The following is a 461373-nucleotide window of genomic DNA, read 5'->3' on the forward strand; positions in this document are numbered from 1 at the left end:
CATCTCCAGGAACACCGCCAGCGGCAGCTCGACCGCCGGGAAGCGCTCCAGCAGGCCGAGCACCGAGACCCGCTTGCCGAGGATTTCCTTCTGGTAGTGCTCCTCGGCCTCCTCGGTGTCGGCCGTGTAGGCCTGGAGCTGCGGCCGGGTCCACGGGCACCGGGTGTACTCGGCCAGGGTCTGGATCTGGGAGCGGGTGGCCACGTCCTGCAGCTCCAGGAACTCGGTGAGCAGGATGCCGGCGGTGACGGCGACGCCGACCGGCAGGTGCGTGCGGCCGCCGCCGGGCTGGTCGAGCCGGAGCACCTGGCCGTACTCGACACCGAGCCGCGCCAGCGCGCGGTTGACCAGGGCCGGTTCGTTCTTGGCGAAGACGGCCAGGTGGTTGCCGGTGTCGTAGGTGACACCCTCGGGCAGCTCGACGGTGATGGACTTCGCGGACGGGCGCGGCGGCTCGATGCTGAAATCCCACAGGCCGGTCGCGTCGGCCACGAGTTCCTCGTTGGCCACCACCGTGAGCGGATATGCCTGCTCGGAGACGATGGCGGGACGCACGTCGGATTCGGTGAGCAGCTGGACCTGGTAACGCGGGCCGCCGGCCGCGGAGGTGTCGGCGGCGTACTCCTCGGCCAGAGTGGTCCAGAGGGTGTCCATCCAGCGGGTGGCCATGCCGTCGAAGTCACCGGCGGCGTCCGCGATGCCGCGCTCGACGATCGGGGTGGCGCCGGCGGCCAGCAGGCCTTCCTCGATCCGCTTGGGGAATGCCTGGAAGGTGGCCACCCACTGGGTGTTGCCGGCGCCCAGCAGCGCGAACCGCACGTTGGAGAGTGAGCCCTCGGGCAGGCCTGCGGCAAGCAGGTCGTCGAAGCGCTGGGCGTTGTCGGGGGCCTTGCCGTTGTAGCTGGCGGCGACGACGGTGAGCAGGCCCTCGGTGGGCAGGTTGTCGCCCAGTTCGTCCAGGCTCACCAGCGTGGTACCGAAGCCGGAGCGCTCACCGCGGTCGGCGATGGTGCGCGCCAGGTCCTCGCAGGAGCCGAGGCTGGAGCCGTAGGCCACGGTCAGGTTCACCCCGACACCGCTGACCGCCGCCTGCGCCTGCGTGTCGTCGGTCTGCAGCTCCGCGGTGTCGAAGACGGTCCGCTGGTGCTCCTGGCGGCGGCGGACGACCAGCTCGAAGTCGCCGGGCTTGCGGGTCAGCGCCTCACGGACGTCCATCTTGTAGTCGGTGGTGTCGGAGAACCTGAACTTCTGCAGCACGAGTGCCAGCGCCAGGCGGGCCTCGGTGAGCGCGAACTGCCGGCCGATGCAGGCACGTACGCCGTTGCCGAACGGCTTGTACGCGTGCGGGTGCTGCTGGACACGGTTCTCCGGCAGCCACCGGTCGATGTCGAACTCCTCCGGGCGGTCCCACGCCTCGGGGTGGGAGTGGAGTGCGCCCATGAGGATGTTGGCCCTGGTGCCCTTCTTCAGCTCGTACCGGTCACCGATGACGGTGTCGTCGATGGGCGCCTTGGCGATCAGCGGGATGGGAGCCCACAGGCGCAGGGTCTCCTCCAGGATCCGCGGGATGACGTCCAGCTGCATGATCGTGTCGTAGTCCGGGACCGTGTCACCGGGCAGCAGCCGGTCGACCTCCGCGTAGGCCTGGGCCAGGACGTGCGGGTTGCGCATCAGCGAGTACGTCGCGAACGACAGCAGGCCACTGGTGGTCTCGTGACCGGCGATCAGGAAGGTCACCACCTGGTCGCGGACGTTGTCGTCCGCCAGCAGCTTGCCGGTCTCCGGGTCGGTGGCCTCCAGCATCAGTCCGAGCAGGTCCTCCTCACCGGAGCCCTTCCCCTCGCGGCGCTCCTTGATCACGCTCTCGACCAGGTCGCGCATCAACTGGACGTTCGCACGGTACTTCCTGTCGTCCGCCTTGCGGAGCCTGGTCATCATCGGCAGCTCCTGGGAGCGCCGCATCGACTCGGTCAGCGCCTCCAGCAGAGCGTTGAGGAACGGGTGCAGCTCCTCCTTGCCGAACGACTGGAAGCGGTAGCCGAACCCCGACAGAGCGATGGTGTCGAGGGTGAGCCGGGTGTAGTCATCAGTGATCTTGACCGGCCGGCCCTCTCGGCGCTCCCACTTGCCGACCAGGTTCTGGGCGATCTCCAGCATCTGCCCGAAGTAGGTCTTCATGGCCCGCTGGCTGAAGGCCGGCAGGAGGATGCGGTGCGCCATGGCCCATTCCTCCTCGTGCTGGTGGGCCGTGAACAGGCCCGCGCCGGTGTAGTCCCGGACGTGGTTCAGCGGCGTCTTCTCGATCTGCTTGAAGAACCGCGTCTCGTCGCACACCTCTGCCACCAGGTCCGGGTCATAGACGAAGACCTGCTCGACGCCGGCGATGTCCATGCCGTAGATGCCCTCGGGGAACTGCTTGGACAGCTCGTTGAAGTACTCGACGGGGTTGGTGTCGGGGATCTGCGGCGTGTGGCCGAGGAGCGGGATCCCGCGCGGGGACCGGATGGGGCGAAGGTCGTTCGCGGAGTTCGTGGTCATGGCTTGCTCCTTTGCGTGGAGGGGGAACGGGCAAGGGTCCGCCGGTCGATGCCGCGGTGCACCACGGAAACATACGCCGTATGGAATTGGTACCGTACGTCGTATGGAAAGTCGACGCAACCCCCGGCCGGACCATTTCCATACGTCGTACGAAACTGGTACCGTACGGGGTATGGAAAAGGTGAGGCGCCCCCCGCGGGGAACAAGGAAGAGAGACGTGCCTCTGACGGAGGCCGGGATCTACGCCGCCGCCCTGCGGCTCATCGACGAGGACGGGGTCGAGGCGCTCACCATGCGCAAACTCGCCACCGAGCTCGACGCCAACCCGATGTCCCTGTACCACCACGTGCCGAACAGGGAAGCGGTGCTGCGCGGTGTGGCAAAGACGGTCGGCTCCCAGTTCCGCACCGTGACGCTTCAGGACGCTCCCTGGCAGGAGCGCATCCGCCTGCTCGCCACGGACTTCCGGACGCTGGCGCACCGCCATCCCAAGCTGATGGCCTACTCGTTCAGCCACCAGCCCGACTTCATCCAGTCCGACGACCCGTTCTGGAGCGCACTCACCGCGATCGTGGCGGCCACGGGAGTGCCTCGGTCAGACGTCTCGGAGGCCGCCGCCCTGATCGTCGCCGTCGTCGTCGGTGTCCTCACCGCCGAGCTCAACGGCTCGCTCCACCAGTGGGCGAACCTCAAGCCCCCCGGCCTGGCCGCCGATGGGGACGAGCCCGTGGATGTCCGCCCCGCAGACCCCGATCAGGACCGCATGTTCCGCCTGGTGATGGACACGCTCATCGCGGGCCTGGAAAGCCGACTCGCCGCCGATCGTGACGGCCAGGGAGCCGGCCGCTGAGTCCGTGATCCTGAGGAGTTGGGGCCCGGGCGCTCGCCCGCAGTCGGGCGAGTCCGGGCTGCGACGCGCGAAAGTTCACCCATCACACGCGGAAAGGCCGCCCCGATGGGGCCGCTCCTGGTGCGCGGGGCTCTGCGGCCGGGCGAAGGCGCCGGCGTCGCGGCTGGGGAAAGGTGGCCGTGCCGTTGACGGAATGGCCCCGACCTTTCCGATCTCGTGCCTGCCCGTCGCCGTATGGCGAGCGCCTTGGCCGAGCGCCGAGCCGTCGAGGCGGCCTCCGGCGCATTACGGCGACTGTCAGCGCAGAGGTGAGTCCACGGTGGGCGTCAGCAGGGACTCGTCGACGCCGACGATCCGACTTATGTCGAAACCCTCCATGTCAGCGCGGAATTCGGGGCTCGACAGGTATGCCTCCAGCCGCTCCTGCACGTCGTCGGCGTCCTGGTAGGAAACGAGGGCGTACAGCTGCGGGGCCGCGCTCGCGGGCACCGTCCAGACGCCGTGTGTGGTGATCCGGTGCTTGGCCATACCGGGAATGTGCTTGGCCCAGATGTTCTCGTAGGCGGCGAGCGCGTCGGGGCCGCGCAGGGTGTAGACGCGAAGCTGGTACTGGGACATGAAGACTCTTTCCTTTGGTTCTGAGCAGGGATGGCCGGCGTTCAGTCGGCCGAAAGCAGGTACGCCAGTTCGACGTCCCAGTCGATTAGTGCGGATTCGGCGCCCCGTGGCACCAGAGCCTCCGTGTTCTCCAGGAAGGTCCTGACGTCCCGCACGGGAACCTCGAGCAGGGCGGTGCCCGCGCAAGAGCCGAGAGCCATGTACGTCACCTGATCCCCACGGCCGGCAGCCGGCCGGATCCGGACGTCCGCGTGGCCCGCGGAACCCTTCAGCCCTTCAGCCAGGAGATCCCGTCCCAGGATCCATTCGACCGGCTCGTCGGTGTGGACGAAGAAGGCGGCACGGACGACGTAGGGATCGGCGGGCTCGTATCGCAGGCGCATGCACACCGGCAGCGAGTGGTCGCGCGACACGACAAGGCGCACAGCCACCCCCCGCTCCACGGTTCTCAAAGACTCCATCGACTTTCACTCCTAGGCGCGCCTCGGCCGCGCTCCGCCGCCCGGCAGGCAGCGAAGAGGCAACGGATGGTGAGGCGTTACGGCAGGGCCCTGGCGCCGGACAGCGTCGGCGGACCGCACATTCGTCGCGTCGCGACAGCTGGGGCGACGCGAGCCTGCGGCGCATGGCGGGTGTCCGCAGGAAGTGTGAGGGAGGCGGGCTCTCATTCGGTCTGCCGCCGGGCGGCGGTCAGGGATCGCCGACCCGGGATCAGCAGCCGCCTCCCGGCCGCCGGCAGGTATCAGGGGGAAGGGGAACGCCTGGGCACACGGCCGCAGACGGTATCCGTCTCACCAGTCAGCGTGGTTCAGATCGTGGTGGTCGCGGTACCGGCCGTCGCGCTCCCAACGGCGGAGGTGGTCATCGCGGTCGCGCCGGGCCGAGTCGGCGACGCGGCCGTCGTGGTACCAGCCACGGCTGTCGTCCCAGGCGTAGCCCTGCTCGAGCAGGTAGCCGACACCGTGGTCCCAGCGGTAGTAGTCGGCGTCACCACCGACTGCCGGGCGGTGGGCGTGGGTGGACGCCGGCGTCGCGGCCGAAGCGGTGCCCCCGGCACCGAGCACGGCGACACCCGCGAGCGCCACGGAGGAAACAGTGACGGCGAAACGCTTCGCGAACTTCTTCATGATCTTTCCTTCCCGCCTGGCGCGATCTACGCCGACGACTCTTCGGGCAGGCGATGTACGGCGCCGACCCGGTCCGAGCGAAAATTTCCATACAACGTATGGAAACGTGCCTCCATTAGTAACATACGCCGTATGGAAATGTCGAGGAGACAAAGCCGGACGGGGCGCCCGGTGCAGCACCTGAACGTCAACTGGGCTTTCGACTTGCGGAGTTGAACACTCTGACCGCTTCGGACCGCCCGGCCCTTTCGTCCTGGCAGCCATGGCATGCGCGCCCGCGCTTCGCGGCTCATGCTGGGAACGAGGGGGGTGGGGCAACGGAGGAAGTGGTGACGATGCGGACCGTTGTCGACCTCACGCGCTGCCAGGGATACGCGCAGTGCGTGTTCCTCGCCCCGGAGGTGTTCGAGCTGCACGGCGAGGAAGGGTTGCTGTACGCCACGGCCGTCCCCGACGACCAGGTGGAACGTGTGCGCCAGGCCGCGGCCGCGTGCCCGGTCCAGGCGATCCTCCTGGGGGAAGAGGTGAGCGGCGGTGTCCGATGACCTCAAGAAGGGCCGCATCGTCATCGTCGGCGCGTCGCTGGCCGGGCTCCGGGCCGCGGAGGCGCTGCGTGAGGAGGGTTTCACCGGCTCGCTGACCGTGGTCGGGGACGAACCCCACGCACCGTACGACCGGCCGCCGCTGTCCAAGCAGGTGCTGCTGGGCCAGGCGACGGCTGACACCACCGGCCTGCCGGTACGCCGGGACCCGGACGCCGAGTGGCGGCTGGGCGTACGCGCCACGGGTGTGGACCTGCTGGCGAAGCGGGTGCTGCTGGAGGACGGCGAGTCACTGCCGTACGACCGGCTGCTGATCGCCACCGGAACCCGCGCACGGCCCTGGCCCGATGCGGAGGAAGCCGCCCTGGACGGGGTGTTCACCCTGCGCACCCGCGAGGACGCCGGGGGACTGGCCGAACGGCTGGCCGCCGGGCCGGAGCGGGTGCTGGTGATCGGCGGCGGCTTCACCGGCTCGGAGATCGCCTCGGCCTGCCGGGAACTGGGGCTTGCGGTCTCGGTCACCGAACGTGGCCCCGCCCCCTTGGTGGGCGCCCTCGGCGGCACCCTGTCGAAGCTCGCGGCCGTCATGCAGCGCAATCACGGCGTCGACCTGCGCACCGGGGTGACGGTCACCGCCCTGAACGGCAACGGCGCCTTCACCGGCGCGCAACTGTCCGACGGCAGCCGCGTGGACGCCGATGTCTGCGTCGTCGCGCTGGGTGCGATCCGCAACGTGGAGTGGCTGGCCGAGTCCGGACTGGCGGCGGGCCCGCGCGGGATCGCCTGCGACGCCGGGTGCCGGGCCTTCAACATGTACGGGATCGTCACGGACGACGTCTTCGTGGCCGGCGACGTCTCCCGCTTCCCCCACCCCCTCTTCGGCTACCAGATGCTCTCCCTGGAGCACTGGGGGAACGCCGTCGAACAGGCCGGGGTGGCGGCGCACAACATGGTCAGTCCGGGGCCGCTGCGCCGCCCGCACCTGTCCATACCGTCGTTCTGGTCGACCCAGTTCGGGCTCAACATCAAGTCGGTGGGAGTGCCCACCTACTCCGACCACGTGGTCATCGCCCAGGGCTCCCTGGAAGCGCGCCGGCTGGCCATGGTCTACGGCTACCAGGGACGGGTCACCGCCGCGGTCACCGTCGACATGGCCAAGTCCCTCGACTACTACCGGCACTTGATAGAGACGGCCGCCGCGTTCCCGCCCCCGCCCGGTGCGGCCGACCGGGCGATCGCGGCCGACATCCCGGTCCCCTCTCTCGTACCGGATCCTTCCGGGCTGTCCCACGGCCCGACCGTCGCGCTCACCGGCCATCTCCCCGACCGCAGACTGACCGTGGTGTAGCCCGCTCCCCGCCGACCACGAGGATCCGCCATGGAATCCGAGACCCTGCTGGCACGGATCACCGACTACGCCAGCCGCCCCGACCCCTACCCGCTGTACGCAGAACTCCGCGACGCCGGTCCCGTCGTGCGGCAGGCGGACGGCAGCCATCTGATCGGCGGCTACCACGAGATCGCCGCCCTGCTCCACGACCCGCGGATGAGTACCGACCCCCGCACCCGCGGCGAAGTGACCCACAAGCCGCCGTTCCTGCGGCTCGACGACCCCGAGCACCACCGGCTGCGCACCCTGGCCATGCGGCCCTTCGGGCCTCCGCACAGCCCCGGCCGCGTCGATTCCCTGCGCGGCGAGATCGACCGGATCAGCGGGGAACTGCTGGAGTCCTTCGAGGCGGGCCGGCAGATCGACATCGTCGACGACTTCGCCTACCCGCTGCCCGTCACGGTGATCTGCCGCCTGCTCGGCGTACCGCGCGAGGACGAGCCGCTCTTCAGGGCCTGGTCGGACGCCTTGGTCACGGCCGCCGACGTCAGGCCCGAAGACGACTCCACCGAGATGGACAAGGCCGGCGACCAGGCGCGGATCGAGATGGGCGGGTATCTTCTGCACCTCGCCGAGCAGCGCCGTGGACATCCGGGCGACGACATGCTCTCCGCCTTCGCCAACGAACCGGACCCGGCCCTGCGGCTCACCCAGGAGGAACTCGCGGAGACCGCCGTGCTGTTGCTCATCGCGGGACACGAGACGACGGTCAACCTGATCACCAACGGATCACTCACCCTGCTGCGCCAGCCCGATCAGCTGGACCGACTGCGCCGCGAACCGGAGTTGCTGCCGCGAGCGGTGGAGGAACTGCTGCGTTACGAGCCCCCGGTGCACATGCGGGAGCGCGTCCCGCACGCGGACATGGACATCGCCGGCACCAGGGTCCCGCAGGGCGCATCCGTCATTCTGGTGCTGGCCTCCGGCAACCGTGACCCCAGGCGGTTCCACGACCCCGACCGGTTCGACCCCACCCGCCCGGACAACCAGCACCTCGGCTTCGGCAGCGGCATCCACCTGTGCTTCGGCGGACCCCTGGCCCGCGTCGAAGCCTACGCCGCGCTCGGCGCGCTGCTTCCGCACCTCGACACGGCGCGCCTGGTCGAGGACCCGCCGCCCTACCGGCAGAACGCCATGCTCCGCGGCCCCCGCCACCTGCCCGTCCGACTGTGAGGCCACCTGACCCCGGCGCTGTCGCGAACCTCGGCGGCGCCGAGGCCGGGCATGTGCAGGCCTGTCGTTGACCGCAGCAGCCGCGCCCCTCCGATCGCCCGCTCACTCCTGAGGGGGGTTGACGCGTAACCGATTACATCTGATTATTTCATCAGAAGTGCTCATAATGCCGCATTCCTGACACATGCCACACCGTGTGCCGCTCCCCCGGACATCGCCGTTCACCTCTGCTGCACACAGGGCCGCCGCGCCACGTGCCGACGCCTCTCACTTCGCACCGATGGGACGCACCGCGATGACGACGACCAACACCGACCCCTCACGCCGCGCCGAGCCGGCGAGCCTCCGCGAGATGCCCGACGCCGCGATAGCGATGATCGACGCCGAGGGCATCGTGGTGGGGTGGACGCAGGCCGCCCAGCAGCTTGTCGGTTACTCGGCCGGGGAGGTGGTGGGCCGTTCCGCCGCGCACGTGCTCCCACCCTCCGAGGACGAGCAGCGAGCGTCGGCGTTCGCCGAACAGTGCCGTGCGCGGGGCGGCTGGTCCGGCACCGCGGCGATCCGCCACCGCGATGGCCACACGCTCAGGATGACGCTGCGGGTCTCGTTGCTGTGGGGGCAGGACGCCGGCAGCCGGTGGCTGGTGTCCGTGACCGACATCGGTTCCCTGTCCTCGGAGGCGACCAGGGGACCGGTGCGGGAGTCGCTCCTCGCGCGTGCGCCGATCGGCATCGTCGTCTATGACCAGCAACTGCGCTGTGTGTGGGTGAACGACGCCATGGAGCGTCAGGACGGCGTGCCTCGTCACCGACGGTTCGGCCGCGGCGTGAAGGACTCACTGCCGGCCGTCGAGGCCGAAGCGCTGGAGGTCGTGATGCGGCAGGTGCTGGGGAGCGGCACCACGAAGGTGCACGAGTACCGCGCGTGGCCGCCGGCGGACCGGCGCCGTGAGCATGCGTTCTCCGCCTCGTTCTTCTGCCTCCAGGGCGCGGACGGTGCCCCACTGGGCGTTTGTTCCATGACCGTGGACGTCACCGGGAACCGCCGGACGCGCGAGCGCCTCGCCATCCTCAGCGAGGCGAGCACGCACATCGGGAGCACCCTCGACGTGATGCGGACCGGGCAGGAACTGGCCGAGCTCGCCGTGCCCCTGCTGGCCGACCACGCCCTTGTCGACCTGGTGGAGTCGGTTCCGTTCGGCGTCGAGCCATCGCCACGGACCGGCACCACGAGTGGCCGTCCGCAGGTGATGCGCCGTGCCGGTCTGGCCTCCGTCGACCTGGGTGTCCTCGAGTTGCCGTGGGCGCGCGAGGAGGTGATCCACGCCCACCCCGACTCGCCGTTCACCGCCGCCCTGCGCACGGGCCGGTCTCACCTGGAACCCGTGCTGAACACCCTTGCCGGCCCATGGGTGGACGACGACCCGGTGCGGGCGCAGAAGGTACGCGACAGCGGCGTCCACTCCTTGATGGTGGTACCCATCCGGGCACGGCGCTGCATGCTCGGCCTGGCACTGTTCGGCCGCTCCGAGGAACAGGCACCGTTCCAGGAGGACGACCTGCTCCTCGCCGAGGAACTCGTCACCCGGGCCGCGCTCTGCCTGGACAACGCCCTCCAGTACGCTCGTGAACGCAGCGCCGCTCTCACGCTGCAGCGCGACCTGCTCCCCCACCGGGTGCAGGGGGGCACGGCCGTAGAGGTCGCCTCACGCTACGTGCCGGCCGACATGGACCACGGCGTGGGGGGTGACTGGTTCGACGTGATCGAGCTGTCCGGCGCCCGGGTCGCTCTCGTCGTCGGCGACGTGGTCGGACACGGCATCAACGCCGCGGCGACCATGGGCAGGCTGCGCACCGCGGTGCGCACGCTCGCGGACCTCGAGCTGCCCCCGGACGAACTGCTGGGGCATCTGGACGACACGGTCCAGCGGCTGAACGACGAGGATGCCGACATGTCCGCGGCGGTGGGCGCCACCTGTCTGTACGCCGTGTACGACCCGGTCACCCGACGGTGCACAGTGGCGCGGGCCGGGCATCCACCGCCCCTGATCGTCGGCGCGCAGGGCGAAGTCACCATCCCCGACCTGCCCGCCGGAGCCCCGCTCGGCCTGGGTCTCGGCCTGGTGCCCTTCGAGTCCGTGGAACTGGAACTGGCCGAGGGGAGTGTGCTCGCCTTCTACTCCGACGGGCTGGTCGAGTCCCGGGACGAGGACATCGACGTCGGGCTGCGCCGCCTGGCCGCCGCCTTGGCGGGACAGCCGAGTACGTCCCTGGAGGACATGTGCTCGCGAGTGATGGAGACGCTGCCGGCTCAGGCACCGGCCGACGATGTCACGTTGCTCCTCGCGCGGACCCGCGCGCTCCACCCCGCTCAGGTCGCCTTCTGGGACCTGCCGAACGGACCGGCCACCGTGCCGGCAGCCCGACACCTGGCCGCCCGTCAGCTCAGGGAGTGGGGCCTGGAGCAGCTCGTGACGTCCGTGGAGTCGGTCGTCAGTGAACTGGTCACCAACGCCATCCACCATGGCGACGGCCCGAACCGTCTACGGCTCATCCAGCACCGCGTTCTGACGTGCGAAGTCTCCGACACCAGCACCGGCCGGCCACGCGCCCGCCATCCCCACACGCTCGACGAGCGCGGCCGCGGCCTCTATCTGGTCGCCCGGCTCTCGCGCAGGTGGGGCTCGCGCTCCGCAACGGACGGCAAGGTCGTCTGGGCCGAACAGGACCTGCCCTCCACGGCCGGCGCCCTGTGAACCGCCGGCGGGCCGGGCGGCCGACGGCCGCCGCACATGCCCTTTCCCGTAGTCGCACGCTCGTGAAGGAAGTCAGAGACATGGACAGAACGAATACGGAAAACGCCGACTCGTCAGACGCCTCCGCGGGAACGACCGGGGTTTCCGGTGCCGGGCCAGGTGGCCGGGTGGCCGCCTTCGACGGCCTGGCAGCCGCCGTCCTGGACGATCGGGGCGCGGTGACGGGATGGACCGAGACGGCAGAGGAGCTGACGGGGTTCCGCGCCGAGGAGGTGTCCGGCCGCCCTGTGCGGGACCTGGTGGCCGATCTCCCCGACGACCAGCGCGGCACCACGCACATACCGACATCCGGCCGGGTACGGCTTCGGCACCGGTGCGGCAACACCATCGACGTCACTTTCCGAACCACACGGGTGACCGGCTCGGAGGAGTTCCTCGTACTGGCGGCACCCGCCCACCACGTCGCCGACCACCAGAACGGCGCGGCGCTCCTGCGCGCGCTGTCCACACAGCACCGGATCACGATCGCTCTGCACGACACGGATCTCACCACCATGCAGACGAACTCCACACCGGGCGGTTTCGACGGTCGTCCCGTACAGCCCGGCACCCGCCGGTACGACGTGCTGGGCCCAGAGGACGCCGAGAACATCGAGGCGGTACTGCGCCAGGTACTCAAGACGGGTGTCCCCGTGCTCCACAGGACCCAGCCGGTGCCCCGGCGCCGGAATCCGTCACGGCGGCACGCACTGTCGCTGACCGCCTTCCGCCTGGAGGACGCGCGAGGACGCCCCACAGGGGTCGCAGCCCTGTACATCGACGACACCGACCGGCTGCGCGCCCGCCGCCATCTTGATCTCACCCGCGAGGTTGCCGAGCGGGTGGGAGGCTCACTGGATGTCGTGCGCACCGCGCAGGACCTTGCCGACGTACTCGTACCCGTCTTCGGAGATCTCGCCGCAGTCGACCTCGCACGGTCCGTCTTCGACGGGGAGGAACCCGCCGAGCGACTGGGCGGCGGAGACCTGCAGCTGCGCAACGCGGCCTTGGCTCCGGCCGCCGCGGTGTGGCCGGCCGGCATCAGGCTCGGCAACCCCGTCCCGCCGCTGTCTGACCATCCCCTTTTGCGCAGCTTCCAGCACGGCGAGACGGTCATCTACGGCCGAGACGACTTCGTCGCCCTGATCGGGGGCCCGCACCTGGCCGAACAGCTCCTCCCACAGGATGCCCGGGCGGTGATGGTGGCACCGCTGTACGCCCGCGGCCTCACCCTCGGCGCGATCGTGGCCTGGCGCACCGGCCGCTCCGAGCTGTTCACCGAGGACGAAAAGGACCTCATGAGGCAGATCGCCTCACGGGGCGCACTCGCCATCGACAACGCCCGCCGTTACACGCGCGAGCACCGGACGGCCGTGGCCCTGCAGCAGAGCCTCCTTCCCCCGGCCACGACCGACACTCCGGCAGCCGAGACCTCCGGCGTCTACCTGCCCACCGGCCGCGGAGCGGGCACCAGGGGCGACTGGTATGACGCCATCCCCCTGCCCTGTCTCCGACTGGCCCTCGTCGCCGGAGACGTGATCGGCCACGGCATACCCGCAAGCGCCACCATGGGCCGCCTGCGCGCCGCCATCCAGCCCCTCGCAGACCTCGAACTGGAACCGGACGAACTGCTCAGCCGGATCGCGGACCTGGTCCAGCGCCTCGCGGCCGAAGCACCGCCCGGCAACCACGACGTCGTCGGCGCCACCTGCCTGTACGCGATCTACGATCCGGTCACCGGAAGCTGCGCCATGGCCAGTGCCGGGCACCCGCCCCCCGTCCTGGTCCGGCCCGACGGGACCGCCGAAGCCGTCGGCATTGTTCCAGGGCCACCACTCTCCGTCTGCGGCATGCCGTACGAGACCACCACGATCGACCTGGAGCCGGGCAGTGTCCTCGCGCTCTACACCGACGGCCTGGTCGATCGGCACACGGACGACGTCGACGACGGGCTCCGGCGACTGACCGATGCACTCGCCGTGTCCTGCCGCCCGGACCGTGATCTGGACGAAACCGGCCGTGCACTCCTAGCCGATCTGGTGGACGAAGCACCGCGTGACGACGCGACCCTGCTGCTGGCACGCACCCGCACCGTAGCGGCGGGGGACACCGCTGCCTGGCAGATCCCAGCCGATCCTGCTGCCGTCTCCGAGGCTCGGCAGTGGGCGACCCGCCAACTCACCGCATGGGGGTTGGACGACCTCCTCTTCCCCACCGAACTCATCGTCAGCGAACTGGTCACCAACGCGATCCGATACGGCCGTCCGCCGGCGGAACTGCGGCTGATCCGCCACAACGTTCTGGTCTGCGAGGTCACTGACTCCAGCAGCACCCAACCCCGCCTGCGCCGCGCCCGCACCACCGACGAGGGCGGCCGCGGCCTGTTCCTCGTCGCCCAGCTCGCCGAGCGCTGGGGCTGCCGCCATGGCCGGAACCGCAAGACGATCTGGTCCGAGCAGCCCGTCGACTGCTCCCGCTGATCCCGCCCAACGGGAAGACGCTGTGAACGATGTGTGCTCTCGCCGATGGAACCGGGAAAGTCACGTTCCGATCCACCGCGTCGCGGCCCCGGTGACCTCCTCGGGGCTGTAGGTGCGCAGCAGTTCGTTCAGCGAAACAGTCCAGACGTGCTCGGCGCATGGACCGGTCACGCACCAATGAGCCGTGTGCATCGTGAATTCGCAGGTCATGGGCCTGGTGTGCGGGGCGATTCGGGTAGTGGCGCCGGTCGGCGGCCGATAGCTGTGCCGTAGATCACCGGGCAGGTCTGGTTCTGGCGGGATGCCGGGGTTCGGCTGCGCCTGCGCCTGCCCCCGCCTACGATCCGTCAGCAGGTCGGCACGCCATGAGAGCGCGGGAGGCTGCGGGGATGCAGGAGCGACAGTGGACCACCGCTCGCCGGAGCGAAGTGGACGCCCTTGCTGAGCAGTTGGCCAAGCAGCTGCGGGAAGTTCAGGTCGAGCGGGACGAACTGGCGATTGCAGAGCGGGTGTTGAACCGCCTGTCCGAGCAGGCTGAACAGGCCCAGGCGGAGGCTGCCGCTCCGGTATCAGCAAGGATGGCCGGGCGGGCGGTATTGCTCACCCCGCACCGTAGCGACGCGGCCGACGAGTCCGCGCTGCCAGACGCCTACCGCAGGATCCTGGCGATCGTGCGGGAGGCCGATGGCCCGGTGCAGGTCAGGGCGGTCGGCGAGCGGCTGGGTCTGGACGCCTCGGTGCGCGGCAGGCTGGAGCCGCTGCGGGCGAAGACGGCCAAGCTCGCCGACCCGCGGCTGGCTGCGCATAGGGCGAGGAAGTTGGCGACGCCCATGGACAACGTCCGTGCCGCCGACACCGAGACGATGCAGCAGGTCGACGGCATCGGTGTGGAGAAAGCCCCCTCGATCGTCGCGGAACTGGCCGAACTCGCCCCGCTCATCGACAAGCTCGTCGCCGCCGCAGTGAACATGACCGAACCCGACGCCACCCCGCCCACTCCTGCGGCCGACGGCACCCTGGTCGACGGCGGCAGCCCGGCGGGCGCGGACACGGCAGGTGATCCCCTGGCCGGGATGACGGTCGTGGTCACCGACACGATGACCGGTCCACTGGAGAAGCTCCGCCGCAACGAGATGAACGAGCTCATCGAACGCGCCGGCGGACGCTCCTCCTCCAGCGTTTCCAAGAAGACCACCCTCGTCGTCGCAGGCGAAAATGCGGGATCCAAGCGTGCCAAGGCCGAGCAACTCGGCACCCGCCTCGCGACCCCCGACGAGCTCGCCGCACTCGTCGCCGACTACCTCAACTGAGGCCCCCGGCACACGCCGGGCTGCCGCTGAAGACCGTCCTGGAACAGATCGACATGCTCGGCGAGGAGGTCGTACCCGTACTGCGCTATGAGTTCGCCGTCGGACGCCCCGGAAGCGCCGACCCACCGGTCCCTGTTCGCAGGCCGCATGAAGCTCGTCACCGTATCCGCGGGTCTGAGCACCCCCTCCTCTACCCGCCTGCTGGCGGACCGTCTCACCGACACGGTCCTCGACGAGCTCGCCGATCAAGGCCACAAGGCGGACGTGGATGTCATCGAGGTGCGTCTCCTGGCTGTCGCCATCGCCAACAACCTCGTCACCGGATTCCCCCCACCGCAGCTGGCCGACGCGATCGAAGCGGTGACGAGCGCCGACGGCCTGGTCACCGTGACACCGGTGTTCAGTGCCTCGTACAGCGGACTGTTCAAGTCCTTCTTCGATCTGATCGATCCGGGCGCGCTCACGGGCAGGCCGGTCCTGATCGGAGCGACGGGTGGCACTCCCCGCCGCTCTCTCGTCCTGGAACACGCGCTGCGCCCGCTCTTCACCTACCTGCGGACCGTGGTCCTCCCGACCGGCGTGTACGCGGCGTCGGAGGACTGGGGTTCAGGCAGCGACGCGCACACCAAAGGCCTGCCCGCACGCATACGCCGAGCGGGCCGGGAAATGGCCTCGATCCTGGCCACCGGAGCAGCCCATCCCCTGCCCGAGGACGACCTCACCGGGTCCAAGAAGCAGCTCAGCGATCTGCGCTTCGACTGAGCGCACCCCAGGGCATCCCTGTCGGTCAACGGCGCATGAGGGCCAACGTCCTCCACGGCTTCGAGGGCTTCGGCATCCGGCCCACCAGAACCGGTGGCCCCGGCTGCGCACCTGCGGCCTGCGCTCAGCCGCTCGTCTGGGTCCTTGGTCCCGCCGAATCCAGTGGCGGCTGTGATCGTCAACTGCGAGGCGGCCTGTCATGGTGCCGATGAGAAGGTGCTCACGGCCCAGTCGGCGAACGACGTCCAGGGCAGATCGGGATGGGCGGCGTGCAGCGCCGGCACGTCGACGCGGTAGCCGTGGCCACGCAGGAACGCCCACATCGCCCGCATGTCGTCGTTGCCGATCTCTTCGAGCTGCACTTCGTTGTGGCGAACGGTCCGACCGAGCGCCGTGCTCAACGTGGCGGCCATTTCACCGGGCGTGGGGGCGTCGCCGGCGAGTTCGATACGCTGTCCTATGAACGTGTCAGGTGCGACGAAGACGGCGGCGGTGAACTCACCCAGGTCGGGACGTGCCAGTTGTTGCAGCGGGCGGTCCGGGGGAAGCGGCAGATCGAGCACCCCCTGGAGAATCCGATCCACGTCGCCGAGGGCATTGTCGAAGAAATAGGTGGGACCCAAGATCGTGTAGGGCACCTCGCCTGCGGCCAGTTCCCGTTCGATCACTGCCTTGGTCTCGAAGTGCGGCACGCCAGTGTCCTGGTCGGCACCTGCGACGGAACTGAAGACCAAATGCGGCACACGGGCCTCATGGGCAGCGGTGAGAATAGCCCGGCCCTGTGCGATCTCGGCGGCCGGCCCTGACTCGAAGGGCGTGGTCATCGCAAACACGCCAGCTACTCCCCGCATGGCTGAGGCCAGGGACTCGCGGTCCCCGAGATCTCCGCCGACAACCTCGACGTCGCGGGCGGCCAGGCGCCGGGCCGAAGCGGATTGAAGGTTGCGGACCATGCCACGGACGGCCACACCGCGCGACAGCATCGCGCTGACGACGGCACTGCCCTGCCCTCCGGTGGATCCGAGTACCAACACCGGCTGGTCGACATTCATGACGAAGACTCCTTCCGAAACGGCCCTACCGGGCCTCGCCGCCTCTGGTGAGGCTGGGCCGTTGGATCACCGTCCTGGCGAGGCGGGCACAGTGGCTGCTCGTGGGGCATACCGCGCGTTCCGGTGAGCGCACGGGTTGCCTGATTCTTCGGCTGAGGGCAGCGTGGTCGGTATCGGTCAGTTGTCCTGGGAGGTGTGTGCTGTGGCCATTGTCTCCCCTGGGGCGTCGCGGACGATGTGGCCGCGGCTGCGGGTCGCCGACTGGACCGAGACTCGGGAAACACTGCACATGTGGACCCAGATCGTCGGCAAGATCCGGCTGGCCCACGCGCCCCTGGTCAATCACTGGTGGCAGGTCACCATGTACGTCAGCCCGCGCGGCCTGACCACGTCGGCGGTCCCCTACCGCTCAGGGATCTTCGACATCGAGTTCGACTTCCTCGACCATCAGCTGCGTGTCCGCAGCAGCGACGGCGCCAGCCGCAGCGTGGGCCTGGAGCCGAGACCGGTGGCTGATTTCTACCGCGACACGATGCACGCCCTGGGTGAGCTGGGAATTGAGACAAAGATACTGGCGTCTCCGAACGAGGTGGACCCGGCGATCCCCTTCGCCGAGGACTACCAGCACGCTTCCTACGACCCGAGCGCCGCACAGCTCTTCTGGCAGCAGCTGCTGCAGGCCAACCGGGTGCTGGGGGAGTTCCGCTCGTGCTTCGTCGGCAAGGTCAGCCCAGTGCACTTCTTCTGGGGTGCGATGGACCTGGCCTGCACGAGGTTCTCAGGACGGGCGGCCCCGCCGCATCCTGGCGGCGCCCCGAACTGCGGTGACTGGGTAATGGTGGAAGGCTACTCCCGCGAGCTGAGCAGCTGTGGTTTCTGGCCCGGCGGCGGTGAAGAGGGGGCCTTTTACTCGTACGCCTATCCCGAGCCGGATGGCTTCGCCGCGCAGCCGGTCACCCCGGCCGACGCGTTCTACAGCCCTGACCACGGTCAGTTCGTTCTCCCGTACGAGGCGGTGCGCACTGCAGCCGACCCAGACCGGGTACTGACTGGTTTCCTGCACACGACCTACGCGGCTGCTGCGGAACGCGGCGGCTGGGACCGGGCAGCCTTGGAAGAGGACCCGAACCGGTGGCGACAGCACCGTAGATCATCACCCACGGTGAGCATGCATCGTGATCGGCAATGACCTGGCGGCAGCGGTGGACCGGCCGGTGGTGGGGCCGTCCCCTGGCCGGCACTTCGCCGGGCCCGGCAGCCACGGCGTTGGCCTCACCGCCTGCCGCCCGGCCCGAAGCCCTTCACCCGAACCGTGGCACCCCTGAGTCCCGGGGCGTAGGCGCTGCCCGGGCAATCAGACTCCGAAAGCGAAGCCGCGGCACAACCGGCGAAAGACCAAGGTCAGGACCGAATGGGTTGAGAGGGCAGTCCACGCCTCCGCGAAATCTCCACATGAACCCGACACGAACCCCTACGGCTTCTCACTGTGAAGACGCAGGTCAGCGCGTTGCCTGCGCCGAGGTCGCCATCCCCCTGGGCGGCCACATGCGGCGTCCGTAAGCAAAATGCCTGGTCAACGTACTGATCCTGCATTTCTACTGTGTGTCCGAGGGGGGACTTGACGACTAACGATACGGTCGTGGTGGCGCAAGGACGACTCTGGTCACAGAGTCCGCCCCACCGACCAGGCAGCGCGAGTCAAAGTCGATGCCATTGACGGGATCACTCGCCGTGGTGGCCGGGGTTTGTCGATCTGGCGCTGCAAGACAGCCAGCTGCTGGCGCGGCGTCAAGATCTCGATGTCCTTGTGCACAGCGTTCATCGGCAGCAGCCGGATGAAATGAAGGCGAACACGCTCGACACGGCGAGACAGGGCAGTCGCAACAGCACGATCCACCAGCCTGACACGCCCATCCGGCGATCACTGACCGTTCCCGAGAATCTGCAGGTCACAGACCATGGATGGGGTTTTCGGCACCCGCAAGCCTGTTTCGTACCCTGGTGGCATGCGCATGCGCCCCACTCTGAGCTGGACCCCTGCCGAGGACCTGCCGCCAGGCACCACAGATCTCAAGCCGGTCGCCGATGTGCTGAGCACCGGCGGTGTGCTGGTACTCAGCGGGGCGGGCATCTCCACGGAGTCGGGCATCCCCGACTACCGGGGCGAGGGCGGGAGCTTGAGCCGGCACACCCCGATGACCTACCAGGACTTCACCGCCAGCGCCCAGGCCCGGCGCCGGTACTGGGCGCGCAGCCACCTCGGCTGGCGCACCTTCCGCCGCGCCCACCACAACGCCGGGCACCGGGCCGTGGCCGCGTTCGGGCGGCACGGTCTGCTCTCGGGTGTGATCACCCAGAACGTCGACGGCCTGCACCAGGCCGCCGGCAGCAAGGGCGTCGTGGAACTCCACGGAAGCCTGGACCGGGTCCTCTGCCTTTCCTGCGGCGCCTTCAGCCCGCGCCACGAACTCGCCCGGCGGCTGGCGGCGGTCAATGTGGGCTTCGAGCCGGTGGCCGCCGGAATCAACCCGGACGGTGACGCCGACCTCACCGACGAACAGGTCGGGGACTTCCGCGTGCTGCCCTGCACGATCTGCGGCGGCATCCTCAAACCGGACGTGGTGTTCTTCGGCGAAGCCGTTCCGCCGCAGCGTGTCGAGCACTGCCGCAACCTGGTCCGTGAAGCAACCTCGCTGCTGGTCCTGGGCTCCTCACTGACGGTGATGTCCGGGCTCCGGTTCGTCCGTCAGGCAGCCCAGGCCGGAAAGCCGGTACTCATCGTCAACCGGGACCCGACCCGGGGCGACCAGCACGCCCTCACCCGGGTTGCGCTCCCGCTGGGAACGGCCCTCACCACCGTGGCCGACCGGCTTGGCATCCCCATCGACGGCCCAGCGACCGCCTGGGTGAAGTCGTGACGGTGGCGCGCGTCACCACAGTTCACCACGCCAGCCCTTCGGAGCCATGCAGAGCCGCAACTGCGGGTGCCGACGCCTGTAGGGTCGTACCGCTTCAGAATGGCTGCACAGCCTGTGACCTGGGAGAACGCTCCGCGGGCCGATCGGGCGCCATCGGACGTTGTGCTCGTACGAATGCTCTACCTGATCGCCAAAAGTTCACGCGATCGACGGCTGCGTCCACGAGCGGCTGGGGATCTTCGCCAGCCGGAAACACGGCCGGCGGGGCCGGAACTGGACCACCCGCTACACCTATGGGTGGATCAGGCGGTTCGCGGTCTACCGCCTGATGGGAAACGTGCACTGGGCGACGGCGCATGCCCGCCGGTGAACGATGTCGGAAAGCGGGATGCGGGAGAACCACATGCCCGGTTTGAAGCGGCGGGGACTGGAGATGGAGCAACAGCCACCGCGCCAGTCCCCGACCCTACTACGGCCGTGTCAGCCCGTCGGCCGGTAGTGCAGTGCCCCAGCACCGCCGCCAGTTGGGCGAACTGCTCCTTCAGGCGCTTTCGGCGCGCTTGGCCGCCACCACGCACTCGTTCACCCTGCCGTCTTCGTGCACCACGGCCACCATCAGCCGGGGACGGGCCGCCCTCCGGAGACGCCCGCCGTGTCCACCACCCGTTCACTGGAGCCAGCCGCGGCGGGCCGCCTGGGCCGCTGCCTGGAAGCGCGTGTCGGCGCCCAGTTCCGCCATCAGCCGGTGGATACGGCGCTGGGTGGTGCGCTGACTCCAGCCCTGGGTACGGGCAATGGCAGCGTCAGAGCAACCGGAGGCGAGAAGTCTGAGCAGGGCGAGGGCGTCGGCATCGGGACTGCCAGGTCGTGCGACCGGGGACCTGGTGTCCTGAAGCGGTGTCGCGCGTTCCCACTCGGCCTCGAACAGGGCTTCCAGGGCGACGAGCATCGGTGAGCGGTGGATGAGATACGCGGCGGAATGGCCGCCGGGCGCGAGACTGAAGGGGATTATCGCCGACCTGTCGTCCGAGATCACCAGTTTCAGCGGCAACTCGGCGAGCACCCGCGCCTGTTCGCCGGTGCGTATGCTCGGCAGGATGTCGTCCTGGAGCCGGCCCGGCCAGTCCATCGCGGCCCGATCGTAGATCACGCGGTGGGCGACGCCTGTGCGCTGCCGCTGACGCTGGTTCTCCAGGTTGCTTCCGGGGCGGTCGACATAGGGAGGCCGGTCGAAGGCGCGGAGCTGGCGCCGGGCACCCTCTGTCAGCCGGTGGACGGCCGCGCTGACGTCCTCGTGGCTGGTGAGCAGCTCCACCGCCATGTTCGGGTCGCTGATCCGGTGCGCCTCACGGTGCTTGTCGGCGAGCTGTTGCACCAGGGAACGGGCAGCGTCGAGTCGGCGCTCGCGTTCCTGGATCAGCTCGGTGACCGCCACATCGGGAGCGGCGGCCGTGAAGCGGGGCGGGCGGCCCGCGGACCTGGTGGCAAGTCCGTCCTTGACCAGAGTGGACAGCAACCTGCCGACCGCGCCCACGCTCATCCCGCAAGCTCCGGCGACCTGCGAGGCCGTGCTGCGGGGCAGCCCGACCAGAGCGGTGTAGACGAGTTGTGTTTCGGCGCCGAGTCCGACGACGTCAAATTCCATTTCCACTCCGGTGGTTCCTGGCAATCAGCCGCCACCTGGCGGAAGTCGGCCACAGCCGCATTCTTGCGCCCGGTCCGCTTCCGTTGGCATCTTCCCCTGAAGAAAAGGGGCGTTGTTCTGCGGTGACGCGCAGGCACACGTCCCTGTCGTGTGTCAGCACACCGAACAGCAGAAGGTGCCCCTATGCTCCATGCCCGACCACCGGCCCTCAGGCTCCTTTGTGCCTGCGCCGTCCTCGCCCTCACCGTCGCCGGCACCGCCGGGGCCCTTCCCGCATCCGCCGCATCGCCCACCTCCTCCACTTCCCTGGGCGACACTCCCGCCACGCAGGCGTCGCCCACACCCGACAAACAGCGGCATGGCGTCGTTCCCGGCCAGATCCTGGTCACCCTGGACCAGCAGACCTCGGTCACCGGTCCTCTCCTGCACGGCACCCGAATCGCCGCCCGGACCCCGCAGACCAACCGCGCGGCGCTCAACGCCGAGTTCCGGGCCATCGGCGCCACATCACTGCACCCGCTGGTCCAAGGCGACGACGCCGGGCTGTCCCGTACCTACGTCCTCACCACCGGCCGGCGCGACTCCACCGCCGTCGCCCGGTCCCTGCGCGGCACCCAAGGAATCGCCGACGCCGAGCCCGATCGCTACGTCAACACCATGAACACCGGAGCGCGGCCGCTGCCTTCCACGGCGATCGGCTCCTTCCCTGCCGCGGCCCGTACCGACTCCGCCAGGACGAGCAAGGCGACGGCGTCCGCGGACGCCGTGCCGGCCAACGCCGCACTCACCACCTCCGCCCAGGCGTTCCTCAACTCCGGCGGCGTGGACGCGATCGGTGCCTTCTCCCTGCTCCAGAGCCGTTACGGCCAGCAGCCCGGCACCGGCGAGACCATCACGAACGTCTCGATAGGCGACCTCACCGACCAGTCGATGGCCGACGCCGGCGACTCGTATGTTCAGGCCAATGGCCCGACCACTGTCCTCAAGGACGGTCAGCGCTACCTCGACCTGCCGTCGATGCCGCTCATCCCCACCTATGTGGCCGAGGACTCCGGCGGTCTGGACGGCGCCGCGTCCACCGAACAACAGGACCCGTCTCTCGACGAGGTCCTGCTCGACTTCAGCGTCATGGCACCGCTCGCCCACGACCGGCAGCGCCCCGAGGCGACCGGCAGCGGCTACACCGATCTTCTGGGCATCGCCCCCGGGGCCGACTACCGACTGGTCGTTCCGCAGCAGCCGACCACCGACCGGATCGCGGGCGCCCTCCTGGCCGCCGCCCACCAGTCGCCCAAGCCCGACGTGATCACCGCCAGCCTCGGCTTCGGCACCGACGCCGACGGTTACGCCGGGCGCTACCTCGAGGACGACCCGGTCATCCGCTCCGTCGTCACCTCCATCGTCCACGACGACGGAATCGTGGTGTCCATCTCCTCCAACGACGGCACCCGCCTGTACACCCCCGCCTCCATCGGACCCGACGGCGGAAGCACCCCCACCGACCTCGCTCCCGACAGCCGCTCCGCCACCACCATCGCCGACGACGCGGAGTCCACGACCCCCTCACGGGTACCCGACAGCGGGGCGATAGCCGCAGGCGGCAGCACGCTCGACGACACCCTGGCAGCAGGAGCGCGGGGCGACGCCACCACCGCCGAGACACGGCTCAGCGGCTTCGGTACCTTCTCGTCGGGATTCGGCAGCCGTGTCGACCTCTCAGCCCCCAGCGACAACATCCTGGCCTTCACCCACCCGTCCCGGGGCACCGCGCAGGACGTCGACGTGTCCCTGAACGGCGGCACGTCCGCCTCCGCCCCCGAGATCGCCGCCGCGGCAGCCGTCGTGCTGCAGGCCGGGCGGCTCGGCGGCCACCGTCTGACTCCCGCACAGGTACGGGACATCCTGGAGAAGACCGGCCGCACGGTCTCCACCCCGCCGCAGATCGACCGCACGCTGCACATCGGCCCGCAGGTCGACGTGACGGCCGCGGCCGAGAAAGCGCTGGGCCGGCACTCCGGGTCCCCGTCGCTGGTGCGCCTGTCCGTCGCGCACCGCGTCACCATCGGCGACCTCGGCGGCGCTTTCACGGAGACCACCGACCCAGGCCGCATCGACCTCGGCGACCGCTCCGCCGGCGGCAACGGCGAGGGTCTCGTCGGCCCGGTCACCTTCGCCGGTGACACCACCGGAGTGCCCGACCATGCCCGGTACACCCTCACCGTCGGCTCGACGGTCTTCCGCTCCGCCGATCCCGCGATACGCGTGACACCGGCCCAGCTCCTGACCGCCGCCGGTCTGCCCCTCACCTCCGCCACGGACCGGCAGATCACGGTGACCTACCGGGTCCTGGTCCAGGGACGCACTCGCGCAAGCACCACCCGTACCCTTGCCATCGGCCCGAGCGACGGCACCTACGCGGAGGCCACCGCCCCCAAGGCTCCCGCGACGGTCGCCGCCGGACACCCGGTCACCGTCTCGTACGACCTCACGGGTGTCGCGTCGGTCTCCGCCCCGCAGCTCGTGGTGTCCACGGTCGGCCACTGGAACCCGAGCCTCGCACCCATTTTCACCGCCGGCTGGCACCAGGCACTGACCGCGGCCAAGGGAACGGTGACGATTCCCGCGCAGGCCTTCGCGAACGGCGGCGGCCTCTACGGCATCGGCATCGCCCAGAAGGGCTTCGGCGGCAAACCGACGTCCGTCGCCTACGGGGAATTCGCCCCGATCCGAGTGGACGGCGGCACGGCGGCCGACCGCCCGGCCGCACCGGTCCTCACCGGGGCGGGCGGCGTCGCCGGCCACGTCGCTGAAGTATCCCGTGCCGCCTCCGGATTCACGCTCCGCTACGACGTGCGGAACGTCAGAGGGGCGCAGGCTGCCGAGGTGGAGTTCTCCGCACCGGCCCCCACCCTGCACGGCACCTACAACACCTTCACCAACGCCAACGGCACCCAGCTCGATCACGACGGCGTGAACACCCCCTCGGTGTTCCACCGGAGGCTCTCCGTCACCTCGGGGTCGGTGCGACTGGATGCCGCGGCACTGGGACTCGGCAGCTCGGACAGCTACAACGTCCGGGTGCTGGCCCTCGGCCGTGACGGTCAGGTCGTGGGTCAGGCGTCCCCGCTGTCGACACTGGCCTTCGACGACGGGATCGCGCCCGACTACGCGTGGGTGCAGAGCTTCGCCGCGGCCGGTTCCCGCTCCGTCGCGGCGCTCGTCACCGCCTCGGGCGGCACCGAGGTCCGCCACTACTCGACGGCGACCGGAAACTACGGCGACGTCATCACCTCCGACCCCGGCTCCGGATCGTCCTACGAGGTCGTGGGAGCCACCGCGAACCGCGTGCTGCTGGTCCACCGAGCCTCGGCCGACGGCGATGCGCGGGTGGAGACCTGGAACACCACGACGGACTCGCTCACCGGCGTCACCGTGCTGCCGGCCGCCAAGTACAGCTACCTCACCGGCCGGGTGGACACCGTCCACGGCAGGGGCGCCCTGCTCCTGCACGGAGCCGACAAGACCGACCTGGTCCTGCCCGTCGACCTCGGCGCGGGCAGCACCGGCGATCCGATCGCGGCCGACCCGAGCGGGGTCGCCGCCGGAACGTACACCCTGCTGACCGTCGACTCCTCCACCGGGAACGTCTTCCTGGCCAAGTCCGCCGGGCCCTACAACTGCCTCGGCGGAATCACCCCGGCCAGGATCGACCTGACCGCCCGGACCGTGACCGGCTTCGGCAGCACCTCCGCGTGCAGCCACGGCATCGCCTCCAACGAGGCCGGGTCACTGATCAATCTCTCGGCAGCCGTCCCCAGCATCAACATCGTCCCCACGGGCGCGCTCGGTCCGCTCGACGAGAAGACCGGTGAGGCCGGCGATTTCATCACTCTGCGCCTGGGCAAGCCCTCGGCCCTCGCGGTCGACGGCACCCACCGGATCGCCGTGGTCTCGTACACGACGCCGGCGGGCACGGCGTACTTCGGCTCGGGAATGTGGGTGCCTGACAACAACGCCACCGGCCAGCTCGCCGTAGTGGATCTCACGACCGGAACGGTGGTCCGTACACTGACCGGCTTCGCCATCGGCTCCCACGGCGGGGCCGAAAACGCCCTTCAGCTGGATCCCAGGACCAGGACCGGCTGGACGTACGGCCCGGGCGACCAGCAGATCCAGCAGTTCAGCTACTGACCCGTCGACCTTGTGGGGCTCGCAAAGTCATCGCTGCAGGTGGGAGCCTGCGTGCTGAGCAATCGGCAGTGGCTGGGATGCTTGCACGCGTGATCACCTCGCTGCTGCACCGGGCCACCCGTGCGCTGCTGTCCGTGCCAGCGGTACTGCGGCGCCGGTAGTTCGCCAAGGATGCCGAACTACTGGTGCTGCGGCACGAGAAACGCGGTGCTGCGACGGCAACTCACCAGTCCGATCCGCTACGAGCCCGCCGACCGGTTCTGGCTGGCCGCGCTGTCGTCGCTGATACCGCAGACCGGTGGCTTCGCTCGTCTGTCGGCTCAACACCCGTGTAATGCGGCAAGTTGGGAAAGAAATCACGGAACTCAACCACGATCACCCCGTAGGGTCGATGGTCATGGTTGATCTCTACCCTCCGACTCATCCCTACGACAGTGGCTTTCTCGACGCCGGAGACGGCAACCGCATCTACTACGAACAGTACGGCAACCCTCAAGGCAAGCCTGCCCTCAACGTCCACGGCGGCCCAGGGTCCGGCGCGCCCCAGCGGCCGACAAGGGCCTGGGATCCCGAGCGCTACCGCGTCATCCGCTTCGACCAGCGCAACTGCGGTCGCAGCACCCCGCACGCCAGCGACCCGGCGGCGGACATGAGTCTGAACACCACACAGCACCTGATCGACGACATGGAGCGGCTCCGCGAGCACCTCGGCATCGAAAGGTGGTTGCTGAACGGCGGCTCCTGGGGCGCGACACTCATCCTGGCCTATGCGCAGCAGCACCCCGCGCGTGTCACCGAAATGGTCATCCCAGCCGTCACGACGACCCGCCGCACCGAGATCGACTGGCTCTACCGGGGTGCCGGACGGTTTTACCCCGAGGCGTGGGACCGGTTCCGCGACGCCGTCCCCGAGGAGGAGCGAGACGGCGACCTGCTGGCGGCTTACGCGCGGCTGATGGAGAACCCTGACCGGGCGATCCGGGAGAAGGCCGCTGCCGACTGGCTCGCCTGGGAGGACGCGGTCATCTCGAACGAGCCCAACGGCATGCCCGGCATGTACAGCGATCGCGAAGTCGACGCGCAGATCGCATTCGTACGGATCTGCGCCCACTTCTTCAGCAACGGCGCGTGGCTGGACGAGGACCAGCTGCTGCGCAACGCCCACAAGCTGGCCGGGATCCCGGCAGTGCTGGTCCACGGCCGACACGACATGGGCAGCCCGGTACAGACGGCGTGGGAGCTGGCGAAGGCGTGGCCGGACGCGCGGCTCCACATCATCGAGGACTCCGGACACGCCGGAAGCGACGCGATGCAGGAGACGGTCCGGACGGCCATCGAGGAGTTCAAGAACCGGTGATCCTCAGGGCACGTAGAGGACGTCGAGCTGACCTTCGGATTCCGCGCCGCGCAGTCGGCGCGTCTGGCCGCCGGCACCCGGTCCGAGACGTCGACCCGGACCGGGGCACGGTCGGCCCGCGGCTTCCACTTCTGCGCCTGCCGGTTCGCCCCAGGCCGAACCGATCGCATTGCACTGGGCAGGTCGCCGACCTCTACTGGGCGCACGGAAAGGGCTCAATCCTTGCGGATGCGGCTTGTCAGGAGGATCAACAACGCTGACACCGCGCCGGTTCCCCCTTTATAGTGACGCCTGTGAACTCCACCAGCACGGCCGTTGTCACGGTACGCATCGACGCCCATCGCCGTCGCGTCGTGCGCCGCTGTTGTAGCTGCTGTCGTTGAGGATGCCTGGGGCCTGACCCGGACATCGGTTCACTTTCCTCGAGTCCCCGCATGACCGCCGTGCAAGCACTGGCACGCGCGGGAGCATCGTTTCCGGCCGAGCATGGACCACGTACGCCACGGGTAGGCCCATGGAGCCGTGATTGGCATGAGCATGCCGTTACGGGTGGGGTTGATTCGGACGTGGCGTCGTCAGAGCAGAGAGGCGAGGACCCGCATGCGCACTATCCATCGACTGAGAGCCGCCGTGGGCGCGTTAACCCTGGCGATGGTTGCCGTCGCATGCACCGGAGGCGGCAACGGAGCGATCACCAACGGCGCGAGCGCCCATCCCGCCGAAAAACCCGTCAATCGAGGCGGAACGGTCACCATCGCGGAGCTGGGCGCGGTGCCCGACTTCATCTTTCCGCTGCCACCCGCGACGAACCAGAACGGCTACAACGCCAACCTCACCCAGGCCATGTGGCCCTACCTGGTGTACGCAGGAGACGGCGCCAAGTCGGTGGTGAACAAGGAGAAGAGCCTGTTCACCTCCCTCGACTACACGAACGGCAACAAACGGCTCACCATCCACCTCAAGAGCTGGAACTGGTCGGACGGCCGGCCGATCACGAGCCGTGACTTCACCTTCGTCTACAACCTGCTGAAGGCGAACGCCTCGAACTGGAACGCCCATCTCGTCGGGCTCTTCCCCGAGGACGTCTCGAAGGTGACCACACCGGACGCCCACACCGTGGTGCTGGACCTCACCAAGGCGTACAACCCGGACTTCTACACCGACGACGTACTCAGCACCATCCCGCTGCTCCCGCAGCACGCCTGGGACAAGACCTCCGCGACGGGCACGGTCGGCGACCACGACACGACCACCGCGGGCGCGAAGGCCGTGTACGCCTACCTGCAGAAGGAAGGCGCCAAGACGACCGCCTTCGCGACCAACCCCCTGTGGCAGGTCGTGGACGGGCCGTGGAAGCTGGCCGAATTCCGCACCAACGGCTACTACAGCTACGTACCCAACACCGCGTACTCCGGCTCCGCCAAGCCGGTACTCGACAAGGTCGTCCAAACGCCCTTCACCACCGACACCCCCGAGATCAACGCCCTGCGTTCGGGCAGCTCCCTCGACGTCGCCTCGCTGCCGCTGAACGACATCAAGCAGGCGGAGGCCCTCAAGTCGAGCGGGTACTCGATCGCGAGCGTGCCCATCCCGGGCGTGTCCGGGATCCTGCCCAACCTGTACAACTCCTCGGCCGGCCCGGTGCTGCGCCAGTTGTACGTGCGCCAGGCCTTCGAGTACCTGATCAACCGCACGCAGATCGTCTCCAAGGTCTACAGCGGCTATGCGGATCCGGGTAACGGACCCGTACCGGTCAAGGCCGGCGGGCCGTGGGTGTCGGCCCTGGAGAAGGCCGGCGGGCCCTATCCGTACTCCCCCGACAAGGCGAAGGCCCTTCTGCAGGCGCACGGTTGGAAGGTGGTGCCGGGCGGGACGACGACGTGTGAGAGCCCCGGGACCGGCTCCTCGCAGTGCGGAGCCGGCATCAAGGCCGGCCAGGCGCTGACCTTCGACCTGGTCTACTCCTCGGGCCGGGCCACCACGGACGAGCAGAACGCCGCCATCAAGTCCTCCGAGGCCCAGGCCGGGATCACCGTCAACCTCAGGTCCGAGCCGTTCAACACGCTGATCAGCAGGATCGGCACGTGCACCGCCAAGTCCCACCCCTCGTCGACCTGCGGCTGGCAGCTGGCGGAGTTCGGCTACGACCCGTATCCGCTCTACCCCAACGGCACCGGGTTCTTCGACACCGGCGGCTACAACAACTCCGGCGGCTACTCCGACCCCAAGATGGACCAACTGGTCAAGGCCACCGAATACGGTTCCTCGGCCCAGGCGTTCACCGCCTACGAGGACTACACGGCCCGTCAACTGCCCTGGCTGTGGCTGCCGTTGCGCGAGGGCCTGCTGGTGTACCGGACGAAGCTGCAGGGCGTCGTCCCGCTGAACCCGTTCTCCAGCGCGAACACCTTCGAAGACTGGGGCTACTCCAAGTGACGAGCGCTCTGTGACCGCTTACCTCATCCGCCGGACCGGACAGGCGATCGTGGTGGTGTTCGGCGTCGTGCTCCTGACGTTCATCATGATCCACCTGGTGCCGGGCAGCGCCGCCCGGGCCACCCTCGGGACCCGGGCCACCGCCGAGCGGATCTCCGTCTTCAACGCTGCCAACGGCCTGGACCGGCCGTTGGCGGCGCAGTTCGTGACCTTCGTGAAGCAGGCTGCCGTGGGCGACTTCGGGACGTCGTACTCCCTGAACCAGCCCGTGTCCACGCTGATCGCGCAGCGGCTGCCGCGTGACGCCGTGCTGCTGGGGCTGTCCACGCTGCTCACCCTCGCGGTCGCCCTGCCGATGGGGATCTTCCAGGCGGTGCGGCGGGACCGCGTCACGGACCACGTCCTCACCGTCGTCTCCTTCGTGCTGTACTCGATGCCGGACTTCTTCTTCGCGCTGCTGCTGGTCGCGGTCTTCTCGGTGCAGTGGCACCTGCTGCCGCCCCAGGCCCCACAGGCCGAGTCCGTCGGCGGCATCCTGGCCGACCCGCAGGCCCTGGTCCTGCCGGTGGTCACCCTGAGCCTGGTCAGCGTGGCCGGGTTCAGCCGGTACATGCGGTCGTCGGCCATCACCACCCTGGCGCAGGACTACGTACGCGTCTCCCGCGCCAAGGGACTGCCGGAGCGGCTGGTCCTGCTCCGGCACGTCCTGCGCAACTCCCTGCTGCCGGTCATCACCGTCCTGGGGCTGGCCGCCCCGAACATCGTCGCCGGCGCGGTGATCGCCGAGTCGGTGTTCAACTACCCGGGCATGGGGCTGCTGTTCTACCAGGCCGCCACGAGCAAGGACTACCCGATCCTGCTCGGCTCGACCCTGGTGGTCGGTGTGGCCACCGTCGTCGGCAGCCTCCTCGCCGACATCGCCTACGGCCTCCTCGACCCCCGGATCCGCTATGTCGACGCTTGAACCCGTGGACCTGCCCGAACCCGAGCCTGCGCCTGAATCGCCGGGCGCGCCCGAACCCGCGGCCCCGGCGACCGCTGCGCGCGGCTCCCGCCCGCTGCTGACAGCGTTCGTGCGCAACCGGCGTGCCCTGGTCGGACTGGGCATGGTCGCGGTGATCGCCGCCTTCTGCTTCATCGGGCCGCTGCTGTACCGGACCGACCAGGCCACCGTCCGGCTGGACCTGAACGATCTCGCGCCCGGCGCCGGGCATCCGCTGGGCACGGACGCCTCCGGATACGACGTGCTGGGGCGGCTGATGACGGGCGGGCAGTCGTCGCTCGAACTCGGTTTTGCGGTGGCCCTCGCCACGACCGTCATCGGCACGCTGTACGGTGCCGCAGCCGGCTATGCCGGCGGAGTCGTCGACGCGGTCATGATGCGGGTCATCGACACGTTCCTGGCCGTCCCCGGCATCGTCCTGCTGCTGATCATGGTCAGCCTGTTCACGCCGAGCCTGTGGCTGATCGTCGTGCTGCTGTCGCTGCTGTCCTGGCTCGGGGCCGCACGCCTGGTCAGGGGCGAGGTACTCAGCCTGCGGTCACGGGAGTTCGTCCAGGCTGCACGGATGATGGGCGGCACCTCAGGGCGCATCGTCGTACGCCACCTGGTGCCGAACGCCGCCGGCGTCATCATCGTCAGCGGCACCTTCACCATCGCCGACTCGATCCTCACCCTGTCGGCCCTGAGCTTCCTCGGACTCGGGCTGCCCCCGCCGCACGCCGACTGGGGTTCGATGCTCTCCGCCGGGCTCAACTCCCTTTACGACGGCTACTGGTGGCTGGTCTACCCGCCTGCGGCGGTCCTGATCGCCACCGTGGTGGCGTTCAACCTGATCGGCGACGCCGTCCATGACGCCCTGGACGTCCGACTGCAACGCCCGTGACCGCTGTGACGATGCGAGGACAACACGCATGCCACCCCTCCTCGAGGTCAGGAACCTCACCACGCACATCAGCACCCGCCGTGGCGTCGTGCGCGCCGTGGACGACGTGTCCTTCACCCTGGAAGCCGGCGAAACCCTTGGCCTTGTCGGCGAATCCGGCTGCGGCAAGTCCATGACCGGTCTGTCCCTCATGGGCCTGCTGCCGCCCGGTGGCGCGCTGGTCGGCGACTCCTCGGTGGCGCTGGACGGGCGCGAGCTGGTCGGACTGCCCGAACGCGAACTGCGCCGGGTGCGCGGCAACGACATCGCGATGGTCTTCCAGGACCCGATGACCTCCCTGAACCCCACCAGGACCATCGGTCACCAGGTCGCCGAAGCCGTCCTGGTGCACCGTGGCTGCACCCCGGGCCAGGCAGCCGACCGAGCAGCCGAGGTCCTCGGCCTGGTCGGCCTCCCGCACCCCCGCGAGCGCCTGAAGGACTACCCCCACCAGCTGTCCGGCGGCCTGCGCCAGCGGGTGCTGATCGCCATGGCGCTGGCCAACGAGCCCCGGGTGCTGATCGCCGACGAGCCCACCACCGCCCTGGACGTCACCATCCAGGCGCAGATCCTCACCCTGCTGGCCGACCTGCGCGAACGGCTCGGCATGGCGATGATCCTCATCACCCACGACATGGGTGTCACCGCCGGCCACGCCGACCGGATCAACGTCATGTACGCCGGCCGTATCGCCGAGAGCGCCGGCACCGACCGGCTGTTCCGCGGCATGCGGCACCCCTACACCCAGCGTCTGCTGGCCTCGGTGCCACGCCTGGACCAGGACCCGGCCAGGCAGCTACCCAGCATCCCCGGCCTGCCCCCGGATCTCACCGCCCCGCCGGGCGGCTGCCGGTTCGCCGACCGCTGCTCGTACGCCACCGAGCGCTGCCGTGCCGAGGAGCCGGAGCTCACCGGCACGGACGGTTCCGACGGTCACCGGTACGCCTGCTGGCATCCGACCAGCGGCCCCCTGCCGCAGCATGCCGTCGCCGTCGCGCCGCACCCGGACGTCGTACCGGCTGCGGCCGCTGGCCGGCCGCTGCTCGAAGCGCGCGGCCTGGTCCGGGAGTTCCCGGTCCGCGGGAACCGGCTGCTCGTCCGTGGCCGGCGCGTCGTGCACGCCGTCTCCGGCGTCTCCCTCGCCCTCGGCCCCGGCGAGACCTTCGGCCTGGTCGGCGAGTCCGGCTGCGGCAAGACCACGCTCGGGCGCCTGCTGGTCGGCCTCGACCGGCCCGACGCCGGCACCGTCACCCTGGACGGCACCGACCTCGGGCACCTGCGCGGCCGTGAGCTGCGGCGACGCCGCCGCGACCTGCAGATGATGTTCCAGGACCCGTTCTCCTCCCTCGACCCTCGCATGCGGGTCGGCAGCATCCTGCGCGAACCCCTCCGGATCCAGGGCATCGGCACCGCCCGCCAGCAGAAGGCACGCATCGCCGAACTGCTCGCCGAGGTCGGCCTGCCCGAGCGGGGACTGGAGCTGTACCCGCACGAGTTCTCCGGCGGCCAGCGTCAGCGCATCGGCCTTGCCCGAGCGCTGGCGCTCACCCCGAAGCTGATCGTCGCCGACGAGCCGGTCTCGGCGCTGGACGTGTCCGTACGGGCCCAGGTGCTCAACCTGATGAAGCGGCTCCAGGCGTCCCACGGACTGTCCTACATCGTCATCTCGCACGACCTTGCGGTCATCCGCTACCTCGCCGACCGGATCGGCGTGATGTACCTGGGCCGTCTGGTCGAAGTCGGCAGTGCCGACGACATCCATCTGCGCGCCGCCCACCCCTACACCGCCGGGCTCCTCAAGGCGGTTCCGATACCGGACCCGGCAGTGGAACGGGCCAAACACGGCACCGGCATCAGCGGCGAACTGCCCAGCCCCGTCGACCCACCCTCGGGGTGTCGCTTCCGGACGCGGTGCCCGCTGGCCCGTGAGCGCTGCACGCACGAAGAACCCGCCCTGCGCCTGTTCGGCCCCGGCCACACCGCGGCCTGCCACTTCCCACTCCTGCCGGCGCTCTCGAACCACGCGGCAAACGCCGCCACGGACACCTCCGGACACTGATGGCTGGAAGCATCCCGCGGCTGTGTGCGCCTCGCCCCGGGCCCACCAGGTCGCACACGTCCCGACGACCGAGGAGGCGTCATGAGGACAGAGGTCCTGCAGCCGCTGCTGCCCTCGCCCGGGCCGTGGCCGGCGGGCCGGCACTGGTTCGACGCGTGCTACGCCGGGGCCCCTTGACCGCCGAGACGGCCTCGGTGATCGATGACGAAACCCGCTGCTGCGACCTGCCGACGCAGGACCGCGTCGGGCAAGAAAATCGTGGGCCGCAAACGGAGCATCGTCATCGACACCGTCGGACTCCGGACGCCGGCCAGCGGCCCGGAGTCACGTCGGAAGAAGCCGCGGAGATCAAGCGGCTGCGAGCCGGGAACGCCGAACTGCGACGGGCGAACGAGATCCTCAAGGCGGCCTCGGCTTTCTTCGCGGCCGAGCTCGACCGGCCGTCGAAGCGCTCGTAGCGTTCATCGACGCACACCGCCAGGTGTTCGGAGTCGAGCCGATCTGCCGTGTCCTGACCAGCCACGGACTGAAGATCGCGACGAGCACCTACTACGCCGCCAAGAACCGCACCCCCAGCGACCGGCCGGTCCGCGACGAGGAGCTGAAGACGCAGATCAGCCGCATCCACGCGGACAATTTCAGCGTCTACGGAGTCCGGAAAGCCTGGCGGCAGCTGCACCGCGAAGGCATACCAGCGGCCCGCTGCACCGTCGCCCGGCTGATGCGCGACCCCGGCCCCGAAGGCGTCCGACGCGGGAAGAAGATCCGCACCTCCGTCCGGGACGACAGCCAGGACAGGGCTGGTGACCTGCTCAGGCGCGACTTCACCGCGTCACGTCCGAACGAGCGGCGGGTTGCTGACTTCACCTACGTCGCCACTTAATCCGGGACCGTCTACGTCGCGTTCGTCGTGGACGTGTTCTCCCGGGCGATCGTGGGCTGGCCCGCCGCCGCCGGCAAGCGGGCCAAGCTCGTCCTCGACGCCCTCGACATGGCCTTGTGGCGACGCGACCGCGCGGGAACTCCCGCTGGACCGGGGCTGGTTCATCATTCGGACCCGGGCAGTACACGTCTTTCGCATTCACCGCACACCTGACCGAGGCCGGCATCGACGCCTCGATCGGCACCGTCGGCGACGCCCTGGACAACGCGCTCATGGAATCCCAGATCGGCCTCTACAAGACGGAGTTGATCAAGCCCCGCAAGCCCTGGCACGGCCTCGCCGACGTCGAACTCGCCACCACGGAATGGGCCGACTGGTTCAACAACCAGCGCCTCCACACAGCGATCGGAGACATCCCGCCCCACGAGCACGAGACCAATCACTACGCTCAACACCAGCCCCAACCGGCGGCTGGAGTCAACGCATAGAGCCTCCACCGACCCCGGAGCGGTTCACACCCGCCCGCCCCGACACCCGTACGGGTGTCGGGGCGGGCGGGTTCATAGGGAGTGTGAGGGTGGCGAGGTCGGGGTGGGTGCGACCGGGCTCTTCGGCCGTGCAGGGCCGCACCCATGGTTACAGAGTGCGGGTCAGGCGGTCGGTGAGCAGCCGGGTGAAGCGGGCCGGGTCGGGCAGGTCGCCCCCTTCGGCGAGCAGCGCGCTGCCGTATATCAGCTCGGCGATCTCCGCCAGTGCGGGGTCGTCGGCGTTGGCGTCGTGTGCTGTGCGCAGGGCGGTGATCAGCGGGTGTGCGGGGTTGAGTTCCAGGATCCTCTTGACGTTGGGCAGTTGCTGTCCCATCGCCCGGTACATCTTCTCCAGGGTCGGCGTCAGGTCGTGGGCGTCGCCTACGATGCAAGCCGCCGAGGTCGTCAGGCGTGACGACAGGCGGACCTGCTTGACCTGCTCGGACAGGGTAGTGGTCAGCCACGGCAGCAGGGCGGCGAAGTTCTGCTCGCGCTGGGCCTTCTCGGCGTCGGTTTCCTGGTCACCGTCGACGGACTCGTCGAGGTCGACCTGGCCCTTGGCAATGGACTGCAGACGGTGGCCGTCGAAGGCCGGGACCCGGTCCACCCACACCTCGTCGATGGGGTCGGTGAGGATCAGGACCTCGTACCCCTTGGCGGCGAAGGCTTCCATGTGCGGGGAGTTCTCCACCATCGCGCGGGTCTCGCCGGTCAGGTAGTAGATGGTGTCCTGCCCGTCCTTCATGCGCTCGACGTATTCGCGCAGCGTGGTGGTCTTCTCCGGGGCGTGCGTGGAGGCGGCCGACACCAGCTCAAGCAGGGCCTCGGTGTTGTCCGTGTCCTCGACCAGGCCTTCCTTCAGCGCCCGGCCGAACTGCGCCCACACCATCGCGTAGCGCTCGGCGTCCTTGGACTGCATGTCCTTGATGGCGCCGAGGACCTTCTTGACCAGGCGCCGACGCACGCCACGGATCTGGCGGTCGTGCTGGAGGATCTCGCGGGAGACGTTCAACGACAGGTCGTGGGCGTCCACGACACCCTTGACGAAGCGCAGGTAGTTGGGCATGAGCGCTTCGCAGTCGTCCATGATGAACACCCGCTTGACGTACAACTGCACTCCGCGCTTGGTCTCGCGGGAGAACAGATCGAAGGGTGCCTGCGAGGGGATGAACAGCAGCGCCTCGTACTCGAAGGTGCCCTCGGCGCGCATATGGATCGTCTCGGCCGGGGCCAGCCAGTCGTGGCTGATCTGCTGGTAGAACTCGTTGTACTCGTCCTCAGTCACCTCGCTGCGCGGCCGGGCCCACAGCGCCTTCATCGAGTTGAGCGTGTCGACGTCGTGGGTGGTCTCGCCCTCGGTGTCGGTGCGCTCAGTGGCCATCCGGATAGGCCAGCGGATGAAGTCCGAGTACTGCTTGACGATCTGACGGATCTTCGACTGAGACAGGTAGTCGGCGAGCCCGTCCTCGCTGTCGGCGGGCTTGAGGTGCAGGGTGACCGACGTGCCCACGGGCAGGCCGTCGACGGCCTGGAGGTCGTAGGTGCCCTCGCCGTCGGACTCCCACTGGGTGCCGGAGTCGGTGCCGGCCCGCCGGGTGCGCAGGGTGACCTTGTCGGCAACCATGAACGCCGAGTAGAAGCCGACGCCGAACTGCCCGATCAGGCTCTCGGCGGTGGCGGCGTCCTTGGACTCCTTGATCTTCTCCAGCAGGCCGGCGGTGCCGGACTTGGCGATCGTGCCGATCAGCTCCACGAGATCGTCCCGGGTCATGCCGATCCCGTTGTCACGGACGGTCAATGTGCGGGCGTCCTTGTCGACCTCCAACGAGATGTGCAGGTCGGTGGTGTCGATCTCGACGAGGCTGGAGTTGGTCAGCGATTCCAGCCTCAGCTTGTCCAGTGCGTCGGAGGCGTTCGAGATCAGCTCGCGCAGGAAGATGTCCTTGTTCGAGTAGATCGAGTGAATCACCAGTCGGAGCAACTGGCGGGTCTCGGCCTGGAATTCCAGCGTCTCGACACTGCTACCCATGTAGGTCTCTTTCTGTGGGAACGTCATGAACGGATTGGACTCGGGCCGAGACAGATCGTTGCCCGCCGTCGGCATGGTTCGGGGCGGGCCGGACTGCACCCGCATGTTGTGACTCTCTGTGGCGGGAGTCAGTCATCGTCAGCTGCTGTCGTCGCGAGCCGGTCGTCTAGGGCGTCCAGGCAGTTGACGAGGTCGGTGTGGTGGGCATCGAGGTAGGGGCGCATGCCGGTCAGGGGGGCAATGAGCTCGGCGGCGTCGGTGGCGCCGAGGGCGGCATGCAGGACGGCCTGGGCTGAGCGCGCTTCGGGCGCGAGGTGGGCGAGGGCGGTGATCTGTCCGGCGAGGCGGCGCAGGTCGGCGGCGTTGGCGCGGGCCCAGGTAGCAGTAGCGCGTTCGGCGGCCCTGGCCTGGCGGGTGGCCGTCACGCGCTGCTCGCCGGTGGTGCCGACGGCGCCGGGGCGGCCGCGCAGATATCGGCGTTCGGCGGCCTGGCGGCTGGCGACGCCGAGGGGGCGGGCGAGGTCGGCCCAGCTGGCGCCCGCCTCGCGGGCGGTCTCGATCAGGCCGGTCTCCCAGCCGGCGAGCTGCTCGCGCACCTGCCGCAGCAGCATCAGGGAGGCCAGTGCCTGCTCGGGACCGGGGCCGACGGCGTCCGGGGTCTCGTGCTGGGCATCGCGCAGGGCGTCGTCTATGGCGGCAAGGGCCGCAGCGGCGGCGAGAAAGGACGCCGGGCTGTTCGCATCGGTGCTGGGTGAAGCGGGCTGGTTGGCCGGGGTCATGGACACCTCCCTCAAGTAGTCATCCTTCAGACGACACAGTGTTTGTCATCCATTGGATGACATGTTACAACGGATTCAGTGAGGCGCATTGGCCGCCACTGCCTGAACCTTCTGGAGGTGTTTTCCGATGTTGATGCGCACCGACCCCTTCCGTGAGCTCGACCGGCTGGCCCAGCAGCTCATGGGCCCCGGCACCTGGTCGCGTCCGTCCCCGATGCCCATGGACGCCTACCGCGAGGGTGACCAGTACGTGGTGGCCTTCGACGTTCCCGGCGTCAGCGCGGACGCGATCGACATCGACGTCGAACGGAACATGCTGACCGTCAAGGCCGAGCGCCGGCCGGTGGCGAAGGCCGACGACGTACAGATGGAACTGTCGGAGCGGCCGCTGGGCGTCTTCTCCCGCCAGCTCGTGCTCGCCGACACGCTGGACACCGAGCACATCCAGGCCGACTACGACGCGGGCGTGCTCACCCTGCGCATCCCGATCGCCGAGCGCGCCAAGCCCCGCAAGATCACCATCAGCGCCGGGTCCGGCCGCAAGGAAATCTCCGGCTGAACCGGACGCACAAGGACTCGACAGCGGCGGAGGACGGGTATCTGTTCGCCCCTCTTGCCCGTCCTCCGCGCCCCTCGGACCGAGGAAGGGTGGCGGCGAACGTGACTGTGCGACGGGAAGCATTCCTCGACCGCGTGAAGGAACGCGGCGAGTACGGCACCGAACAGGAAGCCGAACGCGCGGCCCGTGTGGTGCTCGCCCTGCTGGGCGCACACCTGGTCGGCGAGGTACGCGCCCGGCTGGCAGCGCGTCTGCCGGAAGGCTTCGCCCTGATCCTCCTCAACCCGCTGCAGAGCGCCGAGCCGCTGCCCCCGGAGCGGTTCGTCCGCGCGACCGCGGCCTGGATCGAGGGCGCCACCGAGCAGACCGCGGTCTGGGACGTCAGCGCCGTCCTCTCCACGGCCGCCGACGCCGCCGGCGACGACCTGCTGGGCCAGATCCTGCTCCAGCTCCCCGCAGGCTACGACCTGCTCTTCGGCCGCCCTCGGCCCACGTGACCACCCACCCACCGGTGACCGCACACCGGCACCACGACCCTGGTGACAGAAAGGCAACCACCGCAGTGATGTCCGACCGACCCGCACCGTTCCAGCAGCCCTACAACAGGGCTTACGAGCAGATGCTGGAGAAGGTCCGCTACGACGGCGCCTACCCCACCCGCGAGAAGGCCGAGGAAGCCGTCCGCCTCGTCCTTTCGGGACTGGGACGCCAGCTGACCGGCGACGAACGCGTCGAACTGGCCGCCCGCCTGCCCTTCGAAGCAGCACGCATCCTCACCGCCCAGATCCCCGACACCCAACCCCTGACCGGCTGGGCCTTCGTCAAGGACCTCGCCGCCCGCACCGGCGCCTCCCAGGCCACCACCCGCTGGGACACCGGATCCGTCTTCTCCGCCGTCGCCGCCTGCGCCGGTCCCGACCTGATCACCCGCATCCTGCGCCGGCTCCCCTCCGGCTACGCCCTGCTGTTCGGCCGCGCCGAACTCACCCCCGCCGCCTAGCCGGCAACGTCCGTCTCGGGGCGGACACGACGACCGCCGCGTCGCTGTCCGCTTGTCCTGAGATTCGGGGTGTTGTTCCCTCATCTCAATGAGCGGCAGCAGCGGCTGGCGCTGGCCGCCGAGGCCCGGCTGCTGGGGTACGGCGGGGTGAGGGCCGTCGCGCGTGCCGCAGGGGTGAGCGAGACGACAGTGCGGAAGGGCGTCTTCGAGTTGGAGGGCGGCGAGAACCCACTGCCTGAGGGCCGGGTCCGCCGGGACGGCGGCGGTCGAAAAAGCGCCGAGGAGCTTGACCCGCTGCTCGTTCCGGCGTTGCTGGCACTGGTTGAGCCGGATGAACGGGGCGATCCGATGTCGCCGCTTCGGTGGACGACCAAGTCGCTGCGGTCTCTGGCCGGGGAACTGACGCGTCAGGGCCACGCCGCTTCGGCGCCGACCGTGGGCAGACTGCTGCGGGAGAACGGTTTCAGTCTGCAGGCCAATGCCAAGACCCTTGAGGGCGCTCAGCACCCCGACCGCGACGCGCAGTTCCGGTATATCAACGACCAGGTCAAGGCCCATCAGGCGGATGGCGAGCCGGTGGTCAGCGTGGACACGAAAAGAAGGAAGTCGTCGGGGAGTTCAAGAATGCGGGACGTAACTGGCGGCCGGCCGGTGAACCCGTCCGGGTCGACGTCCATGACTTCCCCGGTGACGCGCTGGGCAAGGCCCTGCCCTACGGCATCTACGACCTGGCGGCGGACACCGGCTGGGTGAACGTCGGTACGGACCACGACACCGCGGCCTTCGCGGTCGAATCGATCCGCCGCTGGTGGAACGGGCAAGGACGCCTCGACTACCCGCAGGCCCGACGCCTGCTGATCACCGCCGACGCCGGCGGCTCCAACGGATACCGCACCCGGGCGTGGAAGACCGAGCTCGCAGCGTTCGCCGCCCAAACCGGCCTGACCGTCACGGTCTGCCACATGCTGCCCGGCACATCGAAGTGGAACAAGGTGGAACATCGGCTGTTCTCCGCGATCACCATGAACTGGCGCGGCAGACCGCTGAACAGCCACGAGGTCGTCGTGCAGTCCATCCTCGCGACCACCACCCGCACCGGCCTCACCGTCCGCGCCGCACTCGACACCGGCACCTATCCCACCGGTGTGAAGATCAGCGACGCCGAGCTGAACGCGGCACCGGTCACCGGCCATACGCGCGCCAGAGCGCCGTCTCCAGCGACCACCGCCAAGATCCCTTACCCCGCGCACGCTTCCCACCAGGGCGGATGAGGTTTTCGGCAAGGGCAGCGTCGACAGCTGGAGGATCTCACCGACGAACTGACGGTCCCACCACGGCAGTTGCTCGGCGCGATTTCTCAATGCAGTTCGCGCAGCGCCTTGACTCCCCTTGTGAACTGTGCGACTTGGCCGCGTGGACGAAATCGCGGGACCGAACTCCCAGCCTGCTTCGCGTGTACGGGAGCGATACCGAGATCCCGAAGAGGGCGGCGGAAGCTGACGCCGCCTGGTCGGCAGGGTGGTGGCCCGCCTGTCGCGTCGGGCGGGCTCCGGGTTCCACGACTCAGGGCGAAGGCCTGCTCCTCGCCCTGGCGAGGAGTGTCCTCAATCGTCGGCCACCGCGACCGCGTCCCTGATGAGGCGGCGAGCGGCCGCGTCGGTACGGGCGACGTCATGAGTCACCAAGCGGTCCTGACACAAACCGCGCAGGCCGGAGACCAGGAGCGTGGCCCCTGCCCGCGCCGACTGCGGCGAGTGCCCCAGCCGGACGTAAGCAGCGGCAATGGGGCTGACCATGACCTCGATGGTCTCGGCCGCAATCTCGCCATACTGCTCGGGATCGGTGGCTGCCAGGCTGAGCAGCTGCAGCAGCATGCGGATCGGCCCTGACTGCTCCCCGACGGTCATCGCTTCCCACAGGGCACGGGCCGCCGTTCGCAGTCCGGCGCCGTCGCTGACATCGTCGAACATCGCGTGGGCGTCGGGACGGCTGGCGGCCAGTGCCTGGGCCAGCAGGTTCTCACGGCTGCCGAAGTAGTACAGAAGCATGCGCTTGGTGGTGCCGATCGACTCGGCGAGCGGACTCAACGACATCTGCGCGACGCCGTGGTGCTGGAGGTGGCGCACCACCTGCTTCAGCAGTTCGGCACGCTTTTCGGCATTGACGGGACGAGGCACAGCTTTGACTGTACCGACCGGTACGCGTATGGTGCAACGGACGTAGATGTGCCGATCGGTACATTAATTGAGTGGCGCCGTCCCGATGGGCGGGTGCGCGCAGCCGAGAGGAGTGTCGTGAAACCGGCCGGACCACGAATAGTGCAGGACCACCGGCACCGGCGAGGAGGTCTCGGGCATCCGGTCGGCCGGGTGCCCCGAGGGCACTGGGGTGCGGCCCGCCGCGGCCTCCGAGGGGTGGCCCCGTGAAGCACCGGATCGAGCATCCTCGGGGCATGTCCTTGGCCAGAGTCCTGGCTGAGGCCGTCTCCATCCCGGCGATACTCTTCCTCGGCCTGCTGTTCTGCTTCCCCATGGCCTTTCACCAGCCTCAGCCCGACCACGCGAAGCTCGTGGTCGCCGATCTCGCGACGGAACGCAAGGTCGACACCGCTCTGCAGCGGCAGCATCCCGGTGGCTTCGACGTCACCGCCGTGGCAGACGCCCAAAAGGCCCGCCAGGCGGTACTGGACCGGGACGCGGTGGCAGGCTTCGCCGCGAAGGGCAGACATGCTGACCTGTACGTGGCCAAGGCCAACGGGGTGACCCTCGAGCAGGCACTGACCAAGGGCTTCACCCAGCTCGCGGCACACAACCACCAGAGGCTCACGGTCACGGACGTGGCACCCACGGTGAGCAAGGACGGGTCGGGCACGACCCTGGTGTACTTCGGAATCGCCTGGAACGTCCCCGGCTACATACTCGCCACAACCCTGCTGCGGGCGGTGACCTTCAACCGGCGCAGGAAACTGATGACGGTCGTGGGCGTTGCTGCCCTCTTCAGCGTCGTGGGTTTCTACGTCGGCGTGGGGCTGGGCTTCTTCCCCGACGACCCCGCGGCCCTGGCGATCGCCTTTCTGCTCACCACGGCGGTGGCCACGTTCTCCCTCGGTATGGCGCCTTTCGTCAAGCACTTCTTCCCGCTGGTGGGGCTGGGTCTGTACGTCGTGCTGAGCGTGCCCTCCAGCGGCCTCGTCCCCGTCCAGCTGCTGCCGAGGTTCTTCCAGGGCCTGCACGCCGTCATGCCGCTGGGCAACGCGGTCGACGGCCTGAGGGGAGTCCTGTACTTCGACGATGCGGGAGTGCTCAAGCCGGTCCTCGTGCTGTGCGCGTGGATCACCGCGGGTACGGCCCTGCTGAGCCTCGACGCGTGGCGGCACCATCGCATGGCCGTGCGGCGGGGAGCGGAGGTCGAGCAGGAGGACATTCCGGAACCGCCGGTGGAGGACCCTGTCGTGGAGGCGCCCGCACCTACCGCGCTTCCGGTCCATGCGCATCACTTCGGTGAGCTGTTGCCGATGCTGGAGGGTGTCGTCCGCGACGGCGAACAGCAGCCCGTCCGCCATGCCGCGGTGACCGTCATGGACACCGGCGGCAGGCAGCTGGTGCGGACCACGACGAACGCGCGGGGCGAGTATGCCGTGACCGGTCTGCCCGAGGGATACATCAGCGTGGTGGTCTCGTGCCCCGGCCGAGATCCGCTGGTCCACCAGAAGCTGCTGCAGTCCGGTGTGGCTGTCCGGGCCGACTTCTCCATGCGCGACCGGCGCAACGGGACGTCGGCCCGCGCTGCCACCCAACGCCTCGATCTCAGCCAGGCGAGACACGGATCCTGAGCAGGCGCCGACGAGGTTGATGCGCCCTGCTCGACGCAGACCGCGACGATCTCGGGGCGCCGGAGAATCGCCGCGCCCGGCGTGGCGGTGGACCACGCTGCCATCGCACAGCCGAGGATGCCGCCGAATGCGTCGCTCTCTTTGCCGGACACAAGCGAAAACAGGAGTGCTGTGACCGGCGGCGGTACCGGATGGAGGAAACATATGTCTGAGACGAACCACGCCATGGTGGCGGTCACCGGGGTGACCGGAGCGCTCGGCAGCCGGATCGCGGCCCGACTCGCCGGCCATGGCGTCCCTCAACTCCTCGTCGGACGCAGTCCCGACCTCATGCCCAAACTGCCAGGCGCCCAGCGACGCGGTCCGGCCGCCTACGCCGACGCCTCGGCCATGCGCCAGGCGCTCGAGGGCGCGTCGACCCTCATCCTGGTCTCCGGACACCGCACAGGACGCCGGTTGGAGGAACACTCCACCGCGGTCGAGGCCGCGATCGCGGCCGGTGTGGACCGGGTCCTGTATGTGTCCCTCGTCAGCGCGGCGCCCACTGCCACCTACCTCAACGCCCGCGACCAGTGGCTGACCGAACAGTTCCTGGCAGGGGCCGGGATCCGCCACACAGTGCTCCGGGCGGGCTTCTACACGTCGACGCCTGCCGCCCTCGCCGATGAGGCATTCGTCGTGAGCGGCCCCGTGACGACCGGCCGGGCGGCCTTCGTCACCCACGAGGACATCGCCGACGTGATCACAGCGGTCGCCCTCGACGAGGGTCCCCGCTCCGAACACGACGGCGCGACCCTGGAGATCACCGGGCCCGAGGCCCTGACCCTCGACGAAGCGGTCAGCCGGATCGCCGCGGCCACCGGCCGGCCCTACCGCTTCGAGACCGAAACCCTTGAGGAAGCCTTCGCACGGCGATTCCGACTGGGCATGAGCGGGCAACAGATCGAGACCTGGATCTCGTGGTACCAGGCGATCGAAAGAGGCGAGCTCTCCGTGGTCACCGACGTTGTCCCCCGGCTCACCGGCTCACCGGCGACCCCGATCTCGGACGCGGCCTGGTGGCCCGAGCCGAACACCGCGCGTGGTACCGCTGAGCTCAGGCGGGAGCGAAGCTGAGTACCTGAGAGTACGTCCCTGGAAAACCACCCTGGTGGTCGAGAGCGGCTGGTCCTGGCACCGCGCCGAGGATGTCCTCTACCGCAGCGTACTCGCCGCGCTCCGGTGACACATGGATCACGACAGGGCGGCCTCTGCGGGCTCAAGGTCCCATCTGCCGATGGAGTCACGGTGCAGGCAACGCGGTTCGGCCCACCCCTGGTCAAGAACGACGTAATTCCGCTTTCCCCGTTCGGCGGGTGTCTCGGCCCGGTCAGCGGCGATCCGCCGGGCTTGTTGTCGGTCTTGGGCGTTGTCGACCAGGTAGTAGCAGCGGGCTGTGCGACCGGGGGCAACGTGGTAGCGGAATCCGATCAGCCACAGGGCGGTGTCACTCATTGCCGGTTCCTCGGCTCCAACGATGGACAGACGGTCCTCACTTCATGTCGCGATGGTTCTCATGACCGGTTGCCAGCCACGCCGAAAGCCAGGGTTCCAATCCGTGCTCGGATGCCTCATGGGTCGATTCATTTTTCGGAGAGTCGAAATCTGAGGCGGCGCACTCCCGGGTGCGCGGGCGGTACGAAGAGGGTGTCTCGGATTCACCCGGCGTGAGGCCCCGAACCGTGGGCGTAGCGTTCATCGTGCCGACACTCCTGACTCCTGTGGAGTAGCAACTGCCAACACCACCCGGTTCGCCGATGCACGCCTCGGGCCGGACGGCCTGGGGGAATTGACACGCCGCTGTCGACGCCGGTCTGAGTATGCCCACAGGACAAGGCCCTTGCGGACACCACGGACGAGGCGAGGCTCCTCGTACAGCGGCGGGGCTTGTCACGCGTCGAAGCGGTCGGGATCGGCGGTCTTCCAGTCAGCCGCCCAGGACTCTGGCGGCTCGATCAGCAACTGCCCTGGGACCAGCCAGTCGTAGAGCTCCGCGTAGGACCGAACAGTGACGGGGTCCACGCGCCGGCGCAGCATGTGCGGGCGCAGATCGGTGGGTTCGCTCACACCCAGCGACGCGATGATCTGCTGTGCGCTCTTGACGGTGGCGGAATGAAAGCGGTGGACCCGGGCCGACTTGTCGTCGACGTTCAACGCGCGAGCGCGGCGCGGATCCTGTGTGGCGACACCGACGGGGCAGGCGTTGGTGTGGCAGCTCTGCGCCTGAATACAGCCGATGGCGAACATCATGGCGCGTGCAGCATTGGTGAAGTCCGCCCCCTGCACCAGGCGCTTGACTATGTCGGCTCCCGTGGCCACCTTGCCACTGGCGCCGATCTTGATGCGATGCCGCAGGCCGGCGCCGAGCAGGGCGTTGTGGACGGTGATGAGCCCCTCGGTGAGTGGAGTGCCGAGGTGGTCGGCGAACTCCAGCGGCGCCGCTCCGGTGCCGCCCTCCGCTCCGTCCACGATGATGAAGTCCGGCGTGACGCCCTCTTCGATCATGGCCTTGCACACCGCCAGGAACTCACGCCGAGAGCCCACGCACAGTTTGAAGCCGACGGGCTTGCCCCCGGCCAGCTCACGCAGCTCGGCGATGAACCGGATCAGTTCCCGGGGTGTCCCGAAGGTCTGGTGATAGGGGGGCGAGATGACGGTCCGCCCTTCGGGGACCTCGCGCACGCGGGCGATCTCGGCGGTGACCTTTTCTCCGGGCAGCACCCCTCCGATGCCGGGCTTGGCTCCCTGAGACAGCTTGAGTGACACGCATTTCACGTGATCGTGTGCGGCTTTTTCGGCGAACCTCGCCCGGTCGAAATGCCCGTCCGCGGTGCGGCAGCCGAAGTATCCGGTGCCGATCTCCCACACCAGGTCACCACCGTGGCGCAGGTGGTACTCCGACAGGCCGCCCTCGCCGGTGTCGTGGGCGAAGCCTCCCAGGGCGGCACCCCGGTTCAGGGCGAGGACGGCGTTGGCGGACAGCGAACCGAAACTCATCGCAGAGACGTTGAGCAAGGACATGTCGTAGGGCTGCGTGCAGTCCGGGCCGCCGATGCGGACCCGGGGCTCCTCCACTCCCACCGGGAACGGACTGATCGAGGTCTCGAAATACTCGTAACCCTCGGCGTAGACGTTCCGCTCGGTTCCGAACGGCAACTCCGCTGCGCCTCCCTTGGCGCGCTGGTACACGAGACTGCGCACATCCCGGTCGAATGGGCGGCCGTCGTAGTTGCGTTCAATGAAATACTGCTGCAACTCCGGCCGGATCGACTCCAGCATGAAGCGGATATGCCCCAGTATCGGATAGTTGCGCAGGATCGAATGACGCCTTTGGAGCAGGTCATGAATGCCGACTCCGCCTGTCACCGCGCACAACACGGCGGCCGGCCACCACCAGGGAGAGACGGTAAACGCCATGGCAACAAAGGCGATTGCGAGGGCTCCGATGAATCGGATCACGGCAGTTCTGATCATGGGTGGGACGCACATCTTTCCTGGTATACGCGGCATAGCGGACGAGGGTCTGGGTCCGTGCCCCGCCATCTGAGCCGAGGCATGGCGGCAGACGACGCAGGGCTCCCGCGTCAGCTGACGTACCCGAACCCGACCAACTGGTCGATGATCCATGGGTCGTAACGGTCGTATACGTGTCGGCTGATGCCGTGCCTGTCCGGGGAGCTCGCGTGATGACGACAGACGTCGCTCCTGTGTCCGTCGGATCGCACTTGGCTCCAGCCGGCGGTCTCCGTCTCCGCAGAGACCCCTGCTCTTGCGGGGACGGCCGCACCGACAGGAAGGGCTGCCGCCGTCGCGAAACCCCCTGCGGTGAGGAGTGCACCTCCGGCCAGTGCGAGTGAAACAGCCGCCGTCGCGATGCGCCGTACGAGCTTTTCCATTGCTTTTCTCCTTGCATCAGCGATGCGGTAACACGACAAGTGTTGGACGGGGATGCATCAAGGGCATCGCGCAACCTGGTGATTCGGTGTCCATCGGACAGACGTGGCCCTCGGACGTGGGCACCGCATCGGCCGGACAGGCGATTCGCTCCGCAACGCAGATGTCCGACCGAGTGGAGAGACCGCCTCCATCAGCTTCCGGGCGGCGCCGTCGTGAGGTAGCGCGTGAGCATCGCGACCAGTTCGTTCTCGAGACGCGTGATGTCGACCGGGTTGGGTTCGGCGATGAGTTGGTGGACCAGAAACTCGGCAGTGGACACGAAAGGCCGGGCGGCGACATAGGTGTCCTCGACGCGGACTTCGGGGTGGATCCCGGGCAACCCCCGGATGCAGGCGACCCGTTCCCGCTTGTTCCGGGCGACCGCTTCCAGCAGCTCCGGGGATCGCGGAGCCTGTTCGGCCAGGACACGCAGCAGCTGAGGGTCGCAGAGGTGGTTGCCGATCGAGGTGCGTACGACCCCGCGGATGACCTCTTCGAGTGACTCGGGCAGCGTTTCGTCCGTACGGCGCTGAGCGGCGGCCATCCCCGTCTCCGGATGCCGGGTCACCAGCTCGACAAGGATCGCATCTTTGTTCGGTTGGTACTGGTGGAGCGAGCCGATCGGGATCCTCGCCCGTGCCGTGCCGGTCCCGGCGGTCCCGTCCGGCGGCATCAGGGCACCGCCGTAGGCGACAGCGGCCAACGGGACGAAGGCGAAGGTCGCACCGGCGAGGAGCGCCAGCACTTCGCCCGTCCCCGGGGTCCCGCGCCCGGAGGACATGACCGCGGTGGCGGCCCACAGCGCCAGCGTGTACCCGTGAGGGGCCGCGCTCGCGGACACGGCCGCGGGAGCCGGCTGCGGTATCCGCTCTCCCGGCCCGTGGGGGAAGGAGACCCGGCCACTCCGTGCCGCGGTCGGCCGTGCCCCTGCGACATGGAGGACCACCTGGTCACGCCGATGCTCCTTCGCGAGTGCTTTCCTGGCCGGCGAGTCCCCAGGAGGGAGAACGGTCGATCGGTCCCCCCGGCTCGTGCGGGCCACGCCCTTGCGTTCAGCATCACGGGTGATGCCCGAGCCGGGCATCACCCATCCAGGGGATCCCTGCTGCCCTGCCCTGCGCTCGGTGCGCGGCTCAGTCGTTGGCGGCGCCGATGCCCCGCTCGATCGCCAGCCGGGTCAGCTCGACCCGCGAGTTGATGCCAAGCTTGGCGAAGATGTGCTTCATATGGGTGTTGACGGTGTGCACGGACACATAGAGCCGGTCCGCGATGGCCCGGTTGGTGAGCCCCTCGACGACGAGCGGAATCAGTTTCTGCTCGGATTCGGTCAGGTCCCCCCACCCCTGGGGGCTGTCCGAGGAACTCCGCACGGGGGCGGTGCGCACGCCGAGCCGGCGAAGACGCCGCCTGATCCGTTCCTGATCGCGGCCGGCTCCCGAGGCCGACGCCAGGCGGCCCGCCTCTTCGAAGTACGGGATCGCCTGCGTCGTATCGGCCGATGCCGCCATGAGCTCGCCGAGGTCCTCGCAGGCCGCCGCCAGGGCCAGCGGCCTGCCAGTGCTCCGGTAGCCGGTCACGGCGGTCTCCAGCGCACGGGGGTCGCGGTCGAGCAGGCCGTCCACATGGGCGCGGACCGCCCCGATGATCTGCCGGGTCTCGTTCTGTGCGATCAGGTTGCGCAGTGCGCCGGACACGACCTGGCCGAGCGAACGGTCCTCGCCCCTGAGGGCGATGCGCACGATCGTCGCCCAGTGAGACGGAGCGAGCGCAAGCAGCCGGGTCGGCTCATGCCGTGCGAAGCTCGCTTCGAGTGCCGCCGCCGCCTCGCCGTCCTCGCCCTCGGCGTCCGCCAGACAGGCGCGCGAGAGGGACACCCAGGGACCGTACCGCTGGGCATTGGTGCCGGAACCGGTCTCGGCCGCGCGGAGATGGTCTCTGGCCTTGGCGAGGTCACCGCGTCTGATCTCCACCAGTGCCAGTACGGAACGGGCCTGCGGATTCACCGGCGTGACCTCGAGTTCGTCCGCCACCATCAGACTTGCCTCGGCCTCCACGGCCGCGTCGTCCAGGGCTCCCTGTTCGAGGAGTGCGCAGGCACGGGCGGCGTGCCACTGGGGCAGTGACCAGCCAAGGCCCAGCGCCTCCGCTTCGCGCTGTCCCTCCCGCAGGGTCCGCTCGGTGTCGGCGAGCCGGTCGGTGACCGTCAGCACGGTGGCCAGCCACAGGGCCGGAATCCGCGGAGGGTGCAGGTAGAGCGCGGCGGGCTGGGTGCCGGCGCACCGGGTGGCCTCCTCGGCGAGTTCGAGGGCGCTGTCCAGGTGCCCGCGGTAGAAGTCCGCCTGTGACTGGAACACCATGGCGCTGACGACGACGGCCGGATCGTCGCTGTGGTACGAGGCCTCGACCAGCCCGGTCCCGGTCTGCTCGGCAGCGGTCACGTCCCCCAGGTAGACGTGGCCCGTGGCCTTGGTCTTCAGCAGCCGGACCCGCAGTTCGGACGGCAGCCCGGGCAGGTCGAGGGCCTTCTGGAGGTGCGTCATCGCGGCGGCGTCGTCACCCGATGCCTGGTGGATCTCGGCGGCCACCAGACGCAGCCGGGCCTCCTGCAGGGGCTCAAGACCCTCCGGCAACGTGGCGTCGACCAGGTCGAGCGCCTCGTGCACCCGCCGGGTGTGGCCGAGGTACTCGGCGGCGTCGGTCAGCAGGGCGATGCGGCGTCCGTCGTGCGGGGGCAGCAGGCCGGCGACCCGCTGGGCCAGATCCGCCGCCGCGTCGGGAGCCGACGACGACATGTCCCGTACGGCGGTGGTCATGGTGGTCACGGCGTCGTCGTCGACCGGACCGCCCGACATGACGACGTGCCAGGCCACCTCCGCCGGCCGTGCTCCCGTGCCGCGCAGGCTCTCGGCCGCCTCCCGGTGCAGGGCAGTCCGCACGGCCAGGGGCAGGTCGTCGTGGACCGCCTGCCGTGCGAGGTCGTGGCGGAAGGCCAGCCGCGGGCCGTCGGCCGAGAGCAGACCGGCGTTCAGAGCGGCTTCGACGCCCGACAGCAGGCTGCCGACCTGCCTGCCCAGCATCCGGGCGGCCGTGCCGAGGTCGAATTCGCGGCCGAGGACGGATCCGATCTGGAGCAGGCGCACGGCGTCTTCGGGGAGTCGCTCCACGCGCGCGGCGACACTGCGTCGGAAGCTGACGGGGATGCCGTCGTGCAGCAGGCTCGCCTCGCCCGCCTCCATCCTGCCGGCGTCCGTGTCGCCGAAGGCGCGTACCAGTTCGATGGCCAGGAAGGGATTGCCCGCGACGCCCCGCAGCAGCCTGGCCAGTCCGGGTGGCGGCGTCGCCCCGAGGACATCGGCCGCGATGTGCTGCAGATCCTGCTGCGGCAGGGGGCCGAGGGTCAGCCATCGGGCTCCAAGGCGTTCCAGGTCCTCCCGGACCCTGGACACGATCGGCCGCTCGGTGTCCGACCGTACCGCCAGCACCCACAGGATCCGCGAGGCGGCCAGTCGTCCCGGCAGGGTGCGCAGCACGAAGAGCGTGGCGGGATCCGCCCACTGCGCGTCGTCCACGAACACGGCCACCGGGGCGCGCTGAGCCCGGTCCTCCAGAGCGTCCGTGATGCTGTCCAGCAGCCAGAGCCGCTGGTCGCCGGCGGCCGCGACGGCTGGGTGGGAACCGCCGGAGGACTGCAGGGCGGACTGCAGGGCGGCTCCTGCCGCGTACTGGTCGAGCTCGTCGGCCCGTACCGAGACCACATCGAATCCGGACCGCCGTGCCATTCGGTCCAGCTCCGCGAGGAACCGGGTCTTGCCGACACCGGCCGTGCCCTCCACGACGACACAGGCGCCGCGTCCGCCACGCACCACGTCCAGCGCCTCACGGGCAGCCGTGACCTCGCGGTCCCGTCCCCGCAGGCGCAGCCCCGTCATGACCTGGTTCCCGTGCCCCTCGGCCCCGTCGCCGGTGGGGTCTGTGCTGTGCATGGGGCCCAGCATGGCGCAGGGCTCATCCGCCCTCAACGTCAGTTCCGCCGTGACCGCCGCTTTCACCCGGGTGAAAGCGACTCCGCCACCGTCGGCTCACCCTGTCGCGACGCATGCTCCGTGCCATCCAGATCGCTGTCCCCCGGAGAGGAGCACGACATGCGTACAGGCAAGGAGTACCTGGCGGCGTTGAACGACGGCCGCAAGGTGTGGGTGGGAGACGACCTCGTCGACAACGTGGCCACGCACCCGAAGACGCGGGCATACGCCCGGAGCATCGCGGCCTTCTACGACCTTCACCACCGCCCGGAACTCCAGGACGTCATGACGTTCGTGGACGAGGACGGTGTGCGGCGGTCCATGACCTGGTTCCAGCACCGTTCCAAGGACGACCTGCGGCGCAAGAGGAACTACCTGGAGACGGTGCAGCGCGAACTGGGCGGCGGGGCGATCCCGCGTACACCGGATGTCAACAACTACGTCCTGCTGACCTACGTCGACGACCCAGAGCCCTGGAGCAGCCAGTCCGTCGGGACCCACGGGAGGGACCTCACCGCGGGGATGCTCGACTTCTACCGGGTGATGCGCGACGGCGACCTCAACGCGCCGCCGGCCTTCGTCGACCCGCAGGCGGACCGCTCGCGCGACTCCGCGCAGGCCGAGTCCCCCGCCCTGCGGGTGGTCGGCACCTCGGACGAGGGCATCACCGTGCGGGGCGTGAAGGCGATCAGCACCGGCGCGGCCTTCGGGGACTGGATCCACATAGGGGTCTTCTATCGTCCCGGCATCGTCGCCGAACAGATCATCTACGGGGCGGTGAAGCCGAACACCCCCGGAGTCACCATCGTCTGCCGCGAGAGCAACGTCCGCGACGGCGAGGAGGTGGAGCACCCGCTCGCCGCTCAGGGCGACGAGCTGGACAGCATCATCGTGTTCGAGGACGTGCTCATCCCCTGGAACCGCGTCTTCCACATCGGCAACCCGCAGCACGCGTCACTGTATCCGCAGCGCGTCTTCGACTGGCTGCACTACCACTCGCTGGTGCGTGCGATGGTCAAGGCCGAGCTGATGCTCGGCCTGGCCCTGCTGATCACGGAGCACATCGGCACCTACCAGTTGCCGCCGGTCCAGGCCCGGATCGCACGCTTCGCGGGCTTCCACCAGTCGCTGAAGGCGCATGTGGTCGGTTCGGAGGACCAGGGGTTCTTCACGCCCGGCGGCATCTTCAAGCCGAACGTCCTGATGTTCGACTTCGGGCGGGCGTACTACATCGAGCACATCGGTGAGATGGTGCACGAGCTCATCGACCTGGCCGGCCGGGCCGCGCTCATCTACCCCACCGAGGGGCAGTGGCAGCAACCCGAACTGCGGCCGTGGCTCGAGGCGCTGCAGACCGGACCGGTCGGCAGGCCGCACGACCGGCTGAAGATCAGCCGGGTGATCCGCGACATGTTCCTGTCCGACTGGGGCGACCGCATCAGCGTCTTCGAGAACTTCAACGGCACCCCCCTGCTGGCGATCCGCACCCTCACGATGAAGCGCGCCGAGATGTCCCCGAACGGCGCCATGGCCGACCTCGCGCGCAAGGTCTGCGGTATCGAGAGCGTGAGCGAGGAGGAGTCCGCTTACCAGGCCCAGGCGAACTACGCCCGACGCCAGGACGCCTCACGCCAGGACGCCTAGGAGCAGGGCGTCCAGGAGCAGGACACCAGGGCCCGTGTCACAGCACACCGCACTGCCGGGCCCTGGCGACCGCCTCCCCTCTGTCGTGTGCGTCGAGCTTGCGGAAGATGGCGCGTACCTGTGTCTTGACGGTGTTGTGGGACACATAGAGTTCGGAGGCGATCTCACGCAGCGTCAGTGTGCCGCAGAGCGCACGCAGCACTCGGCGCTCGCCGAGCGACAGGTCCTGGGGGCGGGGGGCGGCCGGGAGCACCACAGTCTCCTCGCCGGACCGGCCGAGCAGGTCCGTCAGTATTCCGGGCGACTCGCACCTGGCCGCCGCTCGTTGGGCGGCCTCCCGGGACTTTCGGGCCGCGTCGGTGTCGCCCCGTGCGCTCTCCAGCTGTGACCGCGTGAAGTGCCACAACGCACGCATGTGGGGTTCGCTCTCCGTCCGGGGCGAGCCCGCCAGCACCGCTTCCGCGTCGGCCAGTACGCGTTCCGCCTCGTTTACGAGTCCTTCTTCGAGGAGGAGCCCGGCCCGGCCGATGTTCGCGGGAACAGAGACGAAGTGCCGGTCCAGGCCGAGCGTCGCGACCTCGTCGAGTGCCTCGTCGCTCATGATGCGTGCTGACTCGTGCCGTCCGGCCAGGAGCGCGCACACGGTTCGCAGACCCAGCGCACGGACGAGTGCCAGACCGTGCCCGGCGGCATACGCGTCGCGGGTCGCCTCGCCCAGCAGCGCCTCCGCCTCCTCGTACCTGCGGGTCCACAGGAGAGCGGCGCCACGGGCCGTACCGGCCAGCGCCCGCCAGGCAGTCAGCGGAAGGGTGCCGCCGACGGCGGACTCGCCGAGACGGTCGGCCGTCAGGACCTCCCCCAGCAGACAGCACGCCACCGCCTGAGCGACGGCTGCCGCATCGGACACCGTGCTGCCCTCGCCGACGGTCTGCCGCCCCGTCTGCCTCAGCCGGGCCACATCCAGCCAGCGCCGGGCCGTTTCCGGGGCGCCCGCCGAGAGCGCCGCCATCGCCGCCACGACGCACAATCTGGCGTCGCCGGCCACCGTGCGGGACGGCAGCAGGTCCAGCCACTGCGAGACCTGCTCGCCGCGGCCCGCCGAGAGTGCCTTCTCCCAGCCTTCCAGGACGGTCGCGACGGCCGCGGACTCGTCGCCGCCCAGCATCCAGTGTCGTACGGCCGCGGTCGTGTGCCCCTGGCGGGCGTACCACTGGGCCGCGGACCGGTGCAGGGAGTCGACGATGTGCGAGGCTTCGGCCTCGAGGACGTCGGACAGCAGCGACAACAGTGCCCGGTGATGCCGGTATGTCGACGGCTCGGCGGCGAGGGGCACGAGGAGTTGTACGGTCCGTGCGAGCTCGCGCAGCAGAACGCCCGCCCGGTCTCCGGCGAGGGCCTGACACGGCCCGACGCTCAATTCGTCGAGCACGCTGGTGCACAGCAGGAACCTGCGCTGTTCGGTGGTGAGCTGATGGAGGACCTCGGTGGCCAGGTACTCGGTGACCGCTTGCCTGCCGCGGGCCAGGTACCGCTCGGTGTCGGCCTCGTTCGCCGAACGCGCCAGGGTGCGCCCCATGAGGCACAGCCCCGCTGCCCATCCCTCGGTGGCCTCGTACAGAGCGGCCGAGGTCTCTTGGGTCGGAGCGGATCCGAGCAGTCCGGTGAGCACTGCCCTGGCCTCCTCGGGGGTGAAGGCCAGGTCGCGCTGGTCGAGTTCGGTGATCAGGCCCCGGGCGCGCAGCGTCGGAAGGGGGCTTCCGGGGATGTGCCGTGTCGTCAGCACGATGCGGAAGCCGTGGGGAAGTCTGGTCAGGAAGTCCGCCAGGGTACGCATCGCGTCGGCGTCCGTGATGGATTCCAGTCCGTCGAGGATCAGTGTGAGCGGTCCCGCCGCGCCCAGCCCGGTCACCAGATTCGGCAGGATCTCCTCAAGCCATCCGTCGCCCCTCCACTCGCCGTCGTCGAGGTGAGCGGGCAGATCGGGTCGTGCGTGGCGCAAGGCCCCCAGGATGCCCGCCCAGAGCCGGTCGGGGGCGTTGTCATGGGCGTCCAGGCTGAGCCAGGCGCACCGGCCGCGAGCCGCAGGGCTCTGCGACCACTCGGTCAGCAGTACGGTCTTTCCGGCACCGGCCGGCGCGGAGACGACCACCACGGGCTCGGTCGCCACGTCCAGCCGGCGCAGCAGACGCGGGCGGGGCAGGAGATGCGGGGGCTGGGCCGGAGGGCGGAGCTTGAAGGCTGGCACGGAGCTGGTCATGGCACTTTCCGTGGGGTGGTCGGGACGAGCGGAGCCCCCGACGGCCGTGGCTCGCCTCGCGCGAGCCGGCCGTCGGGGGTTGGTGGCGGGCCGGTCACAGGGCCCGCAGCGCTCCCTTCGGAGGGTTGCCGGGGCTAGAGCGCAGCCCTGAGCGTGCCGAAGCCGCCGGCGAAGTGGAGCAGCGGCCGGCTGTCCGCCTGGTGTGAGCAATAGCGGACGTCACCCACGAAGATGGTGTGATCACCGCCGGGAAGCGCCTCGGCCACATCGCACACGACGGCCGCGATGGCGTCCTTGAGGACCGGCACGCCGTGGTCGTCGACGGTCTCGACGCCCGAGAACTTGTCGGGTTGGGAGACGGCGAAGTTCCGCGCCAGTGGCTCGCTGTCCTCGCCGAGCACATTGACCGCGAAGCGGCCGTGCTCGGCGATCGCGGTCCGCGTGTACAGGTGGTTGCCGATGCATACGAGCAGCTGAACCGGGTCCAGGGAGAGGGCGGACACGGCGCTCGCGGTCATGCCGATGCGCGTGCTTCCGGAGCGTGTGGTGATCACGCTCACCCCCGTGGCAAGCCGGCTCATCGTGGCTCGGAAATCGACCGCCCTGTCGAGGATTTCAGTCATCGGGACCTCCGTGAGAGTCGGGAAGGGTGTCGGTCTGCCGGGTGCGGTCTGCGACTGCGGCTGCGGCTGCGGCTGCGGCGAGGAGTTCAGGCCGTGGCAAGCGGTTCGAGGACGAAGGTGTGGCGCAGCAGGGTGTACGGCACATCGGTCAGGCCCCGGCAGGGACCGTCTTCGGGCGCGTACGTGTCGTAGGCCTCCAGCAGCGACTCCTTGACCCCGAAAACCGGATCCGTGTCCAGGTACGCGTCGTCGGAGGGGAAGAGCATGGTGGTCACCCGCTGGTATCCCGGGGCCTCGATCAGCAGGTGCACATGGGCGGGGCGCATGAGCGACCTGCCGGTCGCGCTCATGAGTTCGCCGACCGGGCCGTCACCGGGGATCGGGTAACTGGACGGGCGGATGGAGCGGAAGCCGAAGTGTCCCGTCTCGTCGGTTCGGAACAGCGCGCGCATGGCCGGGTCGACCTGCCCGGGCACCTCCATGTCGTAGTGGCCGTCCGCATCGCTGTGCCAGACGTCCACCGCGGCGCCGGCCACCGCCACTCCCTCTCCGTTCACGACCCGTCCCTCGAAGAACAGCGGTGTGCCGGGCAGGCCTTCGGAGATGTCGGCGCCGTCGGTGTGCTGCGGCCTGTCCTCCCTGAAGTAGGGGCCCAGGACACTGTTCTGGGTGGCTTCGGCGGGGCGCTGATTGCCCAGGGCGTCGACCAGCATGGTGACGCCCAGCACGTCGGACAGCAGGATGAATTCCTGGCGCGTCGGCGTGCACATCTGCCCGGTGCGCGTCAGGAAGTCCACTCCCTGGGCCCACTCCTCCTCCGTCGGTTCGACCTCGCGGACGAAGGCGTGGAGGTGTCGCACCAGAGATTCCAGGATCTCCGCGAGCCGGGGGTTCTTGGTGTCCCGCATGGTCGAGATCACGGCTCCGGTGATGGTGTCGCTGGTCAGATCACGCATGGCGGGCTCCTGTGGTGAATGAGTGTTCGGTGACGGAGTCGGTCCGGGAGTGCGGGCGGTCCGGTGACGTCCACGGCGTCTCGCCGGCCCAGGCCCGGGTCAGGAAGGCGCGGACGGCGCTCCGGTCCACGGGACGCGGATTCCAGTAGCCGTCCCGCACGACGAGTTCGGCCGCCTGGTCGATCCCCGATTCGGGCATGCCGAGGTCCCGCAGCGCCCTGGGCGCGCCGAGGCGCCCGGTGAGGTCGTACAGGGCGTTCGCGGGGTCGTCCCCCGGCAGTGCCTGTGCAATGCGTGCCATGGCCTCACCGGCTGCCGGGGCGTTGTAGGCGATGACGTGCGGCAGGACGGCTGCGTGGGTTTCGGCGTGCGGGAGCCCGAATGTGCCGCCCAGCACATGGCACACCTTGTGATGCAGGGCCATGCCCACCGTGCCCAGACACGTGCCCGCCAGCCACGCGCCGTACAACGCGTCGGCCCGTGCCTCCGTGTCGTCCGGATGCCGCGCGACGAGGGGAAGGGACCGGGCGAGGGCGTCGATCGCTTCACCCGCCATCAGAAAGGCGACCGGGTCCCGGTCCTGTGCGTAGAGCGCCTCCACGGCGTGTGCCATGGCGTTGATGCCGCTGACCACCGATGTCGCTGCCGGCAGGGTGAGCGTCAGGTCGACGTCGTACACCACCGTCCTGAGTAGCACTTCCGGTAGCCGCCGGGTCGTCTTCCTGCGGCCTTCGGTCTCTCCGAGGATCGGCGTCATCTCCGAGCCGGCGTACGTGGTGGGCAGTGCCAGCTGAGGAAGGCCGGTCCGGACGGTGATCGCCTTGCCCAGGCCGATGGTCGAGCCGCCGCCGATCGCGAGCACCGCGTCGGCTCCCACGGACCGGGCGTACGCGACCGCCTTCTCAGTGACCTCGACGGGGGTGTGCGGGGCCGCCTCGGCGAAGGTTCCCGCAGCTGCCGCACCCAGCAGTTCGCCGGTCTGTGCGGCCTGGTCCGCCTGGTCGGGTGTGCACAGGATGAGTACCCGGCGGCATCCGAGAGCATCGGCCTCTTCGGGAATCCGGCTGCGTGTACCGCTGCCGAAGACCACCTTGGTGACCTGTCCCCGGTGCACGAATTTCTTCATGATGATTTCCTCGGTCCTGCGGCTCCTTTGATGAGGGAAGGAAGCCTCACAGGGACGAGGTGCGTCAACGGAATCCGTGGGTGATGACGTGGACCGGCGCCGGAATACCCAGTTCACGCGACACGCACCCCCGCAGCTGCCGGAGGGCCGTCTCCGATATCACCCATCTGCGGGATGCCCGTGCAGGACGGGGCGTTGGACCGTGGACGCATCCGGGCGAATTCTTGTTCATTGCCTTACGGAAACGGCATTCGATGGGGCCGCATTCAGGTCCACATTCGGGTCCATATTTGGGTCCGCATTTACGAAACGCGGGGCAATAAAGATGGACAAAGTGGTCACCACGGCCTTGGGGGGGGTGTCGGACGTGCCCGACGGCGCGTCACTGGCGGTGGGCGGATTCGGGTTGAGCGGTGTGCCGAACGTATTGATCCAGGCGCTGTTCGACCGGGGGGTGTCGGGGCTTTCGGTCGTCTCCAACAACTGCGGTGCGATGGAGTCGGGTCTGGCGATGTTGCTGGCAGCGGGCCGGATCGGGCGGGTGACGGGCTCGTACGTCGGGGCGAACAAGGAGTTCGCGCGGCAGTATCTGGCCGGGGAACTGGAGGTGGAGCTGATCCCGCAGGGCACGCTGGCCGAGCGGATGCGGGCCGGCGGTGCGGGGATTCCCGCCTTCTACACCCCGGCCGGGGTGGGCACGCAGGTGGCCGACGGCGGGCTGCCGTGGCGGTACGACGGCTCGGGCGGGGTGGCGTTGGCCTCGCCGCCCAAGGAGGTACGGACCTTCGGCGGCGTCGCGTATGTGCTGGAGCACGGGATCCGTACCGGCTTCGTGCTGGTCAGGGCCGCCAAGGGCGACCGGCACGGGAACCTGGTGTTCTCCAGGTCGGCCCGCAACTTCAACCCGTTGGCCGCGATGGCGGGACGGGTGACGGTCGCCGAGGTGGAGGAGCTGGTGGAGCCGGGCGCGCTCGATCCGGACGCGGTGCACGTGCCCGGGATCTTCGTGCAGCGGGTGGTGGCGCTCACCCCGGAGCAGGTTGCGGACAAGAAGGTCGAGCGGCGCACGGTGTCCGTGCCTGCCAAACGAGGGTCGGTGAGGGCCTGATGGCCTGGAGTCGTGAGGAGATGGCCGGCCGGGCCGCACGGGAGTTGAGGGACGGCACTTATGTCAATCTCGGCATCGGGCTGCCCACGCTGATCCCGAACCACCTTCCGGAGGGGGTGGAGGTGGTGCTGGAGTCGGAGAACGGGATCCTGGGCACCGGCCCGTATCCCGCCGAGGACCAGGTCGACCCCGACCTGATCAACGCGGGCAAGGAGACCGTGACGGTGCTGCCCGGCGCCTCCTTCTTCGACTCGGCGCTTTCCTTCTCGATGATCCGCGGCGGCCACATCGACGTCGCCGTGCTGGGTGCGATGCAGGTGTCCCAGCAGGGCGACCTGGCGAACTGGGCGATCCCCGGGAAGATGGTCACGGGGATCGGCGGGGCGATGGACCTGGTGCACGGCGCCCGCACGGTCATCGTCGTCATGACGCACACCGCCAGGGACGGCTCGGCCAAGATCCTCGCCGAGTGCACGCTGCCGCTGACCGGAAGGCGCTGCGTGCACCGGATCATCACCGACCTCGGCGTCCTCGACATCACCGACGAGGGCCTGGTGCTGGCCGAGTGCACACCCGGCGTCGGCGTCGAGGAGATCATCGCCAGGACCGGCGCCGAACTGAGTGTCGCGGAGGGCCTGAAGTGAGGAACGTGTACATCGTCGACGCCGTGCGCACCCCGATCGGACGTCACAACGGCGGCCTGGCCTCGGTACGCCCCGACGACCTGGCCGCCCGCACCATCCGCGAACTCCTCATCCGCAGCCCCCGGTTGGATCCGGTGCGCATCGCGGACGTGTACTTCGGAAACGCCAACGGCGCCGGAGAGGAGAACCGCAACGTCGGCCGCATGGCAGCGCTGCTGGCCGGTCTGCCCACCAGCGTCCCGGGCGTGACGGTCAACCGGCTGTGCGGCTCCGGGATGCAGGCCGCGGTCCAGGCCGCCCGGGCCATCGCCGCCGGCGACGCCTCCGTCGCCGTCGCCGGCGGTGTCGAGTCGATGACCTGTGCTCCGTACGTGCTGCCCAAGAGCGACCGGCCCTTCCCGGCTGGTCACGCCGAGCTGTACTCCACGACCCTGGGCTGGCGCCTGGTCAACCCGCGGATGGAACCACGGTGGACGATCCCCCTGGGCGAGTCGGCAGAACGAATCGCCCACAAACACAGGATCGGCCGGGAGCGGCAGGACGAGTTCGCCCTCTCCTCCCATCAAAAGGCCGCGCGGGCGCAGTCGCAGGGCCTGTTCGACGCCGAACTGGCTCCCGTGCCGGTCCCCCGGCGTACGGGCGAGCCCCAGCTGTTCGCCACCGACGAGTCCGTCCGCCCGGACGCCTCCCTGGACGCGATGGCCGGGCTCAGGCCCGCCTTCCGCACGGAGAACGGCACTGTGACCGCGGGCAACGCCTCCCCGCTCAGCGACGGCGCCGCCGCCCTGCTCCTGGCCGACGAGGACGGTCTGAAGGCCATCGGCCGCGAACCGCTGGCGCACGTCCGCGCCACCGCGGTGTCCGCCATCGATCCGGACTACTTCGGCCTCGCCCCCGTCGAGGCCGTCGACCGGGCCCTGGCCAAGGCCGGCCGGACCTTCGCCGATCTCGGCGTGCTGGAACTGAACGAGGCCTTCGCCGCGCAGGTTCTGGGGTGTGTGGCCGAATGGCCCGAGCTCGATCCGGCGATCCTCAATCCGCAGGGCGGCGCCATCGCCCTCGGACACCCCCTCGGCGCCTCCGGTGCCCGCCTCGCAGGTACCGTCGCCCACCAACTCGCCCGCCGCGGCTCCGGCACCGGCATCGCAACCCTCTGCATCGGCGTCGGCCAAGGCCTCGCCCTTGTCCTCGAACGCTGACACCGGCACACCCGCAGCGCCACCGATCCCGGCTGCGACTGCCCTGCCCGGACGACACGCCTTGACAGTACGCAGGGATGCGCCCAGGATGAAAACTATGGAAACTAAATCAGTTTCAAAAGTTTCCGACCCCGACAGGCAGCGCGCCGAGGCGATCGCGGAGGCAGCCGGCCGGCTGTTCTTCGCGCCGGGCTCCGCGCGGGTGAGCATGGACGATCTCGCGCGTGAGCTCGGCATGAGCAAGAAGACGATCTACCGGCACTTCCCGGACAAGGGCAGCCTGCTGACCGCAGTGCTGGACCGGCAGTTCGCGGCGGTGGAGCGCACGCTGGTGGCGGCGGCCGAGGACGTGGAAGGGCAGCCGTTCGATCGGCGGGTCCAGCGTTTCCTGATCGCGGCGGGCACCGAACTCGGGCGGATCGGCGCGGCACAGCTCGCCACGGGGCGCGGCGGCGACGCGATGCTGCGCCAGTACGTGGAACAACGTGTGGACGCGGTGATCTACCGGCGTATCGACGAACTGTTCCGGGACGGCCACCAGCGGGGACTGCTGTCGGCACCGCCCGAGCTGCTCGGTGAGATCACCCGAGGCGCCCTGGAGCGGCTGTTCACCTCCCGGCTGCCGTACGAACTGGACTGGACCGCGGCGGATCTGCTGCGGGCGACCGTGGACACCGTGTTGTACGGGGCGATCCGCCCCAACGGCCCCGCGATCGAAGACGAACGACTCGGGGCGGTCATTCCGACGGCCCGCGACGATGAAAAGGAGGTGAACCCATGACCGGGACGACCGGCAGGGTGGCACTGGTGACAGGGGCCAGCAGCGGAATCGGTGCGGCCACCGCGCGCCTTCTGGCCGCGCGTGGCATGCGCGTCGTGGTCAACTACCTCAGCAGCGCCAAGGCGGCCGGGGAGGTGGTGGCCGACATCGAGACCGCCGGTGGCCAGGCCATGGCCGTGCAGGCCGACGTGCGCGAGGTGGCGGCGGTCGAGAGCCTGGTGGAGCGGGTCGGGGCCGCATGGGGCGGCATCGACGTGCTCGTGCACAACGCACTGATCCCGTACGCGGTCAAGTCGTTCCAGGACATGACGTGGGACGAGCTGGGCGGCAAGATCGACGCCGAGATGCACGCGGCCTTCGCGGTCACCAAGGCCGTCCTGCCCGCCATGACCGAACAGGGCTGGGGACGCATCGTCTATCTCGGTACCGGCCTCAGCCGCCGGCCCCGGAAGGGCATGATCGCACTGGGCACGTCCAAGGCCGCACTGGAGCAGTTCGCCCGATACCTCGCCCAGGAACTGGCACCACAGGGCATCACGGTCAATGTCGTCGCCCCCGGCCCGGTGGAGACCCGCACCGCCGATGACGTGCTCGACGACGCGACGAGGCGGCAGCAGGTGGCGGCCACGCCCCTGGGCCGCCTGGCCCACCCGGCCGACGTCGCCCAAGCGGTCGCCTTCTACGCCGGGGAGGACAACGCGTTCATGACGGGCACCACGGCCGCGGTCAACGGCGGACTGGCCATGTACTGACGCCTCGCCGACGCCCCGGCGCACGGGGCCGTTCGGTCCCGGTCCGGCCGACGGCCGGACCGTATCCGGTACACCGTCACCCGAGCCCGGAAGCCCGGATACCCGCGGCGCCCGTAACGGGTCCGGCCGCACGACGGTGACACGATCAAGGACAAGCACTCATGCACACGATCGATCTTGCCTACGTCGGACGGGGCCTGCACGAAGAACTGGCCGCCTACATCGCCGACCAGGAGGACTTCTACGCCGACGAGGGCGTCCACGTCGCGCTGCGCGACGGTTGCACCTGGGACGAGGAACGGCTGCGCCGCTGCGCCACCATCGGGCTCGGCCGGGCACTGCTGTCCCGGCTGACCGACGGCACTCCCTGGGTCGGGCTCAACGTCAACACCCACCGGCCGCTGTTCTGGTTCCTCGCCCGCTCCGGCCTGACCTCCCTGTCCGACCTGGCCGGCCGGCGGCTGGCGGTGCACGCCCCGCACACCGCGCCGGGGTGCTTCACCAGGATCGTGCTGCGCAGGGCAGGCCTCGACCCGGACCGTGACATCAAGACCGTCGTCCGCCCGCCCGGCGACTACGGCATGGACCTGCGCCGGCTGCGCGAGGGCGAGATCGACGCCGCGCTGGTCGGCAGCACCATGGCACCGGAGGCGGTGGCCGCCGAGCACGGCTGGCACCTACTGGCCTGGATGGGAGACCACTTCCAGATCCCCACCGTGGGCCTGGCCGTCGACCCCACCTACACCGATCCGGACGGCCCCGCGGTCCAGGCCGTCCTCCGGGCGCACCGGCGCGCCCTGCAGGTGATCCACAACGACCCCGACACCACGGTGCGGCACATCCAGACATTCCTTGGCGGGCACACCGCGGACGAGGCCCGAGCTCACTACAAGACGTTCATCGCACCGCATTTCACTATCGACGGCCAAGCGGATCTGGCCGTCGGCGACAGGGCGATCACCGCAGTCGCCGCCGAACTCGGCGTCCCCGCCACCGTCACCGCGGCCGAGTTCTACCGCACGGCAACCACCACGTCCTAGTAGGGCTTGGTCGGATTCGTAGTGGTGTGGGTATGTCGCGGTGGCAGGTGGGGCAGGCGCCGGTCCAGGTGGCGAGGAGGGTCTGCAGTTTGCGGACCACTTGGTAGAGGCTCAGTCCTGCGCCGCGCCTTTTGGGTCTTGTGCCAGTCGTCGCAGGGTGCAGAAGGCGTGGGCGGCGGAGACGAGGGTGACGTGGTGGTGCCAGCCGCTCCAGGTGCGGCCCTCGAAGTGGGCCAGTCCCAGGGCCTGTTTCATCTCGCGGTAGTCGTGCTCGATGCGCCAGCGCAGCTTGGCGAGCCGCACCAGAGTGGCCAGCGGCATGCCGGAGGGCAGGTTCGCCAGCCAGAACTGCACCGGTTCGGGTTCGGTGGCGGGCCACTCGGCCAGGAGCCATCGCTCGGGCAGTTCCGGCCCGTCGGTGGCCTGGCGGATACCGCGTCCGGCTGGGCGCACGCGCAGGGCGACGAACCGCGAGTGCATGCGTTTGAAGCCGCTTCGGCTCTTGCCCGGCCGGGAGCCTTCCCGCCAGGACACCGGCCTCGCAGCCGCTCGCCCGGCCGCGATGACAAGGTCTTTCATGGTCTGAGCAGGCTCGGGATACTGCATTTTCGGTGGCCGGCCGGTGCCCGCGTAGGCGGGCTGGACGGGCCGGGAGTCGGCCGGATGAGCGGTGTGACGAGACGAAATTCCCACCGCGTAGGGCAGCTTGCGTTCTTCCAGGCCGTGGCGGAAGGCGCCGGCATCCCCGTATCCGGCGTCCGCGACGACCAAGGGGATGTCGATGTCCCACGACCGGGTCTCGTCGATCATGTCCAGGGCCAGCTGCCACTTCTCCACATGCCCCACCTGGGCGGGAATGCCGCAGCGGCCCCGGCGGGCGACCTTGTCCGAGTCTGCCTCCGGGGAGGCAGGATCCCAGGATGCGGGCACGAACAGCCGCCAGTTCACCGCGGCCGAGGCATGATCCCGGGCCAGATGCAGCGACACCCCGACCTGGCATTTGGTGACCTTGCCCGCGGTCCCGGTGTACTGCCGCGACACACACGCCGAGGCGTCCCCGTCCTTCAAAAAGCCGGTGTCATCAATGATCAGCGCTTCGGCCCCGATCACGTCCTGCATCCTCCAGGCCAGGCGGGCCCGCACATGCGAGGGATCCCACGGGCTGGAGGTGATGAAGTGCGCCAACGCCTGACGGTTGCCGTCCTCACCGAGGCGGGCCGCCATCGGCTCCACCGACTTGCGCCGCCCCTCCAGCAACAGCCCGCGCACATACGCCTGCCCCCACCGCCGCTGATCCGCACGGAAGAACCCGTCGAACAACTCAGCCGCGAACGCCTCCAAGTCCTCCCGGACCAAGGCCATCTCCTCAGGTGTCACACCACCCCAACGACCCCAAACCACCAACAGACACCCCACTCACCAACACACCTGACCAAGCACTACTAGTGAGGTCCCGGTTCGCCGAGCAGGGTGAGGGCCTTGTCCAGAACGGCCATGGCCGTATCGTTGTCTCATTCTTCGGCCCTACAAACGCTCTGCTTTTCAGCTACATTGACGAATGAGTCACGGGGGAATCGAAGGTGACGGGGGCTTGACGTGGACGTGCGGCGCGTCGAAAACCGGGAGCGCGCCGTGGTGCTGGTGGACCCGGCGCTCGCGGAGCCCGTGCTCGAAACGCTGGAGAAGACCACCGGCCGGACGGTCGAACGCTATACCGAGACGGCCTCGCGCGATCTTGACGCCCACGTCGCCTCTGACGTTCCCATCATCTACGTGGGCCCCGATCTTCCCGAATCCCTCCGCTCAGAACGGCTGCTGTGGTTCCACAGCACCAACGCCGGGATCGACGCACTGCTGCGTTCCGGCGCCTGGCCGGCCGGGGCGCTGCTCACCCGCACGGTGGGGGGTATGGGTGAAAGGATCGCGGAGTACGTCCTCGCCTGGATCCTCGCGGAGTGCCAGAACGTCCCGGCCTTTCTCGCCCAGCAGCAGCGCGCCGAGTGGCGACGTTTGCCCTCCGAACTCGCTGCAGGGCAAACGGCCTTGGTTTACGGTGCCGGACGCATCGGCACGCGCGTCAGCACTTTGTTGCGCGGCTGCGGCATCCCCACTGTAGGCGTGGCCCGCACAGCCCGCGCCGGTGAAGCCGGGGTCGACGAGACGGTGGCCGTCGATACGGCCGACGCGATGCTTGGCCAGGCTCGCTGGGTCGTGTCCACTCTGCCGCTGACACCGGAGACAGAGGCCTTCTTCGGCCCTGACAGGTTCGCCGCCATGCGCGGAGCCACCTTCATCAACACCGGTCGCGGCGCCACAGTAGACCTCCATGCCCTCGCTGCCTCGCTCGACAGCGGCGCGTTGCGCGCGGCTGTACTCGACGTACTGCCCGAGGAGCCGCCCCGACCCGACGACGCGGTCTGGCGTTTGCCGCGCACCGTGATCACCTCGCACTCCGCGGGCATCACCGCGGCAGACGATGTGTGCACCGACTTCGCAGCCTGCTGGGCGGCGCTGAGTGAGGGGCGTACTCCCGAACTCGCTGTGGCACCCGCTCGCGGCTACTGAAAACTTGCCCGCCCTCCTTGACCTAGGGGACCACCCATGCAACCGCATAACGGCGCCCGGCGCTTGGAAGACAGCTGGACGCTGACTGCCGGAGGCGAGGTGATCACACGCGTTGCCTGGTCGCCGCAGGGGGATCTTCTCGCCATGCCCACGCAGTCCGGCGCGGTCCACCTGAGCACCCTGGAGGGTGTGGTGCGGGCGAGCCACACCGTCTCACACAAAGCGCTGTGGACCGCGGCATGGCACGGTGATGGCCGCCAATTGGCACTCGCCGGGCGGGACAACACCGTACACGTCATCGATCCGGTCACCGGTGTGGAGGAACTCACGTTGGCCGGCCACATCGACGACGTACACAGCGTCGGCTGGGCTGCGGAGCACACGCTGATTTACTCCGTCAGCTATGACGGCACCCTGCGGGTGTGGTCCGCCGAGGACGGCAGCGAGATACGTACCATCCCTGCCCACCGGGGGCGCATCGAGGACGCTCTGTGGAACCGGGACGACAGGCTGGCCTACACTGCGGGACGCGACGGCCTGCTGCGTGCCTGGGACCTCGAAACCGGGGACATGGCCCGTGAGGTCACCGCCCACCAAGGCTTCGTGCTGCGGGTGATCGACAACCCGACCACAGCCGTGCTGCTCACCGCTTCGAGCGACGGCACCGTGCGGGTCTGGGACCGCCGCGAACTGCGGCTGCTGCACACAGTGCAAGGCATCACGGGAACCCCGCACGATCTTTCGCTGTCCCCAGACGGTCGGTTGCTCGCTGTGCAGGACGACCGAACCCACCTGTGGATCTACCGCGCCGACAGTATGGAGCTCCTCGACGTCGTCGAGGATGTCGCCGACCATCACCACTGGTACGGCAGCGCTAGGTTCCACCCCACGCTGCCGCATCTGGCCAGCACAGGCGGCGAAGACCGGGTGCTCACCCTCCGCACCTATGACACCACCCTCGTCGATCGCCTGGCAGCCGAGTCCGGCGCCGCCCGCTATGCGAACTGCCGGGTGGCCCTGCTGGGCAACACCGGCGTCGGCAAGACGGCCCTGAGCCGTGCTCTGTGCGGCAAGGACTTCCGCGCCACCGAGTCGACCCACGGCACCCGGATTTCGCTCATGGACCGCAGTGTCGTCGACGACCACCTCGGCTCTGTCGTGCGTGAGGTCTTCCTGTGGGACTTCGCGGGCCAGTCGGTCTACCGGCTCGTGCAGCCTGTGGAAGCCGTCGGCATCGAGGTCGCCCTGCTGGTCTTGGACAATCGCAATGTCAGCGACCCCCTTGGCGAGATCCGTGAGTGGGAGACTCTCCTGCGCCTGGGTTCCCCTTCCGGAGGTGGCCCAAAGCGCATTGTCGTCATCGCCCGTGCCGACCGCGGCGGTCTCAGCCTGGACCTGCTGTCCGACGAGGGCGAGGAGGAGATCCTGCGGTACCTCAGCACCGTGCAGACCAGCGCCAGAGACGGTACAAACATCCCGGCGCTGCGTGACCTGATCCTCGGTGCCATCGACTGGGACACCGTGCCGACGCTGACTTCCAACACGCGCTTCCAGCAGTTGCGTTCCTACGTGCTCCAGCAGGCGACCGCGGGCCGCGTGATGGGACAGACCCGCGCCTTGTACCGGGAGTTCTGCCAGTCCTGCGCCCGTTCGGACCTGCCCGAACCGACTCTCGACGAGTTCCGCACCCTGCTGGCCGGCCTCGACACCGAGGGCCTGCTGCGTCGGCTGCGCTTCGGTGACCTCGTCCTCCTGCAGCCCACCATCGTCGGTGCCTACGCCTCCATGCTGGTGATAGCCGCTCAGCAAGTAGCCGACGGCAGCGGCACTTTGACAGAGGACGACGTGCTGGCACTGCGCATCCCGCTCCTGGAGCACGACAGGGTCGCCGACCGGGAGCACGAGGAGGACATCATGCACGCCGCGATAGAGGAGTTGCTCTCCAGCGGTGCGCTGTTACGCGACGAAACGCGGGGACTGCTGCGCTTCCCGAGCGCCGTCCGGCGCCGCGCGGAGGACTCCGTGTGGCGGGGGCTGAAGGGGCGAACAGTGTTGCGCACTCGGGCACTGACCGACCACGCGTACGCCTCCGTCGTAGGCGCGCTTCTGTTCTCCGGACTGTTCACCGACTGCGAGTTGTGGGCCTCGCGGGCTCGCTTCGCCCGGCCGCTCGGCGGTTCCTCATGGATCTCTGTGCACCCGGACAGCAGGGCCCGAATACGGTTCGAGCTGCGTCACGACACCGGCGTCAGTGACGCCGAGTGCGCACTGTTCGAGGAGCTGTGCAGATCCCAAGCCGGCCGCCACGCGGTGGGTGAGGCGGTGGACGTCGTGGAACAACCCATCTGCGACGAGTGCGGCACGGCTGTCAGCGCGCAGCAACGACAGCGGCGCACGGAGCGCGGTTTCGACTGGATCACCTGCGGGGTCTGCGACAGACGCGTGGAACTGGGCGGTACGGGGAAGCCATTGAACCGGCCCGCCGAAGTCCGGGCCATCGAGAGCGCGGCCTCGCACACCCGCACGGCTGCCCTGCACTCCGCCGAGTTCACCCTGAAGGAGAAGCGACAGCTGTATGACGTATTCATCTCCTACAGCCGCGAGGACGAGGGAGTGGCGGTCCTGCTTGCGCAACGACTCCGGGAAGAGGGCATCCGGCCCTGGATCGATCTGTGGGAGACCTCGCCCGGAACCCCCTGGGTCGCCGCGATCCAGGAGCAACTGGAGACCATGCCGTGCGCGGCAGTGTTGGTCGGGCCGAGCGGGGTGGGACCCTGGCAGAAGGATGAGGTGTGGTTCGTGCTGCAGGAGTTCCTGGGGCGTCGCTGCCCCATCATTCCTGTGTTGCTCCAGGGGGCCAAGCTTCCCGTGATGCCGCCGCTGCTGCGCAACCTCCAAGCTGTCGACTTCAACAGGGAACTGCCCGATCCCATGCATCTGTTGCTATGGGGTATCACAGGGATCCGACCGGAGGAGAGGACCGCATGAGCATGAGTGTCCGACCGGTTGCCGTGGTCACAGCCTCCCGCCTACCCCGGGGGATGGAAGACACCGAAGGGCTGCTGGCCGCCCTCGCGGCACGAGGCGCGCGGGCGGACCTGGTGGTCTGGTCAGATCCAGAGGTGGCATGGGAGGACTACGATCGGGTGCTGTTACACGCGCCGTGGGACTACTCGGAGCATCTCGCCGCCTTCGAGAATTGGCTGGCGCTGGAGGTCGGCGGCCGCCTGGTGAATCCGCTCCCCCTGATGCGGTGGAACACCGACAAACGCTACCTGTGCGAGCTCGGTGCCAGAGGGATCCCCGTACCCGCGACCGTCGTCATCACGGAGCCCGCACGCGTGAGGGCGGACGAACTGGCGGCCGAACTCGGCATCGGCCCACTCGTCGTCAAGTCCACGGTCGGCGCGGGCGGCCGTCGGACCTGGCTGCTGGAGAGCGCAGGTGCAGTGCAGGAGTTCCTCCGGCAGGGCGGTGTGCCGGTGCCCGGTCCCGTCCTGGTCCAGGAGTATGTCCCGTCCGTACGCGACCAAGGCGAGTACTCGGCGATCCAGCTTGGCGGACGGCTCAGCCACGTCGTCCGCAAGGTGCCCGCCGCGGGGGAGTTCCGAGTGCAGCACCACTTCGGAGGGACGGTGCTGACAGAGCGTGTCCAGCCCTGGATGGAAGACTTCGTGACCAAGGTCGCCGACTCCCTGCCCCAGCAGCCCAGCTATGCGCGCATCGACTTCGTGACGAGCGAACGGAATGTTCCGCTGCTCATGGAGGTCGAGGTGATCGAACCCGATCTCTTCTTGCGGCACGGCGACGGCGCGTACGACACCTTCGCGGCGCTGCTGACCACATCGTGAGCGCCGACCCGGCGCACCAGCAGGAGGGGCGCGGTGGAGGCGTGCGGCCGCGTGCGGTCCCGGCCGGAGGTGCGGTCGCGGGGGTGCTGGCCCTGGTCGCTGTGGTGTTCGGCCTGGTCGGTGTCCATCAGCAGCTCGGCCAGCACCCCGGCGCCCGACAGGGCGTCTGGGAGGTCCTCTTCCGGGTCCTGCAGCTGTTCACCCTGGGGTGGGACGAGCCGGACCGGGCCCCGCCACTGCCCTGGCCGTTGCAGGTGGCGCGGTTCCTCGCGCCCGCAGTGACGGTGTACGCCGTTGTGGAGGCTGGACGGCGGCTGTTCGCCGACGAGCTGCGGCACCGGCGGGTGCGCCGTCAGCGCGGCCACGCCATCGTGTGCGGATCCGGGTCGGGGGCGCGCGCTCTGGCGCGGGACTTGATGGCGTCGGGGCAGCGGGTGGTGATCGTCGGCGACGAGGCAGAGCGCGCAGCCGGGGTGGCGGGCGCCCTCGTGGTGGCCGGCGACCCCCGGTTTCCGGCGGCCCTGGCTGCTGCGGGACTGGCCGGGGCAACCGCCTTGTACGCCTGCGACGATGACAGCACCCGCAATCTGGCGGTGGCTTTGACCGCTACCGGTGCCGTGACCGCCGAAGGACTGAGGGTCCATGCGGAGATCCGGGACCCCGTGCTGTGCCGTGCCCTTCAGGCGCGCTGGTGGAGCGGGAGCGAAGTGCGCCGTGTGCGGCTGGACTTCTTCAACCGCTATCAGGCCGCCGCCAACCGGCTCGTCCAGGAAGAGGCCGCGCACCTCTCGGACGGCAAGCCGAGGGAGGTGCTCATCGTGGGCCAGGGCTCGTTCGCGCAGGCCTTCGCCACCTGCCTGGGCCGCTTCAGCGCGGATCCTGCCCGCTTGACGATCACGTTGGTCGGCGCGAGTTCCGAGCAAACCGTCGACGATCTCATCCGCACCTCCCCATGCCTGGTCGACGCCTGCACCCTGCAGCATGCGAATGCGACCTCTGCGGAAGCGGTCTGGCAAGCGGTGGGCCGCGGCGCAGTGGCCCGGGTCTATCTCTGCGCGTCCGATCAGGAACAGGTGATCCGGCAGGCGCTGCTGGACACCGACCTGTGGCGGGCGGGCCCCGAGATGGTGACGGTCTGCATGGACGACGCCATCGGCTACGGCGAGGCGTTCCAGCAGTCCGGTGTGACGACGGCACCGGTCGACGGCATGGGCGGGCGTCTGAAACTGTGGGGTATCAAGGCCGCCGCGTACCGCCTGGATGCCGTCGACGAGGACTTCACGGAGATGATGTCTCGGGCGGTGCACGAGGCGTATCTGCGGCGCCGGCTCAGAGAACGCGCGGCCGGTGCCGAGCCCGGCGGTACGTTCGTAGCGTGGGGTGAGCTGTCGGAGGACCTCCGCAACGCCAATCGCGACCAGGTGCTGTCCTACGGACAGAAGCTTGCGGAGCTCGGCTGCGTCCTCATACCGAGGGACGGCCGGGCTGCCCCGTTCTCCGTCGACGGCGATGTCGTGGAGCGGCTCGCGGAGGCCGAGCACCTGCGGTGGATGAACGACCGGCTCAGGGCCGGATGGTCGTATGCGGAAGTCCGTGACGACAGCGCCCTGCACCACCCCGACCTCGTGCCGTGGTCCCAGCTTCTCGAAGCGGACCGCGAGAAGGACCGCGAGGTGATACGCGGCTTGGGCGCGGTCCTGGCCGACTCCGGCTTCGACGTCGTACACATCAGGGATGTGGAGAGCCCAGTCGTGATCCCAGACCCAGGGGGCGGTACGGGGAACAGGGGGGGTTGACTTCTCGGGTCTGGCCCGCGTCGTCTTTCTCGTCGACCGGGCGCGCGAGCCGAAACTCATGAACTTGAACTGATCGAGCCTGACCTGATTCTGCGACCGGGGGCTCCGGGCGGCCCACGATGAGCGACGAGGAGCATGTTCATGGACCATGAGAACTCTGAGTCCGCATTGCGCAGCTTTCCACCCGCGCCACTGGCTGCGGTCCGGTCGGTCCCGACCGGCACCGAGGCAGTCGACGTCGACCTGAACGACGTGCTGGCCGGTCAGCTCGTCAGCCTGACCGGGGCTCTGCAACGGCTCGGCATCTACGACGAGCTGCTCGGCTGCGTACTGGATCTGGTCGAGCTGGTGGCCTCACCACGGGCTCGGGCCGGAGTCACCGCAGACCGGGTGGAGCGCCTCCACGAGCATCTCACCGTACCGCAGGCATTGGATCTGCGTCGGCGGCTGGCTACCACACTGGCCGGCCGCTCAACGGTGTGGACCAGCCGGCTGCTACGCAGTCTGCGCGAGCAGTCACGACCGCTCTATGTGTGCGGCCGCTTCTACGCCAGGATCATGATGCCGGAGGACGTTATCGCGCCCTACCGGGCGACACTGGTAAGAGAAGCCGGTTTCATGACCCCGCACGGGCCGCATCTCGACTCCTGGTTCAGCCAAGGCACCAACACCATCAACCTGTGGATGGCCCTGGGTCCAGTGGTGCCTGGAAACGGCATGCTGTTCCATCCCCCGCAGTACCGTGACGGGCTACGCCGCAGATACGAGGCCTGCGAGCCATGGCAGTTCGTAGGTCAGCCGCGGAGCATCGCGTTGGATCCCGGCGATGTGCTGCTGTTCCATGGCGACCACGTGCACGCCACCGAGGTGAACATCACCGACCGCACCCGGTTCGTGGTCAGCACCCGGATCACGGTCGGTCCGCCCGCCTATCGGCGCGAGGGCACCGGCTGGGTGCCGTACCACGATCTGCGACTGCTGCATACGCCCCTGCATCGGATCAGCTCGCTCAGGTCGCGGCTGACCCGCAGCGCCATTCGGCAGGCCATCCGGACGGTTGGGCTACGTCCCACCGCTCGGCCCGCGGTCGCTTCTGCGTCGCAGGAAACGGATCGGTCGTGATTTCGCGGCGGTTGGACCTCAGCGAGCTGCCGGTGGACGGCATCCGCCCGGTCGACGGGCGAACGTGCGTCTCGCGTACCGCCGCGGGTGTCTTCGCCTTCGCACGGCGGTGCCCACACGCCGACGCCGACCTCGCCAACGGCTACGTGACGGACGGCTGGTTGCGCTGTGCCTGGCACAATCTGCCGTTTGAGCTGAGCAGTGGCCTCGGACCGTGCACCTCCGTGCCGCGGCTGTGGACCCGCAGGCTAACCATGGTCGCGCCGGAGATCTACGAACTGACGACCGAAGGGGACGCCCAACCATGACCGGCCCCCGCGTGCCGGCGCTGCACGTGACCCGGGCGTGGCGAATGGAACCGGTCGAGCTACCCTGGCCAGTGCCCGCTGACGGTGAGGTATCGGTGCGGTTGCTCTTCGCCACGGTGTGCGGCTCGGACGTGCCGAAGTTCACCGGCACCTGGGCCCGGTTCACTCCCCCGCTCGTCCCCGGCGCGCCGATCCACGAATGCGTCGGCGTGGTCGAGCAGAGCCGCGTCCCAGGCATTGCCGAGGGGGAGCCGGTGCTTGCCATCCCGAAGCACGACGCCGGGCTGGCGGAGGTGTATCTCGCCTCTGCGGCGCAGACCACGAGGCTGCCCGGCTGGAGCGAGGACGACCTACCGTACGCCACGCTCGGCCAGCCCACAGCAGCCGTGCTGCACGGGTTGGACCGCCTCGGCGACGTCAGGGGTGCACGGGTGGCGATCATCGGGCTCGGCGGGATCGGCCTGATCGCCGCGATCCTGCTGCGCGGGCGCGGGGTGGCGCAACTCGCCGTGATCGAACCGAATGAATACCGCCGGACACTGGGCGCATTCCTGGTGAACGCGCAGGGGTACCCGGCCTGGTCCACCGAACTCGCCGGACAGGCCGACGTCGTGGTGGAGGCCGTCGGCCATGACACCTACGGCGATACCCTGCCGGTATGCCTCCGCACGGTGCGCCCGGGGGGGCGGGTGCTGCTGTTGGGGAATCCGGCGGACACCTCCCACGCGGTCGGCGTGGAGACGATTGTCCGGCGAAACCTGTGCCTGGTGGGCAGCATCTCGCCACAGTGGGAGACGTACCTTTCGGCCGGGGCTCGCGCTGTCCACGACGACCTGGCGACATTCCGGCGGCTGATCACCGGCCACGCGCGGTGGCGCGATGCCGAACGGGTCTTCCGTGAACACGCAGATCCGGCGTCAAGCCGATTGAAGGTCGTCCTGACGGGATAGCCGGGCGCCACGACCGGTCGACCGGGAGAGGCCCGTATGAGACCTTGTGGGGTTCGTAAAGTCATCGCCGCAGGTTGGGACGGTAGAGCGGTGCCGGCTGACCTGCAGCGACGACTTTCCGAGCCCCACAGGCTCAAGCTCCAAGATCCGGGCGTCCTCACTGCCTCCCCATGAGAACCAGCATCTAGCGGACGCATGCTTCCTGGCCTCCGCCATCCAACGAGATCACCAACGCAGTCAAAACCAGTGAGCGGAGGCCGCTGCACGCACGACTGCATCACCCGGCCTACGGGTCGCTCCTCGGGGGTCGCACAGCGGCGGCGCCTGCCCGCACCATCGCGGCCACCGGTGGCCTCGCCCATTGCACGAGGTCACGCGGCAGGCCGGTGTCGAGCTCGACGCTCACCCGGACGTATCGGGTGTGCAGCCGAGTGACTTCGACGAGACGCGGTACGACCGCCTCCGGGCCGCGCTGCAATGCGGCCCGGTAGGTGTCCTTGCGCTGATTCATGCCGTGTCCTGTCGCTTGATGACTTCATCTGCGAGGTCCATGTACGCCGATCCTTTGGCCACCACCGGACTTCCGAATGACTGGGCGTACAGGTCGAGCCGCGGAATGTGGGTGGACAGCACGTCGAAGCCCCGCTCGGTGAGAGCTTCGCGGGCGTCGGCGTCGGGACCGGTCCGCGTGGCGTCGGCCCGGTTCGTTCGGTTCAGCAGGACGGCGGCGTGGGCCGGGTGGGCGCGCAGGGACTGTACGTCGCCCATCTCGCCACCGATGGGCGCCATGCGATCGAGCTCGATGGGAGCCGGAGTCACCGGCACGATCCATTCGCTTGCGTATCTCATGATGCTGCGGGTGATGTGCGCGTGGTCCTCCATCTGCGGAGCGTCGAACACGACGGCCTGCCGGTCGCCCAGGAAGTCGTTCACGCGCCGGTGCACGTCGCCCACCGGCAGAGCGACCACAGGAAACGGGAAGCCACCTGCCAATTCGCTCCAGCGCAGCGCGGAGGAAGCGGGGTCGCTGTCGACCAGCAGCGGTGGGACACCCGACTCGTGAAGTGCGTGGGCCAACCAGACTGCGCTGGTCGTCTTTCCCACCCCGGGCTTCAGGTTCACAAAGGCGTAACTCAGCGTCACACGGGTCAACGTAGGGTCGCGAGCCGCGGCCGACCGTCGACCTGGGGCACACCGTGCCGTCGTTCACCCTGCGGAGCTGGTGAATCATTCGTATGGGCCAGTACGGATGTCGTCCTCTTCGGGTGCCAAGGGGAGTGGGCCCACCTCAAGTCCCGACGCAGCGCCAGGATTTCCACGTCCTTGTCGTGGTCGCTCACCGGTAGCAAGCGCAGCACGGCAAACGCGTTCGTCACAGCCAGGTAGGCCAGTCGCAACAGCACGATCGATCATGTTCCCGCAGTTCTCAGCACTCGCGCCAGAGCGCCGCCCCCAGGGACAGCCGCCAAGACCCCTTGAACCGCGCACCCGCCTCCGACCAGGGCGGATGAAGTTTTCGGCAAGGGCAACGCCCAGGACGCGTTGCACGCGGCGAAGCAGAAGCTGGCCGGTCTGCCGCCCAAACCCCTGATCGACCTGCCTGCGAAGGACGACGCTGAGGCGAACAAGCGGGAGAAGACCGAGAAGGACAGGTCCTCGGCGGAGCTGTCGGCCGCTACCGCACAGTCCGATCTCGACCTGTACCGCGCTCAGGCCCGCAAGCTGGCCAGCGACTACGACCTGGAAGGCCAATCGGTCGCCCGGCGCCGGGACAAGGCGTTGGACATCGCGCCGAACGAGCCGGGTCTGATGCACAAGCTGGGCGACGCCTTCAAGGGCCTCGGGAAGGTACTCGACGCGCTCGACGACGTCGTCGCCAAAGAGGTCAGTGTGGCTGTGGCGGACGCGGTCAAGTGGCTCACGGAGCATGCGAACGCCATCGCCGCCCTTGGTGACGTGCTCGGGACCATCAGCGCCGCGCTGGGCGCAGCCTCGCTCATTGTCGCCCTCGTCTCTCCGGTGTCCGGGCCGTTTGCACCTATTTTTCTCGCGGTTGCAGAGGGCATCGGCGTCGCTTCGGGTGGCTTCTCCCTCGGCGCACTGGCACTGCACGGCGCCGCCCGAGCCGTCGGCGGAGAGTCAGTGGTCTCCAACCGTACGTTGGCCGAAGACGCTCTCGGTGTACCGCCCTTCGGCGGCGGCCTCAAAGGCATATCCAAGGTGGCCGCCGACAGCCGCTTGGCAGTCCATGCTTCCAATTTCGGCCTGGTCGATACGGTCGCGGCCTTCCTGGGCGATCCGACCGCACTCGGATACTGGGCACCGAACAATGAGCGACAGGTCGCTGAGGTCGCGGCAACCCCAGTTATCCCCGGAGCCCCCTTGCTCGTGGCGTTCGAGAACGCCTGGGAAGCTGGAACCGAGAAGGACAAGGCAGCCCGGCAGGGAAAGTGAGCCACACGATGAAAGATGCAGAGATCCTGGCCCACTTCGATGGGCGCGGCACTGCCGAGTTCAGTCTGAGCGGCCTGGAGGCCGGCCAGTCCGACATGATCACGGCGATCGGCTTCGAGTTCGGCTACGACCTCAAGCAAGCCGAGGCGGTGAGCAGGAGCACGATGCGCATGATCTTCGTGCGCACTGACTCCCCAACGGCTCGTCAACGCGCCTGGCAGACGCACGACCGGTTGCGCGCGGGAGGTCCGCTCCTGGCGACATGGACCGTCCCTGGTACAGCGCCAGGAGCGGTCGGCTCCGTCACGGCCGTCGACATGGCGTCGAAGCGGCGAGGTCTCGCCGCCTACGAGGCCAACGGCATCAGGGGATTCGTAGTCTTCATCGCCGTGCTCAGCCTCGGCTGCTTCATCCTCGCGTGGGTACTGCGCGACAGCCCGAACACACCCCTCGCCGTGATGGCGGCAGTGCTCGGCATCGCCGTTGCCGTGGCCGCGGCCCTGACCCCTCGGTGGATGAAGCAGTGGTACGAGAAGAACCGCCGGCTGGTGGATCTCTACGACCGACAACGGTCTGGCCAGGTGGGCCCCCCGCCGCCTCCCGGGCCCGCCGGTCCGCATCCCGGTAGCGGGAGCGGCCAGTGATACGGGTCGACTTCTCGGTTCCCGCCGAGTTCGAAGAGATGCCTTTGGACATGGACTTCGACACGGCCTGGGCCACCGTGAACGCCCGAAGCACCTCCGCCTCACTGGCGCCAGAAACCGAGCAACAGCCACGGGCGGAGATGGCCCGCACACTCCAGCGGATCTCGCGGTTGCTCGCAGAGGTCGGCGTCGTGTACACAGCCAACTGCCTGCGGTCCTTCGAGGGCGAGACTTCCATCGGCTCGCTCGCCGTCGCTGTCGTGGACTTCCCCTACGGCGACGATCCCGCCACCGCAGTCAGAGGGACCCTGCGAGGTGACGGGAAGCGGTAGCGCGACGGCAGTGGTGGTCTGTTCGCAGAGGGTTTCGCCGTCCCAGGTGAAGTCGGTCTGCTCTACGACCGACGCGTGGTCCGCGGCGAGCCGCTGTTTGGAGATGCGCCGGTCGAGCGGGTCGTACTGGTACTGCCATACCGTGCCGTCGGGAGTGGTCACGGAGGCGAGGCGGTCCTCGGCGTCCCAGGTGTAGCGCCAGGTATCCGGTTTGCGGGACAGACGGATCTTCTGGCGCAGCGTGATGCGACCGGCCGCGTCGTGCTCGTAGCGGACTCGTCCCGCACCGGTGATGCAGGTGTTGGCGTAGGTGCGCCGGCCGGTGGCTTCGTGGCCTGGGTGACTTGCAGGCCACTCGGCCTGTGTCAGGTTGCCTGCCTGGTCGTAGGCGTAGCGTTCGGACCAGTCCGTGGCGTCGACGGTGGTGACCCGGCCTGTCGTGTCGAGGCCGAAGCGGCTCGCTCCGTTGAGCTGGTCGTCGAGGGCGACGAGGTGGCCGTCCGGTCGGTACGTGTACGCCCGCTGCTGAACCGGGCGTCCGTCGGCTGTCACCGATTGGAGCGCAAGACGCCCTTGACTGTCGAAAGTGTTGGCCAGCGTGACGGTTCCACCGATGTGACGGGCCAGTTCTCGGCCTGCCGCGTCGTACTCAAAGGCGAAGGTGCGCCCGGCGGTGGTGAGGGCCGTACGACGGCCGGCGGCATCGTAGGCGAACGAACTGGTAGCACCGGTGGGGGTGGTACGGCTGGTACGGCGTCCCACAGCATCGTATTCATACGTGGTGGTGCGGTCGTTGAGCGTCTCCGACAGCGCACGGCCGGTGGCATCGCGCTCGATGGTCAGACTCACGCCTGGAGCGGTGGCTCGAAGGAGCTTCCCAGTCGTCGTGTACGTGAAGGTGGTCACCGCCCCGCCGACGTCCTTGCGGATGACCTGGCCCATCACGTCATGTTCGAAGTTGACTGTCTGGCCGAGGGCGTTGGTGCGAGCTGTCAGCCGACCAGCGGGGTCGCGGTTGTAGGTAACTGTGCGGCCGCCGAAGTCCGTTTCGGATATCAGGTTCCCGGCCGCGTCGTAGTGGTGGTTCGCGTGAAGTCGTCGTAACTGAGCGTGCCGGAGAGGAACCCGCCACTGCCGCCTGTACGGACGACTCTGCCGCTCTCGTCGTACGTATAGGTGTACGTCGTGTCGTTGCGGTCGGTCCATGAGGTGATCCGACCGGCCTCGTCGTAGGCGAATCGAAGGGGCCGGCCGGAGGAGTTGATGACCTCGGTGAGATTCCCCGCGTCGTCGTAGCGGTAGGAGACCAGCAATGTTCCGGCGGTCTTGGGCTGTCGCGATTCCAGCAGGTGCAGGGCGCCAATTCGCGGCAGGTTCCTGTCACGGTCGATGGCGATGCGGTAGCCGCCACTGTGCACGACCTCCGCCGGCGTGCCGTCATCTGCGTAACGGACCGTGATGCGCTGACCGTTGCGGTCCACCGTGGCCTGCAATGGCAGGTCGACCGCTTCACCGTCGTCTGTGGGGCGTGGGGTGTGGAAAACATGGCTGAGCCCGCTGTCGGGGTCGGTCACGCGCAACGCGCCGTCCACCTCGTCGTCCCAGGTCAGCGGCCATGGCTGGCCGATCTCGGGATAGACGGGCGCCTCGGAGTCGGGGAACGGCAGCGGGTAGACGAGCCGGGCGCCGTCCGGTGCGACGGAGACGACTCCATCGTCATCGACCTGCAGACGCTGATCGAGGGTGGAGGCCCAGGACTGGCCGAACCAGCCGCCCCACCGATATGAGGAGGCGTGGGTACGCTCCAGGATCAAGGGCAGAGCACCAGGCAGTTCGACGTCGAGCTGTGGCAGCAGCATGTCGCCGGTAGCCACGTCGATCGGGTCGAGATCGCACTTCTTGAACACCGCCCGAATGGAGGCGGGCAGGCTCTCCCACTCCGAAGGGCGCAGCTTGAGCCGGGACAGCCCGGAACTGTCGAGCTTCAACGCCTTGCTGAGCTTGGCCAGATCGGCCGCCCTGAGACCCTTCAGCCCCTTGCCCAGGGCCTTGCCGAGCATGCCGAAGCCGACGCCCATCACCGCGCCCTCGGCGAGGATGCCGGCCAGCTTGTCCGGGTCCTTGAACGCCCCCGGATCCTCCAAAAGCGTGGTGAAGACGGAGAACGTCGCGCCATCCTTGGCCATCTTGGCCACCGAGGCGACGCCCCGGACCTCCTTCAGCGCCTTCAGCGCCTTCAGCGCCCACTCTACGCCCCGGATGACCTCCATCACCCCGCGGATCGCGGAGGCCAGCGCGGTGCCCTCTTCCTCGATCCGGCCGATCAGCGCCACCACCTTCAGCGCCCGCTCGCCGGCCATGAGCGTGGAGGCCACCGACGACGCGCCGGCCGTCAGCACGTCCAGCGCCAGACCGGCGATCTCGAACTCGGCGATCTCCGCCAGCATCACGCCGATCTCGGACAGCAACTCGTGCGCCTTGTCCGCGAAGTCGTCCAACGCCTTTGCACCCTCGCGCAGGGAGTGGGCCATCTCGGTGGCGTTCTGGCGGGCGGCCTTCGCCCGCTTGTTGTACGCCTTGGCGGCCTTGCCCTCCCACTCGACGTCTGCGAGAGCCTTGCGGGCAGCCTCCGCAGCGTCGTCCAGACCGGTGGCCAGGTGCCGCCACTTCTTGGCGATCTCCCGCACCCCGTCCGGGTCCACCGCCGGATTGGTGATGCCGAGGAACTCCAGGCCGCTGGCGACGGAGTCGCCGAACATGTGGTTGATCGGGCGGTGCTGCCGGGGGACTGCGCGGCGATCGTGGCGTTGGTCGAGGATGAAGCGGCCGGCGATGGGGGCGGTGTGCGGGCCCGGCAGATGCGCGATCATCTCGGGTGGCGAGCCAGTGATGCGCGGGGGCAGGCCGCTCGGTTCCGCGCCACGCGGCTGGTGGAGCGCGGGTGGTTGAGCGAGGAGCAACCTGGGCTGTTCAGGCCGCGGTCGGGGCGGGCCGGCTGAGGCGGCGGGGATGCTCGCCGCCCGCCATGTCGCTTCTCAAGCCTCGCGGGCGCGCTCGTAGGTCAGGTGGACGAGGCCGTTCCCCACGGTCTTCGTGTGGATCAGGCGCAGGGGTCGCTTGTCGCTGGTCTCGCCGAACAGGCGCTCGCCCGCGCCGACCGCAACCGGGAAGACCGTCAGGCGCAGCTCGTCGACCAGGTCGTGCTCCATCAGTGTGCGCACGAGCGGACGGCTGGCGTACACGACGATCTCCCCCTGTATCTGCTGCTTGAGCTTCGAGACCTCACTGACTACGTCGCCTGCCAGGACGGTGGCGTTCGTCCATTTGGGCTCCTTGAGCGTCGTGGACACGACGTACTTGGGCAGACGGTTCAGACTGTCCAACCACTCGCCGCCCATCATTGACGACCGTGCGCCGAAGTACTCGTCGCTCCGCCGACCCATCAGCAGCGCCTCGGCGGCTTGTGCCTCGGCCAGTTCGAGCTCCGCCCACGCCTCCCAGTCCTGGTGCATGAACTGAAGAAACCAGCCGCCGTGCCTGAACCCTCCCTCGCCGCTCGGGTCCTCGACGACGCCGTCGAGCGTGACGTTCTGGCTGACCACGATCTTTCCCATCTTGATCCTCCTTGTCTCCGGGGCGCGCCCCGGACTGGGGCCGCCTCCAACCAGGTAGACACCGGCCCAGCCAAGAACTGGGCGCGCAGACACGGCAAAGTGGCGGGCCACCGTACAGATCGTGCGCCGCCACGAACGGTCACCACCGGCAAGGTCACCCTGGAACGCGACTACGCACTCACCGACCTGACGGTGCAGCAGGCCAACGACGTCACCCTGCCTGGTAGGTGAGGTAGGCAAGGCTGTCGCCAACGGTGCGGGTGCCTGCAAGGCGCAGGCGTTTCGGGGTGCCGGACTGGTCGAAGAGGCGGTTGCCCGCGCCCATCACGAGCGGGAAGACCGTCAGCCGCAGCTCGTCGACGAGGTCGTGCTCGATCAGCGTGTGCACGAGCTGGGAGCTGGCGTAGACGCGGATCTCGCCGTTGACCGTGTCTTTCAGCCTCGCAACCTCATCCGCGATGTCACCGTCGAGCACCGTCGAGTCGTTCCAGCCGGGATCTGTGAGTGTGGTGGAGGCGACGTATTTGGGCAAGTTGTTAATCCTGTCCGCCAGTCGGCCGGTCCGGGATGGGTATCGTGCGGCGAAGAACTCGTAGCTGCGTCGCCCCAGCAGCAGGACCTGCGCGCCCAGCGCGTCGTCGAGGATGAGCTTGTCCCATGCTTCGCGGTCGGTCGGGGCGAGCCCGGCGCGCCAGTCGTAACGGCTGAAGCCCTCCTCGCCGGTCGGGTCCTGGGTGACTCCGTCGAGTGAGACGTTCTCGAAGACGACGATCGTTCCCATGTCGATGCTCCCATGTTCGGGTGGTCGGACTACCACTGAGGTAGACACCGCGGCATCGGCAGAACTGGGCGCGCGTCAGCCGCCCAGTTGGCCGGTCAGCCGGTGTCCATACCCGTGGGAAGTGCGATGTGGTGACGGAGAGGGTGACCCGAGGATGGCGACCGGCGATCTGATGTCGAAGGCGCGGGCCGGCGACGGTGACGCGTTCCGCGCATTGGTCCAGCCGTACCACGCGGAGTTGCAGGTGCACTGCTACCGCATGCTCGGATCGTTGCAGGACGCCGAGGATGCCCTGCAGGACACGCTACTGGCCGCCTGGCAAGGCATCGTGGGGTTCGAGCGGCGCGCCTCGATGCGCACCTGGCTGTACCGGATCGCCACCAACCGGTGCCTCAACGCGCGTCGCTCGGTGAGTCGGCGCCAGGCGAAGGAGTGGAACGTGCCCGATGTCGAACCGCCCGAGCCGACCCGGCTCGGTGAGGTCGTCTGGCTGCAGCCTTATCCCGACACCCTGCTCAAGGCCGTGATCGACGCGCCGCTCGGGCCAGAAGCCCGCTACGAGCAGGCCGAATCGATCTCCCTGGCGTTCGTCACCGCTTTGCAGGTACTGCCGCCTCGTCAACTCGCCGTTCTCGTCCTGCGTGACGTCCTCGGATTCCACGCCCGCGAGGTGGCCGACATGCTCGACTCAACCGTCGACTCGGTCAACAGCGCCCTCAAACGAGCCCGCGCCGCCCTGCAACGCCACCAGCCGCCGGCCGCCCACCACCAACCTCCCGCCCCCGGCTCAGCCTCTGAGGACGCGATCGTGGCGAAGTTCGTCCGCGCGTGGGAGTGCGCCGATCTCGACGCGCTGGTGGATCTTCTCACCGACGACGTCTTCTTCTCGATGCCGCCAGTGCCCTTCGAGTACGAGGGCAAAGACCTCGTTGCCCGCTTCTGCGCCAGCGTCTTCCGGTCTGGCCGGAGGTTCGACCTGGTGCCGACGCGAGCCAACGGTCAGCCCGCGTTCGGAGCGTACCTGCGCGCCCCCAACGGCATCAGCCACGGGACTGGCCTCTACGTCCTCACCCTCGCCGACCACCGCATCAGCGCAATGACCCGATTCGAGAACAGCGTGCTGCCCTGTTTCGGGCTTCCACGCTCACTCTCGAGCCGATAGCTGCCCACTCAGCCAGCCGCGTCAGTCGCCTGAACTGGCGTCAGAAGTGACCCCAATCCGGATATAGGGTCACGTTTCCGTATGTCAGGAGTGGAGTGGCCGCTGGGTAGGCAGGCTCGTTCCGTTGGTTCGGATGCGAGGTGTGCGGAGGTGGCCGATGCCGTCGGTGCTGGAGAAGCGCGAGCGGGTGGCGATCACCCGAACGGGAGTGATACGCACGGAAGTTCGAGCGGCCGCCGTATCCCTCGGTTTGGGAATCGCTTCTGAACCCACACGGCCAGGAGGTGCTACGCGACCCACGCCGCCACGCGGCCGCTAGCCAGGGGCAGGCCCTGGCATAAGCGCGGGTCCGGGGGCGTATCCGGGGACTGTCAGGCGGTGACCTTGCCGAAGATGTGGTTGGCGGGAGCGTCGGGGTCGTTGCCGTAGAAGAACTCTTCGAGTGCCTGGTGGAACTCGTCACGGTCCAGTCCGCCGGAACCATCGAGGTCCAGAGCGGCAAAAACGGCGGCGCTGTCCTCGCCGGGGACTGCGGCGACCGAGTCGAACATCTGCTGGAACTCGGCCTGGTCGATCTTGCCGTCTCCGTTGAGGTCGACGAGGTCGAAGAAGCAGTTGGTGACCGGCGCAATCTGCTGCGGGTAGAGCGCGCGGTCGGTCAGGACACTCTTGAAGCCTTCGGTCATCTCCCGCACATCGACCTTCCCGTCACCGTCCTGATCCATCGGGGCGATGACGTTCGACCAGAACTGGTCCATCCCCTCGGTGAGCCGGCGGACGGTCTCGGCATCAGGGGTGGTCTCGCGGGCGCTGATGTAGCGCTCGCTCATCTTGCGGACGTCGTGCTGGGTAATGAACCCGTCGCCGTCGACATCGGCGCCCCTGAACCACTGGCCGTACTTGAGATCTTGAAGTGCAGTCATGACTGCGCACCGTATTCATGCAGTTACGGCGACGCAAACGTCCGAGTGGAGGCTGGGCGCCGGTACGGACCTACCGACCGGGCGCCCGACGAGGGGGAACACGGCAAACTCGCCCGTCGTTGGGTTGGCTTCGTTTCAGTGTTCGAGGTGTGGTGGTGTGAAGGCGAGTACCTCCTCGACCGGCCCGTCGTGGACCTCGACGTCGACGAGAGCACTGTGCGCACTGGGTCCCTGGGACAGACGCGAGCACCCGCGGTCCCCGGTGAGGGTGTTCGGGTTGCCGTGGCGGTCCAAGGTTCCGCTCCGGCCCGGCTGGGCCGGGTCCCACCACGCTCCGGTGGACAGCTGGATGACGCCGGGCATAACGGCGTCCGACAGGATCGCGCCCGCCAGGCAGCTGCCTCGGTCGTTGAAGACGCGCACGATCATGCCGTTCTCGATACCGCGTGATGCCGCATCGTGCGGGTTGATCGTTACGGGCTCGCGGCCGTGGATCTTTGACTTGAGGCTGTGGCCACCGTTGTCGTACTGGCTGTGCAGGCGTGAGGCAGGCTGATTCGAGATCAGGTGCAGCGGGAAGCGGTCCGCCAGGTCGGCGCGAAGCCACTCCACGGGTTCGAACCACGTCGGATGTCCGGTGCAGTCGTCGTAGCCGAACGAGTCGATCTCCTCGGAGAAGATCTCGATCCGGCCCGACGGCGTCGTCAGGGGGAAGCGCTGCGGATCGGAGCGCAGTGCTTCGAAGCTGCCAGGAAACGGCCCGCTGAGTGCCGGCAGTTCGACACCGGAGGCGCGTTGCCAGAAGTCGTCGAAGTCTGGCAGGGCCGCGTCGTCGCCGAGGTTCGCCCGTGTCTGGACGTAGAGGTGCCGGACCCATTCGATCTCGGAACGCGCCTGGGTGAACTCGCGCTCATAGCCGAGCCGGGCAGCCAAAGCGGCGAAGATCTGGTGGTCTGTGCGTGCCTCGCCGGCCGGCTCGCGGACCTTCGGCATCGCGATGAGGTGAGGGTCGGAGAATCCCGCGGCGAAGTCGTCACGCTCCAGGCTGGTCGCGACGGGAAGCACGATGTCGGCGAACTTCGCCGTGGTATTCCACCAGGCTTCATGGACCACCACCGTGTCCGGGCGCTGCCAGGCTCGGGTGAGGCGGTGGAGGTCCTGGTGGTGGTGGAAGGGGTTTCCTCCGCACCAGTAGATCAGGCGCAGGTCCGGCAAGGTCAGGCGCTGACCGTCGTAGTCGATCGTCGCGCCCGGTTCCAGCAGGGTGTCGGCGATCCGGGCGACCGGAATGAAGTCCGCAACAGGGTTCGCCACCCGCGGCATCGACGCCACAGACGGGCGGCCCGGGGCGACACCGGTCGCGTCCATCGTTGCGTAGCCCGCGCCCCAGCCGCAGCCGGGCCGGCCCAGCGAACCCGCCATGGCCGCCAGCACGACCGACATCCAGATCGGCTGCTCACCGTGGTCCGCCCGCTGTATGGCGTAGTTGACCATGATGAGGGAACGCTGTGTGGACAGGCGGCGGGCGAGATCGGGGATCGTGTCGCGGCTGATGCCCGTGATCCTCGCGGCCCAGTCGGCGTCCTTGACGACGCCGTCCACGTCGCCGGTCAGGTAGGAGGCGAAGCGGTCGAACCCCTCGCAGCAGCGAGTGAGGAAGTCCTCGTCGTACCAGTCGTTGACCAGCATCGTGTGCGCGATGCCGAGCATCAAGGCGGTGTCAGTGTTGGGGATGACCGGCAGCCACTCGGCGTCGAGGAAGTCGGCGGTGTCACTGCGGATCGGGCTGACGTTCACGAACCGCACCCCGGCCTCACGGCACTTCCGCTGCAGGTCCCGCGTCTGGTGCCGGGCCAGCCCGCCAGGGTTGATCTGGCTGTTCTTCAGAGCCAGCCCCCCGAACGCCACCACGAGCTCACAGCTCTCGGCGATCTCGTCCCACATCGGCATCCGGGACTGGTAGCTCCACGGTGCCCCGCCGATCACATGCGGAAGGATGACCTCAAGAGCGGCGGTGCTGTACGTGTTGCGCGAGTCGGTGTAGCCCCCGCCCAACGACAGGAACCGCTGGAGCTGACCCTGCGCATTGTGGAACCCGCCCGCACTGGCCCAGCCGTACGAGCCGCCGAACACCGCGCTGTCCCCGTGCTGTGCGCGCACTCGGCGCAATTCCTCGCTCACCAGCGTGAGCGCGTCGTCCCAGCTGACCTCTACGAAGGCGTCCGCACCTCTGGCCGTTTCATCGGCGCGCGGCAAGCCATTGAGCCACCCTTTGCGCACCGCGGGACGCAGCACACGCGCACTGTCCTCAGCAGCCGTCACCATGCCCGGGCCGATCGGCGACGGCGCGGGGTCATCACCCCGGGGCTCAATGCGCACCAGCTGACCCGAATCGACCACGGCTACGAAACTGCCCCAGTGCGTCGCCACCGGCATGCGTTGTTCCACCGTGCCTCAACTCCATCCCTGAAGTTTCTCCGGCTCTCGAACAACGGCCGCTACACCACAGGGGTTCCGCGTCAGTCAGCGGTCCGCAGGACACAGGCTCCCCCTGGCGGATGCTGCCCAACCCTGACGGTGCGCACGACTCCCACCGCCGCCACTCGACCGGAGCCCGGAGCGCCTCTGTCGACCGCGACCTGACCGTCGTCCGACACCAGCGTCAAGGTCCTGGACCACCTCGCTCCAAGGCGGTCGAGGGACGGTTGGAGTGCCGGAGCCGGCGCGGAACTGTCACGGTCACCGTCGAGGCCCGCAGGCACTGGGCAATCTGGCATCGGACCAAGAACAGCCCGGAATCCACGACGAGGCTCCCGGGGCACCCTGGGAGGCCGGCAATCGGTCTGAGAGTCCTCAACACGCACGACTTGACAGGGAACAGTCCCGCTCGGTGTACAGCTTCGTGGTCAGCTGCAGCCCGCAGCCTCCGAGCAGCAGCCCGCACCAGAACGTGTCGTGCTCGTGACGACGGCGGAAGGCGTCCAACTCCATCGCCTCCAGCGGCAGCATCAGCGGCTCCTCCGAGTCCGCGCCGCCCAGGACCGCCGTCTGGATCTGCCGCCAGTCACCCCGCACGAAACCCCACCTTTCGTCCCAACTCATCCTGCTAGTAGCCGCGTTGACCTCACAGACGATCGACGTACTCACACCGTCGTACGCAGCGGGTCAGACTCGCCAGCAACAAGCGACGTGGCGGCCTGCCGTACGGCACGCTCCGCCAAGGCCCGCCGCACCACAAGAGTCCGGGCGGCCTCGGATGCGCGGCGACGCTGCACCGTCATCGGCCCGTCGCAGTGCGGGAGGCAGCATCCCGATCGGGGTCAACACCGACCGTGTCGGTCCGACCAGTCACTCCCGCTGCGCCGGGGTCAGCGCGGGTTACCAGGTGACCGTGAGGCGTAGGGGTGCAGGACCAGAACGGTCTTTCGCGATGAGGACGTCGACTTCGGAGGGGCGGGTGCGATCGACGAGTGGGAGGGTGTCGGCGTGGTATTCGAGCTCTGCGGCAAGGCCGAGGTCCTCGATATCGAGGAGCTGGCTGTCGCGACGCGGCCTCTCAAGGCGGGCCATGAGCAAGATGGGCACCGAGCTCGTCAACAGCGGACTCCCCATCCACGTCGGCGCCGCTCTGCTCGGCCACCTCAACATCCAGACCACCCGCGGCTACGTCGCCGTGTTCGACGAAGACGTCATCCGCCACTACCTCACCCATCTCAACGAACGCCGCCAACTCCGTCCCGACCACGAATACCGCGACGTCACCAGCGACGAGTGGGACGAGTTCGAAGAGCACTTCGACAAGCGCAAGGTCGAACTCGGCGCATGCGGACGCCCCTACGGCACCCCCTGCCAGCACGAACACGCCTGCTTATCCGAACTACCCAGTTCACGGACCGACGGGGCCGCTCGCAGGCGAGTTGCTAAAAGTAGTGGGCGACAATCTCGGCGCCCCGGAGTGTCCGGGCGTGTCGCGCCGCCGACTCCTGCCGGGGCGCCGTGACTGGGTGTCGTGGGACAGGGGTGGACAACGCTGACTGGGGTGCGGCGGTGGGCAGGGATCAGTCGAAGTTGAGGCGGCGTCCCCATTCGCTGCTCCACCCACCGCGCCAGACGGCTAGTCCCGCGTAGGTGAAAATGCAGCCGACGCCGATGCCCCATTCGTCGCCTTCGTAGCGGATGGTGGCATCCGTGAGGGAAGTGCGGAGTCCGTCGAGGGGGATTACGGTGAAGGCATCGCTGCGCTCGTCGGGGCAGTGCTGGACCTCGATCCAGCCTTTGCGGACGAAGGGCAGCAGCGGGGCGAGTTGCCGGTCCACCCAGGCAAGGCGCTCGGCGCTGTCCAGGTCGTCCGGCGGATCCTCCCAGATGCCGAACGCCCCGGTGAGCATGCCGCTCGACTCGGCCGCGCAGACCAGGACTTCGCGTTCCTCAACGCTCAGCTCGTCCCAGGTGGGAAGCGCGCTGGTGTCGGCAGTCGGATGTGCGCCGTCGAACCAGTGCTCGCGCACGTGCTGCGGGGCGGCGAGGCTGAAGCGGCGGTGAGGGCGGGCGGTCCACAGCCAGTTGGTCGGATCGGTGAGAACCTCGTGGAGTTCGGACCCTGCCACCAGGACAGGGGCGACGGCGCGGTGGCTTTCCCCCTCGTGGACGGTCAGTAGCCCGCGTTCGGCGAGATCGAGGGCCACGTCGGCGAGCTGTGGGACCAGGGCGCGTTGCTCGTCCTCTGTGAAGCTGCGCAGGGGCGGAGCCTGTGCAGCACGGGCCCAGCGAAGTGCCACGCCGTAGTTCTGGACTACCCCGGCCAGGGAATACCCCGAGATGGCACGACGCATGAGTGTCTGTTCGGCGATCGTCAGCGAATCCCAGGCGTGCATGACGTGCATGCTCTCACTGCGAGCGGCCTGAGCCATAGCTGATTATCCGGGCAGGCCGGCCATCAGCCCAGGTGAGGGGCCTGGCTCCCGCTAGTCGTCACCCAGCGCGAGCAGTATCGCGAACTGCTCGCTGTTGGTTCCGGCAACCACGACATCGATGCCGTGTCGGGTGACGGGCGTCCACGCGCGGCCGTTGTCCACCTCAGGTCGTGCAGGGTCCAGTTCGCGCCGAGCAACTGGTTGGCACGGGTGAAGACCATCCGGGCCGCGTCGTACTCCAGCGAGCGCATCGGCCGTCGCAGCGTCCACCACAGCGGCTCCGACGGGTGCTTGGGGACCATGCCGCGAAGTTCTTGCTGGTAGAGCCGCAGCCACACGAACGCGTCGGCGGAGGCGGGAAGGTGCTGCAGGACTTGGTTGCCCTTGCGGACCACGCCGATCGTCTGGTCCCCGGGCGAGACCAAACCCTGCGGGACACCCAGCAGTTCGGAGGCACGGGCGCCGGTGGAGATGTAGAACGCGATCAGAGCCCTGTCCCGGTTGTACTTCAACCCGGCGAACAGGTCGTTGAATGCCTGCTCAGGAATGATCCTCGGGGTCGGCTTGGGCTCCTTGGGCTGATAGGTGCCCCGGCGCGAGGGCTGCCGGAACGGCTGCATCGGGTTGTGATGCGCGTTCGGACTCCCCTCGTCGGCAGCTCCGCCCTGCGGGAACGGGTTGATCAGCGGTCGGCCGTGGGTCTCGCCGTGGTACTCGTAAAACGAGCGGATCACCGCGCGAGCGTGCCGCCTGGTCCGAGCGGCATAGTTCTCGCCGGGCGCGGCCTTCCCCGTGACCGGGTTCACCGAGCCCGGGGCGGGTGCATCGGGACGACGCCGCCGAGGCGGCTTCTTCGTGGTCTTCAGCCACAGTGCGAAGTCACGGGCCTCGGCGCGGCTCGCCAGATGCCAGGGAACGTCCACGGCGTGTAGGAACCTGATCCACGCCAACAGCTCATAGGCGTAGGACCGCAGCGATGTCGGACTCGCGTCGTCGGCGAGCAGTCACCACGACCCTCCAGTAGCAGCCACAACCCCCTTGTCGTCACTATGCGTTGACCTAGAAGGAAGCCCAAACCAGTTCGGTCAACGGGGCATCCGCTGCCCCATGCTCCAGGTCAGCCCGAAGATGATCAGCCGACTCGACGACCTCGAAACGGTCCTCATCAACCACCGGGCCCGTGCCGAAACCGAAGGCTGGCGCGGCGAGATCGAAGGCATCGACCTGACCCTCACCCTCCTGCGAACCAAGAGAGACGAAACCGGGCGGCGCCTCCGTCGGCCCGTCGTCAACCTCGGCATCCCCCCTCCCACGCACCACCACAACAGCGCAGGAGACCACACCATGATCCCCTGCATATTCCTACTTGCCGAGGCAAGCGGTTCCGCCGCCGGCAGGCCCCTGAGCAGCAGGACGACCGTGCTTACGGAGGATTCGCAGCTATCACTCCGCCTGGCCGCTCAACTCTGCCCAGGTGTAGCTGTCCATACTGTCGTGAGGGCCGATCCTGGAGAGTTCCGAGCCGTCGTGCCCCACAGCCACGATGAGCGGTCGTATCCCCCCGTGGCCTGTGGACTGGGACTTCCAGACCACGATGAGCCTGCCGTGCCCAGGCACCTTGATCCGTCGGTCGCCGAGGAGGAGATGATCCACTTCGGCCGCCACCTGGAGTTCGTTGGACCCGACCCACGAGCCCGTCCCGGTGAAGTCCGGATGACGATGCTGCAGGCGGTAGGCATAACTCAGGCAACCTGCACCTCCGCCGAGCTCGATCATGCCGACCTGGCCCGGCTGGCCCGCCGCCAGTCTCTCGGCAAGCAAATCACCGTCCGACGCACTGCCACCGCCTGTGTACTGCCATTTCTCGCCGCAGCGCTCAATCAGTGCGGTGTGCGTCTCCGCTTTCGCGGACCCGGGACGCCAGATGAGCCAGACCCCGCCGACACCCGCGTCCCGGTCGACGTCACCCGACACCAGGGTCAACCATCGGCGAGGCAGCCAACCGGGCTGCAGCACCTCGCCGTTGACCACGCGTCGGACCACCCTCGGCAGAATGATCCGCATACCACGATCGATGCGGCGCATCCGACGCAACTCCGCGCGAGTGGACATTTACAGATGGTACCCAGCGGCGGGAGCACTCACGCGCAGGAGGTGACGGGAACGGTCAGTACCGAAAGCTGGCTCGCCCCTCAGTCAGATAGATCATCCAGGGGCGAATCGGCTCACCGCCTGCCACAGGCCGCAGTTCCACGTCGAGATCTCGCACCGCGGCTATCGCCCCGATCAGTTGCTCAGGGAAATGCTGGCGCCGCGCCTCCTCCTGCGCGGCAAAGAGCGGACTGAGCTCACTCCAGCCGACTCCCGGCACGAACCGGCAGAGAAACCACGGTTGATCGACGCTCAGGTCCCAGAGTTCGCCGACCAAGAAGTCGCCATGCCAGACCTCGTATGCGGCCGACTCCCCCACGCGTCCCTCCACCAGTCCCTTGTCCAGTGTCCAGACAGTAACCGCGGCGCAGACGAGTCGCGAGACGCCAATCCGCCATGACCAGTGGCCCATCCAGAACGGAGAGCTCCTTGCCAGACCGAATACCCCACATCAACCGTTCGGGTGAAGTGCAGATAAGCACCGACTACTGGCCCGCGGCTGGACGATCAGCGATATCGCGCGGGAGCTGGGCCTTGCCCGGCACACAGCGGAACGCTATGCGCACTGCAAGAACCTCGACGGCCTCATCGACGGCGCCCTTCGCACCACACGCCTGGACGACTACAAGCCTTACCTGATCCGGCGCTGGAACGAAGGATGCACCGATGCTGCCCGTCTCTTCCGGGAGATCCAGACTCAGGGCTACTCGGGACGAACACCGCAAGCGGTGCGGCGCTGCCTCCGCCCGCTTCGCACCGGCCTCGGCTCCATCCGGTCACCGGCCCCGGTGCTCAAGCCGCAGCAGATCACCAACTGGATCATGTGGAACCCCCAGCACCTGTGCGAAGACGAAGAGCGCCAGCTGGGTGAAGTACTCACCCAGTGCCCGGAGTTGACTGCCGTCCGTGGCCACGTGCATGCCTTCGCACGGATGGTCTGCGACCTCGGCGGAGACCGCCTGCCAGCATGGACAGACGCCGTCCACGCCGATGACCTACCCGCCCTGCACGCCTTCGCCGACGGGCTTCGGCGTGATCACCAGGCTGTCATCGCGGGTGTCGGCGTACACCTGAACGTGGCTCTGGCAAGATTTTCGTAGGCGGAGATCATCTTGACGCCGTGAGAGGTGTGTCGCCATAGCGGCGGCGTATGTGGGCGATCAGGATGACTCGGTGGCGCAGGAGCGGGACGCCGGCGCGTCCTGCCATGATGCGTTTCTGGAGCTTTAGGTCGGTGATGCGGCCTTCGTTGACCCCCGAGTTGTAGGGGGTGGTGATCCCCTGGGCGACCGCGTGCTGGTCCTCGCGCAGAGCAGTGGCGACACCAGCGAGCGGAGCCAGTCCGCTGGCCTGGAGCGCATCGAGCCAGCGGGGCAGTGGAGCGGCATCACGGTCATGGAGCATGTCGGCGAACTGGCGTACCAGTTCGTGGGTTTCGCGGAGTTCCGGGCAGTGCTCGAGCAGCCGTCGTAGACGATCGGTGGTGTGCGGGCCGTGCCGGTCGGGGGCGGTGATGATCCAGCGGGCTGCTTCGCGTGGGGAGGGCGGCCGCTCTCGTGGCTCATCCAGGGGCAGGCCGCGCCGCAGGGGCGCGACGGCCATCTTCACGCGCTGGTAGTGGCCCAAGTAGCCCTTGGCGAGGAGCTCTTGGTGCAGGATCTTGGCACTGTGTTCGCCCTCGTCCCAGCATTGCTGCAGGTAGTCGAGGTACGGGTCGAGGGTGGAGGGGCGGCGTGGCGGGCGACGAACCACCTCGTGCCAGGTGCGGGCCCTTGCGTACTTGCGCACCGTGCGACGGTCGAGACCGAGCTCACGGGCTGCGGAGCTGTACGAACGGCCGACATCGGTCAGCGCGTGCACAGACTCGAAGAGCCGCCGGGCATGACGGCTGGCCGGAGTGTCTGCCGATTCGGATTCCGTCGCCGCAGTGTCCGCGAGCTCGGCCCCGGTCACGTGCGGGGCAGGGAGAGCCTCGGGCAGGCAACCGCGGCGGGCGGCGGCGACTTCCTGCACCCGCCGGGACAGTCCCTGCCACAGGTGGAAGCGGTCGCTGACCTGGACGGCGTCGGGGGCGCCGTCGGCGATGCCCTGACGGTAGGTGAGCGAGCCGTCGCGGCAGGCGATCTCCACCCCGGGATGTTCGCGCAGCCAGCGGCTGAGCTGCTCGGCGTCTCTGCCTTCCCACAGCGTCAGCGGGAGTCGGGTGTCGGCATCGACCAGGAGGGTGCCGTAGGTGTCGCCGTAGAGTGCGAAGTCGTCCACGCCGAGCACCCGGGGTGTCACCAGCGGCGGCAGCGGCACCCGCATTAACTGCGCGAGCACGGTGCACCGCGAGAGCCCGACGTTGAGGATGCGCAGCATCCTTGCCCCGCCCCGGCCGGCCAGCACGACGCCGACCGATTCGACCAGGTTCTGCAGCAGTGGAGTGCGCCTCTGGTAGCGCACGGTCAGCCCCGGCACCTGCTCGGCGAACGTCACCTTCGGGCAGGCGGAGTTCTCGCAGTACAGACGGCGCACGTTCAAGTCGATACGGACTGGCCGACCGCCGAGCGCTACATCGCCGAGGTGCCGTATGTAGGGACTGTGCACCCACTCGCTCAGCGTGCCGCACCCCGTGCACCTCGCCGGAGAACGCGATCTCGTATGGGCAGAGACCACCACAACAAGACCAGAGACATCGATCGAGACCACGAGCACATCGGCCAACTGCGGTAGCAACTCGGCCAGTTCAACAGAACACAGTCAAATGCTGCCCGCTGCGCGGGCGGACCGCCCATCGCAGCAAGATGATCTCCGCCTACGAAAATCTTGCCAGAGCCAGAGAAGTCCGTACGCCGACAGCGGGCCTCACACTGCCCTGGAGTTCCGGCCCCGTCGAAGGCCATGTCAATCGGATCAATGTTGAAGCGACAGATGTATGGGAGAGCCGGGTTCGCACTCCTCCGCAAACGAGTCCTCCTGGCCTGACGCAAGTCACACTCCGTCACCCCGTCACGGAAACCTTGACTGAGCCCATCGACTGCCCGGCCTCGTCCTCGATAGCGATCCAGGCACCGCGCTCCGCCGCGGTCCCCTTACCCGCGGCCAGGTCTCCTTCTTCCACACCTCGACCGCATCGTCGTCCCGTTCGATGGCGCACCGGGCTGGCTGCTGCCAGCTCCAGCCATGCCGCTTCAGCAACCGCCACGTGCCCTCGACGGTGTAGGAGACGTGGAACAGTCGGCCGATCAACGTCTTGACCCGCGCAAGCGTCCATCGTTGGTCCGCCCAGCCGTAGACCAACGGGCCACGCTCCAACTCCCGCTCCAGCCTGGCCACCTGCGTTTCGCTGAGCCGGGACCGTCCCGGAGACCCCTGCGACAGGACCCCGACCTGGCCGCGCTCGCGCCAGGCCCGTCGCCACCGCTCCACCGACCGCTCGCTCACCCGCAGCGAGGCGGCGACCTCTCGGTTCTTCTCCCCGGCCTTGAAGCGGACGACAGCCTGCAACCGGATCCGTTCCCGCGCGGCCCTCTCGGTGTCGGTCAGCCCACCACCCTGCGCATATCTCACTCCCCAGGACCTACCGGCGTCAGCAGCCGCTGTCAGGCGAACCCTCCCGACATCACTCGATCAAGTTCAGTAGCTGCCCGCCCCCGGCCGACGGCTCCCCCCGTTCCCATGTTCTGTGTCCCCCACCGGGGGCACTCGCCTGCGCGGTATAACTGCAGGTCAGTGTGCTTCTTGGGGCAGCTCGGTAGCTGAGGGACGGTTAGGTTTTCCTGGCTGGTCCCTCAGCTTTCCCGTATTTGCGCAGGCCGGGGCAGGTCTGGGTTTCTGCGCAGGTGGGTACCCCCGGAGGCACCCAGGACATGGGAACGCCGAAGGTATGTCCCTCAACACGGCCTTCGTCAGCGTTGTTGCCGAGGTCGAAGTCGTCCAGCTTGGTGCCGCTTTCGCCGTAGACCCGCAGCTGGAACCCCTGAGCTCACCGAGGCGGGCCGACTGGTGACCGGCACCGATCTGCCGGTCGCTGAGTCGATCGCCGGGTCGGCCTACCCGACCCCCATTGCCTCGCCCGCATATTCCGCCCCGCCCCCGGCGTCACCCCGCACGAGTGGCTCGCACGCCTCGCCTCCACCGGGGCGTAGGGCTCCGGGCGTCCGAGTCACCAGCCTTGCTGGGGTTCGCCCAGCGGAAGTCCGGAGTCGCGGCGCCAGGCTTCGCTCTCGGGCGTCCAGGCGACGCGGGGACCGAGGGAGACCCAGACGCCGAACTCGCCGGGGGACGGCTCGGCGATCTGCTCCAGCCAGACGCTGTTCAGGCAGAGTTGCACGCCGCAGTCCTTGAATTCCGACAGACCCCGCCAGCCGCAGTCCCAGCTCACGTCCAGAGACAGCGGACCGAGAACGGAAACCATCTCATCCAGTTCCTCATCGGTGCAGTCGGGGTCCGGCTCGCTGTAGGGATCACCGAAGGGCGAGGTCGAGTCCAGCGTGAGGGTCAGCCTCTCGGGCAGCGGCCAGAGGTCGGCCAGGTCGGGGCGGAGTGTCACATAGCCGGCGAACGAGGAGTTCGGCTCTTCGTTGTCGAACGTGACGACGGTACGGCGCCGCAGCTCGTCCAGACAGAGGCCGACGCCGGCTTCTGTCCGGTTCCCGTAGATGCGGGCGGTGTCGAAAGCGGAGAGGGCGTACGCGTACTGCTCGGCTGTGGTGACCGGCTCCATTCGGGGCGTGGGGATGGAGGTCCAGTCGGCCAGGTCGTGCGCGATCGCGCGCGCCCGCGCCAGCGCGCTCGGCGCGTCGGGAAAGGACTCGCGTACTCGGTAGAGCGTCGAGGACAAGAAACATGCCTTTCGGGCAGCGAAAGGGGCGAACGCGCCTTCACCGGACGCGTCCGCCCCTGTCTCGGACTGCCGCCTGATGTCGAGCGGAGGCGGGCGGTTCCGTAGGAGTAGCGCTGCTTGATCGCCGGAGGATCCGGACGTCCGAGTCACCTACCCGACTGAGGTTCGCCCAGCGAAAGTCCGCACTCGCGGCGCCAGTTCTCGCCTTCGGTCGTCCAGGCGATGCGGTTGCCGAGGGAGACCCAGACGCCGAACTCGCCGGGGGTCGGCTCGAAGATCTCCCGCCTCCAGACGCCGTTCAGGCAGAGTTGCACACCGCAGTCCTTGAATTCCGACAGACCCCGCCAGCCGCAGTCCCAGCTCACGTCCAGAGACAGCGGACCAAGAAGGGAAACCATCTCATCCAGTTCCTCATCGGTACAGGGGGGTCTGGCTCGCTGTAGGGATCACCGAAGGGCAAGGTCGAATCCAGAGTGAGGGCCAGCCCCTCGGGCAGCGGCCAGAGATCGATCAGGTCGGCGCGGAGTGTCACGTAGCCGGCGAACGAGGAGTTCGGCTCTTCGTTGTCGAACGTGACGACGGTACGGCGCCGCAGCTCGTCCAAGCAGGAGCCGACGCCGGGCTCTGCCTGGTTCCCGTAGACGCGGGCGGTGTCGAAAGCGGAGAGGGCGTACGCGTACTGCTCCGCCGTGGTGACCGGCTCCATTCGGGGCGTGGCCATGGAGACCCAGTCGGCCAGCTCGCGCGAGATCTCCCGCGCCCGCGCCAGCGCACTCGGCGCGTCGGGAAAGGACTCGCGTACTCGGTAAAGCATCGAGGACAAGAAACGTGCCTCTCGGACAGGGCCAGGGGCGGACGCGCCTTCACCGTGCGCGTCCGCCCCTGTCTCGGACTGCCGCCTGATGTCGAGCGGAGGCGGGCGGTTCCACAGAAGTAGCACTGCTTGATCGCCGGAGGATCCGGGCGTCCGGGTCACCAGCCCGTCTGGGGTTCGCCCAGTGGGAGTCCGGAGTCGCCCACCCAGGTTTGGCCCTCAGGCGTCCAGGCGACACGGGGGCCGAGGGAGATCCAGACGCCGAACTCGCCGGGGGCCGGCTCGTCGTGCTGCGACACCCAGACACTGTTCAGGCAGAGCAGCACACCGCAGTCCTTGAACTCGGGCAGACCACGCCAGGCGCAGTCCCATCTGACGTCCAGGGTCAGCGGGCCGAGCACGGAGACCATCCGGTCCAGTTCGTCTTCGGTAGCGTCGTCCTCGGGCTCACTGCCGGGGGCGCCGAAAGGCGGAGTCGCAGCCAGGGCGAGGTCCACGCTCTCAGGAAAGGGCCAGAGATCCGCCAGATCCGGACCCAGCCGCACGTCGCCGCTGAACCAGGACTTCATCTGCCGGGCGTCGAACGTGACGACTCCTCGGCGTCGCAACTCGTCCATGAAAGGGAAGACGTGAGGTACCCCGGTCCGCGGTGAACCGGGCGGTGTCGAAAGTGCGAAGTGCGTAGGTGAATTGCTCGACCGTGGTGACCTTGTCCAGCTGCGGCCAGGGCTCGGCCGTCCAGTCGGTCAGGTCGCGCATGATCGCGCGCGCCCGCGACAGCGCGCTTGACGCATCGGAAAAAGGCTCGCAAACCCGATAGAGAATCGACATGGACAAGAGAATTTCCTCTCGCACAAGGGCAGGGGCGTGCCGTCAAGAACGCCCCGCCCCCATTACTTCGCCCACGTGTTCCGCCGCCCACGGCGTTACCCCGCGCGAGTGGCACGCAAGTCTCGCCTCCACCGGGGCGTAGGAGGTTCGGGGCGTTCGGATCACCCTGCCTGGGGTTCGCCCAGCGCGAGCCCCGAGTCGCGCAGCCAGGCCTTGCCAGCCGGGGTCCCGGAGACGCGGGCACCGGGGGAGACCCAGACCCCGAACTCACCTGGGGCCGGCTCAGCGTGCTGCTCGGTCCAGACGCTGTTCAGACAGAGCCGGACGCCGCCGCCCTTAAAATCGGACAGGCCCCGCCAGCCGCAGTTCCACCTGACGTTCATGTTCAGTGGCCCGATTACGGAAACCATCCGGTCCAGTTCCTCCTCGGTGCAGTCGTCCTCAGGTTCGCTGTCCGGGCCGCCGAAGGGCGGAGTCGCGGCCAGGGTGAAAGCCAGGCCGTCGGGCAGCGGCCACAGATCGGCCAGGTCCGGGCGGAGCCGCATGTCCTCAAAGAACCAGCCGCTTACCTCCTCCCGATCGCCCGCGACACCGCGGCGCTGCAGTTCGTCCAGGAAGGGTCCGACGCCTGGCAGGTCCTGTTGTTCCCAGACGATTCGCGCGGCGCCAAAAGTGCGAACTGCGTGCACGTACTGCTCGGCTGTGGTGACCAACTCCAGTTGCGGCCAGGGGATGGTCTTCCAGTCGGCCAGATCACGCATGATCGCACGCGCCCGCGTCAACGCGCTCGGCGCGTCGGGAAAGGATTCACACACTCGGTAAAGCGGCAAGGAACGTGCCCTTCAGTCAGGGGCAGGGGCGGACGCGCCTTCACGGTACGCATCCGCCCCTGCCCCGGGTTACGGCCTGAGGTCAGACAGCGGCAACGGGCGGTTCAGTAGGAGTACCCGTTCGGCGAATAGTAGGTATGTCCCTCGACATGGCCTTCGTCGGCGTTGTTGCCCAGGTCGAAGTTGCCCAGACTGCGGCCGCTTTCACTGCAGACCCGCAGACGGAACCCGCGGACACTGTCGAGGCCGCCGTTGTTCTTCATTCGCAGATTCCGATAATTGCGGACCCACCCCTTGACCTCCGAGGCATCAACCAGGTCCGGGACCTGTATGAAGACCTCGTTGACCTCCATACCTCCCGCCCAGTCCTGGCGCCAGCGCAGCTGCTTGACAGCCTCTCTGAGCGCTCCGTTGAAGCTCTTGAAGCTGTTCTTAAGGCGCTGTCACGTTGACTGACCGGGTGGGATGATCTTCTGGTTGATCACGCTGGGAGGGGTCGTCTGTGGGGAGTGCGTCGCCGTCGTACAGGGGGCACCGGTACCCGGTCGAGGTGATCTCCCACTGTGTGTGGCTGTACTTCCGTTTTCCGCTCAGCTTCCGCGAGGTCGAAGAGCTGATGCTCCAGCGAGGCGTCATCGTCTCCTACGAGACAGTGCGCCGCTGGTGCACCAAGTTTGGCCAGGCATACGCGAACGGACTGCGCCGCCGCCGTCCCCGGCCCGGCGACAAGTGGCACCTGGACGAGGTATTCGTCAGGACCAACGGGGAGCTGAAGTATCTGTGGCGGGCCGTCGACCAGGACGGAACGGTGCTGGACATCCTCGTGCAGAACCACCGCAACAAGACCGCGGCCCGGCGCTTCTTCCGCCGCCTGATGAAGAAGACCCGGTCGGTGCCGAGGGTGATCATCACGGACAAGCTGCGTTCCTACAGCGCGGCCCACCGCGAGGTCATGCACTCTGTCGAGCACCGCTCCCACAAGGGACTGAACAACCGGGCCGAGAACTCCCACCAGCCGACGAGGCAACGCGAACGCGCGATGAAAGGCTTCCGCTCCGTCGGCGCGGCCCAACGGTTCCTGTCCGCCTTCAGCGGCATCTCACCCCACTTCCGACCCCACCGCCACCTGATGACCGCCCCCGACCACCACGCCGAAATGACCATCCGCTTCGCCATCTGGGACCAGATCACCGGCACTGCCAGCCGGCCCACCACGGCCTGACACAGACCCGGACCGCGGGCCCACCACGCCCCGACACGCCATCAGGCACCCACACACCCAACAACGTGACAGCACCCTCGCTGGAGCATCAGCTCTTCGACCTCGCGGAAGCTGAGCGGAAAACGGAAGTACAGCCACACACAGTGGGAGATCACCTCGACCGGGTACCGGTGCCCCCTGTACGACGGCGACGCACTCCCCACAGACGACCCCTCCCAGCGTGATCAACCAGAAGATCACCCCACCCCGTCAGTCAACGTGACAGCGCCTTGCTCGAGGACGTCATCGCGGGTGATGTCGTCCGCATAGCGCAGGCTGCGATGTGACTCAGTGCTCGCCAAGCGAACTCTCTCCGATGTCGGTGGCCAGTTTCAATTCCCCGCTCGCGGCCATGTAACGGGGAGTCAAGTGGCCGTGACCGATCGCACAGAGCAACTGTCTTGGGAGGGCGCCGAGTGGCGGCCGTTGATCGCTTCGACGTGTTCGCACCGATGCCTGATCCCAGGGAGTCCCACACAGCGTGCGGCATGATGATCCGGTGGATCTCGAACCGTACCGGGGTGAGTTGACGGCGTACTGCTACCGGATGCTGGGCTCGTTCCACGATGCCGAGGATCTGGTGCAGGAGACGCTGCTGCGTGCCTGGAAGGCCCGGGACCGCTACGACCCGGGGCGGGCGTCGGTGCGGACCTGGCTGTACCGGATCGCGACCAACGCGTGCCTGACCGCCTTGGAGGGGCGCGGGCGGCGCCCGCTGCCCTCCGGGCTGGGGGCGCCGAGCGACGATCCCGGGGCAGTGCTGGCGCCGGCGCTCGACGTGCCCTGGCTGGAGCCCTTCCCCGACGCGCGGTTCTACCCGGAGGTGCGGACCGACCTGCGGCTGGCGTGGGTCGCGGCGGTGCAGTACCTGCCGGCGCGGCAGCGGGCGGTGCTGGTGCTGCGCGAGGTTCTGGCGTTCTCCGCCGCCGAGGTCGCCGAACAGCTGGGGACCACGGTCGCGGCGGTCAACAGCGCACTGCAGCGGGCACGTGCCGCGCTCGCCGGCGCTGGCGGTGACCGAGCCGGACGATCCGCAGGTGCGTGCGGTGGTCCAGCGGTACCTGCGGGCGTTCGAGGCGGCGGACGTGCCCGAGCTGGTGCGGCTGCTGGCCGAGGACGCGGTGCTGGAGATGCCGCCGGTTCCGCTGTGGTACCGGGGCAGCGGCGACTACGGCCGGTTCATGGAGCGCGTGTTCGACCTGCGCGGTACCGGCTGGGCGATGCGGGCGCTGACCGCCAACGGGCAGCCCGCGCTCGCCGCCTACGCGCCACAGTCCGGCGGCGGGCATCGTGCGCACACCCTGCAGGTCCTCACCGTCACCGCGGGGCTGGTCGCGCGCAACGTCGTGTTCGCCGACCCGCGCGTCTTCGACGTCTTCGGGCTGCCACGCGAGATTCCTCCGGGCGAATTCCGCCCGGGGCGATGAGTCGGGGCGGTGCCGCCGGTACGTACCGGTGAGCACCCAACCGAAGGGAAACCCCAGCATGAGCGTCATCGTCGTCGAATTGATCACCCTGGACGGGATCGTGTCCGACCCGGACGGGTCGCAAGGCACGCCGCTGGGCGGCTGGATGTTCCGGTACGGCGGGAAGGCGGTCGGCACGGAGGACAGATTCCGCCTCGGCCCCGCGCTGGACGAGGGCGTGCTGCTGCTCGGGCGCGTCACCTGGCAGCTGTTCGCGCGGATATGGTCCGGCCGCCAGGATCCCTACGCCGCGCGCATGAACGCCGCGGCGAAGCTGGTCGCCTCCCGCACTCTGACCCACGCCGACACCTCGGCCTGGGCCAACTCGAAGGTCCTGGACGGCGACCTGGTCGACGCTGTCGGGCGCGAGCGGCGGGACGTGCTCGTCCTCGGGAGCCTCGGGATCGCGGACCGGCTGAGGACCGCGGACCTGGTCGACGAGTACCGGCTGCTGACCTTTCCCACGGTCCTGGGAACCGGCCGCCGGCTCTTCCCCGCCAGCGGCCGGCCGGCGGACCTGGAGCTGCTGGATGTCGCGCACGTCGGTCCCGCCGTCCTCACCCGGTACCGGAGGGCTGCCCGATGACGGCACGCTTCGTCGCCCTGTACGAGACGCCCACGAACCCCGAGAGGTTCGAGCAGCACTACCGCGAGGTCCACATCCCGCTCGCGCGACGCCTGCCGGGGCTGCGCCGATATACGGTCGGCCGGGACCTGGCCGCCACTGGCGGCGACTGCCCGTACTACATGGTCGCCGAGCTGGACTGGGACACGACGGACGAGTTGCGCGCCGCGTTCGCCTCACCCGAGGGGCGCGCGTGCGGCGCCGACGCCGCGCACCTGCGAGAACTCGCTCCCCTGCACACCATGATCTTCACCGTGCACGACAGCGTGCTGTAGGCGATCCAGGCAGGAGAACCCACCGGACGAGCGAGGCCGGCGCACCGAATACGGCTACTCACAGTGAACAGACAACTGGCCGTACGTGGGGAATTCCAACTGGCCGCTGTCACTCCGAATCGATGATGGCTTGACAACGAGACCCGCATATTAGTGGACGTTAAGTCCGTTTCTGGTAGCGGCCTCGCCCGGGTTGGGTGAGGAAGCCTTGGCGGGTGAGGCGTCCGAGGCGAGCACGGGTGACGTTGACCGATGCCTCATCGGTGGGCATGCCGAGGAGTTCGTGCAGCTCACGGGCTCGGAACTCCTGGTCGGGGTGTTGGTTGAAGGCGTTCACGATGGCCTGGTAGGCGGAGTTCGTTTCGGGCTGCTCGGGTTCATCTCTGGCCGGGGTGAGTTCGGCGATGACCTTCCGGGTAGTGACCAGGTCCGCGAGTCGTGCTTCGGTCTCGGCCAGGGTGGCGGTCAAGTGCTCGATCTGGTCGCGTAGTTCACCGGCTCGTGCTGCGGTCCGGTCGTGCTGGGCCTGGAGGCCTGCCAGGAGCTCGATGATGTTCACGCTGCCAGTCCGAGGGTGTCGCGCCAGGCCGGACTCGGCGTGGTGAGGCGGCGGGTCATGTTCGCGATGGACGCCCAGTAGACGCGCGAAGCCGAGGCGTCGGGGCGGTGGTCGTACTCGCGGGCCAGGCGGCGGTGCAGCATCAACGTGCCGTTGACCTGCTCCACGATCCACCTTTTCGGCTGTGGGACGAAGCCTTTGCCCTGGTCAGCAGGGTTGCGGCGGACGACCTCGACGTCGATGTCCAACAGGGCGCCATAGATGACGACGTGATCCTTGAAGCCCTGGTCGACCAGGGCCTTCTCCAGGCGCATCCCGCATTTCTCGGCGGCCTGGTCGAGCAGGGCGGTGCCGGCGGCGTTGTCATGCGCGGAGGCGGCCAGCACGACAACCCCGATGATCAGCCCCAGAACATCCACGGCCAGCCCCCGCTTGCGGCCCGAGACCTTCTTGTTCGCGTCCAGTCCCGTCGTGATCTTCGGGACACCCGCCGCCGCACGGACGGACTGGGTGTCGATGATCACGAGGGACAGGTCCTCTCATCGCCGGGCCCTCTCCCGTACTTGGCAGCGCAAGAGCTCCTGGACCCGCTGGTCAAGGCCGTCCTCGCGCCACAGGCCGAAGTAGTAGAACACCGCCGACCAGGCAGGCAGGTCATGGGGCAGATACCGCCACTGGCAGCCCGTCCGGTTCTGACAGAAGATCGCGTTCACCACCTCCCGCAGGTCGCAGGACCCCGGGTCCCCGGTCGCCGACCGCGCCACCCTCTCCCGCTTCCAGGCCGTGACCATCGGCTCGATCAACAGCCACTGCTCGTCCGATAAGTCGCTGGAGTACGGCTCTCGCTCCATGCCCCGCACCTCAACATGGACATGCCCAACATGCGGCCCGCGAGACAACCAGTCCCACGATCGAGCGATCACGAACCCAGGAAGATCGGACTTAACGCCCACTCAAAGACCAGGAACAAGCCCTCCACCCCGGCCTCACCCACCCGCGCACCGTCAACCTGCGCGAAGACGTTGTGTGCCGGGCCCTGGACCAGTGGATCGCCCGGGCCTTCGCCCCCGACCGGCTCACCGCCAGCCTCACCGCCCTCACCCACGCCAGCGCCGCAGCGAGCGCCGCAGAGACCCACACACCCGAGCAGGCCCAAGCACGCCAGGCAATCAAGGACTGCGAGCGACGACTCTCCCGCTACCAGGCAGCACTCGAAGCCGGAGCGGACCCAGCCGTCGTCACCCAGTGGATCAACGCAGCAGAGCAAGACAAAGAGGCGGCACAGAAGAAACTCGACGCGCTCCCCGCCCTCACCCGGAAGAAGGAATCCCCACTCGACGCCCAGCAGATCCGAGAGATCACTGACAGTCTTGGAGACATTGCACAGCGCATCCACACGGCCGACGCCGACAAGAAGGCCCGCTCTACGAAGCCCTGGGCATCACCATCGGCTACGAACACACAATGAGGACCGCGACCGTAAGGTCGAGGCCCTCATCGCCGTATCGTCAGTGGTTGTTGGTTGTGTCCGAGGGGCGAGTTGACCACTGACGATACGGTCGCGGTCGCGCAAGGACACCTCGTGGTGCAAGGTCCGCGGTGTGCTCCCAGCGTCTCCTCGTGAGAACCGCTACCCACGAGAACTACTCGCCAACTGCCCGGAGAAGCCCCTGGCCGCTTGGCCGGCACGGTGATCAAGATGTCGGGCAAGGCCTCACCGACGATGGACGCTGACGGCATAGCCGCCGCCGTCGTAAGGGACAGCGTCCCAGGTGGCGAAGCGGTCCACGCGGCTGAGGCCGGCCGCGGCGCAACAGTCGTCATACTCCGCCAGGGTGATTCCTGGGGGCACCGGCAGATGGGCTTCGTCCAGGCCGAAGCCGGCGATCATCAGACCACCCGGGCGCAGGACCGCGGCCAGGCGCTCGACCACCGTGGCCTCGGTGCCGGCCGCGAGCAACGGGAAAACATTGCCTGCAGCGACCACGAGATCGAAGTCCGCCGCGATGCCGAGCAGGTCCGACTCGAACTCAGCCAGATCGACCTGGAACCAGGGCAGTTCCGGCGCCCGCTTCTGCGCCACTGCCAGCATCGACGCATCAAGATCCACCCCGACACAGTCGTACCCGAGCTCTGCAAGCCGGATCATGACCCGTCCGGTACCGCACCCGGCGTCCAGCACCCGCGCTCCGGCAGGCATGAGCGCTGCGCAGAACCGCGCCTCACCGTGCACATCCTGTCCGCCACGGGCCAGAGCCGCGAACCGCGCAGCGTAGTCCTGTCCGGATGTCCCCCCGGTCAACTCCTGCCAACGGCTCATGACGCCAACTCTAGGTCGTCCGTGTGCCACTCGAAGACGGGGCTGGGTCCGCGGCACTGCAGGCCGTCACAGAAAGGGCGGGAAGGCCGGCTGCCGTCGGCGCGACGACGTCATCGGCACAACCGACACCCGGACAGGCGGCGGATGATGGCGGACATCTTCCCGGAAACCCTGCTGCTCCGGCGGTCGGGCTGTCCGGATGTCCGAGTAAGCGGCGGTGCACGAGACCTGGAGGCCGACGTCGTGGCCTCGGCCTTCATTGCGCGCAACGGACTCGGCGACCCGCATTAATCCGCAACTAATAGTTGCACGTAAGCGCCTCACGGCGTACGCTGACATGCAACCAAAGGTTGCGAAAGGGTTCGGGCATGGAGTACGGCGGTATCGAGCGCGACATCCACGTCGATGCATCACCCGAGACGGTCTTCGAGGTCATCAGCCGACCGGAGCACATGCGAGAGTGGTGGCCGGACGACGCCCGGTTCAAGCCCGTCGAAGGGGCGCCCGGTGAGCTCTTCTGGCGTGACGAGGCGACCGGGGAGACGATGACCGTCGCGCTCACCGTCGTCGAGGTCGACCCGCCGTCGCGGTTCTCGTTCCGGTGGTGCTATTCCGAAACCGATCGCGGCGGCGACTCGCTGCTGGTCACCTTCGACCTGGAGCCGACAGAGCGAGGGACCCGGGTGCGGATGACAGAGACCGGGTTCCGCGAGATGGGCTGGGAGATCGCCGTCCTCGAGGAGCAGTACCGCGAGCACGCGAGCGGCTGGGACCACTACATCCCCCAACTGGGCACGTACATCGCGCGACTGGTGTCGACCGCATGAGCACGCCGGTCGACGACGAGCTGTGGTCGGCGATCGGCGACCCGACCCGGCGCACCCTGATCGACCTGCTCCTCGCGTCCGGGCCCAGCACGGCCACCTCACTCAGCGCGGGCCTCCCGCTCACGCGGCAGGCCGTGTCGAAACACCTCGCCGTCCTCGACCGGGTCGGGCTGGTCCACGCCGAGCCGGCCGGTCGCGAGCGGCGCTACCACGTCGACGAGGCGCAGCTCGCCCGCGCGGCCGCGCAACTGGCCTCGGTCGGCGCCACCTGGGACGCCCGACTCCGCCGGATCAAACGCATCGCGGAGGCGATCGAACGCAGCCGCAACAACACCGAAGGAGAATGAACATGGTCGACATCCTGCATCGAATAGGCGCCGTCGCGTCGCTGGACGACGTCTATCGGGCCATCGCAACCCCCGAGGGCATCGCCGGCTGGTGGACGACCGACACCACCGGCAAGAGCGAGGTCGGCGGCCAGCTGGCGTTCCGATTCGGCGACGTCGGCGGCTTCGACATGGAGATCCTGGAGCTCGACCCCGCCGGCCGGGTGCGATGGCGCGTCACGGACGGACCCGCGGAGTGGATCGGGACTGAGATCGACTGGAGCCTCAGCCGGCGCGACGAGTACACGATCGTCCTGTTCAAACACGAGGGCTGGCGCGAGCCGGTCGACTTCATGCACCACTGCAGCACGAAGTGGGCGACCTTCCTGATGAGCCTCAAGGAGTTCGTGGAGACCGGACACGGCAGGCCGGCGCCCGACGACGTCCGTATCAGCGACTGGCACTAACCTCGATCTTGCGTGAGGGTCCGTCGACGGAGTTGGCGGGCCTTTCCGTTTTCCGAGGCGGGTGGTGAGCAGGCCGGTGACCTGACTGGCGCGTCGGGTGGGCGCCGGGTTCCACTGCCCGGGGGTCGGGTGGCGCTGTCGTCGGGACGGGAAGTTTGCTGGTCAGCCTGGGCTGGGCAGGAGCGCGAGTCGTTCGAGGGCGGTGGTGATCTCACCTGTCCAAGGCCAGTGTTGGGTGAGGCGGAGGAACCAGCGGCGGCCGGTGGTGACGAGCTGGGCGCCGGCGGAGAACAGGCGGAACCGCAGCCGGCGGGGTTCCCAGAGCCGGGCCTTGCCGGTCAGGGCGAGCATGGACATCCAGGCCAGCAGGTCGAGTGCGATCTGGACGATCTCCAGCCAGACCTTGTTCTGCGCGGTGTGGTGCAGGGGCAGGTTGCGCAGGTCGGTGGACCAGGCGGCGCGGATACGGTCCTCCGCTCTGGCCCCCAGCCGGTGACGGAGCTCCAGCTCGGCGATCGGCCGCCCGGTGGTATTGGTGGCGAAGCATGTGATGCGCATGCCGTCCGCGTCAATGATTCTCAACTGGGCGCCGGGATGGGGTCGTTCCTTGCGGACGATCAGCCGCATGCCGCTGGGCCAGCCGTCCAGCAGCTTGCCCGTGAGCTCGGCAACCCAGGCCCCGTCGCGGACCTGGCCGTCGGCCTCGACGGCCGGTGTCCAGGCCGGGCCCGGGATCTTCAGCACATGCTGGTGGATCGCCTCCGCCAGGGCCGTGGTCGACGAAGGCCGTCAGGGGGTGATGGCCGTAGGTCCTCTTCCAGGTCGCGGCCGCGTCCTGCTTGTCAGAGTGTGCGATCACGAGGACGCCGTCCAGGTCGACCGTGACCTGTCCATCGGTGTGCGGGGCGTTCTTGCCCGCCGGCAACCAGACCCGGCTGCGGGCTTCGGCCCGTGCAGACCGGATGGCCTGCAGGGCTTTCTCGCCGGAGGCGGCGAGGGTGTCGATCAGACGGGAGACCGTCGGGTCGGAAGCGACCGGGCCGAAGACGGCCGGCTCACACCGCACCATCGCGACGTCCGCGAGGCAGTCCCCGCCCAGCGCGACCGCCAGAGCAAGGTCCAGAAGGACCTTCCCGGGATCGTGGACGGCCCGCGGCTTTCGCCGCGGCGCCAGAGCTGCGGATATGGCCTGGTCAAGGCCGGTCTTGCGAACTGTTTCGACGAGCAGGACCGCACCGGCCTGCGAGACCACCCGTCGGCCGTCTCCCTGGACACGGACACGCGGGTACGACGAGATAGGCTCTCTCGCCTGGAAAGTGCTCTTTCCGTCTCGGCGCGACGGCCCACCCCACCGCGGACTGGGTCACCCAAGCCGCGAGGAACCTCGTCATGGACCTCCAGGACGCCGACATCACCATCCGACACCTGATCAGGGACCGCGACAGCAAGTTCACCCGCGCGTTCGACACCGTCTTCGAGGCCGAAGGCATCGAGATCGTCACCACCGGCATCCGCGTTCCCCGCATGAACTCGATCATGGAACGCTGGGTGCAGACCTGCCGACACGAACTCCTCGACCGTACCCTCATCTGGAACCAGGCCCACCTACTCCACGCGCTAGGCGAGTTCGAGTCCTTCCACAATCAGCATCGGCCTCACCGCACCTTGACCAGTGCTGCACCCCTGCGGCCGCTCCCCGAACCGATCACCGAACCCGAGCGACTGGACCGCCTCGACATCCATCGACGTGACCGACTCGGCGGCCTCCTCCACGAGTACGCATATGCAGCCTGAACAGCTCGGACGTAATAATCGGCACCCACACGCAAAAAACCTTGTGGTGGGCGCAGACCTGCCGCCGAGAACTGCTGGACCGGACACTGATCTGGGACCAGCGCCATCTCCTTCACGCCCTGCGCGAATTCGAGATTTTCTACAACGAACACAGGCCGCACCAGGGCCTCGCGAACGCCCGCCCTCTGCGTTCGTTGCCCGAACCAATCGACGATCCCCAGCGGATCGCGCGCCTCGACATACGACGACGCGCGCGGCTCGGCGGCACCCTGCATGAGCACGCGCATGCGGCCTGACCAGCATGGATGAGGTATTCGGCAAGAGCGGCGCTGGGCGGCGCCAGACCGGAGAGCAGAAAGGACGAGGTAGACCGTGTCCAGGAACGGCTTGTCCTGCGGCCCCTTCGGGTAGTCCAGGAGCAGGACGCCGTCGTGCCCGTGGACTGCTGGATGCCGGGCCCTGTGCGGATGTCGACGTGCGCGCTGCGGATGTCATAGCCGGGGCTTGTGCGCAAACACCCACCGGTTTCCCTCGAGCGCGTCGTTGGGCTCGGGGAGGGGGCCGCGTCCGTGCTGGTGGGTGAAGTCGAAGGGGGTGTGTACCGAGGTGGACCAGCCCTTGGCCGCCAGGTTGCCCGCGGAGTCGGGGCGTGGTCCCTTGTCGAAGAGGTGGAGCAGGTCGATGCCGATTTGTTCTCGCGTCGCCGTGTAGATCGCGCTGTCGCGGTACTCCAGCAGGTCCTTCTCCAGCTTGGCCTCGAAGGCCAGTGCGCTGCCTTCGGTGGTCAGCCGGTCCACCGTGTCGATGAGGTACGTTTCGGTGGGGCTCGGCAGGTAGAAGAGCAGTCCCTCGGCCAGCCAGACGCTCGGTGCGGCCGGGTCGAAGCCGGCGGTGGTCAGCGCGGTGACCCAGTCGGCGCGCAGGTCGACCGGTACGGGGACGCGCTTCACCTTCGGGGTGGCCGACAGGTCCGTGAGCGCCTGGTGCTTGAACGCCAGCACGCCCGCCCTGTCGATCTCGAAGACCACGCGGTCGGGCGGCCAGTCCAGCCGGAAGGCGCGGGTATCCAGCCCCGCGCCCAGCAGGACCACTTGACGGGCACTCGTACGGACCGACCGGAGCAGGAAGTCGTCGAGGACCCTGGTCCGCAGGCCGAAGTAGCGGGCGAACCGCCCCCACAGCGGGTTGCCGTCCCCGTCCGGGACCTGCTGGATGCGCACCGGCCAGTCAGCGCACGCCGGGGCGGCGCGCACGAAGTGTTCCGCGTAGACGTCGTGGGCCAGGCTGTCGTGGCGGTGGGTCTCGATCGCCCGCGCGGCGGCGACCAGGAGGGCAGTCACACCCACGCCTCCCTCCACGCCCTCCACGTCCGTGTGCTGCGGCGCCGTGCCGGCCATGTTTCCTCCGTTGGCGGGAGTGGGGACTGTGAGGTGCCTGCTTGCCGGATGCGGTGAGTCCGCGATGCTGCATGCCTGACTCATCGGCTTCTTCCCTCCGGGAGCAGGACGGGTTTGACCACGCGGCCCGCGTCGCAGTCGCGTTCGGCCTCATTGATGTCGGCCAGCGGGTAGGTGCGGATCAGCTGGTCGAAGGGGAAGCGCCCGGCCTGCCACAGTCCGGTAAGCCGGGGTATCAGCAGCCCGGGTACGGCGTCCCCTTCGCAGATGTGGTGGATGCTGCGGCCTCGGTCCAGCGTGCCCGCCTCGAGCGGCAGCGCGGTGTGGAGCCGTGCCACCAGGCCGAGACTGCCGGTGGGGCGCAGTGCCCGGAGCGCGTCGTTGATGAGCGGGGACGAGGCCGTGGTGTCCAGCGCGTACTGCGCGCCGCCGTCGGTCAGCCGCCGGATCTGCTCGGGCAGTCCGGCCGTTTTGGCGGGCAGTGGGACCGCGCCGAACTGTTCGGCCAGGGCCAGCCGTCGGGGATGCCGGTCGACGGCCACGGTCAGCGCGCCGGCAGCGGTGGCCGCCATCACCGCGGCAAGGCCCACCGCTCCCGCGCCGAAGACCGCCAGGGTGTCGCCGGGGCCGGCGCCGAAGGCGTTCAGCACGGCTCCGGCGCCGGTGAGGAAGCCGCAGCCGAGCGGCCCGAGCAGTTCGACGGGCAGTGCGGGGTCGACCCGGACGGCGTTGCGGGCCGGGACGAGCGCGTACTCGGCGAACGAGGACTGGCCGAACCATCGGGGGGCCAGCGCTCCCCCGGTCGCGTCGGTGAGCCGCGGCGCGTCCTCCTTGCGTCCTCCGAAGAGGTTGAGGGAGGCGAAGGAGTCGCAGTAGGCAGGGGCCGCGCCGCGGCAGTTCCGGCAGTGTCCGCAGGAGTCGAAGCTCAGCACGACGTGGTCACCGACGGCGATCCCGGTGTCCGGGCCGTCGCCCGTTTGCACCACGACCCCGGCCCCCTCGTGGCCGAGCACCGCCGGCAGCGGGCTGCAGCCGGCCGATCGCCGGACCGCGAGATCGGTCCGGCACATCCCGCAGCCCAGGACCTCGACCAGGATCTCGCCGACGGCGGGTTCCGTGCGCAGGGTCACCTCCTCGACCGCGAACGGGTCCTCGTACGAGCGCAGTACGGCCGCCTGGAACCTCATCGTCCTTCCTCCTGCGGGCGGTGGACGACGAACGGCCGGAGGTTGCCGTAAAGCCCCCAAGGTCCGCCCGCGACGCCGACACCGCTGTTCTTGACGCCTGCGAAGGGCTGGGCGAGGGACAGTTCGGCATGGTGGTTGATCCAGGCCGTGCCGCATTCGAGCCGGTCGGCCACTGCCTCGGCCCGGTCGAGATCGGTGCCCCAGACGGAGCCGCCCAGTCCGAAGCCCGTGCCGTTGGCCGCGTCGACGGCTTCGCCGAGGCTCCGGTACGGCAGCACCGGCAGGACCGGCCCGAACTGTTCCTCGGTCACCACCGGGCTGCTGGGCGGGACATCGGTGAGGATCGTGGGAGCGAAGAAGTAGCCCGGCCCGTCCAGCCGGTGGCCGCCGGCCGCCGCCCGGGCGCCGTCCGCCAGGGCCCGCCGCGTGACCTGCTCGACCCGGGCCAACTGGGGGGCGTTGTTGACCGGGCCCAGCCGGGTCTCCGGGTCGAGGCCGGCCCCGACGACGACGGTCTTCGCGCGCTGGGCGAGGGCTTCGACGACCTCGCCGTGGAGCCGGGCCGGGGCGTAGACGCGTTTGACCGCCATGCAGACCTGCCCGCAGTTGCGGAACGCGGCCCAGAACAGCCGGTCCGCGATCCTGTCCACCTCGACGTCGTCCAGCAGGACGGCGGCGTCGTTGCCGCCCAGTTCCAGAGTGACCCGGGCGAGCGAGGCCGCCGCCGCTTCGGCGACGGCCCGCCCGGTGGGCACTGAGCCGGTGAAGGTGACGTGGCGGATGCCCGGGTGGGAGGCGAGGCGGGCGCCGAGCGGTTCGCGGCCGGTGACGACGGTCAGTACGTCCTCGGGCAGGGCGGCGGCCAGGACGGAGCCGAGCAGCCGGGTGGCGAGGGGGGTGAACGGGGACGGTTTGAGGACCACGGTGTTGCCCGCCGCGAGCGCGGGCGCGAACTTCGCCGCCGCGAGCTGGAGGGGAAAGTTCCACGGCACGATCGCGGCGACGGGTCCGAGGGGTCGCCAGCGGATCTCGCTGTGCACGGGCCGACCGTCGGTGATCCGCCGGGTTGTGGGTGCCAGGTCTGCGAAGTAGCGCAGGCGGGCCGTCGTACGGGCGATCTCCGCGTATGACTCGGCCAGGGGCTTGCCCTGTTCCCGGGTGAGCAACCGGGCGAGGTCTTCGCCGGCCGTCTCCACGGCGTCGGCCGCCACGCGCAACGCGGTGGTGCGGGCGGCGGGGTCGGCGCGCCAGCCGTGCCAGGCCCGGTGGGACCGGTCGACGACGGCGTCCAACTCGTCCGGCTGCTGGTCGGGGGCCTCGTCGAAGGTCTCCCCGGTGGCAGGGTCGACGACGGCGAAATGCGCGGCCCGGCGTCCGGGGACGCGGTCGGGCTCATCGGTCGGCATGCCTGTGGTCAGTTCACGGCGGGGACGCCGGCAGCGTGCTGCTCGGCCTGCCGGTCCATCTCCGCCCGGAAGGCGGCCACCAGATGCGGCTGAATCCTTCCGGCATTGCGGTCGCCGCCCTCGCAGACCGCTCCGCGCACGCCCACGATGTCCGTGCCGATGCGCGTCAGCGGACCGAGGTCGGTCTGTTTGACACTGCCGGCGAGGGCGGCGAGCAGACCGGACGCGTGGGTCAGCCGGACGAACTGGGCACAGACGTCCGGCGGCACGTGGTCGAACAGCCGCGTCCCGTCCTTGATGGCGGTGTCGAGCATGGCCGCGTCGGCGCCGGAGCGGGCGGCGATGTCGGGCACGGCGAGCGGGTTGACGCAGCCGATCCGGTGGGCGTCGGCATAGCCCGAGGCGACGACGAGCGCTTCGGGGCGGTGGTCCTTCACCGCCCGGACGACCGCGCGCATGACCTCGATGCCCTGTTCGGGCGTCGTGCATCCATAGAGGCCGACCTTGATGTACGTGGCGCCGGAGACGACCGCGCCGAGCGCGGCCTGAGCCACCGTGCCGGGCTTGTACGGGACATCACCCACGGTCGCGGACACCGGCTTGTCCGCCGGTACCGCGTCGCGGATCTCCCGGATGACCCAGGGAAAGTTCGCGCCGAGAGAGCCCTCGTCGGGCTTCTTGACGTCGACGATGTCCAGGTGCTCCGCCGCCTTCGCACAGTCGAGGGCCTCCTCCACGCTGTCCGGGGAGATGAGAAGCAACACGATGAGCTCCTTCCGCCGCATGTCCGCCTGGCCGAGGGACAGGGGTGCGGATCACCTGGTTCGTGTGCGGTGTGGCTCATCATTTCCGCCGCCCGTGGGCACCGGTAGAGCGTGCGGGTTTTCCCATGGGGCGCTCGTGCCCACGCGAAGTGCGCCGCACGCACCGGCGCGAACCGGCTCTTTTGCTGCACGCTGTCCGCCCAGACCGGCCGGTGGCATGGGTGGTCTGTGGGCAGCGGGCCGAGTCTGGAGCGCGTCCGCGCAAGCTGAGCCCGTTTCCTCTTCGCCTGCCTATTCAGCGTTGATGCTCCAACGCGGCGGAGGCGGGACGATTCGTCTGCGCCGGCGACGCCCTGGTACCACCAGTCGCCGCCGCCGCGCTCCTGGACCAGGCCGGCGACCGCATCCGCAGAGCCAATCCCACCGTCGTCGACGCCGGCCTCATGCTCCGTCGCTCCTACAGCACCGAAGAACCCACCCCCGGCCTCGTAAGGGCAAGCGGTGGCGGCCGGTGGGTTCGCCGGCTCGGCTTCGCGCCACGTACAACCGCTACCACGGCGTGACACACATGATCGCCACCTTGGATCTGGCCACCGGCCAGCTGTACTACCGGATCCGCAAACGCAAGCGGGGCGCGAGTACCTGTCCTTCCTCAAGACGCTGGGCACCCGCTGGCCCGGCCAGAGGTTGTACGTGATCACCGATAACTACTCGCCGCACAAACACCCCGAAGTCCGCTCCTGGGCCGCTGACAACGACGTTGAGCTGATGTTCCTGCCGACCTACGGCTCCTGGTTGAACTGGATCGAGTCCGAGTTCGCCGCGCTGCGTTACTACCGTACCGCTTCAGAATGGCTGCAGAGCCTGTGACCTGGGACAACGATCCGCGGGCCGATCGACCGCCATCGGACTTTATGCTCGTACGAATGCTCTACCTGATCGCCACGCGGATCTTCGCGTGGCTGGTCCTGCTCTCCCGATCCTCCGCGGCGAAGGAGGCCAAGATACTGATCTTGCGACATGAGATCGCGGTACTGCGCCGGCAGGTCGCGGCCCCCAAGCCCACCTGGCCCGACCGGGCACCGCTCACCGCCTTCGCCCGACTCCTCCGCGGGCACTACGCCGGCATCGCATCGTCTCCCCGCGCACCCTCCTGGCCTGGCACCAACGCCTGATCAAGAACAAGTGGACACAACCCGCCCCACCGGGACGCCCACCGATACCCGACAAGCTGCACGACCTGACCATCCGGCTCGGCGCCGAGAACCCACGATGGGGCTTCCAACGCGTTCACGGCGAACTCCGCCGCCCCGGGCACAAGGTCAGCCCGGCCACCGTCCGCCGCATCCTGCGCACCGCCGGCCTCGGGCCGACCCCGCGCCGACATCCGGTGCGCAGTGAGTGGACCACCTTCCTCAAAGCCCAGGCCCACGGCACGCTCGCCACCGACTACTTCCACGTCGACACGGTCGGTCTGCAGCGGCTGTACGCGCTGTTCGTCATGGAGGTCCGCACCCGAACCATCCACATCCTGGGCGTCACCGCGCACCCGACCGCCGCCTGGGCCACCCAGCAAGCCCGCCAACTGCTCTGGCAACTCCGCCACCGTGCATCAGGCTTCACTCACCTGATCCGCGACCGGGACACGAAGTTCACGGCCGCCTTCGCTGCCGTCTTCGCCAGCGAAGGCATCAACGTCACCAAAATCCCTCCGCGCTCTCCCAACTGCAATCCCCACGCCGAGCGGTTCGTACGATCAGCACGCGAGGAGTGCACCGACCGGCTCCTGATCTTCGACCGCGGCCACGCCGAGAAGGTCCTCAAGGACTACGCGCGCCACTTCAACCGGCATCGGCCGCATCAAGGCCGCGGCCAGCTCGCACCGCCGGACGATACCAACGTCATCCCCCTGTCAGCAGCCCGGATCGAACGCCGGCAAGCCGTCGCCGGACTGATCAATGAGTACCACCGAGCCGACTGACCGTCCGGCAAAGCCGCAGCTCACAGGCTGTGAAGGCATTCTGAAGCGGTACGGGCGTCGGCGGACTCGGAGAAGTCCATGCCCTCCACCTTGTCACCGGCCGCCTTCACATCGGTCTTGTAGACGACCGATGCGTCGGCCTCCTTCAGGAGCACCTTGTTGAGGGCCGCCTTGACATCTTCCTCGTAGGAGACGGGCGTGATCTTGAGGTCGCTGGCCTCCAGCCTTCTGCGGGGCGGCGCCGCAGGGAACCTTCAGGTCCGGGTTCGTCAGGTCCTTCAGTGACGAGACCTTGTCCGGGTTGCCGGGCAGGGTGGCGATCTCCAGCTGGTTGCACTCGAAGGTGACCAGCTTGGTGGCGTTTTCCTTCGCATCGGTCACGATGGCCATGGTCTTGGGGCTGGCGGAGGCGAACACGTCGGCCGGGGCAGCAGCCGTGATGCTCGCGGCGAGCGTTCACAGCTCGGTCCCCGCCTGTGGCAGTGGCTCCAGGACGGCGCCCACTTCTACGTCTGCGGCGACGCATCCCGCATGGCCAAAGACGTCGACCAGGCCCTCAAGGACATCGCCACCACCCACGGCGGCATGAGCCCCGACGAATCCACCGCCTACGCCCGCCGCCTGGCCTCGGACAAACGCTACGTCCGCGACGTCTACTGACGGCCAGCACCCGCTCCCGAGCACCGCGGGTCGGCCCCCGGTCGCCATTGCGTACCCAGTGCTGGATGGCTGTACCGGCTGGGGTGGATCACGCGGGGCCGTGCATCGAGTTGTCGTACGTGGACGCGGTGCACGGGCGTCGTCGGCGTCCGCTGCGGGACTGTGTGACGGGCCGGTTCGAGGATGTCGAACCCGTGCGTACGTTTCGCTGGTCGCGCGGTGAGCGTCACTTCCCGGGCTGGTACTGGGCGGCGACCGACTGGGCGGCACGTCGGCTTTGAGTCGTGGCTGGAGCGGCTGCTGCTGATGGACTTCGATCCGAGCGTGGTGGGGATTGGCTCACAGCCGTTCTGGCTGCACTGGCATGACGGCGAAGGGAGCGTCGGCACGCCCCGTACTACGCTGCCTGCACAACAACCCCGAACCCCGCGCCCGCACCTGGCTCGACATCCCCGACCAGGCACCCCGCACGCCCCACCGGCGCATCGCCTCCAGCACCTGGCCAACCGTCTGGTCCTGACCACCGTCCGCATGGCCCAGCAGCGCGGTCACCTGCGCGGCTGGAACGGCGATGTCAGCATCGACGCCACCGGCCCGCTGCCGCCCCGCATCCCACACCGCGGACCACGTGACGTACCCGCCGGGCGCTCACCGCCGGCCGACGCCGGCTAAGCCGATCCGCAGGAACAACTCCACCTCACCCCAGCACGCTGATAACGCCCATCAGCATGCTTCCCCATCTCCCCACAGGCAGAAGCGCGAGCCTTGCTCACCGCAGCGCTTTCCCGCCCGCACCCTGACCTTTCGAACAGCCCAGAAACGCAGAGATCCTGTCCGATCGAAATGATCGGACGGGTACAACTGCCGGACTCTGGAAGCCCGCTGCTCGCGGCCCCGCCGGACCGGCCGCCGACGATGGCAGCCGCCCCCCACGCCCCGCCGGCCACACGTTTGTCGGCGTGGAACCGTCCCACCACTCCGTCGACATCGCCACCCGCGTGCCCTGACAGTACATCGGCGTCGCGGGCGAGGTCACCAACTGCCGGGTCGGGGTGTCACTGCACCTGGCGTCCGCTAACGCGTCGGCCGCGGTGAACCGGCGTCCGTTCCTGCCCAAAAGCGGGGATCCCACCTCGTCGAAGGCCGACGCCCGCCCGCGCTCACAGCAGTCCGGGCCGCTGCCACTCGTCACCAAGGACGTGGTGGTCGAGGAAGTTCAGGAACGCCTCGTACCAGACCTGGATGTGGCCCGGGGAGAGGATCCAGTGGTTCTCGTCCGGGAAGTACAGGTACTTCGCAGGCACCTCGAACCGCTGCAGATCCTGGAAGAGCGCGGCGCCCTGGCCGACCGGCACACGGTAGTCCTTCGCGCCGTGGATGACCAGCATCGGCGTACGGATCTTCGCGGCGTCCAGGTACGGGGAGTGCGCCTCGTACCGCTCGGGCCGGGTCACCGGGTCCCCGAAGATGCACTGGAAGTACCAGGGCGCGTCGGTGTCGCCCTGGAAGGACCGCAGGTCCCACAAGCCCGCGTGGCTCACGATCGCCTTGAACCGATCGGTACTCGTGGCGACCCGGTTGGCCATGTAGCCGCCGTAGGAGCCGCCCCCGAGCGCGGTGCGCGCGGCATCGATGTCGTCACGGGCCTCGGTTGCGTCGGTCAGCGCCATCACGTCCGTGTACGGGACCCCGCCCCACTGCCCCCAGCCGCGCCGGTGGCCCTGCTGACCGTAGCCGGTCGACAGAGCCGGGTCGGGCAGCAGCACCGCGTAGCCGCGGGCGGCGAAGGGCCACGGATTCCACCGCCAGGTCCAGCCGTTCCAGCTGCCCTGCGGCCCGCCGTGCACGGCGACGAGCAGCGGCGCGGGGTTCTCGGCCGACGCGCCCTCAGGCAGCACGAGCCAGCCGCGCAGCCGGTACCCGTCCGCCGCGTTGGCGTGCACCTCGGTGAGGGTGCCCGGCAGCGCGTCGAACGCACCGGGGGCGGGCAGCTCGACCGGCGTCTGGTCGGCGACGCCGGCCTCGAACCTGACCGGCCGCGGCGGCGAGTCGATCGCGTTGCGCAGCGCGTACAGCGTCCGCCCGTCGGGGGCCACGCAGAGCGAGCCGTACGCGCCCGAGGCGGTGAGCCGGGTCACGGTGCCGTCCGCGTCCCGCCGGAAGACGGGCGCGTGACCCTCCACATCGGCCACGAAGAAGAGGGCGTCGTCGACCGTCGAACAGACGGCGCCGACAGGCCAGTTGTCGAACCCGGGCAGCAGATCGACGGCCTCGCCGCCGTCCACGCCGACCCGGACGAGCGTCACGTCCATCGACTCGTCGTAAGTCGGCCACGTCATCCGCGAGCACACGACCGCCGAGCCGTCGTACGTGAACACCGGCGCCTCGTAAAGGTGCTCCACATCGCCCAGTACGAAGACCTCCTCGCCGGTGGCCGCGTCTGCCACCACCACGGCGGTGCGGTTCTCGGCGGGCACCCGGCCGGGTACGAACCGGGTGTAGGCCACTCGCGTCCCGTCGGGCGACAGCGCCACGTCCCCGGGGTGCTCGAGGCCGACGCCCTGCCCGCCGGCGTCGACCACGGCGCCCTCGGCCCCCGCGCGCACGAAGGTGTGCTGTGCCTCGGGGCCGAGATCGCGGTCCCAGGCGCGGGTCGGCCCGACCTCGTACAGGATCGCGGTGACCTTCGCGTCCTTGCGCGCCGTGCGCAGCTTGCCGTGCGCGTCGGCGTCGGCGGCCCCGGGCAGCAGCCCGGCGGTGTGGGCCAGCGCGCCGGAGTCCCGGGCGACGGTGAACGCGGTGATCCCGCCCGGGTGCCGGGCCACGACGGCGGCCTCACCACGCCCGGGCAGCGCCCACAGCGCGGCACCCTCGTGCTTGTCCTCCTCACTGTCGTCCTCGCGTTCCGACAGGAAGTACAGCACCCCGTCCGGGCCGAACGCGGGCCCGAACTCGCCCTTCCCCGACCGGGTCAGGCGCAGCGCTTCGCGCTCCCCGGCCGGATCGATCTCCCACAGCCCGGACACGAACCTGGTCCGGTCCTCCGACAGCGTCTGAACGGTGGCGACGAGACGGCCACCGTCGGCGGACAGCGCAAGGGAGTTGACGCGAGGCTGGGCGAGGAACGCGGGCAGGTCGTGGAAGGCGGTCGTGCCACCGGGGATCGCAGACATGCGGACGATTCTTGCTCGCGAAGGAGGCGGTGAACAGCGGATTACGGGCGCCGCCCGCCAGGAGTGCCTGCCGCCCGTCCGGCGAACGCAGAGAACCCGCCCGATCGAAGTGATCGGACGGGATCCCGTCAACCGCCTACGAGCTGACTCGTGAACGGCGCCTCCGATCACAGCAACACGTTCAGACCGCACCGGACGCTCACGAACGCCCCTTCCAGGGTCGCGTCCCGACTCCCAATTCCCAGCATTCCCTAGCCCGTTCGGTGATGAGCGTGTGTTGAGCGGCGATGTCTGGCTCGGTCCACAGCCGTAACCACAGCCGAGCTGTTTCAAGTTGGTGCGGCATCGGCGAACACGGCGCGACGACACTCCCTGCAGTCTGTCTCAACCAACCGAGCCCACGCGTCTCACTCAATCCAGTCCATGCAGGTCAGCAGCATGCGGCCGACTAACTTCATTGAGACAGGACAGTACAGCCGGGTAACCCCGGAGACGCGGGTGTGTCAATTTAACGGCTGATCTTGGTTGTTGAGGTTCAGTTGCTGGCCGGGGTGAGCCGGCCCTCGAAGGCGATCTGGAACGCGTTGAGGGGTGCTTTCCAGCGCATGGTCCATCTGCGTCGGCCCTTCCCCGTCGGGTCCAGGCTCATCAGCGCCATGTAGATGCACTTCAGGGCGGCAGCCTCGTTGGGGAAGTGGCCGCGGGCGCGGACGGCCCTGCGGATGCGGGCGTTGACGCTCTCGATCGCGTTCGTGCTGCAGATGACTTTGCGTATCTCGACGTCGAAGGAGAGGAAGGGGCACGAACTCGGCCCAGGCGTCCGACCACAGCTTTACGATCGCCGGATACTTCCGGCCCCACGCCTCCTGGAACTCCAGGAACCGCTCCGTCGCCGCGTCCTCGCTGGGGGCGGTGTAGACGGGCTTGAGTGCCTTGGCGACTTTGTCCCAGTCCTGACGGGCGGCGTAACGGAACGAGTTCCGCAGCAGGTGAACCACGCACGTCTGGACAATCGTGCGAGGCCAGACGGTCTCCACCGCTTCGGGAAGGCCCTTGAGCCCGTCGCAGACCAGCATGAGCACGTCGTCCAGGCCGCGGTTCTTCAGCTCGGTGAACACGTGCAGCCAGTACTTGGCACCCTCGCCTCCGTCGCCGGCCCAGATGCCGAGGATGTCGCGGGTGCCGTCCACGGTCACGGCCATCACGAGGTAGACCGGACGGTTCGCGACCTTCCCGTCCCTGATCTTGACGTTGATGGCGTCGACGAACAGGACTGGATAGACACGATCAAGGGGGCGGTTCTGCCACTCGGCCATGCCCTCCATCACCTTGTCGGTGATGGTGGAGACGGTCTGCTTGGACACCTCGGCGCCGTAAACCTCGGCAAGATGGGCCGATATCTCCCCATGGGTGAGGCCCTTCGCAGACAGGGACAGCACCATCTCGTCGACGCCGGTCAGCCGCCGCTGCCGCTTCTTGACGATCTGCGGCTCGAATGTGCCCGAGGTGTCACGCGGGACCTTGACGTCGACCGGCCCGACGTCGGTCAGCACGGTCTTGGCCCGGCTCCCGTTACGGGAGTTGCCGCTGCCCCGGCCCACCACGTCGTGCTTCTCATAGCCGAGGTGATCGGTGATCTCACCTTCCAGGGCCGATTCCAAGACCCGTTTGGTCAACTGCTGCAGCAGCCCACCCTGCCCGGTCAGCTGCAGCCCCTCCGACCGGGCACGCTCCACCAGCATCGCGACCAGTTGCTCGTCGGACACCGGTGCAGGCTGCTCGGACTCGGCACTCTCGACAGGCTCCACGGTTTCCAACTCCACGGCGGCGTCAGTCACTTGACGTCTCTCCCATGATCGTCGGATCCGCCGTTAGATTTACACTCCCCCCTTGTAGACGTACCGGGCCACCGGGTCGTTGGAAGCAGAGACCGTGTCACCACGGTCCGGTATGCGCACCACGACCTTCTTCCCAATGGGGTCTTGATCGTGATGCAGGAGCCCGCTTGGTTGCAGCTCGGATGGATCGTCCTGCCGCGCCTGCGGGCGGACTCGTGGCCTTCGAGGAACGAGCCCGTGGTAGGGCGTCCCCACGCTGCAAGGGGATAGACACCCCTGAGTTGGTTCGACACTGATCGGCAAACCAGCGCTTGACTCATACCCGCACCCGAGCGTCCATGGTCGCAGCCGACCCGCCGATGGGGATCGCGGTCCGGCGAAGAACACCCACCCCCTGGTGGCGGTCGCCATCGGCACCGCGACCGCGAGGGTCACGGTCAGCACACCGAGGATCAGAGCCGCCGGAAACCAGTCCGGGCTGATGCCGAGCATGCCGATGCCCACCATCAGCAGGGGGCGAGCGCGGCTGTACGGGCGAGCCTCCGCACCAGGTGCGGAGGCCAGGCCACGGTCTTCCGGGATCCGGACGCCGTCAGCAGTCCTCGAACCGGCGCCGCCCGACCCGCCGGGACAGCCAGACCAGCAGCTCGAAGAGCACCAGTACCACCAGCAGGGCCCACGCGGCGATGTCGATCCCGCTGTAGTCCGTCTCGGCCAGCTCCGGCGCCGTCCAGCCGTGCGGGTCGACGAGCACGTCCTCGGTCTGCCCGACTTCCATCGGCCCGTCGCAGGAGTCGTTGCCCAGCTCGGCGTGCTTGAGCGGCTTGCCGTCCACCCGTCCCAGAAGGCAGGTGTACTCCGGCCCATGCTTGCCCTGGTACGTCTTCACCGAGGTGACCCGCACCTCCACCCGCTGCCCTTGGTGCGCCATCACCTCCGCCTGCAGCACCGGCCCCGGCCCGGACAGCGCGGCGATCCCCACGATCACCCCGCCGACGATCAACCACCCGTTCGGCGCTGCGATGATCATCAACGAGAGAGTCGCGATCAGCGCGACGGTTCCGAGCACCAGTCCGAGCCCGCTCCAGTCCGGATTGGCGGCCAGCAACGACAGCCCGACGATCACCGGCGGACCGAAAAACGCCATCGTGGTGAGGCGGCGGACCTGCCGGGACGAGGTGGCGGTGGCTATTCGAGGCACGGCGTCAGTGTGACGAACGGGGTCGTCAGGCCGAAGAGCGGGGTCCATTACTACAGTCATCGCTCTCGATGAGCATCTGACGCCTCGCGCCGGTCCTCCCGGGTGCGCTTGGTGAGTTCGGCGTCGGCGAGTGACGACAACGCCGCAGATGAGCGTGCCAGCCCCCGCGTCTGCGCCAAGGTCCGCCGGACAGCACTCCTAGTAGGACTCCGTTAGGTCTCTCTGGCTCTTGGGTTTGGGCTGGTGGTGGATGTTCTGGGCAGGGGGCGGTGGCAAGTGGTGCAGGTGCCGGTCCAGCAGTTCAGCAGGTCCTGGATGGCGTCGAGGATCTGGTAGAGGGTGAGTCCGGTGTACCGGCTTTCGGGGCCAGGCGCTGTTCGGTGAGGAACGCGTGGGCGGCGGTGACCAGGGTGACGTAGTGATGCCAGCCGGCCCAGGAACGTCCCTCGAAGTGGTCCAGGCCTAGGCCGTGCTTGAGTTCCCGGTAGTCGTGCTCAATCTGCCAAGCACACTGCACCTATGAGTGGGTATCAGGTAGGTGATGTGCCGGTAATCGGGCGTGAGGGGCTGTTGCGGCTGGTCGCGGTGGTCGAGCGGCTGCGGGCTCGGCAGTGTGATGGGGAGAGCGGGTCGTCGTGGACGACGCAGGGGGCGGCCGCCCCAGAGCCTGGCCCGTCAGGGCCTGGGCGAGGAAGTGTGGGCGGGGCTGCCGGAGGTGAACCGGCTGCTGGCAGTGCGGTGGCTGGCGATGTTAGAAGCCGTTGTCTTTCCGAGAGTGGCGGGTGTGTTTCTGCTGTTCAGGCGTAGGGGTGGTGGTCTGGCGGCAGAGACGAGGTGTCGTGTTGTCTCTTCGGTGGAGGTCCGAGATGCCGTCGGTGATGGGGTTGTTGGAGGAGCGTGAACGTGCCGCCCGGCAGCGGATGGACGCCCTTCAGGCCGAGCTGCGGGAGGCGGAGGCAGCATGTGAGCGGTTCGTGATCGCCCGCGAGACGGTGGCCGAGGTCCTGGCGGAACCTCGCGAAGGAGAGAAAGCTCCGTCAACTGAGGTAGCCGACGAGCGGCCGGCACGGGTCGCGGCCGCGGCACCCGGTTCGGTTGTGCCGACGTGGCGGGAAGGGCTCGCCCCGACGGTGCTGGCGCCGGATTACCTACAGCTCATGAACGCCCTGGCCGTCGGCAGCGGGTCAGGCGGCGAGCCGATGGATTGCCGGCAACTCGCCGTGGCGGTCGGTTTGGATTCGGTTCCGGCGAAGGTGGAGGGGGTTCGGTCGAAGGCGAAGCGTCTGGTCGCGCGAGGTTGGCTCGCCGAGGAGCGCCCGGGAATGTTCAGCCTGCTCATCGGGCGAGACGGCGGCTCATGACCATGCTCATCGACCAGCGGACCATCGCCTCCGAGGTGTCGGTGCGGGCCTCGTAGTCGCGGGCGAGGCGGCGTGAGCGCATCAGCCACGCGAACGTGTGCTCGACCAGCCACCTCTTGGGCAGCACGGTGAAGCCCATGGTGTCGTCGCTGCGTTTGATCACGGTCAGCGCGATGCTCAGGACATCGCGGGCGAGGTCGACCAGGCGTCCGGTGTAGCCGCCGTCCGCCCAGACCAGGGTGATGTGCCAGTGCCGCTCGCGGATCCGGGCCAGTAGCGTCCGGGCCGCGTCGCGGTCGGTGACAGAAGCCGCGGTGACCATCACGGTCAGCAGCAGGCCGAGGGTGTCGACCACGATGTGCCGCTTGCGGCCGTTCACCTTCTTTCCGCCGTCGAAGCCCCGGCTCGTGGCCGGCACCGACGCGGCTGCCTTCACCGACTGCGCGTCGATGATCCCCGCCGTCGGCTCCCGGTCCCGGCCTGCCGCCTCGCGGACCCGGTCGCGCAGCCGGTCGTGGAACTCGCCGACCAGGCCCTTGTTCCGCCAGCGCCGGAAGAAGGCGTAGACGCGGTCCCATGCGGGGAAGTCCGCGGGCATCGACCGCCAGGTGATGCCGCCCGCGACCACGTAGCGCACCGCGTCCACCATCCAATGCCACGTAGTTAAGGGCGAGTTGGCGCTGTCAAGGGCGAGGTGAGAAGGAGGAGACCTCTGCTATTCAGGGGATCGACCAAGATCTACCTGAGGAAGCAGAGGCCCTGTGGCTCAGTCTGTCACGGGCGGAACCGACGTGTTCGCGCCCGGTCATATCGGTGAGTTGACGCAGGTCATCCCACTCGAGCTGGTGGATGCGGTGCTGGACGAGACCGGGGCTCGCGAGCGACGACTGCGAAGTCTCCCCTCACGCGTCGGGGTGTACTTCGTACTCGCGCTCGGGTTGTTCGGGGACCTGGGAACCGGCCTGGTGTGGGGCAAACTCGTGGCCGGACTGACCGTCATGGTGCCGCGACCATCGGAGAAGGCACTTCGCGATCTCCGTCGGCGGGTCGGCGTGGCCCCGCTCAAGCGGCTGTTCGACGTGCTGGCCGGCCCGCTGGCCCAGCCGTCCACGCCCGGAGTGCGTTACCGCCGCTGGCGCACGGTCGCCTTCGACGGCTGCGGGAGCCTGAACGTCCCCGACCACGAACGCAACTGGTCCTGGCTCGGCCGAACCCAGCGCCGTCACGGTCCAACGGGCTACCCCCGGCTGATGCTCATGACTCTGTGCGAAACCGGCACCCGCGGCCTGATCGGCGCCGTCTTCGGCCCCGCCAGCAAGGGGGAAACCGACTACGCTCACGACCTGGTCGGCCACCTGACCTCGGACATGCTTGTTCTGGCAGACCGCGCCTTCGACAGCAACAGACTGCTGGCAGACATCGCGGCTCAAGGGGCCCAGTTCCAGATTCGCGCCACCAGCGTCCGACGCCCGCCGGTGCTGGCACTGCTGCCCGACGGCTCCTACCTGACCCGGATCGGTGACCTCTCGTTGCGAGTGATCGAGGCCGAGGTCCGCTCCTGTACCGCCGACGGCGGCGTGTTCGGCGGGACCTACCGCCTGCTGACCACACTCACCGACCACTCCAGCGACCCCGCCGACCACCTGGTGCATCTTTACCACGAGCGTTGGGAGATCGAGATCGCATACCTGGCGCTCCGTCACACCCTGCTCCAGGGGCGAGTCCTGTCAATCCCCTCGGACTGTGGAGATCTTCTAAGCGGCCAGCTCCAAGGCGGAGTTGGCTCGGTGGTCGTGTTCGTAGTCGATCGGACTCCGGTAACCGCACACGCTGTGTAGTCGGTGTGTGTTGTAGAAGGCGGTGATCCAGGTCGCGATCCTCAGGCGGGCCTCGGTGCGGGTGGCGAAGGTGTGCCGATGGACGTACTCGACCTTGAGTACGCTGTTGAACGCCTCGCTGACGGCGTTGTCGAAACACGACCCGACCCGGTGTCAATCCCCTCGGACTGTGGAGATCTTCTAAGCGGCCAGCTCCAAGGCGGAGTTGGCTCGGTGGTCGTGTTCGTAGTCGATCGGACTCCGGTAACCGCACACGCTGTGTAGTCGGTGTGTGTTGTAGAAGGCGGTGATCCAGGTCGCGATCCTCAGGCGGGCCTCGGTGCGGGTGGCGAAGGTGTGCCGATGGACGTACTCGACCTTGAGTACGCTGTTGAACGCCTCGCTGACGGCGTTGTCGAAACACGACCCGACCCGGCCCATGGACTGCGTCACGCCCAGACGCCGGCAGGCCCAGCGGAAGCGCCGGGACACATATTCGCTGCCCCTGTCGCTGTGGAAGATGACGCCCTTGACGTCGCCGCCACGGGTGGCCGCGGCCATGTTCAAGGACGCAACGACGAGTTCTGCGTCGTGACGTGCACCCATCGCGTAGCCGAGCAGGCGGCGCGAGAACAGGTCGATGACGGTGGCCAGATACAGCTTGCCCTCACCGGTGGCGATCTCCGTCATGTCGCCACACCACACCTGATCTGGAGCGTCGGCGGTGAAGTCGCGGCGGACAAAGTCCGCGAACGCGGGCCGTTTGCCGGGGCGGGTCAGCCCGCCCCGTCGGCGGATCTTCCGTCCGGCCAGGCCGAGTTCGGCCATGAGACGCGCGACGGTGTTCACCGAGACGCGCCAGCCGGCGCGGATCAGGAGGAGCCAGACCTTCGGAGAACCGTAGGTGCCGCCGGACTTCTCGAAGATCTGTCGGATCGCGTCGGCCAACTGTCCTCGCCGCACTTCACGAGCGGTGGTGGGCTTGTCGCGCCACTTGTAGAACCAGGACTCCGACACTCCCAGAACCCGGCAGGCCAGGCGGTGCGGGACGTGGTGCTCGGCCCTCTGGTTACCGATGAACGCGGCCAGGGCGGCCGGGTCCGTTCCGGTCACTTCACCCAGAGGACCATGCATCGCTTGAGGACATCACGCTCCATCTCCAGCTCGCGGATCCGCTTGTTCTTCTCCGCCGCATCCCGCCGCAGCCGCTCCAACTCGGCCCGCTCGGCTTCGCGCAGCCGCCCGCCCGGTGCGGGCTCGGCAGGCTGGTCGGACGACGCCGACCCGTTGCGCCGCCACCGTGACACCCAGCTGTGCAGCGTGCCGGAATGCACACCGAGCTCCTCGGCGACCTCCGGGATCGGCCTGCCCGTCTCGATCACAATGCGTACAGCACCCTCACGAAACTCAGGCGTGTACGTGCGTTGCTTGGACCCCATGAACCCCAACTTCCCCTGCAATCACGGACTCCACGCTAAGAGGGGAGGGACATGTCCGACGGGTACTTCGGCTGCCTGTGCGGGTGGTTTGCCGCGTTCCCGAACCGGTGAGCGAGGCAATCACACTCACGAGCAGCCGAGTTGGAGCCTGCGGGCGCGAGGGCGTACAACTGCGGTAACAGGGCCTCCTGGCATGTTTGCGGTCTCGACAACCTTGAGCTGCACCGGGGGTCCTGTATTCATGCGCGACAGGCCGCAAGATCACCCAGCCGAGTACCTGCAATCGCACTCGTGCTCACCAAGATCGATACGACAACGGTCACCGAACCGGGCCGGAGGGGGGCACCGCGCGGCCCCTCCGGTGCGGCTGTTCACTGCGAAGACTGGCTTGGCGTCCGGTCGGCTTCCTTCACGATGAGGTCGATCAGGCCGGGGAATCGCTGGTCGAGCTCGTCCTTGCGCAGCACGTTCTCTCGGCGGATGCCGCTGTCGCTCTGGCGGATGATCCCGGCCTCGCGCAGGGCCCGGAAGTGGCGGGTCAGCACGGACGCGGTGAGGTGGGGGAAGAAGCCGCCACAGCTCAGGCCGGGGCTGTTGATCAGCCGGACGACCATTTCCAGGCGGAGCGGGTCGGAAAGCGCGCTGAGCACCGTGCGCAGGTCGACGTCGTCCAGGTCGGGGTGTGCGAGGGGGGCTGGGGTGCGGCTGGCCATGGTTCGAGAGTACCGCCGATCCCCCCATGTACGCGTTTGCGCGTACACGCGTTATGGTTGTGGAGCGGGCGCGAGATCCCCGCCCGCACTCTTTCGACTTTGCCAAAGGAACCACCATGTCGGACACCCTTCCAGTGGACATTTCGACCTCTCGCCTGTTCGAGCCGACCACCTTCGGCAAGATCGAACTGGCGAACCGGGTCGTGATGGCTCCGCTGACCCGGATGCGCGCCGGCGAGCGCGGCACCCCCGGCGACCTGCTCGTCGAGTACTACCGGCAGCGCGCGAGCGTCGGCATGATCACCACTGAGGGCACCTACCCCAGCTTCGACTCGCAGTCCTACGTCGGGCAGCCCGGCATCGCCAGCGACGAGCAGGCCGCCGGCTGGGCCCGGGTCGCCGAGGCGGTGCACGCCGAGGGCGGCAAGATCGTCATGCAGCTCATGCACGGCGGCCGCACCAGCCACCCGCAGCTCAACGGCGGACGCCGAGTCCTCGCGCCGAGCGCGATCGCGGTCAACGGTGAGTTGCACGTCGGTGCGGAGAAGCTGCCGTACGCGGTGCCGGAGGCGATGACCGCCGAGGAGATCAAGGCTTCTGTGGCTGATCACGTCGCCGCGGCCCGCCGTGCGATCGACGCCGGCCTCGACGGTGTGGAGATCCATTCCGCGAACGGCTACCTGCTGCACCAGTTCCTCGCGCCCGGCTCGAACGAGCGCACCGACGAGTACGGCGGCACCCCCGAGGACCGCGCCCGGTACGTGATCGAGGTCGTCACCGCGGTCGCCGAGGCCGTCGGCGCCGACCGGGTCGGCCTGCGGATCTCTCCGGCGCACAACATTCAGGACGCCCACGAGCCCGACCACGACGACGTCCTGGCCACCTACGGCCACCTGCTCGGACAGTTGCGCCCGCTCGGCCTGGCCTACCTGTCGGTGCTCTATGCCGAGCCCGCCGGCGACCTCATGAAGGAACTCCAGCAGCACTTCGGCGGCAAGCTGGTCGTCAACGGCGGTTTCATGGCCCCCGCCATCACCGCCGAGAGCGCGGCCAAGCTGCTGGAAGCGCCGTTCGTCGACGCTGTGGCCGTCGGCCGCGCGGTCATCGCCAACCCGGACCTGGTCGCCCGGTGGAGGGGCGGGCACCCGGAGAACGAGGCACGGCCCGAGCTGTTCTACGCCTTCACCGCCGAGGGCTACACCGACTACCCGTTCCTGACTCAGTCCTGATCTACCGGCGCGGCTCCTGCCCAGCGCGAGGGCGTACAACTGCGGTAACAGGGCCTCCTGGCATGCTTGCGGTCTCGACAACCTCGAGCTGCACCAGGGGCCCTGTATTCATGCGCGACAGGCCGCAAGATCACCCAGCCGAGTACCTGCAATCGCACTCATGCTCACCAAGATCGATACGACAACGGTCACTTAGCTTGACTCTGTCGGGGATCTTGGAGTTGCCGAGGTCAGGTGCCTAGGGTTCGCCAGGACTTCGGCCGGGGTAGTTCGTGCTGGTCGAGGTAGTTCTGGAAGGCGGTCGGCTGGCGGGGTGTGGGTGCTTCCTCGGTCGGTGTCAGTCCGCTGAGGCGCTCGATGTTCACGGCGATGGCCGTCAAGACGTGCTGGATGTGGGCCTTTCCCTGTCCTCGGTAGCGGCAACGGCGCATGCCGTGGCCGTGGGCGAACTCGTTGACGGTTCCCTCCACCCCGGAGCGCACCGCGTAGCGGGTCTTCCACTCGGGTGTCTGCTGCTCGGCGCGGACGCGGAGTTGCAGGTCGCGAAGTTCTCGCGGGGGAAAGCCCACGGTCCGGGCGCTGTCGGCGGTGGTGGTGCAGCGGGTGCGGGCAGGGCAGGGGCGGCACTGGCTCTTGGTGAACCGGGCCACGATCAGCGGGGCGGCGGTGGGCGAGGAGGTCGGGTAGGGGCCGTGCCAGCCTGCGCTGATCTGGCCCTGGGGGCAGGTGACCTGGCGGCGGTCGAAGTCGATGTGGAAGTCGTCCCGGCCGAAGCCTTCGTTCTTGCGGTGTTGGCGGGTGGGGTTGCTGCGCAGTGGCCCGGAGACGGTGACCTGGTGCTCACGTGCGGCTTGTTCCAGGTGGGGCAGGGAGGTGTAGCCGGCGTCGACCAGGTGCTCGGCGGGCAGTAAGCCGCGGCGCCGCAGTCGGATGTGGATGCCGGGCAGGACCTGGCTGTCGTGGGTGGTGGCCGCGGTGGTGGCCACGTCCGTGATCACGTTGGGGCCGTCAGGAGCACAGGTCTCGGTCAAATGGGCTGAGAACCCCTTCCAGTTGATGATGTGTCCGTGCCGTGCGTAGCGGGCCGAGGTGTCGTAGGGAGAGACGATCGCCCGGGACGAGGGCGGCAGTCCGGGCCCGCCTTCCGTCTCGGCAGTGCGCCAGCGCAGGTGTCCTGCGGCGTCACGGTGGTAGTTCTGCACCATGATCTGGCGCAGGGCCTGGACACGCGGGCCCGACGCGCGGTCCGCTCCGTGACGGTAGAGGTGCTCCAGGAGCCGGACGGCGTCGTTTCCGGTGGCGAGGATCCTGGTCTTGGGTTTGGTGGGGTTCTTGCCCAGACGGACCGGTCGGCCGTAGCGGCGTCCCCAGTCCTCATCGACCAGATCGTCCAGCAGGTGAGGAGAGATACCGGCGACTTCTTCCAGTGCAGCGCGGACCGCCTCGGTGACCAGCTCCATTCGGGTGAGATCCCGTACCGCGGCCAGGACATGGGTGGAGTCGGTGCGCTGCGTGGTGCGTTCGCGCACCAGGCCGGCCTCCTTGAGGCGGGCCAGCGCCAGGTCGAGCAGGTGGTCGGCACGGCCCTCTTCGGCGAGACGGTCGCGGAAGTCGACCAGCACACTGTGATGGAAGCCTGGGTCGTCCAGTTCCATGGCCAGCGCGTACTTGAAGTCGATGCGGCAGCGAACCGCCTCGGCGGCCTGCCGGTCCGACAGGCCGAGCACGAACTGCAGCACACAGACGGTGGCCAGCTGGGCGGGCGAGAGACCCGGACGCCCGTCGCGCGGGTACCAGTCGGCGAAGTCCTCGTCGCACCACAGCCCGTCGAGCCGGTCGCGCACCCATATCGCCGTCGTGCCGTCCGGATTGCTCGCCCGCGCGATCTGCGCGGTCAGAGACGGGACTTGTTCACCGGAACGGGGACGGAGGGACAACGAGCACCTCGACAATCGCAAGGACCTTTGGAACAGCCCCGAGCATGCCCGTTGATCACGCTGCCGTACCGGGAAACTCCAAGATCCCCGACAGAGTCAAGCTCAGAACGAGCCCACACGCTACCTTCGCGGCCTGCTCGTCGCGGCCGGCGTTCTGCCTTGCCGGGACGAGAACCTCGCGCGCCTGGAACTCTGGCTGGCCAACACCCTCCGCCAGCTCCCGCCGCACCAAGCCCGGGTGATCCGGGCGTTCGGTGAGTGGCACGTTGCCGCGACGCCCGCCGACGCGCGGCCCGGGGCCGCTATACCGCCCTCGCCGCCAAGGGCGACACCAGAGACATCAAGGTTGCCATCGACTTCATGTCCTGGCTGGACACGCACGACATTTATCTGCAGGACACCACGCACAACGACCTCGAACGTTGGCTCGTCGCCCACTCCTCCCTGCACCGGACGGTCGTCACGTTCATCCAGTGGGCGGTTGCCCGACGGCTCACCGGCAAGCTCGCCATCACCCGACCGTCCAAAAAGAACGATTCCAGGTTCCTGGACGAACAAGACCTCCACGACCAGCTCCGGCGCTGCCTCAACGACGACACCCTCCCCCGGGAGGCACGCATCATCGGCGCCCTGATCAGGCTCTATGCACTTCCTGTCTCCCGCATCGTCGAACTGACCACCGACCGCTTCCGCCGCGACGAGAAGGGGGCCTACCTCACCCTCGACCGCCACCCCGTGCTGCTGCCGCCGAAGCTCGCTGTCCTCATCGAGGACCAGATCGCCCAGCCCGTGACCGACTCGCGGATGCGTCAGCAGTTCGGCAACGAAAACGGCTACCTCTTCCCCGGCAAGGCTCCCGGCAGGCCACGCAACGTGATCGGCACACACAACCTGCTGAACCAGCTCGGGCTGCCCGTCCTCTCCGCCCGCAACACGGCCATGATCGAAGCGGTCACCAGCCTCCCGCCCATCGTGGTCGCCGATCTCTTCGGCATGCACCCCAGCACAGCCCAGAGGTGGGCGAACTACGCCAAGGATGACTGGAGCGCCTACCTCGCAGCCCGCATGGTCGCGGAGTAAGTACGGCACCTGCACTTATCTAGGGTGAATCGCCGTTGTGGCAGGTCAGAGCTTGATCGCCGTGTCAGGCAAGTCAGGCAAGTTGCTCGACACTCGGGTAGCGCGGCGATCCGCCCGACAGGGATCAGGCCGTCGAGGACGTCGACGACGAACTGGGACGCGGGGCATCGCTTCTACGTCGTCTCGTGAGTCGTCGTTCGGCACCGTGTGCGTTTCAGGTGACGGATGCTCGGCGATGGCTGGGCCCGCCGGTCAGTCGATGCTGTCGATGATGCGGAAGTCGCGCTCGTAGCCGTCGGGGAGGGCCGCCAGGGCCTTCTGGTATGCCTCGCTCTCGTATGCCGCGACGGCCTGTTCGAAGCTGTCGAACTCGATCAGAACGACGCGCTGCGTGATTCCGGCCTCGTGGGCGACGACTCGACCGCCACGGGACGGGAGGAGGGACAGGAGACGCCCGCCCCCAGCCTGGACAGCCGGACGGGCCAGCTTGTCGTAGGCAGTCAGCCTCTCAGGGTCGGAAATGGCGGGGTAGACACTGACCCAGTAGCCCTTAGCCATGGAAACCTCCTGTGTTGGGCCGGACACGTCCGACTTCGAATGACACTCAGATCGATCGATCCCGGCGACGGGTACTGCGATCAGTGGAATCGTCATATGCGCAGGTTAGGGCTTGATGTGCGGCCGAGGGAAAGACCGGTACGGGATAGACTCAGAACGGATCGTTATCAATCGGCAGGGAGGGCACGTGGCGCCGGATACGGTGAGCCTGCGGTACTTCCTGGTGCTGGCGCAGGAGTTGAACTTCACCCGCGCGGCCGCACGGATCGGTATCGCACAGCCCGCACTCAGCGCCCGGATGCGCCGATTGGAGGCGGAACTCGGTACGGCTCTGCTGGTCCGCAACACGCGTAGCGTCGTATTGACCACGGCCGGTGCGGCTTTGGCGGAGTCCGCGCCGCCCGCGCTGGCGGCGCTGGACCGGGCGTGGGACACCGCCCGGAGCGCGGCGGCCGGTGAACTGGGCACGCTGCGCATCGGATACAGCCTCAGCGCCGGGGCCGAGACGGCACCGGCCCTGGTGGACAGGCTGATTCGCGGCAACAGCGGACTCGAGGTCGGCGCGGTCCCGATGGCGACACCGGAGATCTCCCCCGCGGTCGCCGACGGCCGCATCGATGCCGGGATCACCCGCGGTGAACAACCGGGCCGTGGCGTGCGCCGGTTCCTGCTGCGGCGTGCGCGCATCGGGGTCCAACTGGCGCAGCACCATCCGCTGGCCGAACACCCGGAGATCGAGATCGCCGACGCGGCCGCGTATCCGCTGCGGCTCCCGGACCGTGCGGCCAACCCCGTGATCCACGATCAGCTGTCCGCACTGTTCCGAGACACCCGACCACACCCCCAATTCCACACGCCCGCAGTCTCTTTCGACATGTCTCAGCGCGACCTGCGCGACGGGGTCACCCTCGCCCCGGCCGGAGAAGCCGCGGCCACGACACAACCGGCCGGTCTCACCTGGCGACCGCTGCGGGGCGCGCCCAGCCTGACGTTCCACCTGGTCCTCCCACGCGAGCAGTCGCCGCTACACCGCCGCATCCGTACCGTCGCCAAAACCCTGGCGCACGAGCTGCACTGGCTGCCGGACTGACGCGCAAGAGGTCAAGCGAGACGGACGCCTGCGGTGGCGAGGCCGAAGACCTTGCGCCCGGCGGACTTCGCGGTGATGACGACGGCGGTCTTGCTGAATGTCCGAAACGACCTCGCTACGCCGGCGGATCCGCATCCGAAAGCCCGAGCAGGAACGCGCCTTCGGGGTACCTGCCGAGCGGCTATACCAAGCACTCCAACGGACCCGAGCCGACTGGGCTCCCGACTGCGCGCGTTGGCACCGAGACCACGAACTTGCCTAATACTCCAGCAGCACTTTGACGTTTTCCCTGTTCAGGGGCGGTCTGGGTGAGTGTAGAGGGCTGATGACCGGCCTGTGATCTCTTTCCCGGGCCGCCCCTCGATCGTGTGCAGCCGCCGCTGATAGTGGCAGCGGCGAGCGACCGCTTGGCGTCGTCTGCGCCAGTGTGACCATCTCAGTGCGCGTGCACTGATGAGGGGCTGGTGAGCGGCGAGGGGTGAGTGGCCAGTTGCCAGGAGCCGCCGAACTTCTGCCACGGTGAGGGGCGCAAGGCAGGAACCGTTTCTGCTGCCCCTTTTGCCGCGGCGTCGGCGGCCATGGCGGCCAGGAACGCATGCGCCAGTATGGCCAGCGTGATGTGCCGCATCCAGCCGGTATAGCGGCGGACTTCGTACTGGTCGAGGCCGCACTCGTTCTTCGCGGCCTGGAAGGCTTCCTCGATGGCCCAGCGCGTCCCGGCGACGCGGACCAGACGCTCGACCGTGGTGCCGAGCGGTGCGTAACAGAGGTAGCAGGCGATCTCCTCGGGCTTGCTGATGCTGCGGCGGGCCAGTGCCCACCGCTGGTGGGTGGGCATCTCGCCGTCGAAGTCCTCGATGGAGGTGATCTGCAGGGCGGCCCAGTGGTAGAAGCGCGGGCCCTTGGCGCCGTCACCGCACGAACGTTGCTCCCACGCTTCCTCGGGTGCCTGGGAGAAGAGGTGGTCGATGCGTCCGAAGTGGGGCACCTGCTGAGACTTGGGGACCGCGAGCACATAGCCCAGGATGGCGTCCCGTGAAGTGGTGTAGCCGGGCAGGGTCCCGGAACGCGCGGGTGTCTGCTCGGGGCGTGCATCCGCCGGCGGTGCATGCTCCCTGAACAAGGGCAGGCCATCGCGCAAGTCTCTCTGGTGAACGGGCAGTTCGACCGGAGGAGCACGCGATGGCCTTGTCCCAGTCTGAGCTGATGCGGCTGCTTGAGTCACTACGTCGGGCCGATGGAGTTGAAGCAATCAGGGTGGTGTGCGAGCGCATCCTGCAGGAGCTGATCGAGGCCGAGGCCACCGAGGTGATCGGTGCCGCGCCGCGCGAGCACTCCCAGACGCGCACGACCTGGCGCAACGGGCACCGGGACAGGGTGCTGACCACGCAGGCCGGCGATCTGGACCTGAAGATCCCGAAGGTGCGGAGCGGGTCATTCTTCCCGTCGCTGCTGGAACGCCGGCGGCGGATCGACCGGGCGTTGTTCGCCGTGGTGATGGAGGCATACGTGCATGGTGTCTCGACCCGCTCGGTCGACGACCTGGTCAAAGCACTCGGTGCGGACAGCGGGATCTCCAAGTCCGAGGTCTCCCGCATCTGCGGTGAGCTGGACGAAGAACTGACCGCGTTCAAGGAGCGGCCGCTGGAGCACACCGTCTTCCCCTACGTCTTCCTGGACGCCACCTACTGCAAGGCCCGGGTCAACCACCGGATCGTCTCCCAGGCCGTGGTCATCGCCACCGGGATCTCCGCCACCGGACACCGCGAGATCCTCGGGCTGATGGTCGGCGACAGTGAGTCGAAGCCGTTCTGGACGAAGTTCCTGCGCTCGCTGCGGGCCCGCGGCCTGGAGAACGTCCAGCTGGTCATCTCCGACAGCCACAGCGGTCTGGTGGCCGCGATCCGCACCGTTTTCCTCGGTGCGGCCTGGCAAAGGTGCCGGGTTCACTTCGTCCGGGACGTGTTCTCGGTGATCGAAAGGGGCTCCGGGGAGATGGTCGCCGCGACCATCCGCACCATCTTCGCGCAGACCACCGGTGAGCAGGTGCGCACCCAACTGAACGTGGTCGCCGACATGCTCGGACGGCAGTTCCCGCAGGTCAAGACGATGCTGCTGGATGCGGCAACGGACATCACCGCGTTCGCCGACTTCCCGCCGGCGCACTGGAAGAAGATCTGGTCGACCAACCCGCTGGAGCGGCTGAACCGGGAGATCAAACGGCGGGCCGACGTCGTCCAGGTCTTTCCCAACCCCGCCGCCCTTGACCGGCTCGCCGCCGCGGTCCTGGCCGAACTCCACGACGAATGGCAGGTCTTCGACCGCCGCTACTTCTCCGAAGCCTCCATGGCCGAGCTCTTCACCACCAAGCCGGCCGAACCCGAAATCACCCCACAACCGGAACCGAAACAGCTGCCGTGACTACACCACCTCGCGGGACATGACCTAGCCCAGGCCGGTCTCCTCCAGCATGCGGCGCAGCCGCCACTCCTGGCCGTAGGCGGCGTCCGCGGTCACCCAGGCGATCGGCAGCGGCGAGGCGATCGCCCGCAGCACCATGGCCCTGGCCAGGTCGGGTTTGGTGGCGAAGGTCCGCTCGTTGGGGATGTGCGCGGCGCGGCATCGGTCGCGGTCGTCGGTCCAGGACTTGGGCAGGTACAACTCGCGGTCGACCAGGGCGCGTCCGCGGGTGGTGGCGTAGGCGGCGAACACGCCGATCTGGCAGTTCTCGGTGCGGCCGGCGGTGCCGGAGTATTGGCGCTGCACACCGGCCGAGGTGGTGCCCTTCTTAAGGAAGCCGGTGTCGTCCAGGATGAGGATTCCGTCGGGCTCGCCGAGCCGTTCGGCTACGTAGTGCTGGAGGTCGTCGCGGAGTTCGTCGGCGTCCCAGCGTGCGCCGTTAAGGAGCCGCTGGAGACGGTCGGGTGTGCGGTGTCCGGCGTACTCGGCCAGCTGCCAGCCGTTCTTTCGGCCGACCGGGCCCAGGAGTCCACGGACGTAGTCACGCATCCTGCGACGCGGCTCGACACGCCTGAAGCGGTGGCCGGTACGCAGGAACAGTTCCTCGAGTTCGTCGTTCCAGATCTCAACTGCACGCTCGTCGATCACGTCGGGAGGCTGCCCGGACCGCTGCCACTATCAGCGGCGGCTGCACACGATCGAGGGGCGGCCCGGGAAAGAGATCACAGGCCGGTCATCAGCCCTCTACACTCACCCAAACCGCCCCTGAACAGGGAAAACGTCAAAGTGCTGCTGGAGTACTAGAACGGGGGATCATCGTCGCTCCGGGGCCGCCCAGGTTTGACATACACAGGCGGTTGGTGCACCAGCGCCACGGCGTCTTCAACGCGCCCAGCCGTCATGAGGTGTCCAGCGAGAACGCTTCGGTTTGCCGGGATGGCCGGGTCCAAGAGGGCGACAGCCTCCTGCGGGCGCCCGGCATCAGAAAGCAGCCCCGCGAGGATCTGCGCCTCGTACCAAGTGTCCCGTTCCGGGCGCACCTGGGCCTCTTCGATTGCTTGCTCCCGGCGACCGCAGGCGACCAGCAGCTTGCTCCGCAGCCGGAAGAACTCGACTTCCTCACACCCGAGTCGGGTCCTGCGGTCGTCCAGGTGGGCCAAGCCTTCCTCGACACGCCCCTGGTCGACGTACAGCGTGCAGAGCGCGTCAACAACCCAGTCGTCATCGCCGCCGGCAGCGCTCGGCAGAGTACGTAGCAGCTCGATCGCCTCGTTGCCCCGATCATGTCGGGCCAGGAGTTGTGCGAGCGCCACCGCCGTATTCGGCGACCGGTCCGGGGACAGCGACCTGTACGCCTCGACCGCGCCTGCCACGTCCCCCCGTTGCTCCAGGTACTCCGCAAGACATTGAGCGGCATCCCCGAGAGACTCGGTCGCTGCGTACTCGCGCAATTCCTCGATGCGATCGTGCCGGGCCAGCAGGTCGGCCAGCTGATCCCGGCCGTTGACCGACGTGATTTCCCGCTTCCGCAACAAGTCGATCGCCTCATCGACTCGTCCCTGCTGCTCGCGGACTGTCGCCAGCAACTCGAGAGCATTGCTGGGTTCGGTATGCCGGCCGCCAAAGTCCGGCCAACCGGTCTCACGCCCCGCGTCAATGCGAGCGATCAACAGATTGGCGACCTCTTCGAACCGCCCCAGGCCAGCGCCCACCTTGACCAGCGCCTCAGCCACGAGCCAGTCACCCACGTACGGCAGGAGCAGGTCGAACGCCTCATCGCCCCGGCCGTGCCGGGCAAGCAGCAACGCAAAGTCCTTCACGGCCGAAAGCCCGCCGGAACCCACGTTCGAGCGCACAACCTCGATCGCCTCGTCCACCCGCTCCCACCCCTCGAACAGCTCCGCAACGCTGCGGGCTGCCCTCCACCAACCTGTCGCAAGGTACGGGGTGAGCACTTCCAGCGCTTCCTCCCGCCGTTCTTGGCCGACAAGGATGCACACCCACGCCTGGGCACAGAACCAGTCGCCGCCATGTGCCTCGCGTTCGACTACACCGAGATGACCATGGTCGATGAGCCAAGAGACCAGGTGAGGAGGGATCCAGCCGTCGTATGTCCGGGCTCGGCGGTCGAGTTCAGCAGCGTCCACGAGGACGGAGCCTAGACCCACGCTCTCTCATCGCCTGGAGCTGGGCGCGCCTACCGCGGCCCCGACTTAGGCGCCGCGAATAGCGCACGGGGCAAATACCGCCTCTCCGCCAGTCGAACGACGTCGGTGACACCCACCACGTCAAGGTCCTCGCTGAGCCCGCCGCCCGCGAGCACCGCCAGGAGCACCTCGCCGCCCGGCACGCCCGCTGACTCCCGGCCCGGCCGGGATCCCCCCGTCTCGCCATGGCTGCGGCCGGACGTCGATACCTGCCCTGACCGGACCTTCTGCCACGTTCGGCCGGGGTGAAGGGACCCGGGGCCACCCCGGCCGGCGAACCACGCAGCCAGGGGTCCGGGTGTGCTGCCGCCCGGCGGTGGCAGCACACCCGGACCTGACGGTCAGCGGGCGCGGGCCGGGGCGGCTGTCACCCGAGGGAGATCGGGTCGGTGCCGAAGGTCCAGGAGCTTCCCGACCTCGCGTAGACCTGGATCGGGGTGCTGCCGTAGTCCTCGCCGTCGATGTAGTCGCACTTGCCGGGCGCGAGGAGGGGGGTGATGTGCCCCGGGGTGGTGACGTTGTCGCCCGCCGTGTCCTTGATCCAGAAGTAGAAGCTGTTCGCCGAGCTCTGGTAGTTGCACAGCCGGGCGGACACCCACGGGTTGTCGTCCAACGTGTGCCAGCCAGTGATCTCCACGCCGTGCGCAGAGTTGGAGTCGGATCCGGTTGCGGCGGATGCGCTTCCCGACGCGAGCCCCAGCCCCGTGACGGTCAGTGCGGTCACTGCGGCGAGGGAGGCGACTCGGCGCCCCAGCTTGAACTGCATGTCTTCCCCTTCGAATCGGACGGGACGAATGATCCGTGTTCACAACCCTCTGACAAGTCATGGCACGGACAACTGTCCGACAAGCCATGCCTCGCAGATGGAGTGGGTGCAGCTACTTCTCTTGCGTGCTCGCCGCTATATAGAGATCGGCGGCGTCTCTCCCCCGTACCAGTAGGTAGGACTGGTGAAGAAGGAATCTCCGTAGTAGGTGCCGGAGCCAGGGAACACCGTGTTGGAGAAGACATCGCTGTCTTGCCAACTCACCCACAGGCCGCGGGCTGCTCTCCAGTCATCTCGCTGAACGCAATCAGCACGGGCCCGCGTTGCTATTGCCCCAGTTCGCGCCACTGGCATAGGCGTGCCACGAGCCGTAGCCCTCGCCGCAGGCGAGGGAGATATTGACCGTCGCCTGCCAGGTGTCGGGGTTGGAGTTGTGTATCGGAACCCAGCCGGTGGTGACGTCCTGCGGGCCGAGGATCGTCTCGGTGTTGTTGCACGGAGGGTTGGCGAACCCTTGCGGCATGAGGCAGGGGTTCGCTGACCAGTTGCTCGGGAGCGGGTCGTTGCGGTGGTTGACCCAGTAGCTGTAGGAGTACTGGAAGTGGGCGCGGGCGCTGCCGCAGCTGTTGTACTGCTGCTCCACCTGGCCGGCGTACTCGCCGCCGACGTAGATGTTGCCAGGGGCGCCGATGTCGATGATGGTGCAGCTGGCGGGGGCGGCGTGTGCGGCTCCGCCGACGTCGATGATGGTGCCGCCTGCGACGGCCAGGGTCGCGGCGGCCATGGCGATGGTGCGCCGGGCCGTTCCGAGTTTCAGCATGGGTGTGTTTCCCCCGCGTAGTTGATACCCCTTGCCGGAGCATCTGGTTGTTCCTCTGGTTTCGTGCTGCCGCTTGGGTCGACCTTGCGCGAAGTGGCAGGTCCAGGCTGCCCGGGGCGCTGGAGTGGAGTCACGTTTCCCGTACGAATCCGTACAGCCCGCTTATAGACTCTCCTTGTCAGGAGCACGGCTTCACGGGGGAGTGAGCGTCGTGGGTGGGCAGCGGGGTGCTATGCCGGATCCGAGCAAGGCGGCGGATCTGGCGGAGTTCGTCTGTTTGCTGGGTGAGTTGCGGGCCTGGGCGGGGATGCCGTCGTACCGGGTGCTTGCCAAAAAGGTCGGGCCGCTGATGCGGCCGGCACGGGTTGTCTCACTGTCCACGGTCGTGGACGTGTTCAAGACCGGACGCAGTCGCCTGGACCTGGACCTGGTCGTGGGAATCGTCCGGGCGCTGGGGGCAGACGGGCCTGTGGTCGGTCTCTGGCGCACGGCATGCATCAAGGTCCACGGGCTGGCCAGGACCGGCGGCCCAGTCGGGGTCTTCGGTCAGCTGCCCGCGGATCTGGTGACGTTCACCGGGCGCCGTGAGGAACTCGCGCGCCTGATCGCGGCCGCGACGCAGCATCATGACCGCAGTGGTGCGAACGCGGTCGTGATCTCCGCGGTCGAGGGCATGGCCGGGGTCGGTAAGACCCAGCTCGCGATCCATGCCGCCCACAAACTGGTACGTGCCGGGCACTTCACCGACGTGCAGCTGTATGTGAACCTGCGCGGCTTCGACCCCGAACTCCCGCCCGCGGACCCGTCCGCGGTGTTGGAGGCGTTCCTGCGGCAGCTGGGAGTATCCGCGCCGCATATCCCCGAGAGTCGGGACGAGCGGGCGGCGATGTACCGCGACCGGATGCGGGATCGTCGTGCCTTGGTGCTGCTGGACAACGCCGCCACCGAGGACCAGGTCCGCGACCTCATCCCGGCCGGGCCCACATGCCTGGTCCTGATCACCAGCCGCCGCAGTCTCGCCGGACTCGACGGTGCCACCCCGCACCTGATCGACACGTTCACCGAAACCGAAGCACTCGACCTGCTCGCCCGGATCGCCGGACACGACCGTGTGGCCGCCGAACCCGAAGCTGCCGCACGAGTCATCGAGTACTGTGACCGCCTCCCACTCGCCTTGGCGTTGACCGCCGCCCGGCTCCGCTCCCGGCCCGCCTGGAGCCCGGCCGAACTCGCCGACCGGATGCAGGCCGGGCGTCTGGAGGCGATCAGCGCCGGCGGCCGCGCCATACGCCCTGTGTTCGACGCGTCCTACCAGGCGCTCCCGGACAGGGCACAGCAGGTGTTCCGCCTCATCGGCCTTCACCCCGGCCCGGACTTCAGCGCAGCGGCGGCCGCCGCGTTGGCGGGCATCACCGTCAGCGAGGCCGCCGAGGTACTGGAACTGCTCCTGGACGAACACCTGCTTCAGCAAAAGCGCAGCGGGCGCTTCGAACTCCACGACCTGCTCCGCGCCTACGCCAATGAGCAGGCCATCACCATTGACCCTGGCCAGGAGCGCCGTGCTGCGGTGTACCGGATGCTGGATCACTATGTGCATACCGCGCACGACGCCGCCCTGCTGGTGGAACGGGGCCGGGACCCGCTGAACCTGCCATCGCCGCAACCGGGGGTCTGCCTGGAACACTTCGCCGATCACGAGCGGGCGCTGGCCTGGTTCACCACCGAACATGCCGTGCTTCTAAGCGCCGTAGGCCACGCCGCCGCCACCGGTTTCCACGCCCACACCTGGCAGCTGGCCCACGCCCTCGCCACCTACCTCGATCGGCGCGGGAACTGGCACGACCTTGCCGCCGTCGGCAACACCGCAATAGAGGCCGCCGACCGGCTGGCCGACCCCCTCGGGAAGGCCATCGCCCGCAATATTGTCGCCCGCGCACACCGCCGCCACGGCAACTATGAGGACGCCCAGCATCACCTACGCCACGCCCTCGACCTGTTCCGCCGGATCGGTAACCTGGATGGGCAGGCCGATACGTACATCGAACTCGCCAGAGTGAAGGCTCGGCAGAGCCCTCCTGCCATTGCCGAAGCACTTACGCTTTCCCGTCAAGCCCAGGCCTTGTACCAGTCCCGTGGCCACCGGCTGGGGCAGGCCCAGACCCTGACCGCCATCGGCTGGTCGCACGCGCGTCTTGGCGACTATGCACAGGCCCTGGCCTGCTGCCGACAGGCTCTGCCTGTCCTTGAAGAATTCGACGACCGTGAACGGCAGGCCCATGCCTGGGACAGCATCGCCTACGCCCACAGCGACCTGGGTCAGCACTCCCAAGCCGTCGCGTGCTACAGACGCGCCCTTGATCTGTGCCGCGACCTCGGCGACCGCCCGCTAGAAGCAGACATCCTCAATCGCTTCGGCGACGCCCACCATGCCGCGCACTGCCCCGATGCAGCCCACGATGCCTGGCAACAGGCCCTGGACATCCTCACCGAACTCGATCAGCCCTACGCCGACCAGATCCGCAGCAAGCTCGGTCTGTACGGTGACCGGTGGGAAGTCCCGGACAGGGGGCGTGTCAGAGGGCAGCACCAGAGGACGTTCTGAACCGGTATGACCTTCTTGTAGTCGCCTGATCGTGTGTGTTACGGCGGTTCGGGCCGGTCACACGGCTTGGTCCTGCTGGGCTGTTCGGGTGAGTGACCGCAAGCCCTACAAGAGCGACTTGCCCGATGAGCGGTGGGCGTTGATTGACCTGCGACTACAGCCAGGTGCGACGGTATGCGCTGAACAGCGGCTGGGCATCAGGGACCAGCACCACCGATGCCGCGGTGGAGCAATAGTCATTCCTGAAGGGGTGGGTTTGGTCAAGGGCGGTATATCTGCTGGTTGTTGATGGTTCTGGGCAGCGTTGACCGGCTCGCGGGCAACGGGTGAGGTCGGCGAGGGTGCGTGTGTTCTGTGGGGTTGTGGGTGTCGCTCGTCTCCGCTGTGTGATGCAGGAGGGCAGGGCCATGGCTCGGCTGCCGGTCATTCCTTCGCGGCGTGAGGCCGCATGGAGCGGTGCGACGTGCGGCAGGCGGGGTCAATCAAAACCGCGACCGCGCCGGGTGGGGGTCAGACAATTGCCCGACCGCGCGCCTGCCGCCACCGAGCTGCTCACGCGGCCTGGCGGGCCAGGGCGCGGATGTGCCCGTCGCGCAGCCCGTAGTAGACCAGGGTGAGCAGTTTGCGGGCCGCGGCGATCTTCGCGATGTTCTTGCCGCGGCGGGCCTCGATCCGGGCCCGATCCTCCTTGATCTTGGGGGTGGTCTTGCGCTGGATAGCCTCCACGACCGCCCAGCGGACCAGCTTGCTGCCCTGTTTGGTGACGTGTCCGCGGCGTGCGACGGTGTCGGACTCGTAGTGGCGCGGGGTCAGTCCGGACCAGGAACACAATCGGTCGGCGGAGGGGAAGCGGTGCACGTCGCCGATCTCGGCGACCAGCACGGCCGCCAGTACAGGCCCGATGCCGGGCAGCCACTGGATGGCCCCGCAGCCGGCGTGACCGCGAAGTCGTTCGGCGATGCGGCGGTTGAAGAGGTCTTCCTCCGCGTCGAGGATGTCGATCAGCTTCAGCAGGGACGCCACGCGCTGGGCATAGGCGCCGGACAGAGCGGTCTGCTCGAGCTGGGCACGGCCATCGACCCCGAACAGGTCGGACACCGCGATGAGCACGCCGACCTTCGCAAGCACGGCATGTACCTGAGCCTTCAGCCCGGAGCGGAGCGCGACCAGCTTGGCCCGGTAACGCACGAGTTCGCGCAGTTCCCGGGTCTCGGCCGGGGCGATCCATGACTCCGGCAGCCGCCCCATGCGCAGTAGGTCGGCCAGGTCCGCGGCATCGCGGACATCGTTCTTGACGCGCCGATAGGCGAAGCCCTTCACGCCCAGTGGGTGCGCCAGGTGAACCTGTGCTCCGGCCGCCTGGAGCACGTCGGCCGCCCAATACCAGCCGTAAGTGGCCTCCAGGACCACGTCCGGGCGGGTCCCGGCCTGCTCGATCTGCAGGCCCAGCGCCACCGGGTCGTTGACGATTCGTACCGCGCTCAGCTGCTCGCCGTGATCGGTCTGCCGCACGATGACGGATCGCCTGCGGTGCAGGTCGATGCCGACGTATTGGTGTCCGTCATACTCGCTCACCAAGGGCCTCCTTCGCCGTGACGAACGTGAGTACCCGGGACCTACCCCGGCAGCCCACGGGGGCGGAGGCCCCGCCCCTTCATCGCATCAAGACTTGTGGATGAGTTGATCTGCGATTCAGGACAAGTCGTCCTGCTGGATGTTGGTCCTGGCGGTGTTGCGGATCCGCTTGGTGCGACCGCCGTCGGCGAGGATCTCGAGGGCGGCGGTGTCCGACCCGGCGGCCGTTTTGAGTTGGAGCCAGTTGGATGCGTCGAGCAAGGCGTCCGGCTGCCACGGCTGCCCCAGTGTGACGGCTCGGAAGAGTGACCACTCGCGCAGTCGCTGGGCCAGGAACGGATGGTGCGTCGTGGCCCGGGTCATCGTCTCGGCCCAAGGCTCGTAGGCAGGTCCGGGGTAGAGTTCGGTGGCTCGGCGGTCCAAGTGCCGCAGGACGGCGGACTGGGCCATCGTCTGGTCCGGGTCGGTGAGGACTTCGCTGACCATGTCGGCCTCGTCGGCGTTGGTGACCTGCTCCAGCGCGCTCAGGTAGGCCGCGAAGCGGAGGTGCTCGGCCGGCTCCTCCTGCGCTGTGTCGTGGTGGTCGTGGTGGTTCATGCGGCCTGCTCCTGCCACTCGACCAGGACGCCGTTCTCGAACTTGGCGCCCGCGCGGACCAGGGCGGCGAGGTGGGCGCCGGTGATCGCGCGCCAGCGGGTCTGAGCCGACTCGACGAGCTTGAACACCATCGCAAGCGCCGCGGCCGGGCTGCCTGCCCCGCGGGTGACCTTCGTGCGGAGCCTGACCGTGGAGAACGTCGACTCGATGGGGTTGGTGGTCCGCAGGTGAATCCAGTGTTCCGCCGGGAAGTCGTAGAACGCCAGCAGTTCCTCGGTGTCGTCGGTGATCTTCGCGACGACCTTGGGCCACTTCGCACCGTAGGTGCGGGCGAACGCCTCGATCGCCTTCTCCGCGTGAGCGCGGTTCTCGGCGTTGTAGATCTCCTGCATCGCCTTGATCGCGCCTGGCTGGGTGGACTTCGGCAGGGCGTTGGTGACATTTCGGGCTTTGTGGACCCAGCAGCGCTGATGGCGGGCTGCGGGGAAGACTTCGGCCAGGGCCTTCCACAGGCCCATCGCGCCATCGCCGATGACCAGTTCGGGGTCGCGCATGCCGCGTCGGCGGCAGTCGCGCAGCAGGTCGGCCCACGATTCGGTGGACCCGCGCAGCCCCTCCGCGATCGCGATGAGTTCCTTGGTGCCGTCGACGCGGACGCCCAGCAGAACCAGGACGCAGGAGTGCGCCTGCCCGAGGCGGACCTTGGGGTGCACGCCGTCGGCCCGCACGTAGACGAAGTCCCGGTCGGACAGGTCGCGGTCCTGGAAAGCGGCGTGGTCGTCGCTCCACTGCTTCGTCAGCCGGGTCACGGTGGCCGGCGACAGCCCCGCGGTTGAGCCGAGGAACTGCTCCAGTGCGGGCACGAAGTCCCGGAGGAGAGGCCATGCAGGTAGAGCAGCGGCAGCACCTCGCTGACCTTGGGGCGACTTGCGACACCAGGGCGGCAGGATCTTGGAGGAGAACCGCTTGCGCTCACCGGTGGTCTCGTCGACGCGGCGATCGTTCACCCGCGGGGCCTTGACCTCGATGGGCCCGGCTGCCGTGGCCACGGTCCGGGGCCGATGACGGCCGTTGCGGACCACCAGGCGGCGGCCTGCTTCATCCGTCTCGGAGGCCAACTCGGCTATGTACTGGTTGACTTCGGCTTCCAGGGCGGCGGCGAGCATCCGGCGGGCACCCTCGCGGGCGATCTCGTCGATCAGGGAGCCGGACTGGGTGGAGCCGTCGTCGGTTACTACGCTGAGCACGGGCGTCCCTTCCCGACCCGCGCTGCGAACGCGGGCCTCTACTCGGTGACCATCAAAGGATCATTCGGGAAGGTACGCCCTCCGCGTTCCTCCCGGAACCGATCCACAAGTCCTGAGCATTGCTCGCCGCGGTGCACGGCATCAACGAGGTCATCGAACGCGTTGCCATGTCCCTGCTCATCATTGAGCAGTTCCTCACTCCTGACCGCCCCCGCCCCCTCCGGGTGACGGACCCCGCAACCCTCCCAGCGCCGCTGGCCGCCCTCCATGCCACCGCCGAACACCGCATCGGCCGCCCCGTCTCTCTGCTAGAGATGACCACCGACCTCGGGATACCCGCCTACTGGGCCTTTGTCTCCCCCGCGGTACCGGGCACCGCGGCGCGCGTGCGCGGCGCCGGCGCCTCACTGAATCCCCGCTACGCCGCCGAATGTGCCCTGAGCGAACTCATCCAGGCGCACACCATGGCAACCCGCAGCGGCCATTCTCGCGTCGACCACACACGCCACCACCCCGCCCTGAACTGTTGCTCCCCGCACCTCGGCGCCACCACGGTGCCGTTCCCCGATGCACCCGCTCCCGCAACACCGGAGGAGCATCTGAGAGTCTTGCTCTCCTGCCTCACCGCCAACGGGTTCACGGCCTGGGCGTGGCGCAGATACAGCAGCGCCGACCTGGCAGTCGTCAATGTCCACATTCCCGGCCTGGAACGCTTCGTCCTCGTCACCAACGGCCAGTTCGTCCTGCCTGGCTCACACGGACTCGCCTCCCGGCATCCGGCATGACACAGCCCCTCACAGGGGAACTCCAAACGGGAAGCGAGGGTCGTGCGCCGTGCGACTCAGTCCGGCAAGACCAGGTTCAGAACAGACCACTCTGCGGCGTCGGGGCGGCACCCGGAGTCAGGCGGCTCCCCTCCCTCATCGGCAGCGAGACGGGACACCCGTTGCGGCGAGAGCCGTACGCCTTGTCACCGCTGACGTGACCGGGCCGGGTGCGGGGCCGCTCGTCCTGCGGGCGAATACTGCAACTCTCGAATACCGACACTCCACCAGTGCACCCACCGAGCCGGGCGCCGTCCCGATCACCGCCATGCGGCACCCCGCCGCCCCGGCAACCGCCACGGGCCTCCCCAACCCCGACCAAGGAGCGCCTGCCACCTGGGCACCCTGACGCACACGACTGAGCATGACGAAGGCTCGTGCTCCCGGCGAACGTGCAGGGGGTACGAGCCATTTTGTGTTTCGGGGCGTGCGGCGGGAATCCCCCGAGTTCGCCCCCTGCATGTTGGGGTGCTTACGCCGTAAGCACCCCAACATGCAGGAGCTAACGTCAAGACGAGCGAAAGGAGCGATCTGCCTGACATACTTCGATCACTGGCGGCAGTATGCTGCCGCGCGGGGCGTGCCGGTTCATCGTCGTCCTCCGCAGCCCGCGTGCCCGCAGCCTCCGCAGAAAGCGCCGCTGTTGCACGGGCACGGGCAGGTCCCCTTCATATGGCCCCGCGGGGCCATATGTCGTCCCGGGGCCGAGGCGCGCTTGGCGGGCGGCAGGATGCTGTGGGGGTCGGGTGCCGTGTACCGAATAGCCACGGTGAGCAAGCCGGCGCGGGCCGCACGCGGGAGGCGGTCGAGGGCTTGCAGGTAGTACGCCGCGTTCGGGTCGCCTGCCGTGATGGGGATCTTGCAATGGGCGAGAAGTTGTGCGGCGGCCTCTGCCACGGCCCGGGCAGGGGCGTGCGAGTCCAAGTGTTCGCGGTCGTCGGCCGACACGTGGTCTGCCGCGCGGGCCAGCAGTTCGGCCAGGGGCAGGTCCCCCTCGTTCTCCGAGGCGATAAGGAGCGAGTGTGCGTGCTGGAGGATCTGGTGCACGACCGTGAGGTGCTGTGGCATGTCGGTTCCGGGCATGGGTCAAGTCCTTCCGGAGCGGCGGGGCCGAGGTGTTTCCCGGTCCGCGGGCGGGGCGGGGCCCCGGGTGCGGGCCCCGCATGGTCAACGGCGCCGGGTCACCCTCCTTCGGTGCGTTGTACGGCGGCCTGGTGGCTGTCCGGGGCCAGGGTGAGTTGGTTCATCTGTTGGGCGATGCGTGCGGCGTGCATGGCTGTGTGTCCCTTCTGTGCGGCGGCGGGTAGGCGGTCAGAAGATTTCGCCGTAGCTGCAGGTGCTGGCGTGGCCTTCGTCGCTGGCGAAGGTGTCCGGCAGGGTGTGTGGGTGCTCGGGGTCTTCCGGGGTGAGCGGTGGGCGGGTGAGGTGGGTGCCGAGGTCGGCGAGGTGTCGGATGGTGGCGAGGGGGACCTGGCCGGAGCATTCGGGGCAGGGGCCGAGGAGTTCGAAGGGTTCGTCTTCGTAGATCGGGAAGCGGGTGAGGAAGACGTACTTTTCGCTGGTGTCGGGGCAGGTGGCGGTGGCCAGGACCGGCTCGCCCGGGGTGGTGCGGCGCCGCAGCGGGTCCGGGGCGGTGGTGATCTGGTCCAGGTCGAGGCCGAGGGCGGCGGCCAGCCGTACGGCGGTGCGGGCGTGTTCCTCGCCTCGGTAGGGGCCGCGCGGGCTGACGGCGGTGTTGTGGCGGATGTAGTTGGCGGCGGTGTGGGCGCGTTCGGCGAGTGAGGCCATGGGGCTGGGCTCCTTCGTGATCGTGGTCGGTGCGAGGTTGGTGAGCGCCGCCCGTGCCCCTTAGGGCCAGGTGGGATCAAGCTTCGGTAGTGGCTCGGTGCCGCCCCTGCGGGGCCGGGGCGGCACCGGGTGTGTCAGGGGGTGGTGGCGGCGAGGGCGGCGGTGGCGGCCCTGCCGATCGCGGTGGCGGCCTGGGCGGGGTCGGCGAGTTCCAGGAGGGTGGTGCCGGGCAGGGGGCGGGGGTCGGGGTCGAAGGCGAGCCACAGCACCGCGCATCCGGTTGCGCGCATTGCGGTGATGCGTGCGGCCGCCCGGGCGGCTTCGCTGGAGCCGTAGTAGCCGTCGGAGGCGATCACCAGGAGGCGGCCTGCCCCGGGTTGGGTGAGGCCTGCTCCGGCTTCCAGGGCGTCGAGGGCCTCGGCGAGGCTGTGTCCCATCCCGCTGGCGTCGAACTCGGTGACCCGGTTGGGGGCGCGGCCCGGTGCGGTGATCGCGGTGACCGACCGGTCGTAGGCGACGGTCGCGCTGCGCGAGTCGGGGTCGGTGAGGGCGGTGGCCTTGGCCACGATCCAGGCGGCCGAGGCGATCGGTGCGGCGGCGAGGCTCATGGAGCCGGAGATGTCCACCGCGATGCCCACTCGCAGTGGCGGCATCGGGCCTGCCCGGTGCACCGTGTGCACCCAGGGGGTCGCCGTCGGGATCGCGCCTGCGGCCTTCTGCGCGTCGCGGGCGAGTGCCTGGCGCATGTTGAGGCGGCCGGGCGGGGCTGCCGAGGCGGTGACCGTGGTGGTGCGTTCGCGGTAGGCGGCGGCCCGTAGTGCGCGGGCGAGCTGCCCGGCGGCCGCCTTCTCGGCCCGGGTCGGCGGGCGGCTTCCGGTGACCGGGGAGCGGCCCCTGCTCTTGGTGGGGCCTTGCCGGGGGTGTGGGGGGTGTAGGGGCGTGCGCCGGGGGCGAAGACCTTCTCGGCCGTCTGTGCGGCTTGCCGTGCGTGGGCGGCCTGGGCTGCGAACGAGCCCGGCATGTGGGACAAGCTCGGGCACGCCATCGAAGATCTCGGTGAGGCCCTGGCCGATCTGCCGGGCCAGGTGGGCGACCTTCTGGCTGACGTCGGCGACTGGGTCAAGGCCCACGCGGACTGGATCACCGTCGCCGCCTCCGTCGTCGGCGTCATCGCCATCTTCTGCCCGGCGCTGGCCCCGCTGGCCATCGGGCTGAGTGCCATCGCGTTCCTGGCGCACGCGTCCGCCTACAGCGTGAGCGGCCTGTTCCCGCCCACCGGTGAACGCATCGGCAACTGGCTCACGCTGGGCGGTGACGCGCTCGGCATGGTGCCGGGTGTCGGTGCCGCGAAGTCGGGAATCATGGCGGGATTCAAGGCGGGACGGGCGACTGAGGGTGTCGTGGCAGGCACCAGGGTCGGCATCAAGACGGCCGGTACCGTGACGAAGAACATCATGAAGAATGTCGACCCGGTCGCCGCGGTGATCGACAAGCCGGTGATGGCCGTCGCGACGAAGCTGGGCGTCTCGCGCGATGCCGCCCTGACCGCCACTGAGGGAGTCCAGGCCGCCGCCATACTCACCTGGACCGCACCGACCGCGCTCAACGCCTACGCGACAAGCACCGGCCGGTACGACGCCGCCACCTGGGGCACCGGCGTGGCCAACGTCGCCACGGGCACCGGCGGCGGCAAGTTCGGCGGGCTCGTCGCCATCGGCAGCGCCATCGGCCTGGGTGCCTGGGAGCTGACGGACTGATGGCCTCCGCCGACGCACAGATAGCGCCTAAGCTTCCCGCGACCGCTGTCGCACTCGCCGACGAACCCGACCTCTGGTTCGAACTCCCTCCCGGCTTTATGGAGTTCGACCTCGCCGAGGACGCCGAGGCGCGCATGCTGAGGATGGCGGACGCGACCGACGCGCTCTTCGTCGCTGCCACGCCGGAGCAGAAGTTTAGCCTCGTCGTGTCGGGCGAGTACGTCCTCCAGACGATGATCGCGGCGGGTGCCGAGCACGTGTCCAGCTGCTTCCTTCGAATGAGCGACGGGGAGCTGTCTCAGGGCACGCTGTGTGTGCTCGTCGAGAGACCGGACACCGGGCTGCAGAGCCAGGACCGGCAGGGATCGGCCAGGCGCACGGCCGTGCAGTGGCGCGAGCTGTATCCGGACGCCGAGATCGGGCTGGTCATGCTGCCGTACGGCATCGCCGCCCTCTGCATACACGATCAGGACCTGCAGATACCCGGCGTGCTGTTCGGCCTGGACGACCCCATACCCGCCACGGTCCGGCAGCTGCAGCTGTGCCTGCCGCTGCAGACCGGCCCCGGCTCGGCCCTCTTCGTCTTCACGACCCAGGACATCGCACACTGGTCCGAGTACCTCGAGGTGCTCAGCGCCATCATGAAGTCGGTCTCGACGTACGAACCGCAGGGGGATGACAGGCCGGGACCGGACGGTCCGGCTGCTGGAGGAACGGAGACATGATCATGAGCGGCGTTGCCGAGGACGAGGCGAGCAAGAGGCGTACGCGATACCCCGTCCCGCTCGCGGTCGGCATCGGCTGCTACGTCCTCGCCGCGATCTCGGGCCTGTTCCTCCTGGCGGACGACTTCGGTCCTGCCCTGCTGGTGCCCCTGTGGATCGTGCACGGCGTACTGCTCATCCTGCTGGTCCGGAAGCTGGGGGCCAGGGAATCCAGCACGTACGCGGCACTGTTCATCGTGGCCGCCTCGCTGATGTCCGTGTACGTCGCCGCCATGGCCCGCGACGACCTCACACTTCAGCAGCGGGGCAAGAAGGTCACGGCCACCGTCCTGAAGAAGTGGCGCGACCCGGCCGAGGGGCGCAAGAACCGCGACTACAACTACGCACTGGAGCACCAGAACGGCACCAAGGTGCCGGGCCCCGCCATGAAGACGGCAAAGGATCAGTACGGCGTCGGCCAGAAAGTCACCGTGATCGAGGACCCCCAGGGCGAACTCCGCCCCCAGACGCCAGGCCAGGCGGACGCCACGGGCGAGGAACTCGGATCGGGTGCGTTCGCGCTTGCCGCACTCAGTGCCGTCGGCTGGATGACGTGGCGGGGATCGGACGCCGCCAGGCGGCGGGACGACGGCAAGCCGTCGGCCGGCATACGCAAGGCGTACAAGGCCGTCACCGGCAACCACACCACGCCGGAAGAACAGGAGGAACAACTCCGCGAGGCCCTGCGCACGTACCCCGCCGACCGCCGCGGCTACATCAAGGTCCAGCCCGAGGAGTACCCCGACCTGACGCAGCGCCGAGCCGCCCGGATCGCCTGGGAGACGGGCCTGCGCGCAGAGGCGGCGGGCAACCGGGGCTCGTGGCGCTTCAAGGAAACCGTGATCGAGGAAGTCCCGCACGACTGAGCGGCACGTGAGAGGCCACGAGCCACGCACTGTCAGTCCCAACAAGATGCCGGCCATTACCCCGCGCGTTTCTCTAATGCCGTGGAGGGAGCGGCGCTGGCAGCCTTGAAGCCGCCCGGAACGCTATGCCCTGAGGTAGAGCTGCTCGGCTTCGAGGATGAGGCTTCCCAGTGGATTGTCGTAGGGCCAGGAGTCGGTGATGACACGGCCGATGCCGCGCAGCCGCTGTGGCTTGGGCGGGAGCGGGGAGGTGGAGAGCTGTACGGCGACCCGCTCCAATTGCTCGCGGAGGGAGGTCAATTGCTGGGGGCTGCTCACTCGTCCGTGGCCCTCGGTGTGCCGTTGTAGTTCCTCATCGATTTCCGACAGGGCCTGTCGGGTCGCTGCGAGGGCTTTTTGTGCGGTTGATTCGGACACTATGGCTCCAGCAAGTCCCTGTCGGGGTCCAATACGTACGTCTGTTTTCCGCCGCCAGGGTAGCCGATGCCCTGCTCCGCGACGCGGCCCTCGATGATGGGCGCACCCGGGCGGATCTTCCATTGTTTGAGGAAAGTGAACTGGTTCCAGGACGCCTTGACGGCGACCTCTTCACGGGTGGCGGGCCATTGTGTCGTTAGATAACGCCCGCGCGCCCACGCGTTCTTGCCGTCGCAGAAGCGCATTCCGTAATCACTGTCGCCGGCCCGGCGAACCGTGATCGTGCCCTCCTCGAACGACTCCATGACCTGGATGCGGAAATTGCGCGGGATGCCGGCGTCGCGGAGGAGTTGTGCTGCTTCCCTGGTTCCTGCGTAGGGATCCAGGGCGCCGGTCTCGCAGGGGGCGAGTCCGAGCGGGTCGGCCCAGGACCGGGGGTCGGTCACGTAGGCGACGGGGTTGGGGGCTGGGGCGAGCCCGAGGGGATCGAGTGTGAGGTAGCGGCCCGTTTCCGGGTCGTAGTGGCGGAAGTAGTTGTAGTGGAGCTCGGTTTCGGAGTCGTAGTACTGGCCGGGGAAACGCAGAGGCGTGTAGGCCGCGCCGTCGGCGCCCCAGGAGGTCCTGCCCCACAGGGTGGAACGTGTGCGCCAGACGATGCCGCCGGATTCGTCGACAAGTTCTGTCGGTGCTCCGACGAGATCGGTGACGATCGCGAAGAAGCGGGAATCGATCTCCTCCTGCGGCGCGTCGAGGGTCGTGCGGCGTTCGGTCTGGGCGATGGGGCGCAGGCCGTCGTGATCCCAGGTGAGGACGACGGGATTGGGTGCCTCTGGCGTGAGGGTGGTCTGCTCGCAGAGGGTGGCGCCGTCCCAGGTGAACGTGGTCTGTTCGACGATGGTTTCGTTGTCGGCCGCCAGACGCTGCTTGGCTATGCGGCGGCCGAGGGCGTCGTAGAGGTAGCGCCAGCGGGTGCCATCTGGTGTAACGACCGATGTGAGGCGGTCTTCGGCGTCCCACGAGTAGTGCCAGGCGTCGGGCTTGTGCGACAGGCGGGTCTTGCGCCGGACGGTGACGCGGCCGGCCGCGTCGTGTTCGAAGCGCGTGTTGCCCGCCCGGACGAGACTCGTGCCCGTGTAGGCGCGCGGTCCGGTGGCTTCGTGACCCGGGTGTGCGGCGGGCCAGGAGGCTTCGGTCTGGTTGCCTGTCTCGTCGTAGGCGTACCGCTCGGTCCAGTCGGCCGCCTGGACAGTGGTCACGCGGCCGAGGGCGTCAAGGTCGAAACTGCGCCGGCCGTTGAGCTGGTCGTCGATGCCGGTGAGCAGGCCGTCGGCGCGGTAGGTGTAGTCGCGCCTCTGGAGGCTGGCACCTGTGGCGCGGTTCGTCGCCGACTGGGTGAGGAGCCGGCCGAGGTCGTCGAACGTGTTCGCCAGGGTGAGGGCGTTACCGATGTGCCGGTTCAGTTCCCGGCCGGCCAGATCGCGGTCGTAGCTGATCATGCGGCCGGCGCTGGTCCGTTCGATGCAGTTGCCGGCAGTGTTATAGCGCCAGGTGCTGGTCACGCCGGTGGGGGTGATGCGGCTGGTGCGGCGGCCCATGGCGTCGTAGCCGTACGAGATTGTGCGCCCATTGACGGTCTCGGCCAGCAGGCGTCCGGCGGCGTCGTGTTCCCGGACCACGGTCGCATCCGGTGTGACGGCCGTGGCGAGTTCGCCGTCGGCCGTGTAGGTGAAGGTGGTTGCCGTGTTGCCGTCCGTCTGCCGGATGATCCGGCCCAGCGCGTCCCGCTGGAAGCGGAGGGTCTGCCCGAGGGGGTTCGTGCGGGCGACGAGAGCGCCCGCCGGGTCGTGGACGTACTGGACGACACGGCGGTCGAAATCGGCCTCGGCCACGAGGCGACCGGCAGGGTCGTACTCATACCGCCAGGACAGTCCCAGCGGGTTGGTGACCTCTGTGAGGCGCAGTTCGGTGTCGTACGTGAAGGTGTGACGTGCGCCGTCCGGACCGGTGCGTGCACTCAGCAGGTCGAAGTGGGTGTACTCGTAGCGGTCCACGGCGCCCATGGCGTCGGTGTGGCTGACGCAGTTGCCCTCACCGTCGTAGGTCCACGACTCGCTGCTGCCATCCGGGGCGGTGCGGCGGGCGGGTTTGCCTTCCACCGTCCACTCGAAGCGGGTCACGTTTCCCAGGGGATCGGTGAGGGTGACGGGCCGTCCGAAGGGATCGCGTTCGTAACGGGTTTCCACATTGGCCGGGTCTATCGTCACCAGGGGCAGGCCCGCGCGGTCGCAGGTGATGCGCGTGCGGTGGCCGAGCGGGTCAGTGATGGACGTCAGATGCCCGGAGTTGTTGTAGGAGAAGTGCGTCGTCGCGCCGACGGCGTCTGCGACGGAGGTGCGGTTCCCGCGCTCGTCGTACTCGTAGCTCCAGATGCGACCCGCCGGGCCGGTCACCGTCGTCGGTAGGCCGAGGTCGTTGTACTCGACGCGGGTCATGCTGCCGTCCGGGCGGACGACTGACGTCAGCCGCCCGTGCTCGTCGTAGCGGTAGTCAGTGGCGTGTCCGAGCGCGTCCGCGGAAGTGGTCAGCCGGCGCTCGGTATCCCACTCCTGACGGGTGACGTTGCCGAGCGGGTCCGTCTCGCGGACCAGGCGCAGGGCCTCGTTGTGTTCGTACACGCGGGTATGGCCGACGGAGTCGGTCACCCGGGTGGTCCTGGTGACCGCGTCGTAGGTGAGGGCGGAAGCAAGTGCGTTGCCGGTGCCGCCGGTGGCGATCACGCGGCCCTGGTCGTCGTAGGTGTACCAGTAGGTGGTGGTGTTGCGGTCGGTCCAGGAGGTGATGCGGCCGTCGGCATCATAGGCGTAGCGCATCGGCAGGCCCGAGGAGTTGGTCTCCTCGGTCAGGCGTCCCTCAGCGTCGTAGCCGAAGGTCATCAGGGTGGTGCCGGGGGCGTGCGGGGCGGCGGGATCGATAAGGCGCAGGCCCGTGATGCGGGAGCGGGACCGGTCGTGGTCGATGGCGATGCGGTAGCCGCCCGAGTGCACTACGGCGGCGGGGATGTCGGCCCCGGTGTAGAGGACGGTGATGCGGTTGCCGTTGCGGTCCTGGATGTGCTGCAGGGGCAGGTCGACCGCCTCGTCGGCGGCTGCCGGGACCGGAGAGTGGAAGACGTGGGTCAGGCCGCTGTCGGGGTCGGTGATGCGGACTGCGCCGTCGGTCTCGTCGTCCCAGGAAAGCAGCAGTCGCGAGCCGGGCGTGCCGGGGCGGACGGGGGCGTTGGTTTCCGGGTCCGGCATCGGGAAGCAGAGGCGGGCCCCGTCCGCAGTCGCATAGACGAAGCCCTCGTCGTCGGCCTGCACACGCTGGTCCAGCGTCGAGGCCCAGGAGGAGCCGAACCAGCCGCCCCAGCGGTACGACGAGATGTGCGTGCGCTCCAGCACGAGCGGTAGGACACCCGGCAGCTGGACGTCGGTGCGGATCAGGGCCATGTCGCCAGTGGCGACGTCGATCGGGTCCCGCACGAACGTCTTGACCATGTTGCGGATCGAGGCGGGCAGCTTGTTGAAGCCCGGGTTCAGCTTCAGCCGCTCGAAGGCGGCGCAGTCCAGGCGCATACCCTTGCCCAGCTTGGCCAGGGCTGCCGGCCCCAGCGCCTTCAGGCCCTTGCCGAGCGCCTTGCCCAGCACGCCGAATCCGACGCCCATCAGCGCGCCCTCAGTGAGGATCCCGGCCAGTTTCTCCGGGTCCTTGAACGCGCCTGGGTCCTCCAACATGGTCTGGAACGCGGTGAACTCGATGCCGCCCTTGGCCATCTTGGCCACCTCGGCGACCCCACGGATCTCCTTGAGCGCCTTCAGCGCCCGCTCCACACCCCGGATGACCTCCATGACCTCACGGACCACGGAGCCCAGCGCGGTGCCCTCCTCCTCGATCCGGCCGACCAGCGCGACGACCTTCAGCGCCCGCTCCCCCGCCATCAGCGTGGAGGCCACCTCGGAGGCGCCCGCGGTGAGGATCGACAGCGCCAGGCCCGCGATCTCGAACTCGGCGATCTCCGCCAGCATCACACCGATCTCGGACAGCAGCTCATGCGCCTTATCGGCGAAGCCGTCCAGCGCCTTGGCGCCCTCGCGCAGCGAATGGGCCATTTCGGTAGCCTGCTTGCGGGCGCTCTTGGAGCGCTTGTGGAACGCCTTGGCCGCCTTGCCTTCCCACTCCACGTCCTTCACGGCACGTTCGGCGGCGGTTGCCGCGTCGTCCAGGCCCGAGGCCAAGTGCCGCCACTTCTTCGCGATCTCCCGCACCCCGTCCGGGTCCACCGCCGGATCCGAGATACCCAGGAACTCCAGGCCGCTGGCGATGGAGTCCCCGAACATGTGGTTGAACTTGTTGACGTAGTGAAACGGGTTGAGGTCGACCATGATGCTGCCGCTCAGCTCTTCTTCGCCGCAGCCGCGATCAGCACGTCCAACAGGTCGAAGGCGTCGGAGACCTCGCCGACCAACTTGGCCTCCGCCTCCCACTCCTCTTCCAGCTGCTTCGTCAGCCTGGTGAGGGTGTGCATGCCCTCGCGTATCTCGCCCGTCGCGCTCAGCAGCGAACCCAGCGCCCCCAGCGCGCCCAGGTCATCGGACTGCGCCTTGAACTCCTGCAACGGCTTGGCCGTGCAGTGCCCCACCGTCCGCAGCCCCGACGCCGCCTTGTGCATGGACGTGGCCTGCTTCTTCAGGTCCGACACGCCACCCACCCCCCGTACTTCACTCTGTGCACATGCCAACCCCAAGACACTATTGAGGAGGCCTATACAGAAGGCAAGGCGGCCTTCAAGCAGGAGTAAAATCGCCGCCCCTCGGCGTGCATCGTCCTGGACGGTCTGACGCGGGGGCAGTCCTGCCCGATGAGTTCCTCTGACATCCCATTGAAAGCGGTGCAGAAGACGGTGGCCTGCCCGCTACGTGGTTCTTCGGCTTCACATTGGGTCTGTTAGATAGGAGGGTTGGCGCCCCATGCGCAGCGTCCTGGAGGAAGTGCCAGACGAGTTGGCGCGCGAACTGTTCGCGCTGCTCGGCCAAGCCGACAAGCTCCCGATTGCCTTCACACCGGAGTGGACCGTGTCCCGGGCCGCCGCCCTGCTGCGCGATCTGCCGACCGCCGCCGTCGAGATCATCCGCGCCGCCGCGTCGGACGACGGCTGGGCTCCGGCCGAAGCGCTCCGCGGTCCCGACGGCAAGGCCTCCCTGCGCGGGCGGACCGGAGCGATCACCAAGGCGATCCAACGCGGAGCCACCCGCAAGGACTGGCCAGCAGACATACCCGCCCCCGTCCAGGCCCAGTATGACCCGAACATCCCTGCCTACCAACGGACTTCTGGTTTCCGCATGCACGCGGACTGCGTGCCCGTCTTCCGGGCAGCAATCGAACGGATCGACGCCGATGTCTGAGTTGTCCCGGGGGACGCCTCCCGCCCCGAGCGAGCTGCCTTCCGCCCTCGACCGTGAGCAGGTTCGCCTGCTACAGATCATCTCCATGCCGCTGCTCAGCGAGGGCAAGCCAGCAATGTGGGGCCGCGTGCTCGACCTCGCCGAGCACGGGGCGGGCATGAACGCGGAGACGACAGAAGCCGTCCTGCACTCGCTGCCGCGCGTCGGCGGCTCGAACCAGGTCGGGCTGAGTTACGGGTTCACGTCCGTACCCGAGCGCTACATGAACGAGACGAGCGAGATCCGCCCGACCGTGGCGGCCGGCCTCGTGCTCCCTGATCTCAAGATAATGGTCAGCAACCCGTTGCTCTCTGTCCTGCACCACATGGTCGAGCTGCACCTGAACCGCCCGATCGACCTGGTCGGCAGCGAGCCGATCCGCGCTGTGCTGCGTCCGGCGAGCTGGCCCAGACGATGCCCCGCATGCGGCCCGAGTTCATAGCCGTGCTGCCGGAGCTCTTCCAGTTCGAGCCATACATCCGGGCCGACGGCAGCTCGACCTCGCCTGACGGCGAGTGGGAGTGGCGGATCCAGCGCAACATCGTCGACTACAAGGGCGCGGACTCACTGGAGGCGTACGTGGCGAAGACCTCCGAGATGGTCAGCAAGTCCACCCGGTCGACGGTCTATCCGCCGCGCTCATCGCTGGGTCCGTTCACCTCGCCCGACTTCCTCAACGGGTCGTTCGACGGCCAAGTCGCGGTGGAAGTCAGCACGGCTGCCCCTCAGCCCGCGCAGAACCCCTCCGGGGAGACACGCGGGATGTACGTGAAGGAAGCGATCATCACCGAGTTGGAGGACCTCGACGGCGCCGGCGGCCCGCGGACCGACAAGCTGGTCGGGCTCCTGCGCGAGCTGAACTTCAACTATGCCAACAGCCAGCCGCTGGCCAGCAACAGCCTGCTCCGCGCAGTGATGGACCACGTCCCGCCCGGCTTCAGCTTCCCCATCGGCACGACGTTCGCCACGGTCGTCGCTCAGGCCAAGCGGGGTCAGTCGGACAAGAAGTACCTCAAGAAGCTCACCGACTTTCGCGACCAGGGTGACGACGTGATGCACCGACAGATAGACCAGCGACGGAGCCGGATCGACATGGACGACATGCCGCAGGCGGCGGCCGTCAACGCGATGCTCGACGGCATGGTCGTCGCGCTCCAGAAGAGCAAGGCGACCTCGGCCGCGCAGTAGCGCACAGGGCTGCGGACGTGGGTGACGTCCGCAGCCCTGGCAACGGGGAGCAGATCATCTCGTGCTGATGTGGGGTCATCCGTTGCCAGCCGTGCTGTCCGTCGCGTCCGACGTCGGAGTCGGGCCGACGGGCGCCATCGTCCCTCAGGGGGCATAACCGCCGGTCCACTCTTGTGTGTCCTGCTCTGTTCTGGCGTCATCGCGATGTGCCGTCGCTGGATCAGCACCTTGGCGGAAATGCTCATTGTCCCGGAGCGCCTTCTCCAGTGCCCGGCGCAGACCGAGGCGTTGGCCTTCCTGGTACGCACGGGTGTACTCGGCGTCGCCGAGTGATCTACGGGCATTGTCGAGACCGCGTTCCCGGTGGGCGGTCAGGAGGGCGAAGCCGAAGAGACGAGGAGTGCCGGACGGGTGCCACACGCGGTCCACGGCTCCCAGCAGAACCGCTGCCGAGCGTGCGTCGCCGTAGGAGGAGAGCACCCAGGCCAGGGTCTCGCTGAGGGTTGCTTCTCCCAGGTGTTCGTCGATCTTCCTGGTGAGCTGGAGCGCACGGTGGATGAGTTGCAGGGCAATCTCCGGCTGCCCAGCTTCACCGTAGTCGACGGCAAGAGCCCATAGCAGGTAGCACTGGTGCCACGTGTTTCCTTGGGTCTCGGACATCGCCAGGGCCTGTTCAAGCAGAGTGGTGGAGCGAGTGCGCTCGCCTTGGAGAACGGCGGCGAAGCCAAGTTGGGCGATGCACTGCTGCTGCGTCAACAGCGGGGCGGACCAGTGCCCGGTTGCCATGGCGGAGTTCGCGTGCCGTGTCGTGGTCTCCGTGTCCCCGGTGACCAGTGCTGCCAAGCTCCGCAGCTGTAGAAAGGCAGCGCCGAGTTCGGCCCTGGTCGCCCGGTGTGCCGAGGGGTTTGCACTGCCGGAAGCCGTGGGCATGTCGACCAGGGCTTGTTCGCTGCGGCTGATCACCTCGTGGGTGCTGTCGTGGTCTCCGTGGAGGAGCAGCAAGAAACCGGCCACCCATGCAGCTTGACACCATGTGACGGTGGTCTCGGGGGAGGGAGGCTGCGGGTGCCGTTCGAGGATCATTCGCATCCAGTGTGCGCCTTCACCCACATTAGCCGACGTCAGGCAGTGCAGCCAGAAACCGAGGGACGCCCGTAATACGGCCTCCGCGGGCTCACCGGTCGGTGGCGGCGCGGTGACGATCTGCCGCAGGTTGGGGTGCTCGGCACGCAGGCGACGCAGCCACTCGGCCTGTTCAGAGGAGCCGTACGCGATTCCGGCCTGTGCGGCAAGGTTGAGATACCACGCACGATGGCGACGCAGGGCGAGCTGCGCCCGACCGCTTTCTGCCAGGCGTTCCTGCCCGTATGCACGGACGGTTTCGAGCATGTGCAGGCGGGTGCGACCGCCTGTTTCGACGCGGGTGAGCAGCGACTTATCGACGAGCCCGGCCAAGGCTTCGAAAGCATCATCGGTTGCGGCGGAATCGGGGACTTCGCTTTCTTCGGCGCTTCCGCAGAGTTGCTCGGCATCGGCGAGCAGCACGCCGCCGGAACACAGCGACAGCTGCTGCCAGGCCGTTCGCTCGGCCTCGGTGCACAACTCGTAGCTCCAGTCGAAGACTGCGCGCAGCGCCTGGTGGCGAGGATGTGCCGTGCGGTCGCCTCCGCCGGGACCGAGCAGGCGGAACCGCTGGTCGAGCCGTTCCAGAAGTTCGTCGAGGGTCAGAGTACGCAGCCGTCGTGCCGCGATCTCCAGGGCGAGGGGCAGGCCGTCCAGCCTCTGGCACACACGAGCAACGGTGTGCCGGTTCACCTCGGTGCCCCGGAAACCCGGGGTGGCAGCCTCGGCACGGTCCACGAAGAGGGTCACGGCCGGAGAGGTCACGGGACCCTCGTCCACGACATCTGTCTCGTGCAGGCGCCCATCCACCAAAGCAGGCAGGCCCAACGGTCTCACCTGCAGCACATGCTCGGCACCGATATCAAGGGGCTGTCGGCTGGTTGCAAGAATGCGCAGTTCCGGCAATAGCGCAAGCAAGTCACGAACGGTGCGCACGCACCCCTCCAGCACATGCTCACAGTTGTCGAGCAGGAGGAGGACACTACGTCCCCGCAGCGCCCCGGCAAGCGCGGACAAGGGGTCCTGCCTCGCCCCGGCAACCACGCCAACGGCGGAGGCGACCGCTTCAACGACGGCGTGGTCGCTGCCGAGATCGGCCAGCTCCGCACAGTACGTACCGTCTGTGAATCGCTCGGCGACCTCGCGGACGAGTTGCTTGGCTAACCGAGTCTTACCCACACCGCCGATCCCGACCAGAGTGACAAGCCGGCACCGCTCCAGCAGCTCACCGCCAGCGGCCAGCTCAGGTTCGCGGCCCACGAAACTGGTGGCTTCCGCATGGCCGAAGTCATACGGAACGACGCGGTCAGCGTCGCCTTGCGTCTCGGACCCGTGCAGGTCACGCCGTACCCGTTCCCAGCGCCCGTCCCACGAGTGCGGATCCTTGCCGCAGGCGCGGACGTAGGCACGGAGAACCTCTCGGGTGGGCAGCCGCTGCCCGGCGGCGGCCTGGGAGAGCGTACTGGGAGAGAAATGAGCCGAATCGGCCATCTCCGAGTAAGTGAGGCCAGCCCTTTCCCGGAGTGCTCGCAGCTCTAGCGCGAAGCGTTCCAGCGGACCCGCCTGTGGATCGAGCGGCTGTTCCCGACGCCCCGGCCTGCCTGCCAAATCTGTCCACCTCCCCCGACGTTCAGATTGTTCGGTTGATTATGACTGCTCACGCAGAGTGGCGAACAACCCTCGCCGTCTCCGATGCTCAAGGCCAACCGCTCCGCAGAGCAGCCGAGGTCGAGGCAGGTGCGTCGGACTTGTCGTGCACTGCCGTGATGCGGCTGCTCAGCCGGCCCAGGAGGGCAGGCAGAGGCGTGTGCGGATGACGGCCGTCGGGCCGTCCGCAGCGAAACCTCACGATCAGAAGACGGAGACCACAGAGTCATGGATGCAAGGACGACGGAGTCCACGAATCCGTCGGATGTCGAGCACGGCGATTTGGTCATGGCGGCGATCTCGGGGGAGCAACGGTTCATCAGTGAGCCAAGGACCACTTCGGACTCCGGCAGGCCAGGGTCGTCGATATCTGAGATGGGGACGACGGGCGGCGTCGCGCCGCATCGGGCGGGTCCGGTCGGCGCTGACTGCCGGGCGACCATCCACCCCCACGCCGTCAGCAAGATCCGGTAGATCCGCACGGAGGGCTTCACGATACCCGCGCCGGCGAGGTGCTACTTAACCGCCGCGATACATGACGAGGGCAGGGCTTGACTAAGGACACCGCCCGAGCGCGTGTCAGCCGGAGCACGCCCACCCCCACTCACGGACTCGGTCACCGTTTCGATCGTCACGTCCGTACCGCCCTTCCAGTGCCGCCGCAGTAAATGCGGACACCTCACCTCGGTGGCCGGATCGCGCCGCCGCAGGTCACTGCGATCGCGGTAAGGTCCCTGCCGCAGAAAATCCGGCGTTTACCGCGGCAGAGCCCTGATAGTCGATTTGCAGCGGACGACCTCAGCCTAACCGGTGAGGTTCCATGTGCCAATCCGAAGCCGAGGCGTAGGCACTTGACAAAAGCGGTCACATCCCATGCAAGTCTTCACTATTTGCAACTACCCATCATCACTAGCAAGGAGGACGTCGAATGGAACTGCCACTGCAGCGTCGCGGAGAGGTGCACGAGGACATGGTGTTCTTTGCCATGCCCTACCAGAACAAGACCCTGCCGAACGGGAAGGAGGTCAAATTCGACGTCCTGTATCGGTACTTCAAGCGCTGGGTGGATGCATGGGGTCTGAAGGGTGAGCGCGCGGACGAGATGCCGGACACGACATGGAGTCCCCTGGATGCCGCATGGTCGGGGGTCGATCAGGCCGGCGTAGTAGTTGTTGATCTATCCGCCCCCTCGACTTCCGTGGCGATGGAGCTCGGCTGGGCGATGTGCCTGAACAAGCGACTGGTCGTTATCGCGCACCACGGAGCCGATCTTCCGACCAATGTCGTAGGACAACTTCGAGTCCAAACCTACTCTGATGATCTCGCAGGGCTCGATGAATTTGAGCCAAAATTTAAGCGTGAAATCGAGGTGGCTCGCGAGCGGCTAACCCCAGAGATGGGCCTCCAGAAGCTGACTCTGGGGCGAGCACTCGCTAGAGTAACAGTTGAGGAGGTTTCCTCTGATTACATCCGGGTCTGTGACGAGCGAGATCACCGCCGCATTGCCAAAATGTTCAAGTCCGACATGAGCTATGACGACTCGATCCCGGACCATATGTCCAAGAAGTTTCGCACTGGGGAATCCATCACGGGCTATTTTATCACCCGAGATGGCGTGCAGGTCTTCACGCAACGCGAGAGCGAAGAGAACCCTTGGGCCACCTGGGAAAGGGCCTATCGGCGTGGGCAGACCTATACCGCTCGCGTCACCGATGCGAATTACAATGGGGTATTCATTGAGCTACTACCCGAAGGAGGAAAGTCACGCCTGAAGTCGCATGAGATCCTGGGCCGAGAATTCAAGAAGTTCGACGAGGTCGAAGTTGCAATCGGGTGGGTTGACCGCGAGCGGCAACGTATCGACGTATCTATCGTCGATCACTCAACACCACTCCCAACGGAGCCGCCCAGGGGAGAATACCCACGGCAGGGAGACAAGGGGATCGGGACTGTGGTCGACATGCATGACAACCGCATTTACGTGCGTGTCAAGTTCGAAGAATATCCCAGGTATGCAATCTTGCACCGATCCATGATGCGTGAAGCATTGCAGCAAGAACTAGCCAGCGGTGCTATTCTCGTCGGCAGGAAAATCCCCGTAAGGGTCGCCGCGATCCTTCGATCTGCCCGAAACCCCCGCCAGTGGGATGTACGACTCGAAGAACTGGCAGAATCCGAGGTTCCTCTTAGGCTGGAAGCAAACGGCGAGTCTCAGGATGGTGCGCCAGCACTCGACGAGGCGGCAGAAGCATGACCGGCCGACACCCAAACCTCTCCCAGCGCTTATGGAACGATACTGTAAGCCCCCACGACTACTCAACTGTCGGAGGTGAAAAGTATCAGGCAGCCGTATTGGAACAGTACAAGCTCTACGTCGAAATGGCCGATCGGATCAGCTCACGTCGAAGTCTGACAAACACCTTCTTCGTGACCATCAACACAGGATTTCTCGCCGCGATGGGCGCCGTCAGCCGGTCGGCTCTAAGGGATGCGCCAGCCTGGGGCCTGACGCTGATCACCATAGTCGCTCTGTGCCAGTGCGCCGTGTGGTTCATGCTGATCCGCTCCTACAAGCAGCTCAACGGGGCGAAGTACAAAGTCATCGGTGAGCTGGAGAAGCGAATGCCGGCGCTGCTGTACTCGGACGCTGAATGGGCCGAGCTCGGCGAAGGGAAGTCGTTCCGGGACTACGCGCCGCTCACACACGTTGAGCTATGGGTGCCCGCGTCGTTCGCTGCGCTCTACGTGGTGACCGTCGGCGTTGTGCTCATCGCAAGGTGACCGGGCTGGTGGGCCGGCGCCGAAAGCGGGCCCACCGCTCCATGCCGGACAGGAACATCCTGTGGTCAAGCAACAAGCACCCCGGCCTGATCACCGACCAGGAGCCCGTATTCGAGCCGCTTATGCTGGAATTACTGGCTCGGTTGGGGATGGCGGCGGAGTACCGGACCCCAGCCGCGCCGGCGTAGCACCCTGCTCATCAGCTGGTCCAGAGATGCGCGTGGGTACGTGGCGGCTGCGGCTGCACGCCGGAAGCCGGGGACAGCCGCAGCCGTACTCTGCCTCTAGAGATCTTTAACGGTGCGGGTTACGACGGGTCGTGACGGCGGTTGTGGTCTGCGCTATGCCTGGAGGATGAGGTATCCCGATGGCGGTGGATTGACGGCCAAGGAGCGGGCTCGGCGTGAGCAGGTCCGGCTCGAAGCCGCTGACCTCATCGAGGCCGGGGCCAGCGACCGGGAGGTGGCCCGGCCATTCAGGGTGACCCGGATGTCGGTGAACCGCTGGCGGCGGGCGTTGGCTTCGGGCGGTCGGCAGGCCCTGGTCTCCAAGGGGCCCGGCGGGGCCCGCTGCAAGCTCGATGCGGGACAACTCCGTTTCCTGGAAGCCGTATTGGATGCCGGACCGGCCGCTTCCGGCTGGTCCGACCAGTGCTGGACGTTATCGAGGATCGCCGAGATCGTGCGTCGCTGGTTCGGTGTGGAATACACCCTGGCCGGACTGGACCTGCTGCTGCACCGCATCGGCTGGAGCGTGCAGATGCCCTCCCGCAAGGCCACCGAGCGGGACGAGGCGAAGATCGCCGCATGGAAGGACGAGCAGTGGCCCCTCATAAAAAGAGGGCGGCGGACTTGGGCGCCTGGCTCTGCTTCGAGGACGAAGCCGGCCAGGGCCTGAGGCCGCCCCAGGGCCGCACCTGGGGCCACCGGGGCCGCACCCCGCTGGTGCGCGTCACCGCCCAGGGCACCAAACGTGTCTAGTGCTTTGACCGGGATGGTTCGCCGGGTTGAGGCTCGTGGCGGTTGGATGGGCGGTGGCTTCCGTTGATCTGACCGTTGGGGGTGTGGTGGCTGAGCCTGTCCGTGTGCGCAGGTTGACCGACCAGGAGGGGCAGAAGCTGCAGCAGATCGTGCGCCGGGGCAGCACCAGCTCGGTGCGCTACCGACGCGCGATGATGCTGCTGGCCTCGGCCGGCGGGAACCGGGCCCCGGTGATCGCCCAGTTGGTGCAGGCCGACGAGGACACCGTCCGGGATGTGATCCACCGGTTCAACGAGATCGGTCTGGCCTGCTTGGACCCTCGGTGGGCGGGAGGCCGTCCCCGCCTTCTCAGTCCTGACGACGAGGGCTTCGTCGTCCAGACGGCCACCACCCGCCCGACCAAGCTCGGCCAGCCTTTCACCCGCTGGTCAATTCGTAAACTCGCTGCCTACCTGCGGAAAGTGCACGGCCGCGTGATCAGGATCGGCCGTGAGGCGTTACGGTGCCTGCTCGCCCGCCGCGGCGTCACCTTCCAGCGCACCAAGACCTGGAAGGAGTCACCGGACCCCGACCGCGACACCAAACTCGACCGCATCGAGCACGTCCTGGAACGCTTCCTGGACCGGGTGTTCGCGTTCGACGAGTTCGGGCCGCTCGGCATCCGCCCCACTGCCGGCTCCGGCTGGGCGCCCGCCGGTCACCCCGAGCGGCACCCCGCGACCTACCACCGCACCCATGGCGTCCGCTACTTCCACGGCTGCTACTCGGTCGGCGACGACACGCTCTGGGGCGTCAACCGCCGCAAGAAGGGCGCCAACAACACCCTGGCCGCCCTCCGGACGATCCGCGCGGCCCGCCCGGACGGCGCCCCGATCTACGTCATCCTGGACAACCTTTCCGCACACAAGGGCCAGCAGATCCGGCGCTGGGCCAAGAAGAACCGCGTCGAGCTGTGCTTCACCCCGACCTACGCGTCCTGGGCCAACCCGATCGAGGCCCATTTCGGGCCGCTGCGGCAGTTCACGATCGCGAACTCCCACCACCGCAATCACACCGTTCAGACCCGGGCCCTGCACGCCTACCTGCGCTGGCGCAACACGAACGCCCGCCACCCCGACGTCCTCGCCGCCCAACGCCGCGAGCGTGCCCGCGTCCGCAGCGAGAAGGGCATCCGTTGGGGCGGACGCCCACTCGACACGGCAGCCTGACGACCCGGTGAACCGTCGCGTCAAAACGCTAAAAGGGAAATAGCGCCATCTCAACCCAGCAGCTCCATCAGGCGGTCGGCCTGCCGCTCTGCGGTGCCGGGTGGATTCCTGGGGCTGTCTGGATCGTCGAACGACAACAGGAACAGCCAGACAAGGGCGAGGAGCCGCCGACAGTCGCGAAGCCGGGATGCCTCGGCTGCGGTCAAGTCGACGTGTGCCAAGAACGAGGAGACATCGAGAGGCGGTCCGATCCAACTGGACACGTGCTCGGTGATCTCGGCCAACTCGAAGGCTCGATCACTACGGCCGGAGTCCTCGAAGTCGACGACGTGGACCTTGTGTCCGTCCCAGAGGTAGTTGGCGAGGTTGCCGTCTCCAGGCCCGAACGCTGCTGGGACGTCACGCTCGCCGTTCTCCAGACCCGACTGGGCCAGCCACGCCAATCCAGCGACCTTGCCGCGGGCTACTACGCTGCTGTCGTCACGACGCTTGACAGCTGACCAGGTACGCAGGTGCGTGATCAGCTCGCCTTGATGTCCTGGCCTGAGCGGAACTCCCGCGAGCACTGACGGCGGGACCGCATTGTGCATTGCGGTGACGGCATCCGCGAGGGCCTTCAGCTGCCGGTGGTCGAGAGAGCGCCCCCGCAGAGGCGAGCCATTCAGCCGGGACATCACGAGGGTCGGCTGCGGCGCAGCCAACTTCGATAGAAGCGGCTTGGCGGCCAAGCCGGGAGCGTACGCGGCAAGCAGTGTCAGGGCACGCAACTCGCGCTCGCACCGCTCGCGGTCTCCCACGCTGAACCGCTTGATGACACTGGTTGGTCCCATCTCGATCGCGTGAGTGCTCCATCGATCTGAACTCATGGGAGGTGATCTTGCCAGGCGTCAGCCTGTCGCAGGAGACGCTGACAACCGATCGAACCCCACGGTCTCGCCGACTCGCTTCGGCAACCTGACCAACCCGGTGAACCTACGCGGTCAAAGCACTAGCAGGTGAGAGCTGGGCTGGCTATCTCGCAGCCCGCCAGGCCGAATAGATCAACGGACAAAATCCGCTGACCTGCTGAAACGTGGCTCCCGGGGCGTGGGCTTCCAGTGAACAGTTATGGCGTCTCCGGTGAACTGCCTCTTGTTCGGCTTGCGGGTGTCTGGCTGTCTCACGGGTTGCCACCTAGTCCCGGGTTTTGACGGGCCACCGGCGCTCTGTTCACCCTGACCGGCCTGGCCTCACTTCCGGACCACCCCGCCGCCGAGGACTTGATCCGAAGTTCAGCGCGATGAGCGGCAAGGTCGTGGGCAGCGAGCACGCCGTCCTATGCCGCGTCCACGACCTGCAGGTACCACCGGAGATTTTCACCGAAGTCGTGCAGGACAGACTGTGCCAGTCAAGATCCTCGAGTCAGGGTCAGTCCTGCGGAGTGAGCTGGACGATTGGGATTGCGCGGTCCGTCTGCTGTGCGTACTCGTCGTACAGCGGAAGGATGCGCATCCGCCATCAACGACTAGACCTGCTCGTCATCGCTGGGGGACGTCGATCAGGACGCGGCCACGGCTACCAGCGTCCATGCGGTCGTGGGCCTGGGCGATGTCGTGAGCGGGAAGCGGGCGCCGACATCGACGGTCAGGGCGCCGACGGCGGCCGCGGCGGTGAGGTCGCGGGCGGCTTGGCGTTTGGCCTCGGCGGGGAAGTCGTCGCTGCCGAGCAGGCGCAGGGTGACGTTGTTGAACAGCAGGGTCAAGAACGGGATCTCGGTGCGGTCGGAGCGGGTGGCGTACGCGGTGATGATGGGGGTGCCCTGCCGCGCAGCGCCGGCTGCGCCGTGACCGGCGAGATGTGGATCGCGGCCCTGAGCCGGCCTGCTCGAGGCGATCCCTCACAAGCGAGTGATCCACGGGATCGACGCGGATGGGTCGGTTCCGTCCGGCTCGCTGCTTCCTGGCGGGGGTCGCAGGAGTCGGCTTTTCCACGGCACCCGGAGCGGGAGGGCTTCACGGTCCGGGTGCCGGGCGGCGGTTTCCGGCATCAGACCAGGCCTGACTCGTAAGCAGCGATTACGAGTTGGACTCGATCCCGGGCGGCGAGCTTGGTCAGCAGCCGCGCCACGTGGCTCTTGGTGGTGGCCATGCTGATGTACAGGTGGGCGGCGATTTCGGCGTTGGACATGCCGCGTCCGATGAGGGTCAGTACCTCGCGTTCGCGGTCGGTGACCCCCTTGATCTCACGTCGGCGTCGCGCGGGGATGGCGCCCCCGCCGGTGAACTCCTTGATGAGGCGGCGGGTGACGCCTGGTGCGATCAGGGCGTCGCCGGCTGCGACGACGCGGAGGGCCGTCACAATGTCGTCCAACACCATGTCCTTGATCAGGAAGCCGCTGGCGCCGGCGTGCAGTGAGGCGTACACGTTCTCGTCGTCGTCGAAGGTGGTGAGGATGACCACGCTCGCCCGGGTTCCTGCCTTGATGAGCCGGGTGGCCTCGATGCCGTCCATGACGGGCATCCGGATGTCCATCACGACGACGTCGGGGTGGAGCTCGGTGGTCAACTGGACAGCTTCGGTGCCGGTTCCGGCTTCCCCGATGATCTCGATGTCCGGGATGTCGTGGATCAGCATGCGCAGACCGGCGCGGACTACCGGCTGATCGTCGGCAAGGAGCACACGGATCGTCATATCGGCAGCCTAGCCGCGACCCGGAAGCCGCCTTCAGCCCTCGGTCCTGAGGTGAAGTGGCCGCGGAGCAGGGCGACTCGCTCGCGCATTCCGGTAGTTCCGTAGCCGCTGCGCGGGTCTGTGGTCGCACTTGCGTGTCCGTCGTCGGTGACCTCGATGGACAGTTCCTCCTCCTGGTAGTCGACGCGGACGAGGCAGTGGGCGGCGCCCGCGTGACGTACGACGTTGGTCACCGACTCCTGGATGACGCGGTAGGCGGCGAGCTCGATCTCGGTGGTGAGCGGCCGTCGTTGGCCATGCCACTGCACCTCGAGCTGCACTCCGGCGTCCGCCGCCGTCGCGGCCAGTCGGTCGATGTCCTCCAGGCTCGGTGGCGGGGTGGACGGCTCCGGTTCCGATTCGGCCTCGCGCAGGACGCCGAGCATCCGTCGCAGCCCGGTCAGCGTCTCCCGGCTGGTCTGCTCGATGATGCCCAGTGCCTCGCGAACACCGTCCGGCTGGCTCTCGACGGCCCGCTTGGCCGCTCCGGCCTGGATCGCGATGGCGCCGATGCTGTGGGCCACTATGTCGTGCATCTCCCGGGCGATCCGCAGCCGCTCGGCCTGGACCGCCTGCGTCGCGGCCTGTGCTCGCAGGGCCTCGGCGTGGTCCTGCCGCAGTCGAATCCAGCTGCCCAGGATCCAGGCAACGGCGGTGGTCACGACGAGGACCGACCATGGACCGGTGAGGACCTCAAAGGCCGCAGCCCCGGGAATGAAGGCCGTCGCGGCCAGGGCCCAGACGGCCAGCACGCCGGCCACCGCTGCGGCGGCGGCCCGGCGCGAACGGGTGACAGCTATGTAGAAGACCAGCACGTCCGCCGTGAGGAACAGGGGCCACGTGGTGTCCCCGCACACCCGGGCCACGGCCGCCTCGGTCAGCAGCACCGCGAGGACCGGCAACGGTCGGCGGCTCGCCCAGCCGACCGGCCATGCCATCAGCAGAGCCAGCCCTACCAGGATCCAGCGCGCGATGTGCACAAAGTGACCAGGCGGCAGGAAGACCGGGTGCGCGGGTTGCGGCATCGCGTTGTACAGAACCAGCGCGAACACGGGGACGGCGCACCAGCCGAGTGCCGTCAGCGGGTCCGGCGACAACCGGCGCAGCAGGGCGGCGGGCGTCAGGAGGAGGGGTCGCACCCGGCGATGCTATCCACCGAGGTCGAGGGTGGTATCGGACCGTGGTCTGCATCCCGCAGGCTGACAAGGCGGGCCTGTGGACTGATGTGACGCCGGCCCGGTCACCGACAGCCTGGATTGCGTGATCGAAATCAACCAGCTGACCAAACGCTACGGCAGCGTGCTGGCCGTGGACGGCGTGAGCTTCTGCGTCCAACCCGGACAGGTGACCGGGTTCCTCGGCCCCAACGGTGCCGGCAAGACCACCACTATGCGCATGCTTCTCGGTCTGAACGCTCCCACCAGTGGCACCGCCACCATTAACGGTCGTCCCTTCCGCGAGTTCGGAACGGGCCTGCGCCACGTGGGCGCCCTGCTGGACGCAGGCGACGTCCACCGGGGGCGCACCGCGAACGCACACTTGGCCGCCCTGGCCCGCAGCAACGGCCTGCCCCGCCGCCGGGTGGAGGAAGTCCTTGAGATGGTGGGTCTGGGCGAGGCGGGTCGTCGGCGGGTCGGCAGTTTCTCGCTGGGCATGCGCCAGCGCCTGGGGATCGCCACCGCCCTGCTCGGCGATCCGCCGGTCCTGCTCTTCGACGAACCGATCAACGGCCTGGACCCCGAGGGCATCCGGTGGGCCCGCGAGCTGTTCCGCCGCCTGGCCGCCGAGGGACGTACTGTCTTTGTCTCCAGCCACCTGATGAGCGAGATGGAGCACACCGCCGACCACCTCATCGTCGTCGGCGACGGCAGGCTGCTCGCCGATGAGCCCCTCGCCGACTTCGCAGCCCGCGCCACCACCGCCGGCGCCACTGTCCAAACCCCCGACCCGGCCGCGCTGGCCGAGGTGCTGCGCAACGCGGGAGCCTCAGTGCTGTCGCAGGGCCATGACACCCTCACCGTCACCGGCCTCACCACGGCCCGGATCAACGAACTCGCCTTCACCCACCGTGTCCTGGTCCACGAGGTCAGCGCGCACGTCGGAACACTGGAGGACGCCTTCATGGAACTGACCGCCGCCAGCGTCCAGTACCGCGCGTCGGCCACGCCCGGAAGGAGCAAGGACCGATGACCACCCTTTCGACGCCCCCCGCAAAGGCAACCCGCCACGGTGCCGGGAAACCTGCCCTCTGGCGCGACCTGCTCGGCGCCGAATGGATCAAACTCTGGTCGCTGCGCTCGACCCCCATCGTGCTGGGCGTCCTCCTTTCGCTCTACCTGTACCTGGCCTACCACGCCGCCCAGCTCGACCACGACTCCTACCCGACCTGGCCCGCCTTCGCCAAGCTCGACCCGGACCCCGCGCACGACGCCTTCGACTTTCCGAAGTTCCTCCTGCTCATGGCCACCGCCGGCACGATCGGCGCAATGAGCGTCGTGGGCGAACACGCGAGCGGGCTGATCCGCGCCACCCTCATCGCCGTGCCGGCCCGAGGCCGCGTGATACTCGCCAAGGCCACGGTGGTGACCGCTGTACTGGCTGTCCTCGGCCTGCTCATCGGGGTCGGGGGCTGGGGCATCACCCTGGCCGTCATCTCGGACCGGATCAGCGGCTTCTCCTTCACCACCCCCGGCATCTGGCGCCTCATCGCAGGCACCACGGTCATGGTCCCGGTCTGCGGCCTGATCGGCATGGCCACCGCCACGCTCATCCGCAACACGGCCGGAAGCGTGTTCGCCGTTCTCGCCTTCTTCCTGGTCGGTCCACTGGCTGTCAAGGCGCGCCTCCCCCTGCTGTCCGACGATCAGCGAGCAGACCTGGGCAATACCCTTCCCGCGTATGCCTGGGGCCGCCTGAAGACCATGAGCCATGGGCACCTCGTGGAACGCGTCTCCTCGATCCCGGCGGCCTGGATCTCACTCACCGTCTGGGCCGTCGTCTCGGTAGTCATCACTGTGACGGTCCTGCGGCGCCGCGACGTGTGACCACGGTGCCGACACCGACACCCGAGCAAGCACGCCCCCTCCGGGCTGAGATGCCGCCACAAAGGAATCCCATGGCCACAACGACCAAACCAGCAACCGGCGCAGCCGGTGACGAACTCCGCGGCCGGTTCCGCGACCTGCTCGCCTCAGAACGAATCAAGCTGTTCTCGCAGCGCTCGACCTACATCCTGCTGGCACTCGCTCCAGTGATCACCGTCTGCGGTGAGTGGTTCACATGCTCGGGAGTCCACCTTGTCGGCGCGTCGGCGCATGCTGCCTACGATCCGCTGAGGGGTTCCTTCAACTCCGGCACGTGGAGCTTCCTCATGGTCGGCGCCAGCATCCTCGGTACCCTGGCCATGAGCAGCGAGTACTCCAGCGGACTGATCCGCACCACCTTCCTGGCCGTTCCCAACCGTCGACGCGTCGTACTCGCCAAGGCGGTCGTCCTCGCCATGGTCACGTCCCTCGTCGGCATGGTCACCGCGATCGCTTCGTTCGTCACCGCCCAAGCGATCCTGTCCGGTGAACAGCTCGGCATTTCGATCAGCCAGCCGGCGGTCCTGCAGGCTTTGGTGGCGTCTACCGCGATCCTGCCCGTGTGCGCGGTCATCGGAATGGCCGTCGGCACACTCATCCGAACGTCCGTGGCTGCCCTGTTCACGGCCGTCCTGTTCCCGACCCTGCTAGGCAACGTCCCGTCCGGCAGTCACCAGTTGGCGGCTGCTCTGAGTAATTCGGCACCTCAGAACGCGTGGAGCTCCCTGAGCAGCCTCGGCACCGAGTGGGACAACATCGGTCCCTTCCCTCCCACCGCACTCCAGTCCTGGACAGCGCTCGTGTTCTGGCCGCTCCTCACGCTTCTCGCCGCCCAGATCGCCATGCGCCACCGTGACGTCTGACCGGTCACCAGTTCCGACATGTCCGCCGTAATCTGTCGGCCCGGTCCAATGCCAGCCTTCGTTCGGCGGTGCTGCAATGCGCTGAGACTCCCCCTGTGACGACCTCGGCTCGGTCTGCGACGGATCGCGACCCGCCGCCCCGGACTGCGCGGGCAGCGCCACGCCGGGCTCCAGGGCATGGTCACACTGCTCCGCGGCTGGATCCAAGGCAGGAGGGGCCCCTTCGCCCCACAGCGCCATGGCGGAATAGTGCACGATCCGAATACCGGCTCTCCGCCAGTTAAACGCGCTTAATCGGATTAATCGGTCTCTGATCACGTGGGTCAATTCTTCTTTTGGCTTACCTCTCTGCTGCTTCTTCGCTGCTCTGGTGGACGGTGGCGGGCAGTTTGGTTGTCTGGTCAGTGGAAGCTGACCGGACCTGTTCCAGGGTCAGCCTCTCGGCTCCCGACAGGTCGGCGTTCTCCAGGTGGGCCTCCGCGAGTATCGTCCTGGTCAGGTCCACTCCTGTGAACGTCGCTCCGCGCAGGTCGGCCTTCGTGAGGGTCGCCCCGCGCAGGCTGGCCTTCGTGAACGTCGCCTTGGACAGGTCGGCTTCCGTGAATATCGCCTCGCGCAGGTCGCCCCCTGTGAACGTCGCTCCGCGTAGATAGGCCTTCGTGAGGGTGGCCCCGCGCAGGCCGACCTGCCCGAGCGTCGCCTTCCGCAGGTTGGCCTCCGTAAGCGTCGCCCCGGACAGGGTGGCCCTCGTGAGCGTGGCTCCGGACAGATTGGCGTTCGTGAGGGTCGCTCGGGACAGGCTGGCCCTGGTGAGCGTCGCCCCGGACAGGTCAGCCCTCGTGAGCGTGGCCCTGCGCAAGGTGGCTTTCGTGAGTGTCGCCCCGGACAGGTTGGCGTGGGTGAGGTCGGCTTCAACGAGTTGCGCGCCGGCGAGGTGGAGGCCGTGGAGGTCGAGTTGTTCGCGGGGGTCGACGTGGGTGCGTGATTCGGCGCGGGTGAGGGCGGTGAGGGCTGCCTGTACGTCGGCGGCGGGCTCATCGGGCAGCGCGCTGTGGACCAAGCCGGGGCTGCCGGGTTCGCTGTTGCCGGGCTCTGGGGCGGGCTGCGCTTTGGGCGTGCGGTGGCGGATGAAGTGTCCGAGGACGCGTGCGGCGTCGGTGGCGGCCTGTTCGGGGGCGTCTTGGACGATCTGTTCCAGGGCGAGGATGCCGCCGATGCGGACGTAGATCTCGTTCGAACCGAGCCGTTCCAGGGCCTTGGTGAAGCGGTCGGTGATCTGGCCACGGCGGGTGAGCCGGTAGGTGCGGGCGGTGTAGAGCAGGGCAACGCTGGCGCCGAGGGCGGCGGCGAGCGCCACCACAGCGGTACGCAGGCCGGTGACGAGAGCGGCAGACCCCTTGGCGAGTTCGCTCCGGTCGATGTACTTGGCGTCGATCTCATAGGGCCCCTTCCACAGGAGCCAGGGCAGCCCGACCAGTAACAGGACCGCCCCTGCCGCAATGGCAGCCCACATGCCCCAGTACCGGGCGCGTTCCACCCGCCGAAGGCGTTCCCGGCGCCGCTCCAACTGAGTCATGCCCGCCCGACGCACGCGCTGTCGCTCATGACGCTGACGGAGGCCCTGTACGAGGCGTGGTGTTCTCATGCCCGGTACATGCCGATACAGCGATGCTCGGTTGCAGTCGTCCCGAGATCGGGGCTCAGCACGCGCTGAGAGACGCGCACGGCCAAGCGGAGGGGCATTGTGCACACCAGCAATACCGCCCCTTCACCAGAAGAACGTACTTACGACGTGGTGCGCGATTGAGGTTGGGGCGTGCTGGCCTGGCGGTTTGGCTGGTGGGTGATCACCTCATGGCGGTGCGGTCGGAGACCAGGCCGGCGATGGCCAGGTGGGTCTCGGCGTAATACTCGCGCCGCCCGATCCAGCGCTGCAGCGGCCGCCACTGCATGTGCTCGGCGTTGATCAAGACTTGGCGGTTCGGCCGCCAGCATGGACGGCGTGGCCGTAGAAGCCTTCGGGTTGCTGAGCCAGCAGTGGAGGAACCTGGCGAGTCACCGCTGTGACCGGCTCAGAACGCGTGGTCGCGTCGTGTGCTTCCTTGTCGATCCATAGTTGTGTCAGCCAAATCGTGTCCGGGTCGTCGAAAGCCGCGTTGATGCTGTACGCGAGCAGGCCGCTGTCGTCGCCGCCGGCGCGGAATCCGTCAAGGAGCAAGGCGATCAGCTCGTCACGCCGACCGGGCAGTGCGGTCATTCGCCCGTAGACGCTGAACATCTTCTCACTGGACACGCGCGTTCACCCTTTCGCTTGATCAATCCGCGTTCGAGCCTGTCCCGCTGTCCCGAGAATTCTGTCACCGACTTCCTCCGCCGGGGGCAAGTCGACCGTCGTCCATAGTGGGCGATGGCCGTCAGCTGCCTCTTGTCGGCCGCCTCGACCAGTTCGTTGACCAGCTTCGTCGCCACGACGTACTTCACTCGTAAGCTGGCCATCGCGGCCTCGGTCCTGAGTGCGATCGGCAGGTGGGACGTGCCGGTGCCCAACGACCTGATGCGCCAAGGCTGATAGCCCGGCCTGGATACGCGATGGCCGTGCGGGACGATCACGATTGTGACGTCAGGATGGGCCCGCACGGCCTTGAGCCATCGCATCTGCACCGGCCTCCCACGCCGCCTCCTGGGCAAGCTGATCGCCGAGCTCGCCGCCCCGTGGATCGCCCGAGAGGAGTCCCGCCTGCGCGAACGCCGAGGCCATGAACGGCAGCGCGCCCCCGGCGCGGGCCCGGGCCACGAGCTGGTTTTCGCCGACCGGGTGATCGCCACCGTGGTCATCCTGCGCTTCCAGCTCCCGCACGCCGCCCTCGCCCTGTTCTACGGAGTGGACCGCTGTCGGACCGCGGGGCGCACGCCACCTGCACGAGCAGCTCCTAGCCCACCACCCAGATCCGCCGCTCCCGGACTGCTGAACCATCCTGGCCCGCTGCCCGATCCGCTCCAGGTGCCGATCGGATCCGACGTACGGGATCTCTTGGCGCCCGCTCACCGATCGATGACGCGCCCTCGTCCCGCATGCGCCCGACGGACCGTGACACCGCTCTGAGCTGGTCCGATCCGGAAGCGATCGGGCCGCTTGACTTCCTGACGGAGCGGAGCGTCCATGGTCGTGGCCGACGAACCGAGCGGGTTCACGGGGATCCGTGAACCCCCTCGTGCCACGGTCATGTTCGCCCGGGAGACATCGCGATGCGCACGCGCCCGGCGAACGTCCGCGGCCCGCATAAGCGGGCCGCCCCCGGCCGGGGACCTCCACCATTCGACATGCTCATGCAAAGCGAGGTTCCCTCATGTCCGACACCATCACCGACGGCACGCGCACGCTGCACGCCGTTCCCACCCCCGAGCCGCTGGCTGGACTGACCGGCGCGCCTGCCGCGATCTACGCCGAACTCGTCCAACGCACCGGTGACGACGAGGCCACAGCCGCCGAACTGGCGCTCGCCGCCGGCCTGGGCCGCTCCACCACCGGCAAGGCCCTGGTCACCCTGGAGGAACACGGCCTGGCCGTACGCACCCCGGGCGGCCACGACGGTCGCCGCCGCACCCCCGACCGCTGGCGCGCCGCACGCACTCCCGAGACCAGCGGCGAGGCTCCCGCCCATACGGAACCCGCAAGCAGCCTGCCGGAGACCGGCATCACGGACGCCCCGGACACGCACAGCGCCGAGCCGGACGGCGACAGCACAGACCATGAGGGTGCAGCTGTCGCTCAGACCACACCGGACACCCTCACCTCGCCGGACGACGGCAACGCGGATGCCGCAGTCCCGGCAACCGAGGCGCCGCAGGACGCCAAACACGGCAACACCGACAACGGCAACGAGGACGGCCCGGACGACAGGGACAACAGCGAGGGCTCGGGGGACACGAACGCCCCAGCCCTGCCCGCGGACACCGGGCGGCAGACCGCCCCGACGGAAGCGATCATCCTGCACGGTGAGAAGAAGCGGCTCGCGCCCGGAGGGCTGCGGGACATGGTCATCGACCACCTCCAGGCGCATCCCGGCGAGGCGTTCACCGCCACCAAGATCAGCCGGGTGATTGGGAAGTCCTCGGGGGCCATCGCCAACGCGCTGGTCAGCCTCGCCCGGCAGGGCATCGCCGAGCAGGTGAGCGAGCGCCCTCGCGCCTACCGTCTGGCGACGCCGGAGAACAACGCATAGCCGACCGGTGACAGCGACCGGGCTGGTTCCCACGGGGGTTGGGAACCAGCCCGGCCGCTGTGCGAGTCTCCCACACCGAGCGAGCAGCGACGGTGAGGGTGAAGGTTACGGTTGTGGTGCTTCGAACGCATCCTGATTGGGCAAAGCCTCATCGGCTGCGGCGCATCCGGGTAGCTCACGCGAACCGGCCATGTGCCAAGAAAGGGGACTAGCGAGTCCCCGCCCCGCCGCCCAACACATGCCGCACCAGCTCCCCGTCCTTCCTGGGCACCACCAGGTCATACGTCCCCGCGCCCGTAACGAGTTCGTATCGCTCGAACTTCCGGGCCAGGCGCACCTTCCCGGCCGCCGGCTTCAGCCGGAACGGCGCCTGAAGGGTCGCACTCCGGCCTCCTCGCGCGTCGTTCCAGACCGGCGCCTCACCGGCGGCGAGCCGAAGGTAGCCCTGCCTCAGCCTCGCGATCTGCTTGCCCTTGCCGACCGAGACCTTGACCGTCCCACCGATGCTCTGCGTGAACCCGACGACCCGCAGCGGCTGACCGCCGTCGAAGTCCGCGATGTCCCGCGCGGGCGTGCGGCGCCGGATCCACGCCCAGCGCAGAAGCACGTCCACCATGGTCTCGGTACCCGCGGAACGGCGTTCCGCGCGTGAGCCTGTCACTTCCCACTCCTCAACCTCAGTACCGTGCCGCCGAAATTCCCGCGGCGGCTGATATTCGTGATCTCATCCGTCATGCCGCTGAACACATCAGGCGACCTGCCAGGCGGTCTGCAATGCCAGGCGCGCCAGCGACGCGTCGACGGCCTCTACAGGCGACTTCCAGTCGAACCCCCGCATCCGCTCGACGAACTCCGCCGGTAGCACCACGCCGTGGTGTCCCACGTAATGCGCGAGATCGCGGCGCCAGACCCAGGCCCCATCGGTGAACAATGACGAGCAGCCTACGAGATTCTCGCCACAGCCCAGTAGGCACTTGTCGGTCTCGGTGAATTCGGCAACCACCGGGGAACCGGCAAGGTACGCGACGGCGACGGCCGCGATCCCCTGCCACTCCCCGGAGTCCGAGCGCGTGAGTTCATCGATCCCGGGAAGATCGACCGGCCCCTTGAAGAACTCGCGGACAAACCCGACTCTCAGCATGACTAACGCGCACCTCCCGCCATGGGAAGGAACATCCGCCAGGTCCCCCCAGGCTCCAGGAACGGTTCCTGCGATCCGAGACTCGGCATGACGCCAACCTTGGTGGTGGGAGCCCAGACCGGCACGCCCAGACCATTGGCGACATCCTGCCCCACACCGGATCGGGGACTGTCCTGAAGTTTGTGTTTGGCCTGGTGTGACCCGAGTTGGCATGAGATGGGTTCTCTGCCGGGAAGGATCACGATGGGCAGTACGAACGAGAGTGGCCCCGAGGGTAACGAGCATCAGGTGCGGACGGGGGCGGAGTTGGCGCAAGCAGCGACTGAGCAGGACCGGGGGCTGGCCGAGAGCCTGATCGAGCGGGCCCGCCGGGACGGGCTGCAACTGGTCGGCGAGAACGGGCTGCTGACGGGGCTGGTGAAACTGGTCCTGGAGGGTGCGCTGGAGGCCGAGATGGCCGAGCACCTGGGCTACGAGAAGGGCGATGCGGCCGGCGCGGGCTCGGGCAACCACCGCAACGGCACCAGCCGCAAGACCGTGCTCTCGCAGGTCGGACCGGTGACCATTGACATCCCCCGCGACCGGACTGGCAGTTTCACCCCGCAGATCGTGCCCAAGCACGCCCGGCGCGTCGACGGCTTCTCGGAGACCATCGTCTCCCTCTACGCCAAGGGGCTCACGACCGGGGAGATCCAGGCCCACCTCGCGGAGATCTACGACGTGGAGGTCTCCCGCGACCTGGTCTCCCGTGCCACCGCCCAGGTCGCAGCCGACCTCGCCGTCTGGCGCACCCGCCCGCTCGACCGCATCTACGCGGTCCTGCTGATCGACTGCATCTACATCAAGATCCGCGACGGCGCCGTCGCGAACAAGCCCGTCTACATCGCCGTCGGCATCAACCTCGACGGCGACCGCGACGTGCTCGGGATGTGGGTCGGCACGGGCGGTGAGGGCGCCAAGCAGTGGATGACCTGGCTGACCGAACTACGCAACCGCGGCGTCCAGGACGTCCTGATCGCCTGCTGCGACGGGCTGAAAGGCCTGCCGGAGTCGGTCAACGATGTCTGGCCCCAGGCCGATGTCCAGCTCTGCGTGGTCCACCTCGTCCGCACGAGCCTGCGCTACGCAGCCAAGCAGCACTGGGGCGCCATCGCGAAGCAACTGCGCGAGGTCTACACCGCCAAAACCGCAGATGAGGCCGAGCAGCGGTTCGCCCGCTTCGAGGAGGAGTGGGGCCAGCGCTACCCGGCCGTGGTCGATACATGGCGCCGCAGCTGGGAGCACGTGATCGTGTTCATGCGCTTCCCGGCCCCGATCCGACGTGTCGTCTACACCACGAACATGATCGAATCCCTCAACTCCCGCTTCCGCCAGGCCACCCGACGACGCGGGCACTTCCCCGACGACGACGCGGCCTTGAAGGTGCTCTACCTGGTCATCCGCAACCCGATCAAGAACCGCCCCAACGTCACCGGACGGACACCCGCCTGGAAACAGGCCATCAACAGCCTCGCCAGCTACTACGGCGACCGCGTCACCGACCGCTAATCACGAACAACCACACCAGGCCACCCACAAACGATCAGACACTCCCCACTGTCCAGCATCTGCACACGTACTATGTGCTGGCGGGCGAGACCCCGGTACTCGTTCACAATTCCGAGTCGTGCAAAACTTGGCCGAACCTTGAGAAGGACGATGTTCCCATAGCTTTGGACAAGGTTCCGACAGTCAGTACATCGGAACTGCACGAAGCTACAGGGCGTTTTGCCTATGTGGTTATGCCGGATGGAGAGTTGCGAGTGACTAGACTTGGCAGCATTTATGGGCACGTCGATCTAGCGCAAGGTGCTGACGTAATTGCGGCTGGTGAGGTCAAAATGTGGCAGGGGACTATCAAATCTATCGACAATAGATCTGGGCACTACCAACCGACTGGTGCTGAACCACGAGCAGCTGCCGAGGACGCATTCCGCGGAGCCGGGTTTGACGTGGGCGAGAAGACATATAAAGAGCGATGGTAGTGGCTCTCCCTCGGGGAGGCGGAGGCGAGATTGGTAAAGGGGTCTAAATGCCTGAAATCGAGATGCATGAATTGCTCCTGCAGGGATTTCGGAGTGTTTCCGCGATTCTGAATGAACGGCATTCTACTCTCATTGTAGATCCGATTTTGGCTGAACTTGCCGAGCTCGCTTCTCGCAATGAGGAGTCGGACGGAGTGAGGCGAGCCATCCTTGAATTGCTTGACTCTCCAGACTTCTCTGCAGATGCGGAAGTGGCTCAATACTTCGCTTATCGATTCAAGTGGGATTGGCTGAAGGAAGAGATTCGCCAACGCTATCTAAAAAGCGTTTCAGGCGTAGATCATAAGCGAGCAAGGCACTATCAGAGAATGTTGGAGGCTTTCGCTGATGACTGGGAGGATAGGGACCTATTTCCCAGTCTCGGCATTTACTGAGATTCTGTCGCCGGTGCGCTTTAAGCGAGGAAGCCGCAGTCGGCGCTGTCGGCGAGGAAGCGGAAGGTCTCGTCGGGGTTCCGAAAGCAGCCTTTTCCCGGGTGATGGCTCGGCTGGATGGGCTACGGGTGGAAGACAGGCCCGTGGTGGATGGCGTTGAGGTATTCGGATCCCGCCCGGGTAGCACGTATCGAGGTCGTGGCCCTACGGCGGATTCCGATCTCGATATGCTCGTTTCGATCGCCCCTGCAGTGCTTCAAGGTCGTAATGGGCGCTCGGTTCGAGACACGCTGGGCAAGATTCGCGCGGATTTCCAGGAAGAAACCAATATCGAACTCTCACTGTATGCCCCGGACAGTGTCTCTATGTTCAAGTCGTCGATCCCTGGAACCAATTTCGTGAGGCTGCGGTGAACGAAGATTCTGTCAGGCTAGTAGTAGGCGGCGCTGAACTGCCCATCTCCGCTACGCAACGACTGCTGCAGCGGACTCCGTACCCCGGCGGGCATCGATATGAGCTGCTTCTGTGCGATCAGAAGGTGATCAAACGCTGGTTTCGCGATGTCGAATCACAACAATCGCCGGGGTCGGATGTGCAGTGGACCGTTTTCTATGGCCTGGACAGGGTCGCCGGGGAATTGTGTGCGCACCCTCCAGGCAGGGTCGAGTATCTGCTGAACTCCGTCGACTCCATCCAGGTGGGGCAGGAGGAAATGATCATTTCGGGGAGGGGTGCTCAAAGATCGTGGAATCCGTTCGGGGCGATCATGAGCCGCGTCCATGACGCCTGGAGTGCAGGGGAGCGGTAGTCGTGGGTGTGTTCGTCCGGGTCAGGGGTTGGCTGGAGTGCGATGATCGGCAGCTCGCCCAGGTCAGGGAGATCGTTGAAGCGGACGATTCTGATCGGACGTACAGCGGCGGCTGGGCCTTTCCCCCGAGGCAGTACAACTTCGTCAACTGGGTTTTCTTCGGTGCCGAGATGCGTGCTCAGTCGGTCGACTGGTTTCTGGACCGACTGCGAAGCGTGGCGCGGATTCCGGCCTCCGATGAGGACAATGACCTGATCACCGGCCTGTTCTTCGTCAGCCACGAAGTCGATGGCATGAGCGAGTGGCAGGTCCGCGACGGCACGGTGGAAATCCGGGCCGCGAGCCAGGAATATCAGTTCCTCGACGAGTAGGGCGTTCGACCGGAGTGAGCCGGAATCCGAAGCTCGGCGGCGCGGCTGGCCGGTCGGCGAGACCTTCCGGGCACCCGCGCCAAGAGGCTCCCGCGCCGCCGTCACGGCGGCGCGGGAGACCACTCTTACGGCGTGGCCAAGGTCTCCGGGCGGCGGATCACCGCCGAAATGCCTCGGATGCCTGCTGCGAATCCGGTCTCGTGCAGGCATGTGCCGCCGGTCCGCAAGGCGCCGTCCTCAGAGCCCTGCGGACCCTGGGTGTGCTCGTCATCCACGATCAGCTCCGGTGACCCACGGCTGGGAACCACCCGATCCGCGGACCGCGACGACCCTGGTGGCAGGGTTCCACAAACTGGACGCGAAACTTCGCCGACTAAGCCCGTGCGTGTGTCATCCAGAGACGAGAGGGCGAGTCCGCCGGACGCCGAAGACTGCTACGCGGCCCGCGAGAACTTGGCTCATCCTCTGTTCACCGAGATCGCCACGGATCGGCAAGTGCAGGACTGTAGCGCGATGGTGCGCGCCTGCACCCTCGGCGTAGGGATCCTCTCGGACGAACCGCGACGAGAACTGACAGCGGCTCTGCCCGGCCAAGCCGCCGCCCCCGGCCCCGCCTTCGTTGTCAACCAGGCCGCGACCGGGTCCCGCTTACAACACCGCCGCCAAGAGCTGAACGAACCATCAGAGACCGGATCAAGCACGTTGTACTGGTGAAGAGGCAGTATTCGATCCATGCGCTATTCGAGCAGCGGTTTGCGGCAGATGGTGCGCCCAGCCCACCGTGTCGCCAGTGCGCGGGCTTCCGGCGAGCCTTCCCTAGGTCGTTGTCCAAAGGCGCCCCTCACCCGGCCTCTGGTGCGCCGTGGGAGAACTTGTACCCGGCGAAGTCGGCGACATGGACGTACCCAATGCGCTGGTAGAGGGCATTGCTGGTGGGGTTATCCGGGTTTGTGAACAGGACAACGTCCGTGGCCCCTGCGGTCAGCGCGGCCCTGCTCGCCTCGACCGTCACAGCTCCCGCGTAGCCGCGGCCGCGGAGGTGTGCCGGGGTGTAGACGGGGTCCACCCGGACCATGCCGCCGACGACCGGGGTCGAGGCCGCCATCGAGACCGGGGTGCCGTCTGGGGTCTCCCAGAACGTGAAGTGCCTGTCGCCGAAGCGCGAGTCCTTCCAGGAGCCGGCGTCGATCAAGTCGATGGAGGATTGCTCCCCGACGTCGACGCAGAACTCGCGGCACCAGCGCACGATTTGCTCACGGTCCTTACCGCCCGTGAGGCGGCCCCGGCCTTCCGGGCGTGGTTGCGGTGGGGTGAGTGTGCCGAGACGGTACAGGTGTGTCCGCCAGAAAGGTTCCGACGACGCGTCCGTGTGCTGCTGCCACGACTCGGCGAAAGCGCCAGCGGTGGCGTGGTCCGCGATGACGTGGGCGGGTGAGTGGCGAAGGCTGGCCAGGTGTGCAGCGAGGGTGTCGGTCTGCTCTACAGAGAGGGGTGTGAGGCCCAGGCGTCCGCGGGGAGTGAGATAGAAGATCGCGCGGACCTCGCCATGTGACTCCAGTCGGCCGAAAACGGCGGCTTCGGCGTCGTGATCGGCCGCCTTACGTATCCGCAGTTTCTCGATGTCCGTCAACGGCGTGTTGTGCAGGGCGGCGCGCGAGCGCAGGAAGTCCCCAGCTCGGGCGAGGAAGTCGTCGACGTCTTGGGTGAGGTGCCAGTCATCCGGGAGCATGCTTCATGATCTCGGACGACATCGACTCGGGGACCGCTTTCTCAACGCCTTTGAGTCAGTGTCGTCCCCCTCGTCCAGTGCGGGCGCGTACAGGTCGCGCAGGGGCGCCGGCCGGGGTGCAACTAGAGCGTATCTCTTTGATGGGTTGGTCAGTTGATCGGATATGCCCGTCCGGTTATTGATCACTGATGCGATGCGGGACCGGATCGAGTCGCTGCTGTCGGCCGATCCGGTCCGGGTCGGGGGAGTGTAAATCTAACGGCCCTGTCTCGCATCCGGTGGTGACGGAGCGTGCTGTTATCCGAGGAGGATGCGGTGCCGGAGCAGGGTGAAGCCTGCTCGTCCGTGCATCTGGCGCGCGATCCGTTTGGTCTTGGTGTTGACGCCCTCGGTAGGGCCGTTGCTGTACGGAAGCGTGAGCCCGGCGATCACTGCGTCGATATCCCGGTCCAGGCCCCGGGTGAAGGCGTGTAGGTGGGGCAGGTCGGCTGTTCGGACTTGGGCGATCCAGTGCGTGAGCGCATCGGCGTTGTCGGTGTGTGGGGTAAGGAGCGGGGCGAAGTCTCTGATGTCTGAGGCCAGTTGGGTCATCTCGGGGCAGGCGGCGGTGAGCTTGGCCAGGAGTTCGTGCTGCTCGGGCTTGAGGTTGTCGGGTCTGGTCAGCAGCATCCGGGCGAGCCGGCGTGGCGAGATATGGCTGCGGTCGGCGTCCGCGCGGCCTTGGTTGATGTACTTGTGCAGAAGGTTCAGGCAGCCCGTGAAGCCGAGGGTCTTGATCTCTTCGAAGAGGTGCTGGACGGGGACGCCGGGGTCTTCACTTCGGCGTTTGCGCAGGTGCTCGCGGTAGGGATCGACCAGGCCGGCACGGTACTTGGGGACGCGGAGCATGCGCTCGGGCCGGTCGGCGCGGGCGTAGCGTTTGACGGTGTTCAGGGCCAGTTGCAGGCGGCGGGCGCATTCGAGCAGGCCCACGCCCTTCTCGAGCAGGCCATGAACCTGATGCCAGCGTTCGAGGGTGGTCTGAGCGCGGGGCCCGTCGTAGATCGGCGCGTCCAGCACGGTGGCCCAGCAGGTGCTGTGTGCCTTCACCTCACTCAGGGCGGCTTCGCACAGGTTCTTCCATGAGTGCCAGCGATCACCGACTTGAACCGCGTCAGGCAGAGCGCGGCGGATGGCCTCGGCGTATGTGGTTGAGCCGTCGCGGCACACGACCTCGATGCCCGGATGCTCGCGCAGCCAGGCTTCCAGCGTGTCGGCGGTGCGGTCGGGCAGTACGTCGATCCGCTCATGGGTTTCGGCGTCGATCACCACGGTGGCGTAGCGGTGGCGCCGGCGCAGGGCGAAGTCGTCGACGCCGATCACGCGGGGCACCCGCCCGGTGGGCAACGGGATGCGCAGCAGGGTGCGCAGGGCCGTGTGACGGGACAGGACCACCGCGAGTATCGCCAGCAAACGTGATCCCGCCCGGCCCGCTAACTCTTTGACCACGGCCTTGACCTGCCTGGTCAGACGAGCGGTGCGTCGCTGGTATCGCTCCAGCACCCGGGCACCTGTTCGCGGAAGGTGTGGCGGCAGCCCCGCGTGGGGCACACCAGACGCCGCACCCGCACACGGACCACCACACGTCGTCCGTCGACCGGAACGTCGGCCACCGTCCGCCAGTGATAGCCGTGTACCCGTCCCGAGGAGGCCCTGCACACCGGGCAGACCGCGGTGTCCAGCGGAGTCCGTGCCCGCACCACGATCCGCTCACCCTCGTCGGCAACGTCCTCGACGACCAGCGGGGACAGACCCGAAAACACCGTCTGCACAAGCTCGTTGACACTCATCACATGAAGGTCAACGACCCTGACAACTCTCCGTCACCACCGAATGTGAGACAGGGCCGTTAAATTGACACACCCCCCACCTCACTGTCACCGACGGCAAGATCAGCTCGCTGCGGGTCGTGTACGACCAGACGCCGTTCGCCGCCCTGCAAGGCGGCACCGGCCAGTAACCCCGCAGGCGGGTGACACCACCGCCGACGTCACCACCCACGGCCCGGGCCCCGGGGCACCGCCGGTCCGACAGGCACCCACCACCCCCAGTGCCCCTGCACCGCGCCACCCCGTCCCTCAGGACGGGTCTTCTTGTGAAGGAACACGTCTTACGCGCAGGATCCAGTACCACTGCTACGGCGGCCCCCACACGATGCGACTGGAGGACTTCGTCCTGTCCTCCCCGAAGGAAGGCGAGGTCGCGGTCACGGTCGCCGCAGCCGCCATCAACCCGATCGACTGGAAGATCCGCCAAGGCGCGCTGAAGATGATGACCGGCCGGTCCTTCCCCCGTGCGATGGGCTCGGACTTCGCCGGCACCGTCACCGCGACCGGCCCCGGCGTCACCGCCGTCAAGCCCGGTGACCACGTGTACGGAATCGCCCCGCTGGGGTCCAGCGGGGCCTTCGCCCAGGCGGTGATCGTCCCCGCCTCCCACCTGGCCCTCAAGCCCGCCGGTCTGTCCTTCGAACAGGCCGCGGCCCTCGCCACCCCGGCGGTCATGGCCCAGGCCGGACTCATCGACCGCGCCCGCCTGCGTGCCGGGCAACGGGTCTCCCACCCGCGCACCGTCAACCTACGCGAAAACGTTGTATGCCGGGCCCTGGACCAGTGGATCGCCCGGGCCTTCGCCCCCGACCGGCTCACCGCCACCCTCACCGCCCTCACCCACGCCAGCGCCGCAGCGAGCACCGCAGAGACCCACACACCCGAGCAGGCCCAAGCACGCCAGGCAATCAAGGACTGCGAGCGACGACTCTCCCGCTACCAGGCAGCACTCGAAGCCGGAGCGGACCCAGCCGTCGTCACCCAGTGGATCAACGCAGCACAGCAAGACAAAGAGGCAGCGCAGAAGAAACTCGACGCGCTCCCCACCCTCACCCGGAAGAAGCAATCCCCACTCGACGCCCAGCAGATCCGAGAAATCACTGACAGTCTTGGAGGCATTGCACAGCGCATCCACACGGCCGACACCGACAAGGAAGGCCCGCTCTACGAGGCCCTGGGCATCACCATCAGCTACGAACACGCAAAGAGGACCGCGACCGTAAGGTCGAGGCCCTCATCACCGTATCGTCAGTGGTCGTGTCCGAGGGGGGACTTGAACCCCCACGCCCGTTAAAGGGCACTAGCACCTCAAGCTAGCGCGTCTGCCATTCCGCCACCCGGACTAGGTGTCTGCCGCCTGACCGGGGGTGTTCCCCGCGGCGACATGGACAACAATACCAAGCTTTCGGAGTGCCTTTCACCTGCGTTTCCGTCGGCGTCTACGCAGGTCGGGCGCTCGTCACCACCCGTGGCCGGGTCGTCACCGGGCAGCCAGCAGCGCCTGTAGTGCGCGGACGAGCGTCGCGGCCGTCTCGTCGTCCAGAGGCGCGAGGAAGCGGCGTTCGGCGGCCCGCCGCGCGTCCTCGGCACGCCCCATCCGCTCACGCCCGGTGTCCGTCAGTTCGACGATGTTGCGCCGCCGGTCCTGCGGGCTGCGCCGGCGCTCGACCAGCCCCCGCCGCTCCAGGCCGTCGAGCAGGGCGACCATCGTCGTGCGGTCCACCCCGAGCCGCCCCGCAACCTCGATCTGGGACAGCGGTTCGGCTCCGGCGAGCACCACCAGGACCGCCAGCTCGTGCCCGTCCATGCCGTACGGCGCGAGCGTCTCGGCCGAGGTCCGCGCCAGCTCCGCCTGGACGTGCTTGAGGAGGTATCCGAGCCGGGATTCGAGGGGGTCGCTGGCCATGCCGTAGACGATATCGAAAACTGATCGTCAGTAGCGCTGATGATTTAATAGGCTGACGGTCATGACGATCGTGACGACCGGGACGCCTGTGCGCTTCGGCATCAAGACCACGCCCATGCACGTTCCCTACGACGACATCCGCCGTGTCTGGCAGGAGGCGGACGCGGTGCCGGAGATAGCGGACGCCTGGCTCTGGGACCATCTGCTGCCGGTGGCCGGGCCCAGGGACGGCGCCGTCCACGAGGGCTGGACGCTGCTCTCCGCCCTGGCCGCGCAGACCGAGCGGCTGCGGCTGGGGCTGCTGGTCACCAGCAACCGGATCCGGCCGCCCGCCCTCCTCGGCAAGATGGCCTCCACCGTGGACGTGATCTCGGGCGGCCGGCTGGTCCTCGGGCTGGGCGTCGGCGGGACGCACCAGCCGCCCGGGGCGGGCGGGATCGCCGGGGAGAATCCGGCGGTCGCCGAGTACGAGGCGTACGGCCTCACGCTCGTGCCGCCCGCCGAGGGCATCGCCAGGCTGGACGAAACGGTGCGGATCCTGCGGCTGATGTGGACCCGGGACGTCTTCGACTTCGAGGGCGCGCACTACCGGCTCAACGGGACCCGGAACGAGCCCAAGCCGGTGCAGCGCCCCGGGCCCCCGCTGCTGATCGGCGGCTGGGGCACCCGGCTGCTGCGGCTGGTCGCCGAACACGCGGACGTCTGGAACGTGCCCGGGCCGCCGCACAACACCGTGGAGTTCGTCGCCGAGCGGGCCGGGGTGCTGGACGCGCACTGCGCCGAACTGGGCCGGGATCCGGCGGAGATCCTCCGCTCGGTCCAGGTCCTGGTGTCGTACGACGACCCGGCGGCGACCCGGGCCACGGTCATCGCCCTCGTCCGCGCCGGGATGAACCACATCGTGCTGAGCCTGCCGCGCCCCTATCCGCAGGGCGTGGCCCGCAGACTCGCCGAGGAGGTCATCGCACCCGTACGTGCCGTCATGGGATGAGCTGATACTCCGGGAAGTTCCCCGGCAGCCGCTCCCCCACCGGCCCCTGCGTCACCGCGCGCACCAGCAGCTCCCCGCCGACGAAGGCCCCCCGCCAGGACGCGCCGAAGCCGCCGAACAACTCGTCGCGGTCCCCGCGTGAACGCGGCTTTCCGTGCCCGACCTTGAAGGCGCGGATCTGCGGGGCCAGCCGCGCGAAGGTGGCCTCGTCGTCGGTGGAGAGCGTGGCGACCAGCGCGCCGTTGGAGGCGTTCATGGCGGCCAGCAGTTCGGCCTCCGTGTCGACCAGGACGATCGTGTCGACCGGGCCGAAGGGTTCCGCGTGGTGCAGCGGGGAGGACCGGGGCGGGTCGAGGAGCGTGACCGGGTGGACGTACGACGAGGTGTCCTGGCCGGGCAGGAAGCGCGCGTCGGCCGCGCGGCCGCGGTGCAGCGGGACGGCGCCGCGGTCGACGGCCTCGGCCACCTGGTCGGTGAGTTCCTTGGCCTTGGCCGCGTTGATCACCGGCCCGAAGTCCAGCTCGGGCAGCGGGTCCCCGGGGTCGGAGACCGCGAGGGGGTGGCCGATCCGCAGCCCGCGCACCGCCGGGAGGTACGCCGTGAGGAACTCGTCGAACAGCTCGCGCTGGACGACGAAGCGCGGGTAGGCGGTGCAGCGCTGTTTGCCGTAGTCGAAGAGCCCCGGGACGACGGCGGTGAACCCGGCCCAGTCGGTGAAGTTCCAGATGCCCCAGGTGTTGAGTCCCTCCTGTTCGAGTACATGTCGCTTGCCGAGGTCGGCGACGGCGGTGGCCACCGCGGCCCCCGTGTCCCGGCCGCCGACGAAGGAGACGCAGCCGATCTCCGGCGCCCGCACCAGCGCCTCGGACAGCTCGCCCCCGCTGCCGCTGAGGAGCGTGACCGGCAGGCCCTCGCGGGCGGCCAGCGCGCAGGCCAGAGTGAGACAGGCGACCCCGCCGTCGGTCGGGGTCTTCGCCACCACCGCGTTGCCGGCCAGAGCCTGGACCAGTACCGCGTGAACGAGCACGCTCATCGGGTAGTTCCAGCTGGCGATGTTGGACACCGGCCCGTCCAGCGGCGCCCGCCCTGCGAGCATCGGCTCGATGCCGTCGGCGTACCAGCGCACCCCGTCGATCGCCCGGTCCACGTCCGCCCGGGCGAGCCGCCAGGGCTTGCCGATCTCCCAGACGAGGAGCAGGGCGAGGAGTTCGCGGTGTTCGGCCAGAGCGTCCAGGGTGGCGGCCACCCTGGCCCTGCGCTCCTCCAGAGGGATGTGCCGCCAGGCGCGGTGCTGGTCGAGACAGGCGCGGACGGCCCGGCGGGCGGTGTCGCCGTCGAGGCGTGGGGCGCCGGCGACGGGGCTGCCGTCGACGGGGCTGGTCGCGGGCAGCGGGCGGCCGTCGGGCTGCCAGGCCGCGGCCCAGAGGTTGAGGACACGGTCGTCACGGAAGGCCTCGGGGGCGACGGCGAGACAGCGCGCCCAGGCGTCGCTCCAGCCGGTGCCGGGCTTGCGGACCAGCGGGACCGGAGAGGCGAGGGCCATGGCTCAGCTCCCTTCCGGCTGCCGGGCGTCGAGCAGCTCCAGGACCAGCCGGGCCGTCTCGGTCGGTGTGCTCCCCACCCGCACCCCGGCCGCCTCCAGCGCCTCCCGCTTGGCCCGGGCGGTCCCGGCCGAACCGGACACGATGGCGCCCGCGTGCCCCATGGTGCGGCCCTCGGGCGCGGTGAACCCGGCGATGTAGCCGACGACCGGCTTGGTCACGTGGTCCCGGACGTAGGCGGCGGCCCGTTCCTCCGCGTCACCGCCGATCTCCCCGATGAGGACGACGAGTTCGGTGTCAGGATCCTCCTGGAAGGCTGCCAGGCAGTCGATATGGCTCGTACCGACGACCGGGTCACCGCCGATCCCGACGCAGCTGGAGAAGCCGATATCCCGCAGTTCGTACATGAGTTGGTAGGTCAGCGTGCCCGACTTGGAGACGAGACCGAGCCGCCCGGGCTTGGTGATGTCGGCCGGGATGATGCCCGCGTCGGACTGGCCCGGTGTGATCAGTCCGGGGCAGTTGGGGCCGATGACCCGGGTGCCCTTGGCACGGGCGTACGAGGTGAAGGCCACCGAGTCGTGGACCGGGATGCCCTCGGTGATCACCACCGCGAGGCCGATTCCGGCGTCGGCGGCCTCCAGCACCGCCGCCTTGGCGAACGCGGGCGGCACGAAGACGACGGTGACGTCGGCGCCGGTCGCCGCCATGCCCTCGGCGACGGTGCCGTAGACCGGGACGGCACGGTCGTCGAAGTCCACGGTCCGGCCGGCCTTGCGCGGGTTGACCCCACAGACGACGTCCGTCCCGGCGGCCAGCATCCGCCGGGTGTGCTTCATGCCCTCGCCGCCGGTCATGCCCTGGACGAGAACCTTGCTCTCCTTGGTGAGATAGATCGCCATGTCCCGGCTCCTCAGGCGCTGTGGGCGAGTTCGGCGGCGCGGCGGGCAGCGCCGTCCATGGTGGTGGCCTGTTCGACCAGGGGGTGCGCGCGTGCGTCGAGGATCGCCCGGCCGCGCGCCGCGTTGTTGCCGTCGAGGCGGACCACCAGCGGCTTGGTCAGCCGGACCGTCTCCAGTGCCCGCACGATCCCGTCGGCGACCGCGTCGCAGGCCGTGATTCCGCCGAAGACGTTGACGAACACGGACTTCACGGCCGGGTCGGAGAGGATCACCGAGAGCCCGTCGGCCATGATCTGGGCGGACGCCCCGCCGCCGATGTCAAGAAAGTCGGCTGGTCGCGCGCCGCAGCCGGCCACCACGTCGAGGGTGGACATCACCAGGCCCGCGCCGTTGCCGATGATGCCGACCTCGCCGTCCAGCTTGACGTAGTTGAGGCCCTTCGCGGCGGCCGTCGCCTCCAGCGGGTCGTGGTGCTCGCCCTCCTCGGCACCCCAACGGGACTGCCGGAAGCGGGCGTTGTCATCGAGGGTGACCTTGCCGTCGAGGGCCAGGATCCGGCCCTGCCGGGTGCGTACGAGCGGGTTCACCTCGACGAGCAAGGCGTCCTCACGGACGAGCACGTCCCACAGCCGTACGAGGACGTCGACGGTCTGCGGTGGCAGCCCGGCCGCCTCGGCGATCTCGCCCGCCTTCGCCGATGTGACACCCCTGGCGGGGTCGACGGGGACACGGGCCACCGCCTTGGGCCGGGTCGCGGCCACCTCCTCGATCTCCATGCCGCCCTCGGCCGACGCGATCGCCAGGAAGCCGCCGGCCGCCCGGTCGAGGACGTAGGAGACGTAGAACTCGCTCTCGATGTCGACGGGTTGGGCCAGCATCACCTTGCCGACCGTGTGCCCCTTGATGGCCATGCCGAGGATCTGACGCGCGGTCAACTCGGCTGCGGCCGGGTCCGCGGCGAGCTTCACCCCGCCCGCCTTGCCCCGACCGCCCGTTTTCACCTGGGCCTTCACCACCACTCGCCCGCCGAGCCTGCGGGCGATCTCCCGGGCCTCCTTGGGCGAGTCGGTGACCTCGGCCCTCGGCACCAAGATGCCGTGTTCCTCGAAGAGTTCCCTTGCCTGGTGTTCGTACAGGTCCATTTCGGCTCCTGTCTTGAAAGTGCCGCACGCCCCCTGGACACCACCCACCGGATGCGGGATAACAAGGTTCATACAGTATTCGTCGACTGTATGCAATATACGAACGGCATCCCGGACGCCATCCCAGACGGCATTCCACCCCCTACGAAGGGACAAGGACTTCGCCATGCCCGACGACACCCAGGACGTGATTTCCGGTGGTCATCTCGTTGCGAAGGCACTGAAGGCCGAGGGGGTCGACCGCATCTACACGCTGTGCGGCGGCCACGTCATCGACATCTACGACGGCTGCGTCGACGAGGGCATAGAAGTCGTCGACGTCCGCCATGAGCAGGTGGCCGCCCACGCCGCCGACGGCTACGCGCGCATCACCGGCAAGCCCGGGTGCGCGGTCGTCACCGCCGGCCCCGGTACGACCGACGCCGTCACCGGGGTCGCCAACGCCTTCCGCGCGGAGTCCCCGATGCTGCTGATCGGCGGCCAGGGGGCGCACTCCCAGCACAAGATGGGGTCGCTGCAGGACCTGCCGCACGTCGACATGATGACGCCGATCACCAAGTTCGCGGCGACCGTCCCGGACACCGCGCGCGCCGCCGACATGGTCTCCATGGCGTTCCGCGAGTGTTACCACGGCGCGCCCGGCCCCTCCTTCCTGGAGATCCCGCGCGACGTCCTGGACGCCAAGGTCCCGGCGGAGAAGGCGCGCATCCCGAAGCCGGGCGCCTACCGCGCCTCCACCCGCTCCGCCGGTGACCCCGAGGCTGTCGAGAAACTCGCCGACCTCCTCGTCCACGCCGAGAAACCCGCCATCCTGCTGGGCAGCCAGGTCTGGACGACCCGGGGCACCGCCGCCGCCATCGACCTCGTCCGCACCCTCAACATCCCCGCCTACATGAACGGCGCCGGACGCGGCACCCTGCCCCCCGGCGACCCGCACCACTTCCAACTCTCCCGCCGGTACGCCTTCTCCAACGCCGATGTCATCGTGATCGTCGGCACGCCCTTCGACTTCCGCATGGGCTACGGCAAGCGCCTCTCCCCCACCGCGACGGTCGTCCAGATCGACCTCGACTACCGCACGGTCGGCAAGAACCGGGACATCGACCTCGGGATCGTCGGCGACGCGGGCCTGGTGCTGAAGTCGGTGACCGAGGCGGCCTCCGGACGCGTCAACGGGGGTGCGTCCAGGCGCAAGGAGTGGCTCGACGAGCTGCGCGCCGCCGAGCAGACCGCGCTGGAGAAGCGGCTCCCCAGCCTCAGGTCGGACGCCTCCCCCATCCACCCGTACCGCCTGGTCAGCGAGATCAACGACTTCCTCACCGAGGACTCGATCTACATCGGCGACGGCGGCGACATCGTCACCTTCTCGGGGCAGGTGGTCCAGCCCAAGTCCCCTGGCCACTGGATGGATCCGGGCCCCCTCGGCACCCTCGGCGTCGGCGTCCCCTTCGTGCTCGCCGCCAAACAGGCCCGCCCCGACAAGGAGGTGGTCGCCCTCTTCGGCGACGGCGCCTTCTCGCTCACCGGCTGGGACTTCGAGACCCTGGTCCGCTACGACCTCCCCTTCGTCGGGATCGTCGGCAACAACTCCTCGATGAACCAGATCCGTTACGGCCAGGCCGCGAAGTACGGCAAGGAGCGCGAACGGGTCGGCAACACCCTCGGGGACGTCCACTACGACAAGTTCGCCCAGCTGCTGGGCGGTTACGGCGAGGAGGTCCGCGACCCCGCCGACATCGGCCCCGCCCTGCGCCGGGCCCGCGAGTCGGGCAAGCCGTCCCTGATCAACGTCTGGGTCGACCCGGACGCGTACGCCCCCGGAACCATGAACCAGACCATGTACAAGTGAGGTGGAACGCCCATGACCACCAAGGCACTTGAGGGCATTCGCGTCCTCGACATGACCCACGTCCAGTCCGGCCCCTCCGCCACCCAGCTGCTCGCCTGGCTCGGCGCGGACGTGGTCAAGCTGGAGGCGCCGACCGGTGACATCACGCGCAGGCAGCTGCGCGACCTCCCGGACGTCGACTCCCTCTACTTCACGATGCTCAACTGCAACAAGCGGAGCATCACCCTCAACACCAAGACCGAGCGCGGCAAGGAGCTCCTGACCGAGCTGATCCGCCGCTCGGACGTGATGGTGGAGAACTTCGGCCCGGGCGCGGTCGACCGGATGGGGTTCGCCTGGGACCGCATCAAGGAGATCAACCCACGGATCGTCTACGCCTCCATCAAGGGGTTCGGGGACGGCCCGTACACCGACTTCAAGGCGTACGAGGTCGTTGCCCAGGCGATGGGCGGGTCGATGTCGACCACCGGCTTCGAGGACGGCCCGCCGCTGGCCACGGGCGCGCAGATCGGCGACTCGGGCACGGGCGTGCATACAGTGGCCGGGATACTGGCGGCACTCTTCCAGCGGGAGCGCACCGGCCGCGGCCAGCGCGTCAACGTCGCCATGCAGCACGCCGTGCTCAACCTCTGCCGGGTCAAGCTCCGCGACCAGCAGCGACTCACCCACGGCCGGCTTGCCGAGTACCCGAACGAGGACTTCGGCGACGAGGTGCCCCGCTCCGGAAACGCCTCCGGCGGCGGCCAGCCCGGCTGGGCCGTCAAGTGCGCGCCGGGCGGCCCCAACGACTATGTGTACGTCATCGTGCAGCCCGTCGGCTGGCAGCCCATCACCCATCTCATCGGCCGGCCCGAGCTGGCGGAGGACCCCGAGTGGGCGACCCCGGAGGCCCGCCTCCCCAAGCTCAACAAGATGTTCCAGCTGATCGAGGAGTGGTCCTCGACACTCCCGAAGTGGGAGGTGCTGGAGCGGCTCAACGCCCACAACATCCCGTGCGGGCCGATCCTGTCCACCAAGGAGATCATCGAGGACGAGTCGCTGGTCGCCAACGAGATGGTGGTCACCGTCCCGCACCCCGAGCGCGGCGAGTTCATCACCGTCGGGAGCCCGCTCAAGCTCTCCGACTCCCCGGTCGAGGTCACCGGTTCGCCGCTGCTCGGCGAGCACAACGAAGCTGTCTACATCGGCGAACTGGGCCTCGGTGGCGAGGAGTTGCGCCTGCTCAAGTCGAACGGAGTGATCTGACGTGATGGCAGAGGACCGGGAACTGCGGGTCCGTGCGCTCCTCGACTCCGTGCGGGCCGAGGGTCGTACCGCACTCACCGCGCCCGAGGGCAAGATGGTCGCCGACGCGTACGGGATCGCCGTACCGGGCGAGGAGTTGGCGACGGACGTGGACGAGGCGGTGGCGTACGCGGCACGCTTCGGCGGACCGGTCGTCATGAAGATCGTCTCGCCGGACATCCTGCACAAGACCGACGCGGGCGGGGTGGTCGTCGGCGTCGAGGGCGCCGCGGACGTGCGGGCCGCCTTCCACCGGATCATCGAGAACGCGAAGGCCTACGACGCGCGGGCCCGGATCGAAGGCGTCCAGGTCCAGGAGTTGCTCCCCAAGGGCCAGGAGGTCATCGTCGGTGCGGTCACCGACCCGACCTTCGGGAAGGTCGTCGCCTTCGGGCTCGGCGGGGTGCTGGTCGAGGTACTGAAGGACGTGACCTTCCGGCTCGCGCCCGTCATCGCCGACGAGGCGCTGTCGATGCTGGACTCCATCAGGGCGGCCGAGGTGCTGCGCGGGGTGCGCGGTCAGGCCGGCGTGGACCGCTGGGCGATCGCCGAGCAGATCCGCCGGGTCTCCCAACTCGTCGCGGACTTCGCGGAGATCGCCGAGGTGGACCTCAACCCGGTGATCGCCACACCGGAGGGCGCGGTCGCCGCCGACATCCGGATCATCCTCGCCGACCAGGTACCGGCGGCCCGTCGGCGGTATGGACGCGACGAAATCCTGGCGACCATGCGCCGGTTGATGCAGCCCCGCTCGGTCGCCGTGATCGGCGCCTCCAACGAGCGGGGCAAGATCGGCAATTCGGTGATGCGCAACCTCGTCGACGGCGGTTTCGCCGGGGAGATCCATCCGGTGAACCCCAAGGCCGATGACGTTCTGGGCCGCAAGGCGTACAAGAGTGTCACGGACGTTCCCGGTGAGGTGGATGTGGCCGTCTTCGCCATTCCCGCCAGGTTCGTGGCAGCGGCGCTGGAGGAGGTGGGCCGGAAGAGGATCCCCAACGCCGTCCTCATCCCCTCGGGCTTCGCCGAGACCGGCGAAGGCGAACTCCAGGCCGAGATCGTCGCGATCGGCGAACGGTACGGCATCCGTCTCCTCGGCCCGAACATCTACGGCTACTACTCCACCTGGCAGGACCTGTGCGCCACGTTCTGCACGCCGTACGACGTGAAGGGCGGGGTGGCACTGACGTCCCAGTCGGGCGGGATCGGCATGGCGATCCTGGGCTTCGCACGCACCACCAAGACGGGTGTGTCGGCGATCGTAGGCCTCGGCAACAAGTCGGACCTGGACGAGGACGACCTGCTCACCTGGTTCGGTGAGGACCCGCACACCAAGTGCATCGCGATGCACCTGGAGGACCTCAAGGACGGCCGCGCGTTCGTGGAAGCGGCGCGGAACACCGTACCGAGGAAGCCGGTTGTGGTCCTGAAGGCGGGCCGTACGGCCGCCGGTGCCAGGGCGGCCGGTTCGCACACGGGCGCGCTCGCGGGCGACGACGCGGTGTACGACGACATCCTGCGGCAGGCGGGCGTCATCCGGGCGCCGGGCCTGAACGACATGCTGGAGTACGCGCGCGGCCTGCCGGTGCTGCCCGCCCCACAGGGCGACAACATCGTGATCATCACGGGAGCGGGCGGCAGCGGCGTGCTGCTGTCGGACGCGGTGACCGACAACGGGCTGGCCCTGATGGAGATCCCGCCGGACCTCGACGAGGCGTTCCGGCGCTTCATCCCGCCGTTCGGCGCCGCCGGCAACCCGGTCGACATCACAGGCGGCGAGCCGCCGTCGACGTACGAGGCGACGATCCGGCTCGGTCTTGAGGACCCGCGGATCCACGCACTCGTCCTCGGCTACTGGCACACCATCGTCACCCCGCCGATGGTCTTCGCCGAACTGACGGCCCGGGTGGTCGCGGAGTTCCGGGAGCGGGGGATCGAGAAGCCGGTCGTCGCCTCGCTCGCGGGGGACGTCGAGGTCGAGGAGGCCTGCCAGTACCTGTACGAGCGGGGAGTCGTGGCGTACCCGTACACGACCGAACGGCCGGTGGCCGTGCTCGGCGCCAAGTACCGCTGGGCGCGGGCGGCCGGACTGCTGGGGGGCGCGTCATGACGTAGCCGAGGAAGGGGCCGGCCGGCGGAGCGCGTCCTCGGCCGGCCCCGGGACCCGTGCGCGCGCGAAAGGCATTGGACAGGGGGCGCTGGCCAGAGCTTTCGACGCAAGGGGTGCTGAGCGAACATGTCATCCATCGATCTATCGGCGTCCGTCCCTTTCAGGGAGGTGACGGACCGCAACGGCCGCAGGTACCGGATCGGCGAGACAGATGTCGATCTCATGGGCCGGACAAGGAAATGGATGGTCATCCTGCCCTGGGTGGGCATGATGGGCATCAGCTCCGCCGAGTACGCGTTCACGTCGGCGGAGGAGACGCTCCACGAGGCGCATCTGTGGAGCAGCGGGCACATCTTCTGGCTGATGGGCGTCTGGGTGTTCTTCCAGGCGGCCGTGGCCTTCCCGGCCGGGCAGTTGCGGGAGAGCGGACGGCTTCCCGCCCGTACGGCCATGCTGATCGGCGCGGCCGGCACGCTGCTGGGCTATGTGTCGCTGGCGTTCGCGCCGAACGTGGTCGTCGCCTATCTCGGCTTCGGCATGTGCAGCGGCATCGGCGCCGGTCTGGTCTACGCGACCTGCGTCAACATGGTCGGCAAGTGGTACCCGGAACGCAAGGGCGGCAAGACGGGCTTCGTGAACGGCGGTTTCGCCTATGGGTCCGCGCCCTTCGTCTTCCTCTTCACCTCGGTGCTCGACCTGAGCAACTACAAGGTGGTCCTGTCCGCGGTCGGCATCGGTCTGTGCCTGGTGGTGGCGTCGGCCGGCTGGTTCTTCAGGGACCCGCCGAAGAACTGGTGGCCGCCGCACATCGATCCGCTGAGAGCCAGTCAGGATCCGCGCATAAGGCGGGCGTTGGAGAAGAACCCGCCGGCGATCAAGCAGTACACACCCAAGGAGGCCGCCCGTACCCCCGTCCTGTGGATGATGTGGTTCTGTCTGCTCTGCACGGCCGGGATCAATATCTTCGGCATCGCCTTCCAGGTGCCGTTCGGCAAGGACATGGGCTTCGCGGGCGGGATCGTGGCCACGGCCATGTCCCTGAAGGCGATCGTCAACGGCACCGGACGCGGGGTCATCGGCTGGATCTCCGACCGCTACGGCCGCCGCAACACCCTGATCATCGTCTGCATCGTGCTCGGCACGGCACAGTTCGGAGTCCTGGCGTCCGGCCAGATGCACAGCATGCCGTTCTTCCTGTTCTGCTCCATGGTCTCCGGCTTCGGCGGCGGGGCGATCTTCCCGCTCTTCGCGGCCATGACGGCGGACTACTTCGGTGAGAACAACAACGCCACCAACTACGGGATGGTCTACAGCTCCAAGCTGATATCCGGCCTGGTGGGCTCCGGTCTGGGCGCGGTCGTCGTCGGTGAGTGGGACTACCACGGCGCGTTCGTGCTCGCGGGCTCCGTCGGCCTGGCCTCCGCAGTGCTGGCGCTCTTCCTCAAGGCACCGGGCAGGCCCAGCGCCCGGCGCATCGTCCCCAACCCGCAACCGCTCGGCGAGGAGATGGCGTGACATGTCGGCAGAACCTGTAGCCACGAACAGCACCGACGCCGGACGACGCCCGTACCGCGAGGTCACGGACGCCCGCGGCCGCGTCTACCGGATCGGCGAGACCGACCGGGACATCCTCGGCCACTCCCGCAACCTCATGGTGTATCTCCCGTGGGTCGCCATGATGGCCATCAGCGTCTTCGAGTACGCGTACGGCTCCGCGGAGGACACCCTGTCCCACGCGCACGGCTGGACGCAGTCCAACACGTTCTGGATCCTGAGCATCTGGGTGTTCTTCCAGGCCGGCATCGCGTTCCCGGCGGGCTGGCTGCGGGAGAAGGGCATCCTCACGGCCCGCCGGGCGATGTACACCGGCTCCGTGATGTGCCTGATCGGCTTCCTGGCCCTCTCCCACATCAGCGAGATCTGGCTGGCGATCATAGGTTTCGGTGTGATCGGCGGCCTCGGCTCGGGCCTTGTCTACGCGACCTGCATCAACATGGTCGGCAAGTGGTTCCCCGAACGCAGGGGCGCCCGCACGGGTTTCGTGAACGGCGGCTTCGCCTACGGCTCACTCCCGTTCATCTTCATCTTCAACTACGCCTTCGACACGGCGAACTACCACCGGGTCCTGGACCTGATCGGCGTGTACGTGATGGTCGTCGTCCTGGTCTCGGCGTTCTTCTTCAAGGACCCGCCGAAGAACTGGTGGCCGGCCGACATTGACCCGCTCACGCACGCCGGCGGCTCCAGGACCGGGACGGCCCTCGTCAAGAACCCGCCCGCGGTACGCCAGTTCACCCCGAAGGAAGCGATCCGCACCGGCATGCTCCCGCTGATGTGGATCTCGATCGTCATGACGGCAGGCGTCTCGATCTTCGGCATCTCGTTCCAGGTGGACTTCGCGAAGGACGTGGGCTTCGGCCCCCTCGTCGCCGCCTCCTCCATGGGCGTGATGGCGGTCATCAACGGCGTGGGCCGAGGTGTGGTCGGCTGGCTCTCGGACCGCTTCGGCCGCAAGCCGACCCTGGTCTTCGTCATAGTGGTCCTGGGCCTCGCCCAGTTCGGCGTGATCTGGGCCGGCGACGTCAAGAGCGAATGGCTGTTCCTGTTCTTCGCCTTCCTCTCCGGCTTCGGCGGCGGCGCCTTCTACCCGCTCTTCGCCGCCCTCACCCCGGACTACTTCGGCGAGAACTACAACGCCACCAACTACGGCCTCGTCTACAGCGGCAAACTCATCAGCGGCCTCTTCGGCGGCGGCCTCGGCTCCATGGTGGTCGGCGCCTGGGGCTACAACGGCGCGTACGCCCTGGCGGGCGGCGTCTCGATGGTGGCGGCGGGGGTGGCGCTGCTGTTGCGGCAGCCGGGCTCGGCCGCAGGAGGCGCCGCGCGGCTGAGGCGGTCGCGTACGGCGGAGGCGACCACATAGGTCTCCGGGACCGGCGGGGCCTGCGCAGATGCGGGGCCCCGCTTGTCTCGTTCAGCCGTCGCCTTGCCTGAGCGAGGCGGTGTCCGCCGCTATCTTCGCGAACAGCTCGGCCGCGTGGGCCAGCCACATCCGTTGGTCGCCGGGTTCGACCAGCGGGTCCCTGCCGAGTTCGTTGACCCGCAGCGCGAACTCCGAACGCGCGGCCAGCCCTTCGGGAGTGAGCGCGGTGCCGTAAGCCGGGTTGCGTACCAGTGCCAGCCGTCCGTGGTGGTCCGAGGTGCGCTGGTGCGGGCGTGGCAGCTTGCCGTTCGCGTCCTGCGGGGTGGCATTCCGTGTGGTGGGCAGCACCACCGAGAGATGCTGGAACACCGTGTGCAGGTCCAGGTATTCGGGTCCGTCAGGGATCCCGTTCTCGAACAGCCTGAGCAGACTGCCGGTGAACCCGGTGTGCCTGTCTGTCAGTTGGTACCGCGCGGGCTTGACCCGGTCCGTGGCACACAGCAGGTGCATGTTGCCGGCGCCGGGGCTGTCGAGCGCCCGGCTGGCGAAGCAGCAGTCGAGGACGACGACCGTCTGTTTGGCCCGCAGACAGTGGAGACGGCTGAGTACGGAGCTGACCGGCAGGCCGGTGCGGACTGCCTCTGTACCGTTGTCGACGGAACCGGTGAGGGCCAGGAACAGCTCCCGGCGTCCGCTTTCCTCGCCGGAGCAGTCCATGCCATGACCGACGTAGTAGAAGAGGACCACATCCGGTGCCGACCCCGCCATGTGGTCCAGTGTCGAGAGAACCTCGTCCGTGGAGCTCGGATCGACGATCTTGAGGACACGTTCCTTCTCGAAGAGTCCCCAGGCTCCACTCAGTGCCGTCGCGAGATCGTCGATACTGGAGTCCGCCTGGGGAATCGCCGACAGACCGCTGGCCGGCGTATGCCGGGAGGTGCCCATCAGGACGGCCCAGGAACGCTCGCTGTCAATCAGCCGCGTAAGCCACGGCATGGTCATCGTGTTCCCTTCACGTCGCGCAGTCCCTGCGGAACCGGGCTTCGACCTCGCTGGCCTCCGCGGCCGTCCGCACGGTCGCCGAGAAGGTGGAGCCGTTGGCACAGGGCACATGGACCGTGAACGCGCAATTCCCCTGCCCTCGGTCCAGCCAGGTCCGCGCAGCCGCCAGGACCGCCGTGATGAGCGGGGTCGAGTCCACCAGCACCCGCACCACGTCCACGATGACACCCTGGTCCCCCGCAGGCGTCGGGGGCCCGCTGACGGAGATCGTGGCTCGGGTCAGGTTGTCGTCCTCGGACAACCACTGCCCCAGGCGCCTCGCCCCGTCCCCCTCGAACTTGAAGATCATCTCGGACAAGCCAGCCCCCTGGAGTCAGCACCGGACGACGACAAGCTGTGTGGCACCGTTCCCTGACTGCGACGGATTTCAGAGAGTAGCCAGCCGAACGCCCTTTGACTACACGGCAGTTCAACTCGCCCACGAAGCCCCCGTGCTCAGCCGGTACGCAGTCTCAGTCCTGCGCCCGCTCGTGGTACGACCGCCGCGTGTGCTCGGTGTGTTCGCGCATCAGGCTGGTCGCGAGCTGCTCGTCCCGGGTCGTGATCGCCGCTATCAGTTCACGGTGTTCGATCCAGGACTGGCGGCCCCGCTGGCGGGCCACCGGGGTGTAGTACCAGCGGACCCGGCGGTCGACCTGGGCGGCGAGTTCGGCGAGGACCGTGTTGCCGGCAAGGGTCATGATCTTGGCGTGGAAGGCCGCGTTCAGGGCGACGGCCGTGTCCACGTCGTCCGCGGTGACCGCCTTCTCGCCCTCGACGCAGAGCGATTCCAGCGCGGCCACTCCCGCCTTGTCCGCGTTGGCCGCCGCCAGGCGCGCCGCCTCCGCCTCCAACAGGGTGCGGACGGTGAGGAGTTGGTCGGCCTCCTCCTCCGTCGGCTCATGGACGAACGCGCCCTGGGCGGGCCGCAGATCGACCCAGCCCTCGGTGTTCAGCCGCTGCAGCGCCTCGCGGACCGGCTGCCGGGAGACGCCGAGGTGACCGGCGAGTTCGCTCTCGACTAGGTGCTGGCCCGGCTGGAGGGCACGGGTGGTGATGAGCTCCAGCAGGGCCTCGTACACGCGGTCGCGGAGCGGGCCGGGGCGTTCCAGCTTCGGCACCGCGCCCTGCGGCAGCCCGGCAGACAACATCGGCTTCCCCCTCCTCGGCGGACGCGCAGAGAGTCAGTGCAGAGAGTCAATCCAGTATCGATTGTCTTTCGTCTACAGTCTACGGTGCACAAGGCCGGAGGAAGCAGGAGTTGGGCGCCTCACCGCGGGACACACGCCCCTCGTCGGCGCCTCAGGGGCAGCGCACGACCTGCCCGGCGTACGACAGGTTGCCGCCGAAGCCGAACAGCAGGACCGGGTCGCCGCCGGAGACACGGCCCTGTTCGACGAGCTTGGAGAGCGCGAGCGGGATGCTCGCGGCCGACGTGTTCCCCGATTCGGTGACATCACGGGCGACGACCGCGTTGACCGCACCGATCTTCGCCGCGAGCGGCTCGATGATCCGCAGGTTGGCCTGGTGCAGGACGACGGCCGCCAGGTCGGCGGGGGCGATCCCGGCCTTCTCGCAGGCACGCCGGGCGATGGGCGGCAGCTGGGTGGTGGCCCAGCGGTAGACGCTCTGCCCCTCCTGCGCGAACCGGGGCGGGGTGCCCTCGATCCGTACGGCGTGGCTCATCTCGGGGACGGAACCCCACAGGACCGGTCCGATCCCGGGCTCCTCGCCCGGTCCGCACGCCTCGACCACGGCCGCGCCGGCCCCGTCGCCGACCAGGACACACGTCGTACGGTCGGTCCAGTCCGTGACCTCGGACATCTTGTCGGCGCCGATGACCAGGGCCCGGGTGGCGGCGCCCGCCCGGACGGTGTGGTCGGCGGTGGCGAGCGCGTGGGTGAAGCCGGCGCACACGACGTTGATGTCCATCGCGGCGGGCTGCGGGATGCCGAGGCGGGCCGCGACGCGCGCGGCCATGTTCGGGGAGCGGTCGATCGCGGTGGAGGTGGCGACCAGGACCAGGTCGATGTCCGCGGGGGTGAGGCCGGCCGCGGCGAGGGCCTTGGCGGCGGCGTGCGCGGCCAGCTCGTCGACGGGTTCGTCGGGGCCCGCGATGTGCCGGGTGTTGATGCCCACCCGGCTGCGGATCCACTCGTCACTGGTGTCGACCATGCTCGCCAGGTCCTCGTTGGTGAGTACCCTGGCGGGCTGGTAGTGGCCGACGGCGGCGATGCGCGAGCCGTTCATGGGTGGTGGATCCCCCTCGTTGCCTCGGTGTGCGGGCCCACCAGTCTGTTCAGTGACTCACGGGTACGACGGCACGTAAGGCCACAGGAAACGGGCGCCCGAGTTGTCGGCTTCTTGCAGACCATCGGACGCCCGGACATGCTTCCGGTTCAGCCGTTGAACAGCTGTGTCGCCTTCTGTATGAGTTCGTACACACCGTAGGCGAAGGGCGCGCCCACCCAGATCCAGGCGAGCGCGATCAGCCAGCGGCGGTCGGGCTCAGGCCGGCTGCTGTCGTTCGACATCGACTGCCTCCCTCGGGGCGGGGATGTGGTGGCGGGCGTCGACCGGCCGGACCAGTTCGTTGGCGACGAAGCCGACCACGAGCAGGCCGATCATGATGCCGAAGGACAGGGTGTACAGGTCCGAGCCGTGCTTGCCGGCGGCCTTCTGGTGGTCGGCGATCCAGTTGACGATCAGCGGTCCGAGCACACCGGCGAGGGACCAGGCGGTGAGCAGCCGGCCGTGGATGGCGCCGACCTGGTAGGTGCCGAAGAGGTCCTTGAGGTAGGCGGGGACGGTGGCGAAGCCGCCGCCGTAGAAAGAGAGGATCACCAGCGCGCAGAGGATGAACAGCGGTTTGGAGGAGTCGCCGAAGAGGGTGATCAGCAGGTACATCAGGGCGCCGACGCCGAGGTAGACACGGTAGATGTTCTTGCGGCCGATCAGGTCGGACGTGGACGACCAGCCGATACGGCCGGCCATGTTGGCGGCGGACAGCAGGGCGACAAAGCCGGCCGCCGCGGACACCGTCACCGGGGTGGAGCTGCCGGCGAAGAAGTCCGTGATCATCGGGGCGGCCTTCTCCAGTATGCCGATGCCCGCGGTCACGTTCATGCAGAGCACGACCCACAGGCACCAGAACTGCGGGGTGCGGATCGCGCTGTTCGCGGAGACCTGCACGCCCTCGTAGGCGCTCGGCGCGTCCGCGACCGGCTTCTCGGTGCGGGGGACACGGACCAGCAGCACGCCGAGGGTCATGAAGACGGCGTACGACAGCCCGTGCACCAGGAAGGCGAGGGCGATGCCATCGTTGTCACTGCCGAAGGACGAGAGCATCTGCGCGGACCAGGGCGAGGCGATCAGCGCGCCGCCGCCGAAGCCCATGATGGCGATGCCGGTGGCCATACCGGGGCGGTCCGGGAACCACTTGATCAGTGTGGAGACGGGCGAGATGTAGCCGATGCCGAGGCCGATGCCGCCGACGAAGCCGTAGCCGAGGACGATCAGCCAGAACTGCTTGGTCTCGGCGCCGAGGGCGGAGATCAGGAAGCCGGAGGAGAAGCAGATCAGGGCCACCGTCATGGCCCAGCGCGGTCCGTTGCGCTCGACCAGGGTGCCGCCGAACGCGGCCGACAGGCCGAGCATCACGATCGCGAGCTGGAAGGGCAGCGCGCTCTCGGTGCCGTTCAGGTTCAGCGCGGATTCGAGCGGCGGCTTGAACACGCTCCAGGCGTATGCCTGGCCGATGGAGAGATGGACGGAGAGGGCGGCGGGCGGGACGAGCCAGCGGCTCCAGCCCGGCGGCGCTACAGGGGGGCTGCTCATGAGTCCCGAACGGTACGGCCACGTCCGGTAGTTGAGAACCCGACGACTCGATCGTATGCGGTGAGCGGTATCCAGAATGCGCCGAACGGTCACTGTCCGAACCCTTGTCGCCGTCAACTCCATACTGTAGACAATATTTCGTCGACATGATGCGGCCGATGCCTGACACGATCCGGCCTTCCCCGAGGCCACCTCCGCGGTATCCCTCAAACCGAACGGAGCGTTCCGTGAAAGTCGCAGTCCTCGGCGCCGGTGCGATCGGCGCCTACGTCGGTGCCGCGCTCCACCGCGCGGGCGCCGATGTCCATCTCATCGCCCGTGGACCCCATCTGGCGGCCATGAGGCAGTACGGAGTACGGGTGCTGAGCCCGCGCGGCGACTTCACCGCGCACACCCACGCCACCGACGACCCGGCCGAGGTGGGCCCGGTCGATTATGTCTTCCTGGGTCTGAAGGCCAACTCGTACGCGGCGTGTGGGCCGCTGATCGAGCCGCTGCTCGACGAGCGCACGGCGGTGGTCGCGGCCCAGAACGGCATCCCCTGGTGGTACTTCCACCGCCACGGCGGCCCCTACGACGGCCACCGCGTCGAGAGCGTCGACCCGGGCGGTGCCGTCAGCGCCGTGCTCGCCCCCGAACGCGCCGTCGGCTGTGTGGTCTACGCGGCCACCGAGCTCGAAGCCCCGGGCGTGGTACGGCACTTGGAGGGCACCCGGTTCTCGGTCGGCGAGCCCGACCGCAGTATGTCCACGCGCTGTCTGCGGTTCAGCGAGGCCATGCAGGCCGGCGGACTGAAGTGCCCGGTGGAACCGGGCCTGCGCAACGACATCTGGCTCAAGCTGCTCGGCAACATCTCCTTCAACCCGATCAGCGCACTGGCCCGCGCCACCATGCGGCAGATGTGCCTGCACGGCGGCACCCGCCGGGTCATCGAGATCATGATGCGCGAGACGCTCGACGTGGCCGAGGCGCTCGGCTGCGAGGTCGGTGTCTCCATAGAACGCCGGCTCGCGGGCGCCGAGAAGGTCGGCGACCACCGCACCTCCACGCTCCAGGACCTGGAGCGCGGCAAGCCGCTGGAACTCGACGTGCTGCTCGCGGCCGTCGTCGAGCTGGCGGAGATCACCGGCGTGGAGGTACCCACCCTGCGCACCGTGCACGCCATCTCGGACCTGCTCGCGCTGAGGAGCGCCGCATGAGGAAACGGCAGCCGAAGACCTACACCCGGCTCACCCACCCGCTGGTACGGGACTCCCGTGACGAGCGGTTCCGGCAGGCGAGTTGGCAGGAGGCCCTGGACCGGGCGGCCCGTGGCCTGGAGCGCAACCGCGATGCGTTCGGGATGTTCTCCTGCGCCCGCGCCACCAACGAGATGAACTACGTGGCCCAGAAGTTCGCCCGGGTGGTGATGGGCACCAACAACGTCGACTCCTGCAACCGGACCTGTCACGCCCCGAGCGTGGCCGGTCTGAGCGCCGCCTTCGGCTCCGGCGGCGGCACCTCCTCGTACGAGGAGATCGAGCACACCGACGTCATCGTGATGTGGGGCTCCAACGCCCGCTTCGCGCACCCGATCTTCTTCCAGCACGTGCTGAAGGGGATCCGGAACGGCGCCCGGATGTACGCGGTGGACCCGCGCCGTACCTCGACCGCCGAGTGGGCGGAGAGCTGGCTCGGGCTGAACGTCGGCACGGACATCCCGATGGCGCACGCGATCGGCCGGGAGATCATCCACGCGGGGCTGGCCAACGAGGCGTTCGTCGAGCGGGCGACGACCGGCTTCGAGGAGTACCGGGCGCTGGTCGAGCCGTGGACACTGTCGCTCGCGGAGAAGGTGACCGGCGTACCGGCCGCCGCCATAAGGGAGTTGGCGCACGCCTACGCCCGCGCCGAGCGCGCCCAGCTGTGCTGGACCCTCGGCATCACCGAGCACCACAACGGCACCGACAACGTCCGCGCCCTGATCAACCTCTCGCTGCTCACCGGCCAGGTGGGCCGGTGGGGCGCCGGGCTGCAGCCGCTGCGCGGTCAGAACAACGTGCAGGGCGGCGGCGACATGGGCGCGATCCCCAACCGCCTGCCCGGCTTCCAGGACATCCTCGACCCCGGTATCCGGCTGAAGTTCGAGTCCGCCTGGGACACGGTGATCCAGCCGCACTACGGGCTGAACCTCACCGAGATGTTCGAGGCGATGGAGGAGGGCTCGCTGAAAGCGGTCTACTGCATCGGCGAGAACCCGGCCCAGTCGGAGGCGGACAGCGAACAGGCCTTACGACGGCTCCGGGTCCTCGACTTCCTCGTCGTCCAGGACATCTTCCTCACGAGGACGGCCGAGTTGGCGGACGTGGTGCTGCCCGCGACCGCCGGCTGGGCGGAGACCGAGGGCACGACGACCAACAGTGAGCGCCGGGTTCAGCGGGTACGCCGTGCGGTCACCCCGCCCGGCGAGGCCCGCGAGGACATCGACATCCTCTGTGACCTGGCGGCCCGGCTCGGCCACGACTGGAAGTACGCGGACGCGGAGGCCGTCTGGAACGAACTCCGCTCGGTCTCCCCGGACCACTACGGTATGACGTACGACCGGCTCACCGAGCACCAGGGCATCCAGTGGCCGTGCCCGAGCACCGAGCGTCTCGAACCGACGTACCTGCACGGCCGGTTGTGGGAGAAGGACCCGGCGAGGCGCGGTCTGCCGGCCCCGTTCGGGCTGGTCCGGCACGATCCGCCGGTCGATCTCACCGACGAGGAGTACCCGATCCGGCTCACCACCGGGCGACGGCTCGACTCCTACAACACCGGTGTGCAGAGCGGGGGTTACGCCTCCCCGCTGCGGCGCGGCGAGTACGTCGAGCTGTGCCCGGAGGACGCCGAGCGGTATGGGGTGACCGTCGGCGAGGAGGTCCGGGTGTCCTCGCGGCGGGGCGCGGTCGTGGCGCCGGTCTGGGTCGACACGGCCCTGCGCCCCGGGCTCGCCTTCATGACCATGCACTTTCCCGACGAGGTCGACACCAACCAGCTGACGATCGAGGCCAACTGCCCGATCGCGGGGACGGCCGAGTTCAAGGCGTCGGCTATCCGTATCGAGAAGCTCCCGGTCGCGACCATCGTGAGGTGACACAAGTGGACCTGCACTTCGGCGACAGCAGACCGACGGACGACGAACGGGCCGCCGTGGACGCCTTGCTGGGCCCTCCGGAGTCCTCCTGGGAGGGCGCCGACCGCACCGACGCGGATCTGCGCTGGGCGCGCGGCGGCCGCGAGGCCCGGGACCGCCGGGACCTGCTGCTGCCGGGGCTGCATGCCCTCAACGACCGGATCGGCTGGATCAGCGAGGGCGCCCTCGACTACCTGTGCCGCCGTCTGACGGTCCCCCCGGCCGAGGCCTACGGCGTCGCCACCTTCTACGCCATGTTCTCCGTCAGGCCCCGCCCGGCCACCGTCCTGCACATCTGCACGGACCTGGCGTGCACGGCGGCCGGGGCGGCCGGGCTGTGCGACGGGGCGGAGGCGGCTCTCGGCCCTGGGGTGCACGTCGAGCGCAGCCCGTGCCTGGGCCTGTGCGAGCGCGCCCCGGCGGCCCTCGCCGTCCGGGCGGGCGACCCGGTGCGTACGGCGGTGTCGGCCCCGGCTACCGTCGAGGCGGCCGTCCTCGCGGCCACCGCACCGGACTCGGCGCCGCAGGAACCGCCGGCGGCGACGGCCGTGCCCCAGGCGGGTCAGGAGGGTCAGGAGGGTCTGATCCTGTTGAAACGGGTCGGCGTGGTCGATCCGTCGTCCCTCGACGACTACCGGGCGAACGGCGGCTGCACCGCCCTGCGCCGCGCCTTCGAGCTCGGGCCGGCCGGGGTCATCCGCGAGGTCACCGACTCCGGTCTGGTCGGGCGCGGCGGGGCCGCCTTCCCCACCGGCCGCAAATGGCAGGCCACGGCGTCCCAGCCGGACCGTCCGCACTACCTGGTCTGCAACGCCGACGAATCCGAGCCGGGCACCTTCAAGGACCGCGTGATCATGGAGGGCGATCCGTACGCGCTGGTCGAGGCGATGACGATCGCGGCGTATGCGATCGGCGCGCACCGGGGTCTCGTCTACATCCGCGGTGAGTATCCGCGAGCGATACATCGCATACAGCATGCGGTCGACCAGGCGCGCGCCCGTGGCTTACTCGGCGACGACGTCCTCGGGCAGGGGTTCGCCTTCGACATCGAGATCCGGCGGGGTGCGGGGGCGTACATCTGCGGTGAGGAGACGGCCCTGTTCAACTCGATCGAGGGGTACCGGGGCGAGCCGCGTTCCAAGCCGCCGTTCCCCGTGGAGAAGGGGCTGTTCGGGAAGCCGACGGTCGAGAACAACGTGGAGACGCTGGTCAACGTCCTGCCGATCCTGACCATGGGCGCGCCGGCGTACGCGGCGATCGGGACGGAGCGGTCGACCGGTCCGAAGCTGTTCTGTGTGTCCGGGTGCGTGGCCCGGCCGGGCGTCTACGAACTCCCCTTCGGTGCGACGCTCGGCGAGCTCCTCCGGCTGGCCGGGGTGCGGGACGGGTTGCGGGCGGTGCTGCTCGGCGGCGCCGCGGGCGGCTTCGTACGGCCGGACGAACTCGGCATCCCGCTCACCTTCGAAGGCACCCGGGAGGCCGGCACCACACTCGGCTCGGGCGTGGTGATGGCCTTCGACGACACCGTGCCGCTCCCTGGGCTCCTGCTCCGGATAGCCCGGTTCTTCCGGGAGGAGTCCTGTGGGCAGTGCGTGCCGTGCCGGGTCGGGACGGTCCGGCAGGAGGAGGCGCTGCACCGGATCGTGACACGCACGGGCGCCGACGCGGCCGGGGACATCGCCCTGCTGCGCGAGGTCGGCCGGGCGATGCGGGACGCCTCGATCTGCGGTCTCGGGCAGACCGCCTGGAACGCCGTGGAATCCGCCATCGACCGTCTGGGGGCGTACGAATGACCGTCACACCGCTGGGGATCCCGCGCCGGCTGCTGGAGTTCACGATCGACGGCCAGGAGGTGCGGGTCCCGGAGTGCTCGACGATCCTGGACGCGTGCCGGACGGCAGGCAAGGACGTCCCGACGCTGTGCGAGGGGGACACCCTGCGCCCGAAGAACGCCTGCCGGGTGTGTGTGGTGGAGGTGGAGGGGTCCCGGACGCTGGTGCCCGCCTGCTCCCGGAAGGCCGAGCCTGGGATGGTCGTGAAGACCGGCACCGAACGCGTCCGGCACAGCCGGAAGCTCGTGCTGGAGCTACTGGCCTCCTCGGTGGACCTGTCGACGACCCCGCGCGCCGCCGAATGGATCAAGGAGTACGAGGCGAAGCCGGACCGCTTCGGCCCCGACGCGGCCCGGCTCGATGAGGAACCCAGGGTCGACAACGATCTGTACGTCCGCGACTACGGCAAGTGCATCCTCTGCTACAAGTGCGTGGACGCCTGTGGCGACCAGTGGCAGAACAGTTTCGCGATATCCGTCTCCGGGCGCGGTTTCGACGCCCGGATCGCCGTCGAGCACGACGCCCCGCTGACCGACTCGGCGTGCGTCTACTGCGGGAACTGCGTGGAGGTCTGTCCCACCGGGGCGCTGTCGTTCAAGTCGGAGTTCGACATGCGGGCGGCCGGCACCTGGGACGAGTCTCGGCATACGGAGACGACGACCGTGTGCGCGTACTGCGGTGTGGGCTGCAACCTCACGCTCCACGTGCAGGACAATGAGATAGTCAAGGTCACCTCGCCGCACGACAACCCGGTGACCCACGGCAATCTCTGCATCAAGGGCCGTTTCGGCTACCAGCACGTACAGAACCGGGGCTGATCAGGACATGGGACGAGTCACGGAACGACGCAAGGTCATCCGCATCCGCGACGGAGCGGTCTCCGCCCGGCCGGACACGCTCGTCGCCGAGGAACCGCTGGAGATCAGACTCAACGGGAAACCTCTCGCGATCACCATGCGCACACCCGGCGACGACTTCGCGCTGGCCGCCGGGTTCCTGGTGAGCGAGGGGGTGCTGGCGGCCGCCGACGACCTGCAGAACATCGTCTACTGCGCGGGCGCCACGGTCGACGGCTCCAACACCTACAACGTCGTCGACGTGCGCACCACGCCGGGCGTCCAGCTGCCCGACTTCACCCTGGAGCGGAACGTCTACACCTCCTCGTCGTGCGGGCTGTGCGGCAAGGCGAGCCTGGACGCGGTGCGTACGACGGCTCGCTGGCCGATAGCCGACACTCCCCCGGTCCGGGTCACACCCGAGCTGCTCGCGAGCCTCCCCGACCGGCTCCGCGCGTCGCAGCGGGTGTTCGACCGGACCGGGGGGCTGCACGCGGCGGCGCTGTTCTCGGAGGACGGCGAACTGCTGGACATCCGTGAGGACGTGGGTCGGCACAACGCGGTGGACAAGCTGGTGGGCCGGGCGCTGCAGAACGGTCAGCTGCCGTTGTCCCGCACCATCCTCCTGGTCTCCGGGCGGGCCTCCTTCGAGCTGGCGCAGAAGGCCGTGATGGCGGGCATCCCGGTGCTTGCGGCGGTCTCGGCGCCGTCGTCGCTGGCGGTGGACCTGGCGGCGGAAACCGGTCTGACCCTGGTCGGTTTCCTGCGGGGCAGCAACATGAACGTGTACGCGGGCGAGGACCGTATCGCCCTGCGGGCCGCGGCCGCCCAGGGCTGACCGGTTCCCCGCGACACGGCGGCGGGGCCCCGACCGGCGGGGAGCGCCCCCTGCGCCGCAGGGGCCCCGCCTCAGTCGGGCATCGCGACCCCCGCCGCGGCCTCGGCGAACGCGGCGACCAGCGGGGAGTGCCGGCCGGCGGCCCAGGCCAGCAGCACCTGGTCGGGTTCGGCGTCGACGACCGGGACGTAGACGATGTCCGGACGGGAGTACTGCTCGGCGGCCGAGCGGGGCACCATCGTGATGGCGGTGCCGGCGGCCACACACTCGAACTTCTCCTCGATGGTGCGCAGTGGCAGGTCGCCTGGCCGGGGATCGTTGTAGCGCAGCCACTGTTCGCCGTCGAGGTCGGCGAGGGAGATCTCCTGCTTCCCGGCGAGCCGGTGGCGGTCCGGGAGCATGGCCACGCGAGGCTCGCTGTACAGGGGGCGCAGTTCGAGTCCGTCCTGCCGGACGGGCCGGCGTACGTAGGCGATGTCGACGGTGCCGTCCAGGATCAGCTGCTCCTGGTCGTCCCACTCGACCCGGCGGGCGCCCGCCTCGATGTCCGGGTGTGCCGCGGTGAAGGCGCGCAGTGCGCCGGTGACGACGACGCCGGCGCGAAAGCCGACGACCAGTCGCCGCCGGCCGCGTGCGGCCTGTAGGACTCGGCGCCGGATGGCGCCGGTGCCGGCCAGCAACGGGCGTGCGTCGTCGAGGAGTTGGTGTCCGGCGTCGGTCAAGGTCACGCCATGGCTGTCGCGTACGAACAGGTCGGCGCCCAAGTCCTTCTCCAGTGCGCGGATCTGACGGCTCAGCACGGGTTGCGCGATGTGCAGCCGCTCGGCCGCCCGGCCGAAGTGGAGGAGTTCGGCGACCGCCACGAAGTAGCGGACCTTGCGCAGATCCAGGTCCATGGCCGGCCCCTTCCCGCACGGTGGCAATGCCTCCAGGGTATCGCCACCGCTCAAAGAGGTCTTGGACGGCGGACACCGCCGGACCGCAGGCTGGAAGCGTCCGAACGGGACGGAAAACCGGCTGGGAAAGGGATCGGTCATGGGTCTGCAGGGACAGCGTGTCGTCGTCATCGGGGGCACGTCGGGCATCGGGCTGGCGGTCGCCGAGGGCGCCGCACGGGAGGGCGCGCGGGTGGTCGTCGCCTCGCGCCGGCAGGAGAACGTGGACGCGGCGCTGAAGGTGCTTCCCGAGGGCGCCGAGGGGCTGGTGCTGGACGCATCGGACGGGGACGCGGTGCGCGGCTTCTTCGCGGCGGTCGGCGAGTACGACCATCTGGTGTACACGGCGGGTGACTCGCTGCTGCTGGAGAGTGTGGCCGAGACGGACGTCGAGCGGGCCCGGCGTTTCCTGGACACCCGGTTGTGGGGTGCGTACACGGCGGTGAAGTGGGGCGCGGGGTCGATCCGTCCGGGCGGGTCGGTGGTGCTCACCACGGGGACGGCGGGGCAGCGGCCGCTGCCCGGTTCGAGTGTCGCGTCGGCGCTGTGCGGGGCGATGGAGTCGCTGACCCGGGCGCTGGCCGTGGAGCTGGCGCCGCTGCGGGTGAACGTGGTGTCGCCGGGGGTGGTGCGGACCGAGCTGTGGCGGGAGCTGCCGGAGGCGGACCGGGACGGGTTGTTCCGGTCGTCCGCCGAGTCGCTGCCGGTGGGGCGGGTCGGCGAGCCGGCGGATGTGGCCGAGGCGTATCTGTATCTGATGCGTGGGGGGTACAGCAGCGGGTCGGTCGTGGTCGTGGACGGGGGCGGGTCGCTGGTCTGAACGGTCAGGCGGGGGTGAGGCGCAGGCCGGCGGCGGTCACGACGGTGCCGAGGCGCGGGAAGTCGAGCCGCACGGACGCCTCGTGCTCCGCGGCGGTGAGGGCGGCCATGGCGTCCTCGACGAACACGAGGTCGTAGCCGAGGTCGGCGGCGGCGCGGGCGGTGGACTCGACGCCGAGGTTGGTGGCGATGCCGCCGAACACCAGCCGGGTGACGCCGAGCCGGCGGAGCCGGGCGTCGAGTTCGGTGCCCTGGAAAGCGCCGATCGTGCGCTTGGTGATCTCCACGTCCCCTTCCTTGCACAGTCCGGCCACCAGCGCGCTGCCCGGCGGCTGCTCCGCGAGGGCGGGCCGCTCGACGCGGACGAGGACCACGGGGGCGCCGGCCGCGCGGAAGGCGGCGGCCAGTTCCTCGGCGGTGTGCAGGACTTCGGTGCCTTTGCGGGGCTCCAGGGGCAGCGCGACGATGCGGTCCATCAGGTCGACGAGGACGAGGGCGGTGCGCGCCGGGTCGAGTGCCAGGGGTGCGGTCATGACGGAACGTTAGCCTTCATGAGCCGTCCGTACCGGAAATCCGGATCAACAGGCCCATGAACTGGTCGCGTTCGGCCGCCGACAACGGGGCGAGCAGCGTGTCGTTGGCCGCGCGGGCCGCCTCCTCGCAGCGGGCGAGCAGGCGGCCGCCTTCGTCCGTGAGGGACACGGCGTTCTTGCGGCGGTCCGCGGGGTCGGGTGTGCGCAGGACGAGACCGGCGGCTTGGAGGTCATTGAGGACGCCGACCAGGTCCTTGGGGTCGAGGGAGACCGATCGGCCCAGGCCGGCCTGGGCGACGGGGGCGAGGTCGCGTACGGCGGAGAGGACGACGTGGTGCCACATCCGCATGCCGTGCTCCGCGAGCGCCTCGGCGACCAGGGCCCGGCCGCGGGCGGCGGTCCGGCCGAGCAGCCAGCTGGGCAGGGAGCGGATGGCGGGGAGGGGGGCTTCGGCCATGGGAGCAGCCTAGCCAAGAACCCGTTGGCTCCTCCAACGAAAATTCATTGGACTCCCCAACGAATCCCTCCTATCGTTGGGGAGTCCAATGAATTTCCTGCCCTGCGGAGGTGCGATGCGTCGCGTCCGGTACGAGTCCACCGGCGGCCCCCTGTTCCTGGAGGAGGCCCCCGTCCCCGAGGCCGGGCCGGGTGAGCTGCTGGTGCGCTGCGAGGCGGTCGGGGTCACACTGCCCGTGGTCCGCAAGGTCACCGAGGCGGCGGAGCCGGCGCCGCTGGGCGGCGAGATCGCCGGCGAGGTGGTGGCCGTCGGTGCGGGCGTCGCCCGCTTCCGTGCCGGCGACCGGGTCACCGGCTTGTGCTTCGGCCACGGCTATGCCGAGTTCGCCGTCCTGCGGGAGGCGATGGCCTCGCCCGTCCCCGGCACGGCGTCCGCCGTCGACGCGGTGGCCCTGGTGCGCAGCGGCGTGGTCGCCCTCGGTGCCCTGACGGCGGCCCGCCCCGAACCGGGCGAGACGGCCCTGGTCACGGCGGCGGCGAGCGGAGTCGGCCACCTCGCCGTCCAGCTCGCCCGCGTCCGGGGAGCAGGCCGTGTCGTGGGCGCCGTCTCCGACCCCGCCAAGGCGCCCTTCGTCCGCTCCCTGGGCGCCGAGGCGGTGGTGACGTACGGCGATGGCGACTGGGACACCCCGGCCGACTACGCCCTGGACGCGGTCGGCGGTGACCTGCTCGCCCCGGCGCTCGCCGCGCTGGCCCCCGGTGGCCGGCTGGTGGCGTACAGCTCGGGCGGCGGGACCGTCCGGGCGTACGACCTGCTGGTGGAGGCGAAGACGGTGACCGGCTTCCAGATCGCCCGGATCGCGCGCGAGCGGCCGGCGCTCTACGAGCAGTGGCGTCGGGAACTGTGGCGGCTGTTCGCGGACGGGTCCGTACGGCCCGCCGTGCACGGGGAGTTCGCGCTCGCGGAGGCCGCGCGGGCGCACGAGGTGATCGAGACACGGGCCAACCTGGGCAAGGTGGTGCTGCGCCCCTGACTTCAGGTGTTCAGCGGCCGGGCGTCCCCGTGCCGACGGCCGGCCGTGACCGCGCTGTTGGGGCGGCCGGGGGCAGGACGTCCTCCTGTGCTTCCGGGTCGTGGGCGCGGCGCTTGGCGATCACCGCGCAGACCATGAGCTGCATCTGATGGAAGAGCATCAGCGGCAGTACGGCCAGTGAGGCGTGGGCGCCGAACAGGACGCTGGCCATGGGCAGCCCGGAGGCGAGGGACTTCTTCGACCCGGCGAACTGGATGGCGATCCGGTCCCCGCGGCCGAAGCCGAGCGCCTTGGCGCCGTACCAGGTCAGGAAGAGCATCACGGCGAGCAGGGCGGCCTCGGCCACGAGGAGTCCGCCCAGCCGGACGGGGCTGACCTGGTGCCAGATGCCCCGGACCATGCCCTCGCTGAAGGCGGTGTAGACGACCAGCAGGATGGAGCCGCGGTCGACCAGGCCGAGGACCTTCTTGTGCCGGGTGACGAAGGCGCCGATCCACGGCCGCAGCAGTTGCCCGGCGACGAACGGCACCAGCAGCTGGAGCACGATCTTGACCATCGAGTCGACGGAGAATCCTCCCCCGCTGTTGCCGAGCAGCGCGGCGGCGAGCAGCGGGGTGATGACGATGCCGACGAGGGAGGAGAAGGAGCCGGCGCAGATCGCGGCGGGCACGTTGCCGCGGGCGATCGAGGTGAAGGCGATCGACGACTGGATGGTCGAGGGGACCAGGGTCAGGAAGAGGAAGCCCTGGTAGAGCGGATGGGTGAGCAGTACGGGGACCAGGCCCCGGGCGGCCAGGCCGAGCACCGGGAAGATCACGAAGGTGCAGACCAGGACCGTGACGTGGAGCCGCCAGTGGCGCAGCCCCTCGACGGCCTCGCGGGTGGAGAGGCGGGCGCCGTAGAGGAAGAAGAGGAAGGCGATCGCGGCCGTGGAGGCGCCGGAGGCCACGTCGGCGGCCGCGCCCCGGGCCGGGAGCAGCGCGGCGAGACACACCGTCCCGAGCAGCAGCAGGACGTACGGGTCGATCGGCATCCGACTGGGCCAGGTCAGACGTTTCACGGCGCTCCACTTGCGGGTCGGGCAGGAGGTGGGACCGGCGTGTACGGCCGGGCTGTCACCAGGGCCGGAAGGCCCCTCTCCATCGTCCTCCTCCACCAGGTGATCGGGAATCCCGTATACCACTCTGACTGCCATCACGTTCCGCGATAACATGTTCGAGTGTACGACCCTTCGCAGCTGCGCACCTTCCTGGCGGTGGCCCAGACGCTCAGCTTCACCCAGGCCGCCCGCCGCCTGGGGCTGCGCCAGTCGACGGTCAGCCAGCACGTGCGCCGGCTGGAGGACACGGCCGGCCGGCAGCTGTTCTCCCGCGACACGCACTCCGTGGAGCTGACCGAGGACGGCGAGGCGATGCTCGGGTTCGCCCGCCGGATCCTGGAGGTGCACGAGCAGGCGGCGGCGTTCTTCACGGGCACCCGGGTGCGCGGCCGGCTGCGCTTCGGCGCGTCGGAGGACTTCGTCCTCACCCGGCTGCCGGAGATCCTGGAGGGCTTCCGCTACGACCATCCCGAGGTCGACCTCGAACTGACCGTGGAGCTCTCCGGCACGCTGCACGAGCAGCTGGCCGCCGGAAAGCTGGACCTGGTTCTCGCCAAGCGCCGCGCGGAGGACCCGCTGGGCGAGCTGGTCTGGCATGACGATCTGGTGTGGATCGGCGCGGAACGGCTCCGCCTGGACCCCGACCGCCCGGTCCCGCTGATCGTCTACCCCCCGCCCGGCATCACCCGCGCTCTCGCCCTGGAGGCACTGGAACGCCAGGGCCGCGACTGGCGCATCGTCTGCACGAGCGGCAGCCTCAACGGCCTGATGGCGGCGGCGAGGGCGGGTCTGGGGGTGATGGCCCATTCGAGGGGCCTGATCCCACCGGGCCTGTTCCGCGTCCCGGACCGGGCCGGCCTGCCGGAGCTGGGCAAGGTCGACTTCGTCCTCGTACACAGCCAGAGACGCACAGCGGCACAGACGGCGGCCGACGCCCTGGCGGCAGCGATCCTGGCCAGCGGAGCCCGCTTGAGACGCCCCTAGCTGCAGCGCCCCGCAAGGGGCGCGGGGAACTGCGCGACCAGCCCCCACCGGCCCGCAGACTCACCACAACCCCTCATACGTCCACTGCTTCACCCTCCGCAAAAAACGGCATGGCCTCAGTCGCGGGGCCGCCTTCACCTCGGGTGCGGGCACCCCGGACGGCGATCGGAGTGACGGAATCCGTCACGGTGGCGCTGTCTTCAGAGAGCACCTCGGCACCTCGCATCTGACCAGTCGGTAACCAGCAGGAGGCCGTAATCGGGTCGTACAGATTCAGTGGAGATTACGGAGCCGAAACTTACTGAACCGTAAGAATTGTGTCCGACCCTTCCGTATGTGAGCGCATTTTCCCGACGAGGGCGCGACGATACGAGAGCAATGCTTGTTTTCGCACCCCCCTCCCGAACGGTCTTCCAGTGGGGTAGCTTTCACGGCGCTGTGCGGAGCGTCACCAGTGAGACTGTGGAGCGAGAACCGGGGAGCGGGGTTTGCGCGAGTTCACCAACCCGCCATTGGCGTCGGCACCGCCGGTCGGCGGTCTGGCCGACTGTGTGTTCGAGCGTGCCGAGACGGAGCCGCTGCACATCGCCCTGGGCCGCAAGGACGACCTCGGCCAGTGGCGGGACGTGACCTCCGCCGAGTTCCGCGACGAGGTCCTGGCCCTCGCCAAGGGGCTCCTCGCGCGGGGCATCCGGTTCGGCGACCGGGTCGCGATCATGTCCCGCACCCGCTACGAGTGGACCCTCTTCGACTTCGCGCTGTGGACGATCGGCGCCCAGGTGGTGCCGGTCTACCCGACGTCGTCGGCCGAGCAGTGCTTCTGGATGCTGTACGACGCGGAATGCACGGCCGCGATCGTCGAGCACGAGGACCACGCGATGACGATCGCCACCGTCATCGACCGGCTGCCGCGACTGCACCAGTTGTGGCAGCTGGACTCGGGCGCGGTGCAGGAGCTGTACGACGCAGGTGCGCACCTGGACGACGAGGTCGTGCACCGGCACCGGCAGGCGGTGACCCCGGAGTCGGTCGCCACGGTCATCTACACCTCGGGCACCACGGGCCGGCCCAAGGGCTGTGTGATCTCGCATGGAAACTTCATGTACGAGGCGGATACGGTCGTCGGCCGCTGGGAGCCGGTGTTCCACTCGAAGAAGAACGAAGAGGTCTCGACGCTGCTGTTCCTGCCGCTGTCGCACGTCCTCGGCCGGCTGGTGGAGGTGGCCGCGGTCCGGCACGGCGTCCGCTTCGGCCACCAGCCCCAGCTGAGCGCGGCCGCACTGCTGCCCGATCTGGCCGCGTTCAAGCCGACGTTCGTGGTGGCCGTGCCGTACATCTTCGAGAAGGTGTACAACGCGGCGCGACGGAAGGCGGAGAAGGAGGGCAAGGGCGGGCCGTTCGAGAAGGCGGTCGAGCTCGCGGTGAAGTACGCGGACGCGGTCGAGGCGAAGGCGTGGGGCACCGGGCCTGGCCCGTCGGCAGGGCTGCGCATGCAGCACCAGCTCTTCGAGAAGCTCGTCTACTCCAAGGTGCGCGCCGCGTTGGGCGGCCGAATCCGCAACGCCGTGTCCGGCGGCTCGGCCATGGACCGCAGACTCGGCCTGTTTTTCGCCGGGGCGGGCGTGCAGATCTACGAGGGCTACGGCCTGACCGAGTCGACGGCGGCCGCGACCATCAATCCCCCCGAGCGCACCCGGTACGGCACGGTCGGCCAGGCCATTCCCGGTGCCACCGTGCACATCGCGGACGACGGGGAGATCTGGCTGAACGGCACCAACGTCTTCCAGGGCTACCTGAACAACCAGAAGGCCACCGACGCCACCCTGCACGACGGCTGGCTGGCCACCGGCGACCTGGGCTCCCTGGACGAGGACGGCTACCTCACCATCACCGGCCGCAAGAAGGAGATCCTGGTGACCTCCGGCGGCAAGAGCGTCTCCCCCGGTGTCCTGGAGGAACGGGTCCGCGACCATCCGCTGGTCAACCAGTGCATCGTCGTCGGCAACGACCGCCCCTACATCGCCGCCCTGGTCACCCTCGACACCGAGGCGGTCGAGCACTGGCTGACCATGCGCGGCAAACCCCAGATGTCCGCGGCCCAGCTGGTGCGGGACGCCGACCTGGAGACCGAGGTGCGGCGGGCCGTGGTGGCCGCCAACACCCTGGTCTCACAGGCCGAGTCGATCCGTACGTTCCGTATCCTCGCCCAGCCGTTCACCGAGGAACACGGTCTGCTGACCCCGTCGTTGAAGCTGAAGCGCAAGGCGATCGAGAACGCCTACGCCAACGAGGTCGAGGCCCTCTACCGGGCCTGACGGCACGTCAACTGATGGTGATCCGGAAGAGCTTGTCGGATCCGTCCGGCTGGTTGCCGTTGTTGTCGCAGTTGGTGGTGGACAGCCACAGCTGGTCGGCGCCGGGCACCTTGGTCACGGTCCGCAGCCGCCCATAGGTGCCGACGTAGTACGCCGTCGGGGTGCCGACCGTCTCCGCGTTGCCGTTGATCGGGATCCGCCAGAGCCGCTCGCCGCGCAGGGACGCCATGTAGACGACGTTGCGGACGATGGCGATACCGCTCGGGGACGCCTCGGAGACGTTCCAGGTGGCCTTGGGGTTGGTCATCCCGGCGACCGAGCAGGTGCCCTCACAGGTCGGCCAGCCGTAGTTGGCACCCGGCTTGATGAGGTTCAGCTCGTCCTTGGAGCTGTTGCCGAACTCGGCCTCCCACAGCCGTCCGTTGCGGTCGAAGGCGAGGCCCTGCGGGTTGCGGTGGCCGAGGCTGTAGACGTAGTTCCCGAACGGGTTGCCGGGGGCCGGCTTGCCGTCGGTCGTCATCCGCAGGATCTTGCCGTTGAGGGAGTTCTTGTCCTGTGCCAGGTCCGGTGTCTGGGCCTCCCCTGTCGAGACGTAGAGATAGCCGTCCGGGCCGAAGAGCAGCCGTCCGCCGTTGTGGTACCGGTTCTTCTTGATGCCCTGGAGCAGGATCTTGTAGTCGCCGAGTGTGCTGCCGTCGTAGGTCATGCGGACGACCCGGTTGCCCTCGTCGGCGGTGTGCATGAAGTAGACGTAGTGGTTGGTCTCCCATTTCGGGTCGACGGCGACGCCGAGCAGCCCGCCCTCGCCGTTGGTGGTGACGGCGTTCGGGACGGTCCCGACCTGGGTCTTCGTGCCGTCCTTGGTCACCTTCCAGACCCGGAAGTCGTCCCGCTCGGTGACCAGCGCGGTCTTGCCGTCGGGCATCCAGTAGGTGCCCCAGGGGATCGTCCAGCCGCTGGAGAGCGTGGCGATGGAGGAGGGGGTGCCGCCGTCGGTGGCGCAGGCCTTGGTGGTGAAGGTGACGGCGTTGCTCGGCTGGGAGACGTTGCCGGCGGCGTCGCGGGCGACGACGTCCAGGGTGTAGGGGCTGTCGCAGGCCAGACCGGTGAGGGTGGTGGTCGTGGCGCCGGTGACCGTCTTGTAGACGGTGTCCCCGCTGCGGATGTCGTACGCGGTCACCGCGCGGTCGTCCGTGGACGCACCCCAGGTGAGGTCGACGGTGTTCGCGGTGATGTCGGCCGTGGTGAGGGTGCCGGGCGCGGTCGGCGGTGTGGTGTCGCTGCTCGGTTTCGTCGTGCAGTCGACGACGGGACTGGCAGGCGAGGTGTTGCCGGCCGCGTCCCGGGCGATGACGGTGAGGTCGTAGGTGGTGTTCGGGGTCAGCCCGGTGAGGGTCTTCGACGTCGAACTCCCGGGCGCCTCACCGATCTTGTTGCCGTGCTCGTAGAGGTCGTACGCCGTCACGCCCACGTCGTCCGTGGCCGCGCCCCAGTTCAGGGTGAGCCCGTCCTCGCCGATGTCGGAGCAGGACGGCTGGCCGGGGCGGGTGGGGGCCTGGGTGTCGGCCGCCGCGCCGACGCTGATCCGGTCCAGGTTGGGGCCGCCGTCGGCGGTGGTCGCGGTCGCCCGGATCTTGTTGGTGCCCGCGGTCAGCGGCACGTTGACCGACTTGGTCACCCAGGTGTTCCAGTCGGCGGTGGCCGGGAAGGAGACCGCGGAGGCGACGACCGTGCCGTTGACGGAGATGTCCATCGGCCGGTCGGTGGCGGTGCCGTTGGCGAAGCGCAGGGTGAGGGACGAGGTGCCCGCGGCGGCCGCGCTCACCGTGAACTCCACGTACGAGCCCTTGATGTTGGTGTAGTCGACGAAGCCGGTGCCGGTGTAACCGGTGTGGTTGGTGGCGACCGTGCCCTGCGAGATGGTGGCGTCCTCGGCCTGGTAGTCGGTGGCCGCGAGGGCGGTGCCCTGGCTCAGGCCGGCCAGCGGCAGCGCGAGCGCCGCGGCGAGGCCGTAGGGCAGAACTCTCCTGAGATTCATGGGGGTTGCTCCCTCTCAGCCCGTGTACTGGGCGAAGACCTTGAGGTAGTCGTACGGCTGCTGCGACACACCGCTGCAGGCGTCGCCGCCGGTGCCGGAGCCGCAGGCCCGGTCGCGGTTGACGGACCAGTAGGTGAGGCGGCCGATGTGGTGCTGCTGGGCGTAGCCGAGCATGGTCTTGAAGTCGGCGACGCGGACCCGTTCACCGGAGTCGTCCGTCTTCCCGTTCATCGAGGACAGGCCGATGTGGGCGTAGGCGGTGGTGTCGCTGTAGCCGTAGGCCGACTTGACCTTGGCCTTGAGCCCTTCCATGGCCTGGGTGGTGAGGGTGCCCATGTTCGTGGTGCCGCCGCCGAAGTCGAACGGCATGATGCACCAGACGTCGTTCGCCAGGCCCGAGTTGGCGGCCCGCTTGATCATGTCGGCGCCGGTGGAGTCGGGTCCGCCGGTCGTGGTCCCGAAGGTGATGACCGTCTTCAGGCCCGGGTTGTTCGCCTTGACCGTCTTCAGCGCGTCGACGACCCGTTGCCGTACGGTCGCGTTGGACCACTCGGTGTTCTCGATGTCGATGTCGAGGGCCTTCAACTGGTAGGCGCTGATCACCTTCTGGTACGCGCCGGCGAGCGCGGCGGCGCTGGAGCACTTCTCCCCCAGCTTGTCGCCGCTCCAGCCGCCGACCGACACGACCACGTCTCCGCCGGCCGCACGGATCGCGTTGATCTTCGCCTGGTCGTCGCCGCCCGTGAGCGGGCGCGAGCCGTCCCACTTGGGATTGCAGGTGCCGTCGGAGAGGACGAAGGCGAGGGTGAACCACTTGACGCCGGTCGCCGACATCACCGAGGTCGGGTTCTGCGGGCTGCCCCAGCCGAGGTACTCGTAGGGGGCGACGGCGAAGCCCGGCGAAGCAGCCGCGGACGTCAGGGAGTTGAGGGGCTTGACCCGGATCAGGCGGGTCTCGCCCGGACGCAGGGTGGCGCTGTAGGAGTTCGCGATCACGCCCTTGTGGGAGCCGGACCACAGGTCGGTGACGTCGCCGGAACCGGTGAAGCCGACCTGGGACCAGTCGACGGCGGCCGTGGAGCTGCCGGAGGTTCCGGTGTTGAAGAGGGCCACGACGTACTGGCCGTCGCTCTCCTTCTTGCTCCACACCTGGTCGACCCCGCTGTTCACGATCCGTTTGGCGGCCACCCCGTCCTGGTCGACGCCGATCAGCCGGTCGTTGGTGAGCATGGCCTTGTCGACGGTGTCGAGGTGGGTGAGGTCGGTGCCGAGCAGCAGCGGGGCCGCCGCCATCGACCAGAGCGTGAAGTGGGAGCGGCGCTGGTCGGCGGTGAGACCCGCCTGGTCGCCGTTGCCGATCTCCAGCGAGTCCAGGTCGTTCCAGCCGCCGGGTCCGGCGTACGGCTGCCAGGAGGCGGCCGAGTCGAACCGCTTGGAGACATGGGACCAGTCGGTCAGCGGGTAGCCGCTGCCGTTGTCGCCGGGCCCGCAGTAGCACTCCACGTCACCCTGCGTGCGCCAGCTGTTGGCGAGCCCGCGCCAGGTGGGGGCGTCGGCGATCGGCAGGTTGTTGGAGAGGGCGAAGGTGATGGGCCGTCCGCTCGCCCGCAGTGCCTTGTCCCAGGCCTGTACGTCGGGGACGTCCTGGCTGCCCACGCCGTCGATCTTCAGGTAGTCGACGCCCCAGGAAGCGAACTGCTTCGCCCAGGAGTTGACGAACTCCTGGGCGCCGGGCTTCCCGTAGTCGATGTAGTACATGTTCTTGCAGTTGTAGTTCTTCTCCGTCTTCGAGGTGTCCGCGATGTCCTTCGCGTGGTACGACGTGCCCTCGATCGGCGTGTTCTTCAGGACGGCGTTCTTCGCGATGCCGGGCGTCACGTAGAAGCCGAACTTCAGGCCCTTGGAGTGGACGTAGTCGGCGACCGCCTTGATGCCGGACGGGAACTTGGCGGTGTCGGCGGTCCAGCGGCCGTAGGAGTCGACGACGAAGCCGTTGCTGTCGCACTTCTGCCAGAAGTCGTCGAGGTTGACGTGGACGAAGCCGTGGTCCTTGAGGCCGCTCGACGCCAGTGCGTCGGCCTGGGCCTCGATCTTCGCCTCGGTGGGCTGGCGGCGTACGAAACTCCAGCTGCTCCAGCCCATGGCGGGGTGAGTCGCCTGGCCGTTGTCGGAGGCGGCGGCCGGCTGGGCGGCCGTGCCCAGAAGCGGCACGGCGGCCGCCACGAGCAGACCGGCCACCGCGGCCGTGAGCGTTCTGACGCGTTTCATGACTGTCCCCCGTTCGCAGGTGTGGCGTACGACGTCCCGATCCACGCCTCGTCGATCCGCAGCCGCTTGTACCGGGTGGAGTCGGTGGCGGCGGCCCAGGTGCTGTCGACTTCGAGGCGGACGTAGCGGGCGTCGGTGGCGGTCAGGTCGATGCCCTGGATGCCGCGGCGGCTGGGAAGCTGCCCGGACTTGACCGCGCTCCCCCAGTTCGTGCCGTCGTCGCTGACGTACACCTTGTAGTCCTTGATCCGCGCCGACTGCTCGGTGTCCGAGCGGGCGTAGGCGACGGAGTCCTCGCGCTGGTTGAGCCCGAGGTACTGCACCTTCTTCGCCGAGCCGAGGTCGAAGGTGAGGCTCACGGGCAAGGTCTTGTTGTTGTCCCAGTAGGTGAGGTAGTCGCCGTCACCGGCGGCCGATCCGGCATGTCCGCTCGCCGCGGCGCTCGCGGTCACCTTGACGCCGGTGAGGATGCCCTGGCGGCCGGCGGTGGTGACCTTGAAGACGGTGTCGTACGGGTCCCAGTCGCCGAGGCCGGTCAGGGTCAGGACGCCGCCCGACTGCGACCACGAAACCGCCTTGCCGGTGCGGAGGTTGGTGACGGAGGCGATGCAGTAGCCGTTGTCGCGGATGCGCAGGGTGGTGGTGCTGGGCGGGGTCAGGACGTGGATGTACTGGCGGTTCGGATCGTTCTTGGCGACGGTCGTCACGCCGTGGGCGCCGTCGTTCCAGAAGCCGGGTTTGAGGCCGCCGTACATATAGCCGCCGCCCTCGGTGCCGTACAGGGACTCCCAGATGGGGTCGAGGTAGCTGTTCGCGAAGGTGTTGAAGGCGGCCTGGTTGCTCGGGAACTTGCCGTTGACCTGAGCGGTCTCCGCCATCAACGCCTTCACCGAGGAGCCCACGTTGGTGATCAGCCTGCCCAGGGTGAGCATGCGGTCGACGGTCGGGTCCGAGCCGTCGTACCACCAGGCACCGGTGGAGGGCAGTTTGAAGTCGGCCTCGGTTAGGCGGGGTTGGGCGGTGTAAACGGCCTGTGGGTAGTCGTAGGCCGGGGTCATGCCGGTCTTCTGCTCGTTGCTGATCATGTCCATGATCGGCGTGTCTTCGTTGTTGTTGCTGAGGGTGTAGTTGGGGCGCTTCTGGTAGATCTGCTGGTAGAGGTCGTGGCTCTCCCAGTACGCGTTGTCGTTGTCGATCCAGAAGCCGCCGAGGTCGGGATAGCGGTCCATGACCTCGAAGAAGTTGTCGTAACTGAACTGCCCGAAGCCGTCGTTGGTGGTCAGGTCGACGTTCTTGCCCTTGTAGGCGGAGTAGGCGGCCGAGTCGAGCCACTCATGGCCGCCCTCGTCGTGCCACTGGGGGTCGTTGGTCATGTAGAGGATGACCTTCATGCCCTTGGCCTTGGCGGCGGTGATCAGCTCGCCGAGGAAGTCCCGCTTGGTCGAGCAGGAGCCGGGGATCTTGGAGGGCCAGGGCCGGGCGTAGCCGAGGCGGCTGTGGAAGGTGGCGAGGACCAGGTACTGGGTGTGCAGCTTCTGGGCCTCGTTCACCCAGTAGTCGGGGGTCCAGCCGCCGTTGGTGACGTCGTTCTCCCAGGCGGTGCAGCTGGTATGGGCGGGGGCGGTGCGCAGGCCCCAGTGCAGGAAGAGGCCGCCGACGGAGTTGCGGAGGAAGTCCTGGCGGGGGTTCTCCAGGTCGAGTGGCTTCGCGGCCGCCGTGCAGTCCTGGGTGCCGGAGACGCGCAGTGCGCCGCCGGAGGTGTTGTGACTGTCCGTCAGGCAGGCTCCGGTGGCGTCCTGGAGGCCGATGTCGTACGGCGAGTCGCCGCCCTTCTGCGCGGTGAACCGGGTGAGGCGGATGTCGCTCGCCGCGTTGGCGATGAGCGCCGGGCGGCCGTCGTCCGCGGCGAACTTCACACTGCTGTCCGTGAATTGGACGTGGTCGGCGTTGTGCAGGTACCAGCCGTAGGCGGGCCGGGTGCCGATGGCCTTGGGGTTGTAGTCGTTCGGGTCGTTGCTGGGCACGCCCGTGGCCATGGTGCCGTTGCCGCCGGGGACGGTGACGTTGACGTGGTTGAAGGTGATCCCGCTGATGCGGTGGCCGCTCTCGCCCCACAGGGTCGGGCTGAAGGAGGGGCTGTTGCCGGTGGCGGTGATGTTGTCGTACGTGACGTCGCTGATCGATCCGACACCCGGACTGTTCCCGCAGCGTTTCCTCGTCCCGATCTTCTCCATGATCGGCGAGTGGACGTTCGTCATCGTGATGTCGCGGTAGTGGACGTCCGAGATCTTCGCGCCGTCCATCGACACCATGCCGAGGCCCGACTTGTCGGCGCCGTCGATGCGGATGTTCTCGAACTGGTAGTCCGAGAAGTCGCCGCAGGTCTCGGAGCCGAACATCAGGGCGTTGCAGCACTTGGCGCCGAGCGTCGAATCGCTCACCCGGACATGCCCGTTGGGCAGCTTGGCGCCGAGCGCGTAGTCGCTCTTGAAGACCAGGGCGTCGTCGTTGGCGTGGATGGTGGCGTTGGTGATCGTGGCGTTCGTCGTGGAGATGACGTTCCAGCCGTCGCGGTCGCTCGCGGTGTCGATGGTCAGGTGGTCGGAGGTCACGTTCTTGCAGCCGTTGATCAGCGCCGCGAAGTGGCCGCCCCGGCGGAGCGTGAGGCCGTCGCCGATGCGGAGGCCGTCGCACCTGGTCAGCGAGATGATCTTGTCGGCCTCGCCGGCCTTCGGATTGCCGGTGATCAGGTTGCCCGCGCCGTCGATGACGCCCTGGCCGACGAAGCCGATGTCGGTGAGCTTGTCGCCGTAGATCATCGCGTCGTGGAAGTGGCTGTGGCCGTAGTCCTGGTAGGCGTCGTACGGGTTGGACTCCGCCTTGTCGTAGGTGTCGGCGCTGGAGCCCTGGAGGGTGGCGCCCTTGTCGAGCTGGAGCGTCACATGGCTCTTCATGTGGAGGGTGTTCTTGGACTTGTAGGTGCCGGCGGTGAAGCGGACCGTGCCGCCGCCCGCCGCGTTCGCCGCCGTGACGGCCTTGTCGATGGCCGAGGAGTCGTTGGCGGAGCCGTCGCCCTTGGCGCCGTAGTCCCGCACGTCGAAGACGGCGGCGGGGTGCAAAGCGGCGGGCGGGGCGGCGAGGGCCGCCGGGTGGGAGAGTCCCAGCACGACGGCGAGGACGAAGAGGACGATCGCGGCAGCACGATGCCGTGGAACGGTGGGGGGTTTCATATGACGGTTCCTCACACCAGCTGGTAGCCGCGGAGATTGGTCAGCAGGAGGTAGGTGTCCTGCAGCGAGCCCGAGGTGTCGCCGAGGGAGCGGTAGATGCCCCATTTCGGGCGGACCCGGTCGGCCAGGAAGGTGTCGACACCGGTCTTGGAGGCGTCGATCACGGTCGAACCGCCGGACTTGAGGATCCAGCGGACCGAACCCACCGAGCCGTTGCCGACCTTGATCTGGAAGTCGACGTCGGTCCAGCTGTCGTGCAGCGGGTCCAGGTCGGTGCGGCCGACGAGAATGTCGTCGATGGCGAGTTTCAGCTCGATGGTCTGCTTTCCGTTCACCCGCCGCAGGGACTGCACGACGATCGGCGAGGTGCCACTGCCGGGCTGCTTCATCTGCATGATGTGCGTGAAGGTGGTGGTCGCCTTCAGCGAGCTCGGGATGTACATCGAGTAGGTGACCCGCCAGGTCTGGCCCTCGTTCCACTTGAGGTAGCTGCTGGAACCCGTGCGCAGGCCGGTGACCTCCTGGCGCTGGCGGTCGGTCGAGGTGTCGCGGTCGACCGTGTGCATGTTGAAGCGCCAGTTGTTGCCGGTGGCGTAGATGTGCGGGTGCCCGGCGGGGTGGGAGTCGGCGCGGTCGTCCTCGACGGTCTCGAAGGCGCCGAGTCCGTCACTACTCGCCGACGGCTGCCACTTGAGCTGCCAGGACGCCGCGTGCGCGGTGGTCGCGGGCAGGCCGACGGCCGCCGACGTGGCACCGGCGAGCGCGGCTCCGAGAACCACCCTTCTGGATGTCGTGCTCATGACACTGAATCACCTCGCAGTTGCTCATTCATGATCAGGAAGGCCCCGAGGCCGTGGAGGTCGTTGGTGGCCCGGGTGCGGGCGACGTAGTACGCGTAGTCGCCGACGTTCGTGCCGACGGAGATGTCGGCGAGATCGGTGCGGCCGTCCGGGCCGACCGACAGCTTCGCGAGCACGCCCTGGTAGCCGCGGCGGGCGACGTCCGCGTAGTGCTGGTCGAGGTAGTGCTGCTGTGCGCCGCGGGAGAGGGCGTAGGTGAACATGCTGGAGCAGGAGGTCTCGGTCCAGTCGTCGCTCCGGCCGCCCTTGTCGATCACCTGGAACCAGCGCCCGATCGCGGGGTCCTGGTACTTCTCCAGGGCCGCCGCCAACTTCTGGAAAATGGAGAGGAGTTGAGGGCGCCGTGACTGGTTCGCCGGGACCGCGTCCAGCACGTTCACGATCGCCATCGCGTACCAGCCGACGGCACGGCACCAGTGCTCGGGCGCGAGACCGGTCGCCGGATCCGCCCAACTCGCCGTCTTCGACTCGTCATAGGCGTGCTTGAGCAGGCCGTTCGCGACCTGGAGATGGCTGCCGTAGACGTAGAGCTGCTTGGCCGCCTCGTCGTCGGTGTACGCGCTGTCCCCGAACTCCTTGCCGTACTCGACGAGGAACGGGTTCACCATGTAGACGCCGTCCGCCCAGAGCTGGTGCGCGCGGCTGGAGCTGTCCGCGTGCCAGAAGCCGCCGTCGGCTGTGCGCGGGTAGGTGTTCAGGCGGTCGCGGATCTTCTGCGCCGCCTTGCGGTAGCGGTCCTGGCCGGTCTCGTGGTGCAGGATCACCAGGAGGCGGCCGGCCTGCATGCTGTCCAGGCTGTTGAAGGACTGGTCGATCGATCCGTCGCCCTTCACGAACCGGTCGACGTAGCTCTTGATGTAGGTGAGGTAGCGGGGGTCGTGGGTGCGCTTGTAGGTGAGGTACTGGCCGTAGAGGTAGAGGCCGACGGGGTAGGACCAGCCGCCGATGCCGGCCGGGGTGTAGCGGGCCATGGTGGAGTCGACGACCGCGGTGGACCAGTCGGGGGCGGCGGCCGGTCTGGTCACTCCGGCGGCCGGGGTGTCGGCGACTGCGGGCGGGGGTACGGCCGCGGGGAGCGCGGCCAAGGTGGCGGTGGTGAGGGCGACGGCCGCGACGGCGGCTCGCAGGCGTTTCATGGTCCTCCTTCTCCTGACCGACCGACCAGTCGCATGGGGTTCGAGCAAGGTCCGCGGCACAGCGGACATGGTGCCGCCGGGGGCGGTTCGTCCCGGTGTGCGCGCTGACTGAAGGGGTGCCGGTCGTAGGGGTGTTCGGCGATGACGGTCACGGGGTGGGTCAGCGGCCACCCAGTGTGTATCCGGTCACTTCCGGGGCGGTCTCCACAACCTGGCGACCTGGGCCTTGCTAGACCTTTTCATCCGATGTCTGCAGAACGGTGGTTTCCGGCAGACGGTCCTCGGGGGTCGTCTCGTTCATGGGCGCGTACCTGCTTTCCTGAGGTTGGGGGGGTCTCAGAGCGCAGACAGGGGGTCACGTTCACAGGAATCCGCTGGAAAACCCACAGAATGGTTCACATCCCTGTACCGGGTTCAGCGATACGTCCGACGGTGCGAACCAGAGTCCCGGCAGAAGCAGGCCGCGGTCAATGGTCCGGACCCATGCCGTGGGATGCGTTTCCGGCCAATCTCCGCCGCCGATGCCTGACCCGTCGGTCAGTTCCGGCGGATTCCCCGGTCAGGAATGCATCTCGCCTCGTGATCGTTGACGATGGGAGTACCACCAGTCGACAACCGAAGGATCGAGAGCTCGTGAGCAGCAAGGTCCCCCCGAAAATCCTCAACAACGGCGTCGAGATGCCCCAGCTGGGCTTCGGCGTGTGGCAGGTGCCGGACGACGAGGCCGAGCAGGCCGTCGCCACGGCGCTCGAGGCCGGGTACCGCAGCATCGACACAGCGGCGATCTACGGCAACGAAGAGGGCACCGGCAAGGCCATCGCCGCCTCCGGTGTGGCCCGCGAGGACATCTTCGTCACCACCAAGCTCTGGAACGCCGATCAGGGATACGACGCGACGCTGCGCGCCTTCGACGCGTCGCTGGCGAAGCTCGGTCTGGACTACCTGGACCTGTACCTCATCCACTGGCCGCTGCCGGCCCGGGGCAAGTACATCGACTCGTACAAGGCGTTCGAGAAGCTCTACGCCGACGGCCGGGTCAAGGCGATCGGTGTCTCCAACTTCCTTCCGGAGCACCTGGAGCGGCTGATCGCGGAGACGTCGGTCATCCCGGCCGTCAACCAGATCGAGCTGCACCCGCATCTGCAGCAGCGCGCGGCGCGGGAGTTGCACAACGAGCAGGGCATCGCCACCGAGGCCTGGTCGCCGCTGGGCCAGGGCAAGGGTCTGCTGGAGGTGCCGGCGATCGTGGCGATCGCGCAGAAGCACAACCGCACGCCGGCCCAGGTCGTGCTGCGCTGGCACATCCAGCTCGGCAACGTCGTGATCCCGAAGTCCGTGACGCCGTCCCGGATCAAGGAGAACATCGAGGTGTTCGACTTCAGCCTGGACACCGAGGACCTCGCGGCGATCAGCGCGCTCAACGAGGACCGGCGCATCGGCCCGGACCCGGCCACCTTCGACATGGGCTGAACCGGCACCCGCCGGGCGGCAGCCCGGTTCGCGAACGGCCGTCCCGTCGTGCGTACGACAGGACGGCCGTCGGCGTTCCCGGACCCCGCACTCCGCATCCCCGCCTTCCCCGTGCGGGGCCCTGCCTCCCATGTGCATCCCCGTCTCCCCGTGCGGGGCACGTCAACCGGGGTGCACATCGGCATGGAGGACCTCGAACTCCTCCAGACCGACCACGGTCACCTGTGCCTTGGCCGCGTCCTGGCGGCGGGCCGCGGCCTGGCCGGCCCTGGAGGCGGCCATCGAGGCGCGGTCGACGAAGAGCGAACCGGCCATGCCCCGGCCGCGCTCCCGGTCGACGAACACGGCGCACCGCGCGAACCCGGGCAGCGTCTCCAGCCGGGGTATCGCCGAGGAGCGGAACGTCTCGGCGAACAGGTCCGCGTCGACCGGATCGAACTCCACCCTGGTGATCCGCAGGCCACCGCCCACCCTCGGCAACTGCACCGAGTGAAAGACGGCCACCTCGTAGTTCTCGACCGCGACGGTGCCCGCGAACGGCTCCAGCATGGGCCCGCGCCGCTCGCGCATCACCTGGTCGCTGTTGCGCCGGGCCTCCTCGGAGCCCCACCAGCTCACCGCGAGCAGTTTGCCCAGCTCCCGGTCGACGAAGACGCACGCGCCCCGGTACTCGGGACGCTCCTCCAGCAGGCTGCGTCCCTCGCTGTTCAGCGCCCTGACGGCGGCCTCGATCCGCGCCGGATCACCGGTGACGTAGACCGTGCGTACGTACATGACCCCTCGCCTCCCAGGAGCCATCGGAGCCACCGCTCAACCCCCGCACGGCTCCTGCATAAATGTTCGGAATGTCCTGCCCCATCAGTCTCCCCCTGTGCTCATATCGTCGCAATGCGCAATAAATAACCTACTTCTCATCCAAGGGTTGACGCGGACATGCAGTCGGGTCCACCTTGTACGGCACCCGGTCAGGAAACTTTCCTAACAGAAGGGCACCCCCACAGTGCGCATCCGAACACTGACCCTTGCCGCGGCCTGCGGGGCCGCACTGCTGGCCGCCGGAGTACTCCCCGCGAACGCGTCCGGCGCCACCGTTCCCAAGTCCGCCCAGGAGGGCTCGGTCAGCGCGGCGAGCCTGCTCGCCAAGGTGACGTCCTGCTCCCAGATCTCGAACGGCAAGTACAAGACCGACGACGAGACCTCGGCCACGATCCCCGTGTGCGGCAAGAACGGCGCGGTGTTCTGGAAGGCCGACATGGACATCGACTGTGACGGCCAGCGGACCACCAACTGCAACGAGGACCGCGACCCCTGGTACCAGGACGACACCGCGTTCCACCAGTCCGACGGCAAGCCGCTGAAGGCCGAGTCGCTGCCCTACATCGTGGTGCCCAGCTCCAGCAGCATCTGGAACTACTCGAGCGCCGGCATCAAGGGCGGCGGAGTGGTGGCCGTGATCTACAACAACAAGGTCGAGTACGCGGTGGTCGGTGACACCGGCCCCACGAAGATCATCGGCGAGGCCTCGTACGCCACCGCCAAGGCGCTCGGCATCGACCCCGACCCGGCGACCGGCGGCGCCGACTCGGGCGTGACGTACATCCTGTTCAAGAACTCCAAGGTGTCCCCCATAGAGAGCCACAGCGCGGCGGTGTCCCTCGGCGACCAGTTGGCGAAGCAGTTCCTCGCCGCCAACTGACCGAGGCCGTTCCCCGCCGGCGTCCGGTCCCGGGGAGGGCGGGCGGCCCGGTACCGCATCTCGGTACCGGGCCGTCGCGGCAGGTCAGTTGGGCTGCCCCAGCGGCCGTACGACGACGGTGTTGACGTCGACGCCGGCCGGTTGCCGGATCGCCCAGACCACCGAGTCCGCGATCTGGTCGGCGGTCAGCAGACGGCCGGGCGGCAGACTGCCGTTGCCGTCCCAGAACGGGGTCTCCACCCGGCCCGGCGCGACCAGGGTGACGCCGATGCCGAACTCGGTGACCTGGCGGCGGGTGTTCTCCGCGAGCCCGGTGACCGCCCACTTGGTGGCCCCGTACAGGTTGCCGGGCGTGTTCACGAACCCGGCGACACTGCCGACCAGGACGATCCGGCCCCGGCTCTCCTTCAGGGCGTCGGCCGAGGCGCGGATCAGCAGCGCGGGGCCGAGCACATTGGTGAGGACCATCTCGGCCCACCCCGTCGGGTCGCCCTCGGCGACGGTGTCGTGGGTGGCGAACCCGGCGTTGGCGACGACGGTGTCCAGACGGCCGTACGCCTTGAGTGTGCTGTCGACCGCGGACCTGACGTCCTCGTACTCGGCGGCGTCGCCGACGATCGTCAACAGGTTGTCCGGCTCGCCGAGTTCCTCGGCGAAGGCGCGCAGCCGCGCCGCACCGCGCCCGGTGACGGCCACCCGGTGCCCGGCGTCCAGCAGTTGGCGTGCGACGGCGGCGCCGATACCGCTGCCGCCGCCGGTGATGAGCGCGACCGGAGAGTCGCTCATGATGTCCCCCTGGTGTCCGGTGATCGATGAACCGTCGGAGTCCATCACTTCGAGCGCTCTCGATGTCAAGGCCCGGACCGGTCCTATACGGGCCGTACCGCCGTGTGGACCGTCCGGGCGCCGAGGACGAACACGTCGGACCTGTGGTGCAGGCTCGCCGGGTCGGCCGGGTCGAGGAGCCGGTCCAGGGTGGCCCGGTCGTCGGTGTCGAGTCCCTCGCCGACCGTGTCGCGCAGCCGGGAGAAGATCTCGACGGCGTAGCTGCGGGCCCGGTCGGAGGCCGGAGCGGGCAGGTCGATGAGGAAGCTGCGGCTGCGGGTGTACTTGAGTCCGGCGGCCGCCAGCAGCGCCGGCCAGTCCTCGGCCTCGGTGACCGAGTCGGGCAGTTCGGTGCGCATCCGCTCGAACCACTCCTCCTGCACCGCGTCCAGCCGCGCCTGGAGCCCGGGCCGGCCGATGCCGATGTCGCGGGGCAGGAAACGGCTGGGCAGGCCGCCTTCGAGGATGGCCAGGGTGCCACCGGGGGCCAGCCGCTCGCCGAAGGCGGTGAGCGCGGCCCGCTGGTCGCCGAGGTGGTGCAGGCTGTGCCCGGCCCACAGGAGATCCGCCGGGTAGTCCAACTGGTCCAGCACACCCGGGAGTTCACCGGCGAGGACACCGAAGCGGTCGCCCACGCCCTGCCGCTCGGCGCGGGCCCTGGCCCGGTCGAGGAGCGGTTCGCTGCCGTCCACGGCGAGCACCCGCGCATCGGGGAAGGCCTCGGCGAACAGGCACGACACCACCCCGGGCCCGCTGCCCAGGTCGACGATCAGTCCCGGCTCGGTGACCTCCTTGCCGAGCCAGCCCAGGACGTTCTCGTAGAGGGGGGCGAAGAGCTCCGCCTGTGACTCCAGGTGCCCGGCCATCTCGCCCCAGTCGATGTCCGTGTCGGAGTGCGGGTGCGTGTGCTCGTGCTTGTGGTGGTGATCGTGCGCCATGGGGAGCAGCCTCTCGTCCGGGTGCCGCCAGCGTGCTCCGGCGCACCGTCCGGAGGCCAGCCGTGTTGCCGGTGCGGCAAAAAACCGGATGCGTACGGCAAGGCGGCCGGGCCACGATGACCGGATGGACGACGAGCTGGTGGAACGCTTCCTGACCGACGGCTTCGTGAAGATCGAGGGCGCGGTCCCGCCGCGGGTCGCCGAGGACTGCGCCCGGCTGCTGTGGCGGGAGACGGGGTACGACCCGGACGACCCCGGCAGCTGGCAGGACCCGGTGGTGTGGGTGGCCGGCATGGCGCAAGGCCCGTTCGCGGCGGCCGCCAACTCCCCCGAACTGCACCGGGCGTTCGATCTGCTGGTGGGCGAGGACCGCTGGGTGCCACGGTATTCGCTGGGAAGTTTTCCGCTGCGGTTCCCGCATCCGGAGGAGCCGGACGACGCCGGCTGGCACATAGAAGGCAGCTACCTCCCGGACGGCGTCGAGACCCGCTGGTACCACACGAACCTGCGCTCCCGCGACCGCGCGCTGCTGATGCTGTTCCTCTTCTCCGAGGTGACCGAGCAGGACGCGCCCACCCGTATCCGCGTCGGCTCGCACCTCGACATCCCGGCGGTGCTGGAGCCGTACGGCGAGGAGGGCGTGTCGATGCTGGAGATCGCCCCGGAGGTCGTCGAGGCCTCCGCACACCGCCCGCTCGCGTACGCCACCGGCCGCCCGGGGGACGTCTACCTCTGCCACCCCTTCCTGGTGCACGCGGCCCAGCCGCACCACGGCACCCGCCCCCGCTTCCTGGCCCAGCCACCACTGATGCCGGCCGCCCCCTACGAACTGGAGCGGCCGGACGGAAACTACTCACCGGTGGAGATCGCCATCCGCCGGGGCCTGTCCCGCGCCCCGTAGGGGCGCTGGGGGAGGAACTGCGCGACCAGCCACACACGGCCCGCAGCTCCCCACCCGCCCACTACGACAACGGCGGGTACGCGTTGGCCATCAGCTGCTGGAACTGCGCGGAGAACCAGTGCCCGGACAGCGGCGCGTTCGGCAGGGCGCCGGACATGTTGTTGCCGTTACGGGCGTTGCCCGTGTACGTCGGGTCGCACATCTGGTCGAAGCCCTTGCCCTCGTCGTTCGGGATGGCCGAGCTGGAACCGTCCGACTCCCCCGGGGGCTTCATCCACACATAGGCATCGACCCCGGCGGCCGGGCTGGCCTGCGGGCGCTCGCCGAGGCCGGCTCCGGCCTGGTTGCACCAGTTGCCCACGTGGATCCGGCGGTCGTAACGTCCGCCGTCGACATACGCGTCCACGCTGGTCGTCGGGCCGGGGCCGGTCGGCCTCGCACTGCCGCCCCAGCCGTTGCGGGAGGTGTCGATCAGCATGCCGATACCGGAGTTGAAGCCGACCGAGACCAGTTCCGTGCGGAACGCCTGGGCGAAGGACAGCTCGTCGACGTAGCGGTTCCAGTCGACCCACTTGGACTGGCGCACGGAGGTGCCGTTCACCGAGTCGTTGATGGTGAAGTTGTTCTCCTTCAGGGCGCTGTAGTTGGCCGTGTTGGTGATGAAGCCCTGGACGTCGTCGACGGTCGCGCCCTCGGCGGTGGCGGCCTGGTGGAGGACCTGGGCGGAGGGGGCGAAGTTGTCGTCCCAGCCGAGCCAGCCGTGGTGGCCGGCGTCCAGGTAGTTGTAGACGTTGGGGATGGCGCCGAGTTTGGCCAGGGCGTAGCCGACGCCCTTCACGTAGTTGCCGTTGGCGAGCATGGTGTTGCAGTTGGCGGTGGCGGTGGCGCGGCTGCCGGTGTTGGTGACCAGGTTGGGCAGCGAGTCGAGCTCGATGGTGGTGACGATCCGCAGCGAGGCGTACTTGCTGTCGGAGAGGATCGCCGCGATCGGGTCGATGAACTGCGTCTTGTACTTGTCGATCTCCGTCGGGCCGATCTCGCCGTTGGAGGCGAGGGCCGAGCAGTCGCGTCCGGGCAGGTCGTAGACGACCAGCTGGACGACTTCCTCGCCGCTGCCCTTCTGCGCGAGGGCCGCGTCCAGGTGGTCGCGCAGGCCCATGCCGCCATTGACGCCGTTGATCGCGGCGATACGGTCGAGCCAGACCCCGGTGGGCTGGTTGGAGACCCGGGTGCCGCCCGGTTCGGCGGCGGCCTTCGCGGACCACTCCGGGTTCACGTACACCTTGGCGCCGGAGTACGGGTTGTCGACACGGGTGCCGGTACCACCGCCACCCCCGCCAGAACCTCCACCACCACTCCCGTCGTCGACATTGCAGGTGACGCCGTCGAGGGTGAAGGCGGTCGGGATCGCGTTGGTGCCGCTGTACGTCCCGTTGAAGCCGAAGCTGACCGAACCGCCGGTCGCCAGCGCGCCGTTGTAGGTCTCGTTGTTCGCGGTGACGGCGGTACCGCTCTGGGTCAGCTTGGTGTTCCAGTAGCTGCTCACCGTCTGGTTCCCGGCGTACGACCACTTCACCGACCAACTCGACTTCGCCGCCGCGTTGTTGGTGACCGTGACGGCGGCCGTGAAGCCGGAGCCCCAGTCGTTCTGGATCTTGTAGTCGACGGTACAGGGAATCGCGGAGATCGCCGCCTGGGAGGAGGGGGTCACGGCGACCGCCGGACCCGAGACCCCGGCGACCAGCGCCAGGGCGGCGAGTACCGCTGTTCTGGTACGACTCATGAGTGCGGGTTTCCTTCTTCTTCGGTGGAACTTCTTCGGTGGGCGTGCTTACGGGTTGATCGCCTGGAGGTGGTCGCGCAGCCCGACGCCGTACGCCGTCGGCGTACCGCTGTAGTCGGAGATCAGCGACGGACCGGAGGAGCAGTCCCAGGTGTTCCAGGTCCAGCCCAGGTAGGAGAGGCCGCGGTCGTCGAACCACTTCATGACCTGGTCGACGAACGCGTGCGAGCAGGTGTTCTCACCGATCTCCCCGGCGACCAGCGGCGCCTGGGCAGCGACCGGGGCGAGGCTGGAGTTCCAGCAGCTCTCACTCGCGCAGGTGTTGAAGTTGTAGACGTGGTAGGAGGCGACGAGATTGCCGGCCGGGTCGGTGGGCCTGTACGTCAGCCACTGGCTGAGGTCGTTGGAGTACGCGAGCCCGCCGATCATGATGACGTTCTTGGCGCCGGCGCCCCGGATGCTGTCCACCAGGTCCTGCATACCGGCGACCTGGTAGCCGATGCCGGGGCAGGTGCCGCCGTCGCGCCAGCACTGCCAGGCCTGGGTGGTGGTGGCGGTCGCCCGGTCCGCGTACGGCTCGTTGAACAGGTCGAACACGGCCGCCGGGTCGTCCTTGAAGGTGCCGGCCACCGAGGACCAGAAGGACGGGGTGTACTGGGCGTCGGGCATCGGCTTCTGGCAGGTGGCGTGCACGTCGGAGCAGCCCGCCGAGTTGCCGGTGTACTGGCCGTAGGTCCAGTGCAGGTCGAGGATCGGCGTCATGCCGAACGACTCGACGCGGGCCACCAGCTCCTTGACCGCGTTGATGTAATTGGCGCCCCCGTACTCGGACTTGACGTTGGACAGGCCGAGCCAGCACTCCTCGTTGAGGGGGATGCGGACGGCGTTGGCCTTCCAGTCGGCGATCGCCCTGATGGCGGCGTCGTCGACCGGGCCGTCCCAGATGCCGTAGCCCTGTACGCACATGAACTCGCCGCCGGAGCGGTTCACGCCGAGCAGGCGGTGGGCCGTGCCGTCGGCGTCCACGAGCTTGGCGCCGGACACGTGCAGGGCCGGTGCCGTCCCGGTGGCGGGCGGCTCGGTCGGCGTCGGGGTCGGAGTGGGCTCCGTGTCGACGTTGCAGGTCGTGCCGTTGAGCTTGAAGGTCGTCGGCACGGTGTTGCTCCCCGACCAGGAGCCGAGAAAGCCGGCGCTGACGCTCGCGCCGGTGGCGAGGGAGCCGTTCCAGCTCTCGTTCACGGCGGTGACCGCCGTACCGGACTGGGACCACTTGGCGTTCCAGCCCTGGGTGACCTTCTGGCCGCCTCCGAAGTCGAAGGCGAGGCTCCAACTGCTCACGGCAGCCATGTTGTTGGTGATGGTCACGGAGCCCTGGAAGCCGGTGTCCCACTGGCTGGTGACCGTGTACTCGACCGTGCACGCGGGTGTGGCGCCGGACGCCGATACCACCGGCACCAGCGCGGCCCCGACGAGGGCGACCGCACCGGTGACGGCTAAAAGAACTGAACGCGGGGGGTGTCGCATGAGCGACTCCTTGCAGCTCGGGCGCGTCGTGACGGACGCGTCGACTGAACGGAATCGCTCCCACTGGTGCGAAGGAAGGTAGCGCCAAGTGACAGCAAAGAACAGGGGAGTTGCTTGACTTTTCGGCGGGCTGATCCGTCGAATCTTTTCGACTCTTCAACCACCTTGACCGTCCCATCCCTCGTCTCCACTATGGGAGCGCTCCCACTGGTTCAAGCCTTGACTTCTTCCCCGAGCCGCAAGCGCAAGGAGGAACCAGCACATGCATCCCGCACATCCCGGAGGCCCCGTAAGGAGGCGCAGAGCCGTACGGCGGTTGTGGACCGCCGTCGTCGCTGCCCTCGCCCTGCCGCTGTCGATGCTCGCCACCGGAACGACCCCCGCCCAGGCGGCGACGGTCCAGTGCAGCGTGGACTACAAGACCAACGACTGGGGCACCGGCTTCACCGCCGACCTCACCCTCACCAACCGCGGTACGGACGCGATCAACGGCTGGACGCTGACGTACGCGTACACGGGCAACCAGAAGCTGTCCAACGGCTGGAACGGCACCTGGTCCCAGTCCGGCACCTCGATCACCGTGCAGAACGCGTCGTACAACGGCACGATCGCGGCCGGCGCGGCGGTGTCGACGGGCGCCCAGTTCTCGTACACCGGCAGCAACGCTGCGCCGACGAGCTTCGCGGTCAACGGTACGACCTGCGCCGGCGCGCACCAGCCGCCGGTGACCGTGCTGACCAGCCCGACGGCCGGCGCGGTGTACACGCAGGGCGATGCGGTGCCGCTGGCGGCGACCGCGGCGGCGGCCGACGGAGCGACGATCAGCAAAGTGGAGTTCTACGACGACACCACGCTGCTGGGGACGGACACCTCATCGCCCTACTCGCTCTCGGTCTCAAGTTTGACCGTGGGCAGTCATTCCCTGGTGGCGAAGGCGTACGACAGCCTGGGCGCGTCCGCGTCGTCGACACCGGTCGGCATCACGGTCGCCTCGGGTCCCGCGGTGGTCGCCTCGCCCACGCAGCTGGGCATCGAGCAGGGTGCGACCGGCAGCTTCGGGGTGAGCCTGTCGAAGCAGCCGAGCGCCAGCGTGACGGTGGCCGTGGCCCGTACGAACGGCAACACCGGGCTGTCGGTGAGCGCCGGTGCGTCGCTGACGTTCACACCGTCCAACTGGAGCACCGCGCAGGACGTGACCGTGGCCGCGGACTCCTCCGGCACGGGCACCGCGACCTTCACCGCGTCCGCGACCGGTTACACCAGCGCGGCGGTGACCGTCACGGAGCTCGCCGCGTCGAAGGCGTACGACGCCCGCTTCCTGGACCTCTACGGGAAGATCACCGACCCGGCGAACGGCTACTTCTCCCCCGAGGGCATCCCCTACCACTCGGTCGAGACGCTGATCGTCGAGGCCCCGGACCAGGGCCACGAGACCACGTCGGAGGCGTACAGCTACCTTCTCTGGCTGCAGGCCATGTACGGCAAGGTCACCGGTGACTGGTCCAAGTTCAACGGTGCGTGGGCGCTCATGGAGAAGTACATGATCCCGACCCACGCCGACCAGCCGACCAGCTCCTTCTACAACGCGTCCAAACCGGCCACGTACGCACCGGAGTTGGACACGCCGAACGAGTATCCAGCGAAGCTGGACACGTCGGTGTCGGTGGGATCGGATCCCATCGCCGCCGAACTGAAGTCCGCGTACGGTTCGGACGACGTGTACGGCATGCACTGGCTGGAGGACGTCGACAACGTCTACGGCTACGGTGACACGCCGGGCGGAGGGTGCGAGGCGGGTCCGACCGCAGACGGGCCGTCGTACATCAACACCTTCCAGCGCGGTGCGCAGGAGTCGGTGTGGGAGACGGTTCCGCAGCCGACCTGCGACGCCTTCAAGTACGGCGGTAAGAACGGGTACCTGGACCTGTTCACCGGCGACTCGTCCTACGCCAAGCAGTGGAAGTACACGGACGCCCCGGACGCCGACGCGCGTGCGGTGCAGGCCGCGTACTGGGCGGACGTGTGGGCGAAGGAGCAGGGCAAGGGCAGCGACGTCTCCGCCACCGTGGGCAAGGCGGCGAAGATGGGCGACTACCTGCGCTACGCCATGTACGACAAGTATTTCAAGAAGATCGGCAACTGTGTGGGCCCGTCGACCTGTGCGGCCGGCACCGGCAAGGACGCCTCGCACTATCTGCTCTCCTGGTACTACGCGTGGGGCGGGGCGACCGACACCAGCGCGGGCTGGGCGTGGCGGATCGGGTCGAGCCATGTGCACGGGGGATACCAGAACCCGCTCGCCGCGTACGCGCTGAGCTCGTACGCCGATCTGAAGCCCAAGTCGGCGACGGGTGCCACCGATTGGGGCACGTCCCTGACCCGGCAGCTGGAGTTCTACCGCTGGCTGCAGTCGTCGGAGGGCGCCATCGCCGGTGGCGCGACGAACAGTTGGCAGGGGCGGTACGCGAGCCCGCCGTCGGGGACGTCGACGTTCTACGGCATGTACTACGACTGGGAGCCGGTGTACCACGACCCGCCGTCCAACCAGTGGTTCGGCTTCCAGGCCTGGTCGATGGAGCGGGTCGCCGAGTACTACCAGCAGACCGGCAACGCGAGCGCCAAGGCGATCCTCGACAAGTGGGTGGCGTGGGCGCTGTCCAAGACCACGATCAACCCGGACGGCACGTATCTGATCCCGTCGACGCTTCAGTGGTCGGGCCAGCCCGACACCTGGAACGCGTCGAGTCCCGGCTCCAACAGCGGACTTCACGTCACGGTCGCCGACTACACCGACGACGTGGGCGTGGCGGCCGCGTATGCCAGGACGTTGACGTACTACGCCGCCAAGTCCGGTGACGCGACGGCGAAGTCGACGGCCAAGGCGCTGCTCGACGGCATGTGGGACCACTACCAGGACAGCCTGGGGATCGCAGTGCCGGAGACGCGGGCCGACTACAACCGGTTCGGGGACGCGGTGTACGTCCCGAGCGGGTGGAGCGGGACGATGCCGAACGGGGACGCGGTCAACTCGTCGTCGACGTTCGCCTCGTTGCGGAGCTTCTACAAGAACGACCCTGCGTGGTCGAAGATCCAGAGCTATCTGGCGGGCGGGGCCGCGCCCGTGTTCACGTATCACCGGTTCTGGGCCCAGGCCGATATCGCGCTGGCGATGGGGTCGTACGCGGAGCTGCTGGAGTAGTTCGGCCGCCGGTTCGTCGTAGCTGGTCGCGCAGTTCCTCCCCCGGCCTTCGGCTGGGGGTACCCCCAGCGCCCCTGACGGGGCGCTGCAGCCGGGCCGTCCTCACCCGCACTGAGGACTGCCCGGCATCTCTCACCTCTTCCGGAAAGCGCTTACCGTCCCCCTCACGGAAAGGACATCCCGTGCGAAGAACCCGTATCCTCACCGCCGTTCTCGCCCTCGCGGCCGGGCTGCTCGCCGGCACCCCGCCCGCACTCGCCGCGAACCACAGTGCGCAGGTCACCCTCGCCGCCGACACCTACACCTGGAGCAACGCCCGGATCGACGGCGGTGGTTTTGTCCCCGGGATCGTCTTCAACCGTTCCGAGAAGAACCTCGCCTACGCCCGTACCGACATCGGCGGCGCCTACCGCTGGTCGGAGTCGACCAAGACCTGGACGCCGTTGCTGGACTCGGTCGGCTGGAACGAGTGGGGGCACACCGGGGTCGTCAGCCTGGCCTCCGACTCGGTCGATCCGGACAAGGTCTACGCGGCCGTCGGAACGTACACCAACAGCTGGGACCCGACCGACGGGGCGGTGCTGCGGTCCTCGGACCGGGGTGCCAGCTGGCAGAAGACCGATCTGCCGTTCAAGCTGGGCGGCAACATGCCCGGCCGGGGCATGGGCGAGCGGCTGGCGATCGACCCGGACAAGGACAGCGTGCTGTATCTGGGCGCGCCCAGCGGCAAGGGGCTGTGGCGGTCGACGGACTCAGGGGTGACCTGGTCACAGGTGACCAATTTCCCGAACGTCGGCAACTACGTGCAGGATGCGACCGACACCACCGGCTACGCCTCGGACAACCAGGGCATCGTGTGGGTCACCTTCGACGAGTCGACCGGTACGGCTGGTTCGGCGACGAAGACGATCTACGTCGGGGTCGCCGACGAGGACAACGCGGTGTACCGCTCGACGGACGCGGGCGCGACCTGGACCCGGTTGGCCGGCCAGCCCACCGGATATCTCGCCCACAAGGGCGTGCTGGACGCGAAGAACGGCTACCTCTACCTCGCCTACAGCGACAAGGGCGGTCCGTACGACGGCGGCAAGGGCCAGCTGTGGCGGTACGCGACCGCGACCGGTACCTGGACGAACATCAGCCCGGTGGCTGAGGCCGACACCTACTACGGGTTCAGCGGTCTGACGGTCGACCGGCAGCACCCCGGCACCGTCATGGCCACCGCCTGCAGCTCCTGGTGGCCGGACACCCAGATCTTCCGCTCCACGGACAGCGGGGCGACCTGGACGAAGGCGTGGGACTACACGTCGTACCCCAACCGCTCGAACCGCTACACGATCGACGTGTCGTCGTCGCCGTGGCTGACGTTCGGCGCGAACCCGTCCCCGCCCGAACAGAGCCCGAAACTGGGGTGGATGACGGAGTCGCTGGAGATCGACCCGTTCAACTCCGACCGGATGATGTACGGGACGGGGGCGACGCTCTACGGCACCGAGGATCTGACCAAGTGGGACAGCGGCGGCCAGTTCACCGTCAAGCCCATGGTGCAGGGCCTGGAGGAGACCTCGGTCAACGATCTGGCCGCTCCCCCGTCCGGCGGTGCCCAGCTCTTCAGCGCGCTGGGTGACATCGGCGGCTTCCGGCACACGGACCTCACCAAGGTCCCGTCGATGATGTACACGTCCCCGACCTTCTCGACGACCACGAGCCTGGACTTCGCGGAGTCGAACCCCGACATCGTCGTGCGGGTGGGCAATCTGGACTCCGGGCCGCACATCGCGTTCTCGACGGACAACGGGGCCGACTGGTTCGGCGGAACGGATCCTTCGGGGGTGAGCGGCGGCGGTACCGTCGCGGCCGCGGCCGACGGAAGCCGGTTCGTGTGGAGTCCGGCGGGCACCGGTGTGCAGCACACGACCGGCTTCGGGTCGTCCTGGTCCGCGTCGAGCGGCATCCCGTCCGGGGCGGCCGTCGAGTCGGACCGGGTGGATCCGAAGACCTTCTACGGCTTCAAGTCGGGGAAGTTCTACGTGAGTACGGACGGTGGCGCGACCTTCACGGCGTCCGCGGCGACCGGACTGCCGAGCGGAGACAGCGTTCGGTTCAAGGCGCTGCCCGGGACGAAGGGCGATGTGTGGCTGGCGGGCGGTTCGACGGACGGTGCGTACGGGCTGTGGCACTCGACCGACGGCGGCGCGACCTTCGCCAAGCTCTCCGACGTCGACCAGGCCGACACCGTCGGTTTCGGCAAGGCGGCGACCGGTGCCTCGTACCAGACCCTGTACACCAACGCGAAGATCGGCGGGGTGCGGGGCATCTTCCGTTCCACGGACGAGGGTGCGAGCTGGACACGTATCAACGACGACGCCCACCAGTGGGGTTGGACCGGGGCGGCCATCACGGGTGACCCGCGGGTCTACGGCCGGGTGTACGTCTCGACGAACGGCCGGGGTGTGATCTACGGCGACACCTCCGACAGCAGCGGGGGCGGAGACGGAGGGGGCGGCACCGATCCCACGCCCTCCGGCGCCTGCACGGTCACCTACCGGATCAGCAACCAGTGGACGGGCGGTTTCCAGGCGGACGTCCAGCTGACCAACACCGGCTCCACGGCCTGGAGCGGCTGGTCGCTGGGCTGGTCCTTCCCGAACGGGCAGACGGTCGGCCAGCTCTGGAACGCTGACTGGACCCAGTCCGGTGCGGCGGTGACGGCCAGGAACGTCAGCTGGAACGGGACGGTCGCGGCCGGATCCTCGGTGTCCTTCGGCTTCACGGGCACCTGGAGCGGGGCGAACGGCAGACCTTCGTCCTTCGAGCTGGGCGACCAGACCTGCACGGTCGCCTGACCGACGGGGGCGCGTGCTGCACCGGGCACGCGCCCTCTTCCCGGATGTCTAGGGCCGGGTCACCGGCACCTGCCACACCAGCGTCGTACCGCCGCCCTCGGGGCAGTCCCACTCCAGGCGGCCGCCCAGTTCCGCCGCCCGTTCCGCCATGTTGCGCAGTCCGCTGCGACGCCCGTCGGGCGGGATGCCCACGCCGTTGTCCCGTACCGTCAGGACCAGTTCGCGCCCGTCGGTCACAAGGATCACCTCGGCGCGGTCGGCGTGGGCGTGCCGGGCGATGTTGGTGAGGGCCTCGGCGAGAACGGCGACGGCGTGGTCGGCGATCTCCTTGGGCACGTCGGTGTCGAGGAGGCCTTCCATGCGCAGGCTCGGCGCGAAGCCCAGGACCGGTGCCGCCTCCCCGGCGGCGCGTACGGCGCGGGCGCGCAGCCCGGTGCCGGCCCCGCCCTCGCGGGCACGCAGCCCGAAGATCGTCGACCTGATGATCTTGATGGTCTCGTCCAGGTCTTCCACGGCTCGCAGCACCCGCTCGGACGCCTCGGTGTGCTCGATGAAACGGCCGGCGCTCTGCAGGGTCATGCCGGTGGCGAAGAGCCGCTGGATGGCCAGGTCGTGCAGGTCCCGGGCGATCCGGTCACGGTCCTGGAGGACCGCGATCTCCTGGGCGTCCCGGCGGCGCTGGGCCAGCTCCAGGGCGATCGCCGCCTGCGCCGCGAAACTCTGCAGCGTCTCCGTCTCCCGCTCGGAGAAGACCGTGCCGCCGCTCTCGCGCGCCAGCAGCAGCACACCCCGCACCCCGCTGTCCCCGGTGCCGATGGGGATGGCCACGGCGGGGCCGAGCCCCTCGAAGCGAGGCGGTTCCGGGCAGATCTTCGGGTCGTGGGCGACGTCCTGGCTGGCGACGGGGGCCCCGGCCGAGAAGGCAAGGCCCATCAGGGTGTTGTCCAGGGAGAGCACCAGGCCCCGGTGGGCGTCCGCGCCCGTGCCGACGGCGATCTCCACGCCCAGCGAACCGGTCTCCTCCATCGGGATCGCGACGGCGGCCAGGTCCGAGCCCGTGATGCCCCTGGCCCGCTCGGCGATCAGGGCCAGGGCGTCGGCGGGGTCACCGCCGGACATCAGGGTGTGGGTGATCTCCGCGTTGGCCCGCAGCCAGCGCTCGCGCAGCCGGGACTCCTCGTACAGGCGGGCGTTGTCGATCGCCACGCCGGCCGCGACGGCGAGCGTCGACGTCACCGACACGTCCTCCTCGTCGAACTCGAGGCCGCCGCGTTTCTCGGTGAGGTACAGGTTGCCGAACACCTGGTCGCGGACCCGGATCGGAACGCCGAGGAAGGTGTTCATGGGCGGGTGGTTCGCCGGGAAACCGTAGGACGCGGAGTGCTCGGAGAGCTTCGCGATCCGCAGCGGCTCGGGGTGGCGGATCAGCTCGCCCAGGATGCCGTGCCCCTCCGGATAGGGGCCGATCCGGGCGATCTCCTCCTCGGTGACCCCCACCGTGTGGAAGGCCGACAGCCGCTTCCCGTCGGGCCCGATCACACCGAGCGCCCCGTACTCGGCGTCGACCAGCACGGCCGCCGCCTCCACGATGCTGCGCAGGGCCTGCTCCAGATCGAGTTCCCGGCCGACCGAGAGGACCGCCTCCAGCAGGCTGTGCACCCGGTCGCGGGTGCCACGGGCGGCGTCCAGGCGGGCCTGCAGCTCGTCCAGCAGCTCGTCGAGCCTCAGCTGCGGCAGCCGTAGGCGGGCCTCTTCGGGGCCTTCCACTGCGTCCTCCCGACCCTGTCGACTGGTGGCACCGGCAGGTCCGGTCATAGGCCACCGTAGTGCGCGACAGGGGGCCGGGGCATCCGGTTCGGCCAGGTCACCGAGGTCCGCTCAGTTCGCGTCCGGTGACGAGTTCGGGCTCGATGCGCACGAAGACCTCGTGCGGGACGGGCACCCAGGAGCGGGGGCCGTCCTGGACGAGCCGTCGATGTTCGGCGGGGTCGCTCACCACGGTCGCGGCGCCGGTGACGACGACGCTCCACCCCGAGCGGCTGCCCGCGTCGACCTCGTCGGCCTCGAAGGCGACCACGGAGCCGTCGATGGCGCGGACCAGCTCCGAGGCCGCGGACGTCCGCAGGAGGACCGCGCCGTCGCCGTCCAGTCCGAAGTTGACCGGCAGCACGGCGGGCAGCGCGTGCCGGGTGTGGACGATACGGCCGACGGGCACCGTGCCGAGCCGGGTCAGGCACTCGCGCCGGTCGAGCTCACGGAATCCGTCGTTGGCGTACATGGGCCGCCGCCTCGCCTTTCGGGTCGCGTACTACGTGCGTTTCATCCTCCGATGCGTGCCGGGGCCACAACCAGGGGCCAAGGGTCCCGACCGATGCGACGAAGGACCCGGCCCGGCGGGCCGGACCTGCGGCGGCCGGCCACGGTGTCGCGACCGGCGCATGAGGTCGGGACCGGCGCGCGGCATCAGGACGGGCGCGCGGTACCGGGATGGGCGCGCGGGCGGCGGCTGTGCGCCCGGGCCGTTCGGGTCGCGGACGGGTGGGCCGAACGGCCCTTCCGCGCGGGGCACCGGCTGGGCTTGTCTGCTGTCATGGGCGACAACCACACGAGGTCGGTGACGTACCGCACGGCACGGACAGCCGACGGGACCACCGTCGTGACGCTGCGCGGAGAACTCGACCTGCTGGCGGTTCCGGCCCTCTCCGCGGCCCTGGACGCGCTGACGGCCGGTGCCGAGCCCGATCTTATATTCGACCTGCGTCACGTGTCCTTCGTCGACTGCACCGGGCTCGGCATCCTGTGCCGGGCGCGCAACCGGGTCCGGGCACGGCACGGCCGGCTGCGACTGGTCGTGCCCGGCGGGGCCGTCCTGCGGTTGTTCCGGCAGACGGGGCTGGCCGCTGCCTTCGAGTTCTGCGGACCGCTCCCCGCGGACTCCGCGGCGGTCTCCCTGCGGTGACCCACCCCGCCGCCGTTCCGGGTCAGGGGTTCCAGGTCCAGTCGGCGACCTCGGGCAGGTCGGTGCCGTGCTCGCGGATCCAGGCCTGGTGGCGGGTGCGGACGTCGGCCATCTGCTGGCGTACGGCGGCGGCGCGCACGGCGAGACCGGGGACACGGTCGATGACGTCCATGACCAGGCGGTAGCGGTCGAGGTCGTTGCGGACGACCATGTCGAAGGGTGTGGTGGTGGTCCCGGACTCCTTGTAGCCGCGCACATGCAGGTTCTGGTGGCCGGTGCGGCGGTAGGCGAGGCGGTGGATCAGCCAGGGGTAGCCGTGGTAGGCGAAGATCACCGGCTTGTCGGTGGTGAACAGGCCGTCGTACTCGAAGTCGCTCATCCCGTGCGGGTGTTCGTCCTTGGGCATGAGGCTGGTCATGTCGATGACGTTGACCACGCGCACGGCCAGCTCGGGGAGATGGCCGCGCAGCAGCTGGGCGGCGGCGAGGATCTCCTGGGTGGGGACGTCGCCGGCGCAGGCGAGGACGACGTCGGGTTCGCGGGTGCCGTTCTCGGTGCCGGCCCACTCCCAGATCCCCGCGCCGCGGGCGCAGTGGACACGGGCCTGGTCCATGGAGAGCCAGTCGAAGCAGGGCTGCTTGCCGGCCACGACCACGTTGACGTAGTCCCGGCTGCGCAGCACGTGGTCGGCGACGGAGAGCAGGGTGTTGGCGTCCGGCGGGAGGTAGACGCGGACGACCTCGGGGCTCTTGTTGAGGACGTGGTCGACGAAGCCGGGGTCCTGGTGCGAGAAGCCGTTGTGGTCCTGACGCCATACATGCGAGGTCAGCAGGTAGTTGAGGGAGGCGATGGGCGCCCGCCAGGGCAACTCCCGCGAAGTCTTCAACCACTTGATGTGCTGGTTGACCATCGAGTCGACGATGTGCACGAACGCCTCGTAGCAGGAGAACAGCCCGTGCCGGCCGGTGAGGAGATACCCCTCCAGCCACCCCTGGCAGGTGTGTTCGGAGAGGATCTCCATCACCCGGCCGTGCCGGTCCAGGTGTTCGTCCACCGGGAGCACCTCGGCCTGCCAGGCCTTGCCGGTGGCGTCGTAGACGGCCTGGAGCCGGTTGGAGGCGGTCTCGTCGGGACCGACCAGACGAAAGTCCCGGCGCGCCCCGGTGTCCTTCATCACCTGGGCAAGTAGGTCTCCGAGGACGCGGGTGGGCTCGTGCAGGGTGCTGCCCGGCTTGTCGACGGGCACCGCGAAGTCGTTGAGGTCAGCGATGGGCAGGTCCCGGACGAGGAGACCGCCGTTGGCGTACGACGAGGCGCCCAGCCGCTTCGCACCGTCGGGGACGCAGGCGAGCACGTCGGCGACCGGCCGGCCGTCGGACCCGAACAGCTCCTCCGGCCGGTACGACCGCAGCCACGCCTCCAACTGCCGCAGATGCTCCGGGTTTTCACGGACCCCGGCGAGCGGGACCTGATGGGCCCGCCAAGTGCCCTCCACGGGCACACCGTCCACCTCCACGGGGCCGGTCCAGCCCTTGGGCGTGCGCAGCACGATCATCGGCCAGTGCACCCGCTCGGTGACACCGTCCTCGCGGGCTGAGCGCTGCATGACGGCGATGCGGTCCAGTGCGTCGTCCATCGCCGCGGCCATGGCACGGTGCACCCGTGCCGGATCGTCGCCGGTCACGTGGATCGGGTCGTGGCCGTATCCGCGCAGCAGGGAGTCGAGTTCGGCCTCGGGCAGACGGGCCAGGACGGTCGGGTTGGCGATCTTGTAGCCGTTGAGGTGCAGGATCGGCAGCACCGCGCCGTCGTGCGCCGGGTCGAGGAACTTGTTCGAGTGCCAGGACGCGGCCAGCGGCCCGGTCTCCGCCTCACCGTCGCCGATCACACAGGCCACCAGCAGGTCCGGGTTGTCCAGGGCGGCACCGTAGGCGTGGGAGAGCGAGTAGCCCAGCTCACCGCCCTCATGGATCGAACCCGGCGTCTCCGGGGCCACATGGCTGGGCACACCGCCGGGGAAGGAGAACTGCCGGAACAGCCGTGCCATCCCCTCCGCGTCCCGCGACACGTCGGGGTAGGTCTCGCCGTAACTGCCCTCCAGCCAGGAGTTGGCCAGCACGGACGGACCGCCGTGCCCCGGCCCCCATACGCACAGGGCGTCCAGCCCACGTGCCCTGATGACCCGGTTCAGGTGCGTGTACACGAGGTTCAGACCGGGCGAGGTGCCCCAGTGACCGAGCAGCCGGGGCTTGATGTGCTCCGGCCGCAGCGGCTCGGTGAGCAGCGGGTTCGACAGCAGGTAGATCTGGCCCGCGGCCAGGTAGTTCGCAGCGCGCCAGTGCGCGTCCAGGGTGCGCAACTCCTCTTCGGACAGTACGGCGGTGTCCTGCTGTTCGAGCTGGGACATGGGCGGGACTCCCGAAGTCGTCAGTGCGGGCCGGTGGTCGGGCTGCGGGGCAGCCGGTGGGTCACCGTGGGCCATGTCCGCTCGGGGACGACGGTGACCGGGCAGGTGGGGTGGTGCGGGACCGCGTGGGCGACACGGCCGAGGGGGAGGGTCGCGCTGCGGGGCCTGCGCGGGGCGGCCATGGCCGGAGGGCCGGCGTCGTGGGAGGCCGTCACGAGCACCCGTCGGGCGTGGCCCGCCGTGGTCCGCCGGCGCGCGGGCAGGTCCGGTGGCGGTTCGCTCGACGCCTCGTCCAGCGTAGCCAGGGCCCGCCGCTCGTGCAGCCGGGCGGCCTCCTGGTGCGGCTGCGGCGGTGCCCCCGCGGCGGTCCGGGCCGGTCTCCGGACGGGTCGGCGGCCCAGGTCCTAGGGCCTGGGGCGGCCAACGGCTCCGGAACCGGTTCCAGGACCTGCACGGGCGGCCCGGCTCTCGGGCGCGCCGTCGGCACCCGCCGTGACGGGGCGATGGCCGCCGCGGCGGGGCCGGCGGAGAGGGCGGTCAGACCGACGCCGACCAGGGCGGCCGCGGTGGTGAGTGCCGCCAGGACGGCGGAGCGTCGTCTGCGATGCGGGTGCTGCACGTGGGGTACCTCCCGGGAGACGGACTGGGTCTGCTGTCAGTCGCAGCCGCTCGCCCGGGAGTTGCCGTGACTTTCGGCCAGTTCGGCTTCCGTGGCGGTGGAGTTCGGGGACGGAAGACGTCCTTCAGCCGGCCGTAGGTTTCCTGAACGCCCGTAGGGCGAAGTGGGGGTCGGGGCGGCGGCGGTCCTGGTCGGGCAGGGTTGCCAGGCGCTCGGCGAACTCCTCGGCCCGGGGGTCGCCGGGCCGTAGCGCCGTGAACCAGCCACGTCGCAGGTCGGCGATGGTGGAGCGGGGGCTGCGGCCCTGGCCGAGGCCGGCGAAGACCGACTGTCCGGCGGGCAGCAGGCCGTTCACCGCGGCGTGCGCGGTCACGTGCTCGCAGGCGTCCGGGGCCGGGCGGCGCGGGCGCGGCGCGAGGACGGCGTCGATGTCGCTGCCGACGTCGTGCGCGGCGGCCTTGTCGACGGTCGTGACGTAGACCCCGCCGGGCCGCAGCACACGGGCGCACTCGGCGACGGTCGCACGGACCTCGGCGGTGTCCGCTATGAGGTGGAGCAGCCAGACGGTGGTCACGGCGTCGAAGGTGGCGTCCGGGAAGGGGAGCCGGCGGCTGTCGGCCAGCGTGATCGCTCCCGGCAGCCGGGCCGCCGCCCGCCTTGCCATGCCGGGCGCCCGGTCCGCCCCGGTGACCTGGAGTGCGGGGCGGGCCGCGGCGAGGCGGCGGGTGACGATGCCGGTGCCGCAGGCGAGGTCGAGGAGGCGGCCGGGGCGGTCCGGGATCAGGCCGAGGACGGCGTCGGCGGCCGCCTCGGCACGGGCCTCGCCGCCGCGGGACGCGTCGTAGGCCTCGGCTTCTTCGTCGTAGTCGAGCACACGGCTCAGTGTGCTCCGTGACCTGGGGCAATGTCCTCCACCCTGCGGGCGAGTTCGAAGTCCAGCCGGGTGACGGCGCCGCCGACACTGTGGGTGTTCACGGTGAGGGTGACGGTGTGGTAGCCGAGGGTGAGGTCGGAGTGGTGGTCGAGTTCGTCCTGGATGCGGGCGATGTGCACGACGAGTGCGGTGGCGGCGAAGTGCGAGTCGAGGCGGTAGGCGCGGGCGAGCCGGTCGCCGTCCAGCGACCAGCCCGGCAGCTCGGCCAGCCGGTCCTCGATCTCCTTCTGCGACAGCGGTTCGACGGCCATGGTGCGGTTTCCTTCCCGGAGGCGTACGTGGGATCAGCCTGCCATGAAGTGGGATTGCCGGGCCGGTCACACGCGCGCTCCTCGACTACGGTCGTCCGTATGACCCTTGTCGCGTCCGGTCCCGCCGACTCCCCCGCCGCCTCCCCGACCGCCCCCGACGGCAAGGGAGCGGGTCCGCTGTTGCGGGCGTGGCGGGAGCGGCGGCGGGTCAGCCAGCTGGAGCTGGCACTGCGTGCCGACTCCTCGGCCCGGCACATCAGCTTCATCGAGACGGGCCGCGCGCGTCCGAGCGAGGAGATGGTGCTGCGCCTGGCCGAGCACCTGGACGTACCGGTGCGGGAGCGCAACGCGCTGCTGCTGGCCGCCGGTTACGCCCCGCACTACCCGGAGACCCCGCTGGACGACCCGGCGCTGGACGCGCTGCGGGACGGCATGGAGCGGCTGATCGGGGGCTATGAGCCGTATCCGGCGCTGGTCGTGGACGCCACGTACACCGTGGTCGCTGCCAACCGGGGCATCGCCATGCTCCTGGAGGGGGTGCCGGAGTCGCTGCTCGCGCCCGCGCCGAACGCGATGCGGCTGACCCTGCACCCGGAGGGCCTGGCGCCGCGCATCCGTAATCTGTGCGAGTGGCGTGGGCATCTGCTGGAGCAGATGGAGCGGCAGATCGCGCTCCACCGGTCGGCCGCGCTGCGGGAGTTGTACGAGGAGGTCGCCGCCTATCCGGTCCCGGCCGGTGTCGACGAGGGCCGGCCGGTCGAGCCCGTCGCGTACTTCGCGCTGCCGCTGCGGATCGAGCACGAGGGGCGGGTGCTGTCGTTCGTGTCGTCGATCTCGACGTTCAACACCCCGATGGACGTGACGGTCGCCGAGCTGGCCATCGAGACGTTCCTGCCGGCCGACCCGGCGACCGCCAAGTACCTGCAGTCGCTGGTGGGTTGACGCAAAGGCTGCTCCGCGCGTAGACACAGGAGTCTGCCTCGACAACGTGTGCGACGGCGGCATCGCGTGTCAGACTGCACGCGTACTTGTGCACGTAGGGGAGGCGTGGCGTGAGTGAGCGGCGTGCTGCGCCCACCGTGGGCCAGGTCGTGCTGGGCAAAAGGCTGCAGGAGCTGCGGGAGGCGGCGGGCCTGGCCCGCGACGAGGCGGCCCAGGTGCTGCGGGTGGCGCAGGCGACCGTACGGCGGATGGAGATGGCCGAGGTCGCGCTGAAGATCCCGTACGTCCAGGTGCTGCTGGAGACGTACGGGGTGCCCGAGGAGGAGCAGGGCGCGTTCGTGCGGCTGGCCGAGGAGGCCAACCAGCCGGGCTGGTGGCAGCGGTTCCATGACGTCCTGCCGGACTGGTTCAGCCTGTACGTGAGTCTGGAGGGCGCCGCCCGGGTCGTCCGCTCCTACGAACCGCACTTCATCCCCGGCCTGTTGCAGACCGAGGCGTATGCGCGGGCCGTGCTGGAGGCCGGGACGATAGGCCATACCGATCCCACGGCCGTCGAACGGCATGTGTCGCTGCGTATGACCCGGCAGGGGCTGCTGGAGCAGGACGATCCGCCCCATCTATGGGTGATCATGGACGAGACGGTGCTGCGGCGCCCGGTCAGCATCGACTGCGGGGTGATGCGCGACCAGGTCGACAAGCTGCTCGCCTATATCGAGCGGGACCGGATAACCCTGCAGCTCGCCGAGTTCGCGAGCGGCCCGCATCCGGGGACGTACGCGCCGTTCACGCTGTTCCGGTTCGCCGAGCCGGAGCTGCCGGACATGGTCTTCACCGAGTATCTGACCGGCGCCCTGTACCTGGACTCGCGCGACGAGGTCGGGGCCCATCTGGAGGTCCTGGACCATATGACGGCCCGGGCCGCCTCGGCCCAGCGGACCGAGGACCTGCTGCGCGAGTACCGCGACAAAATCTGAGGACCTGAGGACCCGAAGGAGCACACAGCGTGACCGCATCCGAGCCCGCGTCCCTCGCCGTCGACACCAGTCGGCCGCATCCGGCGCGGGTGTACGACTGGTGGCTGGGCGGCAAGGACAACTACCCGGTGGACGAGGAGCTCGCCCGGAAGATCCTCGCCGTGGACGGCACGGTGCTGCGCGGGGCGCGCGCCAACCGCCGGTTCATGCAGCGGGCCGTGCGCACGGCCGCCGAGTCCGGCACCCGCCAGTTCCTGGACATCGGCACGGGCATCCCGACCGAGCCCAACCTGCACCAGGTGGCGCAGGGCGTGGCACCGGAGTCGAAGGTGGTGTACGCGGACAACGACCCGATCGTGCTGCGCCACGCCGAGGCCCTTCTGCACGGCACGCCCGAGGGCAGCACCGCGTATGTGCACGCCGACGTCCGCGATGTCGACACCCTGCTGGGCCGGGCCGCCGAGACCCTGGACTTCGAGCAGCCGATCGCGCTGTCCCTGGTGGCGCTGACCCACTATCTCGACGACGAGCCGGACGGCGACGATGTGTACGGCCTGCTGAAGCGGTACGTGGACGCGCTCGCCCCGGGCAGCCATCTGATCCTGTCCCAGGTCACCCCTGACCTCAGCCCGGCGGCGATCGAGCAGGCGGCCGCGAACTTCCGGCGCAGCGGGACCCCCTTCCACCCACGCTCGCTGCCCGGGTTCTCGCGCTTCTTCGACGGCCTGGAGCTGCTCGGCCCCGGGGTGATCCCGGTCTCCGGCTGGCGCCCCGACCCGGAGGACGTGGCGCTGCAGCAGGAGGGCATCGTGCCGGTGTACGGCGGTGTCGCCCGCAAGGTCTGACCCGTCCGGGCGCCCTGAACAGGTGCGTTCCCGCGCCCGCCCCTAGCGTCGAAGCGAAGGGTGAGCAAGGGAGCACAGGTGACGGACACGGAGAGACCCCCCAAGGAGCCGGGTGCGGCGCTGCTGGGCGCCGCCCGGTTCTTCCGGCCGGGCACGCCCGCACCCGATCTGCACAGCGTCTCGTTCACCGGCGGCCGGGAGGCGGACGCCTTCTACCGGGACCGCTGGAGCCACGACAAGGTCGTGAACTCCACGCACGGGGTGAACTGCACCGGCTCCTGTCGCTGGAAGGTGTACGTCAAGGACGGGATCATCACCTGGGAGACCCAGGAGACGGACTATCCCTCGGTCGGCCCCGACCGCCCCGAGTACGAGCCCCGCGGCTGCCCGCGCGGTGCCGCGTTCTCCTGGTACACGTACTCGCCGACGCGGGTGCGGTATCCGTACGTCCGGGGCGTGCTCCTGGAGCTGTACCGGGAGGCGAAGAAGCGGCTGGGGGACCCGGTGGACGCCTGGGCGGACCTCCAGAGCGACCCCGAGCGCCGCCGCCGCTACCAGCAGGCGCGCGGCAAGGGCGGCCTGGTGCGGGCGAGTTGGGAAGAGGCGGTGGAGATCGTCGCCGCCGCGCAGGTGCACACCATCAGGACCTACGGCCCCGACCGCATCGCCGGCTTCTCCCCCATCCCCGCGATGTCGATGGTGTCCCATGCGGCCGGCGCCCGCTACCACTCCCTCATCGGCGCCCCGATGCTCTCCTTCTACGACTGGTACGCCGAACTTCCGGTGGCCTCCCCGCAGGTGTTCGGCGACCAGACGGACGTACCGGAGTCGGGCGACTGGTGGGACGCCGCCTATCTGATGATGTGGGGCTCGAACGTCCCGGTGACCCGCACCCCCGACGCCCACTGGATGGCGGAGGCCCGCTACCGCGGCCAGAAGGTGGTGGTCGTCTCCCCCGACTACGCGGACAACGCCAAGTTCGCCGACGAGTGGCTGCACCCGCACCCGGGCACCGACGGCGCGCTGGCCCTGGCGATGGGCCATGTCATCCTGAAGGAGTTCTTCGTCGACCGCGAGACGCCGTTCTTCGCGGACTACGTGCGGAAGTTCACCGACCTGCCGTTCCTGGTGACGCTCACCGAACGGGACGGCGCGTATGTGCCGGGCAAGTTCCTGCGCGCCACCGATCTGGGGCAGGAGGGCGAGGGCGCCGAGTGGCAGACGGTCGTCCTGGACTCGGTCTCCGGCCGCGCGGTCGTCCCGAACGGCTCCCTCGGCTTCCGCTGGACCGACTCCGGCAAGGGCCGATGGAACCTCGAACTGGGCGACATCGAACCGCAGTTGAGCCTGTACGGCAGTGAGGTCGCGGCCGGGGTGGAGGTGCTGCTCCCGCACTTCGCCACGGACGGCGGCGAGCACGGCCAGGGATGGGGGGACGTACTGCGAAGGGCCGTACCGGCGACCCGCCTGGGCGGAGCGGACGGCCCCCTGGTGACCACCGTCTACGACCTCCTGCTCGCCCAGTACGGCGTGTGGCGCCACGGGTTGCCGGGCAGCTGGCCCACCCACTACGAGGACGCGGGCGCCCCCGGCACCCCCGCCTGGCAGGAGCGGCACACCTCGGTCCCGGCCGCCAAGTGCATCAGGATCGCAAGGGAGTTCGCGCGGACCGCCGAGCGCTCCAAGGGCCGCTGCATGATCCTGATGGGCGCCGGCACCAACCACTGGTTCCACTCCGAGACCATCTACCGCGCCTTCCTCGCCCTGCTCCAGCTCACCGGCTGCCAGGGCCGCAACGGCGGCGGCTGGGCGCACTACGTCGGCCAGGAGAAGTGCCGCCCGGTGACCGGCTGGGCCACGCTGGCCTCGGCCAACGACTGGTCCCGGCCGCCGCGCCAGATGATCGGCACCGCGTACTGGTTCCTCAACACCGACCAGTGGCGCTACGACCGGTTCGCCGCCGACGTCCTGGCCTCGCCGCTGGGCGAGGGCAGGCTCGCCGGGATGACCGGGGCGGACTGTCTCGCGCTGTCGGCCCGTTCGGGCTGGATGCCGTCGTACCCGACCTTCGACCGCAACCCCCTCGAACTCGGCGACGCCTTCGGCGACCCGGTGGCCAAGGCGGTCGCCGAACTCCGCGCGGGAACCCTGAAGTTCGCGTGCGAGGACCCGGACGCACCGGAGAACTGGCCGCGGGTCCTGACCCTGTGGCGGGCGAATCTGCTGGGCTCGCCGGCGAAGGGCGCGGAGTACTTCACCAAGCACCTCCTCGGCACGCACTCCTCCCTGCGTGCCGAGGAGGCGACCCTCGAGGAGCGGCCACGGGACGTGGTCTGGCGGAACGAGGCGCCCGAGGGCAAGCTCGACCTCCTGCTCTCGCTCGACTTCCGGCAGACCTCCTCGACCCTGCTGTCGGACGTCGTGCTGCCCGCCGCCACCTGGTACGAGAAGCACGACCTGTCGTCGACGGACATGCATCCGTACGTGCACTCCTTCACCCCGGCCGTGGACCCGCCCTGGCAGGCGCGCACCGACTTCGACGCCTTCAAGGCGCTCGCGGAGCGGCTGAGCGAACTGGCCGTCAAACATCTCGGGGTGCGCAAGGACCTGGTGGCGGTGCCGCTCCAGCACGACACCCCGGGCGAGGTCGCCCAGCCGGGCGGGGTGGTGCGGGACTGGCGGCGCGGGGAGTGCGAGCCGGTGCCCGGGGAGACCATGCCGAATCTGACCGTGGTCGAGCGGGACTACACGGCGATCGGCGCCAAGTTCACGGCGCTCGGCCCGCTGGTGGAGCAACTCGGCCTGCCTGCCAAGGGAATCACCCTGAGGCCCGACCAAGAGGTGGCATATCTACGGGATCTGAACGGCACCGGATACCAGGGCCGCCCGTCCCTCGACACGGCGGTGAAGGCGGCCGACACCATCCTGGCGCTGTCCGGCACCACCAACGGCCGTCTCGCCACCCAGGGTTTCCGCTCCCTGGAGGAGCGCACCGGGCAGGAGATGGCCCATCTGGCCGCCGAGCACGAGGGCAAGCGGATCACGTACGCCGACACCCAGGCGGCGCCGGTGCCGGTGATCACCTCTCCGGAGTGGTCGGGCAGCGAGGCGGGCGGCCGCCGCTACACGGCGTTCGTCCTCAACACCGAGCATCTCAAACCCTGGCACACGCTCACCGGACGCCAGCACTTCTTCCTCGACCACGACTGGATCCACGAACTGGGCGAGGCGCTTCCCGTCTACCGGCCGCCGCTGGACATGAACAAGCTGTTCGGCGAACCGTATCTGGGCCCGGACGGACAACGTGAGGTGACGGTCCGTTACCTCACTCCGCACAACAAGTGGTCCATCCACTCCGAGTACCAGGACAACCTGTTCATGCTGGCCCTCTCCCGGGGCGGCCAGAACATCTGGATGTCCCCGCGGGACGCGGACACCATCGGGGTGAAGGACAACGACTGGGTCGAGGCGGTCAACCGCAACGGCGTGGTGACGGCCCGGGCGGTCGTCTCGCACCGGATGCCGGCCGGCACGGTGTACCTGCACCATGCGCAGGAACGCACGGTGGCCGTCCCCAAGACGGAGACCACCGGTATGCGCGGCGGTGTCCACAACACGCTGACCCGCCTCATCCTCAAGCCCTCGCACCTGATCGGCGGTTACGCCCAGCTGTCCTGGGCCTTCAACTACCTGGGCCCGACGGGCAACCAGCGCGACGAGGTGACGGTGATCCGGCGCCGCAGCCAGGAGGTCGAGTACTGATGCGCCCGATGGCCCAGATCGCGATGGTCATGAACCTCGACAAGTGCATCGGCTGCCATACCTGTTCGGTCACCTGCAAGCAGGCGTGGACCAACCGGCGGGGCATGGAGTACGTCTGGTTCAACAACGTCGAGACGCGGCCCGGCCAGGGTTATCCGCGCCGCTACGAGGACCAGGAGACCTGGCGCGGCGGCTGGGAGCTGAACCGGCGGGGCGCGCTGCGGCTCAAGGCGGGCGGGCGGCTCCACAAGCTCGCCGGGATCTTCTCCAACCCCAGGCTGCCGGAGATCAAGGACTACTACGAGCCCTGGACCTACGACTACAAGAACCTCACCGACGCCCCGCTCGGTGACGACTACCCGGTGGCCCGTCCGGTCTCGCAGCTCGACGGCAAGCCGATGAAGATCGAGTGGTCGTCGAACTGGGACGACAACCTGGCCGGCGCGCCCGCCCACGGCGGCCTGGACCCGATGGTCGAGCGCCTCCGCCGACAGGCGGCGGACAAGGTGAAGTTCGAGTTCGAGCAGACCTTCATGTTCTATCTGCCGCGGATCTGCGAACACTGCCTCAACCCGTCGTGCGTGGCGTCCTGTCCGTCCGGGGCGATGTACAAGCGGGCCGAGGACGGCATCGTCCTGGTCGACCAGGACCGCTGCCGGGGCTGGCGGATGTGCGTGACGGGATGCCCGTACAAGAAGGTCTACTTCAACCACGCCACCGGCAAGGCCGAGAAGTGCACCCTGTGCTACCCGCGTATCGAGGTCGGGCTGCCCACGGTCTGCTCGGAGACCTGCGTGGGCCGGCTGCGCTATCTCGGGGTGGTCCTCTACGACGCCGACAAGGTGACGGCGGCGGCCGAGACCGAGGACGAGAAGGCGTTGTACGAGGCCCAGTTGGGTGTATTCCTCGATCCGCACGATCCGAGCGTGCAGGTCGCCTGCGACGAGGCGGGCATCCCGTACGACTGGATGGAGGCGGCCCGCCGCTCCCCGGTCCGCGCGCTGATCAGCGAGTACCGGGTGGCGCTGCCCCTGCACCCGGAGTACCGCACGATGCCGATGGTCTGGTACATCCCGCCCCTGTCCCCCGTCGTCGAGGCCCTGTCCGAGACGGGCCACGACGGTGAGGACGCCCGGAATCTCTTCGCCGCGATCGACACCCTGCGCATCCCCCTCGAATACCTGGCCGAACTCTTCACCGCGGGCGACACCGCACCGGTGCGGTCGGCGCTGGAGAAACTCGCGGCGATGCGCTCCCACATGCGGGCGCTCAACCTCGGCGAGGAGCCGGACCCGGCGACCGCCAGGGCCGTCGGGATGCGGCCGGAGGAGATCGAGGCGATGTACCGGCTGCTGGCGATCGCCAAGTACGAGGACCGGTACGTGATTCCGACGGCGGCGGTCGGTGACGCACGCCGTCTGGAGGAGTCCGCGGTGCCGGACGCGTGCAGCCTCGACCACGCCGGCGGACCCGGTATGGGCGGCAACGGCCCGTTCGGCCAGAACTCGGGACGCAAACTGCTCCCTCTGGTGTCGGTGGAGAACTTCCACATCCTGCGCAGACGGCAGACCGCCGACACTCCCGACGAGGCGAAGGAGGACTGATGCCCTCGGACGCGGTGTTCTACCAGGCGGCGGCGCTCTGTCTCACCTACCCGGACGACGACTTCGTCGCCCGGCTGCCGCTGCTGCGCGAAGCCGCACCGCAACTGCGGGAGTTCACCGACCATGCGACGGTGACCCCACCGCAGGAGCTGGCCGCGCACTATGTGCAGGTCTTCGACTTCAAGAACCGGCACAGTCTCTACCTCAGCTGGTGGCAGGACGGCGACACCCGTCGCCGGGGCATGTCCCTGGTCCGGTTCAAGGAGATCTACCAGGCGTACGGCATGGAGTTCACCGGCGAGGAACTGCCGGACTTCCTGCCGGCCGTCCTGGAGTTCACGGCCCGGACCGGCAACACCGACCTGCTCACCGAGCACCGTGACTGCCTGGAACAACTGCGGTGCCGGCTGACCGACTTCGGCACACCGTACGCCAGCGTGCTACGGGTGGTGTGTGACACGTTGCCGACCGTATGCCAAGGGCCGCGCTGGTGAGCACCCTCCTCTGGGGCGCCCTGCCCTACATCGCCTTCGCCCTTCTCGTGGCCGGACTGGTCTGGCGCTACCGCTACGACAAGTACGGCTGGACCACCCGCTCCTCCCAGGTCTACGAGTCGAAACTGCTCGACATCGCCTCCCCCGCCTTCCACTACGGCATCCTGTTCGTCCTGGCAGGCCATGTCGTCGGCCTGTTCATCCCGTCGTCCTGGACGAACGCCCTCGGCGTGAGCGAACACACCTACCACCTGTTCTCCCTCTACGGCGGCACCTTCGCGGGCGCTCTGACGGTGGCCGGCCTCGCCCTGCTCCTCTTCCGCCGCCGCACCCGCGCCCCGGTCTTCCGCGCCACGACGGCGAACGACAAGGCGATGTACCTGTTCCTGGTGGCGGCGATCGTGCCGGGCATGACCGCGAAACTGACCCACGCCGGCGGGGACGGCTACAACTACCGCGAGACGATCGCCCCTTGGGCCCGCAGCCTGTTCACCCTCCAGCCGAGGACGGCCCTGATGGCGGACGTCCCGGTCCTCTACCAGGTGCACGCGGTCATCGGCATGATCCTGATCGCCATGGTCCCGTACACCCGCCTGGTCCACATGTTCAGCGCACCGGTGCAGTACCTGTTCCGCCCGTACGTGGTGTACCGGACCAGGGACCCACGGCAGCTGGGCCCCCGTCCGGAACGGCGGGGCTGGGAGACGACCCGCCGCTGACCCGTCGGAAGGAGCAATGCCTCACCCGGCCGCACCCCGCTCGTCGTCCACGATCTCCGCGTCCACCACACTCTCCTCCTCGGCCTCGGGTGCCCGCTGTTCCTCGGCCGAGCCGCCGGCTGCGCCGGCGTTCGCGTACATGGCCTGCCCCATCTTCTGGCTCACCGTGGCCAGCTTCTCCACGCCGGTCCGGAGCTCGGCGGTGTCGGCGTTCCGTTCCAGCAGCGCCTTCAGCTCGCCCACCGCGCCCTCCACCTCGGCCTTCGTGGCCGCCGGGACCTTGTCCTCGTTGTCGCGGATGAACTTCTCGGTCTGGTAGACGAGTTGCTCGGCCTGGTTGCGGGTCTCGGCGGCCTCCCGGCGGTTGCGGTCCTCCTCGGCGTACTGCTCGGCCTCCCGCATCATGCGGTCGATGTCGTCCTTGGGGAGGGCGGAGCCGCCGGTCACGGTCATCTTCTGCTCGCGGCCGGTGGCGAGGTCCTTCGCCGAGACGTGCATGATCCCGTTCGCGTCGATGTCGAAGGCCACCTCGATCTGCGGGACGCCGCGCGGCGCGGGCGGCAGGCCGGTGAGGTCGAAGACGCCGAGCTTCTTGTTGTAGGCGGCGATCTCGCGTTCGCCCTGGTAGACCTGGATGCCGACCGAGGGCTGATTGTCGGTCGCGGTGGTGAAGATCTCCGCACGCCGGGTCGGGATCGTGGTGTTGCGCTCGATGAGCCTGGTCATGATGCCGCCCTTGGTCTCGATGCCCAGGGACAGCGGCGTGACGTCCAGCAGCAGCACGTCCTTGACGTCACCGCGTATCACGCCCGCCTGCAGCGCCGCCCCGACCGCGACCACCTCGTCCGGGTTGACGCCCTTGTGCGGGTCCTTGCCGGTGAGTTCCTTGACCAGGTCGGTGACGGCGGGCATCCGCGTCGAGCCGCCGACCAGGATGACGTGATCGATCGCGGACAGCTGCACGCCCGCGTCCTTGACGGCCTGGTGGAAAGGTTTCTTGCAGCGGTCCAGCAAGTCCGTGGTCAGCTCCTGGAACTGAGCGCGCGTCAGTTTCTCCTCCAGGTGGAGGGGGCCTTCGGCGGAGGCGGTGATGTAGGGCAGGTTGACCGAGGTCTCCGTCGACGACGACAGCTCGATCTTCGCCTTCTCCGCGCCCTCGCGCAGCCGCTGCAGCGCCATCCTGTCGTTGCCGAGATCGATGCCGTACTGCCCCTTGAACCGCTTCACGAGGTGTTCGACGACCCGCTGGTCCCAGTCGTCGCCGCCCAGGTGGGTGTCGCCGTTGGTGGCCTTGACCTCGATCACACCGTCGCCGATCTCCAGGAGGGAGACGTCGAAGGTGCCGCCGCCGAGGTCGAAGACGAGGACGGTCTGCTCCTCGCCCCGGTCGAGGCCGTAGGCGAGGGCGGCGGCCGTCGGCTCGTTGATGATCCGCAGCACTTTCAGGCCGGCGATCTCCCCGGCCTCCTTGGTGGCCTGCCGCTGGGAGTCGTCGAAGTACGCGGGCACGGTGATCACCGCGTCGGTGACGTCCTCGCCGAGGTAGGCCTCGGTGTCCCGCTTCAGCTTCTGCAGCACCCGCGCCGACAGCTCCTGGGCCCGGTACCGCGTGCCGTCGACGCTCCCGCTGTCCGGGAACCGCCAGGCCGCGTCGCCCATGTGCCGCTTCACCGAGCGCGCGGTGCGGTCCACGTTGGTCACCGCCTGCCGCTTGGCGACCTCGCCGACCAGCACATCTCCGTTCTTGGCGAAGGCCACCACCGACGGGGTGGTGCGCGCCCCCTCGGCGTTGGCGACGACGGTGGGCTCACCGCCCTCCAGGACGGCCACCACCGAGTTCGTCGTACCGAGATCGATTCCGACCGCACGTGCCATGTCCGTCCCCTTCCGCCCAGGGCACTTCCCCGACTCCAGCACAAAACTTGAGCGGGCCGTTGTCAATGCCGGGTACCCCGTAAAACGACGGTGCCGCGCCCCCGGACGGGGACGCGGCACCGGGCGGGGTACGGCGGTCAGGCGAGCTTCGCCGACAGGGTGATGGTGGTGCCGGCCAGGGCCTGGCTGACCGGACAGTTCTTCTTGGCGTCCTCGGCGGCGGCGACGAAGCCGTCCTCGTCCAGGCCGGGGACCGTGCCCTCGACGGTCAGGTGGATGCCGGTGATGCCGGTGCCCGGCTGGAAGGTGACGTCGGCGTTGGTGACCAGCCTGGTAGGCGGGGTACCGGCTCCGGCCAGGGCGTGCGACAGCGCCATGGAGAAGCAGCTGGAGTGGGCCCCCGCGATCAGCTCCTCCGGGCTGGTCTTGCCGTTCGCCTCCTGGGAGCGGGCGGCCCACGTGACCGGCTGCTCACTGATACCGGAGGAGTCGAAGGTGATGACACCGTTGCCCTCGGTGAGGCTGCCTTCCCAGACGGTGTGTGCGGTACGCGTGGTAGCCACGGTTGTTCCTTTCGGCGAGTGGACCGGTTTCGCAGGTCCCATCCGATCACATCCGGGCTCAGCGCACCCGGAAGACGGGTCCCCTTGCGCTGAAGGGCAGCCGCGCACCCTGCGGGATCAGGTACGCGTGCTCGCGCCGGACCCGCAGTACATCGCACCAGCCGTCGGTGATCACCAGGAGCGGGGCGGTGGGCGGGAAGTCGTCCGCGCGGTGCAGCAGGTCGATGCCGGGCTGCAGGACGGTGCCGCCGCGCCCGTACACCCGGACCCGGCCGGCGATCTCGGTCGCCGGCAGATACCCGGCGTCGTGCGGGGCCGCGTCGCAGAAGACGACCCGGGCGGCCGGTACGTCACGGGCCTCGGCGTAGGAGGCGATCGCTCCGAGGGCCTTGCCGAGCAGGGTGCGGTCCATGGAGCCGGAGGTGTCCAGGACCACGCCGAAGGTGCAGCGGGCGACCTCCTCGGGCGGGAAGTAACGCCCCGCGCGCGGGATGTCGGGGGTGGAGGACTGGCGGCGCGAGGGGCGGGCGTACGACCGTACGGCCTCCGGGCGTGGCACGAACTCGTCGAACCAGCGGGCGAGCTGGGCGTCCCAGGGCAGCGGCGGATGGCTGAGCGCCCGGATCTCCTCGACCAGCCCGCCGGGCAGGAGACCCCGGTCCTGGGTCTGGTGCAGGTCGAGCCCCTGGCACAGACCTCGCCGGTAGAACTCGTCGAGGTCGACATAGGCACCGGGCGGTCCGAGCGGCGCGCCCAGCACATCACCGCGCCCCTTGCCGCGCAGCGTGGCCAGACGGCGGATCCGCCGCAGATCCCCCGCGATCCGGTCGTAGACCTCCTCCGCCGACAGGTCCTTCAACTCCGGGTCGTACAGCAGCCCTTCGGGCATGGTGCCGACCCGCATCTCGACCAGCCAGCCGTTGATGACGTAGTCGCAGGCGATGTTGAAGAGGTAGGGCTCGCGGCTGCCGAGGCGGTCGCCGTGGCGCAGGGCGGCGTGCAGCATCTCGTGGGCGAGGACGAACCGCCATTCCTCGTCGTCCATCGTGCGCAGCGGGTTGATGTAGATCTCGCCGGCCTCGGGGTTGACGGCGGCAACCGCGATGTCGTGGGCGCGGGCCAGTTCGGCGTCGGCGACCAGCTTGATGCCGGCCGCGATGCCGCCGAGCAGCGGGTAGGAGGAGATGAACCAGCTCAGCGCCTTTTCCCAGGGGCGCAGCGGGGTGGGCGGCCCGGACATGGAGGTGCGGCGGCCGCCGGCCAGGTCCATCGCCCGGGACATGGTGCGGGTCAGCGCGTGCGCGAAGCCGATCTGCCAGTCGGGGACCTGGCCGGCCCACTGGTTCCAGGAGAGCAGCAGCTGGTCGGCTTCGCCGCCGCTGGTGCCGGCGCGCTCGTAGGCGGCCGGAATGCCTCCGGCGCGCCGCCAGCGGGCGGCGAGCTGTTCCTCGTCACCGTCCGGGTACGACGCGGGCAGGTGGTCCGGCGTCTCGCCGACCGGGAAGGTCTGCAGGAAGCGGTTGACGACGGTGCAGCGGGCGGCGAGGTCGTAGCGGTCGGGTTGGGTGCGCGGGCCGGTGGCGGCCGGAAGGTGGCCGAAGCCGAGGTGGATGGTGCAGTGGGCCAGCGCCCAGGCCCACTCGGCGGGTTCGGCGCGGCGGGTGGCGTGGGCATGCAGTACGCCGTCGGAGTCGGCGCGCACCAGCCCTTCGTGGGGCGCGAGTTCGCACTTCTCGTGCCGGCAGATGGTGAACTCGACGGCCCGCAGGGCGGGGTTGGCGCGCAGCAGCTCGACGCCGGCCGCGAAGTTCTCCGCGGCGGGGTCCGGTTTCTTCTGGTTCTTCTGGTTGTTCCGTGGAGCGGTTCGGCTCACCGGCGGGCCTCCACGAGCCGGGGCATGTCCCGGGCCGCCTCGATCAGGAACCAGGCGGGCAGCACGGGGTTGCCGTCGGTGTCGGAGGCGATGACGGTCTGGGCGACCTCGACGGAGATCTCGGCGAGCTGCACCAGCAGCGACTTGGCGCGGTACGCGGTTTGCCGGCCGTTCGCCGACATGTGCTCCTTGTCGACGGGCAGTTCCTTGACGAGCCGCCCCCGGAACGACTCGGCGAGGTAGTACAGCAGGTCACGGTCCTCGACGCGATGCGGCCAGCCGGCGTCGCCCTTGAGGATCGCCTCGATGCCGAAGCGGCTCCGCACGATCTTGACGTAACCGCAGAAGGCGGTCGCGTGCGCGGGCGTCAGCGTGCCGTGGGCGAGGACCTTCAGCGTCTCCTCGTCGAGGTCGCGCCCGAAGGAGTGCAGGGCGTCGGAGAGCATGTGCCAGGAGCGCGGGGTGGAGAACGGCTCCTCGGTCTTCGGCGGCTTGGACCACAGGTGATCGGGCCGGTCGGTGAGATGGTCCAGGATCCAGGGGTGGATGGCGTTGCCCGCGGCCCAGGCGAGCCAGTCGTGCGCGGAGGCCTCCAGGTGGACGTGGGCCAGCCGGTTGACGAGGGCGGAGGCGATGGGCCGGGCCAGAGCGTTGTCGGTGGCCCGGTTGCCGGCGCCGATCACGATCGAGCCCTTGGGCAGCTCGTAGTTCCCGATGCGCCGGTCCAGGATCAGCGAGTAGAAGGCCTTCTGGACGTCGGGCGTGGCCGCGTTCAGCTCGTCGAGGAACAGGCAGTACGGCTCGTCCCGGGCGATCGCCTCGGGCGGGCAGAACACCGACCGCCCTTCGCGGATCTGCGGGACGCCGATCAGGTCCTCGGGCGCGAGCTGTGTACCGAGCAGACTCACACACTCCAGCCCCAGCGACTCGGCGAACTCCCGCACGAGAGAGGACTTCCCGATGCCGGGCGCCCCCCAGATGAAGACGGGCCGGACGGTGGCGAGACCGAGGAGGAGTTCGGGGATACGGGAGGGCGTGACAGTGACGGCTGCCTGCAAGAGGCTGCTCCTTGGGGGATGTTCGAGACGTTTGCGACTCGAACAGTGTGAGCCGGGGGCACCTTGGACGCAGCTGAATTTCCAGGGGGCCGGCGTGGAGCGCCCCTGTAGGGGCGCGGGGCTGTATCAATATGCGGCTCCGCCGCGTGGGCGCGACCAGCCCCCACCGGCCCGCAGTGAACGAACTACGCCGCCTTCTCCTCCTCTTCGGTCACCGGAACCTGCGGCCCGTCCGCTTCCCGAATCCACCGCCGCAGCACCCGATGCACGGCCTCGGCCCCCACAAGCTCTTCCCTCTCCCCCACCGGCGCCGAGAAATCAACCGGCGACAACAAGAACGGCCGACCCTGCGCACCCCCCAACCCCCCGTGCGACCCGATCTGTTCTTCGAACGCCAGCACTTCGCCGGACTCCGGGTCGTACCAGGAATTCACCATGACGTCGGCGGTGTGCGGGAACGAGTGGGTCCGCCGTACCGCGTCCGCCGCGCCCGCCCCGAATACCGCCAGCGGCCCCGCATCCCCGTCGAGCCTCTCGACCGGCACCTCCGCACCGTACGCACCGAGCACGACTCCACCGTGCGCTTCGCTGCGCACCAGCAGAAACCCGACGCCGGGATGGTTGGCGAGGGTGGTGAGCAGGGCCGGGTACCGCGCGTCGATCTCCTCCTTGGCCATCCGGTGCGGCACGTCCGGGAAGGAGATCAGGCCGAGGTTGCCGGAGGCGAGCACGATCGGCTCGGAGCCCCGGGTGGGCCGGTGCTTCTCCCCGCCCTCCTCGACCGGCCGACGCAGCGCCGCGCGCACCGCGGCCCGCGCCTCCGTACCGCTGTGAGTTCGCTCGGCCTGCCGCGGCACAGGCAGCCCGCAGCCGGCGCGTACCAGGTCGCCGAGGGTGAGCCCGTAGCGGGCGCGGAAGGTCTCGCCGGGGCTCTGGCCGTGGTCGGAGAGGGCGACGATCCTGTACGGCCTCGGAGCGTGTTCGGCGGCCTTCTCGATCAGGGCGAGGGCGCGGTCCAGGCGTTCCAGCACCTTCTCGGCGTCGCGGCTGTGCGGTCCGGAGTGGTGGGCGACCTCGTCGTAGGCGACCAGGTCGGCGTAGACGGCGCTGCGGCCGACGAGCAGGTCGCCCATGACCGCGGCGACGACGACGTCCCGTTCGACGACGGTGGCGAAGGCGCGGACGAAGGGGTAGAGGCCGCCGCGTTTGACGCGCGGCCGCTGCTTGCGGAGCCGGGCCGTGGTGGACTGGCCGATCTCGCGGACGACCTCGGCGAAGAAGGAGAGGGCGGTACGGACGGCGTTGGCGGGGTCGGAGAAGTAGGCGAAGTAACCGGCGCGGGAACGGTTCTCCCGGCCCCGGCGCCGGGTGGCGATGGACAGGACGAGCGCCTGTTCGTCGGCGCCGCCGCTGAAGAGGTTGCCACGGCTGGCGCCGTCCAGGGTGAGCAGGCCCCCGTCGGCGGTGCGCTCGACGGCCCGGCGCTGGAGCTCGGCCGCGCTGGTCGGCCGGTTGCAGACCATCACCTCCCGGTGCTCCTTCTCGTACCAGCGGAAGGCGGGGACGTCGAAGTTGGAGCCGTGCAGGATGCCGAGCTGGCTGGCGCCGGTCTGGCTGGACCAGTCGGTGCGCCAGGGGGTGAGCCGGTGGGTGGGGTCCTGGAGCCAGCGGGCCACGGTGGGCATCAGGCCCTTGTCGACGGCGGCGGTGAGGACGTCGTGGCCGACTCCGTCGAGCTGGAGGAAGACAGTGCCGGGGACGGCCGGGCACGGCGGATGGGACGTGCGGCGGCGGGTGGCGAGGCGGGAGAGCCGGCGCCGGTAGGCGTCGTCGTCGCGGACGGCGAGGGCACCGCCGGTGGCGGAGGCGACGGCGGACATCACGGCGGCGACGATCACGGCGGTCTCCGGCGCGGCCTCGCTCTGCCCGGAGGGGTTGATCCGCAGGGCTACGAGGAGGAGGGAGCCGTTGAGGAAGAAGACCAGCAGGCCGAGAACGAGGGCGGGCACGAGCAGCAGCAGCCGTACGAGAAGGGGCCATACGACGGCCGACAGCACACCGAAGGCGCCGGCGCCGAGGGCCGCGGTCACGGCGATCCGGGTGGCGCTGTCACCGTCCGGGGACTGCAGCTGGAAGTCGGGCAGGATCCCGGCGAGCACCAGCATCGTGACGGTGGAGACCGCCCACACCGTGACGCTCCGCCCGATCTGACTGACGACCCGCCGCCACCGCACGCCCCACCGACCTCACGTCCACGCCCCGCGCCGGCCGCGGGTCCCGTGCGGGCAACACTGTCATACGGCGGCGGGGCGCAAGCGGGTTCACCTGCCGTCGTACCCGGCCGTGGGCATCGACAGTCTCCGGTGGATCATGGCCTTCATGCGGGCGTCGTAGCGTGGTTCGGCACGGCCCACGGTCTCCACCCGGACCCCGCGCCGCGCGCACTCGGCCGTGAAGTCGTCGACCGACGAGAGCGCGCTCTCCAGGACCCGTCTGCTGGGTGCGACGAAGACGTCGAGGCCGGGCCGGACCCCCGCCCACAGGGCGCTGTGGTCGTGACGCAGGCCGCGGACCAGGAGTTCGCGGGCGATGACGTACCCGTGTTCCACGGCCCAGCGGGCGCACATCGCGTGCTGGCTGCGGGAGTCGACCAGGAAGGGGTCGATCTCCAGTTCCTCCAGGGGCGTCAGACTCGCGATCGCGGTCACCCGCACCGGCGCGAGCCCGCCGGAGGCACCCCGCGACTGTCCCATGGCGTCCCCCTCACCTCCGGGTTTCGCCGCCGACCATACTCCTGCACGTAGGCTTCGGGGAGTCGCGCGAAGGAGGCAAAGAAGGTGCCGGTGGAGATCACCTGGTGGGGTCACGCCACCTGCACGATCGAGGATTCGGGCGTACGCGTGCTCACCGATCCTCTGTTCGCGCGCCGGCTCGCGCATCTGCGCCGCCGCCGGGGCGCCCCGCCCCCGTCCGAGGCCCGGCATGCGGACCTCGCGCTCGTCTCCCATCTGCACGCCGACCATCTGCACGTCCCCTCGCTCGCCGGGCTCGCGCCGGGTACGCGCCTGCTGGTGCCCCGGGGCGCACCACGGGCGATACCCGCGCTCCGGCGTCTGGACCGGCTGCGCATCACGGAGGTCGGGGTCGGGGACGAGGTGCACGTCGGCCCCCTGGTCGTGCGCGCCGTACCCGCGCTGCACGACGGCCGGCGGCTGCCGGTCGGCCCGCACCGCTCCCCCGCCCTCGGGTATGTCGTCGAGGGCGCGGCACGGACGTACTTCGCCGGGGACACCGGGCTGTTCGACGAGATGGCCCAGGTGGTCGGGCCGGTGGACGTGGCCCTGCTGCCGGTCGGCGGGTGGGGGCCGTATCTCGGCGAGGGACACCTGGACGCCGGGCGGGCGGCCCGGGCGCTGGCCGCGCTGGCACCCCGCAGCGCGGTGCCGGTGCACTACGGGACGTACTGGCCGATCGGCATGGACGCGGTGCGCCCGCACGAGTTCCATGCACCGGGCGACGAGTTCGTGCGCCTCGCGGCCGAGTACGCGCCGCAGGTGACGGTGCACAAGCTCGGCCACGGGGAGCGTGTGCGGCTGGAGGTCGCACGGTGAGACTGCTGGTGGTCATGGCGGCCGCCGGATCCACGGCGGCGACCTCGCCCGCTACCGAGTCCACGCAGCAGGCGATCGGGTATCCGACGCTGTTTCTGCTGGTGCTGATAGGCGCGTTGGTGCCGGTGGTGCCGACGGGGGCGCTGGTGAGTTCGGCGGCGGTGGTGGCGTTCCACCAGACCGCGCCGTTCGCTCTGGCGCTGGTGTTCGTGACGGCTTCCCTGGCGGCGTTCCTGGGGGACGCGGCGCTGTACTGGCTGGGGCGGCGCGGGATGGGGTCGAGGAACGGGTCGCGGTGGCTGGCGGCGATCCGGGGACGGGCGCCGCAGGACCGGCTGGAGCAGGCGCAGGCGAAGCTGGCCGAGCACGGGGTGTCGGTGCTGGTGCTGTCGCGGTTGGTGCCGGCCGGTCGTATCCCGGTGATGCTGGCGTGTCTGCTGGCGGACTGGCCGCTCAGGCGGTTCGCCCGGGGGAACGCGCCGGCGTGTCTGGCGTGGGCGGCGACCTATCAGGTGATCGGGATTCTGGGTGGGTCGTTGTTCCCGGAGCCGTGGGAGGGGGTCGTGGTGGCGGTCGCGCTGACCGTGGTCATCAGTGTGGCACCGGGTTTGTGGCGGCGGGTTCGGTCTACGGTGTGAGGGTGTGTTGCGGCGCGCGGGTGCGTTGTGGGGCGCGGGTGCGTTGTGGTTGCTCGCGCAGTTCCCCGCGCCCCCAAGGGGGCGCCCTAGTCGACGGCGCTTTGAAGTGCCGTCCGTTCCAGGATTTTTGAGCCGCCCACCGGCAGATCCCACAGGTTCACCCGGTCCAGCCCCGCACTCGCCCAGGCCGCCCGTACCCGCGTCAGCGGTTCCAGGACCGGCTCTGCCGAGAGGATGAACGTGCCCCAGTGCATGGGCGCCATCCGCTGTGCGCCGAGGTCCTGTGCCGCCCGGACCGCCTCCTCCGGGTCGCAGTGGACGTCGCTGAGCCACCAGCGGGGGTCGTAGGCGCCGATGGGGAGGAGGGCCAGGTCGATGCCGGGGTAGCGGCGGCCGATACGGGAGAACCAGTGGCCGTAGCCCGTGTCGCCGGCGAAGTAGACGCGCCGGCCGTCGGGGGCGGTGAGGACCCAGCCGCCCCAGAGACTGTGGCAGGTGTCGGCGAGGCCGCGCCTGGACCAGTGGTGGGCGGGGACGAAGTCGAAGCGGATGCCGGAGAGTTCGGCCGCCTCCCACCAGTCCAGCTCGGTGACGGTGGTGAAGCGGCGGCGCCGGAACCAGCGGCCGAGCCCGGCCGGCACGAACACCGGGGTGTCGCGCGGGAGTCGGCGCAGGGTGGGGGCGTCCAGGTGGTCGTAGTGGTTGTGGCTGATGACGACCGCGTCGACGCGCGGCAGGGTCTCCCAGGCGACGCCGACGGGGGTGGTCCGGGCGGGGGTGCCGAGGATCCGGCGCGACCAGACGGGGTCGGTGAGGACGGTCAGGCCGCCGATCCGGACGACCCAACTGGCGTGTCCCGCCCAGGTGACGGCGACGGTGTCGGTGTCGACGCGGGGCAGCGGGCCGGGTTCGTAGGGCAGCCGGGGGATGTCGGCGAGCCCCTCGCGGCCGGGGCGGACGGACCCCTCACGGGCGAAACGGGCCATCGCCTTGAGGCCCGGCAGCGGGGCGGTCAGACGGTCGTGGAAGGTCCGCGGCCAGACGCGGAGTTCGCCCAGGGGCCGGGGGTCGGCGAGCGGCGGGAACGGCGGCGCATGCGGAGCCGGGGCCGTGGAGGTGGCGGCGTCCCCGGTGGTGGCGGCTGTCATTGTGGGGGCGGCCGGCAGGACGGACCCTGACTCGGGCTCATGCGTCTGCTGCGTCATCGAGGAGGCTCCCATCGCCGAGCATCGTCGCGGAGGCCGTCCAGTACCGACCCCAAGGACATCAACGCGCGTTGCACGTGTGGCAGTTCCAACGGTGCGGGTGACATGAGGCATTCCAGGCGTTCCTCGTCGGTGCGGCCCAGCAGCGGCCCGGTGGCGAACCGTACCCGCAGTGCCGCGAGGTCGTCGCCGAAGCGGTGGCCGCCGGGCGCGGGCATACCGAGCCGGGCACCGAGGAAGTCCTCCAACTCCTGTGCGTCGCCGACTCCCTGGGCGCCGAGCGCGGCGCGCAGGGGTTCCAGGTCGGCGTACAGATGACGGCCGGCCTGCGGCGGCCGGGCCAGCCCCCCGCCGGCGACCACCACGCCGTGCGCCGCGGCGGCCAGGCGCGCGTGCAGGCGTACGGCAGCCTCCCGGCGTACGACGACGGGCTCGGGCTCGTCGAGCGCGTAGCCGGCGGCGACCGCGACCGGGCCGGCGAGGCGGGCGCCCATCGCGGTGAGGACGTCGAGCACGCGCGCGTGCAGGGCCGTACCGGTGTCGCCCTCGGGGAACCGGGCGACGGCGGCGGGCCAGCCGGCCGGAAGCAGCGCGCCGGCCAGGTCGGTGACGACGCTGACCCGTTCCGGAAGCATCTCGGCGGGGCTCAGCAGCACGGTGGCGCGCGGGGCGTGCAGGGTGTCGCGCCAGGTCTCGTCGCTGACCAGATGGAGGCCCTCGCTGCCGGCCGCCTCCACCGTCTCGTGCAGCAGTTCGGGCGGGGCGACGGTGGCGGTCGGGTCGTCCGCGATCGACAGCACCAGTAGCCGCGGGTCACCGCCTTCGTCCCGGACCCGGCGCACGGTCTCCAGCAGCGCGTACAGGTCGGGTACGCCCCCGGACTCGGCCGGGGTGGGCACATGGAAGACGGGCCGGCCGAGCAGTCTGGCGTACGGCGCCCACCAGGCGGCGCAGGGGCGCGGCACGAGGACGTCGCCGCCGAGCGCGGCGGTGAGGGCGAGCAGCAGGGCGGGGGCGCCGGGGCCCGCGGCCACGCGATCACCGGTGACGGCCAGTCCGCGCCGCTCCCAGTACCCGCAGGCCGCGTCGATCAGCGTGGCCCCGCCGCCGACGGGCTCCTCCCCGCCCCGGCCCGCGGCGGCGGCCAGCGCGGCGGAGAGCTCGGGCAGGACGGGCAGCCCGTCGTCGGGCGGGGCCGGCCCGTACCGGACGGGTCCGTGGCCCTCGGGAAGCGTGTGCAGGCCGGGCCCCGCGTGGCCCTCGGGATCCGTCCGCCGCATGTCCGCCTCCGCGCAGTCCGTGGTGCCGAGTGCTGTCCGGTCCGGGCCGTGCACCGCCGTCGGCCGCGGCGGCCGGCTCAGCCGTCGGTGCGGAACCGGCCGCCCCACAGCCGGTACGCCGCGCCGGCGCAGGCGGCCGCGATCAGCACCGCACCCGCGACGAGAGCGGGAACCGAGTCGGTGAAGGCGCCCCCTTCCCCGGCCTCCACCCCGTGCTGCACTCCCGGCGGAACACAGGACGCGTCACCAGCACGCGCCCCGCCACACTCCTGCCCGCCCTCACAGGACGCACCCTTCGACTCACCGCACGTCCGCCCGTCACCCCCGCACGACAACTGCCCACCGGCACAGGGCCGCTCACCGTCCCCCCGGGAACCCGTCTCGTCGTCCCCCCGAGGACCAGTGGCATCGTCCCCACGGGAGCCTGTGACGTCACCCCCGCGGGCACCCGTCCCGTCGCCCCCGCGCGGGGCCGTTCCGTCGTCCCCCAGAGGAGGCGCCGTGCCACCGGCAACCGGCGGAACCACGCCGCTGTCCCCACGAGAACCCGTGACGTCACCCCCGCGGGCACCCGTCCCGTCGCCCCCGCGCGGGGCCGTTCCGTCGTCCCCCAGAGGAGGCGCCGTGCCACCGGCAACCGGCGGAACCACGCCGCTGTCCCCACGAGAACCCGTGACGTCACCCCCGCGGGCACCCGTCCCGTCGCCCCCGCGCGGGGCCGTTCCGTCGTCCCCCAGAGGAGGCGCCGTGCCACCGGCAACCGGCGGAACCACGCCGCTGTCCCCGCGAGGAACCGAGCCGTCATCCGCTCGGACACCCGAACCGTCGTCCCCCCGAGGAACCGTGCCACCCACTCCCGGGGAAACCACGCCGTCGTCGCGCAGGAAATCCGTGCCGCCGAGTTCCGGAGGGACGTCGCTGCCGTCGCCCCGGTCGATCGTGAAGTGCGCGCTCCAGGGCCTTGCCCGTCCCCCGCCGGCGGCCGGGCAGGTCCCGTCGACGTTCGAGGCGCCGGTCCGCTCGGTGCCGGCCGTGGCATCCGTCGCGTTGCCCTCCGTATAGGCCTTCTCCGTGTCTCCGGCGGCGACCTGGGCGGTGCCCCGGTAGGCAAGGCCGGCCGTGCCCTGACCGACCTTGGTCAGCCGTACGGTGTGCTCGGCGAACGCCGGTGAGGAGGCGTCCAGGGTCGCGGGCGCCTGCCCGCCGCCGCCCTCGCAGGTGACGGAGACGGTGACGGTGGCCCCGGGCCGGGCCTTGCCCGGGGCCGCCTCGGCGGCGGGGTCGGCCGCGGCGGCCGTACCACCGGCGGCGCCCAACGCGGCACCCGCCAGGACGGCGGCGGACAGGGCGCGAACGGTGCGGCGCATGGCGTGGGCTCCTCAGGACGTACGACTCCGGAGACACGCGGCTCGTGCCCCCGCAGCCATCACAGCCCGCCCCACGCCGTGCCGCGCGCGGCCGACCCCCATTCGCGGGACTTGCGCCTCCGTTCAGGTGACCGGGCGCCCGAAGGATCCGCCCCCGGATCCCCGTGTCGGTCCCGCCTCCCCGGGTACGCGTTCCGCACCCCTTGATGTACCTGGAGGGAGACATGCAGCGAGGCAGTGACCGGCTGAGTGTTCGCCGGGACGACGAGATGAAGCATGAGCTGCGCGGGCTGCTCAGGTCCGGGCATCCGACGCGTACCGAGGACTGGAACGACCCCGAACCGCCCGCTGAGGACGATCCGGAAGTGTTCCGCGCCCCGGTGATGCCGTGGAGCAGTGAGCGGCCGTCGCTCGCGACGATACGGCTGGAGCTGGCCCGGTCCCTGACCCGGCACGACTTTCCGGCGCAGCCGAGGGAGCTGGCCGGCGTGCTGCGCCGCGGGAACGCCCCCGACGCCTTGGTCCAGCGGGTGTCCGGGCTGCCGCGTTCGAAGCGCTACGGCAACCTGCTGGCGCTGGCGGAGGCGGTGATCGGCGGGGAGTGAACCGGAGCGACGACGTCGAGGAAACCGCGCCGCCGGCGGGCAGCCCTGCCCGCCGGCGGCGCGGTACCGAGGACCGCGGCACCTCGGCGGACTCGTTCGGGGCGCCGGCCGGTCGACCGGCGTGACCTGCGGCGGGTCGGTCCGCCGGGCTCAGCTCGCCGGGGTCTGCGGTGCCGCCACCTCCGCGCAGCTCCGCTCCCGGGCGCCCTCCCGGGTGCGGCCGGCGGCGACGACGCGGCGCGGGTTGCGGCGCAGGTATTCACCCTCCAGCTGGGCCATGCGCTCGTTGTGCGCGCGCAGCGCGTCGTTGGAGCCGTACAGCAGGGTGTCGTGGCGCGTCCGGTGGATGGTCTCCAGCTCCTTCATGAGCTGCTGGTCGTCCAGCCGGCTGGGGTCGACTCCGGTCATGGTGGTACCCCGCTCGTCGTGTGGGTCCCGGCGGTCCGGATTCCTGCATCCACTGTACGAAGGTCCGGGCTCCCGGGCCTGTCGTCTAGCGTGCGCGCTCCACCCGGCGCTCGTCCCAGACCGGCTCGGGGGTCTCGCGGACCCGGCCGTCAGTGCCGAAGACCAGATAGCGGTCGAAGGAGCGGGCGAACCAGCGGTCGTGGGTGACGGCGAGCACCGTGCCGTCGAAGGCCTCGAGCCCCTCCTGGAGAGCCTCGGCGGACTCCAGGTCGAGGTTGTCGGTCGGCTCGTCGAGTAGCAGCGCGGTCACACCCTGCAGCTCCAGCAGGAGGATCTGGAAGCGGGCCTGCTGGCCACCGGAGAGGCGATCGAAGGTCTGTTCGGCCTGGTTGGTGAGCTCATAGCGGCGCAGGCGGGACATGGCCGCGCCGCGGTCCTGGGAGTGTTCCGTCCACAGGATGTCGAGGAGGGTACGGCCCTGCAGCTCGGGGTGGGCGTGGGTCTGGGCGAAGTGTCCGGGCACCACCCGCGCGCCCAGCTTCCACTGCCCCGTGTGCGCCACGTCCTCGCCGGCCAGCAGCCGCAGGAAGTGCGACTTGCCGGAGCCGTTGGAGCCGAGGACGGCGACCCGCTCGCCGTAGAAGACCTCCAGGTCGAAGGGTTTCATCAGACCGGTCAGTTCGAGTCCGGCGCAGGTGACGGCCCGTACGCCGGTACGGCCGCCCTTGATGCGCATCCTGATGTCCTGCTCGCGCGGCGGCTCCGGCGGCGGGCCGGCCTCCTCGAACTTGCGCAGCCGGGTCTGCGCGGCCGCGTACCGGGACGCCATCTCGTGGGAGACGGCGGCGGCCTGACGGAGCGTCAGCACCAGCTTCTTCAGCTGTGCGTGCTTCTCGTCCCAGCGGCGGCGCAGCTCCTCGAAGCGGGCGAAGCGCTCCCGGCGGGCCTCGTGGTAGGTGGCGAAGCCGCCGCCGTGCACCCAGGCGTCGGCGCCGGCCGGCGAGGGCTCCACGGAGACGATCTTCTCGGCGGCGCGGGCGAGGAGTTCCCGGTCGTGGGAGACGAACAGAACCGTCTTGCGGGTCTCCTTCAGCTGCTCCTCAAGCCAGCGCTTGCCGGGGACGTCGAGGTAGTTGTCCGGTTCGTCCAGCAGCAGCACCTCGTCGGCGCCGCGGAACAGCGCCTCCAGCACCAGCCGCTTCTGCTCACCGCCGGAGAGGGTGCGCACCTGCCGCCACTGGGCCTTCTCGTAGGGCACCCCGAGCGCGGCCGTCGTGCACATGTCCCAGAGCGTCTCGTGCTCGTAGCCGCGCACCTCGGCCCAGTCGGAGAGGGCCTGCGCGTAGCGCAGCTGGGCGGCCTCGTCGTCGACGGTCATGATGCCGTGCTCGGCCTGGTCGACGGTGCGCGCGGCCTCGCGGATCCCCGGCGGGGCGACCGACACCAGCAGGTCGCGGACGGTCGTCTCGTCCCGTACGGAGCCCACGAACTGGCGCATCACGCCGAGGCCGCCGCTCGCGGTCACGGTGCCGCCGTGCGGCTTGAGCTCGCCGGAGATCAGCCGAAGCAGGGTGGTCTTGCCGGCACCGTTGGGACCGACGAGGGCGACGGCCGCCCCTTCGCCGACCCTGAAGGACACATCGCCGAGCAGGGCCCTCCCGTCGGGGAGGTGGTACTCGAGGTGCGCGGCTTCCAGATGTCCCATGGTCAGGGATTCTGCGGGGCACCACCGACCTGGGGCAAACCGTTATCGAGTAGTCCGTCGGGTGCGGCCCGGTGGGGGCTGGTCGCGCAGTTCCCCGCGCCCCTGAAGGGGCGCCGAGTGGACGCCCCTGAAAGGGGCGCGGGGAACTGCGCGAGCAACCACAACGCGCCCGCACCCGGGACTCACCGGCGCCCCCCTACTCCGCGGCCGGCTCCAGCGGCTCGCCCGTCGGTCCGCTCACCCCTGTCGGTTCCACGACCGCGCCCTCCCAGGACAGGGCCTTCCAGCCGTCGGCCGGGGAGCCCTCCAGGACGACCACGCCCGTGTTGTCGAGCGGGCGGGACGCGGCGTAGGGGACGTCGACGTTGTCGGCGCGGGCCGCGGTCCACAGGCGGATCGCGGCGCCGTGACTGATCATCGCGACCGTGCCGGCGCCGCTCGCGGCGGCCTCGGCGATCACGGCGTCGTAGCGGGCCAGGGCCTCGTCCCCGGTCTCGCCGCCGGGCATGCGCAGCGCGGTGTCGCCGCCCGCCCAGGCGAACACGGTCCGCATGTACTGCTCACCGGCCTCGGAGTGGCCGGGCAGCATCTCCAGGTCGCCCGCGGAGACCTCCCGGATGCCGTCGCGGACGATCGGGTCGAGGCCACGGGCGGCCGCCAGCGGCGCGGCGGTGAGCTGGGTGCGGGTCAGAGTGGATACGTAGAGGGCGGCAATGTCCTCGCCGGCGAGGGCCCCGTTCAGAGCCGCCGCCTGCTGCTCGCCGAGCGCGGTCAGACCGGGGCCGGGTACGGCGGTGTCGAGCAGGAAGTCGACGTTGGTCGGGGTCTGTCCGTGGCGTATGAGGAGCAGGCGCATCCGGGGGTTCCTCTCACTCGACCGCACCGCGCATCGACAGGAAACGGCGACTTCAGGGTACCCGGACCCGCATGAGCCCAGACGTCGACCTGACCGTCCCCAAGCCCGGCCGGCATCCGCTGCGCGGCCGGCTGCTCGCTCTCGACTACCGGCTGTTCGAGGTGGCCGCCGAGCGGAACTGGCCGTTCGCGGAGCCGGTGCTGCCGCGGCTGAGCCGGAGCGCCAACCACGGGGTGCTGTGGTTCGCGGCGGCGGCCGCGGTGGCCGCGTCGCGCACCCCGCGCGCCCGCCGGGCCGCCGCCCGCGGCCTGGCCTCGCTGAGCCTGGCGTCCCTGACCATCAACACCCTCGGCAAACGGTCGGTGCGCCGGCCGCGGCCGGTCCTGGATCCGGTGCCGGCGGTACGGCACCTGAAGCGGCAGCCGATCACCACGTCGTTCCCCTCGGGGCACGCCGCGTCGGCGGCGGCCTTCGCGGCCGGGGTCGCCCTGGAGTCCCCGGCATGGGGCGCGGTCGTGGCGCCCGTGGCGTTCTCCGTCGCCATGTCCCGGGTCTACACGGGTGTGCACTTCCCGAGCGACGTGCTCGCGGGCGCGGCGCTGGGCATCGGTGCCGCGTTCGCCGTGCGCGCGATGGTGCCGACCCGGGCGCGGACCGGCCCCCCGCCCCGGCCCCGCACCGAGGCCCCGGCGCTGCCCGACGGAGACGGTCTGGTGGTGGTGGCCAACCGGGCCTCCGGCAGTGTCGACCGGGTACGGGTGCTCCGCGACGAGCTGCCGAGGGCGGAGCTGGTGGAGTGCGAACCGGACGAGGTGAAGACCGAGTTGGAGAAGGCGGCGGCGCGGGCGCGGGCGCTGGGGGTGTGCGGCGGCGACGGCACCGTGAACGCGGCCGCCCGGACGGCCATGCGCCACGGGCTGCCGCTCGCGGTCCTGCCCGGCGGCACCCTCAACCACTTCGCCCTCGACCTGAGCGTGGAGGACGGCCGGGGCCTGGCCCGGGCGGTGCGCGAGGGCGAGGCCGTCCAGGTGGACGTCGGCCGCTTCACCACCGGCGACCAGGAGGGCTTCTTCCTCAACACGCTGAGCCTGGGCGTCTACCCGGAACTGGTCCGGGAGCGGGAGCGCTGGGCGCACCGGATCGGCGGGCGGCCCGCCGAGGTGCTGGCCGTGCTGCGCGTGCTGCGCGCGGACCGGCATCCGATGAAGGTCGAACTCGGCGGCTCCCGGCACCCGTTGTGGCTGCTGTTCGTCGGCAACTGCCTCTATCACCGGATGGGCCTGGCCCCGGCCCGCCGCACCGACCTGGCGGACGGGCAGCTGGACGTACGGGTGGTGCACGGCGGCCGACACCCCGCCGTCCGCCTGCTCTCCGCCGCCCTCGCGGGCCCGATCGCACGCTCCCCCGCGCATGCGGAGGTACGGGTGCGCCGACTGCGCCTGACCGGTCTGACGACCGGCACTCCGCTCGCTTACGACGGTGAAGTCACCGATGTAGTAGGCGAGTTGGCGGTGGACAAGCTACCGAAGGCGCTGACCGTGTACCGGCCACTGCCCTGAAATGACTTTCCGTCAGTCCATATAGTAAAACGCGGGTCTCATCATTCGGCACGCGGGCGTAGCGTTGCGGATACCGCGGGACGGGGTCGCCCGACCCCGTCCGCCGGTATGACGCCAAGGGGTTGAGCCATGTCGAAGCCACAGGAGACCGCCGTCTACACGCACGGGCACCACGAGTCGGTGCTGCGGTCCCACACCTCGCGAACCGCCGCCAACTCGGCCGCCTATCTGCTGGGTTCGCTCAAGCCCCACATGCGGATCCTGGACATCGGCTGCGGTCCGGGCACCATCACCGCCGACCTGGCGGAGCTGGTCCCCGACGGACATGTCACGGGCGTGGACCACGCGCCGGCGATCCTGGACCAGGCCCGGGCGACCGCCGCCGGACGCGGGCTGACGAACGTGGACTTCGCGGCCGCCGACGTGCACGCGCTGGACTACCCGGACGACACCTTCTGCGTGGTCCACGCCCACCAGGTGCTCCAGCACGTGGGCGATCCGGTGCAGGCACTGCGCGAGATGCGCCGGGTCACCAAGCCCGGCGGCTTCATCGCCGTACGGGACGCGGACTACGCGGCGATGACCTGGTACCCGGCGGTGCCCGGTATGGACGACTGGCTGGAGCTGTACCGGCGGGTCGCCCGCGCCAACGGGGGCGAGCCGGACGCCGGACGGCGGCTGCGGTCCTGGGCGCTGACGGCCGGGCTCACCGACATCACGGCCACCTCCGGCACCTGGACGTACAGCACGGCCGAGGAACGGGCCTGGTGGGGCGGGCTGTGGGCGGACCGCACGGTCGCCTCCTCCTATGCCGAGCGGGCCACGGAGGGAGGTCACGCGACCACCGGGCAGCTGGCGGCCATCGCGGCGGCCTGGCGGGAGTGGGCGGGGCAGGAGGACGGCTGGTTCGCCGTGCTGCACGGAGAAATTCTGTGCCGTAAGTGAGCCTGATCCGTGGATTCCGGGAAACCCGGTCCACAGGAGGTTCACACTATGGTTCCCATTCTGCTGGTACTGCTTCTGGTCCTGATTCTGTTCGGTGCCGGATTCGCGGTGAAACTGCTCTGGTGGATCGCACTCGTCGTACTGGTGCTCTGGCTTCTGGGATTCCTGGTGCGTGGCACGACCGGCGCCGGCGGCAGGGGGCGCTGGTATCGGTGGTGACACCGCCGGCCCTGCCGGAGTCACTCACGCGGCAACAGCGGCCCCAGCGGCCCGAGGTCCAGATTCAGGTCCTCGGGCCGCAGTCCGTAGCGGTCCCGCAGCTCGGTCATGCGGTCCTCCAGGAGCATCAGGGTGAGTCCGATCCGCACCTCCTGCTGCTCGGTGAGGTCCCCGGTGTCGAAGCGGCGCAGCGCCTGGCGTTCCATCAGCTGGCGCAGCAACTCCACCACGGTCAGCACGAGTTTGACCAGGTCGCGCTCGACGGTGTCCGGGTCCAGGTCCAGCCGGTTGCGTCGCTCACTCATGCCTGCTCGCCCAGGGTGCGGGCACTTGCGATGCGCAGGGTGATGTCGCCGGTGATGACGACGCCGCCGGCCAGCAGCCGGTCGAGCAGATCGACCAGGGCGACCTCACGGCGTTCGACGACGGTCACGGCGACTCCCGCGATTGGGCCGGTTCGGAGAAGGAGTAGGCCGCCCAGGGCCCGGTGAGTTCCACCCGCATCCCCGTCGCCTCGTCCTTTGTACGGTCGACCAGCTCCACGAATTCCTCGGAGTCCGCACGCGCCACGAGATAAGCCGCATTGAGGAGGTTCTGCCCGGGAACTCCGGAGAGCGCCGCGTTCTGCGGAGGGTGCAGCCGGGAATCCTCGGCGCGTCTGGAAAGCCGCTCGTGCAGGGTGCGGGCGAATTCCTCGGCGGCCCGCCGCTTCTCCTCGTATTCATGGGTGCGATTCCGCCGCTGCCGCAGATAGTCCCGCCCGCTGGCGGGCTTCCCGGCGGGCGGGGACTCCTGCTCCGGCGGGTCGGCGTACAGCTTGACCCCCCACTCGACCCGCCCTTCGAGCCGGTCGAGGGTGTGCCGGAAATCGGCCTCGCGGGCCTCCATCATGACCCGTACGCCGCTGTCGTCCCGGAAGACCGTGGCGAGCCCGAGCGGCAGCGGCGTGGTGACCGTCGTGAGCGCGTCGATCACGCCCTGGTGGGCGCGTGCGGTCGCGGCCAGCCAGTCCAGGTCCTCCAGATGGTCCCGCAGCGGCTCCTCGGCGAAGTCCCCCTCCGGGACCTTGCTGACGACGGCGACCAGACCGTGGTGCCTCAGCAGACCAGGCGGGGCGCCGGCCACGCCGGTGAGCTGGGACTGGAGGGCCGCCTCGAAGGGGCGGCAGACGGCGTACACGTACCGGAGTCCGGCTTGTGCGGTCATCGATCGTCCTCCTGTCGCTGTCCGCGCCCGGTCTCCAGCGCCTCCAGCGCCTCCAGCGCCTCCAGCGCCGCGAGCCGCTCCCGCAGCTCGCGGTTCTCCCGGTTGAGCTGCTCGCGGCGGGCACGGGCGGACAGCTCCGGGTCGTACTCCCACCAGTCGATGCACATCTCCTTCGCCCGGTCGACGGAGGCGACGACCAAACGGAGTTTGATGGTGAGCAGCTCGATGTCGAGCAGGTTGATCCTGATGTCACCGGCGATGACGATGCCCTTGTCCAGGACACGCTCCAGGATGTCGGCGAGGTTGGCGCCCCCGCCGTCACGTCCGTAGGGCTCGGGCAGCCGGCCGGCCATCGTCATCGACGGCTCCCTGACCCGGCGTACTCGTCCTCGGGTCCCTCCTCGTTCTCGTCCTCGTACTCCTCATCCTCCCCCTGCTCGGCGTCCTCCGCCTCGTCGTACGGCTCCTCGTCCCGCTCCTCGTCCTCGTTCCGCTCCTCTTCCTCCTCCGCCACCGCGTCCTCGTGACTGCGGACGACGTCGCCGTCGCGGATCTCGCCGGGCCAGCCGTCGTCCACCTCTCCCTTGAGGGTGATGTGGCGGGCGTAGTGCTTGAGGTCCAGGCGGGCCCGAGGCACGCCAGATGTTGGCGGTCTTCTCGAAGAAACCGCTCGGGTAGTACTCAATCACCAGCAGCACGTGCGTGAGGTTGTCGTCGAGACGGTGGAAGGTGACGACACCCTTGTGGGTGCCCTTGGCGCCCTGGGACGACCACTGGATGCGGTAGTCCGGGATCTGCTCGACGGTCTTGCCCTTCCAGCTGCGGCTGGACCACCAGATCTTGCCCTGCCAGTCCGACGTGATGTCGTCGGCGCGGTTGGCGCTCTTGACGCCCTTGGCGAAGGTGCTGAAGTCCTGGAAGCGGGTCCACTGGTCGTAGGCGGTGCGCACCGGCACACCGACGTCGACCGACTCGATGATGACGGTCGGCTTCTGGCCCCCTCCCTTGCCCTTCCCCGTGCCGCCCCCGGGGCTCTTGACCTGGTCCATCACGGTGCCCTCCGCATGGTCGGCGAGGTGGGCGAGGGCGGAGGTGTCCGCGGCAGCAATACGCTGCGGTCCTGCGACGAGGACCTGCTCACCCTGTCGGGCCGGTGCACCGCCACCGGCCGTCGGACCGCCCGCACCGGCGGCCCGTCCGCACTCGCCGGCGGTCAGCGCACGATCGCCTCCTCGACCACCAGCCGGCCGGCCGTGGCGATCGCCTCGGCGTCGATGCCCGCGGCGTGCAGTTGCTGGTCGGGCGCGGCCGAGCCCGGCATGGTGCGTACGGCGAGCCGGACCAGGCGCGGTACGGGCCTGCCGTCGGCGAACGCCTCCGCGACCGCGTCGCCGAGGCCGCCCTCCTCGTGGTGGTCCTCGACGGTGAGCAGACAGCCGGTCTCCTCGGCGGCCCGGTGCAGTGTGTGCCGGTCGACGGGCTTCACGGAGTACAGGTCGACGACCCGGATCCGGATGTCGTCCTCGGCGAGCGCGTCGGCGGCCTTCAGCGCCTCGTGCAGGGTGACTCCGGCGGCGACCACGGTGAGCCGGTCCTCGTCACAGGAGCGCAGCACCTTGCTGCCGCCGACCGGGAACTCCTCGTCCGGGCCGTAGATCACCGGGCTCGCCCCGCGTGAGGTGCGCAGATACCGGATGCCGTCGAGCCCGGCCATCGTCGCGACGAGCTTGGCGGTCTGGTTGGCGTCGCACGGGTAGAGCACGGTCGAGCCGTACACGGAGCGGAACATGGCCAGGTCCTCCAGGCCCATCTGGGAGGGCCCGTCCTGCCCGATGGCGACGCCCGCGTGCGAGCCGACCAGGTTGATGCCGCTGCCGCTGACGGAGGCCATGCGCACGAAGTCGTGGGCCCGGGTGAGGAAGGCGGCGAAGGTGGCGGCGTACGGCACCCAGCCGCGCGTGGCCATGCCGACGGCGGCGGCGACCAGTTGCTGTTCGGCGATGTAGAACTCGAAGTAGCGGTCGGGGTGTTCCTTGCCGAAGAGCTCGGTCCGGGTGGAGTCGCCGACCTCGCCGTCCAGGGCGACGACATCGGCACGGGCGGTGCCGAGCGCGACGAGCGCCTTGCCGAAGGAGTCGCGGGTGGGAACCTCGTCGCCCTTGTCGTAGCGCGGGAGTTCGAGCGGTCCGGTGGGCACGGAGTGCAGTGCGCGCGCCGCCGGCGGCTCCTTCACATGGACCCGTAGATCGCGGATTCCACCGAGTTCGGCGACGGCCTCCTCGGGATCGGGCAGCGGTTTGCCGTGCATGCCCTCCCGGTCCTCGACGGAGGCGACGCCCCGGCCCTTGCGGGTACGGGCGAGGATCACGGTGGGCTGTCCCGGGGTGGACGCGGCCTCGACGTAGGCCCGGTCGACGGCGTCCACGTCGTGGCCGTCGATCTCCACGGCGTGCCAGCCGAAGGCCCGGAAGCGGCGGGCGTATGCGTCGAGGTCGTGACCGTGCCGGGTGGGGCCGCGCTGGCCGAGCCGGTTGACGTCCACGATCAGGGTGAGGTTGTCGAGATGCTCGTAACCGGCGTGTTCGGCGGCCTCCCACACGGAGCCCTCCGCCAACTCGCTGTCCCCGCACATCACCCAGACCCGGTAGCGGCCGTGTTCCAGCCGTTTCCCGGACAGCGCGATTCCGACGCCGACCGGCAGGCCCTGCCCGAGGGACCCGGTCGCGGTCTCGACCCACGGTAGCCGGCGCGGAGTGGGGTGCCCCTCCAGATGGCTGCCGAGCCTGCGGAAGGTGAGCAGTTCGGCGTCGTCGATGGCGCCGGCCGCCTTGTACGCGGCGTACAGCAGCGGCGAGGCATGGCCCTTGGAGAGGACGAAGCGGTCGTTGCCGGGGTGGGTGGGCCGCTCGAAGTCGTAGCGCAGGTGGTGGGCGAGCAGGACCGCCATCAGATCGGCGGCGGACATCGACGAGGTCGGATGTCCGGACTCGGCCGCGGCGGCCGCCCGCACGCTGTCGACGCGCAACTGCTGGGCCAGTTCGACGAGTTCGGCGGTGTTCATGAGGCTCCTTCCGGTGGAGCGTCCGTAACGGATTCGGGGGCCTTCGGCAGTTCCGGCGAGGCGGTGTCCAGGGGCACCGACCAGGACCGCACAAGGCCCAACTGGACGCCCTGGCGCGGCAGTACGGCGTTCAGCAGCCAGTCGGCGGCGACCCGGACCCGGCCCGCGGGCATCGCCGCCAGGTGGTAGCCGCGGGTCACCAGTCCGGCGGGCGGGCCGGAAAGGGGCACCCCGAGCGGGTCGGCGGCGGCCTGGAGGCCGCCGAGGTCGACGAGGAACCCCAGGTCGCGGTGGCGGTAGGGGCGCCGGGTCCCGCCGAGACCGAGCGAGGCGGCCACGTTCTCGCCGGCCACCCGGCCCTGTCGCCAGGCGTGCTGGGCGGTCATCGGCGTGAACGCGCCGGGGTTCACCAGGTCGGGCACCGCGGCCGCGTCCCCGCAGGCGAACGCGTCGGGGCAGCCGGGGACCCGGAGATACGGATCGACGATCAGCCGCCCCTTCTCCAGCGGCCGCCCGGTGTCCTCGACGAGTGGATCGGGCCGCACCCCGACGCACCACACCAGGGTCCGCGACGCGATGAACTCCCCGTCGGAGAGCAGCACCCCGTCGCGGGTCGCCTCCTGCACGGAGGTCCCCGTCCGCACCTCGACCCCGCGCCGGCGCAGCACCCTGTCGGCCGTACGGGACAGCCTCTCGTCCATCCCCGGCAGCACACGGGGCGCCACGTCCAGCAGCAGCCAGCGTGGCCGCACCCCGTGCGGCAGGCGGTTGCGGCGGGCCAGTCCGACGGTGAGCATCCGCATCTGGGCGGCGACCTCGGTCCCGGTGTACCCGGCGCCGACGACGACGAAGGTGCACCGTGCGGCGGCGGTACCGGGATCCTCGGCGACGGCGGCCAGCTCGATCTGGCGGATCACATGATCACGCAGATAGAGCGCCTCGGGCAGTCCCCGGAAGCCGTGCGCGTGCTCGGCGACACCGGGGACGGGCAACAGCTTGTTGACACTTCCGACGCAGAGCACCAGCCGTTCGTAGCCGAGGCTGCGGCCGGTGCCCTCGGGGTCGGTGTAGTGCACGCGCTGCCCGTCGAGGTCGACACGGTCCGCCTCCCCGAGCACGGCCCGCACCCCGTCCAGGGCGCCGGAAAGCGGCACGGCGATCCGCCGGGGGTCGAGAATCCCAGCGGCGACCTGGGGCAGCAGGGGCAGATACAGAAAGTGGTCGGTGGGGTTCAGCAGGGTGACGTCGGCACGGTCCCGGGCAAGCCGGGAAAGGGTACGGGCCGCGCGATACCCGGCGAACCCGGCGCCGACGATGACGATCCGGGGTCGACGACTCACGGTACGCCTCCGGCAGTACGACGAGGTCCTCCCACGTAACCGTAGGCAATACTCCGAAACGCCGCCTGCTGAAAGCACCCCGTCAGGCGCGTTGAGGTTGCCCCCGGGCGAAGGCCGGGGGAGGAACTGTGCGGGCAACCGCCCACGACCCGCAGCCGACGGCCCATCGCATCGCAACGGCGCTCCCCGTCAGCTCCGGTGATGAGGCGACTCCGGATCCGTACCCGGCCGCACCGGCGGAGCCCCTGGCATGGGCGGATACGGCAGCCCCAGCCCGCTCGGCGGCGCCGCGGGCGCCGTCCCTTCGACGACCCGGTGCGGAGCATGCGGCCTGCTGGGCCGGGCAGCCTCCCTCAGAGCGTAGGCGACCACAGCCAGTATCACCGCGGTGACCAGCGCCGCGGCCCACCCCGGCAGCACGTAGGCCCACGCCAGCACCACGGCCAGCGCCACCGCGCCCCCGGCGTACAGGGCGACCGCGCCCGAGGCCGCGTACAGAGTCGCCGCCCGCCGCCGCTTCCGGCTCTGCTCGCGCAGCTCGTCCCGTACGGTCTCGCGCGCGACCTGGGCCAGCTCGTCGACGAGGGCCTTGTCCAGATGCTCCAGATGATCAAGGTGTTCCATGGCGTCCGAGTACCCGGACACGGATTGCCGTAACGGATCGCCGTAACGGATCGCCGTAACGGATTACCGCAACGGGAGATCACCGGAGGCGGCGTCATCCCGGCCCGCGCCAACTAGGCTCGTCGCATGGAGATTCTGGGCGCCTCCCTGCGCATCTGCGTCGACGACCTCGATACCGCGATCCCCTTCTACGAACGCCTCTCCGGCGGCAGAGCCCTCCGTTTCGAACGCGGCGGCGTCCAGGTCGCCGCGGTCGGCTCCTTCCTTCTGATGAGCGGCCCGGAGGCGGAGCTGGAGGTGCTGCGCAAGGTGGCCGCGACGATCGCGGTGAAGGACGTCGAGGCGGCCCACCGGCTGCTCGGCGATCTCGGCGCGACGATCATCGCGGGACCGGTGCCCACGCCCGTCGGCCGCAACCTGCTCGCGATGCACCCCGACGGCTCGGTCTTCGAGTACGTCGACCAGCACCAGGACTGATCCCCGGCCGCCGCCCCTGGCCGGTCAGGGGCCGGGCGGCCGCATCCGGAAGTCGTACCGGCCGGGCAGCGGCTCGTCGCCGAGCCGCTCCCACAACCGGTCGACGGCGTCCGCTCCCTCCCGCAGATCGGCGACCTCGAACCCGTCGTCGAACACGGACCGGGCCGCCGCCCGCCGCCCCTCCGCGAGCCGCAGCTCCGCCTCCAGGAGCCGGAAGCGGCCCCGCTGCCGGGTCGCGGGCAGCAGCGCCTCCCACACGGTGCGGGCGTCCGCGACCCGCCGTACCCGCAGCAGCGCTTCGAGGGCCTCGCGGCCGAGCGCGGCCGAGGCCGCCGTCCATGCCTCCCCGTCGTCGCGCCGCTCCCGGCACAGGTCGTCGAAGGCGTCGGCGTAGCGTTCGGCGGCCCGCTCATGGTGCCCGTACTCCTGGTCGGCGACCGCGAGACAGCGCAGCAACGGCCACAGGGACGGGGCGAGTTGGAGGGCGCGCTCCCAGCTGCGGACGGCCTGGGCGCGGTCGCCGGCATGCCACTGGGCGATGCCGAGGTGGTACTCGGTGTGCGGGGTCGCGGGTGCCGTCTCCAGCATGTCCCGCCAGTGCGGGGCGACCAGGGTCGGTCCGGGCGGCCTTACCCGGCGGGGTTCGGGCAGGGTGCCGGTGCGCAGCAGCTCCGCCCAGGGCGCCTGCTCCTCGCCGAGCAGGGTCGCGGGGAGCGACGTGCCGGGCAACTTCCAGTCGGCGCGCAGCACTTCGAGGGAGCCCCAGCCGGATCCGGTGGCGAGGAGTTCGCCGGGTTCGGCGTCGGCGTACGGCTGCCAGGCGGCCCGTGCGGCCTCGAACTCGGCATGAGGCAAGGCGAGTTCGAGCTCGCCCTCGGTGTTCTCCGGCGACGCCGAGAGCGGTCCGTACGCCTCCAGCCAGGACACCTCGCTCTCCGCCTCCAGCCGGACGTGCTCCAGCTGGGTGCGGGCCAGCCCGGCCTGGATCTCGCGGTAGCCTCCGCTGCCGGATGCGCCGAGCCACTCCTGCCAGCGCCGGCCTCCGGGTCCCGAGCCCCACACGAACTGTTTCCGGCCGCGCAGTTCGTCGGTCGAGGTCTGCGCCAGCCCGTGACCGTCCGCGTCCAGCGCGGCGATCCAGCGGCGCCGCCCGTCCGGGATGTCGTAGAACCAGTCGGTCGCGTAAGAGCGTTGGTCGTCGTGCGCCGGAACAGGAACCCGCCGCAGCCGCCGCTCGGGCCCGAACTCCCAGGCCTCCTCGGCCGGAACGACGACCCGGCGGTCCTCCGGTACGGCCGTGCTGGACCACCAGTAGAGCGGCACCGCATGTTCGTGCGGGTTGCGGACGCGGACGCCGACATGGAGGAAGTCGGAGCCGTCCGGGAGCCAGAGGTCGACCTGGAAGGGCAGGTCGCGCAGCCGCTCCCACTCCCAGAGGCGGAGCATCTCCCCGCCGTCGGGGGCGTGGACGCGGGCCGCGTGGAGCGGGGCGCAGGAGAGGGTGGTGTGGCCGGTGGCGCCGATGTTCCATTCGATGCCGCCGGCGTACCAGGCGCCGTTGAGGGCGAGGTTGGCGGGCTGGAACACCGGGTTGCGGTAGAGGAGTTCGCGGCCGGTGGGCAGGTGGAGCAGGGAGGCGACGCGGCCGCCGAGGCCGGGCAGGACGGTGGCGCGCAGCCGGTCGTTCTCGATCACGATCGCGTCGACGGTACGGGGTGCGCGGGATCTGCCGTAGCCGTCGCGGATCCGCACCGGAAGGAGGCTGCTCAGGGGTTCGTAGCCGATCTGCCGGGCCATGTCCCGTGGCAGGTCCTCCCGGTCGCGGTCGTCGACCCGGTGTGTCTCGACCAGGGGGCGGAGCGGGGGCAGCGGGTTGTCCGGGCCCAACTCCGCCGCGGGCAGGGTCAGTACCTCACGTCGGATCCTTGTCACGACCGCCATGGAACCCGGCGCGGGGTGAGCTGGCCAGGGGATGTGCGGGTCAGGATTCCGCAAAGGCCGGGGTTGAGCCGACGGTGCGCCCGGGCTCAGCCGCCCGTGCGCATCTCCGCCGTGATCGCCCACCGCTCGTGGTCCCGCCAGGCCCCGTCGATGTAGATCATGTTCGGTGAGAAGCCCTCCAGGCGGAACCCGGCGCCGCGTGCGAGCGCGATGGACGCGGCGTTGCCGGGCTGTGCGTTGATCTCCAGCCGGTGCAGTCGCATCGGGCCGAAGGCGTGGTCGACGACCAGGCCCATCGCCTCCCGCATCAGCCCGCGCCCCGCCGCGTGCGCGAACACGCCGTAGCCGAGGGCACCGCACTGGAAGCCGCCCTCGACGATGTTGTTGATGTTGATGAACCCGGCGATCGCCCCGTCGGCATCCTTCTCGCAGACCAGGAACCCGGCCTTGCTGCGTTCCTCGATCAGCCGCCCCGCGTAGCCGGCGTAGGCCGCGTCCGTGGTGGGCGGGAACAGCCAGGGCTGGTGGAGGTCCTTGCTCTCCCTGGCCCGGGCGATGAACTCGGCCCCGTCCTCGTAGGTGTAATGGCGGATGCCCACGCGGGGGCCCTCGGCGAGATAGCGGGAAGCGGTGTGCGGCATCCGGCCACCCTACGCCGGGGCGCCGGCGGCGGCGCTTGAAACAGTTCCTCGGGCGGGCTCAGCGCAGGGCGGGCTCCAGCAGGGTGAGCGTGCCCGTGTCCGCGTCCAGCTCCGCGGTGACCCCCAGCGGCATGGTCAGGGCTCCCTCGCAGTGCCCGAACCCGAACTCCTCCACCACCGGCACCCCGAGCCCGCCGAGCCGGTCGGCGAGCACCGCCCGCACCCTCTCGTAGGGCCCGCACCGGTCCCAGGAGCCGAGCAGGATCCCGGCGACACCGTCAAGCCAGCCGGACCGCAGCAGCTGGGTGATGCTCCGGTCGAGGCTGTACGGCGCCTCGCCCACGTCTTCGAGCAGGAGCAGTGCGCCGCGGGCACCGGGGTGGGTGTGCGGGGTGCCGAGGCCGGTCGCGAGCAACGTCAGGCAGCCGCCGGCCGTGACGCCCCGGGCCCGGCCCGCTACCAGGGCGGTGCCCCGGCCCGTGATCGTGCGGACCGTCTCCGGAGCGAACAGGGTGGCCCGCAGGTGCTCCTGCGCCTCGGTGCTCTTGACGAAGTCGGCGCCCGCGGCGACCGGCCCGTACAGGGTGGCGAGCCCGAGCCGGGTCGCGAACGCCTCGTGCAGCACGGTCGCGTCGCTGAAGCCGACGAACGCCTTCGGCCCGGCCGCCCGCATCGCCTCCCAGTCGAGCAGGTCGACGACACGCTGTGCGCCGTAGCCGCCGCGGGCGCACAGCACGGCCGACACGGTCGGATCGCACCAGGCCCGCTGGAGATCGGCCGCCCGGTCGGCGTCGGAGCCCGCAAGGTACCGCAGCTCTCCGTCCTCGGCGAGCACATGGGGTGCCACCACCGGGTCGAGGTCCCAGCCGCGCAGGATGTCGAGGCCCGCCTGGAGCCGCTCCTCCACCACCGGCCCGCTCGGCGCCACGACGGCGATCCGGGCTCCGGCGGTGAGCCGCGCCGGCCGTGTCGGTTCGGTCACTTCACCAGTTCCAGCTCGGGGATACCGGGCACCTCCAGCCCGAACACCTGAGCGTACAAGGCGAGCTCCGCCTCCAGCGCGCGGACCAGGGTCTCGGCACGGCGGAAGCCATGGCCCTCGCCCTCGAAGGTGAGGTAGGCGTGCGGGACGCGCTGTCCGTCGAGCCGGGCGAGGAGGCGCTCGCACTGCACGGGCGGGCAGATCACGTCGTCCAGTCCCTGGAGCAGCAGGAACGGCGCGGTGAGCCGGTCGGCGTGCTCGACCGGCGACCGCTCCTTGTAGCGGTCGGGCACCTCGGCGAGCGGCCCGATCAGGGATTCCAGGTAGTGCGACTCGAAGTCGTGGGTCGCCCCCGGGCCCCAGTTGGAGAGGTCCAGCACCGGGTAGGAGATGGCGCCGCAGGCGTAGACGTCGGTGCCGGTCAGGGAGGCGGCGGCGGTCCAGCCGCCGGCGCTGCCGCCCCGGATCGCCAGCCGGGCGCGGTCGGCGGTGCCCTCCTCGGCGAGGGCGAGCGCGACGGCCGCGCAGTCCTCGACGTCGACCACGCCCCACTGCCCGCGCAGCCGGTTGCGGTACTCCCGGCCGTACCCGGTCGAGCCGCCGTAGTTGACCTCGGCGACCCCGATGCCCCGGGAGGTGAAGTAGGCGATCGCCATGTCGAGGACGAGGGGCGCCCGGCCGGTGGGGCCGCCATGCGCCCACACGACGTAGGGCGGCAGCTCGCCGTCGGGTGCGGTGTGGCCGGGGTGGTGGGGCGGGTAGACGTGGGCGTGCACCTCGCGGCCGCCCGGGCCGCTGAAGGTGCGGACCTGCGGCTCGGGGTAATAGGCCGGGTCGACGGGGTCGTGGTGCGGGGCGCCGACGACGCGGGCGCGGCCGGTGGCGGTGTCGAGTTCGACGACCTCGGCCGCGGTGCGCGGGCCGGCGCCGACCGCGACGACTCGGGTGCCGTGGACGGCGAGGGCGGGGGCGAACTCGGTCCACGGTCCGGCGGCGTCGGCGATCTCACCGGATTCTGTGTCCAGTATTCCGAGCGCGGTCGCCCCCCGACCATGGACGACGGCGATCAGTCCGTTCTCCAGTGGCGCGAACCAGCGCTGGCCGAGCTTCCAGAGCGGCCCGGCGAATTCCTCCGCCCGCGGGCAGAGGGGGTCGCCGTCCAGGTAGAGGTTCCACCAGCCGCTGCGGTCGCTCGCGTACAGCAGGCGGTCGTCCGTCGACCATTCGACCTGTGCGACGGACTCCTCCGGCCCACCCGCGGCCGTATGGACCGCGTGCAGTACACCGTCGACACCGACGTCACCGACCAGCAGTTCCGTGCCGTCCCACGGCATCCGCGGATGGTCCCAGGCGAGCCAGGCGGCCCGCCGGCCGTCGTGCGAGAGCCGGGGTCCGGTGACGAACCGGTGGCGGTCGTCGGTGAGTTCGCGTACGGCGGCCCGGTCCGTCGCCGCCGATCCGTCCAGCGGTACGGCGGCGAGCACACGGCGCACATCGCCGGGCCCGTCCCCGGTGAACTCCTCCAGGACGCACCAGACTTCGCCCCGGTCGAGCAGCAACTGGGGGTCGGCCCAGCGCGGTCCGGCCGGAGTGAGCGGGCGCGGCTCGCCGCCGGGCCGGTAGGCGTAAAGCCGTTGGTCGTCGAAGTGGACGAAGACCAGCAGGGGTTCACCGCCCTCGGCGGGCACGGCACCGGCCCACGGCTGTCCGCCGTACTCGATGACCCGGCTGCGGACGTTCCACGGCGCGGGCAGCACGGACTCCCGGGTGCTGCCGCGCACCAGGGTCCGGCGGCCGCCCTCCGCCGGGCGGGGTTCGGTCCACCAGGTCTCGTCGCCGACGAAGCCCACCCACTCGGGGTTGCCGTCGTGCGCGGCGGCCAGGGCCGCGTCGATGGGCGAGGGCCAGGTACCGTACGCCTTCATCCCCACTATGTCTCCTCTGCCGTCCATACCGTCTATGCCGTGCGCAGGAAGTGGTCCAGGACCCGGACGCCGAAGTGCAGTGCCTCGACGGGGACGCGTTCGTCGACGCCGTGGAACATCGCCTGGTAGTCGAGGCCCTCGGGGAGCCTGAGCGGGGCGAAGCCGTAGCCGGTGATGCCGAGCCGGGAGAACTGCTTGGCGTCGGTGCCGCCGGACATGCAGTACGGCACCACATGCCCTTCGGGCGCGAACTCCTCGACGGCGGCGCGCATCCGGGCGTACGTCGGCGAGTCCAGCGGCGCCTGGAGGGCGACCCCGCGGTGGTGGAACTCCCAGTCGACGTCGGGTCCTGTGAGGTGGTCGAGGGTGGCGCGGAACTCGTCCTCGGTGCCGTACAGAAAGCGTCCGTCGACGAACGCGACGGCCTCGCCGGGGATGACGTTGACCTTGTAACCGGCGTTCAGCATGGTCGGGTTGGCGCTGTTTCGGATGGTGGCCTCGACCAGCTTGGCGGCCGGGCCGAGCTTCTCCAGAAGCAGGTCCACCTCGCACAGGTCGGGGGCGATGCCGTAGAGGGCGGCGAGTTCGGTGAGGGCGGCACGGACCGTGGGGGTGAGGCGGAGCGGCCACCGGTGCTCGCCGATGCGGGTGACGGCGGCGGCGAGGCGGGTGACCGCGTTCTCGTTGTTCACCTTGGAGCCGTGTCCGGCGCGGCCGCGCGCGGTGAGCTTGAGCCAGCCGGTGCCGCGCTCTCCTGCGGCGATGGGGTAGATGTGGCGTCCGCTGCCGTCGTGGAAGGTGAAGGCGCCCGACTCGCCGACGCCCTCGGTGCAGCCCTCGAACAGCTCGGGGTGGTGGTCGGCGAGGAACCCGGAGCCGTCCACCGCGCTGTCCTCCTCGTCGGCGGTGAACGCGACGACGATGTCGCGGCGCGGGCGCAGCCCTTGGCGGGCCCAGGTCCGCACCACGGCCAGGATCATCGCGTCCATGTTCTTCATGTCGACGGCGCCCCGGCCCCACACAACCCCGTCGCGGATCTCCCCGGAGAACGGGGGGACGCTCCAGTCGGCGGCCTGGGCCGGCACCACGTCGAGGTGGCCGTGGACGAGCAGCGCGTCGGCGGCCGGGTCGGTGCCCTCGATACGGGCCACGACGTTGGTGCGCCCCTCGGTCCGCTCCAGGAGGATCGGCTCCAGGCCGGCCCCGGCGAGCTGCTCGGCCGCGTACTCGGCGGCGGGCCGCTCCCGGCAGTCGCCGCCGCCGTGGTTGCTGGTGTCGATCCGGATCAGTTCGGAGGTGAACCGGACGACCTCGACCAGTGCCTGCTCGTCAGCCATACTGCTCCTCCACCGCGGACGAGACGATCGTGGTGACCGCCTTGAAGGTGCGGATGCCGTCGTACATGGTCGCTTCGGTGTACGCCACCTTCCGCTCGCCGATCCGTTCGACGCCGGGGACGACGGTGGCGGAGAGGGCGAGGTGCTCGGCGTCGAACTCCAGGGCGATCGTGAAGGGTCCGCCGGTCACGGGTGTGTGCCGTACCGCGAGGCGGACGGCGTCCTTGGCGGCGGAGCGGATGTCGGCGGCGGTCCTGGCCGGGGTACGGCAGACGGCCGCGTACCGCGACACATGGTCCTTGACGGCGACCTTGAGGGCCTCGGGCGCGTAGCCGAGAGCGTCCTCGCAGGCCAGGTCGTCGCCGGTGAAGAGGACGACGGGGACGCCGTACTCGGCGACGACGTGTGCGTTGAGCAGGCCCTCGCTGGCACGGACGTCGTTGAGCCAGACACCGGTGATGGAGTTGGCGAGGTAGGTGTGGGCGAGGACGCCCTCCATGCCGGCGCCGGTGTGGTAGCCGACGAAGGCGATGCCGTCGATGTCACCGTGCTGGACGCCCTCGACCATGGAGAGGGACTTGTGGCGGCCGGTGAGCAGCTCGGCGCGTTCGTCGAGCTGCTCCAGGAGCAGGTTGCGCATGCTCCAGTGGGCCTCGTTGATGACGACCTCGTCGGCGCCGCCGTCGTAGAAACCGAGGACGGCGGCGTTGACGTCGGAGGTGAACATCGACCGGCACCGCTCCCACTGCGGCGTCCCGGGCAGCACGTCGCCGGGCCAGGTCACCCCGGTGGCGCCTTCCATGTCGGCGCTGATGAGGATCTTCATGGTGCTTCACGTTACGCGCCGACGAGGGAACTTCCTACGAAGCGGAGAGCCCGCACGTGCTCCGCGACCGGTTCGCCCGGAGCACGGCCGCCGTCACGACCGCGGCCCCGGCGGCCCTGCCCGGCCTGCCTCCCGGTACCGGACCCGGGCGCCGAAGCAGTCGCCACGTGCCTCGGTGACCCGGCCCGGCCCGGTGTCCCGGTCCCGCTCCGCCAGGGCGATGTCGGCGAGTCCGCGCAGGCCTGCCGCCGTGTACGCCCCCGGCAGATGCCCCGCGACCCACCGGTCGCCAGTGCCGTCCTGCCCGTCGGATCACCCATCGTCCGCTCCTTGCTCAGCGGCCGGTCCTCGGCGCGCGACCGGCGACCGGCCGCGGTGACGAGGGCGGTTCACCGGAACGCGGAGCCCCACCGGTCGCCGTGGGGCGCCGTGGGTTCGAGCGGTTGTCGGTGGCCGGGTGCCTGCCGTCCTCCCCTCCGCTCGGCAGGTCACGGAGCCGGGCGGGTGCCGCCCGCGCCGTGTCGTTCGGGGCCGGTCAGCTCTCCCGGCCCGCCAGCAGCCAGGTGGACGGCAGCACGATCCGTTCGCCGTCCGGGGTGAACTCGGTGGTCGTCAGAGGGAGTTGGCCGCTGGCGAGGACGGTGAGGCCGGCGGTGCGGAGGTATTCGGGGATCGCGTCGTCGGCGACCTCGCCGGGGGCGATGCCGTGGCGGAAGACCGGGGCGAGCTTGGCCGGCGGGCCGGACGGGCTCTGGGCGAGGCCGCCGAGGATGGGGCCGGCCGCTTCGGAGAGTTCGACGAGGAAGGCCCGGCCGCGGCTGCCGACGAGGGTGGCGATGGCGTCGGCCATCGGCTGCCGGTCGTCGGGTTCGCACTGGTGCAGGACGCCCCGCATATAGACGTTGGCTTCGCCGAGTTCCGCGTGCAGGGCCTCGACCTCGCTCTTCTCGGCCCCGTCGAGCAGCCGGTAGTGGGCCTGTCCGGCGGGATCGGCGTGCCGGGCGTGTTTCACGGCGGCCTCGGCTATGTCGACGCCCAGGACGCGCGGGAACCGCTGGGCGAGGAAGCGGGTCTGGGTGCCGTTGCCGCAGCCCAGGTCGACCATCGGCAGGCCGGGATCGGTGAGACGGGGTTCGAAGAGGGCGACATGGACGGCGGCGGTCACGCCCGGTTCGGCGTCCCAGAACACCGCCCCCTGCTCGTCGGGCGCCTCGCGCCAGAAGCCCTCCCAGGCATGCCGGTACCGACTCGTCACGCTCATGGCCAACTCCCCAGGGTCAAACCGCAGATGACCGTCGTAAGTGACGGGCGAGTACGGTCTACCGTGCGCCGGTTACGGCCACAAGCGCCCGGCGCGTTCCTTCACTCCACATTCGACGGAACGTGCGCCCCCGTGGTCAGCGGCGCCGTGCGGTGAGCTCGAACCACACCGTCTTCCCGGCGGCCGTACGGCTGGTGCCCCATTCCCGGGCGAGGGTGCTGACGACCCGCAGTCCGCGTCCGGTGTCGTCGCCGGGGCCCGTGCTGAGCAGGGTCGGCAGGGTGTGGTCGTCGTCATCGACCTCGCACAGCAGGGTCTCGCCGCGGATCAGCCGCAGTTGGACCGGACGGCTGTGGGAGTGCCGGATCGCGTTGGTGACGAGTTCGCTGACCATGAGTTCGGTGGGGTCGGCGAGCTTGGCCAGACCCCAGTCGTGGAGCTGTTCGCGGACGGCGGCGCGGGCGCGGCGGACCTCGGCGGGGTCGAGGGCGAGCCGCCATTCGGCGACGTCGTCGGGTTCGATGCCGTTGAGGCGGGCCATCAGCAGGGCGACGTCGTCCTTGCGGCCGCCGCGGGTATTGAGGGCGCGGATGATGGTGTCGCAGGCGTCGTCCATGGAGGCGGCCGGGTGGGCGGCGGACTCGCAGAGGGTGGCGAGGCCGACGCCGATGTCCACACCGCGCATCTCGACCAGGCCGTCGGTGCACATCACCAGCCGGTCACCGGGTTCGACACGCACCCGCAGCGACTCGAAGGCGACGCCGCCGACACCTATGGGCGCACCGGTGGGCAGGTCGAGGAGTTCACTGCGGCCGTCGACGGCGCGCACCAGCACCGGAGGGATGTGCCCCGCGTTGGCAAGGTGCAGTTCGCCCTCGATCGGGTCGTAGACGGCGTAGAGGCAGGTGGCGAGGTAGCTGTCGCCGAGGCGCTGAGCCAGGTCGTCGAGATTGCGCAGGAGTTGGGCAGGAGGCAGGTCCATGGCCGCCATCGTCTGGACGGCGGTGCGCAACTGGCCCATCATCGCGGCCGAGTTGAGCCCGTGGCCCATGACGTCGCCGACGACCAGGGCGGTGCGGGCGCCCGGGAGTTTCACGGAGTCGAACCAGTCGCCGCCGACCCGGCCGAGGAGCGTGCCCGGCAGATAGCGGGTGGCGATGTCGCAGCCCGCCATGCGCGGCGGGATGTGCGGCAGCATGCTGTCCTGGAGGGTCTCGGCGACGCTCTCCTGGTAGGTGTACATGCGCGCGTTGTCGAGCACGAGGCCTGCGCGGGCGGCGAGTTCGGCGCCGGTGACCCGGTCCATGTCGTTGAACAGCTCGCGCTCGGGGTGGCGCAGCAGGATCATGAAGCCGAGTACGACGTTGCGTGCCTTGAGCGGGACGACCAGCATCGAACGGCCGGTGATCAACGGCCGGATGTCGCGCTTCTCGAACTGGGAGGCGATGGCGTGGCCCATCTCCTCGCTGATGCGCGGCACGAGGACCGGGTCGCCGGTGGTCATGCAGTGGAAGAACGGGGTGTGGGCCGGGAACGGCATGGCCTCGCCGACCGGAATGACGTCGTCCCAGCGGCCGGGTTCGTCGGTGTGTTCGACGGCGACCCGGTGCCACATGGTGGTGGTGTCTGGCACGCCGTCCGGGAACCCCTCGCCGGCGACGACCTGTTCGCGCAGGTAGGTGCCGGCGACGTCGGTGAAGCGGGGTACGACGGCTCTGCTGACCTCGATGATGGTCCGGGAGAGGTCGAGCGAGGTGCCGATCTTCCCGCTGACCTCGTTGAGGAATTCGAGGCGTTCGCGGACGGCCGTGTACTCCAGGTCCTCGCCTTCGTCGTCGGCGAGTTCCCCGGGGCGCGGCAGTCCCTTGGCTGCGGCGAGGGCGGCGCGTTCGCGGCGGGCCTTGCGTTCGGTACGGCGGGTGACGCCCCAGTCGGGGGTGACGGGGACCCGGTCGTTCTGGCTGAACTCCAGGATCGGATAGCCGAGTTCGAGGACCTGGGCGACGATCCGGGCGCTTTCGTCCACGCTCATGCTGGGCAGGATGTCGGGCAGCCTGCGGGCCAGTTCCTCGGCGCCGGGGAAGTCGGTGTGCAGGGCGAATCCGGGGGCGATGCGCTCGAAGGCGATGCCCTCGTCGCGCTCGGCCTGGCGCAGCCGCTCGGCGTCGGCGGCGAGTACGAGCAGCCTCTCGCTGCCCGGGCCGACCAGCGGATACGCCCACCACAGCACATCGGCTCGGCCGTGGTCGGGCACGGTGAGCCGGGCGCGGCCGGCGGCGGGGAAGTTCAGTCGTCCGTCGAGGGAGGACTCCAGGTCGGGGCCGAGTCCGTCGTACGCCGCGTAGGCCCCGTAGGGGGTGATCTCGTCGTCCTCGGGGAGGGCGCCGGAGACGGGCAGCAGGTCGAGGACCGAGCGGCCGATCGCCTCCTCCTTGGCGGCGCCGAAGAGCCGTCGGGCACCGGAGCTCCAGTGGGAGACCTGGCCGTCACGGTCGACGACGACCACGGCCAGCGGGATACGGCCCGCCGCCCCGTCGCCGGCGCCGAGGCCGGGAGGTGCGTCCCGCTCGCTGCCATGCTCCATGGCCCAGGCCCCTCTCCCCACGGCTCCGCAAAAGATCTGTGCCGCCCGCCACTACCGTACGGTGGCGGCCGGTTGCGATGTGTGGCAATCCTGGAATTGGTTTCACCGAATCGCGCCAACGCGCAGGTCCGCGCCTTTGGGCGGGGCGCGGACCGTTCCGGCCGCGTCGGCGCTCAGTCCTCGTGCCCGAGTTGGAGATCGCGTTCGGTGCGGCCGCCGCCCGCGACCTGGAGGACCGTGGCGACCGGCGGGTAGCCGGAGGCGATGACGGTGTACTCGCCGGAGGAGAGGTCGACGAACCGGAACGTTCCGTCGGGTCCGGTGGTGACGGTGTCCACGACGTTCCCGGCCGCGTCGAGCAGGGTGACGCGCGCGTCCTGCACCGGCCGGCCGCCGCCGGCCCGGACCGTGCCCTTCAGCACGGCGCCGCCCGCGAGTTCGACGTCCTGCCGGGTCTCCCGGGAGGCCTGGACGGTGACCGGGAGGGCGGCCGGGCGGAAGGCGGGGGCGCTGGCGGCGAGGGTGTACTCGCCGGCCACCAGCTCGGTGATGACATAGCCGCCCTCGCGCCCGCTGCGCACACTGGCGACGACCTCGCCGTGCACGTTGGTGAGCGTGACGGTGGCGTCCCGCACGGGCGAGCCGTCGGCGGTGAGGACGCTGCCCGCGAGACGCCCGGCGCCGCCGAGGACGACGTCCAGCTCGACGGGCCGCTCGCCGACGGTCACGGTGACGGCCTGGGGCTGGTGGCCGCCGGCGGCGGCGATCAGGACGTACGCGCCTGAGCCCGGCGTGGCCAGGGCGTACCGTCCGTCCTCGCCGCTGGCGCCCCGGCCGATCTGCCGGCCGACGGCGTCGATGAGGGTGAGCGCAGCGCGGGGCACCACGGTCCCGTCGGGGTGCTGGACCGTGCCGCAGACGGGGATCCCGGCGCCGGGGCGGGGCTGGACGGGGGGCGCGCCGGCCGACGGCTGGGGGCGGGCCTGCGGGATCGGGGCGGTCACGGACGCGGGCTCCGGTTCGGCGGTGTAGTGGGACACCAGCGGTTTCTCCTTGAGGAAGCAGGCGACGATCAGGCCGAGGACCAGCACCGGGACCAGGTAGAAGAAGATCCGGGGCATCGCGTCGGCGTAGGCGCGGATGTAGGCGTCGCGCAGTGCCGGGGGCAGCGCGTGGACGAGCTGCGGGGTGAGGGATTCGGGGTCGGGCAGGCGGGTGCCGGTGCGGGCGGGGAGCTGTCTGTGCAGGGCGTCGGTGAGCCGGTCGGCGAACAGGGTGCCGAAGACCGCGGCGCCGACGCTGCCGCCGATCTGCCGGAAGTAGTTGTTGGCGCTGGTGGCGGTGCCGAGGTCGGTGGGCCGTACGGAGTTCTGCACGGCGAGGACCAGCACCGGCATCACCATGCCGATCCCGGCGCCGAGGACGGCCATCCAGATGCTGTACTGCCAGCGCGGGGTGCCGGCTTCGAGCCGGGAGAGGAGCCACATGCCGACCACCGACAGTCCCCCGCCGAGCACCGGGTAGATCCGGTAGCGCCCGGTGCGGCTGATGAGCTGTCCCGCGACGACCGAGGCGCCGACGATCCCGCCCATCATGGGCAGCATCAGCAGCCCGGACCCGGTCGCCGAGGCGCCGTCGACCATCTGCAGGAAGGTCGGCAGATAGCTGGCGGCGCCGAACAGTGCGACGCCGACGACCAGTCCGACCAGACCGGCCACGTCGAAGACGGGGTCCCGGAACAGCCTGAGCGGGATGAGGGGTTCGACCGCGTGGCGCTCGACGAGGAGGAACAGCCCGGTGGCGGCCAGCGCTCCCGCGCCGAGCCCGAGGATGACGTGCGAGCCCCACGCGTACTCGGTCCCGCCCCAACTGGTCAGCAGGACGAGGCAGGTGGAGACGGTGGCGAGCAACAGCGCGCCCAGCACGTCGAAACGGCCGCGGGCCGGGGGCTTCGGCAGCTTCAGTACGACGGTGATGACGGCCAGCGTGACCAGGCCGAAGGGGACGTTGACGTAGAAGCACCAGCGCCAGGAGAGGTGATCGGTGAAATAGCCGCCGAGCAGGGGGCCGGCGACGGAGGCGAGGCCGAAGGCGGCGCCGATCAGGCCCATGAACCGGCCGCGCTGCCGTGGCGGCACGATGTCGGCGATGATCGCCTGCACACCGATCATCAACCCGCCGGCGCCGACGCCCTGTACGGCCCGGAAGGCGATCAACTGGTCCATCGTCTGCGCCCGTCCGGAGAGCGCGGAGCCGACGGCGAAGACGAGGATCGCGAACTGGAAGACGCCCTTGCGGCCGATGAGGTCGCCTAGCTTGCCGTAGACGGGGAGGCCCACGGTGGCGGTGAGCAGATAGGCGGTGATCGCCCAGGACATCCTGTCGAGGCCGTGCAGTTCGCCGACGATCTTCGGCAGCGCGGTGGCGACGATCATCTGGTCCAGCGCGGCGAGGAGCAGGGCGAGCATCAGCCCGCCGAACACCAACCAGGTGCGGCGCGGCCCGAGTCCGGACGCCGGGGCGGGTTCCGGCACGGGGGCGTCCGAAGCCGCCATGGCCGGTTCCTCGTACTGCACCAGTGTCGTTCCGCCCACGTACCGCTCCCCTCGTCGCACCTGCGCACAATTACCGCCGTTAGGCGACAACTACGGGCAAGCACGACGAGTTACGGTTCAAAGCCGGTGGAGACGGAGATCCACTCGAACCGGTGAGGGGGCCCGACGGGGGGCAACGCCCCCTGTCCGTCCGGAGGTTACTTCTCGACCTCGGCGGCGAGCTTGGCGAGCACCGCATCGTAGATCCGGCCGAGGCCCTTGGGCGCGAAGGTCTTCTCGAAGAAGCCGCCGATGCCGCCGGCGCCCTGCCAGGTGGTGTGGACGACGACCTTGGACCTGCCCTCGCCGGCCGGGGTGACACGCCAGGTGGTGACCATGGAGGAGTTGCGGTCCTTCTCGACGAGTTCGCCGTCGGTGGGCTCGCTGACCTCCAGGAGGCAGTCGCGGACGCGCTTGCTGGTGGCCTGGAGCTTCCAGTGGACGAGGGTGCCCTCGCCGTCGCCGCCCTCGCGCACCTCGTACTCGCTGAAGTGCTCGGAGAGCAGCTTCGCGCGCGTGCCGCTGTAGTCGGCGACCGCGTCGAACACCGTTTCCGCGTCCGCGGCGACGACCCGCTCGGTAGTGGCCTCGACCTGCGCCATTGCGTTCCTCCAGCACCTGAGTTCTCGGGGTTGTGCCAAGCCAACCACCCCGGCGCCCGGCCGCCCAAATCGGGGTGCCCGAAGCGGGCCCGAAGCGGTCGGAAACGCGAACGGAACCGGTGTCCGCGCGGTCTCCACAGATCGTTCGCACGATCATGGGAACAGATGTTCTATTCTATGGCGCAGTGCTACCGAGGAGGCGTCATGCGCTGGGAGAACCTCACCGAGGAGGCCGAGCACGGCCGGGCCGGGACCGCGCTGTTCGGCGCGGACGCGGTCACCACCCGCACCTTCGACACGCCCGAGTTCCGGGGGATCACGTTCCACGAGGTGCGGGCGCGTTCGATCATCAACCGGGTGCCGGGCGCCTCGCGGATGCCGTTCGAATGGACGGTGAACCCGTACCGAGGTTGTTCGCACGCGTGCGTGTACTGCTTCGCCCGCAAGACCCACAGCTATCTGGACCTGGACACCGGGATCGGCTTCGACAGCCAGATCGTGGTCAAGATGAACGCACCCGAGCTGCTCCGCCGCCAGCTGGGCTCGCGGCGCTGGCTCGGCGACCACATCGCGATGGGCACCAACGTCGACTGCTACCAGCGCGCCGAGGGCCGCTACCGGCTGATGCCGGGAATCATCTCCGCCCTCACCGAGCACGCGAACCCGTTCTCGATCCTCACGAAGGGCACGCTGATCCTGCGCGACCTCGACCTGCTGCGCCGGGCGGCGGACGTCACGGAGATCGGCGTCTCGGTCTCGGTGGGGTTCGTCGACCCCGAGCTGTGGCGCACCGTGGAGCCGGGCACCCCGGCCCCCGAACGCCGGCTGGACGTCGTACGCGCCCTCGCCGAGGCCGGTATCGGCTGCGGGGTGCTGATGGCGCCGGTGATCCCCTTCCTGGGCGACCACCCGGCCCAACTCCGGGCCACCGTGCGGGCGATCGCGGCGGCCGGGGCCACCTCGGTGACGCCCCTGGTGCTGCATCTGCGGCCGGGCGCCCGCGAGTGGTTCATGAGCTGGCTCGCCGCCCACCACCCGCATCTGGTGCGGCGTTACGAGCGGCTGTACGCGGAGGGCGCCTACGCGCCGAAGTGGTACCAGCGCCGGATCACCCGTCAGGTGCACGAGCTGGCCCAGGAGTACGGCATCGGGCCCGACCGGGCGGGCACGCCCCGCCGGATCCCCGTACCGGCGACGGACGAGCCCGAGCTGCCGGAGCCGACCCAACTGACGCTGCTCTGAGCGCGTTCACGCCGGGGAGCGTTCGAGCGCAACCCTCGGACCAATTGGGTCAATAATCGTCAGATCATGTTCTTCCGGGCGCCGTTTCCGGGACGATGCGGCGAGGACCGTGACACGTGCGGTCCGCGATCCCTCCGTCCTGGGAGGACCCATGCGAACACGCGCAGCCGTGCTGTGCGCCGCCGCCGCTGTCGTGGCCGGGTCGGTCACCGCCCTGCCCGCGAGCGCCACCCCCCGATACCCCGTGCAGGTCTCCTCGGTGACCTGGAAGAAGTGCGGTACCACCGACTACCCGACGCTGCAGTGCGGCTCGGTCAGGGTGCCGCTCGACCACCCGAAGCCGGGCGGGAAGCGGATCACCCTCGCCCTCTCCCGCGTCCCGCACACCGCGTCGGCCTCTCAGGGGCCGCTGCTGGTCAACCCCGGCGGCCCGGGCGGCAGCGGGCTGGCCCTCGCGGGCTTCGTGGCCTCCGCGCTGCCCAAGAAGGTGGCGGCCCGGTACGACATCATCGGCTTCGACCCGCGCGGGGTCGGCCGGAGCAGCCCGGCGGTCGGCTGCGCGCCCGGCTTCTTCAAGCCGGTGCGCCCCGACTCGGTCCCGGCCACCGCCGCCCTCGAACAGGCGAACCTCGATCGCGTGAAGTCGTTCGCGGCGGCCTGCGGCAAGAAGTACGCGAGCCTGCTGCCGTATCTCGACACGGTCAGCGCCGCACAGGACCTCGACTCGATCCGCCAGGCCCTCGGGGCCCGCCGGATCAGTTACTTCGGCTACTCGTACGGCACCTACCTGGGCGCGGTCTACGCGAAGCTGCACCCCGACCGGATCCACCGGCTGGTCCTGGACTCGATCGTGGACCCGACGGGCGTCTGGTACGAGGACAACCTGAGCCAGGACCACGCGTTCAACGACCGGCAACGCGCCCTGATGGCCTGGATCGCCAAGTACGACTCGACGTACAAGCTCGGCACCGACCCGGAGCAGGTCGAGGCCAAGTGGTACGCCATGCGGGCCGCGCTGGCGAAGAAGCCGGCGGGCGGCAAGGTCGGCGCCTCCGAACTGGAGGACACCTTCATCCCCGGCGGTTACTACAACGGCTACTGGCCCTACCTGGCCGAAGCGTTCTCCGCCTACGCCAACGGCAAGAAGACGACGGCGCTGGTCGAGGCGTACCGGAACTTCGCCGCGGTCGACGCCTCGGGCGAGAACGGCTACAGCGTCTACGCGGCCGTCCAGTGCCGGGACTCCTCCTGGCCGCGGGACTGGAACCAGTGGAGCAAGGACAACTGGGCGGCGTACGAGAAGGCGCCGTTCATGACCTGGAACAACGCCTGGTACAACGCGGCGTGCGCCTACTGGCCGACGAAGACACTGAAGCCGACGGACATCGCCAACGCCGAACTCCCGCCGGCCCTCCTCTTCCAGGCCACGGACGACGCGGCCACCCCCTACCAGGGCGGCGTCACGACCCACCGCCTGCTGGCCGGCTCCGGCCTGGTCGTCGAGCAGGGCGGCGGCAACCACGGCATCACACTGAGCGGCAACACCTGTCTGGACAAGTACCTCGCCACCTACCTGACCGACGGCAAGGTCCCGCACGGCACCGGCACGGCCGACGCGACCTGCCGCAAGTCGCCGGACCCGAAGCCCCTGAAGACGAAGGCGGCGTCGGCGGCGTCCCGCGGCTCGACCCTGCACGGCCTGCTGGGCTTCCGCGGCTGAACGGAGCCTGACGATCCGTCGAGGGCGTTGTCGGACCCGTGGTCCACCATGGACACATGAGTGACCTGACCCGAATCCCCGCCCCCGACGGAGTCGCCCCCGCCGCCCAGTACACCCACGTGGTGGCGGCCACCGGCCGGTTCGTGGCCGTCTCCGGCCAGCTCCCGCTGGACGAGAACGGCAGGCCCGTCGGGGGCGGCGACCCGGCCGCCCAGGCCCGCCAGGTTTTTGAGAACCTGCGCCGCTGCCTGGCGGCGGCTGGGGGTACCTCCCACGCCCTTAAGGCAGTGGGGGAGAGCCACCTTCGACGACGTCGTCAAACTCACCTACTTCGTCACGGACATGGCGTACATGCCGGCGATCCGGGCGGCCCGCGCCACCCACATACCCGACGACCGCCTCCCCGCGTCCTCCGCCGTCCAGGTCGCCGCACTGGTCGGCCCGCAGTTCCTGCTGGAGGTCGAGGCCCTGGCGGTCGTGGCCGGCTGACGCGAAATCCCGGGCGGGCGGAGCCGTCCGCTCCCTAGGGTGCCGTCATGAACGACGACCGCCTTCGCATCCGCCCCATGACGCTCGACGACTGCGACCGCGTCTCCGAGATACGCATCCGGGGCTGGCAGTACGCCTACCGGGGGCTCATGCCGCAGCCGTTCCTGGACGGACTCAGTGTCGAGCGGGACGCCGAGCGGCGGCGGGGCCGGTTCCGGGACGGGGAGGACGGGGTGACGGACCTGGTCGCCGAGCGGGGCGGCGAGATCGTCGGGTGGGCTGCGCACGGGCCGTACCGGGACGGCGAAGTACGCACCGGCGACGCCGAGTTGTACGCGATCTACCTCGATCCGGCGCATCTCGGCAGCGGAGCCGGGCGCGCGCTCCTGGAGACGGTCCTCGACCAGTGTGCCGGGCACCCGCGCGTGTATCTGTGGGTGCTGAAGGGGAACGCGCGCGCCCGGAGGTTCTACGAGATCGCAGGCTTCCGGGCCGACGGCGCCGAGGAACCGTACGAGGTCGACGGGGTGCCGGTGCCCGAGGTGCGCTACGTCAGGGGCCGCGGCGTCACCGCGGCCTAGGGATACGGGCGAGGGCGCTCACCGCGGCCTCGGCGAGGGTCGGGTGGGCCAGGGCCTCGTTCAGGACGCGGCGGGCGCGGGGGTCGGCGAGGGTGCCGAGGCCGTCCACGCAGGCGAGGGCGACCTTGCGGTAGGGGTCGTGCGGGCGCAGCCGGCGTTCCAAGGTGGTGATGAGGGCGGGCACGGACTCCGGGGCGCGCAGTTCGACCAGGAGACGGACCGGGTGGAGGGCGTAGGCGACGCGGAGTTCGTTGGTGGCGAGGGCGGCTGCCGCGCGGGCGGTCCGCGGGTCCTGGAGGCGGGCCAGGGCGTGCGCGGCGGAGGCGCAGCGCGGTGGGTCGCGGTGGTTGAGCAGAAGCACCAGGGTCTCGAAGGCGCGCCGGTCGCCGGCCCTCCCCAGGCGGAACGCGGCCAGTTCCCTGGCCCACAGGGGCTGTCCGGCGGCGGTGAGCACCTCCGCCAACTCGTCGTGGTCCTCGGTGGCCAGGAGCCGGTCGTAGCCGGCCGTTCCCTGCGACTCCTGGCGCAGACGCTCCGTGAGTGATCGCAACTCTTCGTCCACGAAGCCCAGCGTAGAGGGGTTGCGGGAGGAGAGGGACGTACATCACAAAGTCGGGGGACTGGCGTGCTCGTTACCCGCCGGTTAAGCTCAATCGAGCGAGTCACCCACTCGCAGTAACGCTCACATCGGTTTGGTGACGCAGCCGCCGTGAGCATCAGGTCGGTTCGGTACCTCGTACCGCAGTACGGCCCGGCTCCGGGACAGGGCCGGTCGGAATCCGCCGCTCCCGGGCGTGTGCACGCCCGAGGTGGCAGCACCGGGCGTGTGCGCCAGTAGCCCGGAACCACCCGCATTCACGCAGCTCTCTCCGCACCCGGTGCGCCCCCTCGGCGCACCCGGGCGCGTTTCCAGTCGTCACCCTCATTCCTGGAGTCCCGCGATGGCCACTCCCCTGTCCGACCCTTCCCTGTCCCCGCTCAAGACCGTCGCCGTCGTCGGCCTCGGCACCATGGGCACCGGAATCACCGAGGTCCTCGCCAAGGCCGGCCGCGAGGTGATCGGCATCGACGTCAGCGAGGCCCAGGCCGCCCGGTCCCTCGTCGACCTGGAGGCCTCGACGGCGCGGGCCGTGGCGCGCGGCAAGCTCACCGAGCAGGAGCGCGCCGACGTCCTCGCCCGGGTCCGCACCGGCACCGACCTCACCGCCGCGGCCGACGCCGACCTCGTCATCGAGGTGACTCCGGAGTCGTACGACATCAAGCACCAGGTCATCCGCGAGCTGGACGGCATCGTCCGCCCGGAGACCATCCTCGCCACCGGCACCAACGCGCTCTCCGTGACCCGCCTGGCCGCCGACTCGGCCCGCCCGGAGCGCGTCCTCGGACTGCACTTCTTCAACCCGGCCCCCGCGATGAAGCTGGTCGAGGTCGTCTCCTCGGTCCTCACCGCGCCGAGCGCCGTCGCCGCCGTCACCGGCCTCGCCATCGAGCTGGGCAAGGAGCCGGTCGCGGTCGGCGACCGCCCCGGGTTCGTCGCGGACGGGCTGCTGTTCGGCTACCTCAACCAGGCCGCCGCGATGTACGAGGCGAAGTACGCCTCCCGCGAGGACATCGACGCGGCCATGCGCCTCGGCTGCGGCCTCCCGATGGGCCCCCTGGCCCTGCTGGACCTGATCGGCATCGACACCGCCCGTACGGTCCTGGACGCCATGTACGCCGAGTCCCGCGACCGCCTGCACGCCCCGGCCCCCATCCTCAAGCAGCTCAGCGAGGCGGGCCTGACCGGACGCAAGTCCGGCCGCGGCTTCTACACCTACGAGGCCCCCGGCAGCGCCACGGTCGTCCGCGACGCGCAGACCCCGCTGGACGGCGCCGCACTCACCCCGGGCCGTACGGTCCGCTCGGTCGGTGTCGCCGGCTCCGGCACCATGGCCTCCGGCATCGCCGAGGTCTTCGCCAAGGCCGGGTACGAGGTCGTCCTCGCCGCCCGCAGCGAGGAGAAGGCCCAGGCCGCCAAGGCCCGTATCGGCAAGTCCCTGGACCGCTCCGTCGGCAAGGGCCGGATGACCGCCGAGGCCGCCGCCCGGACCCTGGACCTGATCACCCCGGCGGGCTCGTACGACGCCTTCTCGGACGTCGACCTGGCCGTCGAGGCGGTCGCCGAGGACCTGGAGGTCAAGCGGCAGCTGTTCGCGACGTTCGACAAGGTCTGCAAGCCGGGCGCGGTCCTGGCCACCACGACCTCCTCACTGCCCGTCGTGGCCTGCGCCCGCGCCACCTCGCGTCCGCAGGACGTGATCGGCATGCACTTCTTCAACCCGGCGCCGGCCATGAAGCTGGTCGAGGTCGTGCGGACGGTGCTGACCGCCGAGGACGTGCACGCCACGGTCCGCGAGGTCTGCACGAAGATCCGCAAGCATGCGGTCGACTGCGGTGACCGGGCCGGATTCATCGTGAACGCCCTGCTGTTCCCCTACCTCAACAACGCGATCAAGATGGTCGAGGAGCACTACGCGTCCCTCGACGACATCGACGCGGCGATGAAGCTCGGCGGCGGCTACCCGATGGGCCCGTTCGAGCTGCTCGACGTGGTCGGCCTGGACGTCTCGCTCGCGATCGAGAAGGTCCTGCACCGCGAGTTCCGCGACCCGGGCCTCGCCCCCGCGCCCTTGCTGGAGCACCTGGTGGCCGCGGGCTGCCTCGGCCGCAAGACCGGCCGCGGCTTCCGCGAATATGCCCGCCGCTGACGGCGTCGGCGACTGGTTCCGGGACGAGGACGACTGGGGCGGCCTGCTCGACCCCGGCAGCCAGCTCCCGCCCGCACGGCCCGGCGGTCCCCCGCCCTTCGCGGGCGGGGGAAACCCCGGACATGCGCATCAAGCTGCGCACATGCAGTACGTTCGGGTCATGTCCCAGCCCGCCAGGTCCTCACGTACACCAGCCACGCCCGACGCGCCGGAGAGTGCCGCAGGCAGTCGCGCGGCGGCCCAGCGGCTCAAGATGCGCCGCGAACTGGCGGCCGCCGCGATGGAACTGTTCGCGACGAAGGGGTACGAGGCGACCACCGTCGACGAGATCGCGGCCGCGGCCGGGGTCGCCCGCCGCACGTTCTTCCGTCACTTCCGTTCCAAGGAAGAGGCGATCTTCCCCGACCACGACGACACGCTGATCCGCGCGGAGGCGGTGCTCAACGCGGCCCCGGCCCACGAGCACCCGCTCGACACCGTGTGCCGTGGCATCAAGGAAGTCATGAAGATGTACGCGGCCCGGCCGGAGATCTCGGTCGCCCGCTACAAGCTCACCCGTGAGGTGCCCACCCTCCGCGAGGCCGAGATCGCCTCGGTGGCCCGCTACGAGCGGCTCTTCACCCGCTACCTCCTCGGCCACTTCGACGAGCACGCCCACGCGGACGACGCGAACGACGACCCGCTGCTGGCCGAGGTCGCCGCGTCGGCGGTGGTCACCGCCCACAACCACGTGCTGCGGCGCTGGCTGCGGGCGGGCGGACAGGGGGATGTGGAGGCGCAGCTGGACCACGCCTTCGCGATCGTGCGGAAGACGTTCGGGACGGGCATCGGGGCCGGGCGCTCGACGGCGCCCAAGCCGGCGAGCCCCGCGACGGTGTCCTCCCAGGGCGAGGTGCTGGTCACCGTCGCCCGTACCGACGCCCCGCTGGACGAGGTCATGCGGACCATCGAACAGGCCCTCAAAGAACGCTGACCCCTCCCGCGGGGTGTCCCGCGACACTCCGTGCCTGTGATGACGGCCACCCGCCCGGGTGGCCGTTTTGGCATGTCAGGGGCCCTTTTCAGGCACCTTTCATGACCCGTTCGATCGATCATCGCTCATTTGTTACGTAAAGATTTCATCTGAGGCGAGGTTCTGGCACTCAGTGCCTTGCGACATGACACGCGGTGTCATACGTTGATGGTGTCCGGCCTGTCCCGGTGAGCCCACCAGCTCCCCCGCCGGACGCCTGCGTCACAGGCAACCTCCCGCGCCACAAAGCGCTGCCGAAGCACCACCCCCGCCGGACCGACGGCATCTTTCCCAAAACCCTCAGCAGCACCGACGTAACCCTCAGCGCCCCTTCCCTCAAGGGGCGCAAGCATCGCCGGAGGCAACACCGTGACCACTCAGGCCATTCTGGACGCGATCCAGTCGCCGGACTCGACGCCGGCCGACTTCGCCGCCCTGCCGCTCCCCGAGTCGTATCGCGCGATCACCGTGCACAAGGACGAGACGGACATGTTCGCCGGTCTGGAGACCCGCGACAAGGACCCCCGCAAGTCCATCCACCTCGACGAGGTGGCCCTGCCCGAGCTGGGCCCGGGCGAGGCCCTGGTCGCCGTCATGGCGTCCAGCGTCAACTACAACTCGGTGTGGACCTCGATCTTCGAGCCGCTGTCGACCTTCGGCTTCCTGGAGCGCTACGGCCGCCTCAGCGAGCTGACCAAGCGGCACGACCTGCCGTACCACATCATCGGTTCCGACCTCGCGGGCGTCGTCCTGCGCACCGGCCCGGGCGTCAACGCCTGGAAGCCGGGTGACGAGGTCGTCGCGCACTGCCTCAGCGTGGAGCTGGAATCGAGCGACGGGCACAACGACACGATGCTCGACCCCGAGCAGCGCATCTGGGGCTTCGAGACCAACTTCGGCGGTCTCGCCGAGGTCGCGCTCGTCAAGTCCAACCAGCTGATGCCGAAGCCGAACCACCTCAGCTGGGAGGAGGCCGCCGCCCCGGGCCTGGTCAACTCCACCGCCTACCGCCAGCTGGTCTCCCGCAACGGCGCCGGCATGAAGCAGGGCGACAACGTGCTCATCTGGGGCGCGAGCGGCGGACTCGGCTCGTACGCCACGCAGTTCGCGCTGGCCGGCGGCGCCAACCCCATCTGTGTCGTGTCCTCGCCACAGAAGGCGGACATCTGCCGCGCGATGGGCGCCGAGGCGATCATCGACCGCAACGCCGAGGGCTACAAGTTCTGGAAGAACGAGCAGGAGCAGGACCCGCGCGAGTGGAAGCGCTTCGGCAAGCGCATCCGTGAGCTCACCGGCGGCGAGGACGTGGACATCGTCTTCGAGCACCCGGGCCGCGAGACCTTCGGCGCCTCGGTCTACGTCACCCGCAAGGGCGGCACGATCGTCACCTGCGCCTCCACCTCGGGCTACAACCACGAGTACGACAACCGCTACCTGTGGATGTCCCTGAAGCGGATCATCGGCTCGCACTTCGCCAACTACCGCGAGGCCTGGGAGGCCAACCGGCTGATCGCGAAGGGCAAGATCCACCCGACGCTGTCGAAGGTCTACTCCCTGGAGGAGACCGGCCAGGCCGCCTACGACGTGCACCGCAACCTCCACCAGGGCAAGGTCGGCGTGCTCTGCCTCGCCCCCGAGGAAGGCCTCGGCGTGCGCGACGAGGAGATGCGCGCCAAGCACCTCGACGCCATCAACCGCTTCCGCAACATCTGAGACACCCGAGGTCATAGATGACTGAGCGTCAGAATGCCGCAGGCACGCGGGAGAAGGACCGGCCGTGGCTCATGCGCACGTACGCCGGCCACTCCACGGCCGAGGCGTCCAACGAGCTGTACCGGCGCAACCTCGCCAAGGGCCAGACAGGTCTGTCGGTGGCGTTCGACCTGCCGACGCAGACCGGCTACGACCCCGACCACATCCTCGCCCGCGGCGAGGTCGGCCGGGTGGGCGTGCCCGTCTCGCACCTCGGTGACATGCGCCGGCTGTTCCAGGACATCCCCCTGGAGCAGATGAACACCTCGATGACGATCAACGCCACCGCCATGTGGCTGCTGGCGCTCTACCAGGTCGTCGCGGAGGAGCAGGGCGCGGACATCACCAAGCTCCAGGGCACGACCCAGAACGACATCGTCAAGGAGTACCTGTCCCGGGGGACGCATGTCTTCCCGCCGGGGCCGTCGCTCCGCCTGACGACGGACATGATCGCGTACACGGTCTCCCACATCCCCAAGTGGAACCCGATCAACATCTGCAGCTACCACCTGCAGGAGGCGGGCGCCACGCCGGTCCAGGAGATCGCGTACGCCATGTCGACGGCCATCGCGGTCCTCGACGCCGTGCGCGACTCCGGCCAGGTGCCGCAGGAGCGCATGGGCGATGTCGTCGCGCGTATCTCCTTCTTCGTGAACGCGGGCGTCCGCTTCGTCGAGGAGATGTGCAAGATGCGGGCGTTCGGCCGCATCTGGGACAAGATCACCCGTGAGCGGTACGGCATCGAGGACGCCAAGCAGCGCCGGTTCCGGTACGGCGTCCAGGTCAACTCCCTGGGGCTGACCGAGGCGCAGCCGGAGAACAACGTCCAGCGGATCGTCCTCGAGATGCTCGCCGTGACGCTGTCGAAGGACGCACGCGCGCGTGCCGTGCAGCTGCCGGCCTGGAACGAGGCGCTCGGCCTGCCGACGCCCTGGGACCAGCAGTGGTCGCTGCGGATCCAGCAGGTCCTCGCCCATGAGAGCGACCTGCTGGAGTACGAGGACATCTTCGAGGGCTCGCACGTCATCGAGAAGAAGGTCGCCCAGCTGGTCGAGGACTCCCTCGCGGAGATCGACCGGATCCAGGAGATGGGCGGCGCGATGGCCGCCGTCGAGTCCGGCTACCTGAAGTCGCAGCTGGTCTCCTCGCACGCCGAGCGCCGGGCCCGGATCGAGTCCGGCCAGGAGAAGATCGTCGGCGTCAACATCTTCGAGACGACCGAGCCGAACCCGCTGACCGCTGACCTGGACACCGCGATCCAGACGGTCGACCCGGCCGTCGAGGCGAGGGTCGTGGCGGCGATCGGCCACTGGCGCGACACGCGCTACCAGCCACCGTTCAACCACCCGCGGCCCTGCAAGGCCCTGGAGCGGCTGAAGGAGGCCGCCAAGGGCACCGGCAACCTCATGGAGGCCACCCTGGAGTGCGCCCGCGCGGGCGTGACGACCGGCGAGTGGGCCGGGGCGCTGCGCGAGGTGTTCGGCGAGTTCCGGGCGCCCACCGGCGTCTCCTCGGCTCCCATAGCGGTCCCCGTCGAGCCGGGCTCGGCGCTGGCCGAGGTGCGGGCGAAGGTGGACGCCACCGCCCGCGACCTGGGCAGCGGCAAGCTCCGCTTCCTGGTGGGCAAGCCGGGCCTGGACGGTCACTCCAACGGCGCCGAGCAGATCGCCGTGCGCGCCCGTGACGCCGGCTTCGAGGTGGTCTACCAGGGCATCCGGCTGACGCCCGAACAGATCGTGGACGCGGCCCTCGCCGAGGACGTGCACGCGGTCGGCCTGTCTATCCTCTCCGGGTCGCACGCGCAGCTGGTCCCCGACGTCCTGGAACGACTCCGTGTGGCCGGTGCCACAGATATACCCGTGATCGCCGGTGGCATCATCCCGAACGGTGATGCCGAGCAGCTGCGGGAAGCCGGAGTGGCCGCGGTCTTCACCCCGAAGGACTTCGACATCACCGGAATCATCGGCCGCATCGTCGACGAGATCCGGAAAGCGAACAAGCTCGACCCTCTGGAGGTCCCCGCATGACGACGCCCGTCAACCGTCTCCGCCCGCGGCGCTCGTGCCTGGCAGTACCCGGTTCGAACCCCCGCTTCCTGGAGAAGGCGCAGGGTCTCCCGGCGGACCAGGTCTTCCTCGACCTGGAGGACGCGTGCGCGCCGCTCGCCAAGCCCGAGGCGCGGCACACCATCGTCAAGTTCCTCAACGAGGGCGACTGGACCGGCAAGACGCGCGTGGTGCGCGTCAACGACTGGACGACCGAGTGGACGTACCGTGACGTCGTGACGGTCGTCGAGGGCGCCGGCCAGAACCTCGACTGCATCATGCTGCCGAAGGTCCAGACGGCCCAGCAGGTGGTCGCGCTCGACCTCCTCCTCACCCAGATCGAGAAGACCATGGGCTTCGAGGTCGGCAAGATCGGCATCGAGGCGCAGATCGAGAACGCGCAGGGCCTCAACAACGTCAACGAGATCGCCACCGCTTCCCAGCGCGTCGAGACGATCATCTTCGGCCCGGCCGACTTCATGGCGTCCATCAACATGAAGTCGCTGGTCGTGGGCGAGCAGCCGCCCGGCTACCCGGCGGACGCCTACCACTACATCCTGATGAAGATCCTGATGGCCGCCCGCGCCAACAACCTCCAGGCGATCGACGGCCCCTACCTCCAGATCCGCAACATCGACGGCTACCGTGAGGTCGCCCGGCGCGCCGCCGCGCTCGGCTTCGACGGCAAGTGGGTGCTGCACCCGGGCCAGGTCGAGGCGTCCAACGAGATCTTCTCGCCGTCCCAGGAGGACTACGACCACGCCGAGCTGATCCTGGACGCGTACGACTACTACACGTCCGAGGCGGGCGGCAAGAAGGGCTCCGCGATGCTCGGCGACGAGATGATCGACGAGGCCAGCCGCAAGATGGCCCTGGTCATCTCCGGCAAGGGCCGGGCCGCCGGTATGCAGCGCACGTCGAAGTTCGAGATCCCGGAGGCCTGAGCGCGATGCAGTTCGGACGCACGTATGAGGAGTTCGAGGTCGGCGCGACGTACAAGCACTGGCCCGGGAAGACGGTCACGGAGTACGACGACCACCTGTTCTGTCTCCTCACCATGAACCACCACCCGCTCCACATGGACACGAATTACGCCGAGAAGACGACGGACTTCGGCAAGAACGTGGTGGTCGGGAACTACATCTACTCGCTGCTGCTGGGCATGTCCGTGCCGGACATCTCGGGCAAGGCGATCGCCAACCTGGAGATCGAGTCGCTGAAGCACGTGGCGCCGACCTTCCACGGCGACACGGTCTACGGCCAGACGACCGTGCTCGACAAGTGGCCGTCCAAGTCGAAGAACGACCGCGGCATCGTCTACGTCGAGACCAAGGGCTACAAGCAGGACGGCACGCTCGTGTGCGTCTTCCGCCGCAAGGTGATGGTGCCGACCGAGACGTACATCAAGGAGCGCGGCGGCGAGCAGCCGGGCCGCCCCGAGCTCAAGGAACAGGGGAAGTAAGCGATGGCCCGTCTCGCCCAGACCGCCGGTCTGACCGATATCCAGCAGGAGATCCTCTCCACCGTCCGCGACTTCGTGGACAAGGAGATCATCCCGGTCGCCACCGAGCTGGAGCACCGCGACGAGTACCCGCAGCAGATCGTCGACGGCCTCAAGGAGCTCGGCCTGTTCGGCCTGATGATCCCCGAGGAGTACGGCGGCCTGGGCGAGTCCCTCCTGACGTACGCGCTGTGCGTCGAGGAGATCGCCCGCGGCTGGATGTCCGTCTCCGGCATCATCAACACGCACTTCATCGTGGCGTACATGCTCAAGCAGCACGGCACGCAGGAGCAGAAGGACCACTTCCTGCCGCGCATGGCGGCCGGCGACATCCGGGGCGCGTTCTCGATGTCGGAGCCGGGCCTGGGCTCGGACGTGTCGGCGATCACCTCGAAGGCGGTGAAGGACGGCGACGAGTACGTCCTGAACGGCCAGAAGATGTGGCTGACGAACGGCGGTACGTCCTCGCTCGTGGCCGTCCTCGTCCGGAGTGACGAAGGACACCCCGAGGGCACGGCGCCCCACAAGTCGATGACGACCTTCCTGGTGGAGAAGGAGCCCGGCTTCGGCGAGGTCCGCCCCGGCCTCACCATCCCGGGCAAGATCGACAAGATGGGCTACAAGGGCGTCGACACCACCGAGCTGATCATGGACGGGCTGCGGATTCCGGCCGATCGGGTGCTCGGCGGCGTCACGGGCCGAGGTTTTTACCAAATGATGGACGGAGTGGAGGTCGGCCGCGTCAACGTGGCGGCGCGCGGCTGCGGTGTCGCCCAGCGCGCGTTCGAACTGGGCGTCCGGTACGCCCAGCAGCGTCACACTTTCGGCAAGGCGATCGCCCAGCACCAGGCCATCCAGTTCAAGCTGGCGGAGATGGCCACCAAGGTCGAGGCCGCGCATGCCATGATGGTCAACGCCGCACGCAAAAAGGACTCGGGGGAACGAAACGACCTTGAGGCCGGGATGGCGAAATACCTCGCCTCCGAGTACTGCAAGGAGGTCGTGGAGGATGCTTTCCGGATCCACGGCGGCTACGGGTTCTCCAAGGAGTACGAGATCGAACGTCTCTACCGTGAGGCGCCGATGTTGCTGATCGGCGAAGGTACCGCCGAGATCCAGAAAATGATCATCGGGCGCAGATTGCTCGAAGAGTATCGATTCCAGGGCTGATTGTCCCGGTACGGGGTGTTTTCTTCGAGAAGAAGATCACACCCCGTCAACGGTCTTCGGCCGCCGACTCGGCTTCCTGGCTTGCCCAGTTGCGGCCCCCGACCGGTACGATCCCGGAAAGCCGCCGTCCCCGTATCCTGCGCGGCATCATCCGCTACGAAGGTCATCCATGCCCCACAGCCAAACCTCTGCACATCGAGACAGCCTGGCCGGCGTACGCCTCGCGCGCGGAGCATCGCCGTGGCTTCTCCCGACCGTCGCCACCGCAGCCGTCAGCCTTCTCCGCGCCCGTCGCTCCGGCGCCGCCAAGGCCGTCGCCGTACCCGCCACCGCGCTCGCGGCGGGCATGCTGTGGTTCTTCCGCGACCCCGAGCGTGAGATCGCCCAGGGCCGTGTCATCTCGCCCGCCGACGGTGTGGTGCAGAGCATCATGCCGTGGAAGGACGGACGCACCCGCGTCGCCATCTTCATGAGCCCGCTCAACGTCCACGTCAACCGCGCGCCCCTGTCGGGCACGGTGACGTCGGTGGAGCACATCCCCGGTGGCTTCGTTCCCGCCTTCAACAAGGAGAGCGAGAACAACGAGCGCGTAGTCTGGCATTTCGACACCGAACTCGGCGACATCGAGATGATCCAGATCGCCGGCGCGGTGGCCCGCCGTATCGTGCCCTACATCCCGCAGGGCACGAAGGTCGAGCAGGGCGACCGCATCGGTCTGATCCGCTTCGGCTCGCGCGTCGACATCTACCTGCCCGAGGGCGTGGAGGTCGCGGTCGAGGTCGGGCAGAAGACCGTGGCTGGGGTGACTCGCATTGACCGTGATTGATCCTGAGACCCAGGCGGGCTGGGTGCCCGAGGCCGACGAGATCGGCGACGACGAGGAGGAGATGCCGCTCTCTCTCCGCCTCTCGATAGCGGACACCCTCACCCTCGGCAACGCCACGTGCGGCTTCATGGCGGTGTACTTCACCACCACCGGCATCCTGATCCCGCACCTCACCGGCGACGACCAGTCGGCGGGCATGGCGCGGCACAGCGCCGCCACCGCGGTCATCCTGATGCTCTGCGCGGCCATCTTCGACCTGTTCGACGGCCTGGTGGCACGCAAGCTGCGCTCCTCCCCCATGGGCGCGGAGCTGGACAACCTCTCCGACCTGATCAGCTTCGGTCTGGCCCCGGCGTACTTCGTCCTCGTCTACGGCATGGTGGCGGACGACGCGTACCAGAAGGTGGCCGCGGTCGGAGCGGTCGTGGTGCTGCTGGCCGTGGTGCTGAGACTCGCGCGCTTCTCGTGCGTGACACCGCCGAACGGCATGTTCCAGGGCATGCCGTCGCCGTTCGGCGCACTCACCGTCGTCTCGATCGTGCTCCTGGAGCTGCCGTTCTTCGCGACGCTGCTCGCGATCCTCGGTACGGCGTGGCTGATGGTGAGCCGGGTCGAGTACCCGAAGCCGCGCGGCCGCCTCGCGGTCGCGATGCTGTCCTGGATCGTGCTCGGGGTGGGCCTCCTGGCGGCCTGGGCGTTCGACGCGCCCGGCGGTCAGCTGCTCCTCCAGACCGGCTGCGCGCTGCAGCTGGTGACCGGCGCGGTGATCCCGCTGTTCGCCACGGCCCGCCGGGTGAACAACTTCCGCGACAACCGACGCGAGGCGAGGACAGCACAGCTGCCGTAGCGACAACGCCGAGGGCCCCGGACCGTAACTCGGTCCGGGGCCCTTCGTCGTTTTCCCACCCACCCGACTCGGTCGACTGGACAGGCACCGTCCGGGCGAGCCGTCGGCCGTCCCAGCCACCCGGCCCGCCGCACAGCCACCCCGGTCCCCGGCCCGCCTCATGGCGTCCCAGCCGCGGCCCGCCTCATAGCCTCTGGGCCGCGGCCCGTCTCATGGCCCTCTCCGCCCTCTCCGCTCCCGGCCCGCCTCGGCCTCTTGGTTCACTTCTTGTCCCACCGAGTCGGGTGGTGGAGGGGCGAAGGTTCCGGGGGTCCGGGGGCGGAGCCCCCGGTGGGATCAGGTCAGGAAGTCCTCCGCGATCCGGGCCGCGACGCGTTCCAGGATCGGCCCCGCATCCGCGATGCACTTCACCACGTCCGGCTCCTCCGACGTCAGCGGATACGCCCGCCGGATCCCCGCCCGGCCGATCGCCTCCGGCGGCAGCGCGAGGCGGCCGCACACCGCCACCACCTCCTTGCCCGCGGCACGCGCGGCCGCGGCCACCCCGGCCGGCGCCTTCCCGTGCAGCGTCTGCTCGTCGAGCGAGCCCTCGCCGGTGATGACGAGCGTCGCCCGCTCCAGCGCGGGTGCGAAGCCGAGGACGTCGAGCATGACCTCGATGCCGGCCCGGAAACGCGCGCCGAGCAGCAGCGCGCCGTATCCGATGCCGCCGGCCGCACCGGCGCCCGGGGACGCCGCGTACCCGGCGGCGCGCGGGCCAGCCTCGGCCTCCAGGACCTTCGCGTAGTGGGTCAGCGCCGCGTCCAGCAGGTCCACGTCGTCCGGAGAGGCACCCTTCTGCGGTCCGTAGACCGCGGGCGCGCCCTTCGGACCGGTCAGCGGGTTGTCGACGTCGCTGGCGAGGATCAGGTCGACGGAGGACAGTCGCGGGTCCAGCCCGGACAGGTCCGCGCGGGCGAGGTCGGCGAGGCCGCCGCCGCCCGGTGGCACCGGCTCTCCGTCCTCGTCCAGGAACCGCGCCCCTAGCGCCGACAGCATGCCAGCGCCGCCGTCCGTCGTGGCGCTGCCGCCGACGCCGAAGACGATCGTGCGCGCACCCGCGTCCAGCGCGGCCCGCAGCAGCTCTCCGGAGCCGTATGTGGAGGCCGTGAGCGGTGCGAAGACCCCGCGGGGCAACCGCTGCAGTCCGCTCGCCTCGGCCATCTCCACGACGGCGGTGTCGCCGCGCAGCGCGAACGCGGCGGTGACCTCCTGCCCCAGCGGCCCGGCGACTTGTCGCTCGTGGCGTTCGAATCCGGCCGCGACCGCCGCGGCCACCGTGCCGTCCCCGCCGTCGGCGACGGGCAGCGCCTCCACTTCGACGCCGGGCACCACCCGCCGGAGCCCCGCCGTGACCCGGTCGGCGACCTGCACGGCCGTCAGCGAGCCCTTGAACTTGTCCGCGGCGATGAGCACGCGCTGTGTCACCTGTATCCCCTTGCTCTCCGGGCCTCGCGCACGTCAAGGCCAGTCGCGCCGCTGTGACCCTAACCGGAGGACACCCTTGCCGTCATTCCCCGCCCGAACCCTGGGAACGGGCTGGGAACCACCTGGGAAAACGGGTAGACCGCAGACATGGGCAAGCTGCAGTCCGAGCTCACCGACCGCGAGCTCGCCGAGGACGTCCTCGCCGACCGCGTCCTCGGCGGCTGGCTCGGCCGGATCGCGGGCAACATGCTCGGCAAACCGGTCGAGCGGGGCGACCTGTGGACGCGGGAGCGCATCGACGCCTATCTGCGGCGGTCCGGTGCCCTGCCGCTGACCGACTACCTCCCCGAACCCGTCGACGAGACCGACGCCCTCGCGCTGCGCCCCGAGTGGCGGCAGTGCGTGCGCGGCCGGATCCACGGCAGCTGCCGTGACGACGACGTGGACTACGCGATCCTCGGCCTGGACCTCCTGGAGACCCACGGCTTCGGCTTCAGCACCGAGGAGGTCGGCGAGCTGTGGCTGCTGCGGCTGCCGTATCTGCAGACGTTCACCGCGGAGCGGGCCGCCTACCGCAACCTCGCGAGCGGCCTGAAGCCGCCCCTCACCGCCACCTACGACAACCCCTACCAGGAGTGGATCGGCGCCCTGATCCGCGCCGACATCTTCGGCTGGACCTGCCCCGGCGACCCGCACCGGGCCGCCGCCCTGGCCCGCCGGGACGCCGTCCTCTCCCACGCCGGCAACGGGGTGTACGGCGCGATGTGGGCCGCCGCGCTGATCTCGGCGGCGTTCACCGCGCCGACGGTGCGGCAGGCGGTCGAGGCCGCGCTCACCGTCGTACCGGCGAGCTGCCGCCTGGCCCGGACCGTACGCCGGGTCGTCTCCCTGCACGAGACCCGGCTGAGCTGGGAGGACACCCTCACCACCGTCTCCGTCGAGACCGCGGGCCTCGGCTGGATCCACGTCGTCCCCAACGTGGCCGTCCTCACCGCCGGGCTGCTCTACGGCGACGGCGACTTCACCCGGACCGTCGCGCTCACCGTGCGCGGCGGCCTGGACACCGACTCCAACGGCGCGACGGCTGGCTCGGTGGCCGGGGTGCTGACCGGTGCGGCGGCCGTCCCGGACCGGTGGAAGGACCCGCTGGAGGACACGGTCCGCAGTGCGGTCTTCGGCTTCGACGGGGCCCGGATCAGCGATCTGGCGGCGCGGACGGTACGGCTCGCCCGGACGGGTACCGGGTCCGGTCTGGATACCCTGCCTGGGTGACCACCACCGACACGTATGCCGCATACATCGCGAGCCTCCCCCGGATCCTCGCCGGGGCCGCCGCGCTCTTCCGGGACGCCGAGGGGCGGGTGCTGCTCGTCGAGCCCAACTACCGGGAGGGCTGGGCGCTGCCGGGCGGGACCATCGAGTCCGACGACGGGGAGACCCCGCGTCAGGGTGCCCGCCGGGAGACCCTGGAGGAGATCGGCCTGGACCGGGAGATGGGCCGGCTGCTCACGGTGGACTGGGTGCACGGGACGGCGCGGCCGCCCCTGGTGGCGTATGTGTACGACGGCGGTGTCCTCACCGACGCGGACCTCGGGGCGATCAGGCTCCAGGAGGAGGAACTGCTGAGCTGGCGGCTGGTGCCCCGCGCGGAGGTCTCCGACTATCTTCCGGGGTCGCTGGGGCAGCGCGTGCTGATCGCGCTGGACGTGCTGGCCGAGGGTTCGGGCCCTGCCGAGCTGGAGAACGGCCACCGGGTGGGGTGAACCCGGTCAGGTGAGCCCGGGTGCGACGAGCCGGTCACAGCCAGCCCCTGCGGGCGGCGATCGCACCCGCCTGGAACCGGTTCGTCGCGCCGAGCCGGGTGAGCAGGGCGCTCACCCGGCGTCGCATGGTGCGCGGTGACCAGCCGAGCCGCCGGGCGATGGCCTCGTCCTTGAGCCCGGCGGCCATCAGCGCGAGCAACGACCGGCCCTCGTCGCCGAGTTCGTCACCGACCTCCCCGTGCAACGGCACGGCCTGCCGCCGGCACGGCTCGAAGAAGTCGACGAGGGGCGTCCAGCAGCGCGGACGGCCGTACGACGACGGCGCGACCTGGACGCCCGTCCCGTCCACGGTCCGCGGCACTCACGGCTGGGTCTCCCTCCGGGCGAGCGGCACGGACAAGGCGGGCGACACCTTCAGCCAGACGGTGATACGCGCCTACCGACTGGGCTGACCGCTCCTCGCTCCCGGCGCCGGAACATCGTGCGCCGGGAGCGATGTCCGTACGCCGCCCGGCCGTTCGGGTCGGTCCGGCCACCTGCTAGCGTGCCCGGATGGAGGATCTGGGACCCGTGGCCTGGCCGCCCGAGCCGATCAGGACCGAGAGGCTCGTGCTCCGTGCGCCCGAGGCCCGGGACCGTGCGGCGTTCGTCGAGCTGCTGGCGTCGCGGGCGGTGCACACCTACCTCGGCGGCCCCCGGCCGCGTGCCGGGCTAGAGCGCGAGCTGCCCGCGGTGCCGGAGCGGTGGCCGGGGAGTTTCGTCGTTGATCTCGACGGATCGATGATCGGCCAGCTCCTGCTCAGAAGAGCACCGGAGCACCATCGTCCGGCCGCCGCGGGGAAGGCCGATCTCGGTTACCTGTTCCTGCCGCAGGCATGGGGATTCGGGTACGCCGCCGAGGCGTGCGCGGCGGCACTCGGCTGGCTCGCCGGCGCGCTTCCCGGCGAGCCGGTGGTGCTCACCACCCAGACCGCCAACGCCCGCTCGATGCGTCTCGCGGCGAAGCTGGGGTTCACCGAGGTGGAGCGGTTCGAGGCCTGGGGCGCCGAGCAGTGGCTCGGCATGTGGTCCCCGGTCACGTCGTCCGGTTGAGTCCGCGGCGGGACCGCTGACCAGCCGCACCCTGATATCCGTTCGCCGCCGGCCGTACAGGCGTCCTAGGCTCGGCGCATGAACAAGCCTCTCGTCGCCATCCTGAGTGGCGCGGGCATCTCCACCGATTCCGGGATTCCTGACTATCGCGGTCCCAACGGCCTGTGGCGCAAGGATCCCGAAGCCGAGAAGCTCGTCACGTACGAGTACTACATGGGCGATCCCGAGATCCGGCGGCGGTCGTGGCAGATGCGCCTCAAGAACCGCGCGCTCCTCGCCGAGCCGAACGCCGCGCACCGGGCCGTGGCCGAGCTGGAGCGGTCCGGGGTGCCGGTCAGGGTCATCACGCAGAACGTCGACGGACTCCACCAGCTCGGTGGTGTGACCGCGCGCAAGGTGCTCGAACTGCACGGCACCGCACGGCAGGTGGTGTGCACGCAGTGTCATGCGCGCGGGCCGATGGCGGACGCGCTCGCCCGTGTCGAGGCCGGCGAGGACGATCCGCCCTGTCTGGAATGCGGCGGGATCCTCAAGTCGGCGACCGTGATGTTCGGCGAGCGCCTGGACCCGGTGGTGCTCGGCGACGCGCTCGCCATCAGCAAGGCGTGCCAGGTGTTCATCGCCGTGGGCAGCAGTCTGCAGGTGCAGCCCGCCGCCGGCCTCGTGGGTGTCGCCGCCGACCACGGCGCCCGGCTGATCATCGTCAACGCGGAGCCGACACCGTACGACGAACGGGCCGACGAAGTCGTCCGGGAACCGATCGGCGCCGCACTGCCCGAACTGCTCCGCCGGTTGCAAGGCTGAGGCCGGAACACCCGGCAAACGCTGCCTCTTCGTGTTTGTGAGGATGCTGTGGGTGACAGGGAAAAGTGGTTCCGGCTTCCGGAGCCCCTCCCTACCCTCCAGTGCTCATGGCAGCAGAACACGCGCAGCAGTCTCAGGGGCACAACGAGCGCAACGGGCACAGCCGCAGACGTTTTCTGACCACGACCGGAGGGGCGGTCGCCGGAGTCGTCGGCGGGGGAACAGCCGGCGCCCTGTGCGCCGCCGGCAGCGCGGCCGCGGCTTCCTCCGGCAGGCGTGTCGCCGTTCTCGGCGGCGGAGTCTCCGGCCTCAGCGCCGCCCACGAGCTCGCCGAACGCGGCTACGAGGTCACGGTCTACGAGTTCTACGACGTTCTCGGCGGCAAGGCCCGCTCGATGGACGTCCCCGGGACCGGAACGGGCGGCCGCAAGCCGCTTCCCGGCGAGCACGGCTTCCGCTTCTTCCCCGGCTTCTACCGGAACCTGCCGGACACCATGCGCCGTATCCCCTTCCCCGGCAACACGAACGGCGTCCACGGCAACCTCCGCAACGGTACGGAGGAGTTGTTCGCCCGCGGTTCCGGCCGCCCGGACCTGCACTTCCCGCTCCGCCGCGCCACCACCCCGCCCGCCCCCGGCGACCTCACCCCGTCCTGGATCCGCGACCAGATCCTGTCGGTGCTGGACCTCGCCACCCATCTGCCCGCCCACGAGGCCGCTTACTTCGCCGACCGCCTCCTGGTCCACCTCACGAGTTGCGACGCCCGGCGTGAGGGCCAGTGGGAGAAGGTCGCCTGGTGGGACTTCATCCGGGCCGGCGAGATGAGCCGGGAGTACCAGGTGCTGCTCGGCATCGGCCAGACCCGCAACCTCGTCGCCACTCGCGCCGAGATCGCCTCCACCCGCACCGTCGGCCGCGTCATCATCGAGGCCCTCATCCTGTGGGGGCTGCTCGGCCGCGGCCTGGACGGCGACGCGGACGTCGACCGGGTGCTGAACGCGCCGACCAGCGAGGCGTGGATCGACCCCTGGGAGACGCAGCTGCGCTCCCTCGGCGTCGAGTTCGTGCTCGGCACCGAGGTCCGGGAGGTGGTGTACGACGGCGGCCGGGTGACCGGCGTACGCGTGGCGGAACGGGACGGCGGCCGGCAGCGCACCGTCACCGCCGACCACTACGTCTCCGCCCTCCCGGTCGAGCACGCGCGTGTGACCTGGGGCCCGGCCCTGCGCGCTGCCGACCCGCAGCTCGGGCGGTGCGACGCGCTGAAGACGGACTGGATGACCGGCGTGATGTTCTACCTGCGCACGCCCACCCCCGTCGTGCACGGCCACATCAACTGCCTCGACTCACCGTGGGCGGTCACCGGAATCGGCCAGACGCAGTTCTGGGACGTGCGGGACTTCGCACGCGACTACGGAGACGGACAGGCCCACGAGTGCCTGTCCACGATCATCTCCGAGTGGGACAAGCCCGGCATCCTGTACGGCAAGACGGCCCGCGAGTGCACCAAGGACGAGATCGTCGCCGAACTGTGGGCCCAGCTGAAGGACGGGCTGAACGACTCGGGCAAGACGACACTCAGGGACGAGGACCGGCTCGGCTGGTTCATGGACCCGGCGGTGACGGGCCTCGGCGGCCCCGACCCGCAGAACCGCGAGCAACTCCTCATCCACCCCACCGGCACGCTCTACCACCGCCCGTCGGCGAGGACGGCGGTGCCGAACTTCTTCCTCGCGGGCGACTACGTCCGTACGGATGTGGACCTGGCGACCATGGAGGGAGCCAACGAGTCCGCGCGACGCGCCGTCAACGCACTCCTGGACGCGGACGACTCCGGCGCCGAGCGGTGTCACATCTGGGAGTTGTTCCGGCCGCCGGAGATGGAGCCCCTGAAACGCGTCGACGAGGCGCGCTATCGCCTGGGCCTGCCCAACACCTTCGACCTGGGATAGGACCCGCCGACGTGAGCCCGGCGAGGCGTTCGACAGCCCGGCCGACGCACAGGCCTGCGCGAAGTACATCCAGGCCGCCGACTACAAGACCGCCGCGAACAACCTCGGCCGACCGGGGGTTCCGTGCCGTCCTCCCCCAGGGCGAGAAGGAAGAGCCCGGTCAGAAGAGCCCCGTTCCCCGTTCGAAGTCCAGTAGGCGTCGTTTGCGGGGCAGGCCGCCGCCGTAGCCGGTGAGGCTGCCGTTGGCGCCGATCACTCGGTGGCAGGGCACGATGATGCCGACCGGGTTCTTGCCGTTGGCGAGGCCGACCGCGCGGGATGCCTGGGGATTGCCCAGGGCTTCGGCCAGTTCGCCGTACGAACGGGTCTCGCCGTAGGGGATCCGGCGCAGTTGCTCCCAGACGCTGCGCTGGAACGGGGTGCCGTTCAGGCGCAGTTCGACGGTGAACTCCTTCAACCCACCCGCGAAGTAAGCGGAGAGCTGTTCCTCCGTCTCGGCGAAGAGGTCGTCGTCGCGGTCGCCGAAGGTCTCCTCGGGCGGACGGTGCCGCTGGTCCTCCATGTAGAGGCCGCAGAGGGTGCCGTCCTCGGCGACGAGGGTGAGGGGGCCGTACGGGCTGTCGGTGACTGTGTGGTTCTTCATGGCAAGGTCCTTACACGGGAAGGAAGTTGATCGGGTGGCTGTCGGTCGCCCACAGGTACTGGACCGCGTAGGCCCGCCAGGGGCGCCAGGCCGCCGCGCGTGCGGTGAGTGCGGCCGGGGTGCCGGGCAGGCCCAGCTCCTGGGCGGCGCGGCGGATTCCGAGGTCGGTGGGGAGGAAGGCGTCGGGGTCGCCGAGGGCACGCATGGCGATGACGTCGACGGTCCAGGGGCCGAAGCCGGGCAGGGAGAGGAGCTTGGCGCGGGCTTCCGCCCAGTCGCTCTCCACGCCCAGGGGGAGGGTGCCGTCGGCGAGTTGGCCGACCAGGGTGGTGAAGGTGGTGCGGCGGGTGCGGGGCATCGCCAGGGACTCGGGGGGCACCTCCGCCAGCGCCTCGGGGGACGGGAAGAGGTGGGTGAGGCCGCCCTCGGGGTCGTCCACCGGTGTGCCGTGGGCGGTCACCAGGCGGGCCGCGTGGGTGCGGGCGGCGGCCGTGGACACCTGCTGGCCCAGCACGGCCCGGACGGCGAACTCCGCCTCGTCGACCGTGCGCGGCACCCGCCGTCCCGGTGCCTTGTCCACCAGCGGGGCCAGGAAGGGGTCCGTGCGCAGCTGGTCGTCGATGGCGACCGGGTCGGCGTCCAGGTCGAGCAGGCGGCGGCAGCGGCTGATGGCGACGGGCAGGTCCCGCAGGTCGCTGAGGGTGAGCCGGCAGGCGATGTGGTCGGGCCTCGGGGTGAGGGCGACGATGCCGTGGCCGTACGGCAGCCGCAGGGTCCGCCGGTAGGCGCCGTCCCGCCACTCCTCGACGCCGGGCACGGCGGTGGCGGCGAGGTGCCCGAAGAGGTTGTCGGGGTTGAGGGGGGCGCGGAACGGGAGGCGGAGGGTGAGCGTGCCGGGGGCGAGCTGTGCCGACCTGGGGCGGCGGTCGCGCAGTTCGGTCGGCGAGAGCGCGAAGACCTCGCGGACGGTGTCGTTGAAGGCGCGGATCGAGGAGAAGCCGGCCGCGAAGGCGATCTCCGCCATCGGCAGGGCGGTCGTCTCGATCAACAGACGGGCGGTCTGGGCCCGTTGGGCGCGGGCCAGGGCCAGCGGTCCGGCGCCGAGTTCGGCGAGGAGCTGGCGTTCGACCTGCCGGGGGCTGTAGCCGAGGCGGGCGGCGAGGCCGGGCACGCCCTCGCGGTCCACGACTCCGTCGGCGATCAGCCGCATGGCGCGGGCGACCAGGTCGGCGCGCTGGTTCCACTCCGGGGAGCCGGGGCTGGTGTCGGGGCGGCAGCGCTTGCAGGCCCGGAACCCGGCCTGCTGGCAGGCGGCCGCGCTCGGGTAGAACGTCATGTTCTGTGGCTTGGGCGGAACCACCGGGCAACTGGGCCGGCAGTAGATACGGGTCGTCAGGACGGCCGTGAAGAACCAGCCGTCGAACCGCGCGTCCTTCGACTGCACGGCCCGTACGCAGTGCTCTCGGTCGAGGTGCATCCCTGTCTGCATGAGACCAGCATCGGCCACCGGAGGGGGCCGATGCTGGCGGAAATCCGACACGAAGGTGGGCTGACCTCAGGCCCGGGGAGGCTCAGTCGAAGTAGTGGTCCTGGTCCAGGTCGGCCAGCAGTCCCGGCTGCTCGGGCTGCCAGTCGTACCGCTCCCGGGTCGCGGCGCTCGACGTGGGGTTGTCGTTGCCGACGAAGCGGCCCATCCAGCCGAAGTGTGCGGCCGCCTCCTTCGGCGCGAGGGAGACGGCCGGTACGTCGAGGCGGCGGCCGATGACCTCGGCGATGTCGCGCAGCCGCACGCCGTCCTCGGCGGCCGCGTGCAGCACGGCACCGGCCGGGGCCGTCTCCAGGGCCTTGCGGTAGAGACGGGCGGCGTCCAGGCGGTGCACGGCCGACCAGCGGTTGACGCCCTCGCCGAGGTAGGCGGAGACGCCCTTGTCCCTGGCGATGGCGATCAGGTACGGGACGAAGGCGTGGTCGCCCGCGCCGTGCACCGAGGGGAGCCGGATCGCGGAGACCCGCACCCCGCGGTCGGCCAGGGCCAGGGCGGCCCGTTCCGAGTCGCCCCGGTGCGCGCCGGGCGCCGCCGGGTCGGGGCCGTCGGCTTCGGTGCCGAGGCGGCCCGGGGCGAGCAGGCCGGTCACGGAGCTGATGACCAGGGGGCGGCCGGAGTCGGCGAGCGCGTCGCCGAAGGCGGCCAGGGCCGCCAGTTCGGTGCGCAGGGCGCCGTGCGGGTCGGAGAAGTCGTGGTTGAAGCCCGTGTGGACCACACCGTCCGTGGCGTCCGCCGCGACCCGCAGTCCGTCGACGTCGTTCAGGTCGCCCCGGTGCGCCTGTGCCCCCACCTCCTTCAGGGCCGCCTCGGCCGCGTCCGAACGGGCGAGGCCGAGCACCTGGTGCCCGGCGCCGAGCAGTTCGCGGACCACCGCGCTGCCGATGAACCCGGTGGCGCCGGTGACGAACACACGCATGACGAATCACCTCACGGAGAGTGAAAGTTCTGGAACGGCTCCAGCGTGCGTCCGGCCCGGCGCCCGGGTCCAAGACCTGTTCCGTACCGGGTGATGTTCCTTCGGTCATGACCGCAGTTCACAGCGTTCACGGCGGCCGCAGTCGGGCGGGAGCTACAGTCGAGGGGTGCCCGATTCCCCTGTACCGCCGGTGGACCTGGAGCTGCGCCTGGTGCGCTACTTCACCGTGGTCGCCGAGGAACTGCACTTCGGCCGCGCCGCCGAGGCTCTGCATCTCGCCCAGCCCTCGCTGAGCCGTCAGATCCGGCGTCTGGAGCGGGAGTTGGATGTCCGGCTCCTTGACCGCACCCCGCGCGGCACCCGGCTCACCGAGGCCGGGGAGACCTTTCTGCCGCAGGCCAGGGAGTTGCTGCGGACCGCCGCCCGGGCCGCCGCGAGCGCCCGATCCGCCGCCGCGCACGGCCCGTTCACCGTCGGTTACACCACCCACCAGATCGTCACCCCGGCCGTACGCGAGCTGCGCCACCGCCACCCGCGGGCCGACATCCGCACCCAGCACGTGGACTGGAACGAGCCGCGCGACGCGCTGCTCGACCACCGCGTCGATGTCGTGGTGTCCCGGTTCCTGTTCCGCGCCGACGACCTGGACGTCCGGGTCCTCTACGACGAGCCGCGCGTCCTCCTGGTCCCGGTCGGCCACCGGCTGGCCGGCAAGGAGTCGATCACGCTCGCGGACTTCGCCGACGAGCCCCTCCCCCGCTTCGCCGGAGCCGACCGGATCGGGGCGAATCCCGCCGGCCACACCAATCTGGGCCCTCTGGTGGAGACGCTGGAGGACAAGCTGGAGCTGGTCGCGAGCGGTGAGGTGGTGTCCCTGGCGCCGGCCGGGTTCCGCGGCAGCCTGCGGCCGGACATCGCCGTGATCCCGGTCGAGGACGCCGAGCCCGTCCAGGTCGTCCTGGCCGCCCGGGCAGGCGACCGCCATGCGCTGCTCCCGGCGTTCCGGCACGCGGCCGAGACCCACCTGGTCCCCGCCGACGCCGCCCGCTGACGGTCCGTGAACGTCACAGGGGTTGCCGCCGTCGGCGGCAACCCCTGTGACGTTCACGGACCGTCAGACCCGCTCCTCGGAGTCATCGCGCTGCACCACGCACAGCGCCCAGATGATGAATCCGGACAGCGCGATCATCACGACGGACCAGACGGGGTAGTACGGCAGGGACAGGAAGTTGGCGATGATCACCAGCGCGGCGATGGCCACACCCGCGCCGCGTGCCCACGCGGCCGGCTGGAACAGGCCGATGCTGACGGCCACCGCGATCACGCCCAGCACCAGGTGGATCCAGCCCCAGCTGGTGAGGTCGAACTTGAACACGTAGTTGGGCGTGGTGACGAAGACGTCGTCCTGGGCGATCGCCATGATGCCCCGGAAGACCGCGAGCAGTCCGGCGATCATGAGCATCACGGCTGCGAAGGCCGTCAGTCCGCCGGCCCACTGCATCCGGGCGGTGTGTGCGTGCGGGTGCTGCGCGGGGTGTGTCGCTGTCATACGACTGCCTCGATTCGTTCTCTGAGGGGCTCAGCGCCTCGGTGCACCGGACACGGTCCCGGGGGCACCGGCCACGCTGCCGGGGCGGCCGGCGGCCGGCCCGAGGTCACTCAGGACCAGTTCCTTGGCCCTGCGGAACTCGTCGTCCGAGATGTCGCCGCGGGCCTTCATCTCGGAGAGCTTGGTCAGCTCGTCGACGCTGCTGGTCCCGCCAGTGCCGCCCCTGGCGGTCTCCCGGACGTAGGACTCGAACGCCTTCTGCTGGTCGCGGGCCTGGGCGATCTCCCGCTGCCCCATGCCCTTGCCACGGGCGATCACGTAGACGAGGACGCCCAGGAACGGGACCACGATGCAGAGGGCCAGCCAGCCGGCCTTGGCCCAGCCGCCCATCGAGTCGTCGCGGAAGATGTCCAGGACGACCCGGAACAGCAGGACCAGCCACATGATCCACAGGAAGAGCCACAGCATGGTCCAGAAGGCGCTCAGCAACGGATAGTCGTACGCGAGGTAGGTCTGCGCGCTCATTTGTGTCCTCCGTCCACGGCACCGGCTGTCGAGCCGGGCTCAGGTTTTCAGCGTGCGCACGGCACCCGGTGGAAGGCCTCACCCTGCGCGGGTGATCGTGGGCCCGGGAACGGCCGGCGGCACCGGGCGCTCCCGGGCGGCCCTGAACTGGTCCGTGTGGTCCTGGCGGCTGTCACTCCGGCACCGGCCGCATCTCGACGACCCGCAGTCCGAGCGACAGGCAGCGGTTCAGGAGCCCGTACAGGTGCGCCTCGTCGACGACATGACCGAACAGGATCGTCTGACCCGACATCATCACGTGATCCATTTCGGGGAATGCCTTGGTCAGCGTCTCCGACATGATCCCTTCGAGGCGGATCTCGTAGCGCATGGGACGTCTCCCGCCGCGGGGCTGCTGCGGTCCATCCACCGAGCCTGCGCCGCGCGGCGGCGTTCGGCCTCACCCGGCAGAGGTGAACCGTCGCCGAACCTGCGTTCCGGTGGGCAGGGGGCGGGTCACAGCAGGCCGCGGTCGCGGGCCCGGCGTACCGCGTCGCCGCGCCGGCCCACCCCGAGTTTCCGGTAGACGCTCTTGAGGTGCGTCTTGACCGTGTTCACGGAGACGTACAGATCGGCGGCGATCTCCTGCGTGGACATCAGCTGGGCCAGCCGGGTGAGCACCTCGCGCTCACGGGCGCTCAGCTCCTCCACCACCGGCACCGGCGGCTCCTCGCCCGCTCCCCGTCCGCCGCCCGGCGCGCAGCCGTCGCCGAGGAGCCAGCCCGCGGTCAGGCCGTGCAGCGGCGGGGCCTCCAGCAGGCACCGGATCCGCGGTCCGGCGTCCAGGAACGGGCGCCGCAACCGGTCCCGGCGGGCGTCCAGGAGCGCCCTGGCGAGCAATTTGCCGGCGGCACCGGTGTCCCCCGCCTCCGCCGCGGCGCGGGCGCGCACCAGCGTGGCCCGGACCGTCACCCCGGGTCCGGCCCGGTCCGTGGTGCCCAGCCGCTCGGCCGCCGCGACGGCCTCCTCCTGGCGGCCGGCGGCGAACCGGGCCCATGCCAGTTCCGCGGCGTACCCGGGCTCGTCCTGGCAGGGCAGGTCGTCCAGCGCCTTGGCGGCCGTCTCCGGCCTGCCCTCGGCGAGGTGGGCGGCCGAGGCGGCCAGAGCCGTGTGGGCCTCGGCCCAGGGCGAGGGCGTCAGGGCCGGTACGGCAGGGCCGGCGGCGGTCGCCGCGGCCCGCGGGTCGCCGAGCGCCAGCAGGAGCCGTGCGGTCGCCAGGGCCCGGGCAGCCTCGGTCACCGGGTCGGGCAGGCCGGAGCCGGGTCCGGCCGCCTCGTCGAGCAGGCTCCGGGCCCGCTCCAGCTCGTCGCGGTCGACGGCGACGGCGGCCAGCACCAGCTGCGCGAGCCCGGCGCCGGGGGCGTGCTCCCCGCCGGGATACCGTGCCGCGGCCGCAGCCAGCGCCTGGCTCTCCGCCCTGCCGATCCAGCCGCCGAGATAGTCGATCAGCGCGAGATGGGCGAGGGCGTCCTCCCGTGGCAGGGCCGACGCCGTGTCGCAGGGGGTGGCGAGCACCTCGGTCAGCACCGCGCGCGCGTCGTCGAAACGTCCGGCCCATACCCGCGCCGAGCCCACATGGCAGAGCAGCAGGGCGGTGAGTTCGGGGTGTTTCGCCAGCAGCTGGGCGGGCACCTCGCGGCGCAGCCGCAGAGCCGCGGACATCGCCTGCTCGGCCCGGCCGGGGGCACCGGTCAGCCGGGCCGCCATGGCCTCCAGCAGCGCTCCGCTCAGGCGACGCGCGGCGGACGCCCCGTCGGGCAGGTTCTCCTCGGCGTGCCCCAGGTGGGCCAGGCCGAGACCGAGATCGGGCCCGGACAGCTCGCGGGCCGCGCGCACCAGGTCCGCCGCCGCGCCCGTGGCGGCGGAGTCCATGCGGGAGAACAGCTCGGTGACGTCGTCCGCGGGCGGGCCGGCGATGAGCCGGCCGAGCGCCAGGTCGTCCACGAGCGCGCCGGCGGTGAACTCCCAGTCACCCGCCGCCGCGCCGTGCGCCAGTGCCTCCGGTATCGCGCCGGAGTCCCGCAGCCAGCGGGCGGCCCGCAGATGGAGTTCCGGTTCGAGTCCCGGGGAGCGTGCCCGCAGATGGACCCGGAGGATCTCCGCGAACAGCGGGTGCAGCCGGTACCAGGAGTGCCCGAGGTCCTCGACGAACGCGTTCTGGCCGTGCAGCTCGGCCAGCCGGGCCTCGACACCGCCGCAGTCCGCCAGCGCCTCCGCGAGTTCGGGGCAGAAGCAGTCCAGCACGCTGACGCGCAGCAGCAGGTCCTGGGTCCCGGCCGGCTGGGCCTTCAGCACCTCGGCGAGCAGGAACTCGGCGATCATGCTGTGCCCGGCCTCGAACTCCTTCAGGTACGTCTCCGGGGTCCGCGCTCTGCTGGGCGGCCAGGGCGCACAGGCGCAGCCCGGCCGCCCAGCCCCCGGTGCGTTCCACCAGGCCCCGCACCGCCTCCGTGGGCAGCCGCAGTCCGTGCCGCGCCAGCAGCTCGGCCGCCTCCTCGGTGGTGAAGGCCAGCTCGGCGTTCCTGATCTCGGTGACGGCGCCCGCGCTCCGGTAGCGGTGCAGGGGCAGCAGGGGCTCGGAGCGGGTGACCAGGACCAGCCGCAGCCCGTCCCCGGCATGGTGCAGGACGAACTCCAGCTGCTCGGCCGCATCGGGGGCGGCCAGCCGGTCGAAGTCGTCGAGCACGAGGATCGCGGGCCGCTCCCGCCGGTTCAGGGTGTCGGCGATGCGGGTCAGCAGCCGGTGGTCGACCCGGGCCGCGTCCCGGGGGCCGGAGACTCCGGCGGGCAGCGGTGTCCCGGTCTCGTGGAGGGCGTGCAGCACATAGGCCCAGAACCTGCCCGAGCCCTGGTCAGCGGCCTCCACGGTGAGCCAGGCGACGGGCTGCCCGAGTCCGGCGGCCCAGTCGGCGACCAGCAGGGTCTTGCCGGCGCCCGCGGCACCGTCGACGATCGTCAGCGGCCGGTCGAGGGCCTGGTCCAGGTGGCCGGCGAGCCGGGGCCGGCGCAGGAAGGTGGGCGGCCTGGCCGGCACGGCGAACCGCGTCCGCAGAAACGGCTCGGCCGGCGGACCGGCCGGTACGGCGACCGGTCGGCGCGGGTACTCGTCCTGGACGGCCACAGAGATCACCGCCCCTGCCCGTCAGGGCGCTGTCGGCGCTTCACACCTTCAGAATCCCAGCCTCGCCGCCACACCGCAGACCACGACCGACCGCCCCCACCACAGCCTCCCCGCCTGGGCGCAGGGCACGACCGACCCGGCCCGCCACACCCCCGCCCCGCATGCGCAGGGCGGGGTCCGTCGAGGGCCGTCGGGTGTGGGGTCATGTCCGGTCGCCGGGGTGGGCCGGGGCGGCGGCCGGGGGCGTGTCGGCGTCGCTGCGGCCGGCGGCCGCCAGCAGGCAGAGCACCGCGAGGACGGCCAGCAGCACGAGCACCAGCAGCAGGACCGTGAGCACGGTGGGATGGTTCCAGAGAGCGAAGACCAGAGTGATGATCAGCAGTGCGGCAAGGGTGATCCACCGCCGGTACGCGAGCGCCCAGGTGCCGGCCCGTCCGGTGCGGACGTGGTGCCCGGCCGCCCAGCGGGCGGCCGAGTCCGCCGTACGCTCCGACGTGCCCCGGACAGCCACCGGGAGGCGTCCCGGCCCGATGAAGTAGGCGCCCAGGGCGATGACCACGCCCAGGACGACGGCCGTACGCAGGCTGACCCGCAGGAAACGCACCAGCGTGTCGAAGACGGCCGCGGCCGCCGCCTTGGACTGCACCTGGGACGGCAGGTGGTCCAGGTAGTAGCGGCGGGCGACGGCCAGGCCGACGGCTACCACCAGGCAGGCGAAGGCGGCGCCCAGCGCGGTGCGCGCCAGGGCCCGGCGCCGGCCGCGGGCGAGGAGGACACCGGCCGCGCCGAAGAGCACCACGAGGACCGGGAACCAGTTCCCGACGATGTCGAGCAGGCGGGCGCCCTTGCGGAACTTCGCCAGCTCGTCGGACTGGAACAGCACCAGCTGCTTGTTCACCTGGGGGATTTTGTCTGCGGGTTTCAGGCCCGCGTCGACCAGGTCCTGCTTGACGCGGTCGACGGCGGTACCCACGTCCAGGGTGACCGTGCCGTCGCTGACCCCGATGGCGCCGCGGCCCTTGCCGGTCAGGGCGTGCACGACGGCCTGGTGGGCGGCACGGTTGGCGGTGCGCCAGAGGCCGGCGAAGGCATCGCTGCGTACCACGCGGGTGGCGGCCTTGGTCACCGTCTGGTCGACGGCGTCGTCGATCTGCGGCCCCAGTCCTCTGAGCGCGTCGGCGGCCCGGGGCGGCAGTCCCTGTGACTGCAGCCAGCCGGCGATGTCCCCGGCGACCTGAGGGCCGTCCACGTGGGTGCCCACGGCCTCGGTGATCCGGTGCACGGCCGCGTCCTGGACGGCGGGCTCCGTCGCGAGGGGAGCGACGGTGGACACGTAGCGGTCGGTGTCGAGGACGATGTCGTGCACCCAGGTCGCCAGCAGGGCGACGGGCACCAGGATGCAGGTCAGCACGGTGAGGACGGCCGAGGAGGTGCTGCGCGCGATCCGGCCGGCGGCGCCGCCCGGGTGTCCGTTCGGCCCGGCCCCGCTCCCGGTGGTGTCCGGGTCCCGGGGCTGTGGAGCGGGCGGTTCGGCCACGGGACCTCCGACGTGCTGGGAGCCTGATCACCCCCATTGCCCCAGTCCTGCCGCCCCGCCGCTCGCCCGGGCGGGCCGAACGGGCGACGGATACCCGCCGTCAGGTCGTCCCCGCGTCCCGGTCCCGGCTCGGTGGCGGGCTGCCGAGCCGGTCGGCGAGGAACGGTTCCTGGGCGAGGACCGCGCCGCAGCTGACGCTGACCGTGGCGGCCAGGCAGACCACGATCAGCCAGGACAGGAGCACGAAGACCGATCCCAGGGAGCCGTATCCGGCCAGGGCTCGGTTGAGTGCCCGCGGCATGTAGAAGCGCGCGGTGGCCGTCAGGGCGGTGAGGGTGATCGCCGTGATCAGAGCACCGGGAAGCAGGGGCTTCCAGGTGACGCAGCCACCGAGCAACAGGTGCTGGGTCCACCACCACAGGCCCGCCTCGGCGACGAGGGTGACCGGGACGCCCAGCCAGGCTCCCAGGCCGAAGCCGTCGTGCAGCGAGCCCTGCACGATCAGCGCGGTGATCCACAGCGCGAGCCAGGCCACCCAGCGCCACGGTGCGACCCGGCCGCCCCTGGGGACCTCCCAGGAGCGTTTGCACAGCCGCTGCACGGCCCGGCTGACGGCGGTGGCCGAGATCAGCACCATGAGCACGCCGATCACGCCGGTGGTCTGCCGCAGGCTCTCCCCCTGGGGCTGCATCAGCTGCTGGATCTCGGCGTCGGCCGGACCGGTCAGCCCGAACACCGAGCGCATGGAGCGGATCAGCTGGTCCCGGATGGCCGGCGGGGCGTAGGCGGCGAAGACGAAGAGCAGCGGAACGGCGGCCAGGAAGCACAGGGAGGCCAGTCGGGTGGCGGTGTCGAAGATGTTCACGGACACCATGCGGTCCGCGAGGTGGATGACGACCGGGTACCGGACCTCCGCCCGCCGGTGCACCTCCTGTGCCCAGGCGACCAGTCGCGCGGTCCGCGCGCGCCACCCGGACGGAACGGGCCGGGAGCCGGTGCTCGGCACCCGCCCGCTGGTCTGCATGGCATCGCTCCTTCCTGCGTCCAGAGTGCGGGGCGGGCGCCCCGGCGGCACTCCGGAGGGCTTCGCCGGGAGCCGCCCCGGATGTCGTAGGGGCAACTCCTGCCTACGCTCGTGGTGTCCGAGACGCTGGGGGTCGCCATGGTGCTCGATCTGGTGCTCATCGGCCTGGCGATCACGCTCGAACCGCTGCCTCTCATGGCCTTCGTCCTGGTGGTGGCGTCGGCGAGGGGGGTGTGGAAGGGCCTGGTCTTCATCCTGAGCTGGCTGGCGTGCCTGACCCTGGTGATCGCGATCGTCCTGGTGCTGACCGGCGGCGAGCCGCCACCGCCGAGGTCCCCGCCCTCCACCGCCGCCCTCGCGGCGAAGCTGTTCATCGGGGTGTCGCTCGTCCTCTACGGTGAGCACCGGCGCCGGCGGCGCGGCGGTCTGCGTGGCCGGCGGCCCGGGAGCGGGCCGACCGGGCCCGAGCCGTCGGCGTCCGCGTCGCCATCCGCGTCCCTGACCTCGCACATGGATCACAGCACGGTCTGGAGCGCGGCCGGCCTGGCCGTCCTGCTGCAGCCCTGGGGGCTGGTCGCGGCCGGGGCGACGACCGTGGTGGAGGCGGACACCTCGCACTTCACGACCTGGCTCGCCCTGGTCGGTTTCTGTGTCCTGGCCACCGCGAGCCTGCTCGCCGTCGAGTTGTACGTGGTGTTCGCCCCGACCGCGGCACGGGCCCGCCTGCTGCGGCTGCGGGCCTGGCTGGCAGGCCACCAGGAGCAGGCGCTGGTGGCGCTGTGCCTGCTCCTGGGTTTCTGGCTGGTGGGCAGGAGCCTTTACCAGCTGACGAGCTGACGAGCCGACGAGCCGACGAGCCGACGACCGACCAGGGACCGAGGGTGGCCACGGACGGTGGCCACGCCGGCCCGCTGGAGTGCGGTGGTCCGGTGCCGGTGCTGGAATGGAGCGTGCGGCCTGACGACCGCACCGCCCCGCACACTCCCGCGTCGCTCAGGAGGAGTGGCCATGGACAGCGTCGAGGACATGGGCCCCGTCGACTACCTGGTGATCGAGTTCCCGGGCAACCGCCTGACGGGCGAGGCCCTGCCCCTGCTGGTCGACCTCGCCGACCGCCGCATCGTACGGATCCTCGACCTCGCCTTTCTGCGCAAGGACGCCGACGGCTCGGTCTCCGCGCTGGAGTTGCGGGATCTCGGCGACGAGGAAGCCGATCTCACCGTCTTCGAGGGGGCCTCGTCCGGGCTGCTGGACGAGGGTGACCTCGCCGAGGCGGGCAACGCACTGGAGCCCGGCAACTCCGCCGCGGTCCTGGTGTACGAGAACCTGTGGGCCGCTCCCCTGGCACGCGCGCTGCGACGCAGCGGGGCCGAGCTGGTCGCGAGCGGCCGGATTCCCGTGCAGGCCCTGCTGGCTTCGCTCGACGCCGTCGAGGAGCCGACGCCGCCCGACGGATCCGCCGCCGCCTGAGGGGAGATGAGGGACATGCCCGGACTGCTGCGGGGAATCGCCCGCACCGCTGTCGTCGCGGGCACCGCCACTGCGGTGTCCAACCGGGTCTCGCGACGCCAGGCGGGCCGCTGGGCCCAGCAGGACTACGAACAGCAGGAGCCGCAACCGCAGGCCGCGTGCCAGCCACCGCCGCCGACGCAGCCCGTCGAGGACGAGATGACGGCCCGGATCGGCCAGCTCAAGGAGCTGGCCGAGCTGAAGGCGCAGGGCGTTCTGACCGACGAGGAGTTCGCAGCCCAGAAGCGCCGGCTCCTGGGCTGACGCGGGGTTTTCCTCAGTCTCTCAGGGGAGCTGCGCGGCGAAGGCCTCGTACGCCTGTTCGTCGAAGAGTACGAAGCGGACCTCCTCGACGGCCGTGTCCGCCTCTCGGACCGTCGTCACGGCGATCCGGGCGCCGTCGTCCATCGGCCAGCCGTAGATGCCGGTGGAGACCGCCGGGAACGCGACCGTGCGGGCGCCGAGTTCGTCGGCGCGTTTCAGGGACTCGCGGTAGCAGGAGGCCAGCAGGTCGGAGCGGTCCTCGCTCTTGGAGTGGACGGGACCGACCGTGTGGATGACCCAGCTCGCGTCGAGTTCCCCGGCCGTGGTGGCGACCGCCTGGCCGGTGGGCAGGCCCTTGCCGTAGTGTCCGGCGCGCAGTTTCCGGCAGTCCTCCAGGATCGCGGGGCCGCCGCGCCGGTGGATGGTGCCGTCGACGCCTCCGCCGCCGAGCAGGGAGGAGTTGGCCGCGTTGACGATCGCGTCGGCGGTCTGCCGGGTGATGTCGCCCCGGACGAGCGTGATGCGGGTCATGACTGTCTCAGCCTCCTCCACACGGCCTTCGCCGCGTTGTGCCCCGACATGCCGTGCACACCCGGGCCCGGCGGGGTGGCCGACGAGCAGATGAAGACGGCGGGGTGCGGGGTGCCGTACGGGAACAGCGAGAGTTTGGGGCGCAGCAGGATCTGCAGGCCGGAGACCGCGCCGGTGCCGATGTCGCCGCCGACGTAGTTGGCGTTGCGGGCGGCGAGTTCGGCCGGGCCGGCGGTGGCGCGGGCCAGCACGCGGTCGCGGAACCCCGGGGCGAAGCGCTCCAGTTGACGCTCCATCACCTCGGTGAGGTCGCCGGTCCAGCCGTTGGGGACGTGGGCGTACGCCCAGAACACCTGCTTGCCCTCGGGGGCGCGGGACGGGTCCACGACACTGGGTTGCACGGTGATCATGAACGGCCGGTCGGGGGCGCGGCCCTCGCGGGAGGCGGCGCGCAGGGCGGTGCCGATCTCCGCGCTGTCCGCGCCGATCTGCACGGTCCCGGCGCGGCGGGCCTGAGGAGCCGTCCACGGTACCGGGCCGTCCAGCGCGTAGTCGATCTTGAAGACGCCCGGGCCGTAACGGTAGTCCCGGTAGTAGTCGCCGAAGCCGGCGATACGGGCGAGCGCGGTGGGCGAGGTGTCGAAGATGTACGACCGTGCGGGCGGCAGGTCGTCGAGGCGCTTGACCTGGTAGTCGGTGTGGATCACGCCGCCGAGGTCCTTGAGGTAGGCGGCAAGGGCGTCGGAGATGGCCTGGGAGCCGCCGCGGGCGACCGGCCAGCCGCGGGCGTGCGCGGCGAGGGCGAAGACCATGCCGATGGCGCCGGTCGCGAACCCGCTGAGCGGGGCCATGACATGGGCGACGAGACCGGCGAAGAGGGTTCTGGCCCGCTCGTCGCGGAAGCGGCGCAGCAGCAGGGAGGAGGGCGGCAGCCCGACCAGGCCGAAACGGGCGAGGGTGACCGGGTCGCGCGGCAGCGCGGTCAGCGGCAGGGACATGAAGTCCCGGGCGAGGGTGTCCCACTTGGGCAGGAACGGCTCGACCAGCCTGCGGTAGGTGCCCGCGTCGCGCGGTCCGAACGAGGCCGCCGTCTCGGCGACGGAGCGGGCCAGTACGGCGGCGCGGCCGTCGGGGAAGGGGTGCGCCATCGGCAGTTCGGCGTGCAGCCACTCCAGGCCGTAGCGCTCCAGCGGCAGGGCGCGGAACGCGGGCGAGTTGATGCCGAGCGGGTGCGCGGCGGAGCACGGGTCGTGCCGGAAGCCGGGGAGTGTCAGCTCCTCGGTGCGGGCGCCGCCGCCGACGGTCTCCTTCGCCTCGAAGAGGGCGACCGAGAAACCGCGGCGGGCCAGCTCCACGGCGGCCGTCAGTCCGTTCGGCCCCGCACCCACCACGACCGCATCGAGCATCGACGGCACCTTCGGACCCCTTCGTCAGCCGATGGCCACTCGGCTTCAGGATATGCCGGAGGACTGACACTCTCCTCGCTCGGGGTTACCAGTGCGGGTTCTGCAGCAGGTCCACCACGCGTCGGGCGGTGGCCGCGTCGCGGGCAGCGGTGAACGGCAGGGTGTTGCCGCCGGTGATGCGGAACGGTTCACCGTCGAGGGTGAGGTGGGCGCCGCCCGCCTCCTCGACCAGCAGCAGCCCGGCCGCGTGATCCCAGGCCGCCTCCCAACTGAATGCGGTGGCGTCCAACTCGCCCCGGGCGACGGCGAGATACTCCAGACCCGCCGAGCCGCAGGCGCGCGGGGCGACGCCGTCGACCCACAGGGCGTGCAGCGCGCGCTTCTGCGCGTCGGTCGTGTAGTCCGGGTGGGAGGTGGCGATTTCGAGGTCCCGGCCCTCGGCGGGCGACCCGGCGAGCAGCCGTATGCCGTCGAGGAAGGCACCCTTCCCCCGTACCGCCGTGGCCAGTTGCTCGCGGGCCGGGGCGTAGGTCCAGGAGGCGAGCAGGACGCCGCGGTGGGCGAGCGCGACCAGGGTGCAGAAGCCGTCCTCGCCGCGCACGAACTGGCGGGTGCCGTCGACCGGGTCGACGATCCACACCGGCGCGTCGCCCTGGATCGCCTCGTAGGTGTACGGGTCCGCGTGCACCGCTTCCTCGCCGACCACGACGGAGCCGGGCAGCAGGGCGCCGAGCGCCCCGGTGAGGTACTTCTCGGCCAGCCGGTCGGCGTCCGTCACCAGGTCGTGCGGCCCGGCCTTCTGGTCGATCTCGTCGTCGGCGAGCCGCCGCCAGCGGGGCAGGATCTCGGTGCGCGCGGCCTTGCGGACGGCATCCTCGACGTCACCGGCGTGCTGAAGGAGAAACTCGTCGATGGTCTCCGTTGCTTCGATCATGCCCCTTATGAGAGCACGCGCCACTGACAATCCCCGCCGCCCGGGTGTACTACCGATGGAATCCGGCCGAACAGACAGTGCCGACGATCAACGGCAGCCACCGACGGCCCAGCCCGGCCGGCACGCAGCACGGACGGCAGCCACGGACGGCACACGGCTCTCCCCGCACTGGCGAAGCCCGCACTGGCGAAGCCCGCGCTGGCGAAGCCCGCGCTGGCGAAGCCCGCTCCGGCCCGTCGGCGGACCTGTCCGGCCATCACGCGGCACGGCCTGCAGCGGCACGGCAGGCAGGCAGCATGGGCGGCCCGGGCTCGGCGGGTCGTGGTCCGCCCGGTGCGGGCTCGCCCGGCGCTGTCGGGGCCGGCCGCGGCCCGGCGGCGTCAGCGTCCCACCGCGTACCCCTGCATCCCGCGAGGATTCGCCGCCGCCGACAGCACCCCGGTCTCCGGGTCCCGTGCCACGGCGCACAGCCGTCCCTCCGACCAGTCCGGCGCGACCGTCACGTCATGGCCGCGCCGCCGCAGCTCCTCCACCACCCGGGGGTCCGTCCGCGATTCCACGGTCACGCTCCCGGGTCGGCGCCCGCGCGGGTAGAAGGAGCTGGGGAAGCTGTCGTTGTGCCAGTTCGGGGCGTCGATCGCGCCCTGGAGGTCGAGGCCGCCGCGGACCCGGTGGCGCAGGACGGCGGCCAGGAAGAAGTGCAGCTGCCACTGGTCCTGCTGGTCGCCGCCGGGTGTGCCGAAGGCCAGCACCGGAACCCCGTCGCGCAGCGCGATCGACGGGGTGAGCGTGGTGCGGGGGCGCCGGCCGGGCGTGAGGGAGTTCGGCAGGCCCTCCTCCAGCCAGGCCATCTGGAGCCGGGTGCCGAGCGGGAAGCCCAGCTCGGGGACGACCGGGTTGGACTGGAGCCAGCCGCCGCTGGGCGTGGCCGCGACCATGTTGCCCCAGCGGTCGACGACGTCCAGGTGGCAGGTGTCGCCCCGGGTGGTGCCGTCGGCGGCGACCTGCGCGACCGTCGGCTCACCGGCGCCCAGCGGGTCGAAGGCGGTGCTCATCCCGGCCTCCACGCGCGCGTACCCGGGCAGTCTCGGCTCGCGTCCGCCGGGGCTGCCGGGCCGCAGCTCTTCGGAGGCCTTGGCGCCGATCAGGTCCCGCCGCCCGGCGTTGTAGGCGTCGGAGAGCAGCTCGGCCAGCGGCACCTCGGCCGCGTCCCCGTACCAGGCCTCGCGGTCGGCCATGGCGAGCTTGCAGCCCTCGACCAGGAGGTGGACGTAGTCCGCGGAGCCGTAGGCGGGCAGTTCGGGCGGCAGCAGGGCGAGCTGCTGGAGGAAGACGGGGCCCTGGCTCCAGGGGCCCGCCTTGCACACGGTCCAGCCGTTCCAGTCGTACGACACCGGTCGCTCGTAGCCCGCGGACCAGCCGGCCAGGTCGGCGGCGGTGAGGGTGCCGGTGTGCCGCTCCCCGCTGGTGTCCATGGTGGGGCGGGCGGCCTGCCCGACCAGGGCCTCGGCGATGAAGCCCGAGCGCCACACCTCACGGGCCGCGTCGATCCGTGCCTCCCGGTCCCCCACGCCCGCGGTCTCGGCGAGCAGCCGCTTCCAGGTCGCGGCGAGGGCGGGGTTGCGGAACAGCTCGCCGGGGCGGGGTGCCCGTCCGCCGGGCAGATAGAGCTCCGCCGACGAGGTCCACTCCGTCTCGAACAGCTTCCGGACGCTGTCCACCGTCGCGCCGACGTTCTCCACCGGCGCGTGTCCGTGCTCGGCGTATCCGACGGCGTACTTCAGGACCTCGTCGAGCGGCTTGGTGCCGTGGTCGCGCAGCAGGAGCAGCCAGGCGTCGAAGGCGCCGGGGACGGCGGCGGCCAGCGGGCCGGTGCCGGGGACGAGATCCAGGCCGAGCCCCCGGTAGTGGGCGACGGTGGCGCCGGCCGGGGCCACACCCTGTCCGCACAGCACCCGCACCTCGCCGCCGGCCGGGGCGAGCAGGATCGGCACCTCGCCGGCGGGCCCGTTGAGGTGGGGCTCGACGACATGCAGCACGAACGCGCCGGCGACGGCGGCGTCGTACGCGTTGCCGCCGGCCTCCAGGACCGCCATTGCCGACTGGGAGGCCAGCCAGTGCGTGGACGACACCATGCCGAAGGTGCCCTGAAGGGTGGGACGGGTGGTGAACAGCATCTCTCACCTCGGCGTTCGCGTTCGTCGTTCAGCCTCCCCAGGACACTACCGCAGGTTGCACGACTTCAAAAGTGCATCGGTTGCACTTATTTAGTTGTTGTGCTCTTCTGGAGTGACGGTCGCGGATCGCCGCCTCCGTCCTCCTTCCTCGCTCCTCCCCCTCCGAAAGGGGTGATCAGCCATGTCCGCCGTCGTACCGAAGAACGTGCGCTGGGTCCTGCTCGGCGTGATGCTCGCGATGCTGCTCTCCCTGCTCGACAACATGGTCGTGAGCACGGCGATGCCGACGATCGTCGGCGACCTGGGCGGCCTGGAGCGACTCCTGGGAGATCTTCACGCTCGGCGCTGTGACCGTGACCGGGCTGCGCGCGTTCATCGCCGGGGAGAGGCGGGCCGACGAGCCGCTGCTGCCGCTGAGCGTGTTCACGAACCACCGCAACTACCCGCTCGCGATGGTGCTGATCCTCGTCGCCGGTGTCGTCATGTTCGGCGCGGGCCTGCATCTGCCGCTGTTCCAGCAGACCGTGCAGGACGACTCCGCGACCAACTCCTCCACACCCTCGGCGGATCCCTCGGCGTCGCGGTCTTCGGCTCGCTGTTCACCCGCGCCGTCCGGTCCGCGCTGCCCGCCGGCGGCGAGGCCGACCCCAACGCCCTGCGCGAGCTGCCCGCCGTGGCCAGGAGCGCCTACCCCGACGCGGTCACGACCGGCACCGGTCACATCTTCCTGACCGCCGCCGCCCTGTGCGCTTCGCCTTCCTCGCCGCGCTGTTCGTCATCGAAGTCCCCCTGAAGAAGGCCGACACCCCCGTCCACGCGACCAGTTGATCTCCTCTCCCGCATACAGCGCACCGCACGGCTTCGCCGTGCCTCACGAACGGAGCACCACCATGACCACCACCCACACCCCGCGCATCGCGATCATCGGCGCCGGCCCCGGCGGCCTCACCTGCGCCCGCATCCTGCAGCAGCACGGCATCAGCGCCACCGTCTACGACCACGAAGCCGGCCCCGACATGCGCAACCAGGGCGGCACCCTCGACCTGCACGAGGACAACGGCCAGATCGCCCTGCGCGAAGCCGGGCTGCTGGAGGACTTCTTCCGGCTCTCCCGCCCCGAGGGCCAGGAGATGCGCCAGATGGACCCCGCAGGCACCGTCCTCCTCCACCACATCCCCGAAGAAGGCGAGAGCTTCAAGCCGGAGATCGACCGCGGACAGCTGCGCGACCTCCTGCTGAACTCGCTCCGGCCCGGCACCGTGCGCTGGAGCCACACGCTGAGCTCCGTCGAAGGACCCGACACCGGCCCCCGGCAGCTGCACTTCGCCGACGGCACCACCATCGAGGCCGACCTCGTCATCGGCGCCGACGGAGCCTGGTCCAAGGTCCGCCGCGCCATCTCCGACGCCACCCCCCGGTACACCGGCATCAGCTTCCTCGAAGCCTGGTTCCACGACGTCGACAACGAGCACCCCGAGATCGCCGAACTCGTCGGCCAGGGCAGCGCCTCGGCAGCCGACGGCGACCGCGGCCTGTTCGCCCAGCGCAGCAGCGGCGGTCACATCCGCGTCTACATCATGCAGCGCGTTCCCGCCGACTGGATCACCGCCGCCGGCCTGACCGTCCAGGACACCGACGGCATTCGCGCCCTCCTCCTGGACCGCTACCGCGACTGGTCACCGACCCTGCGCCGACAGATCACCGACAACGACGGCCGCTACGTCGACCGCCCCATCTGCGCCCTGCCCGTCCCCCACACCTGGGAGCACAACCCCACGGTCACCCTGCTGGGAGACGCCGCCCACCTCATGCCCCCGCTCGGCGTCGGCGTCAACCTCGCCATGCTGGACGCCTGCGACCTCGCCCTCGCCCTCGTGAACAACAACACCGTCGCCGACGCGGTCCTCGCCTACGAGAAGACCATGCTGCCCCGCTCCGCCGAGATACAGCAGCTGCTCGAGAACGGAGCCGAGGGACTGCTGTCCGCCGAACTGCCCGACTTCGACGACGCCGACGACCGCAACGACCGCGACGACCACTGACACCGCATAAGTGCAACAGCTCAACTTCCGAAGTTGAACAACCAAGGGAGTAGGGTCATGTCATGACCGACATCCAGGCCTCCGCCGCGCCGGCACCCACGGGACGCCGTGAACGCAAGAAGGCCGCCACCCGGCAGGCCATCGCCGACGCCGCACTGCGTCTGTTCCTGGAACGCGGCTACGACGACGTGGGCATCCGTGAGATCGCGGATGCCGCGGACGTGTCCACGACCACGCTGTTCAAGCACTTCCCGGTCAAGGAGGCGCTCGTCTTCGACCAGGACGCCGACCAGGAGGCCCGGCTCCTGGCCGCGGTCCGCGAACGGCCGACGGGACAGTCGATCCCCGAGGCGCTCCGCGAGCACGCGCTGCACCACCGCCTCGGTGCGGCGCGCCGGGACCCCGCCTTCGTCGCCTTCTTCGAGCTGGTGAACAGCACCCCGGCCCTGCGCGACTACCAGCAGGCCATGTGGCTGCGCCACTCCTGCGCGCTGGCCGGCGTCATCGCCGAGGAGAGCGGCCTGCCCGCCGACGATCCCGCCTGCGCGGCGCTGGCCCACTTCGCCCTCGAAGCGCCCCGCGTGGTGCGCGACCAGGCCGACTTCCGCCAGGCCGTCACCCGCGCCTTCGAGCTGCTGGAGAACGGCTGGACCACGCTCGCCTGCCCCGGCCGCTGAAACCCGGCCCACCCCGAGGCCCAGGCTCACCGCCCACCCCAACACCGGCGGCAAGCACCGCAGTCGAGCCGCAACCTGCCGCCCTGACGGCTCCGGCAGCCCAGTCGGTCTGGACCGGCCGGCACCGACAGCGGTCACCGTGAGGCGGCGCGTCGAAGCCCCGGACCGGACCGGTTCGCGGGACCGCGTGGACGTCATCGACGGGCGAGGGCGCTCTTCCTGGTCCGCTACGGGCTCACCGGCCTCGGCACCGAGATCGCCGGGGAGACCCGTGTCCTGTGCACCTGGACCGCCGACCGCGCAGCCCAGGTCTACGCCGCCCGCGCCGCCTACGACCGGCGCACCACCGCCTGACCGGCCCCCCCAGCCGAAGGAGGCCGGACCGATACGGACCCACGCCGACGGTCAGGCGGCGTGCGGATCACGTTCTGTTCCGGCAAACGATCCGAGGGAGGTCGAGTCCGCCGTGTCCGGTAGCACGCTGCCTGGATATCGCGGCCACCACAGCCACAGCCCGGAAGGCGGCGGACGCCGTGGCCGGCGATGCGCTCGTCGGCCACGGCGTCCGTGAGCCCCCTTCGCGATCACCGTGGCGGAGGGGGCTCACCTCACTTGTCCGAGTCGGGCTTGCTGCTCGCCGCCGCGTAGGCCTGGCCCGGGGTCATCGGCACCCCGTTGAGGCTGACCGTCTTGTACTGGCTGACCTTGGCGCAGGTCTTGGTGTCGCTGGCGGTCGAGGCGTTGGCGTTGGAGACCGCGGCCTTGGTGTCGCCTGAGCTGGCCGGGTAGGAACTGCCGCTCGTCCAGTCGCTCCCGATCACCAGGACCACACCGGATCCGGAGCCCGACTTGATGTGCGAGCTGGGGATGTCCAGGGCCTTGGCGACGGTCTGGGCCTCGCCCTTGTCGCCACTGCCGTAGGTCAGGGTGGTCGAGGTCGCGGAGGTCGGAGCGTTGGCCGTGCTGGTGCCGGTGCTGAAGCCCTGCGAGATCAGGGAGTTGGCGACGACGGAGGCACGGCCGGTGACGTCGGTGCCGTTCTCGACCGTCACGGCGATCTGGGCCGCGGGGACGGCCGCGACGGTGGGCGTCGGCTTCGCGGTCGCCGAGGCGGCCGACGACTTCTTGCCCGAACTGGTGGTCAGCGACTGGTCATTCGCCATGGTGGCGAAGAGGTCCTTGGCGCCGGCGCCCACGACTACGCGGTTGCTGTTGGTGGGGTCGGGGGCGGTCTGCATGGTGGTGAAGGTCATCCGCTTGGTGGGGACCTTGTTCACGTCCGCCGCCAGCGAGATCAGCTTCTTGACGGTGCCGAGGCCGTCGTCCACGGTGAGCGCCTTGGTGGCGGCGTCGGCGAGGCTGTAGACGGCGGTGGGGTCGGTGAGCGTGCCCGCGCTCTTGAACTTGCGGATCATCGCGCTGAGGAAGATGTGCTGGGAGACGGTACGACCGAGGTCGCTGCCGTCGCCGAAGCCGTGCCGGGAGCGGACGAACTCCAGCGCCGCCTCGCCCTTGAGGGTGTGGGTGCCCTTGGACAGCTTCAGATGCGAGTAGGTGTCGTACACGTTGCCGTTGACGCACACGGAGACACCGCCCACCGCGTCGGACATCTTGACCACACCGGAGAAGTCCAGCTTCACGAAGTGGTCGATGGTGATGCCGGTGAGCTGGTGGATCGTGGACACCTGGCAGGCCGGACCGTACTGGAGGGCACTGTTGACCTGCCCGTAGTAGCCGGACGTGGACTCGCCGCTCTTGGCGTCCTTGCAGGCGGGGACGTTGACCATGGTGTCCCGGGGGATGCTCATCACCGTCGCGTTGGAACGGTCGGCGGATATGTGGACGACCATCTCCACGTCCGCGTTGCCGTTGCCGGTCTGCACACCGGTCGTCCTGCAGCCGCCGCCGAGTTTGCAGTCCGCCGCGCTGGTCCGGCCGTCCGAGCCGATCACCAGGATGTTGATCGGGGTCCGGCCGAACGCGTCGGCCTTCTCCGTGCCGCCCTTGCCGTCGAGGGAGACGCTGTTGATGTTGCCGTTCAGGTGCTCGTAGAACCACCAGCCCGCACCGGCCGTGACGAGCACCATCACGGCCGTGACCAGGCCGAAGACCTTCAGGAACCGTTTACCGCGGCCCACCGGTCTGGCCCGCCGGGCCCCTCTGCCGCCGTGCGACTTGGCCGCCTGCCGGGCCGCGGCCCGGCCACCAGTCGGCCTGGTCCCGTCGGGCAGGGCACCACGCTGTCCCGGCACCCGGTCGGTGCGGCTACGCGTGGCCTGGCCCCCCGGGCCGTCCCACGGGTCGGTCATCTTCCACTCCCATGAACGGTCGGGCCCCCAGGCGATACGGTCGGCCCGTACTCGGCGGGGTACGGGCAGGCGTGTGGTGGACCCACTTAGGTTGCGTGATTGCGCAATCTAACAAACCCACAGCCCCGGCAGCACAGATCCCACCCGAATTCACAGGTGAGGCATGTCATGTGAACCTCCGCCGCGCCCCCGCCATCTAAGCACCGCGCGCGTGCCAGGCCCAGAGTCTTCAGACTCCGACCCCGCGCAACCGGCCGGCCGGTGCGGGCACTTCGTGCGAGCGTGCGCTCAGCTGGCCGACGGTCGCCCGTACCACGGTCACGATGTCCGGATCGTCCACGTAGTAGATCTGCCGACGCCCCTCCCGGCGGGAGCTCACCAGACCCGCCAGCTTGAGCTTGGCCAGGTGCTGGCTGACGGCGGGCAGGGCGCCGCCGACCCGGTCGGCGAGCCGCGTCACATCGCTCTCGCCCTGGGACAGCGCCCACACCAGGTGCAGCCGGGCCGGCGAGGCCAGCAGCCCGAACACCGCGGCCGCCTCCGCCAGCACCCCGTCGGAGGGGTCCGCGAAGTCTTCGGCACTCTCCCCCACAGCCTGCCCCCCTCCCATCACAGTCGCCGCACAGATGCCCACTCAGTGTAGCCGTGCGGTCACCAGGCCCCGCACGGCCTCGCGTCACTTCCTCCCGCCGTTTCCTCCACGTCCTGCCCGCATTGTCATGAACGGGTGACAGATCATCGACGGCTCGACGTCAGGCGCCGCCGAAGGCCGCCGCCGTTCATAAGCTTGCGCAACAAGGCAACTCAGCTTGGCAACACCCCCGTACCAGGAGGACACCGAACGTGGGCATCATCGGCTGGATCATCCTCGGCCTCCTCGCCGGAGGCATCGCCAAGATCCTGCTGCCCGGCCGCGACCCGGGTGGCCTGATCGGCACCACCCTCATCGGTATCGCCGGCGCCTTCGTCGGCGGCTGGCTCTCCGCCCGTTTCCTCGACCGCCCGGTGCAGAGCCATTTCTTCGACCTGTACACCTGGGGTGCCGCGATCGCCGGCTCCCTGGTGCTCCTCATCGGCTACCGGGTGCTGTTCGGCAACTCACGCGACTGAGCGTCCCGCGGTCAGCAGATGGCCGCTCGCGCCGAGCAGCGACGGCTCCGACTCGATACGCCGGGTGGCCGCGAGGACGGCCGCCCGGCGCTCGGGGTCGGCCAGCCACTCCTCCACCCCGCCCATGAGCCAGGCGATGCCCTCGACGCCGTACTGCCCGTCGACGGCGAGACCGGCCTCGGCGAACTCCGCCGGGGTCTCGGCCGGCTGGGCCAGATAGGCGGTGGTGAAGAGGCTGCCGTCCCACTGGGAGGCGAGCCTGCCGTCCTCGGACACGGCATCGGCGACGGCCCGCTGGCCCGGCTCGAAGTAACGCTCCTCGTGGAGGAGGTCGTGCAGCGCGGCATACCGGTTGATGGTGGCCGCGACGACCACTCCTCCGGGCCGCACCGCCCGCCGCGCCTCGGTCAGCGCCCTTACCCGGTCGGCCCGCTCGGGCAGGTGGTAGAGCGGCCCCAGCAGCAGTACGACGTCGTAGGCGGCGTCACCGACAGGCAGATCCCGGGCGTCCCCGGGCCGGGCCGTGACGCCGGGCAGCCGGGCCGCCTGGGCCACGTGCAGCGGCACCGGGTCCACCAGGTCGACGGCGTACCCGTCCGCGGCCAGCCACTCGGCGTGCACCCCGCTGCCGCCTCCCACGTCCAGCACCCGCGCGGGAGCCGCCGGCAGCAGCCGTCGCAGCACGTCCTGGGTGCGCCAGAACTCCAGGAGTCCGACGCCGTCCCGCAGCCGGGCGTCCTCCTTGCCCTCGTTGTAGTAGGCGAGGACGTCCTCGCGCAGTGTGGTGGCGGCGGACTCGTCCCCGGCGGTCGACACGGGCTCTTCGGGCGTTGACGTCGCGGTCATGCGAAAAGGCTGACGGCCGGAAAACCGGGTGCGCAAACGACTTTGCCGACCCCCGGAGGACCCGACGGTGACGCACGTCACTCTCGGAGGTCGACCGCAGTCACGACATTCCGGATGTACAGGGACCGCGGACGCGCGACATTCCGGATGTAGAGGGACGGCCCGCGCCGAGGGTCTAGCCGGCACACCCCCTGCCTCACAGGCAAGGCACCGATTCCACTTCCGCCCCACAGGGTCTCGTGTGAAACTGGCGTCCCGTCCGCAGTGCGGACTCCTCCGCACACCGCCCCCACGAGAAGTGCGACTTGCGACGCTCCCTGCCACTGCCGCTCGCCCTCACCGCGCGCCTGACGCCGGTCGCCGTGCTCGCCTGTGCGGGCTGGGCCATGGCGTCGGGTCCGGACAAGACGCCCGACACCGCCTCGGGCAACACCTCGTCCCAGCAGACGACCACCCAGGCCTCCGGCGGCGCCCCGTCGTCGTCCTCGTCCACGGACGCCGCCACGAAGACGTACTCGGCCTCGCCCGCCCCCTGCGGCAGCATCCCCGCGGCCACCGTCAAGTCGCTGGTGCCCGGCGCGAAGACGGCCGGCAAGGAGATCCCCTCCACGGACACCAAGCTGCGCCGCACCTGCTCCTGGAACGCGCTCAAGGGGTACGACTACCGCTGGCTCGACGTCTCCTTCGAGATCATGGACACGGACGCGGCGGCGGCGAAGGAGTACAAGGACCGGGTCGCGGAGAAGAGCGGCGGCGGGGCCGTACCGGGGCTCGGTGACAGCGGCTACTCCGTCGTGAACCTCACCACCGAGGACAAGCAGCAGACCCGCGAGGGCGTGGTGATGGCCCAGGTCTCCAACGCGCTGGTGGTCGTCACCTACAACGGCAGCGACTTCGAGACCAAGAAGGCGCCCAGCACGGACGTGATCAACAAGGGTGCCATCCAGGCGGCGAAGGCCGCGGTGACCGCGCTGAAGGGCAGCCAGTAGCCGTACCGGCTGCCCTTCGTACGCGCGCCGCGCCTCCTGCTCACGCCTCCTTGGGCCGTACCAGCGTCGTCAGCCCCAGGTACAGCACCAGGGACGTGCCGAGACCGACCGCCCAGCCGTAGTCGGCGAGCGAGGACAGGGCCGGGATGGGACGCCCGTCGATCAGCGGTTTGAAGCTGGCGCCGCCGATCGCGAGGACGCCTCCGGTGAGGAAGGCGACCACCGCCCGCCAGTTCCAGCCGCCGTCGTACCAGTAGCGGCCGCCCGTGCGGTACAGCTCGGTCAGGTCGAGGCGGGTACGGCGGAGCAGCCAGTAGTCGGCGATGAGGATGCCGGCGACCGTGCCGAGCAGACCGCCGACCAGGCCGAGCCAGGTGAAGATGTAGCCCTGCGGGTCGGAGTACAGCTTCCACGGGAAGATCAGCACCGCGAGGACCGAGGTGATCAGGGCGCCGGTACGGAAACTGATCTTCCGGGGCGCGATGTTGGAGAAGTCGAAGGCGGGCGAGACCAGGTTGGCCGCGATGTTCACGGACAGGGTCGCGACGAGCACGGTGACCAGGGCGTAGAGCAGGCCGACCACGTTGTCCGTCTTGGCGGCCAGCTGGACCGGGTCCCAGATCGGCTGTCCGTAGACGGCCTGCGAACCGGAGGTCACCAGAACGGAGAGGAACGCGAAGAGCGTCATGGTGGTCGGCAGGCCGAGCGCCTGCCCCCACGTCTGGGCCTTCTGGCTCTTCCCGTACCGGGTGAAGTCGGGGATGTTCAGCGACAGCGTCGACCAGAAGCCGATCATGCCCATCAGGGACGGCCAGAAGATCTTCCAGAAGCCGCCGCCCCAGCCGAGCTTGGAGGGCTGGTCGAAGAGCGGGCCGAGACCGCCGGCCTTGTTGCTCATCCAGACCAGCATCACGATCGCGCCGACCAGGACGAAGGGCGCGGCCCAGTTCTCGAAGCGGCGGATGGTCTCCATGCCCCGGTAGATGATCGCGACCTGGAGCACCCAGAAGAGCGCGAACGACAGCCACATGGTCCAGGCGTAGCCGCCGATGTGCGAGGCGTTCGCCCAGCTGTCGCCGATCAGCTTGCCGGCGAGGAAGAAGATCGCCTCGCCGCCGATCCAGGTCTGGATGCCGAACCAGCCGCACGCCACCAACGCCCGTACGACCGCGGGGAGGTTGGCGCCGCGCACGCCGAAGGAGGCGCGGGCGAAGACCGGGAAGGGGATACCGTACTTGGGTCCGGCGTGCCCGGTGAGCAGCATCGGGACGAGGACGATCAGGTTGGCCAGGGCGATGGTGAACACGGCCTGTTTCCAGTCCATGCCGACCGCGATCAGCCCGGAGGCCAGCGTCCAGGACGCCGTGTTGTGGGCCATGCCGACCCAGAGGGCGGAGAAGTTGTACGTGGTCCAGGTGCGCTTGGCGACGGGGACCGGCAGCAGGTCCTCGTTGGCGTACGGACCGCTCGGCGGCGGGGAGCCCGGGGAGAGTTCGACGCGCCCGTCGGGGAGGGCGACTTGACCGGACAGGGGTATGGCTGAGGGAGCGGTGTCGGTCATGGGCAGGCCAATCGGGATGAGGTGGGACGGGAGAGAGGCCGTGCGGGGGGCTGGGGGGGTACGCGAGTGGGGTGCGCCCTGACCCCCTTCCCGGGACGGCGGGAAGGGGGAGACCAACTGCGGAGTGGGGGCTAACCGTTGACGGCCGGGATGACCTTCGTCCCGTACGCGTCGATGGTGGCCTCCTGCGCGTCGTGCATGTCGTAGACGGCGAACTGGTCGACGCCCAACTCGCGCAGGGCGTTCAGCTTCTCGATGTGCTTCTCGGCCGGGCCGATGACGCAGAAGCGGTCGACGATCTCGTCGGGCACGAACTCGGTGTCGGGGTTGCCGCTGCGCCCGTGGTGCGAGTAGTCGTACCCCTGACGGGCCTTGATGTAGTCGGTGAGTTCGTCGGGTACGGCGGCCGAGTGCTCGCCGTACTTGGCGACGAGGTCGGCGACGTGGTTGCCGACCATGCCGCCGAACCAGCGGCACTGGTCGCGGGCATGGGCGAGGGCCTCGGGCGAGTCGTCCTCGGTGACATAGGCGGGGGCGGCGACGCAGATGGTCACCTCGGACGGGTCGCGTCCGGCGGCGACGGCCGCGTCCTTCACGGCCTTGACCATGTACTCGGTGAGGTAGAGGTCGGAGAGCTGGAGGATGAAGCCGTCCGCCTCCTCGCCGGTCATCTTCAGGGCCTTCGGGCCGTACGCGGCCATCCAGACGGGGAGTTCGGCGCCGGGCTTGATCCACGGGAACCTGACGACGGTACCGCCGAGGTCGGCCTCGTCGCCCCGGCCGAGGGCGCGGATGACCTTCATGGCCTCGCTGATCCGGGCGAGGGTGTTGGGCTTGCGGCCGGCCACCCGCATCGCGGAGTCGCCGCGGCCGATGCCGCAGACGGTCCGGTTGCCGAACATGTCGTTGAGGGTGGCGAAGGTGGAGGCGGTGACCTCCCAGGTGCGGGTGCCCGGGTTGGTGACCATCGGTCCGACTGTCAACTTGGTTGTGTTGGCCAGGATCTGACTGTAGATCACGAACGGCTCCTGCCAGAGCACGGCGGAGTCGAAGGTCCAGCCGTACGAGAAGCCGTTGCGTTCGGCCCGCTTCATCAGGCTGATGACCCGGGAGGCGGGCGGGTCGGTTTGCAGGACGAGTCCGAAGTCCATCGGCGCCACTCCTAGTTGAGGTACTGACAGGTGGAGCGCGGGGTGTAGACGCCGTGCCCGGCGTGTCCGGTGTACTCCCGCTCGGTGATGACGGGTTCGCCGCGCGAGAGGACCGTGTCCACCCGGCCGGTGAGGCGCTTGCCCTCGTACGCCGAGTAGTCGACGTTCATGTGGTGGGTCTCGGCGGAGACGATCTGCTCGGCGTGCGGGTCGTAGATGACGATGTCGGCGTCTGCACCCGGGGTGATGGTGCCCTTCTTCGGATACATGCCGAACATCCGCGCCGGGGTGGCGCAGGCGATCTCGATCCAGCGGCGGCGGGAGATGTGCCCGTCGACGACGGCCTGGTGAAGCAGGTCCATCCGGTTCTCTACGCCGGGCAGGCCGTTGGGGATCTTCGAGAAGTCGCCGCGGCCGAGCTCCTTCTGGCCGACGAAGCAGAAGGGGCAGTGGTCGGTGGAGACGACCTGGAGGTCGTTCGTCCGCAGGCCCTGCCAGAGCTTGGCCTGGTGCTCCTTGGGGCGCAGGGGGGTGCTGCACACGTACTTCGAGCCCTCGAAGTCCGGTTCGGCGAGGTTGTCCGTCGACAGGAAGAGGTACTGCGGACAGGTCTCGCCGAAGACGGGCAGCCCCTCGTCCCGGGCCCGCGCCAGCTCCGCAACCGCCTCCATCGCCGAGACGTGCACGACATAGAGGGGCGCGCCGGCGACCTGGGCGAGCCTGATGGCGCGATGCGTGGCCTCGGCTTCGAGCAGCGCCTTGCGCACCTCGCCGTGATACCTCGGGTCCGTCTCCCCGCGCGCCAGCGCCTGTTCCACCAGTACGTCGATGGCGATGCCGTTCTCGGCGTGCATCATGATCAGGCCGCCGTTCTCGGCGGAGCGCTGCATGGCACGCAGGATCTGGCCGTCGTCGGAGTAGAAGACACCGGGGTAGGCCATGAACTGCTTGAAGGAGGTCACCCCCTCCTCCACCAGCAGATCCATCTCCTTGAGCGTCTCCTGGTTCACATCGGAGACGATCATGTGGAAGCCGTAGTCGATGGCGCAGTTGCCCTCGGCCTTGGCGTGCCAGGCGTCGAGACCCTCGCGCAGGCTGTGCCCGACGCTCTGCACGGCGAAGTCGACGATGGTCGTCGTACCGCCCCAGGCGGCTGCCCGGGTGCCGGTCTCGAAGGTGTCGGAGGCGAAGGTGCCGCCGAATGGCAGCTCCATGTGGGTGTGGGCGTCGACACCGCCCGGGATGACGTACTTGCCGGTGGCGTCGATCGTCCGCTCGGCGCTGAAGGCCTCGGCGGCCGGGGTGCCGGAGGCGGCGAGGGCGGCGACACGGCCGTCCTCGATCAGGACGTCGGCGTGGATCTCGTCGGACGCGGTGATGACGAGTCCGCCACGGATTGCTGTCCGGCCGGTCATGGGGTCCTCTCCTTCGTGGTCAGGTGCGGGTCCGACGTGGCTTGTCGCGCAGTTCCTCCCCCAGCCTTCGGCCGGGGATACCCCCAGCGCCCCTTACGGGGCGCTTCTACGGCGCGGTGATCGGGCCGTACGCGTCCGGGCGGCGGTCGCGGAAGAACTGCCAGCGGTCGCGGACCTCGCGCAGCTTGTTCAGGTCCAGGTCGCGGACGACGAGTTCGGTCTCCTTGTCGGAGGCCACCTCGCCGGCGAACTGGCCCTCCGGGTCCACGAAGTACGAGGTCCCGTAGAAGTCGTTGTCGCCGAGGTCCTCCACGCCGACCCGGTTGATCGCACCGACGAAGTACTCGTTGGCGACGGCCGCCGCCGGCTGCTCCAACTGCCAGAGGTAGCGGGAGAGTCCGCGCGAGGTGGCCGACGGGTTGAAGACGATCTCGGCACCGGCGAGGCCCAACGCCCGCCAGCCCTCCGGGAAGTGGCGGTCGTAGCAGATGTAGACGCCGATCTTCCCGACGGCGGTGTCGAAGACCGGCCAGCCGGCGTTGCCCGGACGGAAGTAGAACTTCTCCCAGAAGCCGGGGACCTGGGGGATGTGGTGCTTGCGGTACTTGCCGAGGTACGAGCCGTCGGCGTCGATCACGGCCGCGGTGTTGTAGAGGACGCCGGGCTGCTCCTCCTCGTACACCGGCAGGATCAGGACGAGGCCCAGTTCGCGGGCGAGGGCCTGGAAGCGCTGGACGATCGGTCCGTCCGGGACCTGCTCGGCGTACTCGTAGAACGCCTTGTCCTGGACCTGGCAGAAGTAGGGCCCGTAGAACAGCTCCTGGAAGCACAGGACCTGGGCGCCCTGCGCGGCCGCGTCGCGGGCCGCCTGCTCGTGGACCTGGATCATGGATTCCTTGTCGCCGGTCCAGGCGGTCTGGAAGAGGGCGGCACGAATCACTCGGCTCATCGGGACCTCCGGTCGCTCGGGCGTGTGTCGCTCGATGTGCGAGGAGCCTAGGAAGTCCGAAAGCGGGCTTCGATTGCCACGGTGTCACGTCTACGGGCGCCCGGCGTGCCACCGTGTCACGCTGCCGATGGCCCATGTTTCACCGCCGTTTTCCCAGGTCGTCGCATGTTTCACCCCTGTTGCGCGTCATGCGCGAGGAGCGCGATGTGCACGGAGGCCGCCTGCTCGAAGTCGTCGAGGTCGACACCGAGCCGGGCCTGTATCGCCTCCAGGCGCCGGTACAGGGCGGGCCGGGAGACGTGGTGGAGCTGGGCGGTGCGGGACTTGTTGCGGCCGGTGGCGAGGTAGGTCCGCAGGACGCCCAGCAGGTCGTGGTCGGTGCCCGTCCCGCAGAGCAGCCCGTCCAGCTCGCGCTCGGCGAAGGACTGGACGTGCGGGTCGTCGCGGAGCAGCCGGATCAGGCCGCGCAGGTGTACGTCCCTCAGTCTTACGACAGCCGGCAGGTCGAGGGCGGCGGTCGTGTCGGCGACCGCGTCGGCGACGTGCTGGGCCTCCCGCAGCCCGGCGGGCACGTCGTCCCAGGCGGTGCGGGGGCCCGCGGCGGCGACCACGGCCCGGGACCCCGCCGACTCGCCGTGCAGCCGGGTGGCGAAGTGCGCGGCGAGGGCGTCGGCGTCCTGGTCGCGGGCGAGGCTGAGGAGCACGGCCGTGGTGCGCTCGGTGAGTTCGGCGACGAGTCCGGGCAGGCCCAACAGGCGCAGGACTTTCTCCAGTTGGGTCGGCTCGACGTCCCGTACGACGAGGGGTACGAAGGTCCGCCGGTTGACCGGCAGCCCGGCCGCCCGTGCCCTGGGCAGCAGTTGGCGTGCCGGTACGACCCCGGAGACCAGGTCGGTCAGCAGGCTCTGCGCGGACTGCTCCTCCCAGGTGTGGGCGGAGCCGCCGCCGAGCATGCGGTGCAGTACCAGGGCCTCGGCGGCGCGGTCCGCGAGGAGCCGTCCGGTGGCGGTGTCGCCGCGGTACCCGCACAGCATGATCTGGCCCCAGCGCTCGCCGCGGCCGCCCAGTTCGGCGCGGGTCCAGCCGTCGCCCTCGCGGCCGCCGGCCTGCCGGGCGATGCGCTCCCAGTCGCGCAGCACGTCGTCGACGGCCGACCGCTCCCCCGCGGTGGCGAGGACCCGGTGAGCGAGGTTGGTGACGACGACCGGGCAGGCGCTGTGTACGGCGACCTCGTCGAGGAGGCGTTGGAGGGGGGCACCGGCCGTGATGAGGCCGGTGAGGGCGGTACGGACCGACTCGGAGAGGCTGACGGCGGCGAACTTCCTTCGTACCAGCCGTGACTGGACCTCCTCCGTCAGCTCGGCGAAGGGGAAGGGGCGGTGCAGGACCACCAGGGGGAGGCCGCAGCGGTCCGCAGCGCGGCGCATGGCGTCGGGTGGGGCCGGGAAGGCGCGGCCGAGACCGAGGACGACAGCGGCGGCCTCGGCCCGGTGCAGGGACTGGATGTACTCGGCCTGCTTGCCGTCGTCTCCGGCGAGCAGGACGCCGGTGGTGAGGACCATTTCTCCGCCGGTGAGCATGACGCCGACGTCGGGGGCCTCGGCGACGTGCACCCAGCGGACCGGGCGGTCCAGCTGGGCGGCGCCGGCGACGACCTCTGGGTCCCCGGCCAGGACCCTTTCCAGGGCAAGGATCTGACGGACCGACAGAACGGGTTCGGTGGTGTTCGGGGGATCCCAGGTGGCGGTCATCTTGCGTGATCCCTTGGTCGGGTTCGGTGCGTGTGGAGGCCTGCGGGCCGGCGGGGGCTGGTCGCGCAGTTCCCAGCGCCCCTGAAGGGGCGCCGTGCAGCCCCTTGCTTTTAGGGGCGCTGGGGGTACCCCCGGCCGAAGGCTGGGGGAGGAACTGCGCGACCAGCCACGACGGCGCCGCAGCCGACACAGGCAGGTCACGGCACCTCCGGCAGAGCGCCTAGTAGGCACTCCTCAAGGCCTGTTCGAGAATCGCGGCGCCCTCCTCCGCCTCCGCCACCGTCAGCGACAACGGCGGGGCGATGCGCAGGGCGCTGGTGTTGTGGCCGCCGCCCTTGCCGATCAGGAGGCCGGCCTCCCTGGCCGCTTCCAGGACGGCCGACGCGGACTTGGGGTCGGCCTCGTCCGTGCCGGGCTTGACCAGTTCGATGCCGATCATCAAGCCACGGCCGCGCACCTCCCGTACCCCGGGCAGCTGGGCCGCGACGGCCCGCAGACGCTCGATGAGCAGGCCGCCCACCCGGCGGGCGTTGCCCTGGAGGTCGTGTTCCAGGAGGTACGACAGGTTGGCGAGGCCGGCCGCCATGGTGATCTGGGTGCCGCCGAACGTCGAGATGCTGTTGGAGTCCAGGCAGTTCATGATCTCGGCGCGGGCCACCACACCGCCGATGGCACTGCCGTTACCGATGCCTTTGGCGAAGGTGAGGATGTCCGGCGGGCCGCTCTGGCCGTGTGCCTGCCAGCCCCAGAAGTGCTCGCCGGTGCGGCCCCAGCCGGTCTGCACCTCGTCGGCGATCCAGAGGATGCCCTGTTCCTGGAGGACCTCGCGGAAGGCCGCGTACAGCCCGTCGGGCGGGGAGGTGAAGCCGCCGACGCCCTGGATGGGCTCGGCGATCAGCGCGGCCGGCGCACGGGTGTGGCCGAGGAGGTCGCGCAGGTCGTCGACGCAGGCCGCGATGAAGTCACGGTCGTTCAGCTCGGCGAACGGGCCGCGGGTGCGGACGCCGCCGTGGACGTACAGCGTCTGGAGCGGGGACAGGGAGGTCGGGGACCAGCCCTTGTTGCCGGTGATGCCGACCGAGCTGAAGGAGCGGCCGTGGTAGCTGTTGCGCATCGCCAGGATCGTGTTGGTCCTGCGGTACGTCGTCGCGAGCAGCAGCGCCGTGTCGTTGGCCTCGGTGCCGGAGGTGGTGAAGAAGACCCGGGCATCCGGGATGCCGCTCAACTGGGCGATGCGCTCGGCGAGTTCGACCATCGGGCGGTTGAGGTAGAGCGTGGAGGAGTGGATGATCCGGCCCGCCTGCTCGCTCACCGCCTTGGTGACCTCGGGGAGCGCGTGCGCGGTCATCGTGGTGAGGATGCCGCCGAAGAAGTCCAGGTAGCGGTTGCCGTCCGCGTCCCAGACGTGCCGGCCCTCGCCGTGCGTGATCTCCAGCGGCTCGTCGTAGTAGAGCGCCAGCCAGTCGGGCAGGACCTGGCGGTGGCGGGCGAAGAGGTCGTTCACGGCTGTACCAGCCCTTCGTAGGCATCGGGACGGCGGTCGCGGTAGAAAGCCCACTGCTGCCGCACTTCTTCGATCAGGTCGAAGTCGAGGTCGCGGACGACGAGTTCCTCACCCTTGTCGCTCGCCACCTCCCCCACGAACTGCCCACGTGGATCAACGAAATAGCTTGTCCCGTAGAAATCGTTGTCCCCGTACTCCTCCTGACCCACCCGGTTGATGGCGGCGATGAAGTACTCGTTGGCGACGGCGGCGGCCGGCTGCTCCAGCTGCCAGAGGTAGGCCGACAGACCGCGCGAGGTGGCCGACGGGTTGTAGACCAGCTGGGCGCCGTTGAGGCCGAGTTGGCGCCAGCCTTCCGGGAAGTGGCGGTCGTAGCAGATGTACACGCCGACCTTGCCGACGGCGGTGTCGAAGACCGGCCAGCCGATGTTGCCGGGCTTGAAGTAGTACTTCTCCCAGAAGCCCTTGACCTGCGGGATGTGGTGCTTGCGGTACTTGCCGAGGAAGGTGCCGTCGGCGTCGATCACGGCGGCGGTGTTGTAGTAGAAGCCGGACTGCTCGACCTCGAAGACCGGGACGACGATCACCATGCCGGTCTCGCGGGCCAGTTCCTGCATACGGCTGACCGTCGGGCCGTCCGGGACCGGCTCGGCCCAGCGGTAGTGCTCGGGTTCCTGGACCTGGCAGAAGTAGGGGGCGTTGAAGACTTCCTGAAATCCGATGATCTTCGCACCCTGGCGGGCCGCCTCGCGGGCGTACACCTCGTGTTTCGCCACCATGGACTCGGTGTCGCCGGTCCAGGTGGCCTGGACCAGAGCGGCGCGTACGACGTTGGCCATGAGCTGCTCCTTCTACGCCCGTAGAGGGTCGAAAGTAAGCCTCCTCGGAGTCCTTGCCAAGACCATCGTCGTTAAGCCGCCGAGTCGATCGCGTTTCCTACCTGGCTGGCGGATGCGGGGGCCGATTCGGGGGCACCGTTGCGGGTGCGGGAGCGCTTCGGACTGCGGGTGCGTCGTGGCTGGTCTCGCAGTTCCTCCCCCAGCCTTCGGCCAGGGGTACCCCCAGCGCCCTTTGGGGCGCGTCGCGGTCAGACCCCTCAAGAAGCGAAGCCCGCCACCCTGAGCGCGTGCAGCAGGTCCCACTGGCGTTGCTCCGAGATCGTCTGTGCCGAGTCGAGGAGCAGCGGGACCAGGCGGTGCGGGTCCGGCTCCGCGCAGTGGGCCGCCTCCTCCGGGGTGCGGACCTGGACGTAGGCGTCCAGCAGGGCCCGGGCCTCGCGGTGGCGGCCCTCCGCGTCCAGGGCGAGGACCGCCTCGCCCATCTCCGTGGCGGGGCGGACCACGCCCTGGCGGAGTATCTGGCTGCCGTCGGCGGTCCGGCCCGCGACGGTCAGGGCGTCGGCGACCGCCACCAGCCGGGCGGGCGGCAGTGAGGCCGCCTCCCACAGCAGCGTGGCCCAGTCGGCGCCGAGTCCGGCCCTCTGGAGGGCGTCCGCGAGTTGCGGGAGCCGGGCGGCGGGCCACTGCGCGACCTCGGCCAGGAGTGCGTGCGCTTCGCCGGTGCGACCCTCCGCACGCAGCCGCACCAGCTGCTGCACGGCCTCGGCCACGGCCTGCCCCGCCTCCTGGTCGGGCCGCTCCACCACGGGCTCCGGCTGCACCGGTGTCTCGGCGGCCCCGGCGAACCTGGCCCCGCGCGGGGTCCCGCGGCCGGTGGGGGCGGCGGGCACGGGCACTTCGGGGGTCTGCGGTACGACCGAGGGCGCGGCCTCGTCCGCCGCCATACCCGCGAACCGGGCGCTGCCCCGTCGCCGCTTGCGCTGCTTGGCGGGAGCGGGGGCGGGGGCAGGGACGGGGGCCGATGCGGGTGTGCCGTCGTCAGTGGTGGGCTCGGCCCGACGGCCGTACCTCGTGGCGCCGGTCTCGGACGCCGCGCCCGAGTGGTCGGCCGCCGGTTCGGCCGCGGCGAAGTCGGCCTGCGGATCGTAGGACGCGTGGCCGGGGGCAGCGGGCCCACGCGGCGGAGAGCCGAACACGGCGGCCTCGTCCGCCATGGACTCGAACCCGAGCGATCCGCCGGCCGCGGAATCATCTGCTACCGGCCGGTTCACCGCGGCCCCGAACACGGACGCCCCATCGGGCACGGGCTCGCCGGCCGCCGCTCCGCTCACCGGAGTCCCGCCCGTCGGGAACTCGTCGTCGGCGCGGAGTGCGGCCCCGCCTGTCCGGCCCCGAAGTACTCGCGGCGCGCTCCCCCGCAGGTCCCCGGCGCCGGTCCGCGCGTCCAGTCGCTCCAGTCGCGCCCGGAGTTCGGCGCACCGGGCGGAGGCCCGTTCGTGGTCGTCGCGGGCCCAGGCGAGGTCGACGGTGAGGGCCTCGGCCTCCTCGTGGGAGCGCGCGGAGCCGAGCGCGCGGCCGAGCCGGTCCAGCCGTTCGGCGGCGTACCGCTGTTCGCGGAGCATGCCGTCGAGGCGGTCGCTCAGGTCCTCCCGGGCGCCGGGCCGGGCGTCGTGTGCGGTGAGGGCGCTCGCGTGCAGCGGCCGGGCCTGTTCGGCCTCGTGTGCGGCGGCCTCGGTGCCGTAGGCGATCGCGAGGTCCTGGAGCAGTGCCTCCACGACGTCCCAGGGCGGCACCTCACGCCCGCCGAGGCAGGCCTGCATACCGTCCGGGTCGCGTTGCCAGAACACCGCGCACCAGCCGCCGCCCTGGTCCAGACGCGCCAGCAGGCCGTTGAGGTAGTTCGCGAACTCCCGTACCCGGCCCGGGAGCCGATCCCCCGTCATCGCGCACCTCCCGCAACTCCCGCCGGCCCGGAACACTCCGGCTCCGTAGGCAACACCAGTCGTGTTACGGGGCTGCTACGGGGAGTTTTCAGCGGGCGCGCAGAGCCCTCATTGCGGGATCTTGACCGATGCGCGTCAGGCGACGACCAGGGCGCAGCGCTGGACCAGTTCGTCCATCGACAGACCGAGGGCGCGGGCCAGTGCGGCGACGGTGAAGAACGCCGGGGTCGGCGCCCGGCCGGTCTCGATCTTGCGGAGGGTCTCGGCCGAGATGCCGGCCTCGGCCGCCACCTCCGTCATGCTCCGGCCGCCGCGCGCCTCGCGCAGCAGCTGCCCGAGCCGTTCGCCGCGTTCACGCTCTTCCGGGGTGAGAGGGGTGCGTACCATGCCGTCATTCTAACCCGGTCGAGTAAGCCGGTATATTAATTGGCATGGTGGAACTGAAGACAGACACATCGATCGACGCCATGTACGAGGCGGGGCAGGTGGTCGGGCGGGCCCTGACGGCCGTACGGGAGGCCGCCGACGTCGGCGTCTCCCTGCTCGAACTGGACGAGGTGGCCAGGGAGGTGCTGCGTACGGCCGGAGCCTCCTCCCCCTTCCTCGGCTACCGGCCCTCCTTCGCGCCCACCCCGTTCCCGGCGGTCATCTGCGCCTCCGTGAACGACGCGATCGTGCACGGCATCCCGACCGCGTACCGGCTGCGCGACGGCGACCTGGTCTCCATCGACTGCGGCGCGGTACTGGACGGCTGGGCGGGCGACTCGGCGATCAGCTTCACGGTCGGCAGACCGCGCCCCGCGGACGTCCGGCTGATCGAGACGGCCGAGCGGGCGCTGGCGGCGGGCATCGCGGCGGCCGTCGTCGGCAACCGCATCGGCGACATCGCGCACGCGATCGGCCGGGTGTGCCGGGAGGCCGGCTACGGCATCCCGCAGGACTTCGGCGGACACGGCATCGGCCGTCGTATGCACGAGGACCCGGGGGTGCCGAACGAGGGCCGCCCCGGCCGCGGTCTTCCGCTCCGCCAGGGCCTGGTCATCGCGATCGAGCCCATGCTGATCGGCAGCGGCCGCGACGGCTACCACGCGGCCCCCGACGGCTGGACCCTGTGCACGAACGACGGCTCCCGCGCGGCCCACGCCGAGCACACGGTGGCGGTCACGGAGACCGGGCCGCGGGTCCTCACCGAGCGGAATTCAAAGGCGTGACACAGCCCATCCCCGAGCGTCTCCAATAACCGCGTGCCGACCCATGAATTCCCTATGCCGCTGAGCAGCCGCCGTAATGCGCCCGTATACATATCCGTGACGGGCGGAGAAAAGGCCGCCCAAATCAGCGAAGGAGTTCTCATGGAAAACGTGCGCATGCGAGTACCGGTCCCCCGGCCCACGCGGCGGCGCCCGGTACCTCCGCCGCCTCCGCCGCAGGGTCAGCGGCCGCCCCGGCCGCATCCAACGGCCGCTGATCTCCTGACGTAACACCGTCCGTGGCAGGCTGACCGGCGGAGGTACGCCCCCCTCCGCCGGTCCGCGCCCGAGGCGACTCGGGGTGACCCGGGGTGGAAGGAAGGCGATGTTCCGGCGGCACGCGAAGATCTCCCCGGCCACCGCATTTCGCAGACTGTGGCCGCTCACCCGGCCCGAAAGAATTCATCTCTGGACCGCCGTACTGTGCCAGACGATTTCCGTCGCATGTGACACGGCGGCCATTCAGGTTTTCTCCTATCTCACCGACAAGGTCCTCACCTCGGCCGATCCGACGAAATTCTGGAGACCGGCCGGGCTGTGGCTCACGGTGGCTCTGCTGGGCGCGGCCGTGACATTCGCGGCCCAACAGCTGACCACCCGTGCCGAGGAGGGTTTCCGGCTCCGCTGCCGCGACGAGGTGTTCCAGCACGCCCAGCGGCTGCCCCCGCACTACTACGAGAACAATCCCCGGGGCGACCTGCCGGCCCGGTTCACCGGGGACATCGACGAGGCGGAGCACGTGGTCGCCTCCGGCCCGGTACAGCTGCTCAACACCGCCGTCAGCCTGCTCTTCTTCGCCGGCGCCGCGCTGTGGCTGCGCTGGGAGCTGGCCCTGCTCACCTTCGCCGCGGCGCCGGTGCTGTGGCTGGGCACGCGCCGGCTGTCCCGGCCGATCCGGACGCTGTCGCGCGCGGAGCGCGACCGGTACGGGGAACTGGTCGACGCGCTCGACGAGAACCTCGCGAACATGCCCGTCGTACAGGCGCCCCGGCGCGGTCACCCCGGACAACGTCGGCTTCACCTATCCCGGCGGGAACCGGCCGATCGTCACCGGCCTCGGCTTCACGGCGTACCCGGGCCAGCTGGTCCTCATCGACGGCCCCAGCGGCTCGGGCAAGTCCACCCTGGCGAAACTGCTGCTGCGCTTCTACGACCCCACCGAGGGCCGCATCCTCCTGGACGGCCGCGACATCACGAGCCTCCCGCTGCGCAGACTCCGCGAACTGATCACTCTCGTGCCGCAGGACCCGATGCTGCTCGACGCCACGATCCGCGAGAACATCGCGTACGGCCGTCCCGGCGCCGACGAGCGGAGCGTCCTGCGCGCGGCCGAGGCCGCCGACGTGGCCGGCTTCGCCCACCGTATGCCGGACGGCTACGACACCGCCGTGGGCCCCGGCGGACGGCAGCTGTCCGGCGGCCAGCAGCGGCGCGTGGCCATCGCGCGGGCGCCGGTGCGCGACACCCCGGTCCTGGTCCTGGACGAGCCGACGACGGGCCTGGACGCCGAGTCCGCCCGCCGTGTGATGGAGCCGCTGCGCCGGCTGATGGCGTCCCGCACCACGTTCCTCATCACGCACGACCCGCAACTCGCCGTCCAGGCCGATACCGTCCTGCCCGTCGGGCCGCTGCCCGAACTGCTGGACGTGCCCCCCTCCGGCGGGCGTGCGAAGGTGGTGTGACCGAGCCCTGCAGGGGCACCCGCGTGGGCCGGCACGTCGACCAGCGAGCGCGTCCCCCAAGGCGCCGGGACGCCGGAACGGAACGAACGCCCATGACCAGCGGCTACCCCGGACCGGGCGACTACGGACAGGACCCCTTCGGCGACTTCCTCGCACGCTTCTTCGGCGGCGGCGGAGCACGGCAGGGCCCCCGCCAGATCGACATCGGCAGGCTGCTGAGCCAGCCGGCCAGGGAACTGGTCAAAGGCGCCGCCCAGTACGCCGCCGAGCACGGCAGCCGGGACCTCGACACCGAGCATCTGCTGCGCGCGGCCCTCTCGGCGGAGCCGACCCGCTCCCTGCTGAGCAGGTCCGGCGCGGACCCGGACTCGCTGGCCACGGAGATCGACGGCCGAGCGGGCCCGGTCCAGCACTCGCCCGGCGAGGCACCCCCGCCGACCTCCCTCTCGCTGACCCCCGCCGTGAAGCGGGCGCTGCTGGACGCGCACGAACTGGCCCGGGCCAGCGGCACCGGGTACATCGGCCCGGAGCACGTGCTGGGCGCGCTCGCCGCGAACCCCGACTCGGCCGCCGGGCACATCCTGAACGCCGCCCGCTTCGCCGCCGGCCTGCCGCAGGACACCGCGGAGACCGACCGTTCCCTGCCCGGAACGGACCATCGGCGCAGGACGAACACGCCGACGCTCGACAAATACGGCCGCGACCTGACCGAGCAGGCCGGACAGGGCCGGATCGACCCGGTCATCGGCCGCGACGACGAGATCGAGCAGACCATCGAGGTGCTCTCCCGGCGCGGCAAGAACAACCCGGTGCTGATCGGTGACGCCGGCGTCGGCAAGACGGCGATCGTCGAGGGCCTGGCTCAGCGGATCGCCGACGGGGACGTGCCGGACGTGCTCTCGTGCCGCCGGGTGGTCGCCCTCGACCTGCCGGCCGTGGTCGCGGGCACCCGCTTCCGGGGCGACTTCGAGGAGCGTCTCACCAACATCGTGAACGAGATCCGCGCCCACTCCGACCAGCTGATCGTCTTCATCGACGAACTGCACACCGTGGTCGGCGCCGGAGGCGGTAGCGAGGGCGGCGCCATGGACGCGGGCAACATCCTCAAGCCCGCCCTCGCCCGGGGCGAGCTGCACATCGTGGGCGCGACCACGCTGGAGGAGTTCCGCAAGATCGAGAAGGACGCGGCGCTGGCCCGCCGCTTCCAGCCGATCCTGGTGCCCGAGCCGACGGTCCCCGACGCCATCGAGATCCTGCGCGGCCTGCGCGACCGCTACGAGGCCCACCACCAGGTCCGCTACACGGACGAGGCCCTGGTCGCCGCCGTGGAGCTCTCCGACCGCTACCTCACCGACCGCCGGCTGCCCGACAAGGCGATCGACCTGATCGACCAGGCGGGCGCCCGGGTCCGCCTCGGCTCCCGTACCAAGGGCAGCGACGTACGGACGATGGAGCGCGAGATCGAGCAGCTCACCCGGGACAAGGACCAGGCGGTCGCGGACGAACAGTACGAACGCGCCACCCAACTCCGCGACCGCATTGGTGAGTTGAAGACACGCACCACCGAACTCTCCGGCGAGGACCAGGCGGACGAGGGGATGAACCTGGAGGTGACGGCCGAGGCGATCGCCGAGGTGGTGTCCCGCCAGACCGGCATCCCGGTCAGCAGCCTCACCCAGGAGGAGAAGGAACGGCTGCTCGGCCTGGAGGCGCATCTGCACCAGCGGGTCATCGGCCAGGACGAGGCGGTCTCCGTCGTCTCCGAGGCGGTCATGCGCTCCCGTGCCGGGCTCGCGAGCCCGCACCGCCCCATCGGCAGCTTTCTCTTCCTCGGCCCGACCGGCGTCGGCAAGACCGAACTGGCCCGCGCCCTCGCCGAGGTGCTGTTCGGCAGTGAGGACCGGATGGTCCGCCTGGACATGAGCGAGTACCAGGAGCGCCACACCGTCTCCCGCCTGGTGGGCGCCCCGCCGGGATACGTCGGCCACGAGGAGGCCGGCCAGCTCACCGAGGTCGTCCGCCGCCACCCCTACTCACTGCTCCTCCTCGACGAGGTCGAGAAGGCCCACCCGGACGTCTTCAACATCCTGCTCCAGGTCCTGGACGACGGCCGCCTCACCGACTCCCAGGGCCGCACGGTGGACTTCACCAACACGGTCATCGTGATGACGAGCAACCTGGGCTCGGACGTGATCACGCGGCGCGGCATCGGCGTCGGCTTCGGCCCCAGCGGGGAGGAGGCGACGGAGGAGGCCCGCCGTGAACAGGTCCTCCGCCCGCTCCGCGACCACTTCCGCCCGGAGTTCCTGAACCGCATCGACGAGATCGTCGTCTTCCGCCAGCTCACCGGCGACCAGCTGCACCAGATCACCGAACTCCTGCTGGAACACACCCGCCGCATGCTGCACGCCCAGGGCATCACCGCACACTTCACGGACAAGGCGGTCAACTGGCTGGCGGAACACGGCTACCAGCCGGAGTACGGCGCCCGACCCTTGCGCCGCACCATCCAGAGGGAGGTCGACAACCAACTGTCGCGTCTCCTCCTGGACGGCACGATCACGGAAGGCAGCGAGGTGACAGTGGAGGAATCACACGGCCACTTGGAGTTCCGGCCCGCAAAAGCGCCCCGTTAGGGGCACTGGGGGTACCCCCGGCCGAAGGCTGGGGGAGGAACTGCGCGACCAGCCCCCGCACACCCGCAGCCCGCATACTACGGAGCCGGATCCACCACCTGAGCGGATCCACCACCCCGCCGCACAGTCTCAGCCGCCGCCAGCCACTTCCCACCGGGCAACCGCTGCACCCCAGTAGCCGCCCCGATCTCGGCATTCAACGAGAACACATGCCCAATCGCCTCCAACTTCCCCCTCAACACAGGGTCGTTGTACAGCGCAGGCTCAAGCTCGGTCTTGGCAGCGTTCCGCTGCGATGCACGCGGCGCCGCGATCGCGTCCACCAACGGCAGATGCCGGTCGATGAACTCGGTCAGCACCTGGAGCACGGTGGTGATGATGGTCGCCCCACCGGGCGAACCCACGGCCACCACAGGCCGGTTCGTCTTGTCCAGCACGATCGTCGGCGAGATGGAAGACCGCGGCCGCTTCCCGGGCCCGGGCAGGTTCGGGTCGTGCACCGCGGGGTTCGCCGGGGTGAACGAGAAGTCGGTCAGCTCGTTGTTGAGCAGGAACCCCCGCCCCGGAACAGTGATCGCGCTGCCGCCGGTCTGCTCGATGGTGAGCGTGTAGGAGACGACGTTCCCCCACTTGTCGGCGACGGTGAGGTGGGTCGTGTTCTCCCCCTCGTACGTGGTCGGCGCCGCCGTACCGGTCGAGCCCGGGTCATTGGGATCGCCCGGCGCGACCGGACTCGTCAGCACCGAGTCGTCGTGGATGAGCGCCGCCCGCTCGTCGGCGTACCGCTGTGACAGCAGCCCCTTCGTCGGGACGTCCTCGAACGCGGGGTCGCCCACCCAGCGCCCGCGGTCGGCGAAGGAGATCCGGCTCGCCTCGATGTAGTGGTGCAGATACTGCACCTCACTGGCCTTGGAGAGGTCTGTGTTCTCAAGGATGTTGAGGGCTTCCCCGACCGTCGTGCCACCCGACGACGAGGGCGCTATCGAGTACACCTTGAGCCCGCGGTACGAGGTCTCGGTGGGCGCCTGCAGCTTCGCCCGGTAGGCGGCCAGATCCTTCGCGGACAGCTTGCCCGCACGTGCCTTCCACCCCGAACTCGGGTCCGCCGGAGGATTGTCGACCGTGGTGAGGATGTCCTTGCCCAGGTCGCCCCGGTAGATCGCCCCGATCCCCTTCTTCCCCAGCTCCTCATAGGTGCGGGCGAGATCGGGGTTCTTGAAGGTGGAACCGACCACCGGCAGCTGACCACCCGGCAGGAACAGCTTCGCGGTGTCCGGGAAGTACCGGAACCGTGTCTCGTTAGCGGCGGTCTGCGACCGGAACGTGTCGTCGACGACGAAGCCGTCACGGGCGATCCGCTCGGCCGGCTTCAGCACCGTACCGAGCCGTTCGCTGCCCCACTGGTCCAGCGCCGTCTGCCAGGTGGCGGGTGTTCCGGGTGTCCCGACGCTCAGCCCACTGCTGACCGCGTCCGCGAAGGCCAGCGGCTGGCCGTTCTCCACGAACAGGTTGGAGTCGGCGGTGAGCGGTGCCGTCTCGCGGCCGTCGATCGTGTGCACCGTACGGGACTTGGCGTCGTAGTAGACGAAGTAGCCGCCTCCGCCGACGCCGGAGGAGTAGGGCTCGGTGACCCCGAGCGCGGCGGCGGTCGCGACGGCCGCGTCGACCGCGTTGCCGCCCTTGCGCAGTACCTCTATACCGGCCGCGGAGGCGTCCTGGTCGACGCTGGCGACCGCACCTCCGTAGCCGACGGCCACCGGGACCTTCGCGGCGGTCGCACCGCCGGAGGCGGCAGGCGGTGCCGCCGCTCCCACCGACACCACGGCGGCCGAGACCGCCAGGACCGTCAGTTTCCGCGCGACAGGGCGACGCATCCGCACCTCCAGTTCACGAATGTCAGCGCAGCGTATCCATAGGGCCGGGGCCCCGACAGGCGCATTCAGGGCACTGTCATATGACTGCCACACTTCGAACACGGGTACGTTCCGGCCACCTGTGCCCGCTAGCATGCGCGCCCATGAATGACGACCTGCGCAACATTGTCCTCGGTGTGGTGGCCGCCGGCATCAGCGCCGCTCTCGGCTGGCTGGCCCGCACCTACATCTGGCGGCGGAAGCTGCGCCGCAAGCAGGCCTTCTTCGGGCTGCCCGAGAACTCGGAGTCGCTGCTGGTCGTCAACCGCGATCCGGCCACCTCCGAACCGGCGGTCCACCGTTTCGACGTGTTCGCGCTCCTGGAGCTGGCCGCGCTGATCAAGGACTGCGGGGCGAACCTGCAGATGGTGACGCAGGACAACGTCCAGCAGGGCTTCGGCGAGCGCACCGAGTTCTGCGTGGGCGGTCCCGGGTCGAACCGCCGCATGCTCGCGCACATGTCGGCGATGCTGCCCGGTGTACGCGTCAACATCGACCCGGAGCCGGGCCCGGACCGCGGCGCCTTCCAGATCGGCTCCGAGCGCTACCGCCTGGATCCGGGCATCACCGAGTACGTACTCCTCGCCCGTCTCACCGCCGGCCAACGACCCGACGCCCGGCCGGTGTTCCTCTTCTGCGGGCAGCGCGCGATCACCAACCAGGCCGCCACCCGCTACCTCGCACGCAACCACGAGCGGCTCGCCCGCAAGCACGGCAACAACTCCTTCGTGCTGCTCCTCAAGGTCGTCAACTCGCAGGCGTACGGCCCTGACGTGGTCGAACTCGTCGCGGACGTCACCCGGGCCGCCCAGGCGCCGCTGCCGCCGGCGGCGACCGAAACCGCACCCTCGTCACACCGCGCCTCCTGAGTACCTGCACGCTTCAACAATCTTTACCGGCACGTAACTTACCGACGGGTTACTTGCGGTAAGGCGTCGAGGTTACCGTCTGGTCACTTTGCACTGACACGAGTGAGGAGTGGCCGATGGGACACGGTCGTCGCACCACCGCTTTGCGTAACTCCGCCGTAGGGGCCGCCGCCGCGGCCCTGATCGCCGGTTCCGTCGTCGGCCTGGCTCCGGCCGCACAGGCCGCCGCCCCGGTCCGCTTCGTCGACATCACCGGCTACGGCGGCACGGTACTGAAGGCGAACGTCGCCGCACCCGCGGACGCCGACGCCACGCACCGCTACCCGCTGATCGTGCTGCCCACGAGCTGGTCGCTGCCCCAGGTCGAGTATCTGGCCCAGGCCCAGAAGCTCGCCGACTCCGGCTACATCGTGGTCAGTTACAACGTGCGCGGGTTCTATCAGTCCGGCGGGCAGATAGAAGTGGCCGGTCCGCCGGACGTGGCGGACGCATCCAAGGTCATCGACTGGGCCCTCGCCAACACCGGTGCCGATCCACAGCACATCGGCATCGCGGGGGTGTCGTACGGCGCCGGGATCAGCCTGCTGGCCGCCGCGCACGACAAGCGGATCAAGGCGGTCGGCGCGCTCAGCGGCTGGGCGGACCTGATCGACTCGATCTACTCGGGCCGCACCCAGCACGTCGAGGCGACCGCGCTCCTCGACGGCACGGCGACCCTGACCGGCCGCGAGAGCCCGGAGGCCAAACAGATCTTCAAGGACTTCTACGCCTCGAACCTGGACCGGGAACAGGCGATGATCGACTGGGGGGAGAAACGTTCCCCCGCGACCTATCTCGACCAGCTCGACAAGAACGGCGCGGCCGTCTTCATGGCCAACGCCTGGAGCGACTCCATCTTCCCGGCCAATCAGTACGCCGACTTCTACGACAGGCTGACGGTCCCGAAGCGCCTGGAGCTGCGCCCCGGCGACCACGCCACCGCCGAGCTGTCCGGCCTGCTCGGGCTGCCCAACGACGTGTGGACCGACACCGAGCGCTGGTTCGACCACTATCTCAAGGGCGCGGACAACGGCGTCGACCGCGAGCAGCCGGTACAGCTCGAGTCCCGTACCAGCGGCGGCTACGAGGGTTACCCGGACTGGAAGTCGGTGGGCGCCACCCGGAAGAAGCTCGCCCTCGCCGGTGCGACGACCATCCACGCCAACGTCGACTCGGGCGCGGACGGCGGGGTGGTGCTCCTCTCCGGCCTTCTCGACCAGGTCGCCCAGCTGCCGCCGGTCGCCTCGATCCCGCTGCTGCCCCGCCGCTGGGCCGCCGTCTGGCAGTCCGAGCGGTACGGCAGCGCACAGCAGGTGCGCGGCACCGCCCGGCTGCACACCACCCTCACCCCGACGAAGGAGAGCGGCACCCTCGTCGCCTACCTCTACGACGTGGGCCCGCTCGGCCTCGGCAAGCTGGTCACCCACGCGCCGTACACCTGGTACGACCGCACGCCCGGCAAGTCGTTCGACGTGGACCTCGACCTGTTCTCCACGGCCTACGACGTACCGGCCGGGCACCGGCTCGCGCTGGTGATCGACACGGTGGACCCGCTCTACATCGAGCACAACCCGTCCGGCGCGCAGCTGACCTTCTCCTCGCCGGTGGACGACCCGTCGTACGTGTCCGTCCCGCTGCGCGAGCAGTGATCTCCGGCTGCCGCCGGCCGGGCCTGGCCCTGGCTGCTGCTCCTACGGTCGAGGGGCCGTGGGGGCGCCCCCACCGGGCAGCAGCGTCCCTGGTTCGGCCGGGGCCACCTCGACGGCCTCGGTCTTGGGACTGCGCTGCTCCCGTCGGGCCGCCCAGCCGGCGAACCACGAGAGCAACATGCACATCCCGATGTAGATCGGCGAGATCACCATCACCACAGGGATGAACGGCAAATCGTAGTCGAGGTTCGACGCGATCAGTTTCCCGGCATGGAGGAACTCCTCGTAGGTGATGAGATAGCCGAGCGAGGTGTCCTTCAGGGCCACCACCAGCTGGCTGATGATGGCGGGCAGCATGGCCCGGACGGCCTGGGGCACCAGAACGTACGCCATGACCTGGGACTTGCGCATGCCGAGCGCGAACGCGGCCTCCCGCTGGCCGCGTTCGACGCTTTCGACGCCGGCGCGGAAGACCTCGGCGAGCACCGAGCCGTTGTAGAGGGTGAGTCCGGCGACCAGGGCGGGCAGGGGCTGGACCTTCAGCGCCACGAAGATGAAGAAGATCATCACGAGGACGGGCATGGCGCGGAAGAACTCGACGACGACGGTGGCCGACCAGCGCACCGGACGGTGCTCCGAGAGCCGTCCGGTGGCCAGCAGGCCGCCCAGGGCCAGGGAGAGGACGGCCGCCATGGCGAAGGCCTTGAGCGAGTTGCCGAGGCCCCGCAGGAGGAGTTCCTGGATCCCCTTGTACTCGAAGGGCATCCACTTCGTGTAGGTGAACTGCTCGGTGTCGAACAGGAGATAGAGGATCCAGGCGAGCAGGGCGAGGATCAGGACGGTGGCCAGGACTCCGTAGAGGCGGTGCCGTCGGCGGGTCCTGGGGCCGGGGACGTCATAGAGCGCGGTGGCTGCCCCGGTCACCGGGCGACTCCCCACTCGCGCTCCATCAGATGGAACAGGGCGCTGATCGCGAGGGTGATGACGAGGTAGCCGACGGCGATCCAGACGAACGTCCAGACGACGTTGTAGCCGAGCTCGCTCAACGTCTTGTAGGTGCCGAGGAGTTCGGTGACGCTGAAGGCCCCCGCGATGGCGGAGTTCTTGGCGAGCGCGATAAGGGTGGAGCCGATCGGCGGGATGACCGAGCGGAACGCCTGGGGCAGGATCACCAGGTTGAGTGTCTGTCCGAAGGTCATGCCGAGGCTGCGGGCCGCCTCGCCCTGTCCTCTGGGCACGGTGTTGATGCCGGAGCGCAGCGCCTCGCAGATGAACGCGGAGGTGTAGCAGCCGAGCGCGATGACCGCGAACACCTTGAAGGGCAGCACCAGACCGAACCGGGGCAGGCCGAGCAGGACCGCGAAGAACAGCAGGGTGAGCGGGGTGTTGCGGAGCACGGTGACCCAGGCCGTGCCGAAGACGCGGAGGGAGCTGACGGGCGCGACCCGGAAGGAGGCCATCAGGAAGCCCAGGACGAGGGCCAGCACCGAGGAGTAGACGGTGAGTTGGACGGTGCCGAGGAAACCCTCGGCGTAGGTGTGGAAGTTCTCTGTGAGTACGTTCATGCCGTCCTCGCTCAGCTCGCGGGATAGCGGTCGATCGGGGGCGGCTCGGGGGCGGGTACACCGGACAGGCCGAGCGTCGCCTCGTACGCCCTCTTCCAGTCGCCGTTCTTCTGACGTGCCTCCAATGCGTCGTTCATCGCGAAGCGCAGGGCGTTGTCGTCGCGCGGGACGCCGATGCCGTACGGCTCCTTCGAGAAGGGTTTGCCGACGACCTTGAGTTCGCCGGGGGCCTTCGCCGCATAGCCGATGAGGATGGCGTCGTCGGTGGTGACGGCGTCGACCTGGTAGGTGAGCAGGTTGTCGACGCAGACGGAGTAGGTGTCGTAGGCGACCAGGATCGCCTTCGGATAGTCGGTCCTGATCCGCTGGTACGGCGTCGAACCGGCCGCCGAGCAGACGCGTTTGCCGTCGAGGTCCTCGGGGCCGTGGATGTCGTTCTCGTCCCGGCGCACCAGCAGGGACTGGCCGGCCATGTAGTACGGGCCGGCGAAGCCCACGAGTTTCCTGCGGTTGGCGTTGATGGTGTAGGTGCCGACGTAGTAGTCGATCTGGCCGTTCTGCAGGGCGGTCTCGCGGTTGGCGGAGGCGATGGTCTTGAAGCGGATCGTCTTCGGGTCGAGGCCGAGGGAGGCGGAGATCATCCTGGCGATCTCGATGTCGAAGCCCGAGTAGACGCCGGTGGCCGGGTCCCTCTCCCCCAGGTAGGGCTGGTCCTCCTTGACGCCGACGACGAAGTAGCCGCGCTTCCTCGCCCGGGTCCAGGTCGGCGAGTCGGGCAGCCGGAAGCGCTGCGCGACCTGGTAGGTGGGGAGTTTGTCGGCCGCCGGGCCCTTGCCGGGCGGGCTGCCCTCCTTGCCACAGCCGGTGAGGCCTGCGCCCACGACGGTGAGCAGCGCGGTGAGCAGGGCCAGGGCGGCGGGCACACGGGGGGTACGGAACATGGTCGGTGCTCCCCGCTCAGTGCTTGAGGATCTTGGAGAGGAAGTCCTTGGCGCGCTCGCTGCGCGGATTGGTGAAGAACTCCTCCGGGGCCCGGTCCTCGACGATCCGGCCGTCGGCCATGAAGACGACACGGTTGGCCGCGGAGCGGGCGAAGCCCATCTCATGGGTGACGACGATCATGGTCATGCCGTCCCGGGCGAGCTGCCGCATGACTTCGAGGACCTCGTTGATCATCTCGGGGTCGAGGGCGGAGGTGGGCTCGTCGAAGAGGAGGGCCTTGGGTTCCATCGCGAGGGCGCGGGCGATGGCCACGCGCTGCTGCTGGCCGCCGGAGAGCTGTGCGGGGTACTTCCCGGCGTGCGCCGACAGGCCGACCCGGTCGAGGAGCTCACGCGAGCGCTGGTCGGCCTCGTCCCTCTTGCGCCTGCGGACCTTGATCTGGGCGAGGGAGACGTTCTGCAGGACCGTCTTGTGGGCGAACAGGTTGAAGGACTGGAAGACCATGCCGACCTCGGCGCGGAGCCTCGCGAGGGCCTTGCCCTCCTGGGGAAGCGGCTGCCCGTCGAGCACGATCGTCCCGGACTCGACGGTCTCCAGGCGGTTGATGGTCCGGCACAGCGTCGACTTTCCCGACCCCGAGGGGCCGATGACCACGACCACCTCGCCCCTGCCGACGATGAGATCGATGTCGCGCAGGACATGGAGCTGCCCGTAGTGCTTGTTGACGTTCCGCAGTTCGATCAGAGGATCGACGGCCATACGCAGCCCTACCCACTCTCAGCCGTGTCGTGGTCGCCGCAAACTATCCAGCCCTGAGAGGACTCATGGCACGACACGCACTTTTCGGGCATTAGCCGTATTTACACCGCGTACGGGCCGCTTTACGCCGTATGCGAGGCCGCCGATCAGGCCTCGGCGACCTCGGCATAGAGCTGTGAGAGCTCAGGGGCGCCGCTGGCGGCCCAGTCCTGGCCGGATGTGACGACCTCGAACTCCCGCCCCGACGCCAGTCGCACCACCGGCTCGCCGTCCGCCCGGATCTCCCATTCCGCACCCGGCACGGTCCGGATCAGCACGGTGCCCAGATACAGGCCCGCGTCGGTGCCCAGCCAGGGCAGGGTCTCCTCGTCGTCGCGCCAGCGCGGCAGCAGCTGGTCGAGGGCCTCCAGCGAGGCCGGGGAGTCGTCGAGCGCGACGCCCTCCTCGGCCGCCTGGGCACGCAGCAGCTCGCACTCGGCGAGCAGCTCGGGGTCGGCGGTGTGGGGGGCGTCTCCGGTCCTGCCGTGCCTGTTACCCAGAAATGGGATGTTCATGGACCCAGACTGACACTCACACGTCCAGGTCCACCACCACCGGCGCGTGATCGGACGCACCCTTGCCCTTGCGCTCCTCGCGGTCGACGTAGGCGTCCTTGACGGCCTTCGCGAACGGCTCGTTGCCGTACACCAGGTCGATGCGCATGCCGCGGTTCTTGGGGAAGGCGAGCTGGCGGTAGTCCCAGTAGGTGTACGGGTGGTCGTACTTCAGCGGGCGCGGGACGACGTCGGACAGGCCGGTCTCGCGCAGGGCGGTCAGCGCGGCGCGCTCGGCCGGGGTGACATGGGTGAGGCCCTCGAAGGCGGCCCTGTCGAAGACGTCGTCGTCGGTCGGCGCCACGTTGTAGTCACCGAGGACCGCGAAGGGACGGCTGCCGCCCGCGTCACCGGCGACGGCGGCCTTCAGCGCCTCGAACCACTGGAGCTTGTAGGCGTAGTGCGGGTGGTCCACCTCGCGGCCGTTGGGCACGTACACCGACCAGACGCGGACCGGGCCGCACGTCGCCGAGATCGCGCGGGGCTCCTGGGCCCCGTCGTAGCCGGGGTCGCCGGGCAGGCCCTTGACGACGTCCTCCAGGCCGACCTTCGACAGCACCGCCACGCCGTTCCACCGCCCGGTCGCGTTCACCGCGGCCTCGTAGCCCAGCTCGCGCAGCGGCTCGAACGGGAACTGCTGCTCGGCGAGCTTGGCCTCCTGGAGGCAGAGCACGTCGGTGCCGCTGCTCTCCAGCCAGGCCAGGAGCCTCGGCAGGCGGGCGGTGATCGAGTTCACGTTCCAGGTCGCGATGCGCATGCCTCACAACCTACCGGGCCCCTCTGACAACCTGCCTCAGACGTCCGCCGAGCCCCCCGCGGCCAGCCGCAGGTGCTCCGCACCGCCCAGGGCACCGATCTGGCGGTCGTAGATCGGGCGCGCGAGGTCGGTGAGGAGGGCGTCGTGGATGTCGTAGGCGCGCTGCGGCTTCACCTCGCGGACGTAGTCGATGACCTCGGAGATCTTGTTCCAGGGGGCCATCACCGGGAGCATCAGCGTCTCGACCGGGTGGTCGGGGACGGTGAGGGCGTCGCCGGGGTGGAAGACCTTGCCGCCGTCGATCAGGTAGCCGACGTTGGTGATGCGCGGGATGTCCGGGTGGATCACCGCGTGCAGCTCTCCGTGCACCTGGACGTCGAAGCCGGCCGCGGTGAACGTGTCGCCGTGGCCGACGGTGTGCACCCGGCCCGGGAAGGCCGCCGCGAGCTGGTCGGCGACGGACTTCAGGGTCCAGATCTCGGTGGCCGGGTCGGCGTCCATGGCGGCCCGCAGCCGCCCCTCGTCGAAGTGGTCGCCGTGCTCGTGCGTGACCAGGATGGCGTCCGCGCCGACGGCCGCGTCCGCCTCGCTGAACCCTCCGGGGTCGAGGACGAGCGTGCGCCCGTCCTTCTCCAGGCGCACGCACGAGTGGGACTTCTTGGTGAGCTTCATGGTCACCATCCTGCCCTCGGAGGCGGGCCCGGCGCGTGCCGAAGCCTGGTGCTGCACGTACCCGGCTCATTCCTCGGGAGTGGTCTCCTCCCGGATGATCTGCTGGGCGACCCGGAACGCGCTGTTCGCCGCCGGCACCCCGCAGTAGACCGCCGCCTGCAGCAGCACTTCCTTGATCTCGTCCGGGGTGAGGCCGTTGCGCAGGGCCGCCCGGACATGGAAGCCCAGTTCCTCCAGGTGGCCGCCCGCGACCAGCGCGGTGATCGTGACACAGCTGCGCGAGCGCCGGTCGAGACCGGGCCGGTCCCAGATCTCGCCCCAGGCATAGCGGGTGATGAACTCCTGGAAGTCCCCGGAGAAGTCGTCGGCCTGCGCCAGCGCCCGGTCCACATGCGCGTCCCCGAGCACCTCCCGGCGGACCTTGAGCCCCGCGTCGTACGGGTCGGGCCGGCCGAGCGGCTGCGGTGGTACGACGGCCGGGGCGATCTCGGCGATCGGCGTGACCTGGGGAGCGACCTGCGGCACGGCGAGGGGCGCGGCCGGCAGGACCGGCTTGACCGGGGCGGCCGGGATGGCCATCTGGCCGGTGGTCGAGTCGTAGGCGGGCTGCCAGGCGGTGGAGAAGTGCCGGACCAGGAGGTCGGTGACGGCGGCGGGCTGTTCGACCGGGACCAGGTGGGAGGCGCCGGGTACGACCGCGAGCCGGGCGTCCGGGATCCCGGCGACCAGGGTGCGGGCCTCGGCGGGGCCGGTGACCTGGTCGTCGGAGCCGACCAGGACGAGCGTGGGGACGCCGACCATGGCCAGTTCATGCCGTACGTCGAAGCCGGCCAGGGCCTCGCAGGCGGCGATGTAGCAGCCGGGGTCGGTGGTGCGGACCATCTGGACGGCCCACTCGGTGATCGCGGGCTGTGCTGCGGCGAACCCGCTGGTGAACCAGCGGTCGGGCGAGGTCCTGGCGATCGGGTCGAGGCCGTTGCTCCGCACGATCACCCCGCGCTGGCGGAACTCGTCCGCCGTCCCGAACCGGGGCGAGGCGGCGACCAGCGCAAGGGAGGCGATCCGTTCCGGGTGCCGCAGCGCCAGTTCCATGCCGACGGCACCGCCGAGCGCGCAGCCCGCGTAGCCGAAGCGCTGCACGCCGAAGGAGTCGAGCGTGAGCAGCAGCCGGGCGGTCAGCTCGGCCACGGAACCGGCCGGATGCGCCGGGGCACCGCCGTGCCCCGGCAGGTCGTAGCGGAAGACCCGCCACTGCTGGATCAGCTCCGGGATCTGCCGGTCCCACATGTGCCATGTGGTACCCAGTGAGGGACCCAAGATCAGGACCGGAGCGTCTTCTGGCCCGTCAAAGCGGTATTGCAGGGTGTTCGGGGGTGTCTCACTCACGCCCCAGACCCTCTCACGTCTCACGGACGCCCCTATAACGCAGGGGTGCGGGAAACCGTTCTGACCAGGTTGAAGACCTGCAGGGCGGCCAACAGACCGCGGCACCGAGACCTCTTGACGCCCCCGAGATCGTCATCGTCGACACCGACGGGCTGCACGAGCTGGCCAGCCCGCACCTGACCGGTCGCCGCAGCGGCTGGTGGCCGGCCAGGGCACTGATCGCCAACGGCCACTGGTGTCGGCACCCGGCGCTACGTCATCGACATCTGGGAGCGAATCCGAGCCGCACAGGACGACAGGTACTTCGCCCACCTCGCCTCGTCGGTAGGTACTCCCGGAGTACGGCGGCTGTGAGCGAGCCACCTGATCACTCCGCCGCACGAGAACGAGCGCGAGCTCGGCGTGTTCGGGAACGCGCTTACCGACGTCCTGGCCCGGCACGTCAAGGTGACGGGCTTCGACGACGTACTGACCTTCTACAGCACGGGCGAAGACGAGATCCGCGCGGCCCGCAGCTCGGTCTGGCTGTGGGCGTGGGTCTTGAACCGGGTGCGCAGCATCCTGCCGCTGCTGCGCGAGGGGGTCGGACGCGGCGACCGTCTTCATCCGCGACGGCACCGACCAGGCCCAGGCCCGTTCGAGTGCGGCCGCTGCGGCGGCACCAGCATCGAACTGCGCCGCCGAGAGAGCGGCACCTAATATTGGCGCTGTTAACACACGGTCTGCAATACGAGGCCGAACGGCCGGAGCAGCCCCTGGAACCAGGACATCAGGTAGGCAAGGGCAGGAGTTGAGGGACCGGGCAACCCCCGCCCCGACTCCAGGATTTCGCGAACTCACTGGCATCCGCGGCACCTTCTGCGGCAGGCTTCCGCGTGCCAGCAACGGGATCTCGCTCGTAGCCAGATCACCAGCTGCGCTTTAGCCAAGGAGTCTGCGGACGCACCCGGGCCACCGGCTTGTCTCTCACCTCATCTTTCACGTAGCAGGCACGAATCTGCGGCGGTGTTCCCTACCGTGCCCGCACTCGTTGCCCGTGCACCACACGGAGGCTCAGCCATGCCGGCACATTCCGCACCGCCGCATCTCTTCTTCCTGACCCAGCCCAAGGGCAACGGTGCCATCCTCTTCAGCATGCGGGGGACACTCCGCGGACCGGAACTCTCGAAGATCGGGACGTTCGAAGATCACGACGAATCCCAGCTGCTCGCCGCCACGCTCAACGCGGCTCTCCAGGGAGGAGCAGGCGCCCTCGCGAAGGTTCACGGGTGCTCAGCTTCCCTGCCTGGCCCCCTCAGGAAGGCGATCACTGACATCGCGGATGAGATCGAGGACACACACCGTGACGCTCCACGAGCCCGGGCCGCGCGCAGGGCCGCGCGGGCCGTCACGGAGAACCTGGGACAGCTCAACGCGGCAGTGTTCTCGCTATTCAGCGCATCCCACTGCGGGAGCTGCCTAAGCTGCGGCTGCAATGTTGCCGAGGACTGCGCGAAGTGCGCCGTCTGCGGCTCGTCCCCCCGGGGCCGCGGCTGTGGGGACTGCGGCGGCGTTGGGGTAACGCCCAGGACCGCATTCGTTCTCCATCGGCAGCTGAGGGACCTTGCGGACAAGACGTACCGTGCCGCTTATGACCCCGACTTCTGGGAGCACAGCGTTCCGGTCAGCGCGGGGACCCAGTCGGACTGGTTCCTTCTTCACTGCGCTCGCGCGTACGACGACCTCGCGGCCGATCTACTTGCCGGCGGTATCCCGGAGCCGCGCTGTCTGGCCGAGAGCGTGCTATTCGGCTACGCCGTGGATGGCATCGGCGGGTTCAGTATCGAGTCCGTCCACGCGGACGAGGTCTATCAGACCCTTCCGACCTCTCGGTTCGACTATGACTGGGAGTTCCTCGCTAATGAGAGCGGGCTGCTCGACGTCAGCGACAGGGCGCACGACTTCCTGGAAGCAGACGTGGCCGAAGAAGACCTGTGGGACGAGTGGTTCAAGCCTTACACGGACGTCGAGGCCCGGGACACGAACCGCGGGTTCTGCTGCTGACAGTCGCCCGAACCCAAGCCATTGCTGGAACGGGCGTCCAGTCTGCTCGACTGGACGCCCGCCCACGAGGTCTCCATACCGAGCGAGCCACCGAGGAGCGCTGACCGAGCCGGCGGCGCGCCGGTACCCTGAAGGGCACCACGATCATGGTCGACGGCACCCGACCCCTGGCGTCGTACCGAGTTGATCAAGCCCCAGCGGCCCTGGAGAACGCTCTCCCAGGTCGAGTTGGCCACCGCCGAGTGGGTCGACTGGTACAACCACCGAAGACTCCACGGTGAGATAGGCCACGTCCCGCCCGTCGAATACGAAGCCAACTACTACACCGAACTCACGAAACCCCAGGTCACAACCACAGTCTGAGATCTCTACCGACCCCGGGGCGGTTCATGGAGTGGGTGCCGCGCTGTCTGGGCGTCATCGTGGTCCGCCTCCCGCATGATGACGTCCTGGGTGGCCGGCACCGGCCCGGCCGGGCGCTCTGACCCGTGATGGCGCCTGAACAGACGGCAGAGCCCCTATCGGGACACGCCCTGTGGCTCGGTGACAGCAGGCACCATCCCGCAACGGCAGTCGACACTTCCAACACAAGACACGTCAGTCAAAGACCTCATGAATCAGACCCCCGTCCGGAACGGCACTGCGCAACCGTCCCACCGATCCCGGCGCAACGGCATGACTCGATCACTCCCGGAAGGCTTCGCCCGAACCGGCACTCAACCTGACCTGGACGGTCTGACAATGAGTTGACTCTCCGTCCACTCGTGACCGGCATTGACGGGCAGCCGTGTGGGCGGCATTACCAGACGGTGGATACCCCTGGCGGTGAGCCGGTCCGGTTTGTCGAAGTGCAAAAATCGGCTGGTCGTGCTGCAGCTCCCTGTACTCGACAACGAGTTGGTGGCTCTCCCAGCAGGCATCGACGAGATGCCCGGCCCGCCGCCCGTTCGTACCCGGGTCTCCCAGGAGCCAGCCGAACCGATGCTGGGTCAGGGGGCGGGGCTGTCTCACCCAGCACGTGGTTGCACAGCTCCACGACGTACGCCTCATCGCGGTGATGACGGCCGACCGCCCGGCTTGCCTTTGCGGACGGCGGCGTCGAGCCCTTCCAGGATCGACTCACGGGTAGGACTACTCGGACGAAGTCACGGCCGATGCCGTGGCTTTGTGCGAGTCCGCCCCCGGGGCGACGTACAAGAGAGCATCGCCGCCGACCTGCGGGGGCGCGACCGCTGCTCCGGCCGCGCATGAGGCATGAATCCGCTGCCCCTTGCCTCGGAATTAACGTCCTCGCAGAAGCAACTCGGCCTCATCGACATGGCCAGAAAGTCGGCCCGCTTCCCGGATTTGCTCTACTGTCATCGAGCTGGCCAATTCAATCGCATCGTGAATCCCGTCACCGTTTCCACGGTCGAGCGGAGTCAAAAACCAGCGAACCGCCTGAACTGGATCGATGGGGGTTCCAATGCCATCTCGATAGCGCCTTGCCGCGACGAGCATCGCCGGAACATGCGACGAACTGGCTGCCCTGAGGTACCACTGCAATGAGTCACCGTCAAGACCCTTCTTCGCACATTGATCTCCCAGTACGGCGCACGCCTCAGGAATTCCAAGATCTCCGGCAATCTGTAGCCACTTTGCGAATTCCCGAAAATTCTTCCCAGTGCCATGCCCGCGGTAAAAATTTACCGCAAGATTAAAGGCGGCATAACCGTCACCCGCCTCAGCGGCAGCACGGTAGAGCTCGTTGGCCCGGACTGGATCGGGAGTTACACCTATACCGCCTTCAAGGACGAACCCGAGTTCCCGCATGCCCTGGATGACATTCGCCTCAGCAGCGACCTCAAGCAACGAAGCAGCAAAAGGAAGGTGCTCGCCGCGCTCAAGCAGCAGGCCCGCCACCAGGACCTTTGCGTCGAGGTCCCCCTGGTCTGCTAGGACTTCCAGTCGAGGCTGAAGGCGCCGAGTTTTGTCCCGCCCCTCCACCGAACCCCTGCGTTTGGCATGGAAGTACCAGTTGCCAGCAGAGATGAGATCTCCGGATCCCGCAGCCTGGTCGCCGCGTTCCAGGAGCTCCTGAACGGGAACCCCTTCGGGAAAGACACGCCAGCTCGGCACCGCTTCACCCACGGAAATCTCCTCATGCTCAGCGCCATGATGACCTGCCGGCCAATCGAGGTGATCCTACCGCACGGACAACCTCAATCGGCCGGCTAGTTATGCTAGCTAGCCCATCCAGGATGGATAGTCATGAGCCCTCCACGACCCGTCCGGCCCAAATACATGTATAGATGTCGGATCAGAAACATAGAGATGGACTCCTAGCTGAGCAGCTCTGCCTTGGAACCAGCTGATGCAGTTGTCGCACATATCTCGACTAACTGAAATCGAGACACCTGGGCGTAGCGTAGACGCCTGCTTCTCGGCGTGAGAGAGATAGTAGGCCCCATCCCCTCCAGAATTATCGAAGAAGAATGGCGTCCGATCAGTCGGCATGGCCGCATGCACCTGGTCAGGCATCGCCCGGTCGTAGCCACCTGGGATATCCGAGGAAAAACCGCTGGCCGTTTGAATGTCCCCGGCCTCCGAAGCGGTCTTACTGGCCAAATCCACCGACGGAGCAAATGAGACATTAGAAGGATGAGGCGCTGCCCGAAGAGCTGCCGCCGTCTCACATCCCGTGTTATGAACGAGAACGGGAATATCGCCAGCCACCACATAGTACGTGTGGAGTTGCTGGACGGTGAGGTTCCAGCGGTTTGCCGTGCCTGGTGTGGGATGGGTGGTGACGACGTAGGCGTGGTCGTCGGTATCGGTATTGAGGGCGTCGCCGTGATGGAGGTTGCCGGCGGGGACCCAGGTGTGGGTGGTGTCGTCCCAGAAGGGGTGGTTGGCGGTGGTGTGGAGGGTGGCGGTGTGGCCGTTCTTGGTGCGGATGGTGAGGTCGAGCAGGTCGTGGTCGTGGTTGATCCACACGTGCTGGACGGTGCGGGTGCCTTGGTGCTTGCCGGTGGTGGGGTCTGCGGCTTGAACCTTGTCGCCGGGTTTGATGGCCTTGATCGGCTTGGTTTTACCGTGGGCCAGGAGTACGGGAGTAGTGGGAGCGAAGCTACAGCCCTTGATTCCGGTCAGGGTTCTGGCTTCTGCGGTTTCGGCTTCGACCGCTTCACCCTCACCGCGCGTGACGACGAGCAAGGCTGCCTCGAACAGCAGCTTCCCCGTTCCTTGAGCGCTTCGGCCGTGGGCGAAGTCGCCGTAGATCTCAGATCCGCGTCCGGCCACCGCATTCGAGAACGCGAAGGTGGGGTTGATTTGAGAGATCAGCTGCATGCAGTTGTCGCCGCTGGTGAAGCACTGCTTGTCGGCTTGATACTGGAGGTAAGGGGCCTCCACCATCCCGACGATGGACTTCTTGCCCTGGTCGACAAAGGTATGCAGGACAGTAACGCCGAAGCTCGTCCAACCATGATTGCTGCTGCTGCCAGTGTTCGAGCCGTCGAGAATCTTGGCGGACTCTGTGCCGTCGCCGCCGCCCTCAGTCCAGTGCAGCGTGAGCCCGGTCGGGTCACTGCCGGTCACCGGGTTGTCAGCGGCGTAGGTGTAACCGCCCATCTGCTGAGGGCTAGTGGCTTCGAAGATGGGGTCGGCGCTGACGAAGCTGCCGAGGGCGGGGTCGTACTTGCGGGCGCCGACGTCGGTGTAGCCGGTGCTCTTGTCCTGTGGTTTGCCGAGGTAGGAGTGGGTGGGGTCGGGCCAGGTGACGGTGTTGGCACTGCCGCGTGGCTGACCGTAGGGGGTGTACTGCTGGCGGGAGACCTGCTGGGTGCCGGCGTCCATAGCCAGGGTCGACGTGCCGTGGGCGTCGCTGAAGAGGTACTTCACTCCGCCGCCGGGGAGGCTGGAGATCATGGCGACAGGGGCGCCTGTGCCGCCGTGGCTGTACATGCGGACGGCGCCGAGCAGGGTGTTGGGGGCGACGCTGGTGTTGACGACGATCTCGGTGTCGCCGGCGAAGAATGTGGTCTGGCCGGGATCGCGGCGGATGAGCTGGTTGCCGTCGGCGTCGTAGAGGTACTTGGTGCTGGTGGGGCTGGCGCCGGTGGTGTCCACCTGGGCCAGGTGGCCCTCGTCGTCCCAGGTGAGGGTCTGGCCGGGGCCGGTGGTGGGGGTGCGGGTGTGGAGGTTGCCGTCTTCGTCGTAGCCGAACGTCGTCGGGTTGGTGCCGCCGGTGGTGGCGGTCAGGGTGTGGGGCTGGGCTCCGGTGGAGTTGCAGTTGGCTGTGCAGCCGTCGTGGTAGGTGGTGGTGACGGTGCTGCCGGTGGTGCCGATGGCGTGGTCGATGCTCTGGTGGCGGTTGCCGATGGCGTCGTAGTTGAACGTCTGCCAGTAGGAGCCGGGTGTCGTGGTGAGGGTGCTGCTGGTGGGCGGGGTGACGTTGCAGTTGTTGGCTGTCCAGGCGTCGGTGAGCCGGTCCAGGGCGTCGTAGCCGTAGCACTGCTGGTCGGTGACGGTGTTTCCGGTCTCGGACTGCTGGTCTGTGGTGGAGGTGGGGTTGCCGGAGGCGTCGTAGGAGTACTTGGTGTCATCGACCGTCGGGCCGGGCGCCTGAGTCCGGTTGACCTTGCGTTCATTCAGCCGGAGGGTCTGCGCGTCGTATCCGTATGTGACCGTGGCCGAGTTGGTTTGGGGCCCCATAACGACCTGCGACGGCTGACCGTCTTCGTTGTACGCGGTCTTGGTGACGTAGGCGGAGGTGCCGTTCTGGGAACCGGTCGGATTGCCCAGTGCGTCGCGGGTGTACGTGATGAGCTCGCTGCTGAGACCCTGGGTGCCCGGGTCGCTTTGCGAGGCGAGCAACTGGTCGCGGGTCGTGTAGGAATAGGTTGTTTTGTAGGTCGAGGGCAGCGGCGCCTCGGACGCCGGCAAGGTGATCTGGGTGCCTGTCGGCTTGCCGAGGCTGCTGTAGCCGGTGGTGGCGACCGTGTAGCCACCGGTGGTGCCCTGTACGTACCGGGTGGACGAGGTCGGCATCCCGATGCGCTTGGTGTCGTAGGTCCAGGACGCGAACTTGAAGTCGGACTTGGCCTTGTCGGTGGCGGTGAGCTTGCGGCCCAGGAGGTCGTAGGTGTAGTCGAGTTCGACCTGTTTGGCGTCAGTGGTGGAGATCAGGTTCCCGGCGTCGTCGTACCCGTACTTGCTCCCGCCCGTGTCCGGGTCGGTCTGGTTCCTCTTGCGGCCCAGGAGGTCGTAGTTGAACGTCCACACCGTATTGTCGGGGCCGGTGACCTGGTGTTGCTGGCCGGCGGCCGTGTACTGGTAGGTGGTGGGCGAGGGAGTGCCGCCGGTGGCGGTGAATCCGGCGGCTGCGGACCCGGACACGGTGGGCGGGGCGGTGTACTGGTCCAGTTCGGTCGTCTGGCCCCGTGCGTCGACGACCGTGGTGGAGGCCACGCCCCCCTTGGGCGGCAGAACGGTGGTTTTGTCCCCAATGTAGGCGGTGGTGGTGCTCCAGGTCTTGATTCCCCTGGCTTCCTCGGTGACCAGGTCAGCCCGGCCCTGCCCGTCGTAGTCGGTGACGGTGCGGTCGGGGACGCTGACTTGGGAGACCGGGTACAGGATATTGCTGGGGCTGCCGCCCACGGCGAAGGCGTTGTTGGTGATGACCGTCCAGCCGTGGGAGTCGTACTGGGTGTCCGTGACGATGGTGCTGGAGTTCTCCCCGGTCTTCTGGACCTGCAGGGGTCGCAGCATCGCGTCGTAGAGCGTCTCGCTGGTCTGGTAACTGTCGTTGTCGAGCAGGGCGTTGGAAGCGACGATCGATGGTGCCGACTGGGAGATGCTGTAGGTGTAGGTCGTGTTCGCCGGTGCGCCGTTGGCCTTGATCTCGTTGGGTAGCCACACACCGGTCAGGCGGCCGAGCGCGTCGTAGGTGAGCGAGGTGAGCTTGCCGGCCACGTCGGTCTTTGCGGTGGGCAGAGTCCTGGCCGGGTCCAGGGTGCTGCTGGCGAGCTGGCAGTCCAAGGAGGACGTGGTGACCGTGGAGCAGTCCGCACCGGGCGTGACCTGGGTGATGGTCGTGCTGCTGGTGGGCAGCGCACCGCTGGCGGGGGTGTAAGAGGTGAAGACGCTCTGGGCGAGGCTCTTGCCGTCCGGGGAGGTGGAGTTGGGGGTCCGAGTGACCTTCGTCGTGCGGCCGTAGGAGTCGTAGGTGGTGGTGGTCTTGTCGACGAAGGCGGTCGCGGTGGCGCCGCTTGCGCCGGATGCTCCCTGGACGAGGGTGGCGTCACCTGTCTTGGGGAGGGCGGGATTCGTCTGCCCGTCGCCGTCGTAGGTGAAGCCGTTGCTGTCGTATGAGGTGCGGGTGTCGGAGATCAGGGTGCCGCTGGGGGTGGCGCCCGCGGTCGAGCAGTCCTGGGCCGTGGTGAGTGTCTCGGCGGCCAGCACCAGGGTATCGACGCTGCCCGTGAGATAGCGGTTGTAGGTGCACTTGGCGACGTTGTCGCCGGCTGTGGTCTCGCCGCGGTCGTCGACCTGCACGGCCATGCCCGTGGTCGACTTGCCCAGGGCTGTGTTGTAGAAGGTGTCGGTCTCGGTCTTGCGCCAGCCATAGGACACGGCCTGCCGGGTCAGCGTCTTGGCAGGGCGCGCCATCTGCGCAGTGAGGTCCGGCAGACCGCTGCGGCTGCGGCTTGCCGTGGGACCGAGGATCGTGGGCACGGTGACCACGGCCTTGTCCAGGCTGCCCGTGGCACTCGTGTAGGTGTCGGTCTCGAAGGTCTGCCCCGCCAGGGCGTTGTCGTCGGCGACCGAGGTGGCGCCGTCTTGGCTGGTCAGCGCAGGTACCGAGCGGGTCTTGCCGCCGGGCAGGGTGTCGCCGTTCATGCCCAGGAAGTAGTACGTCTTTGTCAGCGTCTTCTGGTCGTGGACCGCGACGCCGTCCGTCAGGTGGAAGACGGTGGGATCACCTGTGGTGACGTCCACCTCCGGATAGCCCCGGAATTGGCCCCAGGTGCGGTTCTTCGCCTTGACAGTCTCATTGTCGTCGTAGTGCCAGCCCGGGGTGCCGTTGTAGGCGTAGTCCGTCTCCAGCTTGGGCTGAGTGCCATCCTGGTAGGAGTTCTGCGGATCCTCGGTGACGACCGCGGTGACCTTGTATTTGTAGAACCAGTCCATCCACGGGGCGGGCTGCCCGTCAGGGGTCCAGTACACCGGGAAACACGACAGCGTGTTGGTGGAGGCGAAGGTCTTGGCGGCCGCGTCCGTCGGGTCGTTGGGGTCGCTCGCCGGTGCCTTGGAGCAGTTGGGGCGGTCGTAGGTGACCGTCGACTGCGCGCCGGCCTCGCTGGTGACCACCTGGATCCGGTCGTGGTACATCAGCGGCATCTGCGGGATGGTCCCGACCCGGTTGGGCAGTTGCAGCGGCGGGTCGAAACTCACCGCCGGCGTCGAGGAACTGCCTGTTGCGCCGCCAAGGGTGTCCAAACCGGTGCGCTGGATGGAGTCCAGCCACAGAGTGGGTGCGTGGTCGCCGCCGTCGGGGAAGGACTGGGTGAAGGCGTACTTGTCGACCTGCTGGGTCGCCCCACCCGTCTGGATCTGGGTCGTGATCGAGGTCAGGCGCTTGCGGGACCAGAAGCTGGGACCGTGGTTGGTGCAGTTCGTCGAGCCCGAGGCGCAGTTCAGGTCCACCGGTACGTCCGGCCAGTACGCGGCATTGGCCGTGGTGAACTGACTGTCCGCGCACGTGTTGCCGGACGGTGTGCCCGGGATGCAGCGTTCGGCCGAGGCGTCGAAGACGATCTGCTCCGGCGCGGTGCCGGAGTAGATCGTCGAGGCGGTCATGCCGTAGTCGATGCGGGCCAGGGTGCCGCTGCGGGTGTAGGCGACGGCGGTGTTCTTCATGTCCGCGCCGTAGTAGCCCGTTTCCGGGGAGTAGTACCAGGCGGTGGCGTTGCTGTGGGTGTCGACTGCGTAGTCGAGGTTGAAGCGGTAGCCGAGTGTGCAGGTGGTGGCGGCGAAGTCGGTGCTGTCCGGGCAGTCGGACACCCCGCTGTGCGCGTGGTAGACCGGTTCGGTCCACACGGACTTCGTCTCGTCCTTGCCGCTGGTCCAGCCCGGCAGGCGGTTGCGGCCGAAGAAGTACTGCACGCCTCCTTCGGTGACTTTGAAGTACTCCCCGTTCTTTGTGCCGTTCGTGGCGCCGGTCAGGTCCTCGATCTTAATCGTGGAGCTGTCATCGACAGGGTGGAACGTCTTGGTCGAGTCGTCGTAGACGACCTCGGTGGACTTCCCGTTGAGCGAGAGCGTGAGGATCTGCCCCGCCCAGCACTGGTCGCCGTCGTTGTCCGGAGCCCCGGAAGACGAGTCGTCCTTGCAGGACTTGTACGTGCGCTCGACGTAGTTCTCTGCCGAGGACCAGCCGTCACCCAGCCATGAGGACTGGTTGTTGGTGCCCTCGGTGCGCGCGTCCTGGCTGGAGGAGTTGTAGAAGAGATCGACGTTCGGGACCGTGCCGCCGATGGCCGGGGGCACCGAGATCGGGTAGCTGTAGGTGAACGCGCCAGTGTTACCGGAGGTCGACCAGGAGCCTCCCGGTGACAGGCTGGTCGCCGAGTAGTCACCCGATGAACCCGACGTGCCCGAGGTCGCCGCCATGACGACCGTCGCGCCGGACGGTGCCGTCGCCGAGCGCGCCGTGCCGATGGCATTCGGCGACACCGCCCGCGGGGCAGGAACGCTGACCTGGGCGGACAACGGCGTGCCGGGAGCGGTGCGCACCGTGCTCTGGGCCTGGCACTTCGCCAGCTTCGGCGTGGTCAGGGCGCAGGCGGGCAGCTGGACCAGGTGCAGGCGCGAGGCGAAGTCACCGCCGAAGGCGTAACGGAAGGAGGAGTCATCGACCCGCAGTGCGACCTTTCCGCCGCCGGGGCTGGTGCGCTGGAGAGTGAAGAGCACACCGTGCACGCCGACGGTCTGTGCGGCCTTTTGGTCCAGCACGGTCACCCGCACCCGCTGGGATCCGGTGACGGCGGCCGCCTTGGCCCCCGTTCCTGCCACGTCACCCAGCAGCACGGGCGTGCCCTTGGCCCGCACCTCGGTTGCCTTGGCGGTAAGCCGCGCAGAGGCGGCACGGACCGGCAGAGTGACCACGGAGCTGCCCGCACCGGGCAGCTTCGCGTGACCGCTGGGATCGAAGTGCTTGAAACGCTTCGAGGTGGAGCCCCACCCGGGTCTGGAGTGGACCAAGGGCACCCGCTTGTGGTGCGGAGCCGCAGGAGCCGTCACGTGCCGCTGCTCAGAGGGTGTTGCCGCAGCGACACCGGCGGGCAGCAGGCTCACCATCAAGGCGCCGGCCACCATCGCTGCCGTGTGTCGAACCCGGCGGGCCGTCCAAGCCGCGCGCCCGCGTCTCCACCCCGAAATCCGCGCCATGCTGTGCGTCCCCTCCCCGGTCCCAGACCACCCAACTTGCTTGCAAATTAGGTGACTTGAGTGCACGTCACAGCGGAGGCACACGTCGATCACATCCCCCGCACACGATCACGCTAGGGCTTGACCTCAACCCCGAAGGCAAAGCATTCCCAGAGGGAAAGCAAAGGAACTCCACTGGTTGGAACGCAAGTTGGTTTGTATTCGTCAAAAGCGGACTCCATGCGGGCACTTGTCGATCAATTGACGATGGACCGTCTTCACACCGGCCCCACAGAATGCACAACGGCGCGGGGCCCACGGGGGGAACCGCACGACACCTGCGAAGGACTCCGACCTCACATGTCCGCCTCTCGCACACCTCTGTATGCCAGACGCCCCGCGTCAAGACCGATCACCGCCGTCGTCGTCGCGGCCCTGACTGCCGGCACACTGGCCGCCACCGCACCCGCTCACGCCACGGCGTTGGATGCGCCGAGCCCTTCGTCCAAGGCCACCTCGAAGCGCGACGACTCGCCGTCCGCCACGCGCAGCCTCAACGCAACAGAGTGGGCGTCCGAACAGGCGAAGGCCACTGGCCAACCGGTGACCATCGACGCGCTCACGGACACCGGCACGCAGGTGGTGGCCAATCCGGACGGCACCTTCACCCGGACCGACTCATCCATGCCCCAGCGCACCCTGCAGCAGGGGAAATGGGTCCCCATCGACACCACCTTGGTACAGCACGCCAACGGGACCTGGGGACCCAAAGCCGCCGTCACGGATGTGACGTTCTCCGGTGGCGGCTCGGGTGCACTGGTCACCCTGCGCAGCGGAGCCGACAGGCTGGGCTTCTCCTGGCCGACCACCCTGCCCAGACCAGTGGTCTCCGGTGACACCGCCACCTACCCGGACGTGTTGCCCGACGTCGATCTTCAACTGACCGCGGATGCCTCCGGTTACTCCTCGATTCTGGTGGTCAAGACCCCCAAGGCCGCAGCCGATCCCCGCTTGAAAAGCCTCACACTCAACACTGCCTCGTCCGGCCTCAAGCTCTCCGCCACCCCCGACGGTGGTGTTCAGGCCACGGACAAGCACACGCGCGAGACCGTCTTCCACAGTGACACCGCGCTGATGTGGGACAGCACAGGGCAGAAAGCCGCGCACGCCCCCCTGCCCCACGCCAAGACCGTGTCCTCCGCACGAGCCGAGCACCGGGCGGCGGCCAAGGTCGGCAGCCACCGCGCGCAGGTCCGTGTGCACTTGAAGCCCGGCAGGCAACTGCTCGCACTGGACGCCAAGTTGCTCTCCTCCAAAGGCACCGTCTACCCCGTCTACGTGGACCCGGAGTGGAACGGCAGGCCCTCCCAGTTGGACTGGGCCCGGATCTCCGACAACGGATGGAACGTCTACAACTCGACATCCACCACCGGTGCCACCAACGCCCGCGAGGGGTGGGACAACGACACCCCCGGCAACGGAGAACGCGCCCGCACCTACTACCAGATCAACACCAGCGGCATCAAAGGCGCTGTGGTCAGCCACGCCTCACTGTACGTGAAGCAGCTCTCCGCAGCCTCCTGCTTCGACACCCCCGCCGCCGCCTACGGCACCGACCGCCCCGCGGGGTGGAGCTCCTCCTCGCTGTACTGGGGTCACGAACCCACCGTGCGCACCGACGCACTCGGCAAAACCAACCCGGTCAGCCAGGAGGCCGGCACCTGCCCGGTCACCGCCGGCTCCAAGTCCTGGGTCAGCCCGCCGGCACTCGAATTCGACGTGACCTCCCGGGCCCAGAGCGCGGCGGGCGGCGGCTGGAGCAGCATGACGCTGATGGTCCAGTCCCCCGACATGAACGATCCCCACCAGTGGAAACAGCTCGCCTACGGCGGCGGCGCCAGCATGTCGGTCACCTACAGCTACCGGCCCAAGCTCAAGAACGGCACCGGCACCCCGGCCATCAAGCCGTCCACGGTAAACCTGGGCAAGACGATGACCACCACCCACACCCCGACGTTGTCGGCGCGCGCGGTCGACCCCGACCTGGCCGGGGGCAGCGAGCTGGTGCGCATCGAGTACAACATCTACAACTCCACCGGCGCCCTGATCCACCAGGACTTCGGCCCCAGCACCGACTCCAAGAAACGCGCCCGGTACAACACCAACGGCAGCGACTGGACCACCCCGAGCCTGCCCGACGGGACCTACACCTGGAAAGCCACCGCTCAGAACGCCGCGGGCTACTGGGCCGGAACCGGCTCCGGCATCTGGACCAAGACCCAGACCTTCACCGTGGATACCAGCGCGCCACCCCCGCCCACAGTGACCTCCAGCCAGTTCCCTGCCGGACAGATCGGCGCCTCCTACGGCGACAAGGGCACCTTCACACTCAGCAACAACCACACCAACAACATCACCGGCTACCTGTTCGCTCTGGACGCCACACTCGGCAACACGGTCTACAGCAGCAGCAACGTCGTCCACCTGACCACCACGACCAAGATCACGACGGGCCAGGCGTACTACGTCACGTCGGACAACGGTGCCGGCACCGGAACATCGGTACTCAACGGCAGCGCCTCCCCCGCCTTCGCCCCTGGCACCACAGGTCCCCACACGCTGTATGCGAAAGCGGTCGACCAGGCCGGCTCAACGTCTGTCCAGGCGCCGCCCTACGCCTTCTACGCCGGCACCAGCACGCCGACCTACGCCTACGGCGACAAAATGATCACCGGGTGGACCGCGACCAACACCGACGGCACCACCACAGCCGTACCCAAAGCAACAACCACCACCAAGGGCGGCCAGCTGATCAGCCAGGCCGCCTTCAGCGGCTATGAGTTCGCCGACGGCTACCAGGCCATGCTCGCCAACAAGAGCACCACCTCGAAGGTCGTCTCCGGTGACAGCGCCACCTTCAGCTTCGACATCCCCAAGGACGGCCCCTGGAGCTTCGGGGCCAACCTGACCACGGCCAAGGACTACGGCATCTACCGGCTGGTCCTGGACGCGGGCAAGAGCACCCAGACAACACTGCTCAGCGACTACGACGCCTACAGCTCCTACACCACCACCAAGTTTCGCGATCTCGGCATGCCCAAGGACGCCAACGGACAACTGCTCACCCTCAAACAGGGTGTACACACCCTGACTCTCACCGTCACCGAGAAGAACTCCAAGTCGGCCGGTTTCCAGGCGGGCCTCGACGTGCTGCGGCTGGGACCGGCACTGACCTGCACGATCAATGACACCAGCAGTTGCCTGAACAACACCGCGACCAGCAGCTTCACCACCACGACCAGTCAGGCCGACGCCGACGGCTCCGGCAACAGCATCAACTCCGCCGACCTGACAAGCACCTCGGGCTGGCAGATCGGTAAGACGGTGACTGTCGACGGCGCCACCATCACCCTGCCGAAGTTCGGCACCGGCACCTACGACAACATGCTGGCCTCCGGCCAGACCGTCACCCTGCCGGACAGCGGCACAGTGAACACCGGTGACGCCCTGGTCTTTCTCGCCTTCGCCACCGGCGGCCCCGCCAAGGAGACTTTCGGCACCATCACCTACGCCAAGGACAACTGCATCGATACCAGCGGCGCTCCAGCCCCCCAGGACTACCACCTGGACACCGTCCCCGACTGGCTCAGCGGCCCCGCCTCCGCTGCCGCGCTCACGCTGGTCCACGAGAACCACCGCAACAACACCCAGACCAGCCCGGCTCCCGGCCCCAAAATTTACGCCATCAGTGTCCCGCTGAAATGCCCGGGCTCGGTCATCAGCAGCATCACCCTGCCCCTGTTCACAAACGGCGTCCAGGAGAGCCAGCCGGCCCTGCACATCCTCGGCATGGGCATACGGCCGATGGCCCTCACCGGAAGCGGATCCAACACCCAGCACTGGGTCGGCACCTGGTCGTCCGTCCAGGACACCGCCAAGGTGCAGCAGTCCGGCGGCAGCACCGCCGTAGCCAACGGGCAGACCTTGCGTATTCCAGCACACGTCAGCATCGGTACAGACACTGGCAACGGTGTGCGTATCCATTTGTCCAACGCCCTGGGCACCACACCGGTGACCTTCGACGCGGCCTCGGTAGCACTGCAGGACACCATGGGCAGCGCCACGGCGGCCGCTGCGCCCACGCCCCTGACCTTCGGCGGAAAGGCGTCCGTAACCCTCCCCGCAGGCACTGACGTCACCAGCGACCCCGTGACCTTGGCCGTAGCACAGCAGGCGACCGTGCTGATCAGCGTGCAGGTGCACGGCTCGGTCACCGCCCTGCCCGGTCACGCCACGGCCCAGACGCCCGTGTGGATCAGCCCCGACGCGGCCAACCGTACGCTCGACACCTCGGCCGCGAACTACACGCAGACGTCGTTCACCGGCCTGCCCTACGTGACCGGAATCGACGTCACCACCCCTTCCGCCGCTCCTACCGGCTCGGTGGTCCTCTACGGGGACCAGAGCATCAACGGGGACACCTCGAGCAACGACGGTCAGCATCACCTCAGCGACGCCATCACCAACGCCCTCGTCAACGACACCAACGGAGACAATTCCGTGGACTACGGCGTGCTCAACGCCGGATCCAACAGCAACAGCCTCAGCAACAACCTGCTACCGCAGATCACCAATAGCGGCACACCGAGAAACGCACTCAATCCCCTGGACCGCAACGTCCTGGCCCAAGGCAACGTCCGCACCGTCCTCATCTCCACCGGCACCAGTGACCTACTCAACTGCACCGGTACCGCCGACGCCTGCGCCAAAAGCGTCGAGCACGGACTGACCTCGCTCAACAGCCAGCTCAGCTCCTACTACACCGACGACCGGCCGCCCTCCGCCGACGGTCAGCCGGTGATGGAGAACTCCAACATCACCGTCTACGTTGCCACCATCCCGCCGTTCACCGCCGCCCATCCCGGCACAGCGACGCAGGAAGCCGCACGCGAGCAAATCAACACCGAGATGCCCGACCTCTTCCAGGACCAGGTCATCGACTTCGCCACGGCAGTCTCCACAGACGGCACAGCAATATCCTCCACCGTCAAAGCCGCCGACCTGACCAACGGCAACCCTTCCAGCAACTACTACGACGACCTGGCCGCCCGCTACCTCAGCGACACGAACAACCGCGACACAATCGACATCGCACCGAACCTGATCGTCCCCGTCGCCACCGGCAGCGACACCCCCGACAACGAATGGGACCTCGCCGCCGACGGAACCGACCAGCGCGGCGACAACCCGTTCACCGCGATCGGCGGCGCGACCTCCAACGCTGCGGGACCCGACGCGGTCAACTCCCCCGCCGCCGCCACCTCCTTCGACGGCAGCACCGGCTTCCTGGAAAGCGACCACACCGCCGTCAACACCCTCGCCGACTACACCGTCTCCGCCTGGGTGAGACTCGACTCGGCGACCGGCCCCGCCACCGCCATCTGCGAGGGAACCAGCCAGCACCAGGCGTTCTACATCGGCTACGACCGAGGCAACCAGGGCTGGATGTTCCAGACCACGACCACCAACGACGACAGCTCCGACTTCCCCACCGCCGAAGGCGACACCGGCACCGGGGCCCTGGGCACCTGGACCCACCTCCTGGTCACTTACACCGCACCCGTGGACGGCGACGACAGCACCGGCGTCATGTCGATCTACCAGAACGGCACCCTCATGGGGACCGCCACCAACCTCACCCCGCAGTACGACTCCTCCATGCCCCTGACCATCGGCGGCTGCGTCAACGACCCCGCCGCGACCTCCCCGTACAACGCCTTCCCCGGTTCCGTCTCGGACGTCCAGGTCTACCCCTACGCCATGACCTCGAGCGACGCCGACGCAAGCAGCGTGATCGTGCCCAGCGGCTGGCAGAACGGCATGCCCGAGGACGACTGGAAACTCGCCGCCAACGGCACCGACACCGCCTCCCTCAACCCGCTCACCCCGACCGGCATCGCCACCTTCGGCACGGACGCACCGAGCGGAATGTCCGGCAGCGTCGCCTTCGACGGCAGCACCGGCTTCCTCAAGAGCAAACAGAGCGCGGTCAACACCCTCGGCGACTACACCGTCTCGGCCTGGGTGAAGATCAACTCAGCGCTCGGCACCACCGCCGTCTGCCAGGGCACCACCCAGCACCAGTCCTTCTACCTCTCCTACGACAAACCCAGCGCCGCCTGGATGTTCCAGACCACCACCACCAACGACGAGAACTCCGACTTCCCCACCGCCGAAGGCGACCCCAACAGCGGCCCGACCGGCACCTGGACCCACCTCGTCGCCACCTTCCGAGCACCGGTCCCGGGAAGCTCCACCACCGGCAACATGGCCCTCTACCAGAACGGCACCCTGATCGGGACCGCCACCAACCTCAGCCCCCAGTACGACTCCTCCCTGCCCCTCACCATCGGCGGCTGCATCAACAACGCCTCCGCCACCACCCCCTACCTCGCCTTCCCCGGCTCCGTCGCCGACGTCCACGTCTACCCCCGCACACTCTCGGCGACCGAAGTCAGCGCACTGCACTGACCCACCACCGAACCAGGGCCCGCGCCGACTCCGACACGAGCGGCGCGGGCCCGCCCACGTCCGCGGCAGCCGCCAGCCACACCCAGCCGGCGAACGGACCGACACCGTCGAACGCTCCCCCGAAGACCAGCTTGCGGGCCCACCCAGGAGATCACGCCCTGCCAGCGCACCCCCGAGCAAAGGCGCGTTGCCGAAATCGAAGCGGCACACCACAGGAGCGTCCACCGGAAAGCCGCCACAGAAGAAGCCCCCATCCAGTACGTCGAGGCTCAGCGCACGCCATATGCACCATCGCGCCAGCCATGCCGCCGAGCCAGACCAAAACACAACCAGCCGACGGGGGCCTCGTCGCGCTGCCAGCTGTCACGGGCGAGTCACAAACCCCGTGGACACCCTCCCGACACAGGATCTCGAAACTGGACATATATGTCCGCACAGGACTGGATGGACGGCCCTGGACGGCTTCTACGACATGTGCCATGTGGTACCCAGTGAGGGACCCAAGATCAGGACCGGAGCGTCTTCTGGCCCGTCAAAGCGGTATTGCAGGGTGTTCGGGGGTGTCTCACTCACGCCCCAGACCCTCTCACGTCTCACGACAGCCCCTATGAGCGGGGAGCTGACTGTAGCTGTTTGACCAGGTGGAAGACCTCGCGGGCCGCCTCACGGCTTCCCAGTTCCTGGCCCGATTGCGTATCTCCCACTACCACCTCCCCCGCAGGGCGACGACGACGGGTCTGCGGAGCAGGCGGCGTACTGGACAGGGTCGAACTGGACATGCCAGTTCCCCTTTCCGGTCCGACGGCGCGTCGCGTTGCCGGTACCGGGCCGCGTCGGGCGGTCAGAATCGTGACGACGCCACAACTGATCGGCAGGCTCCTGACTTGTTGAATCGGGCCCAGACGCGCGGTCTGCAGCCGTAGCGTCCAGGGTGTCGGTCGGCACAGCGTGAGCAAGACACCCCGGTCAGAGATCTCAAGAGTCAAACCCCGCCGCAGGACAGCACCCACCAATTCTCCCCGCACCCACAGCCCCCGGCCCAGACCCGCAGAACATGCTCAATCCCTAGCACATGGAACACCCTGAATCCGCCTCTGGCCGACCACAACGGATCACGAAGGGCGACAACACGTTCAACCCGCAAGTTTCACCAATGGCGCCAGCGCATGACGGGCCTCGGTCCGACTACCGGACAGGGATCAGCGCGCTCCCACGGTCATCGGCCTGCTGCCTTGGAAGGCCAGACGGTCCCGTCTCTGGGTGCGGCCGTTGCGCCTGTCGCCTCGCGCGGCTCTTGCGTACACGATTGTGTCCGCACCGAGGCCGACGACCGCTCGATGGCGCCTTGGACCCGCCCTGTCGAGCACGAGCTCAAGCAGGCGGCTTGACCGAAGACCACACGCCAAGCCAGGTCCGCTCGATGCGCCTCGCGGCGAAGCTCGGGTTCACCGAGCTGGAGCGATTAGAGGCGTACGGCGCCGAGCAGTTGGCGCAGTGCCAGCGTCTACGCAGAAGACTGACCACGATCTCCAGTGCGTGCGGCAGGTACCCGCACAAGGCTGCGAGTTCGAGCAGCTCGTCGGGTTCGCGGGCCGGGTGGTCATCAGCTTCATCGCCGGTGTGTGGGGCACCGGTGATGAGCTCGGCAGCGGACTGCGGGGTCAGAGTCCGGATGTCGACGAGCCGGGCGTCAAGGTCCGTCAGTCTGCGCCGCGAGGCGATGAGGACCCGGCGCGGGGCGCGGCGCAGAGCGGCCGGTGCCTGCTTCCCGCCTTAGAGCCCGCGCCCCGCTGACCGCGGACCCATGCCGTGTAACGGCACGCCGCGGCGTTGCTCGCGCCGAGCCACGCCGCGAACATCAGCGCTTCAGGCCCGTTCAGGCACGGACCAGGGGTGTGTCGACCAAATGCTCGGCCAGGAACCACGCCTGGAGTTCACCTGTCCGGATCACCTGTGAGACCAGCAGGTCGTTGGTGCCGTCGTCGCCCAACTCCGCGCTACGGGCAGCCGCGTCGTGGGCCTCGGTCAGGATGGTCTCGTGCGCCGCCAGCAACCGGGACAGCATGGCCGGCACCTCCTCCACGCCGTCCGGAGGGCGTGGGATCGAGGTGATCTCGGCGACGTGCCGGGGGTCCCCCACCGCAACACCGCCCAGGGTCTGGACCCGTTCGGCGAGGGCGTCGACGAGTTCGAGCTGCTCCCCAGCATGCTTGTCCAGCACCAGGTGCAGCTGGTAAAAGGTCGCCCCGCGCATCAGCCAGTGGTGCTTCTTGTAAAGGCCGTAGAGGATCTGAGTGTCCGCCAGGACTCTGTTGAGCTGCTGACAGGAGTACATGCGGGTTTCGTAGGACAGGCCGAGAGGAAACTGCTTGACGGTCCCGAACTCCTGGATGATCTCTCCCTTCTGATGCAGCCACGGCTGGCTGCTCACGTGCTGGGCACTGGTGGTCATGATCCGCCTCCTGCGGTCTGGGCTCTGTGTGCAGGGGGACGCTAGGTGCCCGCACGGCGGACTCGTTGCCCAGGAGCGCACGCGGTGGTGCTCGGCAGCGCACTGGGCTAGGGGTCCGTGCCCGTTGTGCGTCCTCGGGCAAGTCACCGTGCGCCGACGGACAGGGCCCGGTGCCTTGGCCCTTCTAACCTGTCGCGGACGGCGTGAGCCGACGAGCAGCGAGGAGAGACATGAGGGTGAGCGAGCAGGCCGATGTGGTCGTCCTGGGTCTGGGGCCCGGGGGCGAGTACGTCGCAGGCACGCTGGCAGAGGCCGGACTGGATGTGGTGGGGATCGAGGCCGAGCTCGTCGGGGGCGAGTGCCCGTACTGGGGATGCGTGCCCAGCAAGATGATGATCCGAGCCGGGAACCTGCTCGCCGAGGCAGGCCGCGTGCCCTTCCTCGCCGGTGAGGCGGAGGTGACTCCCGATTGGGGCCCGGTTGCCGGACGTATTCGAGGCGAGGCAACCGACGACTGGAACGACCGGGTAGCCGCCGACCGCCTCGCGGCGAAGGGCGGTCGGCTCGTGCGCGGAACGGGACGGCTCACCGGACCACGGCAGGTGACGGTCGGCGATCGCACGTTCGAGGCCCGGCGGGGTGTGGTTCTTGCCACCGGCACCCGGCCCCGGATTCCTCCGGTCCCGGGCCTGGCCTCGACGCCGTACTGGACCAACCGGGACGCCATAGCGGCCAAGGAGCTGCCGGCCTCGATGATCGTGCTCGGCGGAGGCGCCATCGGCGTGGAACTCGCCCAGGTCTTCGCCCGCTTCCGGTGCGCGGTCACGGTGGTGGAGGGGCAGGAGCGGTTGCTGTCGCAGGAGGAACCGGAAGCCGGGGAGCTGGCCGAGGAGGTCCTGCGGGCGGACGGCGTCGCCGTTCTCACCTCGGTCCGGGCCCGACAGGTCGGCCATGACGGCACCGGCTTCATCGTCCACCTCGAGGGCGAGGAGGAGCCCTTGCGCGCCGAACGGCTTCTCGTCGCCACCGGGCGCCGCGCCGACCTCGCCGAGTTGGGTGTCGATGCAGCGGGTCTCGACCCTTCGGCACGAGCCGTGCGCACGGACGGGCAGATGCGGGCCGAGGAAGGGCTCTGGGCGATCGGGGACGTCACCGGCCACGGCAGTTTCACGCATGTGTCGATGTACCAGGCGGAGATCGCCGTACGGGACATCCTCGGGCGTCCCGGCCCCGACGCCGACTACCGGGCGCTGCCCCGCGTCACCTTCACCGACCCCGAGATCGCGGCCGTGGGACTCACCGAGCAGCAGGCCCGCGACCAGCGGCTGCGAGTGCGCACCAGCGTGGTGCCGATCGCCTCCTCCACACGCGGCTGGATCCACGGGCGGGGCAACGAGGGGTTCATCAAACTGGTCGAGGATGCCGACCGAAGCGTGCTGATCGGGGCGACGTCGGCGGGACCGGTGGGAGGTGAAGTGTTGTACGGGCTGAACGTCGCCGTCCACGCGGAGGTGCCTGTCGAGCGCCTCAGGCACATGATCTACACCTATCCCACCTTCCACCGAACTGTGGAAGCCGCTCTGGGAGCCCTTCGCTGAGCCACCTCTCCTCTCGACGTACGCGGCGAGCCGGACGATGGCACGGGCGATCCGGCGGCACCATGGGCCGGGACCCAGGTGAACCGCACAGGACCGCCACATCGCTGGAACTCCTCTTCGACCTGTGCTTCGTCATAGCGGTGGCGCAGGCGTCAGCGAGCCTGAGCACAGCGGTGACCGGCGGGCACTACATCACGGGCTCCCTGCGCTTCGCGCTGGTGTTCTTCACCATCTGGTGGGCGTGGATGAACTTCACGTGGTTCGCTTCCGCCTACGACCCGGACGACGTCCCGTACCGGTTGACGGTGCTGGTCCAGATCACGGGGTCCCTCATTCTCGCCGCCGGCGTCCCACGGGCATTCGAGGAAGGCGACCTGCGTGTCATCACGCTGGGATACGCCCTACTGCGTACGGCCCTGGCCGTCCTATGGTTGCGTGCCGCGCGATCGGACCCCGGCCGGCGGCGGACGGCGCTTCGCTTCGCCGTCGGAGTGACGGGCTGCCAGATCGGCTGGGTCGGAGTGCTCTTCCTCCCGGCCCCGGCACAACTGCCCGCCATCATCGGGTTGATCGTCGCCGAGCTTTCCGTCCCGGTGTGGGCGCAGTCCGCCGGGATGACCCCGTGGCACCCGCACCACATCGCCGAGCGGTACGAACTGTTCACTCTCATCGTGCTCGGTGAGTCCGTCGCAGCCGCCACGACGGCGGTCCGCGGCGCCTTCGACCAGCACCACAACGCCGGTGCGCTGTACCTGCTGGCAGCAGGTGGCCTGCTCATGGTCTTCGCCATGTGGTGGCTGTACTTCGCCAGACCGGCGCACACTCTGCTCGCCACGACGCACCAAGCCCACCGCAAGAGGTTCACCTGGGCGTACGGCCACTACCTGATCTTCGCTTCGGCGGCCGCCGAGGGGGCCGGCCTGGCGGCGTACGCCAAGCTGATCACGCGGCGCGCCGATGTCCCATCGCCGGCAGCAGGTGGCGCGATCACCATGCCGGCAGCGATCTTCCTGATCACCGTGTGGGCCATACACGTCCGGCCGCACCAGCGGAGCGGGGCCGAACAGCTTGCGTTTCCCGCTGTCGCGGTCGCTGTGCTGGTGGCCGGTCGCTTCCCGGCGCCGGCCGTAATCGCCGGTCTGCTGGCGGCGGCTCTGGTCGTCGTGGTCACGGTGGCCGACCGGACCGAGTGAGTGCCGCACTGAGGTGAGAACACGGCTGCGCGGACGAAACGAGTTCGTCCGCGCAGCTGGTCTGCCCCTCATCTCAGCTCGTCGCCCGTACGGCGACGCGGATCAGGTCGGCTACCTCCTTGGGCTGGGAGACGGCGACCGCGTGCGACGCGCCCTCGATCTCGACGACGGTCGCCCCGGCGCGCTTGGCGCCGAACCGTTCGACCTCGGGGTTGATCGCCTCGTCCGCTCCGGCCACCAGGGCCCAGGACGGCTTTGTCTTCCACGCGGCCGCGGCGGCCGTCTCCTCGAACGCCGCGGCGGCCAGTGGCCGCTGGGCCACGGCCAGGACCTTGGTGACGTCGGCGGGCACGTCAGCGGCGAAGACCGACGGGAAGGCGTCGGCGGCGATGGTGACCTCGACCGCGGGGTCACCATCCTCAACGGGGTACGTCCACTGCTTCAGGTTGCTGGCCAGCGGGGAGAGCGGGAAGCGGCCCTGCAGTTCGCCGAGACTCTCGCCTTCCTCCAGGGCGTAGGCGGCGACGTAGACGAGCCCGACGACGTTCTCCGTGACGCCGGCCACGGTGATGAGGGCGCCTCCGTAGGAGTGGCCGACCAGCACGACGGGGCCGTCGATCTGGGCGGCCACGGAGGCGACGTAGGCGGCGTCGGCGGCGAGGCCGCGCAGGGGGTTGGGCGGGGCGATCACGGGGATGCCGTAGCCCTGGAGTTCGGCGATGACGCCGGACCAGCTGGCCGCGTCGGCGAAGGCGCCGTGGACGAGCAGGACGGTGGGCGTGGTCGTGGTCATGTCGGGGTGTCTCCTCGGGTTCAGGCGGTGTGCAGGGCGGCGCGCAGGGTGCCGGTGGCCAGCGTGATGGCGGCCTCGGCGGCGTGGGTCCCGCGCAGGGCGTTGAGCATCACGAAGTCGTGGATGATGCCCTGGAAGCGGACCGCGGTGACCGGAACGCCCGCCTCGCGCAGCTTGTTGGCGTACGCCTCGCCCTCGTCGCGCAGCACGTCCGCCTCGCCGGTGATGACCAGGGCCGGGGGCAGACCCGCGAGCTGCTCGGTGGTGGCGCGCAGCGGGGAGGCGGTGATCTGCGCCCGTTCGGCCTCGTCGGTCGTGTACTGGTCCCAGAACCACTGCATGCCGTCGCGGCGCAGGAAGTAGCCCTCCGCGAACTGGTGGTAGGAGCGGGTGTCGAAGTTCGCGTCGGTGACCGGGTAGAACAGGACCTGCTGGAGCAGCGGGACATCGCCGCGCTCCTTGGCCATCAGGGTCAGCGCGGCGGTCATGTTGCCGCCGACGGAGTCGCCGGCCACCGCGAGGCGGCTGCCGTCCAGGCCCTTGGACGCGCCCTGCCGCACGACCCACTGGGCGACCGTGAAGTTCTGCTCGATGGCGACCGGGTAGCGGACCTCGGGCGACAGGTCGTACTCGGGGAAGACCACGGCGGCGCCCGCGCCGACGGCGAGTTCCCGCACCAGCCGGTCGTGGGTGTGTGCGTTGCCGAACACCCAGCCCGCGCCGTGGATGTAGAGGATCACCGGCAGGGCGTCCCCGGCCCCGGCGGGCTTGACGATGCGCGCGCGGACGCTGCCCGTCGGACCGCCCGAGACGGTGATCCACTCCTCGTCGACGGCCGGCTTGTCGATCTCGCCGGACTGCACCTCGTCGACGGCCTTGCGCCCTTCCGCCGGAGGCAGGTCGAACAGGTACGGCGGATTGGCTGTCGCCTCAGCGAAAGCGGCTGCCGCGGGTTCCAGCACCGGCTGAACCGGCTCGATGGCATCGGACATGTGAATCTCCTGGAATGGTCATGGGGACGGCGGCCCTTCCGGCAATACGGCCGCCACGCTAAGACCAGCGAGCACGCGGCAATTGCCCACGGGCGCACCGCTGCTGTCCTCACAGTGCACGGCTGCCTTCGACCTCTCCCATCACATTCAGAGCGCGGACGAGTCAGTGCACGAGAGGACAAGTTCTGTGCACGGGCAGAACATGGGGGCGAATCTGCCGTGCCTATCGTGATGGTGAAGCAGCCGCGGCCTCTCACGCACAGGGCCTGTCCTCGTTCTCAGGGCACGACGAGTGTCGGTGGAATTCGCTCGGTGCGATTCGAGCAAACGGGCGTGCGAGCGGGACGGACCAGCCGAAGCCCGCCGCTTCCGACCATGACTCGAATCGAAGTCGATTTCCCAGAGGAGTTTCAAGAGATGTCAACAATGCCTGTCGGCGGGCTGGTTCCACATGCCATCGAGAATGCCGCGGACCTCATCGTCCGCAACGCGAAGATCCACACCGGGGACCCGGGCCGCCCGCATGCGGAGGCGCTCGCCATCCACGACGGCGTCATCACGGTCATGGGTGACGACAAGGACGTCGCTCCCCATGTCGGCGCGGGCACGAAGGTGGTCGACGCGCTCGGGCGACGGGTGATCCCCGGCCTCAACGACGCTCATCTGCACGTGATCCGCGGGGGCCTCAACTACGTGCTGGAGCTGCGCTGGGACGGCGTCCGCACCCTGCGCCAGGGGCTGGCCATGCTGCGCGAGCAGGCGGCCCGCACACCCAAGGGCCAGTGGGTGCGGGTGGTCGGCGGCTGGTCGGCCGAGCAGTTCGCCGAGCGGCGGCTGCCCACCGTCGCCGAGCTGAACGCCGCCGCACCGGACACCCCGGTGTTCGTCCTGCACCTGTACCAGTCGGCCGTGCTGAACCGGGCGGCACTCAAGGCCGCCGGCTTCACCAGGGACACACCCGACCCCAGGGGCGGCCAGATCGTGCGAGGCCGGGACGGGGAACCGACCGGCATGCTGCTGGCGTCCCCCAGCGCCCTGATCCTCTACTCGACCCTCGCCAAGGCGCCGGTGCTGGACGAGGAGCACAGGAAGACGTCCACCCGCCATTTCCTCCGGGAGCTGAACAGGTTCGGCCTCACCTCGGCGATCGACGCGGCGGGCGGATTCCAGAACTTCCCCGATAACTACGAGACGGTCACGGAACTGGCCAGGGAAGGACAGCTCTCCCTGCGCATCGCCTATCACCTCTTCCCGCAGACCGCAGGCCAGGAGATCGACGACCTCACCCGCTGGATCGGCATGGTCCGTCCAGAGGACGGGGACGAATGGCTGCGTCTCAACGGAGCCGGCGAGAATCTCACTTGGGCGGCGGCGGACTTCGAGAACTTCGCCCAGCCGCGCCCCGAGCACTCCCCCGACTACGAGGTGGAATTCGAGAAGGCCGTGCGCCTTCTCATGGAGAACGGCTGGGGATTCCGGCTGCACGCCACCTATGACGAAACCATCCGCCGTGACCTGGCGGTGTTCGAGAAGCTCGCTTCGGAAGGGCTCTTCCCAGGCGGGAACCGGTGGCTGTTCGACCACGCGGAGACTGTCTCCCCGGACAGCCTCGACCGCATCGCCGCGCTCGGCGGCGCGATGTCCGTGCAGAACCGCCTGTCCTTCCAGGGCGAGGCGTTCGTACGGCGCTACGGCCCCGGAGCCGCCGCGGACGCCCCGCCGGTCCGAGCCATGCTGGACCGCGGGCTGACCGTGGGCGCCGGCACCGATGCCACCCGGGTCTCCACCTACAACCCCTGGGTCGCCCTGCACTGGCTCGTCAGCGGCCGCTCGGTCGGCGATCTGGCGCTGCGCCCGCCGACGAACCGCGTCGACCGGCAGACGGCGCTGGCGATGTTCACGCGCGCCGGAGCCGCACTGACCGGTGAGGACGAGGTCAAGGGCGTGCTGCGGCCGGGGTGTTACGCGGACCTGGCGGTGCTGTCCGAGGACTACTTCGCCGTGCCCGAACCGGACATCGCACACATCGAGTCGCTGCTGACCGTGACCGGCGGCCGGATCGTCTACGCCGCCGCCGAGTACGAGGGCCTCGACGAGGAACTTCCCCCCGTCAGCCCTGCTTGGAGCCCAGTAGCCCACTTCGGCGGCTACCAGGCGTCCCGTCGAGCGGCCCCTCCCGGCGCGCGCCAGGCGGAGCTGCTCGGCCAGGCCATCGCCGAATCGGAGCAGCACCGCCAGTGGCGCATCGCGCGGGGTCTCACTCCCGAGTCCGCGAGCACCCCCTTCGATCCCTGCTTCGTTCTCTGAACTCCCATAAGGCGCCTGGCTCTTGAGCCGCACCTTCCAGGACACCCACCAGCTCCGTCCAACCGGACGGTTCTTCCCACGGCACGGACAGCGGTTCGCGCCACCACTTACCGAGAAAGGCACACTCATGGTCAACATCTCCGAGGTCACCGCCGCCCCCAGCCCCGACCTGCTCACCCCGGACAACTGTGCGGTGCTGTTCGTCGACCACCAGCCGCAGATGTTCTTCGGCACCGGCAGCGGCGACCGCACCGCCATCATCAACTCCACCGTGGGCCTGGCGAGGTCCGCCAAGGCGTTCGACGTGCCGGTCGTGCTGAGCACCGTGGCCGCCGAGTCGTTCTCCGGCCCGATCATGCCGCAGTTGGCGGCGGTCTTCCCCGAGCAGAAGATCATCGACCGCAGCACGATGAACGCCTGGGAGGACCTCGCCTTCGTCGAGGCGGTCAAGGCCACCGGCCGCAAGAAGCTCGTCATCGCCGGCCTGTGGACCGAGGTCTGCGTCGTCCTGCCCGCGCTCTCCGCCATCGCCCAGGGCTACGAGGTCTACGTGGTCACCGACGCGTCCGGCGGTGTCAGCCCGCAGGCCCACGAGCACGCGATCCAGCGCATGGTGCAGGGCGGCGCGGTCCCGGTGACCTGGGTACAGGTCCTCCTGGAGCTCCAGCGTGACTGGGCCCGTACCGAGACGTATGCCGCCGTGGGCGACGTGGTCAAGGAGCACGGCGGGGCCTACGGCCTCGGGATGGTCTACGCGCAGGCCGTCATCGGCGCCCACGCCGCCGGCTGATCCTCACGCTGGAACAAGAACGCCAGGAACAGGCAGGAACACGATGGACGCTGGACTGTTGGTCCTCCGGCTGGTGGTGGGGTTGCTCATCGCCGGGCACGGGGTGCAGAAGGTGAGCTTCCGGCTCGGAGGCAACGGATTGGCGGGCGGGACCGAGGAGTTCCGCCGTGACGGCTTCCGCGGCGGCCGGCTGACCGCCCTCGTCGCGGGAGCCAGTCAGATCGGTTCCGGCCTTTTCCTGGCGGCCGGCCTGCTCACGCCCCTGGCCGCGATGGTCGCCATGGGCGTGATGACGGTCGCGGGCACCGTGAAGCGGCCCAAGGGACTGTGGGTCCAGAACGACGGCTACGAATACCCCCTCGTCCTTGTCGTCGTCTCCGCCGCACTGGCCCTCACCGGTGCCGGGCGATGGTCCGTGGACCACGCACTGGGGGTCACCTCCTGGCCGGTGTGGCTCGCCGCCGCCGTGATCGTGATCGGGCCGGCGAGCGCACTGCTCACCCGCGTGGTGCTGCACCGGCCGGCCACCGCAACGGAAGGAACGCGTTATGCACCGGCTGCTGAGTGACGCGGTCCGCACCCTGGTACCGCGCGGAGAGGAACGGCACGGCCCGCTGCCTCCTCTGATGCTGATCCTGACGGTGGCCACCGGCCTTGTCGACGCCGTGAGCTACCTGGCGCTCGGACACGTCTTCGTCGCCAACATGACCGGCAACGTGGTCTTCCTCGGGTTCGCCCTGGCCGGCGCCAAGAGCTTGTCCGCGCTCGCGTCGATCGTCTCGTTGACCGCATTCCTCCTCGGCGCGCTCGCAGGAGGCAGGCTCGGCACGCGGTTCGCCATGCACCGCGGGCACCTGCTGCGCACGGCGACGGCCGTGCAGACGGTGCTGGTCGCGGTCGCCGTGGTGGTCGCCGCCGTATCGGACGGCAAGGTCACCACCGATGTCCGGTACACCCTCATCGTGTGCCTGGGGCTCGCCATGGGCCTACAGAACGCGGTCGCCCGACGCCTGGGCGTTCCGGACCTCACCACGACCGTCCTGACCCTGACCCTGACGGGCCTGGCAGCGGACTCCACCCCGGCCGGCGGCGAGGCGCCACGCCCCGGCCGCCGGATCCTCTCCGTGCTCGCCATGTTCCTCGGCGCCCTCGTCGGAGCGCAGCTCGTCCTGCACGGCCATCTCGTCCTCATTCTGGGCCTGACGCTGGTGCTGCTCGCGGTCACCTCCGTGAGCACCCACCTTCTCTCGACCGGCGACGCCACCTGGATCCGGCCACGGCCCTGAACGACACACCGGCCCACCCGTGGCACTGCGCTGAGGGCACACACCCTGTGCGCTGACGGTCAACAACAGCCGGTGGGCCGATCCTAGTTTCAACACGACAACAGCCGCGTGGCATACGCGGCATCTGCCGGAGCCAAACGCGTCCGCACCCACCCCGCATGGACCATCATGAGCCCCGCACCACCCACCACACCGACACACTCCCCAAAACCGGATTCGCCATGGGCGCCGCTCGCGGCGCGCGTCTTCCGGGCGCTGTGGATCGCCCAGTTGGTCTCCAACATCGGCAGCTGGATGCAGATGGTGGGCGCCCAGTGGCTGCTGATCGGGCACGACGCGGCACTGGTGACGCTCGTCCAGACGGCCTCCAGCCTGCCCGTCGTGCTCCTGGCTCTGCCCTCGGGCGTGGTCGCCGACCGCTACGACCGTCGCAGGGTGCTCCTGGCCGCGCAGTTGGCCATGCTCGCGGTCTCCGGCGCGCTCACCGCGCTGGCGTTCGCGGACGCGCTCACCCCGGTGCTGCTGCTGGTGCTCACCTTCCTGCTGGGATGCGGCACCGCGTTGATGGGCCCGGCCTGGCAGGCGATCCAGCCGGAGCTGGTGGAACGCCGCCAGCTAGGGCAGGCTGCTGCGCTCGGCGGCGTCAACATGAATCTGGCCCGCGCCCTCGGACCGGCCGTGGGCGGAGTGGTCGTGGCAGCGGCGGGCGCGGGGTGGGTATTCGCCTTCAACGCCGCCTCCTATCTCGGCATCGCCGCCGTCCTGCTGCTCTGGCGGCCTCCCCGGACTGTTGTCCCCGCCCCCAGCGGGGAGAAGCTGCTGACCGCCGTCGACGCGGGCCGTCGCTACGTGTGGTACGCACCGGGCATCCGCCGGGTCCTCCTGCGCATGATGCTGTTCATCCCTGGTGGCGCCGCTCTGTGGGCGCTGCTGCCGCTTGTCGCGAGCCGCTCCCTGCACCTGGGCTCGGGCGGCTACGGGCTACTCCTGGGCGCGGTCGGCGCCGGAGCGGTCGCGGGCGCCTTCGTACTGCCCCACAGCAACCGGGTGCTCGGCGCCAACGGCACTCTGGGCAGCGGTGCCCTGGTCTTCGCGGGCGTCCTGGTGGTACTGGCCACCGTACACATCCCGTGGCTGGTGACGGTGGTGCTGCTGTTCGCGGGTCTGGCGTGGATCGGGGTCCTGTCCACCCTCAACGCGGCCATGCTGACGCGGCTCCCGGGCTGGGTCCGGGCCCGTGGCCTCGCCGTCTATCTCCTTGTCTTCCAAGGCGGCCAGGCGCTGGTGGCGCCACTGTGGGGCGCCCTCGCCGACCGGCTGGGGCTCGCCGTCCCCCTCCTGGCCGGCAGCGCGTTGCTCCTGGTCAGTACCATCAGCCTGCGCCGCTGGCCGCTGTACGGGGCGGAGGGCGTCGACCCCTCCCTGTCCGAGCACTGGCCGGTCCCGCCCCTGGTGTTCGAGCCCGGGCCAGCCGCCGGCCCCGTGCTGGTCACCGTCTCCTACCGCGTCGCCCCCGGGAACGGATCCGCCTTCAGTGACTGCATGGATCACGTCGCCCGTTCCCGGCGGCGCACAGGAGCCCTCACATGGGGGCTGTACCAGGACGGACAGGATCCCGGGCACTTCATCGAGAACTACCTCGTCGCCTCCTGGTCCGAGCATCTCGCCCAGCACAGCGACAGGCTCACCCTCACCGACCGCCGCTACGAGGAGCAGGCACGCCGTCTACTCGTCCCCGGCACCCGGCCAGAGGTCACCCATGCCTTCGACACGTCCTCGGGACCCGTCGTCCCGGAAGACGGCGAAGGGATCCCGACGCCGAGCCTCCGTCGCGTACCGAAGGAACAGGACCAGCAGGCAACGAACCAAGTCGTCGAAACAGAAAGGTGATCGCACCGCGTGGAAATCCACCGCGCCGCTGACCAGCACCAACCGAAAGGATCCCGATGAGCCAGCCTTCCGCCACACCGACCGTCGAGCGGGTGGACAACCAACACCGATACGAAATCCTCGTCGACGGAAAGCGCGTCGGCCTGACCGCGTACCGCGACCGTGGTGAGCAGCGGGTCTTCTTCCACACGGAAGTCGACGACGCCTTCGCCGGACAGGGGCTGGCCGCGCAACTGGTCCATGAGGCACTCACCGATGTGCGCGCGTCGGGCAAGCGCATCGTGCCGGTCTGTCCCTATGTGGCCAAGTACCTGAACCGGCATGAGGAGTTCAACGACATCACCGACCCGGTGACCCCGGAGATCCTGGAGTGGCTGAACACGGAGTTGGGCTGACGGCCGGGAGAGGCCATGCGGCGGCGTCCTCCCGCCTCGCAGCTGGGACCTTCGCTGACCATCGGGAGGTCACCGACGTATAGGCATGGAGAGGGGACCGCCTCTCATTCGGTGGCTCCGCTGGTGACGCCGGCGGCGACGTGGCGCTGAGCGACGACAAGCAGCACGGCCGCCGGGACGGAAGCCAGAACGGCGGTGGCCATGATGGCGTTCCACTGGTTCGTGTGGGCGCCGATGTACTGGTAGATGCCCAGGGTGATCGGCCGTACGGTCTCCGTGGTGGTCAGCGTGAGGGCGAAGAGGAAGTCGCTCCACGTGAAGAGGAAGGTGAAGAGGGCGGTGGTGATCAACGCGTTCACACTCACCGGAAGCGCCACGGAGCGGAGAACGCGCAGCCTCCCCGCGCCGTCCACTCGCGCGGCGTCGATGATCTCCCTGGGAATGCCCTGCATGAACGAACGCAGGATGATGATCGCGAAGGGGACTCCGGCGGTCGAGTCGGCGAGGATCAGTCCGAGGTAGGAGTTCAGGAGCCCCAGGTCTGTATACGCGCTGTAGAGCGCGTTGGCCACGACGATGCTCGGAACCATCTGTGTGATCAGAACGCCGAAGACCACGAGGTTGGTTCCTCGGAGGCGGAACTGGGCCAGCGCGTAGGCCGCCGGGGCGGCGAGCACCAGGCTGAGCGCAACGCTGCCGAGAGCCACGACGAGGCTGGTGACGAGGTTGCGTCCCTGATCGCGCAGTGCCGTGGCGTAACCGCTGAAGTCCGGGTGGAAGGGGAACCAGGCTCCGTACAGTGCGTTGCCCGCCGGCTGCAGGGAAGCATTCACCATCCAGTAGACGGGAAACAGCATCAGCGCGAGCAGGAAGATCCCGACGATCGTGGACGGCCAGCCCCGCTTCGGCGCGCGCTTCACGAGACCTCCTCTCAGGCGTTCTTGGCGCGCCGGTTGGCGCGCAGGTAGACGAGGGCGAAGACGAGCGAGATGACGATGAGCAGGTTGCTCATCGCGGCGCCGCGTCCGAACTCGAACTGCTGAAAGGACAGTTCGTAGGACTGGGTGGCGAGGGTCTCCGTGGCGTCGGCCGGTCCTCCGCCCGTCACCACGAGGATGATGTCCAGCACCTTGACCGTGTAGACCGCGCCCAGCACCACAACGACGCTGACCACGGGCCGCAGCAGTGGCCAGGTGACATGGCGAAACGACTTCACCGGACCGGCGCCGTCCAGCTTCGCCGCCTCGTACAGATGTGTAGGGATGTCCTGTAGGCCGCCGTAGAGGATCGTGGTGTTGAAGGGTATTCCGACCCAGATGTTGATCAGGATCACCGACACGAGCGCCTGCGAGGTGCCGGTGAGCCAGGGGATGCCGGACGGCAGCAGGTGGAGGTGACGGAGTGTGCTGTTGACGACTCCCGAGTCGGTGTCGAGCATCCACCTCCACGTCGTTCCGGAGACGACCAGTGGCAGCAGCCACGGCAGCAACAGGAGGGACCGCAGAACACCGGCGAGCGGGAAGCGCCGCTGGAAGAACAGGGCGAACGCCAGGCCGAGCACAAACTGCACGAACAGCGAGCCGGCGGTGAACAGGACCGTGGTCAGCAAGACCTTGGGGAACAGGTCCGACGACAGGATCCTTGAGTAGTTCTCCACCCCCACGAACGGCGCGGCACCGGTGTAGAACGTCGCGGGCGTGTACTGCTGGAAGCTCATCACGATGTTCTTGACGATCGGGTAGCCGAAGAAGAGCAGCAGGTACGCCGCGGCGGGCACGATGAACATCCCCTGGGCGAGGGACTCCCACCTGCGTGCCCGGACCACGGCCCTCTCCCTGCGGCGCGCGTCCTCGTCCTCTGTCGCACCAGTGCCGGGTGTCCCGGCGTCGGCGGCGCCGGCTTCCTGCCCGGTGCCGGTCCGCAGGGCCCTGGACAGATCAGGACCCCGTCGCGATCAGCTGTGCATCCTTGAGCGCTTCCTCCGGTGTCTGCTCGCCGGTCAGCGCGGACTGGATCGCAGTGTAAATCCCGGTCGCCGCCTTCGGCCACTTGACGCCGAGCTCGCGGGTACGGGCCCGGGCCCCTTCAGCGCTTCTTACGAAGGCAGCCATCGACGGGAGCTGTTCGGCGTACTGGGAGGCCACCGCGGTGCGGGAGGGAACGGTGAAGTACTGCTTGGCCAGGGCGAGCATGTTCTTGGAGTCGTTCAGGCAGGCCAGTACCTGGGCGGCCTTCTCCTGCCGGGCCTCGGAACCGGTCTGCGGGACCGTCCACACCTCACCGCCGAGTGGTGTGACAGGTGCCTGCCCCGCCCGGGGGACAGGGATGGGTGCCACCGCCCAGTGCAGGTTCTTGGCTTGGTTCAGGGCGGGGATCCGCCAGGGGCCGTTGACCATCATGGCTGCCTTGCCGGCGACGAACTGGTCGTGGACGTCGGCCTGGGTCCAGTTCAGCACGGACTTCGACATGGAACCGCTCTTCACCAGGTCGACCCACAGCTGGAGTGCCTGCGCGGCCTGCGGTGTGTCCAACTGCTTCTCGTCCCCGCCGTTGGACCACAGGAAGGGCAGGAACTGCCAGGTGCCCTCGAAGGTGGCGTTGGCGTCGACCGCCATGCCGTAGCGTCCCGGGCGGGTCAGCTTGGCCGCCGCCGCCTTCAGCTCGTCCCAGGTCCTCGGCACGGCGACGCCGGCCTCTGCGAGCATGTCCTTGTTGTAGAAGAGCGCGATCGTGCTGACGGTGGGTGCCAGCCCGTACACCTTTTCCTTGTAGGTGCCCGCCGACAGGATGCCCTCGGCGAAGCCGCTGGAGTCGATGCCGTACTGGTCCAGTGGGGTCAGCGCGCCGGTCCCTGCGATCTGCTGCAGGTCGGGGTTGTCCAGCATCAACAGGTCGGGAAGGGTCCGTGACGACGCCCGCTGCAGGACCTTCGGGATGAGCGACGCGCCTGGAACGCTGGTGTGCTCGACCTTCACGCCGACGCTCTTGCCGCAGGCGGTAAGGCGTGTGCCCCACTGGCTGTGTTCGGTTGCGTCGGTGTAGTAGTCAAGCGCGGTGATGGAGGTGACCTTGCCGGTGGCGGATCCGCCGCCGGTTCCGCCACCGCAGCCGGTGGCAGCCAGTACCAGGGCGACGGATCCGAAGACGGCGGCGAACCGCCGCGCCGGCAGTCTGACCGGTGAAAACATGATGGTGCCTGTTCCCGAGTGACATCTGTGGCCGGAATGTCGGTCTCGGGAAGTGCAGGAGTTTCGAGGGTCCCGTGACGACTCGGTCAGCGTAAGCGCACGGGTCAAGGCCATGACGTCCGGGTCGGTAACACAAAACGGTCTGTAGCAGCGACTTCCCGGTGACCATCAAGCCCGGCGTTCGCCCAGGTCAGCTGCGAGGACAGGCTGCGGCCATTGAGCTGCTCGACGGTGGCCGTCCCGCCACACAGCGGCTCTGGGAGGACACGGCACCCGGCGAGACTCTGCCGTTGCCTCCTTCATCCGCTCACAAGGTTCGTCGAAGCCTGTCGCCGTCTCCGCGACCAGTGCCCTGTTCGGCGGCTTCGCGGATCATCGATGCCACGGCGCCGGGCTGCGACAGCACGACGGCGTGCGTACCGTCCAGCAGGTGTTCGGTGGCCGCCATGCGCTGTGCCATGAAGCGCTGAGCGGTGGGGTTGAGCATCCGGTCGGCGGTCGCGATGGCGTACCAGGACGGCTTGGAGGCCCACGCCGGCGGGCCCGATCTTCCGGTCAGCGCGCTCCAGGCGATCGGGCGTTGCGCCGCGGACAGGACATCCGTGACGCGGGGCGGCAGCTCGGCGGCGTACACCTGCGGGAAGCGTTCCTTACGGATGTACAGCTCGCTGTCCGGCTCGGCGGGAAACCGGCCGGGGAGAGCGACGGTGACGGTCGCGTCGGTCACCGGCATCGGGGCAAAACGGTTCGTGATGTCCGCAACGCACTCTCCGGCGTCGAGGCCGAACGCCGCGACGTAGCACAACGCCACGATGTTGTCGGCGTCGGCAGCGGCCTGCGTGATGACCGCACCACCGTAGCCGTGGCCGACCAGCACGACCGGGACGTCGAGGTGGCACACCACACTCCTGATGTAGGCGGCGTCCTGCGCCAGGCCGCGCAGCGGGTTCGCCGGGGCACGCACCGTCAGTCCGGCGGCTTGAAGAAGTCTGATGACCCCCGCCCAGGATGAGGCGTCGGTGAATGCCCCGTGCACAAGCACGATGGTCGGCAGTACGGGGGTGGGTCCGTGCACGTCGGTGGCCTCCGAATACGTTCGGTCCCAGCCAAGCGCGTCCAGGTGGGGCAGGCATCGCGTGAACGTACCAACGTGTCCGCTCAGTCGTCGCGCAAGGCCATGACGAGGTTGGCGAGTTGGACCCGGGAGTTGACCGACAGCTTGCGGAAGGCGGAGGTCAGGTGAGTGTTGACCGTGTGCGGGGAGACGACGAGCAGGTCGGCGGCCGACCGGTTGGTGTGACCCTCGGCAATGAGGCGGGCGATCTTCTTCTCCGAGGCCGTGAGGGCCTCCCATCCCTGGACGGGGCGCTGCCTGATCTCCGACCTGCGACCGCCGGCCGCCGCACCACGCATGTCACGCTGCGCGCGTGCCGCTGCCGCGTGGGCGCCTGACTCGGCGAACGTGGCATGGGCGTGAGCCAGGGTGGCCACTGCTTCAGCTTTCCGGCCCCCTGCCAGTAGTGCCTGTCCGAGGTCGGCGGAGGCGGCGGCCCGGACCAGCGGGCGAGGGCTCGCCTTGAGCAGTGCTACGGAACGTTCCAGCATGGCGAGATCCTTGTTCACAAGCCCGAGGGCCTGCGCCGCGATGCCGGTGGCGGTGGGCACGGCCGGGTTGCGTTCGGCGTGGGCCTGGGCCTGTGCGGCCAGGTCCTCGGCGAGCCCCTGGTCCGCGCCTCGCAGAGCGACGCGTATCGCGGAGTCGACCCAGGTGCGCAACAGCCGCCAGCGCATGAAGGAACCTGTCTCCTGCACCTGCCGAATCTTGTCGATCGCAAGCCCGATGTCGCCGTCGTCCTCGGCGAGGACCGCTTCCAGGAAGCGCACCGCGGCCGTGTTGCCCGGGTTCGGTTTGATCACCAGTCTTTCCCGCGCTGCGGCCAGGTGCTGCCGCGCCGCTTGCCGGTCGCCGCGCAGAAGTGCGATCCGGGAGCGGATCACGCGAGAGTTCAGCTGCTGGACGGGTACCTGTACGTCTTCTTCCAGGCGCTCCATCGTCACGAAGTCGGCCTCGGCGTCGTCGAGCCTGCCAAGCCCCAGATGCTGCTGGGCCTGGGCCCACAGCAGCATTGCCTGACGGGGCGACCCGGCATTGTCTGCTGCCTGCAGCAGCCGTTCGCTGGACTCGAAGTCATCCAGGTGCTGGTACGCGACGATCTCTTCGGGAAGGAAGGCGGAATCGACGGCGCTGAGCGCGGTGAAGCGCTCCAGTGCGACGGCGTTGTCTCCCGTGTTGAGCGCGATCTCGCCGAGCCCGAACAGCGCTAGGACGTGCGCCTCCCGGTCACCGATCGCGATGGCGTCGCGCAGCGTGTTCTCGCCGGCCTCACGTGCCGCGACAAGATCATGCCCTCGCGACAGAGCCAGCGTACGCAGGGCGGCCAGCCTCGCCCCGACCTCCGGGGCGGCGCCCCCGACTGCGAGGGCCGTTTCGGCCCGGCGGCGCAATTCGTCGGCGAGATCCATGTTCCACAGCGTCCCGCCCAGGGCCGCCTGCAACCGACTGAAAGCCTCCACGGGCGGCCGGAAGGCCAGCAGCCGGTCGCCGGTCGACAGCGCCTCTCGATTCCGGCCGGCCCGTGTCAGGCAGACGATCGCCTGCTCACCCACTACGAAGCTCAACGGCCTCGCGGGCGGCACCAGTTCCAGGGCGCGCGTCATCAGGTCGGCCGCGAGGCCCGGCGCGACGGGCAGTACGTCATCAGCGGCTCGCCGCAGCAGCGTCACGGCCTCCTCGTCTCCAGGCAGGGCGCCCTTGAGGATGTGCGGCACCGTGTCGATCGGCTGGTGGCCCGCGGAGACAAGGTGCTTGGCAGCCTCTCGGTGCAGAGCCTTCCGGGCCGACGGCGGGATGTCGACGTAGACCGCCTGGCGCAGCAGATCATGCCGGAAGACCAGATGATCCCCGTCGTCGTCCAGGAGTCCGGCGCGCACCGCCTCCTCGAGCGCCGCGATCAACGTGGTGGGCGGTTGGCCGCAGAGCGCGGCGGCCTCGGAAAAGCCGAACCTGCGTCCCAGCACCGCTCCCATCTGAAGGAATCGCAGTGTGCTGGATTGCAGGGATCTGAGTCTGCCGCGCACACCCACGACGAGCCCTGGGTGCACAGGCTCACCCGTGGCACCGGCGGTCCGCAGTCCCGCGAGCATCTCGACCGCCAGAAAGGGGTTCCCGCCGGCTCCGTCGAGCAGGTCCCGTACCCGCTCGTCGACGGCCGCACCCAGCGTGTCGCCGGCCAACTCGCCGATGGCCGCGGCGGACAGTGGCCCCAATGGCACAGTGACCGCCGCGAGTTCGCCCTTCGCAGCTGCGACGACCTCCTCCACCGGCCCGGCCGGCTCCTGTCGCCCGGTCAGCATCCAGAGAACCGGCGAGGTCCGCAAACGTGCCGGAAGCTGCTTCAGGGCGAACCGGCTCAGCGGGTCGGCCCACTGCACGTCGTCCAGGGCGATCAGCACCGGCACGCTGTCGGCTCTGGCTTCGATCGCCTCCGCCAGGCGTTCCACCAGCCAGATCCGCTGATCGTGATGGCGCGCAAGATCGGCGAACGCATCGCCGGACAGCAGCGGCTGATCGCCGTGCAGGATGCAGGCTGCCAACGACGAGAGCGGCACGATGTGATGCAGTTCATCGGCCTTGCCGAGGCCGACTGAGAATCCCGCTGCTCCGGCCCAGGCGACGGCCTCGGCAAGCAGCGTGCTTTTGCCGATTCCCGGTTCCCCCCGGATCAGGGCCAGCGCGCCGCTTCCAGTGCGGGCCACCGAGGCGATCAGTGTCTGCAGCTCTTCGAGTTCGGCCTCCCGGCCGCGCAGACCGCTTCGGGACAGCGACCCGACTGACCCCGCCACTCACGCCCCTCCTGTCCGCACTCCCCGGCCGAAGCCGGGCTCACCCATACCGACCGGCGCCTTGGCCCTTGGGCGTCGGCTGCCGGTGCCGGAAGGCGGGTCCGGCAGGCGCGGACGGTACGCCGGGTGTCCACTATGACAAGAGCAGCAGCTCAGTGCACAACTCGGTACACAGGAGGAGACGGCCATGCCGCCGGCGGAAGCCCTGGCACGGCTGGGCGGAATGCCGTCGCCGGCCCGCTGGGCGAGCCCGACTGGACGGTTTACAGGGATCGAGGCTGAGCTCGTCGAATCGGGTGTCCGTACGGGCTGGGCGCCCAGCAAGATCGTGATCTTGGCCGGGAAACCTCCTCGCCTCAGGCCGCTGTGTCCCCGGCATCACCGGCGAGGTGAACGTCACTCCGGGCCGGCGGCAGAGGGGAACACCGAGGCCGCAAAGCCGGCACGGGATCCGACACCCTTGACACTCCACTCGGCGACGGAGGCGTACGAGGCGCTCGCGCCGTGGAGTCCCGCCACTCGGCAGAGGACATCCCATAGGCGGCCCGGAACACCCGGCTGAAGTGGGCGGCGCTGGTGAAACCCCACTGGCGAGCCAATGCGGCGATGGTCCGGCCTGCCGCCTCCCGGCGGGCCAGCTCACGTCGGCACTCCTGCAGCCGGCGGCGCTGGATCCATCGACCGACAGTGACGTCCTCGGTCTCGAAAAGCCTGTGCAGGTAGCGTACGGAGATGTGGTGGGCGCGGGCTGGGGCCTCCGGCGTCAGGTCCGGATCGGCGAGGTGCCGGTCGATGAACACCTGGATCCGCGGCAGCAGCACCCGCGCTGCGCTCGATGTGTCACCCACCTCCTCGTGAAGTCGCTCCCCGACCAGGACGGTGAGGAGGTCGACGGTATGGCGGGCCAGGGCTCACTGCTGTCACCCTTTCTGACCCGGCTCGTGGACACGGCGGCAACGTACCCGTCGGCTATCGGTGTAACGCTGTGCCGGGACGGATGGGTGTCGCCGCAAGTCGTTGCAGGTCGGACTCTCCCAGACCCTCGGCACGCCTGTCGGCGCCCGCCAGGCGGACCGACTCTGCCGGGCCGCACCGAGCGGGAGCGGCTGCGCATGATCAGCGATGTCCGTCCTGCTGTCACCGTGCGGTGGGGCCGCCCGCTCGGTGTTCCGAGGCCCAGTACAGGAGTGCCAGGAGCGGCAGAGCCCCACCGACAAGCGTCACCGCCGTCCAGCCGCGGGCGTAGTAGGTGAGCGAGCCCAGCTGGGAGCCGACGGCACCGCCCAGGAAGAAGGTGGCGATGAAGGCGCTGTTGAGGCGGGCACGCGCATCGGGGTCGAGCTGGTAGATGGTGTGCTGGCCGAGAATGAGAGTCGTCTGCACGGCCATGTCGAGCAGGATCGCGGCCAAACCGATCAGGACGATGCTGCGCTGTCCGAAGCCGGCGAGCGCGAACGCCACAGCAGCGACGGCGAAGGCGGCACCGGTCATGGGCCGTGTCAACTTGCGGTCGGCCCAGTGCCCGGCAAACGGGGCCACTGCCGCACCGGCCGCACCGACGAGGGCGAAGATGCCGACCCCCACCTCGGAGTAGTGGAACCGGGGCCCGGTGAGGACGTACGAGATGGTCGTCCAGAAGGCGCTGAACGAACCGAACATCGCCGCCTGGTACAGCCCGCGCCGCAGCAGCTCTGGGTGGGTGCGCACCAGCTGGACGGTGGAGCGCAGCACGTGGGCATAGGGGATGTTCGTGGTCGGCGCGTGCTGCGGCAGAGCGGCGTGCAGGGCCACGGCCAGGACGGCCATGAGGGCGGCGGAGCCGAGGTAGACGACGCGCCAGCCCGCGAGGTCGGAGACCAGGCTACTGAGGGTCCGGGACAGCAGGATGCCGGTGAGCAGGCCACTCATCACCCGGCCGACTATGCGGCCGCGGGCGTGGTCGGGGGCGAGGCTCGCGGCGAAGGGCACGAGGATCTGCGCGACGACCGACGTGGTGCCGCTGATCAAGGACGCGGTAAGCAGCAGGGGGAAGTTCGTGGCGAGTCCGGCCGTGACGAGGGCGAGCGTGGTGACCGCCAGCAGCACGGTGATCAGGCGGCGCTTCTCCAACCGGTCGCCGAGCGGGACCAGGAAAAGCATGCCGACCACGTAGCCGACCTGGGTGAGAGTGATCAGCCAACCTGCACCCGTCGTGCTGACGTGGAAGACGTCACGCAGTGAGGAGAGCAGCGGCTGGGCGTAGTAAAGGTTGGCGACGGTCATGCCGGAGGCAATGGCAAGAAGCGCTATCAGCCATCCCGACACGCCGTGCGAGGTCTTTCCTGTGGCGGGCAGGCGTGGGGCCTGGAGATCGGCTGACTCGGACATGGGTACCTTCTTGGTGAGGACCGGGCAGCCCGGCCCGAGAGTCCGGCCGGGCCAGAACCTGCCGCGGCGAGCCCGGACCGGAACGCAACCGGATCACTGGACAGATACTGCTTGACGACGTGTTCGCTTCGGGATCCGCCGGGGGTCGCCTCAGTCGAAGCGCAGGTCGGAGAGCTGCCGTTCGAGCACGGTGATGTCGTCCTCGGGCGTCTCCTCGGCCGGACGGGCGGCCATGAGGGTGGCCAGCTCGCCGCCCGCCCGCCGTATGCGCGCGGGCAGGCCCTCGGTGTACTCGTCACCGCCGGATCCCCAGTCCTCGGACGCCGCGTACACCGCGGTGGGGACGACTGCGGCGCGCAGGTAGGCGAAGAGCGGGCGCAGGGCGTGTTCCAGGACCAGGGAGTGGCGGGCCGTGCCGCCCGTCGCCGCGACGAGGACCGGCTTGCCGGTGAGGGCGTCCGGGTCGATCAGGTCGAAGAAGGACTTGAACAGCCCGCTGTAGGAGGCGGTGAACACGGGGGTCACGGTGATCAGGCCGTGGGCCCCCGTCACCGTGTCGATCGCGGCGGCCAGTGGGGGGACGGGAAGCCGGTCACAAGGTTGTTGGCGACGGCGACGGCCAGTTCGCGCAGCTCGATGACCTCGGTGTCCACGTCGTGGCCCTGAGCGGCGAGTTCGCCGCGGGCCGACTCGGCGAGACGGTCGGCGAGCAGGCGTGTGGAGGACGGGGTGCTCAGCCCCGCGGAGACGGCGACGAGCTTCATGCGGCGGACACCTCCTGAACGGCCCGCAGGGACTGGTGGGTGGGCGCGTCCGGCACTTTGGCGGAGCGGCCGATCGCGAACTCCTTCCGCAGGACGGGCACCACCTCTTCGCCGAGGACGTCGATCTGTTCCAGGACGGTCTTCAGGGGCAGCCCCGCGTGGTCCATCAGGAACAGCTGCCGCTGGTAGTCGCCGACGGTGGCACGGAAGGACAGCGTCCGCTCGATGACCTGCTGGGGAGAGCCCACCGTCAGCGGAGTCTGCTCGGTGAACTCCTCCAGCGAGGGCCCGTGCCCGTAGACGGGCGCGTTGTCGAAGTAGGGGCGGAACTCCCGGACGGCGTCCTGGGAGTTCTTCCGCATGAACACCTGCCCGCCGAGGCCGACGATGGCTTCCTCGGGCCGCCCGTGACCGTGGTGGGCGTACCGCCGCCGGTAGAGCTGGACCATCTGCCTGGTGTGTTCGGCGGGCCAGAAGATGTTGTTGTGGAAGAAGCCGTCGCCGTAGAAGGCCGCCTGCTCGGCGATCTCGGGCGAGCGGATCGAGCCGTGCCACACGAACGGCGGTACGCCGTCCAGCGGCCGGGGCGTGGCCGTGAACCCCTGAAGCGGCGTACGGAACTTGCCCTCCCAGTCCACGACGTCCTCGCGCCACAGGCGACGCAGCAGCGCGTAGTTCTCCTTGGCGAGGTTGAGGCCCTGTCGGATGTCCTGGCCGAACCACGGATAGACCGGGCCGGTGTTACCGCGCCCCATCATCAGGTCGACCCGGCCGTCGGCCAGGTGCTGGAGCATCGCGTAGTCCTCGGCGATCTTCACCGGGTCGTTGGTCGTGATCAGCGTCGTGGCGGTGGAAAGAATCAACTTCTCGGTACGGGCGGCGATATAGCCCAGCATCGTGGTCGGCGACGACGGCACGAACGGCGGATTGTGGTGCTCACCGGTCGCGAAGACGTCCAGGCCGACCTCCTCGGCCTTCAGCGCGATGGCGACCATCGCCTTGATGCGTTCTTGCTCCGACGGGGTACGGCCATTGGTCGGGTCGGGGGTCACGTCCCCCACCGAGAAAATTCCGAACTGCATGGGGTGCCTATTCGTTCCGGTGACTGTGTGAGTGCCGGAAATGTAGGCACCGGCCGGACGGTCGTCATGCCTGTGCGCGCAGGGGAGCTTGCCCGTCAGCGCCCTCTCCCGGCCCGCGTGGTGGGCCGCTGCCTGTGCGACCGCAAGTGTGCAGCATCGGGCAAGTGCCGGGGCGCTCGTAGGCAATCGCCTACCCGGTCAGCCGTCTAGCGTGTCGGTGCCACAGGGCGGCGATCGCATCCCCTCCCCCTGGCCGGCTCGGCCGCAGTGACGGTGGACCCGGCACGCGACAGCGGCCCCCACCGAACGACCCACTCGGGCAGCCCGTGCCTGATGCCTCGCCCCGCGCGGGCCGTGAACACGCGCGAGCCCCGCCAAGAACCGATGCCTACCCGGGAGTGCCCATGGCTTCGTCAACCGTCGTCGAACTGTCCCGATGGCAGTTCGCGATCACCGCGATCTTCCATATGACCTTCCCCGCGCTCACCGTCGGCCTCTCCGTTCTCCTCGCCGTCGTGTACACGGTCTACGTACGCACGGGGAACCCCCTGTACCTGCAGATCTTCCGGTTCTGGAAGAAGATCTTCGCCGTTGGCTTCGGCCTGGGCGTCGTCGCGGGCACGGTGATGACGTTCGAGTTCGGCCTCAACTGGGGCGTGTACGCCCACGCGGTGGGGCCGGTCATCGGGGTCACCATCGCCATGGAAGTGATCACCGCTTTCTTCCTGGAGGCGGGCTTCATCGGCCTGATGCTCTACGGGGACGGCCGGATCCGGCCGCGCACCATGGCCCTGGCCAGCTGGATGGTCGCCTTCGGAACACTGCTGTCCACCACCTGGATCCTGTCGGCCAACAGCTGGATGCAGGACCCCGTCGGCTACCAGAAGGCCGACGGCCAGTTCCACGCCAGGGACTGGATCAGCATCCTGCTCAACCCCGCCTTCGCCCACCGCTTCCCGCACATGCTGCTGGCCGTGCTGATCAGCGCCGCCTGGTTCGTCGGCGGAATCTCCGCCTGGTACCTGGTGAAGAACCGGGTCCACGCCCAGCCCATGGCCCGCCGCTGCCTGTCCATCGCGCTCGGCGTGCTGGGCGTGCTGATGCCGGTGCAGCTGTACGTGGGAGACGGCACGGCGGCCTTCATGGGCCGGCACCAGCTCCCCAAGCTGGAGGCTTTCGAGGGCAACTGGAAGAGCGACAACAACGGCTACAACCTGCTCGTCGTCCCCGACACGGACAAGGGCGAGAACAGGCTGCACGTGGAGATTCCCTATCTCGGCTCGGTCATCGCCCAGGACCTCAGCGGCAAGACGACGACGCCCGGACTCCTGCAGACCCCGCCCGCCGAGCGCCCCAACATGTGGACCACCTTCTACGGTTTCCGCGCGATGTACTTCACCGCGCTGCTCATGTTCGGCACGGCCTTCACGGGTGTGGTCCTGCGCATGCGGCGCCGGCTGTTCGACTCCCCGCGCTTCCTGCGGTGGATGGTGTGGATGACCCCGGCCGGGATCATCGCCATCACCGGCGGCTGGATCGTCGCCGAGACGGGCCGCCAGCCCTGGGTCGTCTACGGCCAGCTGCGCACCGCCGACGCGGTCTCCCACCTCACCACATTCGAAGTCGCCGCCAGCCTGGCGGGTTTCGTCCTGCTCTACGTCACCCTGCTGGCCATCTGGGCCCGCTACATCGTCCGCACCGTCAAGGCCGGCCCCGAAGCACTGCCCACCGGGCCCGCCTCGCCCGACGCATCGGAGGCCCTCGTTGCTTGAGCACGCCAGTTACACCCTGGTCCTCATCTCACTCGCCATGTACGTCGTCCTCGACGGTTACGACCTCGGGGTGGGCATGCTCAGCCTGGCGGCCCGGCCGGAGCGCCGAGGGGAGTACGGCGAGATCGTCGCCACCGCCTGGGACGCCAATGAGAGCTGGATCATCCTGGCCGGCGTCGTCCTCTGGGCCGGCCTGCCGGGCGCCTACGCCGTGATTCTGCCCAGTGTCTATCTGCCGTTGATCGGCATGCTGATCGCCATCATCCTGCGCGGACTCGGCCTGGAGATGCAGAGTGCGGCCGGCGCCTACCGGCGAGGTTGGGCGCTGCTGTTCGGCGGGGCGTCGCTCGCGGCGACCGTGTGCCAAGGTCTGGTCCTCGGCGCCGTGCTCACCGGCCCGAGCCAGCGCAACGGTACCTTCCAGGGCGGGGCCTTCGACTGGCTCAGCCTCTACAGCGTGCTGTGCTCGCTCGGCCTGGTCGCCGTCTACCTGCTGGCCGGGGCCGCCTGGCTGCAGGACAAGACCGAGGGCTGGTCGCGGTCGGGCGTCCGCCGCACGGGACGGTCGCTTCTGGTGGTCACCGCAGCCATGGCGGTCGTACTCGGCCTGCTGCTGCCGAGCGCCGACCCGCAGCAGTCGCAGCTGGGCCAGCCCATGCGCGCTGTGCTGTTCTGGCTCACGGTTGTCGCCGCTGTCGTGGCCGGTGCGGTCGCCTGGCACGGATTCGGCCGTCGCCCCGACTGGCGGCCGTTCGCCGCCGTGGCCACGATGACGGTCTGTGGGCTGCTGGGCCTGGCCGTGGTCTCCGTACCGGTCGTCGTACCGCCCGGACTGACCGTCCATCAGGCTGCGAGCCCGCACTCCTCCCAGCTCTTCCTGGTCCTGGGCGTCGGGTTGTGCATGCCGTTCGTACTGGCCTACAACACCTACGCCTGGCGGAGCTTCCGCGGCAAGTACACCGATCCGGTGGAGAGTCCGATCCCGCCGCTGCATGCCCGCACCTACCCCTTGGCGGTCTCCCCAGCACCCTCCGGCACCTTGCGGACGATCACGCGACGGAGCCTGCTGGTGGTGCTCGGCATTCTGGCGACTGCCCTGTCCCAGGACGTGTTCGGCGGTGACGCCGACTGGATCGGCCCGGTCGGCGTCACCGTTCTGGGCTGTGCGGCGCTGGCCGCCTGGATCGTGGGCGACCGCCGGGACCGGCGCGCCGGGTACTTCCACGCGGACATCACGGATACCACGGGTATCGCCGACGTCGCGGGCATCGAGGCGGAGCCCACCTCGTGAGTACCGCCGTGCTCCTGGACGAACTGGCCGCGGACAGGGCCGAAGAAGGGGTGCCCGCCGCCCGGTTGAAGGAATGGGCGGCCGTCGGACGGCGGGAGCTGCGCCGCGCGGGCCTGCTGCGCGGCGCGGCCCAGCTGGGCACGGTCATCTGGGCGGGAGGGCTCTCCTGGGGCGCCGAGCGCGGCCTGTCCGCACTCCACGGCGCCCCCGTGTCCGCCGTGCTGCCGCCCGCCCTGCTCATAGCGGCCGGCGTGGCCCTGCACGCTGTACTGCTGGCCGCGGGCGACGCGGCAGCCGCGCGCGGCGCCCGCACCGTACGCGAGAGGCTGCGTGGCCGGCTCATCGAGACGGCGCTGCCCGCACTCGGCCCGGCCCGCACCGACCTGGACGACGTGGCACTGGTCCAGGCCGTCGACGGCGAGGTCGGTCAGCTGACCGACTGGCTCACCCACTACCTGCCCGCGCGGACCACCATGCTGCTCGGCAGCGGCCTCACCCTGGCCGCGATCGCCTCCCGCAGCTGGTTCGTCGCCCTGCTCGTGCTGGCAGCCACCCCGCTGCTGCCGGCCAACCTGAAGGTCATCGGCCTGGGCACGCAGACCGCTGTACGGGCCCAACTGACGGCGATCCGCACCCACCAGGCCCGACTGCTGGACCATCTGCGCGGCCTGCCCACCCTGGTCGGGCTCGGGGCGCACGACCAGGCGGCCGGTTCGTTGTCCCGGCACGACCGGGAGGTCGCCGGTCGCACCGAGAAGGTGCTTCGGATCGCCTTCCTGTCGACCGCGTGGGTCGAACTGCTCATCACCGGCACCCTCGCCGTGGTGGCGACCTACTGCGGACTGGTCCTGCTCGACTACCTGGACCTGCCCGTCGTACCGGAGCACATGAGCCTGTCCGCCGCGCTGTTCGTCCTCGTCCTGGTGCCCGCCTACTTCGCGCCGGCCCGGGACCTGGCCGCCGGCTACCACGCCCGCGCCCGGGCGACCGCCGCCGCCGGTCTGCTGGCCCAGGTCCTGGACGCGGATCGCGAGGCCGTGGTGCCACCTGCCCGACATGCCCGACGGGCCGCGGCGCCACCCGGGGTGCGCCTGGAAGCCGTCACAGTCCATCACCCTGGACGGGAGGCACCAGCGCTGCAACGAGTCAGCGTGCACCTCGCACCGGGGCGGTGCCTCGCCGTCACCGGCGCCAGCGGGGCCGGCAAGTCCACGCTGCTCGCAGTCGCGGCCGGGCTGTACGCCCCGCAGGCTGGACGCCCGCTCCACTTGCTGGACGGCCGGCCCGTCCCCGCGGACCCCAGCCGGGTCGCCTGGGTGGGCCAGCCCGCACACCTGCTGCCCGGCACCCTGCGCGAGAACCTCCTGCTGGCCCGGCCCGCCGCGAACGACCACGCCCTGCTGGACGCCGTCGCCTCCCTCGGCTTCGAAGACCTCCTCGCCGCACTGCCGCAGGGACTGGACACACCACTCGGCGAACGCGGCACCGGCCTGTCCTCCGGCCAGTCCCAACAGCTCGCCCTCATCCGGGCGTTGCTGCGGGACGCACCCCTGCTGTGCCTGGACGAACCCACCGCACACCTCGACCCGGAAGCGGAGCAACACGTCCTGTCCGCGCTGCGCACGCTGACCCGCGACCGTACGGTCCTGCTCGCCACCCACAGTCCCGCACTGCTGCGGCTGGCGGACCACGTCATCACGCTGGACCACGGGAGAGCCCGGTGAACCGGATCAGCGCCTGGCGGCTGCTGCGTACAGCGGCTCCGCTCCGCGCCCTCCTGACCGGCATGCTGTTCGCCGCGGCGGCAGAACTCAGCGGCGCCACACTGCTCGGAGTGTCCGGCTGGTTCCTGACGACCTGCGCCGTGGTCACCCTCCAGGCCAACACCACCTGGTCCTGGATGTACCCCTCGGGCGCCGTCCGGGCACTGGCCCTGACCCGCACCGGCCTGCGCTACCTCGAACGCCTGGCCAACCACCGGAACCTGCTGGCCACCCAGGTGGCCTTGCGAGCTCGGCTGGCCCGCGGCGCTGCCGGCCTCACGCCCCATCAGCTGCGCGGACAACGCGACGGGACGCTGCTCACCCTGCTCACCGCCGATGTGGAGACCGTCGCGGGCCTGCCCGCGAACGCCGTCGCACCACTGGTGGCAGCGGTCATGACGGCGTGCCTGGTCGATGCCCTGCTGCTGTGGGCCATGCCGGTCCTGGGAATCGCCGAACTCGTCGTCTGGGCAGTCGGCCTCGCCTGCGCCCGGCACGCCCACCACCGCGCGCGGACCCACCTCGCCGACGCCGCCGACACCAGGGCCGCACTCCGTACCGTGCTGCTCGGCAGCCGGGCCGCCTTCAACGAACTGCGGTGCCTGGACGCCCTGCCGCAGGCTCAGCGGACGGCGACGAGCGCCATGGCCGCCGTCGAGTCCGCCGAATGGGCCGCTGCCCGGGCCGAGCGGCACGGCCGGCTGGCCCTGCGTCTCCTTGCCGCACTGGGGCAAGCGGCGGTACTGGTCGTCGCCCTGCGCGCCGCCCCGGCCCAGCCGATCGCCGTCGTGGTGGGCGAGGTGCTGCTCGTTGCCGCCGGGTGGGAGCTACTGGAGAGGCTCCCCGGGCTGATGCAGCACCTGGCCCAGGCCAGGGACGCGGCCGAGCGCCTGGCCCCCCTCGCCGCCGAGGCACACCCGGCGGGCCAACGGCGGGAGGCCGTCCGCACCGTCAAGACGGATGGCCTCCCGCTCATCGGTTCGCCCGCGGAACTCACGATGACCGTGGGAGGCCCGGGACTGGTCCTTGTCACCGGCCCGAACGGCAGCGGCAAGTCGACGCTGCTCGGCCAACTGGCCGGGCGCGTGCCGGCGCCTGCCGGCACGGTGCTCCTCGACGGCACGCCCGTGCACGAACTGCCTGCCTCGGCCGTCGCCGAGACAGTCACCCTCGTCGAGGCCGACGACTGGCTGGCCGACGACACGGTCGCGGCCAATCTGCGTCAGGCGGCACCGTCGGCCGACACCACCGCGCTACGGGACGCACTGGAACTCGTCGGCTTGTCGGCCTTGCCCCTCGCCACAGCGGTGGGCCCCGGCGGGCGCCTGCTGTCCCAAGGGCAGCGCAGGCGCCTCGCAACGGCACGCGCCGTACTGAGACGTCCACCGATCCTGCTGCTCGACGAGCCGGTGGCCGGCCTGGACCGCCCCACCGCCGAGGCGCTCCTGGCCGCACTGCCCGAGGCGCTGCCCGAGACCGCGTTGGTGATCGCCCTGCAGGAGCAGGACCTCGACCTGCTGGATGACACACCGACCACCGTCGTACGGCTCGGCCGGACCGCCGAACGCCAGCACAACGGCAAGCGGACGGCCGAGCACGTACGGGGGTAGACCACGTCGGAGTCACAGCCCAGGCGATACGCGAACTGCCCGACCGGATTTCCGGACGGGCAGTCGGCGTTGGTGGGCCCTGTGCGGTGCGGGACGGCGATCCCGCGGCGGGTCACTTCCCCAGGAAGGTGAGGAGCGCCGCGTTGACCTCCTCCGCGTGGGTCAACAGCAGGCCGTGCGGGGCGCCCTCGATCTCCACGTAGTCGGCGGACGGGAGGGCCTTGTGGAACGGCCGCGCGGTCCCCTCGACGGGCAGGATCCGGTCGCCCGTGCTGTGCAGGATCAGGGCCGGCACGTCGATGGCCGGGACGTCGGCCCGGAAGTCGGTGTACCAGGTCGACGGCGCGGCCACGGCCGCGAAGAACCCACCGCCCGCGGCGACGTTCCAGCTGTTGCGGACCGCCTCCTCGCTGATCCTGGTCCCGAGGTTCTCGTCGAGGTTGTAGAAGTCCAGCGTGTCGCCGACCTGATCACACGATGCAGGTCCGCGCGCACGACTTCCCCGATAAGGGTGCCCGGAAAGCGGTGCCGTACGGGATCTACGACATCGGCGCGGATACCGGCTGGGTGTCGGTGGGCTGCGACGGGGACACCTCTGCCTTCGCGGTGGCCACTTTGCGCCGCTGGTGGGACGGTGAGGGGCGCCGCCGCTACGCGCACGCTTCTGCTGGTGACGCCTTTGCTTCGCGCACTGGTGGTGGCAGGGTGCGTGCCGATCTGGTGACGACCAGAGTGCTTTGCACGATCGAAGCCGCAGGTCAGCGGACGCCAGTGGAGGGTTGGGCCGTAGGTCTGTGACCAGCAGGTTCGTCGTTGTTGGCTGATCAGGGAGGGTTCGCGCCGCGTCATTTTGGCGCCCGAGCCTTCGAGCTGTGGTGACGAATCGCGCCGACCAGCGGGGACGCCGCCTGAGCGAGACGCCCCACAGGACAGGTGGATGTGTGACTAAGCAGGTCACGCCGGTCTTGTCTGCACCTCCAAAAGATCTGCACCCCATCGACATGGTCAGGGCTTGCTCGCGGATCGGCCGGTCGCTGTACGAATCGCGCCGGGGCGATCCGCACGCTGGGTGCGGGTGTGTGCTGCCGCTTCTACGGCGCATCCGTCGATCTCACGGATTCACGCGATGCCACGGCCTGATTCGCGCCGACACAATGCGCCTAAAAAGCACTACTAAAAAACGGGGGATTCCATGTCGCCGGACTCATCGACCACTCTCCACACCACGGACTCGGTGCCAACCCACCGCAGACGGGCGTACTGGCGTGAGGCGCTGTCCCAGACCTTCGGAGCCGTTGACATCAGCGTTCCTGAGGAGGTGTATTCCGGCACTGTCCGCGTGTCACCGCTGGGCCGCATCCGGCGTGTCACTGTCGAGGGCGACCCTATGCAGACCCTGCGCACCCGGCGCCTCATCGCACGGAGCGCCAACGACGACCACGTTGTCGTGATGCTACTCAGCAGAGGGAACGCCCGAGTCGAGCAGGACACGCGCGACGTGCACGTACGGTCAGGGTCGCTCTTCGTCTATGACAGGGCGCGCCCCCTACAGCTGACCTTCCCCGAGCCGTTCCAGACGAAGTCCCTCGTCCTGCCACGGCACGTCCTGGACCTGAGCGAGTCGGACCTGCGGCGGATCACGGCCTCGCCGCTCGGCTCCGAGTCGGCGCTCGGCGCGCTGCTGACGCCGTTTCTGTCCCAGCTCGTGGACACTGCAGCGACGTATCCGCAGCAGACGGGCGAGTCGCTCGCCCGCACTGTCGTGGACCTGGTGCAGACGCTGACCGAGGAGCGGCTCGGTGCGGCCGCCTCGGACACGCCGACCGCCGCCCGCATATCGCTGCTGCGCGTGCGGGCGTACATCGACCAGCACCTGACGGATCCGGACCTGACGCCGGACGTCATCGCCCGGGCCCACCACATCTCCGTCCGCTATCTGCACAAGCTGTTCGAAGGGGAGGACATCACCGTCAGCCGGTGGGTCCAGCAGCGCAGGCTGGAACAGTGCCGGCGCGACCTGGCCTGCCGGTCGATGGCGGGGCTGACGATCGCCGCGGTGGGCCACCGCTGGGGGTTCAACAGCGCCGCACACTTCAGCCGGGTGTTCCGGGCCGCCTATGGCGTCTCCCCCGCCGAGTGGCGGAACTCCGCCGTGCTCGAGGCCGCCTGAAGCAACCGCCCAGACGACTGCGGATCTTGTGACTGCTTTGCCCTGTGGGTGATGGGTCGAGAGGTTTTATTCCGAGTCAGTCTGATGGCCCAGAACGCCACTGGCCGACGCGGGCGAGCTGCTCAGAGACCCGGTGCCCCCGGCGCGTCAGCTCGGCCGCCAGATTCCGGGTGGACTTCACCGTCCACAGCGGCCGCTTTGGCCACCATGGGGATCCCGCCGTGGCCCAGAACGCGGGCCACGGCGCCCAGCGCCAGGGCCCTTCAGGGCTGCCAGTGAACGCCTGCCCCTTCTCATCGGACTGGGCGCCGCGCCGGCGATTGACGTCGGTCCGGAGCGGCTCTCGGCCTGGGTTCGGCCGCCCCAGACGCTGAAGTTCTGATCGGAGGTCATGGCGAACAGACCCCAGGGACCACTCACGGGGCGCGACGTCCGCGGTGAGTCCATCGCTCAGTGCGGGCACCTCTGCCGGGAGGAACGCCCCGACGTCGTCAACCGGGAACTCCTCGACTTCCTCACAGACTGGAATGGCTGACCAGCACCTCATCCCGAACCCGGGGAACAGCGCAGTGAAGCGTGGGCCGGGGCCGATTGCGGCTCCGGCCCAATACCGTGCCAGGGCAACGCCGCCCAGCCGGAACCCGCCCGACAACGTGGGCACGTACAGTCCACAGCCAGGGCGCGGACAGGCAAACACGCCGCCCGGCAGTCCCTAGAGTCAACTACGTTCGACGGCCACCCGGTCAGTGCACACCGCACACCAACCGATGCGCGACATCCCACGGCAAAGGGGCTCACCAAGGCAGCCCCGACCCGGCCGACTGGCCGGGCGACAGCCGACCCCCCATTGCCAATCGATGAAGGAGTTTCCCCATGTCCAGTTCCGACAAGCCGACCGTCGTCCTCGTCCACGGCGCCTTCGCCGACGCCTCCAGTTACGCCCAGGTCATCCCCCGGCTAATCGCCCGCGGCCTGGACGTGCTCGCCCCGGCCGTTCCCAACCGCAGTCTGATCGGGGACGCCGCCTACGTCGCCTCCGTCGTCCGGCAGATACCCGGTCCGGTCGTCCTGGTGGGCCACTCCTACGGTGGCGCCGTCATCACGGTCGCCGGCACTGAGGACAACGTCAAGGCTCTGGTGTACCTGGCCGGTTACGCCTTGGAGAAGGACGAGAGCCTCGGCGAACTGCAGGGCCGCTTCCCGGACAGCGACCTCGCCGCCGCACTGGTCTACACCCCCTTCCCGATCGAGGGTTCCACCACCCCCGGTACCGACGTGTCTGTGGAGGCCGAGAAGTTCCCGGCCATCTTCGCCGCCGACGTCGATCCGCGGCTCGCCGCCGTCCTCGCCGTTTCCCAGCGACCGCTGGCCGCGCAAGCCTTTGCCGACCCGGCCCCGGCCGCGGCCTGGAAGACGAAGCCCTCCTGGGGCCTGGTCGCCTCGTCCGACCACACCATCAACCCCGACGTGGAGCGCTACGGCTACCAGCGGGCCGGCATGACCACCGTCGAGGTCGACTCCTCCCACCTGGTGATGCTCGCCCACCCCGAGCGCGTCGTCGACCTGATCGAGGAAGCCGTACGGGCCACCTCCGACTGACCCCACGCGCACCCGCTCGCGCCCATCCGAGCGGCCGTCGCACCACGGCCGCCTCCGCCCCTTTCACAGAGAGCGAACGATGAACCCACCGATCTCACGCCGTACCGTGACGGTGTCCCTCCTGGCCGGCGCAGCCGCCCTGGGCACCGCAGGCGCCGCACACTCCGCGCCGGCAGCGGCGGCCGACCGACCGGGCAATCCGCACGAGCGCCCGGACACACCCACCGTCGTCCTGATCCACGGCGCATTCGCCGACGCCTCCAGTTGGAGCTCGGTCGTGGAGCGATTGCAGCGGCAGGGCCACCGAGTACTGGCGCCGGCCCTGCCGCTGCGCGGACTGGCAAGCGACTCCGCCTACATCCGCAGCGTCCTCGACAGCGTCACCGGTCCGATCGTGCTGGTGGGGCACTCCTACGGCGGAGCGGTCATCAGTCAGGCCGCCGCCGGGGCCCCGCGGGTCAAAGCGCTGGTCTACATAGCCGCCTTCATCCCCGACATCGGGGAGAGCGCACTCCAGCTCACCGACAAGTTCCCCGGCAGCACTCTGGGACAGGCCACCGCCACCCAGTACTATCCGCTGCCCGACGGCAGTCAGGGGGAGGAGCTGGTCATCAAGAAGGACCTGTTCCGCAAGCAGTTCGCGGCCGGTGTCCCCACGAAGACCGCCCAGGTCATGGCTGCGGGACAGCGTCCGATCACCCTGGCGGCGCTCCAGGAGCCCGCCACCGCGGCCGCGTGGAAGAAGATCCCCAGCTGGGCCCTCGTGGCCACCGAGGACCGCAACATCCCGCCGGCCGCCGAGCGCTGGATGGCCGAGCGGGCCCGCGCCCACACCGTCACCGTCCGAGCCCCGCACTCGGCGGCCGTGAGCGACCCGGGTCCGGTCACCGACCTGATCCTGCGGGCGGCCCGTTCCGTCCGCACCGGCCACTGACCGGACACCTTTCTCGCCCACACCGGCGACATCCCGCACGAGGACATGGGGCCGCGATCGTGGCCTTGCGACCGAGGCCCCACCCTCGGTCCCCATGGCGGCCCTGACCTGGCGAAGCGCCGCACGCCTGGCTGGCGGCGACGAACTCGTCAGCTCCGTCCAGGGCATCGGCGAACTGCGACAACGGTGCGTGGGCTGATCGCCCAGGCGTCCCGCGACGCGCGGCAGCCGAGGTCTCAAGAGCCCGACGCGCACTGGTGGCCCCAGCGGCGAGACCCGACCGAGCCCACCACTTGCGATCAAAGAGAAGGATGAAGAGAGCCCACATGCCCAGATTCCTGACAGGGACGCGCACCGGCCTCCTGGCCTCGGCCGTCGCGGCGGCCCTCGCCATGACGGCGGCCGGCCCGGCGACCGCCGCCCCGAAGCCGGACGTGCGCTTCATGGCACACCTGGACATCGCCGAAGGACAGCGACCGGAGAACATCACCCTGGAGCCCGGCGGTAGTGCCGTGGTCACCTTCGCCTACAGCCGCCAGGTCGCCCGCATCCACTCCGATGGCCGGGTGCACGTCCTCGCCACCCTGCCCCAGCCTCCGGTCGGCGCCCGCACCCCTGCCCTCTCCTCGCCGTTCCTCGGCGGGATCGTCCGCGCCCACGACAGGACCCTTTACTTCCTGTACGCCACCGGCAGCAGCGACCTGACCGGCCTGTGGCGCCTGCGCCCCGGCGGCACCCCGCAGCGCATCGCCGCACTCCCCGCCGACGGCCTGCCCAACGGCCTGGCCCTTGACCGGCACGAAGGCCGGTTGTACGTGGCCGACTCGGTCCTCGGCACGGTCTGGCGGGTGCCCGTCACCGGGGGCGCGCCCACCCGGTGGGCCACCGCGCCCGAACTGGCCGCCGCCGGATTCCTCGGAGCCAACGGCATCAAGGTCCACAACGGAGCGGTCTGGGTGTCCAACCTGGACAAGGGCACCGTGCTGCGCATCCCGGTCACCCGGTACGGCACTGCCGGCCGCGTCGAGACCCGGGCCACCGGCCTGGTCGACATCGACGACTTCGCCTTCACCGGCCGCGGCAACACCCTCCTGGCCGCGATCAACGCGGACAACGAGGTGGCTCTGGTCAGGCCGGGCGGCAGCCACACCGTCGTGCTGACCGGCGCCGACGGGCTGGAGAACCCGACCTCGCTCGCCGTACGGGGCAACACGGCCTACATCGCCAGCGGCGCCTACTTCACCAACGACGACCCCAACCTCCTGGCCGCCCGGATCAACACCGCCCGATAAGCCCGCCCTGCGCGTGCCGCCGCACCTGCCCGCTGCGGCGGCGCGGGGCCCTGGGCCATCAGATCCGCCGCACGACGAACGGACGGAGCTACCGCGGCACTCGGTAGCACCCAACATCGAACGAGAGGAGAGAGTGATGGACCAGCAGGACACGCAGCAGGCGGCAGCCGCCGCATCGTCCGCGTTCGACCCCGACGCGTTTCTGGTCGTCCCGGCCAGGACCTTCGAGGACCTCCGCATCGGCGAGGTCTTCCGCGCCCCCAGCCGCACCCTGACGGACGCCCACGCCGCGGCCTTCCAGACGGTCTCCGCGGACAACCACCCGGTGCACTACGACGCCGAATGGGCGCGCAGGCACGGTCACTCGGCACCGGTGGTGCACGGGCTGCAGGTACTCGCCTTCACCGCGCCGGGGGCCACCCTGTTCCCCCACTTCATCGGTGAGGTGTTCATCAGCTTCCTCGAACTGTCCTGCACCTTCCTGGCTGAGGTGCACTCCGGGGACACCCTGTACCCGGCGCTCACGGTCACCGGCCTGGAGCCGCAGGGCGGCAACGGTGTCGTGGTCACCGCGGCCACCATCCACAACCAACGCGGCGAACTGGTGCTGTCCGGTCAGCACAAGTACCTGCTGCGGCGTCAGTGAATACTTGAGGTAGCAACGTGACTCACCGCAGAACCCTCTTTGCGGCACTGACCTGTTGTGCCGCGCTGACCGGGTGCACGAGCCACACACCCGACGGCGGCCCGGCTGAGGTCGGCTCCACGTCCCCGACTGGGTGCCCAGCGGCAGCCGCCGCGAGCAATCGAGGCGTTCGCAAACGCCGCAGCAGAATCGAGGAACGGACCTCGCCGCTGAGGAACGCTGAGGCACCCTGCCAGCACCTGCCCGGCGGGGCCTCAGCGACCATCACGTGTCACAGCCCATATGAGCGGGGTCCTGGCTGTAACTATCTGACCAGGTGGAAGACCTGTGAACGACGGTCAGGCTTCTCGCCGCAGACCTGGCCTCCTCACAACGAGTCTCGATGCAAAGCAGCCGACCTCAAGGTAATTCACGGAATTGATGCTGTCTGTGATCTTCAGGTGGAACCACGGTGCGTGCGAATAGCCGCTGGTCGCGTGAAGGGCAGTTGAGCCGGGCTGTTGGCCGGGAGCGGCCGAGAGCACGTCCGTTAGCTGCGAATCCGGCAGTCCCCGGGGGTACAACACCTCCGTGCCAACAGGCCCGCGACAAGATCACCACTGACATCCGGAAAGTGAGTCAGAACCCAAACCCGGAGCCACACGCGAGGGCGGCATCGCCGGACGAGCCCGCATCGAGCACGTCCCGGACGGAAGCGGGCACCATACGGGGCGTGGATCACCAACCAACACGTCGGCCGCGACCGCCTCGATCACGCCCAACTCGTTGCCCTCGCCCACCTCCCAGTGCAACGCGCGCAGTAGCGGACTGGCCTGCGATGATGACGGCGTGCCAGAGCCAGGGACCACTGCCGTCGTCATTGTCTTGCCGGATGCCGCCCCGCTCCTCGATGCGGCGTGGCGTATCGACCCGGCTCTGGTGCGTCGTGGGGTGCCGGCGCACGTCTCGCTCCTCTACCCGTTCGTGCCGGAATCGGCGCTGACAGATCAGGACGAGAAGGGCGTGCGTTCCCTGGCTGCAAGTTTCCCGGCAGCTGATCTGCTCTTGGAGGAAGTCGTGACGGAGTCCGGCTTCGTCGCCGTCACCGTTCCGGGACTCCAAACGATCGTCGATGCGTTCCGCACCCAGTGGCCCGGGTTGCGCCCGTACAAGGGCCGTTTCGGGGCGCAGCCCGCCGCCCATGTCACGGTCGCTATGGGTGCGGACAACCCGACAGCTGCCGCCCATGTCCGCGCTGCGATCGGCAGCCTGCTGCCGCTGCGCACCCGTGCGACGGCGGTCCAGCTGGTGGTGCTGACGGAGGGAGGCTGGCAGCCGCGGTTCACCGTGCCGCTCGGCGTCCCGGACGGCCCGTAGACACCGCCCGCCAGTCCCTCGCCCCTGCCTGCGAACACGGCCCGAGGCCGGCACCCCATCCTCGGCCGCGCCCTGGGCCCCCGCGACCTCCTGGAGTTCCTGCGGCGGGCAGAACTGGACCCGGAAAACGTCCGCCTGGACGACCCGCTGCTCATCGAGTGGCGCGGCGGCGGGCCAGCCGTCTGGAGCCCCGATCCCTCCGAGGAGTGAGCGCAGCAGTGCGAGCCGCCACCCGGCGAGGGCGACGGCCCGCACTGCTGCGCTACTGCTGTTAGCGGAGCATCGCAGGCCCGTTCGCCTTCTCCGGCTACTGCGCCCCGGCGTCGGCCGTCTTTGGCTGAGGGGTGATCCCCGATCAGCGGCGGCCGGCACTCAAGCGTCGGGCGTGTGTCCTCACGGCAGTTCCCACGCTTGCAGCCAACCGCCGCTGGTGAAGACGAACATCATGCGGCTCTCAACGGCGGGTTGTCCGCGGCCTTCTTCGCTCCGCCGCGCTGGTAGCTGGGCCGTACTCCGGCGGGTGCGCGGATCCCACGCGTGCAGGACCCCAGTACGGTCACTGGCCCAGATCCGATCGCCCGCCATGAACGGCGTGGTGGTGAAGGCGCCGCCTGCGCTCTTGTGCCACAGCTCTCTGCCAGAGAGCGGATCGAGGACTACAAGCCGCCCTGGGTCGAATGCGGCGATGTAGACGGCGTCGTCAGCGACCAAGGGGGCCGTACTGATGCGTCGGGACACCTGAGTGTCAAACAACGGGTGTCCCTTTTGCCCGTCCCAGGCCAGCGCCCGGCCGCCCCCGTAGTCAGATGAACCGTCGTGCGACGGTAAGGGCCCGGCGTCCCGAAGCCGGGATGCCGGGCCCCCTTACCGGGGCGCGATCAGGCGGGGCGGATGTTCTCAGCCTGCGGGCCCTTCTGGCCCTGCGTGACGTCGAACTCGACCTTCTGGCCCTCCTGCAGCTCGCGGTAGCCCTGGCTGGCGATGTTGGAGTAGTGGGCGAAGACGTCGGGGCCGCCGCCCTCCTGCTCGATGAAGCCGAAGCCCTTCTCGCTGTTGAACCACTTCACTGTGCCCTTGGCCATGACTGTCTCCTTTGAGGGAAACCGGGCACGCACCCTGCGCGACCCGGAGGTGATCGCCCTGGTCCGGAGAGGCGCTGAACAGCAAGAACGCCCGTGAGGCGATCACGGGCGAACGGAACTTCGGAACCACGACTGCTGATCACAACGTTATAACGGCATGACGGAAGCCGCCAGCGAAAACGCGCCGGCATCCGGCCCGGAACGAAGGGCTGGATCGCCCGTGTGGCTCGGCCGATGGTGATCAAGCAGTTTCGCGCCCTTCTTCTGCACAACGCTGCGGCGAGGCATGACCTCTCCCCGCCGCCGGCCGTTCTCCGGGTGGGCCCCACCGGTCATGCGTGACCGGTGGGGCCCACCCGACGTCACCTTCGACTTCCCGGAACCGGCTCGAGACCAGGTACGAGCCACCCCCGCGTGACCTCGTCGTCGAGTTCGATGGGGCACCACATCGGCTTCCTGCAAGGCGGGCGGGGGCGGCAAGCGCTTCTGGGACACCGCCGTCTGTCTGCCCGGCGAAGGAAGCTGCCTCGGGGCCCTCTCAGCCCACGTGCTCCTGAGCGCCGAAGACACCCGAGTCTCGACTACTGCGAGTGGACCAGTGCCGAGGCCCGCCGGGAGGCAGCGCACGTCGGAAAACACGACAGGGTGCACGAGATCTTCCCCAGCACCGGGCGAACGGTTCGGCCACGGAAGGTGGTACCGCTTTCACCGCTCCCTGTCCCCGGTGGCCGGCGTGATCCGATCGTGCCGAGGCACGCTGCGGGTGCCCCGCTCCGTCGGGAAAAGGAGATCGCACAGGCAATGGATCACCCTGTCCCGCTCTCCGGGTACCGTCGGGGTATGAGTCATCCGCACCCCGAGCTGAAAGCCGCACCGCCCCTTCCTGAAGGAGGGCTGCGGGTCATCGCCCTGGGCGGCCTGGGTGAGATCGGCCGCAACATGACCGTCTTCGAGCACGCGGGCAAGCTGCTCATCGTCGACTGCGGCGTGCTGTTCCCGGAGGAGACCCAGCCCGGGGTGGACGTGATCCTGCCGGACTTCACCTCGATCCGGGACCGGCTGGACGACATCGTGGCCGTGGTCCTCACCCATGGCCATGAGGACCACATCGGCGGCGTGCCGTACCTGCTGCGCGAGCGGTCCGACATTCCCCTCGTCGGCTCCAAACTGACCCTGGCGTTCCTGGAGGCCAAGCTCAAGGAACACGGCATCCGGCCGCGCACGGTGCGGGTGCGGGAGGGCGACCGGCGTGGCTTCGGGCCCTTCGACTGCGAGTTCGTGGCGGTCAACCACTCCATCCCCGACAGCCTCGCGGTCGCGATCCGCACCCGGGCCGGGATGGTGCTGCACACCGGCGACTTCAAGATGGACCAGTTCCCTCTCGACGACCGCATCACCGATCTGCGCGCCTTCGCCCGCCTCGGCGAGGAGGGCGTGGACCTGTTCCTCACCGACTCCACCAACGCCGAAGTACCCGGCTTCACCACCTCCGAGCGAGAGCTGAACCCGGCGATCGAGCAGGTGATGCGTACCGCGCCGCGCCGGGTCATCGTCTCCAGCTTCGCCAGCCACGTGCACCGCATCCAGCAGGTCCTGGACGCCGCCCACCAGCACGGCCGCAAGGTCGCCTTCGTCGGCCGGTCGATGGTCCGCAACATGGGCATCGCCCGTGACCTGGGCTATCTGAAGGTCCCCTCCGGTCTGGTCGTGAGCACGAAGGAACTGGAGAAGCTCCCGGACCACAAGATCACTCTGGTGTGCACCGGCTCCCAGGGCGAACCCATGGCCGCGCTGTCACGGATGGCCAACCGCGACCACATGATCCGCATCGGCAAGGACGACACAGTCCTGCTCGCCAGCTCCCTCATCCCCGGCAACGAGAACGCCATCTACCGGGTGATCAACGGACTCACCCGGTGGGGCGCCCACGTCGTCCACAAGGGCAACGCCAAGGTGCACGTCTCCGGACACGCCAGCGCCGGCGAACTCGTCTACTGCTACAACATCGTCAAGCCCCGCAACGTCATGCCCGTGCACGGCGAATGGCGCCACCTGCGGGCCAACGGCGACCTCGCCATCCGTACCGGTGTCGACCCCGACCGGGTGGTCATCGCCGAGGACGGCGTCGTCGTCGACCTGGTCGACGGGCGCGCGTCCATCACCGGCAAGGTCCCCGCCGGCAACGTCTACGTGGACGGCATGGAAGTCGGCGGCGCCACCGAGGCGTCCCTCAAGGACCGCCTCACCCTCGCCGCCGAAGGCGTGGTCACGGTGGTGGCGATCGTCGACGCGGACACCGGCGCCCTCGCCGAGGCCCCCGACTTCCTGGCCCGGGGCTTCGTCCACGACGACGCCACCTTCGAGCCGGTCATCCCCGTCATCGAGAAGACCCTGGCCACCGCAGCCGAGGAAGGCGTCGGGGACGCCCGCCAACTCGAACAACTCCTCGCCCGCGCCGTGGCGAACTGGGCGTTCCGCACCCACCGCCGCAAGCCCCTCATCATCCCCGTCATCATCGACGCCTGAGCCGCGGCCCGGCAGCACGTCCGCGGGTCCGGTGGCGGCCCCGCGAGCATCGAGGTCGGGCACGCCCGGACCGGACGGTGGCGAAGCCGCCGGGCTCGACGAGGCGGATCGCCTCGCCGTGGGCGGCCGGCAGGTCCGCGAGGGAGTCGGTGTTGCGGGCGACGGCCCTGTCGCCGCTCTCCAGGGCCGCCTGCGCAAACTCGCGGCCGAAGCCGCGGGAGGAACCGGTGACATGGCGGCCATGCACCCCGCTCAGATGTTGCACCAGATCGGACAGCGTCCACTCGGGGCAGGTCGGCACCTGCACGTCGTGGCTGGGCACGGAGTCGACCGCTGCCCGGAACGCGACCGTCTGTGCGTCGTTGAGCCGCAGCAGGACGGGGAACGAATGTCCTTGCCACGCGGATGCCTACCGTCACCCCGGACGGCCGCAGTCGATTTTCACAGCGGTACAGGGGCACGCGAGGCGCGCAAAACCGGCCGCGTACCCTCGGACAAGGCAGTGCCCTCATCCCGGAATTCCAGTTCGGTGGCGCCACCGACCCGAGCCAACCGCATCTGGGCCATTCCCCCCAGCCGAGTCCTCCGGCTACGCCCCGCCCGCGACGCGCGCACGGGCATGCGCACGTCGCGGGCCACAGCACGGGATGCGTGAGTCGACAGCGCGAGTGCCGGTGAAGCGGTCAGATCGCGGGACTCATCGACTCAGCCGCCGCTCTTGCGCCTGAACGACCGCTGGCTCGCAGCTGGGCCGTGCGCCGAACGCACCTTCGATGCATCGGATTTGGCGGCAACATCAGCGGCATCCGCCTGCGCACCGCGCTTGCGCGCCAGGGCTTCGCGGAACTTGCGCTTGAGGTCATAGTTGCCGTCGCTGTCCGGCTCCAGAGGGGACGTCTCGGGGGCAGCCGGCTCCGAACCTTCCGTAGATACGGGCTCTGCGGTCATGGTGACCTCCTGGGTTCGGGGGGGTGGGCAAGCACAGCTTGTCATGCTGGGCGCAGTTCGAGGCGCCGGCAACATCATCCTGCTCCGTTTCGGCGGGCATCCCTCTCGCGGCCAAAGGCGTTGACTTCGTAGGTGAGGCACACAGGACGGCTTCGGGCCGGGCCGAGGGTTGTCGATCCCGTGGCCAGGCTGCCAAGGCAACGACTCTCAGCCGTTGCGACGCACCTCGGCCGCCCTGCGGGCCTCGGCGAGCTTGCGGGCCTCGCCGGCCCTTCGTGACTTGCCGCCGGCGCCGCGGGAGGTGTCCTTGCTGGTGCCGAGGCCGCGGAAGGGAGCGTTGGTGTTCTTGGGTCGGGGGACGGCGGGCTCGCCGTCGAGCGGGATCCCGGAGGGAGTCTTGGCGCCGGTGATCCGGCTCAGCTCCGCCTCGCCCGAGCGCACCTTGGTGACGGTCGGCTCGATGCCGGCCCCGGCCATCATGCGGCTCGTCTCACGGCGCTGGCCCGCCAGCACGAGCGTGACCACGCTGCCGGACTCACCGGCGCGGGCGGTGCGGCCCGCCCGGTGCACATAGTCCTTGGCATCGGTGGGCGGGTCGACGTTGACCACGAGATCGAGGTCGTCGACGTGCAGGCCACGGGCCGCGACATTGGTCGCCACCAGAACGGTGATCTGGCTGTTCTTGAACTGCGCCAGGGTCCGTGTGCGCTGTGGCTGGGACTTGCCGCTGTGCAGGGCCCCGGCGTGCACCCCGCTGGCCCGCAGATGCCGGGTGAGCTGGTCGACGGCGTGCTTGGTGTCGAGGAACAGCAGTACGCGGCCGTCACGGGCGGCGATTTCCGTGATGACGGCGTAGCGGTCAGGGCCGTGGACGACCAGAACGTGGTGCTCCATCGTCGTGACTGTGCCCGCGGCCGGGTCGACCGAGTGGACGATGGGGTCGTGGAGGTAGCGGCGGACCAGCTGATCGACGTCGCGATCGAGAGTGGCCGAGAAAAGCATCCGCTGACCGTCGGGGTGCACCTGGTCGAGCACGTCGGCAACCTGCGGCAGGAATCCCAAGTCGCACATCTGGTCGGCCTCGTCCAGCACGGTGATTCTCACCCGTCCCAGGCGGCAGGCGTTGCGCTCGATCAGGTCGTGCAGGCGTCCGGGGGTGGCGACGACCACCTCGGCTCCCTGGCGCAGCGCGGCGGCCTGCCGACCGATCGACGTTCCGCCGACGACCGCGGCGATCCGCAGCCGCAGTGCCTCGGCGTACGGCGCCAGCGCCTGGGTGACCTGTTGGGCCAGCTCCCGGGTAGGCACCAGGATCAGAGCAAGGGGTTGCTTCGGTTCCGCGCGCCGCCCGGCCGTCCGTGCGAGTAGCGGCAGGCCGAAGGCGAGCGTCTTGCCTGATCCGGTGCGCCCGCGTCCCAGGATGTCGCGCCCCTCCAGGGCATCGGGCAGTGTGGCTGCCTGGATCGGAAAGGGTTCGCGCACCCCGAGTTCGCTCAGTGTCCGCAGCACCTCCGTCGGCAGTTCCAGACCGGCGAAGGTGACGGCCGGGAGCAGCGCCGGGGCCGTTGTCCCAGGCTGGGCGCACCGCGCCAACACGGTGGTAGAAGTCCTCGGCGGGAAGATGCGACACGACCATGACACGGTCGAGCCCGGCGGCACGGGCCTCGGACTGCATGTGCGCCACGAACAGCCGTCCCATACCAACAACCGAGTGCAACGGCGCCCGCGCCGGCGTTGTAACCCCACCTGTTCGGAAGTCCCGCGAGGCCGCACCCGCGGGGCTTCTCGTCGCACACCGCTCTCGCGCGCCTATCACCCACTGCGTCGACTCCCCGGGACCAGAACCCCCTGACCCGGCATTACGCGCTCATCTTGGACGGGCATGGACGCTCACGGACGGTCTCTACAACCTGTGCCATGTGGTGCCCAGGGACGGCCCCAGGATCAGGACCGGAGCGTCTTCTGGCCCGTCAAAGCGGTATTGCAGGGTGTTCGGTGGTGTCTCGCTCACCCGTCTGAGCCTCTCATCTGTCACGAGATGTCACATCGCCGGGGTGAATCTAGCGGGCCTCGTCCCACTCTCACCAAGCCACTCGGTCGAGCACGGCCGGCGTCGCGTACGGGAGTCGGCAGCGCAGGATGACCGGAACAGCGACGACGAAGACCGTGCACACGTCGGCCGACTTGCCGGTCCGTGCGGGCCGGGTGGTGCGCACACCAACACCGAATCGCGCGGCCTTCTCCACATCCCCGACCGCCGGAAACGGCATTGCCGGTGCTTGTCAGCCTTGCCGGTGCCGCCAAGGAGTACCTGCCGCAGGGGATGGCCTGGTTGATCCGTCGGAACGCATACGCGGCGGTCCGGCCCGTGCAGCCTCACATCCGGGATCTCAGCACGTCGACCTCACAGCCCGGCGCGGAGGGGTCGAAGCCGTGCTCGGTCAGCCAGCGGACCACCAACAGGCTTCGCAACGACCACCACGCGCGGATCACGTCGAGGTCGACGTCGGTGCCGTAGCCGGCGATGACGTCGTCGAGGTGCTCTTCGTGGCCGAGCGTGAAGGTGGCGAGGTCGTACAGGGCATCGCCCCGGCTCGCCTCGGACCAGTCGATGATTCCCGTGACCTCGTCGCCGTCGACGAAGACGTGTGCGATCTGCAGGTCGCCGTGCGTGAACGCCGGAGTCCACGGCCGCAGCGCGGCCTCGGCGACCTGGCGGTTGCGGGTGACCAGGTCGGCCGGCAGGACGCCGTTCGTCACGAGCAGCTCGCACTCGTCATCGAGTTCCGCCGCCAGCTCGTCGAGGCCCCGGCCGGGCCAGGGCGGCAGCGGCGCGTCGTGCAGCTTCCGGATGGCGGCGCCCGCCGCGGCCCATGCCGCCGGCGACCCGGTCGACGGCCCGCCGAGGCTGCCGAGCGTCGTCCCCGGCAGTGCGGCGATCGCGAGCACAGGCGGCTTGCGCCACAGGACCTCCGGGGTCGGGACCGGCGCCAGGGTCATCGCCTCGACCTCGACGTCGACGCGCGCCTGATCGACGTCCACCTTCAGGAACACATCGCCGACGCGCAGCGTCGCACGCTCGGAATGGGCGACGACGACTTCGACCTCATCCATGGGCGACCAGTATCCCGGGGACGATCGCCGAAGTCGCCGGGGTTTTGACGCGCGATGAGGCGGCTGACCGCGTCCCGCTGCCCGGCGGCGTCGTGCACGGCAGTCGGTCGGCGCGGTCGTCCTGGGAAATCCCTGTCGCACCACAGCCCGTCGCGGCGGCCGCTCGCCCACATCGCCGTCGTACCACTGCACCGGACTGCGAAGCAGCCCCGCGCAGAGTCGCGGGTGGGGCGACATCACTGCATCGACTCCAGAATGCGGTCGAGTGTCCGGCGTCCCATTCCGCTCATCGTCGGATTGCTCTCGGCGTAGTACCAGACGACACCCATCGACTGTTCGAACGCCCATGCCTTGCCGCGCTCCCACTCCAGATCGTCACAGACCAGTGTCCGCCGGAGCACTTCCCGCGGGCCCGACTCCAACAGGTGCCAGGCACCGACCAGATCCAGCGCGGGGTCGGCCGGGCCGAAGCCGCCGGTGTCGAGTACCCCGCCGAGCCGGTCTCCCGTGACGAGCACATTGCCGGGAATCAGGTCACCATGGCTCATTACGTCGGCACCCGTGCGTGGCAACTCCCGAAAGCGGCTCCACACCTGGCGCAGCCGGGGCACGTCGAGCAACTCCTCACTCTCCTCGAAGCACTTCGCCATCCAATCGTCGTGGTGGGCGAGGACGCCGCCACGATTTTCGCCGCTGAAGAGCCGTCCGCCGGTGTCGGCGTCCCGCAGGGCTGCGATGAAGGCCGCGAGGTCCTCGGCAAAGGCGTCCGACCCACTCGGGTCGGCGTCAAAGGCGACCGTTCCCGGCAGCCATGTCTGGACCGACCACGGCATCGGGTAACCCGCTCCGGGCTTTCCCAAGGCGACGGGTTCCGGGGCGGGGAACCGGGACACCTGTGCCAGCTCCGCGCTCGCCCGGGCTTCCCGTTCCAGAACCGCCAACACCTCGGCAGCATCGGCCGGACGCAGTGGGAAGCGCGCCGAAAGGTCGTTCCCGATACGGAAGATGGCGTGGACCGTCCCGGTCGACGGCAGGAGCTGGATCGCCTTGCCGCTCCACTCAGGGAACTGTTCCTCGATCAGGGTCGCAACGATGTCAGTGGTCACGTCCACTTGGTCATCGTGCATGGTCATTCCCGCAGGCCCTCCCACCAGTCCCATGCGCAACGCCGGAAGCAGACCGGATCAACTGAGACGACAGCAAGTATCCATACGCCAGGTTCTGGATCAACTGAGTTTGGTGCACGCCGAGATCAAGACGAGGACCGGTGACACCCTCACCGGTCCTCGCGACTCCTCGCTCTGCGCAGGCGTCCGGAGTCAGGCGGCGACGGTGAACCCGTGCCGGCTGCCGAGCGCTGTGAGGGTGGACTCGCCCGGGATGCCGTCGGCGTTCGCTCCGGTGAACCCCTCGCGACGCTGGAAGGCCGCGTAGGCGTCGACGGTGTGGGACCCGAAGGATCCGTCACTGCCGAACGTCGGGTCCAGCAGCCCCTCTGCGACCAGGGCGGCCTCCACGGGTCTGACGTCCGCCGGGAACGTCGTGTGCCCCTGGGCGGCACCCGGGTCGGTGTGTGCGGCAGCGACGACGTGAGAAAGGCTGACGCTGATACCGGCAGGTGTGGCCCCGGGCCGTGGAGCGCCGTTGTTCACCCATGTCTCCAGGGGGTCGCCGGGGCATTGGGTGGCGAAGCCATCGCGGTGGCCCTTGATCTCCGCCCCGGCGCCGCCCTTCGCCCGCAGCAGGTCGATGGCGTCGCGAATTCCGGCCAGTTGGGCAGTGGTCGGACGGGTGAGGCCGGCGTCGCCCACCATGGCGCACACCGAGTAGTGGTTCAGGTTGAGCTGGTGGTTGCCGTTCGCGGCTTGCAGTTTGTGCAGGCCGCGCCCTTCGAAAACACTTCCGTGCGGACAGACCACGAAGCTGTAGGCGATGTCGGAGTAATTCTCCTTGCGGTTCGCCAGATGAGCCGCCTGGATGTCCCGAACTCGGCCGGCGCACTTGGGGTGGTTTTCTGGCTTGGCGAGATCGGGCGGGACGGGGGCGCCCTCATAGTGGACCTTCACGCCACGAGTGGACGCGATGTTCACGAGGGGCGATCGGGGTGGTTTGGCCCCCCACTCAGCACGAGTGACGAGTTGCATTCCTCACTCCCTTGCGAGTTGCGGGTGGACGCCGTCGCATGGCGGCACGAAATCCCTGAGCCGGGTTCCTGGGAGAACGGCGGCACCGAACCAGGAGAGTTGGGTCGGTGAAGGCGATGTTCGCGACTGACACATGGCACATACGTAGCGTCTTTATCAGAGTGCATCTGCACACTCGGCGAAGTCAAGCAATACAGCGGCCGATCACAACGAACGAGCGGGCGGTCGCGGTTCCGGCACTCTTCCTCGCCACATCCGCGCCTGGGGGCGTCCTGGACGCTTTCTGAGATGCTCCGCAGATGCGGCACCGCAGCACCGGCTATAGCATGAGCACAACGGCCGCGCGAGCCCAGTGACCGGTGGCCGAATTCCCGTAGGCGTCTGTTGCGTTCCTCCGCGTGCGCGTTCGTGTTCCCTCGTTCTCTGGGGCCGCAGTCCGCGGGAAGGGAGATGGAACACGATGGGTCAGGCCGACACCCTCATCGCCATCGAGAAGACCGAAGTGGGATACCACGAGGGTTTCTCGAACGGCCACCACAACAACCATCAGAAGTTTTCTCCGGCCGTTCCCGGACTGGAGTGGTCACAGAACCAGTCATGGTGTCAGACCTTTCAGTCCTGGGCCTTCCAGCAGGCGGGCGTGAAGAGTCTGGCGCCGGTGACCGCCTCTTGCCCGGCGGCTGTCAACTGGTACAAGAGTCACGGCAGGTTCTCGTACTATCCCGCGATCGGGGCGATGGTCTTCTTCGGCCACTCGGGAGGCGAACACGTCGGACTCGTCTACAGGTACGACGCGGATTTTGCGTACACCATCGAAGGGAACACGAACGCCAACGGTTCGTCCGAGGGTAACGGGGTGTATCTGAAAAAGCGTGCCCGCCGGGACAGTTTTCTCTACGGATACGGGCTGCCGCACTTCACGGAGGGCATCGTCACGGCTGATCCGGGATTGAAGAACAAACCCGGATACACCTATATGGCCGTTGCCTCGTCCCGTGAGTCCGTTGCACCGCCCATGGCGGAGGCCGAAGAGGCGCTGCCGTGGGTGTCCTCGCAACAGCTCGCCTGGGCGGCCTCCCGCCCCACCGCCGAGGAGCAGGCCGCGGGAAACGGCGGCGGCTCCGCGGCGGACGATGTCGCGCTCGTACAGGACGCGTTGGAGAACGTCATGGGCGTGGCCCCGGCCGACCCGCACTCGGTGTTCGAGGCGGAGACACAGGAACTCTTCGAACGGTTCCGCATGGAGAAACTGGGCCACCCCGAGGCGGACGGCCACGGCGTTCCCAGCACGCAGGAACTGGCCGAACTGGGCCGGCAGTCCGAGCTGTTCAGTGTCAGGGCGGGTTCGTCCCCGGCCGCGGAGCAGCCCTGGGTCAGCCTGAACCAGGTGGTCTGGGCCTCGACGCACAGTGCTCAGGAGGAGCGGGAGCAGCCCGGCGGAGACGCCAGCCCGAAGGCCGATGTGGCTCTGGTGCAGGACGGGCTGAGGAGGGTCATGCACACGGACGTGACCGACGAGCGCGGGATCTTCGAGACCGCCACTCAGGGGCTCTACGACGAGTTTCGCCGTACGGTGCTGCACTTCTCCGGCAGTGACGCCGTCGGTGCCCCCGGAGAACAGTCGCTGACGGAACTCGGGCAGCGCGCCGGGCTGTTCCGGGTGCATGCCGGTTTCCCGGCGGGCGGGACGACCGATGGTGCCGGCGTCGAGGCCATGGGACAGATCCACCCGACACAGGTGACGTTCCACCGGTGTACGTCGGAGGGCACGCTGGAGGACTGGATCGCGCAGGCGAGCACGGTGGCCGGAGTCCGGGCGAGCAACTTCTGGGTGAAGGGCTTCCGGACAGCCGTCGCGCGCGAGTCGTCCGGCAATCCCAACGCCTGCAACCTGTGGGACTCCAACGCCAGGACGCCTCCCGGCTTCAGCAAGGTCAAGGACTTCGGGGACGGCTATCGGCTCCACGAACCGATCGTGAGGCTGAACGGCGCGCTCACACATTTCCAGTGCTCCCGCGGCATCGTGCAGTGCATCCCGCAGACGTTCGCCCAGCGCCACGCTCCCGGTACCTCGGTGAACATCTACGACCCCGTGGCATGCATCGCCGCCGCGATGCGGTACGTCCGCAGCCGGTACGGGGTCGCGGTCGACGGTTCCGATCTGGCCAAGAAGGTCCAGCAGTTCGACCCCAACCGGCCTCCCCACGGGTACTGACGGGCGAGGCCGGACAGGGCCTTCTTGCGCCCGAGGTCAGAGGCCGCCGGTGTTGAGCAGCCGGTTGGGGGTGTCGGAGCGGACGCCGCGCAGGACACCTCGGGTGGCCGTGTGGTCGAGCCAGACGTGGACCTGGTCGGCCGTGGCGTGGGGGTGTGCCGACAGGTACAGCGCGATCACACCGGTCGCGTGCGGCGCGGCCCAGGAGGTGGCGCCGTCGTCCTCCGTGGTCGTACCTCCGCCTGCGAGGGCGGCCGTCACCTTCTGGCCGGGTGCGTACAGGTCCACGCAGCGTCCGTACCCCGATCCGTAGGAGCCGCCGTCGCTCCATGGGCGGTCGTTCGGGGTGGAGGCCGCGACGACGATCGTGCCGGGGACGCCGGCCGGGGAGTGCTTGCAGGCGTCGTCATGGAAGTTGCCGGCCGACACCACCGTCGGGATCCCCGCGTCGACCATCTTCTTCACGGCGGACTCCAGGGCCGCCGACCGGTGGTCGAGGTTGAGCGACATGTTCACCACCGCGGGCTTCTGGGCGTGCGCGGTGACCCACTTGACCGACTTCACCAAGGCCGCCTCGGCCGCCGCCGGGGAGCCGCCGCCCTCGCTCTCGCACAGGACGCCCTGCACCCGTACGAGCTCCGCCTTGGGCGCCACCCCGTACTTCGCCCCGCCGATGATGCCCGCGACGAACGTGCCGTGGCCGACGCCCGCTTCGCTGAAGCAGTCACCCGAGTCCTTCGGGCCCACGAAGTCGGCGCCGAGGTGGGCGCGTCCGCCGAACTCCTTGTGGCCGATGTCCATCCCGGTGTCGATCACATAGACGTGAACGCCCTTGCCCGTGGCGGTGGTGGTGAGCTTCCCGTTCAGGGGCCGCGACCGCTGGTCCAGAATGTCCAGGTTCCACGGCACGTTCCGGGTGATGGACGACGCCGCGGTCCGCGCAGCCCCGGACAGCTTCCCCACGCTGCCGCCGGACGTCGACGCCGACTCGGACGACACCCCGCCTCCGGAGGAGGACGCCACGGACTCCGTCGTACCGTGCGCGGGGCGTGTCCCGCCGCTGCTTCCAGGGGCCGCACCGGCTTCCCCGCCGCAGGCCGAGGCCCCGAGCACCGTCGCCATGGCCACCGCCATCAGACCGGCCTTCGTCAGTTTCCGCGTCACAACGTCCCCCGTACCCCTGCTTCGTACACAGTCAGCGCACAAGACGACCACAAGGGGCGGGCGGTTCCGGCCGGACCTCGCCTCTCGCGCTCCCGGGGCGCCACCGCCGGCCGCCGAAAGAGCAGAGCATGTGACGGCCTCGGCGCCGTGGCCCGGCCCGCTGACGTCTTTTGCCGAAACGGCATGGACGTTTGCTGTCGGCGACAGGGAGGTCGCAGTGTCGCGGTATGAACGAGACGGAGTGGGACGAGGCAGCCGGTCGGGTGTGGGACGTCGTGGTGGTCGGGGGTGGTGTGGCGGGCCTGTCGGCCGCGCTGACGCTCGCGCGGGTCCGTCGGTCGGTTCTGGTGATCGATGCGGGTGAGCCGCGCAATGCTCCGGCCTCGGCGGCGCACGGCCTGCTGTCGAGGGACGGCATCGCGCCGCTGGAACTGCTCCGGCTGGCGCGGGAGGAGGTCTCCTCGTACGGCGGGCGGATCGTCTCCGGTCGCGTCGAGGGGGTCCGCCGCGAGGGCGGACGTCTGGTGGTGGGCGCCGGGGACGGGAAGCGGGCGATCGCGCGGAGGGTTCTGGTGACCACGGGGCTGGTGGATGAGCTCCCCGGCGTCCCGGGCCTTGCGCGGCGGTGGGGGCGCGACGTGCTTCACTGCCCGTACTGCCACGGCTGGGAGGTGCGCGATACGGCGGTCGGCGTGTTGGGCACCGGCCCGGCGGCGTTCCACCAGACGCTGCTGTTCCGGCAGTTGTCGTCAGAGGTGACGTTGTTCCTGCACACCGGCGGCGAGCTGGCGCCGGAGCAATGGGAGCAGCTGGCCGCGCTCGGTGTCGGGGTGGTCGATGGCGAGGTCCGCGGCCTGGACGTCGACGGTGCGGACCGGCTGTCGGGCGTGCGTCTGGCCTCGGGGCGGTCGGTCGCGGTGGACGCGCTGGTGGTGGCGCCGCGGTTCGTGGCACGGGCCGGCTTCCTGACCGAGCTGGGTCTACCGGTGACGGAGCACCCGATGGGGCTGGGTGTGCGGCTGGTCACCGACGAGGCCGGGTTCACCGGCATCGAGGGAGTGTGGGCCGCCGGCAACGTCACGGACCTGCTGGCGGGTGTCCCGGCCGCCGCCGCATCCGGGACACAGGCTGCGGCGGCCATCAACATGGACCTGATCGGCGCCGATGCCAAGGCCGCGGTCACCGCCCGCGCCGACGGAGCGTTCAGCGGGGCGGCGGAGGCCGAGACGTCCCGGCGCGTGCTGGGCAACAGCCGTCACGGTCTCGACTCCCTGCTGCACCCCGGGCCCGCCGCCGGCCGGTAGCCGGGACCGCGGACGCGCTCGCCGGCGGGGACAGGACCGGGCTCCGCCCTCCCGGCGGCGCCGCGCCCCGCCGGGCGGCGGGCCGGGCGGCACGTGCCCGGTGCAGCCCACAGCGTGCGCTCAGACCTTGCCCGGCGCCGATCCGGCCGCCCCGGGGACGGTCCCGCCGATGATGCCGGCGAGGCGGTGCAACTGCGCGGCGAGCTCGTGCCGCTCCTGCGGCGCGAACTGCGACAGGGCAGCGTACTGGCGTGCGCGCAGCTCGGCCCGCATGGCGGCGAGGCGTGCTGCGCCTTCCTCGGTGAGCCGGATGAGGACCTGGCGCTCTGGGACATGGCGATCGGACCGCGGCGCCCGGCGGACGGCTCAGGGGCGTGGCGCGAAGTGGACCAGGATCCGGCCGGTGTTGACCGTGTCGATCTCCACGCGGTCGTACAGCTTCCGGATGTGCTTCTGGCCGAGGAACGCGAGGACGCGCCCCTTGAGCTGCCCGGTGCCCTTTCCGTGGATGATCTGCACGACGGGCTCCCCCGTGCGTTTCGCCTGGAAGACGATCTGCCGCAACGCGAGTTCGATGTCGCGGTTGTTCCGGAAGATCGGGTGCAAATCCAATGTCAGCAAGGTGCTTCCTCCCGCTGCCGCCGCCTGTGACGACCCGGTCCGAGTGTGCCATGCGACACCCCGTCGGGACCCCTCCCCGGGCGGGTCGAGCTGCGGCCGACCGCGATGCGGCCGGGCGGCGTGGACGGGGCCGGCATACCACCCATCCCCAGGCTCGATGACTGAGGACCTTGTACGTCGTTTCGGGCACTTCTTACGCTGCCGTGCAATTTAGTCGGGCCGTTTCGCTCCGTGACCCGGCGCCGACTCGCACAGGCTCAAAGGAGAGTCCCCACGATGACCGCAAGACCAGCGACCGCGGCCACCGCCACGACGCACCGCAACCGCACCGTCCGGATCTCGGGCGCTCTCTGTGCCGCGGCCCTGCTCACCCTCACCGCGGCGGGCTGCAGCAAGAAGAGCTCCGACAGCACGAGCGCCGGCTCCGACTCGTCCTCCTCGTCCTGCGGCACCGTCCCGGCGGCGAAGTACAACGACACGGCCGGCCTGATCAAGGCCCTGGGCTCGGATTACACCGCGGCGTACAGCGGCTACTCCGGCACCGTGCGGAAGAGCGCGTGGGCGAACTGGGAGGGCAAGAAGTCCGGGACGATCACCGTCGGCATCTCCGAGTCCCAGCTGGTGAACCCCTACCAGACGCTGATCAACACCGCGCTGCAGAAGTACCTCAAGGCGCAGGGCTACAAGGTCATCGACCTGGTGTCCACCAACGAGGTCACCAACCAGATCTCGCAGTTCAACCAGTTGATCACCGACAAGGTCGATCTGATCATCTACCAGCCGCTGGCCGCGGGCTTCGAGTCGGTCGTCGACAAGGCCGCCAAGGCCGGCATCCCGTCCATCTCGGTGCTGAACAACGTGGCCGACGCCAACACCGTCAACGTCGTGCCGAACGCCTTCGCGGCGGGCGAGGCGCAGGCCGCCGCCCTGGCGAAGTCGATGGGCGGCAAGGGCACGATCCTCGGCGTGCACGGGATCAAGGGCGTGCCGATCGACACGGACACCTTCAAGGGTGCCAAGGCCGCGCTGGCGGAGTGCTCCGGCATGACACTGGACGACTCGATCTACACCGACTTCTCCCCCACCACCGCGCAGACCAAGGTCCAGCAGTACCTGGCGGCGAACCCGACCAAGACCATCGGCGGCGTCCTGGAGGGCGGCCCGATGACCACGGGCATCATCTCGGCCTTCCAGAAGTCCAACGTCACCGTGGCGCCGGTCGCCGACAACGGCCTGACCAAGGGCGGAGTGGCGTACTGGGCGGCCAACCAGAGCAGCTACAAGGGCGTCGGCCTGTACAACCCGGCCGACGGACTGGCCCAGGCCGTCACCCAGGTGGCCAAGCACATGCTCGACGGTGACGGGGTCAAGGCCTCGGACATCGTCATCAATCCGCCGCTCGTCACGAGCGACAACCTGTCGAAGTTCTCCAAGTCGAGTTTCAAGACCGGTGACGCCTCCACCATCACGGTGGGCGATGTCGGCCAGACATTCGCGGAGACGAGCTACATCGACGGCTTCTTCGGCTCGTAGGGAGCAAGTACGTTGAGCGAGCAGAGCCAGGTGGCCCTCGAAGTCACCGGTCTCGCCAAGTCGTTCGGGGCGACCAGGGCCTTGCGGTCCTGTTCGCTCCGGCTTCTGGCAGGCGAGGTCCATGCCCTGATGGGCGAGAACGGGTCCGGCAAGAGCACCCTGGTCAAGATACTCACCGGGGTGCACGCCCCGGACTCCGGCGGCTACCGGGTCGGCGGCCGTGCGGTCCGTCTCGGCGGCCCCGCGGCGGCGATCGCGGCCGGTGTGATGGCCGTCTACCAGGAGGTTCTGGTTGTCGGCCCCCGTTCGGTGCTGGAGAACGTCTGGCTCGGTGCCGACGGGGTCTTCCGGCGGAAGATCTCCGAGGCGGACAAGCGGGAGAGGGCCGCCGCCGTGCTGGGCGAACTGCTCGGCGAGGCACCCGACCTGGACACCCCGGTCGAACAGCTCTCGCTGAGCGACCGGCAGGCCTGCGGCATCGCCCGCGCGCTGGTCCGCGAACCCCGGGTGCTGATCCTGGACGAGGCCACCAGCGCGCTCGACGTGGCCACCCGGGACCGGCTCTTCGAGGCCATCGCCCGGCACAAGGCGGCCGGTATGGCCGTGCTGTTCGTCTCCCACCGCATGGACGAGGTCGACGCGATCTCCGACCGGGTGTCCGTCCTGCGCTCGGGCGAGTCGGTGGCCACCCTGGAGGCCGAGGACGCCACCACGGCCGAGCTGGTGCGCCTGATGACCGGCGCCGAACACCTCACCGACATCCCCGAGGGCGGCGCGATGGCGCACCGCACCGGCCCCGCCGCCGACGCGCCGGTACTGCTGCGGGTACGCGGGCTGCGGCTGCGGCCGGACGCCGACCCGGTCGACTTCGAGCTGCGGGCCGGGGAGATGGTCGGCCTGGCCGGCCTCGAGGGCCACGGCCAGGACGCCTTCATCAAGGCGCTGTGGCACGGCCCCGCGGGCGAGGGGTCCGTCACGCGCGTGGAGGTGGGCGGCGAGAGCGAGATCCGCTCGGAGCAGCGGGCGGCGGCGGCCGGCATCGGTTACGTACCACGCGACCGGCGCGGCGAGGCCCTGTTCGGGACGCTCTCCATCCGGGAGAACTTCTCGGCCGCGACCCAGGACAAGGACACCCGCTTCGGGCTGCTGTCGCGGGCGTCCGCGCTGGGCCGCTTCGCGGAGTACCGGTCCGGCCTCAAGGTCCGGATGGGCCGCGAGTCCGATCCCATCACCACCCTGTCCGGCGGCAACCAGCAGAAGGTCGTCATCGCCCGCTGGCTCGCCCGCCGCCCGGACGTGCTCCTGCTCAACGACCCCACCCGGGGCGTGGACATCGGCGCCAAGCGCGACATCTACGCCCTTCTCGACGAGCTGACCGCGCGCGGTGTCGCGGTCGTCATGCTCTCCACGGAGGTCGACGAGCACATCGAGCTCATGGACCGCGTCCTCGTCTTCCGCGAGGGCTCGCACTCCACGACCCTCGACCGCCGGTCCCTGACCCGTCAGTCCCTGGTCGCCGCGTTCTTCGGCCGCACGGTCACCTCATCGGTCGCCGGCTCCGCCTCCCCGGATGGTGACTCATGAATGCCCTCGATTTCCTGCGGGGCCTGCTCGGCAAGCGCCCGTACGCGTTCGCCGGGCTGCTCGCACTGCTCCTGCTGGTGGTCAACACCGCCCTCCAGCCGGCGTTCCTGGCCTTCGGCAACTGGGCGGCGGTGCTCGCGTCCTTCGCCCCGCTGGCCGTCGCCGCGATGGCCAGCACCCCGGCGATCCTCTCGGGCGGCGGCGGCATCGACATCTCGATCGGCCCGCTGCTGACCCTGATCGACATCGTCATCGTGGCCAACCTGCTCCCGAACGGCCTCACTTCGCCCTTCGTGGTGATCCCCGTCTGCCTGGCGATCGGCGCCGCGATCGGCGCGGTCAACGGCGCCCTCGTGGCCGTACTGCGCTTCCAGCCGGTCGTGGCCACGCTCTGCGCCAACATCGTCATCGGCGGTCTGGCCACCCAGGTGCAGGGCGACACCGTCCCCTCCGGCAGCACCTCGTGGACCAAGGACCTGGCCGGCTCCTTCGGCCCGGTCCCCGGCGCCCTGCTGACCATCGGCGCCCCGCTGCTGATCTGGTGGGCCCTGTCCCGGACGCCGTTCGTCAAGGCGCTGTACGCGGTCGGCGGCGACGACGCCACCGCCTTCTCCGCCGGAGTGAACGTGCCGAAGGTCCGGATCGCCGCGTACTCCCTCGGCGGGCTCTACGCGGGCATCGCCGGCATCGCCCTGATGTCCCTCATCAGCGAGGGCGCGGCCAGCATGTCCGCGCAGTACACCCTGCTCGCCATCGCCGCGGTGGCCCTGGGCGGCACCTCGCTGGCCGGCGGCCGGGGCTCCCTGCTCGGCTCGCTGCTCGGCGCGGCCGGCATCTACCTGATCAACAACCTGCTCAACGTGGTGAGGGTGTCCACCCTGTGGTCCACCGCGATCTACGGCGCGATGCTGCTCTTCGCCGTGGTCGTGGGCGCCGTGTTGACCAACGCCCGCAGGAGGGCCGTCGCATGACCACAGAGAGCGCGGTCGCGGACCCGACGACGGGAGGGGGCGGGGTTCCCCTGCTCCACACGCTCAACGAGTGGCAGCGCCGGGTCCCGCTGCTCCAACTGCTCGCGCTCGCCGCGCTGTACATCTACGGCCTGAGCACCATCGAGGGCTTCGGCTCGCAGCGGGTGCTCTACGCGATCCTCGTCAACGCCTCGCTGCTGGGGCTGGCGGGCGCCGGGCAGACCATCGTCGTCCTGGTGGGCGGGATCGACTTCTCCATCGCGGCGTTCATCTCGGCCGGCAATGTCATCATCGCCGAACTGTGCGGCACCGACCACTGGTCCACCGGGGCCGCGGTGGCGGTCGCGCTGGCCGTCGGCGTGGTGGGCGGACTCGTCAACGGAGTGCTGTCGTACCGCTTCAAGGTCGAGCCGCTCATCGTGACGCTGGGCGTCAGCGCGCTGCTGTCCGGTCTGGTGCTGAAGTGGATCAACGGCTCCGCCACCGGCGTCGCCCCGGCGTGGCTGGGCAAGCTGACCGCCGCCAACGGCACCACCTTCGGCATCGGCATCCCGCCGGTGGTCGTGATCTGGGCGGTGGTGGCGATCGTCATCGGCCTGGTGCTCACCCGCACCCGTGCCGGCCGGAACCTCTACCTGACCGGCGTCAACCAGCCGGCCGCCCGGCTCGCCCTGGTGCGGGTCAACCGCACCTGGATCTACGCGTACATCGCCAGCGCGGTGCTCGCCACCTGCGTGGGCATCCTGCTGGCGGGCTACTCGGGCTCGGGCAACGTCACGATCGGCGACCCCTATCTCTTCCAGTCCCTGGCGGCGGTCATCGTCGGCGGCACCATGTTCGGCGGGCGCGGCGACTACTGGCGTACGGTGCTCGGCGCGCTGGTGCTGTCGGTGGTCGCCCTGCTGCTCAGCGCCAACCAACTGTCGTCGGCCGCACAGGACATGATCACCGGCGGGCTGATCCTGGTCGTCGTCGGGCTCTACGGCCGGGAAAGGCGGCTGCGCGACCGCATCTGAACCGCCCGGGGAGCCGGCCGACGGTGTGCGCCAGCCACCCACCGCTCCGGCTCCCACCGCACTCCCGGTACGACCTGCGCCGTGTCGTACCGAGTGGGGAACCCGGGATCAGCACGGGTGCGTCGGCTCAGGCGGGCGGCGTGGGCCGGTCCAGAGCCTCGCGCCCGGCGCGGATGAAGAGCCGAAGCACGCGCTGTGCATCGTCGAAGCACGCCGTGATCTGCTCGTCCATGTCCAGGACATCAGCCTCGCTCAGCGACCCCGCCACCGCCCTCGCCTCGTGCTCCTCCGCGCAGCTCAGCAGGGAGCGGAGGCTGGACATGCAGTCGCCCACCCGCGCGGCCACCTCCTCGGGGCCCTGCAACTCGACCGCGTAGGACGTCTGCAGAGCATCCCTGTACGCGATTCTGCCGCGCAACCGGATCTCCTCCCGTTGCGCGGCCTCCGGAGCACCGGGCAGAGAGCATCTGTGATAGTCGAGAGCCGCGATCCGGGCCGTCTGGGACTTCTCGGTGAACTCCTCGTAGATCGCCTTCCGATGCTCTCGACGCCACCGATGGTGCTCCAGGCGGAGATCGAGTTCCTGAAGCACTTCCCGCCGCCGTGACTCGCGTTCCTCCTGTTGTTCCAGAGCATGTTGCCTGGCACGCTCCGACCGCAGAGCGAGGAAACCCGTCAGGCCGCTGCCGATCAGGGTTCCGATAATTCCCATGAACGAGAGGAGCAGAGAACCGGCCACACCTACTGTCTGTGCAGCCCGGTACACGATTACGCGTCCGTTCCCTTCCGACCATCGAGACCGCAGGGTCGAGCGTGACTGCGGCGGAAACTCGCTCAGGGCTGAAGGTCGTCCGCCGTGCCCAGGCCCGTAAGCGCGCCCACCGGGTCCAGGTCCGGGGTGCCTCTGGGCCACCAGTCGTCGTGGCCCGGTTCGGACTCGTAGGCGTACCAGAGGCCGTCGCGGCCGAGGCGGAGCTGGACATGGCCGGCCGGGTGGGTGAGGTGGTTGCGCCAGGGGCGGAACGCCGGGAGATCGGCGGCGAGGAGCAACGGTCGCGCTCGGTCGAAGCGGCCGGCCGGTGGATCCCACGGCTCTTCGAGTACGTCGAGCCCCTCGATCCCGCCCTGGCGCCAGGCGGCGACCGCGCGCGCCAGGTCGCCCGGGGTACGGCCGACGGCGTCGGCGAGGGTCGCGTAGAGGGCACGGGTGGACGCGGTGAGGCCGGAGCCGGGGCGGGCCGCGGCCAGCCGCACCGCGTCCTGCCAGAGGGTCAGCTCGCCGACCGGGTCGCATCCGGTGGCGAGCAGGGCGTGGGCGCGGGCGGCGGCGTCGGTGGCGAGCTGGTCCAGCGCGAAGGGGTCGGGTCCGCCGGGCACCGCCGGATAGACCGGGGGCTGCTCGGGGTGCGCCGGGACCGGCAACGGGGGCGGCAGCGGCGGGAGTTGCCGCGGGACGAGGGCCTCGGTGGCCCGGATGCCGGGCAGCGACGTCGGCTGCCGCTCCCGGGCCGCGCGGGCGGCGTTCCGGCGGGACAGCGCGTCGAGCACCTCGCGCTCCCCGCGGCCGCGCAGCAGAAGCAGCACGAACGGGTCGGCGTCCAGCAGCCGCGCGGTCTGGTAGCAGAGTGCGGCCGCGTGCTTGCAGGGGTGGCCGAAGTCCGGGCAGCTGCAACGGGGTTCGAGCTCTCCCGGCCCGGGCAGCAACGGAACCCCGCTGTCCGCGAGTGTCTGCGGCAACTCCTTGTCGAGCAGGGCGGCGATGTCCCCGGGCCGGTCGGCGGCGGCCTCCAGGAACCGCTCCCACTCGTCCTCGCCGAAGGTACGCAACCGCAGCTGTACGCGGTACGGCCGGGGCCGGCTCCCCTGCACATAGGCGAGGACCAGTCCGGGGGTCACGGTGATGGCGTCCACCTGCCCCTGCTCCGCGTAACTCCGCCCCCGGGCCAGCCGCTTGACGTCCAACGCGCCCTCTTCGAGCGCCCGGACCCAGGCGTTGCCCCACCAGGTCTCGGCGAACTCGGGGCCGACGGCGGAGGACCGGGCCGGGAGGGAGGGGAAGGTACGGCGGAGTTCGGTGTCGCGGTGAGGGGTCGCCATGGTGCGGGGCAGGTGGGGGGTGGTGGGGGCGGTTGGGGTGCCCGCGGTCTCCGTGCCTCCGGTGGAGGTGTGGCCGTGCCCCCACGACTGCGCGGGGTCACCGGCACCCATCGCCCCGGTCGTGCGCGGAAGGTCCTCGGGGCGCCGGGGGCCGGTCACAGGCCCGCGATCGGTCGGCCCCGGATGCGCAGATGCCGCGGCGTGCGGGTGTGCCGGACCCGTCACCCGGGGAAGCCGCCCGTCCACGGACCGCTCCTCGTCGACGAGTCCGGCCGGGGTTCCCTCGCCCGTCCGGTCGTCGGTCGGTTCGGGCGCCACCGGCTCGTCCTCGTCCGGGGGCATCCGGAACGCGGTCGCCAGGAACTGCTTCAGGTCACGGGCGGTGCGATGACGCGTCGCGGCTGCCAGAGCCGGTGACAGCGGCGGGCGCGCCGCACGGGCCGGAGCCGCTTCGGCCGCCTCTGCCGCGGCCGCCTCGGCCCGCCGCCGCTCCTCCCGCGCCGCACGCAACGCCTCCCGGGCGATGTCACCGGGACGACCCCCGGGGCGGGAGGCGGCAGCACCGGAGTCGGTCCGGGTGACACCCGGGCCGGGCCGGTCGGCGTCGGCCTCGTGCGAACCGGAGCCGGAGTCGGAGTCGGCGGCCCCGTCCTCCGCGCCCTTCGCGGCGACAGCCGTCCGCAGCGCCAGACGCGCGACGTCACCGGGCCTGGGCGCCCGCTCCCCCGACGCCACGCCCGCTGTTCCCCCCGCCCGCGAGCCGACGCCCTGCGCCGGTTCACCGGGCTCGGCCGCACCCTGCGCCCGCTCCTCCGTGTGCTCCGCCGAGCCCTCGACCGGAGCCGCCGCCTCCTCCTCGACCGGAGCCACCCCGTCGCCCCCGGTCTCCGCCCCGCGCCCCCGCGCCGCCCGCAGCGCCCGTCGGGCCGCGTCGCCCGGTCGCTGCTCGCCCTCGCTCATGACGTCCTCCGCAACGACACCAGGTCGGACAGCTCACGGTCCGTCAGTTCGGTCAGAGCTGCCTCGCCGGAGCCCAGGATCGCGTCGGCGAGGGCGCGCTTGGACTCCAGCATCTCGGCGATGCGGTCCTCGACGGTGCCCTCGGTGACCAGGCGGTGGACCTGGACGGGCTGGGTCTGGCCGATGCGGTACGCGCGGTCGGTGGCCTGTTCCTCCACCGCCGGGTTCCACCAGCGGTCGAAGTGGACGACATGGCCCGCGCGGGTGAGGTTGAGGCCGGTGCCCGCGGCCTTCAGGGACAGCACGAGGACCGGGGTCGCGCCGGCCTGGAAGCGGTCAACCATGCGCTCCCGCTCCGGTACCGGTGTGCCGCCGTGCAGGAGGTCGACCGGGACCGCGCGGACCTGGAGGTGCGCGGTGATCATGCGGGCCATTCCGACGTACTGGGTGAAGACGAGTGCCGAGCCGTCCTCTGCGAGGACGGTGTCCAGCAGCTCGTCGAGCAGGGTGAGCTTGCCGGAGCGGGCGGCCAGTCCGTCGACGCGGGACTCCTCCTTCAGGTACAGCCCGGGGTGGTCGCAGATCTGTTTGAGCGCGCCGAGCAGCTTGAGCACCATGCCCCGGCGTGCGATGCCGTCGGCCGTCTCGATGGCGAGCAGCGACTCACGGACCACCGCCTCGTAGAGCGCGGCCTGTTCGCGGGTGAGCGGGACGGGGTGGTCCGTCTCGGTCTTGGGGGGCAGTTCGGGGACGATGCCCGGGTCGGACTTCTTGCGGCGCAGGAGGAACGGGCGGACCAGGCGGGCGAGCCGGCTCACCGCCTCCTCGTCCTCGCCGTTCTCCACCGCGCGCGCGTGCCGGGCGCGGAAGGACTTCAGGGGGCCGAGGAGTCCGGGGGTGGTCCAGTCGAGCAGGGCCCAGAGTTCGGAGAGGTTGTTCTCCACGGGGGTGCCGGTGAGGGCCACGCGCGCGGGGGACGGGATCGTGCGCAGCGCCTTGGCGGTGGCCGAGTAGGGGTTCTTCACGTGCTGTGCCTCGTCGGCGACGACCATGCCCCAGGGCTGTTCGGCGAGGCGGGCCGCGGTGGCGCGCATGGTGCCGTAGGTCGTGAGGACGAAGCCCGAGGCGAGGCCGTCCAGGGTGCGGTCGGGGCCGTGGAAGCGGCGGACCGGGACGCCGGGTGCGAACCGGGCGATCTCCCGCTGCCAGTTGCCCAGCAGGGAGGCGGGGCAGACCACCAGGGTCGGCTCCTGGCGCGCCCGCTTCAGGTGCAGGGCGATGACGGTGATCGTCTTGCCGAGGCCCATGTCGTCGGCGAGGCAGCCGCCCAGGCCGAGGGAGGTCATCAGGTCGAGCCAGGCCAGGCCGCGGAGCTGGTAGTCGCGCAGGGTGGCGTGCAGACCGGCGGGCGGCTCGGCCGGGCGGATACCGGCCGTGAGGCGGTCGCGCAGGGCCGCGAGGACGCCGACGGGGACCGTCTCGACGGTCTCGCCGTCCACCTCGGCCTCGCCGGTGAGTGCCACGGAGAGCGCGTCGACCGGGTCGAGCAGACCCAGTTCGCGCTTGCGGGCCTTGCGGACCAGCGCCGGGTCGACGAGCACCCAGCGGTCCCGCAGCCGTACGACCGGACGGTGGGCCTCCGCCAGGGCGTCCATCTCGGCCTCGCTGAGCGGGTCGCCGCCGAGCGCCAGCTGCCAGCGGAACTGAAGCAGTTCCTCGCTCTCGAAGAAGCCGGTACCGTCGGTCGCCGAGCCCGGGGCCGGCCGGACCACCGCCGCCGCGGTCAGGTCCTGTGCCAGGTCGCGGGGCCAGTGCACGGCGACCCCGGCCGCCGCGAGCCTGGTCGCCGCCACGCCGAGCAGTTCTCCCAGCTCCTCCTCGGAGAGCGCGAGCACCTCGGGTACGTCCTGTTCCGCCAGACGGGCCAGCGGCGGCCACACCCGCGCGGCCCGGCGCACGGCCAGCGCCGCGTCGACGCGCGCGCGGGGGCCGAAGGCGGCGTCGGACTCCCCCGCCCACAGCGCGGCCGCGTCGGTCACCAGGGTCGGGTCGGCCAGGCTGTGCACCTGGACGATCGCCGCTCCCGCGCGGAGCGCGCCCTCGCCGTCCTCGAACAGGTCGTACGCCGACAGGTCCAGGCGCAGCGAGATCCGCACGCCCGCGTCCATGCCGGCGGCGACCTCCGCGGCCCACTCGTGGGCGTCGGGCAGCCGCTGGGGCTCGCGGGCGGCGAACGGCCGGCCCGAGGTGTGGGGCGCGGCCGGGGTGCGCGGCAGGGTGTCGGCGACCGCGTCGAGGAAGGAGCGGATCAGCGCCTCGGGCTGGGGCAGGGTGAGCGGGCCGGGGCCGGGCAGCGGGACGGCGTGGCCCTCGGCGGGGAGGGCGGCGGCCACCGCGCGCAGGTGGGCGATGTCGGCGGGTTCCAGGGGGCCGGCCCGCCAGGCGTCGTGGCCGGCCGGGGTCAGACCGGGGAGCAGCCGGCCGCGGGCGGCGAGCCGCAGCGCGTGCTGGGCGGCGGCGCC

Annotated in this window: 375 protein-coding genes, 1 tRNA gene and 34 pseudogenes (2 of these 410 cut by a window edge); 190 read left to right on the forward strand and 220 right to left on the reverse strand. The window is 69.5% G+C overall.

What is annotated here, in order from left to right; translation table 11 throughout:
- Nucleotides 1-2538 carry the 5' portion of a bifunctional cytochrome P450/NADPH--P450 reductase gene (locus tag EDD90_RS07190; RefSeq protein ID WP_123972295.1) on the reverse strand. It extends 684 nt beyond the left edge of the window, so only the first 2538 of its 3222 coding nucleotides appear in the window; it begins with the start codon at nt 2536-2538; its stop codon lies off the left edge, out of view.
- A 217-nt stretch (nt 2539-2755) separates the two neighbouring features.
- Between EDD90_RS07190 and EDD90_RS07195 the strand changes: the two genes are divergently transcribed.
- Nucleotides 2756-3388: a TetR/AcrR family transcriptional regulator gene (locus EDD90_RS07195; RefSeq protein WP_260327689.1), complete on the forward strand. Its 633-nt coding sequence runs from the start codon at nt 2756-2758 to the stop codon at nt 3386-3388.
- A 297-nt stretch (nt 3389-3685) separates the two neighbouring features.
- Here the strand turns inward: EDD90_RS07195 and EDD90_RS07200 are convergent, their stop codons facing one another.
- The 3 genes from EDD90_RS07200 to EDD90_RS07210 all read right to left on the reverse strand — a co-directional run bounded on the left by EDD90_RS07200 (nt 3686) and on the right by EDD90_RS07210 (nt 5133).
- Nucleotides 3686-4006 (reverse strand): NIPSNAP family protein, encoded by a 321-nt coding sequence (locus EDD90_RS07200; RefSeq protein WP_123972297.1) that lies wholly within the window; start codon nt 4004-4006, stop codon nt 3686-3688.
- 41 nt (nt 4007-4047) lie between these two features.
- Nucleotides 4048-4467 carry an SsgA family sporulation/cell division regulator gene (locus EDD90_RS07205; RefSeq protein ID WP_123972298.1) on the reverse strand — a complete coding sequence of 140 codons (420 nt, stop codon included), beginning with the start codon at nt 4465-4467 and terminating at the stop codon, nt 4048-4050.
- A gap of 330 nt (nt 4468-4797) precedes the next feature.
- A complete protein-coding gene (locus EDD90_RS07210) occupies nt 4798-5133 on the reverse strand; it encodes a hypothetical protein (protein ID WP_123972299.1) in 336 nt (111 codons plus the stop codon).
- Nucleotides 5134-5468: 335 nt separating this feature from the next.
- Here EDD90_RS07210 and EDD90_RS07215 point away from each other — a divergent pair, with 335 nt between their 5' ends.
- From EDD90_RS07215 to EDD90_RS07245, 8 genes and pseudogenes are all read left to right on the forward strand, one after another.
- Nucleotides 5469-5678: a ferredoxin gene (locus EDD90_RS07215; RefSeq protein WP_123972300.1), complete on the forward strand. Its 210-nt coding sequence runs from the start codon at nt 5469-5471 to the stop codon at nt 5676-5678.
- The gene (locus EDD90_RS07220; protein WP_123972301.1) at nt 5668-7023 is read left to right on the forward strand and encodes an NAD(P)/FAD-dependent oxidoreductase; all 1356 of its coding nucleotides are present in this window, start codon (nt 5668-5670) and stop codon (nt 7021-7023) included. The genes EDD90_RS07215 and EDD90_RS07220 overlap by 11 nt, the downstream gene beginning before the upstream one ends.
- Nucleotides 7024-7053: 30 nt before the next feature.
- Nucleotides 7054-8238: a cytochrome P450 gene (locus tag EDD90_RS07225; RefSeq protein ID WP_123972302.1), complete on the forward strand. Its 1185-nt coding sequence runs from the start codon at nt 7054-7056 to the stop codon at nt 8236-8238.
- 280 nt (nt 8239-8518) lie between these two features.
- The gene (locus tag EDD90_RS07230) at nt 8519-10993 is read left to right on the forward strand and encodes a SpoIIE family protein phosphatase (RefSeq protein ID WP_398924132.1); all 2475 of its coding nucleotides are present in this window, start codon (nt 8519-8521) and stop codon (nt 10991-10993) included.
- A gap of 80 nt (nt 10994-11073) precedes the next feature.
- Nucleotides 11074-13512 (forward strand): SpoIIE family protein phosphatase, encoded by a 2439-nt coding sequence (locus tag EDD90_RS07235; protein WP_123972303.1) that lies wholly within the window; start codon nt 11074-11076, stop codon nt 13510-13512.
- A gap of 809 nt (nt 13513-14321) precedes the next feature.
- Nucleotides 14322-14822: pseudogene (locus EDD90_RS56860) on the forward strand (BRCT domain-containing protein); the annotation flags it as partial.
- Nucleotides 14823-14833: 11 nt separating this feature from the next.
- Nucleotides 14834-14980, forward strand: a pseudogene (locus EDD90_RS58890) (5,10-methylene tetrahydromethanopterin reductase); the annotation flags it as partial.
- Nucleotides 14955-15584 carry an FMN reductase gene (locus tag EDD90_RS07245; protein ID WP_185149584.1) on the forward strand — a complete coding sequence of 210 codons (630 nt, stop codon included), beginning with the start codon at nt 14955-14957 and terminating at the stop codon, nt 15582-15584. The pseudogene EDD90_RS58890 and the gene EDD90_RS07245, both read left to right, overlap by 26 nt.
- 197 nt (nt 15585-15781) lie before the next feature.
- Here EDD90_RS07245 and EDD90_RS07250 read toward each other — a convergent pair whose 3' ends face one another.
- Nucleotides 15782-16636 carry an NmrA/HSCARG family protein gene (locus tag EDD90_RS07250; RefSeq protein ID WP_123972306.1) on the reverse strand — a complete coding sequence of 285 codons (855 nt, stop codon included), beginning with the start codon at nt 16634-16636 and terminating at the stop codon, nt 15782-15784.
- A 235-nt stretch (nt 16637-16871) separates the two neighbouring features.
- Here EDD90_RS07250 and EDD90_RS07255 point away from each other — a divergent pair, with 235 nt between their 5' ends.
- Both EDD90_RS07255 and EDD90_RS07260 read left to right on the forward strand, forming a co-directional pair.
- Nucleotides 16872-17825, forward strand: coding sequence for a DUF5996 family protein (locus EDD90_RS07255; protein ID WP_123980988.1), 954 nt, complete (start codon nt 16872-16874; stop codon nt 17823-17825).
- An 817-nt stretch (nt 17826-18642) separates the two neighbouring features.
- A complete protein-coding gene (locus EDD90_RS07260; protein WP_123972307.1) occupies nt 18643-19554 on the forward strand; it encodes an NAD-dependent protein deacetylase in 912 nt (303 codons plus the stop codon).
- A gap of 667 nt (nt 19555-20221) precedes the next feature.
- On the opposite strand, the gene EDD90_RS07265 is transcribed toward EDD90_RS07260, so the two are convergent.
- Nucleotides 20222-21199: a TrmB family transcriptional regulator gene (locus EDD90_RS07265; RefSeq protein ID WP_123972308.1), complete on the reverse strand. Its 978-nt coding sequence runs from the start codon at nt 21197-21199 to the stop codon at nt 20222-20224.
- Between the two features lie 183 nt (nt 21200-21382).
- Between EDD90_RS07265 and EDD90_RS07270 the strand changes: the two genes are divergently transcribed.
- The 10 genes from EDD90_RS07270 to EDD90_RS07320 all read left to right on the forward strand — a co-directional run bounded on the left by EDD90_RS07270 (nt 21383) and on the right by EDD90_RS07320 (nt 34538).
- Nucleotides 21383-25390 (forward strand): S8 family serine peptidase, encoded by a 4008-nt coding sequence (locus EDD90_RS07270; RefSeq protein ID WP_123972309.1) that lies wholly within the window; start codon nt 21383-21385, stop codon nt 25388-25390.
- A 397-nt stretch (nt 25391-25787) separates the two neighbouring features.
- The gene (gene pip, locus EDD90_RS07280; protein ID WP_123972310.1) at nt 25788-26747 is read left to right on the forward strand and encodes a prolyl aminopeptidase; all 960 of its coding nucleotides are present in this window, start codon (nt 25788-25790) and stop codon (nt 26745-26747) included.
- A 651-nt stretch (nt 26748-27398) separates the two neighbouring features.
- Nucleotides 27399-29183: a peptide ABC transporter substrate-binding protein gene (locus tag EDD90_RS07285; protein WP_221305071.1), complete on the forward strand. Its 1785-nt coding sequence runs from the start codon at nt 27399-27401 to the stop codon at nt 29181-29183.
- Nucleotides 29184-29193: 10 nt separating this feature from the next.
- Nucleotides 29194-30147: an ABC transporter permease gene (locus tag EDD90_RS07290; RefSeq protein WP_123972312.1), complete on the forward strand. Its 954-nt coding sequence runs from the start codon at nt 29194-29196 to the stop codon at nt 30145-30147.
- 4 nt (nt 30148-30151) lie between these two features.
- Nucleotides 30152-31069, forward strand: coding sequence for an ABC transporter permease (locus tag EDD90_RS07295; protein ID WP_260327691.1), 918 nt, complete (start codon nt 30152-30154; stop codon nt 31067-31069).
- A 28-nt stretch (nt 31070-31097) separates the two neighbouring features.
- Complete coding sequence (locus tag EDD90_RS07300; protein WP_123972314.1) at nt 31098-33167, forward strand: ABC transporter ATP-binding protein; 2070 nt, start codon at nt 31098-31100, stop codon at nt 33165-33167.
- 173 nt (nt 33168-33340) lie between these two features.
- A complete protein-coding gene (locus EDD90_RS07305) occupies nt 33341-33625 on the forward strand; it encodes a hypothetical protein (RefSeq protein WP_123972315.1) in 285 nt (94 codons plus the stop codon).
- Between the two features lie 23 nt (nt 33626-33648).
- The gene (locus EDD90_RS07310; protein WP_185148968.1) at nt 33649-34050 is read left to right on the forward strand and encodes an IS3 family transposase; all 402 of its coding nucleotides are present in this window, start codon (nt 33649-33651) and stop codon (nt 34048-34050) included.
- A 51-nt stretch (nt 34051-34101) separates the two neighbouring features.
- A complete protein-coding gene (locus tag EDD90_RS58895; RefSeq protein ID WP_398928461.1) occupies nt 34102-34263 on the forward strand; it encodes a hypothetical protein in 162 nt (53 codons plus the stop codon).
- Between the two features lie 11 nt (nt 34264-34274).
- Nucleotides 34275-34538 carry an integrase core domain-containing protein gene (locus EDD90_RS07320; RefSeq protein ID WP_398928463.1) on the forward strand — a complete coding sequence of 88 codons (264 nt, stop codon included), beginning with the start codon at nt 34275-34277 and terminating at the stop codon, nt 34536-34538.
- 148 nt (nt 34539-34686) lie between these two features.
- Here EDD90_RS07320 and htpG read toward each other — a convergent pair whose 3' ends face one another.
- Complete coding sequence (gene htpG, locus EDD90_RS07325) at nt 34687-36606, reverse strand: molecular chaperone HtpG (protein WP_123972319.1); 1920 nt, start codon at nt 36604-36606, stop codon at nt 34687-34689.
- Between the two features lie 128 nt (nt 36607-36734).
- On the reverse strand, nt 36735-37385 hold the full coding sequence (locus EDD90_RS07330; RefSeq protein WP_123972320.1) for a type III effector protein: 651 nt from the start codon (nt 37383-37385) through the stop codon (nt 36735-36737).
- A 127-nt stretch (nt 37386-37512) separates the two neighbouring features.
- On the opposite strand from EDD90_RS07330, the gene EDD90_RS07335 reads away from it, so the two are divergent.
- The 4 genes and pseudogenes from EDD90_RS07335 to EDD90_RS07350 form a co-directional block, all read left to right on the forward strand.
- Nucleotides 37513-37944 carry an Hsp20/alpha crystallin family protein gene (locus EDD90_RS07335; protein ID WP_123972321.1) on the forward strand — a complete coding sequence of 144 codons (432 nt, stop codon included), beginning with the start codon at nt 37513-37515 and terminating at the stop codon, nt 37942-37944.
- Between the two features lie 101 nt (nt 37945-38045).
- Nucleotides 38046-38441 carry a DUF2267 domain-containing protein gene (locus tag EDD90_RS07340; protein ID WP_123972322.1) on the forward strand — a complete coding sequence of 132 codons (396 nt, stop codon included), beginning with the start codon at nt 38046-38048 and terminating at the stop codon, nt 38439-38441.
- 68 nt (nt 38442-38509) lie between these two features.
- On the forward strand, nt 38510-38944 hold the full coding sequence (locus EDD90_RS07345; protein WP_123972285.1) for a DUF2267 domain-containing protein: 435 nt from the start codon (nt 38510-38512) through the stop codon (nt 38942-38944).
- A gap of 57 nt (nt 38945-39001) precedes the next feature.
- Nucleotides 39002-40137 (forward strand): annotated as a pseudogene (locus EDD90_RS07350) (ISAzo13 family transposase); the annotation flags it as partial.
- A 411-nt stretch (nt 40138-40548) separates the two neighbouring features.
- On the opposite strand, the gene EDD90_RS07355 reads toward EDD90_RS07350, so the two are convergent.
- Nucleotides 40549-41121 (reverse strand): TetR/AcrR family transcriptional regulator, encoded by a 573-nt coding sequence (locus EDD90_RS07355; RefSeq protein WP_221305072.1) that lies wholly within the window; start codon nt 41119-41121, stop codon nt 40549-40551.
- 275 nt (nt 41122-41396) lie between these two features.
- On the opposite strand from EDD90_RS07355, the gene EDD90_RS07360 reads away from it, so the two are divergent.
- Together EDD90_RS07360 and EDD90_RS07365 are read left to right on the forward strand one after the other, a co-directional pair.
- Nucleotides 41397-42776, forward strand: coding sequence for a carboxypeptidase regulatory-like domain-containing protein (locus tag EDD90_RS07360; RefSeq protein WP_260327692.1), 1380 nt, complete (start codon nt 41397-41399; stop codon nt 42774-42776).
- Between the two features lie 204 nt (nt 42777-42980).
- A complete protein-coding gene (locus tag EDD90_RS07365) occupies nt 42981-43892 on the forward strand; it encodes an NAD(P)H-binding protein (RefSeq protein ID WP_123972323.1) in 912 nt (303 codons plus the stop codon).
- Between the two features lie 117 nt (nt 43893-44009).
- On the opposite strand, the gene EDD90_RS07370 is transcribed toward EDD90_RS07365, so the two are convergent.
- The 4 genes from EDD90_RS07370 to EDD90_RS07385 form a co-directional block, all read right to left on the reverse strand.
- Entirely contained in the window at nt 44010-44270 is a 261-nt protein-coding gene (locus EDD90_RS07370) for a hypothetical protein (protein WP_123972324.1), read from the reverse strand.
- 435 nt (nt 44271-44705) lie between these two features.
- A complete protein-coding gene (locus EDD90_RS07375; RefSeq protein ID WP_398928466.1) occupies nt 44706-46232 on the reverse strand; it encodes an FMN-binding glutamate synthase family protein in 1527 nt (508 codons plus the stop codon).
- Nucleotides 46233-46902: 670 nt separating this feature from the next.
- Nucleotides 46903-47592, reverse strand: a complete 690-nt coding sequence (locus tag EDD90_RS07380; RefSeq protein WP_123972326.1) for a TetR/AcrR family transcriptional regulator — start codon at nt 47590-47592, stop codon at nt 46903-46905.
- 292 nt (nt 47593-47884) lie between these two features.
- Complete coding sequence (locus EDD90_RS07385; RefSeq protein WP_185148969.1) at nt 47885-50734, reverse strand: helix-turn-helix transcriptional regulator; 2850 nt, start codon at nt 50732-50734, stop codon at nt 47885-47887.
- Nucleotides 50735-50893: 159 nt separating this feature from the next.
- Here EDD90_RS07385 and EDD90_RS07390 point away from each other — a divergent pair, with 159 nt between their 5' ends.
- Nucleotides 50894-52417: a 4-hydroxyphenylacetate 3-hydroxylase family protein gene (locus tag EDD90_RS07390; RefSeq protein ID WP_123972328.1), complete on the forward strand. Its 1524-nt coding sequence runs from the start codon at nt 50894-50896 to the stop codon at nt 52415-52417.
- Nucleotides 52418-52454: 37 nt separating this feature from the next.
- On the opposite strand, the gene EDD90_RS07395 is transcribed toward EDD90_RS07390, so the two are convergent.
- The 4 genes from EDD90_RS07395 to EDD90_RS07410 form a co-directional block, all read right to left on the reverse strand.
- Complete coding sequence (locus tag EDD90_RS07395; RefSeq protein ID WP_221305073.1) at nt 52455-54674, reverse strand: LuxR C-terminal-related transcriptional regulator; 2220 nt, start codon at nt 54672-54674, stop codon at nt 52455-52457.
- A 134-nt stretch (nt 54675-54808) separates the two neighbouring features.
- Nucleotides 54809-55297, reverse strand: a complete 489-nt coding sequence (locus tag EDD90_RS07400) for a flavin reductase family protein (protein WP_123972329.1) — start codon at nt 55295-55297, stop codon at nt 54809-54811.
- A gap of 86 nt (nt 55298-55383) precedes the next feature.
- Nucleotides 55384-56253, reverse strand: coding sequence for a dioxygenase (locus EDD90_RS07405; protein WP_123972330.1), 870 nt, complete (start codon nt 56251-56253; stop codon nt 55384-55386).
- Nucleotides 56246-57379 (reverse strand): maleylacetate reductase, encoded by a 1134-nt coding sequence (locus EDD90_RS07410; protein WP_123972331.1) that lies wholly within the window; start codon nt 57377-57379, stop codon nt 56246-56248. Before EDD90_RS07410 ends, EDD90_RS07405 begins: the two co-directional genes overlap by 8 nt.
- A gap of 325 nt (nt 57380-57704) precedes the next feature.
- On the opposite strand from EDD90_RS07410, the gene EDD90_RS07415 reads away from it, so the two are divergent.
- From EDD90_RS07415 to EDD90_RS07440, 6 genes are all read left to right on the forward strand, one after another.
- Nucleotides 57705-58487, forward strand: a complete 783-nt coding sequence (locus EDD90_RS07415) for a CoA transferase subunit A (RefSeq protein ID WP_123972332.1) — start codon at nt 57705-57707, stop codon at nt 58485-58487.
- Entirely contained in the window at nt 58487-59131 is a 645-nt protein-coding gene (locus EDD90_RS07420; RefSeq protein WP_123972333.1) for a CoA transferase subunit B, read from the forward strand. Before EDD90_RS07415 ends, EDD90_RS07420 begins: the two co-directional genes overlap by 1 nt.
- Nucleotides 59128-60330, forward strand: a complete 1203-nt coding sequence (locus tag EDD90_RS07425) for a thiolase family protein (RefSeq protein ID WP_123972334.1) — start codon at nt 59128-59130, stop codon at nt 60328-60330. The genes EDD90_RS07420 and EDD90_RS07425 overlap by 4 nt, the downstream gene beginning before the upstream one ends.
- 97 nt (nt 60331-60427) lie before the next feature.
- A complete protein-coding gene (locus EDD90_RS07430) occupies nt 60428-61111 on the forward strand; it encodes a TetR/AcrR family transcriptional regulator (RefSeq protein ID WP_123972335.1) in 684 nt (227 codons plus the stop codon).
- Nucleotides 61108-61863, forward strand: coding sequence for an SDR family NAD(P)-dependent oxidoreductase (locus EDD90_RS07435; RefSeq protein ID WP_123972336.1), 756 nt, complete (start codon nt 61108-61110; stop codon nt 61861-61863). The genes EDD90_RS07430 and EDD90_RS07435 overlap by 4 nt, the downstream gene beginning before the upstream one ends.
- Before the next feature lie 161 nt (nt 61864-62024).
- Nucleotides 62025-62903, forward strand: coding sequence for an ABC transporter substrate-binding protein (locus tag EDD90_RS07440; protein ID WP_123972337.1), 879 nt, complete (start codon nt 62025-62027; stop codon nt 62901-62903).
- A 111-nt stretch (nt 62904-63014) separates the two neighbouring features.
- Here the strand turns inward: EDD90_RS07440 and EDD90_RS07445 are convergent, their stop codons facing one another.
- Nucleotides 63015-64280 carry an IS701 family transposase gene (locus tag EDD90_RS07445; protein WP_123972338.1) on the reverse strand — a complete coding sequence of 422 codons (1266 nt, stop codon included), beginning with the start codon at nt 64278-64280 and terminating at the stop codon, nt 63015-63017.
- A 219-nt stretch (nt 64281-64499) separates the two neighbouring features.
- Between EDD90_RS07445 and EDD90_RS07450 the strand changes: the two genes are divergently transcribed.
- The 7 genes from EDD90_RS07450 (at nt 64500) to EDD90_RS07485 (ending at nt 73495) form a co-directional block, all read left to right on the forward strand.
- Nucleotides 64500-65468, forward strand: a complete 969-nt coding sequence (locus tag EDD90_RS07450; RefSeq protein ID WP_123972339.1) for an NAD(P)-dependent oxidoreductase — start codon at nt 64500-64502, stop codon at nt 65466-65468.
- 36 nt (nt 65469-65504) lie between these two features.
- Nucleotides 65505-68456, forward strand: a complete 2952-nt coding sequence (locus EDD90_RS07455) for a TIR domain-containing protein (protein ID WP_123972340.1) — start codon at nt 65505-65507, stop codon at nt 68454-68456.
- 53 nt (nt 68457-68509) lie between these two features.
- Complete coding sequence (locus tag EDD90_RS07460; protein WP_123972341.1) at nt 68510-69319, forward strand: RimK family alpha-L-glutamate ligase; 810 nt, start codon at nt 68510-68512, stop codon at nt 69317-69319.
- On the forward strand, nt 69316-71115 hold the full coding sequence (locus EDD90_RS55155; protein WP_185148972.1) for a RyR domain-containing protein: 1800 nt from the start codon (nt 69316-69318) through the stop codon (nt 71113-71115). Before EDD90_RS07460 ends, EDD90_RS55155 begins: the two co-directional genes overlap by 4 nt.
- Nucleotides 71116-71256: 141 nt before the next feature.
- Nucleotides 71257-72237, forward strand: a complete 981-nt coding sequence (locus EDD90_RS07475) for a phytanoyl-CoA dioxygenase family protein (RefSeq protein ID WP_185148973.1) — start codon at nt 71257-71259, stop codon at nt 72235-72237.
- Complete coding sequence (locus EDD90_RS55160; protein WP_185148974.1) at nt 72234-72545, forward strand: Rieske 2Fe-2S domain-containing protein; 312 nt, start codon at nt 72234-72236, stop codon at nt 72543-72545. The genes EDD90_RS07475 and EDD90_RS55160 overlap by 4 nt, the downstream gene beginning before the upstream one ends.
- Nucleotides 72542-73495: a zinc-binding dehydrogenase gene (locus EDD90_RS07485; RefSeq protein ID WP_123972343.1), complete on the forward strand. Its 954-nt coding sequence runs from the start codon at nt 72542-72544 to the stop codon at nt 73493-73495. Before EDD90_RS55160 ends, EDD90_RS07485 begins: the two co-directional genes overlap by 4 nt.
- Nucleotides 73496-73781: 286 nt before the next feature.
- On the opposite strand, the gene EDD90_RS07490 is transcribed toward EDD90_RS07485, so the two are convergent.
- On the reverse strand, nt 73782-74006 hold the full coding sequence (locus tag EDD90_RS07490) for a hypothetical protein (protein WP_123972344.1): 225 nt from the start codon (nt 74004-74006) through the stop codon (nt 73782-73784).
- Nucleotides 74003-74638 carry a ParA family protein gene (locus EDD90_RS07495; RefSeq protein WP_260327695.1) on the reverse strand — a complete coding sequence of 212 codons (636 nt, stop codon included), beginning with the start codon at nt 74636-74638 and terminating at the stop codon, nt 74003-74005. Before EDD90_RS07495 ends, EDD90_RS07490 begins: the two co-directional genes overlap by 4 nt.
- 399 nt (nt 74639-75037) lie before the next feature.
- Here EDD90_RS07495 and EDD90_RS07505 point away from each other — a divergent pair, with 399 nt between their 5' ends.
- Nucleotides 75038-75949: a hypothetical protein gene (locus EDD90_RS07505; RefSeq protein WP_123972345.1), complete on the forward strand. Its 912-nt coding sequence runs from the start codon at nt 75038-75040 to the stop codon at nt 75947-75949.
- Entirely contained in the window at nt 75946-76593 is a 648-nt protein-coding gene (locus tag EDD90_RS07510) for a hypothetical protein (protein WP_123972346.1), read from the forward strand. Before EDD90_RS07505 ends, EDD90_RS07510 begins: the two co-directional genes overlap by 4 nt.
- Before the next feature lie 101 nt (nt 76594-76694).
- Here the strand turns inward: EDD90_RS07510 and EDD90_RS56870 are convergent, their stop codons facing one another.
- The 4 genes and pseudogenes from EDD90_RS56870 to EDD90_RS07520 form a co-directional block, all read right to left on the reverse strand.
- Nucleotides 76695-77867 carry an RHS repeat domain-containing protein gene (locus tag EDD90_RS56870; protein WP_260328695.1) on the reverse strand — a complete coding sequence of 391 codons (1173 nt, stop codon included), beginning with the start codon at nt 77865-77867 and terminating at the stop codon, nt 76695-76697.
- A 69-nt stretch (nt 77868-77936) separates the two neighbouring features.
- Nucleotides 77937-77984 (reverse strand): annotated as a pseudogene (locus EDD90_RS56875) (hypothetical protein); the annotation flags it as partial.
- Nucleotides 77981-79795, reverse strand: coding sequence for a DUF6531 domain-containing protein (locus tag EDD90_RS56880; protein ID WP_260327697.1), 1815 nt, complete (start codon nt 79793-79795; stop codon nt 77981-77983). The gene EDD90_RS56880 and the pseudogene EDD90_RS56875, both read right to left, overlap by 4 nt.
- Nucleotides 79796-79960: 165 nt before the next feature.
- Nucleotides 79961-80539, reverse strand: coding sequence for a dihydrofolate reductase family protein (locus EDD90_RS07520; RefSeq protein WP_123972347.1), 579 nt, complete (start codon nt 80537-80539; stop codon nt 79961-79963).
- Nucleotides 80540-80638: 99 nt separating this feature from the next.
- Between EDD90_RS07520 and EDD90_RS56885 the strand changes: the two genes are divergently transcribed.
- Nucleotides 80639-80770 (forward strand): hypothetical protein, encoded by a 132-nt coding sequence (locus tag EDD90_RS56885; RefSeq protein WP_260327698.1) that lies wholly within the window; start codon nt 80639-80641, stop codon nt 80768-80770.
- On the opposite strand, the gene EDD90_RS07525 is transcribed toward EDD90_RS56885, so the two are convergent.
- Complete coding sequence (locus EDD90_RS07525; RefSeq protein WP_123972348.1) at nt 80751-81320, reverse strand: dihydrofolate reductase family protein; 570 nt, start codon at nt 81318-81320, stop codon at nt 80751-80753. The two genes, EDD90_RS56885 and EDD90_RS07525, sit on opposite strands and share 20 nt — an antisense overlap.
- 154 nt (nt 81321-81474) lie before the next feature.
- On the opposite strand from EDD90_RS07525, the gene EDD90_RS07530 reads away from it, so the two are divergent.
- On the forward strand, nt 81475-82482 hold the full coding sequence (locus tag EDD90_RS07530) for a sigma-70 family RNA polymerase sigma factor (protein ID WP_123972349.1): 1008 nt from the start codon (nt 81475-81477) through the stop codon (nt 82480-82482).
- A 371-nt stretch (nt 82483-82853) separates the two neighbouring features.
- On the opposite strand, the gene EDD90_RS07535 is transcribed toward EDD90_RS07530, so the two are convergent.
- The 9 genes from EDD90_RS07535 to EDD90_RS07575 all read right to left on the reverse strand — a co-directional run bounded on the left by EDD90_RS07535 (nt 82854) and on the right by EDD90_RS07575 (nt 90881).
- Nucleotides 82854-83405, reverse strand: coding sequence for an EF-hand domain-containing protein (locus EDD90_RS07535; RefSeq protein WP_123972350.1), 552 nt, complete (start codon nt 83403-83405; stop codon nt 82854-82856).
- A gap of 135 nt (nt 83406-83540) precedes the next feature.
- Nucleotides 83541-85841 carry a molybdopterin-dependent oxidoreductase gene (locus EDD90_RS07540; RefSeq protein WP_123972351.1) on the reverse strand — a complete coding sequence of 767 codons (2301 nt, stop codon included), beginning with the start codon at nt 85839-85841 and terminating at the stop codon, nt 83541-83543.
- A gap of 417 nt (nt 85842-86258) precedes the next feature.
- Nucleotides 86259-86480 carry a hypothetical protein gene (locus tag EDD90_RS07545; protein ID WP_260327699.1) on the reverse strand — a complete coding sequence of 74 codons (222 nt, stop codon included), beginning with the start codon at nt 86478-86480 and terminating at the stop codon, nt 86259-86261.
- A 481-nt stretch (nt 86481-86961) separates the two neighbouring features.
- On the reverse strand, nt 86962-87267 hold the full coding sequence (locus EDD90_RS56305; protein ID WP_221305074.1) for a hypothetical protein: 306 nt from the start codon (nt 87265-87267) through the stop codon (nt 86962-86964).
- Nucleotides 87268-87463: 196 nt separating this feature from the next.
- Nucleotides 87464-88279 carry a hypothetical protein gene (locus EDD90_RS07555; RefSeq protein ID WP_123972352.1) on the reverse strand — a complete coding sequence of 272 codons (816 nt, stop codon included), beginning with the start codon at nt 88277-88279 and terminating at the stop codon, nt 87464-87466.
- A gap of 62 nt (nt 88280-88341) precedes the next feature.
- Nucleotides 88342-89241 (reverse strand): site-specific integrase, encoded by a 900-nt coding sequence (locus EDD90_RS55165; RefSeq protein ID WP_185148976.1) that lies wholly within the window; start codon nt 89239-89241, stop codon nt 88342-88344.
- Nucleotides 89242-89377: 136 nt separating this feature from the next.
- Nucleotides 89378-89659, reverse strand: a complete 282-nt coding sequence (locus EDD90_RS55170; RefSeq protein ID WP_185148977.1) for a hypothetical protein — start codon at nt 89657-89659, stop codon at nt 89378-89380.
- Nucleotides 89660-89761: 102 nt separating this feature from the next.
- Nucleotides 89762-90430 carry a hypothetical protein gene (locus EDD90_RS07570; protein WP_123972354.1) on the reverse strand — a complete coding sequence of 223 codons (669 nt, stop codon included), beginning with the start codon at nt 90428-90430 and terminating at the stop codon, nt 89762-89764.
- Nucleotides 90431-90485: 55 nt separating this feature from the next.
- On the reverse strand, nt 90486-90881 hold the full coding sequence (locus EDD90_RS07575; protein ID WP_123972355.1) for a hypothetical protein: 396 nt from the start codon (nt 90879-90881) through the stop codon (nt 90486-90488).
- Between the two features lie 376 nt (nt 90882-91257).
- Between EDD90_RS07575 and EDD90_RS56890 the strand changes: the two genes are divergently transcribed.
- Nucleotides 91258-91569 (forward strand): hypothetical protein, encoded by a 312-nt coding sequence (locus EDD90_RS56890; protein WP_260327700.1) that lies wholly within the window; start codon nt 91258-91260, stop codon nt 91567-91569.
- Nucleotides 91570-91576: 7 nt separating this feature from the next.
- On the opposite strand, the gene EDD90_RS07585 is transcribed toward EDD90_RS56890, so the two are convergent.
- The 8 genes from EDD90_RS07585 to EDD90_RS07615 all read right to left on the reverse strand — a co-directional run bounded on the left by EDD90_RS07585 (nt 91577) and on the right by EDD90_RS07615 (nt 98125).
- Nucleotides 91577-93166 carry an ISL3 family transposase gene (locus tag EDD90_RS07585; protein WP_311737269.1) on the reverse strand — a complete coding sequence of 530 codons (1590 nt, stop codon included), beginning with the start codon at nt 93164-93166 and terminating at the stop codon, nt 91577-91579.
- A 294-nt stretch (nt 93167-93460) separates the two neighbouring features.
- Nucleotides 93461-94021 (reverse strand): winged helix-turn-helix domain-containing protein, encoded by a 561-nt coding sequence (locus tag EDD90_RS07590; RefSeq protein WP_123972357.1) that lies wholly within the window; start codon nt 94019-94021, stop codon nt 93461-93463.
- Between the two features lie 595 nt (nt 94022-94616).
- Nucleotides 94617-95294, reverse strand: coding sequence for a hypothetical protein (locus tag EDD90_RS07595; protein ID WP_260327701.1), 678 nt, complete (start codon nt 95292-95294; stop codon nt 94617-94619).
- Nucleotides 95295-95443: 149 nt separating this feature from the next.
- Nucleotides 95444-95611 (reverse strand): hypothetical protein, encoded by a 168-nt coding sequence (locus EDD90_RS56895; protein ID WP_260327702.1) that lies wholly within the window; start codon nt 95609-95611, stop codon nt 95444-95446.
- Between the two features lie 47 nt (nt 95612-95658).
- Entirely contained in the window at nt 95659-96111 is a 453-nt protein-coding gene (locus tag EDD90_RS56900) for a hypothetical protein (RefSeq protein WP_260327703.1), read from the reverse strand.
- Nucleotides 96112-96269: 158 nt separating this feature from the next.
- Nucleotides 96270-96728, reverse strand: a complete 459-nt coding sequence (locus EDD90_RS07605) for a hypothetical protein (RefSeq protein ID WP_260327704.1) — start codon at nt 96726-96728, stop codon at nt 96270-96272.
- 375 nt (nt 96729-97103) lie between these two features.
- The gene (locus tag EDD90_RS07610) at nt 97104-97703 is read right to left on the reverse strand and encodes a hypothetical protein (protein ID WP_123972358.1); all 600 of its coding nucleotides are present in this window, start codon (nt 97701-97703) and stop codon (nt 97104-97106) included.
- Between the two features lie 173 nt (nt 97704-97876).
- On the reverse strand, nt 97877-98125 hold the full coding sequence (locus EDD90_RS07615; RefSeq protein ID WP_123972359.1) for a hypothetical protein: 249 nt from the start codon (nt 98123-98125) through the stop codon (nt 97877-97879).
- Between the two features lie 149 nt (nt 98126-98274).
- Between EDD90_RS07615 and EDD90_RS07620 the strand changes: the two genes are divergently transcribed.
- Nucleotides 98275-98994, forward strand: a complete 720-nt coding sequence (locus tag EDD90_RS07620) for an IS6 family transposase (RefSeq protein WP_123972360.1) — start codon at nt 98275-98277, stop codon at nt 98992-98994.
- A 74-nt stretch (nt 98995-99068) separates the two neighbouring features.
- On the opposite strand, the pseudogene EDD90_RS56905 reads toward EDD90_RS07620, so the two are convergent.
- A pseudogene (locus EDD90_RS56905) lies at nt 99069-99197 on the reverse strand (IS6 family transposase); the annotation flags it as partial.
- A gap of 335 nt (nt 99198-99532) precedes the next feature.
- On the opposite strand from EDD90_RS56905, the pseudogene EDD90_RS07630 reads away from it, so the two are divergent.
- From EDD90_RS07630 to EDD90_RS07640, 3 genes and pseudogenes are all read left to right on the forward strand, one after another.
- Nucleotides 99533-100460, forward strand: a pseudogene (locus EDD90_RS07630) (sigma-70 family RNA polymerase sigma factor).
- A gap of 58 nt (nt 100461-100518) precedes the next feature.
- Nucleotides 100519-101085: a dihydrofolate reductase family protein gene (locus EDD90_RS07635; protein WP_123972361.1), complete on the forward strand. Its 567-nt coding sequence runs from the start codon at nt 100519-100521 to the stop codon at nt 101083-101085.
- On the forward strand, nt 101082-101399 hold the full coding sequence (locus EDD90_RS07640; protein ID WP_123972362.1) for an EthD family reductase: 318 nt from the start codon (nt 101082-101084) through the stop codon (nt 101397-101399). The genes EDD90_RS07635 and EDD90_RS07640 overlap by 4 nt, the downstream gene beginning before the upstream one ends.
- Nucleotides 101400-101559: 160 nt before the next feature.
- Here the strand turns inward: EDD90_RS07640 and EDD90_RS07645 are convergent, their stop codons facing one another.
- Nucleotides 101560-101958, reverse strand: a complete 399-nt coding sequence (locus tag EDD90_RS07645; RefSeq protein ID WP_185148978.1) for a hypothetical protein — start codon at nt 101956-101958, stop codon at nt 101560-101562.
- Nucleotides 101955-102809, reverse strand: a pseudogene (locus tag EDD90_RS07650) (IS5 family transposase). The gene EDD90_RS07645 and the pseudogene EDD90_RS07650 overlap by 4 nt, the downstream one beginning before the upstream one ends.
- Before the next feature lie 173 nt (nt 102810-102982).
- Between EDD90_RS07650 and EDD90_RS07655 the strand changes: the two are divergent.
- A complete protein-coding gene (locus EDD90_RS07655; protein WP_123972363.1) occupies nt 102983-103426 on the forward strand; it encodes a hypothetical protein in 444 nt (147 codons plus the stop codon).
- Between the two features lie 246 nt (nt 103427-103672).
- Here the strand turns inward: EDD90_RS07655 and EDD90_RS07660 are convergent, their stop codons facing one another.
- Nucleotides 103673-104278, reverse strand: coding sequence for a bifunctional 2-polyprenyl-6-hydroxyphenol methylase/3-demethylubiquinol 3-O-methyltransferase UbiG (locus tag EDD90_RS07660; protein WP_123972364.1), 606 nt, complete (start codon nt 104276-104278; stop codon nt 103673-103675).
- Nucleotides 104279-104646: 368 nt separating this feature from the next.
- Between EDD90_RS07660 and EDD90_RS07665 the strand changes: the two genes are divergently transcribed.
- The 3 genes from EDD90_RS07665 to EDD90_RS07675 are packed head-to-tail and all read left to right on the forward strand — an operon-like array spanning nt 104647 to nt 105898.
- Nucleotides 104647-105105, forward strand: a complete 459-nt coding sequence (locus tag EDD90_RS07665) for an SRPBCC domain-containing protein (protein WP_123972365.1) — start codon at nt 104647-104649, stop codon at nt 105103-105105.
- Nucleotides 105102-105452, forward strand: coding sequence for a helix-turn-helix transcriptional regulator (locus EDD90_RS07670; protein WP_123972366.1), 351 nt, complete (start codon nt 105102-105104; stop codon nt 105450-105452). The genes EDD90_RS07665 and EDD90_RS07670 overlap by 4 nt, the downstream gene beginning before the upstream one ends.
- 2 nt (nt 105453-105454) lie before the next feature.
- Nucleotides 105455-105898, forward strand: a complete 444-nt coding sequence (locus EDD90_RS07675) for an SRPBCC domain-containing protein (RefSeq protein WP_123972367.1) — start codon at nt 105455-105457, stop codon at nt 105896-105898.
- 162 nt (nt 105899-106060) lie between these two features.
- On the opposite strand, the pseudogene EDD90_RS07680 reads toward EDD90_RS07675, so the two are convergent.
- Nucleotides 106061-107195, reverse strand: a pseudogene (locus EDD90_RS07680) (transposase).
- 32 nt (nt 107196-107227) lie between these two features.
- Between EDD90_RS07680 and EDD90_RS07685 the strand changes: the two are divergent.
- Both EDD90_RS07685 and EDD90_RS07690 read left to right on the forward strand, forming a co-directional pair.
- Nucleotides 107228-107692: pseudogene (locus EDD90_RS07685) on the forward strand (integrase core domain-containing protein); the annotation flags it as partial.
- Between the two features lie 41 nt (nt 107693-107733).
- Nucleotides 107734-107988, forward strand: coding sequence for a transposase (locus tag EDD90_RS07690; protein WP_260327705.1), 255 nt, complete (start codon nt 107734-107736; stop codon nt 107986-107988).
- A gap of 195 nt (nt 107989-108183) precedes the next feature.
- On the opposite strand, the gene EDD90_RS07695 is transcribed toward EDD90_RS07690, so the two are convergent.
- From EDD90_RS07695 to EDD90_RS07710, 4 genes are all read right to left on the reverse strand, one after another.
- On the reverse strand, nt 108184-109089 hold the full coding sequence (locus EDD90_RS07695; RefSeq protein ID WP_123972368.1) for a class I SAM-dependent methyltransferase: 906 nt from the start codon (nt 109087-109089) through the stop codon (nt 108184-108186).
- Nucleotides 109090-109169: 80 nt separating this feature from the next.
- Nucleotides 109170-110276: an NAD(P)-dependent alcohol dehydrogenase gene (locus EDD90_RS07700; protein WP_123972369.1), complete on the reverse strand. Its 1107-nt coding sequence runs from the start codon at nt 110274-110276 to the stop codon at nt 109170-109172.
- Complete coding sequence (locus tag EDD90_RS07705) at nt 110273-111682, reverse strand: aldehyde dehydrogenase family protein (RefSeq protein ID WP_123972370.1); 1410 nt, start codon at nt 111680-111682, stop codon at nt 110273-110275. The genes EDD90_RS07700 and EDD90_RS07705 overlap by 4 nt, the downstream gene beginning before the upstream one ends.
- 8 nt (nt 111683-111690) lie before the next feature.
- A complete protein-coding gene (locus tag EDD90_RS07710; RefSeq protein WP_123972371.1) occupies nt 111691-112446 on the reverse strand; it encodes a (5-formylfuran-3-yl)methyl phosphate synthase in 756 nt (251 codons plus the stop codon).
- Nucleotides 112447-112947: 501 nt separating this feature from the next.
- Here EDD90_RS07710 and EDD90_RS07715 point away from each other — a divergent pair.
- From EDD90_RS07715 to EDD90_RS56920, 4 genes and pseudogenes are all read left to right on the forward strand, one after another.
- Nucleotides 112948-113316, forward strand: coding sequence for a transposase (locus EDD90_RS07715; protein WP_221305075.1), 369 nt, complete (start codon nt 112948-112950; stop codon nt 113314-113316).
- A gap of 56 nt (nt 113317-113372) precedes the next feature.
- Nucleotides 113373-113621 (forward strand): hypothetical protein, encoded by a 249-nt coding sequence (locus EDD90_RS56910; RefSeq protein ID WP_260327706.1) that lies wholly within the window; start codon nt 113373-113375, stop codon nt 113619-113621.
- Nucleotides 113622-113692: 71 nt separating this feature from the next.
- Nucleotides 113693-113773 (forward strand): annotated as a pseudogene (locus tag EDD90_RS58900) (transposase); the annotation flags it as partial.
- Nucleotides 113774-113836: 63 nt separating this feature from the next.
- Nucleotides 113837-114427, forward strand: coding sequence for a transposase (locus EDD90_RS56920; protein ID WP_260327707.1), 591 nt, complete (start codon nt 113837-113839; stop codon nt 114425-114427).
- A 53-nt stretch (nt 114428-114480) separates the two neighbouring features.
- On the opposite strand, the pseudogene EDD90_RS56925 reads toward EDD90_RS56920, so the two are convergent.
- Nucleotides 114481-114883 (reverse strand): annotated as a pseudogene (locus EDD90_RS56925) (substrate-binding domain-containing protein); the annotation flags it as partial.
- A 9-nt stretch (nt 114884-114892) separates the two neighbouring features.
- On the opposite strand from EDD90_RS56925, the pseudogene EDD90_RS56930 reads away from it, so the two are divergent.
- The 3 genes and pseudogenes from EDD90_RS56930 to EDD90_RS55175 form a co-directional block, all read left to right on the forward strand.
- Nucleotides 114893-115087: pseudogene (locus EDD90_RS56930) on the forward strand (hypothetical protein); the annotation flags it as partial.
- 65 nt (nt 115088-115152) lie between these two features.
- Nucleotides 115153-115488, forward strand: a pseudogene (locus tag EDD90_RS07730) (TnsA-like heteromeric transposase endonuclease subunit); the annotation flags it as partial.
- A 130-nt stretch (nt 115489-115618) separates the two neighbouring features.
- Nucleotides 115619-115759 (forward strand): hypothetical protein, encoded by a 141-nt coding sequence (locus tag EDD90_RS55175; protein WP_185149699.1) that lies wholly within the window; start codon nt 115619-115621, stop codon nt 115757-115759.
- 488 nt (nt 115760-116247) lie between these two features.
- Here the strand turns inward: EDD90_RS55175 and EDD90_RS07740 are convergent, their stop codons facing one another.
- The 4 genes and pseudogenes from EDD90_RS07740 to EDD90_RS07755 all read right to left on the reverse strand — a co-directional run.
- On the reverse strand, nt 116248-118260 hold the full coding sequence (locus EDD90_RS07740) for a prolyl oligopeptidase family serine peptidase (RefSeq protein WP_123972372.1): 2013 nt from the start codon (nt 118258-118260) through the stop codon (nt 116248-116250).
- A 535-nt stretch (nt 118261-118795) separates the two neighbouring features.
- Nucleotides 118796-120068 (reverse strand): annotated as a pseudogene (locus EDD90_RS07745) (IS256 family transposase).
- 622 nt (nt 120069-120690) lie between these two features.
- On the reverse strand, nt 120691-121299 hold the full coding sequence (locus tag EDD90_RS07750) for a hypothetical protein (protein ID WP_123972373.1): 609 nt from the start codon (nt 121297-121299) through the stop codon (nt 120691-120693).
- A gap of 301 nt (nt 121300-121600) precedes the next feature.
- Nucleotides 121601-121804, reverse strand: a pseudogene (locus tag EDD90_RS07755) (IS701 family transposase); the annotation flags it as partial.
- Nucleotides 121805-122165: 361 nt separating this feature from the next.
- On the opposite strand from EDD90_RS07755, the gene EDD90_RS07760 reads away from it, so the two are divergent.
- Nucleotides 122166-122660, forward strand: a complete 495-nt coding sequence (locus EDD90_RS07760) for a hypothetical protein (protein ID WP_123972374.1) — start codon at nt 122166-122168, stop codon at nt 122658-122660.
- Here EDD90_RS07760 and EDD90_RS07765 read toward each other — a convergent pair.
- A complete protein-coding gene (locus EDD90_RS07765; protein ID WP_260327711.1) occupies nt 122635-123309 on the reverse strand; it encodes an IS5 family transposase in 675 nt (224 codons plus the stop codon). The two genes, EDD90_RS07760 and EDD90_RS07765, sit on opposite strands and share 26 nt — an antisense overlap.
- 112 nt (nt 123310-123421) lie before the next feature.
- Between EDD90_RS07765 and EDD90_RS07770 the strand changes: the two genes are divergently transcribed.
- Nucleotides 123422-124498, forward strand: coding sequence for a transposase (locus EDD90_RS07770; protein ID WP_398924161.1), 1077 nt, complete (start codon nt 123422-123424; stop codon nt 124496-124498).
- On the opposite strand, the pseudogene EDD90_RS07775 reads toward EDD90_RS07770, so the two are convergent.
- The 4 genes and pseudogenes from EDD90_RS07775 to EDD90_RS07795 form a co-directional block, all read right to left on the reverse strand.
- Nucleotides 124415-124588: pseudogene (locus tag EDD90_RS07775) on the reverse strand (IS3 family transposase); the annotation flags it as partial. The gene EDD90_RS07770 and the pseudogene EDD90_RS07775 overlap by 84 nt on opposite strands.
- Before the next feature lie 90 nt (nt 124589-124678).
- Nucleotides 124679-125590, reverse strand: a complete 912-nt coding sequence (locus EDD90_RS07780) for an IS3 family transposase (protein ID WP_221305076.1) — start codon at nt 125588-125590, stop codon at nt 124679-124681.
- Entirely contained in the window at nt 125587-125916 is a 330-nt protein-coding gene (locus EDD90_RS07785; RefSeq protein WP_123972376.1) for a transposase, read from the reverse strand. Before EDD90_RS07785 ends, EDD90_RS07780 begins: the two co-directional genes overlap by 4 nt.
- 371 nt (nt 125917-126287) lie before the next feature.
- Nucleotides 126288-126629 (reverse strand): helix-turn-helix transcriptional regulator, encoded by a 342-nt coding sequence (locus EDD90_RS07795; RefSeq protein WP_123972377.1) that lies wholly within the window; start codon nt 126627-126629, stop codon nt 126288-126290.
- A 116-nt stretch (nt 126630-126745) separates the two neighbouring features.
- Here EDD90_RS07795 and EDD90_RS07800 point away from each other — a divergent pair, with 116 nt between their 5' ends.
- Nucleotides 126746-127858 (forward strand): alkene reductase, encoded by a 1113-nt coding sequence (locus EDD90_RS07800; RefSeq protein ID WP_123972378.1) that lies wholly within the window; start codon nt 126746-126748, stop codon nt 127856-127858.
- A 230-nt stretch (nt 127859-128088) separates the two neighbouring features.
- Here EDD90_RS07800 and EDD90_RS07805 read toward each other — a convergent pair whose 3' ends face one another.
- A complete protein-coding gene (locus EDD90_RS07805; protein WP_123972379.1) occupies nt 128089-129795 on the reverse strand; it encodes an IS1182 family transposase in 1707 nt (568 codons plus the stop codon).
- A gap of 258 nt (nt 129796-130053) precedes the next feature.
- Between EDD90_RS07805 and EDD90_RS07810 the strand changes: the two genes are divergently transcribed.
- A complete protein-coding gene (locus EDD90_RS07810; protein ID WP_123972380.1) occupies nt 130054-130875 on the forward strand; it encodes a hypothetical protein in 822 nt (273 codons plus the stop codon).
- Between the two features lie 252 nt (nt 130876-131127).
- Here EDD90_RS07810 and EDD90_RS07815 read toward each other — a convergent pair whose 3' ends face one another.
- Nucleotides 131128-131433 carry a DUF1330 domain-containing protein gene (locus EDD90_RS07815; RefSeq protein WP_123972381.1) on the reverse strand — a complete coding sequence of 102 codons (306 nt, stop codon included), beginning with the start codon at nt 131431-131433 and terminating at the stop codon, nt 131128-131130.
- Between the two features lie 187 nt (nt 131434-131620).
- On the opposite strand from EDD90_RS07815, the gene EDD90_RS07820 reads away from it, so the two are divergent.
- Nucleotides 131621-132523 carry a LysR family transcriptional regulator gene (locus tag EDD90_RS07820; RefSeq protein WP_123972382.1) on the forward strand — a complete coding sequence of 301 codons (903 nt, stop codon included), beginning with the start codon at nt 131621-131623 and terminating at the stop codon, nt 132521-132523.
- A 436-nt stretch (nt 132524-132959) separates the two neighbouring features.
- On the opposite strand, the gene EDD90_RS55180 is transcribed toward EDD90_RS07820, so the two are convergent.
- Complete coding sequence (locus tag EDD90_RS55180) at nt 132960-133646, reverse strand: hypothetical protein (RefSeq protein ID WP_185148979.1); 687 nt, start codon at nt 133644-133646, stop codon at nt 132960-132962.
- A 59-nt stretch (nt 133647-133705) separates the two neighbouring features.
- Between EDD90_RS55180 and EDD90_RS07835 the strand changes: the two genes are divergently transcribed.
- Entirely contained in the window at nt 133706-134944 is a 1239-nt protein-coding gene (locus EDD90_RS07835) for an IS256 family transposase (protein WP_123972384.1), read from the forward strand.
- Nucleotides 134945-134983: 39 nt separating this feature from the next.
- On the opposite strand, the pseudogene EDD90_RS07840 reads toward EDD90_RS07835, so the two are convergent.
- The 4 genes and pseudogenes from EDD90_RS07840 to EDD90_RS07855 all read right to left on the reverse strand — a co-directional run.
- Nucleotides 134984-135607 (reverse strand): annotated as a pseudogene (locus tag EDD90_RS07840) (IS701 family transposase); the annotation flags it as partial.
- A 176-nt stretch (nt 135608-135783) separates the two neighbouring features.
- Complete coding sequence (locus EDD90_RS07845; protein ID WP_123972385.1) at nt 135784-137130, reverse strand: lipopolysaccharide assembly protein LapB; 1347 nt, start codon at nt 137128-137130, stop codon at nt 135784-135786.
- 427 nt (nt 137131-137557) lie between these two features.
- Nucleotides 137558-137956: a hypothetical protein gene (locus EDD90_RS07850; protein ID WP_123972386.1), complete on the reverse strand. Its 399-nt coding sequence runs from the start codon at nt 137954-137956 to the stop codon at nt 137558-137560.
- Nucleotides 137957-138263: 307 nt separating this feature from the next.
- Nucleotides 138264-138776: a hypothetical protein gene (locus tag EDD90_RS07855; protein WP_123972387.1), complete on the reverse strand. Its 513-nt coding sequence runs from the start codon at nt 138774-138776 to the stop codon at nt 138264-138266.
- A gap of 211 nt (nt 138777-138987) precedes the next feature.
- On the opposite strand from EDD90_RS07855, the gene EDD90_RS07860 reads away from it, so the two are divergent.
- Nucleotides 138988-141378, forward strand: coding sequence for a tetratricopeptide repeat protein (locus tag EDD90_RS07860; RefSeq protein ID WP_148098567.1), 2391 nt, complete (start codon nt 138988-138990; stop codon nt 141376-141378).
- 552 nt (nt 141379-141930) lie between these two features.
- Here the strand turns inward: EDD90_RS07860 and EDD90_RS07865 are convergent.
- The 3 genes from EDD90_RS07865 to EDD90_RS07875 form a co-directional block, all read right to left on the reverse strand.
- A complete protein-coding gene (locus EDD90_RS07865; protein WP_123972389.1) occupies nt 141931-142953 on the reverse strand; it encodes an IS110 family transposase in 1023 nt (340 codons plus the stop codon).
- Between the two features lie 117 nt (nt 142954-143070).
- Entirely contained in the window at nt 143071-143550 is a 480-nt protein-coding gene (locus EDD90_RS07870; RefSeq protein WP_123972390.1) for a hypothetical protein, read from the reverse strand.
- A complete protein-coding gene (locus EDD90_RS07875) occupies nt 143547-144797 on the reverse strand; it encodes an IS256 family transposase (RefSeq protein WP_123972391.1) in 1251 nt (416 codons plus the stop codon). The genes EDD90_RS07870 and EDD90_RS07875 overlap by 4 nt, the downstream gene beginning before the upstream one ends.
- Before the next feature lie 131 nt (nt 144798-144928).
- Between EDD90_RS07875 and EDD90_RS07880 the strand changes: the two genes are divergently transcribed.
- Nucleotides 144929-145582 (forward strand): YcaO-like family protein, encoded by a 654-nt coding sequence (locus EDD90_RS07880; RefSeq protein ID WP_123972392.1) that lies wholly within the window; start codon nt 144929-144931, stop codon nt 145580-145582.
- A gap of 627 nt (nt 145583-146209) precedes the next feature.
- Here the strand turns inward: EDD90_RS07880 and EDD90_RS07890 are convergent.
- The 3 genes from EDD90_RS07890 to EDD90_RS58905 all read right to left on the reverse strand — a co-directional run bounded on the left by EDD90_RS07890 (nt 146210) and on the right by EDD90_RS58905 (nt 148539).
- Complete coding sequence (locus tag EDD90_RS07890; RefSeq protein WP_123972393.1) at nt 146210-146704, reverse strand: hypothetical protein; 495 nt, start codon at nt 146702-146704, stop codon at nt 146210-146212.
- A 228-nt stretch (nt 146705-146932) separates the two neighbouring features.
- Nucleotides 146933-147409 carry a hypothetical protein gene (locus EDD90_RS07895; RefSeq protein ID WP_123972394.1) on the reverse strand — a complete coding sequence of 159 codons (477 nt, stop codon included), beginning with the start codon at nt 147407-147409 and terminating at the stop codon, nt 146933-146935.
- Between the two features lie 134 nt (nt 147410-147543).
- Nucleotides 147544-148539: a VWA domain-containing protein gene (locus EDD90_RS58905; RefSeq protein WP_398924169.1), complete on the reverse strand. Its 996-nt coding sequence runs from the start codon at nt 148537-148539 to the stop codon at nt 147544-147546.
- Between EDD90_RS58905 and EDD90_RS07905 the strand changes: the two genes are divergently transcribed.
- Genes EDD90_RS07905 through EDD90_RS07915 form a run of 3 tightly spaced genes read left to right on the forward strand, consistent with a single transcriptional unit; the run spans nt 148429 to nt 150796 of the window.
- Nucleotides 148429-149166: a hypothetical protein gene (locus tag EDD90_RS07905; RefSeq protein ID WP_123972395.1), complete on the forward strand. Its 738-nt coding sequence runs from the start codon at nt 148429-148431 to the stop codon at nt 149164-149166. The two genes, EDD90_RS58905 and EDD90_RS07905, sit on opposite strands and share 111 nt — an antisense overlap.
- Nucleotides 149166-149891 (forward strand): hypothetical protein, encoded by a 726-nt coding sequence (locus EDD90_RS07910; RefSeq protein ID WP_123972396.1) that lies wholly within the window; start codon nt 149166-149168, stop codon nt 149889-149891. Before EDD90_RS07905 ends, EDD90_RS07910 begins: the two co-directional genes overlap by 1 nt.
- Before the next feature lie 2 nt (nt 149892-149893).
- Nucleotides 149894-150796, forward strand: a complete 903-nt coding sequence (locus EDD90_RS07915; protein WP_123972397.1) for a hypothetical protein — start codon at nt 149894-149896, stop codon at nt 150794-150796.
- Between the two features lie 123 nt (nt 150797-150919).
- On the opposite strand, the gene EDD90_RS07920 is transcribed toward EDD90_RS07915, so the two are convergent.
- The 3 genes from EDD90_RS07920 to EDD90_RS07930 form a co-directional block, all read right to left on the reverse strand.
- The gene (locus tag EDD90_RS07920) at nt 150920-151114 is read right to left on the reverse strand and encodes a hypothetical protein (RefSeq protein WP_123972398.1); all 195 of its coding nucleotides are present in this window, start codon (nt 151112-151114) and stop codon (nt 150920-150922) included.
- A gap of 98 nt (nt 151115-151212) precedes the next feature.
- Nucleotides 151213-155634, reverse strand: coding sequence for a DUF6531 domain-containing protein (locus EDD90_RS07925; protein WP_123972399.1), 4422 nt, complete (start codon nt 155632-155634; stop codon nt 151213-151215).
- An 11-nt stretch (nt 155635-155645) separates the two neighbouring features.
- Nucleotides 155646-155951, reverse strand: a complete 306-nt coding sequence (locus EDD90_RS07930; protein ID WP_260327714.1) for a hypothetical protein — start codon at nt 155949-155951, stop codon at nt 155646-155648.
- A 268-nt stretch (nt 155952-156219) separates the two neighbouring features.
- Between EDD90_RS07930 and EDD90_RS07935 the strand changes: the two genes are divergently transcribed.
- Genes EDD90_RS07935 through EDD90_RS07945 form a run of 3 tightly spaced genes read left to right on the forward strand, consistent with a single transcriptional unit; the run spans nt 156220 to nt 157881 of the window.
- Nucleotides 156220-156654 (forward strand): hypothetical protein, encoded by a 435-nt coding sequence (locus EDD90_RS07935; RefSeq protein WP_123972400.1) that lies wholly within the window; start codon nt 156220-156222, stop codon nt 156652-156654.
- A complete protein-coding gene (locus tag EDD90_RS07940; protein ID WP_123972401.1) occupies nt 156647-157135 on the forward strand; it encodes a hypothetical protein in 489 nt (162 codons plus the stop codon). The genes EDD90_RS07935 and EDD90_RS07940 overlap by 8 nt, the downstream gene beginning before the upstream one ends.
- Entirely contained in the window at nt 157117-157881 is a 765-nt protein-coding gene (locus EDD90_RS07945; protein ID WP_123972402.1) for a hypothetical protein, read from the forward strand. The genes EDD90_RS07940 and EDD90_RS07945 overlap by 19 nt, the downstream gene beginning before the upstream one ends.
- A gap of 144 nt (nt 157882-158025) precedes the next feature.
- Here EDD90_RS07945 and EDD90_RS07950 read toward each other — a convergent pair whose 3' ends face one another.
- Entirely contained in the window at nt 158026-160611 is a 2586-nt protein-coding gene (locus tag EDD90_RS07950) for a helix-turn-helix domain-containing protein (protein WP_123972403.1), read from the reverse strand.
- Between the two features lie 967 nt (nt 160612-161578).
- On the opposite strand from EDD90_RS07950, the gene EDD90_RS07955 reads away from it, so the two are divergent.
- The 4 genes from EDD90_RS07955 to EDD90_RS07975 all read left to right on the forward strand — a co-directional run bounded on the left by EDD90_RS07955 (nt 161579) and on the right by EDD90_RS07975 (nt 165619).
- The gene (locus tag EDD90_RS07955) at nt 161579-162904 is read left to right on the forward strand and encodes a hypothetical protein (protein WP_123972404.1); all 1326 of its coding nucleotides are present in this window, start codon (nt 161579-161581) and stop codon (nt 162902-162904) included.
- Nucleotides 162901-163431 carry a hypothetical protein gene (locus EDD90_RS07960; RefSeq protein ID WP_123972405.1) on the forward strand — a complete coding sequence of 177 codons (531 nt, stop codon included), beginning with the start codon at nt 162901-162903 and terminating at the stop codon, nt 163429-163431. The genes EDD90_RS07955 and EDD90_RS07960 overlap by 4 nt, the downstream gene beginning before the upstream one ends.
- Nucleotides 163432-163785: 354 nt before the next feature.
- On the forward strand, nt 163786-164328 hold the full coding sequence (locus EDD90_RS07965) for a winged helix-turn-helix domain-containing protein (protein WP_123972406.1): 543 nt from the start codon (nt 163786-163788) through the stop codon (nt 164326-164328).
- A 169-nt stretch (nt 164329-164497) separates the two neighbouring features.
- A complete protein-coding gene (locus tag EDD90_RS07975) occupies nt 164498-165619 on the forward strand; it encodes an IS630 family transposase (RefSeq protein ID WP_311737270.1) in 1122 nt (373 codons plus the stop codon).
- 50 nt (nt 165620-165669) lie between these two features.
- Here EDD90_RS07975 and EDD90_RS07980 read toward each other — a convergent pair whose 3' ends face one another.
- The 4 genes and pseudogenes from EDD90_RS07980 to EDD90_RS08000 all read right to left on the reverse strand — a co-directional run bounded on the left by EDD90_RS07980 (nt 165670) and on the right by EDD90_RS08000 (nt 169467).
- A complete protein-coding gene (locus EDD90_RS07980) occupies nt 165670-166485 on the reverse strand; it encodes a phosphotransferase family protein (protein WP_123972408.1) in 816 nt (271 codons plus the stop codon).
- Nucleotides 166486-167136: 651 nt separating this feature from the next.
- A pseudogene (locus EDD90_RS07990) lies at nt 167137-167408 on the reverse strand (NADPH:quinone reductase); the annotation flags it as partial.
- A gap of 236 nt (nt 167409-167644) precedes the next feature.
- Nucleotides 167645-168289: a response regulator transcription factor gene (locus EDD90_RS07995; RefSeq protein WP_123972409.1), complete on the reverse strand. Its 645-nt coding sequence runs from the start codon at nt 168287-168289 to the stop codon at nt 167645-167647.
- Nucleotides 168286-169467 carry a sensor histidine kinase gene (locus EDD90_RS08000; protein WP_260327718.1) on the reverse strand — a complete coding sequence of 394 codons (1182 nt, stop codon included), beginning with the start codon at nt 169465-169467 and terminating at the stop codon, nt 168286-168288. Before EDD90_RS08000 ends, EDD90_RS07995 begins: the two co-directional genes overlap by 4 nt.
- Before the next feature lie 121 nt (nt 169468-169588).
- Here EDD90_RS08000 and EDD90_RS08005 point away from each other — a divergent pair, with 121 nt between their 5' ends.
- The 3 genes from EDD90_RS08005 to EDD90_RS08015 are packed head-to-tail and all read left to right on the forward strand — an operon-like array spanning nt 169589 to nt 172274.
- Nucleotides 169589-170518, forward strand: a complete 930-nt coding sequence (locus tag EDD90_RS08005) for an ABC transporter ATP-binding protein (protein WP_185148980.1) — start codon at nt 169589-169591, stop codon at nt 170516-170518.
- Nucleotides 170515-171372, forward strand: coding sequence for an ABC transporter permease (locus tag EDD90_RS08010; protein WP_123972411.1), 858 nt, complete (start codon nt 170515-170517; stop codon nt 171370-171372). Before EDD90_RS08005 ends, EDD90_RS08010 begins: the two co-directional genes overlap by 4 nt.
- A complete protein-coding gene (locus tag EDD90_RS08015; RefSeq protein ID WP_123972412.1) occupies nt 171369-172274 on the forward strand; it encodes an ABC transporter permease subunit in 906 nt (301 codons plus the stop codon). The genes EDD90_RS08010 and EDD90_RS08015 overlap by 4 nt, the downstream gene beginning before the upstream one ends.
- Before the next feature lie 340 nt (nt 172275-172614).
- Here the strand turns inward: EDD90_RS08015 and EDD90_RS08020 are convergent, their stop codons facing one another.
- The 5 genes and pseudogenes from EDD90_RS08020 to EDD90_RS55190 form a co-directional block, all read right to left on the reverse strand.
- A complete protein-coding gene (locus EDD90_RS08020) occupies nt 172615-173850 on the reverse strand; it encodes a pentapeptide repeat-containing protein (protein WP_185148981.1) in 1236 nt (411 codons plus the stop codon).
- Nucleotides 173851-174121: 271 nt separating this feature from the next.
- Nucleotides 174122-174244: a hypothetical protein gene (locus EDD90_RS08025; RefSeq protein ID WP_260327720.1), complete on the reverse strand. Its 123-nt coding sequence runs from the start codon at nt 174242-174244 to the stop codon at nt 174122-174124.
- Nucleotides 174241-174567 (reverse strand): putative quinol monooxygenase, encoded by a 327-nt coding sequence (locus EDD90_RS08030; protein WP_123972414.1) that lies wholly within the window; start codon nt 174565-174567, stop codon nt 174241-174243. The genes EDD90_RS08025 and EDD90_RS08030 overlap by 4 nt, the downstream gene beginning before the upstream one ends.
- A 98-nt stretch (nt 174568-174665) precedes the next feature.
- Nucleotides 174666-174818 (reverse strand): annotated as a pseudogene (locus tag EDD90_RS56940) (AAA family ATPase); the annotation flags it as partial.
- A gap of 76 nt (nt 174819-174894) precedes the next feature.
- Nucleotides 174895-175131, reverse strand: coding sequence for a hypothetical protein (locus EDD90_RS55190; protein WP_185148983.1), 237 nt, complete (start codon nt 175129-175131; stop codon nt 174895-174897).
- A gap of 490 nt (nt 175132-175621) precedes the next feature.
- On the opposite strand from EDD90_RS55190, the gene EDD90_RS08045 reads away from it, so the two are divergent.
- Nucleotides 175622-176497, forward strand: coding sequence for a MarR family transcriptional regulator (locus tag EDD90_RS08045; RefSeq protein ID WP_123972415.1), 876 nt, complete (start codon nt 175622-175624; stop codon nt 176495-176497).
- A gap of 208 nt (nt 176498-176705) precedes the next feature.
- Here EDD90_RS08045 and EDD90_RS08050 read toward each other — a convergent pair whose 3' ends face one another.
- Together EDD90_RS08050 and EDD90_RS08055 are read right to left on the reverse strand one after the other, a co-directional pair.
- Nucleotides 176706-177158: a hypothetical protein gene (locus EDD90_RS08050; RefSeq protein ID WP_123972416.1), complete on the reverse strand. Its 453-nt coding sequence runs from the start codon at nt 177156-177158 to the stop codon at nt 176706-176708.
- An 87-nt stretch (nt 177159-177245) separates the two neighbouring features.
- Nucleotides 177246-177638 (reverse strand): hypothetical protein, encoded by a 393-nt coding sequence (locus EDD90_RS08055; RefSeq protein ID WP_123972417.1) that lies wholly within the window; start codon nt 177636-177638, stop codon nt 177246-177248.
- Between the two features lie 243 nt (nt 177639-177881).
- On the opposite strand from EDD90_RS08055, the gene EDD90_RS08060 reads away from it, so the two are divergent.
- The 4 genes and pseudogenes from EDD90_RS08060 to EDD90_RS56945 all read left to right on the forward strand — a co-directional run.
- A complete protein-coding gene (locus EDD90_RS08060; RefSeq protein ID WP_260327723.1) occupies nt 177882-179186 on the forward strand; it encodes an IS256 family transposase in 1305 nt (434 codons plus the stop codon).
- Nucleotides 179187-179709: 523 nt separating this feature from the next.
- Nucleotides 179710-180096 (forward strand): hypothetical protein, encoded by a 387-nt coding sequence (locus EDD90_RS08065; RefSeq protein ID WP_123972418.1) that lies wholly within the window; start codon nt 179710-179712, stop codon nt 180094-180096.
- Nucleotides 180097-180906: 810 nt separating this feature from the next.
- The gene (locus EDD90_RS08070) at nt 180907-181275 is read left to right on the forward strand and encodes a hypothetical protein (RefSeq protein WP_123972419.1); all 369 of its coding nucleotides are present in this window, start codon (nt 180907-180909) and stop codon (nt 181273-181275) included.
- A gap of 420 nt (nt 181276-181695) precedes the next feature.
- Nucleotides 181696-181989: pseudogene (locus EDD90_RS56945) on the forward strand (hypothetical protein); the annotation flags it as partial.
- A 127-nt stretch (nt 181990-182116) separates the two neighbouring features.
- Here EDD90_RS56945 and EDD90_RS08080 read toward each other — a convergent pair.
- Both EDD90_RS08080 and EDD90_RS08085 read right to left on the reverse strand, forming a co-directional pair.
- Nucleotides 182117-183004 (reverse strand): GNAT family N-acetyltransferase, encoded by an 888-nt coding sequence (locus EDD90_RS08080; protein ID WP_123972421.1) that lies wholly within the window; start codon nt 183002-183004, stop codon nt 182117-182119.
- A 297-nt stretch (nt 183005-183301) separates the two neighbouring features.
- A pseudogene (locus tag EDD90_RS08085) lies at nt 183302-184833 on the reverse strand (ISL3 family transposase).
- Nucleotides 184834-185197: 364 nt separating this feature from the next.
- Between EDD90_RS08085 and EDD90_RS56310 the strand changes: the two are divergent.
- On the forward strand, nt 185198-186166 hold the full coding sequence (locus tag EDD90_RS56310) for an alcohol dehydrogenase catalytic domain-containing protein (protein WP_221305078.1): 969 nt from the start codon (nt 185198-185200) through the stop codon (nt 186164-186166).
- Here EDD90_RS56310 and EDD90_RS08095 read toward each other — a convergent pair.
- A tRNA-Leu gene (locus EDD90_RS08095) sits at nt 186131-186215 on the reverse strand. The two genes, EDD90_RS56310 and EDD90_RS08095, sit on opposite strands and share 36 nt — an antisense overlap.
- Before the next feature lie 137 nt (nt 186216-186352).
- The gene (locus tag EDD90_RS08100; protein ID WP_123972422.1) at nt 186353-186778 is read right to left on the reverse strand and encodes a MarR family winged helix-turn-helix transcriptional regulator; all 426 of its coding nucleotides are present in this window, start codon (nt 186776-186778) and stop codon (nt 186353-186355) included.
- Nucleotides 186779-186839: 61 nt separating this feature from the next.
- Between EDD90_RS08100 and EDD90_RS08105 the strand changes: the two genes are divergently transcribed.
- Nucleotides 186840-187769, forward strand: coding sequence for an LLM class flavin-dependent oxidoreductase (locus tag EDD90_RS08105; protein WP_221305079.1), 930 nt, complete (start codon nt 186840-186842; stop codon nt 187767-187769).
- Here EDD90_RS08105 and EDD90_RS08110 read toward each other — a convergent pair.
- From EDD90_RS08110 to sucC, 3 genes are read right to left on the reverse strand one after another with little or no spacing between them, the layout of a single operon-like run.
- A complete protein-coding gene (locus tag EDD90_RS08110) occupies nt 187759-189312 on the reverse strand; it encodes an aldehyde dehydrogenase family protein (protein WP_123972423.1) in 1554 nt (517 codons plus the stop codon). The two genes, EDD90_RS08105 and EDD90_RS08110, sit on opposite strands and share 11 nt — an antisense overlap.
- Nucleotides 189313-189315: 3 nt before the next feature.
- Nucleotides 189316-190212 carry a succinate--CoA ligase subunit alpha gene (gene sucD / locus EDD90_RS08115; RefSeq protein WP_123972424.1) on the reverse strand — a complete coding sequence of 299 codons (897 nt, stop codon included), beginning with the start codon at nt 190210-190212 and terminating at the stop codon, nt 189316-189318.
- An 11-nt stretch (nt 190213-190223) separates the two neighbouring features.
- Nucleotides 190224-191354 carry an ADP-forming succinate--CoA ligase subunit beta gene (sucC, locus tag EDD90_RS08120; RefSeq protein ID WP_123972425.1) on the reverse strand — a complete coding sequence of 377 codons (1131 nt, stop codon included), beginning with the start codon at nt 191352-191354 and terminating at the stop codon, nt 190224-190226.
- A 166-nt stretch (nt 191355-191520) separates the two neighbouring features.
- On the opposite strand from sucC, the gene EDD90_RS08125 reads away from it, so the two are divergent.
- From EDD90_RS08125 to EDD90_RS08145, 5 genes are all read left to right on the forward strand, one after another.
- Nucleotides 191521-193203, forward strand: a complete 1683-nt coding sequence (locus EDD90_RS08125; RefSeq protein WP_123972426.1) for a thiamine pyrophosphate-binding protein — start codon at nt 191521-191523, stop codon at nt 193201-193203.
- A 12-nt stretch (nt 193204-193215) separates the two neighbouring features.
- Nucleotides 193216-194448, forward strand: coding sequence for a formyl-CoA transferase (gene frc / locus EDD90_RS08130; protein ID WP_123972427.1), 1233 nt, complete (start codon nt 193216-193218; stop codon nt 194446-194448).
- A 4-nt stretch (nt 194449-194452) separates the two neighbouring features.
- The gene (locus tag EDD90_RS08135; protein ID WP_123972428.1) at nt 194453-196597 is read left to right on the forward strand and encodes an acetate--CoA ligase family protein; all 2145 of its coding nucleotides are present in this window, start codon (nt 194453-194455) and stop codon (nt 196595-196597) included.
- A 126-nt stretch (nt 196598-196723) separates the two neighbouring features.
- On the forward strand, nt 196724-198112 hold the full coding sequence (locus EDD90_RS08140) for an OFA family MFS transporter (RefSeq protein WP_123972429.1): 1389 nt from the start codon (nt 196724-196726) through the stop codon (nt 198110-198112).
- Between the two features lies 1 nt (nt 198113).
- Complete coding sequence (locus EDD90_RS08145; RefSeq protein ID WP_123972430.1) at nt 198114-199520, forward strand: OFA family MFS transporter; 1407 nt, start codon at nt 198114-198116, stop codon at nt 199518-199520.
- Between the two features lie 51 nt (nt 199521-199571).
- Here EDD90_RS08145 and EDD90_RS08150 read toward each other — a convergent pair whose 3' ends face one another.
- From EDD90_RS08150 to EDD90_RS08165, 6 genes are all read right to left on the reverse strand, one after another.
- Entirely contained in the window at nt 199572-200516 is a 945-nt protein-coding gene (locus tag EDD90_RS08150) for a caspase, EACC1-associated type (RefSeq protein ID WP_185148984.1), read from the reverse strand.
- A 16-nt stretch (nt 200517-200532) separates the two neighbouring features.
- Nucleotides 200533-200871: an effector-associated constant component EACC1 gene (locus tag EDD90_RS55195; RefSeq protein WP_260328697.1), complete on the reverse strand. Its 339-nt coding sequence runs from the start codon at nt 200869-200871 to the stop codon at nt 200533-200535.
- A gap of 163 nt (nt 200872-201034) precedes the next feature.
- Complete coding sequence (locus EDD90_RS08155) at nt 201035-201712, reverse strand: GntR family transcriptional regulator (RefSeq protein WP_123972432.1); 678 nt, start codon at nt 201710-201712, stop codon at nt 201035-201037.
- 151 nt (nt 201713-201863) lie between these two features.
- Complete coding sequence (locus EDD90_RS08160; RefSeq protein WP_123972433.1) at nt 201864-202811, reverse strand: beta-ketoacyl-ACP synthase III; 948 nt, start codon at nt 202809-202811, stop codon at nt 201864-201866.
- A 149-nt stretch (nt 202812-202960) separates the two neighbouring features.
- A complete protein-coding gene (locus EDD90_RS56950; protein ID WP_260327728.1) occupies nt 202961-203095 on the reverse strand; it encodes a hypothetical protein in 135 nt (44 codons plus the stop codon).
- A complete protein-coding gene (locus tag EDD90_RS08165; protein WP_123972434.1) occupies nt 203070-204398 on the reverse strand; it encodes an OFA family MFS transporter in 1329 nt (442 codons plus the stop codon). The genes EDD90_RS56950 and EDD90_RS08165 overlap by 26 nt, the downstream gene beginning before the upstream one ends.
- 227 nt (nt 204399-204625) lie before the next feature.
- Between EDD90_RS08165 and EDD90_RS08170 the strand changes: the two genes are divergently transcribed.
- The 5 genes from EDD90_RS08170 to fdhD are packed head-to-tail and all read left to right on the forward strand — an operon-like array spanning nt 204626 to nt 211058.
- Entirely contained in the window at nt 204626-205597 is a 972-nt protein-coding gene (locus tag EDD90_RS08170) for a 2-dehydropantoate 2-reductase (protein ID WP_123972435.1), read from the forward strand.
- Nucleotides 205594-207513 (forward strand): molybdopterin oxidoreductase family protein, encoded by a 1920-nt coding sequence (locus EDD90_RS08175; protein ID WP_123972436.1) that lies wholly within the window; start codon nt 205594-205596, stop codon nt 207511-207513. The genes EDD90_RS08170 and EDD90_RS08175 overlap by 4 nt, the downstream gene beginning before the upstream one ends.
- A gap of 5 nt (nt 207514-207518) precedes the next feature.
- On the forward strand, nt 207519-209345 hold the full coding sequence (locus EDD90_RS08180; protein ID WP_123981013.1) for an NADH-ubiquinone oxidoreductase-F iron-sulfur binding region domain-containing protein: 1827 nt from the start codon (nt 207519-207521) through the stop codon (nt 209343-209345).
- A complete protein-coding gene (locus EDD90_RS08185) occupies nt 209342-210202 on the forward strand; it encodes a 2Fe-2S iron-sulfur cluster-binding protein (RefSeq protein WP_123972437.1) in 861 nt (286 codons plus the stop codon). Before EDD90_RS08180 ends, EDD90_RS08185 begins: the two co-directional genes overlap by 4 nt.
- Before the next feature lie 7 nt (nt 210203-210209).
- Nucleotides 210210-211058, forward strand: coding sequence for a formate dehydrogenase accessory sulfurtransferase FdhD (gene fdhD / locus EDD90_RS08190; protein ID WP_123972438.1), 849 nt, complete (start codon nt 210210-210212; stop codon nt 211056-211058).
- 71 nt (nt 211059-211129) lie between these two features.
- On the opposite strand, the gene EDD90_RS08195 is transcribed toward fdhD, so the two are convergent.
- Nucleotides 211130-211954, reverse strand: coding sequence for a LysR family transcriptional regulator (locus tag EDD90_RS08195; RefSeq protein WP_123972439.1), 825 nt, complete (start codon nt 211952-211954; stop codon nt 211130-211132).
- A gap of 139 nt (nt 211955-212093) precedes the next feature.
- On the opposite strand from EDD90_RS08195, the gene EDD90_RS08200 reads away from it, so the two are divergent.
- Nucleotides 212094-212813, forward strand: coding sequence for an SDR family oxidoreductase (locus EDD90_RS08200; protein ID WP_123972440.1), 720 nt, complete (start codon nt 212094-212096; stop codon nt 212811-212813).
- Nucleotides 212814-212817: 4 nt separating this feature from the next.
- Here EDD90_RS08200 and EDD90_RS08205 read toward each other — a convergent pair whose 3' ends face one another.
- Both EDD90_RS08205 and EDD90_RS08210 read right to left on the reverse strand, forming a co-directional pair.
- The gene (locus EDD90_RS08205) at nt 212818-213345 is read right to left on the reverse strand and encodes an isochorismatase family protein (RefSeq protein ID WP_123972441.1); all 528 of its coding nucleotides are present in this window, start codon (nt 213343-213345) and stop codon (nt 212818-212820) included.
- Between the two features lie 16 nt (nt 213346-213361).
- Nucleotides 213362-213802: a MarR family winged helix-turn-helix transcriptional regulator gene (locus EDD90_RS08210; RefSeq protein ID WP_123972442.1), complete on the reverse strand. Its 441-nt coding sequence runs from the start codon at nt 213800-213802 to the stop codon at nt 213362-213364.
- Between the two features lie 115 nt (nt 213803-213917).
- Here EDD90_RS08210 and EDD90_RS08215 point away from each other — a divergent pair, with 115 nt between their 5' ends.
- Entirely contained in the window at nt 213918-214835 is a 918-nt protein-coding gene (locus tag EDD90_RS08215; RefSeq protein WP_123972443.1) for a zinc-binding dehydrogenase, read from the forward strand.
- Between the two features lie 10 nt (nt 214836-214845).
- Here the strand turns inward: EDD90_RS08215 and EDD90_RS08220 are convergent, their stop codons facing one another.
- Nucleotides 214846-215895 (reverse strand): bile acid:sodium symporter family protein, encoded by a 1050-nt coding sequence (locus EDD90_RS08220; RefSeq protein WP_123972444.1) that lies wholly within the window; start codon nt 215893-215895, stop codon nt 214846-214848.
- A 159-nt stretch (nt 215896-216054) separates the two neighbouring features.
- Here EDD90_RS08220 and EDD90_RS08225 point away from each other — a divergent pair, with 159 nt between their 5' ends.
- Both EDD90_RS08225 and EDD90_RS08230 read left to right on the forward strand, forming a co-directional pair.
- Entirely contained in the window at nt 216055-216918 is an 864-nt protein-coding gene (locus EDD90_RS08225) for a LysR substrate-binding domain-containing protein (RefSeq protein ID WP_123972445.1), read from the forward strand.
- Between the two features lie 488 nt (nt 216919-217406).
- On the forward strand, nt 217407-219233 hold the full coding sequence (locus tag EDD90_RS08230; protein ID WP_123972446.1) for a long-chain fatty acid--CoA ligase: 1827 nt from the start codon (nt 217407-217409) through the stop codon (nt 219231-219233).
- A gap of 7 nt (nt 219234-219240) precedes the next feature.
- On the opposite strand, the gene EDD90_RS08235 is transcribed toward EDD90_RS08230, so the two are convergent.
- From EDD90_RS08235 to EDD90_RS08255, 5 genes are read right to left on the reverse strand one after another with little or no spacing between them, the layout of a single operon-like run.
- A complete protein-coding gene (locus EDD90_RS08235; protein ID WP_123972447.1) occupies nt 219241-221271 on the reverse strand; it encodes a PQQ-dependent sugar dehydrogenase in 2031 nt (676 codons plus the stop codon).
- A gap of 15 nt (nt 221272-221286) precedes the next feature.
- The gene (locus tag EDD90_RS08240; RefSeq protein WP_123972448.1) at nt 221287-223539 is read right to left on the reverse strand and encodes an alpha-galactosidase; all 2253 of its coding nucleotides are present in this window, start codon (nt 223537-223539) and stop codon (nt 221287-221289) included.
- Nucleotides 223536-226769, reverse strand: a complete 3234-nt coding sequence (locus EDD90_RS08245) for a glycosyl hydrolase family 28 protein (RefSeq protein WP_123972449.1) — start codon at nt 226767-226769, stop codon at nt 223536-223538. The genes EDD90_RS08240 and EDD90_RS08245 overlap by 4 nt, the downstream gene beginning before the upstream one ends.
- Before the next feature lie 11 nt (nt 226770-226780).
- A complete protein-coding gene (locus EDD90_RS08250) occupies nt 226781-227569 on the reverse strand; it encodes a Tat pathway signal sequence domain protein (protein ID WP_123972450.1) in 789 nt (262 codons plus the stop codon).
- Nucleotides 227566-228765 (reverse strand): glycoside hydrolase family 105 protein, encoded by a 1200-nt coding sequence (locus EDD90_RS08255; RefSeq protein ID WP_123972451.1) that lies wholly within the window; start codon nt 228763-228765, stop codon nt 227566-227568. The genes EDD90_RS08250 and EDD90_RS08255 overlap by 4 nt, the downstream gene beginning before the upstream one ends.
- Nucleotides 228766-229398: 633 nt before the next feature.
- Between EDD90_RS08255 and EDD90_RS08260 the strand changes: the two genes are divergently transcribed.
- On the forward strand, nt 229399-230235 hold the full coding sequence (locus EDD90_RS08260) for an aldo/keto reductase (RefSeq protein WP_123972452.1): 837 nt from the start codon (nt 229399-229401) through the stop codon (nt 230233-230235).
- Nucleotides 230236-230397: 162 nt separating this feature from the next.
- Here EDD90_RS08260 and EDD90_RS08265 read toward each other — a convergent pair whose 3' ends face one another.
- Entirely contained in the window at nt 230398-231009 is a 612-nt protein-coding gene (locus EDD90_RS08265; protein ID WP_123972453.1) for a hypothetical protein, read from the reverse strand.
- 226 nt (nt 231010-231235) lie between these two features.
- Here EDD90_RS08265 and EDD90_RS08270 point away from each other — a divergent pair, with 226 nt between their 5' ends.
- Nucleotides 231236-231931 (forward strand): glycoside hydrolase family 75 protein, encoded by a 696-nt coding sequence (locus tag EDD90_RS08270; RefSeq protein ID WP_123972454.1) that lies wholly within the window; start codon nt 231236-231238, stop codon nt 231929-231931.
- Between the two features lie 84 nt (nt 231932-232015).
- On the opposite strand, the gene EDD90_RS08275 is transcribed toward EDD90_RS08270, so the two are convergent.
- Both EDD90_RS08275 and EDD90_RS08280 read right to left on the reverse strand, forming a co-directional pair.
- A complete protein-coding gene (locus EDD90_RS08275; protein WP_123972455.1) occupies nt 232016-232717 on the reverse strand; it encodes an SDR family oxidoreductase in 702 nt (233 codons plus the stop codon).
- Between the two features lie 83 nt (nt 232718-232800).
- Nucleotides 232801-233694 carry a trans-aconitate 2-methyltransferase gene (locus EDD90_RS08280; protein WP_123972456.1) on the reverse strand — a complete coding sequence of 298 codons (894 nt, stop codon included), beginning with the start codon at nt 233692-233694 and terminating at the stop codon, nt 232801-232803.
- 124 nt (nt 233695-233818) lie between these two features.
- Between EDD90_RS08280 and EDD90_RS08285 the strand changes: the two genes are divergently transcribed.
- Complete coding sequence (locus EDD90_RS08285; protein ID WP_260327729.1) at nt 233819-234595, forward strand: phytanoyl-CoA dioxygenase family protein; 777 nt, start codon at nt 233819-233821, stop codon at nt 234593-234595.
- Nucleotides 234596-234656: 61 nt separating this feature from the next.
- On the opposite strand, the gene EDD90_RS08290 is transcribed toward EDD90_RS08285, so the two are convergent.
- Both EDD90_RS08290 and EDD90_RS08295 read right to left on the reverse strand, forming a co-directional pair.
- Nucleotides 234657-236378, reverse strand: a complete 1722-nt coding sequence (locus tag EDD90_RS08290) for a glycoside hydrolase family 6 protein (protein ID WP_123972458.1) — start codon at nt 236376-236378, stop codon at nt 234657-234659.
- A 48-nt stretch (nt 236379-236426) separates the two neighbouring features.
- On the reverse strand, nt 236427-237902 hold the full coding sequence (locus EDD90_RS08295) for a cellulase family glycosylhydrolase (protein WP_123972459.1): 1476 nt from the start codon (nt 237900-237902) through the stop codon (nt 236427-236429).
- A 262-nt stretch (nt 237903-238164) separates the two neighbouring features.
- Between EDD90_RS08295 and EDD90_RS08300 the strand changes: the two genes are divergently transcribed.
- Nucleotides 238165-241101, forward strand: a complete 2937-nt coding sequence (locus EDD90_RS08300) for a glycoside hydrolase family 48 protein (RefSeq protein WP_123972460.1) — start codon at nt 238165-238167, stop codon at nt 241099-241101.
- 182 nt (nt 241102-241283) lie between these two features.
- Nucleotides 241284-243947, forward strand: a complete 2664-nt coding sequence (locus tag EDD90_RS08305; protein ID WP_123972461.1) for a cellulose binding domain-containing protein — start codon at nt 241284-241286, stop codon at nt 243945-243947.
- A gap of 48 nt (nt 243948-243995) precedes the next feature.
- On the opposite strand, the gene EDD90_RS08310 is transcribed toward EDD90_RS08305, so the two are convergent.
- Nucleotides 243996-245762, reverse strand: coding sequence for a GAF domain-containing sensor histidine kinase (locus tag EDD90_RS08310; RefSeq protein ID WP_185148986.1), 1767 nt, complete (start codon nt 245760-245762; stop codon nt 243996-243998).
- 49 nt (nt 245763-245811) lie between these two features.
- Nucleotides 245812-246225, reverse strand: a complete 414-nt coding sequence (locus EDD90_RS08315; protein WP_123972463.1) for a pyridoxamine 5'-phosphate oxidase family protein — start codon at nt 246223-246225, stop codon at nt 245812-245814.
- 312 nt (nt 246226-246537) lie between these two features.
- Between EDD90_RS08315 and EDD90_RS08320 the strand changes: the two genes are divergently transcribed.
- A complete protein-coding gene (locus tag EDD90_RS08320; protein WP_123972464.1) occupies nt 246538-246906 on the forward strand; it encodes an STAS domain-containing protein in 369 nt (122 codons plus the stop codon).
- Between the two features lie 22 nt (nt 246907-246928).
- Here the strand turns inward: EDD90_RS08320 and EDD90_RS08325 are convergent, their stop codons facing one another.
- From EDD90_RS08325 to EDD90_RS08340, 4 genes are all read right to left on the reverse strand, one after another.
- A complete protein-coding gene (locus EDD90_RS08325) occupies nt 246929-249313 on the reverse strand; it encodes a phosphoketolase (RefSeq protein ID WP_123972465.1) in 2385 nt (794 codons plus the stop codon).
- Nucleotides 249314-249333: 20 nt separating this feature from the next.
- Complete coding sequence (locus EDD90_RS58910; RefSeq protein ID WP_398928471.1) at nt 249334-249714, reverse strand: universal stress protein; 381 nt, start codon at nt 249712-249714, stop codon at nt 249334-249336.
- A 342-nt stretch (nt 249715-250056) separates the two neighbouring features.
- Nucleotides 250057-250806 (reverse strand): class I SAM-dependent methyltransferase, encoded by a 750-nt coding sequence (locus EDD90_RS08335; protein ID WP_123972467.1) that lies wholly within the window; start codon nt 250804-250806, stop codon nt 250057-250059.
- Between the two features lie 5 nt (nt 250807-250811).
- Nucleotides 250812-251117 (reverse strand): 4a-hydroxytetrahydrobiopterin dehydratase, encoded by a 306-nt coding sequence (locus tag EDD90_RS08340; protein ID WP_123972468.1) that lies wholly within the window; start codon nt 251115-251117, stop codon nt 250812-250814.
- 99 nt (nt 251118-251216) lie between these two features.
- Between EDD90_RS08340 and EDD90_RS08345 the strand changes: the two genes are divergently transcribed.
- The 7 genes from EDD90_RS08345 (at nt 251217) to narI (ending at nt 260457) form a co-directional block, all read left to right on the forward strand.
- The gene (locus tag EDD90_RS08345; RefSeq protein WP_123972469.1) at nt 251217-252059 is read left to right on the forward strand and encodes a helix-turn-helix domain-containing protein; all 843 of its coding nucleotides are present in this window, start codon (nt 251217-251219) and stop codon (nt 252057-252059) included.
- Between the two features lie 110 nt (nt 252060-252169).
- Entirely contained in the window at nt 252170-253033 is an 864-nt protein-coding gene (locus EDD90_RS08350; protein ID WP_123972470.1) for a helix-turn-helix transcriptional regulator, read from the forward strand.
- Between the two features lie 29 nt (nt 253034-253062).
- Nucleotides 253063-253878, forward strand: a complete 816-nt coding sequence (locus EDD90_RS08355) for an SAM-dependent methyltransferase (RefSeq protein WP_123972471.1) — start codon at nt 253063-253065, stop codon at nt 253876-253878.
- Between the two features lie 78 nt (nt 253879-253956).
- Complete coding sequence (locus tag EDD90_RS08360) at nt 253957-257640, forward strand: nitrate reductase subunit alpha (protein WP_123972472.1); 3684 nt, start codon at nt 253957-253959, stop codon at nt 257638-257640.
- Nucleotides 257640-259244: a nitrate reductase subunit beta gene (narH, locus tag EDD90_RS08365; RefSeq protein ID WP_123972473.1), complete on the forward strand. Its 1605-nt coding sequence runs from the start codon at nt 257640-257642 to the stop codon at nt 259242-259244. The genes EDD90_RS08360 and narH overlap by 1 nt, the downstream gene beginning before the upstream one ends.
- Nucleotides 259244-259738, forward strand: coding sequence for a nitrate reductase molybdenum cofactor assembly chaperone (gene narJ / locus EDD90_RS08370; protein WP_123972474.1), 495 nt, complete (start codon nt 259244-259246; stop codon nt 259736-259738). The genes narH and narJ overlap by 1 nt, the downstream gene beginning before the upstream one ends.
- Nucleotides 259735-260457 (forward strand): respiratory nitrate reductase subunit gamma, encoded by a 723-nt coding sequence (gene narI, locus EDD90_RS08375; protein ID WP_123972475.1) that lies wholly within the window; start codon nt 259735-259737, stop codon nt 260455-260457. Before narJ ends, narI begins: the two co-directional genes overlap by 4 nt.
- A gap of 21 nt (nt 260458-260478) precedes the next feature.
- Here narI and dnaK read toward each other — a convergent pair whose 3' ends face one another.
- The 6 genes from dnaK to EDD90_RS08405 form a co-directional block, all read right to left on the reverse strand.
- Nucleotides 260479-262332 carry a molecular chaperone DnaK gene (gene dnaK, locus EDD90_RS08380; RefSeq protein ID WP_123972476.1) on the reverse strand — a complete coding sequence of 618 codons (1854 nt, stop codon included), beginning with the start codon at nt 262330-262332 and terminating at the stop codon, nt 260479-260481.
- 137 nt (nt 262333-262469) lie between these two features.
- Complete coding sequence (locus EDD90_RS08385) at nt 262470-262895, reverse strand: OsmC family protein (RefSeq protein WP_123972477.1); 426 nt, start codon at nt 262893-262895, stop codon at nt 262470-262472.
- 58 nt (nt 262896-262953) lie between these two features.
- A complete protein-coding gene (locus EDD90_RS08390; RefSeq protein ID WP_123972478.1) occupies nt 262954-264768 on the reverse strand; it encodes a DUF2201 family putative metallopeptidase in 1815 nt (604 codons plus the stop codon).
- Nucleotides 264765-265826: an ATP-binding protein gene (locus tag EDD90_RS08395; protein ID WP_123972479.1), complete on the reverse strand. Its 1062-nt coding sequence runs from the start codon at nt 265824-265826 to the stop codon at nt 264765-264767. Before EDD90_RS08395 ends, EDD90_RS08390 begins: the two co-directional genes overlap by 4 nt.
- Before the next feature lie 185 nt (nt 265827-266011).
- Entirely contained in the window at nt 266012-268060 is a 2049-nt protein-coding gene (locus EDD90_RS08400; RefSeq protein WP_311737202.1) for a phage holin family protein, read from the reverse strand.
- Between the two features lie 87 nt (nt 268061-268147).
- Nucleotides 268148-268579, reverse strand: a complete 432-nt coding sequence (locus tag EDD90_RS08405) for a hypothetical protein (protein WP_123972480.1) — start codon at nt 268577-268579, stop codon at nt 268148-268150.
- 84 nt (nt 268580-268663) lie between these two features.
- Between EDD90_RS08405 and EDD90_RS08410 the strand changes: the two genes are divergently transcribed.
- A complete protein-coding gene (locus EDD90_RS08410) occupies nt 268664-269437 on the forward strand; it encodes an MBL fold metallo-hydrolase (RefSeq protein WP_123972481.1) in 774 nt (257 codons plus the stop codon).
- Nucleotides 269438-269451: 14 nt separating this feature from the next.
- Nucleotides 269452-270075: a DedA family protein gene (locus EDD90_RS08415; RefSeq protein ID WP_123981017.1), complete on the forward strand. Its 624-nt coding sequence runs from the start codon at nt 269452-269454 to the stop codon at nt 270073-270075.
- Between the two features lie 86 nt (nt 270076-270161).
- Here the strand turns inward: EDD90_RS08415 and EDD90_RS08420 are convergent, their stop codons facing one another.
- The 3 genes from EDD90_RS08420 to EDD90_RS08430 form a co-directional block, all read right to left on the reverse strand.
- Nucleotides 270162-271280, reverse strand: coding sequence for an MBL fold metallo-hydrolase (locus EDD90_RS08420; RefSeq protein WP_185148987.1), 1119 nt, complete (start codon nt 271278-271280; stop codon nt 270162-270164).
- Nucleotides 271277-272560 carry an aminotransferase class I/II-fold pyridoxal phosphate-dependent enzyme gene (locus tag EDD90_RS08425; RefSeq protein ID WP_123972482.1) on the reverse strand — a complete coding sequence of 428 codons (1284 nt, stop codon included), beginning with the start codon at nt 272558-272560 and terminating at the stop codon, nt 271277-271279. The genes EDD90_RS08420 and EDD90_RS08425 overlap by 4 nt, the downstream gene beginning before the upstream one ends.
- Nucleotides 272561-272637: 77 nt before the next feature.
- Nucleotides 272638-273927 carry a hypothetical protein gene (locus tag EDD90_RS08430; protein WP_123972483.1) on the reverse strand — a complete coding sequence of 430 codons (1290 nt, stop codon included), beginning with the start codon at nt 273925-273927 and terminating at the stop codon, nt 272638-272640.
- 224 nt (nt 273928-274151) lie between these two features.
- Here EDD90_RS08430 and EDD90_RS08435 point away from each other — a divergent pair, with 224 nt between their 5' ends.
- Nucleotides 274152-274532 (forward strand): DUF2795 domain-containing protein, encoded by a 381-nt coding sequence (locus EDD90_RS08435; RefSeq protein WP_123972484.1) that lies wholly within the window; start codon nt 274152-274154, stop codon nt 274530-274532.
- Nucleotides 274533-274682: 150 nt separating this feature from the next.
- Here the strand turns inward: EDD90_RS08435 and EDD90_RS08440 are convergent, their stop codons facing one another.
- From EDD90_RS08440 to EDD90_RS08450, 3 genes are all read right to left on the reverse strand, one after another.
- Nucleotides 274683-274940: a DUF6158 family protein gene (locus EDD90_RS08440; RefSeq protein WP_123972485.1), complete on the reverse strand. Its 258-nt coding sequence runs from the start codon at nt 274938-274940 to the stop codon at nt 274683-274685.
- Nucleotides 274941-275025: 85 nt separating this feature from the next.
- Nucleotides 275026-276645: an ABC-F family ATP-binding cassette domain-containing protein gene (locus EDD90_RS08445; RefSeq protein ID WP_123972486.1), complete on the reverse strand. Its 1620-nt coding sequence runs from the start codon at nt 276643-276645 to the stop codon at nt 275026-275028.
- A gap of 196 nt (nt 276646-276841) precedes the next feature.
- The gene (locus EDD90_RS08450) at nt 276842-277501 is read right to left on the reverse strand and encodes a histidine phosphatase family protein (RefSeq protein ID WP_123972487.1); all 660 of its coding nucleotides are present in this window, start codon (nt 277499-277501) and stop codon (nt 276842-276844) included.
- A 71-nt stretch (nt 277502-277572) separates the two neighbouring features.
- On the opposite strand from EDD90_RS08450, the gene EDD90_RS08455 reads away from it, so the two are divergent.
- The 3 genes from EDD90_RS08455 (at nt 277573) to EDD90_RS08465 (ending at nt 280224) form a co-directional block, all read left to right on the forward strand.
- On the forward strand, nt 277573-279060 hold the full coding sequence (locus tag EDD90_RS08455; protein ID WP_123972488.1) for a bifunctional phosphatase PAP2/diacylglycerol kinase family protein: 1488 nt from the start codon (nt 277573-277575) through the stop codon (nt 279058-279060).
- Between the two features lie 129 nt (nt 279061-279189).
- Nucleotides 279190-280005: a class I SAM-dependent methyltransferase gene (locus tag EDD90_RS08460; RefSeq protein WP_123972489.1), complete on the forward strand. Its 816-nt coding sequence runs from the start codon at nt 279190-279192 to the stop codon at nt 280003-280005.
- Between the two features lie 48 nt (nt 280006-280053).
- Nucleotides 280054-280224: a hydrophobic protein gene (locus EDD90_RS08465; protein WP_123972490.1), complete on the forward strand. Its 171-nt coding sequence runs from the start codon at nt 280054-280056 to the stop codon at nt 280222-280224.
- Between the two features lie 20 nt (nt 280225-280244).
- Here EDD90_RS08465 and EDD90_RS08470 read toward each other — a convergent pair whose 3' ends face one another.
- The 8 genes and pseudogenes from EDD90_RS08470 to EDD90_RS08505 form a co-directional block, all read right to left on the reverse strand.
- On the reverse strand, nt 280245-280529 hold the full coding sequence (locus EDD90_RS08470; RefSeq protein WP_123972491.1) for a gas vesicle protein K: 285 nt from the start codon (nt 280527-280529) through the stop codon (nt 280245-280247).
- Between the two features lie 26 nt (nt 280530-280555).
- Nucleotides 280556-280657 (reverse strand): annotated as a pseudogene (gvpJ, locus tag EDD90_RS08475) (gas vesicle protein GvpJ); the annotation flags it as partial.
- Nucleotides 280654-281430 carry a GvpL/GvpF family gas vesicle protein gene (locus tag EDD90_RS08480; protein ID WP_123972493.1) on the reverse strand — a complete coding sequence of 259 codons (777 nt, stop codon included), beginning with the start codon at nt 281428-281430 and terminating at the stop codon, nt 280654-280656. The gene EDD90_RS08480 and the pseudogene gvpJ, both read right to left, overlap by 4 nt.
- A complete protein-coding gene (locus tag EDD90_RS08485) occupies nt 281427-281789 on the reverse strand; it encodes a gas vesicle protein (protein WP_123972494.1) in 363 nt (120 codons plus the stop codon). Before EDD90_RS08485 ends, EDD90_RS08480 begins: the two co-directional genes overlap by 4 nt.
- Nucleotides 281786-282629, reverse strand: a pseudogene (locus EDD90_RS08490) (SRPBCC family protein); the annotation flags it as partial. The gene EDD90_RS08485 and the pseudogene EDD90_RS08490, both read right to left, overlap by 4 nt.
- 14 nt (nt 282630-282643) lie before the next feature.
- Nucleotides 282644-284491, reverse strand: coding sequence for a transketolase (locus EDD90_RS08495; RefSeq protein ID WP_123972495.1), 1848 nt, complete (start codon nt 284489-284491; stop codon nt 282644-282646).
- Nucleotides 284488-285831, reverse strand: a complete 1344-nt coding sequence (locus tag EDD90_RS08500; RefSeq protein ID WP_185148988.1) for an NAD(P)/FAD-dependent oxidoreductase — start codon at nt 285829-285831, stop codon at nt 284488-284490. Before EDD90_RS08500 ends, EDD90_RS08495 begins: the two co-directional genes overlap by 4 nt.
- Before the next feature lie 189 nt (nt 285832-286020).
- Nucleotides 286021-286455: a phage holin family protein gene (locus tag EDD90_RS08505; protein WP_123972496.1), complete on the reverse strand. Its 435-nt coding sequence runs from the start codon at nt 286453-286455 to the stop codon at nt 286021-286023.
- A gap of 126 nt (nt 286456-286581) precedes the next feature.
- Here EDD90_RS08505 and EDD90_RS08510 point away from each other — a divergent pair, with 126 nt between their 5' ends.
- Nucleotides 286582-286932 carry a VOC family protein gene (locus tag EDD90_RS08510; protein ID WP_123972497.1) on the forward strand — a complete coding sequence of 117 codons (351 nt, stop codon included), beginning with the start codon at nt 286582-286584 and terminating at the stop codon, nt 286930-286932.
- 24 nt (nt 286933-286956) lie between these two features.
- On the opposite strand, the gene EDD90_RS08515 is transcribed toward EDD90_RS08510, so the two are convergent.
- From EDD90_RS08515 to EDD90_RS08560, 10 genes are all read right to left on the reverse strand, one after another.
- A complete protein-coding gene (locus tag EDD90_RS08515) occupies nt 286957-288873 on the reverse strand; it encodes a DUF5107 domain-containing protein (RefSeq protein ID WP_123972498.1) in 1917 nt (638 codons plus the stop codon).
- A gap of 86 nt (nt 288874-288959) precedes the next feature.
- A complete protein-coding gene (locus tag EDD90_RS08520; RefSeq protein WP_123972499.1) occupies nt 288960-289514 on the reverse strand; it encodes a GNAT family N-acetyltransferase in 555 nt (184 codons plus the stop codon).
- 58 nt (nt 289515-289572) lie between these two features.
- Entirely contained in the window at nt 289573-290496 is a 924-nt protein-coding gene (locus EDD90_RS08525; RefSeq protein WP_123972500.1) for an LD-carboxypeptidase, read from the reverse strand.
- Nucleotides 290493-292421, reverse strand: coding sequence for a prolyl oligopeptidase family serine peptidase (locus EDD90_RS08530; protein WP_123972501.1), 1929 nt, complete (start codon nt 292419-292421; stop codon nt 290493-290495). Before EDD90_RS08530 ends, EDD90_RS08525 begins: the two co-directional genes overlap by 4 nt.
- 32 nt (nt 292422-292453) lie before the next feature.
- The gene (locus tag EDD90_RS08535; protein WP_123972502.1) at nt 292454-293758 is read right to left on the reverse strand and encodes a M20/M25/M40 family metallo-hydrolase; all 1305 of its coding nucleotides are present in this window, start codon (nt 293756-293758) and stop codon (nt 292454-292456) included.
- Entirely contained in the window at nt 293751-294584 is an 834-nt protein-coding gene (locus EDD90_RS08540; RefSeq protein ID WP_123972503.1) for a M55 family metallopeptidase, read from the reverse strand. Before EDD90_RS08540 ends, EDD90_RS08535 begins: the two co-directional genes overlap by 8 nt.
- Before the next feature lie 535 nt (nt 294585-295119).
- On the reverse strand, nt 295120-295845 hold the full coding sequence (locus tag EDD90_RS08545) for a class I SAM-dependent methyltransferase (protein ID WP_123972504.1): 726 nt from the start codon (nt 295843-295845) through the stop codon (nt 295120-295122).
- 136 nt (nt 295846-295981) lie between these two features.
- On the reverse strand, nt 295982-298429 hold the full coding sequence (locus tag EDD90_RS08550; RefSeq protein WP_123972505.1) for a SpoIIE family protein phosphatase: 2448 nt from the start codon (nt 298427-298429) through the stop codon (nt 295982-295984).
- Nucleotides 298430-298602: 173 nt separating this feature from the next.
- On the reverse strand, nt 298603-301023 hold the full coding sequence (locus EDD90_RS08555; RefSeq protein WP_185148989.1) for an MFS transporter: 2421 nt from the start codon (nt 301021-301023) through the stop codon (nt 298603-298605).
- A 158-nt stretch (nt 301024-301181) separates the two neighbouring features.
- On the reverse strand, nt 301182-301625 hold the full coding sequence (locus tag EDD90_RS08560; protein WP_123972506.1) for an SRPBCC family protein: 444 nt from the start codon (nt 301623-301625) through the stop codon (nt 301182-301184).
- 204 nt (nt 301626-301829) lie between these two features.
- Here EDD90_RS08560 and EDD90_RS08565 point away from each other — a divergent pair, with 204 nt between their 5' ends.
- From EDD90_RS08565 to EDD90_RS08580, 4 genes and pseudogenes are all read left to right on the forward strand, one after another.
- Nucleotides 301830-302867, forward strand: a complete 1038-nt coding sequence (locus EDD90_RS08565; protein WP_123972507.1) for an Rv2578c family radical SAM protein — start codon at nt 301830-301832, stop codon at nt 302865-302867.
- 151 nt (nt 302868-303018) lie between these two features.
- Nucleotides 303019-304587, forward strand: coding sequence for an alpha/beta hydrolase (locus EDD90_RS08570; RefSeq protein WP_123972508.1), 1569 nt, complete (start codon nt 303019-303021; stop codon nt 304585-304587).
- Between the two features lie 56 nt (nt 304588-304643).
- Nucleotides 304644-305076, forward strand: a pseudogene (locus tag EDD90_RS08575) (RidA family protein).
- Between the two features lie 47 nt (nt 305077-305123).
- Entirely contained in the window at nt 305124-305657 is a 534-nt protein-coding gene (locus EDD90_RS08580; protein WP_123972509.1) for a GNAT family N-acetyltransferase, read from the forward strand.
- Here EDD90_RS08580 and EDD90_RS08585 read toward each other — a convergent pair.
- Nucleotides 305644-306219 carry an adenylosuccinate lyase gene (locus EDD90_RS08585; protein WP_123972510.1) on the reverse strand — a complete coding sequence of 192 codons (576 nt, stop codon included), beginning with the start codon at nt 306217-306219 and terminating at the stop codon, nt 305644-305646. The two genes, EDD90_RS08580 and EDD90_RS08585, sit on opposite strands and share 14 nt — an antisense overlap.
- 379 nt (nt 306220-306598) lie before the next feature.
- Between EDD90_RS08585 and EDD90_RS08590 the strand changes: the two genes are divergently transcribed.
- From EDD90_RS08590 to pssA, 9 genes are all read left to right on the forward strand, one after another.
- On the forward strand, nt 306599-308404 hold the full coding sequence (locus tag EDD90_RS08590) for a 3-hydroxyacyl-CoA dehydrogenase family protein (protein ID WP_123972511.1): 1806 nt from the start codon (nt 306599-306601) through the stop codon (nt 308402-308404).
- 160 nt (nt 308405-308564) lie between these two features.
- Complete coding sequence (locus tag EDD90_RS08595; RefSeq protein WP_185149588.1) at nt 308565-309377, forward strand: TetR family transcriptional regulator; 813 nt, start codon at nt 308565-308567, stop codon at nt 309375-309377.
- A gap of 408 nt (nt 309378-309785) precedes the next feature.
- Nucleotides 309786-311129, forward strand: a complete 1344-nt coding sequence (ccrA, locus tag EDD90_RS08600) for a crotonyl-CoA carboxylase/reductase (protein ID WP_123972513.1) — start codon at nt 309786-309788, stop codon at nt 311127-311129.
- 17 nt (nt 311130-311146) lie between these two features.
- Entirely contained in the window at nt 311147-313195 is a 2049-nt protein-coding gene (locus EDD90_RS08605) for a protein meaA (RefSeq protein ID WP_123972514.1), read from the forward strand.
- Nucleotides 313192-314157 (forward strand): CoA ester lyase, encoded by a 966-nt coding sequence (locus EDD90_RS08610; RefSeq protein ID WP_123972515.1) that lies wholly within the window; start codon nt 313192-313194, stop codon nt 314155-314157. Before EDD90_RS08605 ends, EDD90_RS08610 begins: the two co-directional genes overlap by 4 nt.
- Nucleotides 314158-314162: 5 nt before the next feature.
- Complete coding sequence (locus EDD90_RS08615) at nt 314163-314675, forward strand: MaoC family dehydratase (RefSeq protein WP_123972516.1); 513 nt, start codon at nt 314163-314165, stop codon at nt 314673-314675.
- Nucleotides 314676-314678: 3 nt separating this feature from the next.
- Nucleotides 314679-315884 (forward strand): acyl-CoA dehydrogenase family protein, encoded by a 1206-nt coding sequence (locus tag EDD90_RS08620; protein ID WP_123972517.1) that lies wholly within the window; start codon nt 314679-314681, stop codon nt 315882-315884.
- A 169-nt stretch (nt 315885-316053) separates the two neighbouring features.
- Nucleotides 316054-316710 carry a phosphatidylserine decarboxylase gene (locus tag EDD90_RS08625; RefSeq protein WP_123972518.1) on the forward strand — a complete coding sequence of 219 codons (657 nt, stop codon included), beginning with the start codon at nt 316054-316056 and terminating at the stop codon, nt 316708-316710.
- A 22-nt stretch (nt 316711-316732) separates the two neighbouring features.
- A complete protein-coding gene (pssA, locus tag EDD90_RS08630; protein ID WP_123981024.1) occupies nt 316733-317557 on the forward strand; it encodes a CDP-diacylglycerol--serine O-phosphatidyltransferase in 825 nt (274 codons plus the stop codon).
- A gap of 336 nt (nt 317558-317893) precedes the next feature.
- Here the strand turns inward: pssA and EDD90_RS08635 are convergent, their stop codons facing one another.
- Entirely contained in the window at nt 317894-319012 is a 1119-nt protein-coding gene (locus tag EDD90_RS08635) for a glycerate kinase (RefSeq protein ID WP_123981026.1), read from the reverse strand.
- A 159-nt stretch (nt 319013-319171) separates the two neighbouring features.
- On the opposite strand from EDD90_RS08635, the gene EDD90_RS08640 reads away from it, so the two are divergent.
- Nucleotides 319172-320296, forward strand: coding sequence for an ADP-ribosylglycohydrolase family protein (locus EDD90_RS08640; RefSeq protein WP_123972519.1), 1125 nt, complete (start codon nt 319172-319174; stop codon nt 320294-320296).
- Nucleotides 320293-320787: an NUDIX hydrolase gene (locus tag EDD90_RS08645; RefSeq protein ID WP_123972520.1), complete on the forward strand. Its 495-nt coding sequence runs from the start codon at nt 320293-320295 to the stop codon at nt 320785-320787. The genes EDD90_RS08640 and EDD90_RS08645 overlap by 4 nt, the downstream gene beginning before the upstream one ends.
- A 34-nt stretch (nt 320788-320821) precedes the next feature.
- Here the strand turns inward: EDD90_RS08645 and EDD90_RS56955 are convergent, their stop codons facing one another.
- Nucleotides 320822-321148: a response regulator transcription factor gene (locus tag EDD90_RS56955; protein ID WP_260327735.1), complete on the reverse strand. Its 327-nt coding sequence runs from the start codon at nt 321146-321148 to the stop codon at nt 320822-320824.
- A gap of 191 nt (nt 321149-321339) precedes the next feature.
- On the opposite strand from EDD90_RS56955, the gene EDD90_RS08655 reads away from it, so the two are divergent.
- The 3 genes from EDD90_RS08655 (at nt 321340) to EDD90_RS08665 (ending at nt 324635) form a co-directional block, all read left to right on the forward strand.
- Nucleotides 321340-321879, forward strand: a complete 540-nt coding sequence (locus EDD90_RS08655; protein WP_123972521.1) for a GNAT family N-acetyltransferase — start codon at nt 321340-321342, stop codon at nt 321877-321879.
- A gap of 78 nt (nt 321880-321957) precedes the next feature.
- A complete protein-coding gene (locus EDD90_RS08660) occupies nt 321958-322683 on the forward strand; it encodes a Sir2 family NAD-dependent protein deacetylase (protein ID WP_123972522.1) in 726 nt (241 codons plus the stop codon).
- Nucleotides 322684-322790: 107 nt separating this feature from the next.
- Nucleotides 322791-324635: an FAD-dependent oxidoreductase gene (locus EDD90_RS08665; RefSeq protein ID WP_123972523.1), complete on the forward strand. Its 1845-nt coding sequence runs from the start codon at nt 322791-322793 to the stop codon at nt 324633-324635.
- A 160-nt stretch (nt 324636-324795) separates the two neighbouring features.
- Here the strand turns inward: EDD90_RS08665 and EDD90_RS08670 are convergent, their stop codons facing one another.
- From EDD90_RS08670 to EDD90_RS08680, 3 genes are all read right to left on the reverse strand, one after another.
- Nucleotides 324796-325278 carry a methylated-DNA--[protein]-cysteine S-methyltransferase gene (locus EDD90_RS08670; RefSeq protein ID WP_123972524.1) on the reverse strand — a complete coding sequence of 161 codons (483 nt, stop codon included), beginning with the start codon at nt 325276-325278 and terminating at the stop codon, nt 324796-324798.
- Between the two features lie 10 nt (nt 325279-325288).
- Nucleotides 325289-326755, reverse strand: coding sequence for an AlkA N-terminal domain-containing protein (locus EDD90_RS08675; RefSeq protein ID WP_123981030.1), 1467 nt, complete (start codon nt 326753-326755; stop codon nt 325289-325291).
- A gap of 94 nt (nt 326756-326849) precedes the next feature.
- Nucleotides 326850-327740 (reverse strand): SDR family oxidoreductase, encoded by an 891-nt coding sequence (locus tag EDD90_RS08680; protein ID WP_123972525.1) that lies wholly within the window; start codon nt 327738-327740, stop codon nt 326850-326852.
- A gap of 166 nt (nt 327741-327906) precedes the next feature.
- Here EDD90_RS08680 and EDD90_RS08685 point away from each other — a divergent pair, with 166 nt between their 5' ends.
- Nucleotides 327907-328791 carry a LysR family transcriptional regulator gene (locus EDD90_RS08685; protein WP_123972526.1) on the forward strand — a complete coding sequence of 295 codons (885 nt, stop codon included), beginning with the start codon at nt 327907-327909 and terminating at the stop codon, nt 328789-328791.
- Nucleotides 328792-328854: 63 nt separating this feature from the next.
- Here EDD90_RS08685 and EDD90_RS08690 read toward each other — a convergent pair whose 3' ends face one another.
- From EDD90_RS08690 to EDD90_RS08715, 6 genes and pseudogenes are all read right to left on the reverse strand, one after another.
- Nucleotides 328855-329289, reverse strand: coding sequence for a hypothetical protein (locus tag EDD90_RS08690; RefSeq protein ID WP_123972527.1), 435 nt, complete (start codon nt 329287-329289; stop codon nt 328855-328857).
- Between the two features lie 30 nt (nt 329290-329319).
- The gene (locus EDD90_RS08695; protein ID WP_123972528.1) at nt 329320-329814 is read right to left on the reverse strand and encodes an SHOCT domain-containing protein; all 495 of its coding nucleotides are present in this window, start codon (nt 329812-329814) and stop codon (nt 329320-329322) included.
- A gap of 172 nt (nt 329815-329986) precedes the next feature.
- Nucleotides 329987-330184 carry a hypothetical protein gene (locus tag EDD90_RS08700; protein WP_123972529.1) on the reverse strand — a complete coding sequence of 66 codons (198 nt, stop codon included), beginning with the start codon at nt 330182-330184 and terminating at the stop codon, nt 329987-329989.
- Nucleotides 330185-330309: 125 nt separating this feature from the next.
- Nucleotides 330310-332983 (reverse strand): annotated as a pseudogene (locus tag EDD90_RS56960) (LuxR C-terminal-related transcriptional regulator).
- Between the two features lie 193 nt (nt 332984-333176).
- Nucleotides 333177-334511, reverse strand: coding sequence for a hypothetical protein (locus EDD90_RS08710; RefSeq protein ID WP_260327736.1), 1335 nt, complete (start codon nt 334509-334511; stop codon nt 333177-333179).
- 100 nt (nt 334512-334611) lie between these two features.
- Nucleotides 334612-335535, reverse strand: a complete 924-nt coding sequence (locus tag EDD90_RS08715; protein ID WP_123972530.1) for a YhjD/YihY/BrkB family envelope integrity protein — start codon at nt 335533-335535, stop codon at nt 334612-334614.
- 138 nt (nt 335536-335673) lie between these two features.
- Between EDD90_RS08715 and EDD90_RS08720 the strand changes: the two genes are divergently transcribed.
- The 3 genes from EDD90_RS08720 to EDD90_RS08730 all read left to right on the forward strand — a co-directional run bounded on the left by EDD90_RS08720 (nt 335674) and on the right by EDD90_RS08730 (nt 337308).
- On the forward strand, nt 335674-336372 hold the full coding sequence (locus EDD90_RS08720) for a GAP family protein (RefSeq protein ID WP_123981034.1): 699 nt from the start codon (nt 335674-335676) through the stop codon (nt 336370-336372).
- A 171-nt stretch (nt 336373-336543) separates the two neighbouring features.
- Nucleotides 336544-337005 (forward strand): DUF6325 family protein, encoded by a 462-nt coding sequence (locus EDD90_RS08725; protein ID WP_260327737.1) that lies wholly within the window; start codon nt 336544-336546, stop codon nt 337003-337005.
- Nucleotides 337006-337020: 15 nt separating this feature from the next.
- Nucleotides 337021-337308, forward strand: a complete 288-nt coding sequence (locus tag EDD90_RS08730) for an SHOCT domain-containing protein (protein WP_123972531.1) — start codon at nt 337021-337023, stop codon at nt 337306-337308.
- A 21-nt stretch (nt 337309-337329) separates the two neighbouring features.
- Here the strand turns inward: EDD90_RS08730 and EDD90_RS08735 are convergent, their stop codons facing one another.
- From EDD90_RS08735 to EDD90_RS08755, 4 genes are all read right to left on the reverse strand, one after another.
- Nucleotides 337330-337839 (reverse strand): O-acetyl-ADP-ribose deacetylase, encoded by a 510-nt coding sequence (locus EDD90_RS08735; protein WP_123972532.1) that lies wholly within the window; start codon nt 337837-337839, stop codon nt 337330-337332.
- Nucleotides 337836-339245, reverse strand: a complete 1410-nt coding sequence (locus tag EDD90_RS08740; RefSeq protein WP_123972533.1) for an NAD(P)/FAD-dependent oxidoreductase — start codon at nt 339243-339245, stop codon at nt 337836-337838. Before EDD90_RS08740 ends, EDD90_RS08735 begins: the two co-directional genes overlap by 4 nt.
- 85 nt (nt 339246-339330) lie before the next feature.
- Nucleotides 339331-340179 (reverse strand): inositol monophosphatase family protein, encoded by an 849-nt coding sequence (locus EDD90_RS08745; RefSeq protein ID WP_123972534.1) that lies wholly within the window; start codon nt 340177-340179, stop codon nt 339331-339333.
- A 380-nt stretch (nt 340180-340559) separates the two neighbouring features.
- Entirely contained in the window at nt 340560-342356 is a 1797-nt protein-coding gene (locus EDD90_RS08755) for a gamma-glutamyltransferase family protein (RefSeq protein WP_185148991.1), read from the reverse strand.
- Nucleotides 342357-342537: 181 nt separating this feature from the next.
- Here EDD90_RS08755 and EDD90_RS08760 point away from each other — a divergent pair, with 181 nt between their 5' ends.
- From EDD90_RS08760 to EDD90_RS08770, 3 genes are all read left to right on the forward strand, one after another.
- On the forward strand, nt 342538-343149 hold the full coding sequence (locus EDD90_RS08760) for a hypothetical protein (RefSeq protein WP_260327738.1): 612 nt from the start codon (nt 342538-342540) through the stop codon (nt 343147-343149).
- A gap of 97 nt (nt 343150-343246) precedes the next feature.
- Nucleotides 343247-344398, forward strand: coding sequence for an NAD(P)/FAD-dependent oxidoreductase (locus tag EDD90_RS08765; protein WP_123972535.1), 1152 nt, complete (start codon nt 343247-343249; stop codon nt 344396-344398).
- 62 nt (nt 344399-344460) lie between these two features.
- Nucleotides 344461-345075, forward strand: coding sequence for a TetR/AcrR family transcriptional regulator (locus EDD90_RS08770; protein ID WP_123972536.1), 615 nt, complete (start codon nt 344461-344463; stop codon nt 345073-345075).
- Between the two features lie 608 nt (nt 345076-345683).
- Here EDD90_RS08770 and EDD90_RS08780 read toward each other — a convergent pair.
- Both EDD90_RS08780 and EDD90_RS08785 read right to left on the reverse strand, forming a co-directional pair.
- Nucleotides 345684-347384 (reverse strand): LCP family protein, encoded by a 1701-nt coding sequence (locus EDD90_RS08780; protein ID WP_185148992.1) that lies wholly within the window; start codon nt 347382-347384, stop codon nt 345684-345686.
- A gap of 229 nt (nt 347385-347613) precedes the next feature.
- Nucleotides 347614-347976: a helix-turn-helix transcriptional regulator gene (locus tag EDD90_RS08785; protein ID WP_260327739.1), complete on the reverse strand. Its 363-nt coding sequence runs from the start codon at nt 347974-347976 to the stop codon at nt 347614-347616.
- Nucleotides 347977-348227: 251 nt separating this feature from the next.
- Here EDD90_RS08785 and EDD90_RS08790 point away from each other — a divergent pair, with 251 nt between their 5' ends.
- On the forward strand, nt 348228-348494 hold the full coding sequence (locus EDD90_RS08790) for a GlsB/YeaQ/YmgE family stress response membrane protein (protein ID WP_123972538.1): 267 nt from the start codon (nt 348228-348230) through the stop codon (nt 348492-348494).
- On the opposite strand, the gene EDD90_RS08795 is transcribed toward EDD90_RS08790, so the two are convergent.
- A complete protein-coding gene (locus EDD90_RS08795) occupies nt 348483-349340 on the reverse strand; it encodes a bifunctional 2-polyprenyl-6-hydroxyphenol methylase/3-demethylubiquinol 3-O-methyltransferase UbiG (protein ID WP_123972539.1) in 858 nt (285 codons plus the stop codon). The genes EDD90_RS08790 and EDD90_RS08795 overlap by 12 nt on opposite strands.
- Nucleotides 349341-349645: 305 nt before the next feature.
- Between EDD90_RS08795 and EDD90_RS08800 the strand changes: the two genes are divergently transcribed.
- Nucleotides 349646-350329: a hypothetical protein gene (locus EDD90_RS08800; protein WP_123972540.1), complete on the forward strand. Its 684-nt coding sequence runs from the start codon at nt 349646-349648 to the stop codon at nt 350327-350329.
- Nucleotides 350330-350369: 40 nt separating this feature from the next.
- Here the strand turns inward: EDD90_RS08800 and EDD90_RS08805 are convergent, their stop codons facing one another.
- From EDD90_RS08805 to EDD90_RS08845, 9 genes are all read right to left on the reverse strand, one after another.
- Nucleotides 350370-351890: an NCS1 family nucleobase:cation symporter-1 gene (locus tag EDD90_RS08805; RefSeq protein WP_123972541.1), complete on the reverse strand. Its 1521-nt coding sequence runs from the start codon at nt 351888-351890 to the stop codon at nt 350370-350372.
- Between the two features lie 131 nt (nt 351891-352021).
- Nucleotides 352022-353041 carry a TIGR03842 family LLM class F420-dependent oxidoreductase gene (locus EDD90_RS08810; protein WP_123972542.1) on the reverse strand — a complete coding sequence of 340 codons (1020 nt, stop codon included), beginning with the start codon at nt 353039-353041 and terminating at the stop codon, nt 352022-352024.
- 11 nt (nt 353042-353052) lie between these two features.
- The gene (gene hydA, locus EDD90_RS08815) at nt 353053-354456 is read right to left on the reverse strand and encodes a dihydropyrimidinase (protein WP_123972543.1); all 1404 of its coding nucleotides are present in this window, start codon (nt 354454-354456) and stop codon (nt 353053-353055) included.
- A gap of 106 nt (nt 354457-354562) precedes the next feature.
- Nucleotides 354563-355405, reverse strand: coding sequence for a nitrilase-related carbon-nitrogen hydrolase (locus EDD90_RS08820; protein WP_123972544.1), 843 nt, complete (start codon nt 355403-355405; stop codon nt 354563-354565).
- A 170-nt stretch (nt 355406-355575) separates the two neighbouring features.
- Nucleotides 355576-357156, reverse strand: coding sequence for a PucR family transcriptional regulator (locus EDD90_RS08825; protein WP_123972545.1), 1581 nt, complete (start codon nt 357154-357156; stop codon nt 355576-355578).
- Nucleotides 357157-357376: 220 nt separating this feature from the next.
- Complete coding sequence (locus tag EDD90_RS08830; RefSeq protein ID WP_123972546.1) at nt 357377-358660, reverse strand: aspartate aminotransferase family protein; 1284 nt, start codon at nt 358658-358660, stop codon at nt 357377-357379.
- On the reverse strand, nt 358657-359499 hold the full coding sequence (locus tag EDD90_RS08835) for a nitrilase-related carbon-nitrogen hydrolase (RefSeq protein ID WP_123972547.1): 843 nt from the start codon (nt 359497-359499) through the stop codon (nt 358657-358659). The genes EDD90_RS08830 and EDD90_RS08835 overlap by 4 nt, the downstream gene beginning before the upstream one ends.
- Nucleotides 359500-359756: 257 nt before the next feature.
- Complete coding sequence (locus EDD90_RS08840; RefSeq protein ID WP_123972548.1) at nt 359757-361442, reverse strand: hypothetical protein; 1686 nt, start codon at nt 361440-361442, stop codon at nt 359757-359759.
- A 135-nt stretch (nt 361443-361577) separates the two neighbouring features.
- On the reverse strand, nt 361578-361829 hold the full coding sequence (locus EDD90_RS08845) for a helix-turn-helix domain-containing protein (protein WP_123972549.1): 252 nt from the start codon (nt 361827-361829) through the stop codon (nt 361578-361580).
- Between the two features lie 44 nt (nt 361830-361873).
- On the opposite strand from EDD90_RS08845, the gene map reads away from it, so the two are divergent.
- The 4 genes and pseudogenes from map (at nt 361874) to EDD90_RS56970 (ending at nt 367010) form a co-directional block, all read left to right on the forward strand.
- Nucleotides 361874-362653: a type I methionyl aminopeptidase gene (gene map, locus EDD90_RS08850; protein WP_123972550.1), complete on the forward strand. Its 780-nt coding sequence runs from the start codon at nt 361874-361876 to the stop codon at nt 362651-362653.
- A 364-nt stretch (nt 362654-363017) separates the two neighbouring features.
- A pseudogene (locus EDD90_RS58915) lies at nt 363018-363665 on the forward strand (ABC transporter transmembrane domain-containing protein); the annotation flags it as partial.
- A 70-nt stretch (nt 363666-363735) separates the two neighbouring features.
- Entirely contained in the window at nt 363736-364374 is a 639-nt protein-coding gene (locus EDD90_RS58920; RefSeq protein WP_398928477.1) for an ATP-binding cassette domain-containing protein, read from the forward strand.
- Nucleotides 364375-364466: 92 nt separating this feature from the next.
- Entirely contained in the window at nt 364467-367010 is a 2544-nt protein-coding gene (locus EDD90_RS56970) for an ATP-dependent Clp protease ATP-binding subunit (RefSeq protein WP_260327741.1), read from the forward strand.
- Nucleotides 367011-367087: 77 nt separating this feature from the next.
- Here EDD90_RS56970 and ggt read toward each other — a convergent pair whose 3' ends face one another.
- Nucleotides 367088-368884 carry a gamma-glutamyltransferase gene (ggt, locus tag EDD90_RS08860; protein ID WP_185148993.1) on the reverse strand — a complete coding sequence of 599 codons (1797 nt, stop codon included), beginning with the start codon at nt 368882-368884 and terminating at the stop codon, nt 367088-367090.
- 143 nt (nt 368885-369027) lie between these two features.
- On the opposite strand from ggt, the gene EDD90_RS08865 reads away from it, so the two are divergent.
- Nucleotides 369028-369792: a hypothetical protein gene (locus EDD90_RS08865; RefSeq protein WP_123972552.1), complete on the forward strand. Its 765-nt coding sequence runs from the start codon at nt 369028-369030 to the stop codon at nt 369790-369792.
- A gap of 116 nt (nt 369793-369908) precedes the next feature.
- The gene (locus EDD90_RS08870; protein ID WP_123972553.1) at nt 369909-371480 is read left to right on the forward strand and encodes a CocE/NonD family hydrolase; all 1572 of its coding nucleotides are present in this window, start codon (nt 369909-369911) and stop codon (nt 371478-371480) included.
- A 42-nt stretch (nt 371481-371522) separates the two neighbouring features.
- Here EDD90_RS08870 and EDD90_RS08875 read toward each other — a convergent pair whose 3' ends face one another.
- The 8 genes from EDD90_RS08875 to pcaC all read right to left on the reverse strand — a co-directional run bounded on the left by EDD90_RS08875 (nt 371523) and on the right by pcaC (nt 378154).
- Nucleotides 371523-372404, reverse strand: coding sequence for an amino acid ABC transporter permease (locus tag EDD90_RS08875; protein WP_123972554.1), 882 nt, complete (start codon nt 372402-372404; stop codon nt 371523-371525).
- Nucleotides 372401-373045 carry an amino acid ABC transporter permease gene (locus EDD90_RS08880; protein WP_123972555.1) on the reverse strand — a complete coding sequence of 215 codons (645 nt, stop codon included), beginning with the start codon at nt 373043-373045 and terminating at the stop codon, nt 372401-372403. Before EDD90_RS08880 ends, EDD90_RS08875 begins: the two co-directional genes overlap by 4 nt.
- 11 nt (nt 373046-373056) lie before the next feature.
- The gene (locus tag EDD90_RS08885; RefSeq protein WP_123972556.1) at nt 373057-373986 is read right to left on the reverse strand and encodes a glutamate ABC transporter substrate-binding protein; all 930 of its coding nucleotides are present in this window, start codon (nt 373984-373986) and stop codon (nt 373057-373059) included.
- A gap of 16 nt (nt 373987-374002) precedes the next feature.
- Nucleotides 374003-374746: an amino acid ABC transporter ATP-binding protein gene (locus EDD90_RS08890; RefSeq protein ID WP_123972557.1), complete on the reverse strand. Its 744-nt coding sequence runs from the start codon at nt 374744-374746 to the stop codon at nt 374003-374005.
- A gap of 146 nt (nt 374747-374892) precedes the next feature.
- Complete coding sequence (locus EDD90_RS08895) at nt 374893-375300, reverse strand: DUF6278 family protein (RefSeq protein ID WP_123972558.1); 408 nt, start codon at nt 375298-375300, stop codon at nt 374893-374895.
- A gap of 16 nt (nt 375301-375316) precedes the next feature.
- Nucleotides 375317-376096, reverse strand: a complete 780-nt coding sequence (locus EDD90_RS08900) for an exodeoxyribonuclease III (RefSeq protein WP_123972559.1) — start codon at nt 376094-376096, stop codon at nt 375317-375319.
- A gap of 36 nt (nt 376097-376132) precedes the next feature.
- Nucleotides 376133-376768, reverse strand: a complete 636-nt coding sequence (locus EDD90_RS08905; RefSeq protein WP_123981044.1) for an MBL fold metallo-hydrolase — start codon at nt 376766-376768, stop codon at nt 376133-376135.
- Between the two features lie 66 nt (nt 376769-376834).
- On the reverse strand, nt 376835-378154 hold the full coding sequence (gene pcaC, locus EDD90_RS08910) for a 4-carboxymuconolactone decarboxylase (RefSeq protein ID WP_123972560.1): 1320 nt from the start codon (nt 378152-378154) through the stop codon (nt 376835-376837).
- 402 nt (nt 378155-378556) lie between these two features.
- Between pcaC and EDD90_RS55210 the strand changes: the two genes are divergently transcribed.
- The 3 genes and pseudogenes from EDD90_RS55210 to EDD90_RS08925 form a co-directional block, all read left to right on the forward strand.
- Nucleotides 378557-378853, forward strand: a complete 297-nt coding sequence (locus EDD90_RS55210) for a hypothetical protein (RefSeq protein WP_185148994.1) — start codon at nt 378557-378559, stop codon at nt 378851-378853.
- 360 nt (nt 378854-379213) lie between these two features.
- Nucleotides 379214-380197 (forward strand): hypothetical protein, encoded by a 984-nt coding sequence (locus tag EDD90_RS08920; RefSeq protein ID WP_123972561.1) that lies wholly within the window; start codon nt 379214-379216, stop codon nt 380195-380197.
- A gap of 174 nt (nt 380198-380371) precedes the next feature.
- Nucleotides 380372-380560 (forward strand): annotated as a pseudogene (locus EDD90_RS08925) (integrase core domain-containing protein); the annotation flags it as partial.
- Between the two features lie 918 nt (nt 380561-381478).
- Here the strand turns inward: EDD90_RS08925 and EDD90_RS08935 are convergent.
- On the reverse strand, nt 381479-382327 hold the full coding sequence (locus EDD90_RS08935) for a tetratricopeptide repeat protein (protein ID WP_123972563.1): 849 nt from the start codon (nt 382325-382327) through the stop codon (nt 381479-381481).
- A 96-nt stretch (nt 382328-382423) separates the two neighbouring features.
- Nucleotides 382424-389482 carry an RHS repeat-associated core domain-containing protein gene (locus EDD90_RS58535; RefSeq protein WP_123972564.1) on the reverse strand — a complete coding sequence of 2353 codons (7059 nt, stop codon included), beginning with the start codon at nt 389480-389482 and terminating at the stop codon, nt 382424-382426.
- Between the two features lie 486 nt (nt 389483-389968).
- Between EDD90_RS58535 and EDD90_RS56985 the strand changes: the two genes are divergently transcribed.
- From EDD90_RS56985 to EDD90_RS55215, 3 genes and pseudogenes are all read left to right on the forward strand, one after another.
- On the forward strand, nt 389969-396139 hold the full coding sequence (locus EDD90_RS56985) for a LamG-like jellyroll fold domain-containing protein (RefSeq protein ID WP_260327742.1): 6171 nt from the start codon (nt 389969-389971) through the stop codon (nt 396137-396139).
- A gap of 1414 nt (nt 396140-397553) precedes the next feature.
- Nucleotides 397554-397625, forward strand: a pseudogene (locus EDD90_RS56990) (GNAT family N-acetyltransferase); the annotation flags it as partial.
- Between the two features lie 50 nt (nt 397626-397675).
- Nucleotides 397676-397933 carry a hypothetical protein gene (locus tag EDD90_RS55215; protein WP_185148995.1) on the forward strand — a complete coding sequence of 86 codons (258 nt, stop codon included), beginning with the start codon at nt 397676-397678 and terminating at the stop codon, nt 397931-397933.
- 82 nt (nt 397934-398015) lie between these two features.
- Here the strand turns inward: EDD90_RS55215 and EDD90_RS08955 are convergent, their stop codons facing one another.
- Entirely contained in the window at nt 398016-398591 is a 576-nt protein-coding gene (locus tag EDD90_RS08955) for a Dps family protein (RefSeq protein ID WP_028804944.1), read from the reverse strand.
- Between the two features lie 236 nt (nt 398592-398827).
- Between EDD90_RS08955 and EDD90_RS08960 the strand changes: the two genes are divergently transcribed.
- Together EDD90_RS08960 and EDD90_RS08965 are read left to right on the forward strand one after the other, a co-directional pair.
- Nucleotides 398828-400189 (forward strand): NAD(P)/FAD-dependent oxidoreductase, encoded by a 1362-nt coding sequence (locus EDD90_RS08960; RefSeq protein ID WP_123972565.1) that lies wholly within the window; start codon nt 398828-398830, stop codon nt 400187-400189.
- A 62-nt stretch (nt 400190-400251) separates the two neighbouring features.
- Nucleotides 400252-401382: a low temperature requirement protein A gene (locus EDD90_RS08965; RefSeq protein WP_123972566.1), complete on the forward strand. Its 1131-nt coding sequence runs from the start codon at nt 400252-400254 to the stop codon at nt 401380-401382.
- Between the two features lie 73 nt (nt 401383-401455).
- Here EDD90_RS08965 and EDD90_RS08970 read toward each other — a convergent pair whose 3' ends face one another.
- Nucleotides 401456-402175, reverse strand: coding sequence for an alpha/beta fold hydrolase (locus EDD90_RS08970; RefSeq protein ID WP_123972567.1), 720 nt, complete (start codon nt 402173-402175; stop codon nt 401456-401458).
- Between the two features lie 20 nt (nt 402176-402195).
- Nucleotides 402196-403167, reverse strand: a complete 972-nt coding sequence (locus tag EDD90_RS08975) for an alpha/beta hydrolase (protein ID WP_123972568.1) — start codon at nt 403165-403167, stop codon at nt 402196-402198.
- A 417-nt stretch (nt 403168-403584) separates the two neighbouring features.
- Between EDD90_RS08975 and EDD90_RS08980 the strand changes: the two genes are divergently transcribed.
- From EDD90_RS08980 to EDD90_RS09005, 6 genes are all read left to right on the forward strand, one after another.
- Nucleotides 403585-405474: an amidohydrolase gene (locus EDD90_RS08980; protein ID WP_123972569.1), complete on the forward strand. Its 1890-nt coding sequence runs from the start codon at nt 403585-403587 to the stop codon at nt 405472-405474.
- A gap of 127 nt (nt 405475-405601) precedes the next feature.
- Nucleotides 405602-406264, forward strand: coding sequence for a hydrolase (locus EDD90_RS08985; RefSeq protein ID WP_123972570.1), 663 nt, complete (start codon nt 405602-405604; stop codon nt 406262-406264).
- A 43-nt stretch (nt 406265-406307) separates the two neighbouring features.
- Entirely contained in the window at nt 406308-406832 is a 525-nt protein-coding gene (locus EDD90_RS08990; protein ID WP_123972571.1) for a DoxX family protein, read from the forward strand.
- Nucleotides 406813-407550, forward strand: a complete 738-nt coding sequence (locus EDD90_RS08995) for a YoaK family protein (RefSeq protein WP_123972572.1) — start codon at nt 406813-406815, stop codon at nt 407548-407550. The genes EDD90_RS08990 and EDD90_RS08995 overlap by 20 nt, the downstream gene beginning before the upstream one ends.
- 168 nt (nt 407551-407718) lie before the next feature.
- Nucleotides 407719-409440 (forward strand): MFS transporter, encoded by a 1722-nt coding sequence (locus EDD90_RS09000; RefSeq protein ID WP_123972573.1) that lies wholly within the window; start codon nt 407719-407721, stop codon nt 409438-409440.
- Between the two features lie 56 nt (nt 409441-409496).
- A complete protein-coding gene (locus tag EDD90_RS09005) occupies nt 409497-409835 on the forward strand; it encodes a GNAT family N-acetyltransferase (RefSeq protein WP_123972574.1) in 339 nt (112 codons plus the stop codon).
- A gap of 104 nt (nt 409836-409939) precedes the next feature.
- Here EDD90_RS09005 and EDD90_RS09010 read toward each other — a convergent pair whose 3' ends face one another.
- From EDD90_RS09010 to EDD90_RS09050, 9 genes and pseudogenes are all read right to left on the reverse strand, one after another.
- Nucleotides 409940-410755 carry a carbohydrate ABC transporter permease gene (locus tag EDD90_RS09010; protein WP_123972575.1) on the reverse strand — a complete coding sequence of 272 codons (816 nt, stop codon included), beginning with the start codon at nt 410753-410755 and terminating at the stop codon, nt 409940-409942.
- An 11-nt stretch (nt 410756-410766) separates the two neighbouring features.
- Nucleotides 410767-411660, reverse strand: coding sequence for a carbohydrate ABC transporter permease (locus tag EDD90_RS09015; RefSeq protein ID WP_260327743.1), 894 nt, complete (start codon nt 411658-411660; stop codon nt 410767-410769).
- A 112-nt stretch (nt 411661-411772) separates the two neighbouring features.
- Complete coding sequence (locus EDD90_RS09020) at nt 411773-413023, reverse strand: ABC transporter substrate-binding protein (RefSeq protein ID WP_185148997.1); 1251 nt, start codon at nt 413021-413023, stop codon at nt 411773-411775.
- Nucleotides 413024-413330: 307 nt separating this feature from the next.
- The gene (locus tag EDD90_RS09025; protein ID WP_260327744.1) at nt 413331-414098 is read right to left on the reverse strand and encodes an alpha/beta fold hydrolase; all 768 of its coding nucleotides are present in this window, start codon (nt 414096-414098) and stop codon (nt 413331-413333) included.
- Nucleotides 414099-414181: 83 nt separating this feature from the next.
- Nucleotides 414182-416926 (reverse strand): AAA family ATPase, encoded by a 2745-nt coding sequence (locus EDD90_RS09030; protein ID WP_123972576.1) that lies wholly within the window; start codon nt 416924-416926, stop codon nt 414182-414184.
- Nucleotides 416927-417282: 356 nt separating this feature from the next.
- Nucleotides 417283-417774: a helix-turn-helix domain-containing protein gene (locus tag EDD90_RS09035; RefSeq protein ID WP_311737203.1), complete on the reverse strand. Its 492-nt coding sequence runs from the start codon at nt 417772-417774 to the stop codon at nt 417283-417285.
- Nucleotides 417775-418063: 289 nt separating this feature from the next.
- Complete coding sequence (locus EDD90_RS09040) at nt 418064-419230, reverse strand: MFS transporter (protein WP_221305188.1); 1167 nt, start codon at nt 419228-419230, stop codon at nt 418064-418066.
- A gap of 213 nt (nt 419231-419443) precedes the next feature.
- A pseudogene (locus EDD90_RS09045) lies at nt 419444-420057 on the reverse strand (FMN reductase).
- Nucleotides 420054-421139, reverse strand: a complete 1086-nt coding sequence (locus tag EDD90_RS09050; protein WP_123972578.1) for an LLM class flavin-dependent oxidoreductase — start codon at nt 421137-421139, stop codon at nt 420054-420056. The pseudogene EDD90_RS09045 and the gene EDD90_RS09050 overlap by 4 nt, the downstream one beginning before the upstream one ends.
- 404 nt (nt 421140-421543) lie before the next feature.
- On the opposite strand from EDD90_RS09050, the gene EDD90_RS09055 reads away from it, so the two are divergent.
- From EDD90_RS09055 to EDD90_RS09070, 4 genes are read left to right on the forward strand one after another with little or no spacing between them, the layout of a single operon-like run.
- The gene (locus tag EDD90_RS09055; protein WP_123972579.1) at nt 421544-422911 is read left to right on the forward strand and encodes a cytochrome ubiquinol oxidase subunit I; all 1368 of its coding nucleotides are present in this window, start codon (nt 421544-421546) and stop codon (nt 422909-422911) included.
- Entirely contained in the window at nt 422904-424202 is a 1299-nt protein-coding gene (locus EDD90_RS09060; protein ID WP_123972580.1) for a cytochrome d ubiquinol oxidase subunit II, read from the forward strand. Before EDD90_RS09055 ends, EDD90_RS09060 begins: the two co-directional genes overlap by 8 nt.
- Nucleotides 424199-425926 (forward strand): ABC transporter ATP-binding protein/permease, encoded by a 1728-nt coding sequence (locus EDD90_RS09065; RefSeq protein ID WP_123972581.1) that lies wholly within the window; start codon nt 424199-424201, stop codon nt 425924-425926. Before EDD90_RS09060 ends, EDD90_RS09065 begins: the two co-directional genes overlap by 4 nt.
- Entirely contained in the window at nt 425923-427575 is a 1653-nt protein-coding gene (locus EDD90_RS09070; RefSeq protein WP_260327745.1) for an ATP-binding cassette domain-containing protein, read from the forward strand. Before EDD90_RS09065 ends, EDD90_RS09070 begins: the two co-directional genes overlap by 4 nt.
- 112 nt (nt 427576-427687) lie before the next feature.
- On the opposite strand, the pseudogene EDD90_RS09075 reads toward EDD90_RS09070, so the two are convergent.
- A pseudogene (locus EDD90_RS09075) lies at nt 427688-428026 on the reverse strand (alpha/beta fold hydrolase); the annotation flags it as partial.
- A gap of 11 nt (nt 428027-428037) precedes the next feature.
- On the opposite strand from EDD90_RS09075, the pseudogene EDD90_RS09080 reads away from it, so the two are divergent.
- The 7 genes and pseudogenes from EDD90_RS09080 to EDD90_RS09110 all read left to right on the forward strand — a co-directional run.
- Nucleotides 428038-428289 (forward strand): annotated as a pseudogene (locus EDD90_RS09080) (ISAzo13 family transposase); the annotation flags it as partial.
- Nucleotides 428290-428767: 478 nt separating this feature from the next.
- A complete protein-coding gene (locus EDD90_RS09085) occupies nt 428768-429745 on the forward strand; it encodes a helix-turn-helix domain-containing protein (protein WP_123972582.1) in 978 nt (325 codons plus the stop codon).
- Between the two features lie 873 nt (nt 429746-430618).
- The gene (locus EDD90_RS09090; protein WP_123972583.1) at nt 430619-431344 is read left to right on the forward strand and encodes an alpha/beta fold hydrolase; all 726 of its coding nucleotides are present in this window, start codon (nt 430619-430621) and stop codon (nt 431342-431344) included.
- A 79-nt stretch (nt 431345-431423) separates the two neighbouring features.
- Nucleotides 431424-432278, forward strand: coding sequence for an alpha/beta fold hydrolase (locus EDD90_RS09095; protein WP_185148998.1), 855 nt, complete (start codon nt 431424-431426; stop codon nt 432276-432278).
- 326 nt (nt 432279-432604) lie between these two features.
- Nucleotides 432605-433570 carry a hypothetical protein gene (locus EDD90_RS09100; RefSeq protein WP_123972584.1) on the forward strand — a complete coding sequence of 322 codons (966 nt, stop codon included), beginning with the start codon at nt 432605-432607 and terminating at the stop codon, nt 433568-433570.
- A gap of 136 nt (nt 433571-433706) precedes the next feature.
- Nucleotides 433707-434216: a MaoC family dehydratase gene (locus EDD90_RS09105; RefSeq protein WP_123972585.1), complete on the forward strand. Its 510-nt coding sequence runs from the start codon at nt 433707-433709 to the stop codon at nt 434214-434216.
- Nucleotides 434217-435080: 864 nt separating this feature from the next.
- Nucleotides 435081-435572: a 2'-5' RNA ligase family protein gene (locus EDD90_RS09110; protein WP_260327746.1), complete on the forward strand. Its 492-nt coding sequence runs from the start codon at nt 435081-435083 to the stop codon at nt 435570-435572.
- A gap of 393 nt (nt 435573-435965) precedes the next feature.
- On the opposite strand, the pseudogene EDD90_RS58925 reads toward EDD90_RS09110, so the two are convergent.
- Nucleotides 435966-436358, reverse strand: a pseudogene (locus tag EDD90_RS58925) (PQQ-binding-like beta-propeller repeat protein); the annotation flags it as partial.
- Nucleotides 436359-436450: 92 nt separating this feature from the next.
- Complete coding sequence (locus EDD90_RS09120; protein ID WP_014670069.1) at nt 436451-436654, reverse strand: cold-shock protein; 204 nt, start codon at nt 436652-436654, stop codon at nt 436451-436453.
- Nucleotides 436655-437494: 840 nt separating this feature from the next.
- On the opposite strand from EDD90_RS09120, the gene EDD90_RS09125 reads away from it, so the two are divergent.
- Nucleotides 437495-439180: a ribonuclease J gene (locus EDD90_RS09125; protein ID WP_123972588.1), complete on the forward strand. Its 1686-nt coding sequence runs from the start codon at nt 437495-437497 to the stop codon at nt 439178-439180.
- On the opposite strand, the gene EDD90_RS58930 is transcribed toward EDD90_RS09125, so the two are convergent.
- The 8 genes and pseudogenes from EDD90_RS58930 to EDD90_RS09160 all read right to left on the reverse strand — a co-directional run bounded on the left by EDD90_RS58930 (nt 439167) and on the right by EDD90_RS09160 (nt 445308).
- Nucleotides 439167-439502 carry a hypothetical protein gene (locus tag EDD90_RS58930; RefSeq protein ID WP_398924236.1) on the reverse strand — a complete coding sequence of 112 codons (336 nt, stop codon included), beginning with the start codon at nt 439500-439502 and terminating at the stop codon, nt 439167-439169. The two genes, EDD90_RS09125 and EDD90_RS58930, sit on opposite strands and share 14 nt — an antisense overlap.
- Nucleotides 439503-439885: 383 nt before the next feature.
- Nucleotides 439886-440128: a DUF5302 domain-containing protein gene (locus EDD90_RS09135; protein ID WP_053663526.1), complete on the reverse strand. Its 243-nt coding sequence runs from the start codon at nt 440126-440128 to the stop codon at nt 439886-439888.
- A 207-nt stretch (nt 440129-440335) separates the two neighbouring features.
- Nucleotides 440336-441724 (reverse strand): DEAD/DEAH box helicase, encoded by a 1389-nt coding sequence (locus EDD90_RS09140; protein ID WP_123972590.1) that lies wholly within the window; start codon nt 441722-441724, stop codon nt 440336-440338.
- Nucleotides 441708-441830, reverse strand: a pseudogene (locus EDD90_RS57000) (GNAT family N-acetyltransferase); the annotation flags it as partial. The gene EDD90_RS09140 and the pseudogene EDD90_RS57000, both read right to left, overlap by 17 nt.
- A gap of 379 nt (nt 441831-442209) precedes the next feature.
- On the reverse strand, nt 442210-442344 hold the full coding sequence (locus EDD90_RS57005; RefSeq protein ID WP_260327748.1) for a hypothetical protein: 135 nt from the start codon (nt 442342-442344) through the stop codon (nt 442210-442212).
- Between the two features lie 160 nt (nt 442345-442504).
- Nucleotides 442505-443242 carry a phosphotransferase family protein gene (locus EDD90_RS09150; RefSeq protein WP_123972591.1) on the reverse strand — a complete coding sequence of 246 codons (738 nt, stop codon included), beginning with the start codon at nt 443240-443242 and terminating at the stop codon, nt 442505-442507.
- A 236-nt stretch (nt 443243-443478) separates the two neighbouring features.
- Nucleotides 443479-444375: an aminoglycoside phosphotransferase family protein gene (locus EDD90_RS09155; protein ID WP_123981060.1), complete on the reverse strand. Its 897-nt coding sequence runs from the start codon at nt 444373-444375 to the stop codon at nt 443479-443481.
- 186 nt (nt 444376-444561) lie between these two features.
- Nucleotides 444562-445308 carry an N-acetylmuramoyl-L-alanine amidase gene (locus EDD90_RS09160; protein WP_260327749.1) on the reverse strand — a complete coding sequence of 249 codons (747 nt, stop codon included), beginning with the start codon at nt 445306-445308 and terminating at the stop codon, nt 444562-444564.
- 538 nt (nt 445309-445846) lie between these two features.
- Between EDD90_RS09160 and EDD90_RS09165 the strand changes: the two genes are divergently transcribed.
- A complete protein-coding gene (locus EDD90_RS09165; protein WP_123972593.1) occupies nt 445847-447601 on the forward strand; it encodes a hypothetical protein in 1755 nt (584 codons plus the stop codon).
- A gap of 36 nt (nt 447602-447637) precedes the next feature.
- Here the strand turns inward: EDD90_RS09165 and EDD90_RS09170 are convergent, their stop codons facing one another.
- Nucleotides 447638-448765 carry a S8 family peptidase gene (locus tag EDD90_RS09170; RefSeq protein ID WP_260327750.1) on the reverse strand — a complete coding sequence of 376 codons (1128 nt, stop codon included), beginning with the start codon at nt 448763-448765 and terminating at the stop codon, nt 447638-447640.
- Nucleotides 448766-448992: 227 nt separating this feature from the next.
- Between EDD90_RS09170 and EDD90_RS09175 the strand changes: the two genes are divergently transcribed.
- Nucleotides 448993-450069: an NAD(P)/FAD-dependent oxidoreductase gene (locus EDD90_RS09175; RefSeq protein WP_123972594.1), complete on the forward strand. Its 1077-nt coding sequence runs from the start codon at nt 448993-448995 to the stop codon at nt 450067-450069.
- 120 nt (nt 450070-450189) lie between these two features.
- On the opposite strand, the pseudogene EDD90_RS09180 reads toward EDD90_RS09175, so the two are convergent.
- Both EDD90_RS09180 and EDD90_RS09185 read right to left on the reverse strand, forming a co-directional pair.
- A pseudogene (locus tag EDD90_RS09180) lies at nt 450190-450396 on the reverse strand (MarR family transcriptional regulator); the annotation flags it as partial.
- 39 nt (nt 450397-450435) lie between these two features.
- Nucleotides 450436-450690 carry a Smr/MutS family protein gene (locus tag EDD90_RS09185; protein WP_123972595.1) on the reverse strand — a complete coding sequence of 85 codons (255 nt, stop codon included), beginning with the start codon at nt 450688-450690 and terminating at the stop codon, nt 450436-450438.
- Between the two features lie 276 nt (nt 450691-450966).
- On the opposite strand from EDD90_RS09185, the gene EDD90_RS09190 reads away from it, so the two are divergent.
- From EDD90_RS09190 to EDD90_RS09205, 4 genes are read left to right on the forward strand one after another with little or no spacing between them, the layout of a single operon-like run.
- A complete protein-coding gene (locus EDD90_RS09190; RefSeq protein WP_123972596.1) occupies nt 450967-452223 on the forward strand; it encodes a substrate-binding domain-containing protein in 1257 nt (418 codons plus the stop codon).
- Between the two features lie 12 nt (nt 452224-452235).
- On the forward strand, nt 452236-453807 hold the full coding sequence (locus tag EDD90_RS09195) for a sugar ABC transporter ATP-binding protein (RefSeq protein ID WP_123972597.1): 1572 nt from the start codon (nt 452236-452238) through the stop codon (nt 453805-453807).
- Nucleotides 453804-454778, forward strand: a complete 975-nt coding sequence (locus tag EDD90_RS09200) for an ABC transporter permease (RefSeq protein WP_123972598.1) — start codon at nt 453804-453806, stop codon at nt 454776-454778. The genes EDD90_RS09195 and EDD90_RS09200 overlap by 4 nt, the downstream gene beginning before the upstream one ends.
- The gene (locus EDD90_RS09205; RefSeq protein ID WP_123972599.1) at nt 454775-455794 is read left to right on the forward strand and encodes an ABC transporter permease; all 1020 of its coding nucleotides are present in this window, start codon (nt 454775-454777) and stop codon (nt 455792-455794) included. The genes EDD90_RS09200 and EDD90_RS09205 overlap by 4 nt, the downstream gene beginning before the upstream one ends.
- A 127-nt stretch (nt 455795-455921) precedes the next feature.
- On the opposite strand, the gene EDD90_RS09210 is transcribed toward EDD90_RS09205, so the two are convergent.
- The 3 genes from EDD90_RS09210 to EDD90_RS09220 all read right to left on the reverse strand — a co-directional run.
- Entirely contained in the window at nt 455922-456533 is a 612-nt protein-coding gene (locus EDD90_RS09210) for a hypothetical protein (RefSeq protein WP_123972600.1), read from the reverse strand.
- 95 nt (nt 456534-456628) lie between these two features.
- Entirely contained in the window at nt 456629-458851 is a 2223-nt protein-coding gene (locus EDD90_RS09215) for an SWIM zinc finger family protein (protein WP_123972601.1), read from the reverse strand.
- Nucleotides 458848-461373: the 3' portion of a DEAD/DEAH box helicase gene (locus EDD90_RS09220; RefSeq protein WP_123972602.1), read on the reverse strand. It continues 297 nt past the right edge of the window; the window shows 2526 of its 2823 coding nt (coding positions 298-2823); its start codon lies beyond the right edge, outside the window; it ends in the stop codon at nt 458848-458850. Before EDD90_RS09220 ends, EDD90_RS09215 begins: the two co-directional genes overlap by 4 nt.

This window comes from Streptomyces sp. Ag109_O5-1 (genome assembly GCF_003814875.1).
GTDB lineage: Bacteria > Actinomycetota > Actinomycetes > Streptomycetales > Streptomycetaceae > Streptomyces > Streptomyces sasae.

Excerpts from the sequence above, each read along its gene's own strand:
- EDD90_RS07200 (WP_123972297.1), bottom strand. The coding sequence starts at position 4,006 with ATGTCCCAGTACCAGCTTCGCGTCTACACCCTGCGCGGCCCCGACGCG.
- EDD90_RS07205 (WP_123972298.1), bottom strand. The coding sequence starts at position 4,467 with ATGGAGTCTTTGAGAACCGTGGAGCGGGGGGTGGCTGTGCGCCTTGTC.
- EDD90_RS07210 (WP_123972299.1), bottom strand. The coding sequence starts at position 5,133 with ATGAAGAAGTTCGCGAAGCGTTTCGCCGTCACTGTTTCCTCCGTGGCG.
- EDD90_RS07215 (WP_123972300.1), top strand. The coding sequence starts at position 5,469 with ATGCGGACCGTTGTCGACCTCACGCGCTGCCAGGGATACGCGCAGTGC.
- EDD90_RS07225 (WP_123972302.1), top strand. The coding sequence starts at position 7,054 with ATGGAATCCGAGACCCTGCTGGCACGGATCACCGACTACGCCAGCCGC.
- EDD90_RS07230 (WP_398924132.1), top strand. The coding sequence starts at position 8,519 with ATGGGACGCACCGCGATGACGACGACCAACACCGACCCCTCACGCCGC.
- EDD90_RS07235 (WP_123972303.1), top strand. The coding sequence starts at position 11,074 with ATGGACAGAACGAATACGGAAAACGCCGACTCGTCAGACGCCTCCGCG.
- EDD90_RS07250 (WP_123972306.1), bottom strand. The coding sequence starts at position 16,636 with ATGAATGTCGACCAGCCGGTGTTGGTACTCGGATCCACCGGAGGGCAG.
- EDD90_RS07255 (WP_123980988.1), top strand. The coding sequence starts at position 16,872 with ATGTGGCCGCGGCTGCGGGTCGCCGACTGGACCGAGACTCGGGAAACA.
- EDD90_RS07260 (WP_123972307.1), top strand. The coding sequence starts at position 18,643 with ATGCGCATGCGCCCCACTCTGAGCTGGACCCCTGCCGAGGACCTGCCG.
- EDD90_RS07265 (WP_123972308.1), bottom strand. The coding sequence starts at position 21,199 with ATGGAATTTGACGTCGTCGGACTCGGCGCCGAAACACAACTCGTCTAC.
- EDD90_RS07270 (WP_123972309.1), top strand. The coding sequence starts at position 21,383 with ATGCTCCATGCCCGACCACCGGCCCTCAGGCTCCTTTGTGCCTGCGCC.
- pip (WP_123972310.1), top strand. The coding sequence starts at position 25,788 with ATGGTTGATCTCTACCCTCCGACTCATCCCTACGACAGTGGCTTTCTC.
- EDD90_RS07285 (WP_221305071.1), top strand. The coding sequence starts at position 27,399 with ATGGTTGCCGTCGCATGCACCGGAGGCGGCAACGGAGCGATCACCAAC.
- EDD90_RS07300 (WP_123972314.1), top strand. The coding sequence starts at position 31,098 with ATGCCACCCCTCCTCGAGGTCAGGAACCTCACCACGCACATCAGCACC.
- htpG (WP_123972319.1), bottom strand. The coding sequence starts at position 36,606 with ATGGGTAGCAGTGTCGAGACGCTGGAATTCCAGGCCGAGACCCGCCAG.
- EDD90_RS07330 (WP_123972320.1), bottom strand. The coding sequence starts at position 37,385 with ATGACCCCGGCCAACCAGCCCGCTTCACCCAGCACCGATGCGAACAGC.
- EDD90_RS07335 (WP_123972321.1), top strand. The coding sequence starts at position 37,513 with ATGTTGATGCGCACCGACCCCTTCCGTGAGCTCGACCGGCTGGCCCAG.
- EDD90_RS07345 (WP_123972285.1), top strand. The coding sequence starts at position 38,510 with ATGTCCGACCGACCCGCACCGTTCCAGCAGCCCTACAACAGGGCTTAC.
- EDD90_RS07360 (WP_260327692.1), top strand. The coding sequence starts at position 41,397 with ATGTCCTTGGCCAGAGTCCTGGCTGAGGCCGTCTCCATCCCGGCGATA.
- EDD90_RS07365 (WP_123972323.1), top strand. The coding sequence starts at position 42,981 with ATGTCTGAGACGAACCACGCCATGGTGGCGGTCACCGGGGTGACCGGA.
- EDD90_RS07370 (WP_123972324.1), bottom strand. The coding sequence starts at position 44,270 with ATGAGTGACACCGCCCTGTGGCTGATCGGATTCCGCTACCACGTTGCC.
- EDD90_RS07375 (WP_398928466.1), bottom strand. The coding sequence starts at position 46,232 with ATGGCGTTTACCGTCTCTCCCTGGTGGTGGCCGGCCGCCGTGTTGTGC.
- EDD90_RS07385 (WP_185148969.1), bottom strand. The coding sequence starts at position 50,734 with ATGCACAGCACAGACCCCACCGGCGACGGGGCCGAGGGGCACGGGAAC.
- EDD90_RS07390 (WP_123972328.1), top strand. The coding sequence starts at position 50,894 with ATGCGTACAGGCAAGGAGTACCTGGCGGCGTTGAACGACGGCCGCAAG.
- EDD90_RS07395 (WP_221305073.1), bottom strand. The coding sequence starts at position 54,674 with ATGACCAGCTCCGTGCCAGCCTTCAAGCTCCGCCCTCCGGCCCAGCCC.
- EDD90_RS07400 (WP_123972329.1), bottom strand. The coding sequence starts at position 55,297 with ATGACTGAAATCCTCGACAGGGCGGTCGATTTCCGAGCCACGATGAGC.
- EDD90_RS07405 (WP_123972330.1), bottom strand. The coding sequence starts at position 56,253 with ATGCGTGATCTGACCAGCGACACCATCACCGGAGCCGTGATCTCGACC.
- EDD90_RS07410 (WP_123972331.1), bottom strand. The coding sequence starts at position 57,379 with ATGAAGAAATTCGTGCACCGGGGACAGGTCACCAAGGTGGTCTTCGGC.
- EDD90_RS07415 (WP_123972332.1), top strand. The coding sequence starts at position 57,705 with ATGGACAAAGTGGTCACCACGGCCTTGGGGGGGGTGTCGGACGTGCCC.
- EDD90_RS07420 (WP_123972333.1), top strand. The coding sequence starts at position 58,487 with ATGGCCTGGAGTCGTGAGGAGATGGCCGGCCGGGCCGCACGGGAGTTG.
- EDD90_RS07430 (WP_123972335.1), top strand. The coding sequence starts at position 60,428 with ATGGAAACTAAATCAGTTTCAAAAGTTTCCGACCCCGACAGGCAGCGC.
- EDD90_RS07435 (WP_123972336.1), top strand. The coding sequence starts at position 61,108 with ATGACCGGGACGACCGGCAGGGTGGCACTGGTGACAGGGGCCAGCAGC.
- EDD90_RS07440 (WP_123972337.1), top strand. The coding sequence starts at position 62,025 with ATGCACACGATCGATCTTGCCTACGTCGGACGGGGCCTGCACGAAGAA.
- EDD90_RS07455 (WP_123972340.1), top strand. The coding sequence starts at position 65,505 with ATGCAACCGCATAACGGCGCCCGGCGCTTGGAAGACAGCTGGACGCTG.
- EDD90_RS07460 (WP_123972341.1), top strand. The coding sequence starts at position 68,510 with ATGGAAGACACCGAAGGGCTGCTGGCCGCCCTCGCGGCACGAGGCGCG.
- EDD90_RS07475 (WP_185148973.1), top strand. The coding sequence starts at position 71,257 with ATGGACCATGAGAACTCTGAGTCCGCATTGCGCAGCTTTCCACCCGCG.
- EDD90_RS07485 (WP_123972343.1), top strand. The coding sequence starts at position 72,542 with ATGACCGGCCCCCGCGTGCCGGCGCTGCACGTGACCCGGGCGTGGCGA.
- EDD90_RS07490 (WP_123972344.1), bottom strand. The coding sequence starts at position 74,006 with ATGAATCAGCGCAAGGACACCTACCGGGCCGCATTGCAGCGCGGCCCG.
- EDD90_RS56870 (WP_260328695.1), bottom strand. The coding sequence starts at position 77,867 with ATGGGCCAGGTCATCCGCAAGGACGTCGGCGGGGCGGTGACCACCTTC.
- EDD90_RS56880 (WP_260327697.1), bottom strand. The coding sequence starts at position 79,795 with ATGATCGCGCATCTGCCGGGCCCGCACACCGCCCCCATCGCCGGCCGC.
- EDD90_RS07520 (WP_123972347.1), bottom strand. The coding sequence starts at position 80,539 with ATGGGAAAGATCGTGGTCAGCCAGAACGTCACGCTCGACGGCGTCGTC.
- EDD90_RS07525 (WP_123972348.1), bottom strand. The coding sequence starts at position 81,320 with ATGGGAACGATCGTCGTCTTCGAGAACGTCTCACTCGACGGAGTCACC.
- EDD90_RS07530 (WP_123972349.1), top strand. The coding sequence starts at position 81,475 with ATGGCGACCGGCGATCTGATGTCGAAGGCGCGGGCCGGCGACGGTGAC.
- EDD90_RS07535 (WP_123972350.1), bottom strand. The coding sequence starts at position 83,405 with ATGACTGCACTTCAAGATCTCAAGTACGGCCAGTGGTTCAGGGGCGCC.
- EDD90_RS07540 (WP_123972351.1), bottom strand. The coding sequence starts at position 85,841 with ATGCCGGTGGCGACGCACTGGGGCAGTTTCGTAGCCGTGGTCGATTCG.
- EDD90_RS07555 (WP_123972352.1), bottom strand. The coding sequence starts at position 88,279 with ATGCACGCCTGGGATTCGCTGACGATCGCCGAACAGACACTCATGCGT.
- EDD90_RS07570 (WP_123972354.1), bottom strand. The coding sequence starts at position 90,430 with ATGTCCACTCGCGCGGAGTTGCGTCGGATGCGCCGCATCGATCGTGGT.
- EDD90_RS07575 (WP_123972355.1), bottom strand. The coding sequence starts at position 90,881 with ATGGGCCACTGGTCATGGCGGATTGGCGTCTCGCGACTCGTCTGCGCC.
- EDD90_RS56900 (WP_260327703.1), bottom strand. The coding sequence starts at position 96,111 with ATGCTTTACCGAGTACGCGAGTCCTTTCCCGACGCGCCGAGTGCGCTG.
- EDD90_RS07605 (WP_260327704.1), bottom strand. The coding sequence starts at position 96,728 with ATGGACGAGTTGCGACGCCGAGGAGTCGTCACGTTCGACGCCCGGCAG.
- EDD90_RS07610 (WP_123972358.1), bottom strand. The coding sequence starts at position 97,703 with ATGCGTGATCTGGCCGACTGGAAGACCATCCCCTGGCCGCAACTGGAG.
- EDD90_RS07615 (WP_123972359.1), bottom strand. The coding sequence starts at position 98,125 with ATGGAGGTCAACGAGGTCTTCATACAGGTCCCGGACCTGGTTGATGCC.
- EDD90_RS07635 (WP_123972361.1), top strand. The coding sequence starts at position 100,519 with ATGAGCGTCATCGTCGTCGAATTGATCACCCTGGACGGGATCGTGTCC.
- EDD90_RS07640 (WP_123972362.1), top strand. The coding sequence starts at position 101,082 with ATGACGGCACGCTTCGTCGCCCTGTACGAGACGCCCACGAACCCCGAG.
- EDD90_RS07660 (WP_123972364.1), bottom strand. The coding sequence starts at position 104,278 with ATGAGCCGTTGGCAGGAGTTGACCGGGGGGACATCCGGACAGGACTAC.
- EDD90_RS07665 (WP_123972365.1), top strand. The coding sequence starts at position 104,647 with ATGGAGTACGGCGGTATCGAGCGCGACATCCACGTCGATGCATCACCC.
- EDD90_RS07670 (WP_123972366.1), top strand. The coding sequence starts at position 105,102 with ATGAGCACGCCGGTCGACGACGAGCTGTGGTCGGCGATCGGCGACCCG.
- EDD90_RS07675 (WP_123972367.1), top strand. The coding sequence starts at position 105,455 with ATGGTCGACATCCTGCATCGAATAGGCGCCGTCGCGTCGCTGGACGAC.
- EDD90_RS07695 (WP_123972368.1), bottom strand. The coding sequence starts at position 109,089 with ATGGCCGGCACGGCGCCGCAGCACACGGACGTGGAGGGCGTGGAGGGA.
- EDD90_RS07700 (WP_123972369.1), bottom strand. The coding sequence starts at position 110,276 with ATGAGGTTCCAGGCGGCCGTACTGCGCTCGTACGAGGACCCGTTCGCG.
- EDD90_RS07705 (WP_123972370.1), bottom strand. The coding sequence starts at position 111,682 with ATGCCGACCGATGAGCCCGACCGCGTCCCCGGACGCCGGGCCGCGCAT.
- EDD90_RS56910 (WP_260327706.1), top strand. The coding sequence starts at position 113,373 with ATGCTCTACCTGATCGCCACGCGGATCTTCGCGTGGCTGGTCCTGCTC.
- EDD90_RS55175 (WP_185149699.1), top strand. The coding sequence starts at position 115,619 with ATGGCCCAGCAGCGCGGTCACCTGCGCGGCTGGAACGGCGATGTCAGC.
- EDD90_RS07740 (WP_123972372.1), bottom strand. The coding sequence starts at position 118,260 with ATGTCTGCGATCCCCGGTGGCACGACCGCCTTCCACGACCTGCCCGCG.
- EDD90_RS07760 (WP_123972374.1), top strand. The coding sequence starts at position 122,166 with ATGCCGTCGGTGATGGGGTTGTTGGAGGAGCGTGAACGTGCCGCCCGG.
- EDD90_RS07765 (WP_260327711.1), bottom strand. The coding sequence starts at position 123,309 with ATGGTGGACGCGGTGCGCTACGTGGTCGCGGGCGGCATCACCTGGCGG.
- EDD90_RS07785 (WP_123972376.1), bottom strand. The coding sequence starts at position 125,916 with ATGGGGTCCAAGCAACGCACGTACACGCCTGAGTTTCGTGAGGGTGCT.
- EDD90_RS07795 (WP_123972377.1), bottom strand. The coding sequence starts at position 126,629 with ATGGCCAGCCGCACCCCAGCCCCCCTCGCACACCCCGACCTGGACGAC.
- EDD90_RS07800 (WP_123972378.1), top strand. The coding sequence starts at position 126,746 with ATGTCGGACACCCTTCCAGTGGACATTTCGACCTCTCGCCTGTTCGAG.
- EDD90_RS07815 (WP_123972381.1), bottom strand. The coding sequence starts at position 131,433 with ATGGCTAAGGGCTACTGGGTCAGTGTCTACCCCGCCATTTCCGACCCT.
- EDD90_RS07835 (WP_123972384.1), top strand. The coding sequence starts at position 133,706 with ATGGCCTTGTCCCAGTCTGAGCTGATGCGGCTGCTTGAGTCACTACGT.
- EDD90_RS07850 (WP_123972386.1), bottom strand. The coding sequence starts at position 137,956 with ATGCAGTTCAAGCTGGGGCGCCGAGTCGCCTCCCTCGCCGCAGTGACC.
- EDD90_RS07855 (WP_123972387.1), bottom strand. The coding sequence starts at position 138,776 with ATGCTGAAACTCGGAACGGCCCGGCGCACCATCGCCATGGCCGCCGCG.
- EDD90_RS07870 (WP_123972390.1), bottom strand. The coding sequence starts at position 143,550 with ATGAACCACCACGACCACCACGACACAGCGCAGGAGGAGCCGGCCGAG.
- EDD90_RS07890 (WP_123972393.1), bottom strand. The coding sequence starts at position 146,704 with ATGCCCGGAACCGACATGCCACAGCACCTCACGGTCGTGCACCAGATC.
- EDD90_RS07895 (WP_123972394.1), bottom strand. The coding sequence starts at position 147,409 with ATGGCCTCACTCGCCGAACGCGCCCACACCGCCGCCAACTACATCCGC.
- EDD90_RS07905 (WP_123972395.1), top strand. The coding sequence starts at position 148,429 with ATGTGGGACAAGCTCGGGCACGCCATCGAAGATCTCGGTGAGGCCCTG.
- EDD90_RS07910 (WP_123972396.1), top strand. The coding sequence starts at position 149,166 with ATGGCCTCCGCCGACGCACAGATAGCGCCTAAGCTTCCCGCGACCGCT.
- EDD90_RS07915 (WP_123972397.1), top strand. The coding sequence starts at position 149,894 with ATGAGCGGCGTTGCCGAGGACGAGGCGAGCAAGAGGCGTACGCGATAC.
- EDD90_RS07925 (WP_123972399.1), bottom strand. The coding sequence starts at position 155,634 with ATGGTCGACCTCAACCCGTTTCACTACGTCAACAAGTTCAACCACATG.
- EDD90_RS07935 (WP_123972400.1), top strand. The coding sequence starts at position 156,220 with ATGCGCAGCGTCCTGGAGGAAGTGCCAGACGAGTTGGCGCGCGAACTG.
- EDD90_RS07940 (WP_123972401.1), top strand. The coding sequence starts at position 156,647 with ATGTCTGAGTTGTCCCGGGGGACGCCTCCCGCCCCGAGCGAGCTGCCT.
- EDD90_RS07945 (WP_123972402.1), top strand. The coding sequence starts at position 157,117 with ATGCGGCCCGAGTTCATAGCCGTGCTGCCGGAGCTCTTCCAGTTCGAG.
- EDD90_RS07955 (WP_123972404.1), top strand. The coding sequence starts at position 161,579 with ATGGAACTGCCACTGCAGCGTCGCGGAGAGGTGCACGAGGACATGGTG.
- EDD90_RS07960 (WP_123972405.1), top strand. The coding sequence starts at position 162,901 with ATGACCGGCCGACACCCAAACCTCTCCCAGCGCTTATGGAACGATACT.
- EDD90_RS07965 (WP_123972406.1), top strand. The coding sequence starts at position 163,786 with ATGAGGTATCCCGATGGCGGTGGATTGACGGCCAAGGAGCGGGCTCGG.
- EDD90_RS07980 (WP_123972408.1), bottom strand. The coding sequence starts at position 166,485 with ATGAGTTCAGATCGATGGAGCACTCACGCGATCGAGATGGGACCAACC.
- EDD90_RS07995 (WP_123972409.1), bottom strand. The coding sequence starts at position 168,289 with ATGACGATCCGTGTGCTCCTTGCCGACGATCAGCCGGTAGTCCGCGCC.
- EDD90_RS08010 (WP_123972411.1), top strand. The coding sequence starts at position 170,515 with ATGACCACCCTTTCGACGCCCCCCGCAAAGGCAACCCGCCACGGTGCC.
- EDD90_RS08020 (WP_185148981.1), bottom strand. The coding sequence starts at position 173,850 with ATGACTCAGTTGGAGCGGCGCCGGGAACGCCTTCGGCGGGTGGAACGC.
- EDD90_RS08045 (WP_123972415.1), top strand. The coding sequence starts at position 175,622 with ATGTCCGACACCATCACCGACGGCACGCGCACGCTGCACGCCGTTCCC.
- EDD90_RS08055 (WP_123972417.1), bottom strand. The coding sequence starts at position 177,638 with ATGCTGAGAGTCGGGTTTGTCCGCGAGTTCTTCAAGGGGCCGGTCGAT.
- EDD90_RS08060 (WP_260327723.1), top strand. The coding sequence starts at position 177,882 with ATGGGCAGTACGAACGAGAGTGGCCCCGAGGGTAACGAGCATCAGGTG.
- EDD90_RS08065 (WP_123972418.1), top strand. The coding sequence starts at position 179,710 with ATGCCTGAAATCGAGATGCATGAATTGCTCCTGCAGGGATTTCGGAGT.
- EDD90_RS08080 (WP_123972421.1), bottom strand. The coding sequence starts at position 183,004 with ATGCTCCCGGATGACTGGCACCTCACCCAAGACGTCGACGACTTCCTC.
- EDD90_RS56310 (WP_221305078.1), top strand. The coding sequence starts at position 185,198 with ATGCGACTGGAGGACTTCGTCCTGTCCTCCCCGAAGGAAGGCGAGGTC.
- EDD90_RS08100 (WP_123972422.1), bottom strand. The coding sequence starts at position 186,778 with ATGGCCAGCGACCCCCTCGAATCCCGGCTCGGATACCTCCTCAAGCAC.
- EDD90_RS08105 (WP_221305079.1), top strand. The coding sequence starts at position 186,840 with ATGACGATCGTGACGACCGGGACGCCTGTGCGCTTCGGCATCAAGACC.
- EDD90_RS08110 (WP_123972423.1), bottom strand. The coding sequence starts at position 189,312 with ATGGCCCTCGCCTCTCCGGTCCCGCTGGTCCGCAAGCCCGGCACCGGC.
- sucD (WP_123972424.1), bottom strand. The coding sequence starts at position 190,212 with ATGGCGATCTATCTCACCAAGGAGAGCAAGGTTCTCGTCCAGGGCATG.
- sucC (WP_123972425.1), bottom strand. The coding sequence starts at position 191,354 with ATGGACCTGTACGAACACCAGGCAAGGGAACTCTTCGAGGAACACGGC.
- EDD90_RS08125 (WP_123972426.1), top strand. The coding sequence starts at position 191,521 with ATGCCCGACGACACCCAGGACGTGATTTCCGGTGGTCATCTCGTTGCG.
- frc (WP_123972427.1), top strand. The coding sequence starts at position 193,216 with ATGACCACCAAGGCACTTGAGGGCATTCGCGTCCTCGACATGACCCAC.
- EDD90_RS08135 (WP_123972428.1), top strand. The coding sequence starts at position 194,453 with ATGGCAGAGGACCGGGAACTGCGGGTCCGTGCGCTCCTCGACTCCGTG.
- EDD90_RS08140 (WP_123972429.1), top strand. The coding sequence starts at position 196,724 with ATGTCATCCATCGATCTATCGGCGTCCGTCCCTTTCAGGGAGGTGACG.
- EDD90_RS08145 (WP_123972430.1), top strand. The coding sequence starts at position 198,114 with ATGTCGGCAGAACCTGTAGCCACGAACAGCACCGACGCCGGACGACGC.
- EDD90_RS08150 (WP_185148984.1), bottom strand. The coding sequence starts at position 200,516 with ATGCCGTGGCTTACGCGGCTGATTGACAGCGAGCGTTCCTGGGCCGTC.
- EDD90_RS55195 (WP_260328697.1), bottom strand. The coding sequence starts at position 200,871 with ATGATCTTCAAGTTCGAGGGGGACGGGGCGAGGCGCCTGGGGCAGTGG.
- EDD90_RS08155 (WP_123972432.1), bottom strand. The coding sequence starts at position 201,712 with ATGTTGTCTGCCGGGCTGCCGCAGGGCGCGGTGCCGAAGCTGGAACGC.
- EDD90_RS08160 (WP_123972433.1), bottom strand. The coding sequence starts at position 202,811 with ATGAACGGCTCGCGCATCGCCGCCGTCGGCCACTACCAGCCCGCCAGG.
- EDD90_RS56950 (WP_260327728.1), bottom strand. The coding sequence starts at position 203,095 with ATGTCGAACGACAGCAGCCGGCCTGAGCCCGACCGCCGCTGGCTGATC.
- EDD90_RS08165 (WP_123972434.1), bottom strand. The coding sequence starts at position 204,398 with ATGAGCAGCCCCCCTGTAGCGCCGCCGGGCTGGAGCCGCTGGCTCGTC.
- EDD90_RS08175 (WP_123972436.1), top strand. The coding sequence starts at position 205,594 with ATGAGGAAACGGCAGCCGAAGACCTACACCCGGCTCACCCACCCGCTG.
- EDD90_RS08185 (WP_123972437.1), top strand. The coding sequence starts at position 209,342 with ATGACCGTCACACCGCTGGGGATCCCGCGCCGGCTGCTGGAGTTCACG.
- fdhD (WP_123972438.1), top strand. The coding sequence starts at position 210,210 with ATGGGACGAGTCACGGAACGACGCAAGGTCATCCGCATCCGCGACGGA.
- EDD90_RS08195 (WP_123972439.1), bottom strand. The coding sequence starts at position 211,954 with ATGGACCTGGATCTGCGCAAGGTCCGCTACTTCGTGGCGGTCGCCGAA.
- EDD90_RS08200 (WP_123972440.1), top strand. The coding sequence starts at position 212,094 with ATGGGTCTGCAGGGACAGCGTGTCGTCGTCATCGGGGGCACGTCGGGC.
- EDD90_RS08205 (WP_123972441.1), bottom strand. The coding sequence starts at position 213,345 with ATGACCGCACCCCTGGCACTCGACCCGGCGCGCACCGCCCTCGTCCTC.
- EDD90_RS08210 (WP_123972442.1), bottom strand. The coding sequence starts at position 213,802 with ATGGCCGAAGCCCCCCTCCCCGCCATCCGCTCCCTGCCCAGCTGGCTG.
- EDD90_RS08215 (WP_123972443.1), top strand. The coding sequence starts at position 213,918 with ATGCGTCGCGTCCGGTACGAGTCCACCGGCGGCCCCCTGTTCCTGGAG.
- EDD90_RS08235 (WP_123972447.1), bottom strand. The coding sequence starts at position 221,271 with ATGAATCTCAGGAGAGTTCTGCCCTACGGCCTCGCCGCGGCGCTCGCG.
- EDD90_RS08240 (WP_123972448.1), bottom strand. The coding sequence starts at position 223,539 with ATGAAACGCGTCAGAACGCTCACGGCCGCGGTGGCCGGTCTGCTCGTG.
- EDD90_RS08245 (WP_123972449.1), bottom strand. The coding sequence starts at position 226,769 with ATGAAACCCCCCACCGTTCCACGGCATCGTGCTGCCGCGATCGTCCTC.
- EDD90_RS08250 (WP_123972450.1), bottom strand. The coding sequence starts at position 227,569 with ATGAGCACGACATCCAGAAGGGTGGTTCTCGGAGCCGCGCTCGCCGGT.
- EDD90_RS08255 (WP_123972451.1), bottom strand. The coding sequence starts at position 228,765 with ATGAAACGCCTGCGAGCCGCCGTCGCGGCCGTCGCCCTCACCACCGCC.
- EDD90_RS08265 (WP_123972453.1), bottom strand. The coding sequence starts at position 231,009 with ATGTACGTACGCACGGTCTACGTCACCGGTGATCCGGCGCGGATCGAG.
- EDD90_RS08275 (WP_123972455.1), bottom strand. The coding sequence starts at position 232,717 with ATGAGCGACTCTCCGGTCGCGCTCATCACCGGCGGCGGCAGCGGTATC.
- EDD90_RS08280 (WP_123972456.1), bottom strand. The coding sequence starts at position 233,694 with ATGGCGCACGATCACCACCACAAGCACGAGCACACGCACCCGCACTCC.
- EDD90_RS08285 (WP_260327729.1), top strand. The coding sequence starts at position 233,819 with ATGGACGACGAGCTGGTGGAACGCTTCCTGACCGACGGCTTCGTGAAG.
- EDD90_RS08290 (WP_123972458.1), bottom strand. The coding sequence starts at position 236,378 with ATGAGTCGTACCAGAACAGCGGTACTCGCCGCCCTGGCGCTGGTCGCC.
- EDD90_RS08295 (WP_123972459.1), bottom strand. The coding sequence starts at position 237,902 with ATGCGACACCCCCCGCGTTCAGTTCTTTTAGCCGTCACCGGTGCGGTC.
- EDD90_RS08300 (WP_123972460.1), top strand. The coding sequence starts at position 238,165 with ATGCATCCCGCACATCCCGGAGGCCCCGTAAGGAGGCGCAGAGCCGTA.
- EDD90_RS08310 (WP_185148986.1), bottom strand. The coding sequence starts at position 245,762 with ATGACCGGACCTGCCGGTGCCACCAGTCGACAGGGTCGGGAGGACGCA.
- EDD90_RS08315 (WP_123972463.1), bottom strand. The coding sequence starts at position 246,225 with ATGTACGCCAACGACGGATTCCGTGAGCTCGACCGGCGCGAGTGCCTG.
- EDD90_RS08320 (WP_123972464.1), top strand. The coding sequence starts at position 246,538 with ATGGGCGACAACCACACGAGGTCGGTGACGTACCGCACGGCACGGACA.
- EDD90_RS08325 (WP_123972465.1), bottom strand. The coding sequence starts at position 249,313 with ATGTCCCAGCTCGAACAGCAGGACACCGCCGTACTGTCCGAAGAGGAG.
- EDD90_RS08340 (WP_123972468.1), bottom strand. The coding sequence starts at position 251,117 with ATGGCCGTCGAACCGCTGTCGCAGAAGGAGATCGAGGACCGGCTGGCC.
- EDD90_RS08345 (WP_123972469.1), top strand. The coding sequence starts at position 251,217 with ATGACCCTTGTCGCGTCCGGTCCCGCCGACTCCCCCGCCGCCTCCCCG.
- narH (WP_123972473.1), top strand. The coding sequence starts at position 257,640 with ATGCGCCCGATGGCCCAGATCGCGATGGTCATGAACCTCGACAAGTGC.
- narJ (WP_123972474.1), top strand. The coding sequence starts at position 259,244 with ATGCCCTCGGACGCGGTGTTCTACCAGGCGGCGGCGCTCTGTCTCACC.
- dnaK (WP_123972476.1), bottom strand. The coding sequence starts at position 262,332 with ATGGCACGTGCGGTCGGAATCGATCTCGGTACGACGAACTCGGTGGTG.
- EDD90_RS08405 (WP_123972480.1), bottom strand. The coding sequence starts at position 268,579 with ATGGGACAGTCGCGGGGTGCCTCCGGCGGGCTCGCGCCGGTGCGGGTG.
- EDD90_RS08415 (WP_123981017.1), top strand. The coding sequence starts at position 269,452 with ATGGCGGCCGCCGGATCCACGGCGGCGACCTCGCCCGCTACCGAGTCC.
- EDD90_RS08420 (WP_185148987.1), bottom strand. The coding sequence starts at position 271,280 with ATGACGCAGCAGACGCATGAGCCCGAGTCAGGGTCCGTCCTGCCGGCC.
- EDD90_RS08425 (WP_123972482.1), bottom strand. The coding sequence starts at position 272,560 with ATGCGGCGGACGGATCCCGAGGGCCACGCGGGGCCCGGCCTGCACACG.
- EDD90_RS08430 (WP_123972483.1), bottom strand. The coding sequence starts at position 273,927 with ATGCGCCGCACCGTTCGCGCCCTGTCCGCCGCCGTCCTGGCGGGTGCC.
- EDD90_RS08435 (WP_123972484.1), top strand. The coding sequence starts at position 274,152 with ATGCAGCGAGGCAGTGACCGGCTGAGTGTTCGCCGGGACGACGAGATG.
- EDD90_RS08440 (WP_123972485.1), bottom strand. The coding sequence starts at position 274,940 with ATGACCGGAGTCGACCCCAGCCGGCTGGACGACCAGCAGCTCATGAAG.
- EDD90_RS08445 (WP_123972486.1), bottom strand. The coding sequence starts at position 276,645 with ATGGGACATCTGGAAGCCGCGCACCTCGAGTACCACCTCCCCGACGGG.
- EDD90_RS08450 (WP_123972487.1), bottom strand. The coding sequence starts at position 277,501 with ATGCGCCTGCTCCTCATACGCCACGGACAGACCCCGACCAACGTCGAC.
- EDD90_RS08455 (WP_123972488.1), top strand. The coding sequence starts at position 277,573 with ATGAGCCCAGACGTCGACCTGACCGTCCCCAAGCCCGGCCGGCATCCG.
- EDD90_RS08460 (WP_123972489.1), top strand. The coding sequence starts at position 279,190 with ATGTCGAAGCCACAGGAGACCGCCGTCTACACGCACGGGCACCACGAG.
- EDD90_RS08465 (WP_123972490.1), top strand. The coding sequence starts at position 280,054 with ATGGTTCCCATTCTGCTGGTACTGCTTCTGGTCCTGATTCTGTTCGGT.
- EDD90_RS08470 (WP_123972491.1), bottom strand. The coding sequence starts at position 280,529 with ATGAGTGAGCGACGCAACCGGCTGGACCTGGACCCGGACACCGTCGAG.
- EDD90_RS08480 (WP_123972493.1), bottom strand. The coding sequence starts at position 281,430 with ATGACCGCACAAGCCGGACTCCGGTACGTGTACGCCGTCTGCCGCCCC.
- EDD90_RS08485 (WP_123972494.1), bottom strand. The coding sequence starts at position 281,789 with ATGACGATGGCCGGCCGGCTGCCCGAGCCCTACGGACGTGACGGCGGG.
- EDD90_RS08495 (WP_123972495.1), bottom strand. The coding sequence starts at position 284,491 with ATGAACACCGCCGAACTCGTCGAACTGGCCCAGCAGTTGCGCGTCGAC.
- EDD90_RS08505 (WP_123972496.1), bottom strand. The coding sequence starts at position 286,455 with ATGGAACACCTTGATCATCTGGAGCATCTGGACAAGGCCCTCGTCGAC.
- EDD90_RS08510 (WP_123972497.1), top strand. The coding sequence starts at position 286,582 with ATGGAGATTCTGGGCGCCTCCCTGCGCATCTGCGTCGACGACCTCGAT.
- EDD90_RS08515 (WP_123972498.1), bottom strand. The coding sequence starts at position 288,873 with ATGGCGGTCGTGACAAGGATCCGACGTGAGGTACTGACCCTGCCCGCG.
- EDD90_RS08520 (WP_123972499.1), bottom strand. The coding sequence starts at position 289,514 with ATGCCGCACACCGCTTCCCGCTATCTCGCCGAGGGCCCCCGCGTGGGC.
- EDD90_RS08530 (WP_123972501.1), bottom strand. The coding sequence starts at position 292,421 with ATGAAGGCGTACGGTACCTGGCCCTCGCCCATCGACGCGGCCCTGGCC.
- EDD90_RS08535 (WP_123972502.1), bottom strand. The coding sequence starts at position 293,758 with ATGGCTGACGAGCAGGCACTGGTCGAGGTCGTCCGGTTCACCTCCGAA.
- EDD90_RS08540 (WP_123972503.1), bottom strand. The coding sequence starts at position 294,584 with ATGAAGATCCTCATCAGCGCCGACATGGAAGGCGCCACCGGGGTGACC.
- EDD90_RS08545 (WP_123972504.1), bottom strand. The coding sequence starts at position 295,845 with ATGAGCGTGACGAGTCGGTACCGGCATGCCTGGGAGGGCTTCTGGCGC.
- EDD90_RS08550 (WP_123972505.1), bottom strand. The coding sequence starts at position 298,429 with ATGGAGCATGGCAGCGAGCGGGACGCACCTCCCGGCCTCGGCGCCGGC.
- EDD90_RS08560 (WP_123972506.1), bottom strand. The coding sequence starts at position 301,625 with ATGGCGCAGGTCGAGGCCACTACCGAGCGGGTCGTCGCCGCGGACGCG.
- EDD90_RS08565 (WP_123972507.1), top strand. The coding sequence starts at position 301,830 with ATGCGCTGGGAGAACCTCACCGAGGAGGCCGAGCACGGCCGGGCCGGG.
- EDD90_RS08570 (WP_123972508.1), top strand. The coding sequence starts at position 303,019 with ATGCGAACACGCGCAGCCGTGCTGTGCGCCGCCGCCGCTGTCGTGGCC.
- EDD90_RS08580 (WP_123972509.1), top strand. The coding sequence starts at position 305,124 with ATGAACGACGACCGCCTTCGCATCCGCCCCATGACGCTCGACGACTGC.
- EDD90_RS08590 (WP_123972511.1), top strand. The coding sequence starts at position 306,599 with ATGGCCACTCCCCTGTCCGACCCTTCCCTGTCCCCGCTCAAGACCGTC.
- EDD90_RS08595 (WP_185149588.1), top strand. The coding sequence starts at position 308,565 with ATGTCCCAGCCCGCCAGGTCCTCACGTACACCAGCCACGCCCGACGCG.
- EDD90_RS08605 (WP_123972514.1), top strand. The coding sequence starts at position 311,147 with ATGACTGAGCGTCAGAATGCCGCAGGCACGCGGGAGAAGGACCGGCCG.
- EDD90_RS08610 (WP_123972515.1), top strand. The coding sequence starts at position 313,192 with ATGACGACGCCCGTCAACCGTCTCCGCCCGCGGCGCTCGTGCCTGGCA.
- EDD90_RS08615 (WP_123972516.1), top strand. The coding sequence starts at position 314,163 with ATGCAGTTCGGACGCACGTATGAGGAGTTCGAGGTCGGCGCGACGTAC.
- EDD90_RS08620 (WP_123972517.1), top strand. The coding sequence starts at position 314,679 with ATGGCCCGTCTCGCCCAGACCGCCGGTCTGACCGATATCCAGCAGGAG.
- EDD90_RS08625 (WP_123972518.1), top strand. The coding sequence starts at position 316,054 with ATGCCCCACAGCCAAACCTCTGCACATCGAGACAGCCTGGCCGGCGTA.
- EDD90_RS08640 (WP_123972519.1), top strand. The coding sequence starts at position 319,172 with ATGGGCAAGCTGCAGTCCGAGCTCACCGACCGCGAGCTCGCCGAGGAC.
- EDD90_RS08655 (WP_123972521.1), top strand. The coding sequence starts at position 321,340 with ATGGAGGATCTGGGACCCGTGGCCTGGCCGCCCGAGCCGATCAGGACC.
- EDD90_RS08660 (WP_123972522.1), top strand. The coding sequence starts at position 321,958 with ATGAACAAGCCTCTCGTCGCCATCCTGAGTGGCGCGGGCATCTCCACC.
- EDD90_RS08665 (WP_123972523.1), top strand. The coding sequence starts at position 322,791 with ATGGCAGCAGAACACGCGCAGCAGTCTCAGGGGCACAACGAGCGCAAC.
- EDD90_RS08670 (WP_123972524.1), bottom strand. The coding sequence starts at position 325,278 with ATGAAGAACCACACAGTCACCGACAGCCCGTACGGCCCCCTCACCCTC.
- EDD90_RS08675 (WP_123981030.1), bottom strand. The coding sequence starts at position 326,755 with ATGCACCTCGACCGAGAGCACTGCGTACGGGCCGTGCAGTCGAAGGAC.
- EDD90_RS08680 (WP_123972525.1), bottom strand. The coding sequence starts at position 327,740 with ATGCGTGTGTTCGTCACCGGCGCCACCGGGTTCATCGGCAGCGCGGTG.
- EDD90_RS08690 (WP_123972527.1), bottom strand. The coding sequence starts at position 329,289 with ATGACAGCGACACACCCCGCGCAGCACCCGCACGCACACACCGCCCGG.
- EDD90_RS08695 (WP_123972528.1), bottom strand. The coding sequence starts at position 329,814 with ATGAGCGCGCAGACCTACCTCGCGTACGACTATCCGTTGCTGAGCGCC.
- EDD90_RS08700 (WP_123972529.1), bottom strand. The coding sequence starts at position 330,184 with ATGCGCTACGAGATCCGCCTCGAAGGGATCATGTCGGAGACGCTGACC.
- EDD90_RS08715 (WP_123972530.1), bottom strand. The coding sequence starts at position 335,535 with ATGCAGACCAGCGGGCGGGTGCCGAGCACCGGCTCCCGGCCCGTTCCG.
- EDD90_RS08720 (WP_123981034.1), top strand. The coding sequence starts at position 335,674 with ATGGTGCTCGATCTGGTGCTCATCGGCCTGGCGATCACGCTCGAACCG.
- EDD90_RS08725 (WP_260327737.1), top strand. The coding sequence starts at position 336,544 with ATGGACAGCGTCGAGGACATGGGCCCCGTCGACTACCTGGTGATCGAG.
- EDD90_RS08730 (WP_123972531.1), top strand. The coding sequence starts at position 337,021 with ATGCCCGGACTGCTGCGGGGAATCGCCCGCACCGCTGTCGTCGCGGGC.
- EDD90_RS08735 (WP_123972532.1), bottom strand. The coding sequence starts at position 337,839 with ATGACCCGCATCACGCTCGTCCGGGGCGACATCACCCGGCAGACCGCC.
- EDD90_RS08740 (WP_123972533.1), bottom strand. The coding sequence starts at position 339,245 with ATGCTCGATGCGGTCGTGGTGGGTGCGGGGCCGAACGGACTGACGGCC.
- EDD90_RS08745 (WP_123972534.1), bottom strand. The coding sequence starts at position 340,179 with ATGATCGAAGCAACGGAGACCATCGACGAGTTTCTCCTTCAGCACGCC.
- EDD90_RS08755 (WP_185148991.1), bottom strand. The coding sequence starts at position 342,356 with ATGCTGTTCACCACCCGTCCCACCCTTCAGGGCACCTTCGGCATGGTG.
- EDD90_RS08760 (WP_260327738.1), top strand. The coding sequence starts at position 342,538 with ATGTCCGCCGTCGTACCGAAGAACGTGCGCTGGGTCCTGCTCGGCGTG.
- EDD90_RS08765 (WP_123972535.1), top strand. The coding sequence starts at position 343,247 with ATGACCACCACCCACACCCCGCGCATCGCGATCATCGGCGCCGGCCCC.
- EDD90_RS08770 (WP_123972536.1), top strand. The coding sequence starts at position 344,461 with ATGACCGACATCCAGGCCTCCGCCGCGCCGGCACCCACGGGACGCCGT.
- EDD90_RS08780 (WP_185148992.1), bottom strand. The coding sequence starts at position 347,384 with ATGACCGACCCGTGGGACGGCCCGGGGGGCCAGGCCACGCGTAGCCGC.
- EDD90_RS08795 (WP_123972539.1), bottom strand. The coding sequence starts at position 349,340 with ATGACCGCGACGTCAACGCCCGAAGAGCCCGTGTCGACCGCCGGGGAC.
- EDD90_RS08805 (WP_123972541.1), bottom strand. The coding sequence starts at position 351,890 with ATGACCGACACCGCTCCCTCAGCCATACCCCTGTCCGGTCAAGTCGCC.
- EDD90_RS08810 (WP_123972542.1), bottom strand. The coding sequence starts at position 353,041 with ATGGACTTCGGACTCGTCCTGCAAACCGACCCGCCCGCCTCCCGGGTC.
- hydA (WP_123972543.1), bottom strand. The coding sequence starts at position 354,456 with ATGACCGGCCGGACAGCAATCCGTGGCGGACTCGTCATCACCGCGTCC.
- EDD90_RS08820 (WP_123972544.1), bottom strand. The coding sequence starts at position 355,405 with ATGAGCCGAGTGATTCGTGCCGCCCTCTTCCAGACCGCCTGGACCGGC.
- EDD90_RS08825 (WP_123972545.1), bottom strand. The coding sequence starts at position 357,156 with ATGACCGCCACCTGGGATCCCCCGAACACCACCGAACCCGTTCTGTCG.
- EDD90_RS08835 (WP_123972547.1), bottom strand. The coding sequence starts at position 359,499 with ATGGCCAACGTCGTACGCGCCGCTCTGGTCCAGGCCACCTGGACCGGC.
- EDD90_RS08840 (WP_123972548.1), bottom strand. The coding sequence starts at position 361,442 with ATGACGGGGGATCGGCTCCCGGGCCGGGTACGGGAGTTCGCGAACTAC.
- EDD90_RS08845 (WP_123972549.1), bottom strand. The coding sequence starts at position 361,829 with ATGGTACGCACCCCTCTCACCCCGGAAGAGCGTGAACGCGGCGAACGG.
- map (WP_123972550.1), top strand. The coding sequence starts at position 361,874 with ATGGTGGAACTGAAGACAGACACATCGATCGACGCCATGTACGAGGCG.
- EDD90_RS56970 (WP_260327741.1), top strand. The coding sequence starts at position 364,467 with ATGACCAGCGGCTACCCCGGACCGGGCGACTACGGACAGGACCCCTTC.
- ggt (WP_185148993.1), bottom strand. The coding sequence starts at position 368,884 with ATGCGTCGCCCTGTCGCGCGGAAACTGACGGTCCTGGCGGTCTCGGCC.
- EDD90_RS08865 (WP_123972552.1), top strand. The coding sequence starts at position 369,028 with ATGAATGACGACCTGCGCAACATTGTCCTCGGTGTGGTGGCCGCCGGC.
- EDD90_RS08870 (WP_123972553.1), top strand. The coding sequence starts at position 369,909 with ATGGGACACGGTCGTCGCACCACCGCTTTGCGTAACTCCGCCGTAGGG.
- EDD90_RS08880 (WP_123972555.1), bottom strand. The coding sequence starts at position 373,045 with ATGAACGTACTCACAGAGAACTTCCACACCTACGCCGAGGGTTTCCTC.
- EDD90_RS08885 (WP_123972556.1), bottom strand. The coding sequence starts at position 373,986 with ATGTTCCGTACCCCCCGTGTGCCCGCCGCCCTGGCCCTGCTCACCGCG.
- EDD90_RS08890 (WP_123972557.1), bottom strand. The coding sequence starts at position 374,746 with ATGGCCGTCGATCCTCTGATCGAACTGCGGAACGTCAACAAGCACTAC.
- EDD90_RS08895 (WP_123972558.1), bottom strand. The coding sequence starts at position 375,300 with ATGAACATCCCATTTCTGGGTAACAGGCACGGCAGGACCGGAGACGCC.
- EDD90_RS08900 (WP_123972559.1), bottom strand. The coding sequence starts at position 376,096 with ATGCGCATCGCGACCTGGAACGTGAACTCGATCACCGCCCGCCTGCCG.
- EDD90_RS08905 (WP_123981044.1), bottom strand. The coding sequence starts at position 376,768 with ATGAAGCTCACCAAGAAGTCCCACTCGTGCGTGCGCCTGGAGAAGGAC.
- EDD90_RS08920 (WP_123972561.1), top strand. The coding sequence starts at position 379,214 with ATGCCGGCACATTCCGCACCGCCGCATCTCTTCTTCCTGACCCAGCCC.
- EDD90_RS56985 (WP_260327742.1), top strand. The coding sequence starts at position 389,969 with ATGTCCGCCTCTCGCACACCTCTGTATGCCAGACGCCCCGCGTCAAGA.
- EDD90_RS08955 (WP_028804944.1), bottom strand. The coding sequence starts at position 398,591 with ATGACCACCAGTGCCCAGCACGTGAGCAGCCAGCCGTGGCTGCATCAG.
- EDD90_RS08965 (WP_123972566.1), top strand. The coding sequence starts at position 400,252 with ATGGGCCGGGACCCAGGTGAACCGCACAGGACCGCCACATCGCTGGAA.
- EDD90_RS08970 (WP_123972567.1), bottom strand. The coding sequence starts at position 402,175 with ATGACCACGACCACGCCCACCGTCCTGCTCGTCCACGGCGCCTTCGCC.
- EDD90_RS08975 (WP_123972568.1), bottom strand. The coding sequence starts at position 403,167 with ATGTCCGATGCCATCGAGCCGGTTCAGCCGGTGCTGGAACCCGCGGCA.
- EDD90_RS08980 (WP_123972569.1), top strand. The coding sequence starts at position 403,585 with ATGTCAACAATGCCTGTCGGCGGGCTGGTTCCACATGCCATCGAGAAT.
- EDD90_RS08985 (WP_123972570.1), top strand. The coding sequence starts at position 405,602 with ATGGTCAACATCTCCGAGGTCACCGCCGCCCCCAGCCCCGACCTGCTC.
- EDD90_RS08990 (WP_123972571.1), top strand. The coding sequence starts at position 406,308 with ATGGACGCTGGACTGTTGGTCCTCCGGCTGGTGGTGGGGTTGCTCATC.
- EDD90_RS08995 (WP_123972572.1), top strand. The coding sequence starts at position 406,813 with ATGCACCGGCTGCTGAGTGACGCGGTCCGCACCCTGGTACCGCGCGGA.
- EDD90_RS09000 (WP_123972573.1), top strand. The coding sequence starts at position 407,719 with ATGAGCCCCGCACCACCCACCACACCGACACACTCCCCAAAACCGGAT.
- EDD90_RS09005 (WP_123972574.1), top strand. The coding sequence starts at position 409,497 with ATGAGCCAGCCTTCCGCCACACCGACCGTCGAGCGGGTGGACAACCAA.
- EDD90_RS09020 (WP_185148997.1), bottom strand. The coding sequence starts at position 413,023 with ATGTTTTCACCGGTCAGACTGCCGGCGCGGCGGTTCGCCGCCGTCTTC.
- EDD90_RS09050 (WP_123972578.1), bottom strand. The coding sequence starts at position 421,139 with ATGCAGTTCGGAATTTTCTCGGTGGGGGACGTGACCCCCGACCCGACC.
- EDD90_RS09055 (WP_123972579.1), top strand. The coding sequence starts at position 421,544 with ATGGCTTCGTCAACCGTCGTCGAACTGTCCCGATGGCAGTTCGCGATC.
- EDD90_RS09085 (WP_123972582.1), top strand. The coding sequence starts at position 428,768 with ATGTCGCCGGACTCATCGACCACTCTCCACACCACGGACTCGGTGCCA.
- EDD90_RS09090 (WP_123972583.1), top strand. The coding sequence starts at position 430,619 with ATGTCCAGTTCCGACAAGCCGACCGTCGTCCTCGTCCACGGCGCCTTC.
- EDD90_RS09095 (WP_185148998.1), top strand. The coding sequence starts at position 431,424 with ATGAACCCACCGATCTCACGCCGTACCGTGACGGTGTCCCTCCTGGCC.
- EDD90_RS09100 (WP_123972584.1), top strand. The coding sequence starts at position 432,605 with ATGCCCAGATTCCTGACAGGGACGCGCACCGGCCTCCTGGCCTCGGCC.
- EDD90_RS09105 (WP_123972585.1), top strand. The coding sequence starts at position 433,707 with ATGGACCAGCAGGACACGCAGCAGGCGGCAGCCGCCGCATCGTCCGCG.
- EDD90_RS09120 (WP_014670069.1), bottom strand. The coding sequence starts at position 436,654 with ATGGCCAAGGGCACAGTGAAGTGGTTCAACAGCGAGAAGGGCTTCGGC.
- EDD90_RS09125 (WP_123972588.1), top strand. The coding sequence starts at position 437,495 with ATGAGTCATCCGCACCCCGAGCTGAAAGCCGCACCGCCCCTTCCTGAA.
- EDD90_RS09135 (WP_053663526.1), bottom strand. The coding sequence starts at position 440,128 with ATGACCGCAGAGCCCGTATCTACGGAAGGTTCGGAGCCGGCTGCCCCC.
- EDD90_RS09150 (WP_123972591.1), bottom strand. The coding sequence starts at position 443,242 with ATGGATGAGGTCGAAGTCGTCGTCGCCCATTCCGAGCGTGCGACGCTG.
- EDD90_RS09155 (WP_123981060.1), bottom strand. The coding sequence starts at position 444,375 with ATGACCATGCACGATGACCAAGTGGACGTGACCACTGACATCGTTGCG.
- EDD90_RS09165 (WP_123972593.1), top strand. The coding sequence starts at position 445,847 with ATGGGTCAGGCCGACACCCTCATCGCCATCGAGAAGACCGAAGTGGGA.
- EDD90_RS09175 (WP_123972594.1), top strand. The coding sequence starts at position 448,993 with ATGAACGAGACGGAGTGGGACGAGGCAGCCGGTCGGGTGTGGGACGTC.
- EDD90_RS09190 (WP_123972596.1), top strand. The coding sequence starts at position 450,967 with ATGACCGCAAGACCAGCGACCGCGGCCACCGCCACGACGCACCGCAAC.
- EDD90_RS09200 (WP_123972598.1), top strand. The coding sequence starts at position 453,804 with ATGAATGCCCTCGATTTCCTGCGGGGCCTGCTCGGCAAGCGCCCGTAC.
- EDD90_RS09205 (WP_123972599.1), top strand. The coding sequence starts at position 454,775 with ATGACCACAGAGAGCGCGGTCGCGGACCCGACGACGGGAGGGGGCGGG.
- EDD90_RS09215 (WP_123972601.1), bottom strand. The coding sequence starts at position 458,851 with ATGAGCGAGGGCGAGCAGCGACCGGGCGACGCGGCCCGACGGGCGCTG.